Here is a 455,148-nt window from a genome sequence, read left to right as displayed (position 1 = left end):
GGCGATCGTCTCATAGGCCTTGGCGTCCGGCTGGGTGAAGGCATCGTTCGGGACGCCGAGATCGATCCTGCCGTCGCTCAGCACTTCGGCTGCCCAGAGATAGGTCGCGGCCGAGGCATCCGGCTCGATGACGAAATCGGCGGCGCGGTAGCCGGTCGGCTCGACGCGCCAGGTGACGGGGCTTGTTTTCTCGACCTTGGCGCCGAAAGCCTTCATCGCCGCCGTGGTGAGATCGATATAGCCGAGCGCGCCGATATCCTCGCCGACGAGTTCGATCTCGACCGGGCGGTCGCCGCCCGCCGCCATCATCAACAGGGCGGAAACGTATTGGCTGGAGAGGCCGCCATCGATCAGGATCCGGTCGGCCTCAAAGCGGCCGGTACCCCTGATGGTGACCGGCGGGCAGCCGGTCTCGGCGCTCACATCGATGCCGAGCGTGCGCATCGCCTCGACCAGCGGGCCGATCGGGCGCTTGCGCATGTGTTCGTCGCCATCGACGATGACGGTGCCGTCGACCAGGGCGGCCGCCGCCGTCAGGAAGCGTGTCGCCGTGCCGGCATTGCCGAGGAAGAGCGACGCTTTCGGCGGCATGAGCCTGCCGCTGCCGGTGACGACGAAGGTGGTGTCGTCGGGTTCGTCGATCGAAACTCCCATGGCGCGCAGCGCATCGGCCATATAACGCGTATCGTCGCTCTTCAGCGCGCCCGTCAGCCGGCTCGTGCCCTTGGCAAGGCCGGCGAGCAACAGCGCGCGGTTGGTGATCGACTTAGATCCCGGCGGGATGGCGCGGCCCGAAAGCGGCCCGCCCGGCGGAATGATCGTGAGTTTGGCTGTGCGTGTCATGCTATGTCTTCCGTCCATGAGCGAGGCCAAAGCGCGTCGCCACCTGCCCTTGCTCTTAATCGCTTTTTCGCAAAGGCAAAATGCCGGATCGTCAGAATTTGACGCTGGGAACGGCGCGGTCGGCCTCGTTGGTGATTTCGAAGTATTCCCGCTTGGCAAAACCGAACTGGCCGGCGACGAGATTGGAGGGGAAGCTTTCGACCTTGACGTTCAGGTCGCGGGCCGCGCCGTTGTAATAACGCCGCGCCATCTGTAATTCGCCTTCCATGGTTTCCAGCGAAGCCTGCAGTTCGGCGAAATTCTCGTTGGCCTTGAGATCGGGATAGGCCTCGGCGAGCGCGATGACCCGGCCGAGCGCCTGGCCGAGCAGACCCTCTGCCTGCGCCCTGCCCGCCACATCGCCTGACGGCACGGCCTGCGCCTTGTTGCGAAGGGAAACGACCTCTTCGAGCGTCGACTTCTCATGGGCGGCATAACCCTTGACCGTCTCGATCAGGTTCGGGATCAGATCGGCGCGCCGCTTCAACTGCACGTCGATGCCCGACCAGGCTTCCTCGGCTATCTGTCGGGAGCGCACCAGGCCGTTGTAGATGAAGACGATGTAGAGTGCGATGACAGCGATAATAGCGAGTATCAGGTACATGCAGATGGGCTCCCCGATTTGATGATCGCAGGTTAGTGATTCGGAATAACAAAGTCATCTTGGTGCGGTCGTTCTTCGGCCGCATTCAATCAGACCTTGATATCGCCGTCCCTCAAAGAACTGCTCCGCCAATCCGGAGCATAGGTCTCCATCTTTTCGCTTTCTCGCCAGCGATTGAAGCGCTCGGTCCAGCGTTGCTCGACGTTCAGGGCAACAGCGAAAGGAAGGTGGTGCTCGTAGCATTCCACCGACATTTCCGGGCCTTCGATTTCTCCGAGGAAATAGCGATTCAATACGAGAATGTCATTATGGATCTGCCGCTGCTTCGGCGTGGGCATGCGCAGCGCCACAACAGTCACAATGCCGACGATATCCAATAAAATCGCCATCAGATATGGCCGCTGTTCGCTGATAACCTCAGTCGTACCGATGTAGGAAAGTGCAGCAATCACTATCGCCGGAAAACCCAGAAACAGAGTGAGCGCCTGCTTGAATTGCTCGGAGGTGCTGACTGCCATGGGAAACCGCTCCGGGTGGCGGAACATCATTACAACTATGAAAAGAACTAACAATATCCCGCAGATGGAAACGGAAAAGATCAAGAGGCCCGAGAAATAGGCGGCAGCAGTGCCAAGAGCCAGAATGATGGCCGCAGCCACCAGCCGTGTTCGATCTGTGCCGCCTCTAACTTTCCGATATTCCTCGGTGACTGTCTGATGCAAGTCACGTTCGAAACCATACAGGGCATTTAAGACCGTCCGCCGGTCATTGACAGGCCGCTCTCCTTCAATTCGACCAAATACCGAACGCGTCACCGCGGGAAGGCCATACCATCTGGCGCGCGCCACCTTGCCTTTCTTGCGCACCTGTCTGGCAGACAAATCCGAAGCTTCGGCATCCTCACCAAGGCTGGAAATGCGAAGCAGTCTCTTCATTGCGAGATGGCAGGCAGACGCCATGAAGGCCGGCTTCGCGGCCTCCGGCTTCCAGTTCGAAAACAAATAGGCCGCCAACGCAGGCGATGTGCTCTCCGTCTTCTTGCTATCGAAAGCGATCAAAGGTGCAGGCAATCGCCAGGCCTGCCCCAACCGAGTAAGGACAAACAGACCGGCGACGATTGGTCCCAAAATGCTGATGAACGGGAGAAAGTGATCGGACAGCCACCACTGCACCCGCTTGCCGCTCGTTATGGTCACAAAGGTCCCTGCGGGATATTCGATCTCGATATCAGGTAGGACTCGATCCCCTTTACCTGCCGGAATGGACACCAAAATCTCGTTCGGTGCGCTCCGCATGATGTCATAGGCTCCCTGCCGATCCTGTTTCAAAGGGCGTATCGTTCCGCCCGGCGGCAACTTGAGAGTCAGCGTTTTTTTTTTCGCTCCCTGGCCGTGCACGCGGCCCATATAGGCCGGCAGGAAGAGAACCTCGCGGTCTCCTTCCTGCCGAACCAGGCGTCCGAGCCAGTAAGCGATCTGGATTTTTGCAAGACCCGTGGGCAGATTTGCAGAGCAGTCTTTGCAGTGCTCCTCTCCGATATAAATCGAGTAGCCCGGCACGTTATTTTCCCAGGAATAGTATTCGTCGCGTCCGTCTCGCCGGGCTGCGACCAGTTCGAAATCGCGCCAGTGAACACCACCTGACGCATCCGTGAAACGTTGGGGGATATCAACGTAAACGCCGCCGTAATTTTCCGCCCTTTTGACTGAGATGTCGAAGTTTTCCAACACAAAGGCAGCGCCGTCGGTGTGAACTTCTATCGTACTATTTGCCGACTGGACGGTGAACTCTTTGTCGAAATCGCTGCAAGAGGTCAGAAGGACCAGCATGGCGCATAAGATGAGCCATGATAAAAGGCGCAACATCCTTGGGCTTGAATTCTCATAGGAAAGTTTAAAGTAAAAAAGATCGCTCTTCAAAAGAAATACCGCAGCCATACCTGATCCAACACCCGACAAAACAATGTGGGGGCGGTTTGCGCAATACAAAAGAAGCGTAGCGCCGGAAGCGACGGAATTTTTGAGACGGCTTTTTACGCGGCCTCGCTCGGCAGGTTGACGCCGCCGGCGTCGGTCAGCAGGAAGGCTTCGCCGCAGGCCTTGGCCAGCGTGCGCACCCGCAGGATATAGCTCTGGCGCTCGGTGACCGAGATGACGCCGCGGGCGTCGAGCAGGTTGAAGACGTGGCTGGCCTTGATGCACTGGTCATAGGCCGGGAAGACGCATTTGTGCAGGCGCTGGTTGGCGTTGTCGCCAGGGGCGCCGGCATCGAGCAGCGCCCGGCATTCCTTCTCGGCATCGACGAAATGGCGATGCAGCATCTCGGTATTGGCGAATTCGAAATTGTGGCGCGAATATTCCTGCTCGGCCTGCAGGAAGACGTCACCATAGCTGATCTTCTCGTCGCCCTCGCGGCCGTTGAAGTTCAGGTCATAGACATTGTCGACGCCCTGGACATACATGGCGAGGCGTTCCAGACCATAGGTCAGTTCGCCCGCGACCGGCGCGCATTCGATGCCGCAGACCTGCTGGAAATAGGTGAACTGCGAGACTTCCATGCCGTCGCACCAGCATTCCCAGCCGAGGCCCCAGGCGCCGAGCGTCGGGCTTTCCCAATCGTCCTCGACGAAACGGATGTCGTGGAGCAGCGGATCGAGGCCGATCGCCGCCAGCGAGCCGAGATAGAGTTCCTGCAGGTTAGGCGGATTCGGCTTCAGGATGACCTGATACTGGTAATAATGCTGCAGCCGGTTCGGGTTTTCGCCATAGCGGCCGTCGGACGGGCGCCGCGACGGCTGGACGTAGGCCGCCTTCCAGGGCTTCGGGCCGAGGGCGCGCAGCGTCGTGGCCGGATGGAAGGTGCCGGCGCCGACTTCCATGTCGTAGGGCTGCAGCACCGCGCAACCCTTGTCCGCCCAGTAATTATGCAGGGTCAGGATCAGCGCCTGGAAGGAGCGCTTCGGGTTCATATGGTCGGGGAGAGCTGACATGGAATGGCACCGCTGGCGTGATAGATCGGCGCGACAGGTGCCATGGAGGGCGGCGGGGGTCAAGGCTTTTGCGGCGATCGCGGAGGTGGTGGTGCCGACATGGAGAGGAATTCGGCTGCCCCTCACCCTAACCCTCTCCCCGCTCGCGGGGCGAGGGGACGTGCCAAACACTGCGTCGATATTGAGGAAACCGGTGCGGCATATCCCCTTCGCCCCGTTTACGGGGAGCAACCATGTTTAATTCTTGCGGTGTTGTGGCGTCCATTCGGTCTTGCGAAAGAGGATTGTGTTGGCGAGAACGATGAGTTTTCGGGCGACGGCTATAACGGCGCACAGGTGCTCCTTTCCGCTCTGACGCAAGCGCGTGTAGAAAGAGGCGAGATCCGGATTGTGCCGGGTTGCCGTAAACGCGCACATGAACAGGCTCTTTCGCAGGCGTTCGCGACCACCCTGGATGCGGCGTCTGCCATGATATTTACCGCTATCGTCGTCATAGGGTGCGACGCCGGCAAGGGCGGCGATTTCGCCGCGGCCAGCATTTCCGAGCTCGGGTAGCCGAATGATCAGGCACAGGGCGCTGCGCAGCCCGATGCCTTTGATAGAGGTCAGCAGATCGAGCCGTTGCGAAAGGTCACAATCGTCGCGAACCGTCTTTTCGAGCCGCAGCAGATGGGCCTTTCGGCAGGTTTCGAGGCGGGCGACCTCGCGCGCATGACGGCGCTTGATCGCCTCCGACAAGGCGGTCTCGGCAAAGGTCTTGACCAGGGCGATCTGCTGCTCGATCTGTTCCAGATAGGTCAGTTCGGCGGCCAGTTTGTCGAAGCGTGCGTCCGGCAGCGCCGGCAACTGCTCGAGGCTTGCCGTGAAGAGCGCAATCAGCACGGCATCGAGGCGATCGTTCTTGGCTCGCTTGAGCCGGCTCTTGGCGAAGAAGCGCAATTGCGCCGGCTGCAGACGCGCCGCCGGCCGCTTGCCGGCCCGCAGATGCGCCAGCAACCGCCATTCATAGCCGCCGGAGGCTTCGAAGCCGATGCGGCTGACGTCATGCTCTTGAAGAAAGGCGTCAAGCGCCTTCAGGCCAGCAGCGTCATAAGTGACCCTCAGCCTTGCGCGGCTGGGATGAAGGGCAATGTCGAGATGGCTTTTGCCGACATCGATTCCGGCACAGATCATGCTATTATCGGTCATCTTCGTCGTCCCTGTCTTGGATACGAACCCCAAGGTTCCTGCAACCACACGGGCCAGATGAAGAGCCGGTTGCGATCCTGCTCCCCACAGCCCAAAACGGCTAAGAAGGTGACGATCCGACAACCAGCTGCCGGGCGGGCGGCCACCCGCCCGGCAAGCATCAATATCCTACATTTTTCTTATCCAAGAAGGTGCCGGCAGGCGGATGAGGGGCAAGCGCCGGGCGAGAGGCCGGTACAGTCGCGCCCGCCTATTCCCCATCGCGCTTCAGCCGGTATTCGCCTGTCGCCGGATCCTTGACCAGCGTGCCAATCGCGCCCGTCTGGCGCTCCTTTTCAGCGCGGCGCGACTTTTCGGCGAGCTTGCGGGCATCGGAGACGAAGCGGCGGTAGAGCCACCAGCCGGAAAAGACCAGGACCAGAATGGTAATAAGCTGTGCCATGCCCCTCTCTTGCTCCTCTCAAAGCCCGAAGCGGCTCCACAATGCTCTCTCTTCCGCCGCTTCGACAAGCCCTGTCGCAACAGCGGATGCCGCCCCCTCGAGCGAAACCGGCGATACGCCCGGAATACGGCGGCCGAACAGGCCGCGGCTGGCGGTGACGAGTTGAAGCCGGGTCTTCTGGCCGTAGCGCCGCTTCAATTCCTGGCGCATGTCGCCGAGGCCGTCGACGAGGCCGAGTTCGAGGCCGCGGGTTCCGCTCCAGAACAGTCCGGAAAAGACCGTCGCATCGTCCATCAGCTTGCCGGCGCGGCGCTCGCGCACCATCGATATGAACACCTGATGGATTTCGAGCTGCAGGCTTTTGAGGTACTCGATGTCCTTTTCCTTTTCTGGCTGGAACGGATCGAGGATCACCTTGTTCTCGCCGGCCGTATAGACGCGGCGCTCGACGCCTATCTTCTTCAGGAGTTCGGGAAAGCCGAAACCGCCGGAGACGACGCCGATCGAGCCGACGATCGAGGTGGCGTCGGCGATGATCTCGTCGCCGGCAAGCGCGATCATGTAACCGCCGGAAGCGGCGACATCCTCGACGAAGACCAGCACCTTCTTCTGCTTTTCGCGGGCGAGCTCGCGGATGCGGGTGAAGATCAGTCGGGACTGGACCGGCGAGCCGCCCGGCGAATTGATTGTTATGGCAACGGCCGGCGCCTCCTTCATGGCGAAGGCCTTTTCCAGGACGGGGGCGACATTGGCGAGATTGAGGGTGGGGCGGAACTGGCCGCCGCCGCTGATGATCGCGCCCTGCAACCTGACCACCGGGATTACGACGCCTTCCTTGCGGAACCGTTTCGGCAGCAATTTTCTCAAGAATCCGGCCATTTCCCATCCTTCGCTTCGGATCGCCCGATCGTCAATCCGCGTCGGCATTCCATGTATGCGCTGGAACGACAAACGCAATGGCCGCGTTCTGGAAAACATGGAGATTGGTTTTCTTGTTGCGAATGACTTGCATTATCATTCTTATCCGTCATAGTGCACCCACAACAAACAGGTGAAAACGGCATGGACGCCCTCAATCCCAATGTAAACAATGGCTGGCGGCACGAACGTGGAGAGGCGTCACTGTCAGATGTCTACCGCACCGTCGGAACAGGACGGCCCAGCTCGATGTGGCGCCGGGCGGCGGCCTTCGCCGGGCCGGGCTATATGGTCGCCGTCGGCTACATGGATCCCGGCAACTGGGCGACCTCGCTCGCCGGCGGCTCGAAATTCGGTTATGCGCTGCTCACCGTCGCCCTGCTTTCCAACCTGATGGCGATCGTGCTGCAATCGCTCTGCGCGCGGCTGGCGATCGCCTCCGGCCGCGACCTCGCGCAGGCCTGCCGCGACGCCTTCCCCAAATGGGTTTCAGTGCCGCTCTGGGCCTTTGCGGAAATCGCCATCATCGCCACCGACATCGCCGAGGTGATCGGCACGGCAATCGGCCTCAACCTGCTCTTCGCCATTCCGCTGGAGCTCGGCGTTCTCATCACCGCGCTCGACGTCTTCCTGATCCTCTTCCTGCAGAAGCTCGGCTTCCGCTGGGTGGAAGCCTTCATCATCGCGCTTCTCGGCGTCATCGCGCTCTGCTTCGGCGTGCAGATCTTCCTTGCCGATCCGCAATGGGGCGCTGTCATCAAGGGCTTCTTCCCGACGACCGAAATCGTCAGCAATCCGGAGATGCTCTATCTCGCGCTCGGCATCCTCGGCGCGACCGTCATGCCACACAATCTCTATCTTCACTCCGGCATCGTCCAGACCAGGGCCTATGGCCATACGGTTCCCGAGAAGAAGGAGGCGCTGACCTATGCGACGATCGATTCCACCGTCGCGCTCTGCTTCGCGCTGCTGATCAACGCTTCGATCCTGATCCTTGCGGCCGCCGCCTTCAATGCGCACGGCAAGACCGACGTCGTCGAACTCGGCGAGGCGCATTCGTTGCTGTCGCCCCTGCTGGGTCTGGCGATCGCGCCGACGCTGTTCGGCATTGCACTTCTCTGCTGCGGCCTCAATTCGACGGTGACGGCAACGCTTGCCGGCCAGATCGTCATGGAAGGCTTTCTCAAGATCCGGCTGAAACCCTGGGTGCGCCGGCTGATCACCCGCGCCATCGCCATCGTGCCGGCGGCGGTCGTCACCATATGGTACGGCAACCAGGGAACGGCAGAACTTCTGATCCTCACACAGGTGGTGCTCAGCCTGCAGCTTTCCTTCGCCGTCTTCCCGCTCGTGATGTTCACCGCCAGCAAAGCCAAGATGGGCGAATTGGTGGCGCCGCGCTGGCTGAGCGGCGTTTCCTATGTGATCGCGATCGTCATCGCCGGGCTGAACGTCAAGCTGCTGCTCGATTTCGTCACCGGCTAGCTGTTGAGGATCGAAGCCTCGCATAGGCCGCCCGGCCATTGTTGAAATCATCGACGAGAGGGGAGAACTTGTGGCTCCCCTCTTCATGCATGATGAGGGCCGCGCGCAGCGACAGCCGCGCCCGCGAGCCCTTGATCGCGGTCACCAGAATGCGCACGGCATTTTCACCGGCGCGCGGATGAATGGCAGTGATCTCGATGCCGCCGAAACGCCGGCCGCAGGCATCGATGATCTCGGCGATCGACTGGGGTCTGGCGATCAGCGACAATTGCCCGCCCGGGATCATGATGGCGCCGGCCGTGCGGATCCAGCTTTCGAACAGGCCATCGGTCATCGCGTGGGCTTCGGCCTTCAGTGCATCCGGCGTGCGCCGGTCGCCGGCATCGTTGAAAGGCGGGTTCATGATCACGTGGTGAAAGCTCTCATCAATGAGGCCGGCATCGTTGCGCGCCCTGGCGGTCAGCGTCACATCGGCCTCGACGACGCCGACGCGATCCGCAAGATGGAGGTTTTCGGGCAGGAGGAGGCTGCGGCGGGCATAATCGGCCATCTCGGCCGAACGCTCGAACAGCACCACTTCAGCCCTGGCAAGGCGCGAGGCGACGGCGAGGCCGGCGGCGCCGGCGCCGGCGCCGAGATCGGCAACCCTGATCGAACGGTCATCGGCGACAAGCGCCGCCAGCAGCATCGCGTCCATGCCGGAGCGGTGGCCCCTGCCCCTGGGCTGCACCACGTGAAAGGCGCCGCGATGGAAGGCATCGATGGTTTGGGCGGGCTTCGCGGTCATCGCGCGCTCACTTTCTGTCGCGCAGTTCGCCGCCGAGACCGGCGTCGATCAGGATGCGGCGGGCCTGATCGGCCATCTCCTCGTCCACCAGCAGACGGCGCGGCAGCATGCCGAGCGAGCCTTCCAGCACGCTCATGCCCTGATCGGCGATGAAGCAGTGAATGCCCGCATCCTTCATCAGGCTCTCGGCATAGGAGAGCAGAACGGGGTCGTTGGCGCGGATAAGCTCATGCATTTGCCGTCGTTTTCCTTCCAATTTCGTCCTGCGCGACAATTCACCTCTTGCCGCGTCCATCGCCCCTTTCTATTGTCAGCTGCAATGAATGAACAGGAGTCCGGGTCGTTGGGCGTGGTCATACCGCTTGAAGAAAGCAAAAACAAACTGGCATCCATCAAGCCGCTGGTCGATCTCACCAGGGCTGACATGGAGCGGGTGAACCAGCTTATTCTGTCCAAGGCCGGCTCGGACGTGCAGATGATCCCCGAAGTGGCGAACCATCTGATCTCGTCGGGCGGGAAGCGGTTGCGGCCGATGCTGACGCTGGCCGCCGCCTCGCTGTTCGACTACCGCGGCGAAAATCACGTCAAGCTCGCCACGTCGGTCGAGTTCATGCATACGGCGACGCTGCTGCATGACGACGTCGTCGACGAAAGCGACCTGCGCCGCGGCAAATCGACGGCGCGGATGATCTGGGGCAACCAGGCAAGCGTGCTGGTCGGCGATTTCCTGCTCGGCCAGGCCTTCCGCATGATGGTCGATGTCGGCTCGCTCGACGCGCTCGACGTTCTGTCTTCCGCGGCTTGCGTGATCGCGGAAGGCGAGGTGCTCCAGCTTTCCGTCGCCAAGAACATGGAGACGACGGAGGATGATTATCTCGCCGTCATCCGCGCCAAGACGGCCGCCCTCTTTGCCGCCGCCGCCGAAGTCGGACCGATCGTCGCCGACGCCGGCCGCTCCGGCCGCAACGCGCTGAAATCCTACGGAATGAATCTCGGGCTTGCCTTCCAGCTCGTCGACGACGCGCTCGACTACGGCGGGAAGGCCGCCGATCTCGGCAAGAATGTCGGCGACGATTTCCGCGAAGGCAAGATCACCCTGCCCGTCATCCTCGCCTATCGCCGCGGCACCGCAGAGGAGCGCGCCTTCTGGCGCGATGCGATCGAGGCCGGCAACAGCAGCGACGCCAACCTGGAAAAAGCGCTGGGGCTGATCACCAAATATGGCACGCTCAGCGATACGATCGCTCGGGCGATCCATTACGGCACGATCGCGCGGGATGCCCTGGCGCCGCTTCCCGATACGGTGTGGAAATCTGCCCTGATGGAGGTGATCGACTTCTGCGTCGAGCGCGTCAATTGATCGAACGCCCTCGATCGGAGGCTGATTTTCTTGCAGCGCCGCTCCAAAAAAGCCATCCTGTTATGAATCAGTGATCACAACTGATTTGCGACCGGCATGACACCCGGACGCTCTCGAAGAAAGGTTTCCTGATGCGGCAGAGATTTGCCATCCGTCTTCTTACGAGCGCAGCGCTGGCGGCTGTCCTTTCGCTCGGCGGTGTCGCCGGCGTGAGTGCCGAGGATGCGGCCAAGGCGGGCGAGGCCGGCAAGACCGACAGTTTCGATGCCGATAGCGTCACCACTTTTTCCGGCGCCTTCCTCGCCGCACGCACGGCCGATGTCGATCACGACTACGAAATGGCGATCGAGCTCTACAAGAAGGCGCTGCAGATCGAGCCAGGCAATCCGGAGATTCGCCAGCGGCTGATGATCTCGCTGCTGCTCAACGGCGATATCAAGGAAGGTGTCAAATATGCCAACGATCTGAAGGGCGATCCCTCAGTCGAACGCATCACCACGATCGTGCGCGGCATGGATGCAGTGCGCCGAGACGATTACAAGACCGCCGAGTCCATTCTGAAGTATAAGGGGCCGAACGATCTCGACCGGATGATGAACGACCTGCTGCTCGCCTGGGCCCGCGTCGGCGCCGGCCGCGGCAAGGAAGCGCTCGCCATGGTCGAGAAGATGAAGGGACCGGACTGGTTCCGCATCTTCCAGAATTACAATGCCGGCGCGATCGCCGTCGTTACCGGCGACGTGAAATCGGCCCGCCAGCATCTGAACGACGCAGTGCTCGACAAGGAAGGGGGCGCGACGGCGCCCGACACCTTCATGCGCGCGGTGATGGCGCTGGCCCGCCTCGAAGCGACGCAGGGCAACAAGCAGAAGGCGCTCGACGCCGTCTCCGTCGGCGACAATCTGCTGCCGAACTACGCGCCGCTGAATGCGCTGCGCGACAGTATCGAAAAGGGTGAGAAGCAGGAGCAGCAGGTCAAGACTGCCAAAGAAGGGGCTGCCGGCGTGCTGTTTTCGGTCGGCGGCGCGCTGAACCGCGACGGCGCCGAGGACATCGTCTCGCTCTACCTGCAGACCGCCAAGGCGCTTGACCCCAACAGTGCCGATACGCTGGTGCTGCTCGGCGGCATCGCCGAAAAGCAGAACCAGATGGACCGCGCCATCGCGCTCTACAAGAAGGTGCCGGAAAATTCACCGATGCGGCGCATTTCCGAACTGCAGCTCGGCCTCGCCCTGGCCCAGGGCGGCAAGGTGGACGAGGCGCGCAAACACCTGCAGGCGCTGATCGCCTCCGACCCGAAGGATATCCGCAGCTACCTCGCCTATGGCAGCGTGCTCTCCGACGCCAAGGATTACGAGGCGATGGCCGCCAATTACGACAAGGCGGTCGAAGCGATCGGCCCGATCGCCGGCCGCGCCAACTGGAGCGTCTTCTTCCAGCGCGGCATTGCCTATGAGCGGCTGAAGAAGTGGGACCAGGCCGAACCGAACTTCCGCAGGGCCCTGGAGCTCAACCCCGACCAGCCGCAGGTGCTGAACTATCTCGGCTATTCCTGGATCGATATGAACCGGAATCTCGAAGAGGGTCTCGCCATGATCAAGAAGGCGGTCGAGCTGCGCCCTGACGACGGTTACATCATCGATTCGCTCGGCTGGGCCTATTTCCGGCTGAAGCGCTTCGATGACGCCGTCGACGAGCTGGAACGGGCGGCACAGATCAAGGCCGGCGACGCAACGATCAACGATCATCTCGGTGATGCCTATTGGCGCGTCGGGCGCAAGCTCGAAGCCGTCTACCAGTGGAACCGGGCCCTCGCCTCAGAGCCTGAAGCGGCCGAAATTCCGAAGATCAAGGACAAGGTCGCCAATGGCCTGCCCGTCGACAGCGACGACGCGAAGGCGGCCGACAAGAAGCAGCCGGATCCGGCGCCCGTCACGCCGCCACCGGTCGACAAGAAATCCTAAGGGCGCGACCTGTGCCTGAGGAGGGCCTGGCCGACGCTTTCGGCGTCACCGAAGAGGCGCGCGCGAAGATCAACCTCGCCCTGCATGTGACGGGCCAGCGGGCAGATGGCTATCATCTGCTCGATATGCTGGTGACCTTCGCCGACTGCGGCGACCGCCTGGGCTTTCTGCCCGCTCAGGCCGACGTCTTCACGCTATCGGGCCGTTTCGGCGAAACTCTTGCCGGTGACGGTGGCACCAATCTGGTGCTCAGGGCGCGCGATCTTCTGCGCGAGGTCGTGGGCGGCCTCGCCTTCCCCGTCCACATCCACCTCGAAAAGAACCTGCCGATCGCCTCCGGCATCGGCGGCGGCTCGGCCGATGCGGCCGCGACCTTACGGGGGCTGATGCGCCTCTGGGGTATGAGCCTGCCGGTGGAGGCGCTTGCCAGCCTCGCGCTCAAGCTCGGTGCCGACGTGCCGATGTGCCTTGAGAGCCGGCCGCTGATTGCCCGTGGTATCGGCGAACAGATCGAGGCCTTACGCGATCTTCCGGCCTTTGCCATGGTGCTCGCCAATCCGCTGAAGGGCGTGTCGACGCCCGAGGTTTTCCGCCGGCTCAAGGCAAAGGACAACCCGGCCCTCAGCCTGGCGCCGAATCTCCATGGGCGCGGCGCCTGGTTGGCGGCGATCGCCGCCGCCCGCAATGACCTCGAGCCGCCGGCGCGCGACGCCGTTCCCGAGATCGCGGCGACCGCGGCGATGCTGCTGGCTCAGGGCGCCCTGCTTGCCCGCATGTCCGGCTCCGGCGCCACCTGCTTCGGTATCTTTGCGGATACGGCCGCCGCACAACAGGCGGCGGCGGCTCTTCACGAGGCGCGGCCCGACTGGTATTTCCAGGCGACGGAAACCATTTCGGGAGGCATGTGATGGCAGGTTTGGACGAAAAGCGGCCCTTCATCGCCGTCGGCATCGCGATTCTCACCGTCTCGGATACGCGCACGCCGGAAACCGATAAGTCGGGCGATACGCTGGCGGCGCGGATCGCCGAGGCGGGCCACCGGTTGGTCGACCGGGCGATCGTGCCCGACGACCGGGAGAAAATCGCCGCGCGGGTCAAGGCCTGGACCGAACAGGACGAGATCGACGTCATCATCACGACGGGCGGCACCGGCTTTACCGGACGCGACGTGACGCCCGAAGCGCTCGAACCGTTGTTCGAAAAGCGCATGGACGGCTTTTCCGCCGTCTTCCACCGTATTTCCTATGAGAAGATCGGCACGGCGACGATCCAGTCGCGCGCTACGGCCGGCGTCGCCAATTCCACTTTCATCTTCGCGCTGCCCGGCTCGCCCGGCGCCTGCCGGGACGCCTGGGACGGCATTCTCAAAGGACAACTCGACTACCGCAGCGCGCCGTGCAATTTCGTCGAGATCATGCCGCGCCTGGACGAGCATCTGAAACGCGGCGCGAAGAAGTAACCCGGCTGACCCGCATTCACATCCCCTTTGGTCATGCGCTATGTTTCAATGCCCGGCAGAGCCGGCATCGTTTCCCAGCTGTCACCCGACAGCAGAATGCAGCTTGTGCCGTGAACATCCGTGACGACGAGGGTCCAGGTTCCGCTTTTGGCGGCATAGACCTCGAGAATGGAGTTCTGGTTGACCAGCCCGACCGCGGTGAGTTTTTCGCCGAAATTCCTGTCGAGGAAACTGATGACGTCGGACCGGCCTGCGCAACTGAGCATCGTCTGCGACGCTGCTGAATGCGGATGCGCGATCATCACTGTCGGCAATATGACGGCCAGCAGACCGTAAATCATATTGCGTCCGCCGTAGATCCTACAGCGCACGCGGTAAATCCCACCGCGTGCCATGACGCACCTCCTTTCGCCGGGCTTCCGGCAGAAGAGGAGAGTTTGCCGACCTGTTCTGCCGTCTAACGGCATTCCATGGCCATCCAGCGAAGCGGGGCGCTTCGGCGGCGCCATAAGGGAATTATAGCGCCAAATTCGATCGGGTGCCATCTTTGCACGACAGGGGCGAAGCATGCCACGGCTGCCTTTGGGATACCACGAGTGAAACTGCTTAGCGGGCGCGAGTGACCCAGGAGGGAATGAGCTCGCTTGCGAGTTTGCGCGGTTTCTGGCCCCTGACGAAGTCGGCAAGGCGCATGCCACTCTTGACGGTCGCGAGCGCCTGGTTCTTCGGCATCAGCAATCCCAGTTCCAGCGGCGGCCGAGTGCGAGCGACGCGCTGAAAGAACGGGCGCCGGTAACCGCGCGAAGCGGTGAAGCGCGCCGGCGCCTTGTTCAGCGCCATATATTCGGCGATCTCATCGATCCAGCCGGCCTGGGGTCTGGCGCCCGGCTCGACGAAGAGCAGCCATTCGCCGCGGGCCGAGCGGACGATGTCCTTGATATCCCATTGCGAATGGAAGCGGCAGCCGGCGGCATCGGCGACCCGCGAGGTGCCATCGTGCGAGCCGTGATCGAGCACGATCACATCGCTGACCAGCCCTTCCACCGCGCCTGCCACCAATACCGATAAAGTCTGCGCCAGCTCGGATTCCTGATCCTGGCATTCGAGAACAACCGTCAACATTGATCATCTATAATGCGCCGCACAAATTTTTGCCAGCGCCGTTTCGCGCATTTTGTTCTTGCATTGTTCTCATTTTGTCGATAGGAATTTAATCATCAAGACGGGCGGAGGCAGTGGCTTTTCCGCCGCGGGAGAATCCGATGAGAGAGCAGTCCCTGGCAGGGCAGGCCGCGTTCGCGCCTGCCAATACGGCAGATATTGCCGATGCGATGATCGTTTCCTCCGGTCTGCGGGTCGAGGTCGATCGGCGCCGCGGGCGTGGGGCGGGATTGAACCCGACGGGGCGGTTCGAGGCGCTGCAGCGGGAGACCTTCGACGACGGCTGGCAAACATGGGAAGAGCTGCCGCCATTCAGGACGGAAGTGCAGGTCGAAAAACCGCGCACGGCCATCACCCGAAACGAATCACCTGACATTTCCTTCGATCGCTCGATCAATCCTTATCGCGGCTGCGAGCACGGCTGCATCTATTGCTTCGCCCGGCCGACCCACGCCTATATGGGGCTCTCCGCCGGGCTGGACTTCGAGACAAAGCTCTTTGCCAAGCCCGATGCGGCAAAGCTGCTGGAGCGGGAACTCGCCAAGCCGGGCTACAAGGTACGGGTGATCGCGATCGGCACCAATACCGACCCCTACCAGCCGATCGAGAAGGAATGGCGCATCATGCGCGGCATCCTCGAGGTCCTGAACAAAGCGAACCATCCGGTATCGATCGTCACAAAATCAGCGATGATCCTGCGTGACCTCGATATCCTGCAGGAGATGGCGCGGAAAAACCTGGTGCGCGTCGGCATCTCGGTGACGACGCTCGACCGCAAGCTTGCCCGAGCGATGGAACCACGCGCCGCCACGCCGCCGCGGCGCCTGGAGACGATCCACACGCTTGCCGAAGCAGGCATCCAGACGGCTGTGATGGCCGCCCCGCTGATCCCGGCGCTGAACGACCACGAATTGGAGCGCATCCTCGAATCGGCGAAGGCCGCCGGTGCTGCCGAGGCGAGCTACGTCATCCTGAGGCTTCCTCTTGAAGTCAGCGCGCTCTTCCGAGACTGGCTGCTGCAGAATTATCCTGATCGCTACCGGCATGTGATGTCGCTGGTGCGCTCGATGCGCGGCGGCAAGGATTACGATGCCGAATTCGGCAAGCGCATGAAAGGCGCCGGCCCCTATGCCTGGCAGATCGCGCGCCGCTTCGAAATGGCGGCCAGGCGCTTCGAGCTGACGCGCCGCAGCGTGCCGTTGCGCGACGATCTGTTCGTGCCGCCCGATGGCAGCGGCGTGCAGCTGTCGTTGCTCTAGCCTTTTGTGTTTGCGTAATTCAGGCAAAACCGCTTCGCGCTTTGCCTGGGAAAATCACTTCACACTTTCTTGGAATTGCTTCGAGCTTTGCGCATCGGCTGCTCAGAAAAACCGCCCTGTTTTCGAGCCCCGAGCGCAATTCCCGCGGATGGCCCTGACCGCCACCATCCGCCGGACCGTCCCCGGCCGCCGCCCTGATCCGGGGACTTGCGGGAAATCGGGTTGGCGTGCGAGGTTCAGCCGCATGAAACCTCGCACGCCACCCGATTCTCCCCTGCTTTTCGACACGGCCCCGCTCGTGCCGGATTTCAAACTCGAGCTGAAGGCCCGCAAGGCCGGCCACTGGCCGGTCGCTGGCGCCGACGAGGCAGGCCGCGGACCGCTGGCCGGGCCTGTCGTGGCCGCCGCCGTCATCCTCGATCCCCGGCGCATCCCGGAAGGCCTCAACGATTCCAAACAGCTATCGGCGCAACGACGCGAGGAACTGTTCGCGCAAATTCTCGCGACCGCGACCGTCTCCATCGCCTCCTCCAGCTCCACACGCATCGACGAGACTGACATTCGCAAGGCGAGCCTCGACGCCATGCGCCGCGCCATCTGCAGCCTCGCCGTTCCCGCAAGCTATGTGCTGACGGATGGGCTCGACGTGCCGCCCGGCCTCGATTGCCCCGGACAGGCCGTAGTCAAGGGCGATGCCCGCTCGGTCTCGATCGCCGCCGCCTCGATCGTGGCCAAAGTGACCCGCGACCGGATGATGGCGCGGGCGCACACCGTATTTCCGGATTACGGCTTTGCCGCACATGTCGGGTACGGCACGGCACAGCACCGCGCCGGCATCGAGAAGCACGGTCCCTGCTCGCTGCATCGGATGAGTTTTCGACCCTTGCGCAAGGATGGGGACGGTCCTGAGATGGATGAACTGATCTCGGACTAGATCAAAAGGCCCGATCTTCAGACTGCGGGCATTGTCGACGAATTCTTCTTTGCCATGCCTTGGCCCCGTAAACGGAGAGCGAGGACATGTCGAACGCGACGGCAAGGTTAGGGAGGTCGGCGCGGTCTGCTCCCTCTTCGCCCCACCGGGGAGAAGAGACAAGTGGCAGCGCCGCGCCTCGTTTTCAGCCGTTCCGGAGTTTGAGTTAGAGGCTGCGTAAAAACGAGCTTTGCCGCAAAACAAAAGGCCGGGACATGCCCGGCCTTCAGTCCCAATCTTTTCGAAAACGCCTCAGTTGAGCCGCGTCTTGACCTGGCCGACGGCGTTGCCGAAGAGTTCGGACTGGACCTTGCCGTCCGCCTTCTTGGCGAGCACCGTTTCTGCGGCCGCGATCGCTAGGTCGACTGCGGCGGAACGCACCGCCTTCATCGCATCAGCCTCGGCCTGCTTGATCTTCTGCTCGGAAAGCGCCGTGCGGTTGGCGACGAATTCTTCCGTCTTCTTCTTCGCCTCGGCGGTCAGCATCTCGGCTTCGCGCTCGGCGGCGGCAACGATATGGGCCGCCTCGGCTTCCGCTTCCTTGCGCTTGCGCTGGTACTCGGCGAGCAGGTGCTGGGCCTCCTCGCGCAGGCGCTTGGCTTCGGCCAGTTCATTGCGGATCTGGTCGGCGCGGTCGTCGAGCGAGCGCGCCATCATGCCCGGAACCTTCAGATAGACGACCAGCGCCAGGAAAAGGATGAGGCCGACAAAGGCGAAGAAAGTCGCGTCGAAATGAAATTCCATCGATCAAGCCTCCTTCTTGGCGGCCGCGACGGCGGCGGCGACGTCTGCCTGAGCAGCGGTACCGCCGATCAGCTGTTCGACAACGGCGGCCGCCGTTTCCTCGGCAATGGTGCCGACATCGGCGAAAGCCTTCGCCTTGATATCGGCAATACGGGCTTCGGCAGCCTTTATCTTTTCCGACAGGCTGGCCTCAACGGCGCGGCGATCCACTTCAGCCTTGGCCTTGGCGGCATCGCGCGCGGCGGAGCCGATCGCATGCGACTTGGCGCGGGCAGCGGCCAGTTCGCCTTCATAGGTCTCGACGGCGGCGTCGGCTTCAGCCTTCAGGCGGCCTGCTTCTTCCAGATCCTGGGAGATGCGCGTGTGGCGCTGGTCGAGGATGGCCCCGATGCGCGGCGCGATGACCTTTTGCATAAGGAGGTAAAAGACGCCGAACGTGATCACCAGCCAGAGCAGCTGGGACGCGTAGGTCGTCGAATCGAAGGGCGGGAACGGGCCGCGGGCGTGCTCGCCTTCGGCAACGCCGGTCTCGGTATGGACCTCGCCTGCGGCCGGAGCGGCATGCGCATCCGTGCCAGTCGCTGCCGCCGGTGCTTCTTCAGCGTAAGCCGGGGTCACAAAAAACATGCTCACCTCCAGGTGGACTGCAAATGCAAAGGATCACGGCATGCGCTCAGCAGGCCGTGATCCATCTATTCGCCGATATCAGACGGCGAAGAGGAGGAGGAGAGCGACGAGCAGCGAGAAGATGCCCAGAGCTTCCGTAACGGCGAAGCCGAATACCAGACGGCCGAACTGGCTGTCGGCGGCAGACGGATTGCGCAGAGCGCCGGAGAGGTAGCTGCCGAAGATATTGCCGAGGCCGAGAGCCGTACCGGCCATACCAAAGCAAGCCAGGCCTGCACCGATGAACTTTGCTGCTTCCGCTTCCATGTTGAACTCCTTTGAAATGGTTGTTGCGGCGAATGACTGACGCCCTGGAGACGTCGTTGTCGTTATCCTTAGTGCCCGCCCGGATGGATTGCGTCGTTGAGGTACATGCAAGTCAGCACCGCGAAGACGTAAGCCTGAAGGAAGGCGACGAGGAACTCGAGACCGGTCAGGGCGACGGTCATGATGAGGGGAAGAACGGCGCCGCCGACACCGACTGCACCGAGGGCTCCAAGCGAGGCGACGAAGCCTGCGAACACCTTCAGCGTGATGTGACCGGCGAGCATGTTGGCGAAAAGACGAACGGAGAGCGAAATCGGACGGGACAGGAAGGAGATGACTTCGATCGCGACAACAAGCGGCAGCAGAACGCCCGGCACGCCCGAGGGAACGAAGACATTCAGGAAGTGGAAGCCGTGCTTGTAGAAACCGTAGACGAGAACCGTGCCGATAACGAGGATCGCCAGCGCGAAGGTGACGATGATCTGGCTGGTAACCGTGAAGAAATACGGGAACATGCCGAGCAGGTTCGCCGTCAGCACGAACATGAAGAGTGAGAAGACCAGCGGGAAGAATTTCATTCCCTGCTTGCCCGCGCCTTCCTTCAGCATGTTGGCGATGAATTCATAGGACATTTCCGCAACCGACTGCGAGCGGCCCGGCACGATGGCGCGGTTCGAGGTCGCGAAATAGAGGAAGCCTACGGCAGCGGCAGCCGAAGCGGCCATGAAGAGCGATGCATTGGTGAACGAGAAATCAATCCCGCCGATTTCGATCGGCACAATCTTGAAGATCTGGAACTGATGAGTCGGATCGTTGGACACCGCTTGTTCTCTCTCTTTGGCCCGCAGGACGCGGGGTCATTGCACTGGACCGGGACCGGTCCTTATTTCTTGTCGTCCTTGTCGCCGAGGGGATGGGCAACCACCCCCGCCGAACGCAACACGTTCAGAACGCCGGCACAGAATCCGAGAAGCAGAAGAACAATCAACCCCCAAGGCGCCGTGCCAACAAAACGGTCGAGGACGTAGCCAAGGACAGCACCGACGATGATTGCGGCAATGAACTCGCTGGAAAGCTTCATGGCCTGGGCATAACCTTTGCGGCTTACCTCGGCTTGGGCCTCGCTTGCGCGTTCCACTCCCGCCTCAGCGCGCTTGGTGGCGAGTTCCGCTCCCAGCTGCGCACGGCGCTTCTCAAGACTTTCCTCGCGGTTGTCCGCCATGGATCTCTCCTCGCCTGCCCGTCGCCCGCACTCCCGCTACCCCGGTCATTCGGACCACGGACGCGGCGGTTGAGAACCTTCCGGCCCGTTCTGAAGTCGCGCGCAACATAGTTTTAGGGATTGGTATAGTCAAGGCATGGGCAGTTTCTGTCCAGCCAGAAAATAAATGTGTTAAATCAATCAGATAGATTGATTTTCAGCCGATCGCGCAAAATCGATGGAAAGAATCCGCTTTTCCCGGCGGAAAATCGGCCTGGGCTCGCACGGTTTCTCTCAGCTCCAGCCGCCGCCATAGGTGCGATAGAAAACATGAAGACCGATGCGGCCGACCTTTTCCATGGTCTTTGCCCAATTCGGGCGGACATAGACGGCGTGGTAGTGCGTCGCCGAGCCCACCTGCGGCAGCCAGATCCTGCCCGCTGTCACTGCCATCGCCACGTCGCGGGCGACCCGCCAGTGATATTCCGAGTTCACCCGATCCTTGATGGCGTCGCAGGCGAAGGAAAACTGGCAGCGATTGCGCCAATCCTCGTTCTGATAGACGACGCCGCAGATGGTCTTGGGATAGGCGGGGTTGCGGACGCGGTTGAGGATAACCTGCGCGACGGCCGCCTGGCCCTTCACCGATTCCCCGCGCGCCTCGAAATAGATGCCCGAGGCAAGGCACTGCTGTTCGCGCGCGGAAAAGACGCTCGGCGCCAGCACGCTGGCAGCCCAGGCATGGTCGCGCGGGCCGATCTCCGGGACGAAGCGGCCGCTGTCCGGCTCAGTCAGGATCGAATCGAAGGGCGACTGGCGGGCATAGTCCGGCGCGGCGGGCGCATAGGCGGTGGCCAGCACATCGGCCTTGTTGCTGGTGACGAGGCCTGCAAGCAATGTCGGCACGCCCGCAACCGGCATCACCGGCTGCTTCCTATAGAAAGAGGTGGCGATCTCGATTTCCTTGCCCTGGATCTTCGGCTTGACGAAGGCCGACCTGTCCTTGAGATCGAAGTTCGGCGTGAAGAGCATCTTCGTGCGCTCGAGGATGGACCCGGCCGAAAAATCCTTCGGCGGCAGCATTCTCTCGACCGCGACGACGCGGCCCTTCTTCAGGGAGCGGTTGACGCGGTCCTCGTCCGGCGTGCCCTGATGCCCCTTGTCTTTCGCGGTGAAGGCGACCTTGCGGCCATCCGGCAGCACCATGCCGGCACCGGCGGAAACAGAACCCGTCACCATCGGCTGGGCGAAGGTGAGTTCGGCCTGATGGATGGAGCCGGCCGGGGAATTGGTCAACACCATGCGCCAGCTCCCGCCCTCACGATCGAGGCCGGTGAGCATGGTGGCGAGATCGGCGTGAGACGCAACGCTCGGGAAGATCAGCCAGGCGGCGGCGCCGAAGACGACCGGCGATACCCAGTTCTCGGGAAAAAGACGCAGCTTGCTACGGGAAGGGCTCTTTCGACGCAACACGAACTCCGGGCATGGAACGCGGGAACATTCCATCGAAAATCCCGCATTAACCTTGATGTCTGGTTAACAGCCTGTGCCGGAAAGTGACCATGAGAATTTTTGGATATTCTAATGAGGAGATATTTCGCGAGGTGAGGTTGTTTGCAGCCTTGCGAAAGACTCCCCACAACCGGCGGGACTAACTCGCAGCATCCGCCCGCCACAAACATCAGCCTTTCTGCGGATGAAACGGTGAAATGGAAAGCGTCGGAGCAACAGGTTAAGCCCCTCCCCTTGTGGGGAAGGATTTGCGGCGGGGTCTTTGCCCAATTAAATGATAACGTGCGATCCCAGCTCGACCACGCGGTTGGCCGGCAGGCGGAAGTAATCCGAGGGATTGGCGGCGGCGTTGGCAAGCGCGATGTAGAGCCGGTCCTGCCAATAGGGCATACCCGACTTCGCATCCGGCACCAGCTTGCGGCGGCCGAGATAGAATGAGGTCGACATGATGTCGAACTTCAGGCCTGTCTTGCGCAAGGTCGCCAGGGCCTGCGAGACGTTCTGCGATTCCATGAAGCCGAATAGCAGCTCGACCCGGGAGAACCGCTCGGAGATCTGCTCGACCTTGTAGCGGTCGTGGCTCGGCACACGCGGCTTGTTGACCGTGCGGATCGTCAGGATGACGTTGCGGTCGTGCAGCACGTGGTTGTGCTTGAGATTGTGCAGCAGCGCGGCGGGGGCCGATTCCGGATCGCTGGTCAGGAAGATCGCCGTGCCCGGAACCTGCGCCGGCGAATGCTCGCTCTTGCGCTCGATGGAACTGACGAAGGAGGCAAGAGGAATATCGGTGTGGCGGGTCTTTTCCATCAGGATCGCAGTGCCGCGGCGCCAGGTCCACATGACGACGGTGAAGGCGGTGGCAATCAGGATCGGGATATAACCGCCGTCGTGGATCTTCAAAAGGTTGGCGCCGAGGAAGATCATTTCGAGCACGACGAGCGGCGCGAGCGCCATGATGGCGACTGGCAGCGACCAGTTCCAGCGGGCGCGGACAAATTCAAAGGCCATGATCGACGTGACGACCATGGCGCCAGTAACCGAGATGCCATAGGCGGTCGCCAACGCGTCCGAGGTCTTAAAGCTCAGCACCAGGAAGATGACGCCGAAGAACAGCACGGCGTTGACCGAGGGCACGAAGATCTGTCCCGTATTGGTTTCGGAGGTGAAGAGGATTTCCATGCGTGGCAGGAAGCCGAGGTTGATGCCTTGGCGCACCAGCGAAAAGGCGCCGGTTATGACGGCCTGGCTGGCGATGATCGTCGCGGCGGTCGCAAGGATGACGACCGGCAGCAGCGCCCATTGCGGATACATCAGATAGAAGGGGTCGGACATCGTCATCGGATTACCGAGAACGAGCGCACCCTGCCCGAGATAATTCAGCGTCAGCGCCGGAAAGACCAGCAGGAACCAGGCCCACTGGATCGGACGGCGGCCGAAATGGCCGAGGTCGGCGTAAAGCGCCTCGGCGCCGGTCACCGTCAGGAAGACGGCACCGAGCACGACGACGCCGTAAAAGCCCTCATGCAGCAGGAAGCTGACGGCATAATAGGGATTGAAGGCGGCGAGGATGCCGAAATCGTCCGAAATGTGGGAGATGCCGGCGGCGGCCATGACAAGGAACCAGACGGCGGTGATCGGACCGAAGAACTTCGCAACGGCGCCGGTGCCGCGCGACTGCACGACGAAGAGCAGCGCCAGGATCACCACCGAGATCGGCACGATATATTCCGCAAGGCTGGGGGTGACGAGCTTCAGCCCCTCGACGGCCGACAGCACGGAAAGGGCCGGCGTGATCATCGCATCGCCGAGGAACAGAGCGGCGCCCATCAGCCCAAGCAGCATCAGCAGGGCGGTGTGACCGTTGGCGGTCTTCATCAGCAGGGCGAGCAGCGACAGCGTCCCACCCTCCCCGTCGTTATCGGCGCGCAGCAGGAAGAGAACGTATTTGATGGTGACGATGATGGTCAGCGCCCAGATCATCAGCGAGATCAGGCTGATGATCTCGAAACGGGTGACGCCGTCATGGGCGACGGGCTTCAGCGCCTCGCGAAAAGCGTAGAGCGGGCTCGTGCCGATATCGCCGTAGACGACACCGACGGAACCGAGCCCGAGATAGAACAGCTTGCGCGGCGTCATATGGCGTTCGGGCGGGTGGCTCACTTCGGACATGAAATTTCACCAGGCTCCTCAGAGCCAGCCTTTCCAGCGGAAAAAGAAGAAGGGGATGATGGCCGACAGCACCATCAAAGCCAGCGAATAGGGATAACCCGCCGTCCATGCCAGCTCCGGCATGAACTGAAAATTCATGCCGTAGATGGAGGCGACCAATGTCGGCGGCAGGAACACGACCGAGGCGATCGAGAAAATCTTGATGATCGAGTTCTGCTCGATGTTGATGAGGCCGAGCGAGGCGTCGAGCAGGAAGGTGACGTTGGCGGCGACGAAGGAGGCATGCTCCGACAGCGACTGGATATCGCGCGAGACGGTGCGGCAGAGCTCCTTCGCCTCGCGGTCCTGCTGGATCGCCGGGATCGTGTGGAAGAAGGTCAGCAGCCGCGAAAGCGAGCCGAGACTGTCGCGCAGCTTGCTGATCATGCGGTGATGACCGGCAATGTCGCGCAGCTTTTCCTCGAGGAAGTTCGAAGGCTTGCGCACCTTTTTCGCCCGGTCGCCGAAGACGTGCGTCGACAAGATGTCGATGCGGGAGACGGAGGTTTCGAGGACTTCGGCGGTCCTATCGACGATCGTTTCCAAGAGCTTGGCAAGAAGGGCCGCGCCGCTGCGCCAGTTTTCCGGCAGCCGGTGAAGGGCGGCGATGAACAGCGCGAAGGATTTGGGGTGGGCGTAACGGATGGTGACCAGGCGGTTGCCGGCCAGGATGAAGGCGACATCGGTCAGGGTCGGCGCGTCGGTATCCGCCTTCCAGACGAGCGAGGCCGTCATGAAGACCGCATCGTTTTCGATATAGAGACGGGCGGAGGGTTCGATGTCCTTGAGGTCCTCGCGGGTCGGCACCTCGATGCCGAGCACCTTCTCGACATAAAGCTCCTCGTCGCGGCTCGGCTCGATCATGTCGATCCAGACGACATCCTCGGGAAAGGATGCGGGATGGGTCAGATCGCGGATCTCGACCGATTTGCAATCGGAATGGTAAGCGGTGATCACCGGCAGCGTCTCCGATGCTCACGACACTTCGTGGCCATCGCCATCTTCATCGAAGGCCCTTCCATGCGTCCGCCATCGCGGCAATGCGAGGGTGGTTCGTTCCAGGTCCAAACGGAGGCGGATCAAGAAAGTTCATACAACTCCGGCTGCATCCGGCCTCGAAAGCCGGCATGCGCATTGTGCTCCACCGCATCGCAGTTACCAATCCTTCGATCTTGCAGGCGAGCCGATAGCTTCGAAACGAAGCCGGCCGTCATTGAGCATCTGCAGCAACGCCATCATGGCGCCGCGGCATATGAAGCAAAGCCGTGAAATAATCAAGACATCTTGCGTGAAGCGCGGCTTTTCACCACGTTTCCCCCACAATTTGGGGTATTGGCCACGGCGATTCGCTGCCTATTCGAAAACGATTGCCGGCGCTGGGCGCTGCGTCTGGCCGCCGAGCTGGTCCCATACCTTGGCGGCGATGCCGCGATAGATGCCGGCGACGATGCCGTTCGGATCGGAGGCAACGAGCGGCGTGCCGGCGTCGGAGGTTTCACGGATGTTCATCGTCAGCGGCACTTCGCCGAGGAAGGGCACGCCGATGCGCTCGGCCTCCCTGCGGGCGCCGCCATGGCCGAAGATATCGTAGCGGGTGCCGGTGTCCGGGGCGATGAAATAGCTCATATTCTCGACGATGCCGAGAACCGGCACCTCGACCTTGCGGAACATGTTCAGGCCCTTGCGGGCATCGATCAGGGCGAGATCCTGCGGCGTCGAGACGATGACGGCGCCGGCAAGCGGCACCTGCTGGGCCATGGTCAGCTGCGCGTCGCCGGTGCCGGGCGGCATGTCGACGACGAGGACATCGAGCTCACCCCAGGCAACTTCGCGCAGCATCTGCATCAGTGCCGACTGGACCATCGGCCCGCGCCAGATCATCGCCGTCTCCTCGTCGACAAGGAAGCCCATCGACATGACCTTAAGGCCGTAGTTCTCCATCGGGTTGATGATGCGGCCGTCGATCTGCGTCGGGCGGCCGGATATCTTCAAGAGCCGCGGCATCGAGGGGCCGTAGATATCGGCATCGAGAATGCCGACACGAAGACCGTTGGCGAGCAGGCCGAGCGCCAGGTTGACGGCAGTGGTGGACTTGCCGACCCCGCCCTTGCCGGAGGCGACGGCAATGATGGCGCCGATGCCGGGCACGCCGATCTTGCCGGTACGGGGCTGCTGTTGCTGCGGCGCATGCGCGTGATGCCGGTGATCGTGGTCGGGATGGCCGTGGGGTGGGCTCGGCGCGGGGCGGGCAGCCGGCGCGGCGGCCGCCTTCTTATCCGCGGTCAGCGTGACGAGCGCACCCTTGACGCCGGGGATCTCCTTGATGACGCGCTCGGCGGCGAGCCGCATCGGCTCCAGCTCGTTGGCGCGCTCGGCCGGAACGGTGATGGAGAAATAGACCTTGCCGTCGGAAATGAAGACATCGGAGACCATGCCAAGCGCAACGATATCGTGTTCGAGATCCGGTCCACGCACGGTCTTCAGCGTTTCGAGAACCTGTTCTTTGGTGACGTCGGTCATTCCACCCTCACTGCTTCTTCTCGCAGACTACGGTGCCGCGCGCCTTCAAGACGCGCAAAGGACGCCGTAGCATCTTAAATTGCCGCATGATTTTAGCCTTGGGCGATTCCGGCCAAGGCTAAAAACATGCGGTAGAGATAGTGGAGGCACGCGTCTTCGCCAAACGAAATCATCGGGAGAGAACCGATTTGCCGGCTTTGAAAAGCGCCGGCGGGGGATTCGCAAATCCGTTGCGGCCATCAAGTCCGCCGGGCTTTCGCCCTGATGGCCGCAACGGTCTCTCCCCGAGCACCGGCGCAATGCGGGGCGAACTAGCGCAAGCCGAAAAAAAGGCCAGAAAAAAGTGCCCCCGGAGAGGAAATCGTGAACGGCTGCGAAAGAAGCGGTGCCAAAAGGCAACAACCGCCGCCGACGCCGAAGGCCGGGAGACAAGCGGCATCGGCGTGGGCAGCGGTGTGTCGGCCGCGCCATTTCCTGGCGCTGGTCACAAAGTCCCCTCTGGACCTCTGGTGGAAGAGATGCAGAAAGCGTGCCAGATGAAAAAATCGGGAAAAGCGCGTGGAAAAGCCGGGCAGCCCCTAGATCTGCCTAAGCGCTGAGCGGCCGGTGACAGCACGCCGCCATCTTTGCAACTTATTTGATCAGGCCGATGCGCAGCGCCTTGGCGACCGCCTGGGTGCGGTTGACCGTGTCGAGCTTCTTGGTGGCGCGGTTGAGGTAATGATTGACCGTATGCTCGGAGAGCGCCAGGATTTCGGCAATCTCGGCACTCGTCTTGCCGGCCGCCGTCCAATTGAGGCAATCGATCTCGCGATCCGTCAGCGTGTCGGTCATGCGGTTATCGAGGTTGCGGATCTCGGCAAGTCTGTCGAAGACATGGATGGCGATATAGCAAAGCTCGCGCATCTCGGTCGGGCTGAAGGGTTCGCGGTCGCCGGCGAAGGAGACGGCGCCGCGCTGGCCGGAGGGCTCATGCGTCGGGAAGTAGGCGCAGCGCGTCATCCTGAAACGCTCGAACAGCCCGGTGACGAGCGCAGACTTGCCGTCGTCGCGCGACCAGCTCTGCCGCGACATGTCGTAGAAGAACGGGCACGTCGATGTGCGCAGGCGCCTCAGAACCGGGCTGTTCACCAGCAGCCCTTCCTGATCGTAGAGCGCCAGAAGCTCCGCCGGCCAGCTGGTGATAACGGTGCTGCCCTGAAGATCCAGCGAGGTGACCGGCGGCAGGTTGAGAACCATGAAGGCGCGGCTGCGATAGGTTTCCGTCACGCGTTTCATGAAGCGGAAAATATCGAACTGGGTCTTCAGTCCCGCGATTTCCTGAACATAGCCGCCTTCTTCCATCGATGTTTGCGCCAAGGGTGCCATCACGTTTCTTCATCTTCGGCGCAGTGGCCGGCAAATCGTTTGCGATCCAGCCTCGCGGCCGGTTCGATTGCATCAGGGAATGACGATCGCTGGTGGATCAAATGGAATCGGCGTCGGCGTGCAGCCTTCGACCGATGAATGCGTATCGATTTCGCGGACCATTCCAGGGTGTCGTGATTCGTCGGCAAATCTCAATATCGGGCTCATCATAAGCATGCTCTGCGATCGCGTCCAGCAACGGGCGGAGGGTGATTTTTCGGTCAGCGGCGCGGACCCAGGCGAATGCGCATGCCTTCCATGATCTTTCCGGCCGTCAGCTGAACCGGAACGGCCCACTGGTGCAGAAGTTCCATCGACAATCGATAGGCCGGGCCGGTAATCGAAATGCCGCCGATGAAGGTTCGATCCTCCGACCAGAGGGGGGCGGCGACACAGCGGATGCCGGCCTCATGCTCTTCACGGTCGAAGGCGTAGCCCTGCTCGGCAATTTCACCGATCTCAGCAAGCAGCGTTTCAACCGAAACATGGGTCGCGGCGGTAAACCGGGTAAAGCTCAGGCCGGCGAGGAGCGCGGCAAGGCTTTCGGCCGACAGCAGCGACAGGGCGGCTTTGCCGACGCCGGTGCAGTAGCAGGGCGAGGCATTGCCGATCTGCGAATACATGCGCACCGGCTGGCGACCTTCCACCTTGTCGAGATAGATGATCGAATGCCCCCGGAGCACGCCGAGATGCACCGTCTCACCGGTCGTCCGCTGGAGGTCGGCCAGGTGCGGTTCGGCAATCAGGCGGAATTCATTGCGCGCCCAGCTGCGCGCGGCAAAATCGAGCAGGCGCAGACCGGGCGCATAACGCCCGTCGCCATCGAGTTCGAGCAGCCCCTCCTCCACCAGGTGGCTGAGCTGGCGATGCAGCGTGCCGCGCGGCTGGCCGGCAAGCGCCAGGATATCGGTGAAGCGCAACGGCGTATCCGCATGGGTTACGAGATCGAGCAGAACCATCAGTTTGCCGAGGGTACCAGTCTCGCGTGCCTGTGCCATGCCGTCGCTGGAAATCATCGTCCACGTGCCATTCAATCGGTCCGTCTTTGAAAGGGAGCGCCCTTGACAGAAAGGCCAGCCTAATCCGATAATTCCACATAATCAAATTAAGTTCCAAATAATGGAACAGTCACAGTATCCGGAGGAGACGGTGAACGCAGTGGCAGCACAATTTCCCGAGTTCAGGGATCGCGCCGTACTGGTGACCGGCGGCGGCTCGGGCATCGGCGCGGCGATCGTCGAAGGTTTTGCGCGTCAGAACGCCAAGGTCTCGTTCATCGACATTGCCGAGACGGCCGGCAGGGAACTCGCCGAACGCCTGTCGCGGGAAACGGCGCACCCGGTCCTCTTCTACCATGCCGATCTGCGCGACATCGAGGCGATTCGGCGCACGGTCGATACCGTCCTTGCGACGTCCGGGCCGATCCGCGTGCTCGTCAACAATGCCGCCTGGGACGACCGGCACGAATTCGACGCGGTCACCGAGGCCTATTGGGACAACAATCAGGCGATCAATCTGCGGCACGTGTTCTTCACCTCGCAGGCGGTGGCGCCGTCGATGCGGACGGCCGGCGGCGGGGCGATCGTCAACATGTCTTCGATCGCCTTCAAGCTGAACATGGGCGGCTTTCCCGCCTACGCGGCGGCGAAGGCGGCGATCGTCGGGCTGACGAAGAGCATGGCTGGCAGGCTCGGGCCGGAGAATATCCGGGTCAACTGCATCCTGCCCGGCATGGTCGTCACCGAACGGCAGATGCAGCTCTGGCTCACCGAGGAAAGCATTGCGCGCTCGGTCGAGCAGCAATGCCTGAAAGTTGCGCTCAAGGCCGATGCGATCGTCGGTCCCTGCCTGTTTCTTGCATCCGACTGCGCCGCAGCGATGACCGCCCAGTCCCTGATCGTCGATGGAGGCGTTTTGTGATGGCCAATCCCGCTTATGTCGCAGTGGACTGGGGCACCAGCAGCTTCCGGCTCTGGCTGATCGGCAGGGATGGAAGCGTCCTTGCCGAACGCCGCAGCGGCGACGGCATGACGAGCGCGGCAAAGACCGGCTTTTCCACCGTACTATCCGGCCATCTCGCCGCTGTCGAAGCGCCGGAAAGCCTGCCGGTGATCGTCTGCGGCATGGCCGGCGCAAGGCAGGGCTGGGTCGAAGCCGGTTATATCGACGTGCCCGCGCCGCTCACCGCCATCCTCACCGCGGCGGTCCGCGTGCCCGGGGAGAGCCGGGACGTCCGCATCCTGCCGGGCCTTGCCCAACGGCAGACGGCGACGCCCGACGTCATGCGCGGCGAGGAAACCCAGCTTCTCGGCGCGCTCGGCAGCACAGGCATCGGCGCCCAGGCGGTCTGCATGCCCGGCACGCATTCGAAATGGGTGCATGTGTCGGACAGCAAGGTCACCGGCTTTTCCACTTTCATGACCGGCGAACTCTTCGACGCGATCAGCAAACATACGATCCTGTCGCATGCGGTTGCCGGTGCGGAGGAGCAGCCGGCAGATGCGGCAGCCTTCGAGGCGGCGGTATCGGCCGCTTTCGCCCGGCCGGCTCTTGCGACCAACCTCCTGTTTACCGCCCGCTCCGGCCAGCTCCTGCACGGGATCTCCGCCGCTGCCGCGCAAGCCCGGCTGTCCGGCACGCTGATCGGCCTCGAAATCGCCGGCGCACTGCAGGATGCCGCCAACGGCACGAATATCACCCTCGTCGCCTCCGGCCGGCTGCAGGCGCTCTACGAACAGGCCTTCGACACCCTCTCGCTTGCCTTCACCGCCATCGACGCCGACGCGGCCGTGCGCCGCGGCCTATCGGCAGCCGCCGAAGCCATCTGGCCGAATTGAGAAAGCTGACATGATGAACCGCATCCCCTTCCCCGACATGCAGCGTCCGTTGATCGCCATCCTGCGCGGCATCCGGCCCGACGAGACCGAAAGCGTCGTCGGCACCCTGATTGAAAACGGCCTGACGGCGATCGAAATCCCGCTCAATTCGCCGGAGCCGTTCAAATCGATCGAGATTGCCGCGAAAATGGCGCCGGCCGGGGTGCTGATCGGCGCCGGCACGGTGCTGACGGTCGAGGCGGTCGACAGCCTGAATGCAGCCGGCGGCAAGCTGCTGGTGACGCCCAATGTCGAGCCGGAGGTGATCACCCGGGCGCGCGACCACGGCATGGTGACGATGCCCGGCGTCTTTACACCGACCGAAGCGCTGGCGGCTGCGCGCGCCGGCGCCACCGGTCTCAAATTCTTTCCGGCCAGCGTGCTTGGTCCGTCCGGCATCACGGCGATCCGGGCGATTCTGCCGCCGGAGCTGACGATTGCCGCCGTCGGCGGCGTATCGGACAAGAATTTCGCCGATTACACCAGGGCTGGCATCTCAGCCTTCGGCCTCGGCACCAGCCTTTACAAGCCCGGAATGACCGCGGCAGAGGTTGCCGAGCGCGCCAAGGCGACCATTTACGCCTATGATGCAGCCATGGGAGCGTGAGCGTATGACCGACATTTACGAGTTCGAAGGCAAGACCCTTTGCAACACCAATTCCGTCCTCGGCGAGGGGCCGACCTATGATCCGGACAGCAATACGGTCTGGTGGTTCAACATCCTCGGCAAGGAATTGCACGAGCTCAAGCTCGCGAGCGGGGAAAAGAAGGTTCATTCGCTGCCTGTCATGGCCAGCGTGCTGGCCCGCATCGACGCCGGACGGCAGCTGATCGCGACGGAGGAAGGGCTTTTCGTGCGCGACGTGGCAGGCGGCAACCTCACCTTCTATGCCGCGCTCGAAAACGACCGGCCGGAAAACCGCTCGAATGACGGCCGTACCCATCCCTCGGGCGCGCTCTGGATCGGCACGATGAGCAAGCGGGCGGAGAACCAGGCTGGCGCCATCTATCATGTCGCCGGCGGCAAGGTGACCAAGATCTTCAACGGCATCAGCATTCCGAATTCGATCTGCTTTTCCCCGGATGGCACGATCGGCTACTACACGGATTCCCGCATCAACCGGCTGATGCGCGTCATGGTCGATCCGCAGACCGGCCTGCCCTCGGGCGAGCCGATCGTGCTCGTCGACAGCATGAACGAGCCCGGCGACATCGACGGCTCGGTGGTCGATGCCGACGGCTATATCTGGAATGCCCGCTGGGGGGCCGGCGTCGTCGATCGTTACAATCCCGATGGCTTGCGCATCTCGCGCTACAAGGTTCCCGCCGTCCAGCCCTCTTGCCCGGCCTTCATCGGCGCCAATGCCGACCGGCTGGCGGTGACGACCGCCTGGGAAGGGCTTGACGAGGACGCCCGTTCGGCCCAGCCGAGCGCCGGGGCGCTTCTGGAACTCGGCATCCAGGTCAAGGGGGTGTTCGATCCCGTCTATGTGATCTGAAAGACGGCGTCTGACCGGCCGCCATTCAAGGCGCTCCCGCGCGGGGCGTCTTTTTCGTTCGGCGGCCGTCCGTCAATAAAAGTTCCGTGAGAATCGAGAAATTTTCCGTGTTTTCAACCGGAACCAATCGGCGCACCACTCATTTTCCTTTCGAACCGGCGCGGCAAGGATCACCTATTGCCGGGTCAGCGATCACTCTAGGCAAATGAAAGTAGGTTCGAAATGACACGCAAACTTTTGACGACCGTTGCCGCTGGCGCGCTGTTTGCCACGGCTTTCGCACCGGCGGCATTCTCGCAGACGGCGCCGCAGCCTGCCGATCCCGCCGCTCCCACCCAGGCAGCGCCGGCCGATCCGGCTGCGCCCAAGCCGGTAACCCCTGATGTCACCAAGCCCGCAGGGGATGCTGCACAGGCTCCGGCGCCAGCACCGAGCACGGACACCGCCCAGGCCGGCTATCTGACGGAGCAGGCCGCGGACCAGGTCAGCGCCAACACCTATATCGGCCAGTCGGTCTATAACGCCAACAATGAAAGCATCGGCAGCGTCAACGACCTGATCATGAAGAAGGACGGCGGCATTGTTGCTGCGATCGTCGGCGTCGGCGGCTTCCTCGGCATCGGCGAAAAGAACGTCGCCGTCCCGATGGAAAAGATTACCATCGCCCAGAACACCCAGGACGGCAGCGTCAAGCTGACGACCAGCGAAACAGCTGAATCGCTGAAGGCCGCACCTGAGTTCAAGACGCTGGCAATGCAGTCTGCAGAGAAGGCCCCGGCCGCAACCGGTACCGATACGACGGCAACCGGCTCGACCACGCCTAAGTAAACCGCGCGTGGTAGTATAGCGTAAACGACGGCGCTCCTAGGGGCGCCGTCGTTGTTATATGCAAGCCCGGACGTACAACCGCTCTGCACTTTTGCTGGAATTAGCTTTTGTCTCGCAATTCCGGACGCAAAACCGCGGCGCACTTTTGCTGGAATTGACTTTGTCTCACGCAATTCCGGACGCAAAACCGCGGCGCACTTTTGCTGGAATTGCTATGCGCTGACGCGCTCGACGAGTGGCGTATCGTAATAGTTCTCGTGCAGGAAGCGCAGCGTGGCGATGCCATCGGCCGGGCGGCCGAAATGATAGCCCTGGCCCATGCCGCAGCCGAGCGTGCGCAGTTTCACTGCCTCGGCATAATCCTCGATGCCTTCGGCCACGACCTCCAGCTCCAGGCCTTCGCACATGGAAAGGATCGCCTTGATGATGTGTTCGGAGGCGCGGTCGGAATTGATACGCGAGACGAAGGCGCGGTCGATCTTGATCTTGTCGAAGATGAAGTCGCGCAGACGTCCGAGGCTCGACTGGCCGGTGCCGAAATCGTCGAGCGAGATGCGAACCCCGGCGGCGCGCAGATCGGCGATGATGCGGTGGGCGGTATCGGCCGAGCCCATCACCGCAGTCTCTGTGATTTCCAGTTCCAGGCGATGCGGATCGAAGCCGACCCGGCCGAGGATCGACAGGATGCTGCCGCTCGTGCCGGGATCCATCAGCTGAGCCGAGGAGAGATTGAACGACAGGAAGAGTTCGCGCGGCCAGGACAAGGCTGCTTCGGCGGCCTTGCGCAGCAGCGCCTCCGACAGAGCGTCGATGAAGCCGCGCTCTTCGGCGAGCGGCACGAAGACGCCGGGCGAAACGAAGCCGAGATCAGGGTCGTTCCAGCGTGCGAGCGCCTCGAAGCCGACGACCTGATTGTTGGCGAGCGAGACGATCGGCTGGAAATGAACGTCGATCGCGTCGGAGATGATGGCGTTTCTGAGCGCCTGCTCCAGCTGCGTCGCGCGCTTCATCTCCTGGGCGATTTCACGCGAATAGACGGTGATCTGGCCGCGACCCCGGCGCTTGGAGCGATAGAGGGCGGTGTCGGCGCTCTTTAGCAGTTCTTCGCAGTCCTCGCCGGCGAAGGGGTAGATGGCAAAGCCGAAGGAGGCGGAGAGGCGGACGTTGCGGTCGCCGAGATCATAGGGTGCCGACAGCACCTCGCGGATCATCTGGCCGAACTTCTCGGCGCTCGCCCGCTCGAAAATCAACGGCAGCACGAAGGCGAATTCGTCGCCATCGTGGCGTGTGACCAGCGCGCCGTCCGGAATGCAGGCCCTGAGCCGATGGGCAACCTGGCAGAGGATCTCGTCGCCGGCCGAGGAGCCAAAGAGATCGTTGATCGGCTTGAAGCTGTCAAGATTGGCGATGCCGATGGTGAATGGGGCCGGATCGCTGGCGCGCTCGGCGGAGATCTGCAGGACCTTGTCGCGCATGCGATTGCGGTTTCCCAATCCGGTCAGCGGATCGGTATAGGCCATCGCTTGAAGCTCATTATGACTCACGGTCAAGGAAGCCGTTTCCGCCGATTTCATCATCCAAACCCGAGCTTTCCTCCGCAGCCGGGCAAAGAATGACCGGGATTTCTTAACAATTCGCTAGTGAATCAGCAGCGTCGGCAGCCTGATTCGCCCCAAAATCGGGGAGTTGACGACACGCGCCGCAGGTTTCCGGTATCATCCACTCGCTCGAACCCGCGCAGCATCTTCCACCAGGTATTTCTGAAATATTGTCTCGAGCATATCGGGGCTGACGGGTTTCATGATGACGTCGTCCATGCCTGAATTGACGCATTCGGCGCGATCGCGCTCGAAGGCCTGCGTGAGCACACCGATAATCGGGGTGCGGGCTGCGCCGCCGGCTTCCTCCATCTGGCGGATCAGGCGCGCGGCCTCGAAGCCGTTGAAGCCCGGCAGCGAAATGTCCATCAGCACCACCTGCGGCCGGTGTTCGGCCCAGAGGCGCACGACCTCGTCGCCGGTCGCGGCGATCATGTGGCGATAACCAAGGCCCTCGAGGATCTGTGAAAACACGATCTGGTTGATATCGTTGTCTTCGGCGACGAGAACCTGCAGGCCGACCACGTCGTCAGAAGTGCTGATTTCCCAATCCGCATCGGCGCCGGCCGCACTGCGGCTGTTGCGATTGAAATGGCGAGCGATTTGGAAGGTGAGCTCGTTGGCGAGCTGGAAACCGTCCATGACAAGCGACGGGATGCCGTATTGCTCGGAAAGCTCCAGGCAGCGCATGCCCATCTGATTGTCGATGATCAGAAGATCGAGCGAAATGCCGGAGGAGGTCGCGATTTCCAGGAACCGCTCCTCTTCATCCTCGCCGCGCACCGAGCAGGATTCGAAACCATATTTCGACAGCGTCCGCAGAGCGGCGGTCTCGGCGGCCAGGTCGGCGGTGACGACGAGGATCTTGCGGCCGGAAAAATTCTCAGGGACGATCGCTTCCATCGCCGCCGGCTCGCGGCGCTCCACCGCGCTCGGCAACGGCACATAGGCGCGGCGGTAGCTCTGGTTGGCAGAAGTGGTGATCGCCGAAGCGCGATCAAACTCCTCGAGATCGGCGCCCTCGCGCGGCAGGTCCTGCGTGGTGGACACCAGGAAATAGCGGCCGGGCTTGCCGATGCGGTGCTTGCGGCTGATGATGTCGCGCTCGATGCCGTCGCGGGAGATCTGCCGCTGGCGGGAGATCGACATCTCGCCGGTTTCGAGCACGTGACGATCGCTTTCTTCGAAGCGCTTGGCAATCTCGGGTGAGAAGAGATCACCGCTCTTGCGCCCCAGCACCTCGTCGGCGCTTGTCTGGTACTTCTCGCAAAAGGCGAGGTTCACCGCGACATAGGTAAGGTTGCGATCCTTGACGAAAAGCGGGAACGGCAGATTGTCGAGAATGTCTTCGGTGAGTTGCACCCTTTCCAAGTCCGAGCGCCACTGTTCCTCGCGCTTCTTGTCCTCGGAGATGTCCGAGATGATGGTGACGCCGTAACCGCCCGGCAGCCGGCGCTTGACGAAGCGGACCCAGCTGTCGGCGCCGTGGCGCTCGACGGATTCGAAGCGCTCGCGCCAATGCGAGGCGATCTTCTGCGACAGCCAGTCCTCGCGGCTCAGCGAGCCGCCCTGCCTGATATCATATTGCTGGCGAACGCCGGTATCGTAGATCGCCCCCAGGAAGTCGCGCAGCCGGGTGCCGGGCTTCAGCATCTCGGACGGCAAGGGGAAGAAATCAAGGATCTGGCGGCTTGCGAAGATCAGATGATCGTTCTTGTCGTAGATGATGAAAGCCGCCGAAAGGCTGTCGCACACCACATCGAAAAGCGCCGTCTGCAGATCGGCCTCGGCGGAAGTCCCGTCGATTTTCAATGACGTGTCCGCCTTTTCGAAGCCGGCACTCATTCTCTTGCGTCCCACATCTGTTCGATTTTCGCAGCTTCCGGAGGTATATGAATAGAAATGCCATTTTTCTGTTAAAACCGGCTTAACACTACCCGTCCCCCAAATTGGAGGAGCCGGCCCACAAGGCTTGAATAAAGCGTTTGGAAACCTCTTCCCTCCCGCCCGCGAATCCTCGAAAATAGTCCATGGCCATCAGACAGCTTTCCGAAACGCTCATCAACCAGATTGCCGCCGGCGAGGTCATCGAACGGCCTGCAAGCGCTGCCAAGGAACTGATCGAAAACGCGCTCGATGCCGGCGCAACGCGCATCGAGATTGCCACGTCAGGCGGCGGCAAGGCGCTGCTGCGGGTCAGCGACAACGGTTCCGGCATGGACGCCGCCGATCTCGAACTGGCGGTCAGACGCCATTGCACCTCGAAGATTTCAGACACGCTCGACGATATCCGCACGCTCGGCTTCCGTGGCGAGGCGCTGCCTTCGATCGGCTCGGTTGCGAGGCTCAGTATCGCAAGCCGCAAACGCGACAGCGCCGGCGGCCACGAGATCGCGGTTGCCGGCGGCAAAATCGTGCATTTGAGGCCGGCCCCCGCCAATCCCGGCACGATCGTCGAAGTGCGCGACCTGTTCTTCGCCACACCCGCCCGGCTCAAATTCCTGAAGACGGAAAAGGCCGAGGCCGGGGCCATCACCGAGATCGTCAAACGCATGGCGATCGCCTTTCCCGCCGTGCGTTTCGTGCTGTCGGGCTCGGACCGGACGACACTGGAATTTCCGGCGACTGGCGACGATCATCTGGCGCGCATGGCACAGGTGCTCGGCAAGGAATTCCGCGACAACGCCATTGCGCTCGACGCCGTGCGCGAAGATATCGCGCTCACCGGCTTTGCCGGCGTGCCGACCTTCAATCGCGGCAATTCCGCCCATCAATATGCCTTCGTCAACGGCCGGCCGGTGCAGGACAAGCTGATCCTCTCGGCGATCCGCGGCGCTTATGCCGAGACCATCCCGTCGGGGCGTTATCCGGTGGCGGTGCTGTCGATCGCGCTCAATCCGGCCCTCGTCGACGTCAACGTGCATCCGGCCAAATCCGACGTGCGTTTCCGCGACCCCGGCCTGGTGCGCGGCCTGATCGTCGGCGCCATCCGTGAGGCCCTGGCGCGCGACGGCAGCCGGGCGGCGACGACCGGGGCGAGCGATATGCTGCGCGCCTTCCGCCCCGGCTTCCAGCACCATATGCAGCGGCCGCAGGCGCCATGGTCGGCCGAGACTTCGCCCTCCCGGCCCTACCAGCCGGCCGCCGGGCTCAGTGAACGGCCCCAGGCCGCCTTCGACGGTCTTTCCATGCCGACGGCGCGCGCCGAGCCGCAGTCTGCGCCGCAGCCGGCCGCGCCGGAACCCGCCGCGCGCTATCCGCTCGGCGCCGCGCGGGCGCAGATCCACGCCAACTACATCGTCGCCCAGACCGAGGACGGGCTGGTCATCGTCGACCAGCACGCCGCGCATGAGCGGCTGGTGTTCGAGGCGATGCGCAAGGCGCTGCATTCGAAACGACTGGCCTCGCAGGTGCTGCTCATCCCGGAGATCGTCGACATTCCGGAGGAGGATTGCGACCGGCTGATGCTGCATGCGGCAGAGTTTTCCGAACTCGGCCTGGCGATCGAGCGTTTCGGCCCGGGAGCGATCGCGGTGCGCGAAACGCCGGCCATGCTCGGCGAGGTCGATGCCCATGGCCTCATCCGCCAGCTTGCCGACGAGATCGCCGAGTGGGATACGGCGTCTGGCCTGTCGGCCAAGCTCGAATATGTGGCGGCCACGATGGCCTGCCATGGGTCGGTGCGCTCGGGGCGGCGGCTGCGGCCGGAGGAAATGAACGCGCTGCTCAGGGAAATGGAAGTGACGCCCGGCTCCGGCCAGTGCAACCACGGCCGGCCGACCTATATCGAATTGAAGCTCAGCGATATCGAGCGGCTTTTCGGCAGAAGCTAAAAAAGCTGGCAATGCCGTGCTTGCGGGAGTATGGCAGACGGATGACAGGTTGCAGGGAACGGAGCGCATGAATTTGTTCGAAGGGCACGGAAACCGCGAGGCGAAGATTCGCTATCTCGACGGCGATTTCCAGATTCTCTCGCCCGGCTCCTATGTCGTCTGCGCGATGACCGGCAAAAATATCCCGCTCGACGAGCTGCGCTACTGGAGCGTCGCCCGCCAGGAGCCCTATGCGGACGTGATCTCGGCAATCGAAGCCGACAAACGCGCCGGGGTGCTGCCGAACCAGCGGCGCTAGGACGCACGCGCCGATCGGCGTTTCGCGACGGTTGGCACTTGGATGGTCAGCCACACCGGCATCCCGAGTGGGCTGTTCGATGTCTCGGCACTACGAGCGATCACACGGCCGGCTCGCCCGACGGATGACGAGCCGTTTGCCTGACCCAATAGGCGCAGCACCGACCACTGGCGATGCGCCCTTTGCGAAGTTGCCCTGAGGAGCAACGGTTCACTCAAATTGTGCCATGTTCGCGGGCGTCACAAGCGCCGCGCCGGAGTCAATCAAAGACTCGACCTTCTCCCCGCGGATGGATCTCACCAGCGCATCCACACCGAGTTCAGCCATCTTGGTGGGAAACTGCGCCACCGACGCATCCTCGATTCCATTCTTCAGCGCTTCCTCTTCGCCGCAGCAAAAGTCGAAACCGACCAGCACGATCTTGTCACTGGCAATGCCGGCGTTCTTGATTGCGCGCGCCGCGCCAGCAGCGGGCGGGCCGCAAGCGGCATAAATGGCCTTGAGGTCCGGGTATTTCGTCAACAGATCCTCGGCGACACTGATCCCCAGTTCCTCGGTGCAATTCGTTGCGCCTTTCCCGACGATCTTGACGTCAACTCCATTTAGTCCCTCAAGCATACCCTTCACACGGTCATCAAGCGCTGGCACACCGGGCACGCCCTCAAGGATCCCGAGCGTGTCGCCGGCATGAAGAACGGTCTTGAGATATTCCCCGGCGATCTTGCCGGCGGCGAAGTTGTTGGTCGTGGCAAGCGCCGTCCTGCCGTTCCAATCCGGAATGTTGTTATCCATCAGCACGACCTTGATACCGGCCGCCACCGCCTTGTCGAGGGCCGTGGCCACTGTGGGATCGACGGGCGTGATGGCAATGCCCTGCACGCCTCGTGTCACCATGGACTCGATCTGCGCGATCTGGCCCTCGATGTCGGTTGCGGACGTACCTTGGCCGTAGATGATCTCGACGCCCGGATTTTTCTTGGCATAATCTTTGGCTGCGTTCTCCATCGTTGCGAAGAACGGTACAGGGAATTTGGTTATAAAGCCGAGCTTCACTGGCTCCTGCGCCAGGGACGGAACGACAGCGACGACTAGGAGCGCGACGGCTCCCAGCAGGGAATGCGGTTTCATGATTACACCTCCCAGTTTTTGACCGCCCTCCTCAAGGCGATCCCGTTGCCCGCTGCCCCGATGGAGCAGCGATTTCCTTAAGCCTCGGCGCCGACAATCATCGCGACGATGTCCTGCTTGTTCGCTTGCGTTGGCTTTACTTCGCCGACTTTGCGACCCTGCCGCAGGACGACTGCCCGATCGGCGATCTCGACGACATGCTCCATATTGTGGGTGATAATGATCACGGCGTTGCCCTCGGCCTTGAGCTGATTGATAAGGTCAAGAACCTGGCGAGACTCTCGAAGTCCCAGGGCTGCCGTCGGTTCGTCGAGAATCACCAGCTTGCGGGCAAAAACGATGGCGCGCGCGACCGCGATCGCCTGTCGCTGTCCCCCCGACATCAGCGCCACGGGTGCGTCGAACCTCGGCAGCTTGACCTTCAGGCGATCGATGACGCTCGATGCTTCCCGCTTCATTGCGCCCGTGTTGAGAAAGCGTAGCGGACGAGGCAGCCAAGAGGGGAAGGAGATCTCTCGCCCGCAGTAGAAATTCTGTACGGGCGTCAGATTGTCGAAAAGCGCCAGGTCCTGGTAAACCGTTTCAATACCGGCGCGGCGGGCCGCTGCCGTCGAATGGAGCCATACTGGAGCACCATCCACGAGGATCTCTCCTTCGTCGAGACTATGAAGCCCGCTGATGCATTTGACGAGCGTCGACTTGCCGGCGCCATTGTCACCCAAGAGAGCAGTTACCTCGCCTGAATAGGCGTCAAAGCTCACATTTTTCAGGGCATGGATTGCGCCGAAGCGCTTCTGGGCGTTTCGAACGGAAAGTGCCGGTGTCGTGGATGCGGGGGTCATTGCACTGCCGCCGATTGAATTGCGCGGGCACGCGCCTCGAGATGGTTGCGGAGCACGTCGGCCTCTACGGCAACGACGATGACGAGCCCGATCGCGATCATTTGAAAGAATACGTCGACGCCGAGAAGGTTCAGCGCATTGCGGATGACTCCGATCAGCACGGCGCCGATCAGCGCGTGGCCGAGATGGCCTCGTCCGCCAAGGAAGCTGGCGCCGCCGATAATCACGGCAGCGATCGTGTCGAGTTCCAGGAGATTGCCGTAGATCGGCGAGGCAGCGCCGGTCCGGCCGGCGAGCAGCACCGCGCCGACACCTGCACAAAAGCCGGAAACAATGTAGGTCGAGAGCAGAACGCCCATCACCGGTATACCCATGCTTCTCGCGGCGCTCGGCGAGCCGCCGACCGCATAGATCCATCGGCCACAGACCATCGATTTCGTCAGGATCAAGAATAGAACCCCGAACATCGCGACGACAAAAAAGGAGTTGGGCACACCAAGCGTCGTAGCGCCACCGATTGCGGTTACGGCATCGGGCATCCCGCGTATGGTCGTGTGGCCGGGCGCCAGTTCGAGTGCCAGACCGCGGCAGATGCTCAAGGTTGCAAGTGTAATGATAAAGGGGTGCGGCAGCCGGCCATAGACAAACACGAAACCGTTTACCGCTCCGACAGCAGCGCCCGCCAGCAGCATGGCCGCAATGACGAGGAATGAGGAGTCAACCTGTTGGTAGACAAGGCCGCCAATGACTGTCGCTAGCGCAAGATTCGAACCGACAGACAGGTCGATGCCGCGCGTCAGGATGACGAGCTGCTGGCCCATTGCTACGACGGCGATCACTGCGGTCTGCGCCAGTATGTTTCCCAGGTTGACGGGCTTTAGAAAAGCCGGGGTGACCAAGCTGACGACCGCGATGAGTATAATGAGGATGAGCAGTGGGCCCAGGCTCAATAGCTTCAATCCAAGCGCGATGCCGGAACGTCTCGGATGGAAGGCTGCATCCTGCGAACCACCAGGCCGGGACGAATTCTGTGACAGAATCCTGGAGTCTTCCAAATTCCCCTAGCCTCCCCGGTTTTTTATACATAAGAAACATACGATATACCTGCGTCAACTTGTTTTTTATGGATAGATAATCAAACCGGGAGTTGCACCATGAGGACGAACACGACTTTCAAGAGGGCGTTCAATGATATGATCGATATCATCCGAACGCTCGATCCTGGTGAGGAACTACCCTCCGAAAACGCGCTGCGCGCCCAGCTTGGCGTGAGCAGGACAACGGTGCGGAAGGTGCTGGCAGGGATGTCTGCACGCGGTATCATCATATCTGACGTGCACAGGCGGATCGTACATGAGCAGCCGTCCCAGATCGATCGCTATCCGCAGGAAGAGACCCTGGCAATTTCGGAACAGGTCGAGACAAGCTTCATGGAATGGATGCTGCGGGGCGGTGCTTGCCCCGGCACAGAAATAAATGAGACGGAGTTAGCTCGGAAGTTCGGGGTCGCAACGACGATTATCCGTGAGTTTCTCAATCGATTTCAGAAATACGGGCTGATCGAGAAGCGTCCGAATGCAGGCTGGGTCTTCAAAGGGTTCACCGCCAGTTTCGCGCTCGAATTGTTCGAGATCAGAGAGATGTTCGAAATGCGCTCCGCACGGCTGTTCGCTGGCCTGCCCGACAGTGCGTCTGTCTGGAAGCAGATTCAATCCATGCGGGGTGAACATTTGGAACTGCTCGCCGACATCGACACCCGGTTTCAGGATTTCTCTGAATTGGACAGCCGATTCCATCGGCTGATCGCGGCAGTCGCCCCAAATCGGTTTATCGAAAGCTTTCAAGACGTGATAGCCATGGTCTTCCACTATCACTATCAGTGGAACAAGCGCGATGAACGCGCGCGCAATGAGGTCGCAATCGGGGAACATCTTGCGCTGATCGAAGCCCTCGAAAGTCGCAATATCGCGTTGATCGATCGCGCATGTCGGTTGCATCTGACGTCCGCTCGCGAGACTTTGCTTCACTCGATCGCGTGATCGCGTTGCAGGCAGATTTAGGCCGCCGAGATGTTTCGCAGCAGCCAGTTACAGCCGATCGGCCTTTCCTGAAATTGCTTTAGCCCCAACTTTCGATTCCTTAAGACGCCGCTCGCGGCAGGCGACGATCGCCCGGTCGATGATCAGGCTTGGGGCGAGATGATCCTCGAAGACCATGTCGACCTCGATCACTCGGGCCTTTTGCGCCAGCTGCTCGGCCTTGCCGTGATGGCCGGACAGGCGAACGAAATCCTTTGATGTGGTGACGATCAGGAGACCCTGGCGCTCGGCGGTCGTCAGGATGTCGTCGATCTCCTCCTCGGTCAGGTGCTCGTGGTCGCCGAAGGTCTTGGCGACCACGATTTCGGCGCCGCGCGATTCGACGGTACGGAAGAATTTGGCGGGATCGGCGATACCGGCGAAGGCCAGCACCTTCACGCCGGCCAGCGTGTTGTCGCCGCGCACTTTCAGCGAGGCGGTGAAATAGGGTTTTGCGGCGCGCGCAGCCATGCGAACGATCCTGTCGGCGGCATTGCCGCTGCCGACCTTCAAGAGCGCCGTCGCATGACGCAGCTGCTGGCCGATCGGCGCGCGTACCGGGCCGCCCGGCACGATATGGCCATTGCCGAGGCCGCGCGTCGCGTCGATGACGAGCAGGGCGTAGTCGATCGCCAGCCGGGCGCTTTGAAAACCATCATCCATGATAATGAGGTCGGCGCCTTCGGCAACCAGACGCTGAGCCCCGTCGACGCGCCTGCGGGAAATCACCGTCAGGGCCTCCTGGGCAAGCAGCAGCGGTTCATCGCCGACCGCGACCGCCCGGTGATGATGGGGATCGACCACGGTCGTTACGTCGAGCGAGCCGCCGTAACCTCTGCTGAGAAAGCCGGGTTTCAGGCCCTTCGCCTTGGCGGCGCGGGCGATCGTCAGCGCCGTCGGCGTCTTGCCGGCGCCGCCGACGGTGAAATTGCCGACGCAGATGACGGGAACGGAAAGGGAGACGCGGCGCGCATGCGCCATGCGGTGGCCGGCGATACGGCCGTAAAGAAAGGAAAGCGGCGCCAGCAGCCAGGCCCTCCAATCGGCTTTCCTCCACCAGAACGGCGGCGCTTCGGATATCATCTTGCCGTTCCGCTCCCCTGCCCGCCTCGCGACAATCAGCATCTTGCTCTTCACCCGGCCTGGATTGAGAAGCCAAAACCGGTGAAAATGCAAGTCCTTACGTATCAGGCCAGCTGCAGATCCGGTAGCAACGTCTCAAGGGCGGTGATATCGTCGAGCACATGATCGGCTGCGGCGGCAAGCGACTCGCGCGAGCCGGTTCCGGTCAGCACCGCGATCCTCAGCCCCGTACCGGCATTCAGGCCCATGTGCAGATCATGATTGTTGTCGCCGACGATGGCGACCTCCTCAGGCAAAAGACCGGTCGCGGCGCAAAAGCCGAGCACCATGCCCGGCTCCGGCTTGCTGCCGAAGCCGCTGTCGTAGCCGGCGATATAATCGACATAGGTGGCGAAACCGAAGCGTTCCGCCGTCTGGCGGATGGAGCGCTCATTGTCGCTCGAGGCAACGCCGAGCTTGAAGCCGCGTTGATGCAGCCTGGCGAAGAAGCCGGCAAGGTCGGTCACCGGCACGGAAAATTCGGCGGCGCTGGAAAACAGTTCATCGAGGCGAGCCGTCAGTTCCCCGACATCGACCGTCGAGCCCGCGGCAACAAGGCCCTCGGAAATCTGCCTGGTATTGCCGGCCGCGAGCAGGCTGTCGGGAACGATATGGCCGCTCACAGGATCCATGCCGCAGGCTGAGAGCAGCCGATCGGCAAGAAGCGGATCGCCCTGGGCGGCGATGCGGGCAAGCTCGCGGTTCACGGGCAGCCAGCTCTCGTCGTAGTCGAGCAGCGTGCCGTCCTTGTCGAAGAGTATGCCTTTTATATGCCTCGGGCCCGACATCGCGCCTCCTCAGACCTGAGCCACGGCCTTGGGCAACAAGCGCGCCTTGACCGTCAGCGGATTGATATAGGGTTCGAGCCCCTTCACTGTCGCCGACAGTGCGCCGCGCATCTCATGCACGGCGGCGATGCCGGCCTCGATCATGTTGCGGCGGGCTTCGTCATTGGTCAGCAGGTAATGTACGCCCTTGGCCAGCATTTCGGTATCGCGCACCATACGGGCGCTGCCGCTGCGGGCAAGCTTCTGATAGGCTTCGCGGAAGTTCTGCACATTGCCGCCGGAGAGGACCGCGCAGCCGAGCATGGCCGGCTCCAGCGGGTTCTGGCCGCCCTCGGCAAAGAGCGAGCGGCCGACGAAGGCGATTTCCGTCAGTCTTAAATAGAGGCCCATTTCGCCGATCGTATCTCCGAGGAAAATATCGACATCGGCGGAGAGGACGTCATCACGGGTGCGGCGGGCGACCTTCAGACCCTGCTTGACCAGCGCCGCCTCGATCTCGTCGCTGCGCTCGGGATGGCGCGGCACGATGATCGTCAATTGGCGATCCCGCTCCTTCAGCGCGCGGTGGACGATGCCGGCGGCGTTCTCCTCGCCATCGAATGTCGAAATCGCCGCCCAGGTCTTGCGGTCACCGATCTGCTTCCTGTAGCGCGCAAGGACAGCGCCGTCATAGGGCGGGGCGTCGGTATCCACCTTCAGGTTGCCCGAGGTGATGACGGGGACGGCGCCGAGATCGCGGAAACGCTCGGCATCGACATCCGACTGGGCGATCACCAGAGCAAGATTTTCGAACAGGGCCTCGGCGATCGACGGGCGGCGGCGCCAGCGGGCAAAGGAGCGGTCCGACATGCGGGCATTGATCAGGATCTGCGGGATGCGGCGGCGGCCGAGCTCCAGCACCGTTGCCGGCCAGATCTCGGATTCGGCGATGATGGCGCAATCGGGCTGCCAATAATCGAGGAAGCGGCTGACGGAGGGTTTCAGGTCGAGCGGCACATATTGATGGATCGCCTCATTGCCGAGGCGCTCGGCGGCGAGTCTGGCGGAGGTAATGGTGCCGGTCGTCAGGATGACATGGATGTCGCGGCGGCGGATTTCGCGGATCAGCGGGATGACGGCATTGGTTTCACCTACACTTGCGGCATGGAACCAGACGAGCGGGCCCTGCGGCCGGTTGGCGCTCGGATAACCGAAGCGTTCCAGGCGGCGCGCCCGGTCTTCCTTGCCCTTGGCCGTGCGGTAGGTGATATAGAGGCCGACAACAGGAGAGGCCACGGTTCCCGCCAGACGGTATGCGCTCAGACCGAACCGAGCCATCCGGGAGCTCATTGCGCCAGCCTCCGATCCAAGATCGACATCAAACCCATTCCCTCATTATCGTTGCGGCCGCAATGACCGATCAATTTGTTCAGAATGCGTCAGACAATCCGGAACGACGGGCGCCCGATGCGCGAAAGCCCTGCTCGCCGAACGGTCGCCGGCGGCACCTGCGGATCGCCTTGGCCGAGGTCGCTAGCCGAGGTCAGTTGCCGAGGTTAGTTGCCCTTGGCCTTTTCCTGCGGGTCGAGCAAACGATGCATGTGGACGATGAAGTAGCGCATATGCGCATTGTCGACCGTCTGCTGCGCCTTCGACTTCCAGGCGCTCAGCGCCGTGGCATAATCCGGGAAAATGCCGACGATATCGAGACCGTTCAGATCACGGAACTGGACGTCATCGAGGCTTTCCAGTTCGCCGCCAAAAACGAGATGCAAAAGCTGCTTCTTGTCACCGGATTCAGTCATTTTTTGTTCTCTTTCTGCCTAGTCTCCTCCGCCATCCCATCTGCGGGATTTTGACGGAAACGTCAACTGTCTCGTCGCTCGGCAAAAGCCGCGAGGAACTCATCGATGCGGGGCGCCGGCCCCGCACAGAGGACCTTGTGGGTGATGTCGGCGCTGTTGTAGACGACCGGCCGGCCTTCGAGGTCGACGAGGCCACCGCCGGCGCAGGCCAGGATCAGATCGGCGGCGGCAAGGTCCCAATCGTGTGAATTGCCCTTGACGAACGTGCCTTCGAGACGACCGTCCGCCACCATGGCGATGCGATAGGCGAGCGAGGGAATGTATTTCTGGCGCGCGACCCGGGCGCGGAACGCTGACGGGAAGGTCGTCAACAGGTCCTCGCCGATCGCAAGGCGGCTCGTCTCGTCGGCTCCGGCGGCGGAGACGGCGAGCGGCATGCCATTCTTCATCGCCAGCCCGCCCTCGACGGCCTGGTAGAGTTCTTCGAGCGCCGGCGCATAGAGCACGCCGGCGACGGGGCGGCCGCGATGCACGACCGCGACGCTAACGCACCAGACCTTCTGCCCGCTCAGGAAGGCGCGCGTGCCGTCGATCGGATCAACGATGAACAGCGTCTCGCGTGAGAGGCGGTCGGCATCGTCCTCGGTTTCCTCGGACAACCAGCCATAATCCGGCCGCGCCTCGCGCAGGATCGATTCGAGCGTCTTGTTGGCGGCGAAGTCGGCGGCGCTGACGGGAGAGCGGCCCTCGTTCTTCCACCAGACTTCGGGAGATTGGTTGAAGAAACCGAAGGCGACCGCGCCGGCCTCCTTCGCAGCATCGGCGATCAAGGCAAGATCGCTCTGCCAGCGGCCCTTTTCCCTATCGCTCATCCGATAATCCGTTCCTGCTGCCCGTTTCTCACTGTCCTGCGAGCGTCATGCCTTCGATTGCGAAGGTCGGCGCCGCGACGCCGAACTTGCGGTCGATATCGTTTGCCGGTGTCAGGCGCATGAACATGTCCTTGAGGTTCGAGGCGATCGTCACCTCGGACACCGGAAAAGTGAGTTCGCCGTTCTCGATCCAGAAGCCGGTGGCGCCGCGGCTGTATTCGCCGGTGATCATGTTGACGCCGTGGCCGATCAGTTCGGTGACGTAAAAGCCGTTGCCGACGCTGCGGATCAGCTCCTCCGGCGAGACGTCGCCGGGTTCCAGGGCAAGATTGGTGGACGACGGCGTGACGGTGCTGCCGCCGCGCACGCCGCGGCCGTTGGTTTCGAGGCCGAGCTCACGACCGGTCGAGGTCGAAAGGAACCAATGCTTCAGAACACCGTCTTCGATCATGACCAACCGCTCGCCGGAGACGCCCTCACCGTCGAAGGGGCGCGACGAAGGCCCGCGCACGATCAGCGGGTCGTCGGTGATCGACAGGCCCGACTTCAGCACCTGCTGACCCATCCGGTCACGCAGGAAGCTGGTCTTGCGGGCGACGGCGGCGCCGTTGATCGCACCGGCGATATGGCCGACAAAGCCGCGGGCGACGCGCGGATCGAAGACGACGGTGACGTTCTTGCCGGTCGGCACCTGGCGCGGATTGACGCGCTTGATCACTCGTTCGCCGGCACGGCGACCGATTTCGGAGGGATTGTCGAGTTCGGCGTAATAGAGGCGGCTGTCGAAGTCATAGTCGCGTTCCATGCCGGTGCCTTCGCCCGATATGACGCTGACGGAATGGCCGAAACGGGAGGCCATGTAGCTGCCTTCGAAACCGTGTGACGTCGCGAGAACGAGGCCGCCCATGCCGGCCGACGCGCCGGCGCCGGAGGAATTGGTGACGCCCTCGACCGCCAGTGCGGCCGCTTCGGCGGCAAGAGCCGCCTCGCGCAGCATGTCCGAGGAAACCTCGGTGGTGTCGAGCAGTTGTAGGTCGGGGTAGGATTTTGCAAGGCTCGCCTCATCGGCGAGGCAGGCGAAGGGGTCTTCCGGAGAAACCTTGGCCATGGCGACGGCGCGTTCGGCCAGCGCCTGAAGATCGAAGCCCGGATTGGCCGAAACGCTGGCGACCCGCTTGCCGATGAAGACACGCAGCGAAAAATCGTCGCTTTCCGACGATTCCGTTCCCTCGACCTTGCCGAGACGGACGCTGACCGATTGCGAGCGGGAGCGGACGACGACGGCGTCGGCGGCGTCGGCCCCTGCCTTCCTTGCCAGATCGATCAATTGACTTGCGCGGGAAAGAAGTGTCGAGGAATCGATTTCTGAGGACATGATTTGGCCTTTCCTTCGGCTTCCATTTATTGTGCACTCTCCCAAGCATCAAGGCCGCCGCCGCCGATTCTTTGTCAGGGCTGCCTGGATGTTTCCCGCCGTCGAAAGAAATTGCCAGAATGTCAGCGCCCAATGACCTTTTCTCCGAAACGATCCTGCTGCTTGGCGGCGCGGTGGTTGCCGCTCCGATATTCAAGAAGCTCGGGCTCGGCACGGTGCTGGGTTATCTCGCCGCCGGCATCGTCATCGGTCCGGTCTTCCATGGCATCACCGACGGCGAACAGATTCTTGCCGTCGCCGAGCTCGGCGTCGTCTTCCTGCTCTTCATCATCGGCTTGGAGCTGAAGCCGAGCCGCCTCTGGCAGATGCGGCGCGACATCTTCGGCCTCGGCACCGCGCAGGTAATGGTGACTGGGCTGGCGCTGACCGCGCTCGCCTGGTTTTCCCATGTGCTCGACTGGCGCGGCAGCATCGTCGCCGGCTTCGGCCTGGCGCTGTCTTCGACGGCCTTCGCCATGCAGATCCTCGAGGGCGACGGCGACGTCAATACGAGATACGGACAGCGTTCCTTCTCGATGCTCCTGTTCCAGGACCTGGCGATCGTGCCGCTGCTCGCGCTGATCACCGTTCTCGACGGCAACGGCAAGGGCAGCAGCACGCCGCTCACTGATTTTGTCGTGGCCGTCGGCGCAGTGGCGGCGATGATCGTCGCGGGGCGCTATCTGCTGACGCCGCTCTTCCAGATCATCGCCCGCACCGGCGCGCGCGAGGCGATGATCGCCGCCGCCCTCTTCGTCGTGATGGGATCGGCAAGCCTGATGCAGCTTGCCGGGCTTTCGATGGCGATGGGCGCCTTCCTGTCCGGCGTGATGCTCGCAGAATCCTCCTACCGGCACGAACTGGAGGCGGATATCGAGCCGTTCCGCGGCGTGCTGCTCGCCATCTTCTTCATCGCCGTCGGCCTGTCGCTGGAGCTCGGCGTTCTCCTCGACAACGCGCTCTTCGTGATCGTCGCCGTGCCGATCGTCATGGCAGTCAAGGCGATCATCATCTACGGGCTCTGCCGGATCTCAGGGTCTCCGCACAATGATGCAATCCGCATTGCTTTCCTCTTACCGCAAGGCGGCGAATTCGGCTTCGTGCTCTTTACCACGGCGGGCGTCGTCGGGTTGATGTCGACGAGCACGGCATCGCTGCTGGTGGCAATTGTCACGTTGTCCATGGCGCTGACGCCGATCGGAGCGGCGCTGTCGAAGCGGCTGCTCAACGGCGATGAGCAGGAGGAACTGGACGAGGATTTCGAAGGCGCCGGCGCCGACGTGCTGATGGTCGGCTTCTCGCGTTTCGGCCAGATTGCCGCCCAGATCCTACTGGCCGGCGGTCGCAGCGTCACCGTCATCGATTTTTCCGCCGACCGCATCCGCCAGGCCTCCTCCTTCGGCTTCCGCATCTATTTCGGCGACGGCACCCGCAAGGACGTGCTGCGCTCGGCCGGCATCGACCGGGCGAAGATCGTGCTCGTCTGCACGCAGAAAAAGGAGATCACAGACAAGGTGGTGGAGCTGGTGCAGGCGGATTATCCGCACACGCGCCTCTACGTCCGCTCCTACGACCGCATCCATTCGATCGAATTGCGCAACAAGGGCGTCGATTACGAACTGCGCGAAACGCTGGAATCCGGCCTGCTCTTCGGACGGCGGACGCTGGAGGCGCTCGGCGTTTCCGAGGTCGACGCCTATGAGATCGGCGAGGATATCCGCAAGCGCGACGAGGCGCGGCTTGCCCTGCAGGTCTCCGAAGGGCTGCAGGCCGGGCGCGACATGCTGTTTTCCCACCCTGTCCGCCCCGAGCCACTGGTCAAGCCGAAACGCGCCGCCGATCCCTTCGAGGACGATCCGCTGGCCGGAACTGCGGATGCGACGGCGGACGCCTGACCGCTTTTGCGAAATTCCCGCATTGAATATGAGCGGCGCGGCGTTTATCAAAACGCGCGCTCGAAGCGATCCATGGGGGAATGTTGACCGGGCGGGCGGTACATATCGAACAATGGGCACTGCGCGTCCTCTGCGCGGTCGCACTTGTTTTCGTCGGCTTTGCCCATCAGCCTGCCGCTGCAGCCGCCGACGAGTTCGCGCCGGCGGGCCTCGTCCAATATGTCCTTCCGGACGGGACCCTTCCGACGCTTTCCGTCACCGCCGCGGACACATCGGGGCAGAACCAGCACGACCAGGCGCATTCGCAAGGTTGTGAAGCCTGCCGGATCGGCGCCTCAATTCTCCTGCCGGCGCCGACGGATATCGCAGGCGCCATATTCTTTGCGGCTGCGGTCGAATTGCCGATCCGTGCCGAGGCGTTTCATCGTCGGCTTTTTCCGCCCAATACCGGCCCTCGCGCTCCCCCGCCCCATCCGATCCTCATCTGAACTTCGTGTTGCGGCCTTTGCCGTAGTGCGCCTTTCAACGTCGGCCGACCTGCGTTCCTGCCATCGGCCGTGGATACGGATCCATTCTCATGTCGACCATTACCGTTGCCGGGCCGGCGGAAGACGCCGCCAGCGTTTCGCTCTACCGTGCCATCTGGCGCTGGCATTTCTTTGCCGGGCTTCTCGCCATACCCCTTCATGCTCAACCTGGCGATCACCGGATCGCTCTATCTTTTCAAGGACGAGATCAACGGCACCTTCTTCGGCTACCGCTACCTCGTACAGCCGAGCGGCGAAGCGCTGCCGGCAGCGCGGATCACCGAGATCGCCGCCTCCGCCGTCCCGGGCGCAACCGCCAAATCCTACAAAGACCCGCTATCGCCGGAGCAATCGGCCGTCGTGACGGTCTCCAGCGATGCCGGTGCGACGCTGGTCTTCGTCAACCCTTATGACGGCAAGGTGCTGGATACGGTCGGATCGACCGACGAGTTCAATTATGTCGTCAAGCGCATTCACAGCCTCGCCTATTTCGGCGCCATGGCGAACCGGCTGACCGAAATCGCCGGGGGCTTCGCCATGGTGCTCGTCGTCACCGGCATCTATCTCTGGTGGCCGCGACGCCAGACTGGCGGCGTCGTCAGCGTCCGAGGAACACCCAGCCGTCGCGTTTTCTGGCGTGACCTGCATGCGGTGACAGGCGCCTTCGCCGGCGTTCTGATCTTCTTCCTGGCGATCACGGGCATGCCCTGGTCACCCTATTGGGGCGCCAATGCCAATGCCTGGCTGACCGAGCACGGCCTCGGCTATCCGGTTCAACTTTGGGACGACGTGCCGAAATCGCGGAAGGTCACCGAAGACATCCTTCCGAAGAGCGGCTGGATCATCGAGAAAGCGCCGGTTCCGCTTTCCGATATCGCCGCGGCGCAATCGGCCAAGCCGATCGGCCTCGACAAAGCCGTGGAGATCGCCGAGCGGCTGGGCATGGCGCCGGGCTTCGACATGACGATTCCCTCCGACGAGACAGGCGTCTATACCGCCTCGCTCTATCCCGACGATCTCTCCGACGAACGGACCATCCACATCGACCAGTACTCCGGCAAACCATTGCTCGATATCGGCTTCAACCAATATCCGTTGCTCGGCAAAGCGATCGAGTGGGGCATCAATGTCCACCAGGGGCAGGAATGGGGGCGATTCAACCAGCTGCTGATGCTCGCGACCTGCCTGACGATTGTGCTCAGCTGCGTGACGGCCGCCGTCATGTGGTGGAAGCGGCGACCGGCCGGCTGCCTCGGCGTGCCGCCCCTGCCGCCAAAACGCTCGGTTTATTACGGCCTGTGGGTGATTACAGCAATCTTCGCCATCGCCTTCCCGATGAGCGGGATCGCCATTCTCGCCATGATCGCCTTCGACCAGATCGTCGTGCGGTTTGTACCGCCGCTGAAACGCGTTTTCGCTTGAGGGTTCGCCAGATGAAATTGACTATCGCTATTCTTGCCGGCCTGCTGGTCGCATCCATGGCATCTGCCGAAGAGGATCCGCAACAGGCGATACCTGCGAAGCTGAAGGTGATGTTCGAGAGGCCGGACAAGCCTCTCGATGTCGCCCCCGTCGTCGTTCAAGCCGATTGGGCGATCGTCGGCTGGCGACAGGACGGACGCGGGGGACGCGCCCTGATGAAGAAGACGCATCAGGGCTGGAACATCTATCTCTGCAGCGGCGACAGCTTGAAGAATGCCGCGACGCTGGAGAAGCTCGGGCTTTCGGTGAATGACTGCAGGCCTTACCGGCAAATTGAAGGATGCCGAGGCCGGCCTCGATCCATCCGCGCTTGCGCTCCTATCAAGCTTCGAGGGCACGGCCATGATGATGGAAGCGTCGACTGGCGCGGGCGGCGACCACGAAGGCCATGCCCAATGAGAAAAACGGACAGCTAGCGCTTGAGTCGCGCTTCGAACTCGCGGTCGAGGGCGAATTTCAGCTCGTCCTTGACGCCGACGGACATGGCGAGCACTTCACGGGCCTTCAAAAAATCCATGACGCCGGTGCGGCCGACTGTCGGGCGCAGGAAAATCTGCGGCTGGCAAAGCTTCAGTTTCAACGAGATTGCCGTCTGCATCATCAGCTGGCCGGAACCGAAGATGCTTTCCATGCGGTTCGGAATGTGGGTGCCATCGCCTTCAGGGGCACCGACGACGTCGATGCCGACGACGATGTCGGCGAGGTCCATCAGGGGTTCATAGGGCACCGGATTGCTGATGCCGCCGTCGATCATCACCCGGCCGCGCAGGCGCACCGGCATGAAAACGGCGGGAATAGCCGAAGAAGCCGCGAGCGCGGGAAACAGCTCGCCCTCTTCGATGATGACTTCGCTCTGTCCGTAATAATCCGTCGTGATCACCTTCATCGGGACCAGCAGATCCTCGAAGCGGGCCGGCAGTTCGGCGGGCAGGAAGGCTTTGAGGATCCGCTCCAGATTGAACTGGCCGATGCGGATGCCCTTGGCGACCGCATCGCGCACCGTTGCCGGCCGCAGGCCCCAGATCCGGGCGACGACAGCCGTCTTGTTGCCGACCGTCGCCAGCGCATGTTCTCGGATCTCGGCGCCGGACATGCCGGCGGCCATACCGGCCCCCATGATCGCGCCGATCGACGAACCCGCTATCGCCACCGGGCGGATGCCGAGCTCGTCGAGGGTTTCGATGACATGGATGTGGGAAAGGCCGCGCGCGCCGCCGCCGCCGAAAGCGACCGCGACCGTTGGCAAATCGCTGATCGCAGGCAGTTTCGGGCTGATAATCTCTGCCTGCTGCACGCCTGCCCCCCGCTTACTGCGGTTGATACCGGAAGAAATGCACCCTCGTATCGCCAAAGATGCGGCTTTCGAGGAAAACATAAGAAGGATGGATGGAAACGACAATGTCGGCGCGTTCCTCAAGCACCGCGATCGCGCCTGGCCTGAGCCAGCCGCCAACGGCGGCCGCAGCCATCGCCTTCTCGCCGAGGCCCTTGCCATAAGGCGGGTCGGCAAAGAGCACGTCGAAAGGCTCGAGATTGCCGACGCTGCCGAGATCGGTCGCGTCGCGGCGCAGGATGCGCGTGCGGCCATGCAGGCCGAGCGCGTCGATATTCTCCCAGAGCAGCGCCCTGCCCTCGACGCTGTTCTCGACGAAGAGCGCATGACGACAGCCGCGCGAGACGGCTTCGAGGCCGACGGCGCCGGTTCCGGCAAAAAGATCGAGGATGCGGGTGCCGTCGACGCATTCCGGATAGGCATGGCTCAATATATTGAACAGGCTCTCGCGCGTCCGGTCGGCAGTCGGCCGGATGTCGTTGGATTTTGGCACGGCGAGAGGCCGTCCGCGAAATTCACCGCCGACGATCCGCACCGCGCGTCATTCCCTTTGCTCTAGCTCCACCTCTGGACGGGCCGCCTGCGGGCCTGTCGCCGCCCGGCCGATCACCGCCCGACTTGGCCCCACCCGGCTTGGCGCCCTTCGGCTTGCCGGAAAAATTCTTGGGTCCGCCGGGCTTGGCGCCAAAGCCCTTGCCACGCGGCTTCTCGCCCGAGGACTTGCCACCCGGAGCCTTGTCGCCGAAGGTCCGCTCGCCGCGCGGACGTTCGGAGCGCCCCTCGCCGGCAAAGCTTCTGGCTGCCCGGGGGCGCTCATCCCCCTCCTCGCGCGGCCTGCGGTCGCCGCGCGGCTTGCCGCCGAACGGGCGGTCGTTGCGCGGTCGCTCAGAACGGCCCTCGCCGGTGGAGGCTCTGGCGGCGCGTGGACGCCCGTCACCCTCCGCACGCGGCTTGCGATCGCCGCGCGGTTTGTCGCCGAAGGGCCGGTCGCCACGCGAAGGCCGATCGCCGAAACCGCGGTCGTCGCGCGCAGGACGATCACCGAAAGAGCGTTTGCGGCCGAAGCCCTCGCCCTCGTCCTTGCGGCGGGGCGGCTCGCTCGAGCGGATCCATTCGCCATCCTCTTCGCGCACGCGGTTGATCAGCGTGCGCGGACGATCCTCGATGCGATCGAAAGCAGCATTCTTTGCCGGTGCCTGCTCGCCGCGCCGGCGCGCGGTCTGCGCATTCTTGGCGGCTTTCGCCGCCGCCTTTTCGCCGAGCGGCCGGGCGCCCGGCGCCATCCAGACATTGGCGCTGCGGCGCTGGCCGAGCGGCTGAGAGCGCTTCGGCTTGTCGTCATCCCTGCGGCCGCCGTCGCGGCGATCGTCATCTCTGCGACCGCCACCGCGATCATCGCGTTTGGTGTCGAGGCGGCTCAGCGCCCGTTCGCGCTTGTCCTCCGGGCGACGCGGCCGCTCGCGCTTGTCGGGTGTCGCGGCCTCGGCCTCTTCCTCGGCGGCGACCGCCGGCGCGTTGTAGATCGGCGCGTCGAAATTGGCCTTGGCTTCCTCGATGAGGCGCGGGCCGAGCTGCTCGCGCAATGTGCGGCCGCGCACTTCGATGACATGGCCTTCCGGCAAATCACCGAGCTGGAACGGGCCATAGGAAATACGGATCAGCCGGTTGACGTCGAGGCCGAGCGCGCCGAGCACGTTCTTAATTTCGCGATTCTTGCCTTCGCGAAGGCCCATGGTGATCCAGACGTTCGAGCCTTGGGTCCGGTCGAGCGTCGCCTCGATCGAGCCATAGAGCACGCCGTCGACGGCGATGCCCTCCTTCAATTTGTCGAGCTCCTCCTGATCGATCTCGCCATGAGCACGGACGCGGTAGCGCCTCAGCCAGCCGGTCGCCGGCAGTTCCAGCGCACGGGCGAGGCCGCCGTCATTGGTGAGCAGCAGCAGGCCCTCGGTGTTGATGTCGAGGCGGCCGATAGACATGACGCGCGGCAATTCTTCCGGCAGGTTGTCGAAGACGGTCGGCCGGCCTTCCGGATCGGCATTGGTGGTCACCAGGCCGGCCGGCTTGTGATAGAGCCAGAGCCTGGTGCGCTCGATGCCGCGGATCGGCACGCCGTCGACCTCGATCCGATCGGCGAGCGTGACGTTGACGACCGGGGTGTCGAGCGCCCTGCCGTTCAGCGTCACCCGCCCTTCCATGATCATGCGTTCGATGTCGCGGCGGGAGGCGACGCCGGCGCGCGCCATCACCTTGGAAATGCGTTCGGCCTTGGCCTCGCTGTCGGTTTCAGCCGCGGCCGGACGCGCGGCTGCAGCCTTCGCCGGCTTCGCGCCGCCCGCTATCGGGCCGGCCTTCGGCCCGGTGTCCCGTGAAAAGGGCTTCGTGCCCGGGCGTTTTGGCTTGTCTTTGGGTGTCATTTGCTGTTTGCCTGCCTTTTGGGCCTGTCTATCAGGTCATGCATCTGCGGTTAAGTGGAAATTCTTGCGAACGTGAAGACAAATCGTTTCATGGAGATGGCGCTGGAAGAAGCGCGCGCCGCCGGCGAACGCGGCGAAGTGCCAATCGGCGCCGTCGTTGTTGTCGACGATATAGCCGTTTCACGCTCGGGAAACCGGACGCGTGAGCTCAATGACGTGACCGCGCATGCCGAAATTGCCGCAATCCGGCTTGCCTGCGAAGCGCTCGGGCAGGAGCGCCTTACCGGCGCCGATCTCTATGTGACGCTCGAGCCTTGCACCATGTGCGCGGCAGCCATCTCGTTTGCGCGTATCCGCAGGCTCTATTACGGCGCCGAGGACCCGAAGGGCGGCGCCGTCGACAATGGCGTGCGATTCTATGCGCAGCCGACCTGTCACCACGTCCCTGAGGTCTATTCGGGTTTCAACGAGGTGCAGTCGGCGGACATGTTGCGAAAGTTCTTTTCGCAGCGGAGAGATGCGCAGTAATCGCAATGCCTGCGCGCGCGCCGTACCCACGCGCTAGGACTGCCCGGTTTGTGCGAGTGACCGCCCCTCACCCTAACCCTCTCCCCGTAAAACGGGGCGAGGGGACGTGCCCCGCGAGAGGTTGATGGGGAACGGAGAGGATGCGGCATATCCCCTTCGCCCCGTTTACGGGGAGAAGGTGCCGGCAGGCGGATGAGGGGCTGATCAGCGACGGGTGAGGATGTCACATGACAATCGAACCGGCCGGACAGCGCTTACATGCCAAGACAAGCTATTGCAGGAAGTTCCACCACTGCTTGCCGGAATTGGCGATTGCCGCATCCTTCTTGCGCTTCTTCTGCTTCTTGAGCTCAGGCTCGCCGACGTCGTCGAGCTTTGCCGGATCGTCGACGGTGCGGTAGCCGGCCGGCGGATCGGAGATGTAGCGGCGCTGATCGACGTATGACCCCTTCTGCAGGGCGCGGGCTTCGCGATAGGCCTGGGTCTGAGCTTCCGTGGTGCGCCGGCCGCCTTCGATGGCCGAGCTCGCCAGCGGCGAGCGATAATTCGGATTGTCCGAATTGGCGTCAGCCTCGGAAACGAGACGGGCGCGGGTTTCCTCCGGCGATTCAAGCCATTGTGGATTGTCCTTGTTCGCCACCGTCTGCTGCGGCGCGACAAGGGTCTCGCGCTGCCCCTCGGCCGGCAGCACCAGCGTCGGACGCGGTGTGTATTTGACGCCCTTGTTCTTCGGGTCCGGTCCGACCAGCGACACGGACTGGCCGAGATCGTCGGTCAACTGCTCCATGGCAGTCTTGTCGGTGCCGTAAGTGGGGCTGCTGGCGCAGCTGGATACCAGGGAGCATCCCGCCACCACAACAGACAGGCAGGCGCCCATACGGAACCAATGCGTTGCGAACATGAAAACCCTTCCAGCCACCGGTGCAATCGTTGCCCAACCGGACAACCGTCCCCCTGACGCAAAAATCCGGCCAATTTCAGGCAGCTTTTACCGGATGAACGCCGCAAAGGCAATTCACCCGGCAAATATCTTCAGGCGCGGATGCCGAGTTCGCGCAACGCGGCAGCATCACGCGCCGAGACGTCGGGATAATCCGGATCGGAACCGACATCGGTGGTGATGCGCCAGGAACGGGCGCATTTCACACCTTCGGCAAGTTTCGGCACGACGGCGACGTCAGGCACGTCGGCGAGACGGAAGGCTTCGGCCGGGCCGGCATCCGCCTTGATCGTGATATCAGAGGTGATACAGACTTCGCTGAAGTCCTGACCCTCGAGCGCCTTGCGCAGCTCCGCATCGGCGACATGAACGACGGGGGCCGCCTCGAGCGAGGAACCGATGCGCTTGTCCTTGCGCTCGATTTCGAGCGCGCCGGTCACGACGCTGCGGATCGCGCGGATCTTCTTCCACTTTTCGGCGAGCGCATCGTTGCGCCATTCCTTTGCGACCGGAGCAAACTGCTCCAGATGCACCGAGACGGCAGAGGGATTGCGCGAGAGCCATGCCTCCTCCGTCGTAAACGGCAGCATCGGCGCGAGCCAGGTCACGACGCAATCGAAGATCATGCGGATGACATAGAGCGCCGAACGGCGGCGAAGGCTGGAGGGCGCATCGCAATAGAGCGCATCCTTACGGACGTCGAAATAGAAGGCCGAGAGCTCGACATTGGCAAAGTCGATCAAAGCGCGGGCGATCTTCTTGAAGTCGAAGGCATCGTAGTTTTCGCGCACGAGCCGATCGAGCTCGGAGAGGCGGTGCAGCATCAGCTGCTCCAGCTCCGGCAGGTCGGCAAGCGCGATGACCTCGCCCTTGTCGTGGGCGAGCGTGCCGAGCATCCAGCGGATGGTATTGCGCAGCTTGCGATAGGCGTCGACATTGGTCTGGATGATCGTCTTGCCGACGCGCAGGTCGTCGGCATAATCCGAGGTCATCACCCAGAGGCGCAGGATATCGGCGCCGGCATCCTTCATCACCTCCTGCGGCGAGGTGACATTGCCCTTCGACTTCGACATCTTTTCGCCCTTCTCATCCATGGTGAAGCCATGGGTGAGGACGGCGTCGTAGGGCGCGCGGCCGCGGGTCGCCGCCGATTCCAGCAGCGAGGAATGGAACCAGCCGCGATGCTGGTCGGAGCCTTCGAGATAGAGGTCGGCCGGCCATTTCAGGTCGGGGCGATCTTCCAGCGTGAAGGTGTGCGTCGAGCCCGAGTCGAACCAAACGTCAAGGATATCCATGACCTGCGTCCATTTGGCCGGGTCATGCTCGTTGCCGAGAAAACGTTCCTTGGCGCCTTCGGCAAACCAGGCGTCGGCGCCCTCGACGTCGAAAGCGTTCAGGATGCGCTGGTTGACGGCCTCATCCTTCAGGACTTCGCCCTGCTCGTCGACGAAGACGCAGATCGGCACGCCCCATGCTCTTTGACGCGAAAGCACCCAGTCCGGGCGCTGCTCGATCATGGCGCGCAGACGGTTCTGGCCGGCGGCCGGCACGAAACGGGTGTCGTCGATCGCGCTCAGCGCACGGGTGCGCAGTGTCGTTCCGTCGGCCAGGGTCTTGTCCATATAGACGAACCACTGCGGCGTGTTGCGGAAGATGACCGGCTTCTTGGAACGCCAGGAATGCGGATACTGGTGTTTCAGGCGGCCGCGGGCAAAGAGCGCGTGGCACTCGATCAGCGCCTTGATGACGCGGTCGTTGGCATCGCCCTTCTTGCCGTTGTCGTCGATGACACGTGCGCCTTCCAGGCCGGGGGCGTCAGCGGTGTAGAAGCCGCCGTCGTCCACCGGGAACGGGATCTTGGTCTCGATACCGCGCGCCTCGATCTCGCGGGCATGCGCCGTCCAGACGTCGAAGTCTTCGCGGCCGTGGCTCGGCGCGGTGTGCACGAAGCCGGTACCGGCATCGTCGGTGACGTGGTCGCCCTCGAGCAGCGGCACGGCAAATTGGTAGCCGCCTCCCAGACCTTTGAGCGGATGGGCGCAGGTGATGCCGGCGAGATCGTCAGCCGTAACATCTGCAAGACGCCGGTATTGCAGCTTGGCCTTCGCGAAGGCTTCTTCGGCCAGCTTGTCGGCAAAGATCAGCTTTTCGCCCGGGCGCGGGCCGAAATCGTTCTCGGCGGCGGTCACCTCGTAAAGGCCGTAGGCAACACGCGAGGAATAGGCGATCGCCCGGTTGCCGGGGATCGTCCAGGGCGTCGTCGTCCAGATGACGACGAAGGCATCCTTGACGCTGTCGGAGCCTTTTTCGACCGGGAACTTCACCCAGATCGTGTCGCTCTCGTAGTCCTGATATTCGACTTCGGCTTCGGCAAGCGCAGTGCGTTCGACCACCGACCACATGATCGGCTTGGAGCCGCGATAGAGCTGGCCGCTTGCGGCGATCTTCAAGAGCTCGCCGGCGATGCGGCTTTCCGCGTGGAAGTTCATCGTCAGATACGGGTTCTCGAAATCGCCGACGATGCCGAGGCGCTGGAACTCCTCACCTTGGACCTTGATCCACTTTTCCGCATAGGCGCGGCACTCGCGGCGGAATTCGATCATCGCCGCCGGCTCGGTCAGGTCGGGCTTGGCCTTGCCCTTGGCGCGATAGTTTTCCTCCTCGATCTTCCATTCGATCGGCAGGCCGTGGCAATCCCAGCCGGGCACGTAGTTGGCGTCATAACCGCGCATCTGGAACGAACGGTTGATGACGTCCTTGAGGATCTTGTTCAGCGCATGGCCAATATGGATGTTGCCGTTGGCATAGGGCGGGCCGTCGTGCAGGACGAACTTGTCGCGGCCAGCGGCGGAAGCGCGAAGCTTCTTGTAGAGGTCCATCTGCTGCCAGCGGGCAACGAGTTCCGGCTCCTTTTGCGGCAGGCCAGCGCGCATCGGGAAATCGGTTTCGGGCAGATAAAGGGTCTTCGAGTAATCGATCTTTTCGGCTGTGTCGGTCATATCGGGACAATCGTTTCTGGCGGCCCAGAAAGGGGCGCTACGGGCGTGAAAAAGTTGGCGACGGAAGCGCTCGCATGCAAGCGCCAAAAACCCGGACCTCCCGGCCGCTTAGCGCGCGCGGAAGGCCGGGCCGATAATTCGCATCGTGATCGCCAGCCGAAATTTCGTCATAGCGCCGGTTCATAGGCGTTTTTGCCGGGAAAAGGAAGAGAGGAAATTGCGGCCCGCAATCGGCACCGGTGACTGGAATTGCCAGCGCCGCATCCTTCCGGGAAAGCAACGGACTGGAAAATCCTCTTCGCTCGAGATATAAATCTGACTATCTGACCAGATTCGATCGAGAGATCAACGGCATGAAAAAAATAACGAAGCAAAGCTGGAAGCTCGAGGACGCGAAAGCGCGTTTCAGCGAGGTGGTTCGCCGCGCCCGTAGCGAAGGACCACAGCGCGTGACGGTTCGCGGCCGGGACAGCGTCGTCGTCATCAGCGTCGAAGAGCTCGACCATCTGACGAAAGCCGAGCCGAAGAAGCCTTTCGTCGCCTTCATGGAAAGCCTTGACCTCAAGGAGCTCGACCTTGAGCGAGACGCAGATTACGGGCGGGATAGCGAGCTGTGATCGGCTGGCTACTCGATACGAACGTCATTGCCGCGCTGATCGATCCGAACGGCGCCCCCTCCGTCAAATCCTGGGCCGCGGCTCAAGACGAGGAGAGGATGTTTATGAGCATCCTCACGCTGGCGGAATACGACAAGGGCATCGAAAACCTGCCTGAGGACGATCAAAACCGCTATCGCTATGCTGCCTCCCGCGATGCACTTGAGGATAGGTTTTCGCAACGCGTTCTTTCGCTGAGCGACACAGCCGTCAGACATTGGGGCGCCATTTCCGGGCGCGTGAAACTGAGGAACGGACATGCGCCGTCGGTCGTCGACACGATGCTGGCCGCCACGGCGATCAAGCACAATCTCTATTTGGTCACGCGAAACGTCAGGGATAAGCGCTTCTCCGGCGCGGCGGTGTTCGATCCGTGGACGAACGATCCAGATCAATTTCCGCTCAGCCGGAGATAGCTCGAAACCACTCAGGAAAAGCAGAGCTTTCGATCAAGCTCGCCGAGCGGTGTAACGCCCGCCAGCAGCGCCCTCGCCTCTTCCTCGTCGCGTTTGATCTGAGCGACGAGCGGATCGAGGCCGTCGAATTTCAGTTCCGGACGGAGATGGCCGAAGAAGGACACGGCGCAGAGCTGGCCGTAGAGATCGCCACTGAAATCGAAAAGATAGGTTTCGAGCAGCGGCGCGCCATTTTCCGTCACCGTCGGGCGGCGACCATAGCTTGCGACGGCATCATAGAGCGTTCCATTCTGACGGCGGAAGCGGACGGCATAGATGCCGGCAGCGAGTTCGGCCTCCGGCGGCAGGCGCATATTGGCGGTGGGAAAACCGAGCTGGCGGCCGAGCTTCTCGCCGTCGATCACCTCCGCCTCGACCGTATAGCGATAGCCCAGCATGCCGGCGACTTCGCTGACATTGCCGTCCTTCAGGAGCGTGCGGATGTGGCTCGAAGAGACGACATCTGCATTTTCATCGCGGAAGGCATCGATCAGGGTGACGCCGAAGCCGTAGGTCTGGCCGGCATTCATCAGGAAGGCTGGACCGCCCTCGCGGCCGCGGCCGAAGTGGAAATCGAAGCCGGTGACGACTTCCGAGGCGCCGAGCCAGTCCTTCAGGATCGAATGGATGAAATCGTCGGCCGAACGCTGTGAAAATTCGTGGTCGAAGGGATATTCGATGACGGCGTTGAACCCGAGCGTTTCCAGAATCCGGGCCTTGAGCGGCGCCGGCGTCAGCCGGAAGACCGGCGTCTGCGGCCGGAACACCGTGCGCGGATGCGGCTCGAAGGTCAGCACCAGGGCAGGAATGCCGCGCGCCTTGGCGATTTCCAGCGCGCGGTTGAGCACCGACTGATGGCCACGGTGCACGCCGTCGAAATTGCCGATGGCGATGACGCCGCCCTTGAGATGGGCAGGCAAGGGTTCCCGGGTTTCATTGCGGTGGAAGACGGTCATCGGCTGGCTTCTCTTTATGCAAGTCGCGGCATCCACCACTTCGGCGTCGCCTTCTCCCGTTCGAGATAGGCGTTGAGGATCGCCTCGTCGGTCTCGCCGTTCAAGGTGTATTCCTTGGCGTGGATCCCGCCGCTGATGTAGAGAAGGTCGAGCCCGTAATTCAAGGCGCCGCGGACATCCGTCGGCATGCCGTCGCCGATCGCCAGCACACGCTCGATCGGGAAACCGCCACGAAGCTCGCGGGCGGCCGCAAGCGTCGCCTCATAGATCGGCCGGTGCGGCTTGCCGGCGATGCGGCTCTTGCCGCCGAGCTGCTCGTAATAGGCGGCCATGGCGCCGGCGCAGGGGATGATGCGGTGGCCGCGCTCGACGACGAGATCGGGATTGGCGCAAATCATCGGCACATCGCGCGCCTGGAAATCCAGAAGCATGTCGGTATAATCCTCCGGCTTCTCGGTTTCGTCGTCGAAGAAGCCGGTGCAGACGAGCGACTGCGCTTCGCCGGCCGGGCGGCGCTCGACGCCGATGCCTTCGAGAAGCGCCTTGTCGCGCTCGGGGCCGAGCAGAAACACGGTCTTCGGTCCCTCGGCGATCAGCCGGCGGGTGACATCGCCCGAGGTAACGATCCGGTCATAGGCGCTGTCGGGAACGCCGATATGGCGCAGCTGCTCGACCACCTGCCAGGAAAGGCGCGGCGAATTGGTGATGAGCACGACCGCCACACCGCTCTTGCGCGCCGCTTCAAGGGCCGCTGCGGCCTTCGGAAACGGATCGATGCCGTTGTGAACCACGCCCCAGACATCACAGAGCACCACATCATAGCGATCCGTGATCTCGGAGAAGTTTTCTATCCGCCTGGCCATTCCAATTTCCCGATTTGCTTCAGTCACCGGTGACATTGCAAAGCCGCGAGACGATGGCAAGGCATTTTCTGCGCGGCTTGGCAGTCAAGAATGCCGGCGATGGCGGCGAGAGCGGACGGCAAGGTCCGGCGGCGCTGCCAAAGGCAACGGCGAGACAGATTTCGACGGCAATCTCCGATAATTCGTCGCCTCTTCACAATTCCGGCACAAAAATTCGTGATTGCTCTCATTGACTCCTCTCGGAGCCATCCCTAAATGCTCGAGCGCTAGCACTCACCACAGAGGAGTGCTAACACTTATCCATGCGGACCGCTCCGGTCCGCGAATGTCATTCGATCGAGGGATTAGACAATGGCAACCACCAATTTCCGTCCGCTTCACGACCGCGTCGTCGTTCGTCGCGTCGAGTCCGAAGAAAAGACCAAGGGCGGCATCATCATTCCCGACACCGCCAAGGAAAAGCCCCAGGAAGGCGAAATCGTCGCCGTCGGCTCCGGCGCTCGTGACGAGTCCGGCAAGGTCGTCGCGCTCGACGTCAAGGCTGGCGACCGCGTCCTGTTCGGCAAGTGGTCCGGCACTGAAGTCAAGATCAACGGCGAAGACCTTCTGATCATGAAGGAAGCCGACATCATGGGCATCATCGGCTGATCAGCCGATCCGCTTCCCGAAATGACTGACGGGCCTTCTGCCCGAACAAATCGAATTCAGGAGACACAAACATGGCAGCTAAAGAAATCAAGTTTGGCCGCACCGCGCGCGAAAAGATGCTGCGCGGCGTCGACATTCTCGCCGATGCAGTGAAGGTCACGCTCGGCCCGAAGGGCCGCAACGTCATCATCGACAAGTCCTTCGGCGCGCCGCGCATCACCAAGGACGGCGTTTCGGTCGCCAAGGAGATCGAACTCGAAGACAAGTTCGAAAACATGGGCGCCCAGATGGTCCGCGAAGTTGCTTCGAAGACCAACGACATCGCCGGTGACGGCACCACGACTGCAACCGTTCTTGCCCAGGCGATCGTTCGCGAAGGCGCCAAGGCCGTTGCCGCCGGCATGAACCCCATGGACCTGAAGCGCGGCATCGATCTCGCCGTTGCCGAAGTCGTCAAGGATCTCCAGGCCAAGGCCAAGAAGATCAACACCTCGGAAGAAGTCGCCCAGGTCGGCACGATCTCCGCTAACGGCGAACGTCAGGTCGGCCTCGACATTGCCGAAGCCATGCAGAAGGTCGGCAACGAAGGCGTCATCACGGTTGAAGAAGCCAAGACCGCCGAAACCGAACTCGAAGTCGTCGAAGGCATGCAGTTCGACCGCGGCTACCTCAGCCCCTACTTCGTCACCAACCCGGAAAAGATGGTCGCCGACCTCGAAGACGTCTTCATTCTCCTCCACGAGAAGAAGCTGTCGAACCTGCAGTCGATGCTGCCGGTTCTCGAAGCCGTCGTCCAGACCGGCAAGCCGCTCCTCATCATCGCTGAAGACGTCGAAGGCGAAGCGCTTGCTACGCTCGTCGTCAACAAGCTGCGCGGCGGCCTGAAGATCGCTGCCGTCAAGGCTCCGGGCTTCGGCGACCGCCGCAAGGCCATGCTCGAAGACATCGCCATCCTGACCGGCGGCACCGTCATCTCCGAAGATCTCGGCATCAAGCTCGAAAGCGTCACGCTTGACATGCTCGGCCGGGCAAAGAAGGTTTCGATCTCCAAGGAAAACACCACGATCGTCGACGGTTCGGGCGCCAAGTCCGACATCGAAGGCCGTGTTGCCCAGATCAAGGCCCAGATCGAAGAAACCACCTCCGACTACGACCGCGAGAAGCTGCAGGAACGTCTTGCCAAGCTCGCCGGCGGCGTTGCCGTCATCCGTGTCGGCGGCTCGACGGAAGTCGAAGTGAAGGAAAAGAAGGACCGCATCGACGACGCCCTCAACGCGACGCGCGCTGCCGTTCAGGAAGGCATCGTACCGGGCGGCGGCGTTGCCCTGCTGCGTTCTTCCGTCAAGATCACCTCCAAGGGTATCAACGACGACCAGGAAGCCGGCATCAACATCGTTCGCCGCGCTCTGCAGGCTCCGGCCCGCCAGATCGCTGAAAACGCTGGTGACGAAGCTTCGATCGTTGTCGGCAAGATCCTCGACAAGGATCAGGACAACTACGGCTACAACGCACAGACCGGCGAATATGGCGACATGATCGGCATGGGCATCATCGACCCGGTCAAGGTCGTTCGCACCGCCCTGCAGGATGCCGCTTCCGTCGCATCGCTGCTGATCACCACCGAAGCCATGATCGCCGAGCTGCCGAAGAAGGACGCTCCGGCTATGCCGGGCGGCATGGGTGGCATGGGCGGTATGGACATGATGTGAGGCCAAAGGCCTTTCACAGCATCGTCCATGAAACCGCCCAGCAACTCAGATGGTTCAGCGCGTCAAGCGCGCTGAACTGGCGGTATGGACATGATGTGATAGGCGAAAGCCTGCACTGACATCCATTCCGGCACATCCGGAACAGGAAGGGCGGCCCTCGGGTCGCCCTTTTCTTTTGGCCGCTGCGATTCGATCCGTTGTGCGCTATTTTATGCCGTGCAGCGGGTCAGCCGGTCTCGAAGCTTTCGCCAGGCTTGCTTAACCGCTTGTTTTTCCCGCCGTGGAAATAGGCGGGGATTGGCGTCATCTGCGGCCTGTTGCGGGGCAAAACAAGCGATTTTTGCTCATTTTTCCGGCGAAACGGCCGGCAGAATGCGCAAGCCCGAGAGAAGGCAGCGGCCTGACCACCCCTGAAAAAGGCGTTGCCGTTTGATTAAAAGCTCCTATAAATCCGGGCAGCAATTGACGTGCGCACCGGCGATGATTTTCGCCTTCAAACGAGGCCGGAGCGCGAAAAAGCGACGCCAGAACGTTCAGCTGAAAGGCTCCGGTTTCGGAGGCCCGATGGCTGTGACAACGAGCGACGAATGCTGGCGCGGACATAATGACCGCTGCTACATGATCCTGTTTCTTGTGTGGACGAGCGTGCGGCGGAGGAGCCGCATCCGAACTGGGGAACGCCTTGTTTAAGATCGCCAAAGCCAACGCAGCCGTACCTTTGATGCCCGGCTCGCTGAACGACAACAAGCGAAATCACGAGATGCTGGCGCAGTTTTCCGTTTCCGAGCCCTGGACCGGAGATCTTTCGAGCGGACTGCTTCGTCTCGGCGACTGGAGCACGATGCTGCACGGCCTCTCGACCCCGGAATGCGGGCTGCTGAGCCTGGTCCGCTGTTACGACACAAAAGATCGCAGCCACGTGCTGGAACTGTTCGAACAGGCAGCGACGCTCTGCTCGTCCTTCTGTTTTTCGACGACCATCGTCATGCCGAACGGCTTGCGGCAGCCGCTCTTCTGCATGGGCGAGTCGAACGGCCTCGAGGAGAAATACAGCGGCAGCATGGCCGGCGTCTTCGTCTTCCCGCGCTTCAAGCTTGAAGGCGCAAAACAGATCACAAGCTGGCGGTGAGACTGGCAATGAAGACAAAAGGTCGCCTCGAGGGCGACCCCAGCTAACAAACCTCGCTCTCTCAACGTCATCCTCGGCCTTGTGCTGCCTTGTGCCGAGGATATGCTGCACTGGTTGCAGATGCTCGGGACAAGCCCGAGCATGACGCAAGAGATGCTTGCGCCTCCAGCAGCAATCTCGGGCCGCCCCGAAGGCGGCCCTTCGTATTTCCGGGGACCGTCCGCTACTCCGGCTTGACGGGGATGTTGAGGCCCTTTTCGCTTGCCGGGCGGGTGATGCAGCGGGCCAGCCAATCCGAAACCGCGGGGAATTTTGCATATTCGAGAATCTCGCGGCCGCCATAAAAAATGTCGGCGCCGCGGACCCAGGTGAAGGTGGTGATGTCGGCGATCGTATATTGGTCACCCATGATCCACCGGCGACCCTGCAGCCGGCCCTCGAGCACGCCGAGCAGCCGTTTCGACTCGTCGCGATAGCGCTCCACCGGATAGGAATTGTTGGCGACCTTGTCGGCGGCGAATTTATGAAAATGGCCGAACTGGCCGAACATCGGGCCAATGCCCGCCATCTGGAAAAACACCCACTGGATACATTCATAGCGGCCGGCAGGATCGGCGGGGATCAGCTTGCCGGTCTTTTCCGCGAGATAAAGCAGGATGGCGCCGGATTCGAACAGGCCGATCGGCTTTCCCCCCGGCCCATTGGGATCGATGATCGCCGGAATGCGGCCGTTCGGATTGAGGGATTCGAATTCGGGGGACTTCTGCTCGTTGTCGCCAAAGGAAATATAATGCGGCTCATATGCGAGCCCGAGTTCTTCGAGCGCGACCGAGACCTTTACCCCGTTCGGCGTCTGCAGCGAATAAAGCTGGATGATATCGGAATTTTTAGCCGGCCAGCGCTTTGTGATCGGAAATGCGGAAAGATCTGCCATCGGGGCCTCCTTGTTGGGCGCCGACCATAAGAGACCCTTCGGCAAAGGCAAGCGACGACGGCAGGACGTCGTTCCATATTAGTGAACGAACTGTCCGCTTCCGTTTATCTTTTCATAACGGACGAAAAAGGCGACATAGGAGGCATCCGAGGTCCAACCGGTGCCGGGGCACCAAGATCTCCAGGGTCCTTCAAACGGAGACAACATCCATGTCGAACGTCATCATCCTGATTGCCCGCATTCTTCTTTCCTTCATGTTCATCTTCGCCGGCTTCGGCAAACTGACCGATCCGGCTTCGACCGCCGGCATGATCGCCGGGGCCGGCCTTCCGGCGTCCACCGCGCTCACCTACCTCGCCGGCCTATTCGAACTGGCGACCGGTCTTGCGGTGCTCATCGGCTTCCAGGTCCGCATCGTCGGCTGGCTGCTTGCCGTCTTCTGCGTGTTCACCGGCTTCGTCTTCCACTTCTCGCCGATCAACGTTCCGGACTTCCCGGCCGCCGCAAACGCCTGGCTCAGCGGCCTGAACTTCGTCAACTTCATGAAGAACATCACGCTCGCCGGCGCCTATATCATGCTCGCCACCTATGGCGCAGGCGCCTACTCGCTCGACGCCCGCCGCGGCGCCTACGCGACTGCCTGATACCAGCAGACATCCTCCCGGACACCAAGAACCCGCCGTCAATCCGACGGCGGGTTTTTCGTAAGCTGCTGCTGAGACTCAGAGGGCGGCGCGCACCGCGTCGATGATCGCCTGCACGGCCGGTTCCTCGGCATGGTTGTCGCGGCGAGCGCGCACCAGGCAGGCCTGCGAATGCAGGATGACGCCGTCCTGGAGCACCTTCAGGTGGTTGGCGCGCAGCGTCGAGCCGGTGGAGGTGATATCGACGATGATATCGGCCGATCCGGAGGCAGGAGCGCCTTCGGTGGCGCCCAAGCTTTCGACGATGCGGTAAAGCTGGATGCCGTGCTGGCTCGAAAAGAACTGCTGGGTCAGCCGCCAGTATTTGGTGGCAATCGCCAGGCGCCGGCCATGGCGTGCGCGGTAATCGGCAGCAACGTCGCCGAGATCGGCCATAGTCTCGACATCAAGCCAGATCTCAGGCACGGCAACGACGACATCGGCATGGCCGAAGCCGAGACGGGCGCAGAACTCGACGCGCTTGTCGACCTCGGCAAAACCCTCCCGCATCAGATCCTCACCGGTGACGCCGAAATCGACGGTACCGTTGCCGAGTTCGCGGGAGATTTCGGAGGCCGAGAGGAAGGCGACCTCGACATCGTCCCGACCTTCGACGCGGCCGCGATAGGAGCGATCGTTACCGACCCCCGTGATCCGCAGGCCGGCCCGCTCGAAGATCACCGAAGCGTCGTCCTTCATCCGGCCCTTGGAGGGGAGCGCGATTGTGATGGTCATGCGGCTGCCCTTTCGGTTTCGATGCGGTCGAGCCAGAAGGAGAAGCCGACGGCCGGAATGCGGTCCGTCGCACCGAGGAATGTCAGGAGTTTATCGAAGCGGCCGCCGCCGGCCAGAACCGCGCTCGATCCCTCCACCGTCACCTCGAAGACGAGACCGGTGTAATAATCGAGCGGCCGCCCGAAGGCCGCGCGGTAACCAAGATCGGAAAGATCGACGCCGGCGTTCGCGAGGGCCGCGACGCGGCCGTTGAAGCGGGAGAGCGCGTTGCCGAGCTTCAGACCCGCCGCGTCAGCGAAACCGGCCAGGGCCGCAGAAGCGTTGACGAGCGGCACGTGGAGCGACAGGAACTGCTCCAAGACATGGAAGGCCGCGTCGTCGAGGCGCGTTTCGGAGAGGATGAGCTTTTCCTTGAGCCGTCGGGCGATTTCCAGCGGCGAACGGCTGGCGTTGGTCGAATAACCCGTCGCCTGCATTTCATGCTCGATATGCGCGACCAGCGCCTGTTCGTCTCCCGACGCAATAAGCCGGGCAATATCGTCATCGAGCCCGGTGACGAATTGCGGGCTGACGAGGCTGGCAAGCAGCGCCTCCAACTGCGTCATGTTGCCGAAGGCGTGGATCAGGCGCTTCTGCCAGCCGAGCGGCAGGCCGAGCGCCTGGACAACAGCCTCGAACACCGCCTGGTCGCCAAGCGTCACCGACAGGCGCCGGCCCGGCAGCAGGCGGCTCAAAATGCCGGTGGCGTCACCGATGGCGCGGGCATCAGCGCTGGCAAGGTTGATATCACCCAGGTCCTCGATGCCGGCCTGATAGAATTCGTTGGCGCCGTCACGGCGCTGGCGGAAGACCTCGCCGAGATAGGCATAGCGCTTCGGCGTGCCAGTCGCGGTCTCGATGTGGCGCAGGCAGACGGGGATGGTGAATTCGGGCCGCAGGCAGAGGCTGGCGCCGGTTTCGCTCTCGGTCATGAAGATGCGCCGGCGCAGATCCTCGCCGGCGATATCGAGGAAAGGCTCGGCCGGCTGAATGACCGGCGTGTCGATGCGCTCGGCGTTGCGGGCGGTAAATTCGGCGAGCAGCTCGCTGGAAAATTCGGGGAGGTTGATCAGGGGCATGCCGAACTCCGAACGATAGGCGAAGGTTCTGCCGGAAGGCACCCCCCTCTGCCCTGCCGGGCATCTCCCCCACAAGGGGGGAGATCGGCAAGACGCGCCAACTTCCCGCTATTTAGAGAGTGCACCAAGTGGCTCCGGCCACTTGAAGTTTTTGATGGGGGCAAAAGAATGCTCCCAGCCGATCTCCCCCCTTGTGGGGGAGATGCCCGGCAGGGCAGAGGGGGGTATGCCTTAGACATCGCCGCCAGCCCTCTTCCGATCCTCCGCCTGCGCGGCCAGAATTTCCTTCACCTTAGCGACGAGATCGGCCTCCGGCACCGTCTCCTGCGCCACGCGGGCTTCGCGCCAGCTGGCATTGTCCTCGATCTCGCCGGAAAGCCGCTTGCCCTCGATCAGATCCTTAATCTGGACGACACCCTCGGCGCGCTCGTCGCCGCCCTGGATGATCGCCACAGGGCAGCCGCGGCGGTCGGCATATTTCAGCTGATTGCCGAATTTCTTCCAGTTGCCCTGGAACATCTCGGCTCGGATGCCGGCGGCGCGCAGTTGCTGCGTCATCCTCTGATAGCGGCCCATCGCCTCGACGTCGCCGTCCATGACGGTGACCAGCACCGGCTCGATCACTTCACTCGCACCAAGCTTGCCGAGATTCTTCAGCGCCGTCATCAGGCGGGAGACGCCGATCGAAAAGCCCGTCGCCGGAACCGGCTGGCCCATGAAGCGGGAGACGAGGCCATCATAACGCCCGCCGCCGCCGACCGAGCCGAAGACGACCTTGTCGCCCTTTTCGTTGGTGACGTCGAAGAGAAGCTCGGCCTCGTAGACCGGGCCGGTGTAATATTCGAGGCCGCGGACGACCGAAGGATCGATCTTGATACGGTCGGCGCCATAGCCGGCGCTCGTGACGAGTGCACCGATAAAATTCAGCTCCTCGACGCCTTCGGCGCCCTTCGAAGTTCCCGCGACGAGTTCGGCAAGGCGCCCGGCGCTTTCGGCGTAGTCCTTGATGCCGACGAAGAACAGAACCTTGTCGATCTGCTCCTGGTCGAGCCCGGCGCCCTTGGTGAAGTCGCCGGATTCATCCTTGCGGCCGGGACCGAGCAGCAGCGCCACACCCTGTGGCCCGAACTTGTCAAGCTTGTCGATGGCGCGCAGCACATTGAGTCGCTGGCCGGCCTTGTCGTCGCCGCCGAGGCCGATCGCTTCCAGCACGCCGTCCAGAACCTTGCGGTTGTTGACGCGGATGACGTAATCGCCGCGCTTGATGCCGAGGGCCTCAAGCGTATCGGCCATCATCATGCACATTTCCGCGTCCGCCTGAACGCCGGGCGCGCCGACGGTATCGGCATCGAACTGCATGAACTGCCGGAAGCGGCCGGGGCCTGGCTTCTCGTTGCGGAAGACGTAACCGGCGCGATAGGTGCGGTAGGGCAGCTGAATCTCGTTGAAATTCTCGGCGACATGGCGGGCGAGCGGCGCCGTCAGGTCGTAGCGCAGCGACATCCATTGCTCGTCATCGTCCTGCAGCGAGAAGACGCCTTCGTTCGGCCGGTCGCTGTCGGGCAGGAACTTGCCCAGCGCATCGGTATATTCGAACAGCGGCGTTTCCACGGGGTCGAAACCATAATGCTCATAGACTTCCCGGATCTTTGCCGTCATCTCGTTGACGGCGCGGATATCGCCGGCCGTCCGGTCGACGAAGCCGCGCGGCAGGCGGGCCTTGAGCTTTTGCGGTTTCTTCTGCTTGTCGTTCATTTCCGGGAATTCCGCTGACTGTGACAGTGGCGGTGTCCTAGCGGATTGGGCGGGGAGCGGCAAGGGCGAAGGGCCTTGATGGCGCGGCCAGAATCGATTGAACAAGAGGCATTGTTCAGAATGCGGATGGGCTCATGATCACCGAGGCGATTCTCTATGCCGCAACATTGCCGCTGACCGGCAAGGCCCACCGAAAATTCATTCGCTATTCCGTCAATCTCTGGTCGCGGGCCGGGCGTTGCGCCGCGGAATGGGCCGACCACGAGGAGAAGAGCCGCGACGCGATCCGCGCGGCGGCGGCCGGCCTCAGGCAGAAACGGACCGCCGTCGTGCTCGGCTCCGGCCTGCTGCGGGACGTGCCGATCGAAGAGCTCGCACGCGATTTCGATACCGTCGTGCTCGTCGATCTCGTTCACCTTGCCTCGGTGCGGCTATGGCTTGCGGCCAAGCGCCATCGCAATATCAGGCTGATCGAGCGCGATCTCTCCGGCTATGACGAACTCGCCGCCGGTCAGGAACCCGAACCGCTCGGCTTCCTCAGGACTGTGCCCTATCTCGATCTGGTGGTTTCGGCCAACCTGCTGTCGCAGATCGGCCGAGGCGTGAAACGGCGCCACGAGGCCGAGGTCGGGCAAATGCCTGACGATACGGTGGAAAGGCTGATCGCGGCACATGTTGACGGGCTTTCGGGCCTTTCCTGCCGCAACTGCCTGGTGACCGACATTGCCTTTGCGGTCATCGACCGCAACGGCAAAACCCATGAGGAGGCCGACCTGCTGCATGGCGTCTTGCCGCCGCCGGCGAAGGCCGCCTGGACATGGCCGGTCGCGCCGCTCGGCGAAGAGAGCAAGGATTACAGGATCGAACACAAGGTCGTTGCAGCCTGGTGATCAGGATGTGACCGCCGCTCGGCCTGGCTTGTATCCGGCCTTCGCCTATAAACACCATGTGCACGCTCGCCTTCGCGGAGATGAACGCCTGGCTCAAGGCCCACGGGAAGTAGTCGATCCCAAGCGCAGGGAACGCCTTGTATTCCAGGCGTCCGTCATACTCGACCGGCCCTCATCCGGCTGCCGCCACCGACCGGGGTCGTGCCACGGGTCTCGACCCGTCCTTCGGACCGCCGCTGAAGGGCAGGTATCCGCACGAAGCAGCCGGTGGCGCGATGCCGCCGATCTCAGTCCTTCGGCTCGAAATCGGCCGGGCGTCGGCCGGCTCCCTGCCTTGCCAGCATCCAGCCCGGATATTCAGGAGCCAGCGCGCTCACCTCGTCGAGCCTCTGCATATCGCCGTCGTCAAGCTTCAGCCTGACGGCGGCAAGGTTCTGGTCGAGCTGGTCGACCCGCTTGGCGCCGATGATGACCGAGGTGACGAAAGGCTTTGCGAGGATATAGGCGAGTGCCACGGTGGCGACGCTGACGCCGTGCTTTTCAGCGACCTCGCGCATGACGGCGACGCAGGCCCAGGCCCTGTCCTTGTCGACCGGCGGGAAGTCGAAATTGGCGCGGCGGCCCTCGCCGTTGCCGGGCGCGCCCGGACCATATTTGCCGGAGAGCAGGCCGCCGGCGAGGGGCGACCACACCATCAAGCCGAGCCTCTCCTCCTGCATCATCGGCACGATGTCCCGTTCGAGATCACGGCCGGCGATGGAATAATAGGCCTGCACCGTTTCGAAGCGAGCGAAGCCGCGGCGTTCGGAGAGGCCGAGCGCCTTGGAAATACGCCAGGCCTGCCAGTTGGAGACGCCGATATAGCGCACCAGGCCACGTGAAACGAGGTCGTCGAAGGCGCGTAGCGTCTCCTCGATCGGCGTCACCGTGTCTGTCCCGTGGATCTGATAGAGGTCGATATGATCGGTCTGCAGGCGTTTGAGGCTCGCCTCCACCGAATCCATGATATGGCCGCGCGAGGCGCCGCGGTCGTTCGGCTTGTCGCCCATAACGCCATAGACCTTGGTGGCAATGACGACATCCTTGCGCGGGACGTCGAGGTTCTTCAGCGCCTGGCCGAGCAGCCTTTCGGACTCGCCGGATGAATAGACGTCGGCCGTGTCGATGAAATTGACGCCTGCTGCAAGCGAGCGCTCGACGATCCGGTCAGCGGCATTCTGGTCGACATCGGCGATGGCGCCCCACATGCTGCCTTCTTTGGCTTCGCCGAAGGTCATCGTGCCCAGGCAGATTTCCGAGACGAAAAGTCCCGTATTTCCGAGTTGATTGTAACGCATGGTCGAAAATTCCTTTGTGTCTGCCGCAAGAGGGACTTGCGAACTCAAGAACTTCATTTTTTGATTATTGGCCTGCGCGCGACAGGCACAGCCGTGGCTGGCTGTTGGGTGAGGCCACTTCGATGTAGTGCGACGGCGGCGCTTTTCAACGCTGAGTCTTGTCGGAAGCGAACGCCCTTGTCTCGACACACGCGGCCGATAGATTCCCGGCCATAGTTCAAGAGGTGCTGATGTGACAACGCGAGCACTGACGACGATCGGCTTCGATGCCGACGACACGCTTTGGCAGAACGAACAATATTATCGACTGACGGAAGCCCATTTCACCAGGCTTCTTGCCGATTTCGCCGAGGGCCCGAAGATTTCCGAGCGGCTGTTGGAGGCCGAGAAACGCAACCTTCGCCATTACGGCTTCGGCATCAAGGGCTTCACGCTGTCGATGATCGAGACGGCGATCGAGATCACCGAGGGTAAGGTGCCGGCCAGCGTCATCGCCAAGATCCTCGATACCGGCCGAGACCTTCTCAGCCATCCGGTCGAGACCATGCCACATGCGCACGAGACGCTGGAGGCGCTCGCCGGCAAATATCTGCTGGTCATGATCACCAAGGGCGATCTCTTCGACCAGGAGCGCAAACTTGCCCAATCCGGGCTCGGCGACTTCTTCGATGCGGTCGAGATCGTTTCCGACAAGACGGCCGTCACCTATCGGCGCATCTTTGCCAAGGTCGGTGACGGACCGGAGCGGGCGATGATGGTCGGCAACTCGCTGAAGTCGGATATCGTGCCGGCAATCGCGGCCGGCAGCTACGGCGTCTTCGTGCCGCACGAACTCACCTGGGTGCTGGAACATGTGGACGAGCCGACGGAGGCGCCGCGATTCCGCAAGATTGGCCATCTCGGCGAGTTGCGCGAGCTGATCGACCGGCTCGCATAGAGCTCATTTCGGCTTAGGGGGCGCCTTCGGAAACAGCGACGGGCGTTCCGGCTCGGCCTGCGGCTGCGGCTGCTGCGGGGCGGCAGCCAACGGCTCGATCAGGATGCTGAAGGGAGCGCCGAGGCCGCGGCGCGGCGAGACCTTGGAGTAATAGGGACGCAGCAGCCAGGTGGCGTTTTCCTTCACCGTCGCCTGATAGCTCATGCCGTCCTCATCGGTGCCGAAGAAAGCCTCGTCATCGGGTTTCGACAGGTCGAAGATCGCCAGGAAGGCAAACTTGCTCTTGGTGGAAAAGCTGATCTTGACGTGCTGACCGGCGCGCACCGGCAGCGTATAGACGTGGCTATTGCCGAATTTCGTCCATCCCTTGAGCTGCATGGTAACGGCCGGGAACTGCAGCTTCTCCAGCTTCTCGCCGGGATCAAGCTGCGGCGTCTGCGCCATGGCAATGGCCGGCAGGAAGGACAGGACAAGGGCAGCGATCACTATTTTCACGGACAGATCTTTCATGGTCGGACCAGCACAGCGCGCATCGCCTCGACCTCGGGCCGACAGAAGCAGCCCTCCAGATGATCGTTGACGAGGCCCATCGCCTGCATGAAGGCATAAACTGTGGTCGGGCCGACAAAGGTCCAGCCGCGTTTCTTCAGATCCTTCGAAATGATGACCGATGTCGGCGTCGTCGGGTTGGCGAGGAGATGGTCACGGTCGACCACCGCCGGCCGCTCGTTATGGCCGGGTTCGTGGCGCCAGAAATAATGGGCGAGCGAGCCGAATTCGTCGCGAATTTCGATTGCGCGCTTGGCATTGTTGATCGTGGAAACGATCTTGCCGCGATGGCGAATGATGCCGGCATCGGCAAGGCAGCGGGCTACATCCTTTTCGCCAAAGAGGGCAACCTTCTCGAAATCGAAACCGGCAAACGCGGCGCGAAAATTCTCCCGCTTGCGCAGGATGGTTAGCCAGGAAAGGCCGGACTGGAAGCCTTCGAGGCAAATCTTCTCGAAGAGACGGATATCGTTCGTCACGGGGCGGCCCCATTCCTCGTCATGATATCTGAGATAATCGGGTAGATTGGCGTGCCAGTGGCAGCGGCTCCTGCCATCCTCGCCGATGATAATCCCAGTCGCGCTCATGATCCGTTCGTTCTCCGGTCGTGATTCCGGCTTTACCATTTGCAAACTGTCTTTCCAAACCGAACGGTAACCCTGACGAAAAGTTTATCCGGTCGGTCGGCTTTTCATGAATCGATCTTTACCATTCGCTGGCGGATAGGGTGGCAGCGTTTCGGCGGGTGGATAGTCCCCGCCAGTCCATTTTCGGCCATTTGTTGAGAGTCCGTCCGATGATGAAACAGCTTGTTCTTGCCGCAGCACTGTTCGGTGCTTTCTCCACGGCCGCCAATGCCGACGACCGCTACGCTACCCGCCCGCCGGTCGTGCTGAGCCCCGATCTGACCGCGCCATGGATCAACCAGCTGAGCGGCGGCAAGGTTCGTCCCGTCGTCTACCAGCGCCCGGTCGTCCAGCCGCAGCAGCGCGGCCTTTTCCAGCGCCGCGCCATCCGCCCGGCGCCGCAGCCGGCGCTGCAGACCGTGTCTGCGATCAATCCCGGCATACCGGCTATCCGCCATCCGATCGAGCCGCAATATCTGCCGCAGATGGTCGATTACGACACCACGGAAAAGCCCGGAACGATCGTCATCGACACCAACAACCGCTTCCTCTATCTGGTGACGGAGGGCGGCAGGGCGCGACGCTACGGTGTCGGCGTCGGCAAGCCGGGCTTTGAATGGGCAGGCGTCCACAAGATCACCCGCAAGACCGAATGGCCGGACTGGACGCCGCCTTCCGAGATGATCAGCCGCGAGGCCGCCAAGGGCCATTACCTGCCGGCGCGCATGGACGGCGGCCCGGAAAACCCGCTCGGCGCGCGCGCCATGTATCTCGGCTCGACGCTCTACCGCATCCATGGCACCAATGCACCCTGGTCGATCGGCAGCGCCGTTTCTTCCGGCTGCATCCGACTGCGCAATGAGGACGTCGTCGATCTTTACGAACGGGTCAACGTCGGAACCCGCGTCATCGTCATGTAACGGCACATCCTATAGTCTGGAAGCGGCAAGAACACGCGGCTCCACTCTTTAAAATTGCTTTATCAGGCCATACCGATCTTGAATCGGGCAGAAGATCATGTAGCTTCGGCCGGAGTTGCTTGAGGGGAATCGATCATGATCAAATTGATGTCGGGTTTGGCGGCGGCCGGGCTCGTCCTGTCCTTGATGTCCACGTCAGCCTTTGCTGCGCCTGCCGGCTCGGGTTCCGACCCGGCGCGGCGCCCGGCGCAGATCGTGCGCGTGGCGCAGATGCCGAAATATGTGAAGCCGCAGTTCAAGCGCAAGAAGGTGCGCCTGGTGACGACGGAAGCGGCCGGCACCATCATCATCGATACCAACAACAAGTATCTCTACCTCGTCGAGGGCAACAACCGCGCCACCCGCTACGGCATCGGCGTCGGCCGTGACGGCTTCGGCTGGTCCGGCATCGTCAAGATCGGCCGCAAGGCCGAATGGCCGAGCTGGACGCCGCCGGCCGAAATGCGCCGCCGCGAAGCAGCCAAGGGCCACATCATTCCCGCTTTCCAGGAAGGCGGCGAGGACAATCCGCTCGGCGCCCGCGCCATGTACCTCTATCAGGGCGGGCGCGACACCATCTTCCGCATCCACGGCACCAATCAGCCCTGGACGATCGGCCTCAACATGTCTTCCGGCTGCATCCGCATGATGAACGCGGACGTGATGCATCTTTATGATCGCGCCGCCGTCGGCACCAAGGTGATCGTCATCGGTCCCGGCAACAAGCAGGGCAAGGTGGCGTTCGAGGACAGAGGCATCGACGTGCTGCGCACGATGTTCGGCGGCTGAGCAACACTTGCAGAAAATCGGAAGGCGCATTTTGACGCGTCTCTCGTTTTGGTTAGACTTTGCGGCCGAAAACTGGCACAGCTGCCGCAGAGTGGACATATTTTGTAATATCGGGGCTATTCAATGACATATGCGCTGCGTTCCTCCGCCTCCCTGCTTGCGGGCATCGCGCTTTTTACAATCTGTTCAGCTGCCTCCGCCTCGGCGGAGGATCTGGAATTCTCCATCTACGGCGGCTATCAGACTGCGCCGCACAGCGGCGTCGACGTCTCGGACGGCACGCATTTCACCGCCGGCTGGGAAGGCAAATCCTTCGGTGCCCCGCCCTATTACGGCGCTCGCGTTACCTGGTGGCTGGAAAACTTCAACAAGCCGAACTGGGGTATCTCGCTCGATTTTACCCATGACAAGGTCTATGCGGACGACGACACCCTCGCAGAGGCTGGTTGGTCGCATTTCGAATTCACCGACGGCCTGAACCTGCTCACTGTGAACGGTCTCTACCGCTTCCAGGATCCGAGCCGCCGCTGGACGCCCTATCTCGGCGCCGGCATCGGCGTCAACATTCCGCATGTCGAAGTGATTCGCCCGGAGGGCAAGACCTGGGCTTATGAATTCGGCGGCGTGACCCTGCAGGCCCAGGCCGGCGTCGACTTCAAGGTGACCGAACGCTGGTCGACCTTCGTCGAATACAAGGGTACCTATTCGCGCGTCGACGTTCCGATCGACAGCGGCGACCGGCTGAAGACCGACATCTTCACCAACGCCGTCAACGTCGGCGTATCCTTCCACTGGTAATGAATTGAAATTCAGCTGCGGCGTTATGCGCTATTTCATGCCGCAGCTGACCTTGCCCTCGGCGGCATAAGGTTTGCTGCCGCCTTCGATCGTCAGGGAATAGGTGCCGCTGAAATTCGCCGCCGGCTTGCCACGCGTGCCGGCAACAACCACCAGATCCAGTGTCGCGCCGCCAGTATCATCACCACCGCCGTCGAAGACTTCCAGGAGCAGCTCGCCATCGCGCGACCAGTGATTGCTCAGATGCTGCGATTCGAACACACGTTTTGCGAAGGCCGGCGCCTGCGCGGGATCCTTGACGATCAGGGCACCGCGGAAATGGCTGAGCCTGTGGCCGGCATCGCTTGCGAAGCCGCTTTCGAGGGTGAAGCGCGCCTGCGCGTCATCGGCCGAACAGAACAGGCGGCTATCGGCATGGGCCGCGCCTGCCGCACAGAGCAGTCCCGCAAATACAATCATTCCCCGCCACATCGTCCAACCTCCCGAAGCGGCCGGACGGACCGGCTGCATTTTCTTCAGCCTAACGGCAAACCCGTTAATTTTTCCGGCATAGTGCCGCCATAGGCCCAGTCGAGAAGCTCGACCGTATGCAGGATCGGGATCTCGGTGCCGGTGGCGATCTGGGTAATGCAGCCTATATTGCCGGTGGCGATGATATCGGCCTTGGTGGCTTCGATGTTCTTGACCTTGCGCACCTTCAGCGCAGCCGCGATCTCCGGCTGCATGATGTTGTAGGTGCCGGCCGAGCCGCAGCAGAGATGGCCCTCAGCCGGATCGCGCACGGTGAAGCCCGCTGCTTTCAGCAATTGCTTCGGCGCAAGCGTGATGCGCTGGCCGTGCTGCATCGAGCAGGCGGAATGGTAGGCGACCGTGATGCCCCTCGGCATATGGGCCGGAAGGTCGAGGGTCGCCAGATATTCGGTGATGTCCTTTGCCAGCGCCGAGACCTTGGCCGCCTTTGCGGCATAGGCGGGATCGAGGCGCAGCATATGGCCGTAATCCTTGATGGTCGTGCCGCAGCCCGAGGCGGTGATGATGATCGCATCGAGCCCCTGCCCTTCGATCTCACGCGTCCAGATATCGACATTGGTCCGGGCGCTCGCCAGCGCCTGTTCGGCGCGGCCCATGTGGTGCACCAGCGATCCGCAGCAGACCTCGCCTTCCGGCGCCACGACCTCGATGCCAAGCCGCGTCAGCAGCCGGATCGCCGCCGCGTTGATGCCGGGATCGAGCACCGGCTGGGCGCAGCCGGAAAGGATCGCCACCCGGCCGCGCCGTTCCCCCTCCGGCCGGTAGCTGCCGGGTTTTGCGAAAGCCGAAGCCGCGGGGATGCGGCGCGGTGCCAGCGCCAGCATGGCGGCGAAGGGTTTCAGCGCCGCCCCCCGCATCAGGCCGGCAAAGGGCCGACCGAGGCGGGCGAGATTGAGCGCCAGGCGGAAACGGCCGGGATAGGGCAGCACAGCGGCAAGGATGGCGCGCGTCAGCCGGTTCATGAACGGCCGCCTGTAGGTCTTTTCGATATGGGCGCGGGCGTGATCGACCAGATGCATGTAGTCGACGCCCGAAGGACAGGTGGTGACGCAGGCAAGGCAGGAGAGACAGCGGTCGATATGGGTAACGACCTCGGCATCGGCGGCGCGGCCGTTTTCCAGCATGTCCTTGATCAGATAGATGCGGCCGCGCGGGCTGTCGAGTTCGTTGCCGAGCGTCACATAGGTGGGACAGGTGGCGGTGCAGAAGCCGCAATGCACACACTTGCGCAGGATCTGCTCGGATTCGGCGACATGGGGATCGGCGAGCTGGGCGGGGGTGAAGTTGGTTTGCATCTAGCGGAGCCTCCGAGGCGCGGTGCCCGGGGCACCCCCCTCCGTCCTGCCGGACCCGGAGTCGAGCCACAGGTCTCGACCCGTCCTTCGGACCCCCACAGAGATCGTATGGGGGCGATGGCTTCCCCAAACAACTCGGACACTGCAACTCCGACGCGACGGCGAGAGAGCGATGGTCCAACCTCTTGCCGATCTGCCCCCTTGTAGAGGAGATGTCCGGCAGGACAGAGGGGGGTGGCTCACGCGCAAACTCATCTTCTCACCCCATCTTCCCCGGATTGAAAATCCCCGCCGGATCGAACTTCTCCTTTACCCGCCGCGACAGCATCGCCACCGCCTCGGGCTCGGGATGGAAAGCTGATGTAACCGCCCTCGCCTCAGCGGATGCCCGGATCAGCGTCGCGTGACCACCGCCGAGCGCCTTGATGTAACGGCGGACCAGATCGGCTTCGGGGCCGGCCTCCATCCTCATCCAGACGAGGCCGCCCTGCCAGTCGTAGAAGGCATCGACTCCTGCTTCGAGGCGGAGCGCGGCGACTAGCTGATGACCGGTGCCGGGGGCAACCGAGACGCGCCAGACCGGCCGAAGGGTGCCGTCGGCGTAAGGCAGTACGTCGCGGATCTCCTGCCAGAGCCTGCGGCTTTCCGGCTGCTCCAGTCTGGTGACGGTCGCAAACGCAGACATCGCCGCTGCAAGCTTTTCGACGCGCACGTCGACCGAGCCTGGCAGGCCCTCGATACGCAGAACCGTCGCCTCGCCTTCCGGCAGCTTGCCGGCGAGGAATTTCCACGTCACCGTCAAAGGCAGATGTGCGGCTCCCGAGACCTCGACCGGCAGCGCCATCGCCGCCGCCATGGCATTGGCCGCCTCGGCATCGTTCAGTCCGGAGAGAACCACGGTCCGCTCGGTCTTCGGGCGCGGCGGCACCCGGAAAGTGACTTCGGTGAGGAAACCCAGCGTGCCGTACGAGCCGGCGATCAGTTTGACGAGATCGAGGCCGGTGACATTCTTCATCACCCGGCCCCCGGCCTTGATGATCTCGCCCTTGCCGTTGACGAAGCGCACGCCGAGCAGGCTGTCGCGAGCAGCACCCGCAATGAGGCGGCGCGGGCCGGAAACATTGGCGGCGAAGACGCCGCCGATCGTCGGCTCGCCCGACCTGCGCATGACCGGGCGATGATCCATCGGTTCGAAGGCGAGCATCTGGCCGCTTTCGGACAGCGCCGCCTCGACCTCGGCAAGCGGCGTACCCGAGCGGGCTGTCATGACCATCTCGCCGGAATTGTAGGCGACGATGCCGGAAAGCCTGGTCGATCGCAGCCTATCTTCGGCGACAACGGCATTGCCGAAACCCGAGCGCGTATCTCCGCCACAGACGGCGAGCGGCCGGTTCACCTCCGCATGTGCGCGAACGATCGCCGCCGCCTGTTCCTCGCTGGTCGGCATCAGATCGATCATGTGGCCGGGCGCCCTTCGAGCGGGAAGACCTTCGACGGGTTGAGGATCCAGCCGGGATCGAAGGCGGCGCGCACCGCCATCTGCTGGGCGAGATCGGCCTCGGAATATTGGTGCCGCATCAAGTCGCGCTTTTCGATGCCGACGCCATGTTCGCCGGTCAGGCAGCCTCCGGCGTCGACGCAGAGCTTCAGGATATCGTTGCCGGCGGCCTCGGCGCGGGCGGCATCTTCGGGATCGTTGGCGTTGAAGAGGATCAGCGGGTGCATGTTGCCGTCACCTGCGTGGAAGACATTGGCGACACGCAGGCCGTAATGGTCGACGATCTCGGCGGTCTTCTTCAGCACATGAGAGAGCTGGCTGAGCGGCACGGTGCCGTCCATGCAGATATAGTCGGCGATGCGGCCGGTGGCGCCGAAGGCCGATTTGCGGCCCTTCCAGATCAAGGCCGCCTCGGTTGCCGACTGGCACTCGCGCACGGTCTTCACACCGTGCCGGCGGGCGATCGCGACGATATCCTTCAACGTCGCGTCCATCTCCGCTTCCGAACCCTCGACCTCGACGATCAGGAGCGCCCCGACATCGAGGGGATAGCCGGCATGGGCGAAGGCCTCGCAGATCTCGATCGCCGGTTTGTCCATGAATTCGATCGCAACGGGGATGATGCCGGCGGCGATGACATCGGCAACACAGGCGCCGGCCTCTTCTGAAGCTTCGAAGCCGAAGAGCACGGGGCGCGCGCCTTCGGGCTTGGCGATCAGCCGCACGGTCGCCTCGGTGACGATGCCGAGCTGGCCTTCGTGGCCGCAGACGAGGCCGAGCAGGTCGTAACCTGCCGCATCCAGCGCCTTGCCGCCAAGTTCGATCACCGTGCCGTCGACCAGCACCATTTTGACGCCGAGCAGATTGTTGGTGGTGACGCCGTATTTCAGGCAGTGGGCGCCGCCGGAATTCATGCCGATGTTGCCGCCGATCGTGCAGGCGAGCTGCGAGCTCGGATCGGGCGCGTAGAAAAACCCGTCCGCGGAAACGGAGTCGGAAATGTTAAGATTGGTGACGCCGGCCTGAACCACGGCGGCGCGGTTCGGCAGATCGATGTCCAGGATGGCGTTCATCTTCGACAGGCCAAGCACGACGGCGTCCTCCTGCGGAATGGCGCCGCCGGAAAGCGAGGTACCGGCGCCGCGCGGCACGACCGGAATGCCGTAGCGGTGGCAATAACGCATGACGGCCGAAACCTCGGCCGTGGTGCGCGGCAGGGCGACGGCGAGCGGCAGGCGGCGGTAGGAAACGAAGGCGTCGGTTTCGAACGGCACGAGCTCGCGGGCCTCGTAGACCAGGCATTCCGGCGGCAGGAGATCGGTCAGATCGGCAACGATCCGGGCGCGGCCCGCCAGCACATCGGCGCGGGGGCTGAGAAACGCAATGGCGTCAGACATGGTGCCCTCCCTGGCCCTGACGACGGGAAACAGCAGCGGGAAGATGACAGCGGGACGGGCCGCCAGCCCTCTGCCGCCGGTGAACCGGCTTAGCACTTTCCCGAAAGTGGCGCAAATGCTAAGCACTTATGCCAAAAAGGGAAAAAGCCGCGAAAAGCTTATGACCAATCTGGGTGATCTCGAAATCTTTGCCAAGGTCGTTTCGACGGGAAGCATGTCGCTCGCCGGCCGGGCGCTCGGCTTTTCTCCGGCGGTCGTCTCCAAGCGGATCAAGCGGCTGGAGGATCGGCTCGGCACCCGGCTTCTGCAGCGCACGACGCGGCAGATCTCACTGACGGAAGCCGGCCAGGGTTTTTACGACCGCGTTCTCGGCATTCTCGCCGGGCTGGAGGAGGCGGAATTCTACATTTCCGGCCGCTCGGCCCAGATGCACGGCACGCTGAAGATCTCGGCGCCGACCTCCTTCGGGCGCATGCATATCGCGCCGCATCTCAAAGATTTCATGGCGGCGCATCCGGCGCTGACGATCAACCTGGTGCTGACCGACGAATTCTCCGACATCGTCGGCGGTGGTTTCGATCTGGCGATTCGTATCGCGGAGCTTACCGATTCAAGCCTCGTCGCCCGCCGGCTGGCGCCGGTGCGCCGACTGCTCTGCGCCTCGCCGGATTACCTTGCTGCGCACGGCGAGCCCAGAACCATCGACGACCTGAAGCAGCATCACTGCCTGCCGGCGCACAACAACGATACCTGGCGGCTGAACGGGCCGGAGGGCCCGCTCAGTTTGCGCCCCGAGGGCATGCTGGTCACCAATTCCAGCGAAGTGATCCGCGAGGCTGTCATCGCCGGCCTCGGGATCGCACTGCGCTCCACCTGGGATATTGGCGGAGAACTCAAGGCCGGCCGCCTGGTGCAGGTGCTGCCCGCCTACGAGGGCTCGCACAATGTCACACTCTCGGCCGTCTATCCCAGCCGACAGTTCCTGCCGGCCAAGGTGCGTTTGCTCATCGATTATCTCGCGGAGCTTTACGGACCCGTCCCCTATTGGGAGCGCTGACGGAAGATTCAGCGCGAGAGATCGAGATAGGCGTTCGCCACCATCGCATCGATATCGGCGGGCACCGGCACGACACAGGAATCAGCACCGGCCTCGCCCCTGGCGATACGCTCGAGGCAGCGCGCCTGGAGCGCAAAGCCGAGATCCATCGATTCAGCGGAATTGCCGAGCGGTCGCGGACCGGCGAGATTGGCCATGTGGCCAGCGCCAAGCACGTGAAAGGAACGACCGTCCTTCAAGTGGAAGGTTTCGATGTGCTCCGCCTTATAGCGATCAGTGCCGGAGATGTCGGCGTGGCTGCGGAAGGCTTCGACGTCGATCTCATGCGGGAAGTGGCCGCCGTTCATCAGAATCGCGCCGTCCTTGAGGAGCGGCAGGTCGGCCGCCGTGACGATACCGGCAAAACCGGTAACCGTGATGAGAATATCGGCCGAACGGATCGCCTCTTGGCGCAGTGGCGTCACGAAGCCGTCGAGATGAGCTTCGAGCGTCGTCACCGGATCGATATCGACGACGCTGACTGACGAAAAGGCGGCGCGAAAACAGGCGGCCGTGCCCTTGCCGCAGGCGCCGTAGCCGAAAACCGTCACGCGTTTGCCGTTGGTCGAGCGATTGGTGAAGCGCAGATAGCTTTCGAACAGGCTCTGGCCGACGGCATGCCGGTTCTCGGCGAACTGCTTGATCGGGCTGTCGTTGATGACGAGGATCGGCATGTTCAGGTGCGCGCGCATCGGCAGCAGGCGCGTGCGGCCGGACGTCGTCTCCTCGGTGCCGCCGAGAAGATTGGCGTAAGGCTTTTCTGCGGCGATGGCGAAGAGATCGCCGCCATTGTCGAGCAGCAGATCCGGCCTTTCGGCAATGACCGCTTCGAGGCTCTGGTGATGGGCGGCGGGATCGGTTGTCTGGGTCGCGAAGACGGCGACGCCCTGTGCCCGCAGGAACTCGACCGTCGAGGGCTGGGTGCTGTTGAGATTGCCAGTGCAGACGAGGCGCGCTCCACCAGCTCGAAGCGTCATCAGGAGCGCCACCGTCTTCGGTTCCAGATGAATGCCGGTGCCGATCGACATGCCCTCGAAGGGACGCGTGCGCTCGAATTCGGCGGCTGTCGACTTGAGCAATCGGCAACTGCTGCCGATCCAATCGATGCGGGTTGCAGTCTTCTCCATCACTCTTCCCCGTTTCGTGTTCGAACCTGTCTATCGGAGCGACAGCGCGACGCCTATGGAAGTAATTCTGGCGAAAGAGCAGAAAAACTGCCCTTCAAGCCCGCCCTCCGCGCCGAAGCAGCCAGCTGGACAAAGCAGTGAAGGCCGGCCGTTTCGCATCCGGCGTGCGGCAGCAAAGGCTGTAGCCCAAGGGGCGTGAGATGAAGCCGTAGGGCGCGACCAACTGCCCGCGCTCAAGATCGTCCTCTATCGAGGCACGCGGCGCAATCGCGACGCCAAGCCCGGAGCGAGCAGCGCCGAGCGCCAACAGCAGATCCTCGAACTCCTGGCGGCGGGAGAAAGTGACAGGCAGCGTGCCGCTCTCCGCAAACCATTCGGCCCAGAGCTTCGGCGCGCTGCGACTGACAAGCATCGTCAGCCCACCCATCGCAGCAGGGTCCTTCGACAGCATCGCCACCAGCGCCGGCGTGGCGACCGGACCGAATTCATCCTCCATGAATCGCATGGCGGTCACCCCTAAGCCCGGCCGGTATTCGCCGCCCATGATCACCGCGTCCAATTGCGGGTGCGTCTGCAGCGGCTCGACCACGGTCATCGGTACGATGTCGACCACCAAATCGCCAAGGCTCTCCTGCATGTCCGCGACGCGCGGCATCAGCCACCAGACGGCGAAGGCGGAGGGAACGCCGAGACGGATGCGATCAGGCCCGACACCTTCGAGTTCCATAGCGGCACGCTGCAGGATGTCGAACGCCGCGCCCGAAGCTTCAGCGAAAGCGCTTGCCTGCGAGGTCGGAACCAAGCGGCGGCCGTCGCGCGCAAAGAGCTTGCGGCCGAAGTGATTCTCCAACGTATCAATCTGCTGGCGCACGGCGCCGCGTACGACATTCAGCTCCTCGGCGGCCTTCAAGATGCTGCCGTGACGGCAAACGGCTTCAAAGGCGCGGACGGCATTGAGAGGCGGTAGACGCATAGTTACCACATTCGCAAAAATGATCGTGGAACAATTGATCCCGCCATTGATTAGAAGGCAAGACGAAGTCATATTGTACAGCTGTGCAATATGACGCATTCGAGACAGCGCGCGACGGATTTCACGAGCCTGCCCCAGTTCGATTTCCCTATGAACGGCGGTTAATTATGTTTCCGATCGTCCTGCAACTTTTGGATTGCGTAAGCTTTTCGTGATACATGTATATGAGTGATTCCTAACAACCACTGTAAAGGTGACCCGACAATTGACTCTCCTCGCCCGATTGGCATCCGACGTGCAGCTGATGTTCCGGCGTCCGCCGCGACAACAATATGGTGCGATCTGCTATCGGGTGAAGAAGAAGAGCGGTGATGTCGAGGTTCTCCTGGTGACAAGCCGCGATACCGGTCGCTGGGTCATCCCCAAGGGCTGGCCGATGGAGGGAAAATGCGCCCATGAGGTCGCCGCTCAGGAAGCTCTTGAAGAAGCAGGCGTCCGCGGGGCGATCGAGACGGAAACGCTCGGCGCCTACACCTATCCGAAAGTGCTGCGCGACGGGGTGCAGGTGATCTGCAAGGTGCAGGTCTACGCGCTCGAAGTCACCGACATGGCGAAGAACTTCAAGGAAAAGGGCGAGCGAGCCATCGAGTGGGTCTCGTTTGACGAGGCGGCAAGCCGCGTGCGCGAACCGGAACTCCGACACCTTTTCCTCGCCTTCAAGCAAAAAATGGCCGACAGGCTTTCGGCCAAGGCGGTGAAGCAAACTCCGGTGGCAAAGCGAATTTCAGCGAAATGAATCCCGCCATCTTGCACTGCTAGTAAAGCAGCGTAGAAGCAGATTCATCCCTGGAATAAAGAATGCCGCCACGTCCCGCAGTCCTGACGAAACGTACGCTCGACAAAGATCTCGAGAAGCTCACTCATGCCGAGGACGCGGCCAAGCATGTTTTACGGCGGCTGGTGGCGCCTGGCCTCGGGCTGATTTTCGTCGGCCTCGCGATGCTCTTTGCCGGCGTCTACGTCTTCGACCGGCCGGGAGCGGTGCTCGTCGTGGCGGGGGCGGCACTAGCCGGCTACATGGCGATGAACATCGGCGCCAATGACGTGACAAACAACGTGGGCGCGGCCGTCGGCGCGCGCGCCATGACGATGGGCCAGGCACTGGTCATCGCTGCGATTTTCGAAATCCTTGGCGCCACGATCGCCGGCGGCGAGGTCGTCAAGACGATCTCCTCCGATATCGTCGACGCCGTCCAGGTGCCGCCGGCAATTCTTGGCTGGATCATGATGGCGGCGCTGACGGCGGCCGCCCTCTGGATCAATCTTGCGACATGGATGAACGCGCCGGTGTCCACGACCCACACGATCGTCGGCGCGGTGATCGGCGCCGGCATCGGTGCGGTCGGACCGGCGCCGGTGAACTGGCGGGTCATGCTGGAGATCACCTCGAGCTGGATTACCTCGCCGCTGATCGGCGGGCTGATCGCCGCCGGGCTGCTATACCTCGTCAAGACGCTCATCATCTATCGCGACGACAAAGTCGAGGCCGCCCGGCGCTGGGTACCGGTGCTGGTTGCGGTCATGGCTGGCGCCTTCATGGCCTATATGGTGCTGCAGCTGTCGCCCCGGGACAAATTTCCATCTTACACCATCACCCTCATCGGGATCGGCATCGGGCTGGTGAGCTGGCTTGCCGCGCGGCCGCTGGTGCTCGCCCAGGCACGGGGTCTCGAAAACCGCAACGGCTCGCTGCGGACGCTGTTCCGGCTGCCGCTCATCGGCTCCGCGGCGCTGCTTTCCTTCGCGCATGGCGCAAACGACGTTTCGAACGCGATCGGGCCGCTTTCGGCGATCGTCCATTCGGTCGGCACCGGCGGCGACGCCATCGGGCATCCGCCGCTCTGGGTGATGCTGATCGGCGCTTTCGGCATCTCCGTCGGGCTGCTGCTTTTCGGGCCGCGGCTCATCCGCCTCGTCGGCGAGGAGATCACCAAGCTCAATCCGATGCGGGCTTATTGCGTGGCGCTGTCGACCGCCTTCACCGTCATCGTCGCCTCCTGGCTCGGCCTGCCGGTCAGCACGACGCATATCGCCGTCGGTTCCGTCTTCGGCGTCGGATTCTTCCGCGAATGGTACACGCGCCATTCGAAGCGCCGCATCGCCTATATCAGGCGCAAGGCCGACAGCTTCGATGTCGACGAGCCGGAGGAGCCCAATATCCATGAGAGACGGCGGCGTTATCTCGTGCGCCGCTCGCATTTCATGACGATCGTCGCCGCCTGGATCGTCACCGTCCCCATTTCGGGAGCGCTTGCGGCGCTGATTTATTGGGTTATGTTCGCGCTCTTCGTCTAAAGCGCGTCGCTCCTTCAGATCGGCGTGCCGCGCTTTAGGTCTTTATTTTCTAGCATGTCTCGGCAAAAGCGTTTCACGCTTTGCCTGGCAAACGGCTGCACACTTTGCGAGACATGTTTTAAGGCCCCGGATTTTTCGAATGCGCGCCAATTTTCGCATGCAACGGCTTTTCGTCGATGCCCCGCTTTCGGGCGGTACCGTCCTCGAGGCGAGTGCCGACCAGTTCAACTATCTCGCCAATGTGCTGAGAATGGAGGACGGGGCGGAGATCCTCGTCTTCAACGGCCGTGACGGCGAGTGGAGGGCAACCGTCTCCTTCCCCACCCGCAAACGCATCCAGCTTTCGGCGATCGAACAGACGCGGCCGCAGCCGGCACCCACCGACCTGCACTATCTCTTTGCGCCGCTCAAGGTCGGCCGCATGGATTATCTGGTGCAGAAAGCGGTCGAAATGGGAGCCGGCCTGCTGCAGCCTGTGATGACCCAGCACGTTCAGGGCAGGATCACCAATCTCGACAAGCTTCGTGCCAATGTCGTCGAGGCAGCGGAGCAATGCGGTATTCTCGGCATTCCCGACGTGGCCGAACCAGTGCGGCTCCTCGATCTGCTCGACCGCTGGCCGCACGAGCGCCGCATCATCTATTGCGACGAGGGTGATGCCGGGCAGAATCCGCTGCCGGTGCTGTCGACGATCACGGAAAGGCATCTCGCCTTGCTGGTCGGGCCGGAAGGCGGCTTTTCGGAAGAGGAGCGCGCACGGCTTCGAAGCCTCGATTTCGTCACCGCCATCCCGCTCGGACCGCGCATCCTCAGGGCCGACACGGCAGCCGTGGCGGCGCTGGCTGTGGTCCAGGCGGCGATCGGCGACTGGAACTGACAGCAAAACGGGTGGACACGGAAATCGCAGCTATTTTTTTGATGCCTCGTTGAAAGAATTTCACTTGCAACAGACGTGGCTTGGGTCCTAATCACCTTCCAATTGCCCGGCCCCCTGGGCGCCTTTTTGAATACAGGTACCCGCATGGCCCGCGACACTACCGACCAGACGCCGCTCTCTTCGGTGCAGGAATTGACCGATTATATCGCTGCGGGCAACAAGCCGCGCGAGGGGTTCCGGATCGGCACCGAACACGAGAAGTTCGCTTTCTTCCGCACCGACAACAGCCCGGTTCCCTATTTCGGCGAGGCCAGCATCTCGGCCCTGCTTTCCGGCCTGCAGAAGAAATGCGGTTGGGAGCCGATCATGGACGGCGACAACATCATCGGCCTTGCAGAGCAAAATGGCATGGGCGCGATTTCGATCGAGCCCGGCGGTCAGTTCGAACTCTCCGGCGCGCCGCTGGAGACGATCCATCAGACCTGCAAGGAGTCGAACCAGCATCTCGCGACGCTGCGTGAAATCGCCGAACCGATGGGCATTCGCTTCCTCGGCATCGGCGGCAGTCCGAAATGGACTTATGCGGAAACCCCGCATATGCCGAAATCCCGCTACGAGATCATGACCCGCTATATGCCGAAAGTCGGCACCAAGGGTCTCGACATGATGTACCGCACCTGTACGATCCAGGTGAATCTCGATTTCTCCTCCGAAGCCGACATGCGCCAGAAGATGCGCGTCTCGATGAAGCTGCAATCGCTGGCGACGGCGCTGTTTGCCTCCTCGCCCTTCACCGAGGGTAAGCCGAACGGGCTGCTTTCCTGGCGCGGCGATATCTGGCGCGATACCGACAACCGGCGCTCCGGACTGCTCGATTTCACCTTCCGCGACGATTTCGGCTTCAATGACTATACCGAATGGGCGCTCGACGTGCCGATGTATTTCATCGTCCGCGACGGCCGCTACCACGATTGCACGCATGTGACCTTCCGCCAGTTCATGAACGGCGCATTGAAGGGCGAAGTCGCCGATCCCTCGCCGACGATGGGCGACTGGACGAACCATCTCTCGACGCTCTTCCCCGATGTCCGGCTGAAACGTTTCCTCGAAATGCGCGGCGCCGATGGCGGCCCGTGGCGGCGCATCTGTGCCTTGCCGGCCTTCTGGGTCGGCTTGCTCTACGAAGACGCGGCACTCGAGGCCGCCGACGCGCTGACGAAGGATTGGAGCTTTGCCGAAGTCAGCGCCTTGCGCAATGCCGTTCCGGCCGAAGGCCTGAAGGCGCAGTTTCGCGGACGCCCGCTTCTCGAAGTGGCGCGCGAGGTGATAGGCATTTCGAAGGCCGGCCTCAAAGCGCGCGGCAAGCTCAACGGGGAAGGCCAGGACGAGAGTATCTTCCTGGCACCGCTCGACGAGGTGCTGGCCAAGAAGGCGACGCTCGCCGAGGATCTGCTTTCGCTCTATCACGGCCGCTGGCGGGCCTCCGTCGAACCGGTCTTCGAGGACTATCAGTACTGAGACTTGTCCCGCATGTCGTCGTCGCGGAACCGCGGCACACTTCCGGGCGACATGCATTAAGTCCCTCTGGCAAAAAGCCGTTTGCACATTACCATTTCCGGATATAGTGCGTTACCAAAGCGTCACGACTCGGGGAAAGGGACCTCCATGCTGCCACTCTTCGACATGATGATGCAGGCGCAGAACGGCGCTGCGATGGAGGCGGTCGCCCGGCAATTCAACCTGGCGCAGGAACAGGCGACCAAGGCGATGGCGGCGCTGATGCCGGCCTTTTCCGCCGGCCTGAAGCGCAGCACCAGCAACCCTTACGATTTCGTCGGCCTGATGCAGGCCGTCGCCTCCGGCAACTACGCGCGATATTTCGAGGATATGAGCCGGGCCTTCACGCCGGAGGGCATTTCCGACGGCAACAACATCCTGGCCCAGCTCTTCGGCTCGAAGGAGGTTTCGCGGGCGATCGCCGCCCAGGCGGCCCAGATGACCGGGATCGGCCAGGATATCTACAAGCAGATGCTGCCGGTGCTGGCCGATACGCTGATGGGCGGGCTCTTCAAGCAGACGACCGGCCAGATGGCTGCGCCGGTCAATCCGTTCGTCAACACCGCGATGGGCGAAACGATCCAAAAATGGCTTGAGAGCACCGGTTTCGCGCCGAAGCCGAAGGCGACCCCGGAACCCAGCATTTTCGACAATCCCTTCACGCAGGCGATGCAGCTGATGTTCTCGATGCCGAAACAGGAACCGGCGCCTGCCCCCAACCCGTTCCTCGACAATCCCTTTGCCAAGGCTTTCCAGGAGATGATGGCCGGGCTCGGCCAGCAGCCGGCGGGCAAACAACCGGCAGCCAAGGCCCCGGAGGCGCCGACGGAAGAGGCGAAGACCAATGCCGAGAGCTACACCGAGATGCTGAACGCCATGTTCGACAGCGGACTCGAAGTGCAGAAGAGCTACCAGAGGAACCTGGAAGCAATCTTCGAAACCTACCGGCCGAAGCCTTCTCCGGAAACCAAGACATAAAAAACCCGGTGATGGCTTGGGAAAGCCGATCACCGGGTCAAGCGGCAGGGCTATTGGCTATCACCCTGCGGGGAAACTCGCGCTCCTACTCTTCGTGGAAGCGGAAAAGCTGCAGGCGCCAGCGATTGCGCGCCGAACGCGTCAGATGTTCCGACGGGTCCTCGAAAAACGTCGAGGCCAGGAACGCGGAGGTCAGATCGGCCCTCGTGAGGCCGATGTCCCTCAGCTGCGTATCGTTCAGGTCATGCAGCGCGTTGATCTCCATGCGATTGCGGAACACGCGAAAGAGGAAGGTCAACGGTGCGAGGCCTGCCGCCAGACGCTGCCAAAACGTCGGGGTAAGCTTGCCGCAGTCGAGTTCTAGTGTCCGGTCTGTCATGTGCATCGAACTCTCCTTTCTTTCGGGGCACGCAACAACCCACCCCTCCCACGAGGTCGTGCGGGAAGGAGCAGGCTGAATTCGGCTCGGACAGGCAGAGTGTCTGTCCATCACTTTCTTGATTTGCATCTCGAAGATGCCAAAGACCTATTGATCAGTCCAACGAATGTTTCTAATGATTATCATCAGCTATCTTTATAGGTGGAACCCATGTCCGCGCCTCTTGATCTCGACCAGTTGCAGACCTTCATTGCCATCGTCGATTCCGGCAGCTTCACCAAGGCGGCCGACAGGGTCTACAAGACCCAATCTGCCGTCTCCATGCAGATGCGCCGTCTCGAAGAGCGCATCGGCAAGCAGCTGTTCATCAAGGACGGCCGCGGCAACCGGCTGACGGTCGAGGGCGAAAAACTGCTTAATTACGCCCGGCGCATCATCCGCCTCAACAATGAGGCGATCGCCGCCTTCGACGACAACAGGCTGGAGGGGACGCTGCGGATCGGCACGCCGGACGATTATGCCGACCGCTATATGCCTGAAATCATCGGCCGCTTTGCCAAGACGCATCCGAATGTTGAGCTCTACATCGTCTGCGAGCCCTCGGTCGATCTCGCCGAACGCATGCACAAGGGCGAGCTCGACATTGCGCTCGTTACCCACAACCCGCGCGAGCGCATGTCCGATGTGGTGAGAACCGAGCCGCTCTGCTGGGTCGGCTCGGCCAACCATCCGATCCGCGAAGACGCGCCGGTGCCGCTTGCCGTCGGCCGCCGCGACTGCCAGTGGCGCCAGCTCGCCTGCTCGGCGCTCGATGCCGTCGGCCGCGAGCACCAGATCCTGTTCACCAGCTGGTCCTGCACCGTCGTCGCTGCGGCGGTGCTGGCCGGCATGGCGGTCTCGGTCATGCCGGAATCGGCGCTGCGGACGGGCATGAAGGTGCTGAGCCAGGCCGACGGTTTCCCGGCGCTGCCGCCGGTGCAGATCGGGATCATGAAGCGGCCAGGCGTCTCGCTGTCGCTGATGAATGCAATCACGGCGCATATCACTGCCTGCCTCGACAACATCACGCCGGCCGTCGTCGATGATGGTCTGGATGCGGATGTCAAATCGGCTCAGGCGCGGCTTTATCCGCGGCCGAAGGCCGCCAACATGGTGCCGAGCTGGTAAAGGGTTAAGCCGCGCTCGGCGCGGCCGTGGCGAAAAGGGAGGCGCGGATGACGCGTTTCCACTCGCCGAGCATGCGCCGCGCTATGGTCTCTTCGCTGACCGCGGCAAGCCGAATGACGGCGCCGATCAGGTGGCTGAAAAGGTAAGTGCGCGCGAACATTTCCTCGTCGCAAAGGTCGGGAGCCAGCCTGCGCACGGCGTCATGGAAGATGCCGGCGACGCGGCCACTATGCTCGATATTTAGCCGAAGCAGATCCTGATCGGTCTCGGTTCCCATCCAGACGCCGCGATAGACGGGATCGTCGCGATAGGATTCGTAATACCAGTCGATGGTGGCGCAGACGCGATCGAGGGCCTGGTCGAGTGACTGCACATCGCTGAACATCGCCGCCGTCTTCGCCTGGATCGCCGAAGCGTGCTGGTCGAACAGGGCTTTGACGATCGCCGCCTTCTCGGGAAAATACTGGTAAACTGAGCCGATCGGCACTTTGGCGGCGATCGCGAGTTCCGTCATACGCATGGCGCTGACGCCCTTCTTGGCGATGATCTTGGCGGCGGCGGCGAGGATAAGATCCAGCCTCTGGATACTGCGACCCTGCTTCGGCTGCCTGCGCAAGCCGATCCGATCCATGCTTTCCGCGCCCATGTCGTTCCCATTCTTATTGTTTCGCCGCGGAGGCTGTCTTCCGCCAGCGCATCGAGCGGATATGACATTCCAGGAGTTCATCAGCGGTAAATGGAAAAGCTCGCATTTTAACGACCGGCAAAGGCCTGTGAATTCAAGCCCTCACAGCATATCGTGGTAATTGACGGGCATTGAAAAGACTTCGAAAAGTTGTGCCCTGCTCTCGGGAAAGCAGAGTTAAGCGGCGCAACCGTCAAGGACATGGAGCGCGCGTTCGGTCAGCTGCGATCGACGCAACTCAGTCCATCGCCATCCAAACAGCGAGCCAGACCCACATGGTAGCGAGCACAAGATAGCCTGCCGCAAAAAGCGGGCTGCGATAGCGCATTTCATTGCTGGTGACGTGGACCGCAGCGTGAGCATAACGCAGCGCGACGAAGATCCACGCAAGGCCGACGGTGATGATGTTATCGGCCTGCGTGATATAAAGGAGAATGCAACAGACGTGGAAGAGCACCGGCAGTTCGAACTGGTTGGCGAGAGCGTTCTTGACCACGAGGCTTTCGACCGGCTCGGCGCGATTTTCTCGATACTCCGACCGAGCGATTTTTCCAGCGCGGATCATTTTCGCGCGCCTCAGGCTAAGAAGCGCGTATAGACCGTAGACCAGGGCCGCATGGGCGAGGAGTGGCCAGAAGATTTCATATCCGGTCATGATCGCCACTTCCTTTTCCGCTTTTGTCTGTTGGCAGCACTAGCGGAAAGGATAAGCGGATGCCAGCGATGATCCTGGCGAGAGCAGTGGCAAGGCCTTCTGCACCGTAAAGAGAACCCCCGTCACATTCCGATCGAACGTATCGTCATACTGCTCTTCGGTGATTTCGCCGAGGGGCAACATGGAGCCGCCACCGGCATTGACGAAGAGCACTTCAACCTTCCCAGCTTCGGTCTTCGCCGGTCGACAGCCAACGGGCAATGGCAAGCCGCGTGGCGACGATGAAGCAGATAGCGAGACTTGCGAATTTCAACCGCGTCATCCAAGGCAGCAGGTGCATTGCAAGACCTGCGGACGTGCCTTCGCTAAAGGCGATCAGGCTGGAAATGTTCTCACCATAGTCGGAGATGCCGTAGATGAAAGGCAACAGATAGATCGCCTTGGCTATGAGCGGATGAAGCGGCCGGCCGAACCAGGAGCCGACGGGGCCAAGCCTGAAGAAAACAAGGAACAGCAGCGCCGTCAGCAATGCCGGAAAGATCAGCTCCGGCCCGAAATACATGGCGCTGAGCAGCTTGGCCGCCGTCTCGTTCTCATCGAGCAACTTCTGCATGTGGAAAACGGCAGATTCGTCGTAGCCTGCGAAATAGGTGTCGAGCACGGCCTGCCCGGTTTCGTGCTTGAAGGGTACGACGAAGCCGAAAGTCGTCCAAGCCAGCACAGCCAGGCAGAGGGCTGCGAGCAGCGCGACGACCCAGAGGGAAATTGCGCTGCCCGCCTTCATGATTAGAGGCCGGCTCCCGGATAGTTCGGGCTCTCACGGGTGATCGTCACGTCATGGGCGTGGCTTTCGCGAAGACCGGCGCCGGAGATACGCACGAACGTCGCCCGCTCCTGGAAATCCTTGATGTCCTTGCCGCCGACATAACCCATGGCCGCCTTGAGGCCGCCGGCAAGCTGGTGGACGACGGCCGAGACCGGTCCCTTGTAGGGTACCTGGCCCTCGATGCCTTCCGGCACGAGCTTCAGCGTGTCACGCACCTCAGCCTGGAAATAGCGGTCGGCCGAACCGCGGGCCATGGCGCCGACGGAACCCATGCCGCGATAGGCCTTGAAGGAACGGCCCTGATAGAGATAGACCTCGCCCGGGCTCTCGTCGGTGCCGGCCAGCAGCGAGCCGATCATCACGGCGGAAGCGCCGGCGGCGATCGCCTTGGCAAGGTCACCGGAGAATTTGATGCCGCCGTCGGCGATCACAGGCACGTCCTGATCCTGGGCGGCCTGAACGGCCGACATGATGGCGGCGAGCTGGGGAACGCCGACGCCAGCGACGATGCGCGTCGTGCAGATCGAGCCCGGGCCGATGCCGACCTTGACGGCGTCTGCGCCCGCGTCGATCAGCGCCCTGGTGCCGTCATAGGTGGCGACGTTGCCGGCCATGATCCTGACCGAATTGGAAAGCTTCTTGACCCGGGTGACGGCATCGAGAACGCGCTGCGAATGGCCATGGGCGGTATCGACGACCAGAAGGTCGACGCCGGCCTCGATCAGCCGTTCGGCACGCTCGAAGCCGTCATCGCCGACGCTGATGGCGGCCGCGGCTCGAAGCCTGCCCTGCGCATCCTTGGACGCGTTCGGGTTCAGCTGCGACTTCTCGATATCCTTGACGGTGATAAGACCGACGCAGCGACCTTCCCCATCGACGACCAGCAGCTTCTCGATGCGATGCGAGTGAAGCAGGCGCTTGGCTTCCTGCTGATCGACGCTCTCCTTGACGGTGACCAGATTGTCCTTGGTCATCAGCTCATGGATCTTCTGCTCCGGATCGGAGGCGAAGCGGACGTCGCGGTTGGTGAGGATGCCAACAAGGCGGCCCGACTTCTCGACGACGGGAATGCCCGAAATGCCATGCGATTTCATCAGGCCCAGCGCTTCGGCAAGCTTCGCCTCGGGGCCGATCGTGACGGGATTGACGACCATGCCGCTTTCGAACTTCTTCACCTGGCGGACCTCTTCGGCCTGTTCGATCGGCGTCAGATTGCGGTGGATGACGCCGAGGCCGCCGGCCTGGGCCATGGCGATCGCCAGCCGGCTTTCGGTGACCGTATCCATGGCCGAAGAGAGGATCGGGATGTTGAGGTCGAAGTCGCGGGCGATGCGGGTGGCAATATTCGTCTGACCGGGCATGACCTCGGAGTGGCCGGGCTGCAGCAGCACGTCGTCAAAGGTTAGCGCGTCCGCGCCGGTTGCCGTTTCAATGATGCGAGCCATGGCCAAATTCCTTCGTTTAAGAAAATGCAAGCCGCCCCGGAAACGAATCGTCCGCCCCGGCGGTGTGCATGAGTTGCTTGGAAGTTGGCGAGGGCTGGTAACACGTCTACGACAGGAAGGAAATAGCAAAAAACCCGGCATATCAGCCGGGCGTGTCATGGGTGCCATGCGCACAGAGCAATTCCAGGCACTATGCGAAGCGGTTCTGCCGGGCAAAGCGCGCAGCGATATCGCCGGGAATGGCGTGAGAACAAAGAGATAGAGCGGTTCCTGGCTTCGATGAAAAGCTGAACCGCTCTTGCTCAGATGTCGAACTGATAGGTCTTCGGCACGAAGCGATAGCCGCCGTCCTGCTTCTCGGCAAAGCCCACCGCCGGGAACGGCATGTGGTAGCCGAGGAAGGCGATCTTGTCGGTCGCGATCATGTCGAAAACCTTGCGGCGGCTGGCCGCCGCCTGCGCCTTGTCCATATCGAAGCGCACTTCCCAGTCCGGGCGCAGCAGCGACAGGATATAGTGGTTGGCCGTGTCACCGGTCAGCACCAAGCGCTTGCCCTCGGATTCCAGATGGAACACCATATGCCCAGGGCTGTGACCGGCTGCCAGCATCGCCGTCATGCCGGGCACTACGCTATCACCGTCCTTGAGGAAGGTCGCCTTTTCCACGAGCGGCGCGACATTGGCGAGCACGGCCTTGTGGCCGCCTTCGGCGGTCGTGCCTTCGCGTGATTTGTTCGACCAGAAATCATATTCGGCCTGACCGATGACATAGCGGGCATTCCGGAAGGCTGGAGCGCCATTTTCCATCAGACCGCCTATATGATCGCCGTGCAGATGGGTGAGCGCCACAAGGGTGACGTCGTCGGCCGAATATCCCGCGGCCTTCAGGCCTTCGGCCAGCTGGCCGGCGCCGCGCGCCCGCCCGGCCGCACCGAAGCCAGTATCGACGAGAATGACATCCGAACCGGTATCGATGAGGGCCGGCGCATATCCGTTGACGAACTTGTCGGCCGGCAGGAAGTTTGCCGTCAGCAAAGCCTTGACGGTTTCGGGATTCTGATTGGTGCCGAAGGTTTCATTGGGTTTTTCGGAAATGTTGATACCGTCGCGCACGACGGAGACCTTATAGGAACCAAGCTTGAATTGATTGATTTCGGGCAAAGGCGCTGCATTCATATTGCTGCTTTCTCCAGTCGCGGCCGCCACGGCCTTCTCTCTTAAAATCATCGGCGCCGCCAAGAGCCCGAGGCCTGCGGCAAAAAGCGTGCGTCGCTTTATTTGCGTTGAAACTACCATTTCTACTCCCCTTTGATACGCGGCGTGTCGGCCGCACTGCCCCGAGATCCCACCCGGATTTCCTGCCCCTGGCGAAGCAAACATGTGTCAATCTTGATAGGGAAGGTTGACGGGCAAGCCATCTCACGCAGACGTGAACCAAACGCGCCATCGAAGCGGGTTGAAGGATTGGCAGGCTTGGGAAGTGGGTCTACACAGCAAATGCCTTTCCTGCTTCATCCGCAGCCTATCAAGGCTCCCGCCTATGAACCGCATTGTCCCGCTGATCCTTGCCGTCGCTCTGTTCATGGAGCAGATGGATTCCACCGTGATTTCGACGGCGCTGCCGGCAATTGCGAGGGACCTGAATGTCGGGCCGATCACGCTGAAACTGGCGCTGACCTCCTACATGGTGGCGTTGGCGGTGTTCATCCCGGTCAGCGGCTGGATGGCCGACAGGTTCGGCGCCAAGAAGATTTTCCGCCTGGCCATCTCCGTCTTCGTTATCGGCTCGATCTTCTGCGCCGTCTCCTCCAACCTCGTCGAATTCGTGTTTGCCCGCTTCCTGCAGGGCATGGGCGGCGCGATGATGACGCCGGTCGGCCGCCTCGTGCTGGTGCGCACGACGCAGCGCAGCGATCTGGTCTCGGCGATGGCGCTCTTGACCGTCCCCGCTCTTGTCGGCCCGCTCACCGGTCCGCCGCTCGGCGGCTTCATCACCACCTATTTCAGCTGGCACTGGATCTTCCTGATCAACGTGCCGGTCGGCATTATCGGCATCTGGCTGGCGACGATCTTTCTGCCGGAGGTGGAAGCGACGGCGCCGCCGAAGCTCGATTTCACCGGCTTCGTGCTGACGTCATTTTCGGCTGCGGGCGTCGTCTTCGGCCTGTCTGTGGTCAGCCTCCCGGCCCTGCCCCCGGCGATCGGCGTCACTGCGACCTTGATCGGCCTTGCCTGCGGCATCCTCTATGTGCGCCATGCCAAGCGTCACCCGGCGCCGATCCTCAACCTCAACCTGTTCAAAAACCCGACGTTCCGGGCCTCGACCACGGGGGGCAATCTCTTCCGCATCTGCGTCGGCGCCATGCCGTTCCTGACGCCCTTGATGCTGCAGCTCGGCTTCGGGCTGACGCCGTTCCAATCCGGCCTCATCACCTTTGCCGGAGCAATCGGGGCGATCACCACCAAGTTCATGGCCAAGCGTGTTTTCGCGGCCACCGGCTTCCGCACGACGCTGATCGGCGCCGCCATGGTGACGACACTGGTCACCGTCATCACCGGCTTCTTCACCCCGGCAACGCCGCATCTCGTCATCATCGGCGTGCTGCTTATCGGCGGCTTCTCCCGCTCCTTCATGTTCACCGGCGTCAATGCGCTCGCCTTCGCCGAGATCGACGATGCCGAAGCCAGCCAGGCGACATCGATGAGTTCGGTGATGCAGCAGATCAGCCTGGCGCTCGGCGTCGCGGTCGCGGCCGCGATATTGGAGACCTCGATCTATCTGCGCGGCGAGGCACTGCAGGTTGCCGATTTCCACCTCGCCTTCTACGTCATCGCCGGCCTGACCATCATTGCGACCATTCCCTTCATCCGGATGGACCGCAATGCCGGCGCGCTCGTTTCCGGCCACCGATCGCGTCACATGGCGACGTCGGCGATCGAGGCCGAACAGCCGGCCGTGAGATAGACCTGGGATTATTCGGCACTTTCGCAAACCGCACTGAGCTTATTGCCGTCGAGATCGCGGACATAGGCGGCATAGAAATGAGCATGGTAGGGGCGCAGCCCCGGCTTGCCTTCATCGACGGCGCCGGCCGCCATTGCCGCCGCATGGAAGGCATCAACAGCCGCCCGCGTTTCCGCAGCCAATGCGACCATTGCGCCGTTACCCGCTGTCGCCCGGCGGCGATTGAACGGGGTCACCACCCAGAATCGGCAGCGCGTATCGCCGTCGGCGGAATAGCCGATTTCCTCCTCCGAATAATGCTGGCGGCGATAGCCGAGCGCAGGCAGCACGGCATCATAAAAATGCCCTGCGCGATAAAGGTCGTTGGATCCGATCGTCACGTAAAGAAGCATAGGATCAGCTATTCAACTCCGAGTTCGCCTATCATCGGACAGGACTGGCCCGAAGATCAAGCTTCCTCTGACTGCTCCCCGGCCTTGCGCCCTTTGAACCCCTTGGCCAGCAGGAACATCTCGACCGATTCGGCACGTGAGGAATTCGGCTTGACGTGGACGACCTGGCGGAAGTTCTGCTTCAGCATGGCGAGCAGGTCTCGCTCCGTGCCGCCCTGGAAGGTCTTGGTGAGGAAATGCCCGCCCTCCCCCAGCACCTCGATGGCGAAATGGGCCGCCACCTCGCACAGATGCATGGTGCGCAGGTGATCGGTGCGGTGGTGGCCTGTGGTCGGCGCGGCCATATCGGAGATGACGAGATCGGGCGTGCCGCCGACAGCCTCCAGTAGCTTTTCCGGCGCACTGGGATCGAGGAAGTCGAGCTGCAGGATCTTCACGCCGGGAAGCTGGGCCATTTCGAGGAAATCGATCGCGGCGACACGGACATCCTCATCCGTCGATCCGGTGACCTTGGCGGCAATTTGCGACCAGCTGCCGGGAGCCGCGCCCAGATCGATAATACGCCGGGCGCCGCGCAGAATGTGGTACTTCTCGTCGATCTCCAGGAGCTTGAAGGCAGCACGGGCGCGATAGCCTTCAAGCTTGGCGCGCTGCACATAGGGATCGTTGATGTGGCGCTGCAGCCATTGGCGCGAGGATGCCTTCATTTTCTTGTTCTTGACGCGCTGGCCGAGCTTGCGGCCGGTGCGGTTTCCCGCGATCGGTGCCTTTGTCATGCCTTCCCCTTATTTCGCACGCTGGCCACGACGGTTGCGGTTTCGCCGCCACACGCCGTCATCGGCCATCATGTCGGTGAGCAGGCCTTCCCTCAAGCCGCGATCGGCAACGCGCATGCGCGGGCTCGGCCAGCGACGGCGGATCGCCTCCAGAATGGCGCAGCCGGCCAGCACCAGATCGGCGCGGTCCGGTCCGATGCAGGGATTGGCGGCGCGGCTTTCGAAATCCCAGGAGAGAAGCTTTGCCTGCATGGCGGAGACCTCATCATCCGACAGCCAAATGCCATCGACCTTGCGCCGGTCATAACGCGGCAGGTCGAGATGGACGCCGGCAAGCGTCGTCACCGTGCCGGACGTGCCGATCAAATGGAAATCGCCGGTCTGGGCGACCTCGATCTCAGGGCAATCGAAGCGTCCGAGCATGCCTTCGACCTCGTGCACCATGCCTTCGAAAAGTTCCGGGGTGACATCGCGCCCGCCGTGACGCTCCGACAGCGTCACGACGCCGACCGGCAGCGAGGTCCAATGGGTGATGTGATTGGCCAGCCGACTGAAACGATTGTCACCGATGCGGATGACGGCAATCTCCGATGAGCCGCCACCGATATCGAAGAGGACGACGGAGCGCGTCTCGCGCCCGACCAACGAAGAGCAGCCGGAGACGGCAAGCCGTGCCTCGGTCTCCCGGTCGATGATCTCAAGCTCAAGGCCGGTTTCAGCGACGACGCGGCCGAGGAACTCCTCGCCATTGACCGCCTGGCGGCAGGCTTCGGTGGCGATCAGCCGCATGCGGCGGATTTCCCGGTTCCTGAGCTTGGACGCGCAGATCCTCAGCGCCTCGATCGCCCTTTCCATTGCCTCGTCGGACAGCCGGCCGCTGGCCGCAAGGCCTTCGCCAAGGCGCACGATGCGGGAAAAGGCATCGACGACGCGGAACTGCCCGGGTCGGGTCGGCTGGGCGATGAGCAAGCGGCAATTGTTGGTGCCGAGATCGAGCGCGGCATAGAGTTCTTCCGGCCATGCATGCTCGCTGGCCTGGCGATCCCCTTGGTGACCGTTGCTCTCCTGGCGCCCCTTGCGGCCGACGCCCGCGCCGTTCTGCATTTCGCGCGGGACGGCGCTACGCGCCGTCTCTTCCATGCGGCTTTCCTGCGGCGGCACATGGGAAGGCTTTGCCGATGTCAGCGGCCGGCCCTGCAGCCCGCGCTTGCCCCGATGCTTACGGCGGTTGCGTCGGGTCGATGCGGGTTCGCCGTCGAGCCGGGCGGCATTGGCCGCCGCGCCCGTCTGTTCCGTCGCCTGGGTTTGAATCGAGCCATCCTGCGGAGCGCGATGACCGCCACGACGGCGGCGCTTCCGCTTGCGGGCCGGAGAGCCGGCGGCATCTTCAATCGGGCGTGCAGGCTGCCCGGCGCTGCCGGAGAGCTCATGCGAAGCGGGATGAGCGGCACTGCGGGTTTGCCCGCCGCGCTTGCCCTTGCGACGCCTGGACTTCTTGCCGTCCCTGCGCCCTGCCGCCGACGCCCCGTCAAATTGCGGCTTCGCGCCGCCTTCGGGGTCTTCCACTTTGTTTTTCCACTGCGCCGCGCAAGTCCTTGAGATATGCAGCAGGCGCTCATTTGATTTTTGCGTTGCCGCAAGAATATCAGCGCCCGCCAAAATCACCAAATTCTTTTTTGGGAGAGGGCTTTGCGGAGGAGTTTCACTCGAGATGAGAGGGCCGATTTTTTTCAAAACAGGTATTTGCAATCGCCGGGCTTTTGTTTATAAGCGCCGCACACCAGCCGAACCGGCCGCCGGTCCGCTTGCTGGGGAATAGTTCAATGGTAGAACAGCGGACTCTGACTCCGTCGATCTTGGTTCGAATCCAGGTTCCCCAGCCAATTCCTCTTAAATTCTCAGATGCGCTCGGTTCTGTCGACAAAGAGGGCGACCGGATTTTGCTGCGGCTATGCAAAAATGATGAGGCTTGCCGGCGTTGGCGGCATCGGTTTGACCGTGACACCGGCAAGGCCGGCCAGTCTTGCCATCTCGGTTAGCTCGCTTTGCCTATAAGCCTGGCCCGCCGGGGTGCTGGCGAGCATCTCCCAGGAGAAGGCCGCGGGAAAAGGCGGCGACACGCCATCTTCGTTCGGCACGAAATCGACCGCGACGATCCGGCCGTTCTCCGCCAGGCTTGCGATGATCCGCCGTAACAACTGAGCACAAGTCGGCAAATCGAAGTGGTGCAGAAAATTCGGCAGCAGCACGAGATCGTAACCCATGCCCCAATCCACATCGAAGGCACTGCCGGCGATCGTCCGGTAGCGGTCGGCCACGCCGGCTTTTTCCGCATTCTGCCTCGACAGCTCCAACACGGCCGCCCAGTCGACGGCGACGATCTGCGCCGATGGAAAGCCCTTGGCGATTTCGATGCCGAAAACGCCTGGACCCGCAGCGATGTCCAAAACCTTTTCAGGAGGCCTCGGCCAGCTGGAGATTTCGCCAGCCAGTATCTTGGCGCTGAGCCCGGTAAAGGAGCCCATGCCGCGGGCAAACTTCAGCCAGACGGGATTGTCCGGCGACATGTTCGCAAGGCCACACGAACCGCCGTTTCGCACGACGGCGGCGGGATCACGCAGAAAATTATCCAGTATTTCGGGAGCGGCGGCAAACTCGACGGCAGAGCCCATATAGGCCGGCGAATTGCGATCGAGGAACATTCGGGTCGAGGGCGTCATCCGATACTGTCCGCCCTCCTTGTTCAGGAAGCCATGGACCACGAGGTAATCGCACAGGATGCGCACTCCACGCTCCGAGGCGCTTATCGCCGGCGCCAACATTGCTGCCGTTTTGCCCTCGCCGATATGCGTGAAGAGGTCTAGCTCGATGGCGGCCCTGATCGCTGCCGTCTTTCGGCATGCAAACAGTGCATCGACCACAAGTTCGGGCGACACTGCGCCAGCATGGGCGTCCTCGACGATTGTTTCCATGGAATCCCCCACGAGTTTCGGCCGATCTTGCCTGGCAGCGCCAGCCGCAGAAATTATGCGTATATTCGCCCTTCCTACAATACTCACCGCGCTAACCCTATCGGGTTCCCCAGCCGCAATAGCCCCGAGCCGTGCCGCCCGCCGCCGACCTTATTACTCGTCGGCAGACTGCAGAACCGCATTCTCGGCTTTATCCTGACGGTGGTGAAGGTTCAGACGACAATGCGTTCCGGACCGGCCGGCCAGTGGCCCATAAGGCAGGAGGCTCGCGACACCCCTGTGTGGCGAATCAACGTGAAAAGAGAAATGCCGATCCGAAGGACCTGGTATCAGACCGCTGAATCCGATTTATTTTCGAATTCCAGGAACCAGGCGTAAGTGGCTCGGATGCCGTCCTCGAGCGAGATGCGCGGTTTCCAGCCCATGTCCTGCAGCTTCTGATTGCTCATCAGCTTTCGCGGCGTGCCATCAGGCTTGGAAAGATCATGGATGATCTCCCCCTCATAACCGACAACGCGGCATACCAGACGCGTCAATTCGATAATTTCGAGATCCGTGCCCGAGCCGACATTGACATGCTGCGCGCCCGAATATGATTTGAGGAGAAACACCAACGCATCGGCGCAGTCGTCGACGTGAAGAAATTCGCGGCGCGGGGTGCCTGTGCCCCAGACCACCATATGCGGGTCTTTGCGAAGTTTCGCAGCATGAGCCTTGCGGATCAGCGCTGGCAGAACATGACTGGTATTCAGGTCGAAATTATCGCCTGGCCCGTATAAATTGGTCGGCATGGCCGAAATGTAATCCCGGCCATATTGCTTGCGATAGGCTTCCGCGAGCTTGATACCGGCGATCTTGGCCATCGCGTACCATTCGTTGGTCGGCTCAAGCGGACCGGTCAACAGAGCGTCTTCGGGAATCGGCTGTGGCGCGAGCTTGGGATAAATGCAGCTTGACCCCAGGAAGAGAAACCGGTCCACGCCCGCCCGATGGGCAGCCTCAAAGAGGTTGGCTTCAATAATCAGATTGTCGTAGATGAATTCGGCGGGATAGCTGTCATTCGCGAGGATACCGCCAACCTTGGCAGCGGCGAGAATGATCGCGTCAGGCCGGGTTGCTTCAACAAATTTCTCGACCTCGTCCTGGCGCGTCAAGTCGACCTCGGCGCGCGTGGCCGTGACGACGTTGCAGGCTTCGGATTGAAGCCTGCGCACAAGAGCACTGCCGACCATTCCGCGATGACCGGCAACCCAGATCTTCTTGTTGGATAAGTCGTACACTCAGACCTCTTTCCGGCTACCTTGAGCCTTCCAGTGCTTGATATCCTCGCGCACCATCTCCGCGGCGAGTTCGCGAACCGGCGTCTTGTGGTGCCAGCCGAGATTCTGGCGTGCCTTGGAGGGGTCGCCAAGCAGAAGATCGACTTCCGTCGGGCGGAAATATCGAGGATCGATTTCCACAAGGCACGCACCGGAGGCGGAGTCATAACCCTTTTCGTCGACGCCGGACCCCTTCCACTCCAGGGTGATGCCGACGTCGGCAAAAGCCCACTCGACAAACTGGCGGACACGCGTCGTCTCACCCGTCGCCAATACGTAGTCATCCGGCTTGTCCTGCTGCAGCATGCGCCACATGCCTTCGACGTATTCGCGCGCATGGCCCCAGTCACGCTGGGCGTCAAGGTTCCCGAGGTAAAGCTTGTCCTGAAGGCCGAGGCTGATGGCCGCCACCGCCATCGTGATCTTGCGCGTGACGAAGGTCTCGCCGCGAAGCGGACTTTCATGGTTGAACAGAATGCCGTTGGACGCGTGCATGCCGTAGGCCTCGCGATAATTCACGACGATCCAGTAGGCATAGAGCTTGGCTGCGGCATAGGGAGAGCGCGGATAGAATGGCGTCTTCTCGTTCTGCGGCACTTGCTGCACAAGACCGTAGAGTTCCGATGTCGACGCCTGGTAGAACCGGCTTTTTTTCTCAAGACCCAGGATGCGGATCGCCTCAAGCAACCTCAACGTCCCGATACCATCGGCATCGGCGGTATATTCCGGCGTTTCGAAACTAACGCCGACATGGCTTTGTGCGGCCAGGTTGTAAATTTCGTCAGGCTGTGTCTGCTGCACGATCCGCAGGAGATTGGTCGAGTCGATCATATCGCCATAGTGGAGGACGAAGCGTGGATGGGCCTCATGCGGATCCTGATAGATATGTTCGATGCGGCCGGTATTAAAAGACGAGGACCGCCGCTTGATACCGTGCACCGTATAACCTTTGCTCAAAAGCAATTCGGCCAAATAGGCACCATCCTGACCAGTCACCCCAGTAATAAGCGCGGTTTTTGTCATTTTTTCACATCGTCTTTCGATACAATCTTCGGGTCGTGTTTATGGAAACGGCCGAACGAGTGCAACCCCCATGTAACTGCGGTCGGGCCGGCGAAATGCGCATCGTCGATCTCTTCGGTCGATGTGAGACTGGCACAATGGGACTGTCGTCAACCTCAACGCGCTCACTTATGCCGGCAATCTTGAAAACCTTACGTCGTCTGGAACCATCCGCGCCATCTTTTCGTCAAAGGCAGCATCGCTGACCACAAGCTGGTAGAAGAAGTGCTCCGTTCGCATCGTCCCCACGCAAATCTGAAATTCGCGGCCGAAAGTCATGTCGATCGATTGACCCATGGCCTCGGAACTTATCCGGCGCCCGTCCTGCAAAAGCGTAACGGCTTCCTCGGGCGCTCTTCCTTGACTGTTCTCAACGGACACGAGGTCGTTTTGCCCTTCAGTTTGCTTTCCCGCTCCAGGTTTTGATGGCCACTCAAGCACCATAGAAGGAATTGTCGGTCACTGTCTCAAGATTGCAACGACACCCCCCAAACACGTCCAATTTTGGTTGTGACCGGGCCGTTGTGGGTGTTGTCGTGATCGTAGGATATGCTAAGGCAAACCTAGAAATTATCAGATGCAACTGAATGGATGACGCGGATGCCTCCTCGCGCCAATTGGTGAGAGCGCCCTTTTGCGGATCTCCGTGACGATCAATTCGTGACAGCATCCGCTGGCTGTGACCCTTTTACATAGGGAAAGAGAAATTGAGGACGAGATCCGCTGTGTCAGATTATCTGTGAAAAACGACGCGGTTCTCCGGCCTGATCGAAATGTGAAGTAGGCGTCTGCTGGCGCGGACGCTGAGGTTAGTCAAATCATGAAAATTGGCATCTTGTTAGAAAACCCGATTCAGGTCGGTGGCGGTTTCAATCAAGCAATCAATGCGATCGTACAACTCCAGCGTATCATCGGAAAACAGCATGAGGTCGTGGCTTTCACGACAATCAAAGCCAATCTCCAGCATCTCAAGCGACTTGGAGTTCCCGCAAAATACCTGCCTGCCGCCGGAAGACTATCCCGAATTGCACTCGCCGTGTTGCGCCGCTCAATCCGCAAGGAAATTGGTAAAGCGTGGATGGCAAACAAGATCGAAAATGCGCTGCTGAAAGCAGGCATGGATCTGGGGTATTTCGTTACACATTCCTCAACTCCGAACTATTTCCGCAAGCTCAATTACGTCACAACAGTCCTTGATCTCTGTCATCGCGACGATCTCGAATTTCCGGAAGTCAGCTCCGATGGCAGATTCGAAGAACGAGAGCGGCACTTTTCCACATGCCTGCCACGTGCGGTCGCCGTCTTGGTGGCATCACATCAACTACTGAGGAGGATTGTCGTTCGCTACGGAGTTGACGAAGAGCGCATGATTGCGATGCCGTTCGAACCCTCTCCGTTCTTAAGTGAAGCGCATTCGATCGATCGCACAGCCGTGCTCGCCAAATACGGGCTGAGGGATGGCTATTATTTCTATCCGGCGCAATTCTGGCCTCATAAGAACCATATACGCATTCTTGAAGCGATCTCGTCGTTAAAGCAAAAGACGGCTAATTCCGACATACGCGTGGTCTTTTCGGGTGGGAACAGCGGAAATTTGGCCTGGATCAAGCAGCAAGCGCAGCGGTTAGGCGTCTCTGACAATGTGACGTTTCTCGGCTTTGTGCCGGTTGATCACATGCGCGCGCTTTACGAAGGCGCTCTGGCCGTCGTGATGTCGACTTATTTTGGTCCGACCAATCTACCGCCGTTGGAAGCCTGGGCAGTCGGCCGCCCGTTGATTTATTCGGCGCACCTCAATGAACAGGTCGGCGATGCGGCGTTGTTTGCCGACGCTGATGACGCAGAGCAGTGGGCCGACGCAATGTTGCGGATTCGAGATCCTGCGGTGGCAGTTGATCTGATCGAAAAAGGGCGTAAGCAGCTAAAAGCGATCGACACGGAGCGGCTCGAAGCCGAGACCCAATTCGTACATAGGCTCGAGCAATTTGCGCAACGCAGGAAATGCTGGGAATAATCATGGAATGCGCACCAGTCATACTTTTTGTCTTCAATCGTCCCCTGCATATGGCACGGACCGTCGCTGCATTGCAGGCAAACGAATTGGCGGAAGAAACGCCTTTGTTCATTTACTGCGACGGTGCGCGCAATGAGAAAGAAGCGGAGCGCGTCCGCCAGGTCCGTGAACAGGCAAAAACGGTAACGGGTTTCAAGTCGGTCACCGTCGTCGAACGTGAACGGAACTACGGCCTTGCAGGCTCCATCATCGATGGCGTCGGACGTCTGTGCGAGCAATATGGCCGCGTGATCGTCGTCGAGGATGATCTTATAACCTCGCCCGACTTCCTGCGTTATATGAACCAGGGCCTCGATCTTTATGCAGATGAGGAACGCGTTGCCAGCATTCACGGCTACGCCTATCCGGTCGCCAACGACGATGCGCCTGAGAGCTACTTCCTGCGAGGAGCGGACTGTTGGGGATGGGCCACCTGGGCGCGGGCCTGGAAACACTTCGAACCCGATGGGGCGAAGCTTTTGGCGGCCCTGAAAGACAAAGGCCTCGCCAAAGGTTTCGACCACGGTGGGAACGCCTTCTTCCTCAGGATGCTGCGCAATCAGGTCGACGGCAAGAATCAATCCTGGGCGATCAGGTGGCATGCCGCTGCTTATCTCGACAATATGCTGACCCTCTACCCTCGCGAGAGCCTCGTGGTGAACTCGGGGTTTGACGATAGCGGCGTCCACTGCAGCGACGTCGACTACTACGAGAGCAGCCTCGGCCATGCGCCAAAGAAATTGCAAAAGATCCGCGTAGAAGTTAACGAACAAATGCGGCTGCGAGTGGTGGGCTTTTTCGAGAAAATGCGCCGCCAGCGGATGAAAGACTTCTATAAGCTCGTATTCTCCGCCGGCGTTAAGCGCATACGGAAAGCGGCCGGTTTGGCGGCATCCTGACGCATCGCTCTACTTGGGAAAGAGAAACATGATAGAAAACATCGTGCATGGCGGCGAATTGCAGGCCATGATATTGCGCTCGAACTACACGTTCGACGGCATCCAGTTTTTCACGCCGGACGAGTTTTCGCAGCAGCTCGCCTATATGAAGCGACCGACCGGCTATGTCATCCAGCCGCACGTCCATAACGCCGTTGCGCGCGAAGTTCTCTACACGAAGGAAGTCCTGCTGATAAAGTCGGGCGTTGTTCGTGTGGACTTCTATACCGACGCGCAGGAATATTACGAAAGCGCGATCCTGCGCGCGGGCGACGTCATATTGCTTGCCTTCGGCGGGCACGGTTTCGAAATTATCGAAGAAGCCGAAATCATCGAAGTCAAACAAGGCCCCTACGCCGGGGAGTCCGATAAAACGCGATTTGTACCGTCGGCGCGGGAACTGAAGATAAAGGGTACCGTATGATTCCGGTCAATGAACCGCTGCTGAATGGCAACGAGAGCAAGTATCTGCTGGAATGCATCGAGACCGGCTGGATTTCCTCCGAAGGTCCCTTCATCACGCGGTTTGAGCGTGAATTTGCTGCATCCGTCAGCCGCAGGCACGCAATCGCTGTCGCCAATGGTTCAATGGCTCTCGATGCCGGTATGATGGCGCTTGGTCTGGAGGAAGGCTCCGAGGTCATCTTGCCATCCTTCACGATCATTTCCTGCGCCGCAGCCATCGTAAGAGCGGGCTGTGTGCCGGTTGCGGTGGACTCGGATCCCCTCACCTGGAATATCGATCCGACGAAAATTGAAGCAGCAATTACTCCAAAGACGCGCGCCATCATGGTGGTGCATATCTATGGTTTGCCATGCGATATGGCACCTATCAACGAGATCGCCCGCCGCCACAACCTCAAGATCATTGAAGATGCCGCGGAAATGCATGGCCAGACTTATAACGGCCAGCCTTGCGGCAGTTTCGGCGATGTCAGCATTTTCAGCTTCTATCCCAACAAGCATATTACCACAGGCGAAGGTGGCATGATCGTCACCGATTCCGATGCGATTGCCGACAGATCTCGGAGCCTGCGAAATCTTTGCTTCCTCCCTGCCCGCCGCTTTGTCCATGAAGAGCTGGGCTGGAATATGCGCATGACGAATATGCAGGCGGCTTTAGGTTGCGCGCAGCTTGAGCGCCTGCCGGAATTCGTCGAGCGTAAGCGGGCGATGGGCAGCCTCTATACCGAACTGCTTCAGGATCTTCCGGGTATTCAATTGCCGTTGGCCGAGACATCCTACGCCCGAAATATCTATTGGGTTTACGGCATCGTGCTGAAGGACGAGATCGATTTCGACGCAGCTGAAGCGATGAAGCGACTGGCCGCGAAGGGCGTAGGCTGCCGCCCTTTTTTCTGGCCGATGCACGAGCAGCCGGTTCTGCAGAAGATGGGCTTCTTCAAGGACGCCGATCTTCCCATCGCCGCAAGGCTTGCGCGCCGCGGCTTCTATATTCCAAGCGGGATGGCGCTGAGGGAAGAGCAAATTCGCGAAGTCGCGGGTATCGTCGCGGAGGTCATTCGTTGACGACCAGTTTCGGATTATATTCCCAGTATTACGACCTTCTCTACAAGGACAAGGACTATGAGGGCGAAACATCCTATGTGAAAGCTCTGCTGGAGCGCCACGCCACCAGACCCGTAACCCAAATTTTGGAGCTGGGATCCGGCACCGGCATCCATGCCGGCATGATCGCCAAAGCCGGATACGAGGTGCTGGGGGTTGAGCTTTCGGAAACCATGCTTGCCGCAGCCATGCCGAAGGCGGCACAGGCGAACGGCAAACTTGATTTCTCGCTGGGCGACGCACGTACCTTCCGGACGGATCGACGATTTCAGGCGGTGATTTCGCTCTTTCACGTTCTGAGCTATCAGATCTCGGACGCCGATCTGGAAGCAATGATCGAGACTGTTTCCCACCACCTCGAAGATGGTGGGATTTTCATCTTCGACTTCTGGTACGGGCCTGCAGTGCTGTGGCAACGCCCTAGCACCCGGGCCAAACGCCTGGAAAATGATGAAGTTTCAATCGTCCGTGTCGCGGAGTCGGTGCTGCACGACACCGAGAGCGTCGTCGATGTCAATTACACGATTTTCGCGACGGAGAAGCTGAGTGCCAAGACCGAGATGGTTCGCGAAACCCACCGCATGCGTTACCTCTTCCTCAATGAGATCGATCGCCTGCTTGCAAATGCGGGGATGAGTCGTGTCGTTGCCGAGGAATGGATGTCCGGCGCGTCCCCGGGGACTGACACCTGGGGCGTCTGTGTCGTCGCCCGCAAGAATGCGATCTGACCATTGGCGACATAATTGAGCGGTCGAGATATCTTGCGTCGAAAAAGGATTGGTTTCTATCTCGGAGTAGGTCGCCACGCCGGCGGCATGTTTCAATATGCGCAGAGTGTTGTTCACGCCTTGTCCTCAATCGATGGCACCGAAGCGGACGTCATCGTCGCCTATGGCGATGAAGCATGGCGCCCCCAGTTCGATGCCAACGCCCTCAAGGCTGTCCGGCTGCGTCATTGGAAGCGTGGTGAACTGCTTGCCAAGATCTTCATGGCTATGCCGGGCTCCGTTGCGCGTACCCTCGCCGGACGGATAAATCCGCTCGTTCGCGAGTTGTCGTCCTTGCAATGCGACTTATGGATTTTCCCGGCTCAGGACGCACTCACCTGGCAGATCAACGAGCCCTCGGTCGCAACCATCCACGATTTGATGCACCGATACGAGCGCAGCTTTCCAGAAGCTGGAAGCTGGCTGCGTTTTCAACTGAGAGAAAACCGCTTCCGCAACCTCGCAAACCAGAGCGCGGCCGTGCTTGTCGATTCGGACATGGGACGACGCCATGTCATGGAAAGTTACGGGACAAGGGAAGACCGCATCCATCCGCTTCCTTATGTTGCTCCGAGCTATCTGACAGGCTCCATCGAGACCGCCGACTTCGCCGAACGCTATCGACTTCCGCAAAAATTCTATTTTTATCCGGCACAGTTCTGGCCTCACAAGAACCACGCGCGGCTCATAACAGCACTTGCATCAGCGCGCGCGATCCACCCGGATATGGAATTGGTGTTGGCGGGCGGCACAACACGCGAATATGACACTGTCAAAACCCTGGCGAGCGAGCTTGGTCTCTCGGACGCAATTCATTTCGTCGGCTATGTCCCGGACTCGGACCTTGCGGGATTTTATCATCGTGCCCGAGGACTGGTTATGCCGACTTTTTTCGGTCCAACCAACATTCCGCCTCTTGAAGCAATGGCGTGCGGTTGCCCCGTTCTGATCTCGGACAAATATGGTATGCGGGAACAGTGCGGTGATGCAGCCCTCTATTTCGCGCCGCAAACCATTGAGGAAATTCAAGGCGCAATGAACCGCCTGTGGGAAGACGAAGACCTGCGCTCCGCCTTGATCAAAAAAGGGCTTGAAAGAGCTTCCTTGTGGAAGCAAGAGGATTTCGACCGCCGTCTGAAACTTATTTTGGGGCGTGTCCTCGATCAAATCGCATGATACATGGCGTTGTCTGCGCAGTTCCCGAGCCGTCGAAATATGGCCCGAGCAGCGGCTACCGGAGAGTTTGAGCCTATAATATGACAGGTCACGTGACGAAGAAGCGAGAAAGCGGAACCGAATTCTGGGATATCGTCATCAAGCCATCCGGCAATGTAAGCGGCCGGCTGACGGCCGCATGGAAATATCGTGAACTTGTCTGGATGTTCTTCAAAAGGGATTTCACGACCTTCTACAAGCAAACTGTGCTCGGACCGGTTTGGTATCTGATACAACCGACACTGACGGCGATAACCTACTATGTCGTCTTCGGAAAGATTGCCAATCTCTCCACCGATGGAATTTCACCGCTTGTCTTTTATATGTCCGGAACCATCATCTGGAATTATTTCTCGGCTTGTCTGACCAACAATGCGGAAACATTTTCAAAGAACTCAAATTTGTTCGGAAAGGTGTACTTCCCCCGACTGGTTGTCCCGCTCGCGGTCGCGATGAGCAGCCTGGTAGCATTTGTTATCCAATTTATGCTTCTGCTTACAATCTCCTTTGCTCTCTGGCTCAGCCAGGATGGCATGGTGATGAGCCTGCGTTTTGTGTTAGCGACGCCGCTGATTTTGGCATATGTCGCAACACTTGGCGTGGGCGCAGGACTCGCGGTTTCTGCGCTGACGGTCCGATATCGTGATCTGGTTTATGCTGTCGGCTTCGTGGCTCAGCTTTGGATGTATGCCACACCCGTCGTCTACACCTTCAGCCAAGTTCCCGAACGATATCAATGGTTTTACCACCTCAATCCGATGACGACGCCGGTTCAGCTATTCCGTTGGGCACTGTTCGACTCGTCGTCACTCCCACTGAGCGTTTGCCTCGCGAATATCGCTGTCACTCTGATTGTTTTTATCGGTGGCCTGATGCTTTTCGCGCGAGCCGAGGCAACGGCAATGGATACCGTTTGATGAGTGATATCGTTATTCGAGCGGAGCATATCAGCAAGCTGTACCGCCTCGGCGTGATCAATCACGGCACCCTCTATCGCGACCTTCAGAGCTGGTGGGCAAAGTGGCGCAATCTTCCGGATCCGAACATTTCGGTATCCGACTATGCCTCCGCCAAGGGCAAGGAGTCGCGGCTGAGGGGAGACATCTTTCATGCGCTTGATGACGTCTCCTTCGAGGTCGGCCACGGCGAGATTGTCGGGATTATTGGCAGGAACGGTGCCGGAAAATCCACGCTGTTGAAGGTGATGTCGCGTATCACCCTGCCCAATTCCGGCTTCATAGGAATACGGGGTAGAATTGCGAGCCTTCTTGAGGTTGGCACCGGATTTCATCCGGAGCTTTCCGGTCGAGAGAATGTCTATCTCAACGGCGCCATTCTTGGTATGAGTCGTGCCGAGGTCAGATCAAAGTTCGACGAGATCGTCGAGTTTGCCGAAATCGGCGAGTTCATTGACACCCCGGTGAAGCGATATTCATCCGGAATGTACGTGCGCCTGGCTTTCTCGGTTGCGGCGCATCTCGAGCCGGAAATTCTTTTGATTGATGAGGTCTTGGCCGTTGGTGACGTCAACTTCCAGAACAAATGCATGGGGCGCATGCAGGAAGTCACGAAGGCTGGTCGAACGATTATCTTTGTCAGCCACAATATGACTGCGATCAGCAGCATCTGCCCGAAATCGATCCTGATGGCCGACGGCAAAGTCGCTGCGATCGGCGACACCGCAGATGTGATAAAAGCCTACCTCGACCGCCCGGAATTCGGCGGCACGGCAATTTACTCGGTCAATCCCGAGGACGTCGATGGAAAGGCGGTCATTTGCCGTGTTGCGGTACTGAACGAGAAGGACGAGGTTTCGGGGACGGTGGAACTGTCTAAGGGCTTCTCCGTCGAGGTCGAGTACGAATTGAGGGAGCCTCTTTCCGGCCTCTCAGTCGGAATGCAGATCATGATGGAGGATGGCTATACCCCCCTCGTCAGCCTTTCCGATCCCGAGCTCGACGTCGGGCGCCTCGACGCCCGGCCAGCCGGCTATTATCGAACCCGCGTCAAATTTCCCGGATGTCTTCTCAACACCGGCACGTTCTACGTGCGGCTCGGCATATCGAGCCGGTTCTCGATCTATTCCGTCGCCGAGGGTATTCGGTTTGACGTGGAGGACAATGTAGGAATTATCCAGATGCTGGGCCAGCAGCGGAAGCCGTCGATTTCGGCGATCCAACTGCCCTGGGAGGTGGAGAAGCTCTTCCAGCGCGATTCTGAGGGTGTTTTGAAATGAAGAAAGCGCTTGTCACCGGGGCGGATGGATTTATCGGCTCCCATCTTGTCGAGACGCTGGTCAGGTCGGGCGTCGAAGTTCGCGCCCTCTGCCAGTACAACTCGTTTTCCAGCTGGGGCTGGCTGGATCAGTCTGAATATCGCGGCAAGTTCGAAGTCATCCTCGGAGACGTCCGCGACCCCTCTCAGATGCGCTCCGTCGCCACGGGCGTCGACACGATCTTCCACCTTGCCGCCCTGATTGCCATTCCCTATTCCTATCAGGCGCCGTCGAGCTACATCGATACCAATGTGAACGGCACGCTGAACGTCCTTCAAGGAGCCCTTGACGCTGGGGTGGGGAGGGTGATCCAGACGTCAACCAGCGAAGTCTACGGCACGGCGCGTTTTGTGCCGATCAGCGAAAGCCATCCGCTGCAGGCGCAGTCGCCCTATTCGGCCTCCAAGATCGGCGCCGATGCAATCGCCTACAGCTATTATTCGAGCTTTGACCTGCCGGTGACGATCGCACGACCGTTCAACACGTTCGGCCCCAGACAATCGGCAAGGGCGGTTATTCCGACAGTGATCTCACAACTGCTGAGCGGGCGGACGACACTGAAGCTCGGCGCGCTTTCGCCCACGCGGGACTTCAATTTCGTGCAGGATACATGCGACGGCTTTCTGGCGCTTGCGGCCTGCGACGAAGCCGTCGGCCAGACGGTCAATATCGGCTCCGGCAGCGAGATCTCGATCGGCGATACCGTTCGGCTGATCGCCGACATCATCGGCGTCAATGTGGAGATCGAATGTGACGAGCAGCGGTTGCGCCCCGCAAACAGCGAAGTGGAACGCTTGTGCTGCGACAATAGCCTGATCAAGTCGCTGACGGGATTTTCGCCCCGTTACAGCTTGGAGGAAGGTCTGAGAGCGACCGTCGAGTGGCTGCGTCAGCCCCAGAATCTGGCGAGATACAAGGCGGATATCTTCAATGTCTAGGCGCGCAGTCATTCTGGCGGGAGGAATGGGAACGCGGTTGCGGCCCTATACCGTCGTCCTTCCCAAACCTTTGATGCCGATCGGCGATTATCCCATTCTCGAGGTCATCATTCGCCAGCTGATCTCCGGCGGATTTCAGCACATAACACTCGCCGTCAACCATCAGGCTGAATTGATCAAGGCCTTTTTCCAGGATGGCGACAAATGGGGCGTGCGCATTGATTACTCGCTCGAGGATGAACCGCTCGGGACAATGGGGCCGCTGCGGTTGATCAAGGATCTGCCGGAGAATTTCCTGGTGATGAACGGCGACATTCTGACGGACCTGAATTATGCCGATTTTCACGATAGCCATGTCCGTGACGGCAATATCTTTACAATTTCGTCCAAGACACGGCAGCATCGCATCGACTACGGCGTTCTCGACACCAACGAGGCGGGGCGTCTGACTGGCTTTCGGGAAAAGCCGACGGCCGAGTATAAGGTCAGCATGGGCGTCTACATGGTGTCCTCGCGGGCGGTCGAACACATACCGCAACGCGGCGCCTACGGCTTCGACCAGTTGATGCTTGATCTTCTTGCCGCCGGAAAGCCGGCCACGGTTCGCGATTTTCCCGGCTATTGGCTCGATATCGGCCGCCCCGACGATTATGCATTGGCGATCGAGCAGTTCGAAACCATGCAATCCAGGTTCTTGAATGGTTGATGCCATTGTCACCGGTGCTGGCGGCTTCCTCGGGAAGCGCTTGGTGGAGCGGCTTGAACAGGCCGGCGTTGACGTGCTTGCGCTGGACCGGACCCACGGCGACATCAGCGAGGAGGGGATGTGGCAGCGACTTCCCCCGGCGCGCACGCTGTTTCATTTAGCCGGCAGGACATTTGTTCCCGACAGCTGGACGCAAGGCCCGAGCTTCACGGCCGCCAATGTTCTCGGCACGCAGCATGCATTGAACTGGTGCAAACGGCACAAGGCCAGGCTCATATTCGCCAGCGCCTATGTCTACGGGGTGCCGGAGCGGCTGCCGATCCACGAAACTGATCCGGTCAGACCCAACAATCCCTACGCACTCTCCAAACATCTTGCCGAACAACTCTGTGCGTTTGCTGCCACACATGAGCAGGTACCAGTGGTGGTATTGCGCCTTTTCAATATATATGGGGTTGGGCAGCGCCCGGAATTTCTGATACCGACGCTTCTGAACCAGGTAAGAACCAAGCAGGAAATACAGGTCATGGACCTCAGTCCGCGGCGGGATTACGTCTTCGTTGACGATGTCCTGAGCGCCCTCGCCAAAGCCATGAACGTCTCTGAAGGCTATCATTGCATGAACATCGGCTCGGGAACGTCGTATTCGGTGCAGGAAATCATCGACATCTTGCAGGAAGCTGCCGGCACTGATCTACCCGTAGTGTCATCTTGCGCTGTTCGGCGGAATGAAATACCTGACGTGCGGGCCGATATTACGCGGGCTCGCGCCGTTCTCGGATGGCGGCCGGAATGGGATCTGCCGGCCGGAATCCGCGAGCTGATGAAGGAGTCGTAAATTGAACGAACGTTACGTTCCGATCAACAAAGGCAACTACTCGATGGACACGGACGAGCGCGAAGCCGCGTTCGAGAAATACCGTGGCGAGGGTTGGGAAGCCGAATACGCGGAGTATCGTCGCAAATGGTCGGAATATGCCCTGAACCAGCAGGTTTCGGATTATCCGCTGCTGGTCGATCTCGAACTGGCGTCGATCTGCAATCTGCGCTGCCCGATGTGTTATACGATCAGCGACGAGTTCAAGAAAAACGTCAATACGACCCGGATGGACTGGGATCTCTATTGCCGCATCATCGATGAGATCGGCGGCAAGGTTCCGGCGATCCGCCTGTCGCTGCGGGGCGAAGCCACGCTGCACAAGCGTTTCGCCGACTGCGTGCGTTATGCCAAGGATCACGGGATCAAAGAGGTCTCGACCCTCACGCACGGCTTCAAGCTCAACAGAGACTATTTCGCCCAGCTCGTCGATGCCGGCATTGACTGGATCACCGTTTCGATCGATGGCACCGGTGAGACCTATGAGCGGATCCGCAAGCCGATCAAGTTCGAGGCGCTGCTCGACAAGATCAAGGATATCAAGAAGTACAAGGAGGAACGCGGTCTCCACCGGCCTGTCATCAAGGTGCAGGGCATCTGGCCGGCAATCCGGGAGAATCCGGATCTCTATTACGAGACCTTCGCGCCTCATGTGGATCTGGTCGCTTTCAATCCGCTGATCGACTATCTCGGCAACGATTCCGATATCGCCTATCTCGACAACTTCACATGTCCGCAGCAGTACCAACGCCTGGTGATCGGTGCTGACGGATTGGTCATGAAGTGCTCGAACGATGAGGAGAACCGTGAGGTTATCGGCGACGCGAACACGGAAACCGTGCACCAGATATGGCACGGGGAAAAAATGAACGCGGTGCGCGCTCTGCACAAGGAACCGCAAGGTTTTCTGAAGAGCGAGGTCTGCCGCCGATGCTATCTGCCGAGACAGACCGATGACGAGACGGCTGAGATTTGCGGCCGGCAGGTGATTGTGCGGAATTACGTCGACCGGAACCAGGAAATCGGACGGTAGTCGGCCGAAATCCGCGCGTTACGCAGATGCCACCAAGCCTGCAATTTAGGGGCCTGCGATCGCCGCGCGAGTGAGGCGGCTTTGCCGGTCGTGAATTACAGGGAGAAACAGGATGTTCCGCAATTACCGGCCGGACCGGTGCTATATCATCGCTGAGATCGGCGGAAACTTCACGACATTTGATCAGGCAAGGCGCCTGATTGACGAGGCAAAGGCGGCGGGGGTGGATGCCGTCAAGCTCCAGACTTATCGCGCGGAGACCCTGTCGAGCCGCAACGCGATGTTCGATATGGAGAACACCGGCGTTACCTCGCAGTTCGAACTATTTCGTAAATACGAAATCGGTCATGAGCTTCACGAAGCGGTTTTTCGCTATGCCGAAGAGCACGGGCTGGACTGGTTCTCGTCGCCGTCGCATGAAACGGATGTCGATCTGCTGGAGAAGTGTGGAGTGGGCGCCCACAAGGTGGGTTCGGACGACGCAGTCAACATTCCCTTTCTCCGTTATCTGGCAAAAACCGGCAAGCCGATCATCCTGTCGACGGGGATGTCGACGCTCGACGAAGTTCGGGAGTCCGTCGCCGCAATCAAGGACGCCGGCAACGACAAGCTCATTCTACTGCATGCCATCACTAGCTATCCGACGCATCCGGAAAATGTGAACCTGCGGGCGATGCAAACGATGATGGAAGCGTTTCCGGATCTCGACGTCGGTTATTCCGACCACACGCTGACACCGGTCGCAAGTCTCTGTGCGGTCGCGATGGGCGCCCGGGTCATCGAGCGTCATTTCACCTACGACAAAGCCGCAGACGGCCCGGACCACATGCTTTCGGCCGATCCGGCGGAAATGAAATGGCTTGTCGACGCGATACGCGCGTTCGAAATCATGAAGGGCAGTGGTCGCAAGGAACCGGCCGCGAGTGAAGCGACGACGAGATTGAACAATCGCAAGAGCGTCGTCGTCAATCGACCGCTCAAGGCCGGTCATGTCATCTCCGCCGGCGATATTGCCGTCAAGCGGCCCGGAACAGGAATTGAACCGAAGCATTTCGAAGTTCTCGCAGGACGACGGGTCGTCAACGACCTCGATGCCGACGCCGTTCTCCAATGGAGCGATCTGGCGTGACGCTTGGGATTATCATCCAGGCGCGGATGGGATCGACGCGGCTGCCGGGAAAAGTGCTTCGTGACATTTCCGGCAAGCCTCTTCTCGGCCATGTCCTTGGTCGGCTTCAAATGTTGAGGCGTCCGGCCAAGGTTGTGGTTGCGACATCGTCGGCGAGCGAGAACGATATTATCGAAGCCTGGTGCCTGGAGCACGGTGCAAGCTGCTTTCGCGGCGACGAAGCCGATGTTCTCGACCGTTATTTCGAATGTGCAAGATCACTCGGCATGTCGGACGTCGTGCGGCTGACCGCAGATAATCCCTTCACTGACATCGAAGAGCTCGAAAGACTGATCGATCTGCACCAAAAGCAGGGATTCGACTACACGCATGCGTTTGGCCAGTTGCCAATTGGTGTCGGCGCCGAGATATTTACCTTCGAAGCCCTGTCGCGCAGCCACCGCGAGGGGAAGCTGCCGCACCATCGCGAACACGTGAATGAATACTTCACCGATCGCCCCGAATTGTTCAAGATCGGTCAGCTCGATGTACCACCGGCCAAAGTCTCTCCGAATCTGCGCCTGACGGTGGATACTGAGGAGGACTGGAGACGTGCTTGTGCGCTCGCAGCGCAGGCGGGCGGACGTTGGCTCGAGACAGAAGAAGCGATCAAGTTATGTTCGTCTTCTGCATAGAAAGTTCGCATGCACGCGGCATGGGGCATCTGTTTCGATCGCTGACGCTCGCCGCCGAGCTGCGCACCCGTGGTCGTTCAGTGCGATTTTTGGCGAACGATCATCCGAATTCGTTGAGCATCATCCGGGAGCGCGGCTTCGACGTTGCGCTTTATGATCTCGCCGCCGTGACGGGATGGGAGAAGGATTTCCTCGCAGACGCAGCTCCGTCCTCGATCTGGATTAACGACCGCCTCAATACGCAGCGGTCCCACGGCGAGACCGTCAAGCGCTTGGGCGCCAAGCTTGTTACCTTTGATGATCGCGGCGATGGCGCAGAACTTGCCGACATCAATGTCTGCGCTCTGTTGTTTGAAAAGACGGAGGAGCTGAAGGGCGGGGATGTGCGGCTGGGGGTGGAGTATATGATACTCAATCCGGAAATTGCTAGGTATCGCCGAGTTCGGGAAGAGCTCACATCGATACTCGTCACGCTCGGCGGCGCCGATACCTACGGGGTAACGGTCCGCGTCGCCCAATGGCTGCGCAACAAACCCTTCCCAGTCACGATCGTCACGGGCCCGAGCTTCCGGCACATGGCCGAGCTTGAAGAGGTCGTCTCGGCCGCAGAGCCGGATCGATTCAAGCTGCTCAACCAGGTGCCGTCGCTTGCGGCGGAGATGTATGGGCACGATCTGGCGATTACCGGTGGCGGTCTTACGCCCTTCGAAGCCTGTGCGGCCGGCTTGCCGTGCGTGGTGATTGCCAACGAACCTTTTGAAATCCCGGTCGGGTGCGCGCTTGAAAACCTCGGTGCGGCGTTCTTTGCCGGACATCACTCAGAATTCGACCTTGGCATCCTGGAAAAGGCAATCCCCATCAGGAGCATGAGCGAGACTGCGATGACCAAGGTCGACCTCGGCGGGGTCGGCCGCGTTGCCGATCTGCTGGAAGGACTGGCTGCATGACCCTGACAGCGGTGATCCATCAGCCGGACTTTGCCTCCTATCTCGGCTTTTTTCAGCGTTTTCTGAACGCTGACCTCTACATCGTTCTGGACCACGTCCAGTTTGTTCATGGCACGAGCAAAAGCTGGACACACCGTGACAAGATAAAGACGGCGCAAGGTGATCGCTGGCTCACCGTCGGGATCAAAAAGCCGAGTCTTGGCACCCCGATCAACGCGGTGGAACTGGCGCCCGGCACCGGATGGATAGATCAGAACCTTTCCCTGCTTCGCGAAAACTATCGAAAGTCTGCCGGTTGGAGTGAGGCCTTTCCCCTTATTGAGGGCCTCTACGGCAAACGGTTCGAACTGCTGGCCGATTTCAATATGCATTTCCTGGAAGGCATCCTGGAGATGCTTGAAATTAGGATGCCGACGGTGCGATCGAGCACATTAAGCCCTGAGGGGCACAAGAACGAATTGCTTGTCGAACTGCTGCGCAAAGTGGGGGCAACACGTTATCTCTCGGGCCTCGGCGCGCGCGAGTATATGCGGCCGGACGTGTTTGAGGCAGCCGGAATCGAAATCGAATGGCAGCATTTCGTTCATCCGGTCTATCCACAGCCTTTCGGGGAGTTCATGCCCTATCTCAGCATTCTCGACACACTGCTGAATTGTGGTATTGCAGGCACGCGTGACCTGCTCTGGAGTTGCAAATGAATATTCTCGCGATCGGTGCCCATTTCGACGACGTGGAACTGGGCTGTGGCGGTGCATTGGCACGCCATGCGGCAAACGGCGACACGGTCTACGTCTATGTCGCGACCGTATCCGGCTTTTCCAACCAGTATGACCAGTCCGTCCGCAGCAGTCAGGTTGCTAGAGCGGAAGCGGATGCGGCGATGGAAATTCTCGGCGTCCACAAGATGTTTTGCGGCGAGTTCAAAACTCTCCAGATCGAATTCGTCGATCCCCTGAATATCGAGATCCTCAAGCTCGTGCAGGATCTGAAGATCGACATGGTCTATACCCACTGGGTCGGCGATATCCATCATGACCACCTGGCATTGTCGCGTGCATCGCTGCACAGCTGCCGCCATGTGCCGCGCCTGTTGATGTACCGCAGCAACTGGTATCATTCGACGGTCGATTTCAGGGGGAATTTCTACGTCGACATTACCGCCCATTGGGATCAGAAGGAAAGAGCGATCCTTGCCCATGAATCCGAGATGGAGCGCACGGGGCGTAAATGGGTGAGCTTCTTCCGCAATGAAGCCGAGAACGCCGGCCAGCGCATCGGTGTCAAATACGCAGAGGTCTTCGAGGTGGTGAAGTGGCTGCAGCCTTGAGAAAGATTTTGACGTTTGGCTCCATGCTGCTCCCCTATGGTGTGCATGAGCTGAAGCGCAGGCTAAATAATCGCCATAAATTCTCTGCGGATGTCGCGAGATCGCTGGCAGAGAATAGACAGCTTGCCGGGCTGCATGCGGGGGAGCGCTGTTTTATTTTAGGCAATGGTCCAAGCGTCAAGGGCTTGGATTTGTCGCGACTTCAAGGCGAAAATGTAATCACCGTTTCCAACGGCTATCTGCACTCCGATTTTGACAAGTTCCAGTCTCGTTATCATTGCGTTCCGCAAATCACCTACGGATTGATGACTCCTGAGGATGTGATCCGCTGGTTTAATGAGATGCATTCGCACCTGGGCGGACAGGAACTGTTTCTTAGTTCCACAGAAGCTGAGCTCGTTCAAAAAAACAATCTGTTTGCTGGGCGGACGGTTCGCTATCTCGTGCTCGGTGAAAGCTTCGACGAAAGAACGTCAGATGAAATCGTCGATATCTCGCAGCCGGTCCCTCGTGTCGAATCGGTGCCGGTGATGGCGTTGATGATAGCCATGTATCTTGGTTTCAAGGAGATTATCCTGCTCGGCGTCGACCATGATCGTTTCCTCTCGTCGACCTACCAGTACGCGTTCGATCTCAAAGTTCAAAAAGGAAAGGATTTCACCGTAAATGCAGACGGCGTCTTGACAAGGGGCCGTCACGATGAATTCCAACAACTGGCGCGACTGTGGCGGCAATATAGAGCAATCTCAAATATTGCCAAAGCGAACGGTATCCGCGTCTTTAACTCCACACCTGGCGGCGCGCTGGACGAATTTGAGCGACGGCCTTTCCAGACTTGGTTCGAAGAATGAACTGTGTGTCAGTATTGGTTGATAGAACAAACGCGCAGTCCGCTGCCACCAATGTGCTTTTTGCGCAACGGCCAGATTTCGGTTGGTTCGTAGGGAAAGACGACGAAATTTGATGCGCGTTAACGTCCTAATTCCGGTCTTCAACCGACTTGAACACACTCGCACAGTCATCACGGCCTTGAGGGCCCAGACCGTTGTCGGCAATATTCGAATTGTCATCATTGATGATGGTTCCACCGACGGCACGGCTGAATTCCTCGCAGCGCAGCCAGATGTGACAAGCATAAGAACTGACGGCAATCGGTGGTGGGGCGGGGCCATGGATGTCGGCCTGAAACGGATTCTGCCCGACTGCGGCCCAGAAGATTATATCCTTTTCGTTAACAACGACACGTGGTTCGGCCCGACCTACGTCGAAACTTTGATACGGTGCTCGCGCGAAAATGGTGATGCGATTGTAGGCAGTGTCGTTCACGAGGAGGAGAGCAATCCTCCTCTGACCGGCGTGGGGCCGCGCTTGAACATAAATCGCATAGCGGTGTGGGACATTCTCGCCGAATTGAGCGAAGAGGAACGCCGCAATCCCAAACCTCTGTATAAAGCCGATGCCCTGAGCGGCCGTGGAACACTGTTCCCTGCTGAACTCTTCAAGCGGCATGGGACGATGCGTCCGCACCTCTTGCCCCATTATATGGCCGATTACGAAGTCTCAATGCGCTTTGCACGTGCAGGTGCGCCGCTTCTTGTTTCCAGCGAAGCTATCGTTTATTCACCGTCTGTCTACGGCGCGCATGTGTCGAATATATCGTGGTGGAAGAAGCATTTTGGCCGGCGCTCGCCCCACAATGTGTTTCAGCGGATCGCGTTCTACTCTTTGATCGGCACGCCTCTGCAACGACTCACAGCGCCATTGCGCATGGCGGCTTTTATGCTTATCCGGACGGTATCCGTTCTGCGGGCAAAGAAATGAAAATAACGGACAGCAACGACGCGATGAACAACGATCATCAGATGCAGTGCATGGCCTGCGGCTCGAACATGGAAACATTCATTGAGCGCATATCCGACGACCGATACGGTTGCCCTGGTGTATTTTCGATCAAGAGGTGTGTCTCTTGCGGTCATATGACGACGACGCCGCCGTTGACGGAAGAAGATCTACCTGGGCTCTACAGCACGTATTATCCGCGCCGGGAGGTTGATTTCACGGCCATAGCCAAAGAAGCTGCGTTGGTAAACAAGCCCTTCGCAGCCTTCAAGCGCTGGATAAACGGCACCGATCACCAGGGTCATTATCTGGCGAAGCCTGGCGAGAAGGTGCTGGATGTCGGTTGCGGCTCATGCATTTCGCTGCTCGAAATGAGGAACAAGGGTATCGAAAGCTGGGGGATTGAGGCCGATCCGAATGTACGGACGATTGCCGATCACTTCGGTTTGCAAGTCCATATCGGCAACATTTACGATCTGCCTTTTCCCGATATGAAGTTCGACCTGATTGTATTGAACCAGGTGCTCGAACATGTGCCGGATCCCTCGGCCATGCTGCAGGCGGTAAGAGAACGTCTCACCCCCCAAGGCCGCGTGATCATGGCGTTTCCCAATACGGGCTCGTTTCATCGCAAGATCTGGAAAGACCGCTGGATCAATTGGCATATTCCCTATCACCAAAATCATTTCAACCGCGCGTCGTTTACCAGACTCGCCGGCAAGTTTGGTTACAAGGTCGAAAACGTCAGAACGGTTACGCCTAATCTCTGGTCGGTCCTGCAATTACGCACCGCTCGAGAGCGGAAGCAGGAGGGCAAGTCATCATCCACCTGGAAGCACAATGCTGATGCAATCCAGGTCAGGCCACCGTTCCTCACTCGGCTGAAGAACGTAGCACTATCGCGTGGCGCACGGGGGGCCGGGATGGTGATGGGATTGAGCAATCGAATTCTGGATGCCGCAGGCAAGGGCGACAGCCTTCTCTTCGTGCTGAGGCCGATTTAGAAATTCCACCCCGCTCTCCCCGAAGCTCAGGCGATCGCACGCAGGAAAATTCAACGGAACGCTCCGACTGCAGAGGAGCGGATATCGATCAAGGAAATCTGTCGGACGGCATTGCGACGCCGCCTCTCCGTCTGCTACGGGTCGGCTAGATTTTACCCGTTAGAATGTGAGCAAGACACCCGTCAAAATGGCCACAGACCCTGCCGATCAAAGCCCGCCCCGGATAAGCCTCATCACTGTTTGCTGGAACGCCGAGCGAACCATTGCCGATACGCTGCGCTCCATCGACACGCAAACCTACCACGATTTCGAGCACATCATCATTGACGGTGGCTCAAACGATTCCACGCTCGCCATCATCGCTTCGGCGCCGGCGGATAACCGCCGCGTAGTGTCGGGAAGAGATGGAGGTATCTATGAGGCCATGAACAAGGGGATTGGCCTCGCGACCGGCGACATCATAGGCTTCTTGAATGCGGACGACACTTTCGAGGGCAATGACTCCCTGGAAACAGTGGCGGCTGCGCTGGACGATGAAGCCTATGACGGCTGCTACGGCGATCTCGTCTATGTTTCCAACCGGCATACCGATCGCAAGATCCGCTACTGGAAATCGCGTGCATTCAAATCCGGTTCCTTCGCACGCGGCTGGTGCCCGCCACATCCGACATTCTATGTTCGACGCAGCATCTATGAACGGTTCGGGCGGTTTGATCTGCGCTACCGACTTGCAGCCGACGTCGAGCTGATGATGCGATTTCTGGAAGTGGCGCGCATCAGAACGATCTATATCCCACGCGTGTTGGTCAGAATGCGCTTAGGGGGCGCCACGAACAAGAACGTTCAAAATATATCGCGTCAGAACAAGGAGGTGCTGCGTGCCCTTGCCGACCACGGTCTCAAGGTTTCAACATCGATGTTCTGGGCCTTCAAGATCGCCAACCGGCTAGGCCAGTTCCTGATGCGCAACCGACCGCAGGACTCATCTGTTTAAACCCGTCGCGGTCGCCCATAGCCGGTCACGCCGCCACCCTCTCTCGCACCTTATCCGCAATCATCGTCATCCTGTCGGCCGTCGCATGCCCGATCAGCATGAAGGCGTGCGTGCCGTTCGACCAGTAGACGACATTCATACCTTTGCGGTTTTCGAGGTCCGGCGCCTTCGGTCCCGCGTCAGATTTGACAATGCAGAGCGCCATCGGACCGGTCTCGGGGTCGAGATAGGCGACCTGGGCGAGCGCCTTGCCGTCGTATTGCAGCAGCAGGGCGCGTTTGAAATCGATCCCTGGGAGCGCGACGGCTTCGGGGGAGAGCGACAGGCCGAGCTTTTCGTCTAGAGTGGCGAGCTGGGCGGCCTGGTCCTGCCTGCCGGGGACGGGGCCGGCTAGCGTTTCGGCGGTATAGAGCGAAATATAGTCGGCGACCACGGCCCGCCATTCGCTGTTTTCGTCGTTTGGGGACAAGCCCCTGCCGATGCCGATGACGGCGCGGTCGATGGCGATGCCGGCCACAAGCGAGGCGGCGAGAGCGCCGAGGAAGCGGCGACGCGTGGCAGCGGGCGCAGAGGCGAACCTTGCGCCCTCATGCGCAGGAATGGCGGCGAGCATCGCCTGCAGTTTTTCGCGCGGGGCTTCGGAGAGCAGCGGGGCGAAAGCTTGCTCGAATGGCAGGTTGGCGCGTGCCAGGAACTCCAGCCGTGCAGCGACGCTCTCGTCCTCCTGCACGATCGCCTCGATGCGAGCTGCCTCTTCCGCCGTCAGTTCGCCGTCGATGAAGGCGGTCAAGTCCTCGTCGGAGGGAATGGTGTGTTTCGTGCTCATCGCCGTCCCCCTTCTGGTCCGGCACCGGAGAGCCTGGCGCGGGCGGCCGCCAGCCGGCTCATCACGGTCCCGATCGGGATATCCAATATGCCTGCAACCTCGCGATAGGAAAGTCCTTCCACATAGGCCAGGAAAACCACCATCCGCTGCGCCTCCGGCAACGCACTCACCTGCTTCAGCACCTGCCCTGCCATCACATGCATTTCGGTATCGTGCACGCCGTCGAAGGTCAGCGCCTCGCCGGCATCGACGAAACCCTGGCCCTGGCGCACCCGGCGCGAGCGGACCTCGTTCAGCCAGATCGAATGCAGGATCGAAAACAGCCAGCGGTCGAGCCGGGTGCCAGGGACGAACTGACCGGCGCGTTCGAGCGCGCGAAGGCAGGTCGCCTGCACCAGATCGTCGGCGACATCGCGCTGATGCGAGAGAACGAGGCCGTAACGCCAGAGCCTGGCCAGGTTCTCCGTCAGGCCGCTCCTGATATCCGCTTCGCTCGCGATGGCCGCCTCCGCCGATCCTGCATCCCTTGGAACCGCCTGGTAAACCGGCGATTCCATTCTCGCGCGACTATAGGCAGCAAACGGGGTGCGCGCGACCGACATTCGGATATCCTTCCCGGCTCCATTTCCCGCCCGTGGCCTGCCGCTCAGATCTTCGACGGGTCGAGAATGACCGCGCTCAGATCCTTATATTCCTCACAACTCGTGCCGCAGATCGCTTTGATCGTGTTCAACTGCTCTCTGGCCAGATCGAGCCGGCCCTTGATGACATAGGCTTCGCCGAGATATTCGCGGACCTTGGCGTATTGCGGATCCATCTTCACCGATTGCAGATAATAGGAGATGCCTTCGTCGGTACGTCCGAGCTTGCGGGTGGCGTAACCGCGATAGTTCAGCACCTCGGCGCTGTTCTGGTTCTTGACCGTGTCGAGCATGGCAAGCGCCTCTTCATAACGGCCGGCCTTGGCCAGCGAATAGGCATAATCGGTGCGGTTCTCGTCCGAGACATTGGCGCCCTGCTGCTTGACGCATTTCTTGGTCTTCTGGTCGTAGATCTCGCCCTTCTTGCAGGTCGGCGTCGTGCTGTCATTGTCGCCGACCGCAAAGACCGGGCCGGAGAAGACAGATGCGGCAAGGCAGCCGCCGAGAAGGATGGAAGCGATGCGGACTGTCGTGATCGTCATGGGAAAACTCCTCAGAGGTAACGTTGCGAGGAGAGAACACCGCTACGCCGGGCTTTATTCGCCGACCTCCTGCATTTTCTTCATCACGGCTTCGTGAAGCCACCGAGGCCGAATAACTCATCGGGATCGGGTGTTTTCAGCGTTGCGCCGGGAACGACAAGGAGAATTCCGTGACCGATACCGTCAAACTCGTCAGCCTCGCCGTCGCCACCCCCGAACATGTCATCTTCCAGAAAGAGGCGGCCGAAGCCTCGGCGCGGCTGTTTGGCGATCGGTTCGAGGATTTCCGCCATCTTGCCCCCGTCTTCGACAGCGCCGGCATCAACAAGCGCCATGCGGCGCGGCCGCTTGCCTGGTTTGACGAGACGCATGGCTGGCAGGATCGCATGCAGGCCTACGCAGAGGTGGCGGGCGCCCTTTTTGTCGAGACGGCCACCTCGGCACTTCACCGGGCAGGTCTCAGCGCCGGCGATGTCGACTGTATCGTCACCGTCTCTTCCACCGGTTTTACCACGCCGAGCCTCGATGCGCAGCTGAGCCGCAGGATGGGCTTCAGGACAGATATCGAGCGCGTTCCGGTTTTCGGGCTCGGCTGTGCCGCCGGTGTCTCCGGCTTTGCGATCGCCGCGGGGTTGGCTCGCAGCCGGCCGGGCGCCGTCGTGCTTTTCGTCTCGATCGAGCTTTGCACTCTCGCCTTCCGACTGGATGAGCTGACGCGGCCGAACATCATTGCGACGGCGCTTTTCGGCGATGGCGCCGCCGCCTGCGTGCTGCGAACCGGTGGAGAGGGGCTGGCGAAGGTGGAATCGACCGGCGAACACCTCTTTCCCGACACACTCGATATCATGGGATGGAAGATCGACGATGGCGGTTTTGGCATCGTACTGGCGCAATCGTTGCCGCCCTTCGCCGAACGGGAGCTCGCCCCGGCGGTGACGGCCATTCTGGCGCGAAACGGGCTGAGACCGGAAGATATCGACCGCTTCATCTGCCATCCCGGCGGCATGAAGGTGCTGGCTGCGATGGAAAGCGCGCTTTCATTGACACCGGGTGCGCTCGATCACGAACGAGCCGTGCTTGCCGAATATGGCAACATGTCCTCGCCGACCGTGCTGTTCGTGCTGGAGCGGGCAATCCGCGCCGGGCTGCCGGAGCGGGCGGCGATGATCGCCATGGGGCCGGGTTTTTCCGCGAGCTGCGTGACGCTGCGGAGGGCGGCATGATGTGGCCGTCGATCGCGCTCCTGACGTTCGTGACGCTGCAGCGGCTGGGAGAGCTCGTCATCGCCCGGCGCAACACCGCCGCCCTTCTCGCCCGAGGCGGCCGGGAAGTCGCCCCGGAGCACTATCCCGTCATGGTGGCGTTGCATGCCGCCTGGATCATCGGCCTCTGGCTGCTGGCACCGGGCAGGCCGGTCCAGCTCTTCTGGTTCCTGGTTTTCATGGGACTGCAGGCGTTACGGCTCTGGGTGCTGGCGACACTGAAGGACCGCTGGACGACACGCATCGTCATCCTGCGGGGAGCGCCGCTCGTCAACTCCGGCCCCTATCGTTTCCTGCGGCATCCGAACTATGCGATCGTCATCGGCGAGGTCGCCACCCTTCCCCTCGCCTTCGGTCTGCCGGTCTACGCGGTCGTCTTTTCGCTTTTCAACGCCGCAATCCTGCATGTGCGCATCAAGGCCGAAAATGCCACACTGGAAAGCGCAATGATTTTGAAATGAATGCGATTTTTCGTTTGCGCCGCGGGATCGGCGGGGGCATTTTCAACCGATGACAAAGCGGAATGCAGGGGAATGACCAAGAACGCAATCGTGCTCGGCGCCGGTATCGTCGGGGTGTCAACGGCAATTCATCTTCAGCGGCGCGGCCGGCAGGTGACGCTGATCGATCGGAAGGATCCGGGCAGCGAAACCTCCTTCGGCAATGCCGGCCTGATCCAGCGCGAAGGCGTCGCGCCCTACGGCTTTCCCCAGCAACTCGGCCTGTTGCTGCGTTATGCACTCAACAACGAAATCGATGCCCATTATCATCTCAGTGCCTTGCCAAGCCAGCTCGCCTTTCTTGCCCGTTACTGGTGGAACTCGAATGCCCGGCGCCACGCGGTCATCACACGGGCCTATGCGCCGCTGATCGAAAACTCTGTTGCCGAGCACAAGGACCTGATCGAGGCCTCGCAGGCGCAGGCGCTGATCCGCAAGGACGGCTGGATTAAGATCTTCCGCACCGAGGCGACGCGCGACGAGGCGCTCGCCGAGGCCGCCCTTTGGCAGAGCGAATTCGGCGTGACCTATGACAGCCTGACGTCCGCCGATATCGCCCGTATCGAACCCGATATGACCGTCCGTTTCGCCGGCGGTATCCGCTGGCGCGATCCCTGGTCGGTGCTCGATCCGCATGCGCTGACAGCGGCCTATCGCGGCTATTTCGAGAGCCTCGGCGGCCGGTTCGTCACCGGTGACGCCGCTTCGCTCGGCCAGTTCGGCGCCGGCTGGAAGATCATGACCGGGGAAGGCCCACTCGAAGCGGACGATGCAGTCCTCGCGCTCGGGCCGTGGGCGGCCGTCGCGACGCGCCGGCTAGGCTATTCCTTTCCGCTCGGCGTCAAGCGCGGCTATCACATGCATTATGCCGCCAAGGGCAATGCCGTGCTCAACAACTGGGTGCTCGATGCCGAACGGGGTTATTTGCTGGCGCCGATGAACCGCGGCATTCGCCTGACGACGGGGGCGGAGTTCGCAACGCTCGACGCCCCGAAGACGCCGGTGCAGCTCGACCGGGCCGAAGCCGTGGCGCGCACGATCTTCCCCCTCGGAGGCAGGCTCGATCCCGAACCCTGGATGGGCGCGCGCCCGTGCACGCCCGACATGATGCCTGTCATCGGCAAAGCACCGCGCCATCAGGGCCTATGGTTTGCTTTCGGCCACGCCCATCACGGGCTGACGCTCGGGCCGGTGACCGGCCGCGTGCTTGCAGAACTCATCACCGGCGAGACGCCGTTCATCGACATCTCGGCCTATTCGCCGCAGCGATTCAAGCCGTAACGCCGAGGGTCGAGAGACCTCTGAGAGCCGTTGCAGCGATGCCGTCGATCGTGTCGTCGATATCGACGGTGACGACGCCCGCCTCACCGGTCGGCACCTCAAGCGTCGCCAACTGACTTTCAAGCAGCGAGACCGGCATGAAATGGCCCTTACGCTCGCCCATGCGCTTGGTCAGCAGCGCCTTGGAGCCTTCGAGGTAGACGAAGAACAGATTGCCGGCAGCAGCCCTCAGCCGGTCGCGATAGATGCGCTTCAGCGCCGAGCAGGAGACGATGATGCCCTCGCCTTTTTCCAGCGATCCCTGCATCCGTTCGCCGATAAGGTCGAGCCAGGGCATCCGATCCTCATCGGTCAGCGGAATGCCCTTCGACATTTTCTCGACATTGGAAGCCGGATGAAGCGCATCGCCTTCGACGAAGTCAAGGCGCAAGGCCTTGGCGAGCTTCTCGCCGACCGACGACTTGCCGCAGCCACTGACCCCCATGACGATGATCGCGTGGGGTCTGTTCATCCGCTGATCCGGCATGCTTCCTCCGAGCATCTAAGCTTTCGTCTACTCAATTCCCGACAAAATCGCTTCGCGCTTTGCCTGGGAAAACCGCTTCCTGGAATTGCTCAGGTTTCCCGCTCAGTCGAGCGGGAAATGACAGGCATATTGCTGTGCGCCTTCTCCACTTAATTCGGGAGAAACCTGACGACAATAGTCCTGCGCCTTCCAGCAGCGCGGATTGAAGTGGCAACCGGACGGCGGCTTCAGCGGCGACGGCAGTTCGCCTTGCAGGCGGATCCGGTTCTTGGCGCGTTCCGGGTCGGCGACGGGCGTCGCCGACAGCAGGGCTGCCGTATAGGGATGGCGCGGGCGGGCGAATACTTCGGCGGCGGGACCGGTTTCGATCGGGCGGCCGAGATACATCACCATCACCTCGTCGGCGATGTGATGGACGACGGAGAGGCCGTGCGAGATGAAGAGATAGGCAAGACCCATCTCCTTCTGCAGGTCCATCAACAGGTTCAGCACCTGCGCCTGGATCGACAGGTCGAGGGCCGAAACCGGTTCGTCGAGCACCAGCACCTTCGGCCGCAGCATCAGCGCGCGGGCAATGGCGATACGCTGGCGCTGGCCGCCGGAGAACATATGGGGGTAGCGGCCATGATGCTCCGGGCGCAGCCCGACACGGGCCATCATCTCCTCCACCTTGCGGCGGCGGGCACTGGCATCGAGATCGGTATTGATCTTCAGCGGCTCTTCCAGGATCGCACCGACCTTCTGGCGCGGGTTGAGCGAGCCGTAGGGATTCTGGAAGACGATCTGCACCTGGCTGCGCAGGCTGCGGTCGCCGATACGCGCGGGCTTGCCGTCGATCAGCAACTCGCCGGCCGTCGGATCCTCGATCATGGTGACCAGACGAGCGAGCGTCGACTTGCCACAGCCGGATTCGCCGACGACGGCAAGCGTCTTGCCGGAATGGAGGCTGAAGCTGACGCCGTTCAGCGCCTTGACGGTGGCGTCGCCTTTGAAAAGACCGCGGTTGACGGTGTAGAAACGGGCGAGGTCCCTGCCCTCGAGAACAGCGCTGGTCACACCAGGTCTCCTGCAGTTTCAACGCGCATGACACCGGGATGGCCCAGCGGCTTGCCGTCCTTCAATGGATAGTTGCACAGCGCCCGCCCGAGTTCAGGCCCCTGACGTACGACGCCGCGCTCGCATTCGACCGTGGCATAGCCGCAGCGCGGCGCGAACAGACAGCCCGTCGGACGGCCGTGCTGGCCGGGAACGACGCCGGCAATCGAGGGAAGCCGCTGGCCGACTTGGGCGCGTTCCGGCAAGGCGGCAAGCAGGGCCGCCGTATAGGGATGGTGCGGATCACGGAACAGCGCCTTGACCGGCTGCTCCTCGACCTTCTGGCCGGCATATTGCACCTGTACGCGCTCGGCGGTTTCGGCGACGACGCCCATGTCGTGAGTGATCAGCACCAGCGCCATGCCCTGCTCCTTCTGCAGGCGCACGAGCAGATCGAGGATCTGCGCCTGGATCGTCACGTCGAGCGCGGTCGTCGGCTCGTCAGCGATGAGAAGCTTCGGGTTGCAGGCGAGCGCCATGGCTATCATGACACGCTGGCTCATGCCGCCCGACATCTGATGCGGGAAGTTCGAAAGGCGGTCTTCCGGCGCCGGAATGCCGACGAGCCTCAAGAGTTCGATCGAGCGTTCGCGGCGCTCTTTGCGGTTGAGACCCATATGGACGCGCAGCGTCTCGCCCAGCTGGAAGCCGACAGTGAAGCACGGATTCAGGCTCGACATCGGCTCCTGGAAGATCATCGCCATGTCCTTGCCGACGATCCGGCGGCGCTGGCGTCCTGAGATGCCGCGCAGATCCTGGCCGTCGAACTGCATGCGGTCGGCGGTGATCCTGGCGGTCCAGGGCAGCAGGCCCATCAGGGCCAGCATGGCAACGGATTTTCCCGAACCGGATTCGCCGACGACCGAGAGGATCTCGCCCTTGTCGCACGTCAGCGATACGCCGTCGACGGCGCGGAAAAGTCCGGATGACGTCTGGAATTCGACCGTCAGGTTTTCGATTTCGAGGAGCGGCATCACGACCTCTTCAGTTTGGGGTCAAGCGCATCGCGCAGGCCGTCGCCCATCAGGTTGATGGCAAGAACGGTGATGAGGATGGCAAGACCCGGGAAAGTCACGACCCACCACGCACGCGAGATGAATTCACGGGACTCGGCGAGCATGGTGCCCCATTCGGGTGTCGGCGGCTGGGCGCCCATGCCTAGAAAGCCTAGGGCGGCAGCGTCTAGGATCGCTGCGGAGAACGCGAGCGTCGCCTGAACGATCAACGGCCCGAGACAGTTCGGCAGGATTGTTTTGAACATCAAGCGGAGCGTGCCGGCACCGGCGACGCGCGAGGCGATCACATATTCCTTCTCACGCTCTGAGATGACCGATGCGCGGGTCAGCCGCACGAAATGCGGCTGGTTGACCAGCGAAATCGCGATCATCGCATTAGTAAGGCCAGGACCGAGCACCGCCACCAGCACGAGCGCGAGCAGCAGCGACGGGAAGGCGAGGATGATATCCATCAGGCGCATGATGGCGGTATCGATCTTGCCGCGGAAATAGCCGGCGACGAGGCCGATCAGGACACCGCATATGACCGAAAGCGTCACGACGACGACGCCGATGAAGAGCGAGAATCGCGCGCCGTAGATCAGCCGCGAGAGAATATCGCGGCCGACGGCATCCGTTCCGAGCGGAAAGGAGGCGTGGCCTCCCTCCATCCACGACGGCACGGCGAGCAGCACCTCTCGATTCTGCTCGTTCGGCGCATGCGGAGCAAAGACCGGTGCGAAGATCGCAACGACCAGGATCACGACGAAGACAACGAGGCCGATGACGGCGCCCTTGTTGCGGGAGAAATAATGCCAGAATTCCGCAAGAGCGGATGGCTGACCGGTTTTGACGGTGACAGTGCTCATGGACCGCTCCTAGTGACGAATGCGCGGATTGATGAAGCCGTAGAGGACGTCAACAATCAGGTTGACCAGCATGATGACGCCGGCGATCAGCAGAAGACCGCCCTGCACCACCGCGTAATCGCGCTTGAACACCGAATCGACCATCCACTTGCCGATGCCCGGCCAGGAGAAGATCGTCTCGGTGAGGATGGCGCCGGCAAGGAGAACGCCGATCTGCAAGCCGATCGTGGTGATGACGGGGATCATCGCGTTGCGCAGCGCATGCACGCCGACGACGCGCAGCGGCTTCAGGCCCTTGGAGCGCGCCGTGCGGACATAGTCCTCACCAAGAACCTCGAGCATGGCCGAGCGCGTTTGGCGGGCGATGACGGCGAGCGGGATCGTGGCCAGTACGATCGTCGGCAGAATGAGATAGCTGACGGCCGAGGCGAAGGCGCCCTTCTGGCCGGACAGCAAGCTGTCGATCAGCATAAAACCGGTAACCGGCTTGAAGAAATACATCAGCGAGATGCGGCCGGAAACCGGTGTCCAGCCGAGATAGCCGGAGAAGAAGATGATCAGCAGCAGGCCCCACCAGAAAATCGGCATGGAATAGCCGATTAGGGCAACACCCATTACGCTCTGATCGAACCACGTGCCTCGCTTGACGGCGGCAAAGACGCCGGCGGGCACGCCAAGACAGACGGCGAGGATGATGGCGCAGAAGGAAAGTTCCAACGTCGCCGGAAACAGCGTTAGGAATTCGCCGAGGACGGGCCGCTTGGTGACGATCGAGGTGCCGAGATCGCCCTGCAGGACTTTTCCGAGATAGTCGAAATACTGCACATACATGGGCCGGTCGAAACCGAGATCGTGCATAATTTGGGCGTGCCGCTCCGGCGCCATGACGCGTTCGCCCGAGAGCAGCATGACGGGATCTCCGGGCAGCAGGCGGATGAACGAGAAGGCAATCAGGGAAACGCCGAGAAATGTCGGGATCAGCACCGCAAGGCGGCCGATGAAAAAACGCAACATGGCAGATGTCCAATAGTTTCCGGCGGTCAGGAAGGTCCTGACCGCCGGCTGCGCCCAGCTCTGCCGGGCATTTTTACATTATTCTTGTTATTCGGATACGTCGACGCCGTCGAAACGGTGGATGCCGAGCGGGTCCATATGGAAGCCAGAGACCTTCTTGCTCATCGGAACGAAGACGAGCGAGTGGTCGAGGGTTGCCCAGGGAGCTTCCTTCTTGAAGATCAGCTGCGCCTGCTCATAGGCCTTGGTGCGCTCGCCGACATCGGCGGTGAGCTTGGCCTTGGTCATCAGGTCGTCATATTCCTTGTTGCACCACTGGGCGCGGTTGTTGCCGCCGACGGCATCGCAGCCGAGCAGCGTATCCATGAAGTTATCGGGATCGCCGTTGTCGCCGGTCCAGCCGAGAATGACGGCGCCGTCGCGCTTCACGTCGGAGGAGAGCTTCAGGTACTCGGCCCATTCATGCGTGACGATCTCGACCTTGACCCCGACCTTGGCGAAGTCGGCCTGGATCAGTTCGGCGGCACGGCGCGCGTTCAACATGTAGGGACGCGAAACCGGCATCGCCCAGACCTTCATGCTGAGATCCTTGACGCCGGCGTCGGCAAGAGCCTTCTTGGCGGCATCCGGATCGTACTTGTCGTCCTCGACAGCATCGTTATAGGACCACATGGTCGGCGGGATCGGGTTCTTGGCAACGGTGGCCGCCCCCTGGAAGACGGCGTCGACGATCGCCTGCTTGTTGATTGCCATATTGAGCGCGCGGCGCACTTCCGGCTTGTCGAACGGCGCCATCTGCGTGTTGTAGGCGAGGTAGCTGACGTTGAGACCAGGCTGCTCCAGAACCGTCAGATTTTCATCCTTCTTCAGTTCGGCAACGTCGGCGGCATTCGGATAGGGGATCAGGTGGCATTCGCCGGCCTTCAGCTTCTGGGCACGGACGGCGGCATCAGAGGTGATGGCGAAAACCAGATCGTCGATCTTTTCCTTGCCCTTGAAATAGGTTTCGTTCGCCTTGTAGCGGATGACGGCATCCGGCTGATAGGCGACGAAGGTGAAGGGGCCGGTGCCGAGCGGCTGCTGGTTCAGCTGCGCCATCTTGCCGTCGGCCGCGAGCTTGTCGGCATATTCCTTGGAGACGATCGAGGCGAAATCCATGGCGAGGTCGGCCAAGAACGGCGCTTCGGGATGGTTGAGCGTGAACTTGACCGTGAGGTCATCGACCTTCTCGACTGACTTGATCAGTTCCGGGAAGCCCATGCCAGCCGCATATTCGTAGGAGCCGCCCTCGACATACTTGTTCCAGGGATTGTCGGATTTCAGCTGGCGCTCGAAGGAGAACACGACGTCGTCGGCGTTGAAATCGCGCGTCGGCGTGAAGAAGTCGGTGGTCTGGAACTTGACGCCGGGATGAAGCTTGAAGGTGTATTCCTTGCCGTCGGCCGAAACGCTCCAGCTGTCGGCCAGGCCGGGCTCGATCTCGGTGCCGCCATGCTTGAATTCGACGAGACGGCTATAGACCGTGCGCGACGAGGCGTCGAAAGTCGTGCCTGCCGTATAGAGGCTCGGGTCGAAACCTTCCGGCGAACCCTCGGAGCAATAAACAAGGGTCTTGGACCAGGCCGACGTCGCCATGACCGAAATCAGGGCCGTCGCTGCCAGCATGACAGAGATCTTTTTCATAATATTGTTTCCCGGTTGTTCTTTTTTGATGTCTGGAGACCGCAGATAGGCATCCCGATCGACGGTCGATGGAACGACATTTATCTACTGAAAGCAACGGGCTACGGAGAAAATTTTTCCAGCTGGACAATTTTAGAAATTTTTGGTCAAAAATCAGCCTCATTTGGAAATATTCGGACAAAAATCAGCGGGATTTCGTCGCATTTTGGATTATTGCGCCCTTTTAGCTGCGCATAATGGCCATTCCGCACATCCACGAGCCCGCAGAGACGGCACAAACAAAAACCGCGACTGCCGAGGCAACCGCGGTTTTACAGGTCTGTCCTGCTCTTTGATTCAGGCGGCGGGAGCGACGACCGCGGGCTTGCGGTATTCGTGCTCGCCAGTAATTCCGAGAAGGAAATTGATCTGCGGACGCGCCTTGACGAGATCGTCGATTGTATATTCCGACAGCACGGCGAAGAAGGCGTTGAGCGCCTTGCGCAGCGCCGAATTCAGTCCGCAGCTGTCGACCAGCGGGCATTCGACCATGCCGTCATCCTCGAAACATTCGGCCATGGCGAAACTGTCTTCCGTAACCCGAACAACGTCGAAGAGCGTGATCTCGGCCGCCGGCTTGCCCAAGCGCACACCGCCATTGCGGCCGCGCACTGTCTCCACCAGCCCCGCCTTGTTCAGCGGCTGGAGAATCTTGAAAAGAAAGAGTTCGGAAACACCATAGGCCTTGGCGATCTCCGGGATCCGGCTCAGCTGCCCTTCGTTGGCAGCACAATACATCAACATGCGAACCGCATAGTTGGTCTGCTTCGTCAACCGCATGCCAATCTCCTGACTCGTGCCCTGTTCAGACCTATATAGGCGGTTTGGTAGTTTTGAACAATTCCAAAATATGAAATTCGCATTCAGCTTATGAGGCGATTTGCCGCGACGTCGATCCTGGTGTGCGATCTTGTGTTTGTAGTCCGAAATGCGCTTCCAACGCTCAAATGAAACGGGGGCCGAAAGGCCCTCGAATTGCAGATCGATCTGTCGTGCAGATTATTTCATTGTCGGCATGACGAATTCGGCGCCGCTCTTGATGCCGGAGGGCCAGCGGGCGGTGACGGTCTTGGTCTTCGTCCAGAACTTGATCGAATCCGTGCCGTGCTGGTTGAGGTCGCCGAAGCTCGATGCCTTCCAGCCGCCGAAGGAGTGATAGGCAAGCGGAACCGGGATCGGAACGTTGATGCCGATCATGCCGATATTGACGCGCGAGGCGAAGTCGCGGGCGGCGTCGCCGTCACGGGTGAAGATCGCGACGCCATTGCCGTACTCGTGCTTCATCGGCAGCGACAGCGCTTCCTCGTAGTTCTGGGCGCGAACGACGGAAAGGACAGGCCCGAAGATCTCGGTCTTGTAGATGTCCATCTCGGGCGTGACATGATCGAACAGGCAGCCGCCGACAAAATAGCCGTCTTCATAGCCCTGGAGCTTGAAGTCGCGGCCGTCGACGACGAGCTTGGCGCCCTCTTCGATGCCGCGGTCGATCAGGCCGCGAACACGGTTATAGGCGTCCTTGGTAACGAGCGGACCCATGTCGGCCTTGTCGTCGGTGTAAGGGCCGATGCGCAGCGATTCGATCTTCGGCGTCAGCTTCTCGACGAGGCGGTTGGCGGTCTCCTCGCCGACCGGAACTGCAACCGAAATCGCCATGCAGCGTTCGCCGGCCGAACCGTAGCCTGCGCCCATCAGCGCGTTGACGGCCTGGTCCATATCGGCATCGGGCATGATGATCATGTGGTTCTTGGCGCCGCCGAAGCACTGGGCGCGCTTGCCGTTCATCGCCGCAGTGCCGTAGACGTAGCGGGCGATCGGCGTCGAGCCGACGAAGGAGACGGCGCCGATATCTGGATCGGTGAGGATGGCATCGACCGCACCCTTGTCGCCGTTGACGACGTTGAGGATGCCGGCCGGCAGTCCGGCCTCGATCATCAGTTCGGCGAGGCGGATCGGCAGGGAGGGATCACGCTCGGAGGGCTTCAGGATAAAGGCGTTGCCGCAGGCGATCGCCGGCGCGAACATCCACATCGGGATCATGCCGGGGAAGTTGAAGGGCGTGATGCCGGCGCCGATGCCGACCGGCTGGCGGAGCGAATACATGTCGATTGCCGGACCCGCACCCTCGGTGAATTCGCCCTTGGCGAGATGCGGGATGCCGCAGACGAATTCGCAGACTTCGAGGCCGCGAATGACATCGCCCTTGGCGTCCTCGATCGTCTTGCCGTGCTCCTTGGAGAGCATTTCGGCAAGCTCGTCCATGTGCTTGTTCAGGAGTTCGACGAACTTGAAGAAGACGCGGGCGCGGCGCTGCGGATTGGTGGCACCCCATTTCGGCTGCGCGGCCTTGGCGTTCTCGACGGCGGCGCGCAGTTCCTCGACGCTTGCGAGCGCGACCGTCGCCTGCACTTCGCCGGTTGCCGGATTGTAAACATTGCTCACGCGGCCGCTGGTGCCGGCAACATGCTTGCCGCCGATGAAATGACCGATCTCACGCATGGGATGCTCCTCCTGTTTTTGGGATGACCCACAATCGCACTTCAATTTGCACAAATCAATGCGCTGAGATAAGCAACCGTTGTGCGTATATTATAGTCCGGTCGCAGGTGCTGCTGCTTTAAAAATTGGCTCCACATGCGAACAAGTCAAATCCAATGTGAGGTACACCGATGAGCCCGATACCTGTCGTGCGAATGGCGGAACTGGAGATCGCTCCGGAGACGCTTGAAAGCTATTGCGCGCTGCTTACCGAAGAAATCGAGGCCGCGGTCGCGCTGGAAGAGGGCGTTCTTTCGCTCAGCGCCGTCTCCCTCAGGGACAATCCAAACCGGATCCGCATTCTCGAAGTCTACGCAAGCCAGAAGGCCTATGAAGCGCATCTGCGCACGCCGCATTTTCTAAAATACAAGAGCGCGACAGAAGGCATGGTGCGATCGCTCGCGCCTATCGACGTCGACCCAATCATCATGCGTGCCAAGTCATGAACTGGGACGATGTTCGCATTTTCCTCGCCGTCGCCCGCACCGGGCAGATCCTTGCCGCTTCGAAGCGATTGGGGCTCAACCACGCCACACTCTCACGACGGCTGACATCGCTCGAAGAAGCACTGAAGACGCGGCTTTTCATCCGCCGCACGAATGGCTGCGAACTGACGGCCGAAGGAGGGGTCTTCCTGCACGCCGCCGAGCGGATGGAAACCGAAATGCTCGCCGCGCAGGCCAATCTCGGCCACACCGACACGGCCATTGCCGGGACGGTGCGCATCGGGGCGCCTGATGGATTCGGCGTCTCCTTTCTGGCGCCGCGCATGGGCGGATTGATCGAACGCCACCCGGAGCTGAAGATCCAGCTGGTGCCAGTGCCGCGCTCCTTCTCGCTGTCGCAGCGCGAGGCGGATATTGCGATTACGCTGGAACGTCCCGGACAGGGCCGACTCGTCTCGTCGAAGCTCACCGACTATACGCTCGGCCTTTATGCCTCGCGCGACTATATCGCCTCCCACGGCATACCCCGCGATGTCGAGGCGCTGAAGGCGCATCCGCGCATCGGTTATGTCGAGGACCTGATCTTCACCGCATCGCTGAATTTCTCCGGCGAGGTGATGCGAAGTTGGGATGCGAGCTTCGAGATCTCGACGGCGATCGGCCAGACGGAGGCGGTCCGATCCGGCGCCGGCATTGGCATCCTGCACGATTACATCGCCCGGCAGTATCCGGAGCTCCAGCGCATCCTGCCTGATATTTCGATCCGCCGCGCCTACTGGACGACCTATCACGAAACCGCGCGCGACCTCGTGCGCGTGCGCAGTGTCGTCGACTTCCTGCAGGAACTCGTCAGCGCCGAGCGGCAGATCTTCCTATAAGTTCGGACGTGCTTGGCCGGCTCGTCATTCTCATCGGGATTGGGAACCGGCGCTTCGTCGGGAAGCCGGTCCGGTTCCGGTTCGGTGATCGGCGGCACCGGCTTCCAGCCGGGCGCCGGCATCGGCGGCTGATCGGGAATGGGTTCGTTGGGCACGGACATGACCGTCTCCCTTTCATGTTGCGATGTTCGTCGGGGTTATTTGTCCGACTTCAGCGTCTCGGCAGCGCGCATCGGCATGCTGTCGATGATGGCGAAGAGCTCGCCATTGGTGATCGGCTCGCTGACCTTGAGCTTGACGGTGCCGTCCTTGCCGAGCAGGAAGGCCGCGAATTCACCGGTCTCTGGCGCGTGGAGATCGCGGCGGATCACTTCGCCGTCGAGGCCATCGGCAGCGCCGAAAAGCGCCCGCACCTTGCCGCCCGAGACCTTCAGCACCACCATACCGCGCTCATCGAGCGCACTGCGGTCGGCCAGCAGCTGGTTTTCCTGGCGCGCCGCGCGGGCACTGTCCCTGTCGGCGAAAAGAATGAAGACACGGCTCTTCCACTGGAAAGCGGCCAGGCTTTCGATGGGCGCATAGGCACTGTTTGTCTCATCGATCTTGGTCGCGCCGTAGAGAAGCGTTTTCGACATGCGTATTCTCCCGTCAGCTTGAAGAACGGTGAGGGATGGCATGGGTTCCATCTAATCGACAGTATACTGGTTTTCGTTCCTGCACTTGGAGATAGCACGCCGCACTTTTGCGCGACATGCTCCAACCTCGCTGCAGTGCCTGCCGTTGATCGAAAGAGCTGCGCCCGCAACAACGTCCGTCAATATCGGCCGGAATTGCTTCACGCCGCTATCCGTCAGTGCCTTCCCGCCAAACAAGATGCCGAGAGGTCCACGCAAAGATTACGCAAAGAAGAAGTCCCACGAATGCAGGCTTGAAAGAGCAACATTCGTAAGCGTTATGCTGTTGTCGGCATCGGCTCTGATGATTGTATCATTCCCGGACTGCTCAGTTGCCGCAAAAAGCGATTCCCAGTCGTCGAAAATGCTGTCATCGATCGAGATCAGGTCACTTGCGGAGCCGGTTGTCACGAAGTTTGTGATCGTATCGTGGCCCCAGTTCGACCAATAAATGAAGACGTCGGCTGCCGCTCCACCAGTAAGGGTATCGTTGCCGGCGCCACCCGTTAGCGAATTAGTACCACTGCCGCCGACGATAATGTTGTCCAGCGCGTTCCCTGTTCCGACGACAAACGTCCCAGTTCCGATAAAGCTCAGGTTCTCGACATTGGCGGCAAGCGTATAGATCGCCAGCGTCGTGCGAACCGTGTCGGTCCCGGCGTCGGCGGCTTCGGTGACGATGTCGCCGGCATCGTCAACGATGTAGGTGTCGTTGCCCGCACCACCGATCAAGGTGTCCGCACCTAGCCCGCCATTCAGCGTGTCGTTGCCGGCGCCGCCGGTGATCGTGTTGGCCAGCGCGTTGCCGGTGCCGCTGAAGTTGGCGGATCCGGTATAGGTCAGGTTCTCGACATTGTTGCCGAGCGTATAGCTGGCAAGCGCCGTCTGGACCGTGTCCGTTCCCTCGTTGGCAGTCTCGATCACGATATCAGTCGCAATGTCGACCACATAGATGTCGTCGCCAATCCCGCCCAGCATCGTGTCGGAACCAGCCCCGCCGATCAGCGTGTCGTCGCCCGCAGCGCCTATAAGCTTGTCGGCGGCAACACCACCTGTGATGACGTTGTCGAGCAGATTCCCTGCCCCGGTAAAGGCTGTCGTTCCGATGTAGGTGAGGTTCTCGACATTGGCCGCCAGTGTGTGGACGGCCAAGGTCGTGCGAACCGTGTCGGTCCCTGCATTGGCCGCTTCGGTGACGACGTCGCCGGCATTGTCGACGATGTAGGTGTCGTTGCCGGTCCCGCCGATCAGCGTGTCGGCCCCACCCCCGCCATTCAGCGTATCGTTGCCGACGCCGCCGGAAAGCGTATCGGCGGCAGCGCCACCCGTGATCACGTTGTCGAGATCATTGCCTGTTCCGACAAAGGCTACCGTGTTGATGTAGGTGAGGTTCTCGACATCGCTGCCAAGCGTGTAGTTCGCCAATGTCGTGCGAACCGTATCGGTTCCCTCGTCGGCAGCTTCGGTGACGAGGTCACCGGCATGGTCGACGATATAGGTGTCGTTGCCCTCACCGCCGATCAGGGTATCGGCACCTGCCCCGCCATTCAGCGTGTCATTGAAGGCGCCGCCGGTGATCGTGTTGGCGAGCGCATTGCCGGTGCCGCTGAAGCTGGCGGAGCCTGTAAAGAGCAGGTTCTCGACATTGTTGCCAAGCGTATAGCTGGCAAGCGCCGTCTGGACCGTGTCCGTCCCTTCATTCACATTCTCGATCACCAGGTCGGTCGCAATATCGACCACATAGATGTCGTCGCCAATCCCGCCCGACAGCGTGTCGGAACCGGCCCCGCCGATCAATGTGTCGTTGCCGGCGCCGCCGGAAAGCGTGTCATTGCCGATGCCGCCGTCAAGCGTGTCATTGCCGGCGTCGCCGGTGATCGTGTTGACAAGCGCATTGCCGGTGCCGCTGAAGCTGCCGGATCCCGTATATTGCAGGTTCTCGACATTGTTGCCGAGCGTATAGCTGACAAGCGCCGTCTTGATCAGATCGGTTCCTGCGTTCAGCCCTTCGGTGACCATGTCGCCAACGTCATCGACAATATAGGTGTCGTTGCCCGCACCACCGATCAAGCTGTCCGCACCGGCCTTTCCATCCAGGGTATCGGCGCCTGCCCCGCCCAGAATGGTGTTGTCGAGATCATTGCCTGTTCCAACAAAGGTCGCCGTTCCGATATAGGTGAGGTTCTCGACATCGGCCCCAAGCGTATAGCTTGCCAGCGTCGTGCGAACCGCGTCAGTTCCCTCGTCGGCAGCTTCGGTGACGCTGTCGCCGGCATTGTCGACAATGTAAGTGTCGTCGCCCGCACCACCGATCAAGCTGTCCAAACCAGCCCCGCCATTCAGCGTGTCATTGCCGGCGTCGCCGGAAAGCGTATCGGCGACAGCGCCACCCGTGATCATGTTGTCGAGATTGTTGCCCGTGCCTGCAAACGTCCCAGTTCCGATAAAGCTCAGGTTCTCGACATTGGCGGCAAGCGTATAGATCGCCAGCGTCGTGCGAACCGTGTCGGTCCCGGCGTCGGCGGCTTCGGTGACGATGTCGCCGGCATCGTCAACGATGTAGGTGTCGTTGCCCGCACCACCGATCAAGGTGTCCGCACCTAGCCCGCCATTCAGCGTGTCGTTGCCGGCGCCGCCGGTGATCGTGTTGGCCAGCGCGTTGCCGGTGCCGCTGAAGTTGGCGGATCCGGTATAGGTCAGGTTCTCGACATTGTTGCCGAGCGTATAGCTGGCAAGCGCCGTCTGGACCGTGTCCGTTCCCTCGTTGGCAGTCTCGATCACGATATCAGTCGCAATGTCGACCACATAGATGTCGTCGCCAATCCCGCCCAGCATCGTGTCGGAACCAGCCCCGCCGATCAGCGTGTCGTCGCCCGCAGCGCCTATAAGCTTGTCGGCGGCAACACCACCTGTGATGACGTTGTCGAGCAGATTCCCTGCCCCGGTAAAGGCTGTCGTTCCGATGTAGGTGAGGTTCTCGACATTGGCCGCCAGTGTGTGGACGGCCAAGGTCGTGCGAACCGTGTCGGTCCCTGCATTGGCCGCTTCGGTGACGACGTCGCCGGCATTGTCGACGATGTAGGTGTCGTTGCCGGTCCCGCCGATCAGCGTGTCGGCCCCACCCCCGCCATTCAGCGTATCGTTGCCGACGCCGCCGGAAAGCGTATCGGCGGCAGCGCCACCCGTGATCACGTTGTCGAGATCATTGCCTGTTCCGACAAAGGCTACCGTGTTGATGTAGGTGAGGTTCTCGACATCGCTGCCAAGCGTGTAGTTCGCCAATGTCGTGCGAACCGTATCGGTTCCCTCGTCGGCAGCTTCGGTGACGAGGTCACCGGCATGGTCGACGATATAGGTGTCGTTGCCCTCACCGCCGATCAGGGTATCGGCACCTGCCCCGCCATTCAGCGTGTCATTGAAGGCGCCGCCGGTGATCGTGTTGGCGAGCGCATTGCCGGTGCCGCTGAAGCTGGCGGAGCCTGTAAAGAGCAGGTTCTCGACATTGTTGCCAAGCGTATAGCTGGCAAGCGCCGTCTGGACCGTGTCCGTCCCTTCATTCACATTCTCGATCACCAGGTCGGTCGCAATATCGACCACATAGATGTCGTCGCCAATCCCGCCCGACAGCGTGTCGGAACCGGCCCCGCCGATCAATGTGTCGTTGCCGGCGCCGCCGGAAAGCGTGTCATTGCCGATGCCGCCGTCAAGCGTGTCATTGCCGGCGTCGCCGGTGATCGTGTTGACAAGCGCATTGCCGGTGCCGCTGAAGCTGCCGGATCCCGTATATTGCAGGTTCTCGACATTGTTGCCGAGCGTATAGCTGACAAGCGCCGTCTTGATCAGATCGGTTCCTGCGTTCAGCCCTTCGGTGACCATGTCGCCAACGTCATCGACAATATAGGTGTCGTTGCCCGCACCACCGATCAAGCTGTCCGCACCGGCCTTTCCATCCAGGGTATCGGCGCCTGCCCCGCCCAGAATGGTGTTGTCGAGATCATTGCCTGTTCCAACAAAGGTCGCCGTTCCGATATAGGTGAGGTTCTCGACATCGGCCCCAAGCGTATAGCTTGCCAGCGTCGTGCGAACCGCGTCAGTTCCCTCGTCGGCAGCTTCGGTGACGCTGTCGCCGGCATTGTCGACAATGTAAGTGTCGTCGCCCGCACCACCGATCAAGCTGTCCAAACCGGCCCCGCCATTCAGCGTGTCATTGCCGACACCGGTGGTGATCGTATTGGCCAGCGCATTGCCCGTGCCAGTGAAGTTGACAGATCCCGTATAGCTGAGGTTCTCCACATTGACCAATGCGGCGATTGAGTAGGTCGTCAGGGACGTCCGGATCTCATCGGTGCCGCCACTGGCTGCCTCGACGACGCTGTCGGAAACGTTGTCGACGAGATAGACGTCGTTGCCGGCGCCACCGATCAGCGTGTCGGCGCCAGCCCAGCCGTCCAGCGTGTCGTTGCCTGCGCCGCTGGTGATCATGTTGGCGAGACTGTTTCCAGTCCCGCTAAAGTCGCCGGTGCCGATAAAGGTCAGGTTTTCGACATTGTTATTGGTCAACTCAAAGACGTAAAGCGCCGTCTTGATCAGATCGGTGCCTTGATTGGCGGCTTCGATGACGGAATCCGCCAATTCATCGACGATGTAGGTGTCGTTGCCCGCTCCGCCGATCAAGCTGTCCGCGCCGGCCTTGCCGTCCAGCGTGTCGGCGCCTGCACCACCCGTGATAGTGTTGGCGAGATCGTTACCGGTACCAGCGAAATCTCCTGTGCCGGCAAAGGCCAGGTTCTCGGCATTGCTGCCAAGCGTATAGCTCGCCAGGTTCGCGCGAACCGTATCGCTCCCCGCGTTGGCCGCTTCGGTGACAAGGTCGCCGGCATTGTCGACGATGTAGATGTCATCGCCAGCCCCACCGATCAACGTGTCGGCGCCGGCTCCGCCATTCAGCAGATCATTGCCGGAACCGCTGGTGATCATGTTGGCCTGCGCACTGCCGGTGCCGGTGAAATTGGCGGATCCCAAGTAAATCAGGTTCTCGACATTGTTGCTGAGCGTGTAGCTTGAAAACGCGGTCCGGACGGTGTCCGTCCCCTTATTCGCACTCTCCAACACAAAATCGAAGCTATCGTCGACAATATAGGTGTCGTTGCCGGCACCGCCGATCAGCCTGTCATTGCCGGCGTCGCCGTCAAGGGTGTCGTTGCCGGCACCGCCGGTGATCGTGTTGGCGAGACCGTTTCCGGTCCCGCTAAAATTGCCGGTGCCGGTGAAGGTCAGATTTTCGACATTGGCGATATTGCTCAAGGCAAAGGAAGAAAGCGCCGTCCTGATCAGATCGACCCCTTGATTCAGCGCCTCAGTGACCACGTCCGCCAGATCATCGACAATGTAGGTGTCGTTGCCTACTCCGCCGATCAATGTGTCATTGCCGGCACCGCCGGAAAGCGAATCATTTCCAGCATTGCCCCAGAGGGTATTGTCCGCCTCGTTGCCTATAATAGAATCGTTGCCGGAGCCGGCCTGAACGTTCTCGATCAATGATGCAACATTGCCGTGATAAAGAAGGGCGTTGAAAATGTTGCCGCGGGCATAGCCATTGTTCGGGCCTCCTCCCAGGTCGGCCAGCTGGCCCTGGGAAAAAACAGAGTGCCCCCCTGCTCGCAAATCGATTTTGAGGCCTGTCGCGTAGGCACTCAGGTCGTAGGTGTCGACACCACCGCCATCCCAGATTGTTGCGAAGATCCTGTTGGCAGCGGGCGTGATGGCCGCGACCCCGTTGACATAGGTGATGCCTTGGTTCGGATTCCACTTGTAGAGCGTATCGCCACTGTTCGTGGTGTAGTCGGCGCCATACATTTCCTGTAGGGCGGCGATGTCGAGCATCATGAAGGTTTGTGGCGCGCCATCGTGCTCATACGTGTACCCACTCCCATTGTCGCCGATGTATGAGCGGTAGGTCATGATCGTGTATTCGAGCGAATCGTACGCGCTCGGAACGACTATTCCGTATTCGTGAGCATGCTTCAGTCCGAGAGCGTGACCCAGTTCGTGCGCCAAGGTGTGACCTGCATAGTTACCGAACCTCGGAAAGCGAAGATCATTTTCGGTGCCGGCATATCCCGTCCCGAACCAGACATCACCACCCGGCCCGCCGCTCCCTGGATAATAGGCCCACGCTGTCTCGAGATCGGGATGCGACGATTGAGCGAACCGGACCTTTGCGGTTCTGGCACTTCCGGCCTCAAAGTTGGCGTTCGTGAATCCCTCGACGGAGAAGCCGTCATTTGCCGCACTCCCATAGGACTGCTCCATAAAGTACAAGGCGAGAGACTGCTGCTGGGACGAGATCGGCGAAAAGGAATAGTTTTTCTCGCCATTATAGTCATACGATGACGAAGTCGTGGGGAACGCATAGGTGATCGCTCCGCTCCAGGCGAAGTCGTGCAAGAGCCCGTCTACCTTCTGATCCCCAGTCGGGCTGACGTAGGTCGGCCAATTCGTAGAGTCCGTCATAAAATCCCCGTTTGCCTATTCCATCCGGCCGAGCCTATTGCCGAATTCCCTCTGCTCCACCTGAGTGAGAAATTCAACTAAAAGCTTCATTTCTATTCGAGAAGTTTTTTGATCTTGGCGACCAGCCCTTATGAAGGCGCTTTCTCCCCAATCTCTAAAAAAGGCTAGAAGACATATTCTAGGATCCTGCGCTCCGCCCGTCGCAAGTGCTTGCATAACGGCACTTAAATTGGAGTTACGGTCATCTGCTGAAATTTAGTAAAGAATCCAGGTTCATCGAAAACGACGCCCCGATTGTTTCGGCGCCGCCGAACGTTGCATCCGCCTCTCTTTGCCGCGAGGGGCTCGCGTTCGAATCCTCCGCAACTCTGGTTGAGTGGGCGGATCGTTCCAAGTGGGGATTGTCCCAATTGCGGACCTCATGCTGCTACGTACCGCACATGTAGCTTACCTGGCGGCAGGTCGCCATACGGGCTGGTTGTAATTCCCAGATATGCGATTTACTGTGGCAAATACACAGCAAATTTGCCGTCGAAAACGCAGGAACTCACATCTGCAGCGACAATTTCGTTTGAAATGACGTTGGCTAAACGACTTGCTCAAAAAGCGAGCTGATGTGGAGAGATGGTACGGTTGAGTGGGGTCGAACCACTGACCTCAGGTGCCACAAACCTGCGCTCTAACCAACTGAGCTACAACCGCATAAAAATCACGCTTGGCGCCGCGCGACGGGGGTCACATACGAGGACTTGGCGATGAATTCAAGTCCAATTTCCTCGTCAATATACAAAAAGGCTGGACGCGAGGTCCAGCCCTTTGTTTCCGATCGGTAAAAACCGATTACGCGACCTTGAAGGAAGCCATGGCCTTTTCGGCGGCTTCCTTGGAAGGCTTTGCGAGCTTTTCGGCCACCTGCTTGGTGGTTTCCTGGATCGACTTCGCCTGCTCGACGGTGAGTTCAGCCTGCTTGCGGATGAAGGCGGTCTGCAACTCGACGAATTCGGCGACGGACTTGACGCCGAGCAGTGCTTCCATGTGCGAAAGCGAGGTTTCGGCGTTGACGCGCAGGACGTCGATCGCCTTCAGGCCGATCTCGACGGTGCCGGCCTGTGCCGTCTGGACGGTGGCTTCGAGCGTCTTGCCGGCTTCCTCGCCAGCGGTCTTCAGCTTGGCATAGGCCTCCTTCGACTGCTGTGCGCCCTTTTCGGCGAATTCGCGGAAGGATTCAGCCAGCTTGGACGGGTCGAAAGAAGCGATTGAAAAAACGTCATCGGTCTTTATGGTAGCCATGGGTCGCATTCCTTTGGGCTGAGGCAGTCGCTGCCTGTGATCATTGAATGACCTCTATATAGGACATTTCATTGTGCATTGCAACATTTATTGTGCAGCGCACAAGTCGTTAACCCTATGGGCCGAAAGCACCCCACCGTTCTGGACCGGCATGCCGCCTGCAGTTATTAATAAGCCGTTAATTTAGAAGGCCGACAGCGACAAGGTTCGATCATGCCCGCAGTCCAGTATCCGTTCATCGATATCGCCGTGCATGCGCGGGTGCGGGAACGCTTTTCACGCGGCGAGGCGATGGTGCTGTTTTCGGCCGATCTTGCCCGCCTGCTCTGGGCAAACGGCGCAGGTGCGGAGCTTTTCGGTCATGCGGCGGTCTATGACCTGCTCGATCAGGGTGTCGATCGCACCGAGATCACCTTCCGCCAGCTGGAAACGGCGGCGCGTCAACTCACCGACGTCGGCGACAACCGCAGCCTGATGATCCGCGTCGCCAAGGGATTCCAGCGTGTCCAGGTGCAGGCGGCGGCCGAACTGATCCGGCTTTCATCAGGCGAGAAGGCCATACTGTTTTCCGTGCCGGTGTCGGCAAGGCCGCTCACGTCAGGCGCCTCGGCGGCCCAGATGCTGCAGGGGCTCGACGATCCCGACACCCATATGGCGGTGATCGGCGCCAATGGCGAGGTCATCGCGGCCTCGCCCGGTTTTGCCTCGCTCGCCATCTCCGGCGAGACCGCAAAGACCTTGATCAACCTCGCCGGCGCGCACCCCGATCGGCTGGTGAAGCGCCCAGTCGCTACCGGCCGGGGTTATCTCCCGGCCGCGGTCGGCAAGCTCAGCGACGAGCCGGCGCTCAATCTGCTCTTTGCCGTGGAGACCGCGATCGGTCATCTCGACCCGGTCGATGCGCCCATGCACGACGCAGTCGATGCACCCCCGCAGGCGGCTGACGCGCCCACGGGGGAAGAGAGCGCGCGGCCGTCCGAACGTCCCCCGGAAGCGGCGGCTGCAGCAACCGGCTTCGGCGAGATCGTCGAAGCGGTCGCGGGGATCGAAGAGGTCGAGGAGACGCTGGAGGCGATCGCCGACGAGAGGGAACAGCCGGCCGAGGCGGCTGCCACATCCGCAGAGGCGGCGGTTGCGGAGATGCCTCCGGCCGCAGACGAGGGGCCGAAGAGCGACGACGACGCGAGCCAGAGCAGCGCGGATGAGGCCGACGCTCCCGCAGAACCCGTCGATGACGGCACGATCCATTCCGCCGACGGGGCGGCGGCGGTGACGGTGATGGCGGAAACACCTGCCGAAGCCGGCGGCCCCACGCCCGTCGATGAGGCGTCGGAACTCATTCAGGAAGAACCGGCCATAGCAACAAACCCGGCTTCCGACGCGCCCCCTGCCCCGGTGCTTGCGCCGGAACCTGGTTTCGTGTTCAGGCCGAACAGCCGCGCCACGCGCTTCGTCTGGAAGATCGATGCAGAAGGCCGGTTCAACGAGGTCAGCCACGAATTTGCCGAGGCCGTTGGTCCGCATGCATCCGCCATCATCGGCTCTGCCTTCAGCGATATCGCCGCTCTCTTCAACCTCGACCCTGACGGCAAGATTTCCGAGGCGCTCGCCCGCCGCGACACATGGTCGGGCAAGACGATCCTCTGGCCGGTCGAAGGCACCAGCCTGGTCGTTCCCGTCGATCTCGCGGCACTGCCGACCTATACCCGCAACCGCGATTTCGACGGCTTCCGCGGCTTCGGCGTCGTCAGGCTTTCCGATGCGCAGGAAGATCCGCTGGCACTGGGCCTGACGCTCGGCCCGAACGGCATCGGCCATGATGCGGCGAGCCTCGGCCCAGCGGCCGAAGCCGTCACCGAACCGTCAGGCGGCATTGAAGCCCCACCCGAAGCGCCCTCGGCGGAACCGAGCGTAGCGGAGGAGATCAAGGACCAGACGCCAGCGACCTCCGACCCGACCGAGGAACAGGCCGGCTTCGAGCCGCCTGCCTTGGTGAGCGCCGCTGAAGAACCGCGCGACAGCTCCGACGCCGATGCCGATGCCGGTGAAGCGCCGGCGGCCGATGGCGCAGACGAGCCCCCGGCGCTTCGCATCGTCGAGGCGCCCAACCGCCGCTTTGCCGACAAGGTTGTGCAGTTGCACAGCACCGGCGCCGCATTGACGGCCGCCGAACAGGCGAATTTCCGCGAAATCGCCAAGCGTCTGGAAGCCTTCGGCGCCGGCAAGGAAGAAGCCGAAGCCCCGGCACCGACGGGAAGCGCCACCGAAACGGCGGCCTTCGAGGAAAGCGCCGAACCCGAAACCTTGGCGAGCGAAACGTTCGTTGCCGACACGGGCGATCCAGCTCCGGTCGAGGAGGTGGCGCCGCAGGAAGCAATTTTTGAGAACGCGGCTGAGGCGCTGCGCGAAGGCGACGCCGCTGAAGAGCCCGCCGCCACCGCCGAGGACGAGGCGACGGAAGGGCTCGAGGAGACGGTTAGCCAGATCGAGGTTCTCACCAGTTTCATCCCGCCGCGCGTGAAGATGACCGACGGGCTTTCGGCCGGAACGGTCGACCAATTACCCGTCGCGGTGCTGATCCATGTCGGCGATGCGTTGCTCCATGCCAATCCGGAATTCATGCGGCTGACGGGCTACCGCTCGCTCGACGCCTTGCGCGAGGTGGGCGGCATCGAAGCGCTGTTGCAGCGCCGCGAACTCGAGGAAAAGGCTGCGGGTTCCGGCACGATGATGCTCGTCAAGGCCGACGACAGGCTGGTGCCGGTGACCGCGCGGCTGCAATCCGTGCGCTGGGAAGACGCCAATGCCCTGATGCTGGCTCTGATGCCGGTAGAAGGCAAGGAGGATGGCCGCGGCGAAAACAACCGGTCCGAAGCGCGTCCCGAGCGGATGGTCGAGAAGGTCGCCAAGCTGCAGGTCGAGGTGGAGGAATTGCGATCGATCCTGGAAACGGCGACGGACGGCGTCGTCGTCATCGGCACCGAGGGCGACATTCGCTCGATGAACAGGTCGGCGAGCGCGCTGTTCAATTACGACGAGCAGGAGACGCGCGGCAAACCCTTCGTCATGCTGTTTGCCCATGAGAGCCAAAAAGCGGTCCTCGATTATCTCAACGGCCTCTCCGGCCACGGTGTCGCGAGCGTGCTGAACGACGGGCGCGAAGTGATCGGCCGCGAGGCCGCCGGCGGCTTCGTGCCGCTGTTCATGACGATGGGCCGGCTGACCTCCTCGAACGGCTATTGCGCCGTCATCCGCGATATCACCCAGTGGAAGCGCACCGAGGACGAACTGCGCAACGCCAAGGGCGCGGCCGAAACCGCCAATGCCCACAAGACCGATTTCCTCGCCCGCGTCAGCCACGAAATCCGCACGCCACTCAACGCCATCATCGGCTTTTCAGACATGATGGCGGGCGAGCGCTTCGGGCCGATCGGCCATCCCCGTTACATCGAATATGCCAATGATATCGGCCGCTCCGGCCGGCACGTCCTCGACATCGTCAACGATCTCCTCGACATCTCGAAGATCGAAGCGGGCGAGATGGATCTCGATTTTGCCGCCGTCGGCCTCAATGAGGCTGTCTCGGAGGCCGTCGCGCTGGTCCAGCCGCAGGCAAACAGCCAGCGCGTCATCATCCGCACGGCGCTCTCGCATGCGGTGCCCGACGTCGTGGCCGATCTGCGCTCGATCAAGCAGATCGCGCTCAACATCCTGTCGAACGCGATCCGCTTCACCCCGTCGGGCGGGCAGATCGTCGTTTCCACCTCCTACGAGGCAAATGGCAGCGTCGTGCTGAGGGTGCGCGACACCGGCATCGGCATGACGCGCGCCGAACTCGACCACGCGATGAAGCCGTTCCGCCAGGTCTCATCGACCCAGTCACGCCATCGCGGCGACGGCACCGGGCTCGGCCTGCCCCTGACCAAGGCGATGGTGGATGCCAACCGGGCGACATTCTCGATCAATTCGGCGCCGAATGAAGGCACGCTCGTCGAAATCACCTTCCCGTCGCAACGCGTGCTCGCCGGCTGATCCCATCAAAAGGCGACGGCCGCCTGAAACGCTGCACGGCACGCAAAAAAAGAGGCAGCCAGAGGCTGCCTTCAAATGGGTGCTGTTCAACAAGAGCTCAGTCGATCAACGTCATGTTTCGTAAGCCCGGAGGCTTCAGGCCGCCTCGTTCATGTGCGGCCCCCAAGTTGTTTCACCTTTGACGAACCTTTCTTAACGAAAGGTTTCCATGACAGGGGATTGCTGAATGGTGAAAGCTTGTAGTTTACGATTCCTTATCAGTCCTTCAGTTCACTCAAATTCGCGAAGAGACGCAGCGCCTCGGGGTTGGCAAGCGCCTCCTGGTTTTTCACCGGCCTGTTGTGAACGACCTCACGCACTGCAAGCTCGACGATCTTGCCGGATTTGGTGCGGGGAATATCGGCAACCGCGATAATCTTTGCCGGCACGTGCCGCGGCGAGGCGCCGGTGCGAATACGTGTCTTGATCGCCTTGATGAGATCTTCGGTCAGCGTCACGCCGGATGCCAGGCGGACGAAGAGCACGACACGCACGTCGTCGTCCCACTCCTGGCCTATGCACAGCGCCTCGGCCACCTCGTCCATCTGTTCCACCTGATTGTAGATCTCGGCCGTGCCGATGCGCACGCCGCCGGGGTTGAGCGTCGCATCCGAGCGGCCGTGAATGACAAGGCCGCCATGCGCCGTCCATTCAGCAAAATCGCCGTGGCACCAGACATTGTCGAACCGGTCGAAATAGGCGGCGCGATATTTGGCCCCATCAGGGTCGTTCCAGAACATGACCGGCATGGAGGGGAAGGCCTTGGTGCAGACAAGTTCGCCCTTTTCCCCGCGCACGGGCTTGCCGTCATCGTTCCAGACGTCGACCGCAAGGCCGAGGCCCGGACCCTGGATTTCGCCGCGCCAGACCGGCTGCAGCGGGTTGCCGAGCACAAAGCAAGAGACGATATCGGTGCCGCCTGAGATCGAGGCGAGTTGCATGTCCTCCTTGATGCCCTCATAGACGAAGGTGAAACCCTCGGGCGACAGCGGCGAACCGGTGGAGGTCATCAGCCGGAGGTTTGAGAGGTCGTGGCTTTTGCGCGGCGTCAGCCCGCTCTTGCGCACCGCATCGATATATTTCGCCGAGGTGCCGAAGATCGCGAATTTTTCCGCCTCGGCATAGTCGAACAGCACATTGCCGTCAGGGGCGAAGGGCGAGCCGTCGAACAGGCAGAGCGTGGCGCCGCTGGCGAGCCCGCTGACCAGCCAGTTCCACATCATCCAGCCGCAGGTGGTGAAGTAGAAGAGCTTCTCGCCCGCCTGAAGGCCGCAATGCAGCCGCTGCTCCTTGAGGTGCTGCAGCAGCGTGCCGCCGGCCGAATGCACGATGCATTTCGGCACACCTGTCGTGCCTGAGGAAAAGAGGATGTAGAGCGGATGGGCGAAGGCCAGCGGCGTGAACGCGATCTCCTTGGCCTCATAGGGTGCAACCAAGGCGTCCAACGTCGAAGCCCCGGGCGTCCTGCTCGCCACCGCCTCGGCATCACCGGCATAGTGGACAATGATCGTGGGGACACCGAGGCTTTTCGCCACCGCGGCAACCTTCGGACCGACATCCTGCAGCTTGCCGGAATACCAGTAGGCATCGCAGGCGATGAAAAGCCGCGGGCCGATCTGGCCGAAACGGTCGAGCACGCCCTGCTCGCCGAAATCGGGAGAGCAGGATGACCAGATGGCGCCGATCGAGGCGGCGGCCAGCATGGCGGCGACGGTCTCCGGCATGTTCGGCATCATGGCGGCGATGCGGTCGCCCTTGCCGATGCCACGGGCTGCGAAGGCCTGCTGCAGCCTCGAGACCAGCGCGCGCAGCCGATCCCATGACCAGCGGTCCTCAACCCTGTCCTCGCCGCGGAAGAGGATGGCATCACCCGCGCCGCGGCCGGGCAGCAGGTTTTCGGCAAAGTTGAGCGTGGCATCGGGAAAAAAGCGGGCTCCCAGCATGCTGTCGCCGTCGACGAGCACCCTAGCGCCGCGCTCTCCCTTCACGCCGCAGAAATCCCACACGCTCGGCCAGAACTTCTCCCGCTCGGCCACCGACCATGCGTGCAGATCCTCAAAGCCTGCAAGCGAAAGACCGTATTCAGCATTGCAGCGCTCGATGAAGGCATGGATCGGGCTTGTTGCGACGGTCTCGGCCGAAGGCACCCAAAGTGGTTTGCTGTCCTGCATTCATTCCTCCTCCCCAATGCCGCCTTTATATCATGCTGCATTGCATTATAAAGTGCGCGACCGCCCGATCCCAAGCCTAAACGCGTCGCATAAATCGGATTCATGCGACGCGGTTCAGCGCTTCACTTTTCGGATGTCGTTGCGGCGAAACCGCGTCACACTTGCAGTCAACGTGCATTGGGTTTGCATAGGCCTGATATTTGATATATCGGGCGAAATCAGCGCACAATCGGCAGAGATCATGGGTACGTTTCGACATCGCAGGTGGCGCAGGAAGATCGGATCCGTTTCGCGCTGGCTTCCGGCCTTCGCCCGTGTCTCGACTGTGCTCCTGCTGATTGCGCTTGGGCTGTTCGTGGCTCTGAGGGTCGCAGCGCCCTATCTCATCACGACCGGCTTCGTGCGATCCGGCATTGAGGACGCCCTGTCGAAATGGACCGGTTATCACGCCGAGATCAAGGGCAGCCCGGTTCTCGAATTCTGGCCGACGCCGCGCATTACGATCAACCAGATCACCATTCGCCAGCCGCGCGAAAGCGGCGACAAGCTGCTCGGCCGCATTGAAAGCCTGTCGGCCGATTTCAGCCTCATCGACGCACTGAGGGGGCGGACGAGCTTCCACGAATTCCACCTGCTGCGTCCCAATCTTGCACTGACGCGTGACGAGAAAGGGCTGATCGACTGGAGTTACGCCGGCCTGCTTGCCCGCGCGATCAGCGGCGTGCGTTATGAAAATGGTGCCGAAGTGCTCGATCGCGATCTCGATGCCGAGATCGGTGCGGTGACCGTCGAGGACGGCACGCTTGTCGTCACCGACATCAGGAGCGCCAGGACCTACCATTTCGACAGCGTCACGGCCGACATCGCCTGGCCTCGGCTGTCGGGCGCGATCTCGGCCGTCGTCATCGCCCGCATCAACGGCGTGGACCTGAAGGTCGATTTCGCCTCGCGCCAGCCGCTGCTCGCCTTTGCCGGCAAGAGCGCCGAGACGCGGACCTCGCTGACGTCGAACCTGCTGACGGCCCGTTTCCAAGGGGTCGCCAGCATCGCCAGCCTTTCGGCCCTTTCCGGCAATATCGCCGTCAGCATTCCCGATGTGCCTGCGCTTCTGACATGGTCGGGCAGATCGATCCCCGGCGTCGGGACGCTGAAGAGCGCCTCGCTGGACTCCGACATCATGTCGTCAGGCAGCGGGCTGCGTTTCAACGATCTCAGCCTCTCGCTGAACGATGCGAGCGCCACCGGCGTAATGGACCTTTCGACCCAACCCGGCAGACGGCCGAAAATCGGCGGCACGCTTGCCTTCGACCAGATGAATCTCAAGCCGTTCCTCGACGCCTTCGCGCTGAGGCTTGCAGCCGGCGAGGCCGAGGAAATCTCCGCCGCCACGGCCGAACCGCTGCAGCTGCTCGACGTCGACGTCAGGCTTTCGGCGCGACGCGCGCAGATGGGCCTCTTCGAGCTTTCCGATGTCGGCGCCAGCATGATTGTTTCAGGCGGCGAGGCGAAGTTCGATATCGGCGACAGCCAGTTCGAAGGCGGCGAAATGACCGCGCATCTGGAAGCGACGCGGCGCGATTTCGACGGCGGCGGCAAGTTGCAGCTGTCGATCCGCGACGCCGACTTCGCCGGCCTTGCCGAGCGCCTGCAGCTCAAGGGGCCGCTGCCGCTCGCGACGGGATCGCTCGATCTCGACCTGCGGTCGCCGAAAGCGATCTGGACCACCGGCCTTGCCGACGTCACCGGCAGGCTCCGCTTCTGGACGAGAGAAGGCACGATCCCGGGTATCGACGTGGCGGCGCTCCGGACCGAGGCGGCCGAAAAGCCGTTCTTCCCGCTGAGCGCGGCGGCAAGCGGCGCCTTCACCTTCAACCGACTGGACCTTCAGGCCGACTTCGCCAACGGCTCCGCCGAAATCCACGACGCCCTTATCGTCGGACCGGCGCAGACGCTGGCTCTGTCCGGCATGATCACCTATCAATCGAACGGGCTGGCGCTGTCCGGATCGCTGGAGGCAACCGATCCGGCCAAGGCGGCAGAGCTGCCGCTTCTGCCGTTCTTCATCGGCGGCTCCTGGCCGAACCCGGTCGTCTCACCGGTTCCGCATTTTGGCGCGATGCCCCACGCACGGTAGATCAGGCGGTCGCCGCCGCCGCCCGCTCATCGCGCTCGCGCTGCACTTCGCGCCGCTTGGTGATGATCGAGGCGCAAATGACGCCGACTGCGACGATGGCGATCAGGATCGTGCAGATCGCATTGATCTCAGGCGTCACGCCGAGGCGCACCTGGCTATAGATCTTCATCGGCAGCGTGGTTGCGCCAGGGCCGGAGGTGAAGCTTGCGATCACGAGGTCATCCAGCGACAGGGTAAAGGCCAGGATCCAGCCAGAAAACACCGCGGGCGAGATGATCGGCAGCGTGATCTCGAAGAAGGTCCGAACCGGCGGCGCGCCCAGATCCTGGGCTGCCTCCTCGATCGACTGATCGAAGCTCAGCAGCCGCGACTGCACGACGACGGCAACGAAACACATGGTCAGCGTGGTATGGGCCAGCGTGATCGTCCAGAAGCCGCGATCGAAGCCGATCGCCACGAAGAGCAGCAGAAGCGACAGGCCGGTAATGACTTCGGGCATGACGAGCGGTGCATAGACCATGCCTGAAAAGAGCATGCGGCCGCGGAAGCGCGTGTAGCGCACCAGCGTCAGCGCCGCCATGGTGCCGAGGATGGTCGCGAAGGTGGCCGACAGCAGACCGACACGGATCGTCACCCAGGCTGCATCGAGCAGCGCCTGGTTCGACAGCAGCGAGACATACCACTTGGTGGAAAAGCCGCCCCAGACGGTCACCAGCTTCGACTCGTTGAAGGAAAAGACCACCAGCAGCACGATTGGCAGGTATAGGAAGGCAAAGCCGAGCATCACGGAGATGATGTTGAAACGGGTCCATCTCAGCATGCTTATTTCCCCCGCTCTTCGGCTTTGGCCTGCGCATTCTGGAAGAAGACGATCGGGATCACCAGGATCATGAGCAGGATCGTTGCGACCGCCGAGGACACCGGCCAGTCCCTGTTGGCATTGAATTCGTTCCAGAGCGTCTTGCCAATCATCAGCGTCTGCGAACCGCCGAGAAGATCGGGGATGACGAATTCACCGACTGCAGGGATGAAGACCAGCATGCAGCCGGCCACCACACCGGGGATCGACAGCGGGAACGTGACGCGCCAGAAGGCCTGGATCGGCGTGCAGCCGAGATCCTGGGCCGCCTCGATCAGCGTGCCGTCCATTTTTTCGAGTGCCGAATAGAGCGGCAGCACCATGAAGGGCAGGTAGGAATAGACGATGCCGATATAGACGGCCGTCGTGGTATTGAGGATGATCAATGGGCTGTCGATGATATGCAGCGACAGAAGAAGCTGGTTCAGCAACCCCTCCGGCTTCAGGATGGCGATCCAGGAATAGACGCGGATCAGGAAGCTCGTCCAGAACGGCAGGATCACGAGCATCAGCAGCGTCGGGCGGATGCTCCGCGGAGCCTGCGCCATGCCATAGGCGATCGGATAGGCGATCAGCAACATCAGGAAGGTCGAAATCGCCGCGATGACGACGCTCGACAGATAGGCGTTGAAATAGAGCGGATCATCGATGAGATAGCCGTAATTGTCCCAGGAGAAGGTTGCGACCTTGCTCCAGAAACCGCTCCAGCCATCGGCCAATGAGAAGACCGGCTCGTAAGGCGGTATGGCGATCGCCGTCGTCGACAGCGAGATGCGGAAAACGATGAAGAACGGGGCAAGAAAGAAAAGCAGCAGCCAGGCATAGGGAATGATAATGACGAGGCGGCTATAGAACCGTGATGCGAAGGTTTCCATGGCTCAATCCTTCAGCAGCACGCCGCCATTCTCATCGAACGAAACCCAGACGTCCTGATCATAGGTAAAAGGGTCGTCGACGGAACGCTGCGCGTTGAGGGAAGAGGCTCTGACGAATTTGCCGCTCGGCAGCTTGATGTGGAAGACGGTCATGTCGCCGAGATAGCCGATATCCCAGATCTCCCCCTTGGCTGTATTGACCGAGGCGTTCGCGGGTGCTGCGCGCGTCACACGGATCTTTTCCGGGCGGATGGCAAAACCGACCGAATTGCCGACGGCCGGCGTCTCGGTGGCGGCGCTGCGGATCGTGAAGCCGCTTTCGACTGATATCTCGACTGCGCCGTCTCCCGACGCGGTCACCTTGCCGTCGAAGATATTCACGTCGCCGATGAAGTCCGCAACGAAGCGGCTATTCGGCGCCTCGTAGATTTCGGCGGGCGTTGCCACCTGCACCACCTTGCCGTGGCTCATGACTGCGATGCGGTCGGCCATGGTCATCGCCTCCTCCTGGTCATGAGTGACCACGACGAAGGTGAGGCCGAGACTTTGCTGCAGATCCATCAGCTCGAACTGGGTTTCCTCGCGCAGCTTCTTGTCGAGCGCACCGAGCGGCTCGTCGAGCAGCAACACTTTCGGGCGCTTGGCGAGCGAACGGGCGAGCGCGACGCGCTGGCGCTGGCCGCCGGAGAGCTGGTTCGGTTTTCGCGAAGCAAACTGCTCGAGCTTTACCAGCTTCAGCATCTGGGCGACGCGCTCGGTCATTTCGTCCTTCGGCATGCCATCCTGCTTCAGGCCGAAGGCGATGTTCTTCTCGACCGTCATGTGCGGGAAAAGCGCGTAGGACTGAAACATCATGTTGACCGGTCGCTGATAGGGCGGCGTGCCGGCGAGATCGGTGCCGTCGAGAACGATCTCTCCCGACGTCGGCTGCTCGAATCCAGCGAGCATGCGCAGCAGCGTCGACTTTCCGCAACCGGACGCCCCGAGCAGCGCGAAGAACTCGCGGTGATAGATATTCAGCGACAGGTCATTGACGGCGGTAAAATTGCCGAAGCGCTTGGTGACATTCTTGAAGGCGATGAAAGGTTTTGCGGACGGATCGGTCCAGGGTGCGAATGCGCGGCGGATATTGCCCAAAGATTTCATAATATTCCCCGAGAACATAAGTTTTCAGCCGGCCTCCACCCCGGGCCGGTAATTGAAAGGCCCGGACGTTTCCGTCCGGGCCTGGCATCGACTTACTGGCCGGTAACGACCTTCGTCCAGATCCGCGTCGCCGTGCGCTGGGTCTTCGGGTCCCACGGCTTGACGGTGAAGAGATTCTTCATCACCTCCTCCGTCGGATAGACAGCCGGATCCTCCAGCACTTCCTTGCTGACGAACTGCTGCGAGGCCTTGTTGCCATTGGCATAGAAGGTGTGGTCGCTCGCCTTGGCGATGACCTCGGGTTTCATCATATAGTTCAAGAACTCATGCGCTTCGGCTACGTGCTTGGCATCAGCGGGGATCGCCATCATGTCGAACCACATCTGAGCGCCCTGCACGGGGATCGAATAGTTGACCTCGACATTGTTCTTGGCTTCGGCGGCGCGGTCGCGGGCCTGCAGCATATCGCCGGAAAAGCCGAAGGCGATGCAGATATCACCATTGGCAAGGGCGTTGATGTATTCGGAGGAGTGGAACTTGCGGATATAGGGGCGGACCGCCGTCAGCAGTTCCTCGACCTTCTTGAAATCCTCGGCCTTGGTGGAGTTGGGATCAAGGCCCAAATATCTGAGAGCCGTGGTCATGACGTCCTTCGGCGAGTCGAGCACGTAGATGCCGCAGTCCTTGAACTTTTCGGCGACCTTCGGGTCGAAGATCACTTCGAGACCCGGCTTCGCATCCGGCCCGAGGATTTCGGCAACCTTCTTGACGTTGTAGCCGATGCCGTCAGTGCCCCACATGTAGTCGACCGCGTATTCGTTGCCCGGATCATAGGCAGCGGTCCGCTGCTGGATCACGTCCCACATGTTGGTCAGGTTCGGCAGCTTCGACTTGTCGAGTTTCTGGAAGACGCCGGCCTGGATCTGGCGCTGCAGGAAGTCGGCCGTGGGAACGACGACGTCATAACCGGTGCCGCCGGCAAGCAGCTTGGTTTCCACGGTCTCGTTCGAATCGAAGGTGTCGTAGACGACCTTGATGCCGGTTTCCTTGGTGAAATCGGCAAGGATGCTGTCGTCGATATAATCCGACCAGTTGTAGACATTGACGACACGCTCCTGCGCAACGGCCGGCGCGGCGGAAAGGAGCGCGGCGACGGCGACCGCCGTCACGCTTGCGATGGTTGACCTCATGACTTCTCCTGTTTGTTCAAAGAGCCCGCAATCCGGACAGCTTTTCCCTCTGGTTTTGTCCGCAGACTAAGAAGGAATTTCTAAGCCCACAAGCGCAAAAACTGCGTCCCCAATCATTTCACAATCACTGGAAGTCGAAGGCGCTGAGGCCCGCCACCATCTCGTCGAGCCCGAGCGGCCGCGTTACCGGCGGCTCTGCGCGGGAAAGGCAGCCGCGCCGCTCGCAGAGCCGACAGGCCGGACCGATCGCAACCGGATCGAGCGCTGTCGCCTGCCCGTAGACCAGTCCGTCCGCCAGGGCGGCATCGCAGCCGATCAGAATCGCGGTTCGCCGGATCCTTTCACCGAATTCGACGCTCGGCCCCTCCAGGGTGCGGGCGACCGTCAAGAAGGATGTGCCATCCGGCATGACGACCGTCTCGGCGAGGATCTGGCCCGGCTGCAGGAAGGCGGCGTGAATATTGAGCTTCGGACAGTCGCCACCGAAACGGGCCTGCGGAAAGCCCTGGGCGCCGGCTCGCCGCAACCGGTGGCCCGCGGCATCGATCTCGACCAGAAAGAAGGGGATGGCTGCCGCCCCCGGGCGCTGCAGCATCGTCAGACGCATGGCGGCATGGCCGAAAGAGACGCCGAAACGCGAACGAAGAATATCGATGTCGTAACGCGTCGCCTTGGCCGCCGAAAGAAAGGCCTCATAAGGCATTGCCAGCGCCAGAGCCGCAATGCGGGCAAGCTCGAAACGGGCAATGCGGTGCGCCTCGGCGGAGGAAAACGAGAGATCGTTGAGCTCGGCATCGATGGCCGGCCGCAATGCAAGGGTGGCGGCTTCGACAGCGATCTCGTGCGCACGATCGGCCGGGGACAACCGTTCCGAAATGAAAAGCCGCATCGAATGACGATCAAAACGGCGGCGCAAATCCGGCATGACGTGCACGGGCAGGATGCGCACCGCAATGCCGCGCTCGGCGCGCAGCCAGTCCTTCAGCCCCGCAGCAAGATCAAGGCCGCCGGGCAACGTTGCGGCGAAGGCTTCCGCCGCGGCCTCTATCCGTCCGAAATAGCCCGGTCTGCGCTCCAGCGTCTCGCGCAGTTCGTCCAGCGGCAACCGGCCGGCGGCGACGGGCGCATGCCCCTCGGCAGCCATCAGCGCCGTCAGATCCGACAGCCGTGCCGCCTGCTCGCGATAGGCACGATAGAGCTTGATCATGCCGCTGGCGGCATTCGGCGCCGCCTCCGCCACCTCGACCAGTTCCTGATCGCCGGGCAGCTCGCCCGAAAGCAGCGGATCTGCGAAGACTTCCTTGAGCTGGCCGAGACTGCCGCCGGTCTGGCCCCGCAACTCCTCCAGATCAACCCGATAGACCGCCGCGAGCTTCAACAGGAGCTGGACCGTCAACGGCCGCTGGTTGCGCTCGATCAGGTTCAGGTAGGAGGGCGAAATCTCCAGCGCCTCGGCCATGGCGGTCTGCGTCAGCGCCAGCGCATTGCGGATGCGCCGCAATTTCGGACCCGCGAATATCTTCCGTTCCGCCATGTCACACCTTTGACAAAGACCATGAGCGTTTTATTTACAAAATTTTACAAATTCACAGCGCCCCTCTGTCAATCCTCGCCATCTTAACCTCTTTCCCAGGCGAAAATCAAAGGTTTTTCCTGGCTATACCACGCGAAATTGTCAATCTTGTCATCCATCCACCCGATGACGGTTTTCAGCAAGGAGAGCAGCATGACCGATTTTTACAAGCTTGTCCGAAACGCACCAGCAGGTCGCTTCGACGGCATAGAGAGGCCCTACTCGGCCGAGGACGTGCAGCGGCTCAGAGGCTCGGTAGCGCTCACCCATACGCTCGCCGAAATGGGGGCGGACCGGCTGTGGCGGCTGATACACCAGGAGGACTTCGTCAATGCGCTCGGCGCGCTCTCCGGCAACCAGGCAATGCAGATGGTGCGCGCCGGGCTGAAGGCGATCTATCTGTCCGGCTGGCAGGTGGCTGCCGACGCCAATACGGCATCGGCAATGTATCCCGACCAGTCGCTGTATCCCGCCAATGCCGGGCCGGAGCTTGCCAAGCGCATCAATCGCACGCTGCAGCGCGCCGATCAGATCGAGACATCAGAAGGCAACGGGCTTTCCGTCGAGACTTGGTTTGCGCCGATCGTTGCCGATGCGGAAGCCGGTTTCGGCGGGCCGCTCAACGCTTTCGAGATCATGAAGGCCTATATCGAGGCCGGTGCTGCGGGTGTCCATTTCGAGGACCAGCTCGCTTCGGAGAAGAAATGCGGCCATCTCGGCGGCAAGGTGCTGATCCCGACGGCCGCCCATATCCGCAATCTCGACGCTGCCCGGCTTGCCGCCGACGTCATGGGCGTGGCGACATTGGTCATCGCCCGCACCGATGCGGAAGCGGCAAAACTCCTGACATCCGATATCGATGAGCGCGACCAGCCCTTCGTCGATTACGATGCCGGACGCACGGTCGAAGGCTTCTACCAGGTCAGAAACGGCATCGAACCGTGCATTGCGCGCGCTGTCGCCTATGCGCCGCATTGCGACCTGATCTGGTGCGAGACCTCCAAGCCGGATCTCGAGCAGGCGCGCCGTTTTGCCGAGGGCGTCCACAAAGTCCATCCCGGCAAGCTGCTCGCCTATAATTGCTCGCCGTCATTCAACTGGAAGAAAAACCTCGACGAGGCGACCATCGCAAGGTTCCAGCGCGAGCTCGGCGCGATGGGCTACAAGTTCCAGTTCATCACGCTCGCCGGCTTCCATCAGCTGAACTACGGCATGTACGAACTGGCGCGCGGCTACAGGCAGCGACAGATGTCGGCCTATTCCGAGCTGCAGCAGGCCGAATTCGCCGCGGAGGTCAACGGCTATACCGCAACCAAACATCAGCGCGAGGTCGGCACCGGCTATTTCGACGCCGTGTCGCTCGCCATCACCGGCGGCCGGTCTTCGACCACCGCAATGCACGATTCAACCGAACATGCGCAGTTCAAGCCGGCTGCGGAATGAACCGAAGAGGAGGATAAGACCATGGCATCCATCGCACGCGTCCGGGAACGGGCCGAGGAGCAGGCAAGTAGCATGAATGAGGATCAGCAGACGATGATCCGCATGCTCGCCAACGATCTGCACCGGCTGAACCAGTCCGTCATGAAAGCCGTCGAGGCCGGCGTCTCGGTCGAGCTGGTGCGCTCGGCCCGTCATCACGGCGGCGACGGCAATTGGGGCGACCTGCTCATTCCGGTCGTTCTCACCAACCGGCATTGACGGCACAACCGACGCGGCCCGGCGACATCGGACCGCGCCATCGATCAGAGCGCCCGCGCCTCCGAGACTGCGCGGGCGCCTTATCGTCTCGCATCCGCGCCGAATGCCGCAGGCGTCAGCCGCGGCTCGGCCGTTTTCCGGCGAAGAGATCGGCATAGCTTCGGATGAGCTTGATCATGCGGTCGGCAACTGTCCGGATCTCAGGGCGATGACGGTCTTCGGCATTCATGACGATCCATTGACGGTGGCGCAATTCCGGCAATTCACCGCCCTGGCGCTGCAATTCCGGATGGAGATCGCCGACGAAACAGGGAAGCACGGTCTTGCCGGCGCCGGCACGCACCAAATCCGGCAGCGAACGCGGCCGATTGACGGTGGCGACGATGTCAGCGGCGGCGTGGGCGTGCGGCCAACGCAGATAGGCTGATATCGCCTCCTCCTCGCCGACGGCAATCCAGCGCTCGTCGGTCTCGGCCGCGTTGCGTCTGACATAGACGGCATAAGCCACCTCGCCGAGCTGGCGCGCTGCCAGATTGGCTTCCTCCGGCTCGAAGGCGCGAATGCCGATATCGCTCTCGCGATAGGCAAGACTTGCCCGCGCCTCGCCGATGGTGAGGGAGACGGCGAAGGCATCGCCCGGCGTGCGGATCGCGGCGAAATTTTCCGTCAGGAGCCACGCGAGCCAGGTGCCGGCGGTGATCCTCACGGTCGTGCCGCCCCCAGCGGATTGCCGCCAGGCCTCGACCTTGCGGGCGGCGGCCTCCATGTCCTGGAGGTGATCGAGCAGCGCCTGGCCATCCTGCGTCAGGCGATATCCGGTCTGGCTGCGCGAAAACAGGGTCCGGCCGACCTCCTGTTCGAGATCGAGCATGCGCCGGCCGATGGTCGCGGGGCTGAGTCCGCTTGCGGCACCCGCCCCCGTCAAGCCGCCGAGCCGGGCGACCTGCAGGAAAAGCTGATAGGAATCCCAGTTTGCGTTTTTCATCGGTGAAAAACATAACGGGGATTTCTCTGTTTATGAAGAGAAATTCGATGCCTAAATCGTGAGATGTCTTAAAGCGAAAGGACATCCCCATGATCGACTTGATCACCGTCGCAGCCGTGCATGGATTTCGCCCCCTTCGCCGCCCGAGCGGCAGCGAGGCGGACGAGGATCAATTCTATGCCGAGTTCGGAGAGAGCAGCGTCGTTCGTTTCGCCGCCTGGCTGACGTCGCTCGACCTTATTCTCAGACGCGCCGCATCGAAACGAACGCGCCGCAACGTTGCGGGGCAGTCCTGCGGCAGTCGCTGCCGGGCTCCTCAGGCGACTTTTCTTGTGCCGAGGTGAGCAGCGGCGGGTTCTGCGCCGATGCGGAAACGCTCGATCAGCGCCATCAGCGTATCGGCCTCGCCGGCCAGCAGGCGGCTTGCCTGCGTGGTCTCGGCAACCATCGACGCGTTCTTCTGGGTCATCTGGTCCATGGCGTTGACCGAACCGTTGACCTCCTGCAACGCGGCCGACTGATCGCGGCTGGCCGTGGCGATGGTCTCGACGTGGCCGCTGATCGAGATGATCTCCTGGCTGATCGAGGCAAGGACGCTGCCGGTCTTCTGGACGAGTTCGGACCCTGCCGTCACTTCCCGGCTCGACGTCTCGATCAGCGACTTGATCTCGCGCGCCGCATCGGCCGAGCGCTGGGCGAGTTCGCGGACTTCCTGCGCGACGACCGCGAAGCCCTTGCCGGCCTCGCCCGCGCGCGCCGCCTCGATGCCGGCATTCAGCGCCAGAAGATTGGTCTGGAAGGCGATGTCGTCGATCACCTCGATGATTTGCTCGATCCGCTGCGAGGCCTCTTCGATACGCTCCATGGCGGCGACAGCATCGCCGACCACGGTGCCGGAATTGTCCGCCGTCCTTTTGGTCGCGGCGACGACGTTGTTGGCTTCGCGAGCCCGCTCGGCGGAGGAGCGAACCGTGACGGTAATCTCCTCCACCGCGGCGGCGGTCTCTTCCAGGCTCGCCGCCTGCGCCTCGGTGCGTTTCGAAAGCTCATCGGCGGAGGCCGAAACGGCGCTGCTGTTGCGCTGGATCGTCGAGGCGCTGTCGCGAATGCCGGACAGCGTATCCTGGAGCCGCAGCAGGGAGGCGTTGAAATCGACGCGCAGCTGCTCCAGCCGGCCGACGAAGGGCGTGCCGATCGTCTGCGAGACATCACCCTGGGACAGACGTCCGAGGCCGGCCGCAAGCTGGCTGACGGCAAAATCGATCTGGCTGTCGAGCGAGCGCTTATCTGCATCGTTGCGGGCGCGTTCGGCGTCACTCGAGGCGCGCTGCGCGACTGCTTCACTTTCCAGATCGCGCCTGGCCTTGGCGCTGTCACGGAACAGCGCCAGGGCCCGGCCGATATCGCCGAACTCGTTTTTCTTCTCAAGACAGGGGATCGTCCCATCGAGATCGTCCGCGGAAATCGAATGCACGCTCGCGGTCAGCGCCTGCAAAGGTTTTACCGACAGGCGGATCGCATAGTAGGCGACAACACCGACGATCAGCATGACAATGGCGCCGACGCCGAGAACGAGGATCTGCAGCTCATTCAGGCGCTGGTAATAGACCTCCATCGGAATGCCGATGAAGAGAATGCCGACGTTGGCGTTCGACGCGTTCTTGATCGGGAAGTAACCGGTGATGAACTGGCGGCCGAAAAGCACCGCCGGGCCGTAATAGGCCTCGCCTTTGGCAAGAACCGGTTGGGCGGGGTGTTCGGCTGCGAGCTTGGTGCCGACGGCGCGGTCGCCGTTTTCCTTCTTGACGTTTGTGGAGATGCGGACGTAGTCGCCGCCCTGCTTCTGGAAGATCGTCGCAACACCGGCAATCGACTGCGCCGTGCGGTCGACCAGCGAATGATCGGCAAGGGCCGGAACGGTGTCCTCCGTCACGGCGGAGAGCTGATTGTCCTTCAGCTCGACCTTTGCCGCCTGATCGGCCGCGCCGTAAAGAACGGCCATGGCGCGGGCAGCTTCCTTGGCGTCGGCGACCGCCCCGTCCATGACATGATTGCTCAGATTGTAATAGGTCACGCCGACGATGGCGGCCGTGCTGATCGCCAGCAGAAACAGCGTGATCGCGACGATCTGGCGGACGATAGACGTAGAGAAAAGGCGCAGCATCAAAACCCCCGACGGCAATGAGGGCTAAATTAGAGGAAAAGCGTTAAGGAAAATTTTCCGTAAATCTGGTTGGCGGCAATATTCACCGGTGTTGTTTTCGGGTGTTTTTTTATTGTCCCGGCGGGATAGAGGAACAGCTCCATTACTGCCCGTTTGCGCGGATGGCTGCCCCTCACCCTAGCCCTCTCCCCGCTCGCGGGGAGAGGGGACGTGCCCCGCGAGAGGTGAGTGAGGAACCGAGAGGTTGCGGCCATCCCCCTTCGCCCCGCGAGCGGGGAGAAGGTGGCGGCAGCCGGATGAGGGGCGAAGCGGCGATCTTCTTGGCCGGATGTCCACGACCCCAACACATGAAAACGGCCCCGGAAAGTCCAGGGCCGTTCGCGTAAAGACGGAGTCGGTCGACGATCAGGCGGCGCGGTAAACCTGCGCTTCGGCCGCCTCGCCGTCGATCTTGAACTGCTGGATCAGGCGGCGCAGCGCGTCGGCCTCGTCGGCCAGTTCGCGGCTGGCAGCGGTCGTCTCCTCGACCATGGCGGCGTTCTTCTGCGTCATCTGGTCCATCTGGTTGACCGTCGAGTTGACGCTTTGCAGCGCGTTGGACTGGTCGTGGCTGGCGCGGGCGATCATCTCGACATGCTGGCTGATCGTGACGATCTGGGCGCTGATCTTGGCAAGCACCGTGCCGGTCTCCTGGACGAACTGCGAGCCGGAGCTGACCTCGCTGGTCGACTTGTTGATCAGGCCCTTGATCTCCTGCGCGGCGGCGGCGGAACGCTGGGCGAGTTCACGGACTTCCATGGCGACGACCGCAAAGCCCTTGCCGGCCTCGCCGGCACGCGCCGCCTCGATGCCGGCGTTGAGCGCCAGCAGGTTGGTCTGGAAGGCAATCTCGTCGATGACGCCGATGATCTGTTCGATCTGGCGCGCGGCATCCTCGATGCGGCCCATCGCGTCGATCGCATTGTTGACGACGACGGCGGAATCATCGGCGCTGCGCTTGGCCTGGCGGACGATCTGGTCGGCATCCTTGGCGCGTTCGGCCGACGAGCGGACGGTGACGGTGATCTGATCGACGGCGGCGGCGGTCTCTTCGAGCGAGGCAGCCTGCTGCTCGGTGCGCTTGGAGAGATCCTCGGCCGACTGGGCCATCTGGTTGCCGTTACCCTGGATCAATTCGACATTGTCGCGGATCTGGCTCATCGTCGCCTGCAGGCGCAGCATCGACCCATTGAAGTCCTGGCGCAGCTGCTCGAGGCGGCCGATGAAAGGCGTTTCGATCGTCGTCGAGATGTCGCCCTGCGACATGCGTTCGAGGCCGGCGGCAAGCGCGTTGACCGCGAATTCGATCTGGCGGTCCATCTCCCGCTTTTCGGCGTCGTTGCGCTGGCGCTCGTGTTCGGCGGCAGCACGTTCCTCATCGCTCTGCTCCTCGATGCGGATCTTCGAGATCGCATTTTCCTTGAAGATGCCAAGCGCCCGGGCCATGTCGCCGATTTCATCGTAGCGCTGCTCGCCTGTTATGCTGGTGTCCAGAGCGCCTTCGGCGATGCGGCGCATGGCGGCGGTAATCTGGCTGATCGGCCGCTGCAAGGTCAGCACCAGGGCGATGCCGCCGAGGATCGACAGGAGGATGCCGAGGCCGGTGGTCAGGACCGAGATGCTGTTTGCCTGGGTGCGCTCGGTGCCGGCCGTCTGCTTCTGCAGCTCGGCGAAATTGGTCAGCTTCGTCCAGATCTGGTCGAGCTCCTGGCGAGCGGCGGCATAGGCCGTGACGCGCTCGCCGATCGTATCGACGATCTTCGAGCCGCCGCTCGAAATGGCGTCGAGTGCCGGCTGGATGGCGCCGTATATGCCTTCGGCAAAGCCCATGCCCTTGGCGCTGGTGGTCAGCACCTGCATGTCCTTGCCGAGCGTGCCGGCCTGCTGCTGCAGGCGCACAAGATTATCCTTGCTGGAGTTGGCGAGGAAATCGGACAGGACGATCTGCAGCGCATAGACGGAATTTTCCAGGCGCCGGGTATCCTGAAGGACGGAGTTGGTCTGGGCGATGCGGCCTTCGAGCTCGGCGAAACGCTGGGTCGCTTCGCGCATCTTCTGCGTCGCGGTCAGCTGCGTATAGGTCGAAGTCTGGCGGAAGCGGGAAACGAGACGGCCAAGTTCGGCGACGTTCTCGTCGGTCGGATTGGGCATCTGGGCGATCGCCTTGATGCTGTCGATGGTCGCGGCCAACGCGTCGACGACGTTCTTCTGATTGGTCGGAACCGAAATGGCGATCAGACGCTGGGATTTGACGATCTCCGGCATCTGTTCATTGATGAAGGCAATCTTGTCCTGCGGCGTCTGCGGCTTGCTGTAGCCGCTGGCGACGGTGCCGAGGAAATCGCCGCCCTTGAGCAGGCGATCGGCCGTACGAAGGGTGACGGTGGCGGCGCTCTCGTCGCGCTGGAGCGCGGTCTGCAATTCCTCGGCCTGGTAGGAGACAGTGAAGCGGGTGCTGATCAGGCTCTTCTGCGCCGCGTCGATCTGCTCGTGCAGCGCCTGTTCCTGCTCATGCAGGCCCCAGAGCTTGTCGACGACGCCCGAAATGTCCTTGGTGCGGCTCGACGCTTCCGCGAGGCTGTCGCGGCCTGCCGCCTGTTCGCCGACCTGGTCGAGCGTCTGATCGAGCACGCCCTGCTGTGTCTTCAGATCCGCCAGCAGCTTGTCGCGCGCCTGCTGGCTGGTGATGCGCAGAAAGTCGTCCATCGAACCGTAAAGATCCTTGAACCCGCTCAGCGACTGCAGCACGCTGTTGGAGATTTCCATGCGGCCCTGGAGAAGCCCGGATGCGTAAAGGCCTGTCAGGCCCACCGCCGAGATGGTGACGACAAAGGGCAGAACGAAGATCAAAACCTTCGTCTTGATCCTGAAGCGGGAAAGAATCTTATCAATCAACATGACGTTCCGGGCCTTTCATACACTACTCCTCCCGCGGGCAGCCGTAAGGCGCGCCAGCCGAGTGCACATCGAGCTATTCAATTTTCATTGGGGAACCCGGAGGCCAGGCGGCAGTCATTGCCAGTTCATGTCCAAGCAGACTTGGAAATGCCCAAATAATCGCGGGCAATTGTGTCAGATTAGATATTAATTTTCAGATAAGCGGTGATGGCGGCTTAAGCCAAGGCGGTGAAATAACTACAAATTATGCATTGAGCGGCCGTCGTGTCGCGATCGGGGGCCGGCAAGGTTGCTTTCAGGCGCGCGGGAAGGATCAGATGAGGTGGGCGAGCAGCAGTGCCAGGCTGGCGGCGGTCGCGCCGGCTGCGAGCATCAGGTATCGCAGGGCGTTTATCCGGGCGTCAGGTTTTGCCTGGGTGATTGCGATGGCGCGGGCGCGTCGTGCGTTTCTGGTCATATTCGAAACCTCACTCTTATGACACAACAGTCCAACAAAACGGCTTGCCGGTAAAGCTTAATTTGGGAAAAGCTTTGCGATCCGGCAATTGAGACAGGATGGCGCACCTCTCTTAAGAAGTCTTGAATCGATGTATATTTCTATGCGTATTCGCCGGCAGCATAGCCGGAAGCCCAGGCCCATTGAAAATTATAGCCGCCGAGCCAGCCGGTGACGTCGACGCATTCGCCGATGAAATAGAGGCCGGGAACGGCCTTTGCCTCCATGCTGCGGGAATCGAGCGCCGCCGTGTCGATGCCGCCGAGCGTCACTTCGGCGGTGCGATAGCCTTCCGAGCCGGAAGGTTTGACGATCCAGTTCTGGGCGCTGTCGGCAAGGCGCAGAAGCGTCCGGTCGGGCAGATCGGCCATATTGCCGGCGATATTCTCCCTCTCGACGAGAAACTGCGCCAGCCGCTTCGGCAGAATCTGGCCTAGCGCCGTCTGCGCCGACTGGCGGCCGTTCATCTGCTTTGCCGTCTTCAGCTGCGCGGCGACATCGATATCCGGTTCGACCGCAACGACGATCTCGTCGCCTTCCCGCCAGTAGGAGGAGATTTGCAGGATCGCGGGCCCGCTGAGGCCGCGATGGGTAAAGAGCAGCGCTTCGCGGAAGGCGGTCCTGCCATGGCGGATTTCGGCCGGGGCGGAAATGCCGGACAGCGGCGCGATGGCTTCGAGCAGGCCGGGATCGAGTGTCAGCGGCACGAGGCCGGGGCGGGTTTCGAGCACGGCGAGGCCGAATTGCTCGGCAAGGCGATAGGCAAGGCCAGTGGCGCCCATCTTCGGAATGGATTTGCCGCCGGTCGCGATGATGAGAGACGATGCTTCATAGGCTACCTCGCCGGTGGAGACGCGGAAGCCCGCCGCCATCCGTTCGACGCCTGATATTTCGGTGCCGAGATGCAGGACCGCGCCAGCGGTGCGCATCTCATCCAGCAGCATGCGGATGATGTCCTTGGCGCTATCGTCGCAGAAGAGCTGGCCCAGCGTCTTTTCGTGCCAGGCAATGCCATGCCGGTCGACCATGGCGATGAAATCGGCAGGCGTGAAGCGGGCGAGCGCCGACTTGCAGAAATGCGGATTGGCGGAGAGAAAATTCTTCGGCCCGGCATGGATATTCGTGAAATTGCAGCGGCCGCCGCCCGATATGCGGATCTTCTCACCCGGCGCCCTCGCATGATCGAGAACGACGACCGAACGGCCGCGTTTTCCGGCGCGAATGGCCGCCATCATGCCCGCCGCCCCGGCGCCGATAACGATGACGTCGCTTTTGCGCTGCAAACCCGTTTCCCCGATCAAAAGTCGCGCCTTCTTTTTCCATCAAAGGACGAAAGTCAACGTTTTCAACCCCTCGCCAATTGGCAAAGTCCGGCTATGATGGCGCCACGATCAACCAAACCGGTGTGTCATGTCCCCAAAAAAGACGACGCTGAAGCCTGCCAGAAACGTACCCGCCTCGACGAAAACTCCTCCGGATCCCGGATCCCTGCGCGGCGTTGCGAACTGGAAGGAAGCGGCGCAGTGGCTGCGGGCCAGGGGCATCGAAGACATCGAATGCATCACGCCGGACCTTGCCGGCGTTCCGCGCGGCAAGATGATGCCGAGCTCGAAATTCACTTCGAACACTTCGCTGGCGCTGCCTTCGGCGATCTACCGGCATACGATTTCGGGCGAGTACCCCGAGGAGACGGAGAGCTTCCGATACGAACCGCGCGACAGCGACCTGAAGCTGATGCCCGACCTTTCGACGCTATCGGTCGTGCCCTGGGAGACCGACCCGACGGCGCAGGTGATCTGCGACATCGTCGATTCGGACGGCGGCGAAGTGCCCTATACGCCACGCAACGTCTTGAAGAGGATCATGAGCCTCTATCACGACCGCGGCTGGAAGCCGATCGTCGCACCCGAGATCGAGTTCTACCTGGTCGCCAAGAATGACGATCCCGACTACCCGCTGCACCCGCCGAAAGGCCGCTCCGGCCGATCGATCCTCGGCGGCCAGGGCTATTCGATCGCCGGCATCAACGAATTCGACGAGTTGATCGACGACATCTACCATTTCTCGGAAAAGCAGGGTCTGGAGATCGATACGCTGATCCACGAGGAGGGACCGGCGCAGCTCGAGATCAACCTGCGCCACGGCAATCCGATCGAGCTTGCCGACCAGGTGTTCCTGTTCAAGCGGACGATCCGCGAGGCGGCGCTGAAACACGACATCTATGCGACCTTCATGGCCAAGCCGATGCAGGGCCAGCCGGGCTCGGCGATGCATATCCACCAGTCGGTGGTCAATCTCGAGACGGGCAAGAACGTCTTCTCCAATCCGGATGGATCGGCCTCTAGGGAATTCTTCCATTTCATCGGCGGCATGCAGAAATTCGTGCCTAGCGCGCTGGCGATGCTTGCGCCCTATGTGAATTCCTACCGGCGCCTGCAGCCCGATATGTCCTGCCCGGTCAACAATGCCTGGGGCTATGATAACCGGACGACCGCTTTCCGCGTTCCGGTTTCCGATCCGCAGGCGCGGCGTGTGGAAAACCGGCTGCCGAGCTCGGACGCCAACCCCTATCTGGCGCTCGCCGCCTCGCTTGCCTCTGGCCTGCTCGGCATCATGAAAGAGATCGAGCCGACGGCGCCGACGGAGGATTCAGCCAATGAGGGCTCGATTGACCTGCCGCGCGGCCTGTTGGAAGCCGTCGCCCTGATGGAGGACGAGCCTGCCTTCGAAGAGGTGTTCGGCAAGCAGTTCATCGGCCTTTATGCTGGTGTCAAGCGTGGCGAGTTCGAGACCTTCATGCAGGTGATCAGCCCCTGGGAGCGGGAATTCCTTCTGCTCAACGTGTGAGGGAGCGTCATGGCATCGCAGCAGATGTGGCAGAGCCCGATCGCGCCCGGGCTATCCTGGTATCAGGCAACCGTCGGGGAGCGGCCGACCTATGCCGCGCTCGACGGCTCCAGAACATGCGACGTCGCCATTGTCGGCGGCGGCTATACGGGCCTGCAGGCGGCCTATAACCTTGCCAGGTCAGGCGTCTCGGTGGTGCTGATCGAGGCCTGGCGCTTCGGCGACGGGGCGTCCGGGCGCAATGGCGGCCAGCTCGGCACGGGCCAGCGCTGGTGGCCGGAAGAACTCGAGGAAAAGATCGGCTACGAACGCTCCAGGGCGCTGTTTGATGTTGCCGAGGCGGCCAAGCGCCATCTTCTCGATTTCGCCACAGAACATCAGATCGAGATCGATTATGTGCCCGGCCAGCTCAACGTCGCGCACAAGGCAAGCTACGAACGCGACTATCGTCAGAATGCCGAAATCGCCGCGCAGCGTTACGACTATCCGCATGTGAGCTTCATGGACGCGAAGGAAACGCAGGAGCGGCTCGGCTCGAAGCGTTTTTATTGCGGCGTGCGCGACGTCGGCACCGGCCATATCCATCCGCTGAAGCTGCTCATCGGGCTGGCGCGGGTGGCCGCCAATGCCGGCGCCGCGATCTTCGAGATGACCAAGGCAACGGCGATCCGCCAGGGCGACGGCAAGGTGAGGATCGAAACCGCAAGGGGCACGATCACCGCCAGCCGCGCGCTGATCGCCTGCGACGGCTATATCGACGGCCTCGAACCGGTGACTGCAAGCCATATCATGCCAATCCGCTCCTTCATCGGCGCCACTGTTCCGCTCGACCGCCATCCCGATGTGCTGCCGGGAGGCGAGGCCGTCGCCGATTCGCGCTTCGTCGTGCGCTATTTCCGCAAAGTCGAAGGCCGGCTGCTGTTCGGCGGACGCGAGGCCTATACGGCGGACAATCCGCGAGACATTTCTAAGCATATCCGCCGGCAGATCGCCGAAATCTATCCTGACCTGAAAGACGTCGGGATCACCCATGCCTGGGGCGGCAGCGTCGGCATCACCATGCCGCGCCAGCTCTTCGTGCGCGAAGTCATGCCCGGCGTCACCTCGATCGGCGGTTATTCCGGCCATGGCGTCATGCTGTCAAACTACTGTGGCAAGCTTTACGCGGAAACGGTGCTTGGGACATCTAGTGATCTCGACCTATTCAAATCGCTCGATATTCCCGCCTTTCCCGGCGGAGCCTGGATGCGGGCGCCGCTGCTTTTCCTCGCGTTGTCGTGGTTTGCGCTTCGCGACAAGTTTTAGTCCGATTGCGGATTTCCTCTTCCGGCAATTCGCTCTAAAACCGGGTGCCTGACAGATTCATTGCACTGCACACTGGCTTTTTTAAATCGATTAGATTAAAAGGGCCGCAACCAGCCTGATTGAGAGACAAGCTCATGAGCAGCCAGATCATTCCCGTTGAGCCCTTTGATTGCGTCGTCTTCGGCGGCAGCGGCGACCTTGCCGAGCGGAAACTTTTGCCCGCGCTCTACCATCGCCAGATCGAGGGCCAGTTCAAGGAGCCGACGCGTATCATCGGCGCCTCGCGCAGCCCGCTTTCGCATGAGGAATATCGCAAGTTCGCCAGGGACGCGCTGAAGGAACACCTGAAGAAAGGTGAATACGACGAAGCTGAGGTCGAGAAGTTCTGTGCCCGCCTCTACTATGTTTCAGTCGACGCCCGCACGGACACCGGCTGGGATGAGCTGAAAAAACTGCTCGACGAAAGCAAGGATAGGGTGCGCGGCTTCTATTTGGCGGTCGCACCTGGCATCTTCGGCGACATTTCGCAAAAGATCCATGATCACAAGCTGATCACCAAGTCGACCCGCATCGTCGTCGAAAAGCCCATCGGCCGCGACCTCGCCTCGGCGCTGCAGCTCAACGACACGATCGGCCGCGTCTTCAAGGAAGAGCAGATCTTCCGCATCGACCACTATCTCGGCAAGGAGACGGTGCAGAACCTGATGGCGCTGCGTTTTGCCAACGCGCTCTATGAACCGCTGTGGAACGCCAACTACATCGATCATGTGCAGATCACCGTGGCGGAATCGGTCGGCCTCGAAGGCCGCGCCGGCTATTACGATACGGCCGGTGCGCTGCGCGACATGGTGCAGAACCACATCCTGCAGCTGCTCTGCCTGACGGCGATGGAAGTGCCCTCGTCGATGGATTCGGAAGCCGTTCGCGACGAGAAGCTGAAGGTGCTGCGCGCCCTGAAGCCGCTCGACGCTTCCAATGTCGAGCAGGCGACGGTTCGCGGCCAGTACCGGGCCGGGGCCTCGAGCAGCGGCCCGGTCAAGGGTTATCTCGAAGAGCTCGAAGGCGGCGTTTCCAACACCGAGACCTTCGTCGCCATCAAGGCGGAGATCAACAACTGGCGCTGGGCGGGCGTTCCCTTCTACATCAGAACCGGCAAGCGGCTTACCGGACGCATGTCCGAGATCGTCATCACCTTCAAGCCGATCCCGCATGCGATCTTCGACCAGGCGGCCGGACGCATCGTCGCCAACCAGCTGATCATCCGACTGCAGCCGGATGAGGGCGTCAAGCAGTCGCTGATGATCAAGGATCCGGGCCCGGGCGGCATGCGGTTGCGCAGCGTATCGCTCGACATGAGCTTCGCCCAGGCCTTCAATGTCCGCAATCCCGACGCCTACGAGCGCCTGCTGATGGACGTGATCCGCTCCAACCAGACATTGTTCATGCGCCGCGACGAAGTCGAGGCCGCATGGAGATGGGTGGATCCGATCCTCAAGGGTTGGGAAGCCACCGGCCAGCAGGTGCAGGGCTATACGGCCGGCACCTGGGGCCCGAGCCAGGCCATCGCGCTGATCGAGCGCGACGGCCGCACCTGGCATGACGACATCTAGGACGACATCGATGGCATCGACCCTGCATTCCTTCGCCAGTGCCGCAGACCTCGCCGACAGCCTCGCCGACAAGGTCGCCGACAGGCTTTCGGCGGCAATCGCCGCCCGTGGTGCGGCGTCCATCGCCGTTTCCGGCGGTTCGACGCCGAAGGCCTTCTTCCAGGCGCTTTCGACACGTGACATCGCCTGGGACAAGGTGACGATCACGCTGGTGGACGAACGATTCGTGCCGGCCGACAATACCCGCTCGAACCACCTGCTGGTCGATGCAAACCTTCTTCAGAACAAGGCGAAGGCGGCGCGTTTCGTGCCGCTTTACCAACCGGCATCCTCCGTTGAGGAGGCCGCACGGCTTGCCACTGAGAAGAGCGCCGAAATCGGCATCCCCTTCGACGTCGTCATCCTCGGCATGGGCGGCGACGGCCATACGGCCTCGTTCTTCCCCGGCGGCAGCAATCTTGCCCGCGCGCTCGACGCGTCGACGCCACGCGGCGTCATCCCGATGGAAGCGGAAGGCGCCGGCGAGCCGCGCCTTACCTTCACCTTCTCCAGTCTTGACGATGCCGCACTCCTGGTTCTCCATATCGAGGGCGAAGGCAAAAAAGACGTTCTCGCCAAGGCGGAAGGCAGCGGTGACGAGGCAGAAATGCCGATCCGCGCCGTCCTGCGCCGGGCCACTTCCCCGGTCGAGATCTACTGGGCTCCCTGATCGGCCCCAGACCCGGATCCGGATGGCCGGAGCCGCCGAAACAGATAGAGACAACGAACAAGGCAGGGATTTTCAATGTCCGCTCATGCACGCATTTCTGCGATCACCGATCGCATCGTCGAACGCTCGAAACCAACCCGCGAGCGCTATCTGGAACGCCTGCGCGCTGCAGCGTCCAAGGGCGTGCAACGTTCGGTGCTCGGCTGCGCCAACCTCGCTCACGGCTTTGCGGTCTGTTCCCCCGCCGAGAAGGACGCACTCGCCGGCGACCGTATCCCCAATCTCGGCATCATCACCGCCTATAACGACATGCTCTCGGCCCATCAGCCGTTCGAGACCTATCCGGCTATCATCCGCGAGGCGGCCGCCGAGGCCGGCGGTGTCGCCCAGGTGGCAGGCGGCGTGCCGGCCATGTGCGACGGCGTCACCCAGGGACAGCCTGGCATGGAGCTCTCGCTGTTCTCGCGCGACCTGATCGCCATGGCAGCCGGCGTTGGCCTGTCGCACAATATGTTCGATGCCGCCCTCTTCCTTGGCGTCTGCGACAAGATCGTACCGGGCCTCGTCATCGCAGCACTGTCCTTCGGACACCTGCCGTCGATCTTCGTTCCCGCCGGTCCGATGACGACGGGCCTGCCGAACGACGAGAAGTCGCGCGTGCGCCAGCTCTTCGCCGAGGGCAAGGTCGGGCGCGCCGAGCTGCTCGAGGCGGAATCGAAATCCTATCACGGTCCCGGCACCTGCACCTTTTACGGCACCGCCAACTCCAACCAGATGCTGATGGAGATCATGGGGTTCCACATGCCGGGCTCCTCCTTCATCAATCCCGGCACGCCGCTGCGTGAAGCGCTGACCCGCGAAGCCGCCAAGCGGGCACTGGCGATCACCGCGCTCGGCAACGAATTCACGCCGGCCGGCGAGATGATCGACGAGCGCTCGGTCGTCAACGGCGTCGTCGGCCTGCATGCGACCGGCGGCTCGACCAACCATACGCTGCATCTCGTCGCCATGGCGCGGGCCGCCGGCATCCAGCTGACCTGGCAAGATATTGCCGAGCTTTCGGAGGTCGTGCCGCTGCTTGCGCGCGTCTATCCGAACGGTCTTGCCGACGTGAACCATTTCCAGGCCGCCGGCGGCATGGGCTTCCTCATCAAGGAACTGTTGAAGCACGGCCTGGTGCACGACGATGTGCGCACCGTCTTCGGCCAGGGCCTCGAAGCCTATACGGTCGATGCCCGTCTCGGCGCAAACCGCACCGTCCTGCGCGAACCGTCGCCGGACAAGAGCCACGATCCGAAGGTGCTTGCGAGCATCGAAACGCCCTTCCAGGCGAATGGCGGGCTGAAGATGCTGCGCGGCAATCTCGGCAAAGCCGTCATCAAGATCTCGGCCGTCAAGCCGGAGCGCCATGTCATCGAGGCGCCGGCGATCGTCTTCCACAGCCAGCAGGAGCTGCAGGACGCCTTCAAGGAGGGCAAGCTCAACCGCGATTTCGTCGCTGTCGTGCGCTTCCAGGGGCCGAAGGCGAACGGCATGCCGGAACTGCACAAGCTGACGCCGCCGCTCGGCGTGCTGCAGGATCGCGGTTTTCGCGTAGCGTTGCTCACCGATGGGCGCATGTCGGGCGCATCCGGCAAGGTGCCGGCGGCAATCCACGTCACGCCGGAAGCAGTCGATGGCGGCCCGATCGCCCGCATCAGGGACGGCGACATCATTCGCCTGGACGCGATCAAGGGCACGCTCGAGGTGCTCGTCGATGCGGCTGACATGGCCGAGCGCGAGCCGGTGACCGTCGATCTCTCCGATAATGAATTCGGCATGGGCCGCGAGCTCTTCGCGCCTTTCCGCCGCGCCGTCGGCGCTTCGGACCAGGGTGCGAGCGTGCTCTTCCACTGAGCATTATCAGGTGTGGACAAGCAAAAACCCGCGGGGCGCGCGCCAAGCACCCCGCGGGTTTTTCCGTATCGGTCCGGCCTATCCGTCAGGCGCGGATATCGAGGACGTAATCCTTGTGCGCCGGATGGGTGCTGTAGACGAAGATCTTGTTCAGCTCCTTCTGCGTCAGCAGGCGCAGGAAGCGGACTTCGATCGTGTTGTTGGCGTTCACCTTCATCAGCAGGCAGCCGACCTTGGTGATGCGGGCATCCGGAATATCCAGATAGAACTGCTTCGGCAGGCTGAACTGGGTCAGAATCGCGAGTGTCGCGCTGCTCATCGAGATCCGGACAATATCGCAGCGGCGCGAAGCCGCATGCATGACGCCCTTTTCCGTATACTCGATGCGCGCGGCATTCATGGTGTCCTCCATCTTGAACCGCGCTTCGCGGTCGTACATGAAGGATTCTTCCTTGCTCAGGAAATGAGACCTTGGCTGTGATGGATTGGAAGCGGCCACGTGCTTATCCCCCTCATAAATCGACGGGGAAAAGGTAGCAGCCGATCTTTAACAGAAAGTGAGAATTCGGCCCGTGCCGCACAATTTCTGGTGTTATTACCCCAAAAATGGCTTCCTCATTTCCGATAGGTGTGGCCGGTCGCGTCAAAGAGATGCAACTTCTGCCGGTCGGCGGCAAAACGCATCTTCTGGCCCTTGTGGACGTCGTAGATGCCGGGCAGCTTGACGACGATCGGCTCGCCGGGAACCAGGCCCTCGATGTAGAGCAGCGTCACTTCGCCAAGCGCTTCGACGATCGACACCTCGCCCTCGAAAACATAGTCGGCGCCGTCGGCAATACGCAGATCTTCCGGACGAACGCCGAAGCTTGCCTGTTTGCCCGCCTCCGACGCATCGGTCGCCACATCGAGCGTCACCGACATGCCGCCGGTCAGCGTCACCGTCGTCTGGCTGCCGGCCGCGGCGATCGTTGCGGGGATGATGTTCATGGCCGGCGAGCCGATGAATTTGGCGACGAAGAGGTTGGCGGGGCGCTCATAGAGCTCCAGCGGCGCGCCGACCTGCTCGATATTGCCGGCGGAAAGCACGACGATGCGGTCGGCGAGCGTCATCGCCTCCACCTGGTCGTGGGTCACGTAGATCATCGTCGTATCGGCCATCTGTTCGTTCAGGCGGGCGATCTCGATGCGGGTGGCGACACGCAGCGCGGCATCGAGGTTGGACAACGGCTCGTCGAACAGGAAGACCTTCGGATCGCGGCAGATGGCGCGGCCGATCGCCACGCGCTGGCGCTGGCCGCCGGAAAGCGCCTTCGGCAGGCGGTCGAGATATTTGGTCAGTTGCAAGCTCTCGGCCGCCGCCCGGACGCGGCGGTCGATCTCCTGCTTGCTTTCGCCGGCGATCTTCATGCCGAAGGCCATGTTGTCATAGACGGTCATGTGGGGATAGAGGGCGTAGGACTGGAAGACCATGGCGATGCCGCGCTTCGACGGCGGCACGTCATTGACGAGCATGCCGTCGATATACATCTCGCCGCCGGTGATCGCCTCGAGACCCGCGATCATGCGCAGAAGCGTGGACTTGCCGCAGCCGGACGGACCGACGAAGACGATGAATTCGCCTTGCTTGATATCGAGGTCGATCCCATGGAGAACATCCACGGAACCGTAGGATTTGCGGATATCCTTCAGTGTCAGTCCAGTCATTTCTCTCTCCCCTCCTGATCCTTAGGCGAGACGGGCGAAATACGCCCCCCAGGCCGGAATATCGATCTTGTCGCCATAGTTGTTGCTGATAAAGCCATGGCCCGTCAACGCCTGCCATTCTCCAGCAGGCAGGGTGACCCCAGCCTCGGCCGGGCTCATGTTGAAAATGCAGAGCAGTTTCTCATTGCCGTATTCGCGGGTGAAGACCAGGGTATCACCCTCGCTCTCCTCGAATTCGATCTCCCCCTTTGCAAAGGCCGGGTGCAGCTTGCGGAAGGCGATGAAGCGGCGATAGTGCTCGAGCACCGAAGTCTCGTCGCCCTGCTGGACGTTTACCGCGCGCAGGATGTGCTCGACCGGCACCGGCAGCCAGGGCTTGACCGTGGAGAAGCCGCCCTGCGCGACATGGCTGTCCCAGACCATCGGCGTGCGGCAGCCGTCGCGACCCTTGAATTCAGGCCAGAACTGGATGCCATAGGGATCCTGCAGATCCTGGTAGGCGAGATCGGCTTCGGTCAACGCCAGTTCTTCGCCCTGATAGAGGCAGACGGAACCGCGCAGCGTCATCAGCAGCGAAGCGTAGAGCTTGGCGAAGGCGTCGTGATCGGCGACCAGCCCGCCCCAGCGGCTGACATGGCGCATGACGTCGTGATTGGAGAAGGCCCAGCAGGCCCAGCCATCGGGTGCGGCGGCTGCGAAATCTTCCATCACCTCCTCGACACGTTCCGGCGTCAGCGGATCCGGCGCCAGGAACTCGAAGGCGTAACACATGTGCATCTTGTCGTTGCCCGAGGTATATTCGCCGACAATTTCGAGGCCACGCTGACTGTCACCGACCTCGCCGACGGCGGCGATTGCCGGGAATTCCTCGAGAACGGCGCGGAAGCGCTTGAGGAAGGCGAGATTCTCCGGACGGTTCTTGTCGTAGATATGCTCCTGAAAATTATAGGGATTGACCGCCGGCGCCGTCGAGGCGTTGCGACGCTCGGGAGCGAGCGCCGGATTGTCACGCAAGAGCGGATCGTGGAAATAGAAATTGATCGTGTCGAGGCGGAAGCCGTCGACGCCGCGATTGAGCCAGAAACGCACGACATCGAGCAATCGGTCCTGCACCTCAGGGTTATGCAGGTTCATATCCGGCTGCGAGGTCAGGAAATTGTGCAGGTAATATTGCATGCGCGTCGGATCCCACGCCCATGCCGAGCCGCCGAAGATCGACAGCCAGTTGTTCGGCGGCGAGCCGTCGGGTTTGGCGTCGGCCCAGACATACCAATCTGCCTTGGCGTTGGTCCTGCTGGAACGGCTCTGCACGAACCAGGGATGCTGGTCCGAGCTGTGGGAAATGACAAGGTCGATCATTACGCGGATGCCGAGGCGATGGGCCTCAGCGATCATCGTATCGAAATCCACCAGCGTGCCGAAGATCGAATCGACGTTCTCGTAGTCGGACACATCGTAACCGAAATCGCGCATCGGCGAGGTGAAGAAGGGCGAGATCCAGATCGCATCGACGCCGAGGCTTGCCACATGCGGAAGGCGGGCGGTGATGCCCTTCAGGTCGCCGATGCCGTCACCGTTCGAATCCTGGTAGGAGCGCGGATAGATCTGATAGATCACCGCGCCGCGCCACCAGTCCTTGTCGGGGGTCGAGATCGATTGGGAAGCCACGTTCATGGAATATCCTGTTTGAAGTCACGTTTGGGAATTGTCAGCCGCCCTTGACCGAGCCCGCCAGCAGACCGCGCACCAGATAGCGCTGCAGCCCGAAGAAGACGAGCAGCGGTACGACGATGGTGACGAAGGCCGATGCCGTCAAAATCTCCCAATTGCCTCCGCGCGAGCCGAGCAGCGCGTTCAGGCTGCCGGTCAGCACGAGATGATCCTTGTCGGTGCCGAGGAAGACCATGGCGACAAGCAGGTCGTTCCACACCCACAGGAACTGGAAGATGGCGAAGGAGGCGAGCGCCGGGAAGGACAAAGGCAAAACGATGCGGGTGAAGATCTCGAAGTCGCTGGCGCCGTCGACGCGGGCGGATTCGATGATTTCCTTCGGCAGGCCGGCAATATAGGCCCGCAGGAGAAAGATGGCGAGCGGCATGCCGAAGGCGGTATGCGCCAGCCAGATGCCGGGATAAGTCTTCGACGGCTGGCCGAGCATGGTGCCGACCTCGTTATAGAGGCGCAGCAGTGGGATCAGCGACATCTGCAGCGGCACGACGATGAGGCCGACGACGAGCGCAATCAGCAGTGCGCGGCCGGGAAACTCCATCCAGCTCAAGGCATAGGCGGCAAAAGCAGCGATCAGGATCGGGATGATCGTTGCCGGGATCGTCACCGTCAGCGAATTGATGAACGACTGGCCAATGCCTTCGCCAGTCAGAACCGTCTTGTAGTTCTGCAGCGTGAATTCCGGCGGTGCCGAGACGGACACGTAGATGCGCCGCGGCCGCGCGTCGGGCGAAAAGGCCGCGTTCTTCATGTAGCGATAGCTGCCGTCGCTGTTGATCTGCAGCGTTTCACCATCGCCGAGATCGGCGGTCATGCCGGCGTCGAAAGCGGCCGGCTGCTGCACGCGGTTGCCGAAGGCTTTGACCGACCTGCCGGTCTGCCCTTCCAGCACATTGCCTGAGATGACGTAGTTGGCGCCTTCCTGCCGCTGCTGGTCGGGCGTGCCCAGGCGAACGGCGACGGTCTGCGTCGAGCCGACGAAGGCCGTCCACCAGCCTGAGACGACGATTTGGTCCTTGTCACGCAGGGCGCTGACGAAGATGCCGAGCGTCGGGATCAACCAGATGATGACGATTAAGAGAACCGCGAGGTGAACGAAGAGACGGGCGGGGCCGATCTTGAAGTAACTTCCAACTGCGGTCATCTCAATGGCCCTTCAGTTCGCGATTGGCACGGCGCACGTTCCAGATCATGATCGGCGTGACGGCGAGCATGATGATGATGGCGATGACGGCGCTTCGGCCGGAATCGCCGCCACCGCGGAACATCCAGTCGAACATCAGGTTCGCCAGCACCATCGTCTGCCATTGGCCGTTGGTCATGGTCAGCACGATATCGAAGACTTTGAGGACGAGGATGGTGATCGTCGTCCAGACAACGGCGATGGTGCCCCAGACCTGCGGCACCATGATGCGCCAGAAGATCTGCCAGCCATTGGCTCCGTCGATGACGGCGGCCTCGATCGTCTCCTCGGGGATGCCGCGCAGCGCGGCCGACAGGATGACCATGGCGAAGCCGGTCTGGATCCAGATCAGGATGACCATCAGGAAAAAATTGTTCCAGAAGGGAACCGAGATCCAGACTTCGGGCGTGCCGCCGAAGAGCTGGACGATGGCGTTCAGCAGGCCGATCTGGACGTCATTGCCGCCGCGATATTCATAGATGAACTTCCAGATGACCGAGGCACCGACGAAGGAGATCGCCATCGGCATGAAGACGATGCTCTTGGCGATATTGCCCCACCAGATGCGGTCCGTCATCACCGCGATGACCAGGCCGAAGAAGGTGCAGGCGGCCGGCACGACCGCGAGCCAGAGGATGTTGTTGAAGATCGACTGGCGGAATTCGCGGTCACCGATCGCCCATTTGTAATTGGTCAGGCCGACGAACTGCAGACCGGTGCGATCGTAGAAGGAAAGAATGAATGTCGCGACGACGGGATAGACGAGATAGACGAAGAGCAGGAAGAGCGCCGGGCCGAGAAACAGCCAAGGGCGGATCATCGCGCGCCGGTTCAGATTGCGCGAGGCGGCACGCACGTCGCCATCGCTCACCGGCAGAGCGAAATCCAGGATCTTGTTCGAAAAATAGAAATAGGCCGAGCACGCGACAACCGCGACGACCACGACGCTCAAAGCGGACACTATCTGCCACAGCATTACGTCCCTCCCCTGCTTCCCCTGATCTTATTCCGACAGGTTTTCATTCTGACGGGCCAAGGCCGGTCACCGTCAATATGTTCGATTGCCCAATCACAATTTAGCCGGCGATGGCCGGGCTTTTTCGAACCCGGCCAGCAATGCAGGCCATGCCGCCGGCAAGCCGGCGGCATCATTTTAAGGATTACTTGATGCCGTCCCAGGCGCTCTGGATTTCGCCGGCAGCCTCTTCGGCGGACTTGCCGCCGACGAAATCGACCATGCCCGTCCAGAAGGCGCCGGCACCGATCTTGCCCGGCATCAGGTCGGAACCGTCAAAGCGGAAGGTGGTGGCGGAAGTCAGGATCTCGCCTTCCTTCTTCATCTGCGGATTGGCATAAGCCTCGGTGCTGACGCTCTTGTATGGCGTCAGGAAACTCGACTGCGCCATCCATACCTCGTGCGCGATCGGGGTCTTCAGGAAGTCGATGAAGGCACGAGCCGCCTTCGAATCCTTGGCGATCGAGACCAGCGTGCCGGCGCCGAGAACCGGCTTGCCGAGTTCCGGTTTCGAAGCATAGGTCGGCATGTAGAAGAAGTCGGCATCCTGGCCGAGTTTCGTGCCCTCAGGGAAGAATGACGGAATGAACGAGGCCTGATGGTGCATGTAGCACTTCGGCGGAACGGCAAAGAGGCCCTTCGGGCTGTCGCGGAAATCGGTCGAAGCCACCGCAGCCACGCCGCCATCGACATATTTCTCGTTCTTGGCGAACTTGCCGAATTCGTCGATCGCGGCAACGACGGCCGGATCGGTAAACTTCAGTTCGTTGGTCGTCCACTTGTCATAGGCTTCGGGTGGCTGCATGCGCAGCATGATATCTTCGACCCAGTCGGTCGCCGGCCAGCCGGTGGCGCCGCCAGAACCAAGACCGATGCACCAGGGAACGCCGCCATCCTTGACGATCTGATCGGTCAGGGCATGCAGTTCTTCCATGGTCGTCGGAATCTTATAGCCGGCTTCCTCGAAATTCTCCGGAACGTACCAGACGAGCGATTTGACATCCGCCTTGTAAGGGAAGGCATAGAAAGCTTCCTTGCCGTCCTTGCCCTTGTAGGTGCCGTAACCGACCCAGCTGTCGCCCGCGCCGTAATTGTCCTTGATCCATTTGGAGTTGTCATCGCCGAGCGGCGTCAGGAAGCCCTTGCTGGCTAGATCGGCCAGAAGGCCCGGCTGCGGCAGAATGGCGATATTCGGCGGCGAGCCCGCCTGGGTGTCGATGACGATCTGTTGTTCGTAGTTTTCGGAAGAAGAGTACTTCGCGTCGACGCCGGTCGCTTCGGTGAAATAGGCGAGAACGCTCATGAAGAACGCCTCGTCCTCTCCGCGCCACGGCCCGAAGATCGTCAGCGGCTGCCCCTTCAGATCGGCATGCGCGGCCTTGAAGTCGTCATAGCTCTTCCAGTTGAATTTGGAATCCTGTCCCGGGGCAAATTTCAGATCGGCCGCTGACGCAGCTCCGGCAAAGAGCGCCGCAACGGCAACGCCCATCAAGAATGACTTTTTCATGTGATCAACCTCCCATCACAATCCCAACCGCGCCGAATTCCCTTCAAAAGAAATTTCAAAGCGCTTTGACAACCCACTCATTTCACTTTCGGTGGAATGAAGTCAAGTCATTTCGCGAAAATCCCTCCCGAGCGGGGGAATATCGCGGCGCAGCAGCGCCTATCGTGGAAATATGGAGCGATTTTTCTTGAGTCAAGCGCTCGAGATGATACATATTTGAAAGCGCTTTGGATGCCGTTTGAAGGCGGGAGGCCTTTTAAGGCGGCTGACTGGCGGGCCGGGAGGAAGCATAGCAGGTGAATCTCAAACAGCTATCGGAATTGCTTGGGCTTTCGCAGACGACGGTGAGCCGGGCGCTCAACGGCTATCCCGAGGTCAATGAAGCGACCCGGGAGCGCGTGCTTCAGGCCGTCAAGGAAACTGGATACCGGCCGAACAAGGCTGCCCAGCGGCTCGCAACCGGCAAGGCGGGCTCGATCGGCCTCGTCATGCCGACGGCGCCGGGTCACCAATCCGACGTCCATTTCGGCGAATTTCTGGCTGGGCTCGGCGAGGAGGCCGTGCGCCATGATTTCCATTTCGTCATCATGCCGTCCGACCCGGATGATGAGGTAGCGGCGCTCCGGCGGCTTGCGATCAGCGGCAATGTCGACGCGCTGTTCATTGCCTACATGCGCGCTCACGACCCGCGACTCGCCATGCTGAAATCGCTCTCCATGCCCTATGTCGTGCACGGCCGCTCGTTCGGCACCGAGACGGATTTTCCCTATCTCGACATCGATAACGAAGGGGCTTTCTACGACGCGACGCGGCTCTTGCTGCAGCTCGGCCATACGCGCTTTGCCTTGATGAACGGTCCAATGCATCTCGATTTCGCCATCCGCAGAAGGAACGGCGTCATCTCAGCCCTTGCCGAACGCGGCCTCACGCTCGAGGAGCATTGCATGAACCACGCGCTGATGACGGACGAACAGGGCCTGCTGGCCATGGAACGGTTCCTGCAACTGCCGGAGCGGCCAACGGCGATCCTCTGCTCCAGCACGGTGATGGCGCTCGGGGCGATCCGCGCGGTCAACCAGGCGGGACTGCGGCTCGGCGAGGACATTTCGCTTATCGCCCATGACGATGTGCTGCCGCTATTGAAGCCGGAAAACTTCTCGGTGCCGCTGACGACGACACGCTCCTCGCTGCGGGCGGCAGGCGTTCGCATCGCGCAGCGGCTGATCGGCACTGTGAAAGAGGGCGGCCCCTTCCCCGACCAGGAGCTGTGGAAAACCGAACTGATCGTCAGGGCTTCGACCGGCCCTGCCCCGCAGACATAGAGCATTCTTTGTTTGGCAAGTTCGGAGAAGAGCTAGCGCACCCCGGCAAAGCGGCGATCCGTTATTCGGAAGTTCGCGTAATGACGTGCCACTCGCTTTCGCTGAGGGGCCATGGGTGATCAATTTCCAAGCTAAGAGCCCGTGGTCGATGGACGAACGGCTTTTTGCAGCGGATTGCCGTCACGAAAGGGCGGCGGCTGAACGATTGCAGTCTATCCAGGCGATTTCGACGGGCGTCGCCGAAAGAGCTGATCCCAGATGTCGTACCCCGCAGGGACAATCCCGATCAGCAGCGCAGCGGCCAAATCGAACCGTGGAACAAACGCCAGGATGACCGCGCAGAACGCGACAAGCGTCACGAATGCAAATATTGCAAAAAACCGGCTTCTGTTCATCGGTCTATCCTTTCGCAATGGGCCAGACACTGCGTCATCTCTGCACTCCATAGAGGAGATTCGGCAGCATGTAGACGATGCCCGGGAAGAGATAGATGACCACCATGCAGAGAATGACGATCAACATATACGGCATCATGCCGCGGAAGATGTCTGTCAGTTTGACATGCGGAGGCGAGACGCCCTTCAAGTAGTATGCCGACATCGCCATGGGTGGTGATAGGAAGGCCGTCTGCAGGTTGATTGCCACGAGGATACCGAAGAACAGCGGATCGATCCCGAAATGCGGCAGCAGCGGAATGAAGATCGGGATGAAGATGACGATGATTTCAGTCCATTCCAGAGGCCAGCCGAGAATGAAGATGATGACCTGGGCCAGGATCAGGAACATCAGCGGCGACATATCCAGGCCGGTCACGAAGTCACTGATGAATTGCTGGCCGCCGAGATAGGCGAATACCGATGCGAAGGTCGCCGAACCGACGAACAACCAGCAGACCATCGCAGTCGTTCGCGCCGTCAGATATACCGACTCCTTCAGTCGCTGCCAGGTAAGCGCCCGATAGGCCGCAGCAAGCGCCAGTCCCCCCAATGCGCCAATTGCGGCGGCTTCCGACGGCGTTGCCAGGCCGAAGAGAATGGCACCCAGCACCGCAAGAATCAGAAAGGCGAGCGGCGCGAAGGATGTAAGCATCATCCAGGCGAGTTGCACCGGCGTGTGCTCGCCCACATCTTCTTTCGTTGGCCGCGGCGCCAGTTGCGGCTGCAGGATTGCTCGCACCACGACATAGATGAGATAAAATCCGGCCAGGGCGAGGCCGGGCAGGAGCGCCGCCGCATACATTCGGACGACCGAGATCCCGGAGGTGGCCGCATAGACGATCAGCAGGATGGAAGGCGGGATCAGGATCCCGAGCGTGCCGCCCGCGCAGATCACGCCCGTCGCGTAGCGCACGTCATACTTTGCCTTCAGCATCGCTGGTAGGGCGAGCAGTCCCATCAACGTCACCACGGCCCCGACGATGCCGGTTGCGGTGGCAAAGAGTGTGCAGGTGGCCAGGGCGGCGACCGCCATCGAGCCGGGCACCCGGCGCGTGACGCTGAATAGCGTCGAGAACAGCCGATCGACGATGTTGGCTCGCTCGACGATGTAGCCCATGAACAGGAACAGCGGGATAGCTGTCAGCACGTCGTTCTGGATGACCGAGTAGGTCTGGTTGACGAACAGATCGAAGATCCGGTTGTTGAAGAAACCGCCGATCCAGGTCTGCGCCAGTGTAAAGGCATCACCGCCGGATTCGAGCGCGCGGTCATAGCCGCGCCACATGCGGCCGGCATCGAAATAGGCATAGTATCCGAAGCCGACACCGAGAGCCATCAAGGTGAACGCCACCGGGAAGCCGAGGAAGATGGCGAGGATCAGGATGAGGAGCATCCCGACGGCGATATGTGCATCCGTCATTGAGAGTCCCGATCCCGTGGTTCACGTCCGGCGTCAAGTCCCCGCGACGGAAGGAAACCCTCGTCCTCGGAGTCGAGCACGTCCAGGCTCTTTGTTTCCAGTAGTACCTTTTCCAGTTCTTCGACATCTTCGGCCTGCTTCGGCCATTCGCCCGTCCTTATGCAGAGAATGCAGCGGAAGACCTGCGCCACGCCCTGCAGGAACAGGAGAATTCCGGCGGCGACGATCACAGCCTTGAACTGGAAAATCGGCACACCGGCGGGACTGTTGGAACTGACCTCCAGGTAGCGCCAACTGCGTGCGGCATATTTCCAGCCCGAGAACACAAGCGCGGTTATACCGGGAAAGAAAAAGATGAAGTACAACACCAGTTCCAGCCTGGCCTGCGTGCGCGGTTTCCAGAGCCGGTAGATGAAGTCGCCGCGCACATGACCATCACGCGAGAGGGTATACGCTCCCGCCATCATGAAGATCGTTCCATAGAGCATATAGCTCAGATCGAAGGCCCAGGGGGTCGGCGCGCGAAAAAGGTAGCGTGCAACAACCTCATAGCCGACGCCGAAGGCCATGATGAGTATTCCCCACGCGAACACCTTGCCGAACCACGCCGACAATTCGTCGGCGAATGCAATGTAACGGAGCATGCAAGCGCCTCCCTAACCTCGATGAGGGACGAGGCCCGGAAATACCGGGCCTGCACCATCTATTTTCCGAGGTTCAATTTTCCGGGGAAATAGTGCTCATAGGCGAGTGCGAGATCGGCGGAGTTCATCAATTCGTAGTACACGACCCTCTCCACCCACTGCCGCTGACTGTCGAGCACCTTCTTCATGAACGCATCCGCTTCAAGCGTCGGGATGATCTCATCCCAGGCCTTCAGTTGCGCGTCCAGAATTTCCTTTGGAGTGCGGTGCACGGTCACGCCATGTTCGGCCTGGAGTTTTTGAAGGTCGCTTGAATAGTTGTCCATCGCGGACGCTGTTATCGCCGTGCTTGCTGCCTCCACGCCATATTCCAGGATCGCCTGCAGATCGTCGGGAAGGTCGTCAAACACATCCTTGTTGAAGAGGAACTCGAAAGATTCGCTCGCTTGATGGTAAGACGACAGCATGTAGTTCTTGGCGACATCCTGCGAACCAAACCGTATGTCAGAGGAGGGATTGTTGAACTCGAAAGCGTCGATGACACCTCGCTCCATTGCCGGCACGATCTCGCCGCCCGGAAGTTGAGCGACGCTCATGCCCATGTTCTGCATGAGATCGGCGGCGAGCCCGACCGTACGATATTTGAGGCCGTTGATGTCGTTCACGGTCGCGACCGGGTTCTTGAACCAGCCGAACGGCTGCGCGGGCATAGGGAAGCCATAGAAGCCGTAAACGTTCAGCCCCATGATGTCCTGGGTGAGTTCTCGGTAGAGATCCTTGCCGCCACCTTGATGGAACCAGCCGAGCATGGTGGTTGCGCTGCCGCCAAATACCGGCCCGGTACCGAAGAGGGAAGCCGCCTTGTGCTTTCCGTACCAATAGACGGGAACGGTGTGGGCTGCGTCGATCACGCCATCGTTGACGCCGTCGAGCACCTGAAACGCGCCGACGACCGTACCGGCAGGCATTAGTTCGAACTTCAGGCGTCCGCCGGACATTCGTTCGACCCGTTCGACGTACAGGCGGGCAAAATCCATCCAGATGTCCGACGCGGGCCAGGATGTTTGCATTTTAATGACGGTGGGTGCCTGGGCCAGCACGGCCGGGGCGGCAAGAGCCCCAACTGCGGTTGCTCCAACGAGCGTAGATGCTCCCAGCAACTCTCGACGCGATACTGCCTTTTTGCTCATTTTTCTTCCTCCCTGGATTGCTGTCGGATTCTCCCCAGTCTGCAAAGTTGAAGAAGAGGGCTCCCAACCTTTTCGCGATCAGTATCGACAACTGATTGTTCTCATTTGTCTAATATATACACTTTTCGCAATTCTGACAGACGTTCAACTGTTGTTGATGACAGCTTGGGGCTGTAGTCCAACGGCCGGGCACAGTACCGCTGCTCCGGATCGTGCGGACTACCTCAGCTTAGAGTAAAAGCTGCTTTCGCCCGTCGACGATGAACTGCCCTGTGCTGAACTGGAACCATGTGCTCGTTCTTGATCGCGTTCGTCCAAGTCGATTAAGCCGGCGAGAGCCGACGTCCACACATGGCGCACAGATGTCGTCTCGTCAAACCAATGCTATGGCCGCTTTCGGGGAGCGGCAACAATTGCCTGTATGACCGAGAAGGCGGCGCGAAGCTGTCATGGCTGAGCTATAGTAAAGCTGTTGACGAGATGCGAATTCGCGACCAGCAAAACAGGCTTTCGAACAACTGGCCTAAAGGCGCGTCGGATCAATCGAATTTGATACGAGGCTCTTTAGCCGCTTGCGTTACAATCAAAACTGCGGCGGGGTCTGCCCGGCGGCCCGATGGGCGGCGATGACGGTGTTGGCCATCAGCATGGCGATGGTCATCGGGCCGACGCCGCCGGGAACCGGGGTGATGGTGCTGGCGACTTCTGAGACTTCAGCGAAGGCGACGTCGCCGACGAGCCGGGTCTTGCCCTCGCCCTTCTCAGGAGCCGGCACGCGATTGATGCCGACGTCGATCACGGTCGCGCCCGGCTTGACCCAATCGGCCTTGACCATCTCCGGCCGGCCGACGGCGGCGACCAGAATATCGGCATTGCGGCAGACCTCGGCGAGGTTCTTCGTCCTCGAATGGGCGATCGTCACCGTCGCATTGGCGTTGAGCAGCAATTGCGCCATCGGCTTGCCGAACAGGTTGGAGCGGCCGATGACGACGGCGTTGAGGCCGGACAGATCCTCACCATGGGTGCGGCGGACGAAGACCATGGCGCCGGCCGGCGTGCAGGAGACGAGCCCGGTCTTCAGATCGCCGGTGGCAAGCTTGCCGGCATTGACGACGCTCAGGCCGTCGACATCCTTTTCCGGCAGGATCGACTGGATGATCGGTTCGCTGTCGAGCGGCTTCGGCAAGGGCAATTGCACCAGGATGCCGTGGATCGACGGGTCGGCGTTCAGCGTGGCAACGAGGGCTGCCAGCTCCTCTTGCTTCGTCTCGGCCGGCAGCGTGTGCTGAACGGACTTGAAGCCGCATTCCTTGGCCATGCGGCTCTTGGAGCCGACATAGGCGTGGCTTGCCGGATCGTCGCCGACGATGATGACCGCAAGGCCTGTGGTGACGCCGCTCATCCTTTCCAGCGCCGCCGTCGCACTCTTCACCGTCTGAATGACCGATGCAGCTACGTTCTTGCCATCTATTACTGTCGCCACGCGTCTCTCCGCCCTGTTTCACGTCAATCTATGGATAGTTGGCGAGCGTCAAATGCCCGCTAACGCCCTATCCTGTCGGAAAGCGGCAAGGCAATATCAAACTTGCAAGGAAATGTTTGTTCAGCGCAGCGGCTGCCGCGCTTCCATCACATGAACGCGAAGCCGGTCCCGCAGGCCTGAGATTTCGGAGCGCAGCACCTCCATCTCGTCGACCGTCGCCGAGCCCGGCACCGGCGATGGTGGCGAAGAGGGAACCGATGGCGACATCGGCAAATCCGCAGCGGATTTGCGCGAGGACAGCAGGAAAGCCAGGGCAAGACCGATTGCCAGGCCTGCGGCGGCTCCAGCCAGCGCACGGCCGATCAGGCCATTGGTGGCCGATATCGTCGACGCCTGCGGCGGCTTCAGAATGGTAATATGTCCGTCGCCGGCTGCCCCCGATGCCGGCGACGCCTCTTCCAGGCGCGAGCGCGCGGCATCCGCCTTCTCGCGCAGCTCGGTCAGCCGCGACAGATCGACGCCGGTATCCCGGCTCTGGGCGATCAGCGTGTTGCGCCGCTCATTCAGGCCCTTGCGCGCATCTACCGCAGCCTTGGCAACGGCATTGGCGACCTGCGCGAGCCGGGCAAGCTCCTTGCTCATGTTCTCCTTGAGACCATCCGTTTCGGCCTGCTGCTGCAACAGGCGCGGATGGCGCGGACCCAGCTCGGCCGAAAGCTGCGCAAGGATCGTCCTGGCAACAGCGTATTTGTCGCGCCAGTCTTGCAACGCCGGCGAGAGCATCTCGGAGGGGAGCGAACCGTCCAGCACGCCCGCAAGTTTCGCTGCCTTCAACCGGTCGGCCTGCGCCTTGGCGGCCAGAATGTTCTGATCTGCTTCTTTCAGCTCGGCATCTAGCCGGTCGATCTGGCGGCGAAGGTCGGTCGCCACCTTGACGTTGCCCTCGCCGCTCCTTGCCGTGAAAGCGGCAAGCTCCGCCTTCGCCTCCTCATAGGCCTTGCGCAGGGCGGTATCGGTTTCGGTGCTCCGGCCGTGGCCGCTGACTGCGGAAACCGCTTCGGCAAGCCGGGCGGCGATGCGCATGGATTTACCGCTGTCGCCGGTCGTTACCATGACGAGGATCGTGCCGGCGACGGCATCGGGCACGATCTCGACGGCATGTTTCAGCGTGGCCTCGGCGCGCGAGGCGGGATCGGCGGCAGCGCCTGTGGCCGAGAGGAGATCGAGCGCAACCCCAAGCGCATTGGCATTGGCGCCGGCAAACTCCGGATCGCGATCGAGTTTCAGCGCAGCAACCGTCGAAGCCACCACGCGCGCCGAGAGCAGCCCTTTCGCCGCAGCCTGGGTGAAGGCGGCGCGGCTTGCCGCATCCGTCTTTATCATCAGCGTCGTCTCGGCGCGGTAGAGGGCCGGCGAGACCGGCATCAGCGCCGGCACGCCCGCGCCGAGGATCGTCGCGGCGACGACCGTCATCACAAGGCCGAAGCGGCCGGTGCGCCGACGCGGAACTGCCGGTTTGGGCTCGGCAAGTTTTTCATGGACAGCGATCGCCCCTTCTCCGATCGCAGCACCCGGCTGTTCATGGCTTGCCGGCTCCGGCGGAAGAGGCCGGCCGATATCGTTGGCGGCCCGCAGGTTGTTGCCGAGGATAGTTTCGATGCGGTCGACCAGCGGCGACGGGCGCAGCGCTTTTGCGCGCTGCTCTTCGAGCGCGCGGCCGATGGCGCGCAAGAGTTCGGCCTCGGGCGGGGCTATGTCAGGCCCCTTCGATCGCGGCGAGCGATAAGAATCGTCAAAGGGTCGCGGCGCTGCGGCGGCGCGATCCTGAAAGCTGCTTCTGGCCCTGCTATCGTACATTTGCGCCACATCTCATGCACATGATGGCCGAGTTCGCTCATCCGCACGCGATGCAGATGATTAAGCTACTCTAAATATTCATGGCAAAGAAATGGTTAACCGCGCTGGCAAGAATTACGGTCCGGTTTCTCGGGATGGCTAGCGCTCTTTGCGCGACAGACAAGGCGCGCCGCCCTCCAGCCTCAGCTCGCCTTCCTGCGGTCGACCGGCGGCTGCACGACGCTGCGCTGCTCTTCCGGGTGGCTGAGGATTCTCTCGCGCCGGCGGAAGCGGTAGCGCAGGACATGGAAGAGGAAGACAGGAATGCCGATGATGTAGCGCCGCCAGAGACGTGCGGGCTCCTGTATCAGGCGATAGGCCCATTCAAGGCGCATCATCCGCACGGTCTTCGGCGCCCGCGGGACGGCGCCGGAGACGAAGTCGAAGAGAGCTCCCACCGTCAGCACCAGGCGCGCATGGTCGGCACGGATCTTGTCGTGGACCCATTTCTCCTGCAGCGGCGTCCCCATGCCGACGATCAGAATATCGGGTTTCTGGCGCTCGATCTCCTCGACGACATCAGTGGAATCGACCTTGTCGAAAAAGCCGTCGGAAATGACGATAAATTCGTGCCAGGGCGTGTGCTTTCGGAAATTCTCGGCCGCTGCCTCGACGACCGATCGCGTGCCGCCGATAAGGCCGATGCGGCGCGGGGCCTCCATGAAGGTAAGGAAGGCCGGGACGAAATCGGTGCCGTTCAGATTGGCGGGAAACGGCGCGCCATGAGCGATCTGCGATGCGATGTTGAGGCCGATGCCGTCCGGCAGCACCAGATTGCGCGACATGATCCGGTAATAATCATCGTCGCGCAACGCCGTCAGCATGTTATGGGCGTTGACGAAGCAAACCACGGTCTGCCCGACGGGGATGGAGGCCAGCTCGTTGATAAAAACGAGGGCATCGTCCCAGCCGAGATCGCAGACGGGCAGATCGAAGATCGTCCGCCGCGACGCAAGCACCGCGAAGTTCGCAATCAAATTCATTCCTACCTCCTGCCGAGGGTGCGTCATTCGCCCGAGATCCCGGAAAACAAGCCCATATTTCCGCACCCGGAGGTCTCGAAAGGACCGGTCGCGTAACGGCTGGACGGCGTCGCCCCGATCGCGGAAAACGGCGCATGCCAAGCTGTGCCAGCTGATATAGCAGGACGGCTTCAAACAACTCTTAGGAAAATTCCTTGAATTTCGATGCTCGTATAAGTGGTTTATTAACCAAATGCGTCCCAACGACAAACGGCGCCCGAAGGCGCCGTTTGTGCATAGATAATCCGTTGTCTCAATGGGCGGCCGGGGCCGGTGCTCCCTCGGCCGGCGCGCCTTCGATGATCTTGACCGGAGCCCCGAGTTTCTTCGGCTGTCCGGCCGAATTTTCCTTGACCTCTTCCTTGGAGAGATAGTCGAGCTGCTCCAGCATCACGTCGGCGACATACTCGCCGCCGAGGCGCTCGTTCATGCCCTTCTTGATCTCATCGCGGAAGGCTTTCGGGTCGAAGGATTTGATGTGTGCGAGATCGACCATCTTGTTGCCGACGAGCAGGCTGAAAAGCTGGTCGGTCGTCATCTCGGTCAGCGGCAACGTCACGCCCTTCAGCATCTCCTTGTTCATCATGAAGGAAATGCGGCCGAGGAAGTAACCGGTGATCGCTCCGTCGCCGATGACCGGCACAGTGATCGTTTCACCTTTCACCAGTTCGAGCGCGCCCTGCTTGGAATCGATTGCCGCAGGCGCCGGCGCCGTCGCCAGATACACCGAAAAATAGACCGAGGCCAAGGTGATGGCGCAAACCCAGATACCGGTGAGGACGAGCTTGATCATCAGTTTCCACGCGCGGCGAATTGTTCCTGGGAATAGGTGCCGTCGGCGTCCGCGTCCTGAACGGCATTCTTGAGGAGGTCGGCCACGGCACGAACCGCTTCGAGATGCGCCTCGACGCGCCGGGCGTTCAGGACCAGCTTCTTCTTCAGGCCGTGCAACTGATCGAGATGGGCTGCGGCAAGCTCGGCCGGATCGGTATCGCGGAAAAGCATCGACAGCTCATAGAGGCAGCGGCTCTTATGCGCATTGGAGACCTTGAGATCGAACTGCGGATCGCTGCCGATCCGAGTGTTCTCATTGTCGATGATCATTTCGAGGCGTCCGAGAACGGATTTGATCCTGTATTCGTTCGAAACTATTTCCATTTTACCCTCGATTATGCGTCGCTTGCTGTCTTGGCGTCGGCCGTCGGCGTGCCGAAGGTCTTACGCTGGAAGTCGTCGATCATGCTGAGCGCGGTGTTGCGGTCACGATCATCGGTCGAAGCGTTGACGATCTTGCCTTCCTGGCGGCGCAGCTGCTCGCTGTACATCTGCTTGGCGATGCCGATGCCGTCGCCCTTGGCCATGGTGTTGCCGAGCTGCTCGGCCATCATGCCCTTCCAGATATCGCCGGTGGCACCCTTGCCGTAGACCTCTTCACTTTCGCTCGGCAGCATCGACTTGACGAAGTTCTGCAGGACCATGGCCTCGAACTTCCGGTAGCTTTCCGGTACTTCCTCGGCCTTGGTGCGGTTCTGGATGTTGGAGAGGCCGCTCTTCTGACCGATATGATCGAGAACATCGACCGTATTGGAGAAGCCCTTGCCATTCTCGGCGAGGCTCGTTGCGGCAAATGCCGCACGGTTTGCCTTCAATTTTTCCTGGGCCACCTGAACCTCCATGGGGTCGGCAGCTTTGACCACGTCCAGGACCAGATCACTGGGGGGCGAAATAGCCACGTTACAATCCTCTAAATTAAGATCGTAACGATTATGGTTTTTGAAGCTTGCTGGAGGCTGGCGTTGCGAATTGCTGATCGATCACATCGTAGACGGCATTGTCATCGGCCTCGCGACGCTCCGCATCGAGGGCCTCTTTCATGCCCTCTTCCAGCCGATCACCTTTGGCGCGCTCGCGCGTCAGCCGCATCTCGTGGATCTGCTGCATGCCCGTCAGCTGCTGATCCTTGATGGAAAGCCGGCCGAATCGATCGGCGTAATTCTGCGAGAACGCGTGGTGGACGGGGTCCATCGAGCCGAGAGCGACGATAACGTCATCCATCGCCGCATTGACCTCGATGCGTTGACGGCTGGTTTCGGCCAGGTCGTTCTCCGCCATCCTCTCGATATGCCGCTGCACCGTCAGGAGACGCTTGAGCTTCTGGGAACGGCTCTTTTCGATCATGACAGCCTCATCGCCCGATATAGATCGAACCGAAGGATTGGCCGAACTGGCTGACCAATGCCGCAATCGAGAAGTAGATCAGGAAGAGCCCGCCCATCAACAGATAGGGCGTGGAAATGAAATAGACCGGAATCTGCGGCGCCAGCTTATTGATGAAGCCGATCGAGACATTGAAGATCAGACCGTAGATCAAAAACGGACTCGAAAGCCGCAGCATGATGTAGGTGGTCTGCTCCAGTGTGTCGGAAAAGGAGATCAGCGTCGCGCGCATCTGCGTCAGGCCACCGAAGGGTATCGTCGTGTAGGAATCGATCAGGGCGCGGAAGACGATGTGGTGGAAATCCATGATGAACAGAATCATGATGCCAGCAAAGGTGATGAAGGCCGAAAGGCTGGTCTCGGGCGTGTCTTCGATGACATCGGTGAAGCCCGGCTGGGTATAGCCTACCATCATCGCGATGATCGACGCGGCGAACTGCATGCCGAGCGTATAGATTCTCGCCAGCATGCCGTACATCACGCCGACCAGCGATTCGCTGAAAATCAGGCCGATATAGGTTCCGGAACCGGTGTGGACCGCCGGATAAACGGTGTCCCAGAGCAGCGGGATGACGGCGATCGACAGCGCGACGGCGACGAAGACGCGCAGCTGCTCGGGCACGCGCGCCGAGGAAAAGCCCGGAAGAGCCAGGACACAGCCGCCGATCCGGCAGAAAACCAGAAACAGGGCAAGAACCGTCCCTTGCGGGTCTGCTATCATGAAATCGAGCCCAAAATCTTTATCTCGATGCCCTTGGCCAATTCGACATGCGACAGGACCGGGAGCGTGGCGAACAGCCGTTCGATGATCATGCGCACATAGGAGCGTGTTTCCGGCGACGTGACAAGGGCGAATGGCAGGCCGCGATCCATGAACTCACGGATAACTTTGCTGGCCTGCTCGCTGAACTCTTCGAGGCTGCGCGGATCGATGTCGAATTCGATCACTTCGCCCTTGGCATCGCGCTTCAGCGCCTGATGGAAGGCGAGATCCCATTTGCTGCCGAGTCTCAGCACCCGCAGCACGCCATTATCCGCGAGATCCCCGCAGAGCTGCTGGGCCATGCGGATGCGGACGTGCTCGACGATCTGCTCGGTCTTCCTGACATGCGGGGCAAGCTCGGCCACCGCTTCGAGGATGAGATGCAGGTTGCGGATCGAAACGCGCTCGGCAAGCAGGAGCTTGAGCACCGCCTGCAGGCCCGAATAGGACATGTGCGACGAGCATATCTCATCGGCGAGCTTTTTATATTCCGGGTCGAGGCGATCGATCAGCACCTTGACGTCCTTATAGGACAGAAGCTGCGGCAGGTTGTTGCGAATGACTTCGCTCATGTGCGTGAGCACGACGGAGACGTTGTCGATCGGCTGGAAGCCCTCGCGTTTCAGATCGTCGGCGAAGTTTTCGAGGATCGAAACCGCCGGCATGCCGAAAGCGGGCTCGCGGATTTCGTCGCCGGGAATGCTCGGGCGCCGGCCGGCGCCGGTGACGACGAGGACTTCGCCGACGCGCAGCAGGTTGGAGGCGACCGTCGTGCCGTGGATGCGGATCTGATAGGACTTCTCGGCGATGGCGATGTCGTCCGTCACCTTGATTTCCGGCACGACGAAGCCGTATTGCGTGGCGAACTTCTTGCGCATCTTGCCGACGCGGAACGCCAGCTCCTGATGGGCGCCGAGCAGGCGCGTCGAGACCATCTTGCCGAGCGCGAGCTCGATTTCCGAGGTGCGCAGCACCGACTTGACCGAATCCTTCTCCAGCTCCTTGGTCTGGACGACCTTCTTTTCCTCCTGTTCGCGGCGAAGCTTGTTTTCAGCCTCGACCTGACGCGGAATGAACCAGGCGCCGAAGGCGAGAAGACTGCCGAGGACCACGAAGGGGACAAAGGGCAGACCCGGCATCAAAGCCAGGACAAACATCAGCACCGCCGAGACGGAAAGCGCGCGGGGGTAACCGCTCAACTGATTGACAACAGCCTGGTCGGTGGAGCCGGTGGTGCCGCCGCGGGAGACGAGAAGGCCGGCGGCGAGCGAAACGATGAGGGCCGGCATCTGCGAGACGAGGCCGTCGCCGACGGAGAGCTTGACGAAGACGTCGGCCGCTTCGCCGATCGGCATACCGTGGCGGAAATAGCCGATGATGATGCCGCCGAAGACGTTGATGGCGGTGATGATGAGGCCGGCGACGGCGTCACCGCGCACAAATTTCGAGGCACCGTCCATCGCACCGAAGAAGGAGCTTTCCTCTTCGAGTTCCCTGCGCCGGCGCTGGGCTTCCTTCTCGTCGATGATGCCGGCCGAGAGATCGGCGTCGATCGACATCTGCTTGCCGGGGATTGCGTCCAAGGTGAAGCGCGCGCCGACTTCGGCGATGCGCGTCGCACCCTTGGTGATGACGATGAAGTTGATGGTGATGAGGATCAGGAAGACGATCAGACCGATGACGAAGTCGCCGGACATGACGAGGCTGGCGAAACCGGCGATGACGCCGCCCGCCGCATCGTGGCCCTCATTGCCGTGGGACAGGATGACGCGGGTCGTGGCGATGTTGAGCGCCAGCCGGGTCATCGTCGCGATCAGCAGGATGGTCGGAAAGGACGAGAAATCGAGCGGCTTCTGGATCCACAGCGCGACCATCAGGATCAGCACCGAGAAGGCGATCGAGAAGGCCAGCCCCATATCGATCAGGAACGGCGGGATCGGCAGGAAGAGAATGCAGATGATGCCGACGATCCCGAGGGCAAAACCGACATCGCGCAGGCTCGGGGCGACTTTCGGAAGGGGGAGTGCAGGTGGTTGCGCCATGACGAATCCGTCTCTTCATGAGAGGAGGCGGAAACGAAGTCCGCCCAGTTCGGATCGAGACTTAAATGGCGAAGCTTGCGCGAAGTTGGCTCAGAGCGGTTCAGCTTTTCACGGAAGCGTAGAACTGCTCTAACCTTTTGTTTCTCCGCAGTCCCCGGCAAAAGCACTTAACAGTTTTCCTGGCAAAACCGCTGCGCACTTTTGCTGGAATTGCTCTAGAAGCCCGACTGGATGCGCGAGAAGACCAGATTGGTGAAAATGGAGACCTGCGAGCCGACAAAGGGGGCGGTTACGCCGACCACGACCAGCACGGCGACGATCTTGGGGACGAAGGTCAGCGTCGCTTCCTGCACCTGGGTCAGCGCCTGGATCAAGGCGATGACGAGACCCACGATCATCGCGGCGAGGACGGCCGGACCGGAGGCAATCAGCACGGTCCAGATCGCCGCCTGGAACAGATCCAATGCATCAGCTTCATTCATCGAAAGGCAACCTCATATCGCCTCGAAGCAGCCCCGCAACAGCCGGGCTGCGATTGATCGGCACTGTCAGGCGCGTCGGCGCCCGTAGTATCAGCTGCTGCTCGGCGCCTCGTCGGCAACAGTGATTCCCGCTTGCACCAGTATTTTACCGCCATCCTTGGTCGTCGCAATGATGCCGTCGGAATAAACCTTGACCGACTCGATGACGCCTTTGACGGTGCCGTCGGCGCTTTCCATATATTTGCCGACGTAGCTGCTGGCCTGGGTCAGGCTCGAGCTCGCCAGAAGCGTGTCCAGCTTCGTGTTGGTCTGGATCGTCTGCTCGACCTGAGAGAAGGTCGCAAGCTGAGCGACCTGCTCGCTGGCATCCATCGGATCGGTCGGATCCTGGTTCTTCATCTGCGCAATCAGCAGCTGAAGGAAATTGTCGTAGTTCATCGTCGCCTTGCTCTGGGCCGAACTCGATGAACTCGTCGTCGAGCTCGTCACCTTTGACGTTGCGTCTACCGCCATGGTGCGATCTCCCTGCGAATCTGCTCGACCATGGTCGGCGGCAGTTCGTGATTGTTGAGGATATTGTCTTCGATCGCGTAGAGACCGCGGATCGCCTTCAGTGCGTCGAAGGCGCGGCCGGTCGACACAAGCGCGTCGATCCGCTTCAGCTCCGCGAGGATCTCTTCATTCTTGAAGCAGGTGAGCAGCATGGTGATCGACTTGCGGAACATCGCCGTCGAGTGGTCCTTGCCCTCGGGATTGATGAGGATCATCTGCGCGATGAAATAGAGCTGGCGCAGCGGCGTCGTCGCGCCCTCCGGCTGCAGGACGTGATTTTCGAGAAGGAACGTCACATCATTCAGGAATTCCAGCGCGACCTTGCGGTCGACACGCAGGACGGCGCCGTTGATGAAGATTCTTTCCCCGGCCTTCAGAGAAATGCGAAGTGTACTTTTCATTTAAGTCCATCCCTGATGATGGTGGTAACGTCGATGATGCCCTGGTAGTTATTAGACAGACGTTTTCTGATCCTGTCGCATTCCTTCAATATCCAGATTGCGATCGAGATGAGATTGGCCCTGAGCTGGACATCCAGCTGGTTTTCCGGATGTTTCAGATCCTCGATGAAGCTGATCCACACCCGGCGCGTGTAAAACAGGGCTTCAATAGCTTCCCGACCGTATTTTTCCTTGTCGCGCGCCAACGACAGCAGCTCTACGGACCGGTCAAGGACCTGCCATTCCCGCTCTTTCGCGTCGGCCACCGAGTCCTGCATGACTTCGGCATATGAGAACTGATACATTCATGCATCCTTCTTGATATTGCGCGCCTTTGCTCATCAAAGGTAGTTTACGAGACTCAACTGCTGGATCTTCGAGACGATCGTGTAAGCGGTTTCAAGCTGCGTTTCCAAAGTCTTGACGAGGGTCGAGGCCTCGTAAGGATCGACGCCCTGAAGATCGACCAGCTTGTTCTTGATAATGTTCGACTGGGCGTCGAGAGCGTCATTGGATTTCTTGACGCGCTCCTGGGAGAGGCCGAGCTGGCTTGCCTGCGTCACGAGGCCGCTTGTCGCCTTGGCCGTGTAGCTGATGGCCTTCTTGGACACCGTCGTCATTGCATCGGTGCTGAGGTTCTGGCCGAGCAGCGCGGTGGTCATGACCGAGGCGAGCGCAAAGTAGCGCATGCCTTCGGAATTGGCGTTGGTCGAAGATTCGATCACTTCCGAGTTGCTGATGCGGCTCGTCATGTTCTGGCTGGATGCCTGCGACCAGCCGGTCGCCGCGTTCGTCCAGTTGGCTTCGCTAAACATCGGCTCGACCGTCGTCGTGATGAAAGTTTCCATCTCGGCGCCTGTAAGATCGCCGACCGCTTTCGGAATACTGGCTGCATAAGTGTTGAGGGCCGTAACGATCGCCGCGCTCGTCGCCGTCGTCTTGTCTGTCAGCGGCTGCACATCGGTGTTGATGCCGGAGAACAGGTATTCCCCGTTCACCATGGTATTGGCCGTATCCATCATGGTCGAAAGTGCGCTGGTCGCCGACTGAATTGCGACCTTGATGCTCCCCGGATCGCGGCTCCCTTGCAGCGCCGTCAGCTTCGACACGAGACCGTCGCCGACATCCTTCATCTTGGAGAGGCCGAGCTGCGAGGATTCCATGCGGGCGCTGACAAGTGAATTGCTTGCCTTGATCGAGTCTATTCTGTCGGTCTCGCGGGTGAAATCCACGCTTCTGGCGGCATTGCCGCCGAGCGAGACGCCGATATCCGCGTAGACTCCCGTCGTCGCTTCCATCGTCGCCTTGGTCATCTGGTTCTGCGCCTGGCGGATCGTCAGCCGCATCGCATTCTGAATGGCCGAACTTGAAATAAATGAGCTCTTCATGGCTTAACTCGCGATATCCAGCAATGACTTCAACATTTCATCAACTGCGTTCAGGATCTTGGTCGCCGCTTTGTAAGACTGCTCGATATCGAGGAGCAGTGTCAGCTCCTCGTCGAGGTTGACGCCAGTCTCATTGGAATAGGCTTCGTCGGAGCGCGACAGTGCCGCCGCGGTATTTTCCGCCGCCGTCGTGGCGTTGCTGCGATACTGCTCGAGCCAGCCGAGGGAATTCGTAGCGTATTCCATGATGCTGACATTCGAATCGATGCCCGTCGTCGCGTCGAAACCGACCGGCGCTCCGGCTGCGGGGTCGAAATCGATGTCGGCGCTCAGTGCGGTATATAGGCGGTCGAGTTCAGTTGTGTAGCCGCTGACACCCGACGTGTTCAGGACGAGGCCGGTGGCGTTGACGCCGCCGTCACGCAGACGCATCGGATCGCCGCCCTGCGAGGTGATCACGCGGGAGCTGACGGTGATGGTCGACGCCATGCCGGCGACCGCGGTGGCGCCGGTATCGACCGTGCCGCCGCTCCAGGTGAAGAGGCCAGGCACATAGGCCGGGGGCGCTGCGGTATTCTGCTCCTTGAAGAGCGAGACAAGGCCGCGGGCAATTTCGTCAAGCTGCTTCTGGAAGTTGGGGGCGATTTCGTCGCGGATCTGCAGGAGCGACTGGAGGCTCCCCTGCCCGGTCGTCGTCGAGCCCTTGCCGAGCGGCAGGGCGACCCCGTCGATATAGACGGAATTGCCGACAGTCGTGGCGGTATAGATATCCTGGGATTTGAACGTCACCTTGCGCGGGATCGTCTCGAAGAGGATCGTTCCGTCCGGCGTGCTCAGCACCATGTCGTTGTTGTCACGCGTCGTCGCGCTGACGCCGACGATCTGCGAAATCTGCTTCAGAATTTTCTCGCGTTCATCGAGAGCACCGGATGCGTCCGTACCGGAGGCCGTGGCGGTCTTGACCGCATTATTGGCCTTCTCGAACTGGCCGAGGAGGGTGTTCAGCGTATCGACAGCGGTGGTTATCTCTTTATCAGCGTTGGCACGAACATCCTGAACGGACCGCGAGGCATTGTTCAGCGAGTTGGCGACGTCCTGGGCGGCCGTGATGGCGCCCTGGGCGGCGACGGTGCTGCCAGGCGTAGTCCGGAACGCCTGGAGCTTCTGCTGGAAAACACCGAGATAGGTCGACGGCGACGTTTCATAGTCGTTGCCGCCCATGATCGACTTGAGATCCTCAAGGCCGCCCAGCAGGGTCTGCTGGGCGCTGTCCTGAGAGGATGTCTTCAGATACTGGCGCAGCAGGGCGTCTTCCTGTGCCCGGTTGATCTGGACGACCTGGGCGCCGTTCAGGGACGTGGTAAGCATTGCCTGCCGGCGCACGTAATCCTTGTTGCCCGCATTCGAAATATTGTTCGATACGACACTGCTCTGCGTGCCGGTATTGTTGAATATGTTCTGCGCGGTATTTAGTGCGGACGTGAGCGACATGGCTTACCCGTTACCCTGCTTATCTCTTGAGGTTGACGAGGACGTCCATGATGTCGGACCCCGTCTGGAACACTTTCGAATTGGCGGTGTAGCTGCGCTGCGATTCGATCATCTCGGTGAGTTCACCGGCGAGGTCGACGTTCGAACCTTCGAGAGCGCCTGCTTTGATCGTGCCGAGGCCGTTGGTCTGCGGGAAGCCGGTGACGGTCACGCCGGACTGGCCGTTGGCGCTGTAGACGTTGCCGCTCATCAGGGTCAGCTTGTCCGGGCTTGCAACATTGGCGAGCGGAATGCGGTAGAGCGGCTTGGTGCTGCCGTCTTCATATTTGGCATAGACGATGCCGTCGCCGTCGATCGTGACATCCTTGACCGGGGTCGCTGCCTGCCCGTTCGGCGTACCGGTGCCGGAGAAGTCGGCGCCGAGCTGTGTCAAGCCGGAAAAGTCCATGGCAATCGTCTGCCCGGTCACGCCATCGGTGATGTTGACAGCGCCGGTCGACGTCATCTTGCCGTTGGAGTCGAAGGTCAGCGTTCCGGTGCCAACTGCGCCGCCGGCGCTGTACGGGAAGGAGGTCGTGCCACCAACCGCCGCGTTTGCGTTGCGGAACATCGCCACTTCCCAAGTGGCTGCAGTAGCCGGAGGTGCAGGCGGCGGCGCTGCCGCGACCGATTGTTTGGTGAAATAGAAGTCGTACATCACCTTATTGCCGAGACGGTCGTAGGCAACCATCGAGACCTTCTTGGTGTCGGTCGTCGCCGTGGCGAGGTTAGCGCTTGGTAGCGTCGCGGGAGCGACCGGAATTTTGGCGTTGGAATCGAGATTGCCCTTGAAGACACCCGATGTCGAGGCGATGGCGGTAAGGCCATCCTGATTGACGTTGACGGGAACGAGGCCATCGAAGCCGTTGACGACGACGGCGGGAGAGCCGGAGTCGTAGGAATAGCCCATCAGCTGGAAGCCGGCGGCATTGACGAGGTTGCCTTCGTCGTCCTTCTGGAAGTCACCGGCGCGGGTCAGCACCGGCGTGCCGTCCGGTCCCTGGACGATGAAGAAGCCGTCGCCCGAAATCGCAAGGTCGGTGGTCGACGTGGTGTAGGAAATATCGCCCTGGTCGGAGACAGCCTGGCGGACGGACGTCTGCACGCCGCCGGAATTGTAGTTGCCGCCTGAGGAGGGAAGAACCAGCGAGGAGAAGCTTGTCGACACGGCCTTGTAGCCGGTGGTGTTCACGTTGGCGATGTTGTCGGCAACCGTGCTGAGGCGGTTCGCCTGCGCGTTCATGCCTGATACTGCCGTCTTCATGCTGCCGAAAATGCTCATCTGAAAACCTCGTTTTACCTGTTAAACTCGAGAGTATTTGTCGGGCCTTGCGTGAAGCTGTCTGTGATGGTGCGTTGCGAGGCCGAATATCGAGGCTCTGCCGGGCGCCGCCACCCGGCCGAGACAATCAGGCCCAATCGATGCAGTAGCCAAGGAAGCGCTTGGAATCGACCGGATCGACGCCGAGCTTCTTGCGCAGCTTCTTGCGCAGCTTCGAGATGTGGCTTTCGACGACATTCTCCTCGACCTCTTCGTCGAAGATGCCGTAGATGGCGTTGAAGATCTGGGTCTTGGTGACCCGGCGACCGCGATTGGCGATCAAATATTCGAGGATGCGGCGCTCGCGTCGGGGGAGCGCGAAGACCTCGCCATTGATCTCGGGGTCACGGCCGTCGGAGAAGACACGGATCCCGCCGATATCGGTGTAATTGGCAATCGCCTTCAGGCGGCGGCGGATCGCAGCCGCCCTTGCGAGAATTTCGCGGGGATGAACCGGTTTGCGCACCACGTCGTCGACGCCGCAATCAAACAGCGCAAGCGTGTTTTCAAGCGAGGGCTGGTCACTGACCGCAATCACCGGCGCCATCGAGCGGTCCCGGATCGCCCGAGGCAGTTCGAAGCTGCGCTGGCCCTGACCGATCAGGAAGGCCTCGACCGCCGCAATATCCGAATCGGCGGCGGTCTGCACCCACTCGCCGAATTCCGATGGATCAAAGCCGGTGGAGGGAATGCCCTCCCGGCCAAACAAGGATGTGTATCCGTCTTTCACGAGCTCACGCTCATCAACCACTACGATCATTCGTCCGCCTCCGAATCAGCGTGGCACTTCGATGATCTATGGGTACGAATCGCACGAATCGGCGACAACTCGTTAAAGTTAATGGCAGAAATTAATAGTTGATTAAGATCTGCGTGGCGATTTGATCTACATATAGTGGCCGCATCCGCTTATGCACACAAAAATTTCGTGGAAAAGTTAACGGTGCATTAAATGTGACTTGCGCAGGGTATTGATGCCGGATTCCTGCCACATTATGACACAATTCCGTCACAATACAGCTCTTCTATTTTTGGTTGAATCAATTTTGGCAGAAGTTACTCGCATTGGGAGTCCACTTGCCGTAGCCCGTGGCCACCAGATTGGCGATGACGCGGCAGACATACCGCTTCTGCGCGGGGTCGTTATTCGGACCCGCATGGTATCTGGCTACCGCCATTGTCCAGGTCTCATGACGATCATGCAGGTTGCGGAGAAACTTCGCCGCATACTCCACGTTGCGATGAGGATCGAACATGTCCTCGGCGGAGGCGAAATTCTCGCCGTGATAATAGTGGTTGATCTGCATGCATCCGATGTCGATGAGCTTCGCCCCGCTGCTGCGGGCGGCATCGAACTGCCGCATCGCGTCCTGCTCCGAGGGCGGAAAAATCGCCTTGCCTTCGACATTCATGGCATAGGGATAGAGTGAGCCCTTGCGGCCGGTCTCCGTCAGACCGACCGAATAAAGGATACCTTCCGGAATGCCGTATTTGGCGGCAGCCGACTGGATTTCGCGTTCGCAGGCGCCGGTGGAAGCAGATGCCTCAGAGGTAAACGCCGCCGGCGCCGCTGCTGCGAGCACCGCCAGCAGAAACGTCTTCCACACCGGTCTCGCCTGCGCCATTGAAGCCTCCATCCGTCCGCTGTGCCGTCTGATTATGGCGCTCGCGCGCCTCGCCGCCCTTCCCCTGCTGGGGGAGCGACTGCTGCTGGGAGGCCTGACCCTGGCTGCCGGCCTGGGTGCCGACGTCGGCACGTTCGACCGGGGCCATGCTGATGGTGACATTGTCGACCGCATAGCCCTGGCTGCGCAGCGCTTCGAGAATCTTGCCGTGATCTTCCTTCAGCTGCCGATAGGCCGTGCCGGTTTCGACCTTGAGGTCGACGTTCAGGGCGTCGCCGGACAGGCGCATGGTCGCCGTCACCAGGCCAAGATCGATCGGGTTCATCTGGATCTTCAGCGTATTGACCACCTTGCCGGTGCTCGTCCATTCCGCCGCGTTGGAGAGCGCCGAGCTCGGCTGCATGGCGCGCGCCCATTCGGAGTCGCCGGAGAGGGCGGCTGTGACGGCGGCAGAATTCGTATTCTGCGCCAGGCCGATATAGCGGCGCGATTCGAGGACCGAGACGTTTTCGACCTCAGTCTTCTTCATGCCGTCCTTCGGTCCGGCCTGGTCCGCGCCGACGTGCACATCCATCGACACGCCGCGGCCATCGGCGCGGCTGATCCGGAACGTCCTGCCATCGGCGGCTTCCGCATTCTCCGCACCGGGAACCCTGGTGTCATCAGGCTTGACGCTTTCGACATTGCCGCTGACGGCCGCCAGGGCGTCGGACGCGTGGCCGCGCGTTTTCGCGTCGATGCCAGCGGTCTTCTCATCGACAGATCCGGTCTCGCCGGTCTTGTCGGAGGATTGATGAGCGGTGGCCGCGGCCGGCAAAGTGCCCGCCCCGCCGGCGGGTTCCTGCTTCAGCATGCCGAGCACATCGGAAATGCCGCCGTCATCGTCCTCGCTATCGATATCCACCTCTGTTTTCGAGAGGTCTGTCTTGGCGTGCTTGGCGCCCTTGGCGGCGCGCCCGGCCTCATCGGCGGGCTGGTCCTTGGCATCGAGCTTGCCGAGATCGACCGGCAACTTGGGTCGATCCCTTGCCGGCTTTGCGGCGGCCTTATCGACATTCGCGATCGTTTCCGGCGGCACGTCGGACTGCGCCTTCAGCGCGGCGTCGCTGAGATCGATCAACGGTTTGGCCCCGCTGCGGCTGCTGCGGATCGCCCGGGCCACCTTCCCGGCGTCGCTCTGATCCGGCTCCACATCGTCGGGCGCGTCGCCGACGGCGCTGCCGCTTGCCTTGGCAAGCACATCGGAGAAGTCGCCCTTCTGACCGGCGGCATCACCCTTTCCAGCCGTTTTCGCGGATTTCGCGGCCGCAGCCGCCTCCGCACCAGGGGCTCCGCCCGAGACGCTCAAATCCATCATTGTTCGTTGCCTTCCTGCGCCAGAAGACCATCGATCTCGTCGAGCTTCGATCGGCTGGTCGTCACAAATGCGTTGAATGAGGAGTCGGTATCCTGGCTTTGGCCAGTCGATGCCACACCTCCCGGAACAGGCTCGGGAGACGCGCCTGGCGTCCCCGGTCGCATGGCTATCGCCGCAGCCTTTTCAGAAGTGATTTCTTGATGAGAAGTGTTAGGACCGGATGCTTGCGTCAAACTTGCCGGATCCGGGGCACGCAGGATCTGATCGGCAACGAATCGCGCAGCCGCCTGCAGCGCCTGATCGCGCGGCGAGAGCGCATTGCCGTCGATGCCGCTGACATTCTTCGCTGCGCGGTCGATATCCTCTGTCGGAAGACCGGCCATACCACCATAAAAATCCGCGAGCGGGCCGAAGGGATTGTCGGTGCCGGCCCCAAGCGACTGCACGCGTTCGACCGCCATGCGCGCCAATTCGGGCTTGCCTGAGATCGCGGCGGCGCGGGCGATGCGCAGATAGACCTCGCGCTGGCGCGGCGCATCCATGAAGGACAGGATGTCGACGACATCCTGCGGTTTCACGTCGTGATGATGGGCGACGACGAGCTTGACGAAAAGATCGGCGAACTGGCTGGCATAGGGCGAATGGAGGAAGCGTCTGACATAACGCTGCGAATAGGCGAGCCCTCTGTCGACTATTCCCTTGTCGACGCAGATGGCGAGGGAACGGCGCAAGGCCGCCTCCTCGACGATCGTGCCGGGCGCGGCAAGACGCGCCTGATCGTAGAGACCCAGCGCATCTGTCGGTTTCGTGGCGATCAGCACGTTGCCGCCGATCAGCGCCAGGTAGGGGCCGATCTTCTTGTCGCGATATTCCCTGGCGGTTTCCTCCAGCGTCTTGGCGACGAGGAGCCCCTTGCCGGTCAGATATTTGCGCAGCACGTCGGTGACGCGGTTGTCGAAATAGCCGTTGACGTCATGGGCGATCAGATATTCGAGCGTCTGCGGATTTCCGCCGCTCATCGCATAGATCAGCGCGGCATCGACATTGCGGTCGTCATCGAAGATCGAGGTATCGGCCGTGCGCAGCCGCTCGTCGATGGTGCCCAGCATGAAGCGCTGCATCTCGCCGGCTGAATGATCGCCGGCGACGACCGAATCCTGTACGAACTGCAGCGACCGCAGCATCTTGTAGGGTGCAAGATCGTCCGGATCCTGCGCATTGCCTGCGGCCGGCGAAAGCATCGCCAGGCCGAGGGCCATAAATCCGATGTAGCGATGCTGCCGACGCGCCATCCGACTATCCTTATTCCGCCTGCACCAGGATTTCGATCCGGCGGTTGGCCGCGTTGAACGGATCGGCCGGCAACTTCAGCCGGCGGTCGGCGAAGCCGGAGACCTGGGAGATGCGCGTCTCGTCCAGTCCGCCGCGCACGAGCATGTAGTAGGCGCTCTGGGCGCGGTCCATCGAAAGCCGCCAGTTCTCGTTCTGCGTGCCCTTGTACTGGCGCCCGTCCGTGTGGCCGCGGATGGCGACTGCACCACCCCTCTCCCTGAGGATCGTACCGATCCTTTCCATGGCGAGCACCATCTCCTGGCGCGGAACGGCAGAACCGATGTTGAACATTGAATCGTCGTTCTGGTCGGAGATGCTGACCAGCAGGCCGCCTTCGGAAGCCGTTACGGTCAGGCCTTCGGCGAGCTTGCCCGCAACGCCGCCGATCTGTTGCGCGATCTGCTTCTGAAGCTGCTCTGCTTCCTTCTTCTGCTGCTCGGTCTCGTCAGCGCTCCTGTCGGCATCCTTCTGATGATCGGCGTCCTTCTGGGCGGCCTCCGCCTTGCCTTTAGCAGGCGCCTTGCCATCCGCCGGCTTGCCGTCGTTGGCCTCGGCGGCGCCGCCCTTGATTTCCTGGGCGTCCTTAGCGGGCTTCTGATCGGTCGCCAAAGGCACCGGCTTCATATTCTCGGCCTTGGCGACCTCCGTTGCCTTGCTCTCGGCCGGCTGTTCCTCGCTCTTGCCGGGCGGCAGGGATTTTCCAGCCGTCGTCACCTCGACCTGCTTCGTCCAGAAATCCGGATCGAAGGGATCGCGATAGGCTTGCCCGCCATCGGCGCCAGTGGCAGGGCCGGAGTCGGCCGCGCCGCCATCGCCCTTGGCGCTGACATTGGCCTGCTGGCCGACTTCCTGCGCTATCTCGGCTAGAACCGAATAAGGATTCTCGAAGAAATCGGCCTCGGAATAGTTGGTGTGGTCGCCCGAAGTCGATGTCTGGTCGTCACCGTCCGCGGCGGACTTGCCCTCTGTCGGATTGTCTTCCTTCTGTTTCGACTTTTCGTTCTTCTCCTCGCCCTCGGCATGGTCGACAGGCTTCTTCAGGCCTTTCTCGGTCGGCTTTTCGTCGGCAAGCTTGATCGGATTGAAATAGGTCGCTACCGCAGCCTTGGTCTCCTCGTTGGCGGCGTTGACCAGCCACATGACCAGGAAGAATGCCATCATCGCCGTCATGAAGTCGGCATAGGCAATTTTCCACGCACCGCCGTGGGCACCGTCGTGATCACCGCCGCCATGCCGCTTGACGATGATGATCTCGTTCCTGCCGTGGTGATGGTTTTCGCCTTCGCTCATTCGAGAACTTTCTTCAAGCTGGCCGCCCAGGCGGACATACGGGTAACGATGACGGACTCACCGATTTCGACGGCGAGATCGATATCATCTGCCTCATGGTGGCGAACCGCCGCGGCATGTTCGCCGAGCTCGGCCTTCAATAGGTCGAAGAGCCTGGTCGGTCCCCTGACGACGATCGGTCCGGCCGCGCCTTCCAGAATTGCGTCACGCAACAATGCGGCAAGGCTTTCGGCAGCCTTGGCCGCAAGCGCTTCCGTCATGACGGGCGCAATCGCCGTGGCCGCGCCGGCGCTGACCAGCAGAGCAACCTCTTCGGCGATATCGCGAACGCGGGATGCAATGACCGCCGCCGCCTCGACTTCATAGCGCAGCTTCAGTTCTTCGATCTCGCGCGCGTGGACCTCCGCCAGGGCGCGGGCCTCGCTTTCGTATTTCTCGGTCAGTTCGGCGGTCGCCGCGGCATGGCCTTGCGCATAGGCGTCGCGACGCTCCGCCTCGACGTCGATCGGCGGTTCGCTCGGCGTCTCCGGAAAAGCATCTCCGGCGAAATCGTCGATGTCGATGATCGGTGCCGACGGTTTCGGTTCGCCGAAATCCTTCAAGTACCGAGAAAGCGAAACGCTCATAGAATCCATCCAGCATCCGGGAGCTAGGCGGCATGCCCGCCCCGTTCAAATTGCCTTGCGCGCGACATGTCCTCGCAGCGAACAAGGGCTTGGCCTTGCGCCGGCATGATTTCGGACGATGCCGTCATGCCGGAAACTAGGAAGTCAAACTTGCGCGAAGATGAATGGCGCCGCCGCCACGATGATCGCGCCCAGCTCTATTCCAGCAGAATGAGGATCTTGCTCGCGGCCGTGTTGAGAATCGAGATCGCTTCGACGGCCATCTGCTTCTGGGTTTCGATCGCCTTCTGCCGGATCGAAGCCTCGTCCATATCGGTATCGACGAGCGCGCCGACGCTCTTGTCGATCGAATCCGACAGATTGGCGGCGTAATCGATCTGATCGTCGATACGCCCCTTCATCACGCCGATGGAGGCGGCCGTTGTCGTCAGCGAGGAGAGCAGCGAGTCGGTCACGTCAAGCATGTCGACGAGCTGCGCGTCGGTGGTGGTCTTGCCGATCGCGACTTCAGTGCCCGTCGCCGGCGTGGTCGAACCGGCGTTCAGCAGGTAATAGTTGCGCGGTCCCGCGCCGCTGTTGTTGATCGCCTGGGCATCGATCGCCTTGGTGAACAGGCCGCCGCTCGCATTGTTCTTGTCGATGAGGATGGTCTGCGACGAAGGGAAGTCGATGGTCTGAGCCTGGTATTCGCCGGTCGAGGAGCGCACGAAGCCCGAGATGACCGACCACGTCGGCGGCGCGGCCTTGTCGCTGTTCAGCAACCAGTTTTCGCCTGCAAACGACGTCGATTCGACGACGGTCTTCAGCTGCTCTTTGTATTCGCTGACTTCGGCATTGATCTTGTCCTTGTCGGTGCCGGGCTCTCTTGCCGCAACCAGCTTGGCGCGAATCTGGGTGACGAGATCGATCGCCGAATTCATCGCCGTGTAGGTCGCATCCACCTTGGCCGCGCCGAGACCGAGCGCATCGCCAACCGTACCGAGATTGGTGCTGTCCGAGCGCATGACGGTGGCGACCGACCAATAGGAGGCATCGTCGGCGGCCGTCTCGATCCGATATCCCGAAGAAACTTGCTGCTGGGTCTGACTGGCTTCTTTGTTGATGCTGCGTAGCACCGCAAGTGCATTCACCGCGGCCGCGCTGGTAATCTTAACGGTCATCGACAGGGTCTCGGAATAAGATGAAAGGGCAGGCCGGATTGCCGGCGGCGACTGAAATGGCGTCATGCCTCCGGCGAATTTCCACCGGCTGTCGCAAAAGCAAATCAACTCACGGCAAAGTTAACTCGATATCAACTTGTTCGGCAAGAGCGGCGCCGCGCGTGCTTCCCAGCGGCTTATCAGGCTGAGCAAACTATTGATATAAAAGAAAGAACCGCGCCGTTTCGGGCGCGGTCCGGAAGGTTTCCCGCTTGCGGCCGAACGGCGGCGCAAGATTCGGTCCAGCTTCAGCGACTGATTTAGCTGCGGAACAGCGTGAGGATGTTCTGCGCGCTGGAATTGGCGATCGACAGCGACTGGATGGCCAGCTGCTGCTGGGTCTGCAGCGCCGTCAGCTTGCTCGATTCCTCTTCCATGTCGGCGTCGACGAGGCGGCCGACGCCGGAGTCGATCGAATCGCTCAACGCTCCAACGAAGTTTTCCTGCAATTCGATGCGAGTGGAAATCGAACCAAGCTGCGATGCCGCCTTGGTCATGGCTTCCAGGCCGGCCTCGATCGACGTCAGGGCCATCGAAATTTCCACCGAACCGAAGGTGCTGATGTTCATCGAGTAGATCGAGCCGATCGTTCCGGATGATGTGCCGATAATGCCGGAACTCGTCTCGATCGTACCGGTCGATGTCATGCCGAAGAGAACATTGCCTGTGGAGCTTGTGTTCAAGACGTAGTCCGTCGTCTTGACCGAGACATTGCCGTTGCCATCGCGAACGAAGGTCGACACAACGCTCTTGGTGCCATCAGCGCCGGCAACCCAGTTCTCACCGGAGAAGGAAGCCGACTGGGCGATGCTCAGAAGCTGCTGCTGCAGCTGACCGATTTCTTCCTGGACCTTGGTCTTGTCGACGCCCTTTTCCGTCGCGGCGACGATCTTCGCCTTGATCTCAGTGATGACGTCGATGGCGCTGTCCATGGCGGAGTAGGCGGTGTCGACCTTGGCGGCGCCGAGACCGAGAGCGTCGGAAACGGCCGAAAGTGCCTTGTTGTCCGAACGCATGGTCGTTGCGATTGACCAATAAGCTGCGTTATCGGCCGCCTTTTCCACGCGGTAACCCGACGATACACGGTTTTGCGTGTCCTCGAGGCTGTTGTTGATTCCGCGGAGTGTCTGAAGGGCGGCCATCGCCGCGACATTGGTCAAAATGCTGGTCATGAAATGCTTGCCCCTTGTCGGCATCTGGGAAAAAGGGACATTCCGGAATGTTACCGGGAACGGGGATCAGCTTCATGCCTGTTAACCGGTTTTTAATATCGGTTAACCCGCCGTCTCGTTGAGCTGAGAAGACAGCATTATGGTTAATCAATCGTTAATGAAAATAAAAAAGCCGCGCTCCATCGAAGCGCGGCTCGATTCCAAATGCCCGCCGGAGACCGGCGGGCCGTTGTTTGCGCGGGGCTATTAGCCGCGGAACAGCGACAGGATGTTCTGCGAAGAGGAGTTTGCGATCGACAGCGACTGGATCGCCAGCTGCTGCTGTGTCTGCAGAGCGCTGAGCTTGGAGGACTCTTCTTCCATGTTGGCGTCAACGAGGCGGCCGACACCGGAGTCGATCGAGTCGCTGAGAGCGTTGACGAAGTCTTCCTGCAGGCCGATGCGGGTGGAGATCGAACCGAGAGCAGCGCCGGCACTGGTCATGGCCTTCAGAGCCGATTCAACGTTGGTCAGGGCCGACTGGATCTGGCCGAGCGTGAAGTTGGTGATGCTCATCGAGTAGATCGAGCCGGTCGCACCCGTCGAGGTACCGAGGATACCCGTGGAGGTTTCAACCGCGCCGGCGCTCATGCCGAACAGGACGTTGCCCATGGAGGAGTTCGAAAGAACGTAGTCGGTCATCTTGACAGAAACGGCGTTGGAGCCGTCGCGGACGAAAGTGGAAACAACGCTCTTCGTGCCGTTAGCGCCAGCAACCCAGTTCTCACCGGAGAAGGAAGCCGACTGTGCGATGCTCAGCAGCTGTGCCTGCAGCTGGCTGATTTCTTCCTGAACCTTGGCCTTGTCAACGCCGTTTTCGGTTGCGGCAACGAGCTTGGCCTTGATGTTGCCGACGACGTCGATGGCGCTGTCCATGGCGGCATATGCGGTGTCGACCTTGGCGGCGCCGAGGCCGAGGGCGTCGGAGACAGCCGAGAGAGCCTTGTTGTCCGAACGCATGGTCGTTGCGATCGACCAGTAAGCAGCGTTGTCGGAAGCCTTGCCGACGCGATAGCCGGAGGAAACGTGAGCCTGGGTTTCCTGAAGACCCTGGTTGATGCCGCGCAGAGTCTGGAGGGCTGCCATTGCAGCGTTATTGGTGTTGATGCTCGTCATAGTTTGTTTGCCCCTTGTTGGCAGATTTTAAAAAGGGACATTCCGGATTTTGGCCGGCCCACAGCGATCAGCATCATGCCTGTTAACCATCTCTATTAGGGTTAACTCGCCGTTTCGATGGGCCTAGAAGACAGCAAGATGGTTAAGGAAAGCTAAATTCAAAATAGAAATTTCGTAAAAATATCTGATGGTTAGCGAGATATTCATTAACCCAATTTTAAAACATTTCGCGGCCGGGAATGACCCGGCCGCGAAACTTGGAGCCTTTGCCGACCGCTCTTAGCGGAAGAGCGACAGGATGTTCTGCGAAGAGGAGTTTGCGATCGACAGCGACTGGATCGCCAGCTGCTGCTGGGTCTGCAGAGCGCTGAGCCTGGAGGACTCTTCTTCCATGTTCGCGTCAACGAGGCGGCCGATACCGGAGTCGATCGAGTCGCTGAGGGCGTCGACGAAATCGTCCTGCAGTTCGATGCGCTTGGAGAGCGAGCCGAGAGCAGCGCCGGCGCTGGTCATGGCCTTCAGAGCCGATTCAACGTTGGTCAGAGCCGTCTGGATCTGACCGGCGGTGAAGTTGGTGATGCTCATCGAGTAGATCGAGCCGGTCGCGCCCGACGAGGTGCCGAGGATGCCGGTAGAAGTTTCGACCGTACCGTTGCTCATGCCGAACAGGACGTTGCCCGTGGAGCCGCTGTTGAGAACGTAGTCGGTCGTCTTGACCGAAACCGCGTTGGAACCGTCGCGGACGAAGGAGGAAACGACGCTCTTGGTACCGGCAGCGCCAGCAACCCAGTTTTCGCCATTGAAGGAAGCCGATTGAGCGATGCTCAGGAGCTGCTGCTGCAACTGGCCGATTTCTTCCTGAACCTTGGCCTTGTCAACGCCGCTTTCGGTTGCAGCAACCAGCTTGGCCTTGATTTCGGTGACGACGTCGATAGCGCTGTCCATCGCAGTGTAAGCTGTGTCGACTTTGGCGGCACCTACGCCAAGAGCGTCGGAAACGGCCGAAAGTGCCTTGTTGTCCGAACGCATGGTCGTTGCGATGGACCAGTAGGCGGCGTTGTCCGAAGCGTTTTCAACGCGGTAACCGGAGGAAACGCGGTTCTGCGTCTGGTTGAGGCCGTGGTTGACGCTGCGCAGCGTCTGGAGAGCGGCCTGTGCGGAAGAATTCGTGTTAATGCTTGTCATAAGTCTGTCCCCTGGAAACTAGATACAAAAAGGAGGACATACCGGACTGTAGTACCGGCGATGACGGACCAGCTTCATGCTACTCGGCGCCTGCTTGTGTTGGCCCAAACCCGTCATGTCCAGGGCAATCTCGCAGCCAATGCTTGCCAACTTCTTAAAAATACGGTTCCTGCCCCTGCCCTCACACGGGATAGTTAATGTCTCCTCACAAGGCTTAGTTAATGGCTGCTGAAGAACATCTTTGGCATCCGAATTCGAGCGAAAAGAGCAAATTATACCGGCGCGCGGGGACGTTTTTCTGTGACAGGCGAGACCTTCAGGACAAGCAGGCGCTCACCGCGCCACCTGTTTCAAGCAAGCTTCGAATGGCAAGGTGGCAGGTGCCGGGATAGCATCATCGGATCGATCCACCCCTTGTCCGGGAGGAGGGATTATGCGCGCTCGGCGACCGACAGCCATGCCAGAACATTTCCTTCACGGAGTTGGGTTTTTGAACAGCAAAGTTTCGTTCTCTGCGGCATCCAGAGATTACCAGGCCGGCCGCTACACAAAGTCCTTGGCGGCGCTCAACCAACTCATCGATATTCAGCAGGACGCCAAGACCTATGCGCTGCTGGCCAAGAACCTCGTGCAGCTCGGCTTCAAGGCCGATGCCGCGAAAGCCTATGGCCTGGCCGGCAATTGCGAAGGACCGAACGCCTATGAATATCAGAAGCAGGCTGCCAAGCTGCATTACGAGACCGGCAACGAGGATGAAGCGCTGCTGATCGCCATGCGCAACCTCACCAAGGCGCAGGAAGATGCCGAACTCGCCTTCATCATCACCTCGATTTATCTGAAGCGCCAGCAGCGGGATATCATCCGCCCGTTCAAGACGGTTCTGTCGGAAAGCATGAATCCCGATCACCTGCGCCTGGCGGCCCTGCTGCTGAGCGACGATCTCAACGACGCAACCAACCAGGCGCTTGCGCGCAACATCTTCAAGCGTTTTCCCGGCAATCACGCCTTCCGCTTTCTCCACCTTGTATTCGCCCGTGAATTCAACGATTTCGAAGAGGCAGCCAAGCATCAGACGGTGATCGACGCGGCCCTGGCAAAGGGTGACGTGGAGATTTTGCGCAAGGACAACCCCTTCTATCATCTGCACTGGTGCGGCAACGAAGATTTCAACCGATACGCAACGATCGGCACTGCCCCGCTCAACCAGGAACGGGTCGCTTTCCGCCGCAACCAGCCGCACACATGGTCGAACAAGATCCGGATCGGCTACATGTCATCGGACTTCTGGGATCGCCACGCGACGATGAAGCTCCTGCAGCGCATTCTCGAACTGCACGACAAGGACAGGTTCGAGGTGACGCTCTTCTGCCATACAGGCCCCGAATACCTGAAACACAATGACACCGACCGCAGCCGCTGGGGCAGGATCGTGGACATTCACGGCTTCTCCGACCAGGCGGTGCTGGAAACCGTACGCGAGCACAATATCGACATCATGGTCGACCTGAAGGGTCATACGTCGGGCAGCCGCGCGACGGTTTTCAACCTGCCGCTCGCACCTGTGCATGTGGGCTGGCTCGGCTTTCCCGGCAGCACGGTCAATATCGACCTCGACTATGTCATCGGCGACCATTTCGTCCTGCCCGAGGTGGCCAAGCCGTTCTACCATGAGAAATTCTGCCGGCTTCCGGAAAGCTACCAGCCGAACGATCCGACGCATCGTCCGAAGCCTCGTCCGGTCACGCGTCAACAGCTCGGCCTTCCGGAAGAAGCCTTCATCTTTGCGTCCTTCAACGGCAACCGCAAAATCACGCCCGAGACGATCAACAGCTGGTGCCGGATCCTCAAGCGGGCACCGAACAGCGTGCTCTGGCTGATGGCGAATACGCCGCGCAACCAGGCAAACCTCTTGAAGCAATTTCAGGCGGCAGGCATTTCCGCCAAGCGCATCATCTTCTGCCCGCGCGCGCCCTACGAAGAACATATCGACCGTCAGCAGGCAGCTGACCTCGGCATCGACACCTTCCCCGTCAATGGCCACACGACCACCTCGGAGCAGCTCTGGGGCGGGCTGCCGGTCCTGACCCTCAAGGGGACGAACTTCGCCTCGCGCGTCAGCGAAAGCCTGCTCAGGGCGATCGACCTGCCGGAACTCGTCGCAAGCGACCTGCAGGCATACGAGGATCTCGCCGTCGAGCTGGCGCAGAATCCCGGGCGGATCGCCGAATTCAAGGAACATCTGAAGGAGAGGCGCTATATCGCGCCGCTGTTCGACGCCGAACGATTCTGCCATCATCTGGAGCAGGCCTACGAAATCATGGCCGAACGGGCCAAACAACATCTGGCGCCCGACCACATGGATGTTCCGGCGCTGCCGCCGCGCATGGCGCCCTTCGCCAGCGAGTGAGGCCTTCGATCTCAACGAAAAACCCGCCGGAGCGATCCGGCGGGTTTTTCGTTGGGAAAGGTAAAGGAGGGCAGCCGGTCAGCTGAACGAGCGCACCAGGCTTCCGACGAGCAGATTCCAGCCGTCGATCAGCACGAAAAAGAGAATCTTGAACGGCAGCGAGATCGAGGTCGGCGGCAGCATCATCATGCCCATCGCCATGGTGATGGTTGCGACAATGAGATCGATGACCAGGAACGGCAAAACGACAAGAAAGCCGATCTCGAAACCGCGGCGAATTTCGGAAATCATGAAGGCCGGGATCAGCACCCGGTAATCGATCGGATCGGTCGTCTGGATATTCTGTCCGCGTTCGCGCGCCAGGTCGACGAAAAGCGCCAGGTCTTTGTCGCGGGTATTGGCCGCCATGAAGGTGCGGAAGGGATCGGCGATACGCTGGACCGCCTCGGTCTCGTTGATCTGATTGGCAAGCAGCGGCTGTACGCCGTTCTGCCAGGCCTGATCGAAGGTCGGCGACATGACGTAGAAGGTCATGAACAGCGACAGCGACAGGAGGATCATGTTGGAGGGCGTCGAGGAGAGGCCCATGCCCGAACGCAGGATCGAGAAGGCGATGATGAAGCGCGGGAAGCTCGTCACCATGATCAGGATGCCCGGCGCGATCGAAAGGACGGTCAGCAGGCCGAAGGTGCGGATGATCCAGGCGGCGACCGAGCCATCGACCGGCACGTTCAACAAGTCAGTCGGCAGCTGCTGTGCCACCGCCAGTTCCGGTACCGTCATCATGGCGGCAAGGAAAACTATGAATCGAATCATTCGATGACAAAGGTCCTGAACATGACTTTCGATACCCGTCCTTGCGAGCGAAGGTCAACACGTTCCTGTATGTCATCCTTGAGATATTGAAAGCCCCGCGGCCCCTCGATCTGCTGCAGGGAAACGGTCCTGATATAGGCGAGGATATCCTGGTGAATATCCTCGGAAACCTTGACGTCAGGCGGCCCGTTGAACAGCAGCGCGACCTCGAGTCGGACCCAGTTTTCCGAGGGATAGGCAAGGTTGGAGGTGATCGGCTCGAGCTGGACGACGTTGTTGGCCTCGGTCGAGATGCGCGCCAGGCCCTCCTCGGCCTTCTTCTTGGCCTCGGCGTCCTTGGCCTGTTCGGCCTCCTTGGCGCCCTTGATTTCGGGCGCGACGATCGTGCCCACCGCCCAACCGCCGCCGGCGCCGACCAATGTCAGCACGGCGATGCCGATGATCGTCATCAGCGAGCCGGATTTCTTCTTCGATTGACCGAGGCCTGCATCTATGTGTGCCATCGTCGTTCAGCCTCAAAGCGGCGAGAAAAGATCGACGGCCTGCTGGCCGCGCGGCGGCTGCTGCACTTCCATCAGGCGGCCGCGGCCGCCATAGGAGATGCGGGCTTCGGCGATCTTGTCATAGGAGATCTGGTTGTCGGCGTTGACGTCCTGCGGACGCACGATGCCGGCGACGTTCAGGATACGCAGTTCCTGGTTCAGCCTGACTTCCTGCGAACCCGAGATGACCAGGTTGCCGTTCTCGAGAATACCGGTGACGACGGCCGCGACGAGCAGGGTGATCTTGTCGGTTCGCTCGATCTTGCCCTTGCCATCGGTGCTGGTGTCGGAACCATAGGTCAGATCGGTCTTGGATTCGGGCGTCCAGCCGAAGATCTGGGCATTGACGTCCCAGCTCATGCCGCTCGAATTGGTACGGCTGCGGTTGGTCTCGTTGTCGAAGGAAGCCTTGTCGTTGATCTGGATATCGACGGTCAGGATGTCGCCGACGTTCAAAGCGCGCGCATCTTTGAAGAGCGCAGCCTGCGAGTCGCTCCACAGCGAATAGCCCTGCGCCACGGCGCGCGGCTGCTTCGGATAGAGCGCCATCTGCGGCGTCTGGCCATAGGCGAGACCGCTGCCGATGGGGCTCATGGCGGGCGCACGGCCGATCTCGCTGACTGCCGTCGGGGACTGGCAGCCCGCAAGGAGTGCGAGGGCGGCGATCGCGGCCGGGAAACGCATGTTCATGAAGGATCCTTCGACGTATTGGGATCGGACGCACTGGCGATGATGCTGGCGATGACGGCGGCCTTCTGCGGGTCCATCTCGTTGAGGATGAGGCTCGACTGACGCGGGCCGAGCCGCATGATGACGGCGGAGGCCACCTCGATCTTCATATCCTGCAGCTGGAGTGCGGCGGCATCCGGCTTCATCTTCCGGTAGATTTCGGTGAGGCCGGCTTCCGCCTGCTTCAGGAAGTCGTCACGGCGCTTCAGCCAGTCCTGATATTCGGCCTTGCGCTTGTCCATCTCCGCCATGCGGGCGTCGATGTCGGCGCGGAGCCTTTCCAGTTCCTGCTTCTGCAGGAGGTAACGCTGGTCGCGGGCGGGATCGGCGATATTGGTGCAGAATTGCTTGATCTCGTCCTGAGAGGTGATGTCTCCCTGCGGATGCTCCTGCGCGAAGGCGCCGGGGATCGACAGAAGGACGAGACCGGCTGCCGGCAGCGCCAGCCGGCGCAGCAACTGCAGGACCGTCATGTCAGGGTTGATGATCTTGATCATTGCAGCACAAGCTCCGCCTGCAGGGCGCCCGCCGATTTGATGCCCTGGAGAATGGCGATGATGCCATCCGGTTTCACGCCGATATTGTTGAGGCCGGCGACAAGGGTCCTGAGGTCGGGACCGTCGATGATGGCAACGCGCCCGCCGGTCTGCTCAGCCGCGATATCGGTCTGCGGCTGGACCGCGGTCCGCCCGCGCGAGAAGGGTTCGGGCTGGATGATCTGCGGCGTCTCGGTGACCTGAACCGTCAGAGTGCCGTAGCTGACGGCGACCGGCGATACGCGCACGTCGGAGCCGATGACGATCGTTCCTGTGCGCTCGTTGATGACGACCTTGGCCGGCGTATCGGTTTCGACGATCAGATTCTCGACATCGGCCATCAGCCGGGTGAGATCGGCCGTGCGCGGCTTCTGAATCACCACTTCCTGCGAATCCTTGGCTTCGGCGACCGGGCCGCCGAAGCGCGCGGAAGCATAGCCATTGACGATGTCGGCAATGCGGATCGCCGTCGAGAAGTCGGGATTGCGCAGCTGCAGGACGAGATTGACCGAATCCTTGAAGTGAGATGGCAATTCGCGTTCGATGATGGCGCCGCCGGGCACGCGGCCGGCGGTGGTGACGCCTTCGGTCACGGTCGCCGCCTGTCCCTGCGCCTGAAAGCCGGAGACGATAACGGAGCCCTGGGCGACAGCGTAGATCTGACCGTCGGCGCCGGAAAGCGAGGTCATGACGAGTGTGCCGCCGCGCAGCGAGGTCGCATCACCGAGCGAGCTCACCGTGACATCGAGGCGGCTGCCGGGGCTTGCAAAGGGCGGCAGGTTGGCGGTGACCATCACGGCCGCGGTGTTCTTCGCGTTGGACTGGCCGCCCTGCGTGGAGATGCCGAGATTCTGGAGCATTGCCCGCATCGACTGCTCGGTGAAGGGCGAGGCGCGGAAGCCGTCGCCAGTTCCCTGCAGGCCCACGATGAGGCCGTACCCGATCAGCTGGTTATCGCGGCCGGCCTGAAGCGAAGCGATATCCTTGATGCGGGACGTCAGCGCCCAGGCGGGCGCTACGTCGGCCAGACTCATGGCGACGACCGCAACAAAGGTGACGATACGGAAAAACATTTTCATTTCGCCCTCACATGGATCGTGCCGTCGGCGAGCACGGTACCGCTGACGATGACACCGGAATCCATATTGCGCGCGCGGATCATCTGCCCCGTCGCGCCGTCTTCGAGCGGCGTGCCGGCGGCTGAGATCGTCATCGCGCCGAGCGTGAAGACCAGGCGGATCGACGAGCCGCGCGTCACGGTATAGGGCTCGCGCAGGGCTGAAACCGAGATTGTGCGGCCCGGCAGCAGCGTGCGTTTGGAAACCAGACCTTCGACCTGCGAAATCGATTTGGCGTAATCTCCGGCGAGGTTGGGATTGGTGACCTCAACCTCCTGAAGCTGGCTGCCCGACAATGTGTCGCCGGGGTAGATGATCGTGGTCGGGACGACGGCATAACCCATGCCGGCGTCGGCGCCCGCGGGCACGACGATGCCCGCGACTGCGATCATGGCTGCCGCCATCCATCCCGAGATATGTCTCGCCCGGCAAAACATCATGTTTCGGCCCTTCCCTTTACTTCAGGTTCTTGCTGACGATGGAGGCCATTTCATCAGCGGTGGTGATCACCTTGGAATTCATTTCGTAAGCGCGCTGGGCCGATATCAGCTCGGTGATTTCCTTCACCGGGTCGACGTTCGAGGATTCCAGATAACCCTGCTTCATGTAGCCGAAACCTTCCTCGTCGGGATTGCCGATGACGGCGTCACCCGAGGCCGGGGTTTCCTGGAAGAGGTTGTCGCCGATGGGCTGGAGGCCCGCCTCGTTGACGAAATCGGCAAGGGTCAACTGGCCGAGCACGGTCACATCAGTCGACCCCGGCAGCTTGACCGAAACCTCACCGGAGCGGCTGATCGTCAGTTCGGTCGAACCCTGCGGGATGGTGATGCCGGGGAGAACCTCATAACCGTCGATGGTGACGAGCTGGCCCTGGTCGTTCTTGTTGAAGGCGCCGGCGCGGGTATAGAGCGTCGTACCGTCGGTCGACTGGATCTGGAAGAAGCCCTTGCCGATTAGCGCGATGTCGAGGTCGTTGCCGGTCTGGGTGAGTTCGCCCTGGAGATGCAGGTTGCGGACCGCCGAGGTCTGGACGCCGAGGCCGATATTGGCGCCTTCCGGAACGACGGCCTGGTTGGCGCGGTTGGCGACACCCTTGGCCCGTTCGGTCTGATAAAGAAGATCGGTGAACTCGGCGCGGGCGCGCTTGAAGCCCGTCGTGTTGATGTTCGCGATGTTGTTGGCGATGACTTCGAGGTTGGTCTGCTGGGCATCCATGCCCGTTGCTGCAATGGCGAGCGCTCTCATGTGTTCGTCCTCAAATCAGTTACATCTGCATCTTGGTGACTTCGAGAAAGGCCGAGACGACCTTGTCGCGGATGGCAATCGCGGTCTGCAGCGTCTGCTCGGCCTGGAGCATGGAATCGACGACTTCACGGGTCGTCGCCGTGCCCTTGATGCCGGCGAAAGACATGCTTTCGGCGCCTTTCAGGCTGTTGACCGCGTCGGTCGCCATGCTGCCCATGACCGAGGCGAAAGTCAGGCCGCCCGCCGAACCGGCGGTGCCCGGCATGGTCGTTGCGGCGGACGAGGCGGAATTTTCGGTTTCGACGGCGCCGAGCGCGCGGGTCATCGAAAGGTTGCTGACATTCTGGACGCTGCTGATCATGGATTATTGGCTCTTCAGAAGATCGATCGTGGACGAGATGAGGTCGCGGGTCTGCTTGATGGTCTGCAGGTTGGCGTCATAGGAACGATTGGCTTCACGCATGTCGGCCATCTCGACCAGGATGTTGACGTTCGGCAATTTGACGACGCCCTTGGCGTCCGCCGCGGGATTGCTGGGGTCGAATTCGGTGCTGAAATCGCCTTCATCGACGCCGACCTTCTTGACGTTGACGGTCTCGACGCCGCTCGTGCGGTCCATCTGCTGGCCGAAGGTGATCGTCTTGCGGCGATAGGGGTCCGCACCGGGCGTGTCGCCGGTCGAGCGGGCATTGGCGATGTTTTCCGAGACGATGCGCAGGCGCGTCGATTGCGCCTCGAGCCCCGAACCGGCAATTTTCATAGCTGCGGAGAGCGGATCCATGGCGATTATTTCCTGACGGTCATCAACATCATTCGGTTGAAGGAGCTGACCAGCGAGGTGTTCAGATCGTACTGGCGCTTGATGTCACCCGACTTGGAAAGCTCCTCGGCCAGCCCGACGGTGTTGCCGGATTCCTGGATGCCGATCTCCTGGTCGAGTGCAGCGTCCTTGACGTCGATATCGCCGGTCTCGCTGAAATCGTTACCGCTCAGATGCGCCGGATTGGTGCGCGTCATGGTAATGTCGGACCTGTCCAGCACGGCATCGAAGGGTGTCACGTCCTTGGCGCGGAACTTCGGGGTATTGGCATTCGCGATGTTGCCGGCAACAACCTGCTGACGGATCGTCAGCCATTCCGCCTGTCGCGAAGCCAAGTCGAAAAGTTGGATCGGTTGCATGAGAACTCTCCGTTTTTACTACCCCGAAGCTAGTGCGGTAATCTTGCGTGGGACTTACGGGAATTCGGCCTCCGACGTGCTTTCGGCGAAGGCCGCCACAATAAAAGGGCTCCGGCCGGTTCGCGGCGGAGCCCTTTGTCTTCGACTCTACGAAGAGGTTCAATCGTTCTTGTAAATCTCGCCCTTGGAGGTGATGATCACCCACTTGCCGTCGCGCTGCTCGAGCGTTGCGAGGCGGCTTTCGTCAGGCAGCACCGAGCCGATGCGCACCACATACATGCCCGAGGGATCCTCGATCAGCGCCCGGCCGTTGGACACATGCAGCAGACGGAAGGCAGACTTGCCCGGGAACGGCTGGTCTTCCAGCATGGCGGCACCATCACGCTCCCTGCCGAGATTGGAGACCGTCGCCGTCGTCAGCGCATCGACCGGCGGAACCTTCTTGGCCGCCTCGTTCTTGTTGACCATGGCAAGCGGTGAGACGCTGAAGACGTTACGGGCCGGCCAATCCGGCAGTTCGCGCGAATTGCTGCTGGTGGCGACATTGATGCCAAACTTGTCGGCATTGAAGAACACGTACCAGGGGAAAAAGGCGGAGGCGCCGGCAAGCGCCAGGCCGGCGAAGGTCAGAAACCGGTCCTGGGTGGCGGTCTTCCCGCGCGGCTTCAGGGAAGCGATGCGTTCGTCGTCGAATTCAGCCACGTCTATCTCCTCTGGATGGGGGCGCCCTGATTGCCCATGCCGGCTGCAGCCTTGAGCGCGCTGGCGAGATCGGCAAAGGCGTCGACCGAGTCACGATCGCCCGGAGACTGTTTCAGGACGTCGTAAATGATGGGGACCTGCTTGACGGCCATGTCGAGATCGGGATCGGCGCCCTGGCGGTAACCGCCGATCAGCCGCAGGTCGCGCGTTTCCTCGAAGCGGTGGATCAGCACCTTCAATCGCGACACCAGCTTTTCCTGATCCGGCGTCCATGCCTTGCGGGCAAGGCGCGAGATCGAGGCGAGCGGATCGATCGGAGGATAGCGCCCTTCTTCGGCAAGGCTGCGCTGCAAGACAATATGGCCGTCGAGGATGCCGCGCGTCGAATCGGCGATCGGGTCGTTGTGGTTGTCGCCGTCGACGAGGATAGAGATGATCGCCGTAATCGTGCCGGCGCCCTCGGGGCCGGGACCGGCGCGTTCGAGCAGGCGCGGCAGCTCGGTGAAGACGGACGCCGGATAACCGCGCGCGATCGGCGGCTCGCCGGAGGCGGTCGCCACCTCGCGGATCGCATGGGCAAAACGGGTGACGCTGTCGACGACGAAGAGAACGTTCTCGCCCTTGTCGCGGAAATGCTCGGCGATGGTGACCGCCGTCAGCGGCGCCATCTTGCGCAGCATCGGGCTTTCATCGCTGGTCGCGACGACGGCAATCGCCTTTCTCATATTGCTGCCGAGCGTATCCTCGATGAACTCACGCACCTCGCGGCCGCGTTCGCCGACCAGCGCGATCACCACCTTGTCGAAGGCGTCGGCGCGGGCGAGCATGGACAGAAGCGTCGACTTGCCGACACCGGAGCCGGCGAAGATACCAAGGCGCTGGCCGAGGCAGAGCGGCGAGAAGATGTCGATCGCGCGCACGCCGGTCTTGAAGCCGGTCCCGACCCGCTGGCGGGTCATCGACGGGGGCGCCGTATTGGAGATCGAGCGACGATCGAGGCCGTCCGCGATCGGACCCAGCCCGTCGATCGGCTCGCAGAGCGAATTGACGGTGCGCCCGCACCAGCTGTCGGACGGCGAAATGCGGAAGGCGCCCTTGCGGATGACGGTGTCATGGATGCCGATCGGCTCGCCGGGCTCGATCGGGCAGACGTAGATCAGCTCCGGCTCGACACGAACGACCTCGCCGAGATGGACGCCGGAGGCGGATTTATGAGCCACGAATTCGCCGAGGCGAACATGGCGGGAAAGACCGCGAACGGTGTAGTGGCCGGCGGCAATGGTCTGCACGCGACCGCCGTGGGCGACCGCGAATTCCGGCGATGCATATTGGTCGACAAGACCCGCCAGATGCGCCAGCTTCGGGGAAAGACCGTCCTCGGACAGTAACGTGGTGCTCATTGCTTAGCGGCTGCCCCCAAGCGTCTGAACGGCTTCCTTGAAGGAATCCTCGCTGTCGCGCATCAGGGACGAGATGCTTTCAAAAGCACGGTTGACCTCGATCAGCTGGGTGATCTCGCGCATGGCGTTGACGTTGGAATTTTCCAGATATCCCTGCTCGACGCCGACATTGAAGCGGTCAACGACGGCGCGCGGCTGGTCGGTGGTCATGATGCCGCTGTTTTCGTAGCGCAGATAACCCTTGCTGATATCGGCCTCGAACAGCCCCAGCGAACCGACCTGGCGGCCAGCCTGATAGATGATGCCGTCGGTGCCGACCGCCGGCTCGCCGGCCTTCGTGTCGAGCTGGATCGGCGCGCCGCCGGCGTCGAGAACCGGATATCCCCTGATCGAGACGAGCTCGCCGGTATCCTTGATCGTGAAGCGGCCGTCCCTGGTCAGGACGCGGCCGGCCGGCGTGTCGAGCGAAAACCAGGCATCGCCCTTGACGGCGAAATCGAGCATGTTGCCAGTGTGCTGCAGTTCGCCGTTCTGCTCATTCAGATAATCGTTGCCCTGGGAAACGAAGGCGACCTTGGTGTTCAGTTTGTTCTTGGTGGCCGCCACCATCTCGTCGAACTTCACCTCCGTGGCGCGAAAACCGGTGGTGTTCACGTTGGCCATGTTGTCCGCGATGGTGCTCAGGCGCTTTTCGAGCGCCATCTGCGACGACAGAGAAACGTAAAGACCGGATTGCATGTCGGTAAGCTCCAAGCATTGGCGATGAACGGAACGAAAAACCGGGCGTCGTCTGATCTGGTTCGGCCGGAATTTCGCTGAGGCGGCATCTCAGAAACGGACGCGAGCGCCCATTCGTCCCCTTTAGATTGGCGGCAGATGCTTGCGCGAAGCTGGCAGGCTGAAATGCCCGCAGACGGCCTTTTCATCAGCCTCACGCAAGGCAGAAACCCTATCCGTCTTAAAGAAAAGCAACGTTCAGATTGGGCTGACGATGAACATCATTATCGGATTTATAGTGACTTGCGGCTGCGTCATCGGTGGCTTCATGGCGATGGGCGGTCATGTGGACGCTCTATTTCAGCCCTTCGAGTTCGTCATCATCGGCGGCGCCGGTCTCGGCAGCTTCATCATGGCGAACCCGATGAAGGTGGTGAAGGACTCCGGCAAGGCGCTCGGGGAAGCCTTCAAGCATGCCGTGCCCAAGGAACGCAATTATCTCGACACGCTCGGCGTGCTCTATTCGCTGATGCGCGACCTGCGCACCAAGTCACGAAACGAAATCGAAGCCCACATCGATAATCCGGCCGAATCGACGATCTTCCAGCAGGCTCCGACCGTTCTGAAAAACAAGGAACTGACGGCGTTCATCTGTGACTACGTGCGCCTGATCATCATCGGCAACGCCCGCAGCCACGAAATCGAGGCGCTGATGGACGAAGAGCTCAACACCATCATGCACGACAAGATGAAGCCCTATCACGCGATCCAGATCATGGGCGATTCCTTCCCGGCGATCGGTATCGTCGCGGCGGTTCTCGGCGTCATCAAGGCAATGGCTGCGATCAATGAATCGCCTGAGGTGCTCGGTCACCTGATCGGCTCGGCGCTCGTCGGCACCTTCCTCGGCATCCTCTTGTCCTACTGCCTTTGCTCACCGCTGGTCTCCCAGATCAAGATCGTACGCAGCAAGCAGCACCGCCTCTACGTGATCGTCAAGCAGACGCTGCTTGCCTATATGAACGGCTCGGTACCGCAGGTCGCTCTCGAATACGGCCGCAAGACGATTTCGGCCTATGAACGTCCCTCCATCGATGCGGTCGAGCAGGAAATGATGAACCCCGGTGGCGAAAACAAGGCGGCTTAAATGACCATGGGCGATGCTTCGCGTGACAAACCGGCAATGGATCCTGCCCTTCTCGCCAAATTGACTGGCGGGCTTGGCGACAGAGGCCGGGTCTCCAAGATCTGCAGCTCTTTCGGGGAGGTCTACAGCGAGTTCTTTCCCGATGTCATCAAAAGCGAGACCGGGCTCGACGTAACGGTCGGCTATCTCGGCTGCGAGATCGGTTACAAGAACCACCTGATCGACGACCTCAGCCACAACGTCACGCTCGTCGACGCGACGCTGCGCAACTGGTCGCAGAACATCACGCTTGCCTGCGGCAACGGTTTCGTCATCACGCTGATGGAACACCTGCTCGGCGCCACCGCCGATACGATCGAGGAGCCGGCTGAGCGGCTGCTGTCGATCATCGAACTCGATCTGGCAGTCATGATCTTCGACAAGATCGCCAAGGTGCTGCGCTCGGCGGTCAACGCACCGGGCGGTTTCGAGCCAAGCCTTTCGGCCCCGCACGCCCATGACACGCGCCCCCGGCCGGCGGACGACCGCCCGGACGAATTTGCCGCGGCCATCAACATGTCGATCACGCTTGCCGGCATCGTTTCGGAATTCTCACTGATCGTTCCGCAGACGGCGCTGCTCAAGACCAAGGTGACGCCGCCGAAGCCGAAGCGCCAGGCCGGCAGCACCTCGCCGGAATGGACGGAACAGCTCGGCGACCAGGTCCGCCGCTCGCACGTCACGCTCGAGGCCAGGATCCGGCTGCAGGACCTGACGCTGCGCACGATATCGAAGCTGATGGTCGGCGACGTCATCCCCTTCCGCGACAGCGGCGACGTACGCGTCGAGGTCAGCGCCAACAGCAAGGAATTATATGTATGCGAGTTCGGGCGTTCGGGCGAAAACTACATGGTCCGAGTGAAGGATACGATGAACTCGGATGACGAACTCATCCGTCATTTGATGAATTGATCGGTTCTCTGGCCTTTGGGCTGCAAAGGCAGTTTGAGGCAAGTTTCAACTGGAATAGTGATTTCATGGCTACGAAGAAAACACCGCAGAACAGTGACCTCTCCCTGGATATGCCGGGCAGCGAAGCCGATCTCGACCAGGCGATCGACGATCTGCGCGGCGTGCTGAAAAAGGATGCCGACAGCGACCTGTCGCAGTTTGGCGGCGAGCTGGAGAATGATGACTTCGCAGCAGGAACGGATCTGGCCGCCTTTGGCGGCGAGGTTTCGGACTCCCCCTTCGGCGGCGACGATTTCGGCGGCGATTTCGGCACCGGCGCCAGCCCGGCTGCAGGCATGGATTTCGGCGGCAGCTCGTCGTTCGAGGCGTCACCGGCACCGCTCGGCAGCGCGCTGACCTCGAACTTCGAACTGATCATGGACATTCCGATCGATGTCCAGATCATGCTCGGCACCAGCCGGATGCAGGTCTCCGGCCTGATGAATCTCAATGAAGGCGCGACGATCGCCCTCGACAAGAAAATCGGCGAACCGGTCGAGATCATGGTGAACGGCCGCAGGATCGCACGCGGCGAGATTACGGTGCTCGATAACGACGACACCCGGTTCGGCGTAAAACTGATAGAAGTTTTGAGTACCAAGAAAGCCTGATCCCTGTGGGGACGGAGAGGTTAGACCATGATGGACTTTGACGATTTCGGCGGCGCGCTAGCCGAGAAACCGTTGACCCAGGCTGAAAAGGCGGCGGCGGTCCTTCTCGCCATGGGAAAGGGCGTCGCCGGCCGGCTGTTGAAATATTTCACACAGGCCGAACTGCAGACGATCATCTCGTCTGCCCAGTCGCTGCGCGCCATTCCGCCGGACGAGCTGCTGTCGCTCGTCTCCGAGTTCGAGGATCTCTTCACCGAGGGCGCCGGACTGATGGACAATGCCAAAGCGATCGAGGCCATTCTGGAAGAAGGCCTGACCCCCGATGAGGTCGACAGCCTGCTCGGCCGCCGCACGGCCTTCCAGGCCTACGAGACCTCGATCTGGGATCGCCTCAGCGAGGCCGAGCCGGCTTTCGTCGCACAGTTCCTGTTGCGCGAACATCCGCAGACCGTTGCCTATATTCTTTCGATGATGCCCTCCTCCTTCGGCGCCAAGGTACTGCTGCAGCTTCCCGACAACCGCCGCGCCGACATCATGAACCGAACGGTCAACATGAAGGCTGTCAGCCCGAAGGCCGCGCAGATCATCGAGAACCAGGTGATGTCGCTGCTGGCCGAGGTCGAGGCAGAGCGCAACGCCGCCGGCTCGACGAAGGTCGCCGATCTCATGAACGAGCTCGACAAGCCGCAGGTCGACACGCTGCTCACCTCGCTCGAATCGATCAGCCGCGAGGCAGTCAACAAGGTTCGGCCGAAGATCTTCCTCTTCGAGGACCTCATGTACATGCCGCAGCGCAGCCGCGTCCTGCTGCTCAACGACATTTCGACCGACGTGCTCACCGTCGCGCTGCGCGGCTCGCCGGCCGAAATCCGCGAATCGGTTCTCTCCGCCATCAGCCCACGCCAGCGTCGCATGATCGAATCGGATCTGCAGAGCGGCATGGGCGGCGTCAATCCGCGCGAGATCGCGATTGCGCGGCGCGCCGTGGCGCAGGAAGCGATTCGCTTGGCCAATTCCGGCCAGATCGAGCTCAAGGAGAAGGAAGGCGAGGCTTCGGCAGCCGCCTGAAACGGGCCGCAGTGAACTGATTCGTGCGACTCGTTTTAGCTCCTTGTTGCATGCACGTCGTGATCCCGCGCCCATGTATCGGCAGTTCCAGACTGCTGACAAATCCGGTATACCGAAAGGCGGCTGTTGATCGCCGTGCCACAGGCGACTACCCTTCCCATAAGCGCGTCGCGTGGAAACTTAGTTCCTGCGACGCGCTTTAGGTCTTTGTTTTGATGCATGTCGCATCCCAAAACCGCTGCACACTTTTGGGCGACGTGCGTTAGCTGGGGCCCATTTCTTCGACGGAGGGCCGCGACTTGGCAGATGATGACAAGGACAGCAAAACAGAAGCCCCGACCGCGAAAAAGCAGAGCGATGCCGCGGAAAAAGGCAACGTGCCGTCATCGCGCGAGCTGTCGATCTTCGCGACGATTCTCGCCACCTACATCTATCTGGTGTTCTTCCTCCCCGACAGCGTCGGGCGCATGACGGAAACGCTGCGCGACATCTTCGAGCAGCCCGACCAATGGAAGATCGAGACCGGGCCGGATATATTGTCGTTGTTCGTCCGGATCGGCTGGGCAAGTGCAGCACTGCTGGCGCCGGCCTTCATCCTGTTCATGGTGTTCGGCATCGCCTCCTCCGTCTTTCAGAACCTGCCGACGCTGGTGCTCGAACGCATCCGGCCGCAGGGCTCGCGCATCTCGCCGATCAAGGGCTGGTCACGGCTGTTCAGCCTGCCTGGCCTCATCGAATTCGGAAAATCGCTGTTCAAGGTCGTCGTGGTCGGGGTCATCCTGTTCTTCGTGATGAGGAGCGAATATTTTAGCTCGATCGACGCGATGTTCTCCGATCCGCAGACCATCCTCGTGCGGATGATGACAGCGATGCGCAAGATCATCATCGTCATGCTGATCGCCACCGCCATCGTGGCGATCGCCGACCTTTTCTGGACGCGTCACCACTGGTTCACCGAGCTGAAGATGACGCGGCACGAAGTGAAGGAAGAAAACAAGCAGGCCCAGGGCGACCCTTTTGTCAAAAGCCGGCAGCGCTCGCTGATGCGCGACCGTGCGCGCCGGCGCATGATCGCCAACGTACACCGTGCAACACTCGTCATTGCCAACCCGACGCACTATGCCGTGGCGCTGCGCTACGCGCGTGAAGAGAACGACGCGCCGGTGGTTCTGGCCAAGGGCCAGGACCTCATTGCCCTCAAGATCAGGGAGATCGCCGAGCAGAACGGCATCCCGGTGTTCGAGGATCCGCCGCTTGCACGCTCCATGTTTGCGCAAGTCTCGGTCGATAGTGTCATACCGTCAGTCTTCTATAAGGCCGTTGCGGAGCTGATCCACCGGGTCTACGCCGCAGACGCCAAGAACAAACGGGTAAGATAAGCCGAATGAAAAAATGCCCCCACTCTACCCAGCGTGAAAAGATCCTCGCAGACGCGATCAGCCCGGTCGCCACCGAACTGCGCCTTCTGGATGCTTCTGACCTTATTTCACTGCTGCGCTTCGAGTATTACGGCAATCTGGCCGATCTCGTCGCTTCGGCGGCGGAGCTTTTCTTTCATCCGGGTACGGTCAATTTCGGCCTGGGCGGAAACTATACGTTGGAGTGGGGCGGCAAGCCCGAAGTCGTTCTCGACCTGGAAATCAAGCCGCGCGGCGTCACCGTCTATGCCCAGCTCACCCTTGCCGAAGATCATGCCGGCATCGAAATCAATCACATCGCCTTCCAGGATCCCTCGGCCGACCCCGACCAGAATACCGCCTTCCTGGAAAAGAGCCTTCGGCAAGCCCGCTACAGCATGAAGCCGCCGCGCGCGCTCGCCAGCTGATTTGCTCTCACAACAAGCAAGTTTCGCGCCGACTTTCGTCCAGGGCGGCCGGCGCCGGTTCAGCTGATGTAGCCGAGCCGGATCGCCTTGGCGATCGCCTGGATACGGTTGACGGAATTGAGCTTGATGGTCGCCGAGCCGAGATAGGCATTGACCGTGTGGACGGACAGGCCGAGTTTTTCGGCGATCTCTTCACTGATGCGGCCGTCACCGGCAAGCTGAAGACAGGCGATCTCGCGTTCGCTGAGGGCCTCGGCGGCGGCCGCGCGGCGTTCGTCGAGCGAGAGCAGATCCATCATGATATGGCAGCAGCGGCCGTGCAGCTCGACGATCGTGTCGCTAGATGGATCGATATCATCGCCGGTGAAAAGGATGAAGCCGTTGCCGACGGCGCCGAGCCGCACCGGAAAGGCAAGGCCGGAGAAGGGCAGGATGCCATCCTTCAGGCGCGTCATGAAGGGCGAAAAATCCGCCGGACCGGGGGCCGCCCGGTCATGAGCGCCGGCCCAGGAGAGCGGCAGCAGCGACTTTTCGATATGATCGAGTAGGATATCGCCATAGGCATCCGTCAAGGCCTTGCCGAAACCGGCATTGGAAGGTCCCCAGTTCTCGAGCTCGCAGACAAGGCGCTGCTTTGCCGGAAGCCCCGAGCCGCTGACACGGTAAATCGCGAAGCCTCGAGCGTCGGCGAGCTTCTGCATCGCGATGAGCCGCGGAAAAAGATCGGAGCGGCTGGAAATCCTGTTCATCCGCACCATGCGCAGCGGATCGGCGCCGCTCATCGCCCTGCTTGATGGATGCCCCATGGATCCCCCTATACGAAATTGTTGCGGACCGCGAAGGCAATGGCCTCCGACCGGGTCTTGGTCGCCGTCTTGCGCATCACGCTGGTGATGTAGTTGTTGATGGTATTGCGGGAGATTCCGAGGATCATCGCGATCTCGTCGCTGGTCTTGCCCTCGGCGATCCAGAACAAGCATTCCAGCTCGCGGTCGGTCAGTTCGAAATCGCGATCGACCCGCGCGCCTCCGCAGCGCAGAAAGCTCGCAACGTAGCCGGCAAGCAGCCCCACGTCCCGCAGTCGCTCCGGCGACAGGATGAAGCCTTCGCCGAACAGGAACATCAAGGCGAGCCGCGAGCGGCCGACATTGAAGGTCAAGGAACAGTATTGGCGGCTGGCGCCGTCCGGCACGTCTGCGGCTTCGGGCAGAAGCGCAAAATTCGGCTGGAAGACCTGCATGCATTTTTCCAGCTCGGTCGAGCGGGCATAACCGCTGACGAGATCATTGGCGACCTCCTTGACCAGATCGAAGGGCCAATCCGAGGAAACGATGAAATCGAGGCCGCTTTCCTGGATCAGATCACACCGCGCCAGAAGATAGTGCGAGGCACCGACATAGTCCGTCAGGGCGCGCAGTCCGGACTGCAACCTGCCGGTGTTTGCGACCCCGTGCAGGCGTTGGATCAGCTCGTCGCGCGGCAACAGAGCCGGCGCCACTGCGCTTGCGAAATTCATCATGTGCCTCTCGCCTTTGCTCGCCAGAACTATGTTCATATCCATTGGCAACGTCCTGCGGCTGAGAAACGGTGACACTCGGTGCAACTGCAATTTTTCTGTAAAGGATTCAATTCAAGTCCCGCGAATCCCATTTCGAATCACCTAAGGGTAAGCCAGCCGATGCAAAGTAGCATCTCCGACTTCTAGGTATTTACATCAGCCGCCGTTCGTGCCTTGATTCGAATGCCGATTATGCCGCTCGAGATATGGCAGAGGCTAAGGTGATTCTGGCTGTATCGCAACTTGATTCGCGTATTGCGCGAGTGAAGCCAACAGATTTAATGCGTCTGTCCGAAGCCGTCGTGGCGACGACGTGAAAAGGGCCGGTTTCCCGGCCCTTTCTTATGCTGCGTCGTCGATCGCCCATTTCCTGAGGATTTTGGCGGCGCGTTCCTCGTTGATCTCCACCATGCGGGCAAGCTTGCGTTCCGGCCCCTCCTTGACGCGGCGGTTGAAGTTGCCGTCGTCGTCGCCAAGACTGAGCAGATCCTCGGTGCTGTCGAAGCCGAAGTCGGATCCGAAGCCGTCCATGAGAGCGCCTCCGGGGGCGCCTGCCGCCGGCGCGAAGTCCGGGAGCTCGAGACCGGCCGCTTCCGGCGTGGCATCGCCGAGGACCGAGCTGGAGCCGTTGCCGCTAATGCTGCGTACCAGCGGCCGCAGGCCCATCCAGACCACCACGAAGGCGACCGCGACGAAGGCCAGCGAGTTGATGATGCCGGCAAGGTTGCGGTTCAGCATGTCCATGACGCGTATACCGCCGGTGGCGTCTTCGAGCAGCTGGTTCTCGAGGAAATCCATGGCCGTGACGGTGACGACGTCGCCGCGGCTAGTGTCGATTCCGGCTGCCGAAGCGACGATGCTCTTCATCTCGGCAACATAGGCGTCCATCTTGGCCTGGTCGGCGGGCTCGCCGACCATCTTGGCGATGCGGCCCTTGTTGACGACCACGGCGATCGACAGCTTTTCGACCTTGTAGCTGCTGCGGGTCGTCGCCGTCGTCTTGCTGTTGATTTCGTAGTTGGTCTGCTCTTCGCGCTTGTCGGACTTGTCCTGCGATTCCGGGCCGTTGGCGCCGCCGGCCTCGGGGGCCGCCTGGGGAATGTTCTGTTCGACGGTCGTTGCGTTGTCGGACTGCCTCTGCTGCGACTGCTGGGCTTCCTTCGTCGATCGGACCGAACGTTCGACCTTGGATTCAGGATCGTAGACGGTTTCCTGTATCTGCTGGGCGTCGGTATTGAGGTCGGCCGTGACGCTGGAGCGGAAGTTGTCCATGCCGAGGAAGGGCGCGAGCGCCTTGTCGATGTTGGATTCGACTTCCTGCTGAACGTTCTGGACAATGTTGAGCGAGCGGTTCAGCGAACTGTTGCTCGCCTCGTCGCCGGAAGCGAGCAACTGGCCGGCGGAATCAAGAATCGTCACGTCATCGACGTCGAGCCCCGGCACAGCCGAGGCGACGAGGTGGCGGATCGAGGTGGCGGCGCCGCGCCCGGTGGCGGCGCTGGCGCGAATCATGACGGAGGCGGTCGGCTTCTGCTCGGCCTTCCGGAAGTTTCCGACTTCGGGCATGACGATATGGACGCGCGCGGCCGTGATGCCCGAGATCGACTGGATGGTGCGGGCGATCTCGCCTTCCAGCGCGCGAACCCGCGTCACTTCCTGCATGAAGGAGGTCAAACCGAGCGAGCCGACATTGTCGAACAGTTCGTAACCAGCATTGGCGCTGTTCGGCAGGCCGCGCTCGGCAAGCATCAGGCGGGCCTTGCCCGTCATGCCCGCCGGAACGGTGATGCTGGAACCGTCCGCCCCGACCTGGAAATTGATGTTGGCTTCGGCAAGCGCCATGCTGATCTGATTGAGATCGGGAGCTTCGAGACCGACGTAGAGCGTTTCTTGAGCCGGTTTGTTGACGAAAAGAGCAGCCGCAAGGATGATGGCGATGGAAAGGGCGCCGACGCCCCCCAGAATCATCAGGCGCGTCCGGCCCAGGGCACCAAAGTTCTTAAATATCTGAACTAATTGATTTAACAGATTCATTCTGTTCTCGCACGATCCGTCAAAGACAAAGCAGGCTTATTGCCTCATCTGACGAATAATCGGCGAAACTTGTGCGAGCGTTTCGTGAAGAGCGCGCGGGAGCGAGAGGCTCAAGCATGTCGCAGCGATGTTGCGAGAAGGACGTGCGTTAAATGAGGAGCCTAAGGCGCAAGGAGTGAAGCTGAAAGATCGCGCGCCTCAGAAGAAATCGAAGTCGCCGGCCGCCTTGCTTAGCGGCTGGGAATGGCCGTGGCGTGTGACGCCGCCCAGCGCCTTCTGCATCTCCGCCAGCTTGACGAGGCTGAGTGCGGTCGCGACGTCGACCGTCCAGCCGAGCGGGATTTCGCCGGTGATGGTATCGATGAATTCGGCAAGGCCGCGCGATTTCTGCACTGCCAGATCGATGCCCTGCATGACCTTCATGGCATCCGGCGAATTGAGGATTTCGGCGCCGCCGAGTTCGAGAAGCTGCGGCTCGATGCGCTCGATCAGGTAAGCGACATCATGCAGTTCCGAAACGATGCGCATGAGGATGTCGCTCAGCGCTTCAACAGGCGCGGGCGGCTCCATCACCGGAGTAAATGTCATATCAAAATCCTCGCCATCAAAAAAATTCGATACTGGTTTCGGCGGGCTTCTGCGGAGCGGCGGGACGCTGCTCGAGAGCGACGGTTCTCTGCGTTTCGGCGCCGGTCAGCGGATATTGCCGGGCACGACCGGAGACCGGCCAATATTCGAGCTTTCGCCCATGCTCTCCACCGGTGGAGGAGCCGACCACCGGAATGCCTTCATCCCTCAGGAACTGCATGGCGAAGGCCGCGTTCTGCTCACCGACGTTGGAGAATGTCGAGATCGTCTTCGCGCCGCCGAAGATCTTTGCCTCCAGCCGGTCGCGCCGGGCGCCCTGCTTCAGGAGACCGTTGATCAGCAGTTCCATCAGATGCACGCCGTAGCGTGTGGCATCGCCGCCTGATGTCGGCGACGTCGCCGAACCGGGCAGCAGAAAGTGGTTCATGCCGCCGACACCGGCGACGGGATCTCTGAGGCATGCGGCCACGCACGAGCCGAGAATGGTCGAGAGGACCGCATTCGGATCGCTCAGGACCTTGTACTCGCCCTGAATGATGTGCACGCGGCGGGCTGCCCCCTCAGTGATCATTTCAGAGCTCCAAACACGGCTTCGATGGCCGCTTTCATCTTCTCGATCGTGAACGGCTTGGCGAGTACGTTGTTGGCGCCGAGCTGGGCTGCCTTCTGCACCAGCGCCCGATCGCCCTGGGCGGTGAGGATGATGAAGGCCGCCTTCTTGGTGTTCGGGTTGGTGCGCACGGCCTGAAGGAAGCCGATGCCATCCATCTTCGGCATGTTGAAGTCCGAGATCACCAGGTGGTGCGGCTGCTCGGTCATGATTTTCATGCCCTGCTCACCGTCGCCTGCGGATGTGATCTGCTTGAAACCGAGCTGGGTCAGCGCATCGCTGAGCAGCAACCGGCTCGTTACCTGATCATCGACGATCAGAACTTTGATTTTCTCCGCGATCGACATTATTCGGTCCCTTCCTTTCGGGCGGCTGTCAATTTCAATATTTCTTCGCCGATGGCAGCCAGCGGCAGCTGCTGCTCGACGGCGCCAAGTTCCTGAGCAACCCTTGGCATTCCGTAAACGACGCAGGTTTTTTCGTTCTGGCCGAGCGTTCTGGCGCCGGCGTGGCGCATTTTCAACAATCCGGCGGCGCCATCGCGGCCCATTCCGGTCAGAATCACGCCAACGGCGTTGCGGCCCGCGAGTTCGGCGACCGAATCAAAGAGCACGTCCACCGACGGTCGGTGACCGTTGACCGGCGCCCGGTCGACAAGACGGCAGCACGGCGCCGAGCCGCCGCTGACCTGGAGATGACGTTCGCCGCCCGGCGCCAGGTAGATCTTGCCGATTTCGAGGCGGGCGCCATCGGTCGCTTCCTGCACTACCGGGGCGCAGAGACGGTTCAGCCGCTCGGCGAAACTCTTGGTGAAGGTCGGCGGCATATGCTGGGTGATGACCGTCGGGGGGCAGTTGGCCGGAAATTTCTGCAGCACGGCGATTAGCGCCTCGACGCCGCCGGTCGACGAGCCGATGGCGACGATCTTGCGGCCGACGCGGAACTCGGCGACCGAGGGCGGCGGCGTGACGGCAGCCGCCGGCTGGGAGAACTGGCGCTGCGTGCGCGCGGCAGCCTTGACCTTTTCGGCGAGATCGCCGAACGGCCTTGGTTCGCCGGGGCCCGGCTTGCCGACGCAGTCGAAGGCGCCGATTTCAAGCGCAGCAAGGGTCGCTTCGGCGCCGCGATGCGTCATCGTGGATACCATGATGACCGGCATCGGCCGCAGCGTCATGATCTTTTCGAGGAAATCGAGGCCGTTCATGTTCGGCATCTCGATGTCGAGCGTCACCACGTCGGGGTTCAGCCGCTTGATCGCCTCGCGCGCTTCCAGAGCGTCGCCGGCCTGGCCGATGACGTTGACCTCCGGGTCGGAGCTCAGCACGGCGGTGATCAGCCCCCGCATGGTCGGCGAGTCGTCAACAACGAGAACTCTTGCCGGAGCGCTCATGCCTTCCTCCCGAGACCTTTGGTGGCGTATCGATAGGTCGTGATGCCGATATTGTCGAAGACGTGTTTTGCTTCGCCGGAGACGCGCTCGGAATGGCCGATATAGAGATGGCCGCCCTCCGGCAGCAGGCCGGCGAAACGCTGCCAGATCTTCATCTGCGTCGGCTCATCAAAATAGATGACGACGTTACGGCAGAAGATGACGTCGAACTTGCCCTTGAAGGGCCATTGCGCCATCAGGTTCAGCTCGTTGTAGGTGATCAGCCGCTTGACGCGATCGTCGACCTGGAACTTGCGGCGGCCCTGCACTTCGACTTCGCTGAACCACTGCTTGCGCATGGCGGGCGAGACGGTTTCGAGCGCGTTCTCGTCATAAGCGCCGGCCCGGGCGATGGCGAGGATTTTCGGGTCGATGTCGGTCGCCAGGATCTTGAAGTCGTAATCGGCGACATTCGGCATCAGCGACAGCACGGTCAGCGCGATCGAATAGGGTTCCTGCCCGTCGGAGGAAGCGGCCGACCAGATGCGCACCCTGCCGCCCGATCGCGCCCGCTGCAGAAGCTCCGGCAGGACATGGTCGCGCAGATGCTCGAAATGATGGTTCTCGCGGAAGAAGCGGGTAAAATTGGTCGTCAGATGCGAGAGCATTTCGCGACGCGCCGCAGCCCCAGCCGGCGACGCGACCAGTTCGCAATATTCCCGGAAACCGGAAAGACCAAGATTGCGGATATGCTTCGAAAGACGCGAATAGACGAGCGAGGCCTTCGTCTCGTTGAGGAAGATCCCGGCATCCGAGTAGATCATGGCGGCGATTTCCGTGAGGTCGCGGCGCGTCAGCGGATATTCTCCGCTCGCCAGCACCTCGTCGGCTCCCTGCCTCAGATCTTTTGCGCCCATTGCGTTCATGCGGCTTCGCTTTCGGTCTCGGAAAAGAGGGCTTCAAGTTCGATCAGGCAGATCATCCGCTTGTCGATGGCGAGAATGCCCCGGGCGAACTGGCGCTCGAGGTCAGAGGAGATTTCAGGGGTCGGCTGAATGATCTCGTCGGTCACCGTCAAAATGTCGGAGACGGCGTCGACCAGGAGGCCGACGACTTTGCGCCTGACCTGGGCGACGATGATGACGTGACGGGCTGTGGGATCGGCGGGCTTCATGCCGAGGCGAGCGGCAAGATCGATGATCGGCAGCACCGCGCCGCGCAGGTTGATGACCCCCAGCATGTAGGCAGGCGAGTGCGGCATCGCGGTCGCCGGGGTCCAGCCACGGATTTCGCGAACCGACATGATGTTCACGCAAAATTCCTGATCTCCGATGCGGAACGCGATCAGCTCGCGATCCCCCTGGTTCAGACTTTTTACAGCGTACGACATTCCTTACCCTACCGCTGCTAACGACATTTCCGCTTTGAGCGACTGGCCGCGCGAGGCGCCGACAACCGCATCGACATCGAGGATGAGAGCCACGCGTCCGTCGCCGAGGATGGTGGCGGCGGCAATGCCCGGCACATGGGTGTAGTTGGCTTCCAGGCTCTTGATGACCACCTGGCGCTGTCCCTGGATGGCATCGACCATCAGGGCGCGCTGGCCGCCACCTTCCGACTCCACCAGGAGCGCCACGCCCTCGACGGGATTGGCCTGGGTTGCGCGGAAGTTCAGGATGCGGCCGACATCGACCAGCGGGCAGAAACTGTTGCGGATCGAGATCAGCCGGTGGTTGGCGCCGAAGGAGTGGATCGCGGAAGCTTCCGGCTGGAGGGTTTCGACGATTGCCGTCAGCGGCACGACCAGCGTCTGACCGGCGACGGTGACCACCATGCCGTCGAGGACGGCGAGCGTCAGAGGCAGGCTCATCGTGAAGACCGAGCCGTGGCCCGGCTTGGACGTGATGTTGATGCGGCCGCCGAGCGCCTGGATCGAACGCTTGACGACGTCCATGCCGACGCCGCGGCCTGAGATGTCGGAGATCTTGTCGGCAGTCGAGAAGCCCGGAAGGAAGATCAGGTTATCGATTTCCTCGTCCGACAGGTTGGCATCGGCCGGGATAAGGTCGTTGTCGATCGCCTTCTGGCGGACCTTCTCGCGGTTGATGCCGGCGCCGTCGTCGGCAAGCTCGATCAGGATGCGGCCCGAACGATGCTTGGCGGTGAGGCGGACTGTGCCTTCGGTGTTCTTGCCGGCGGCGGCGCGCTTTTCCGGTGTTTCGATACCGTGGTCGACGGCATTGCGGATCATGTGGGTGAGCGGCTCGGCCAGCTTGTCGATCACCGTCTTGTCGACTTCGGTGTTTTCACCTTCGGTGATCAGGCGGATCGACTTGCCGGTCATGTCGGCGATTTCGCGGACGATGCGCGACATGCGCTGGAAGACCGGCTTTACCGGCTGCGCGCGGATCGCCATCACCGAGTCCTGGATCTCGCGGGTGAGCTGCTGCAGCTCTTCCAGGCCCATGTTGATCGAGGAGGTGCCGGTCGTGTCATTCTCGATGACGCTTTGCGACAGCATCGCCTGGTTGATGACCAGCTCGCCGACGAGGTTGATCAGGCGGTCGACGCGGTCGAGATCGACGCGGATCGTCTGGCCGGCGCCGGCAGCGCTGTTCTGGGCGGCGGCGTTTGCCGCGGCTGCTGCGGCGGCTGCCGATTCCTTCTTCTCGACGCGGGCGGCGGCTGCGGCCATCTGCGTGACATTGGAGGCTGTCTCGGCGGCGGCAACGGCAGCTGCCGTGTCGTCGGAACGTGCAGGGCCCTCTTCGCCCGGGCCGGTCTCGTCGAGAATCGACAGGTCGAAGGGAACCGGCACCATCGGCAGTTCCTCATTGCTCGACGCGTCGCCTCTTGCTTCCTCGACCGGCTTCACCGTCAGCTCGCAATCCCACTCGGCGAATTCAAAGACGGCGCGAATGGCGTCCTCGCCCTTGTCGGTCTTGAGCGTGATGTTCCAGAAGAAATAAGCCGCTTCCGGATCGAGCTCCTCGAGGCCCGGCAGCTCATCGGCATTGCAATAAATCGTCATTTCGCCGAGGCGCGAGAGGTCGCGCAGCAGCAGGGTGGCGTCATTCCCCTTTGAATAGAGTTCGTGGCGCGGCTTGAAAGTGATCTCGTAGGCCGGCAGGCCGGAGCCCGCATCATCCTCGCCGCCGAAATCGTCGAAGGAGAAGGGGATCGGCTGGAAGCCGCTGTCGTCGGTCGGCTTGGGGGCAGGCGCCGGAGCGGGATTTGCCGCCGCCTTCGGCGCCGGAGCCTCGGCTGCTGCCGAGGGAGACGGCAGCTCGCCATTGGCCAACGCCTCGAGTTCCTTGACGAGGCCGCGGCTGCGGCTTTCATCGACACTGCCGCCATCGCGCGCAGCATTGGTCAGGTCGGCGAGCACATCGGCCGACTTCAGCATCACCTTCAGGACGTCCTGGGTCGGCTCGAGCTTGTTGGAACGAACGCAATCGAGAGTGGTCTCGAAAACATGGGCGAAGGCAACCAGATCATCAAGGCCGAAGGCGCCGGCGCCCCCCTTGATCGAATGCACGGCACGGAACACCGCATTGACGGTTTCCGGATCGCGATCGCCATCGTTCATTTTCAGAAGACCGGATTCCAGCTCGGCGAGCTGTTCCTCGCACTCCTGGAAAAAGATCTCTTTGATTTCGTTCATATCCATAGGAGCAAATCCTGGGTTTAAGCGGTTACGCGCTCAATTGCATCGATCAGCTTGGCCGGGTCGAAAGGCTTGACGATCCAGCCGGTGGCGCCGGCCTGGCGGGCGCGATTCTTCTTTTCCGCGTCGCTCTCCGTCGTCAGGACCAAGATCGGGATCGCCCGATATTTCTCGTTGCGGCGGACACCTTCGATGAAGCCGAAACCGTCGAGGCGCGGCATGTTGATGTCGGTCACGATGACGTCAGGATTGGACTCTTCGAGAACTTCGAGACCCTCGACGCCGTCTTCCGCCTGGATCGTCTCGAAACCGGCATTGTTCAGCGTCACGAGCAGCATGTTTCGGATGGTGCGGGAATCATCCACGGTAAGCACTTTTTTCTTCATTGCCGGATCTCCTTGGCAAGCAGGTGGTCGATATCGACGCCAACCAGCTGCATGGTTTTCTGAAATGCGTCGGACACCTTGGAGAAGGTGAACGGCTGCTTGTCCTGTTCCCAGGTTTTCTCGGCGGACATCAGAACCTGGGCGCAAAGAGCGCCAACCCGTTCGACGTCGGACGCGTCGATCGAAAGAGCGCTTCCCCGCATGGAGAGGAGTTTGTCGCGTAAGGCGGAAGCCTCGTTGAGGTCGAGCACCGCTGTCAAATTCAGCGTCTTGCCACTCTTCTTTGCTACCATCAGCTTTTCCTTGTCCCCCTTGTCCCCGGCCCTGAAAGACGAGCTGAGGCGATAATCCGATAGGTTAGTAAACATTCCGCCCACCTCCGCTGCCCGCGCGGGGCCGAGGAAGGTCAAAATCATCATTTTCGTATTCGTCCTCGGCCAGCGACGGACGCGCGGCGATTCCGACGCTGGGCGGCGGTGTGGCGCGAGCCGGCGCCGGTGGCGCGGCATGAGCCTTTTCGCGGGCAATGCGGAATTCGCGAATAGTCTGACCGAGCTCGACAATAACTGTGTGAAGATCATCGGCGCCTGCCGCGGAGCGCTCGGCAAAACCGGCGCTGCCAGCCACCTCGGTGCCCAGCCCCCTGACGTCGGCCGTGACGCTGTCGAGGCTCGCGGCATGTTCGCCGGTTCGGGTGGCGATGCCTGATATGGCGGCGTTGATGTCGGTGACCTGACGCACGATGCTGCCGATCGAATCCTGCGTGCGGCCGACCATCTGCACGCCCGCATCGACCTGCGCCTTGGTCGTCGTCACCAGCGTCTTGATCTCGCGGGCGGCTTCGGCCGAGCGCTGGGCAAGAGCGCGGACCTCCTGGGCGACGACGGCAAAGCCGCGGCCGGAGTCGCCGGCGCGGGCGGCCTCAATGCCGGCATTGAGCGCCAGAAGATTGGTCTGGAAGGCAATCTCGTCGATCGCGCCGATGATCTGCCCGATCTTTTCGGCCGATTGCTCGATATCGGCCATGGCGCTGATTGCGCGGCCGACGACCTCGCCGCTCTCTTCGACGGCGGCGCGCGTCGAGGCGGCCGCCTGTTCGGCGGCGCGGCTGTCGGCGGCACCGTCACGCACACTGCCGGCGATGCCGGCAAGGGCGGCGGCTGAAAGCTGCAGCCGGTCGGCCTGGCCGGACGCCGTGCCGACGAACTGCCGCGACAGGGCGGCAAGTGAGGCTGTCGCGGCTTCGGCCTTGAGCGTGCGCTCGGAGATGGCGGTGAAGTCGGCCTGGAGACTTTCCAATGCGCCGTTCAGTGCGGCGGCGATCCCGGCAAAGGCGCCGTCGCCGTCGACGGGTGCGCGCCGCGTCAGATCGCGCGCGGACAGGCCTTCGATGACATCGCCGAAGACCCTCATGACCTCGGCCTCGCTGTCGGCGCGCTGATCGGCGAGCGCGCGGCTGTGAGCGGCGCGAAGCGCGTTGAAGCGCAGCGAGACGGCGATTTCCACATCGACCATAACGATGCGGATGATCGCCGTCATCAGCTCCGAGATTTCGCGGGTACGGCGCCTGGCCGACGGCAGCAGTGGACGGCCGGCAATCTCGTCGACGAGACCGGAAACGACATGTTCGAGCATGACGCCGTGGCCGGCGACATGCCAGCGCGGGTCGAGGCCCATCTTGCTTTCGGTGTCGGAGAGAACCTTGACGCGTTCGGCATAGAGACTGTCGAAGCGTGCATCCGTCAGCACGTCCCAATGCGAGGACTGCAGATCATGCAGGCGCTCGACCTGGCGTTCGCTGTCGAAATTGCGCGAAGCGTCGGGAAAGGCCTGGAACCGGTGGAAGAGATCCCTGAGTCCCGCCTTCAGATGCGCCTCGAGGGCCGGCCGGTGGCGGCGCACCAGCTCGCATTGCTCGGCATCGAGACCGGCAAAGCGCAGGCGGTCGCGCAAGCTGCCTGCCTGCGCTCCACGAGCCTGATCTGATGGCATTTCCTGCCTCAACGCCTGTCCCCAACCCGCTTTCCGGGCAGATGCCCGGCAAAAAACTTTCGCAGCATCCGAGGAAGCCAAGCGTGGAGACGGTCCTCACCACCGGGCACAACCGGCGGATCGAAGGCCTCTGATCAGCTATTCTCTATCGGAGCTGTCTGAAGAGATGGATACCGGATCGACCCGGTACGGCGGTACGGCGTCATGCCTGGTGGGAACGAGTGCATCTTCCCATTCCGACGTGTAACCCAATGTTTATGGTTAATTCCTTGCCCGAAGGTTAATAAGCCTTTCGCAGCGCAGGACTTTCGCAGCAATTCAAGGCAGTTCGCAGGAAATACTCCCGCGGAGTTGCACGGCTGCTACAAGGCACACGCAAGCTCCGTGTTATATGCCGGTCGTAAACAGACATGACGTCGACAAGGACAGAGCAATGATTGTTCTCGGATTGGGTTCCTGCTTGATCGCAATGGGCATACTTGCCGCCGTTGCCCGCCTCGATTTCCTCGCCGCACATCGCGATAACAGCATGCTTCGGGTGTTCTAAAGCCTTCCCTGGCTGAAAGCCGACCGACCCCATTGCCCGTTGGCAGTCCGGCGCCTTTGGTGTAATCGCACTCGCGCCTTTCATGTCAGCGGAACACTCGGTTCATGTCCCCCAGATCTGGTCTCCTCATCGTTCTCGGCTTCACGCTCTGGCGCGTCGTCACGCTTCATTTCGATGCGACGGACCTTTTCGTCGATGAGGCGCAGTACTGGTTCTGGTCGCAGAATCTCGATCTCGGCTACTATTCGAAACCGCCGATGATCGCCTGGGTGATCCGGGCGATGACGGAGTTCTCCGGCTCCAACGCCATCTACTGGATCCGAGTGCTTGGACCGCTGATCCACATGGCGGCGGCACTGGTGCTCATGAAGGTGGCGAAGCGTTTCGTCGGCCCCGAGATCGAAGGCTGGACCGGCGCCACCTACATCACGCTTCCCGGTGTGGCGCTTTCCTCGGTCTTCTTCTCGACCGATGTCATCCTGCTGTTTTTCATCGCGATCGCCTTGCTCGCCTATTTCGGCCTGACTGAGCGGCGCTCGGTCGGCCTGGCGCTCGTCATGGGCCTCGCCGTCGGCCTCGCCTTTCTGACGAAATATGCCGTGCTGTTCGTCGTTCCGGGCGGAGCGATTGCCCTCCTCCTGGTTCCGGCGGCGCGCATCGCCGTTCGGGATTTCATCGTGGCGGTCGCGGTCGCGGCGGCCGTCGCCCTGCCGAACCTCTGGTGGAACCTGCAGCACGACATTACGACCGTGCGCCACACGCAGGACATCGCCCATTGGAGCGACCTCGGCATCAATCTGCGTCGCGGGCTGGAATTTTTCGCCGCCCAGTTCGGCGTCGTCGGACCGATCATATTTTTCGCGATGCTCTGGGCCGTCTATCGCATGATCAAGGGCAGGAGCGACGACCGGGAGAAGATGCTGATCTGGCTGTCGATGCCGGTGGTGGTGCTGATCACCCTGCAGGCGACGGTCGCCAAAGCCTACGCCAACTGGGCCGTGACCGCCTATGTCGCCGGAACCGTGCTTGCCGTCTGGCTGCTTTACCGGATGTGGCCGAAAGGACTAAGGCTGTCGCTCACCATCAACGGCATCGCAAGCCTGCTCTTTCCGCTGGCGACAATCTTTCCGCAGCAGCTGCTGTTGCCGAACGGCGACGAATTGATGAAGCGCTATCTCGGCCGCGCCGCGGTCAGCCGCGAGGCGGGAGCACTTGCCGGTCAGGCCGGTGCCGACATCATCGTCACGGACAACCGCGATATGGTCGCCGATCTTTTCTATACGCTGCGCGACGCACCCTACAGGATCTATGCGCGTGCGCCCGCCGGCCTTCCGGAGAGCTATTACGAGCAGGAATTCGCCCTGCCCGCCGACATCACCGGCAAGGTGCTTTTCCTGACGGACGGTCCCCTCACCTGCCCAGCCGAAACGCCGGAGCTACTGAAGAACTGGCAGCCGACCGAAGGCTACTATAAGGGCAAGGCGCTCTACATCTACAAAGTCTCTGCCGCCTGCCTTCACCCTTAACCGGTTCGGCTTCAGGCAATTATGCAGCGGGCAGGCAGAGGCCGGTGCCCGCCCCTTCGATCTCGATGAACCTGACCCCACCTTTTTCGAAGGCGAGGCGCAGCTGCGCCTCCGTCGCGCGGTGGATGTCGTGGTGGCGTCCCTCGTAATCGCGGATGGTGCTGCGCGAGACCGCCGCCCTTTCGGCAAGCTCGGTCTGGGTCCAGTCGAGCAGGCCGCGAGCTGCCCGGCAGAGAGCCGGAGTCAGAATTGTTTCTCTTGCGCCTTGACCCATAATTACAACTTGCTCATATTGGTTGATATAAATCATATATGTCATATCACGAACAGGATTTCCAGATCGGGAGATAATTATGCCGCACGATACGCCCCTGATTTCGACAATCGTCGGCGGCCTCGTGCTGGCTTTCGTCTTCGGCGCTTTTGCCCATCGGCTGCGTATGCCGCCGCTCGTCGGCTATCTGATCGCCGGTGTGCTGGTCGGGCCGCATACGCCGGGCTATGTGGCGGATCAGAGCCTGGCGCCCGAACTTGCCGAAATCGGCGTCATCCTGCTGATGTTCGGCGTCGGGCTGCATTTCTCCCTGAAAGACCTGCTGTCGGTGCGCGGCATTGCCGTGCCCGGCGCGATCGCACAGATCGGTTTTGCGACATTGCTCGGCTGGGGGCTCGGCGCCTTGATGGGCTGGCCGACCGGCGGCAGCCTGGTCTTCGGTCTGGCGCTTTCGGTCGCCTCGACCGTCGTGCTCCTGAAGGCGCTGCAGGAGCGCCGGCTCGTCGAGACGGAGCGCGGCAGGATCGCCGTCGGCTGGCTGATCGTCGAGGATCTCGCCATGGTGCTGGCGCTGGTGCTGATCCCGGCCGCAGCCAGCATCGGCGGCGAGGGTCACGCTCCCGTCGAACCGTTTTCGGCCGGGCTGAACCGCCTGTTCGGCCTCGATCTCGGCATCGGCGGCATGCTCGCCATGACGCTGGTCAAGGTCGGGCTGTTCGCGGCGCTGATGCTGGTCTTCGGCCGCAAGCTCATTCCATGGATGATGCACCGCATCGCCCATACCGGCTCGCGCGAGCTCTTCCGGCTCGGCGTGCTCGCCATCGCCCTCGGCGTCGCCTTCGGCGCGGCGAAGCTCTTCGGCGTGTCGCTGGCGCTCGGCGCCTTCTTTGCCGGCATGGTGCTCGCCGAAAGCGAGCTCAGCCATCGCGCCGCCCAGGAAAGCCTGCCGCTGCGCGACGCCTTCGCCGTGCTCTTCTTCGTGTCGGTCGGCATGCTGTTCGATCCGAACATCCTGATCGACAGGCCGCTGCCGATTCTGGCCACCGTCTTCATCATCGTCATCGGCAAATCCATCGCCGCCTTTCTGATCGTGCTCGCCTTCAGGAAGCCGCCCGGCACGGCGCTGACGATTTCGGCAAGCCTCGGTCAGATCGGCGAATTCTCCTTCATCCTCGCCGCCCTCGGCGTCGAGCTCGGGCTGCTGCCCGAGGAAGGCCGCGATCTCATCCTCGCCGGCGCCATCATCTCGATCATCCTCAATCCGCTGCTGTTCTTTCTCTGCGACCGCATGCGGCCGCTTTTCGAGAGCGCCAAGCGTGACGAGACCGCGACCGAGGCTGCTGCTGCGCCTGATGACACGGCCAAGGCCGAGCCGATAGCGCCGCCGGATGACGTCGAGGTGCATCCGACCGCGCTGACCGGCCACGCCATCCTCATCGGTTACGGACGGGTCGGCAGGATCGTCGGACAGAACCTCAAATCATCCGGGACGCCCTTCCTCGTCATCGAAGATTCCGACAAGCGGATCGGCGACTTGAAAGTGCAGGGGATCGAAGCCTTCATGGGCAATGCAGTGGCGCGCGAAACGCTCGATCTCGCCAATCTCCCGGCTGCACGCAGCCTCGCCATCGCCATCCCGAACGCCTTCGAGGCCTGCCGCATCGCCGAACAGGCGCGCAGCGTCAACCCATCGATTCTCATCGTCGCGCGCGCCCATTCCGACGCCGAGGTCGACGAATTGAAGCAATATGGCGCCGACACCGTCATCATGGGCGAACGCGAAATCGCGCTTGGCATGGTTGACCGGCTCGCTCAAGTGCATCATGAGAGTGTTCCCTATGAAGACAGGCGGGAGCCTGATACTATTATTCCGACGGGCACTGCTCCGCCGGAAAGAGAATGAGAGATTGGCGCGCTTTTGAGCCGATACGGAAGTGACATCGCCGGGACGGAGGAGATGGAGCTGGAGCAGCGCCGTCTGACGGGCTTTATCGCCATCTCTCTGCTCATCGCCGTCCTTGCCTATATCGGCCTGGTTTTCGGCGGCAATCTCATCATCTCGCCGGCCACGGCCGCCAACACGCTTTCCTCGTCCGGCCGCGATCCGCAGCCGCCGCAGCTGAGCGCGCGCGATGCCGTGCGCGGGGTGCTTGCCGCCGAACGCAAGCTTGCGCCGAAGCAGGCCGCCCACGACACTGGGCCGCCTGCCCTTGCCGCCGCGCCGGCTGTCGATTTTACCGGCTGGAACGTCACCGCACCCATTGTGGCATTCGAAACTCCGCTTCATCCAGCAGTTTCCGGGTCCCATCAGCCCCGCGCACCGCCGATCGCTGCCTGAGGCCAGCGCCGAGCGGCGCTTCCGACCATTGACGACATGCCGACAGCGCCCAGGCGCCGGCTCTCCATACCAAGGAATATAATATGCGTACTTCACCCTGGCTGGTGCTCACCTATACGGTGATCATCGTGATCGGCTTATTGATCGCCCTGCCGAACGCCCTGCCGCAGTCCACGCTCCAGCGCCTCCCGACATGGCTGCCGCATGAGCAGGTGTCGCTCGGGCTCGACCTTCGCGGTGGTTCGCACCTCGTTCTGGAAGTCGACGAAGCGGATCTGACCAAAGAGCGGCTGCAATCGCTGCTTCAGGACGCGCGCCGTGTCCTGCGCGAAAAGGGGATCCAGCCGAAGGCCGTCGTGCGCAGCCAGAATCAGATCGTCGTGACGCTCGCCGATGCGGCGCAGAGCGATGCGGCCGTCACCGAACTCAGGACACTCGCCAACCCGATCAGCACCGGCCTCAGCGCCGGCCAGGCGGATCTCAATGTTACTGCGAACGGAGCAACCGTCACCGTCGGCTTCTCGCCGGCCGGCATCTCCGCCAATGTCGACAACGCCGTCCAGCAGAGCCTTGAAGTCATCCGGCAGCGCGTCGACCAGGTCGGCGTCTCCGAGCCGACCATTCAGCGCATTGGCGCCAATCGCGTGCTGGTCCAGCTTCCGGGCGCGCAGGATCCGTCGCGCCTGCGCGAACTTCTGGGCTCCACGGCAAAGATGTCGTTCCACATGCTGGCGCCGAACAACCAGCCAGGCCCCGGCGTCACCATGCTGCAAGACGATGAAGGCCGGTCCTACCCGGTCCTCGACCGCGTTGAAATATCAGGCGACCGTCTTTCTGATGCCCGCGTCAGCTTCGATCCGAACACGCGCGAACCTATCGTCAGCTTCCGCTTCGACAGCGCCGGTGCCACCCGCTTTGCCGAAATCACCCGCCAGAACGTCGGCAGTCCCTTTGCCATCGTCCTCGACAATAAGGTGCTGAGCGCCCCCGTCATCCGCGAGCCGATCACCGGCGGTTCCGGCCAGATCTCCGGCAATTTCTCGGCTGACAGCGCCACGACGCTCGCCGCCATGTTGCGCGCCGGCGCCCTTCCCGCCAAGCTGACTGTGATCGAGGAGCGCACAGTCGGTGCCGATCTCGGCGCCGATGCCATCAAGATGGGCATTTATTCCGGCATCGTCGGCTTCGCCCTCGTCGCCGCCTTCATCTTCGTGCTCTACGGCACCTGGGGCATCCTGGCGAATGTGGCGCTGCTGATCCATACGATCCTGACCCTCTCGGCCCTGACCCTGGTCGGCGCGACGCTGACGCTGCCCGGCATTGCCGGCGTCGTTCTCGGCATCGGCCTGGCGGTCGACGCCAACGTCCTCATCAATGAGCGTATCCGTGAAGAGACCCGCAAGGGCAAGAGCGCCTTTGCCGCCATCGATACGGGCTTCAACCGTGCCTATTCGACCATTATCGACGGCAACATGACGGCCCTGATCGCTGCGGCCATCCTGTTCTGGTTCGGCTCCGGCCCGGTTCGCGGCTTTGCGGTGACCATGGCGCTCGGCCTGATCATCTCGATGTTCACCTCTGTCGCCTTCGTTCGCGTCGCGATGATTGAGATTACCCGCCGCCGCAAGTTCAAGGTGCTGAACATCCGGCCGTTGATCCCGTTCAGCCCTTACGACAAGCATATCCAGTTCATGAAGGCGCGCTTCTTCGGCGTCACGGTTTCGGCGTTGCTTTCGATCGCATCCGTCGTGCTCTTCATCTATCCAGGCCTCAACTATGGCGTCGACTTCCGCGGCGGCATCCAGATGTCGGTCAAGACGAAGGAAGCCGCCGATCTTGCCAAGTTCCGTGAGGGCCTTGATAGTCTCGGCCTTGGCGAAATCACGCTGCAGACCTTCGGCGACAACAACAGCATCCTCGTTCGGGCGCAGCGGCAGGAAGGCGGCGAAGAGGCGCAGACGGCGGCGGTCACCAAGCTGAAGGCCGAGGTCGCCAAGATCGATCCGAGCGCCACCGTCGAAGGCACCGACGTTATCGGTCCGAAGGTCAGCGGCGAGCTTGCTTCGGCCGGCATCCTGTCGGTCGTAATCGCCAGCATCGCGATGCTCCTCTATATCTGGGCGCGTTTTGAATGGCCGTTCGCCGTCGGCGCCATCGTTACGCTGGTGCTCGACGTCACCAAGGCCATCGGCTTCTTCGCAATCACCGGCCTCGACTTCAACCTTACCGCCATTGCGGCGATCCTGACGCTCGTCGGTTACTCTGTGAACGACAAGGTGGTCGTCTATGACCGCATGCGCGAAAACATGCGGCTCTACAAATCGATGCCGCTGCGGGAGATCATCGACAAGTCGATCAACGAGACTCTGGCGCGAAGCCTCTACACCAATGCGACAGCCTTCCTCGCCCTGGTGCCGATGGCGATCTGGGGCGGCAGCGCAGTCTCGAGCTTCGCGATCCCGATGGTCTTCGGCATTCTGGTGGCCGGCGCCTCGTCGATCTTCATCGCCGCACCGATCCTGCTCTTCCTCGGCGACTGGCGCCGCCGCCACGCCAAGGCGGTACCGGCAACCGATGCAGTCGAAATCATCCCGCCGGACGAGGGCCGCTCGCGCAAGTCGGCAAGCTGAAAACGGGTTGTTAACGCATCCTTGAAAAGGGCGCCGGTTGCAGAGCCGGCGCCCTCTTTTTATCCTTGCCTATTGCCAGGATAAAATTATGCAGCAATTCAAGGTATTACAGCGGCCGTCGCGGGTCTGAAAAAGATGCGCGACACCGCAGCCAAGATCGGGAAACCGCCAGATGTCATCCAACCCGACGAAACCGCTCGAAACCAATAGTGCCGGCGACAATGAGGAGCGCATCAAGCGCTTTCTCGCAACGGCCTCGCATGACCTGCAATCGCCGCTGCGCCATATCGCCATGTATGCCGAGCTGCTGCTTGATGATCTCGAGGAGACGCTCGACGGCGAACAACTGCAGAGCCTCAAGATGATCATGGAAAAGGCGCAAGCCGCGCAGCGTCTCACCAAGGCGCTGATGAGCCTTGCCGGTGGAGCGCCGCAGCTAACGCCTGAAGAGGTCGACCTGAAGTCGCTGGCCGAAAAGGTCTGGGGCGATCTCGTCGACGAAATGGGAGTCCACGACGCGACGCTCGCCTGCCAGGGTCTCCCCTCCATCCGTACAGACCCGGCGCTGTTCTCCCTGGTGCTGAGGCAGCTCATGTCCAACGCCCTCACCTATCGCAGCGCATCGCCACCGCATGTGGGCATGGCGGCGCAACGAGAGGGGGCGAACTGGTTCATCCGGGTTGCCGATAACGGCACCGGCATCGAGCCAGCTTATCGAGAGCGAATCTTCGACCCATTCTGGAAATTGCCGAAGGCGGGTACGGCCCCCGGCGCCGGGCTCGGCCTGACGACGGCGCAGGAGCTTCTGAAGGCGCTTGGCGGCGATATCAGCCTCGAGCACTCGGACGAAAGCGGCAGCCGCTTTGCCATCCGCCTTCCCGCCGGCTGAGCCACAGCGCAATCGCTCGGCTTCGATGCTTAGATGCTGTAATCGTCCTTCCAGAAATCCGGGACGTCGTAGGTTACATATTCGCGGATGATGTGCTGCAGCGTCTGAACGTCGATTTCGTCCTTGCCGATGCGGAAATCGACGCCGTAGTCCGGGAACTCCTGGAAATAGCCGCCCGATATGTCGGTCGAGACGACGCCGATCGGGCCGGTATAGCCGATGCCGCGCAGCTCCGGCACCGTTTCGCGAAAATCGGCATTGGGCAGAAGGCGATTGTCGAGCAGGATGAGATCGAAACGCGCCGCGCGGACCTTTTCCAGCGCGTCGCCGATCGACGGCGAATACTCGAGGTCGACCGGCGGCTCGGAGAGATCGGCGATTTTCTTTTTGAGCGCGCGGAATTCGATGAATTCGTCGTCGACGAACAGAACCTTTACGGCACTCTGTCGGACCGTTTCGGTGATCATTTCATTTTCCCCAGTCCCGAAGCCAATGTTCACGAAACCAAACCATTCCTCAGGGCGATTGCCACCATGTGGACACGGTTCACAGCGTCGAGCTTACGCGCGGCGGCAGTGATATGCGAATTGACCGTGTGTTCGGACAGACCAAGGATGATGGCGATTTCCGCCGAGGTCTTGCCCTCGCTCGTCCATTTGACGATTTCCGATTCGCGCTGGGTCAACCGCCCGGACATTTCCTGCGTCAGGATTTCCTCATAGAGCTTGTCGAAAATGCGCATGGCATCGAGAAGCATGTCGGCGATCTCGCCCTGATCTGGCTCTTCTCGCTCGCCGCTGAGCACGAGGCAATATCGTCGCCCTTCCGGCGTGAACAGAGGAATGAAGAGAAAGACGCCGCCGCGGAACTCGTTGAACAGCAGCTCGGAAGGATAGGTTTCCGGTTGCGCGCTCCTGCCATAAACCGGTGTCGCCAGAAACTGAGCGCTCTTTGCCCGGACGGTCCCAAGCGCCTCCTTCAACGTCGCAACGAAAAGGCCGACGCGACGGTCGGCGACATTGGTGATGACGATATCGCGTTCACCGAAAGGAGCGGAAGCCTCGGAAATACGGGCAAGCGCGAAATTGTCGAAGTGATAATGCTGCGCCGCCGCTTTCAGCAAACGGAAAAAATCGGTGCGGTTGATCGCCCGGCTAAGCTCCGGTCCGGCGTGAAAGGGAGTTGCCGCGGCGTTGCTCATTCCCACTCTTCCTCTCCTCCTCCCAGGCCCCCGATCCCGAAATCTTGGGATATACGTCTTAGGCGCGAAGAGCTACAAAAATTGCGAGACGGTTGATGAGGGATATCGAAACGGGGACTTTCGGTACGCAAGGCGGATATCATCAATTATCTCAACTACAGGTGATGCACGGGCAGATTATACTGAGGGGCAGTAGTTCTTACCTGGGTATCGTAAATCTTCCGCGTTCAACATCCATGAATGCGAGAAGGCAGTGCCAGACGTAAGCGCGAGAGAGCCGATAGGCCCATTCAGCTAAGGGGTTGGCTGAAGTTCGTGGCGGCGAACACGGGTCAATCGGCTCTCTCAGCGCTTATTTTTATGCTCCGTCGCTTCGTTTCGGTTGCATCTTGGGATGCACACTCGGCCTTGTCAATTGCGGTTTGTCATATCGCCCGGACGAATGCCAGGAAACGCACCATTCGGTTTTCGCTGTTTCCTACACTTCCAGATTGAGAACGATCGCGGCAAGGTCAAGCGGCTTCTCGAGGTAAAAATCAGCACCGGCTGCGAAGGCCCGCGCGCGATCCTCATCGGCATCCGATCCGCTACAGATAGCGAGGCGCATCGCGCTGAAACGATCATCGCCACGCAGCGTGCTTATCAGGCCGATGCCGCTGTCGAGGGGCATGTAGAGATCGGCGACCAGCAGCTCCGGCGGAGCCCAGCCTTCCGCCACGCGCTGCTTCAGCGCCTCCAGCGCCGTTTCGGCCGTCGAAAAACAGAATAGATCGACCTCTATCTGCTGCTTCTTGCGGGTATAGTCGAGATAGAAGAGATCATCCCTGCTGTCGTCGACATAAACTATGGTAGGCATCCAGCACCGTGATTTGGATCTTGTTCCAATGAACCTCGTTGTCCTTCGACGTCACGATATCGCGATTTCACGAAAATTCGATCTATCCGATCGAAAAATCATTTCGGAAAAAGCGCCGCGGCGCCTTCCCCTGCCTATTGAGTATTCCTCGATTTCGGAAAAAATGGCGGCGCGAACCGAAGGAGGATACACGGGTGCAGGATAAGGGCAACGTGGACCTGCAGGATCAGCGGAGGCGATGGCGCTACCGTGCCTTCGCGATCGCGGTCGGCTGCCTGATGTTGCTTCTCGGGGTAAGCGTCCTTGCCGGCTGGCTGCTGCAGACCAAGGTCTTCATTTCGCTCGTCCCCGGCTTTCCTTCGATGGCCTTCAACACCGCGCTCTGCTTCGTGCTGTCCGGTCTCGGGCTTGTGGGCTCGACGCTGGCTGCCCGTCGCTTTCGGATCGCGGCGGCGGTCGTGCTGGGGCTTGCAGCGGCGATCGCGGCGGCCCGGCTCGTGGAAATCGCAACGGTTGGCCGGGCTGTCCATAATGTCGACCATTTGATCAACCGCTTCGTGATTCCAGCCGATTTCATCGCCGAGATCGGCGGTGGCATGGGTCCCAATACGGCGCTGATCTTCCTGATCGCCAATCTTTCGCTGCTGCTCTCGCTCCAGCCGGTGAAGTCGAGCAGCCAGGTGGTGCAGGAACTGACGAGCTACGTCGTCATCACGCTTGGCATGATCGCGCTGGCCGGCTATGTCACTGATGCCGAACAGGGCTACCGCTGGGGTCCCTATGCCGCGATGGCGCTGCACACGGCGGTCGGCATGGTACTCTTCGGCTCCGGCCTGCTTGCCCGCTCATGGTGGATACAGCCGGCAAACCGGGCGCAGATTCCGCTCTGGATCCCGGCGGCGGTCTGCTTCACCGGTCTTCTCGTCGATCTCTATACGCCGCTTGGCCTTGCCAACGGCATTCTTTACGTGCCGCTGGTGCTGACGGCGCTGTGGTTCGGGAACAGGAATGCGCCGCTCTTCTTCGCCTTTGTCTGTACCGTGCTCCTCATGCTCGGCTTCTTCGCAATCCGGCACGACGAGTCGGCCTTCTGGCAGGAGATCGCCAACCGCACCATCACGGCGGCCACGCTCTGGCTGATCGCAATCCTGGTCTTCTATTTCTTGCGCAACAACCACGTTCTCGAAACCGAACGCATCCGCTTCGGCGCGCTGGCGCGCGGCACGCCCGATGCCGTCATCGTCATCGACGAGCGTGGAACGGTCAAGAGTTTCAATCCGGCGGCAGAAAGCATGTTTGGCTACACCCCGCAGGAAACGATCGGCCGGAACATCAAGATGCTGATGCCCGAGCCTTACCATTCCGAACACGACGGCTATCTCGCCCACTACCGGCAGACCGGCGAGGAGCGCATCATCGGCACGACGCGCATGGTCTCCGGGCGGCGCAAGAACGGCATCGTCTTCCCGATCGACGTGTCGATCAGCGTCGTCGCCAGCGGCCAGACCAAGACCTTCGTCGGCATCGTGCGCGATATCAGCGAGCGCGTGCGCCAGGAAGAACGGATGAAAGCGACGCTTGCCCAGCTCGAGGCCTATACGGCCGAGCTCGAGCGCAGCAACCATGACCTCGACGAATTCGCCTATATTGCCTCGCATGATCTGAAGGAACCGCTGCGCGGCCTGCACAACCACTCCCGTTTCCTTCTCGAAGACTATGAGGACAAGCTCGACGTGGACGGCGTGCGCCGACTGAACCGGCTCGTGCGTCTCAGCCAGCGCATGGAGAAGCTCGTCAACGACCTGCTCTACTTCTCCCGGCTCGGGCGACAGCAGCTGGCGGTCAAACGCACCGATATCGGCCTGATCGTCAAGGATGTGGTCGCGACGATGGAGCTCCTGCTGGAGGAGCGGCATGCCCGGGTCGTCACCGACGGCCGGTTGCCGGAGGTGGTCTGCGACGCGCCGCGGCTGACCGAAGTGTTCCGCAATCTCATCACCAATGCGATCAAGTACAATGACAAGCCGGCGCCGCTGATCTCGATCGGCTATCTCGACCGGTTCGTCGGCAAGGATGGCACGGTTGCGCGCAACGTGTTTTTCGTTAGGGATAACGGCAAGGGGATACCCCAGGAATTCCATGAGGATATTTTCCGCATTTTCAAACGGCTCGAAAAGTCGCAGGATTCCGATGACGGGACCGGAGCAGGCCTCACCTTCGTCCGCAAGATCATCGCGCGGCACAACGGCGACATCTGGCTGGAATCCGAAGTCGGCGTCGGCACCACATTCTATTTCACCTTGGGAAAGAAGCGCGAGGGGCAGAATGCAGCAGCGTGACACGCAACCGATCCTGATCGTGGAAGATAGCGAAGACGATTTCGAAGCGACGATGCGCGCCTTCAAACGCACCAACCTGCGCAATTCGATCCGCTGGGCGTCCTCCGGGCAGGAAGCGCTCGACATGCTCGGCTCGATGGTGCCGAAACCAGGGCTGATCCTGCTCGATCTCAACATGCCCGGCCTCGACGGCCGTAAGACACTGGAGGCGATCAAGTCGAACGACGGCTGGCGCAAGATCCCCGTGGTGATCCTGACGACATCCGACGATGAACGCGACATCGAAGGCTGTTATGCGCTCGGCGCCAACACCTATGTGCAGAAGCCGGTCGATCTCGACGGTCTCTTCGCGGCGATCCAGCGGCTGAAGGAATACTGGTTCGAAATCGCGATCCTGCCGCTCGAGGACTGACGGTTTGGCGGAAGACTGCACTATCCTCATTATCGACGACAACATCGACGACCGCGAGGTCTATCGCCGCATATTGGGCCGCGTCTCCAGCACGGCCTATACCGTCCTGGAGGCGGAGACGGGTGTAGAGGGCCTGGCGCTGAACAGCCGGAAACGGCCGAACTGCATCCTGCTCGACTATTCGCTGCCGGGGCGCGACGGGCTCGGCGTTCTTGCCGATATATTGGAGGACGACCCGGCCGCCAACGTCATCATGCTGACCGGCCAGGGCAGTGAGACCGTCGCCGTCGAGGTGATGAAGAGCGGCGCGCGCGACTATCTCACCAAGGATTCGCTTTCACCCGAAACGCTGCATCGCTGCATCCAGAACGCCATCATGCATGGTATGCTGGAAGGCCAGCTCGAGCAGAAGCGGCAATCGCTGGAGATCTTCACACGCGCCATGGCGCATGACCTGAAGGAGCCGCTCAGGACGATCAAATCCTTCAGCCGCATCCTGCACGGTTCCGCGGTGCTTCCGGCCGAAGACCGCGAACTGCTCGACTATGTGCTGAGCGCCGCCGACCACATGGAAGACCTGATCGTCAAGGTCTCGAACTTCACCAAGCTCGAAGCCTATGGTGGGCCGCAGCTGACGCCGGTCTCGCTGTCTGATGTGCTTAGCCAGGTGGAGGACAACCTGCGCCAGCAGACGGAAAGCCGCGGCGCCGTCATCAACCGCGGCCCGATGCCGGAGGTCATGGGCGATGCGACGCTGCTCACCCAGCTTCTGCAGAACCTGGTGTCGAATGCCATCCGCTATTGCGATCAAAAGATGCCGGAGATCAGGATCTCTGGCGAAGCGCAAGGGGATACCTGCCGCCTGACGGTGCGTGATAACGGACCGGGCATCGATCCTCAGCACCGCGAGCTGATCTTCCAGCCGTTCAAACGGCTCGTCGGCCGTGGCATCGAGGGCACCGGGCTCGGCCTTGCCATCTGCCGCCGCATCGCGCAGCTGCATGGCGGTTCGATCTGGTGCGAACCGGACAGCGGCCCCGGCGCCACCTTTGTCGTCGAACTGCCGCTCGCGGAAGTGCGGCCCGCGCCGCCGGCCGCATCACACGTTCCGCCCAGCGTCAAGCCGGCGGAGCATCCGGGGGAAGGTTCCGGCCGGCTTGCCGAAGTGCTGCTGGTCGAAGACAGCCCCGCCGACATCCAGATTCTGAAGATCAAGCTGATGCGGCGGGAGAAGGTGACCTTCAATCTGCATGTCGCCACCAATGGACGCGAGGCGATGCGGCTGCTCGAAGAGCGCGCCGGCATCGCCGGCGTGCCGCAGATCGACCTGATGCTGCTCGACATCAACATGCCGATCATGGACGGCTTCGAGGTGCTGAACGCGCTGTCGGCCGATGCCCGTCTGAAACGAATTCCCGTCTGCATTCTCAGCACCTCAAGCGACGAGACCGACATGCAGCGGGCCAGAAATCTCGGCGCGCGCGCCTACATGGTGAAGCCCCCGACCCTGCAGCAGCTGGAAGAGGCGCTCGAAGATGTCGACCATTTGGAATTATTGCAGCGCGGCGATTCGCTTGCGCTTTGTGCGGAACAAAATTAAGCGGTGGTCATTGGCAACGGTATGACTTTCGCAGCTCTCATACTCGCGCTCCTGACGACGCCGCTTCAATCAGGACTGCTCTCGATGGTATCAGGCATACATCACGTGACGGCTATCACCCGGAAGGTGCAGGCGAACGTGGATTTTTACGCCGGCTTTCTTGGCATGCGGCTCGTCAAGCAGACGGCCGGCTACGAGGACGCGACGCAACTTCACCTCTTCTATGGCGACTCGGCAGGCTCGCCGGGTTCGCTCGTCAGCTTCCTCGTCTGGGAAGACGGCGCGCCCGGGCGGGCGGGTTATGGCCAGATCAGCGAAATTTCGCTCGCGATCGATCCGGCGAGCATCGGTTACTGGCTGACGCGCGCCATGAGCTTCGGCCTGCGCTCGGAGGGACCGGCCGATGAATTCGGGGAGCCCGTGCTCCGGCTGAAAGACCCCGACAACATCATCCTCAAGCTCGCGGGTGCCAAGAACCTCACATCGCCGGCCGTCTGGGACGGCGCCTCGATCCCGGTCGAGCATGCGGTCAAGCGCGTGCGCGGCGCAACCATGCTGACGGAAAAGCCCGCCGAGAGCCGCAGCTTCCTCGAGCGCCATTTCGGCTATCGTTTCCAGGCCAACCGCGGCACGATCGACAGGCTGGTTTCAGGGTCCGGCGACGTCGTCGACGTGCGCGATGCGCGCGGCTTCTGGTCCGGCGCGCCGGGAACCGGCACCGTCGATCATGTCGCCTTCCGGGCGCCCGACGAGGAAACGCTGCGTTCGGTCTCCAAGGCGTTGGAGGCGACCGATGCATCGCCGACCAAGATGCACGACCGCAAATATTTCCGCTCGCTCTATGCCCGCGAGCCCGGCGGCACTCTGATCGAGCTTGCCACCGACAAGCCGGGGATGATCATCGACGAGGAGCATGCCGCCCTCGGCACCAAGCTCTTCGCGCCGCCGGAAACGATCACCAATCTTGACGACCTGAAGGTGGTTCTGCCGCAATTTTCGATGCCCGGCGAGCCGCGCATCAATTACCGCGAGCTGCCGTTCGTTCATCGCTTCTACACGCCGCCGAATCCCGACGGCAGTGTCTTCGTGCTCCTCCACGGCTCGGGCGGCAACGAGACGACGCTGATGCCGCTCCTCAACAAGGTGGCGCCGCGCGCGACCCTGCTCGGCGTGCGGGGCCGTGCGACGGAAGAGGGTTTTCCGCGCTGGTACAAGCGCATCACCCCCTTCTCCTTCGACCAGAACGACATCAAGACGGAGGCCGAGGCCTTTGCCGCCTTCATCGAAGGCGCCGTCAAGTCCTACGGCCTCGACCCCAGGAAGGTCGTCTATGTCGGCTATTCCAATGGCGCCAACCTCTTGAACTCGCTGCTCTACCTGCACCCGAACCTGATCCATAAGGCGGTCCTGCTGCGCTCCATGCCGGTGCTCAGCGACTATCCGCATGCCGATCTGAAGGGCACCGACCTGCTCGTCATCAGCGGCAAGACCGACGCCTACGGCAAATATGCAAGCGAACTCGAAGAGCGGTTGAAAAGCTCCGGCGCCACCGTCGATTCCGACGTCATCCCCGGCGGCCACGATCTCGGCGACGCCGATGTGCCGATCATCCAGAAATGGCTGCTGCAGAAAATGGCAGAGGAGTCACCGGCGCCGGAGCAGCAGGCGGCTTCACCTAAGCGCGAGACTTTCGGGCAACCATGATGCCGGCAAGGACGATGGCGCCGCCAAGCGCCTGCATCGTACCGATCGCTTCACTCAGCAGCGCCCAGGCGAGAATGGCAGCGACGACCGGCTGCAGCAGCAGCGTCAGCGAGGAAAAGGCCGGCGGCAGATAGGCCAGCGCATAGGTAATCGCCACCTGTCCCCCTGCATGGCTGACAAAGGCGAGGCCAAAGACCATCGACCAGCCATAGACGGTCACCGGCACCATGTCGCCTTCAAAGAAGAAGGCGACCGGAAAGATGCAAATGGCGGCCGACGCCGTGCTCCACAGCATGATCCGCATCGTATCGAACCGGCTGCGCAGCCTGCCGAGCGAAAGGATATAGCAGGCGTAGAAGAAGGCGGCGATCATCGCCAGGCTGTCACCACGGAGGTCGCCATTGGCCAATGCGGTCGGCCCGCCCTTCAGGACGACGACGCCGGCCAACGCCAAGGCAAGCCCAGACACGAAGACGCGGCTGATCGGTGCCTTGAAAAAGAAGAAGGCGATAACCGTGACGAAAACAGGCGCAAGATTTGCAAGCAGCGTCGCGTTGGCGACTGATGTCATGGTGATCGAAAGATGCCAGGCGGCAAGATCGAGCGAGAGCATGACACCCGGAAAGATCAGCATGCCGTAGTCGAAAATGTTCTGGGGCTTTTGGCCACCCTCCCTCTTCATCAGCGCGACGATGAAAAGCGGGATCAGCGCGAGCGCCACACGCCAGAAAGCCGTTGCCATCGGCCCGACCTCGGACAACCTTACAAAAATCGGAGAGCCGCCGATCGCCGCCCCGCCGATAAGAAGCACCGCAAGCGGAAAACGATTGGATGGCGAAGCTTCGGAAAGTGTGGAGGCAGCCTGCGACATGATCTCGATATTCTTGATGGCCGCTCCTTGATGTCTTGGGCGGCGGACTGTTGGCTGCCGCGTGAGTATCAGAAGTTACGCAGGCGTGACAGTCGAAGAGCGACACCGGAGTGAGAAATCAGATCGGGTGGGTATTTGTCACCTTGGCCCCCAGCTTCGCGGCGATCTCACGCGCGACAAAGAAGGCGTGCTCGGTCACCTGCGGCAGCCCCATCAGCTCGCCGAATGTGCCGCGCGCCAGCGGGCCGGAGATCAGCAGCGAAGGGTCTGGCTTTCCTGAAGTACCGATCGCCTCCGAACGCTTGGTGCAGGCGAGGCCGAGGCCTGTGGGATCGAGCATCAGCTGGCCGCTCGCCGCAAGCGCCGCGAGCCAGGGCTGGGTTTCGAGGATGCCGCCATGCGCCGGGCCTGTGGTGACGACGACGGCGTCATAGCGTCGCTCCAACGGCTGGCGCCGATGGCGCGGCTGGAGCGTGCAAAGGATGAGCTCGCCTTCGATGCGCGCATCGGCGACCGAAGCCGCAAGGATTTCCAGCCGACCGGCAGCAATCGCCGCGTCGAGCACGGCTTCCACCTGCGGCGCGATGCGGAAACGGTGCACATCCCAATAGGGACGCAGATGACGGACGAGACGACGCCGTTCGGCAACCGGCAGCGCCTGCCAGAGATCGTATCCCTGCGCCCGCACCTGATCGATCACGCCATGCCAGCTTATGTCCTGCGCCTTCGCCGCGCTGATGGCGGCACGGATTCCGGCCAATAGTGAAAGGGCGGACTGTGTCGCATCGGAGAGAAAATCGCCGAAGAGCGGTTGCGGCACCGGCGCGTGACCGCGCGAACGCAGGCCGCGGCGCGAGATCGCGGTCACAGGGCCATCATGACCGCGCTCGGCCAGCGAGGCGATGACATCGGCGGCGGTCAAGCCGTTGCCGATGACCAGCACCCGGTCGTGCGAGCGGATCACATCGAGCGCGCCGGGCCTGGTGGTATCGGCGACAAAGCGGGGATGGTCCGCCAGACTGGCGGCAAGCCGGCCGGGCGCTGCCGGCGGCGGATGGCTGGTGGCGATCGCAACGATATCGGCCTCTGTCACCCCGCCCTTGTCGTCCTCAATCGACCAGCGGCCGCCACGGCGCTCCACGCCGGTCACGACGGCGCGGTTATGGAGCACAGCGCCCTCTTCGAGCAGCGGCCTCAGCAGGGAAGCGACGTATTCGCCAAAGAGTCGGCGCCGGGGGAAGAGCATGCCGTCCGGTTGTTGCGCCCCGGGATCGTCCGCGACGGCATCGCGGGCTTCGATCCAGGCCTGGAACTCGTCCTGATCGTCGGGCTGCAGGCTCATCTTGGCGGCGGGAACATTGATGCGGTGGGCCGGGTCGTGCGTGTCATATGCAAGGCCGCGGCCGAGCTCAGCCCGCGGTTCGAAGACCACGATGACGGGACGCTCGTCGCAATTTGCCCGGGCGAGATGATAGGCGACGCCCGCGCCGGAGACGCCGCCTCCGATGATGGCGACGACGGGTCGTTCGGACTTCGGGAGAGGCTTCATATGCATGACGGCCAGGATCTTCACTTGCGATGCCCGAGCATAGAAGCCGGGCATTGCCCACGCAATCTCCCTCACCCTAATTGTCTATATTTATTATTGGGTTTCGAGTGCGGACCTTACGCCGATATCGTGGTCGAGAATTCGGGCGAGCCGCGGATGGTGTTGCTGACCGTGCAGATCTCGTCTTCGGCGGCATGGACGATTCTGCGGCGGGTTTCCTCGTCGATATCGCCCTTGATCGAGAAGGCGATGTTGAATTTCGCAACACGTGAGAGCCCCTCCGTTGCCTTCTCGCCGGTGACTTCGGCGGTGATCTCGCTGATCCTGTCGAGAATGCCCATCTGGCTGGCGGCAATGCGGGCGCTGAGCACGAGACAGGCTGAGAGCGAGGCATAGAGCAGATCGAGCGGACTGAAGCCCGGCTGCGACGGGGCGGTGACGATATCGATCTCGCCCCCGGTGGTGGAAGTGACATGCGGAAAACCGGTGCGGCCGAGGCTGGCGATGGCGCCGGTCGGACGGGGGCGAGCCTTGAGATCGGCCATGAAGAAATCCTCTGACAACAGTCTCGCAGAAATAATGCGTTGCGCCTCGGCCCGCAACGGCGACGGCGACGGCGACGCTCGGTAACGGAACCTTTGGAGCCGTCATCAGTTGATTACACCTGGACGAAATCAGTGACAAAGGTGCACCGCGATGCCGCATGTCCGCAAGATGGATCGTCAGGACCGGCGGATGGACGCCCGCGACCGGCTGATCGTTGCGCTCTACGCACAGCTCAAGGCCGAGCGGGACACGCGCGAGACGCTGGAATGGGCGATCCGCAACGGCGCTATTTCGCAGGAGGTGCTGGAGGCCATTGCGGCCGATCCGGTTCCCGTCGTCACCAGCGAGGACATCGCCTCCCTGGAAAAAATCATCGCCCTCGACGCAAGGCGCAAACCAAATCGGAACTAGGGATGCCGGAGTGTGTCGGCGTTTTCAGGGCGGCGTCATACTCCATTATCGAATTGAGAAGAGGAGATCCGAAATGGCCGATATCACCTATCAGGTTGTGCCGCATGACAATGGTTGGGCTTACAAGCTCGGCGACACGCTTTCGGAAACCTATGCGACCGCCGAGGAAGCGATTGTTCACGCCAAAGACGCTGCGTCACGTCAAAAAATCGGCGATGGCGACGCGCTGCTCGCCTATCCCGCACCCGACGGCGGCTGGGCATTCCAGGAGCTCGAAACCGACAAGAGCAGCAGTCGGCTCTGATTTGCGACGGAGGCGGAATGGTCGCGCGGGCAAGCTGGAAAGGTCATCTGAAGGTAGGCGACCTTGCTTGCGCCGTGGGGCTCTATACCGCCACTTCCTCCTCCGACCGCGTTTCCTTCAATATCATCAACCGCAGGACCGGCCACCGGTTGGAACGGCAATTCGTCGACAGCGAGACCGGCAAACCGGTGGATCGAAGCGATCAGGTCAAGGGCTACGGGCTGGAGAATGGCGACTATATCGTCATTGAAGGCGATGAGATCGCCGAGATCATGCCGGAGAGCGACAAGGTGCTCAACGTCAAGGCGTTCATCGCCTATGACGATATCGACAAGCTCTATTTCGACCGTCCCTACTACCTCGCACCCGCCGACGAACATGATGAAGAAGTGCTATCGCTGATCGTCCGAGCCATGCACGACGGCAAGGTCGCGGCGCTCGCCGAAGCCGTGCTTTTCCGGCGCAACCGGACGCTGCTGATCCGACCTCATGACGGTCACATCGTCGCGACCATGCTGAACTTCGACTATGAGGTGCGCTCGGCCGACGCCATCTTCAAGGATATTCCCGACATCAAGTTCGACAAGGAGATGCTCGCGCTCGCCGGGCATATCATCGGAACCAAGCACGGCAGCTTCGACCCGAGCCAGTATGAGGACCGCTACGAAGCTGCCCTCGTCGAACTGGTGAAGGCAAAGATCGAGGGCCGGTCGCTGCCGAAGAAAAAACCGGCGCCGGAGCGCAAGGTGGTCGACCTGATGGAGGCGTTGCGCCAGAGCGCCAAGATGAGCGGCCAAAGCGCGGCGAAGAGGACGCCGGCAAAGAAGAAGGCGCCAGCACGCAGCGACAGCCAGAGCAAGAAGGCAGGCTGAGATGCTCTCGAAACCTATCAGGCGAAGCGCAATTTCAAGCTCACTCCGGAGCCGCGCGGGCGCAGGGGCCGCTTAGTGGCAACAGCTTCGTCATCCAGAAGCATGACGCGACAAGCTGAAGGGCCGCTGGCCTGCTACGCATGCAGATGTGCTGCCCCGAGACCCCTGGGACGGTTTTTCGCGGCTGCGAAACCGCTGGAGAGGAAGAAACGATAAAAATCTAACGCGGCTTCCCCTCGCCTTCCGCCGCCAGGCTCTTCTTCAGCGCATCCATGATATTGATGACGTTGCCGGTCGATTTTACCGGCGGCGGTTTTTTGGCGGGGGCCGCCTTCTTCATCTTCTGCTTGCCGCGGATCATCGATTTCAGCCGCTTCTGGATCGGGTCCTGCACCATGGTCGGGCTCCAATCCTTCGTCTCTTCCTTCACCAGCTGCTTCATCAGCGCTAGGAGCTTGCTGTCGATCTCTGCCTTATCGTCGATTTCGGCCGTGGGTTCGCGCACCTCGTCGCCGTAGCGCAGGGTCCAGAGCACGATGCCCTTGCCTAGCGGCTCCAAGAGCACGGCACGCTCGCGGCGATAGAGAACGAGACGGGCGATGCCGACGACGTCATTCGCTTTCATCGCCTCACGGATAACGCAGAAGGCCTCCACGCCGACCTTGTCCTCGGGTGCCAGGAAATGCGGCTTGTCGTACCAGATCCAATCGATCGAGCCGCGGGGGACGAAACTGTCGATATCGATGGTACGGGTGCTTTCGAGCCCGACCTCCTCGATTTCCTCGTCCTCGAGCAGAACATAGTCGTCCTCGCCGCGCGGATAGCCCTTGACCTGATCCCTGTCGGCCACCGGCTTATGAGTAACGCTGTCGACATAGCGGCTTTCGACGCGGTTTTTCGTCTGGCGATTGAGGACGTGGAAACGCACCTTGTTGCTTTCGGTCGTCGCCGGCGTCAGCGAAACGGAAGCGGTGACGAGCGAGAGCTTGAGATAACCTTTCCAAAATGTCTGGCGCGCCATGACCGTCCTCTCTCCCTGACACGATGGGACATGGCAACCAACGGCAAGGCCGGCCTTTGGTTCCGCGGCCAGCCGTGAGGACCGGCGGGCTTCACTCAAATCGTGAGATACCGCTTCTGCCACGGCAGCATTTTTTCCTGCCATGCGCGCGGTGTGAAGTCGTCATAAGAGGCCTCGGCGATCGCCAGCATCCAATTCCGGCCTTTGCGGGCCAACAGCACACAGGACAATTCCATGCCGGGCTCGACGGCGATGGACGGCCGGTTGGCGCCGGGAATATCCATCCCCTTGTCACGCCACTGGATGACGATCTCGTCGGGCTCGGATGTCCATTCACCGGAGGCAACGGATGCCTTGCCGCCGGGGTCGAGGCGAAGCGGCGGCGCCACGACGTTCAAAAAGCTGCCGTCATTGTGATAATTGCCGCCAATCCGACCGGCGGTCGCTTCGCCCTTGCCCTTCATAAGGATGTCCTGCCGGCATCGCATGAAGATGTTGCGCCGGAGGCTGCCGGACCACGAGCGATTGGCGAAGAAGGCTATGTCGCATTCGCTGATGACGTTGTCGTGGATTTCCATGTCCTTGCGAAATGCCAGCTCCTGGTCGGAAAAGCCGCTCAGGCTGATCCCGCGATTGTTGTTCTCGATCCAATTGTCATAGACGTGGTGGCCGGCACGGTCTGCCTTGTCGCCGACGCCGTAGCCGAAGGAGTAGTCATTCATCCTGCCGTCGCGCATGACGTTGCTGCGCACCACGGCATCGTCGCCGATCGATGAAAAGGAGAAATTCTTCCCGCCGATGAAGTTGTATTCGACCCGATATTTCCGGGTTTTATCGCAGACCAGCGCGCCCTTGTTCGAGGTGCTCGTCGGCGACTGCAGGAAGAGGTTGCCGCGGATGACGACGTCCGAACTGATATTGTCGTCGCTGTTTTGATAGGCGAACTGGCAGCAATCGGCGCCCTCGCCGGGCGCCGGCCCCATGCGGTTGTTTTCCAGAAGGACGTTCGTCGTCTTCGTCAGATAGATGCCGTCGCCCTTGACATTCTCCGTTTCGCAGCCCCTGACGACGAGGTTCTTGCCATTGTGAAACTTGAAGCCACGTGGCGAGTTCTTGACGACGACGTCTTCGATCACCGTATCGGAAAACACCTGATAGGCGACGCCGATATCCTCTGCACCGTCGATGACCTCGCCCCGCGTGGACGCGCCGTGAACTTTTTTTCGCAGGATTGCGGGCATCCGATCTCCATCGACGCGGTTGCTGCGGCGCCAGCACATCTTCTCAGACGCGCAAAGGGTGCGGCAACGTTTTGAGCTGCAGCATAATGATCCTTAAATCAATTCCGATCCAGGGCATACGCGGCCGCGTCGAATTAATGCAGGGCATGTGGCAGGAGTTTGACGGCCTGCCGCAATTTCGCAGGCCGTCCAGCGCAGGTCCCCAAGGCCAAGGCCTTGCGATCGGTCATCGCGTTTCAAGTATCCGCAACAGCCGGCCGCGACGCTATCCAGAATAATCGCAAGCACGGTGACCGCGCCGATGACGATCGGCGACCGGAGCCACCGGAACAAATTCATTTGACGGATATCCTACAAGTGGATAAGTTTATGAGATGTTCCTTACAGACGAAATGGGAATCGCATGTCGCTGAAATCCATGAAGCCCCTTGCCCGTGCGCCGCTTCTTCATGTGTCCGTGCAGGAAAGCCTGCGCGCCTATGTCAGCGACAACGGATTGAAGCCGGGCACGCTGCTTCCGGCTGAATCCGAGCTGGCGAACCAGCTCGGCGTCAGCCGCAATTCGCTGCGTGAAGGCATCAAGGCGCTGGAATCGCTGGGCGTGCTGGAATCGCGCCGTGGTGTCGGCATCTTCGTAAAGGCATTCTCGTTCGAGCCGCTCCTCGACAATCTCGCCTATGGCCTCGGCGGCGCGCTGCGGCAGATCGAAGAGGTAATCGAGATCCGCCGGACCCTGGAAGTCGGCCTGATCGGCAAGACGCTGGAGATGATCGGCGACGACGATATTGCGGAGCTGCGCGCTACCGTGGACCGCATGCGCGTCCATGCCGAGCGTGGTCAGTCCTTTGCCGATGAAGACCAGCTTTTTCATACCCTGCTCTTCCGCTGCCAGAACAACGAGACGCTTGCCCGGCTGATCGACGTGTTCTGGCTCGCCTTCTACAAGGCCTCCGATTTCGTAAACCTCGACAATGTCGATCCCGTCGCGACCTGGAGGGATCACGCGGCGATCGTCGATGCGATCGAGGCGAGGGACGTCGCGGAAGCGCAGAAGCGCCTGGACCGCCATTACGACGGCATTTCCCGGGTGATTGCCGCCAACAAGAAAAGTGCAAATGTGGGAGGAACACAATGAAACGACTGCAAAGACTATCATCCGCCATCGCGCTTGCTGCGATGATGGCAACGACCGCCGGCCCGGCCTTCACCGGCCCCGCACAGGCAGCCACGCTGTCGGGCGGCTTCGATGTCGGGCCCGGCGGTTTTCAGGGCAACTTCAATCCGCTGGCCGCGACGGGAGGCTTCACCTGGCTCAGCATCTATTTCGAGCCGCTGGTGGCCTATGACGAGAAGCTCGAGAAGGTCGTCGGCCAGCTCGCCTCGTCCTACGAAGTCAGTTCCGACCAATTGACCTACACGTTCAAGCTCGCCGACGCGAAATGGCATGACGGCAAGCCCTTTACGGCGAAGGACGCCAAGTTCACCATCGAGCTTGCCAAGAACGCCAAGACCGGCTCCGTTCTGGCAGCTCGGCTGAACGCCGTTTCCTCGGTCGAGGCCGAGGACGACAAGACCCTCGTCATCAAGCTCTCGGCCCCGTCCGCAAGCCTGATGGACGCGCTGACGAAGGTGATGATGCTGCCGGAACACGCGCTTTCGCAGATCCCGGCGGATCAGCTTGCCAAGAACACATGGTGGTCCACCTCGCCGATCGGCACCGGGCCGTTCAAGTTCAGCAAGTACGTCACCGACCAATATGTCGAACTCGTCGCCAACACCGACTACCGGGGCGGCAAGCCGGCGCTCGAGAAGATCATCAACCGCTATTTCGCCAACCCGGCCGCAGCCATTGCCGCGCTCCGCGCCGGCGAAATCCAGTTTACCTATGTCGATTCCAACGATCTGAACGCCTTCAACAACAATCAGGATTTCCGCGTCATCGAAGGCAATTCCTTCGTCGTCAACTATCTCGGCTTCAACCACGATTCGCCGATCTGGAAGGATGTCCGGGTCCGTCAGGCGGTGATGCATGCGATCAATCGCGATGCCATCATTCAGAGCCTCTACGGTGGCGCTGCCAAAGCGGCAAATTGCGCCTATATCGCCGACCAGGTGGTGCCGAAGGGCATCGAGAACTACGTCTATGATCCGGAAAAGGCCAAGCAACTGCTGAAGGAGGCCGACTGGGATGAGATCAACGGCAACAAGCCGATAACCCTTCTGACCTATTACACCACGCCGCTTGCCGCCAATGTCATGGCCGCGGTCCAGGCGATGCTCGCCCAGGTCGGCATCAACGTCACGCCGCGCGCCGTCGACACGCCGACCTATAACAGCATTGTGCTCAACCCGACGCCTGACGTCGCGCAGTTCCAGATGGTCTATGCCGGCCTTCAGAACGGTCCGGATCCGGGCAGCATCAATGTCGGCCTCAACGAAAAGCAGATTCCGCCGGCCGGCCCGAACGTCGCGCGTGTGCGCATGCCGGTGCTGACGGCCGCCCTCGATGCTGCGCTCGGCGAGACGGATGCTGCAAAACGCGACGCCCGCTACCAGGAGGTCTGCGAGGTGATGAACAAGGAGCTGCCCTGGGGTCCGCTGTGGGTGGCGAAACGCTATGGCGTCGCCTCCTCAAAGCTGAAGGACTTCGTCTGGACGCCCGCCCCCGGCGGCGGTCCTTACCAAGCGCATCCGGAGAAATGGACGATCGCCGACTAGGGCGAGGACATCCTGAGTAGCAAAGGGTGGCTAGGTTGGCGAACCTAGCCGCCCGCACAGGAACGGATTTTCCATGCTGAGATACAGTCTCCGGCGCCTGCTGATCGGAGCGGGCATGCTGCTTGCCTTGAGCGTGCTGATCTTCGTGATGCTGCGCCTGACACCCGGCGACCCGATCGACGCCTATATCGACCCCAACATTCCGATGTCATCCTCGGATCTTGCGGAGCTGCGCGCCACGCTCGGACTCGATCAGCCACTGCCGGTGCAGTATCTTGCCTGGCTGCGGGAGGCGCTAACGGGAAATCTCGGCTATTCGATCAAGCGGCCTGACCAGCCGGTGCTCGGCCTCGTGCTCTCGCGTGTCGGCCCGACGGTGCTGCTGATGGGATCGGCGATCGCGATCGCGATCATCGCGGGCATCGCGACCGGCATCATCGGCGCGGTTCGCCGCAATTCGATCGCCGACCTGTCCTTGTCGGTCTTCGCGGTTACCGGGATTTCCAGCCCGCCGTTCCTCAGCGCGCTTGTCGGTCTCTATCTGCTTTCGGTTTATTTCAACTGGATGCCGTCGGGCGGCATGCTGACACCTGGCCGGGAGTTCTCCGTCGCCGACCTCCTCCATCACCTCATCCTGCCCGCGGCACTGCTGGCCGTCGCGCAGACCGCGCTGATCATGCGTTACATGCGCGCTTCCATGCTGGAGGTCCTGAACCAGGACTATGTGCGCACCGCGCGCGCCAAGGGCGTGTTTGAATTCTGGGTCATCACCAAGCACGCTCTGCGCAATGCGCTGCTTCCCGTCATCACTCTGATCGGCTCGACCATCGGCCTTGCGATCGGTGGCGCTATCTTCATCGAAAGCGTCTTCAACTGGCCCGGCATGGGCCTGCTCATGGTCGATGCGGTCGAGGGCCGCGACTATCCGGTCATCATGGGTTCGACGCTGGTGATCGGCGCCTGCGTCATCGTCGTCAACATTCTGACCGACCTTGCCTATGCCGTGGTCGATCCACGGATCAAGGTGGGCTGAGCGATGCTGGCACGAAGCCCTGCCCGCAGCCCGGGCCCGATCATACGCTCCCTGCATCGCTTCCTGCTCAACCGGACCGCCGTGCTCGGCTTCTGCATGATCGCGCTGATGGTCGTGGCGATCCTTTCCTATCCGCTGTGGTGGAGCTTCCAAGCCAACGACATCGATCTCATCGCGATGAATGCGCCGCCGGGGCCGAAACACTGGTTCGGCACCGATGGGGTCGGTCGCGACATCTTTGCCCGGGTCATGGACGGCGGCCGGATCTCGCTGCTGGTGGCCGTCACTTCCACCGTCATTTCCGCTATCATCGGCTTTCTGGTCGGCGCAGTCTCGGCGCTTGCGGGCCGCCTTGCGGATGCGGTCACGATGCGTCTCGTCGATCTTGTCATGACGCTGCCGCCAGTCATCTTCCTGCTGGTGCTCGCTTCGATCGCCGGCACCGGCATCTGGCCGACGGTCTTCGTCATCTCGCTGCTCTCCTGGCCTCTGCTGGCGCGAATGGTGCGCTCGCGGCTGCTGGAGCTTCGCGAACGTGACTTCGTGATGGCGGCAAGAGGCATGGGGGCGGGCCTGCCGCACCTCCTCTTCCGCCACGGCCTGCCGAACTCGATCGACATCCTCGTCGTCTTCGCGACCCTGCAGATCGCCAATGCCATCCTGCTCGAGGCCGGACTTTCCTTCCTCGGGCTTGGCATTGCGCCGCCGGCGGCAAGCTGGGGCAACATGCTGAATGCGGCCCGCTCCACCGCCGTGCTCGAACAATACCCCTGGCAATGGCTGTTTCCCGGCGGGTTCCTGGTGCTTGCCGTCCTGGCAATCAACTTCATTGGCGACGGTCTTCGCGATGCCTTCGACCCTCGCGCCGAATTAAACTGACGATCGAAAGAAAGCAAAAATGAGCAAATTCAAGGGTGTCGTTCCTCCCGTCATAACCCCGCTGAACACGGATTACACCGTCGACTACCCCTCCTACACGCGGGTGCTCGAAAACCTGATCGAGGCCGGATGCCATGGCCTGTTCGTACTCGGCTCGACCAGCGAGGTGATCTTCCACGACGAAAAGACCCGACAGCAAATCATCGAGCATTCGGCCAAGGTCATCAACGGTCGCGTGCCTCTGATCGTTGGCGTCATCGATCCGACGACCGACCGTGTCATCAACCATGCCAGGACTGCGAAATCGGCCGGCGCCGATGCGGTTGTCGTCACCGCGCCGTTCTACACGGTCACCAGCCAGGGCGAGATCCTCGATCACTTCCGCTATATCCGTGACGCCGTCGATGTCCCGCTGATCGCCTATGACATTCCGGTCTGCGTGCATGTGAAGCTGCAGCGCCAGACCAGCGTGGCCCTTGCGAAGGAGGGAACGATCATCGGCATCAAGGATTCAAGCGGCGACGACGGCAATTTCCGTTACGTGCTGCTCGATCTCGCCGACAACAAGGACGTCTTCCTGATGACCGGCTCCGAAATCGTCGTCGACACGGCGCTGCAGATGGGCGCCCATGGCGTGGTGCCCGGCATCGCGAATGTCGATCCGCACGGCTACGTCAGGCTCTGGAATGCCGCCCAGCGCGGCGACTGGGTCGCGGCTCGCAAGGAGCAGGAACGCCTCTGCCGGCTGTTCGAGATCGTCTGGGTCGCTGCGGGCCGCGTCAGCGGCGGCGCCTCAGGCATCGGCGCCTTCAAGGCGGCGATGAAGAGGCTCGGCATCATCGACACGGCGCTGATGCCGCGTCCGCGCGCAATGCTCAACGAGGCTGAAACGGCAAGGATCGACGAAATCCTCCGCGCGACCAGCCTGCTTTCCTGAGGATGCCATGCAACAGACCGCCGACACCATTCTCGACGTCAAGGGGCTGCGGACCGTCTTCCGTATCCGCTCGGGCGAGGTGACGGCGGTCAACAGCATCGATCTGACGGTCGCGGCCGGCGAGACGCTCGCTCTCGTCGGCGAGTCCGGTTCGGGCAAATCGGTCACCAGCCTTTCGGTCATGCGGCTGCTGACCCGTAATATCGGTGCGATCGCCGCCGGCAGCATCCACCTGAAGCGCAAAAATGGTGTCGTCAGCAACCTTGTCTTGCTCGCCGAACGGGATATGCGCGCCGTCCGCGGCAATGATATCGGCATGGTCTTTCAAGAGCCGATGTCGAGCCTCAACCCCGTCTACACGATCGGCGACCAGATTTCGGAGCCGATCCGCATCCATCGCGGCGCCGACCGGAAGGCCGCGATGGCTGCGGCCGTCTCGCTGCTCGACAGCGTCGGTATTCCCGATGCCAGGCGCCGTGCCGGTCAATATCCGCACGAGCTGTCCGGCGGCATGCGCCAGCGCGCCACGATCGCCATGGCTCTTGCCTGCGACCCGACGCTGTTGATCGCCGATGAGCCGACGACGGCGCTCGACGTCACCATCCAGGCGCAGATTCTGGCGCTCCTGCAGAAGCTGCAGCGCGAGCGCGGCATGGCCATGCTCTTCGTCACCCACAATCTCGGCGTCGTCGCCGAAATCGCGGATCGGGTGGCGGTGATGTATGCCGGGCGGATCGTCGAGACCGGGCCGGTGGCCGAGGTTTTCCGCAATCCGAGACACCCCTATACGATCGGCCTGCTCGCCTCGATGCCGAGGCTCGGCGATGCGAGCCGGATGAAAGAGGCGGGCGAAAGGCTGGCCGCCATTCCAGGCGTCGTGCCGAGCCTGATGAACATGCCGGCCGGCTGCGCTTTTTCGCCGCGCTGCAAGTTTGCCATCGACCCCTGTCGCGCGGCGGTGCCGCCGCTTGCCGAGGTCAATCCGCGCCACCAGAGCCGCTGCATTCGCTGGCAGGAGATCTGAATGAGCGAGCCCCTTCTCTCCGTCCGCGACCTCGGCAAACACTATACGTCCCGCGGAACCAAGCTGACCATCCTGCAGGCGATATCCTTCGATATCGGCAAGGGCGAGGTGGTCGGACTGGTCGGCGAATCCGGCAGCGGCAAGACCACGATCGGGCGATCGATCCTGCGCCTGGTCGAACCGTCCGCCGGCAGCGTTTGCTTCGACGGCACCGAACTCACGCGCTTATCCTCATCCGAGATGCGGAGGATGCGGCCGCGCATGCAATATATTTTTCAGGACCCGTTCGCGAGCCTGTCGCCGCGCATGACGATCGGCGAAATCCTCACCGAGGGATTGAAGATCCAGGGCTGGGGTACGGCAAGAGAGCGATTGGAACGCGCCCGCGAGGCGCTCGAACAGGTCGATCTTCCGGCGGACGCTGTCAACCGCTACGCCCACGAGTTTTCGGGCGGCCAGCGGCAGCGGATCGGCATTGCCCGCGCCCTGACGCTCGCGCCGGAATTCATCGTCGCCGACGAGCCGGTCTCGGCACTCGATGTCTCGATACAGGCGCAGGTGATCAATCTTCTGCGCGACCTGCAACAGCGCCTTGGTCTGACCATGCTGTTCATCAGTCACGATCTCGCCGTGGTCGAATATATCTGCGACCGGGTGATTGTTCTCTATCTCGGCCGGATCATGGAAATCGCGCCAAGCGCCGACCTTTATGCCAGGCCACTGCATCCCTACACGCGGGCGCTTCTTTCTGCGATCCCCTCGCCGGATCCCGATGCGCCGCGCCGCCGCCAGATTCTGAAGGGCGATATTCCGAGCCCGGCCGATCCGCCGAGCGGTTGCGTTTTCCGCACACGCTGTCCGAATGCCTTGCCCGCTTGCGGCGAGATAGTGCCGGAGCTGCGCGAAATGAAGCCCGGTCATTTCAAGGCGTGCATCCGTGACGACCTGGACCGAGGAGTGAGATGAGCAACACACCCCGCCGTCACCCGATCGCCGGCAACTGGGCAAGCCTGCTCTTACCGATCCGCGAAGACGACAGCATCGATTTCGAAAAGCTCGGCGAGGAAATCGACATATTGATCGCCGCCAAGGTCGACGGCATCTATTCGAACGGCACGGCGGGAGAATTCCACAACCAGACGGAAGCGGAGTACGAGCGAATTCAGGAGGTGCTGGCGTGGCGTTGCCGCGCGGCCGACATGGCCTTCGTTATCGGCGCCTGCCAGCCCGATCCGATCATCATGCTCGATCGCCTGCGCCGCGCTACCGTTCATAAGCCATTGGCGATCCAGGTGATCCTTCCCGACTGGTGGCCGCTTACCAATCCCGAAGCCACCGATTTCCTCAAACGGGCGTCGGAAGTGGCCGAGGGAATCCCGCTCGTTCTCTACAATCCTCCGCATGCGAAACGTGTCCTGTCGCCAACCGAGCTCGGTGAGGTTTGCGGTCCCTGCCCGTCCGTGGTCGGGATGAAGATCGCCGATGGAGACGATGCCTGGTATGCGCAGGCACGAGCGCATCTTTCCGAATTTTCGCTGTTCATTCCCGGCCACCATCTCGCCACCGGCATGAAGCAGGGCGTTGCCGCCGGGGCGTTTTCGAATGTTGCTTGTCTTGATCCCCGTGGCGCCCAAGCCTGGACCGAGCTGATGCACAGGGATATCGACGCGGCGCTCGAGATCGAAAGGCGCATCTGCGCCTTTATGGATGATTACATCGTCCCGTTTCGCCGTGACCACGGCTATTCAAACGCAGCGCTCGACAAACTGCTCGCGGCGATCGGCAACTGGGGTCCGATCACCACCAGGCTACGTTGGCCTTACCGCTTTATCGACGAGCAAGAAGCGGTAAGGCTGCGTGATGGCGCGCGCCTGATCATGCCCGAGCTCTTCGCTCACTGACGCAGAGCAAGGGGAACACGCTGGAATCAGGCGTTCGAAGGGATGCGGGCGATGACCTTGATCTCGAAATCGAAGCCTGCCAGCCAGTTTACGCCGACCGCGGTCCAATTCGGATAGGGCGGCTTGCCGAAAATCTCCTGCTTGACGGCCATCAAGGTTTCAAACTGGTTCTCGGGGTCGGTGTGGAACGTCGTCACATCCACTATGTCGTCAAAGGTGCAGCCGGCAGCATCCAGCGTCGCCTTGAGGTTTTCGAAAGCCAGTCGGACCTGGCGTTGGAAGTCCGGTTCAGGCGTCCCATCGGAACGGCTGCCGACCTGGCCGGAGACGAACAGAAGGTCGCCGGTTCGGATGGCGGCCGAATAGCGATGCTTCTCGTAAAGAGCATGCCTGTCTGCCGGAAAGATTGCTTCGCGTCGGGTCATTGTCGATCTCGCTTTCTGATCGTTGATTGGAGCCAATAAGCGCGGCAGGGCCAATACGGCGCTTCACAAACTGCCGCGCCATCTGATATACGGCGCGTATATAAAATAGGATACATACGCGCCGTATGTCAAGTTTATATACGGAACGTATGTGAGATTGGAGCCCGAGATGGCAAAACGACGCGGTGAGACGATGGAGGAAAATCGTGTGAAGCTGATCGCGGCCGCCCGAAAGGCCTTCGCCGAGAAGGGATACGCGGCCGCCTCGATGGACGAGCTGACCGCTGAAGCTGGCCTGACGCGGGGAGCGCTCTACCACAACTTCGGAGATAAGCGCGGGCTGCTTGCGGCCGTTGTCGACCAGATCGACACGGAAATGGCATCGCGCGCCCAGGAGATCGGCGCCCGTGCGGGCGACGATTGGCAGGGCCTGCTCGCCGAGGGCGCGGCTTATATCGAGATGGCGCTCGATCCGGAGGTCCAGCGCATCGTTCTGCTCGACGGACCTGCGGTGTTGGGTGACCCTTCACAATGGCCGAGCCAGAGCAGTTGCCTTCAGGTAACCAGGCAGACAATAGAGCGCCTTGTCGCGCAGGGTGTCCTCAAGCCGGTCGACCCGGAAGCGGCCGCCCGGCTGGTCAACGGTGCTGCGCTCAATGCCGCCCTCTGGATCGCGGCCAGCAACGAGCCGCAGGATGTGCTGCCGAAAGCCGTCGAGGCCTTCGACGCTTTGGCTGCAGGCCTTCTGAAGACGTCCGTGTGAGCGCCCGCATGGGACGCGGATTTAGTCAAACCAGGCCGGAATTGTTCCGTTGTGCGCGATATCTCTTAACATAAATTGATCCATCTTTACGACGGCCTGTGTCTCAGTCGCTTCTGCTCACAGGAAGCATGACGATGACCCCGAGATTGCCGCGCGATATTCCGTCCATACGCCGCAGGGCCAAGTTGCCCCCGACACCGGCAGCCCGGCCCTATTTCCCGATTGTTGTGACAGCGATGATCAATTTCGGCCTTTGCGCCCTTGTGCTGATGCTCATCGGCGGCACCTCGACACAATATGCCGTTCTTTCCGCACTCTCTCTTCCAGCCTGTCTTGCCGCCATGGCAGCGCGCCGGTGGCGAGCCCGCGAGAGGCGCCGCGTCACCGCGGGCTATCTGCTTTCTTACACAGCTGCAGCACTCACAATGCTGCAGTGGTGCTATATCGCCATCGTCACGTTAGGCAGCTTTTCCAGTTCGCAGTCGGTCATCCTGCGAAGCATCGGTTAACCAGCAAACGGCCTGTTGCGAGCGCGACAGGCTCAGCGTTGCGACGGTCAGCTTTGGCACCAGCATCATCGCTTCAGCACCCAAACCATCCTGCCGTTCTGCGATGCAGCAATACCGTCTTTCGTCCGGGCCAAATCAAGGCACCTTTCAGCATCGCCAGGTTTGGGCGTAATACAAATCCCATCAGGGACAGCTCTCCATGTCGGATGGATGCTCGCCAAGCTATCGCTGATAGTGCCGCCGCCATCCGGCCGGAATACGAGAATGTTGGAAGCCCGCCGCTTCACGACGAACATTTCCCATGGCCTGCCGTCAGCGATGACGCGGGCCAGAGGCTCGTCGGCTTCGGCGGGCTCGGGGGACAGAGCGGCCAGCGTGGCGATCAATGGGATAAGCGATGCTCGAACAGAACGGATTCGCAGCGGGCGCGTGGCAAACATGGAGATTTCCTTTCCCCTGACGGGTCTTTTCCAGGCATGCGGATGGGTTATTTTCGTGACGGTCCCCCTGGTCCCCGGTGCAGAGATCTTCGGGAGATCAGCGAAGCTGCACTTGCAGGGGTCGAGCCTGATCGTTTTCGATATCGGCCGGATAAGCCGCGTGATGAACTTGTCCCAATATGAGCTTTATCGCATATTGCAGCTGTTCATCATCGGCGTGAGCGGCAGGGACATAGATCGAAGAGGTGAAGGTCGCCTCCCCCTGCTCACCCCGCAAATGCCGCGCTAGCCCAGCTTCACCGGCAACAGTGGCTTTGCCCGCATAGGCTTCGGGTACCGCCTGCACCACCTCGATATCCGGCTCGATTCCCAACGCCTGGATAGACCGGTTCGACGGCGTGTAGACGCGCGCGGTCGTGAGGCTCATTCCAGCATGCTCGCCGAGCGCGATCACGGTCTGAACGACGCCCTTGCCGAATGTCCGGGTGCCAACGAGAGTTGCCCGGCTGCGATCCTGAAGGGCGCCTGCAACGATCTCTGCGGCAGAGGCCGTGCCGCCATTGACAAGGACGATGACGGGCACCGCGGCGATGAGCGCGTCGACTGCATCTGGATGTGCCGCATAGCGGCTCATCCGTTCATCTCGTCCGCGGGAATAGAAGATTGCTCCCCGGGCCAGAAAAGCGTCGGCAACTCGCCTTGCCTGATCGAGGGGACCGCCGCCGTTGTTGCGCAGGTCCAGGATGATGCCTGCAGGCGGCCTCCCCGCGCCGTCAACGGCCGCGCGAATCACTCGCTCCATGCCCTCTTGGGTCTGTTCGGAAAAAGACGCCAGCCTGATGACAGGAACGGCCTGCTCGAAAGTCAGGCGCGGTATTCCCAAGGTTATGATCTCGCGCCTGAGCTTCAGTTTGATAGGGCTGGCCACGCCTTCGCGAAGAATCGCCAGCTCTGCGGTGCTGCCCACTTCGCCGAGAAATAACGCCGGCATCTGTTCCAGCGTCTGTCCGGATATGGGTTTGCCGTCAACCTCGACGATCCGGTCATTCGCCCTGATCCCTGCTCGCCCGGCCGGGCTGTCTTCGATCAGCGCGGTAACCTTGACCACGCCGTCTTCTACCGTCGCTTCGATCCCCAGGCCGTCAAAACTGCCAGCATCCTGCCGACGTATCTCGTCGAAACGTTCCGGTGGGAGATACGAGGAATGCGCGTCAAGCGTCGTAAACATGCCGTCGATGGCGGCGCGGATGAGTTGCGCATCCTTGGGTGCGTCGACATGCCGGTTTCGCACCTGCTCGAGGACCTCTCCGAAGAGTGCGAGCTCGCGGTAGGCCGCACCCCCTTCGGCCGATCCTGTGCCGTGGCGTTCGTCTGGCGCATCGCTCTTCACCGGCAGGAACGCAAGAGCGGCGACTGCAGAGCTTGTGACAATGCTCATCGTAACGGCCAATCGCGCGACAGCATGGTTGTGCAGTGACGCAAAACTGCGCTCCCGTGACCGATTGTCCCGCGTTCGTTGAGCAAGCGAAAGAACCATGTATCTATCCGTTAATTTTCGCGGCCGACGCTCCGGCGGCTGAGTTGCATGCGGGCAGGCCTCGGCTTGCCGCAAGCAACGGCGTGCCATTGCCCAAGAGCGGCTGCTCACGAGGCCCATATCAAAGGTGCAGTGATCGCTCTAATCGCCCGCTTTGTTACAAAGCCGGCCATCCTGACCAGCACGCGCGAAGTCGATGCCCGTTTTTAGAGGATGTTGTGCTGTGACTTCCATCTGACGTCGTTCCACCTCGAAACTGAACCGGATCGCGAACCAAGGCGATGTGGCCGGATCATCTTCAATGCAGCCTGTCTTGTCATCACGAGTTATGTTTTGATTTGTTAAGGCTGGCCGCCGTAAACGAGCGTCTCATCGCGCTTCGCCGCATACATAAATCTGCCGGCCGGCTTAATCTAACTTAACCGAACTTTGCCGATCTTTGACCGCACAGAGCGGTCGATCCGCTACATCCGGGCTGACAAAAGGCGGCGCCAACAGCCGTGCGACCGGCGGCGACGACGGCCGCGCCCGCCAGCGCCCGTGCGGGCACAATTTTCGTATCCGCTGCGACCACACCATGAAAGGATTCCGCGTTGACGCATCGTCATCCCTTGGCCATCGGCCTGGTTCTCTACGGGTTGTTTGCCGGCCAAGGAGCGACATTCGCGCAAGAGCGCGGCGCACTTACCGTGACCGTCGAAGCGCTCGCGGAACGAGAATGGCCAGAAACGGTTCTCGCCGGCGGCTGGCTGAAGCCCTGGCACGAGGCGATCAGCGCTGCTGAAATCAGCGGTCTGCGCATCACCGATGTATTCGTCGATGTCGGGTCTGTCGTGACGAAGGGTCAGGCGCTCGCTCAGCTGGCCGACGACACCGTGCGCGCCGACCTGCGAAAGGAGGAAGCCCTTTTGGCGACCGCCAAGGCCGATCTTGCGAAGGCCGAGGCCAATGCCGAGCGCGCCCGGAAAATGAAAGACAGCGGCGTTCTCTCCGATGAGAAGATCATCGAATATCTCAGCGCCGAGCAAACGGCGATGGCGAGTGTCCAATCCGCGCAGGCTCTGGTCGAGAGTCAGAAGATCAAGCTCTCGCAGACAACGATCGTGGCGGTCGACGATGGCCTCATCACCTCACGTTCCGCCCAGCTCGGCGCCGTTGTCACGTCAGGCACGGAGCTGTTTCGCCTCGTGCGCCAACAGCGCGTCGAGTGGCAGGCCGAGGTGTCGGCGCGCTACCGCCCCCTTATCGAGGAAGGCATGACGACAACGATCGAGGGGCCTCGCGGCCAGCAGCTGAGGGGGACGGTTCGCCTCGTCGCGCCGACCGTCAGCACCGATACAGGCAGAACGCTCGTTTACGTCTCGCTATCGGCGGACTCTCGTGCGCCGGTCGGCTTCTATGCGAGCGGGCGGATTAAGCTCGGGATCGCACCTGCTCTGACGGTGCCAGAGACTGCGCTCGTTGTGCGCGACGGCATCAACTACGTCTTCACCATGGACGCCGAAGAGCGCGTCAGGCGCATCCGCGTCGAAACCGGCCGCCGCAACGACGGCGAAGTGGAGATAATCTCCGGCCTCACGCGCTCGGCAATGGTCGTGAGGACCGGCGGCGCCTTCCTTTCGGACGGGGCCCTCGTGCGCGTGGAAGGAGAAGCGCGATGAATATCTCCGCGTGGTCCATCCGCAACCCTGTTCCCGCCGCCCTCCTATTCATCCTCTTGACTGCGGGCGGGCTCATTGCCTTCGAGCGGCTCTCGGTTCAGAACTTTCCGGACATGGATCTTCCAACAGTTCAGATCCACGCCACCCTTGAGGGCGCTGCGCCGGCCCAACTGGAAACGGAAGTCGCCCGCAAGATAGAGGACAAGATCGCCTCGCTCAGTCTCCTCGACCACATTACCACAAGGATCACAGGGGGTACGGTCGTCATGAGCGTGTCCTTCCAGATCGGCAAGGACGGCGAGCAAGCACTGAACGAGGTGCGAAACGCCGTCGACAGTGCCCGCAGCGACCTTCCCCCCGCGATGCAGTCTCCGAGCGTGACGCGAACGCAGATTCAGGGATCGGCGCTGATCGCATTTGCATTGCGCTCCACGCGGCTCGACCAGACCGAGCTTTCCTGGTTCGTCGACAATGACATGACGAAAGCCCTGCTTGCCGTTCCAGGCGTCGGCCAGGTCAGCCGCGTCGGCGGCGTCGATCGCGAAGTTCACATCGATCTCGACCCGCATATGATGAGTTCCCTCAATGTCGGCGCGGCGACCATTTCCTCGACGCTGCGATCCATGCAAACCGACACGTCGGGTGGACGAGGCGATGTCGGAGGAACCAAGCAGACGATCCGAACGGCCGGAGCGGTTTCCTCGATCGATGAGCTAAAGGCACTCGCAATCCCGCTCCCGAGCGGAGCACTGGTGCGGCTTGACGAAATCGGCACGGTAACGGACAGCTTTGCCGACCGCTCATCGATCGCCTATCTCGACGGAAAACCGGTGATTGCCGTCGAGATCAAACGCTCGAACGGGTTTTCCGACACGGCTGTCGCCGCGGCAATCGAAACCACCGTAAAGGACTTCGCCGAGGCCAATCCGAATGTCGAGATCGTCACGGCCTACAACACGGTCGGCCCGATCATCGAGAATTATGACGGCTCCAAGCAGATGCTCTATGAAGGGGCTATCCTGGCGGTGGTCGTGGTCTGGCTCTTCCTGCGGGATTGGCGCGCAACATTCCTGTCAGCGATTGCGCTGCCGCTATCCATCATTCCGACCTTCGCCGTCATGTATCTTGCCGATTTCAGCCTCAATACCGTGACGCTGCTGGCGCTATCGCTGGTGGTCGGTATCCTCGTCGACGACGCAATCGTCGAAATCGAAAACATCTCGCGTCACATGCAGACGGGAAAATCGGCGAAGAGCTCGGCGCTCGAGGCGGCTGACGAAATCGGTCTGGCGGTCATTGCCACGACATTGACGCTCGTCGCCGTCTTCCTGCCGACGGCGTTCATGAGCGGCATTCCGGGCCTCATCTTCCGGCAGTTTGGCGTGACGGCGTCGGTGGCGGTCCTTGCCTCACTCCTGGTTGCGCGGCTTCTGACGCCGGTGATGGCCGCATACACGATGAAGATTCATCCCGCGGAGGCCAAGGAGGGGTGGGTGATGCGGCGTTACATGGCGCTCGTGAAATCCTGCCTGCAGCATCGCCTGATAACAACGGTCTGCGTCCTTGTTTTCCTCGGTCTGTCGCTGGCGGCCATCCCACTCCTCAGTTCGGGTTTCCTGCCGGCCTCGGACGACGCACAGACGCAGGTTACCATCACGTTGCAGCCGGGAACACCGATCGAAGAAACGGACGCGACCGCCCGGAGGGCAACGAACATCATCTCTCATCTGCCGGACGTCACGCATGTCTTCTCGTCCGTCGGAACGGTTTCATCGGGTGACCTCCTCGATTCCACGACGACAATCGATACCGCGAGCGCATCCTTGATTGTCGACCTGAAAAAGGTCGGCCTACGGGACCGTACCCAACTCGACATAGAGAACGATATCCGGCTGGCGCTTGACAATCTACCGGGAGCCCGCATTCAGGTGGGATCGGGCGGCAATGGCACCAGACTGGATATTACTCTTGCGAGCGACGACGCCGGCGCGCTCGACAAGGCGGCTGGTGCACTCGAAGAACAGCTTCGGACGCTGCGAGGCATCGGGGCTGTGACCTCAAGCGCTTCGCTTCAGGCCCGCGAAATCCAGATCATTCCAGATCTCGATCGGGCCGCCGCCCTCGGTGTAACTGCGGAATCGATCTCCGAGGCTGTTCGGGTCGCAACCGGCGGCGATCATTCCTCCGCGCTGGCGAAACTCAATCTGCCACAGCGCCAGCTCGATATTCGCGTGCGTTTCGATCCGAGCAACCGCAGGACGCTCGAAGACATCGCTAACCTGCGCGTTGCCGGCAGCAGAGGCAGCGTCGACTTGGGCTCGGTCACGGCCATCACTATGGGCAGCAGTCCGTCAGAGATCAGCCGGATTGACCGGTCGCGCAACATCACTATCTCAGTCGAGCTCAATGGTCGCGTCCTCGGCGATGTTTACCGCGAGGCCCAGGCCCTGCCTGCATTCCGAACCCTTCCGCAAGGTGTGAGGCTTGTCGAACAGGGCGAACTCGAGCGCCGGTCCGACCTCTTCGACAGCTTCGGCATTGCCATGGCGGTCGGCGTCTTCTGCATCTATGCCGTATTGGTCCTGCTCTTTCACGACTTCCTCCAGCCGCTGACGATTCTCATGGCGCTTCCTCTATCGCTCGGCGGCGCCCTTCTGCCCCTCGTGCTGACGGGAACAAGTTTCTCCATGCCTGTGGTCATTGGTCTGCTGATGCTGATGGGCGTGGTGACGAAGAATTCCATCCTGCTGGTCGAATATGCGATCATGGCGCGGCGCAGGGGCGCTTCGCGCTTCGACGCGCTGGTGGACGCCTGCCACAAGCGGGCCCGTCCGATCGTGATGACGACAATGGCGATGGGAGGCGGCATGCTCCCCGTTGCCCTCAGTCTCAGCGGTGGCGATGCGAGCTTCCGGCAGCCGATGGCAATCGTCGTGATCGGCGGCCTGATGACCTCGACCGTACTTAGCCTCCTTGTCATCCCTGTCATCTTCACCTTCGTCGACGATTTCCTCCTGTTCCTCAGGCGAATTTTCGATGGAAAGCTAGCCGAAGACTGGCCGGCAGCTGACGAAGAAGAAAGCATCCTGCATGACCAGAGGCCCCGCGGTGGAAAAATCAGTCTGGCAAAGTGAAGCAGAGACGGCAACTGCTCGAATTGGGAGCCTTTCGCGGCGGCAGCCGGGGCTCTTCGGTCACTCCTGGAGGCGGAGGGCTATGGGGCTCGCCCCGGAGCCGCTTCCAGAGCACCATTCCGCCCGCACAGAAGGCCGACCGCGTTTCCAGCGTCCGCCAACCGAGTAGCTCAGACGAATTCGCCGACATCCTGGATGCCGGCGGTGCAGGGTCACAAGGGCATGGACGAGCTGGCTCGGCAAAGGTCGCTCGCCGACCTCTCACGGTGACCACTGGCCAACGACCGCGGGCCGCTTGTCCGTCCAAGATGGTGGCAGGCCAATTTGCGAAGCAGCGAAATCCTTGACGCCAGGCGAGCGGCCGAAGCGCTCGCAGGCGGGGTATTTCGGTCTTCCGCCGAGGCTCGACTTGATCTTCTGAGCGGACGGGAATTTGGGCAGCCCCTTATACGGAGTCTTGCCGGTGACGAGCATTTTTGAAAAATCGCTGCCGAAGCTCGAGGCGAGCGAATAGGCATCCCCGATCTGCGAGATGCGTGCGCTCGTGGTGATGGCGTTGGCGCCTTTTGCCCAGACCATTGCGGCCAGCTGCCTCCCGTCTCTTGCCATCGCCTCGGCCTCGACCGCAAGGCCTCCGAGACCCACCGGCAACCGAGGCACGGGAACCGGAACAACCAGCGACGCACCCAGCGAAGTCGCGGTCGACACGCCAGCCATCCCGGCGTTTGTCGGCACAATGCGGGTGATGGTTGCATGGACGACAACGTCGGCGTTCTCTCTGCGGTCGACGACCTGATATCGATCGCTGACGCCGACGCAAAGAGCCCGACTGATGACATTGGCGACAAGGGCGGAGTCTGAAAGCTTCCTGATAGAAGCCCCCGCCTTTGGCGAAACCATTGCCGGCTCGATGTAGATGGTCTTGGCCTCCGCGAGGTCCTTCTGATCGACTTTGAGCTTCGCTTTGGTGATCTTGCCGTTGTTGGACGTCAGTCCGTCATAGGATACCAACGTATGCGCCTCTTCCAGGGGCACCGCGGCGCAGCCTGCGGCAGCCGAGGCGATCAGCCAGGACAGGAGTGCCGAGGTTGCGGGACTACAAAGGCGTCGGCCGGTGGCGTGGGCAGGATGCGGACGTGACATTTTGTTCTCCTTTGGTTGAAAATGTCTGAGATCGGACGGCTCTATTGTGGGGATTGAGGCGGGTTCGCCGCGGCCAGATCGGCAAAGACCGGCTGGTCTTTCCACAGACGGCCGCTTGCCATCTCGGCGTAGCCGAGGTGATAGACGGCGCGCATATAGTTGGTGTTGAAGGGATCGGTGATTTTGTAGGGGATTTGTCTATCGATCGAGGCGACCCGAAAGCGGATGCCGTTCTTCTGGGCATAGACATAGGTGGCGACCAAAGCGCTGCGCGTCTGGGACTTGATGAGGGCAGCGCTCGCTCTGGCCATGACAGCCAGCGTATTGTTTGTCGTCGTCGAGAACTCCGGCACAAGCGCGTTGTTGACGATGACATACATGTTCAGCTTCAGGCCCTTCGGCCACGGCGCCTGGCGCGGGCTCGCCATCCAACCCTCGGGGATCGTCAGGATCTGGGATGATGAACCGCCGTCCGAGTGCATCTCCTCGAATTCCTCGCCGCCGGCCGTGACCTTGATGAGCACGGCCGGAAATACGCCCGGGATGCTCGCGGAGGCTATGATGATGTCCTGAAAGAGCTTCAGTGCATCAGGCTGACCGCTATCGGCAATGGCGCCCATGTTCCAAACCACCGGTCTCTGCGAATCCAGATTGGAGGTCAGGACAAGCAGGCGCCTCCCCTTGCGGTGCTCGGCGGCGATTTTTTCCAGGATCTCCTGTGTGAGATGGCGTTCGACCATCCGGCGCAGCGGCTCCTGCTTCAGCAGGCTTGAACCAAGCAGCGCCTTTGGCAGAAAATCTGCGTCCACCAACTCCTTTGCGACCCCACTCGTATAGAGATCGACGAGCGTGTCGTCATAGGCTGGGCCAAGGAAAGCCAGAGGCGCAATCAGCGCGCCGGTGCTGACGCCGCTGACAATATCGAATTCCGGCCGTCCTTTCCTATCCGACCAAGCCTTCAGGACTCCGACGCTGAAGGCTCCGCCGGCGCCGCCGCCGGACAGGACAAGATAATTGGCGTCCCTATGTCTCGGCATCGCCAGCCATGCCCGCGCATCGGGCAGCTGCCGGCCGGTGTCCGCATAGGTGCGGATATCGCCAAATCCTTCGATCCTAGCGTTGACCGCCGCCGTCTCGCTGTAGCGAACCCGATCCGGCGCCATGCAGCCAGCCATCAGGACGAGCATCAGGATCGCCATGAGTCTAATCAAAATCGTCGCCCTGTCTTCGGCCGGAGCGGCAAGAGCGCTGCCAGCCGTGGGCATCGCTCCGCGAGCTCCGTCCGGATCGCGTCTGATCGCATTAATCCCAGTTCACGATTGCCTTGGATTTTGATTTTTTAAGATTTGTTGTCGCCGCCATTGCCGGACAGCGCCGTCGGCTAAGCCTTCGAGAAGAAAAATATGCGCCATGAGACGCTGATCGCCGGCGATGCGCGCCGACAGTTTCCCTTTGAAACAAATGGAAGATCTGCTTTTGAAGCAGCAAGAGAAGCCTGGCTCAAGGCGTTTCCAGCGCTATCCCCCGCAAGCTGAAGCTTCGCTAATCAATCCCGCGCCAGCGAAACTTCAGGCGTGAAGATATAACCACCCAGCCGTACCGTCTTGATGAATGTCGGCTCTTTGTAGTCGGGCTCGATCTTTTGCCGGACACGGCTGACATGGACGTCGATACTGCGCTCGACCGGCCCGGCTGATCCTGCATGGGTACGGGCAAGGATTTCCTGGCGGTTCATGACCTGCCGCGGGTTCTGGCAGAACACCAGCAGGACGTCGAATTCTGCCGTTGTCAGCGACACATGAACCCCATCGCTGTCGGTCAGTTCGCGCGTGACGGGGTCGATGCGCCAGCCGGCAAAGGTCATCGCCTCCTGAACCGGCTTGACCTGCATGGAATAGGAAGAGCGCCGCAAGAGCGCCCTGATCCTCGCCAGCAGTTCCCTGGAATTGAAGGGTTTCGTGACGTAGTCGTCGGCCCCAAGCTCCAGTCCGATCACTCGGTCGACCTCCTTCGTCAGCGCCGTCAGCATGAGAATCGGAACGGTATTGGCGGATCTGATCCGCCGGCAAATGCTGAAGCCGTCCTCGCCCGGAAGCATGCCGTCGAGGACGATGAGCTGAAACTCCTTCCTCTTCAGAAGGCGGTCCATTTCCATGGCGGAGCCGACCGCTTCGGCGCCATAGCCGGCATCTTTCATGAGGTCGACCAACATGCTCGCAATATCACGGTCGTCCTCGACGATCAGGACGCGGACGGAAGCCTGCATGGGTGAATTGACTGCAATATTACTCATATCCGTCGCCTGAATCCGGGAAAACATCCGGCTTACTGTTTATCAGAAAAATGTGTGCGTATCGTTGAAAGCGGCCACGGTTAGAATTTGTAGCCGACGAACATCATGACCGAAGGCTGGGTCTCTTTCTGAACCACCGGGCTGTTGCGCGCGTCGCCGGTCACGATTCCCAGTTCGGCCTGGCCGCGGATGAACCAGTGCTCGGATGCGAGGTAAGTGACGGATGCGGTGAGGTCGATGCGTTTGAACCCCGCGCCTGCATCGTAGGTTTCGAGTCCAGACCTTGCCGACTGCAAGGGCGTGACGCCAAAATAGGACTTCATGTAATTTTTGTCCGCCCACGTGGCCGACGCGCCGGCGGAAAGGATGAATTGACCCACCATGTGGGAATATTCCGCGCCGAATGTCCCGGTGACACCGTCGCTGCCGCCCATGATCTTGTCAATTCCGGCGCTGAGCTCGATAGGGCCAAGCTCATAGGATATCACGCCGCCGATCTTTGCACCGGAATCGATATCGCCCAGCCCTCTCAAATGATCGCTGTCGTCTTCGTCACGACCGAACTCCATGCCGCCCCTGGCACTGATTTTGAAATTCTCCACCTTGTAGATATCGATCAGCAAACCAGTCGGCCCGACATGGACGTAATCGTTGAAAAAGCTTGCGGAAACCAGAGGAACGGGCATGACCTCGAAATCCTTCGACCCCTCGAATTTCGGGCCGTACACCGCGCCAGCTCCAACAACGACATTCCAGTCGTGAAGCTTGCCGCGAATACCGCTGGAACGCTCGCTCGCGGGTGTTGGCGGTTCACCGGCGATAAGTTCGCTCGGATCCGCCGCCCATGCCCTATCGCCTGCTGAAAGGGGCCCGACAAGGATCGATAAAATCATGAAACTGATTTTCTTCTTCAAAAAAGACAAAGTTCACTCCTGGGTGTTTTCCGAGTTAGGTGCCTCGACCGGCCGAACCCTGCAGGCAAACCGTTTTGGGATGGATTTTGTCTTGTTAAGAAATGTTTCCGAGCCCCGACTTGACACTTCCGGAGGGGCGGGCGCTCGCGTTCGCCCTGGGCTGGATCGACGTGATCGCCTGATACATCTGCTCAATTGAACGGAATTATCCACCGGATGACGCTTCGGCATCCGAAGACACAACTCTTAATAAAATGAAACGCAACTTTGAAATGAAATTCCTATTCTGCCAGCGCGGCCACGAGAGGAATTAACTGATGACCGGCCAAAACCCTGCCCCTCCTGTCCTTGTCTACATCCCTGACCAGCGCGGATCGTACCTTGCCGGCGAAGTGCTGCGAAGCAGGGGGTTCGACGTGAGGAGCGCAAACACCCTGTCGGAACTCAAGCTCGCGCTGGAACTGTTTCTTTGCAAAGTGATCGTCACCATCACTTCGAAGATCGGCGAGGTGCGAACGCTCTCCAACCTTCCCGTCGTCAACATCCAGGCCTTTGTCCTGCCCAACGTCGACGCGGCGCTGTTCGACAGAGCCGCCTTTCTCGATCGGGTTCAGACTGTCGCGGAGCCGCGTCAGTTTGCTCTCCACAATGATGTTAACAAATAAAAACACCGTTCCGCCTGACATATTGATACGATCGCGGCGGTGATTGCCGCTTCGAGCCGTTTGCCGATTGGCAGGAGCTGCGAGCGCAAAAAAAGGCCGGCCACCATCGGGCTGTGCCGCGGCTCAGGAAGGCTGACGATGCTGGCGCGATTTTTTGCAGGGTCCATCCACCGGCAGATTGCCCTGCTTGCCGTTGCGCCCGTCGTTCTTTTCGCCATCCTCGGCATCATCAGCGAAAACCTGACAATCAAGGAGCCTGAAAGCGTCTCACAGGCGCGCGCCATTGCCATGCGCGTCGAATTTGTTGCCGATATGATCCGCTCTGCCGAGACCGCGGATCAAGAGACCGCCATTCTGGAGGCTGCGAGAAGGACCGGACTTCAAGTCGAGGAAGTGCCAGCGGCAGAACTGCTGGGCCCGGAACTGGAGTTGGAGGAAGGTGACTTTCGCTCCGAAATCCAAAAAAATCTTTCCGCGGGCGTCGACGCCAAGCTGCGGGCCGCTAGCGAGACAGGCAACCTGGTGCTGGTCGTGGGCGTTGATCAACGTCGCGCTTTGGCTTTCCTGCCGCCGCCTGCCGTGCCCGACTCCCGCATCACCGATCGCGAAATCAGCGACTTCCTCGCGACGATGGCGATGTTTGTGCCCGTCATCCTGTTATCCCTCTACGGTAGCCGCATGATCGCTTCGCCGCTTCAGCGGTTTTCTCAGGCGGCCCGCGATCTCGATCCCGATAAAGGCCCGGAACGCCCCTTCGACGAAATCGGGCCGCCCGAAGTCCGCACGCTCGCCAAGTCGCTAAACGACATGCGGAGCCGCGTCCGCGGGATGATCGAAGCGCGCACGCGCATGTTGCGTGCCATCAGCCATGATCTGAGAACGCCGCTGACGCGTCTGCGCCTCAGGGCCGAACGTTCAACAGAACCGTCCCTGCGCGCCGCATTGCTGGCGGACATCGACGCCTTGGCGCTGATGGTCGACGAAACTTTGGTCTATCTCAGGAAAGATGCGTCGAAAGAACCCCAGCTGAGAGCCGACCTGCCGAGTCTTATGAACACCGTCTGTAACGATTTTGCCGATATGGGCTATTCGGTTTCTTATCGCGGACCTGACCGCTTCGCCTATCCGTGCAGACCTCATGCGCTCAAGCGCGCTGTCGCAAATCTCATCGATAACGGCACCAAGTTCGCCCGGCACGTAAAAGTCGAGCTCCATGTCAGACCTGATCGGGCAATCAGCATCAGCGTCACCGACGACGGCCCCGGCATCCCTCCGGAATTCCTCGCCGATGTCATGGAACCGTTCTATAAACTGGATTCTGCGCGTAACGATCGCGGATTCGGTTTGGGGCTTTCCATCGTGAAGGATATCGTCGAAAGCCATTTTGGAACGCTGACGTTAGCAAATGCCGCGCCTTGCGGGTTGATCGCTGAAATCAATCTGCCATCGCCCAATTCGATCCATGTGCTGGCGAATACGACTGCGCATAATGCACAGTCCGATTCTACGGAGGCGGAGCGGGGGATTCGCAACCACCCCGGGAGGCCGTGATAACACAGCCCTTGTTGACCCGGACATCGTTCTGTCAGTCTGAAACTCGGCGGTAAGCTGGACGCGACTTTTCGAATGAATGTTATTCGACATTGCCCTGGCGAAACATAAACGGATTTGTCACTGCCCGAGCAAACATGTATTCGATCGGCGATAAACTCTTGTACCAACCTTGGCGGCTGATCTGCCGCGCGCCAACCGAACGCGATTCCGAATGACCGAACATGCTATGACCTGGGGTATCGCCGGCCTCACTGCGATGGGCGTCGTCGTCCGTCCCTTTCGCTGGCCGGAAGCGATCTGGGCCGTCTTCGGCGCCCTGCTTCTGCTCGCCTTCCGTCTGGTCGGACCCCATGAAGCCCTGGCAGGCGTTGCCAAGGGCGGCGATGTCTATCTCTTTCTGATCGGCATGATGCTGCTGTCTGAACTTGCCCGGCGCGAAGGCCTGTTCGACTGGGTCGCCGCCATTGCGACAGCCTACGCCAAGGGATCACCGCGGCGTCTTTTCGTGCTGGTCTATCTCGTCGGCGTGGTGGTCACCGTCTTTCTTTCCAACGACGCGACGGCCGTGGTGCTGACGCCGGCCGTCTATGCCGCCTGCCGGACGGCGCGGGTCAAGGACCCGATGCCCTATTTGCTGATTTGCGCCTTCATCGCCAATGCTGCAAGCTTCGTCCTGCCGATTTCCAATCCGGCCAATCTGGTGATCTTTGCCGGCGGTGACATGCCGCCGCTCTCCCGCTGGCTGTCGACATTCATGTTGCCGTCGATCATTTCGATCGTCGCCACCTTCCTCTGCCTCTACTGGACGCAGCGCCGCGCTCTCGCAGAAGATTCTCTTGCCGCAGACACGCAGCGGCCGCCCCTCTCCCGCAGCGCCCGCCTGGCCGGATGGGGCATCCTGCTGACGGCCATTGTCCTTGTCGCGGCGTCGGCCATGCATGTCGATCTCGGCGTGCCGACCTTTGTTGCCGGCACGATCACCACTGCGATCGTTCTGATGCTGACACGGCAAAGCCCTGCCGAGACCATAAAGGGAATCAGCTGGAGCGTTCTGCCGCTGGTCGGGGGCCTGTTCGTCATCGTCGAGTCGCTCGACCACACCGGCTTGACGAACCTTCTCTCCCATCAGCTCGCTTCGCTTGCCTCGGCCTCACAATCGCAGGCGATCGGCATTGCCGGCCTGCTCGTCGGCGTGATCTGCAACCTCGTGAACAATCTTCCGGCGGGCCTGCTTGCCGGTAGCGTCGTGCAGGCGGCCGGTGTCTCCGACAAGATCGCCGGGGCCGTTCTGATCGGCGTCGATCTCGGACCCAATCTGTCGGTGACGGGGTCGCTGGCGACGATTCTGTGGTTGTCTGCGCTCCGCCGCGAAGGCCTGCATATCGGCGCCTGGACATTTCTCAAGCTCGGAACCGTCGTCATGTTTCCCGCGCTCATTCTGTCTCTGGGGTCGCTCCTGCTTCTTTGAGTGCCGCAGGCGTGACAAGTTGCTAGCCTGAGGTCATTTGCGGCCCGGCATGACAAACGGATCAACCGCAATCTTGCCCCCACCGAACACGACCAAGGCCAGCGCCATTGCGGCCCAGGGCAAATGAAAGTTGGCCCAGCCATCCGGGATGGTGAGTTGGATAATCGCCGTCATCAATAGCAGACCGAGAGCAGCGAAGCGTGTGGTCAGGCCGAGAATCAACAAGATAGGCAGGACCAGTTCTGCGATTCCGGCTGCCGTTGCCATCGTCAGAGGAAACGGGTAGGCAATTGCACTGCCGAAGATATGAAGCCTGAACTCCTGCTCGAAAAGATATTTCGCGCCTGACGAAAGCGTCAGGAAGCCGTCCCATTTCGTCAGCCCCGACTTGAAGAAGGGGATAGCCAGCGCAAAACGCAGCCCCAGCAGCGGCAGCGAACTGGGAACGGAGGCGAGCAGGCCTTCCGCGCGTGTGACGAGGGAGGCAGCGGCAGCAGCGAAGCCGTGCGAAGGAGCCACTTCGGTTTTCATAGGGAGTTTCCTTTATACTGCTGAAGGGTGCTGAACGCGCCGAGACCGGCAAGGCCGACAAGCGTCGTTCCGAAATCGAATTCGGGGGCAGCTGCAAGTGCCGCCTGCGCCGCCTCGCCAAAGGTGGCGGCGTTGAACAAGGCGGCTGCAAAGACGGCGTCCTGCGGCGGCAGGACATGAACATTGACCGACATCGCCGGCCGTACGACCAAGACCGCTTGCCCGCCCCCGTCGGAGACCGGTGGAACCGTCTCCTCTTGATGTGCGCCCCAGATCGAACCAATCGGAAACCTCGACTGGATCAGGTGCGCTGAGGGGTGTGGGACGAGGCGCAAATCCGAAAGCATATCGGGCGCCACGGCTTTGAGTGCAGCAAGATCGAAAGCCACGCTGTCCGCGGCGTGGTAGGCGTCCGTCCAGGCAGCCTCCAGCCGGGCGATATCAGGCAGATAAGCAAGCGCGCCTGCAGGCTCGAAAGCTATGATGAAATCGGGGAAATCGTCTCCATAGTTCATGATCAGGGGCGAGGCCGGCTTATGATCCTGGGCGTAGGCCCGCGCCATGGCCACGAAGAATTCCGAACCAACCAGCCTCTCCGTCACCGGAAAGCGTTGCGCCAATGCTTTTGTCAGCCCGACGAACACATTGTTTCGGTATACGGCAAACCGCGCCGCGTCGGGCTTGCCGCGTGCGTTGACGATGCCGTCCGGCACGGGCCGGCCGGCATGCAGCAAGGCATCGGCGAAGGCGGTTTGAGCGGTTTCGAAATCCATCGTCACGCCGCCCGGATCCGGCGCCCGCCGCGGCGAAACGTTTCAGCGGCAAGCATCGCATCCGCGCGTTTCGCCTCTGAATACAGCGTGACGAAATCCGGAACATTGTTGTCCCATTCAATCAGCGTCGGAAGCGCCCCGGTGCGCGCGAGCGTATGTTCGTAGAGCGCCAACACGTCACTCGTCACCGACGTAGCGTGCGCGTCGATCAGCAGCCGATCGCCGGCGGGGTCGACCGTTTCGTCGTAACCGGCAAGGTGAATTTCGCCGACGAACTCGACCGGAAAACGATCGATATAGGCGGCGGCATCGAGCCGATGGTTCACCGCCGAGACCATCACATTATTCACGTCGAGCAGAAGGCCACAGCCCGTTCGCTCAGCGATCGCCGCCAGAAAATCCACCTCGTCGATCGTACTGTCGGCGAACAGTATGTAGGTAGACGGATTTTCCAGCAGCAACTGTCGGCCGAGCGCCTGTTGCGTTTCATCGACATGGTCGACGACGCGCAGCAGCGTTTCTTCCGTGTAGGGCAGCGGCAGCAGATCGTTGAGAAATCCCGTGTCATGCGTCGACCAGGCCAGGTGTTCGGAAAAGCTCCGCGGCCGATAGCGGTCGAGCAAGCTGCGAAGCCGTTTCAGATGCGCCTTGTCGAGCCCGCGCGCCGCCCCGATCGACAAGCCTACACCGTGCAGCGAAAGCGGATAGTGTTCCGTGATGGCTTGGAGATAGCGATGCGGCGGCCCACCTGCGCCCATATAGTTCTCGGCGTGCACCTCGAAGAAGCCGACATCCGGCAGATCGGCCAGAATAGCCTCGTAATGCTCGGGCTTGAGGCCCAGGCCTGCCCGCGTCGGCAGGAGGACGGGCTGGTTTGCTGAAGCGGTCATCGCAGTTCTCCCGGTTTAGCCAGAAAAGGACGGAGGCCCAGGCATCGGGCCTCCGCCTTTGCGTCAGCCTTTGGTCGGTTCGAGCTTACCCATGTGCCCGTTGACATTCATGCTGGTGCATGTGCCGGCCGGCACGGCCTTCCAGGCGTTGCCCTGATAATCCATCGTCGATGTCCCTGCGCAGGTCGTGCCAGCACCCGCGGCGCAATCATTTTGGCCCTTGAGCGCGATGCCATAGCATTTCTCGTTGCCCACCATTTTCTCCGCCGGCAGCGGCGCGGCGAAGACAGCAGATGAAAGGGCAGTGGCGAGCGAGCCTGCGAGGGCAAGGCTAAGAGTGGAACGGTTCATGGATGGTCTCCTCTTGCAAATGTCCGCGGACCGGTCATCGGCCGCATAGTCTTTCCTTCGAGCCAGCAATCCCCTTTGTTACAGGCATGACGAACACGAATTAGTGATCGAGCTTCACCGGGATGGTACAGCCTCGTACTTGGACATTGGCGGTACTCGTTGGAGCGCCCGACGGATCTCTCCAAACTCGCGGCCCTTGCCGACGCGGGCGAGGTGTAGGGGCGCCCGCTTTTCTTCGAGCCGACGCCGCAATAGCAAAGAGCCGGTTCGGGATTGTCTTTGATCTCCGGCATGCGTGCGCCGGCCGTCAACCCCATTTCCCGGTTGGTGAACTCGCGTCTGCCGTCGCTCAGATGCCAGTCGAGCATCAGGCGCAGCAGTGTGCCGGCGACGCCCTTCACGATGTAAGTGCCATCGAGAAGACGCCGTCATCGAAGCGGTGATGGACAACGCGGATTTCTCGGTCGGCGGCAACAGGCTCGGGCGTGCTGATCGCAGACTCTGTTCGGCGGCAGCCGCTGACGTCGTCTATCGTTGCAGTTTGCCTGCCAGGAAAGAGACGAAGCGTCGGACCTTTACGGCGATATGGCGATTGGCCGGATAGACCGCTTGCAACTGTATCGTGCTGATGTCCCAATCGGGGAGAAGACGGACCAACCGGCCCTGCCTGAGGTCTTCCCCGACGATAAAGTCGGGCAGAAGGACGATGCCGAGTCCGAGCACGGCGGCGTCGCGCAGACCAAGACTATGATTAAGTTCCAGGCGGGGTACGATGGGAATGCGAAACTCCTCACCGTGCCTGCTGAACGGCCAAATCCGCCCCCATCTTAGTTCGGCGAAGTGGAGGCAGGCGTGCTGAGCGAGGTCGTGCGGCGTCATTGGTGCCCCGTGTTCGGCAATATAGGCCGGTGAAGCGGAAATCACGATCGACGATGTAGCCAGTTGTCGGGTGATGAGATTGATATCGACTTCAAGGCGGCCTCGAATTGCAAGGTCGAAGCCATCCTCGACCAAGTTTACCGGCCGATGTGACAGGTCGAGTTCGATAGACACGGCCGGATTGAGTTTGAGGAACTCCGAAACTGCCGGCACGATCACGAGCTGCCCGAGGTCGGGTGGCGCCGACACCCGCAATCGCCCGACAGCTTCCTTCTGAAACGAGATTGCGGCCCGTTCGGCCTCTCTTATCTGCGGCAGGATTCCCGAAAGCGCTTCCCTGTAGGCGGCGCCGGCCTCGGTCAGGGCGATCTTGCGTGTCGATCTCTGAAAGAGGCGAATGCCGAGGCGATCCTCGAGCTGCCGGACCTGAGCGCCGACCGTCGCGCGCCCCATGCCCAGTTCTTCGGCCGCCTTGGTGAAGCTCAGATGTGTGGAAACCGTTAGAAATGCGGCAATCCCGTCCAGCGGATCAAGCGTCTTCATGAGTGCAATTATCCATACAATGATGCCAATTTATCCCTCTTATCATGGGAGAGGACGCAAAGTAATCGTGGGGTGTTCTCAAGCAAAGGAGCCCGACATGACATTCATCCAAGCTGCGGTCTCGCCGTCCGGCCGTGGGACGCCCGCAATGGCGTTCGGCAAGCATGTCATCCGCATGATGGCGGCCAATACCGGCGGTTCGCTCGGCATGTTCGAAGCTTTCGTGCCGGCCGGCGAAGGACCGCCGCTGCACGTGCACGAGCGCGAGGACGAGTTCTTCCGCGTGCTTGCCGGGCGCTTCGGCTTCTGGTGCGCCGGCGATTATGTCGAACTTGCGGAAGGCGGCTGTATCGCATTGCCGCGCGGTGTGCCGCACCGTTTCCGCAATGTGGGCAAGGCGGAGGGCCGCCTCATGGTCGTCGTCACGCCGGGCGGGTTCGAAAGTTTCTTTCCGATCATAGAACTCTGCAAGCCTGAAACAGCCGAGCAGATCGCCTCGATCGGCAAGCGTTTCGGGCTGACTTTCCTGCCTGAGGACGGCCGCAAGGTCGCCTGAACCAACAGCAACGCACCACCGAACCTGAGCAACGGTCCAATTGAAAGGAGACCGAACCATGACACATGCACCTTCGAACGAAAACGCAATGCCCCTGACAGCCCCGCAGCTCGATGCTTATCTGGCCCGGATCGGAGTCGAGCGGCCGTCCCGCCTCGATATCGACAGCTTGTCCCACTTGCACCGCGCCCATCTCCTGAGTTTTACGTGGGAGGCATTGGACGCCTTCATGGGATGGCCTTCCGCGGTCAGCCCGGCTGCGGCATTCGCCAAGATGGTCGAGAGGCGGCGCGGCGGCTGGTGTTATGAGATGAACGGCCTCTTCGGCGCCGCGCTTACAACACTGGGCTTCCATGTGACGCGCCTTTGCGGCGCCGTCGACCGGGAAAAGCTCGGCGACATCGCCATCGGCAATCATCTGACGCTGCGGGTCGACCTCGACCGTCCCTATCTCGCCGAGGTCGGTGTAGCGGACGCCATCATCGAACCGGTGCCGCTTGTGACCGGGCCGATCAGCCAACGCGGCTTCGACTTCTCCATCATGCCGGCCGACGGGAGCTGGCTGCGCTTCACTAATCATGAGCGCGGCATCGCCAAAAGCTTTGATTTTCAGCTCGACCACAGCGACGAAGCCGCGATGGCCGCAACGCATGGTTGGCTGATGCAAGATCCCGGCTCGCCGTTCACCAATGCGCTCGCGGTCCTGCGGCACACGGCGGACGGCTACGTCGCCGTCCAGAATGACTGTCTGCGCCGGGTGACGGCGAACAGCCTCAGCGAAGAACGCATTACGAGCGCCGGCCATCTCGGCGACACGTTCGAAACCGTATTCGGTCTCGACGTCCCCCTGCCCGGCCGCGTCTGGGAGTGCCTCCAGGCGATCCGCCGCGACAGGGCGGCGTGAGCCGACAACCACATCATTTCAAAACCGAGGAACTAGCAATGCTTCGATCCATGTTCGACAAGGTCAACTTCGATGCGCTATGCAGCCCTAGCACTTCTGGTGGAGGGGTATTGAGCCCGCCCCTCCTCCTGCCGTGACCGACCAGACGTCGCTGCCCAACGACTTTCGATCGTCAACAGATCCATGATCGATTCCGCATCGGCCGATTTCGCTGGAAATGGCGATGCGACCCCTTTATCTTGGGGGCGATGGCGTGTGCTGCGTGCGCCGCGGGCTTTCCCGAAATCGACGGAGACTGAAGATCGACCTTCCAAAACACAGGGAGCGCTGACCGGTGTCGTCGCCTATCTCTCCAGGACTTATCCGATCAACCCTTCGCCAGTTCCTCGATAGCGAAGCGTCAGGCGGCCTGGTGCTGATGGCTGTCGCCGCTGCCGCAATCGCGACGGCGAACTCACCGCTGGCAGAAGGTTACTTCCAAGCGCTTCACATCTATCTGGGGCCGCTCAGTCTGCTGCACTGGATCAACGACGCGCTGATGGCGCTGTTCTTTCTCCTTGTCGGGCTCGAGATCAAGCGCGAAATGCTGGATGGACAGCTCTCGAGCTGGAGCCGCCGCATACTTCCGGGGGCGGCGGCCATGGGAGGCATGCTCTTGCCCGCCCTCTTCTATATCCTGTTCAACTGGGAGAACCCGGCCGCGCTGCGTGGCTGGGCGATTCCGACCGCGACGGACATCGCATTCGCGCTCGGCGTCATCTCGCTGTTCGGCCCACGCGTGCCTGCCTCGTTGAAGATCTTCCTGGCGGCGCTGGCAATCATCGATGACCTGGGGGCGGTCGTGGTCATTGCGCTATTCTACACGAATGACCTCAACCTCGTGGCGCTTGCGGGAGCCGCGGCGGTGTTCGCGGCGCTCTATGGCATGAACCGCGCCAGAATACTGAAGCTCTGGCCGTATCTGCTGCTCGGTGCCTTGCTTTGGGTGCTCGTCTTCGCATCCGGCATCCACGCGACGCTGGCCGGCGTTCTTCTCGCTCTGACTATTCCGCTGAAACTGACGCCGGGAACGCCCGAAGCAAGCCACGACCAATCGCCGTTGCACCATCTCGAGCACATCCTCCACAAGCCCGTCGCATTCATTGTTGTTCCAATCTTCGGCTTCGCCAATGCCGGAGTCTCCTTCTCCGGAGCCTCGGCAGCAACGCTGACAGAGCCATTGACGCTCGGCGTGGCGGCGGGCCTGTTGCTTGGAAAACTGGTCGGCGTTCTCAGCACGGTCTTTCTGCTCGTCAAACTCGGGCTAGCCGACCTTCCCGCCAAGGCGAGCTGGGGGCAGATGATCGGCGTGGCCGCCCTCTGCGGCATAGGCTTCACCATGAGCCTTTTCATCGGCTTGCTTGCATTCGACGATCCCCATGTTCAGGACCACGTGAAGATGGGCATCCTGCTAGGGTCTCTGTTGTCCGGTTTGGCCGGCGCGGCAATGCTCGCGACATTCAATCGGCGATCGTGAGGCAGCGGGCCAGAAAATACCGAAGCTGGAGCAGACGGAGACTGAAGGTTCAGTCGTGCGGTGCCGCACTCGGCTGACGCACCGGATGTTCCGTTTGTCACGGCTAGACTCTCTCCATGAAAAGCCCGGCCGATAGCGCCCGATATTTCGGAGGGGAAGACGTCCTGTCAACTTTGCGATCAAACAACTACAGTGACCAAACAAAAGCCCGCTCGAACTGGACGCAAATTTTGGATAACGTGGCAGTCACTGGTTCCTGTACTTCATTATCCCGAGTCAGCAGCGCATACAATTCGGTTTTAAATGTCGATATCTTTGTGTTCAACCTCACTGCAGAATAGTTGCCGCAGCTACAGTGTTGAAGATCTCATGGCGAACGCTTCCTTTGCCGCAGCTCTTCGCGAATCCGCACTCGATTTGCTGGCAATCCATCACAGAGCGCCCAGAATAGTGCGTTATGTCGCCGATCTGCAGAAGTGGCTTCTCAGCCAGGCGGCGTTGGCTTTGCATTTTGAGCGGAAGCTCGACCCGTCCTGCCCTGCTTTGACCGCCGCTAATCTCGGAAAATTTCTGGATGAGAACCACATCGCCAGCCATAACACCGCAGTCTCACATCTGAAGGAGATGGCGCACTACAAATTGCTTGAGCCGGCGCAGACGACAGATCGCCGCGCGAACCCGTTGCAAGCAAGCGCCTATGCTGAATCCCTCATTCGGCAATGGTTCGAAGGCCACCTTCGCTCCTTGGACGGCATGGACGCAGGAGATCGGTATCGGCGGTCGCAGGAGGATGAGACAATTCTCTATCGCGCTCAGCCTCGCATCGCACGTCGGCTGTTTAACGATCCTGATTGGTATAGTCCCCCCGATAGCATTGCGCTGTTCGCGAGGTCCGAATCCGGAAGCAATATATTGCATGACCTCATGTCGCGGGTGCCGCTGGCACCGGTCTTAGGCGAACGCACCTGGGTCGGCGATGTCTCCGCACGACTTATCGCGGTCGAATATGTGATTTCCCGCAGCCATGCCGGCAGATTGCTTGCGGCCGCGCAAAATCAAGGACTGCTCGGATGGGAGGCTAGCCAAATGAGCGGGGAGTGCTGGATTTCCGCGAAATTCGTCCTTGACTACAGACGGTGGCAGGCCACGAAATTCTCCGTTGTCTCGGAGGTTTTTGCGAGCATCCAGTAGATGCTTGCTTGTGATCGCGCCGGCATCAGGTCATGGTTTCCTCCCTTGCCGTTCAACCAAGAAATTTCCGAAATTCAGCGCAGCGCGCTTCAGCTTCAGCAGGGAAAACAGCAGTCGGAAAATCGTCGTCAGCCAGCACCTTCTTGAAGGTTGGACCTATCTTTTCAGTTACATCCTTTGAAAATTCGAAATCTTCTGTGAGGGCCTGGCAGATCTGGGCTGCCATGTCGTTTAATTCGTACATTTGTCCTTGATACCGCTGATACTGTTCTTTCGAAAGCCTGGATGAACCAAGGCCACCAACATCGATTTCTGCCGAAAGCAAATCGGTTAGACGCAGTCGGCGCTCCGAGTACCTATTAATGCTGTCAGTGAGGCTGAAGTACTTTTCCGCTAGAAGAAACAGGTTGGTGGGAACGTCGAATTCTTTCGCGCCGATCAAAACGGCCGCTTCCTGTGCAGTGAAACGGTCAGGATTGCTGGTTATGCCTGACATCGGTAGAACCTTCTGCCAAAGGTCCAGATCACCGACGCCTTTCTTCTCAGCGGTCTGAAGCATATTGAGTACGAGGCCGAGAACCGAGTAGAGCTGGTTGGTGATCGTCATTGCCTTAACGAACATCTCGAGCGCGACCGCCTTGTTCTTTTCAATCCTTGCTGCCTCGTCGCGGCGTAGTTGTTCAGTGGCGGTGCGTTTTGCAAGCCACCACGAGATGGCGGCCGTTCCAAGTGTTCCAAATAAGGCACCAAGCACTGCCGCAATCAATGTTGAAGCGACTGTAATCCCGTTCGCACTGCTCCAATAGTCGAATGAGAAAATCGAAACCTGTTCTTGGGGTTTGAGGAAATCGGAAAGCGCGTTCATGACATAGGCTTGAAGGGATTTCATGCCGGTGACCCACTATCGCATAATTACGTTTTAGCGTCTCGCTTTTCGATCGCCTTGCGTGCGCCCTCAGGCAACAGGGCATAAAGGGCGTCGACCTCGACGCGCTCGGTAATTAGTCGCTGAACAATGCGGTTAAGGCACTTCAGGATAAAACGAGCAGTCGGCTCATCGTCTTTCATATCAATCTCACCGGGATGCACAGCGTTGTTCCCAATAACGCGAACAGAGTCCAACATTTTTTGGATATCTGGACTGAGCCCTTTTGCAACCAACTCGCCAATTTGCTCGTGAAGCTGATCCTTCTTGCAGTCGAGTTCCTCGCATAGTTGCTGGAGAGCTAGGCGCGCCAGAGCCGCAGATGCTCTGGGCGAAGCGGAAACAATCTTCGCCGCCTCTGTGAATGTTTCTTTAACAGCCCGGGGCATGTCGTCATGGGCCGGAATTTCGCTACCGGCCGGGTAGATCATCTGAGAATAAAGCCATATTGAGATGTCACCGCAGTGATTGCATTCGGCCGCGTTCATGTTCCAGACTATGCGGGCGCCGTAGAGGTCACTTCTGGGCAACCCGAAGAAGGTTTCACGTCCGGCTCGTCGGTATAATTCTTTCACCATAGGTTCGGGCGGATCATCCGGTCCTTTTTGCTTTACCCTCGCAAGCAGCTCGTCCGCACTCTCTTTAGTGTGGCGTAAGGGCGCTTCTCCCTTCTCGCTTCGGTCCTGATAAAGGCTGTGCCAATGCTGCGTTGCGCGCACGCCACAGTGTGGGCAATTAAATTCCGACTTGTTTATTCTCGGCTCGGAATATCGCGCGCTCATCTTTTTTCCATCTATCGAGATTGCTTGGGCGGACCCGCCGGAGAGCCGGCGGGCGGAACTTCGCTTCCCACAGGTGCGGGTGCACGCACCTTCACTTAATGGAGATCGCGCTTTTCGCGGGCGATCTGCTCGCTGCCGGGGTGGCGCTTGCCCTTCAGCACTTCGTTGACACGGCCTTGGTTCACGCCGAAGCGGAAGGCAATTTGGTGCTGATATTCGCCATTCCAGCTATGCAGCCAGACTTGGACGGCATCATCAAGAGTGAGTCGATAATTCGTATGTTTCATTTTCGAGTTCCCTTTGGGTTAGGAAACCTCGATCGGCTTGACAGGCCAACCTCCCCAAGTATCCTTGAGGCGTTATCGGGTGAGCCGTCTTTCCGATCGAGGCATTCGGTTTGTTCGACACGAGGCCGGGGGTGCAACCCCGGCCTTTTTTCGTGCCCTGCTCACCCTGTGGGCGGTCAGTGAGGAAAGTAAAGTGTAAACGCCATGTTTCCGTCAAGGGGTTGAAAGTTAACACCTGTGGAACGGGTGCATGCAGTAAGCATTTGCACCAAATAGACTTTTCATCACCCACAAATAAAAGCTGTTTAAAAACAGGGTGTTTCATCTGAAACACTAAGCACATGAAAATACTTAGGAAAGACGGCTATTTGGCCGCGACAGTCCCCGAAATCCACAGTTTGCGCTTGTGAGAAAGTGAAGTTGCTGGGCGCAAAGCGCGAATCACCTTAGCTCCTTTTCGTGAAAGTCGATCGCGATTAACATAGGCACATCGGCAGAGAATCGCCGCCTGCGCCAGCCACAGGCCGGCACCGCTCCGGATTGCTTCCAGCATGCCGCATTGATCGAGGGGCATTATCTTCATCACTGCCGGACAGGATCACATCCCGATTTCAGAGCGTCGCCCTCCAAATATCCACCTCGCCTTGCGCGTTCGGACGCCTTCCTCTGGCCATTCCGACCTTGCGGACCTGATTTCAGATACAAGCCATCCTTTTCTGGTTTGCCATTTACGAGGTTTCGGAAGGACGCCTTCCTGGTATAAGGTCGACAGTGTTGACGCTGACGCCAATTGAGATCGCGGGCTCACCCCTGTTCAGCGCAAGCCGGGGCAAATCGATCGAAATAGGACGCCGCGGCGGTGGCCGATTTAGGCGAGGAACTGAACAAACAAAAAACGAAAGTTGTCAAACCCGAGTGAAAAATCTGTCAAACTCGGCAAATTTAGCGAGGGTGAATACTTCGGAAAAGCCGGAAGAAATAATGGGGTACCGTGGTGCCCAGGGGCGGAATCGAACCACCGACACGCGGATTTTCAATCCGCTGCTCTACCAACTGAGCTACCTGGGCCAACCTGCTTCGCTAGGGTGCTTTTGATGAAAACAACCGCGGGGCCTTGGTTCGCCCCGGAAGCGAGCGGGGTTATAGCATCTTGTTCGGCCATGGCAAGCGTCAAATGACTCTTTTTTGACGGTCTCGCCGATTTTGCGGATTCGTGAGGAAAAATAAGAGCTTCGCGGTCGGAATTCTCTAATTTTCCTCGTCCGGATAATCCGCCTTCGTCTCATCATCGGCAACCGGGATGGCGTAGGAGCCGGTCAGCCAGCGAGAGAGGTCGACCTCGCGGCAGCGGTTGGAGCAGAAGGGGTAATGTTCGCGGTTCGAGGGTTTGCCGCATTCGGGGCAAGGGCGCGCCTTGCGCAGCGGTTCGACCTTGGCGGCCGGTTTCTTGTCTTCAGGCATATCGGTCCGTCCTAAAGCATGTCGCGCAAAAGTGTCCAGCGGTTTTGTCAGGCAAAGCGTGAAACGCTTTTGCCGAGACATGCGTAAAAACAAAGCCTTAAAGCAGGCGCGCGGATCTGAAAGATCGAGACGCGCTTTAAGCATCGGCCGTCGGACTCAGCCCTCGGGCCACCGGCTATGCACATCGAAGCCCTCGCCGGTCAGAAGCAGAATGGTTTCATAAAGCGGCAGGCCGACGACATTGGTGTAGGAGCCCACCATCTTCTGCACGAAAGTGCCGGCAAGGCCCTGGATGCCATAGGCGCCTGCCTTGCCGCGCCACTGGCCCGACGCCAGGTAGTTCTCGATCTCGAAACCGGAGAGCCGCTTGAAGCGCACCTTGGTCTCGACGATCTTCTGGCGGATCTTGCGATCGGGTGTCACCAGGCAAACGCCGGTATAGACGAGATGGTTGCGTCCCGACAACAGATGCAGCGAACTCAACGCCTCGTCGGCGAATTCAGCCTTGCCGAGAATGCGGCGGCCAACGGCGACCACCGTATCGGCGGACAGGATATAGCTGCCCTTCCAGGTAATATCGCCCTTGATGGCGGCAAGGGCCGCCTCGGCCTTCTCGGCCGACAGCCTTCGGGCGAGCGAGCGCGGATGCTCCGATTTCTTCGGCGTTTCGTCGATATCCATCGGCATCAGGCGCGAAGGCTCGATGCCGGCCTGGTTGAGCAGGTCGACACGGCGGGGCGAGCCCGAAGCCAGAATGAGCTTGTATTTCAGCGCCATGAGACCTCGACCATCGGCAGACGGGAGTGGGCAGACTTACTTGAATCGATAGGTGATGCGGCCCTTGGTCAGATCATAGGGCGTCATTTCCACCAGCACCTTGTCACCGGCGAGAACGCGGATGCGGTTCTTGCGCATGCGGCCGGCGGTGTGGGCGATGATCTCGTGTTCGTTTTCAAGCTTCACGCGAAACGTCGCATTCGGCAGAAGCTCGGTAACGATTCCCGGGAATTCGAGGACTTCTTCTTTCGGCATATAGTGGTTTTCTTCCTGTGGGTTGAAGAGGCAGCGCAACGCGCGCCTTTAAAATTTGCGCGGAAACTACACAATCAAGGCGGGTTTGTGAACCTTGTTGATCAGGCTTTCCTTTATTTGTTTTCATGCCGATTGCGCGGCAATGCCTTTCCTTTTCAGCAGCCGGCTTTCGATCAGGCCGGCCAGATGATCGCGCACCTCGCGGTAGCTCTCCAGAATCTGCTCGCGCGTTCCCGCAACAACAGTCGGATCCATGGTCGGCCAGTAGACGACATCGACCGCGTTCGACCGGGTGAGCTCGAGCGCCGCGTGGTGGGCTGGCGGCGAAAGCGTTATGATCAGGTCGAAATAGTCTTCATCGAGATCGTCGAGCGTCTGCGGCTGACGGCGCCCGAGGGAAAGCCCGATCTCCTCCAGCACGACGTCTACGAAGGGATCGCGTTCGCCGGCGCGAACGCCGACGGAGCGTATATAGGTATTGGCCGGGAGAATGCTACGGGCTATCGCTTCGGCCATCGGCGAACGGATGGCATTCTGCCCGCACATGAAGAGGATGGCGCCCGGCCTCTTTCCGTCGTCGACGTCGGCGGCGAGCTCCATGGCCGTCACCCGCGCCAGTAGAGCACGCAGACCAGCGTAAAAAGCCGCCGGGCGGTGTCGAAATCGATCTCGATCTTGCCCGCCAGCCTGTCTTTCAGCGTCTGCGAACCTTCATTGTGGATGCCGCGCCGGCCCATATCGATCGCCTCGATGCGACTCGGCGTGGCCGAGCGGATCGCTTCGTAATAGCTTTCGCAGATCATGAAGTAATCCTTGACGATCCGCCGGAAGGGGGTGAGCGACAGGATATGAGTGGCGACATCGCCGCCCTCTTCCGTCTTGATGGCGAAGACCAGCTTCGAATCGACCAGCGAGATGTTCAGCCGGTAGGGCCCGCCGGAATGACCGAGCGGCTGGAAACTGTTCTCCTCGATCAGATCGAAGATGGCGACAGCGCGTTCATGCTCGACATCGGGCGTCGAACGGCCGATCGTCTCGTCCAGGACGACGTCACAAAGCCGGAATTCGCCCACCGCCATGCCCTCACCTATCGAGATTGAGGCGGATCGCCACCGATCGCGCATGCGCATCGAGGCCCTCGGAGACCGCAAGCGCGATCGCCGCCGGGCCGAGGGTGCGCAGCTGCTGCGGCCCAAGGCGCAGGATCGAGGTGCGCTTGACGAAATCGAGCACTGAGAGACCCGACGAGAAGCGCGCCGAGCGCGCCGTCGGCAGCACGTGGTTCGAGCCGCCGACATAATCGCCGATCACCTCGGGCGTATGAGCGCCGACGAAGATCGCGCCGGCATTGCGGATGCCGTCGAGCAGCCGGTCGGGATCGGCGAGGGCGAGCTCGACGTGCTCGGCGGCGATGCGGTTCGCCAGCGGAACGGCCTCATTCAAATCGGAAACGAGGATGACCGCACCGAAATCGCGCCAGCTTGCCGCCGCCGTCTCGGCGCGGTTCAACGTCTTCAGCTGGCGTTCCACCGCCTGCTCCACCGCCTTGCCGAATGCGGCATCGTCGGTGATCAGGATCGCCTGGGCGCTGGCATCGTGCTCGGCCTGCGCCAGGAGGTCGGCGGCGATCCAATCCGGGTTGTTGTCTTTGTCGGCAATCACCAGCACCTCGGAGGGGCCGGCGATCATATCGATGCCGACGGTGCCGAAGACATGGCGCTTGGCGGCGGCGACATAGGCATTGCCGGGACCGGTGATCTTGGCGACCGGGGCAATCGTCTCGGTGCCATAGGCGAGCGCGGCGATCGCCTGGGCGCCGCCGATGCGATAGATCTCGGTGACGCCGACGAGTCTGGCGGCGGCCAGCACCGCCGGGTTGACGGCGCCGCCGGTCGCAGGAACGGCGATGACGATGCGCTCGACGCCGGCGACCTTGGCCGGCACCGCATTCATCAGCACCGAGCTCGGATAACTTGCGGTGCCGCCCGGAACATAGAGCCCGACCGCCTCGATCGCCGTCCAGCGCGAGCCGAGACCGACGCCGAGATCATCCTCGTAGTTATCGTCCTTCGGCAGCTGGCGGCGATGGTGGCTTTCGATGCGCAATGCCGCGAGCTTCAAGGCGCCCAGCACTTCCGAGGGCACCGCCTCGATAGCGGCGTCGATCTCCTCCGGCGTGACGCGCATCGGCACGGTGGCAAAATCGATGCCGTCGAACTTCAGCGAATATTCGGCCAGCGCCACATCGCCGCGCGCTCTGACATCATCGATGATGGCGCGGGCGACTGAATTCACATCCTCCGAGACTTCGCGCTTCGTCGTCAGAAAGGCGGCGAAATGCTGCTTGAAACCTTCCGATGCCTGATCCAGCCAGATTGCCAAAGCCGATATTCCTTCTCACTCGAACCGCGATGTACAAACTCAGGCGTCAGGCCGCTCAGGGATGGCGAGGTTTCGAAGCCGCCTGCCATGCGCCGCCGATATCGGCCATCTGGGCCTCGATGCATTCGACATCGAGCGCGATCGAGGCCGCGCCCGACAGCGCCAACTCGATCGTGCCCTCCGGCCCCTCGCCCTTGCGATCGAACCGCAGCGCCAGGAGCGACAGCACCTCATCGCGCTTGCCGCGATCGATGCCGAGCGAACGGACGGCAAGCACGCGCTTGAAGACCAGAGCTGCGCGGCGGCGCTCGAACCCTCTGCGCTTGCGCGCGGCACTTTCCCAGACGAAGCGATTGGCGGCAAGCGCGAACTGGGCGCCGCGCGGCGACCAGTCGATGTCGCCGACCTTGAAGACGCTATCCTGCATATGCGCCGATATGATCGCGAGGTCCTCGTCATCGAGCGCAATAAGCTTCAGGTCGGTCATTCAGGCCCAATCCCCAGAGCACGATGCCGAAAAGTGTGAGCGGTTTTCGGACGACATCATGCTCTTGCTATTTAACGGGCATCGCCGGAATGGCGATGCGTCAGACAAGGCAAATAAGATGCTGCGACCGATTACGCAACCGGAATGAAGCTGTCCACTATTCGCTGATGCGCTGGACGACGGCGCCGCAGCGGGTCAGCTTCTCTTCGAGCCGCTCAAAACCGCGGTCGAGATGATAGACGCGGGAGACGGTGGTCTCGCCCTCGGCGGCAAGGCCGGCGATGACGAGCGAGACGGAGGCGCGCAGATCGGTTGCCATGACCGGCGCGCCGCGCAGGCGCTGGACGCCCTCGATCTTGGCCGTCTGGCCCGAGAGCGTGATCCTGGCGCCGAGCCGGGCAAGTTCCTGCACGTGCATGAAGCGGTTTTCGAAGATCGTCTCGGTGACATGCGAGATGCCGGAGGAACGGGTCATCAGCGCCATGAACTGCGCCTGCAGGTCAGTGGGGAAACCCGGGAAGGGATCGGTGACGATATCGACCGGCTTGATGCCGGCGCCGTTGCGCCTGACGCGCATGCCGTTGTTGGTCGCCGAAATGTCAGCGCCGGCGCGGCGGAGCGTTTCCAGCGCGGTTTCGAGCAGCGCCACGTCGGTATTTTCGAGCACGACGTCGCCGCCGGCCATGGCGACGGCCATGGCATAGGTGCCGGTCTCGATGCGATCGGGCAGCACGCGGTGACGGGCGCCGGAGAGCGAAGTCACGCCTTCGATGGTGATGGTCGCAGTACCCGCGCCCGATATCTTGGCGCCCATGGCGTTCAGGCAGTTGGCGAGATCGACGACCTCGGGCTCGCGGGCGGCATTGCCGATGACGGTCGTGCCGCGGGCAAGCGTCGCCGCCATCATCATCACATGAGTGGCGCCGACGGAGACCTTCGGGAAGGTGTAGCGCGCGCCGATCAGGCCGCCGTCAGGCGCCCTCGCATTGATATAACCGGCATCGATTTCCATGGTGGCGCCAAGCGCCGTCAGGCCGTCGATGAAAAGATCGACCGGGCGCGTGCCGATGGCGCAGCCGCCCGGCAGCGAGACGCGGCAATGGCCTTCGCGCGCGAGCAGCGGGCCGATGACCCAGAAAGAGGCGCGCATCTTCGAAACCAGCTCATAGGAGGCGGTGGTATCGACGATGGTGCGGCAGGTGAAATGGATCGTGCGGGCGTAGGAATCTTCCTGACGCTCGCGGCGGCCGTTGACGGCGACGTCGACGCCGTGATTGCCGAGGATGCGCATCAACAATTCGACATCGGCCAGATGCGGCACGTTTTCCAGCGTCAGCGTATCGCTGGTCAAAAGCGAGGCGATCATCAGCGGCAGTGCGGCATTCTTGGCGCCGGAAATCGGAATGATGCCATTCAGCTCATTGCCGCCGACGATTCTGATACGATCCATGTGCGCTTACTTTCTGAAAGTTCTGCCTTGAATGAAGGAGGAGGTGTTTAGGAGATTTCTGAAGAGGCTTCAATTCGTCCGGGACGGAACATTACGATTCGTCCATTTTTGCGGCGGGCAGCCCATTTGTCTCGTCGGCCTGGCCGGAACGGCGGGCGCGCACCTGCTGTTTGCGCCTTGACAGATTTTCCCTGAGCTTTTCGGCGGCGCGCTCGCGGCGCAGTTTCGCCTGTGCCTCGATCGCCTCTTTACGGCTCTTCTGGCCGGTTTCGGTCTTGTCGTTCATGTCAACAGAATTAGCCGAATTCGCGCCATTCCAAAAGTCCCTTGCATCTCTATCCACGCGAAGTTGGATTTTGCGGCTTGCGCTTGTCGTCAAGCTGTGGCAATAGCCGCCCCGTTCCCGCGAAATGAGCCGCCCGGCTCCGCGCGGATCTGGTCCTGCTGCCGTAGCTCAGTGGTAGAGCACACCCTTGGTAAGGGTGAGGTCGGTGGTTCAATCCCACTCGGCAGCACCAGTTTTCTCTCGGACACCATTTTCTTAAGCGTCTGGCTGCCCTCATCCGGCTGCCGCCACCGAGCTGGTCGAGCCAACGATCTCGACCAGTCCTTCGGCCCCGCTTGCCGGACGGAGAGGATATGCCGCAACCTCCGTCCCTCGCGAAGCTCTCGCGTGGCACGTCCCCTCGCCCCGTTTACGGGGAGAGGGTTAGGGTGAGGGGCAGCCATCTGCACGAAGAGGACAGCATTGCAGCACAATCGGGAATTTCGGTATCTTCGAGATAATAAGGCAGGAACGGGGATAATTGCCAGCGTTCCATCCGTTCGGCAGTTATCACGAGATCTTCATCTGGCTCGAATATGCCCTCGACGTACCATCGATTGAGACTTATCCGTGCGTAATAGGAAGCGATATCGATTCCCAATGACGGCAGCCTAACCCGCATATATTCCCGCTGCATTCTTGGGACGACTTCAGTGGAAAGGCGCGCCAGGAAAGCCTCTTCAGCGGCCCTCTCTGCGCCGTGGGCTAAAACCGGCATTGCCAGCGCGCCGCAGAGCAAAGCAGCCTGGATCAAATTTCCATCTAACCCCATATCGAGCCCCTCAGCTTTCCCGAGCATGGTAGCGGTAGCGGCGCGCAAGCGCCACACAACTTATCTGCGACTACTCAAAATTCCTCCGGGCGTGCACACCCACGCGATTCGCCTTACTCAAGTTGGCATTCCGCCTCATCAGCAACAAACGATTCACCATTGTTGACGGGAAAAATCGCGCTAGAATGCCTACCATGGCGGCGTCTGTCCTAGGAATGGGAGGCGCTGCACCCGTGTTTCTGTCGACAATCGTGGAGGAGTATCGATGGCAACTGAGAGATGGAACAGCCCGGTGACGGTCGGTTTCGAAGGCGCCGATGCGCGAACGGTCACCGGGCCGTTCGATGCCTTGAAATGCCTGGCGGATTTCTGGCCGAGTTCGCGCGGACTTCATTATATCAAGGCCCGCAGCACCTGCCGGGCAGCGCTGGACGGCCGTAAAAGCGTGGAGGAGGCGAGGGCCGAGTTCCTGGCGGCGGCCGAAGAGGCGAAGCTGAAGCTGCATTAACGCAAGCAGGGGCGCCCGACGGTTTTCGGTTTGGTCAGCAAGCTGTCCCGCGATGGTGCATTGTTTAATTTTCACTTAACCCTGCATCGAGCAGGTGCCGGGTTTTGGAGCAAAGGGCGTTGCACCTGAGCCAGCTGTTTCGATAGAAAACATCCAGCCGTCATGATGACGGTCAGAGGCTCGTCATCCGGAAACGCAGACGAGCCTCGATCGAGCGGATCGGTTTCAGCAAGCCGAGCCGGCCTCATTCTCCATCTCGATATATCCCACACCGATAATCGTGCCGTCGGCCGCGCGGATGAATGACGGCAGATAGTGCGGCTCCGCCGGCTCGCAGGCGGTCGTCTCGGTATATTCGTTGAAGGCGATCTGATCCTTCGGCAAAGCGGAATAATCCATGCCCGTTTCAAGCGAGGCATAGGCTGGGCTGGCAAAGACGCCGCAGCCGATGATCAAGGTGGACGCCCGGAGGCGAAGAAGCGTCTGCATGATGGTCTCCAGCGTTTCAGGTCCGGCTTTTCAACACCTGGGAGGGCGCTTTGGTTCCCTCAGCGCCGCAACAGGGGCCCACGCACATCGCCTCGGCCGACCAGGATTTTCCGGGCGTCGAGATCGCCGAGCGCATGAAGGAGGCTCTCGACTGAAGCACTTGTCCCCGCCGCGCCGTGACCCTGCCGGTCGGATTTATCAAGATCGGGAAAACAGGTTCGGATAATATTCAAAGACAATAGGCAGGCAGCCCTTGGCGAAAGTTGGAACGCTTTCCATATCCCTCGGCAGTCTGTAGAGGGATGACGAATGAAAGCGTTTTTGCCCGCCTTGTTGGCCGGGGCCATGCTCGCCGGCTGCTCCTCGGTCGATACGCCGGCGCTGGAACCCATTCCCGGCAGCATCACCTATGGCGGCCAGCCGCGAACCAAGCTCACCAAGTCGCCGATCGGCAGCGCCGTCCATCACCAATTCTACAGCGAGACGGGCCAGCGCGTGGAGGAAACCTATATTCTCCAACCGGACCGCAGCCTGAAACTGGTGCGGCGGGTGGTCGGTCCGGATTTCCCCGATTGAGGATTGCCCGCTTACCGGCTTGACAGCGGCGGCAATCGCGAACATTCAAGGAACATCTAATCTTGCCGCAGTGATTCTGCGGGAGCCCGACCGGACGGCTGGATGTATCTCGAAAAGCTCAATCCCCAGCAGCGCATGGCCGTCGAACACGGCACGCTCACCGACGGAAGCCATATTGCCGGGCCGCTGCTGGTCATTGCCGGGGCGGGCTCGGGCAAGACGAACACGCTGGCGCATCGGGTCGCCCATCTCATCGTCAAGGGCGCCGATCCCCGCCGCATCCTGCTGATGACCTTCTCGCGCCGGGCGGCGGCCGAGATGGCGCGACGCGTCGAGCGCATCTGCCGCGACGTTCTCGGCGCCAATGCCGGCATCATGGCCGACGCACTTTCCTGGTCCGGCACCTTTCACGGCATCGGCGCGCGGCTGCTGCGCGATTATGCCCAACAGATCGGCCTCGATGCCGATTTCACCATTCACGACCGCGAAGACAGTGCCGACCTGATGAACCTCATCCGGCACGACCTCGGCTTTTCCAAAACGGAAAGCCGCTTTCCGGCCAAAGGCACCTGCCTTGCCATCTATTCCCGGGCGGTGAACTCCGAAACCGCGCTCGACCAGGTGCTGCGCGATGCCTTTCCCTGGTGCGCGGCCTGGGAGAAGCAGCTGCGCGAGCTTTTCGCCTGCTATGTCGAGGCCAAGCAGGCCCAGAACGTGCTCGATTACGACGACCTGCTGCTCTACTGGGCGCAGATGGTCGGCGAGACCGCCATTGCCGAGGATATAGGCAGCCGCTTCGACCATGTGCTCGTCGACGAATATCAGGACACCAACCGGCTGCAGGCCTCGATCCTGCTGGCATTGAAGCCGCAGGGCCAGGGGCTGACCGTCGTCGGCGACGATGCGCAGTCGATCTATTCCTTCCGCGCCGCGACGGTGCGCAACATCCTCGATTTTCCCGCGGCCTTCAGCCCGGCCGCCAATATCGTCACGCTCGACCGCAACTACCGCTCTACGCAGCCGATCCTCGCCGCCGCCAATGCCGTGATCGATCTCGCCTCGGAGCGCTTCACCAAGAACCTGTGGACCGAGCGCCAATCGGCGGAGCGGCCGCGCCTCGTCACGGTGCGCGACGAGGCCGAACAGGCGCGTTATGTCGCCGACAAGGTGCTCGACAATCGCGAGGAAGGTCTCAAGCTCAAGCAGCAGGCCGTGCTCTTTCGCGCCGCCCATCACAGCGGGCCGCTGGAAGTCGAGCTGACCCGGCGCAACATTCCCTTCGTCAAGTTCGGCGGGCTAAAGTTTCTCGACAGCGCGCATGTCAAGGACATGCTGGCCGCCCTTCGCTTCGCCCAGAACCCGCGTGACCGGGTGGCGGGCTTCCGGCTGATGCAGATCCTGCCGGGCGTCGGGCCGACGACCGCGCAGAAGGCGCTCGACCTGATGGCCCAGGATGCTAGCCCGCTGTCGGCTCTGGCCGCCATGCCGGCGCCGCCGCGCTCCGGCACGGATTGGACCGATTTCGTTTCGATGCTGCAGGAGCTGAAATCCGGCAAGGCCGGCTGGCCGGCGGAAATCGGGCTGGCGCGGCAATGGTACGCGCCGCATCTGGAGCGGCTGCACGAGGACGCATCGACACGGCAGGCCGACCTGCTGCAGCTCGAGCAGATCGCCGGCGGTTATGCCTCGCGCGAGCGCTTCCTTACGGAACTCACGCTCGATCCGCCGGATGCGACCAGCGACCAGGCGGGCGTGCCGCTGCTCGACGAGGACTATCTGATCCTGTCGACCATCCATTCGGCCAAGGGCCAGGAATGGACGAAGGTCTTTATGCTGAACGTCGTCGACGGCTGCATTCCGAACGATCTCGCCGTCGGCACGACCGCCGAAATCGAGGAGGAGCGCCGGCTGCTCTACGTGGCGATGACCCGCGCCCGTGACGGCCTCGATCTCGTCGTGCCACAGCGCTTCTTCACCTACGGCCAGAACACGCAGGGCGACCGGCACGTCTATGCCGCGCGCAGCCGCTTCATTCCGGCGACGCTCTTACAGTTCTTCGAGGCCTGCAGCTGGCCGCTGGTGAAATCGGAAGCGGCCGCCCAGGCGCAGGCGCGGCAGGTGCGCATCGACGTCGGCGCCCGCATGCGCGGTATGTGGCGATAGGGCGCGCCGCGGGCAATCCGATCCTACGACGCGCTCCGATATGGTCCTGCCTGACAGGCTCAGTAGTCCCAGAATACCGGCACCCAACGGAAGGCTTCACCTTCGACCGCCACGCGGCCTACGGACGGGAACGGCAGGTGCGTGGCCACCAGCTGTTCGCCGGTCGCCGCCAGCTCCCGCAAGAGATCGAGGCGAACACGCGCCGCCTCCTCGGGATAATGTTCGAAACCATTGTACCAGTCGGGGTGCTCGAAGCCGACCGCAAAGATGGCGTCGCCGGCGAATGTCAGACGGTCGCTGCCGGATGCCAGGCGAACGACACTGTGCCCAGGTGTGTGGCCGCCGGTGCGGCGGACGATCACTCCGGGCGCCACTTCGGACTGCTCGTCGAACTGCCTGAGATGGCTGCCGTATTCGCTCAGGAAACGCTTCGCGGTCGCCCGAAGCGCGTCCGGGAAGCCGGGCGGCATGGACACATGGCTGAAATCGGGCGCTTCCCAGAACTTGGCCTCGGCGGCCGCCACATGAATCCTGAGGTCGGGACGCAGCCGGTCCTTCACCCCATCGACCAGCAGCCCGCCAATGTGATCCATGTGCAGGTGGGTCAGCACCGCGTCGGTCACGGATCCCAGATCAATTCCGGCGGACTCCAGTCGCCTGATCAACTGCCCTGCCCGCGGCAAGTTGAGGTCCGGATCCAAACCCAGCCCAGCGTCGATGAGGATGGTCTGTCCGCCGCTGCGCACCAGAACCACGTTCAGCGCCCAGTCGAAAGCGTCCGGCGGCAGGAACATCTCGTCCAGCCAGGCTGCTCGGTCGGCCGCGTCGGCGTTGTGTCCCAGCATCGCAGTCGGGAGCGGCAGCACCCCATCGCTGATGATCAGTACCTCAATTTCACCGATCCGCACCGCGTAGCGCGACGGAACCAACTCATCAGGCTGCCGTGGCCTGCCGGACTGCGGACTGCCCGGGTCCATGTCCGTCTCTTGCTGACTGCGAGGTCTTGCTTCTGCCTGTGACATGATGCGCTCCTGTTTTGCGTGATCGAGACGTGTCGTTACGGGACGTCGCGGACACTATGTCGAAGCGTGTTTGGCGGTCGATCAGGTCAAGGGAGAGGGAAGGTTCGCCTTTAGCACAGGAGGACCTATGGTTTCGGCGGGATGCCGCGACGATTTGGTGGTGGCGCGGCTGGCATGAGGACGCAGGCGCCCTCACCTCCCGGGCGGTGCCCGCATCGATCAAGGCAAGAAGTTTATTGCGTCAGAGCGAAAGCGGCGGTTCGGCCGGTTTCAGGAAGCGCTCGACCGTTTCGGCCGGTACCGCCTCGACTGACGCCGGCGACCATCGCGGATTGCGGTCCTTGTCGATGACGGCGGCGCGAATGCCTTCGAAGAAATCGGGATTGTCAAGCATTTGCAGGCAGACGCCGAGCTCACGGCCGAGGCACTCGGCAAGGGAACTGCTGGCACGGCCGGCCCTCAGCAGCCGCAGAGCAAGCTTCAGGCTGGTCGGCGAGCGCGTCAGCAGTACGCGGCGCGTCTCGGTGGCGAATTCGCCCTCTTCTGCGGCAAGCGCCGCAAGAATTTCTTCGACGCTGCCGAAACCGAATGCTCGGTCAATCACCGCGGCATTCTGCCGCAGCCGGCTTTCACCCTGGGGCTCGGCAAGTGCCTGCAAGAGGGCATCGACATCGCTCGCCGTGCTGCCGCGCGGCAGGTCCGAAAGAGCATCGATCACCGCGCCGAGCCGCGGCGAGGCGACCTGAAGATCGGCCAGGCCGGCGTAGATCGCGTCGGCAGCGCCAATATCGAGGCCAGTCAGGCCGAGCCATGTTCCGGCCTCGCCGGGCGCCTTCGGCAGCAGCCAGGTGGCGCCGATATCGGGGACATAGCCGATGCCGGTTTCGGGCATGGCAAGGCGGGTGCGCTCGGTGACGATGCGGTGCCTTCCGTGGGAGGACAGGCCGACGCCGCCGCCCATGGTGATGCCGTCCATCAGCGCGACATAGGGTTTGGGGTAGGAGGCGATCTGATGGTTGAGACGAAATTCCTCCCGCCAGAAGGTTCCGGCGAGACCATCGCCGGCGCGGGCGCTCTCATGCAGGGCGCGGATATCGCCGCCGGCGCAGAAACCGCGTTCGCCTTCGCCCGTGATGACAACGCTCGCCACATTGGATTCGGAGGCAAAGCCATCAAGTACTTCGGTGAGCGTGCGGATCATCGGCAACGTCAAACTGTTCAGCGCCCGCGGCCGGTTGAGCCGGATGATGCCGGCAGTGCCCTGCCGTTCGATGATCACTTCGCCGTGCTGCATGGTTCACCTCGCCTGTTGAACCATGCATAGCCGAGGATGCGGCATCGCTCCAGCATTTCCAGCCAACACCGATCGTTTGCTCAGGCCGACAGCAAATCCCGGGCCGGCGTTGCGACGTCGCAGCGGGCCACACTGTCGATGGCGAGACGAATCCCTATGGCCTTCAATTCCTCGGCGAGGGCTTCGGGGACAATAAACAGGCGAACGTCGGCGGGAAACCACTCAGAAGGATGCGGCGGCAAGGGCCCGATGGATGCTGTGCAGGTCGTCGACGTTCCTGTTTGACAGGAAGAGTTCCCAATCGAGCGAGCTCTGGACGATGGTTTCCAACGAATCGTAGCGGGGCATCCAGTCGAGCACCTGCCGGGCGAGCGAAGCGTCGGCGACGACGCTCGCCGCATCGCCGGCGCGGCGCGGCGCCATGTGGATCTTGAAGGAATGCCCGTGCAGGCGGGTGACCATGTTCAGGACGTCGAGCACGGAATAGCCGCTGCCATAACCGCAATTGGCAACGAGCGACGCCTTGCCCTTGCGCAGGTGCTGCAGCGCTTTCAAATGCGCATCGACGAGGTCGGTGACATGGATGTAATCGCGCACGCCGGTGCCGTCATGGGTGGGATAGTCGATGCCATAGACATGGACGCTGTCGCGCTTGCCGAGCGCTGCCTCGCAGGCAACCTTGATGAGGTGCGTGGCGCCTGATGTCGACTGGCCGGCGCGGTGGCCGGGATCGGCGCCGGCGACGTTGAAGTAGCGAAGCGCGACATAGTTGAAATCATAGGCGGCGGCAGCATCACGCAGCATGAACTCGGTCATCAGCTTCGACTGACCGTAAGGATTTTCCGGATTGAGGGCGGCCGTCTCCTTCACTGGCAGATCCGTCTTCTGCTGGCCGTAGACGGCGGCCGTCGAGGAGAAGACGAAGTTGCGGATGCCGGCCTTGATCGAGGCGGAGAGAAGCGCCCGGGTCTTGCCGGAATTGTTGTCGTAATAGGAGAGCGGATCGGCGACTGAGACGGGGACGACGGCCGAGCCGGCGAAGTGGACAATCGCCTCGATGTCGTTTTCGATGAAGATCTTCTTCAGGACGCCAGCGTCGGCGATGTCGCCGAGATAAAAACGCGCCGCCGGCGCCACGGCCCAGCGGAAGCCCGTGGAAAGGCGGTCGAGCACGACCACATCCTCGCCCGCATCGATGAGCGCCCACACCATGTGACTGCCGATATATCCGGCGCCGCCCGTCACCAAAACCGCCATGTCCCACACCCCTGCTTCCATTTATCAGCAGGGGCATCAGGCGCCGGTTTTCTTTCCAATTTTCTTATCACAGCGCCCTTGGAAGGCTTGTGAACGGGTATGTTTGGAGTCGTGGTTAGAGGCCGATTTCGGTCTTTGCTACAGTTTTATCGATCGGGCGATTCCGGCACGCAACCGCCTGGGCAGGCGTGCCTGCGCGTCCTCTCAACGCTTGAGGATGTAGTTGCAGAGACGCTCGGCCGCGATCGCCATCTGGGTGGGGTCGCGCAGGAAACAGGCGCGCAGGAAAAGCTCGCCGCCGGCGCCGAACGCTTTCCCGGGAGCAAGGCCGACGCCCGTCTTGTCGACGATGTCGATGGCAGCGCTGCGGCTGTCCGTGACGCCATCGATCTTGAGGAAGGCGTAGAGCGCGCCGTCCGGCTTCAGCGTCTCGACGCGGTTGGTGGCAATCAGCGCGTCGCAGAGAATATCGCGGGAGCGGGCCGCCTTGGCGATATTGGCGGCGACGAAATCGTCGCCGAGATCAAGCGCTGCGACGGCGCCCTTCTGCATGAACTGTGCGACGCCCGACGTCGAATACTGGACGAGGTTTTCGAGCACCTGTCCCATCTCAGGCGGTGCGACGATCCAGCCGACACGCCAGCCGGTCATCGACCAGTTCTTCGAGAAGGAATTGACGAAGATGATCTTGTCGTCCGGCTCCATCACGTCGAGGAAAGAAGGCGCACGGCCGCCGGCAAAATAATAGAGGGCGTAGATTTCATCCGCCATGATCCAGAGGTCGTTCTTGCGGGCAAGCGCCAGGATATCGCCGAGATCCTTTTTTGTCGCCGTCCAGCCGGTCGGATTCGAGGGCGTGTTGATGAAGATGCCCCTGGTCTTCGGTGTGATGGCGGCCTCGACGCGGTCGAGATCGAGCGCCCATTTCCCGCCTTCGAACTGCAGCTCGACGCCGACGGAGCGGGCACCTGCTATTTCGAGGGCTGCGGCAATATTGGGCCAGGCGGGGGTGAGGTAGACGAACTCGTCGCCGGGCGAGGTCAGTGCCTGCACGGAGATCTGGATCGCCTGCATGCCGGAGCCGGTGACGTAGAAATGCTCAGCCGGCAAGCGGACGGAAAAGTGCCTGTTGTAATAATCCGACAGCGCCCGGCGAAGCTCCGGAATGCCGCGCTGCCAGGTGTAGAAGGTCTCGCCTGATGCAAGCGCATCCATCGCCGCCCTGCTGATGAAATCGGGCGTCGGCAGGTCGCCTTCCCCCACCCAGAGCGGCAGCAGTCCTTCGCGGCCGCGGGCATAGTTGACGACTTCGACGATCCCGCTTTCGGGCGCCGTTAGGGCGCGCGGGCTGAGGCTTTCCATGATCGACATGCATATCTCCGGTTTCCGCCTTCATAGAGGATTTGCGTCGGCAAATCCCATGATATCCAGTGATGGCACATCGATTTTGGTGATGAATTAGCCCGGTTGGCTGCCACTCATCCGGCTGCGGCCACCTTTCTCCTCGTTTCGGACCCGCGGCAGCCCCCACCGGGCAGGCGGATGAAGGGCAGCTATTCAGTCGCAGCTCAGGCTTGAGCTCGGATCAGACCGTTGGGCGCTTGGCGAGGAGATCGCGGATTTCCATCAGCACCGCGACATCTGCCGGCGGCGGCGGGACCTCTTCCGGTGCGGTCTTTTCCTTGCGCTCGACCTGTTCGCGTAACGTATTCACAGCCTTGACCATCAGGAAGATGATCCAGGCAAGGATGAGGAAGTTGATGAGGACGGTGATGAAATTGCCGTAAGCGAAAACGGCGCCCTGGGCGCGGGCGGCGGCGAGCGTCGGTGCGTTGACGGCCGACGAGAGCGGCAGAAAGTAATTGGAAAAATCGAAGCCGCCGAAAACGGCGCCGACGATCGGCATGATGATGTCGTCGACCAGCGATTTGACGATGCCGCCGAAGGCACCGCCGATGATGACGCCGACGGCAAGATCCATGACATTGCCGCGGGCGATAAAGGCCTTGAACTCATTGAGCATCGGATCCGTCTCCCTTCGATCCTATTTCAGAGATATGCCGTCGTTTCGATTAGCTACATCTTCATTGCAATTAATCAATCGGCAATCGCAATTATCTGGTGCAACCGCGCCCCGGCCTTTGACTTAAGGCGTAGATCAGCGGGAATTTTCAAGGCATCTGAAATGACTTAAGCTGACCTCATTACGGCAGGTCCCGGCGGCTTTTCGCCGGCGGAGGGTCAATGCTTCCAGGCTGGGTCATATTCGCGTCTGCCTTCGGCTATCTGCTCCTGCTTTTCGCCGTGGCAAGCTACGGCGACCGCAAGAACCGCGGCCCGGGCACGTTTGGCCCAAGCGCGCTCGATGGCGGTTGGCCCGTCGTCTATGCGCTCAGCCTTGCGATCTATTGCACCTCCTGGACCTATTTCGGCAGCGTCGGGCTCGCCGCGCAGCGAGGCCTGGAATTTGCCGGCATTTATATCGGCCCGATCCTGGTCTTCACGCTCGGCATGCCGCTGCTTCGCCGCATCATCGCGCTCGCCAAGGCGGAGAAGCTCACCTCGGTTGCCGATTTTGTCGCCGCGCGCTACGGCAAGAACCCGACAGTCGCCACGATTGTCGCGCTGATCTCGCTAATCGGCACCATCCCCTATATCGCGCTACAGCTGAAGGCGATCTCGAGCACCGTCGGCGCCATGGTCAATCCGTCCGATTACGGCATCGGCAGCGGCAATCTCTATTTCCTCGACCTGCCGCTCGCAGCAACCCTGGTGCTTGCCTGTTTCGCCATCATGTTCGGCACCCGGCATACGGATGCGACGGAACATCAGGACGGCCTGATCCTCGCCGTTTCGATGGAATCGGTGGTCAAGCTCGTCGCCTTTCTGACGGCCGGCGTCTGCGTCATCTGGTTCCTCTTCGACGGCCCGGCCGATCTCTGGCAGAAGACCGTCGACAACGCGCTTGTTATGTCAGCGCTGAATTACCATACGCCGATCAGCCGCTGGATCACCCTGATCCTGCTGTCGGCCTTCGCGATCATCTTGCTGCCTCGGCAGTTCCACGTGACGGTCGTCGAAAACCGGACGCCGAAACAGCTCAAGCTCGCAGGCTTCCTGTTTCCCAGCTATCTCATCGCCATCAATCTTTTCGTGCTGCCGGTGGCGATTGGCGGGCTCCTGACCTTCGGCGGCGCCGGCAACGCCGATTTCTACATGCTGTCGCTGCCGCTGGCCGGCGAGATGCCCGTGGTGACGCTGATCACCTTCATCGGCGGCTTCTCGGCCGCAACGGCGATGGTGATCGTCGATTCCGTGGCGCTGTCGATCATGGTGTCGAACGACATCATCATGCCGATCTTCCTGCGCCGCAAACTCGCCGGCCGCGCCGGACAGCGCGACAATTTCGCCAAGACGCTGCTCAACATCCGCCGCAGCGCCATCTTTGCCGTGCTGCTTTTCGGCTATGCCTATTACCGCTCGACCGACAGCACTGCCGGGCTTGCCTCGATCGGCCTGCTTTCCTTTGCGGCGATCGCGCAGATCGCCCCAGCGCTTTTCGGCGGGCTGATCTGGCGACGGGCGAATGCGCGCGGCGCGATCCTCGGCCTGACCTCCGGCTTCGTCATCTGGGTCTACCTGCTGTTCCTGCCCTCCCTTGGCGGTCCGGATTATTCCTATGTGGCGAGCGGCGTGCTCGGCTTCATCTTTCCCGGCTCGACGCTGTTTACCACGGCCGAGGCCGATCCCCTGGTCAATGCGACCGTCATGAGCCTGCTCGTCAACACTGCCTTCTTCATCGTCGGCTCGCTCACCCGCAATGCCCGGCCGCTAGAACGCATCCAGGCCGGCATCTTCGTCAAGCGGCATTCGCGCTCGCAATTTGCCACGCGCGGCTGGAAGACCCGCATCAGCGTCGGCGATCTCAAGGCCGCGATCTCACGTTATCTCGGCGAAGAGCGCATGCAGCGCTCGTTCACCACCTATGAACAAGGCTCCGGCCGCAAGCTGGAGGACGAGCAGCCGGCCGACATGGCGCTCATCCATTTCAGCGAACAGCTGCTCGGCAGCGCCATCGGCTCCTCCTCGGCAAGGCTGGTGCTATCGTTGATCCTGCAGAAGATCGAGGACGCCTCATCCGATACCGCCTGGCTGCTCGACCAGGCGAGCGAGGCGCTGCAATATAACCAGGACATGCTGCAGACGGCGCTGTCGCAAATGGATCAGGGCATTGCCGTCTTCGACAGTTCCAACCGGCTGACGATCTGGAACCGGCGCTTCCGGCAATTGCTGGATCTGCCCGAGACTGCCGGCCAAGTCGGCTTTCCCCTCTCGGAGATCGTCACGACGCTCAGCCAGCGCGGCGACATCGCGCCGGGCGATCTGCAGCAGACCGTGCGGCATTTCCTGACGCTCGACAAACCCTTCTCGCTGGTGCTCGGCGGCGGCGAGCGGATCATCGAAGTGCGCTCCAACGCCATGCCGGACAAGGGCATCGTCGCCACCTTCACCGATATCACCCAGCAGGTGAACGCCGACCAGGCACTGAAACAGGCGAACGAGACGCTGGAACAGCGCGTCGCCGAACGCACGGCGGAGCTTACCCGTGTCAATCGCGAACTGGCCGAGGCACGCGCCGCCGCCGACGAGGCGAATATCGGCAAGACACGCTTCTTCGCGGCCGCCGGCCATGACATCCTGCAGCCGCTGAACGCCGCCCGGCTCTATTCTTCGGCGCTGGTCGAACGCATGGCGCAATCCGACAACAGCCCGATCGTGCGCAACATCGATTCCGCGCTGGAATCGGTTGAAACGATTCTCGGCGCGGTGCTCGACATTTCGAGGCTCGATACCGGCGCCATGCGGCCACGGCTCGCCTCTGTCGCCCTCTCCGACCTGTTGGAGCGGATCGAGACCGATTTCGCGCCGATCGCCCGCGAGAAACAGCTGAAGCTGGTGGTCATGCCGACATCGCTCAGGGTCCGCTCCGACCCCAATCTTCTGCGCCGGCTGGTGCAGAACCTCGTTTCCAACGCCATCAAATACACCATAACAGGCAAGGTGCTAGTCGGAGCGCGGCGGCGCGGCAACCAGGTGATCATCCAGGTGATTGATTCCGGCATCGGCATTCCGCCATCGAAATTCCGCACCGTGTTCAAGGAATTCGCCCGGTTGGACGAAGGCGCCAAAACCGCTTCCGGCCTCGGGCTCGGCCTTTCGATCGTCGACCGCATCGCCCGGGTGCTCAACCACCCGGTAGAGCTGCAGTCGACCCACGGCAAGGGCACGCAATTCCGCATCGCCATGCCGCTCGACATCGCGCGCCCGGCAGAGGCTGCGGCCGCCGTCACCCCGCCGGATCGTCCGGGGCAACCGCTCAAGGGGCTGAAGATCCTCTGCATCGACAACGAGCCGAATATCCTCGAAGGCATGCGGCTGCTGCTCAGCGGCTGGGGCTGCGAGGTAACGGCGGTGGATTGCCTCGCCGACGTGATCGCCATGGACGGCCGCGGCGGCCCGCCGGATCTTGCCATCGCCGACTATCATCTCGATGACGGCACCGGCATTGCCGCAATCCTGCATCTGCGTCGGCAGTTCGCCGCCGATATTCCCGCCTTGCTGATCACCGCCGACCGCACGCCTGAGGTGCGCAGCGAGGCCGAGCGGCATGACATCGCCGTTCAGCACAAACCGGTGCGGCCGGCGGCGCTGCGCGCCTATATCACCCAGATATCCGGCCTCAAGCGCGCGGCCGCGGAATAGTTCACGCCCTGCTCATGACACGCTCGACCAAGTCGCGCACACGCGCCGCATCCGGCACGTCGCCAAAGAGGATGCGATACATGATCGGCGCCACCACCTGGTCCATCACGCCATCGACATCCGGGAAGGTTTCGCCGCGCGCCTTGGCCCTGTCGGAGATGACGATGATCTGCTGGCGGGTATATTCGCAGCATTTGCAGGCATTGGCGCCGGCCTGCGCCGCCAGCACGTCACGGATCATCTCCCGGCCCGGTCCGGAGGACATTTCCTCGGCATATTGCTCCGCCCATGCCTGGAGGTCAGCCTCGCCGCTCCCGGCGTCGACCGGCTGCATGTCCGGCCGCAGCCGCTCGACGGCGACATCGGCAAGCAGCTCCTGCAGATCGCCCCAGCGGCGATAGATGGTCGACGGCGTGACACCCGCCTTGGCGGCGATCATCGGGATCGTCACCTCGGCGCGGTTCATCGCGGCCAACAATTCGCGAACCGCCTTGTGCACCGACGCCTGAACCCGGGCGCTTCTGCCGCCCGGACGGAGATTCTCTTTCACTGCCATGCCTGCAACCCGATTTCGCCCTGACTCCGATAGTTCAAATTCTTTGACAGGACCATAAACGCAAATAATTTGCCTTTAGCTGACATTCACCCTACATGGAGCTAACGCAACGGCTTAGCTTTAAGAGGGCTTATATATGGTCGCCGCAGCCGAATCCACAGAGAATACGCCGCCCCCTTCGCTCGGTTTCCATGCGCTGACGCTCGCCACCTTCTTCGGCGCCTCCTCGGTGCCGACGCCGCTCTACCGGATCTATCAGGAGAATTTCGCCATTTCGCCGGTGCTGATCACCGTCATCTTCGCCGTCTACGCATTCGCGCTCTTGGCGGCGCTGCTGACCGCCGGATCAATCTCCGATCATCTCGGCCGCAGGCCGGTGATCTTTACCGCCCTGCTGCTCGAAATCGTCGCCATGGTCCTGTTCGTCGCCGCCGGCGGACCCGGCTGGCTGATCGCTGCGCGGATCGTCCAGGGTGTCGCAACCGGGATCGCCGGCGCATCGCTCGGGGCAGCGCTCGTCGATGTTGACCGGGCGAAGGGCCAGATCGTCAATTCAATCGCGCCGCTTTCCGGCATGGCGGTCGGCGCAATCGGCACCAGCGCCTTGATCCAATATGGCCCCTTCCCGATGCATCTCATCTATGCGCTGCTGCTCGTCGCCTTCGCGCTGCAGGCAGCCGCCATCTGGCTGACGCGCGAAACCGGCAGCACGCGGCCGGGCGCGCTCGGTTCGCTCGTGCCGCGGGTATCGATTCCGCCGGAGGCGAAACGGCCGCTCTCGCTGGTGACTCCGATCAATATCGCCAATTGGACGCTCGGCGGCTTCTACCTTTCGCTGGTACCGTCCCTGGTTGCCAGCACCACCGGCAGCACCGCACCGCTGACGGGCGGAGCGGTCGTTGCCGCGTTGACGGCAAGCGGGGCGACCGCTGTCTATGTCAGGCGCAGCAAGACGGCCGCGGCCAATCTCCTCTTCGGCGTTTCCGTGCAGACGCTTGGCATTCTGACCGTCGTGGCCGGCGTGCATCTTGCCAATGTGCCGCTGCTGTTGATAGGCACCATCTTCACCGGCGCCGGTTTCGGCACCAATTTCCTTGGTTCGATCGGCACGATCATGCCGCTTGCCAAGGCGGACGAGCGGGCCGGGCTGCTGTCGGCTTTTTACATCCAGAGCTACCTCGCCTTCAGCCTGCCGGCGATCCTTGCCGGGTTCCTGGCGAAATCCGCCGGTTACCGGGTGACGACGGATATTTATGCGAGCGCCATCCTGCTGTTGCTGGGCGTCGGGATCGTGGCCCTTCGCACCGGCCGGCGGGAGGCCGCGGAAAGTGCTGCCTGACATTCGTCACGGCTGGAGATCAAGCAGCGCGCGGCCGCTGCCATCCATGGCGAAGGGCACGGAGGCATGCTGGTGGGCGACCAGCCAGCGGCCGTCCTGCTTGACGAGGCCCAGCGTCTGGCGGAACCAGAGATCAACCTCGGCGCCATCCGTCTTGGTCCCCGTCATGTGCATGAGGCCGCTCCAGAAGGCGACGTCCCCGCCGACCGTCAGCTTGGCATCGCGCACTTCACCGCCGATCGGGCCTTCCCAGGTGTCGAACCAGGCCTGAAGACCCGCTTCGTCCTTGCCATTGCTGACAAGCGGCGGCGCCAGGGAAAACTCGACGGAATCCTCCGCCTCGTAGGAAAGTGCCTCCTCGGCGTTCTTTTCGCCGAGCGCCCTCGCCCGCATCATCAGCATGGCGATGATCGCCTCTTCCTCGCTTCTGGTCTTCGCTTCGTCTTTCACGGTCCTTCTCCTTTTCCGTTGCGGACAGAGGACGAACGGGAGAACGACGATCCGACAAAGTTTGCGCTATTCCAGCAAAACTGTCGTGCGTTTTTGCGTCAGAGATAACTTGTCACTTCAGGCTCGTTCCACCAGGCATCGTGCCTGCCGTCGGCATAACGGACGGGCAGAGCTGCCAGTTCCTGAGGAGTGATATCGTCGAGGCAGGCGATGTTGATGGAGACGTAGGCGCCGCCGATCGCCTCGACATAACCATGGCCATAGGCCGGCACGCCGCAGGTGCGGCAGAAGCGGTGATGCCCGCTCATCGTGTTGAACTGGTAATCCGATGTCTCCGCCTCGTCGCACATCAGCCGGAAATCCTCCGGCTTGACGTTGGCGCCCCAGTAGCGGCGCTTACTGCAGATCGAACAATTGCAGCGGCCGGTGCCGGCTTCGAGGTCGATGTCCACCTCGTAATGCACTTTGCCGCAATGGCAGCTTCCCCGGTGGGTTTTCTTCATCGCGCTCTCCTCCTTCGGCGTTGCCTTCAGTTGCCGGATATGACAATATGTTGTCATTATGAATGAGATACAAAATAGACAACATGTTGTCAAACGAAATCGACCGAAGCGAACGATGGAGGGAGATGCCTTTTCCGCTTTCGCGATCACGGCCCTACGCCTCGCCGGTCATCTGACAGCGGCGGGCGACCAGCTGGCAAAGCCGGCCGGACAGACGAGCGCGCGCTGGCAAGTGCTGGCCGCGGCACGGCGCGGCGACATGTCGGTGGCGCAGATCGCCCGCACGCTCGGCCTCGCCCGCCAGGGCGTGCAGCGGCTTGCCGACGTTCTGCAGGGCGAAGGGTTGATCGCCTATGCCGACAATCCGCAGCACCAGCGGGCCAAGTTGGTGCGGCTGACGACGGAAGGGGCGGATCGGCTCGCCGTCATCGAGGTCTCGCAGGCCGGATGGGCGAACGGGCTCGGCGCAGCCTTTACGTCAGCCGAACTCGATGCGGCACGGGCGGTGATGGCGCGGGTGATGGAGATGCTGGAGGGTGGTGAGACGGGTGGCGATTGACGGGGTTGCCGCGGATGCATTTCTTGGGAAAAGTCACAGCATCACCCGTCGGAAACGAAAAAAGGCCGGGCTAACCCGACCTTCCCTTCCATCTCAACGAACCGTGCCAGTACATCCGTGGTCACGGTCCGGAGATGATATTCAAGCCCTGCTGCATATTTGCAGCAAGTCAAAGTGTTATAGCGTCCTTTGCGCGTCCAAAGGCGCGTGGGCGCTGTGAAGGCTCAGGCCGCCTGGAGGCGGTCGGCCGACATCTTGCCGGACTTCTTGTCGCGGACGAGCTCGTAGGAGAGCTTCTGGCCATCCTTGAGATCGCGCATGCCGGCGCGCTCGACGGCGGAGATGTGGACGAAGACGTCGGCTGCGCCGTCATCCGGCTGAATGAAGCCGAAGCCCTTGGTTGCGTTGAACCACTTTACGGTACCAGTGCTCATGACGATATCCTTTTCGAATCGTTCATAGAAGATTGCAACCCAGACAGAGGCGGGGCGGCGATGAAAACCGATTTTGGAGGAAGGTCGTCGGGAACGACGCGAGCGCCGTTTCAAAGTTCATCTAGCAAGATCGATGTGCGGGGATGTAATTGCAAATTGTGTCCGCGGCAAGGCGGCTGCAAGGAAAAGTCGATCGGCATCGCGGGGACATTTTCTGCCGTCGTGACGACGACACGACGGCAGAAACGAGTTATGCCACCTGCCCCACCTTCGGATAAGGATCGAACCGCCCGTAGAAAGTCTCGCCCTTGGCGGCCATGTCCTTCAAGAGCGGCGTCGGCTTGAAATGCTCTCCGTAAGCTGACGCTAACTTTTCTGCCAGTTCCACGAATGCCTTTACGCCCATCCCATCGATATAGCTCAGCGCCCCGCCGGTGTAGGGCGCGAAGCCGAAGCCGAGGATCGAGCCGACATCGGCTTCGCGCGGATCTGTGACGATGCCTTCCTCGACCGTCCGGGCGGCTTCGAGCGCGATGGTGACGAGGAAACGTTGCTTGAGGATGGCGATGTCGACCTCGTCCGGGCTTTTCTGCGGATAGGAGCTCTTCAGCTCCGGCCAGAGCGATTTCTTCGCCGGTTTCGGCGGATAGTCATAGAAGCCCTTGGAATTTTTGCGGCCGAAGCGGCCCTCCTTTTCGACCATGCGGGAGATCAGCTCCATGTGCCTGGGGTCAATGGCTTTCTCGCCGAGATCGGCAACGGTGGCCTTGAGGATCTTCAGCGAAAGGTCGATCGCCACCTCGTCGTTCAAAGCCAGCGGCCCCACAGGCATGCCGGCCATCTTGGCGGCATTCTCGATCATGGCGGGCGGCACGCCCTCGATCAGCATGTCGTAGCTTTCAGACATGTAGCGCAGCACGCAGCGATTGACGAAGAAGCCGCGGGTGTCGTTGACGACGATCGGCGTCTTCTTGATCGCCGCGACATAATCGAGCGCCACGGCGAGCGCCTTGTCGCCGGTCTCAGTTCCGAGGATCACCTCAGTCAGCATCATCTTTTCGACAGGAGAGAAGAAGTGGATGCCGATGAAATCGGCCGGACGTTTCGAATTCTTCGCAAGGCCGGTGATCGGCAGCGTCGAGGTGTTGGAGGCGAAGATCGCACCTTCCGGCAGCACGGCCTCAACCGCCTCGATAACAGCCTTCTTCACCTCGCGATCCTCAAAGACCGCCTCAATGACGAGATTAGCAGTGGCGAGATCGGCATATTCGGCCGAGGGGGTGATGCGGTCGAGAAGGGCTGCCCCCTCATCCTGCGTAAGACGCCCCTTACCGATGGAATCCTTGACGAGACCTTCGGAAACGGCCTTGCCCTTGGCAGCCGCTTCCATATCGCGGTCGATCAGCGTCACCGGAATGCCGGCGGCGGCCGTGACATAGGCGATCGAGGCGCCCATGAAACCGGCGCCGACAACGCCGACATGCTTCAGCTCGGTCTTCGGAATACCCGCGGGTCGACGCGCGCCCTTGCCGAGCTCCTGCATCGAGATGAACAGGGAGCGGATCATCGAGAAGGCTTCGCGGGTCTGCAGCACTTCGGTGAAATAACGTTGCTCGATCTTCAGGCCCGTGTCGAACGGCACCTGCAGGCCTTCATAGACGCATTTCAGGATAGCGAGCGCTGCCGGATAATTGCCCGAGGTTTCCCGACGCAGAATTGCCGGGGCGGCCGGCCAGAGCTGGGCGGAGGCCGGCGTCCAGATGCCGCCGCCGGGCACCTTGAAGCCCTTTTCGTCCCAGGGGGCGACCGGCTTCAGACCGTCCTTGATCATCTGCTTGGCGGCGGGGATCAGCTGATCCGGCTCGACCACCTGATGCAGGAGGTTCATTGCCTTGGCGCGCGAGCCGGTCAGCGACTGGCCCGTCGTCATCATCTGCAGCGCGTCCTGGGCGTTGGCCAGCCGCGACACCCGCTGGGTGCCGCCGGCGCCGGGGAAGATGCCGACCTTGACCTCCGGCAGCGCGATCTTGACGCTCTTGGCATTGGAGGCGACACGGCCGTGGCAGGCGAGCGACAGCTCGAAGGCGCCGCCCATGCAAGTGCCGTTGATCGCCGACACCCAGGGCTTGCCCGAGGTTTCCAGCTTGCGGAACAGGCCGCTCATCCGGCCAACGAGGCCGAAGAGGGTCCGCACCGCCGTTTCCGGGCTCTTTGCCTTCTCCTCCTGGTAGGCGCTGAACATCGACTTGATCATCGACAGATCGGCGCCGCCGGAGAAGGAGGACTTGCCCGAGGTGAAGACGACACCCTTGACGGCGGCGTCAGCGGTCGTGGCGTCGATGATCGCATTGAGCTCTTCCATCACCTCTGATGTGAAGACGTTCATCGATTTGCCGGGCATGTCCCAGGTGACGAGAGCGATGCCGTCAGCGTCGGTTTCGAGCGTGAAATTGGTGTAGCTGCTCATTGGGAATTCCTCTCCCTGAATTCTCTTGCGGTGAACCCCCTCCCCTTGTGGAGAGGGTCGCGATCCCATCAAACGCGTTCGATAACCGTTGCCGTGCCCATGCCGGCGCCGATGCAGAGCGTCACCAGCGCGGTGTTGAGGTCGCGGCGTTCAAGCTCGTCCAGCACGGTGCCGAGGATCATGGCGCCGGTGGCGCCAAGCGGGTGACCCATGGCGATCGCACCGCCATTGACGTTGATCCTGTCATGGTCGATGTCGAAGGCCTGCATATAGCGCAATACCACGGCGGCGAAGGCTTCGTTCAGCTCGAAGAGGTCGATGTCAGCAAGGTTCATGCCCGTCCGCTTCAACAGCTTTTCGGTCACGTCGACAGGGCCGGTCAGCATCAAGGCCGGATCGGAGCCGATATTGGCGAAAGCCTTGATGCGTCCACGCGGCTTCAGCCCCATGCTCTCACCGCCCGCCTTGGACCCCAAGAGCACCGCAGCGGCACCATCGACGATGCCGGAGGAGTTGCCGGCGTGATGAACATAGTTGATCCGTTCGATCTCGGGATGGGCCTGGATGCCGACGGCCTCGAAGCCGCCCATCTCGCCGGGCATCTGGAAGGACGGATTGAGGGAGGCGAGCGCCTGCATATCGGTGCCGGGGCGCATATGCTCGTCCTTGTCAAGGATCGTCAGGCCGTTCTGGTCCTTGACCGGCACGACCGACTTGTCGAACCAGCCCTGCTCCCAGGCATGGGCGGCACGCTTCTGGCTCTCGACGGCGTAAGCGTCGACATCGGTTCTGCTAAAACCGTATTTGGTGGCGATGAGATCGGCCGAGACGCCCTGCGGCATGAAATAGGCCGGAAAATTCACCGATGGGTCCATGAACCAGGCGCCGCCCGACATGCCCAAGCCGACGCGCGACATGCTTTCCACCCCGCCGGCAATGACGATATCGTCGGCGCCCTGGGCGATCTTGCCGGCGGCGAAATTGACGGCGTCGAGGCCGGAGGCGCAGAAGCGGGAGATCTGCATGCCGGGCGCTCTTGTGGAATAACCGGCTTCGAAGGCGGCAGCCTTCGGGATGACCGCGCCGGCATCCATGACCGGATCGACGCAGCCCATGATGATGTCGTCGACGGTCGTGGTGTCGAGCCCGTTGCGGTCGCGGATCGCTTCCAGCGTCTTGGCCGCAAGACGCACGGAGGGCACCTCATGCAGGGCGCCGTCCTTCTTGCCGCGGCCGCGCGGCGTGCGGACGTGATCGTAAATGAAAACCTCGGTCATTGTCTCGTCTCCCTGGCGGCGCCAACGCGCCTTCAAAATCTGCGAAGACCAAATAGCCCTTCGTTTTAAACTCAGGGCGTTCGGCGCTCGAAACGATTCACCGGATCGTTTCGTCGGCTGCGCCGACCGCTTCTCACCCCCAACCCTCCCCAAAGGGGGAGGGAGAACCGGCTCAAAACGCTTCCGCGGCCAGCTCCATCATCGTGTCGGCGCCGGCTTCGATGCGGGCCTTGCGAAGTGCCGTTTCCGGCATGATCCGTTCCATGAAGAATTTCGCCGTGATCAGCTTGTTCTTCAGATAATCCTCGCGGCTTGCCTCACCGGAGGCAAGGCCGTCCTCGGCGGCCTTCGCCATCTTCGCCCACATATAGCCGAGAACGACGAGGCCGAAGAGGTGCATGTAATCGGTCGAGCCAGCGCCGGCATTGTCGGGCTTGGCCATGGCGTTCTGCATGAACCACATGGTCGCGCTCTGGACGTCGTTCAAGCCCTTCTTCAGGTGCTTGGTGAAGAAGGAGAGCTTCTCGTTGCTGCGGTTCTCCTCGCAGAAGTCGCCGATCTCCTTGAACAGCGCCATGGCGGCGCGGCCGCCGTTCAGGGCGAGCTTGCGGCCGACGAGGTCGAGCGCCTGGATGCCGTTGGCGCCTTCATAGATCATGGCGATGCGGGCATCGCGCACATACTGGCTCATGCCGTGCTCTTCGACATAGCCGTGACCGCCGAAGACCTGCTGGGCCATGACGGCGTGATCGAAGCCCCTGTCGGTCATTACGCCCTTGAGGATCGGGGTGACGAGGCCGAGAATATCGTCGGCGGTCTGGCGCTCCTTCTCGTCGGTGGCGCGATGGGCGATATCGGACTTGAGCGCGGTCCAGAGCAGAAAGGCGCGGCCGGCCTCGTTGAAGGCGCGGATAGTCATCAGCGACCGGCGGATATCCGGATGGACGATGATCGGATCGGCCTTCTTGTCAGGCGCCTTGGGGCCGGAGAGCGAACGGCCCTGGATGCGGTCGCGGGCGTAATTCGCGGCATTCTGATAGGCGATCTCGGAAATGGCGATGCCCTGCAGGCCGACCATCAGGCGGGCCTCGTTCATCATCACGAACATGGCGTTGAGGCCGCGGTTTTCGGCGCCGATCAGGAAGCCCGTCGCCTCGTCGTAATTCATGACGCAGGTGGCGTTGCCGTGGATGCCCATCTTGTGCTCGATCGCGCCGCAGGAAACGGCGTTGCGGGCGCCAAGCGTTCCGTCCTCGCCGACGAGGAATTTCGGGACGATGAAGAGCGAGATACCTTTGGTGCCCTCGGGCGCACCTTCGATACGGGCCAGCACCAGATGGACGATGTTGTCGGTCAGGTCGTGTTCGCCAGCGGAGATGAAAATCTTCTGACCTGATATCTTATAGCTGCCATCGGCCTGCGGCACCGCCTTGGTGCGCAGCATGCCGAGATCGGTGCCGCAATGCGGCTCGGTCAGGTTCATGGTGCCGGACCAAGAGCCGTCCACCATCTTCGGCAGATAGGTGTCTTTCTGCTCCTGCGTGCCGTGGACGAGGATCGCGGCAATCGCGCCCTGCGTCAGGCCCGGATACATCATCAGCGACATATTGGCGGCGGAGGTATATTCGCCGACAGCGGCATGCAGCGTATAGGGAAGCCCCTGGCCGCCGAACTCCTCCGGCACCGCAAGGCCGATCCAGCCGCCTTCGCGATAGGACCTGTACGCCTCCTTGAAGCCGTTCGGCGTCGAGACGCTCGCATCGTCATGGCGAACGCAGCCTTCCTGGTCGCCGGAATAATTCACCGGGAAAAGGACTTCTTCGGCAACCTTCGCCGCCTCGCCGAGGATTGCCTCGATCATATCGGGCGTCGCGTCGGCAAAACCGGGAAGATTATTGTAGCGTTCGAGGCCCAGCACATCGTTCAGAACGAAAAGCGTGTCGGTCACCGGGGCCTTGTAGACTGGCATCTTCAGAATTCCTCCATTCGACTGACCGGATCGCTCCGGCCTCGGGCACTGTCTTACAAAATATTGACGTTTGCGTAAACGTCAAATTCTGCAGCTTCGCTCCCTTTTCTGAAAAAAATCTTCGGCCGGCGAGTCCGGGCGGAACGAGGAGACGTCATCTCCCCTTCCTTGTCCATCTGGGAGCGGCATATAAGCGGAAGCGTCTTTCAATCCGCAAATGCTTCAGGGGACCGCGGGGATGATCAGATTCGAGGCGATAAGACAGCGTGCAGAGGAGCGGAAGGGCGGAGCAGCCGCGTTGCAGGCCATGCTGGAGAACCACCGGCCGGATCACGACCGGCTGCGCGCCACCTCAGACGATCACATCCTGGCGGATATGACCCGGCGTATCTTCTACAGCGGCTTCGTGCACAAGGTGATCGATGCGAAATGGCCGGGCTTTGAGGCCGCCTTTTCAGGCTTCGACCCGGCGGCGTTGAATATTGCGCCCGACGATTATTGGCACGAGCTGACATCGGACGAGCGGATCATCCGCAATGGCGCGAAGATCATGTCGGTTCGCGCCAATGCCGCCTTCGTCCGAGAACTGGCAAGGGAACACGGCAGCGCCGGCGCCTTCTTCGCCGACTGGCCGCGGGAAGATCAGATCGGCCTTCTCGAGCTGTTGACCAAACGCGGCAGCCGGCTCGGCGGCATGACCGGACAATATTTCCTGCGCGGCATCGGCCGCGACAGCTTCGTCGCCACGCTCGACGTGCTCGCCTGCCTGAGATCGGCCGGTGTGCCACTCTCCTCCTCCGGCACAACGAGGAAAGATCAGCAATTGATCCAGCAGGCCTTCAACGAATGGGCCGACGAAACCGGCCTTTCCTACATCCACCTCTCGCGCATCAGCGCCTATTCGATTGACGCGCCGGACTGAAATTCGGCTGGGCGGTGGGGTGGCGCGGCCTCGTCGGGCTTCCTACGTCTTTCCGACGATCCATCGAGGACGATATCATGACCGACTTTCCTTATCAGAGCGCCCTCATCGTCGGCGCCGGCTCTGGCATCAGCGCGTCGCTCGCCCGGCAACTGTCGGGGCTGGGCGTCAAGGTCGGGCTCGCCGCCCGCAATATCGAAAAGCTGCAGACGCTCTTAGAGGAGACCGGCGCCAGGGCATTTGCGGCCGACGTCTCGCAGCCTGCCAGCGTCCAGTTGCTGTTCGAAGAGGTTGCCGCCGCAATCGGTGGACCCGAAGTGGTGATCTTTAACGCCAGCGCCCGCCTGCGCGGGCCGCTCGCCGAACTCGACCCCGCCGAAGTCGAAAAAGCGATTGCGACGACGGCGATGGGCGGCTTTCTGGTGGTGCAGCAGGCGGCGCAACGGATGATACCACAGCGGCACGGCGCCATTCTCATTACCGGCGCGTCGGCGAGCGTGAAGGGCTTTGCGCAATCGGCGCCCTTCGCGATGGGAAAATTCGCGCTGCGTGGCCTTGCCCAGAGTGCCGCCCGCGAACTCGGTCCGATGGGCATTCATATCGCGCATTTCGTCATCGACGGCGCGGTGCGCTCGCAAACCCGGCCGGACCGGGCAGACAAACCGGATGCGACGCTCTTGCCCGACGCAATCGCCCAAACCTATCTCGACGTGCTTCGCAAGCACCGCAGCGCGTGGTCGCTGGAGGTGGAAGTCAGGCCGTGGACGGAAAATTTCTAACTGGGCTTGCGCGGCGTATTGCCGACGGAGAAGGCAACTTTCACGGCATCTGGACGAACGACCCGTCATCCATCTCCTGCTGACATCGCGCAGCACCGATTTTCCGCCGGGCATTTTCAATTCATGTCGCCTTCAGCCTTTACGAATTCGAGCCGGCTCTGGAGCGCATCAAGGCGAGCGGCTATCGTTACGAAAATTACGATATTCCCGACACCGACCTCGGCCAGGTCTTCGTCTATGGCCCGACGGCGTGAAGATCGAGCTGCAATATCCGAGGCCGGCCTGATCGGGTATGGCCGTCCGACCTGGCCAATTCCATGGCGACTGGCGACCAAATTGGCTTCTGGAATGCAAACGTTAAAAAATTCTCATCGATATTAACGGCTTGTTTACCACGTTTCGTGAAAGGTGCGGATTGAGCCGTAGTGATCCGCATTCTTTTCCCAGTCTCGCGTTTCCCAAGAATGCCGCTACATCGTTCAGCCTGAGGAAAGTCTAATTGACTATTTTCTTATGGATGATGCGCTCCGGACCGCGTGACAAGCGTGGGCCACAGACGGAATAGCCACGGATCGGGCTCTGACGAGAGCTCGAGCAGTCGAAGCGAGCAAGAAGATGAACGGATCGCGATCAAATCCTTCCCGGCAGTCCGACAGGACCTCGCTCGATGCGTTGAACCGCACGATCGAAGGGCTGGAGGCGCGAATCGAAGGGTTGATGGGCAGCGGGCGCGAACAGCGGCCGCGCCCGGCAGCGGCGGAGCGCGATCCCTATGCCGGTTCCTATGCTCCCCGACCCGCAAAGGCGTCCGAGCCGCGCCCTGATCCGCTCGCCGAAATCCGCCAGCGCCAGCGCGCGCTCGACGCCTCCCGCGAGCGGCCCTATGGGCGCGAGCCGGCCCCGCAGGCACGCGAACCCGCACCGCGCGCGGCCGCGCCGCTGGCAGCACCTGGCTTGCGCGCCGGCGCCGACACGATGACCGAGATCGCCCAGGCGCTTGTCAACCTGCGCCATGACCTGAAGCGTGATATTTCCGAGGGCGTCACCCGTGAGATGAACGCGCTGCGCGCCGAACTGCGCGAGATCAAGACAAGCGCCGGCGACGGCCGTTTCGCCGACGAGATCCGCGCCGACATGGGCCGTCTTGCCCAGAGCATCGGCCAGCTGACCGGCCGCGCCAACGGCCCGGAGGCCGCTGGCCTGCGCGAGGATTTCGAGGAACTGCGCTCACTGATGGACGGGCTGGCGCGCGAGGATTCGCTGCGCCACATGGAAAATCGCTGGGACGGCTTTGAGAGCCGGCTTGTCGCGCTCGATACCGAGGGCCTGCAGGAAGAGCTGGTTTCGCTCGCCTACCGGCTCGACGACATCAAGCGCCATATTGGTGGCATGGGCGAAAGCCCGGCCGTTCGGGCGCTGGAAGACAAGCTGATCGCCATCGCCACGGCGATGGAGCAGTTCGGCAATATGATCCAGCCGCACGACCGGGCCATGTCCGAGCAGTTCGCCGCGATGGACACGCGGCTCGATGAGATCAGCCGAGCGATCGCGGCCAGCGGACGCGCGGCGGCCACCAACGACCCGGCGCTGATGCAGCGGCTGGAAAGCCGGCTTGCGGCGCTGGCCGACCAGATCGACCTGATGAGCCATGATGCGGCCAACCGCGCAACCCCGGCCGACGAGCTGGCGATGCGGCTAGAAGCGCTGACGACGCGAGTCGAAGAGCTGACCAAGGCGGAAGCGACCTCGCGTCTCGACGAACGGCTGGAACATCTTTCCTATCTTCTGGAACGCACCCAGAAGGCAGCACCCCAGCTCGACCTCGCCGGACCGCTGTCCGACATTTCCCGCAAGATCGACGCACTCGAGAACGGTGCCGTCAACGACGTGCTGGCACAGCGGCTCGATTATCTCGCCCGGCGTATTGACGAGATGGCCTATCAGTCGCCCGCACCTGTCGCGTCGATCGATGACGACGCCTTCCAGCGTCTCGAAGGCCGGCTGAGCGACATTGCCGCCCGGCTGGAAGAGACCACAGCGGCGCCGCCGACCGATCCGCGGGCGCTGAAGAGCCTCGAAGACCAGATCGCCAATCTTTCGGCGCTAATGAGCCAGCCGCGCGAAAGCGCTCAGATCCCCGCCGACCTCGACCGGCGCATGGGCGCGATTGAAGACTATATGGCGACGAGCGACGAATATATCATCGAGGCGGCGCGCCAGGCGGCCGAAGCCGTCGTCGAGGCCTATTCGCGCAATGGCGGCCTGCAGGGCGCCGTGCCCGCCGCCGACATGTCCGCGCTGGCGGCGCTGGCCGAGGATCTGCGCCATCTCGAGGATATCAGCCGCGACAGCGAGGAGCGCACGCACAAGACCTTCAAAGCGCTGCACGAGACGCTGGTGCATATTGCCGAGCGCCTCGACGGCATGGAAGAGCGCGGACGGCCGGTCGTCCAGATGCCCGTGGCCGACGTCGATTTCGATGTCGATCCCTACGCGCTGATGGTGGCCGAAGCCGCGCGGACGCCGGAAGCCGCCCCGGCAGAGAAGGCCTCTCCGGTCATCCGCCCGGCAGAGGTCGCAGCGGAACCCGCCGCCCCGGCCGCGGCCGTGAGCGCAACGAGCGCTATCGCCATCGAAGCCGCGACCCGGCCGCCGGAGGCAACGACGCCGGTACCGGCAAAGTCTGGGCTGCTCGCCAGCCTCGGCAAACGGCTGCGTCCCGGCAAGAGGACCGAGAGCAAGGCCACCGAACGCGCGGTGATCGACCCCGCACCGTCGATCGATCCCGCCGATGTGGTGCCGACGGATGCGGCGAACGAACTGCTCGAACCGGGTTCGGGAGCACCTGACGTCAAAAAGATCCTTGAACGGGTGCGCGCCAGCCAGAATGCTCAACGCGGCAAACCTGCCGTCGAGACCGATCGCGCCGATTACATCGCCGCTGCGCGCCGGGCAGCGCAGGCGGCCGCAATGGAAGTGGATGCCAATCCGAAGCAGGCGGCGGTCAAGGCCGAGAGGAAGGCTGCGAATGCCGACAAGGCCAACAAGACGGGCAAGACCAGCGCTTTTTCGCGCTACCGCCGGCCGATCCTTCTCGCCGTCGGCGCCGTGCTGCTCGCCATTATGGCCTTTCCGCTGGCCCGGACCCTGACGAGCGGCGAGCCGGCGCCGCAGCCGCCGGCAGAGGTCTCGGCACTGACGGGGGCGATGGAAGACCCCCAGCCGGCCTTGCCTGAGGCGACACCCGCCCAGCCGGAGACCGGCGCTGCGGACATGAACGCGCCGGCAACCGCAAACGCACCGCCAGCCGCCGAACCGGCGCAACCGGAAGCAATCCCGCCTGCCGCCGGCGAGCACCTGACCGATGCGACGCCGCTCGACGGCGAGGGGACGGCAACCCTTGCCCCCGCCGATTCGTCCGGCGCAACGCAGGAAACTTCGAGCTTCGTTCCGAACGGCTCGACCGCAGCGGCGCCCGCGCCGCAGGCCGCCATCACCGTTCCGGATACCGTGCAGCCGAAATCGCTTGCCGATGCGGCGCAGGGCGGTGACGCCTTGGCGCTGTTCGAGATCGGCGCGCGCTATTCGGATGGCCGCAACGGCATGACGGTCGATCAGAAGCAGGCCGCGGGCTGGTACCAGCTTGCGGCCGACAGGGGTTTTGCGCCGGCGCAATACCGACTCGGCAGCATGTACGAGAAGGGCAACGGCGTCGAACGCGACATCGCCAAGGCGAAAGGCTTCTACGAACAGGCGGCAGGCCAGGGCAATGCCAGCGCCATGCACAATCTTGCCGTCCTTTACGCCTCCGGCGCGCTCGGCCAGCAGGACTATGCGACGGCCGCCTCGTGGTTCACCAAGGCCGCCAACCTCGGCATCACCGACAGCCAGTTCAACCTGGCAATTCTCTGCGCTCGCGGCAACGGCGTTCCGGGCGATCTCGAAGAATCCTACAAGTGGTTTGCGATTGCCGCCAAAGCCGGCGACAAGGATGCAGCGCAGAAGCGCGACGAAGTGGCCAACGCCATGAAACCCGACCAGCTCGAACGGGCGCGGGCCAAGGCCGACCTCTGGAAGCCGGAGCCGCTCGACCAGCGCGCCAATGGCATCGACGTCCCCGACGAATGGGCGGGCACCGGCGTGAAGACGGCAACCGTCGACATGAAGAAAGCGATCCGCAACATTCAGGCAATCCTCAACAATAATGGTTTCGACGCCGGAGCGCCGGATGGCGAAATGGGCGCAAAGACCGTCACGGCGATCAAGAACTTCCAGAAGTCGATCGGCCAGGAGCCGGACGGCAAAGTGACCGACGCGACCGTGAAGGCGCTGCTCGAGCGCAACAAGCAGGGCGCCAAGGCGATTTGAGGTGTAGTTTCAACGCGGAATTCGCGAAACCTGCGCTTCATCCGGCTGCCGCCACCGATCGGGGTCGAGCCACTGGTCTCGATCCGTCCTTCAGCCCCCCGTAAACGGGGCGAAGGGTATGCCGCACTGCCTTCCTCAGCCTCAACGTTGCGTTTGGCACGTCCCCTCGCCCCGCGAGAGGGTTAGGGGTGAGGGCAACCAAGCTCTCGGCGGGGGCCTGGCGGCACTATGCCGCAAGGGCTTTCCCAATTTTTCCAACGCCTGTCACAAAGCCGGAAAAAAGCCGGATTATGCCAGGACATATCGAGCCGCGCACAATCCGGCGAATCCTCTGGCACCGGTCTTTCCGCCCAATCAGCGGCGATCGAAAGCCTCTGGCAACGATTTCACAGTATGGTGCGCATTCGAACGGGGACGTGACAGAAACCGCCCTGCAGGAGCGGTCATCATTCGGGGTCGGTTGTGACAATCTATCTGCCCATCGCAGAATTGTCGGTGAACATCTTCATCATTCTCGGCATGGGGGCGGCCGTCGGATTCCTGTCCGGAATGTTCGGCGTCGGCGGCGGTTTTCTCATCACGCCGCTGTTGATCTTCTACAATATCCCGCCTGTCGTCGCCGTCGCCACCGGCGCCAACCAGGTTGTGGCATCGTCGATTTCGGGTGCGATCACCCATTTCCGGCGCGGCACGCTCGACGTCAAGCTCGGAACGGTACTCCTGGTCGGCGGTCTCTCGGGCGCCACGGTCGGCATCTGGATCTTCTCGATGCTGCGCGCCCTCGGTCAGCTCGATCTCTTCATCTCGCTGCTTTACGTCATCTTCCTCGGCACCGTCGGTGGGCTGATGCTGCTCGAAAGCATCAATGCGATGCGGCGGGCCGCACGCAACGAGCCGCCGGCGCCGCGCAGACCCGGCCACCAGCACTGGGTGCACAAACTGCCGCTGAAGGTGCGTTTCAAGAAATCGAAGATCTTTCTCAGCGTCATTCCGATCGTCGCGCTCGGCTTTGCGATCGGCATCCTCACCTCGGTCATGGGTGTCGGCGGCGGCTTCATCATGGTGCCGGCGATGATCTACCTCCTGCGCATCCCGACCAATGTCGTGGTCGGCACTTCGCTCTATCAGATCATCTTCGTGACCGCCTATACGACGATCGTGCAGGCGGCGACGAACTTCTCCGTCGACATCGTGCTTGCCTTCATCCTGATGGTGGCAGGTGTCATCGGAGCGCAATACGGTGTGCGTGTCGGCCAGAAGCTGCGCGGCGAACAGCTGCGCGCCCTGCTCGGCCTGCTGGTGCTCGCCGTCGGCCTGCGTCTGGCGATCGCACTGGTGGTGACGCCGGCCGACGTCTATTCGGTCGTGATGGGGGGCAACTGATGCGCCTGCTCGCCTTCGTCCTCACATGTCTTTGCCTGCTGCCTCCGACTGCCGGAGCGCAGTGGTTGCCGGGGCAGGCGACGGAAGCAGTGCGCGAAGGCCTTGAGATCGGCACATCGACGAGCGAAATCGCCATCACCTCGGATTTCCACGGCGCGGATCTGACGATTTTCGGGGCGCTCTCGAATACCGACCAGCTGTTGCTCGCCATCGGCCAATATGACGTGGTCGTGGTGCTGGAAGGGCCGCGTGAGGATGCGACGGTGCGCCGTAAGGAACGTGTCTTCGGCATCTGGGTGAATACCCGCTCGATGACCTTCGAGGCGGTGCCGCATTCCTATTCGATGTCGAGCTCGCGCAGAATCGACGACCTGGCGACGCCGCTCGAACTGACCGATCAGGGGATCGGCATCGACCACATTCCGCTGACGCCGGTCGGCTTCGTCGGCGACGGCAGCAATCTCGGCGAATTCCGCCAGGCCTTCCGGCGGCTGCAGCAGGGCGGCGGGCTCTACGACCGCAACCCGAGCGGCGTGCGGTTCGTTTCCTCCAACCTTTTCAAGGCGAGCCTTCGCCTGCCGGCAAATATTCCGAACGGGGTGCATACAGTGCGCGCCTATCTGTTCAAGAGCGGCATTTTCGTCACCGACAAATCGCTGCCGCTGCGTGTCATCAAGACCGGTATCGAGCAGACGATCACCGATGCGGCCCATGAGCAGCCGATCCTTTACGGCTGCGTGGCCGTGGCACTGGCGGTCATCACCGGCTGGGGCGCCAGCCTGATCTTCCGCAAGGAATAATCAGGCACCGTCGGCAAATCGTCCGGCTCTTGTCTATGTCTTGAGGAAGGCGAGCCGCTCGTCGACACGGGCTGGAGCAATTTCCAGAATATCGGCGCTGACGACGCCTTCCGCTATAAAAGGATCCTGCTGAATCCGGGTTTCGAGCTCGGCGCGTGAGGTGTTGTGAGCAACCACCGCTCCGCCTGCGCTCGGCTGAATGCCGCCGGCGAGAAGAAAAATCCCGTCGTCGAAGCCGCGTTTGAGCCAGGCATTGTGCGCCTCCATCAGAACGGGCGCTTTAGCCTTGTTGTCGGAGAACTTCAGCGTAACGAAAAACATCCAAGGGCTCCTTTAAGAATGCTGTCGGGAAAGGGTTTCGGGAGGGACGGGCGTTCCGGGCCGCTGCGCCGCCAGCCAGGCGCGCATGTTTTCCACCTCGTTGCGGACAAAGATTTCATCGCGATAGGCGGCCGCGAGCGTCGCAACACCCTGGCTTCGCATCAGAATATGCATGGCGAGCGCATCGGCTTCAGCCTCCCGGCCGAATGCAATGAATTGATGTGAGAGCCAATGGCGAAACATACTGAAAATCTCGGCTGCTCGGTCCTTGGCAAGGTGATCGAGCTTGGCGAGCTCGTTGCAAAGCGTACCGACCGGGCAACCATAGGCCATGATCTTGGCCTGGTTCACGACGAGGAGACTGACGAAACTGACGATACGCTCCTCGGGAGTCTTGGATTTTGCTTCCCACATATCGAGCATTGACCTGGTTTTGAGGAGACGATGGGTGATTACCGCATCGAGGAGCTCGTCTTTGGTCTTGAAGTGATAATAAAAATTGCCTCGTGAGAGTCCGACTTCTCCCGCAATGTCGGCAAAGGACGTCGCTTCAAAGCCTCTCTCGTAGAAAAGCCTGTCGGCGGCTTCCACTATCTGCTGTCGCGTGGCCGCAGCAACCATTTTTCCCTCTCCGATGTTTCCTAACGCGCCAACTGCCACCCGTAGGTCAATTGACCTAAGTATTAGGACGAACGACCTAGAGGCGTCAAGTGCTGAAGTTGTTCCAATGTCGGGCGTGCCTCCTCTCTAACCGCTTGCAATTTGACATTGGTTTATCTACGTTAAACCAATTGCAATATGAAAGCGGATTTGCCGCCGAGGAGAATGAAATGCGGAAGCTTATCGTCTGGAACCTGATGACGCTCGATGGCTATTTCGAGGGAACGAAGCCGTGGGACATCGACTTTCACAATCTTGCCTGGGGGCCGGAGCTCAAGCGTTATGCCGAGCAGTTCGGCGAGGAAGGCGACCTCCTGGTCTTCGGCCGCAAGACCTATGAGGGCATGGCCGCCTACTGGCCGACCGCTGAGGGCGAAGACAAGATCAAGGCCTATATGAACGGCATTGCCAAGATCGCCGTCTCCCGAACGATGACCGAGCCCGGCTGGACCAATGCCCGTGTCGTCAGCGATCCCATCCCCGAATTGACCAGGCTGAAGCAGGAGGACGGCAAGACCATTTTCATCTTCGGCAGCGCCGCGCTTGCCGACAGCCTCATGAAGGCCGGCCTCATCGATGAGATCAGGGTCTGCGTGGTGCCTGTCATTCTCGGCAGTGGCAACCCGCTTTTCAAGCCGGCCAAAGCCCAGGTGCCACTGAAATTGCTCGAATCGGCAACGACGGCAAGCGGCGCGGTCATCCTGCGCTACGAGCCCGTCATGGCATAGCGGCGGCTAAGAGAGAAGTCGGCATTCGACTAAAAACCGGTTCTTAACACTTACGAGTTAGTAATCTCTCGGAAACGAGAGGTTTGGTTATGCGTACTCGTATCGTTTTGACGGCCGTGGGTCTCGCGCTGCTTGCCGGCTGCGCGACGGCGCCGAAGCAAACGAGAAATATTTGCGCCGTCTTCGACCAGCGCGACGGGCTCTTCTCGAGTTGGCAGAGCGCGGCCGAACGGACGGAGAAGAAATACGGCGTGCCCGTACCGATCCTGATGGCGACGATGTACACCGAATCCGGTTTCCAGCCCTATGCGCGGCCGCCGCGCACCAAGCTCTTCGGCTTCATCCCCTGGACCCGGCCGTCGACGGCCTATGGCTATTCGCAGGCGCTCGACGGGACATGGGATCACTATCAGTCGCAGACGGGCAATTGGGCGGCGCGGCGCACGAACTTCACCGACGCGATCGATTTCATCGGCTGGTATCATTACCAGAACAGCGCCGCGACCGGTATTCCGCTCAACGATGCCTATAATCTCTATCTCGCCTATTATTCCGGGCCAACCGGATATAAACGCGGCGACTGGCGCTCGAACGGACAATTGCAGCAGACGGCGCAGAAATTCGCGCGGATGGCCGGGACGTATCAGCAGCAGTTGCGGGAGTGTGATTGAGGATAAAGGCGTGCCGTGTTGCGCCCCTATCTGCATCACAGGGTCTATCCCCGCAAATTCCCGTACCGGACCGAATAAATCCGATCCTTCCCCAACAGATGCGCCACCAGCGACGCTTTGTCGAACAGGCCCTTCATTGCCTGATGACCGAGATCGAGACCGCCGCTCATGACGCCGAAGGCCGGCATGAGGAGACGCGCGCCGTCGGTGGCAAAACACGGGCGGCGGATGGATCTGTCGCGCCGGCGCACGGTCGCCGAAGGATGTAGATGACCTGCGATTTCGCCGCTCTGCAAGCCGTTCCTCGGCTCGTGCCGGAAGGTCAGGCCAGCATAATGCATTTCGTCGACGCAAGCGCCGGGCAGATCGACAATGCCGTCGGGATCATGGTTGCCGTTGATCCAGATCCATTCCCGCCCGCGCGCCATGCCGATGATCAGCGCTCGGAAATTGTCCGGCAGATGCTTCGAACCGACGCGATCGTGGAAATTGTCGCCGAGCGAGACGACGAGCTTCGGATCGTAACGGGAGATGACGGCGGAAAGCACGGTCAGCGTCGCCAGCGTATCGTAGGGCGGCAGCATCATGCCGCGGCGGGCAAAGGCCGCGCCTTTTTCCAAATGCAGGTCGGAGACGACGAGCAGGCCGGCATCCGGCAGATAGAGGGCGCCGAGCGGATCGCAGACCGCGGCAATACCGTTCACCGATGTCTCGATGCCCGGTATCGCGGCCAGTCCGGAAATGTCGCGCGCCAGCGCCAGGCGGTTCATCACAGTCGTGTTCTTCCTAGTCATTATGCCAGAGCTTCGGCGATCAGATCGTCGGCCGCTTCGGCGAGCAGCGTATCATGAGCCTCGCCCGGCACCGCTTCGCGTCCGATCTCCAGCATCACCGGCACGGCGAGCGGGGAAATATGGTCGAGCGGGCGGTGGGTGATGTGGCCCCTGATTCGCATCAACATATCGCCAAGACGGCTTATATCCAAAAGCCCCGTCGCCGCATCCTGGCGCGTTGCCTGCAGCAGGATGTGATCCGGCTCATGGCTGCGCAGCACGTCATAGATCAGATCGGCCGAGACGGTGATCTGGTGGCCGCTCTTCTCCTTGCCCGGATGGCGGCGCTCGATCAAGCCCGCAATCACGGCGCAATTGCGGAAGGTGCGCTTTAGCAGGAAGGATTCGGCGAGCCAGGCTTCGAGATCGTCGCCCAGCATATCCTCGTCGAAGAGGTCGGAGAGGCTGAGGCGACCATTGGCGATCATCAGCCCCATGTCCTCAAGGCCCCAGACGGCCAGCGAATAATCGGTGGCGACGAAGCCGAGCGGCTTGGCGCCGGCCCGCTCCAGCCGGCGGGTGAGCAGCATGCCGAGCGTCTGGTGGGCGAGACGGCCTTCGAAGGGGTAGGCGACCATATAACCGCGGCTGCCGCGCGGGAAAGTTTCGATCAGGAACTCGTCGCGCTTCGGCAGCATCGACTTGTCAGTCTGAAGCGATAGCCAGTCGCGCACCTGATCCGGCAGGCGGCGCCAGCGGTCGGGATCGGCGATCATTGCCCGCACCTGCTCGGCGAGATAGGTCGACAGCGGAAACTTGCCGCCATTATAGGCGGGGATTTTCGGATCGAGCGAAAAGGCCTGAGAGGCCAGGCATTCGTTTTCCCGAATGCCCTCGAAGCGCAGCACCTTGCCGGAGAAGATGAAAGTATCGCCCGGCGACAATTGCTCGAGGAAATATTCCTCGACCTTCCCGAGCGTGGCGCCGCCGCGGCCGATCCGGCCGCCCTCGCCGCGCTTGACCATGCGGATGTTCAGCATCGGACTTTCGACGATGGTGCCGAGGTTGAGGCGATATTGCTGGGCGACGGCCGGATTGGAGACGCGCCAGCGGCCTTCCTTGGTTTTGCGGATGCGGGCGTAACGCTCGTAGGTCCGGAGCGCATAACCGCCGGTCGCGACGAAATCGACGACTCGCTCGAAGATCTCCCAGCTGAGATCGGCATAGGGCGAGGCGCTGGTGATTTCGTCATAAAGTTCCAGCATGTCGAAGGGTTCGGCGCAGGCCATGCCGAGGATGTGCTGGGCGAGCACGTCGAGCGCGCCGCGGCCGACAGGCGGGGTGTCCTGGGCGCCGATATAATTGGCGTCGAGGGCTGCCTGGCACTCCATCACCTCGAACCGGTTGGCGGGCACGAGGATCGCCTTCGAGGGTTCGTCCATGCGGTGGTTGGCGCGGCCGATGCGCTGGGCAAGACGCGAGGCGCCCTTCGGCGCGCCGACATGGATGACGAGGTCGACGTCGCCCCAGTCGATGCCGAGATCGAGCGTTGAGGTGGCGACAACGGCGCGCAGCCGGTTTTCGGCCATCGCCGCCTCGACCTTGCGGCGCTGGGCAACGTCGAGCGAGCCGTGGTGGAGGGCGATCGGCAAATTGTCGTCATTGATCGTCCAGAGTGCCTGGAAGAGCATTTCCGCCTGGCTGCGGGTATTGACGAAAAGCAGCGTCGTCTGGTGTTCGAGGAGCTTGTTGTAGACATCGGGGATGGCATATTTGGCGGAGTGGCCGGCCCAGGGGATGTGCTCCTCGGTCGACAAGATCGAGATGTCGGGCTTTGCGCCGCCTTCGACGACAACGAGGCCCGCATGACGCTCCCTGCCCTCCTGCCCCCGCCCTCCTTTTGGGCGACCAGCCATTTCTGCAGGTCCATCGGCTCGGCGACGGTCGCCGACAGGCCGATGGTCTTCAGTTCAGGGGCAAGCCGGCGCAGGCGGGCAAGGCCGAGCGACAGCATATGGCCGCGCTTGGAGGTGACGAGCGAATGCAGCTCGTCGAGGACGACATATTTCAGGTCCTTGAAGAAGCGCTCGGCCTCGCCGTTCGCCAGAAGCAGGGCGACCTGCTCCGGCGTCGTCAGCAGAATATCCGGCGGGTTAAGCTTCTGGCGCTGGCGCTTGGCGTTCGGCGTATCGCCGGTGCGGTTTTCGATCGTGACCGGCAGGCCCATCTCCGCTACCGGCTTCATCAGGTTGCGCTCGATGTCGATCGCCAGCGCCTTCAGCGGCGACACGTAGAGCGTATGGATGCCGGTGAAGGCGGAACCGGGCGGGATCTTGCCGCGGCGGGTGAGATCGGTGAGCGAAGGCAGGAAACCTGCCAGCGTTTTGCCGGCGCCGGTCGGCGCAATCAGCAAGGTGCTGTCACCGGCCTCGGCCCGGGCCAGCAGTTCCAGCTGATGGGCGCGCGGACGCCAGCCCTTTTCCGCAAACCAGCGGGCAAAGGCGGCAGGAAGCAGGGCGTCGGAATCGATCTGGTCCACGTCCTGAAAGTAGTGAAAAGCCTGTGAAAAAGAAGAGCCGCCGACCCTCACATGGCGATATAGCGGTCTTTACGGTGATTGATGGCGAGCGTCAGGTTGAGCACGACGGCGCCGAGCACGGAACAGGCGATGATGAAAGGGCTGGCGACGAAGAAGGAGAGCGCCAGCACGATGCCGTCGAAGCCAAGCTGGACGAAGCCAGCGCGCCAGCCGAAGCGATCCTGGATGTAGAGCGCAAGGATGCCGATGCCGCCGAGACTGGCTCGATGGCGGAAGAGCGCCAGCATGCCGGCGGCGATGACGAGGCCGCCGAAGAGCGCACCGGCAACTGGATGGACATGCGTCACGCCGATGAGGCCGGGCACGAATTCGGACAGCAGCGACGTCAGCCCGATCGCGATGAACGTCTTGATGGTGAAGGCGGGGCCCAGACGGCGGAAGGCGAGATAATAGAAGGGCAGGTTTACCGCGAAGAAGCAGAGGCCGAAACTGATCCCGGTTGCGTAATGCGCGAGGAAGGCAAGGCCCGCGGTGCCGCCGGCCAGCAGCCCGGCACCGGAAAGCAGCGAGACGCCGAGCACGGCGAGCATGCTGCCGGCGACGAGGCCCTGGGCGTCATCGAACAGCGAGTGCCGATCGGCGCTGGAGTTCAGAAGGCCTGCGAAGGCGTTGGATGCCATGATGTTCCCCTGTCGGCTTTTGTCGTCTTCTATCCGGCACAGCGATAAAGGCAAGCGCGAGCGCGCCTCTTGACATCTCCGTAATCGTGGATATTTTTTATCCACGAATCGAGGAGGTGACGCTGATGAAGATGAGCGATGGGGTCGAGCAGGCCATTCACAGCGTCGCCATGCTTTCCGGCCTCTCCGAAGGCGGCGTGCTGTCGGCCGCCGCGCTCGCCGAATTCCACGGCGTATCGACGAGCTACCTGCTCAAACATCTGCAGGCGCTCTCGGGCGCCGGCATCCTCGATACCGTGTCCGGGCCGAAAGGTGGCTACCGGCTGGCGAAGGCGCCGAAAGAGATATCGCTGCTTGACATCCTGCTTGCTGTGGAGGGACCGGCACCGGCCTTCCGCTGCGCCGAAATCCGCCAGCGCGGACCGAACCCGGTCTCCGACCACTTCTTTTCCAAGCCCTGCAACATCAGCGTGGCGATGCTGCGCGCCGAGCGGGTCTACCGGGCGGAACTTGCCAAGACGAGCATTGCCGATCTCGGCGTCGAACTCGCCGCCCTCGACGACGGATCGATCGCAGCCCGGGGCTGCGCCTTCCTTGAACTCCATGAACGCAAGACGGCTCGTTGAGCCATATCAAAGGAGAAAGACATGCAACCGCGTTTCAACTTCGCCAAAGCCGCTCCCGATGCCTACAAGGCGGTCGCCGCGCTCGAACAATATGTCCAGTCTTCCGGGCTGGAGCGCCGCTTCATCCATCTGATCAAGCTGCGCGCCTCGCAGATCAACGGCTGCGCCTATTGCGTCGACATGCATGTGAAGGAAGCCCGCCACGACGGGCTCAGCGAACAATGGATCAATTTGATGTGCGTCTGGCGGGAATCACCGGTCTATGACGCGCGCGAAAGGGCCCTGCTCGGCTGGGTCGACGCGGTGACCAATATCGCCAAGACAGGCGCGCCGGACGCCGACTACGAGACGCTGAAGGCGCATTTCTCCGAGAAGGAAATGACTGAGATTACCGTGGCGATCGGCGCGATCAATATCTGGAACCGCCTTGCCGTCGGCTTCCGATCGCAGCATCCGATTGATGCGGCGACGAAGGCTGCGTAACCGGTATTGACGGGAACCGACCCGAAAAACTCGGGTCGGTCGAATATCAGGTCACTCGTGATCCGCAGCGGCCCGCGCGGCAACGGCATCAGACTCATTGTCCGAGAGGTCGGTGCTGTTGAATATGTCGCGGACGACCTTGGTAATTTCCTCTGCGGAAGCGCCCTTGGCGTATTCTTCCTGCATGCGGCGTCTCACGAGCTTTTCCAAATCTGACATAGTTCACCTCATCAAATCCGGCGCAGGAGGAGTGTTGCGCCGGGGTAGGCCTGAGGCAAGTTACGATTTGTTCAGAATGGGTTACGGATTTGTAAGGTTAGAGCGCGATGTAGCGGTCGGCGCGGTGGTTGATGGCTACGAAGAGGTTGAGGACGACGGCGCCGAGGACCGAATAGAAGACGACGGGCGGCGTGGTGACGAAGAAGGCGGCGGTGAGCACACACAGGTCGATGCCAAGCTGGACAAGACCGGCGCGGATGCCGAAACGCTCCTGCAGATAGATGCCGAGAATGCCGACGCCGCCGAGGCTGGCGCGGTGGCGATAGAGCGCCAGCAGGCCGAAGCCGAGCAGCAGGCCGCCGAGAAGGGCGGCCCAGGCAGGATGAATGCTCGAAATCGAAAAGAAACGCGACTGCACATCAGATAGCACCGAGGTCAGGCCGATGGCGATGAAGGTCTTGAGCGTGAAGGCCATGCCGAGGCGCTTCCAGGAGAGATAGAAGAACGGCAGGTTGAGCAGGAAGAAGGCGAGGCCGAAATTGACGCCAAAGGCATAGTGCAGCAGGAAGGCGACGCCGGCGGTGCTGCCGGTGAGCAGGCCGGCGCTGGCGAGCACATAGAGGCCGAAGGCGGCGACAAGGCCGCCGGAAAAAATACCCTGCACATCTTCGATCGGCGTATGGCGGGTCGCGCTGGTGTTCCAGACGCCGAGGGCATTGATGAGCTGTGTCATTGCGCCAGTCTCCACGGCAGACGAGTTCGCGAACGCCCCCGGCGAAATCCCGGAAGCGATGAAAATTTTTGATTGTCAAATGAGCCGGAGGGCCTGGCGTGTTATCGCCCGCGCTCCCTGCGGATATCATTGCAATATCAGGCTTTTGCCATTTATATCAAGCGAAATAGGTAAGTATTATTGACCTATTCGAAAATCGCAAGAAATGTTCGCTCATGCCGCCTTGCGCGCAAGGAACAGAATGCCGGAAACCGGTTTTCCGCCATCTTTGCGAATGACTGTCTTCACGGTTTGCACGGTTTCGAAGCCGTGACGGGAAAGCAGCGCCCTTACATAGGCTTGCGAATGCGCATAACGCAGCGACGGCGCAAGATGGAATCCATCGCCGTCGCCCGCATCCTCGACGGAAAAGACGAAGTCCGCAGCCGATGCGGCGAGTTCGCGCACGATCGCAAAGACGCTCTTGAGATTGCCGAGATACATCAGCACGTCGGCTGCCGTCACGAGGTCGGCACGTCGGCGTTCCGCATCGACGAACAGGCCGGAGAGATCGGGCGTAAGCGACAGATCGGCCTGGGCGAGGTGATCATAGACCTGTTTCTCGGCGGCCTTGGCCAGCATGTTCTGCGAGAGGTCGAAGCCCTCGAGGCGGCCGACGCAGGCGCGGATCTCCGGGCCGAGCAGGCCAGTGCCGCAGCCGAGATCGACGGCGCATTTGTAACGTCTGCCGGTGGAAGCGATGAGCGCCGCGAGCTTTTGCGGGACGCTGTAATCGAGTTTGTCGATGAGGGCGGTTTCGAACCGGTCGGCATAATCGTCGAACAGGCGCTCAACATAGCGGCTCGGCGGCCGGTCGGGTGTGGCGGCGTCGCCGAGAAGGGCGAGCTTCAGGGTGGCGCCGAATATATCCTCGGGATCGAGGGCGAGCGTCCTGCGATAGGCATGGATCGCGGCCTCGCCCATTCCTGCCTTTTCACGATAGGTGGCAAGGCGAAACCAGCCGGCGGCCCAGGCGGGTGCGAGCTCTAGCGCCTGCTCCATCAGCTCGGCCGCCGCGTCCGGCTCGCCGCCCTCTTCGAGCATCCTGGCATAATCGGCGCGACGGTCGGCGATGACGTCGCCTGAGGAAAGCTGGTGGTGCATCAAAGGACCTGTTGTTTCGTTTGCATTTGGCGGCGGCCACAAAAAAACTCAAGTCCTATCTCAGAGGCGAAGCAGCCAATCCCGGAAAGGGCTTGCGGGCGACGCACCGCGACCTTATTCCAAGGGCAAACAGGAGATGGCGCATGTCCGATCAGGTGAACAGGTTTCTCGGCGATTCGCTCGGCCGCACATTGATAAAACTCATCGTGGTGTCGCTGATCGTCGGTTTCGTCATGACCGTGTTCGGCCTGACGCCGTGGAACATCATCTATGGGTTCCGCGACTTCGTCCTGGACCTCTGGCACCGGGGCTTTTCGGCGCTCGGGCGCGTCGGCGACTATCTCCTCCTCGGGGCGACGATCGTCATCCCAATCTTCATCATCCTTCGCCTTTTCAGCTACAACCGTTAACATGACCTCGATCGATCTTTCCAGGCGCGGACTGCTGCGCCTCTCCGGACTTGCGCTCGCCGCCGGCATTGCCGGCTGCACCACGACCCCACGCCTTGCCGGCACGCCATCGAACGGCGAGGACGAAACGGTGAACGTGCTGCCGCTCGTCAATCAGCTCCGCGCAAAGAACGGCCTGCCGCCGCTTGCGGCCGATCCGGCAGCCCAGACTGCCGCCCTCTTTCAGGCCAAGCGCATGGCGAGCGCCGGCAAGATGGCGCATCTGATGGGAATGACCGACAGTTTCGGCGCCCGCGTCACGGCGAGCGGCGTCCGCCTGCCGGCGGCGGAGAACATCGCCTCCGGCCAGCAGAGCGTCAATGCCGTGGTGACGGCATGGATCAACTCGCCGCATCATCTTGAGAACATGCTCGGGCGTTATGACGGCCTCGGCGTCGCCGTCGCCCATAATACATCTTCCAAGAACCTGCCCTATTGGGCCATGGTGCTTTCGAGCTGAGGTGATTCCGCCTCAAGACGAGGCATCTATGGATATCCGCAGCAATCACAATGCCCTCGCTTTCGAGGTGACGCATCGCCTGGTGCTATCGATCGCCATTCCGATGACGCTCGGCTTCATGACGACGCCGCTGCTCGGGCTGACGAACACCGCCGTCGTCGGCCGGATGGGCAATGCGGAGGCGCTGGCGGGCCTGGCGATCGGCGCCATGCTCTTCGATCTCATCCTCGGCAGCTTCAACTTCCTGCGCGCGTCGACGACAGGGTTGACGGCGCAGGCTTACGGGCGGCGCGACAGGCACGAACAGCAGGCGGTCTTCTCCAGGGCGCTGATTTCAGCGCTCGGCTGCGGGCTGGCGCTGCTCGGTCTTTCACCGCTGCTTATGGCGGCGGGGTTGAAACTGATGGGCGCCGAGGGAGCAATCGCCGAGGCGACCAGCACCTATTTCTCGATCCGCATCCTGGCGGCACCGGCGGCGCTTGCCAATTACGCCATTCTCGGCTTCGTGCTCGGGCGTGGACAGGGCAATGTCGGGCTGCTGCTGCAGGCGATCATCAACGGCATCAATATCCTGCTTTCCATGTATCTCGGCCTGACGCTCGACTGGGGCGTGGCGGGGGTCGCCTGGGGAACCATGGCCGGCGAAACCGTGGGCGCGCTCGCAGGACTTGCCATCGTGCTGCGTGGCTTCGGCAAGGCGGAGCGGCCGGCCTGGGCGGAGATATTTTCGCGGCACCGGCTGGCGGAACTTTTCGCGCTCAATCGCGATATCCTGATCCGCACTTTCGTCCTGATCGGCGCCTTCACCATTATGACGCGGATCGGCACCAGCTTCGGAGCGGTGACGCTTGCCGCCAATGCCGTGGTGATGAATTTCTTTCTGCTGTCAGGCTATTATCTCGACGGGCTTGCCAATGCAGCCGAACAGATCATCGGCCGGGCAATCGGCGCGCGTTACCGGCCGGCCTTCGATCGCGGGCTGAAGCTCACGACTTTGTGGTCCTTCGGGCTGGCGGCGATCGGTTCGGCCTTCTTCTTCCTCGCCGGACCCTGGCTGATCTCGGTGTTGACGACCTCGCCCGAGGTGCGGCAGGCGGCCGAAACCTATCTGCCCTGGGCGGCGGTGACCGGGCTGACCGGCGCGCTCGCCTTTCTGATGGACGGGGTCTTCATCGGCGCGACATGGTCGGCCGACATGCGCAACCGGATGCTGATGTCCTTTGCCGGCTATCTCCTGATGCTCGCCATTTTCGTGCCGCTTTTCGGCAATCACGGCCTGTGGCTGGCGATGAATGCCTTCCTGCTCTTCCGCGGCGTCTTGCTGGTGATGCTGGTCAAGCCGCGGGCCGATCAGACTTTTCGCGCTGTCCAATAATCCAGCCTGCTGTCACGCAGCTCACGGATCGAGCCGGCCTTTTCGCGGTCGAGCAGTGCCGAAAGACCGCGGACGATCTCGCCGGGCAGGCCAGGGCCTTCATAGACCATGCAGGAATAGAGCTGGACGAGATCGGCGCCGGCCCTCACCTTCTCCAGTGCGGTTTCGGCCGAGGAGACGCCGCCGACGCCGATGATCGGCAGATCACGGCCGACGCGCTTGCGCATCCGGGCCAGTACGGCCGTCGACTTTTCGAACAGCGGCACGCCGGAAAGGCCGCCCGCTTCCCTGGCCTGGCGCTGATCCTTGAGGCCTTCACGCGACAGCGTCGTGTTGGAGACGATCAATCCATCAAGCGCATGCGACAGCGCTTCCGCGGCGATATCGTCCATGCCTTCCTCCGTCAGGTCGGGGGCGATCTTCAGGAAAACCGGGATCTTGCGGCCGGACTTCGCCGCCTGCTCGTCGCGCGCCGCCAGCACAGCCGAAAGTAGCGCCGCGAGGCTTTCGCGCGCCTGCAGGTCGCGCAGGCCGGGCGTGTTCGGCGAGGAGATGTTGGCGGTGAAATAGCGCGCGAGCGAATAAAAGCGGCGGATGCCGGCGACATAATCGGCGATGCGGTCCTCGCTGTCCTTGTTGGCGCCGATATTGACGCCGACGATGCCGTTGCCCTTCAGCTCTGCAAGGCGCCGGAAGGCAGCGTCATGACCTTCATTGTTGAAGCCGAGGCGGTTGATGACGCCTTCATCCTCGACGAGACGGAAGATGCGCGGACGCGGATTGCCGGATTGCGGCTTCGGCGTCACCGTGCCGATCTCGGCAAAGCCGAAACCGAGCCTCAGCAGCGCTTCCGGCACCTCGGCATTCTTGTCGTAACCGGCCGCCATGCCGAGCGGGTTATCGAAGACGAGGTCGGCGACGGTCTGGCGCAGCCGCGGATCCGGGGCGATCTGACAGGCCGGGACCAGACCGGATTTCAGCGCGGCGATCGACATGCCATGCGCCGTTTCCGGATCGAACAGGAAGAGGCCCTTGCGGGCGAGATGCTTCAGGGGGCCGATCATGGCGCAAGCTCCGGGAAGATATGGGCGCCGCTGTCATCAAGCGGCAGCGCCGCCTCCCAAAGCACGGCGGTTAAAGGCAACTCGGCATAGAGATGCGGGAAGAGATCGCCGCCGCGCGAGGGCTCGAAAATCAGCCTGTCGCCAAAGCCGTTGCCATCGATGGCGACCAGCAACAGCCCGGACTGGCCGGCAAAATGCAGCGCGGCTGTCTGCTTCACCTGGGCTGCCGTCGACAAATGAATGAAACCATCCTTGAGATCGATGCCGGCGCCATGAAAAATGCCGGTTTGTCTGGCTTCCTGCCAGAGCGCTTCCGTCACGATCTTGTAAAGGGTCGGTGTCACGCTCATCATGGCCTCACGATAGCTGGTCCTCATCATGAGCGCTTTGCCGGAAAGAGGCGGCGATGTCCACGCCCCGGCGCTCAAAAAGCAGGACCGGCACAGGCAAATCCGGAGGATGAGATGATGAAGGTTTTGGTTCTGACCCTTGCTATTGGTCTTCTGCCGCTCGCCGCCGCGGCGACCGACGCCGATGCGAGCCGCTTCCAGCTCGAAAGGAGCGGCGATCATTTCGTCCGGCTCGACCGGCAGACGGGAGCGATGTCGATCTGCCAGGACAAGGACGGCGCGCTGGTGTGCCGCATGGCGGCCGACGAGCGGGCGGCCTATGAGGACGAGATCGACCGGCTCTCCCAGCGAGTGACGAAGCTGGAACAGGGCGGCCTCATCCAGCGCGCGCTGCCGAGCGATGCCGAAATCGACCGTTCGATCAGCATCATGGAGCGGATGATGAAGAGTTTCATGGGTATGGTTAAGGAGCTCCAATCCGAGGACAAGGCCAATCCCCTTCCGCAGAAGACCTGATCTGGTATAGTCATCCGGAGAAGGCGGCCTGCGGCGCGGAGGGATGGCGACGCAAGCGGCGTGATCGAGCTCTTGGGAGGGAGTCTTCGATGCAGGAACAAACCATCATCATTGCGGACGATCATCCGCTGTTTCGGGACGCATTGCGTCAGGCGGTAATCGGTATGGAAGGCCGGCAGGCGATCGTCGAGGCCGGCGATTTTGCGGCCGCGCGCCGGGCGGCCGGCGCCCATGCGGATGCCGACCTGATGCTGCTCGATCTCGCCATGCCCGGCGTCAGCGGCTTTTCCGGCCTGATGGCGCTGCGGGCCGAATTCGCCAGCCTGCCGATCGTCATCGTCTCGGCCACCGACGACGCGACGACGATCCGCCGGGCGCTGGAACTCGGCGCTTCCGGCTTCATTTCCAAATCCTCCGGGATCGACGACATCCGCCGCAGCATCCAGACGGTGCTGGCCGGCGACATCGCCACGCCGGAAAGCTATCGCGACGGCCAGGAGCAGGATCCCGACGTCGCCGACCTGATCCACCGCCTGCATACGCTGACGCCGCAACAGAGCCGGGTGCTGACCATGCTGGCCGAAGGCCTCCTGAACAAGCAGATCGCCTACGAACTCGGCGTCTCCGAGGCGACGATCAAGGCGCACGTCTCGGCGATCCTCTTGAAACTCAATGTCGACAGCCGCACGCAGGCCGTCATCCAGCTCGGCAAGATCAACATGGCAATGGTCGCCTGAGCGGAGCCGAAGCCGCCGGTCGCAGGATTTTATTCCTTCTTTACCTTTACGGGTGGCGCCTGGTCGGTTAAGATTGCGCCCGGCTGAAGCGCGGCCTGAAACAGGCTGCACGGAATCGGGCGCGCATATGCTGTCACACGAGCAGATCTGGGAGGCGATCGACAGGCTTGCCGAACGGCACGAGCTGACGCCCTCCGGTCTTGCGCGCCGCGCCGGGCTCGACCCCACCTCCTTCAACAAGTCGAAACGGCTTTCCGCCGATGGGCGTCTGCGCTGGCCCTCGACGGAATCGATCGCCAAGGTGCTCGATGCGACCGGCGCGAGCATGGAGGAGTTTCTCGCCTTCCTGCGGCCGGCCGCCGATTCGTCCGGCGAGCGGGCCAAGCACCCGGAGAGTCACCGGCAAGCCGGCGCCATTCCGCTGCTCGGCTTCGCGCAGGCCGGCGCCGGCGGCTTCTTCGACGATGGCGGCTTTCCGGCCGGCCAGGGCTGGGACGTGGTGGAATTTCCGGCCAATCCATCTCAGAAATCCGGGGTCTATGCGCTGGAGGTGCAGGGCGAGAGCATGATGCCGCTCTACCGCGACGGCGATGTGCTGATCGTCGAGCCTGGGGCGCAGGTGCGCCGCAACGACCGCGTCGTCGTGCGCACAAACGAGGGCGAAGTGATGGCCAAGGTGCTGCTGCGCCGGAGCCCGCGGTCGATCGAGCTGATGTCGCTCAATCCCGAACACCCCAACCGCACACTCGATCTGTCCGACGTCGATTGGATCGCCCGCATCATCTGGGCCAGCCAGTAGGAAGATATTCCATGCGCCCTGCCGCCGTCTTAACAGGTATCACGGGGATGGCGGTAGTGGTCGGCCTGCTGATGACGGGTGAAGCGAGGCTTCGCGGCAGCACGGCAGGGAGCAAACCGCAGCCGTGGAGGAGACGGCGGCCGCCGCGCCCGATGTTGCCCCCGAGGGCACCGAACCGGCAGCGACGATATCGGACGAACGCGCCGAAATGATCGCCCGCTCGGCGGAACCGGCGGCCCCGCCCCCTCTGGCGGCGACTGACGGCACGGCGCCCAACCCCGCAACTGTCGCGCAGCAAACAGCGCAGGCTGACAGCCCAACGGCAAGTCCCGCCGGGAAAAAGGCGACGGAGCTGCCAAGGCCGCTGGTCGAGAATGCCGGCCGTCTTTCCTTCGGCGAGCGCAGGCTCCAGCTCGCCGGCATCGTCCCCACGCCGGCCGACAGAATATGCGGGCCGGCAGGCCGGCAATGGCCTTGCGGCATGATGGCGAAGACGGCGCTGCGCCAGCTCTTGCGCAACCGCAGCCTCACCTGCGATCTCGATACAGTCGAATGGAAGGGAACGGCGATCGCCTCCTGCCGGCTCGGCACCCAGGATCTCGGGACGTGGCTTGCCGAAAACGGCTGGACGGAAGCAGAGGCGGGTTCGCCGCTTGCATCAGTCGCCGAGAAGGCGAAGCAGGCGCAGAAAGGCATTTACGGCAGAGACCCGCGCCGCAAATGACAGGCCGTCCGCCGGGATGCTGCCAATCCCTTGTAATGGCCGTCGCCAATTCCTAATCTCGGCTGATCGAAAAAGGAATCACCGATGAATAAGCCGCTTTCCGCCCATGACGCCCTGATCTATGTGATGGTGATGGCATCCGCCGTCGACAGCACGATGAACGACCGGGAGATGACGAGGATGGGCCAACTGATCGGCTTCCTGCCGGTTTTCAAGGATTTCGATGACGATAAGCTGATTCCGATAGCGCGTGATTGCGCCTCGCTGCTGGCTGGGCCCGAGGGCCTCGACGTCGTTCTCGAAACCGTGCGCGACACCTTACCCGCAAAACTCTACGACACTGCCTATGCACTTGCCGTCGAAGTGGCCTCCGCCGACCTCTCGGTCAAGGCGGAGGAACTGCGGCTGCTCAGCCTGCTGCGTGACCGGCTCGGCCTCGACAAGCTCACTTGCGCGGCGATCGAACGCAGCGCGATTGCCCGCTTCCGCAAGGGCTAAACCGTATCCCTCAATAAAGTCCGTAGGGAAAATAGCGCAGATAGATTTCCTGAAGACGGCCATTGCGCGACAATGCGGCAAGCGCGTGGTCGATGGCCGAGGTCAGCACGCTGTCCTTCTGCCGCAGCATGATCGTCATGCCCTCGCCGAGGAAAAGTTCGGAGAGATAGGGGCCATCAAACAGCGCGCAGCATTTGTCCGATGCCGGCGAAGAGACCCAGAAAGAAAGCTGCAGAGCATCGGCGAAGGCGGCATCGACCTTGCGCTCCTTCAGCGCCGCAAGCAGAGCCTCCTTCGTGTCGAAGGCCTGTGCTTTCAGCGCCGGGAAAAAGGCGGCCAGCATCGCCTCGTGTACCGTCCCTCTGACGACACCGACGGGGCGGCCGGCGAGGGCGGCAGCCGTCTTGCCGTCGACTGGTATCGCGAGGTTGCGCACGAAGCGCGCCGGCAGCATCAGATAAGGCCGGGAAAAGACAAACTGCCGGCGCAGCTCCGGCGTCACCGCAAGGCCGGCGATGACGGCATCGCCCTGCGAGGCGGCGAGCGCATCCTTCAGATCGGCGAAAGGCATCGCCTGGATCTGGCACTTGTCCGAAATCTCCAGCTCACCGCAGATTTCGCGGGCGAGATCGACGTTGAAACCGGAAAGCTTGCCGTTCTGATCGGTGAAATTGAAGGGCGGGAAATCGACCGACGTCAGGAAGCGCAGGCGGACCAGCGAGGAAAGATCGGGCCTGGCCAGACGTTCGCGAGCGTCAAAGAGCAGCGGCAGCGAGGGAGCAGCCTGCTGGGCGGATGCTGCTTGACCCGACAAAAGTGCTGACAAAAACAGGCCGAAGGCGAGGAAAGCCCAGAGAGTCGGAGGTACCAGCTTAGATTCGATCATCGTGATCCGGTCTCGGGTTCAAAGCGAAGCAGTGCGGGGTTGCAGAGAAGTAACAGAGTCATGGCCGGCGGGGAATATCCATCGGCAAGGGAGCGGGTGAGCGAACCCATCAGCCTCCGGCAGCGCTTCCGACATCAGCTGACCCGGCTCGCCCTTCGAGGCCCCTGCGGGGCACGTCAGGATGCGGCCCCTTGAGCGCTGGCGCGAGCCTCTGCCGGCACCTGCTCTGGTGGCCGGTATGCCTCCCAATTGGAGGTGTGTTCGCATAGGCGCGTTAGCGCGGAATTAAAGAATATCGCCTCTATTTGTCGCGACGATACGGGCCCGACAGCCGATTGCATGATGCATGCGTCAATCCACTTTTCCTGAGCCGCGACATTTGAAGCAGCGCTCTTTACACAATTGATTTCAAAGCACCGGGCGCGCCACACGCCCAGCCAACCGGGTGACATTTCCCATGCTGAAGCATCTGAAAATCCGCACGAAAATCATCTCGGTCGTCGCATTTCTCGGCCTCATCTCGATGACGGGGCTCGTCTATGTCATCTCCGAGTTCCGCCGGGCGGACGCCGCCTACAGCGCCTTCATCGATCGTGAGGCGACGGCCTCGATGCTGAGCGCGCGGGCGAGCGCGTCAGTGGTGGCCTCCGTGCTGCAGGTCACTCTTCTGGCCGACGCGAAACCCGATACGCCGGCCTTCCAGACGGCGCTCACCACACCGAGCAAGCTGCCGCAGGCCCGTGACCGAATGAAACAGGCGCTGGCGCTGGTCCCGAGCCGCAAGGCGGCGATCGACGAAATTCAGGCCGGCATCGATGACATCGAAACCCTGGCGAACAAGATCACTGAACAGAGCAAAGCCAAGGACAGCGCCGGTGCGGCTTCGAACGTTGCCCTGATCAACGCCAAACTCAATGCGCTGACGCCGAAGATGATCGCCAACAATGATGCGATGATGGCGCTGCTCAACGATGGCGGCGACGTGCTCTCGGCTTCCGTCAACGGGCGGATCACCTTCTCCTTCGCTCTGATCGGCATCGCCGTTGTCCTGGCGATCGGTTGCGGCGTCGCCGTGGCGCAGAAGGGTATCGCCGGCCCGATGACGAGGCTCAGCCTGCGCATGGCGCGGCTTGCCGAAGGCGACACCGACAGCGAGATCGCCGGTCTCGAACGCCGCGACGAAGTCGGCCAGATGGCACAGGCCGTTTCGATCTTCCGCGACAACGCCATCGAGCGCCGTCAGATCGAGGCCCGCGCCGAGGCAGACCGGAGCGTCAGCGACGGCGAGCGCCGCGAACGCGAGGCGCAGAAAGCACGCGAGGCAGCCGAGCTCGAACGCGCCGTCGCAGCGCTCGGCGATGGCCTGCGCCGCCTGGCCGCCGGCGATCTCGCCTCGCATATCGACGAGCCCTTCGTTGCCCATCTCGATGCACTGCGCCAGGATTTCAACCACTCGGTCGAGAAGCTCAACGAGGCCATGCAGGCGGTCGGGGCCAATGCGCGGGCGATCGGCGCCGGCGCCAACGAGATCCGTTCCTCCGCCGACGAACTGTCCCGGCGAACGGAACAGCAGTCGGCCTCCGTCGAAGAAACGGCAGCGGCGCTGGAAGAGATCACCACGACGGTGCGCGACGCCGCCAAGCGCGCCGAGGAGGCGAGCCAGCTCGTCACCCGCACGCGCCACGGCGCTGAAAAATCCGGAGAAATCGTCCGCAAGGCCGTCGCCGCGATGCGGGAGATCGAAAAGTCCTCCGGCGAAATCTCCAACATCATCGGCGTCATCGACGACATCGCCTTCCAGACCAATCTGCTGGCCTTGAATGCCGGCGTCGAAGCCGCCCGCGCCGGTGAAGCCGGCAAGGGCTTTGCGGTCGTCGCCCAGGAAGTGCGCGAACTGGCACAGCGTTCCGCCAAGGCGGCCAAGGAAATCAAGGACCTGATCAACAATTCCGGCACGCATGTCCAGACCGGCGTCACGCTGGTCGGCGAGACCGGCAAGGCGCTCGATGTGATCGTCACCGAGGTGCAGGAGATCAACCAGCACGTCCACGCGATCGCCGAAGCTTCGCGTGAACAGTCGATCGGGCTGCAGGAGATCAACACCGCCGTCAACACCATGGACCAGGGCACGCAGCAGAATGCGGCGATGGTCGAGCAGTCGACGGCCGCCAGCCACAACCTCGCCACCGAAGCGGCGGCGCTCAACAGCCTGCTCGGCCAATTCCGGCTGACGGGCACCGGCGGCTTTGCCGCCGCCGCACCGATCGCGTCTGCGGCGCCGCGGGTGGCCCCGCGCCCGGCAGTCAAGTCAGCGCCGATCCGCATCGCTAGGGAAGGCACAGCGCGCCCGGCCGCCTCACCGGCCCGCGCGCTCAGCCAGACACTCGCCAACGCTTTCGGCGCCGGCAGCAGCACGCCGTCGAGCCAGGATGGCGACTGGACGGAGTTCTGAGCCGGCAAGAGGCACGCCCGTCCGGTTCGCGCGGATAGCTGCCCCTCACCCTAACCCTCTCGCCGTAAAAACGGGGCGAGGGGACGTGCCCAGCGAGAGGTCGGCGGGGAACGGAGAGGTCGCGGCACATCCCCTTCCCCCCGTTTACGGGGGTCCGAAGGACGGGTCGAGACCAGTGGCTCGACCCCGGTCGGTGGCGGCAGCCGGATGAGGGGCGGACGGCGGACGCCGCCCTTCTATTTGGTGGGCTAACCCGGCCGCCAACCCACTTCGACCAGAATGTTTCCAGGCGCCGTGCAATAAAACAGCCAGCCGCCGCGCATCGCCGCCGGAGGGCCGGAAAGCGCAGCGCCGGCAGCAGCCAGCCCGGCATGGACCGCATCGACATTCGCTCTTTCAGGCAGGATGAAGCCGATATGATAGGTCTGACGCTGCAGGTCGACCTGATCGGCGGTGCCGAACTTGGCGATCGCGTGGCTGAAGACGATTTCGAGGCCGGAATCGTCTTCCAGGATCGCCAGACCATTCTGGCCGCGCATATCCTTCAGCCTCAGGCCGAAGTGGCGGATGAAGAAATCCGCCGTCGCGGCAATATCGGGTACGTGAAAATCGAGATGGTTCAGGCGCATGACAGTCTCCGTTTGAATCCCGGGACTGCCTTTTGCCGTCTCCGCATGCCGCCGGGATCCCGCATTTCCATGCGGATCACGTCGCGGGTTCTCGTGCCATGGCACGGAGCAGAGCTTCTTGAGAGCGTCGTTTTCGCTCTCGCGGAAGGGATCGGGCTTACCTCAACCGATCCTGCCTTTTTCGACGAAACCGATCTAGCATACGGCACCACTTTCGGCAATGGAGAGGTCGAGCCGATCACGGCCTTCCAACCGGTGCATCCAGAAGGCGTGAACGCGGGCGCACAGTTGCATCTGGCGTGCTCCATCCGATCGAGAGTAAGATCGGGTGGTTCGTCGCGTCGGAGGGGATAGACATGAAACCCGCAATCATTGGCCTCATCGGCACTCTCGCTCTCACGGGATGCAACACCGTCAGCTACAGCGGACCGGGGCTCGAACCCATTCCCGGCAGCATCACCTATGACGGCCAGCCGCGCAGCAAGCTCACCAAATCGCCGCCCGGCTCCTCCTTCCCGCATGATTTTATCGACCAGTACGGCCAGCAGGTGGAGGAAACCTACATCATCCAGCCCGACCGGAGCCTGATCATCGCACACCGCCGGTATAAGCCGATCCGGTTTTTCGGGGATTAGGGCCTGGGGATATGGATTTGGAGCGGGTGAAGGGAATCGAACCCTCGTATTCAGCTTGGGAAGCTGCTGCTCTACCATTGAGCTACACCCGCGATGGGCTGAGATTTCCAACAGATGGGGGCCGCTGTCAAGTCAAAGCACGCCAGGCCGGCTTCAGATGCGAAAGTGCTTCGAGAGCTTGAGGCCCTGCGCCTGGTAGTTGGAGCCGAGGCCGGAGCCGTAGAGGCTGGCCGGTTTTTCCTGCATATGCTCATAGACCAGGCGACCGACGATCTGGCCGTCTTCGAGGATGAAGGGGACTTCGTGGCTGCGCACTTCGAGCACGGCGCGGCTGCCGCGCCCTCCGGCCGGCGCATGACCGAAGCCAGGATCGAAGAAGCCGGCGTAATGGACACGGAATTCGCCGACCAGCGGGTCGAAGGGGGTCATCTCGGCGGCATAATCCGGCGGCACGTGCACGGCCTCACGCGAGACGAGGATATAGAATTCGTCGGGATCGAGGATCAGCTCGTTGCGGCCGCGGCTATAGAGCGGCTCCCAGAAATCGAAGATATCGTGCTGATCCTTCTCATCGACATCGACGACGGCGGTGTGATGCTTGCCGCGATAGCCGATCAGGCCGTCCTTGTCGCCTGTCAGGTCGATCGACAGCGCAATGCCGCCACCGGAAACGTTCGGCTGCTTGGCTGCAACCAGCGTTTCGCTTTCATGCAGCTTCAGGAGTTCCGGCTCGCCCAGCACGGACTGACCGACGCGGAAGCGGATCTGCGACAGGCGCGAGCCGCGGCGCACGACGATCGGGAAGGTGCGCGGGCTGATTTCGAGATAGAGCGGGCCGGAGTAACCAGCCGGGATCTTGTCGAATTCCTGCGCATAGTCGGTGATGACGCGGGTGAAGATATCGAGCCTGCCGGTCGAGCTCTTCGGATTGGCCGAGGCGGACATGTCGGCCGGCAGCGCCAAGCTCTCCATCAGCGGCACGATATAGACGCAGCCGGTCTCGAGCACCGCGCCCTGGGAGAGATCGATCACATGCAGGCTCAGCCGGTCGAGCTTGTCCGACACCAGATGCGAGGGGCCGGGCATGAAGGAGGCGCGCACTCGAAAGGCCTTGCTTCCTAAGCGCAGGTCGAGACTTGCCGGCTGGATCTGATCGCGGTCCAGCTCCCGCTCGGAGTTCAGACGCCCCGTTTCGAACAGCGCCGCGATCGCGCGGTCCGCCAGAATTCCAGTGTCGCGAGCCATCATGCCCCATCCATCATTTTGCGGCCGACAAAACCAAACTCGGGGAATTGACGCAAGCAGCTAACAGCAGTATTGCAGAATTATCCCGTGGTGATTTGGCCGGTCGGCTTGCAGCCACGTTAAACAAGTGGCTAAAAAGACCGGGTTATGAAACCGGTCTGCTTTTGCGGCCGGTTTTTTTGTTATGTGAAGGTGATGGCATGAGCAAGACCTGGCGCCCGGCAACCCAACTCGTCCACGGCGGAACCTTGCGTTCGCAGTATGGCGAGACGTCCGAGGCAATCTACCTCACGCAGGGCTTCGTCTACGAGACGTCGGAAGCGGCCGAGGCCCGCTTCAAGGGCGAAACCGACGGCTTCATCTACGCCCGCTACGGCAGCCCGACCAACGACATGTTCGAAAAGCGCATGTGCATGCTCGAAGGCGCCGAAGACGCCCGCGCCACCGCCTCCGGCATGGCGGCCGTCGCCGCCGCCGTCCTCTGCCAGGTCAAGGCGGGCGACCATATCGTCGCCGCCCGCGCCCTCTTCGGCTCCTGCCGCTGGGTCGTCGAAACGCTGGCACCGAAATACGGCATCGAGTGCACGCTGGTCGACGGCCGCGATCTCGCCAACTGGGAAAGGGCGATCCGCCCGAACACCAAGGTGTTCTTCCTGGAAAGCCCGACCAATCCGACACTCGAAGTGATCGACATCGCAGGCGTTGCCAGGCTCGCCAATCAGGTCGGCGCCAAAGTCGTCGTCGACAACGTGTTTGCAACGCCGCTCTTCCAGAAGCCGCTCGAACTCGGCGCTCATATCGTCGTCTATTCCGCCACCAAGCACATCGACGGCCAGGGCCGCTGCCTCGGCGGCGTGGTGCTTTCCGACAAGGAATGGATCGATGAAAACCTGCACGACTACTTCCGCCATACCGGCCCGGCAATGTCCCCCTTCAATGCCTGGACCCTTCTGAAGGGCATCGAGACGCTGCCGCTGCGCGTCAAGCAGCAGACGCAGAATGCGGCAAAGATCGCCGACTTCCTGGCCGAGCAGAGCAAGGTCGCCAAGGTGATCTATCCCGGCCGCAAGGACCATCCGCAGGCCGATCTCATCGCCAAGCAGATGACCGGCGGCTCGACGCTGGTCGCCTTCGAGCTGAAGGGCGGCAAGGAGGCGGCCTTCGCGCTGCAGAACGCGCTGGAGATCATCAAAATCTCCAACAATCTCGGCGACAGCAAGAGCCTGATCACGCATCCGGCAACGACGACGCACAAGAACCTGACGGAAGAGGCGCGCGCCGAGCTCGGTATCTCTGCGGGCACGGTCCGCCTTTCGGCCGGTATCGAGGATACCGACGACCTGATCGAGGATTTCGCGCAGGCGCTCGCCAAGGTCTCGGCCTGACCAACTGGAAGAGCGGCTGGACCTCATCCGGGTCCGGCCGCGCCATCGACGGAACAAGTTCGCCGGCGCCGGCGTTGCGAAGTAAAATTAACATTGACGATTAGGCTTAACGGCTGAAACCCATTCACTATTGGTCGTTTCAATGACGATCAACATTCCGTTTCTTGACGGACGGGGTCTCTTTATAAGATACGGGTAACATATCTTGACTAAGGTGCAAGGCATGTATCGCGCCCTCACAAGAGATATCGAAGTCGTGGTCGAACCGTTCTATCTGGAGGAGCAATCCGATCCGGAGGACGATCGCTATGTCTGGGGTTACCGGATTGTCATCAGCAACAATTCCGGCGTCGCCGTTCGCCTGGTCAACCGCTATTGGAACATCACCGACCAGAACGGGGTGGTGGACGAGGTGACCGGGCCCGGCGTCGTCGGTGAACAACCGCGGCTTAGCCCCGGCGACAGCTACGAATATTCCTCCGGCTGCCCGCTCGACACGCCGTCGGGCCTGATGTTCGGTCATTACCAGATGGAAACCGATGAAGGCGAGCTGTTCGACGTCGATATCCCTGCCTTCTCGCTGGATTCCCCGGGTCTGCTGCGCGTGCTGAATTGAGAGCGTAGGTTCGCTCGTTCGTCAGTGCAAACACGAACGCCGTGCTTGCCGTATGGGTCCTCGGGTCAAGCCCGAGGACGACGGAGGGCGGGACAACGACCGGCAAGAGGCGAGCGGTCGGGAGCAAATTCATCAAAAGTGTCCCAGTGGATTTGTTGGACGTGGGGTCTGCTTAACGTGTTTGCGCATTTTGCTGGAATTCCGAGACGTCCCGCCTCTTGCCGCTCGTTTCTCCCCACCCTCCGTCGTCCTCGGGCTTGACCCGAGGACCCATGCAGCAAGCACTGCGCGTGGATGCCGCCGGCTGCAGCCTTCCAGTCAGTACCAACATGGACGCCGTACCCTCGGTCGTAGATCCTCAGGCTTGCCCAGACATCAATCGACTAAAGGTCGAAAGGATCCGAGGCCTGAGTACCTGGCTTTGCTTCCAATGGATCTTTGGATCGCGGCGGCGCTGGCTGTTTTGCGACCGCATCATCTACCGCGTTTTGGCAGGCGAGCAACTCATCCGCTGCCCTGGCGAAATCTTTCAGACGGAGGGCTGCAATCTGCTTTCCTCTAAAGCTGGCGCGGAAACTCAGTTTACCCTCAAACTCCGCAATCAAGTCAGGATCCTTGAAATCAATCCATAATGATTTGAGGCCAGGCATATCCAGTCCCCTTGCATCAGCCGTCCATTTAAACTGGTCCAACGAGAGCTCGATGGGATAATGCTTACCTTTCTCCAGGGATTTCCAGTTTGGATTTCCGAGCATGATGTAAAAAGGGTTGTCTTTCTTTCGGAAATTGAAACCAAGACGAATAATGGTGTTGTCATCAAAGGAAGTCAGAACAAAACAGCCATTGTCTAAAGTCGGATCGATAGCCACGCTCCAGCCGCCGACTTCTTTCCATTGGATTGTCTCTTGGTCAGCTAAGACAATCCGTGGCATGGCAGCAATGAATGCGAGTACGAAATATAAAAGGCGCACGAGGGCAGCTCCCCAAAGTACCAGTTGGGCAATAGGCGCACAGTAACTACCGAAAGTCGAGTCACTGTGCAGCTGCAATGCGCATCTTTTTCGCGCCAAGCGCGACCAAATGTTATTGCGCCGGCTGAAGCTCGGCCGCTTGGAAGCGATAGGTGGTCGAGCAGAACTCGCAGGTGACCGATATCTCGCCATTTTCCTGGCTGGCCTCGATCTCCTCGGCGGTGAAACCCTGCAGCACGTGACCGATCTTTTCCCGCGAGCAGCTGCAGCGGTCGAAGACGGCGCGCGGTTCGTAGACGCGCACGCCGCGCTCGTGGAACAAGCGGAACAACAGCCGCTCGGTGCCGACCTGCGGATCGGTCAGTTCATCGGCATCGATGGTCTCGACCAGCGAGCGGGCTTCGACCCAGGCGTCGTCCTCGCCATGCGGGCGGTCGCCGGTGTCGCCGTCACCGCCGTGGAGATCGGGCTGGCGCATGCGCTCCGGCGCCTCCGGCAGGAACTGGGCGACGAGGCCGCCCGCCCGCCAGCGATGGCGCGGCTTGCCGGCGTCATCGCGGTCGAAGAGTTCGGCCGCGGCAAGGCGCACGCGCGTCGGGATCTGTTCCGACTGGCGGAAATAGACACCGGCGATCTCCTCGAGCGAGGTGCCGTCGAGCGCGACGATGCCCTGATACGGCTGGGCGAACTTGCCCTGATCGATAGTGAAGGCGAGCACGCCCTTGCCGAGCAGCTGCTCCGGCTCGGTCTCGCCTGCCGCAACGGCCTTGTCGAGCAGCGCCCGATCGAAACGGGCATAGGCGCGCACATTCTCCGGCGTCGAGAAATCGGCGACGAGGAGATCGACCGGGCCGTCGCCCTTGGTCTGCACCGTGAATTTGCCTTCGAACTTCAACGAGGTGCCGAGCAGCACCGTCAGCACGACGACTTCGGCGAGCAGCCGGGCGACGGGTGCCGGATAATGATGGCGCTCAAGGATGGCATCGAGCATCGGGCCGAGCTGGACGGCGCGGCCGCGCACATCCAGACCTTCTACCTGAAAGGGGACGACATGGTCATCGCCGGCGAAATCGAACTGGCCGAGGGCGGCTGCAGCTTCTGCCATGGCTTTCACTCCTAGTTTTCAAGCGAAGGGTCAGCGTGCCCCTCGCTCGCGCGGCCGCAAGTCTCCGACGCGCGGCGTCCGATTATGGTTCAGATCGCGCCCAGGCACCAAGCAAGAATCGACTTCTGCGCATGAAGACGGTTTTCCGCCTCATCGAAGACCACGGATTGCGGGCCGTCGATCACGTCATCCGTCACTTCCTCACCGCGATGCGCCGGCAGGCAATGCATGAACAATGCATCGTTGCCGGCCTTGGCCATCAAGGCCGCATTGACCTGATAAGGCTGGAAGACATTGTGACCCCGGGCCCGATGTTCCTGATTCATGGAGACCCAGGTATCGGTCACCACGCAATCGGCGCCTGCGACCGCACGGTCGGCATCATGGCAGAGCATGATTTCGGCGCCCTCATTGCGGGCCCAGTTCAGATAGTGATCCTTGGGTTCGGAACCAAGAGGCACGGCCATGTTCATGCGGTAGCCGAAGCGCGCCGCCCCTTCCACCAGCGAATGCAGCACATTGTTGCCGTCGCCGGTCCAGGCGATGGTCTTGCCCTTGATCGGGCCGCGATGCTCTTCGAAGGTCATGATATCGGCCATGATCTGGCAGGGATGGGTGTCGTCCGTCAGCGCATTGATCACAGGCACGGTCGCATGCTCGGCAAGCTCCAGCAGCCTGGAATGCTCGGTGGTGCGGATCATGATCGCATCGACATAGCGCGACAGCACCTTGGCGGTGTCGCCGATCGTCTCGGCGCGGCCGAGCTGCATTTCGGTGCCCGACAGGAAAAGCGTTTCGCCGCCGAGCTGGCGCATGCCGACGTCGAAGGAGACGCGGGTGCGCGTCGACGGCTTCTCGAAGATCATCGCCAGCATCTTGCCGGCGAGCGGCTTGTCGCCCGTGCCGGCCTTGAAGGCCTGCTTGCGGGAAAGCGCATCATTCATGATGGTTCTGAGGTCGGCCGATGTGACGGCCGAAAGATCGAGGAAATGTTTAGGAGCCATGTTCTTACCTGTCGCGCGCCCGAAGGCGGCAATCCCTTTCAAGCCGTCTTCTTGATCTTGGCGACGCGGACGCTCTCGGCGGCGCGCTCGAGACGTACGAGCCCCTCGCGGGCTTCCTCGGCGGTGACGACGAGCGGCGGAAGAAGGCGGATGACGTTGTCGCCGGCCGGCACGCCGAGCAGATGCGCGGCGCGTATCGCCTGCAGCAGTTCGGCCGAGGGAACGGCCGCCTTGACGCCGAGCAGCAGCCCCTCGCCTCTGATATCTTCGATCACATCGGGATAACGATCCTTGAGCGATGCCAGCCCCTGACGGAGGACGAGCGCGACGTCGCGCACCTGCTGCAGGAACCCATCGGCGAGAATGACGTCGAGCACGGCGCTGCCGACGGCCATGGCGAGCGGATTGCCGCCATAGGTCGAACCATGGGTGCCGGCCTTCATGCCGGAGGCGGCTTCGGCCGTTGCGAGGCAGGCGCCGAGCGGAAAGCCGCCGCCGATGCCCTTGGCAACCGCCATGATGTCAGGCGTGATGCCGGACCATTCATGGGCAAAGAGCTTGCCGGTGCGACCGACGCCCGTCTGGACCTCGTCGAGGATCAGCAGCAGGCCCTTTTCGTCGCAGATCTGACGAAGCGCCTTCATGAAGTCTGGAGTCGCCGGACGCACGCCGCCCTCGCCCTGCACCGGCTCAATCAGAATGCCGGCCGTGGCATCGGTGATCGCGGCGCGCACCGCTTCGATGTCGCCGAAAGCCACCTGATCGAAACCCGGCGCCTTGGGACCGAAACCTTCGAGATATTTCTCCTGGCCGCCGGCGGCGATCGTCGCGAGCGTGCGTCCGTGGAAGGCGCCCTCGAAGGTGATGATATGGAAACGCTCGGGATGGCCCTTGGAATACTGATAGCGGCGGGCCGTCTTGATCGCGCATTCGAGCGCCTCGGCGCCCGAATTGGTGAAGAACACCTTGTCGGCGAAGGTGGCGTCCGTCAGGCGTTTGGCGAGGCGCTCCTGGCCAGGAATCTCATAGATGTTGGAGAGGTGCCAGACCTTGTCGGCCTGCTCCTTCAACGCGGCAACCACATGCGGATGGCTGTGGCCGACGGAGGTGACGGCGACGCCGGCGCCGAAATCGAGGTAACGCTCGCCGCCTTCGGTGATCAGCCACACGCCCTCGCCTCGCTCGAACCGCAACGGGGCGCGAGAATAGGTGTCATAAAGCGGCGCGGCTTCAGCCATAGCGCGGGTCTCCCGGTCAGCGTTGTCAGGCACGGACTCCGGCTAAGAAAACCGCGCCCGAAAAATCAAAAATGCCGCCTTTCGGCGGCAGGCGGTACTATTTCCTTTTCGCGCTGCAATGTCAACAAAACTGCGCCCTTAGCGCATGCAGCAAGCTTGTACAGCGGCATTTCCCGCCTTCAACAGGCATTATTGCAGAAATGACACGCAGGGGCAGCAAGTTGGGGAAAACTCGGAATTCGATTCATCCGGATTCCCGCGACTCTTGTCACGGAGTCAGCCTCACACTAGGTTAAAGTTCAATTACTAGACTGCATGCGGCGGAACTAGTCACCAAAATTGATCAAGCGTTTCTTGTTTCGGAGGCTTCCGGGACAACGGTGAGGGATTCTGCCATCACCAACGCAAAAGGTGGAGACAGGGCATGAACTGGACAGACGAGCGGGTCGAGAAACTCAAGAAGCTTTGGTCCGAAGGGCTGAGCGCCAGCCAGATCGCGGCGCAGCTTGGCGGGGTCAGCAGAAATGCCGTTATCGGCAAGGTGCACAGGCTGAGCCTTCCGGGCCGTGCCAAGGCCGGCGGCACGACCACCGCGGCGCGCACACCGAAGCGCCAGACATCAGCGCCACGGGCGCCGAACTACGCCTCCCGGATCACCACCCGCACCGTGACCCGCCAGCAGGGCGCAACGATGCTGAAGGAAGAGATCGAGGTCGATGGCGTCGAGGAAATGGACTATGTGCCGGCCGGCAACGTGGTCGTGCCGATTTCCCGCCGCCTCGGCCTGACGGAGCTGACCGAACGCACCTGCAAGTGGCCGGTCGGCGATCCGCTCAAGGACGACTTCCACTTCTGCGGCTGCGAATCCCCGGACAATTCGCCCTATTGCAGCTATCACCAGAAGCTTGCCTACCAGCCGGTCAACGAACGCCGCCGGGCGGCCGCTCGGGTGAGCTGAGGGGCGATCGCCGGACATGAAAAACGGGCCGAGCGGCCCGTTTTTTATTGGTTCGCGCCAATAGCGCCGCTCATTCAGCGTCGACCACCGGTCTCGACCCGTCCTTCGGCCCCCGCTTACATGCCGCAACGTCTCGATTCCCTCTTCTCCCCTGCGGGGAGAAGGTGCCCGTAGGGCGGATGAGGGGCCGGCGAAGCCGGTCCTTCCCAACAATGCCATGTGAACTTCGGTCGTGTTGGGCGCTTGCCGTTGACGTGATGGGATAGGTGATGACGGGAGGGTGTGCCGTGTGGCCCCCTCATCCGCCTGCCGGCACCTTCTCCCCGAGGGGAGAAGAGATTTGCCGCACTCTTTCCGTTCCCCACCAACCTCTCATGGGGCACGTCCCCTCACCCCGTCCGTGTTCGGGAGCTCAAGCTTCCATCGAATAACCGGCGCCACGGACGGTGCGGATGACGTCCTGCATGTTGGAGAAGTTCAGCGCCTTGCGCAGGCGGCCGACATGGACGTCGACGGTGCGTTCGTCGACATAGATATCGTGGCCCCAGACGCCATCGAGCAGCTGTGAGCGGGAGAAGACCCGGCCCGGCGACGACATCAGGAATTCCAAGAGGCGGAATTCGGTCGGGCCGAGGCGGACTTCGCGGCTCTTGCGATGGACGCGATGGGTTTCGCGGTCGAGCTCGATATCGCCGCACTTCAGCACCGAGGACAGCACCTCGGGGCGTGCACGGCGCAGCATCGCCTTGACGCGGGCGACGAGTTCGGGAGTCGAGAAGGGTTTGACGACGTAATCGTCGGCGCCGGTCGACAGGCCGCGGACGCGCTCGCTCTCCTCGCCGCGCGCCGTCAGCATGATGATCGGCAGCCGCTCGGTTTCCGGCCGCATGCGCAGGCGCCGGCAGAGTTCGATGCCGGAGACGCCGGGCAGCATCCAATCCAGGATGAGAAGGTCGGGCGTGCGTTCCTGCAGCCTGATTTCGGCCTCGTCGCCACGCAGAATGGTATCGACTTCGAAGCCTTCGGCTTCAAGATTATAGCGAAGAAGTACGCTGAGCGCTTCCTCGTCTTCAACAACTGCGACTCTCGGGATCATGCGTGTCCGTCTCCTCGCACACGAGCCTTAAACCGGGGGCGATTTAAACAGGCGTCCTGCGCAAATTCAGAAATTGGCTGCGACCTCTTTGCGCGCCCCGAACGGGCGCGCACGCAATCGATTGATCGGAAGATTATTCCGTCGCGGCGCCGACGGTGTTGGCGCTGTCATCCTTCGGGCGATCGCCTTCCGGCTGCGCGCCCGTCGCCATGTAATAGATCGTCTCGGCGATGTTGGTGGCATGGTCGCCGATGCGCTCGATGTTCTTGGCGCAGAAGAGCAGATGCGTGCAGCTCGTGATGTTGCGCGGATCTTCCATCATATAGGTCAGGAGTTCGCGGAACAGCGAGGTGTACATCGCGTCGATTTCGTTGTCGCGCTCGCGGATAGCGGTCGCCTTGTCGGCGGCCCGTGTCGTATAGACGTCGAGCACTTCCTTGAGCTGGACGAGCGCCAGCTCGGAGAGATGCTCGAGGCCGCGGGCGAGCTTGCGTGGAACGCCGGTGCTCTGGACGGCGATAACGCGCTTGGCGGTATTCTTGCCGAGGTCGCCGACGCGTTCGAGATCGGCGGCGATGCGGATCGAACCCATGATCTCGCGCAGGTCCGAGGCCATCGGCTGCCGGCGGGCGATGGTGACGATCGCCTTGTCGCCGATTTCGCGCTCGGTGTGATCGAGGATCACGTCGTCGGAGATGACCTTCTGCGCCAGCGCGGTATCGCCATTGACCAGCGCACGGACGGATTCGGCGACCATCTGTTCGGCCAGGCCGCCCATTTCGGAAATCCGCCTGGAGAGGAACTTCAGATCATCATCATAGGCAGAATAAATATGTGTCGATGCCATGGGGCTTTGTCCTCGAATAAGGGGAAGGCTTCGGATGGCCGCAATCAGCCGAAGCGACCCATGATGTAGTCCTGGGTACGCGGATCATCCGGATTGGTGAACATCTTGTCGGTGTCGTTCTCCTCGACGAGATTGCCGAGGTGGAACATGGCGGTGCGCTGCGAAACGCGCGCGGCCTGCTGCATCGAGTGCGTGACGATGACGATCGTGTAGTTCTCGCGCAGCTCGTGGATGAGCTCCTCGACCTTGGCGGTGGCGATCGGGTCAAGCGCCGAGCAGGGTTCGTCCATCAGGATAACCTCAGGGCTGACGGCGACGGCGCGGGCAATGCACAAGCGCTGTTGCTGACCGCCGGAGAGGCCGGTACCGGATTCATGGACGCGATCCTTGACCTCATTCCAAAGGCCGGCGCGCTGCAGGCTGGTCTCGACGATCTGGTCGAGGTCGGCCTTCGACTTGGCTAGGCCATGAATGCGCGGGCCATAAGAGACGTTTTCATAGATCGACTTCGGGAACGGGTTCGGCTTCTGGAACACCATGCCGACGCGGGCGCGTAGTTCGACGACGTCGATATCCGGATCATAGATATCGTCGCTATCAAGCGTGATCTTGCCGGTGACGCGGCACCCCTCGATCGTGTCGTTCATGCGGTTGAGGCTCCGCAGGAAGGTCGACTTGCCGCAGCCCGACGGGCCGATCAGGGCGGTTACGGTGTTTTCGCGAATGTTCAGGTTCACGTCGAAAAGCGCCCGCTTTTCGCCGTAGTAAACCGAGACATCCTGTCCGATCATCTTATACGGGACGTTGCTCATCTTCTGATCCAGCGCCTTTTCAACTGCAGCTTCCGTCAACATGTTCATGATGTTTAACTCCGTTTACCAGCGGCGCTCGAAGCGACGACGCAAGAGAATGGCACCCATGTTCATGGCGACCAGGAACAGGAGCAGGACGATGATGGCACCCGAAGTACGCTCAACGAAGGCGCGTTCGGCCTCGTTCGCCCACATATAGACCTGCACCGGCAGGGCCGTCGAGGGCTCGAGCGGCGTCGTGGGCGCATTGGCGACGAAGGCGACCATGCCGATCAGGAGCAGCGGCGCGGTCTCGCCGAGCGCATGCGCCAGGCCGATGATGGTGCCGGTGAGAATGCCGGGCATGGCAAGCGGCAGGACATGGTGGAACACCATCTGCATCTTCGAGGCGCCGAGGCCCAAGGCGGCGGCGCGGATCGAGGGCGGCACGGCGCGCAATGCGGCGCGGGTCGCGATGATGATCGTCGGCAGCGTCATCAGCGTCAGCACCAGGCCGCCGACCAGCGACGCCGAGCGCGGCAGACCGATGAAGTTGATGAAGACGGAAAGGCCGAGCAGACCATAGACGATCGACGGGACGGCGGCGAGGTTGTTGATGTTGACCTCGATCAGGTCCGTCAGCCTGTTCTTCGGCGCGAACTCTTCGAGATAGATCGACGCCGCCACACCGATCGGCAGCGACAGCACGAGCACGATCAGCATCAGATAGAGCGATCCGATGAGGGCGACGCCGAGGCCGGCGGCTTCGGGACGGCTGGAATTGCCGTTGACGAAAAGGCCGCTGTTGAACTGCTTCTGAAGCGCGCCGTCCGCCTTCAGCTGGTTCATCCAGGCCACCTGCTTGTCGTTGACCTTGCGGTTCTTCTCATCGACGGAGAGATCGATCTGGCCCTTGTTGGCGCTGTCGACATTGGCGTCGGCGAGCAGGGTGACCTCGACCGTCTTGCCGATGATCGAGGGATCGGCGACGACCAGATCACGCAGCTGGATCGGCGCGCTCTTGGAGAGCATCGCGGTTGCGTCGCGCACGTCGGGACGGCTCGAGGCGTTGATGTTCAGCTGCTTGACGATCGCTTCGCGCAGCAGAACCGGATAATTGGCCGCGACCAGCACGGAAGGATCGGTCGCCCGCTTGTTGTTGGGGTCGATCGTCTTCTCCGTGAATTCGATCGGCAGGGTGATCGTCGTCTGCTGGAAGGCGGTGTAGCCCTTGCCGATCACCGTCCAGAGCAGGACAAAGAGGAAGATGAGGCCGAAGGCGATGGCGGCGATGCCATAGGCCTGGAACCGGCGCTCGGCGGCGTAGCGCCGCTTGATGCCGATATCGCGGCGGGCGGGCGCCTTGGAAACGGTGACGCCGGCGGGAGAAACAATATCCGTCATTCGTACTGCTCCCGGTATTTGCGCACAATGTAGAGCGCATAGATGTTGAGGCAAAGCGTGATGCAGAACAGCGTGATGCCAAGCGCGAAGGCAACCAGTGTCTGCGGCGAGGTGAATTCAAGGTCGCCTGTGAGCTGATTGACGATCTTGACGGTCACCGTGGTCATCGGTTCGAAGGGATTGATCTGGATGCGGGCGGCAACACCCGCGGCCAGCACGACGATCATGGTTTCGCCGATGGCGCGCGAGGCGGTCATCAGCAACGCGCCGACGATGCCGGGAAGAGCGGCCGGCAGCACCACCTTTTTGATGGTTTCGGAGCGGGTGGCGCCGAGACCGAGCGAACCGTCACGCAGCGCCCGCGGCACGGCGGTGATGATGTCGTCCGACAGCGAGGAGACGTAGGGGATCAGCATGATGCCCATGACGATACCGGCCGTCAGAACGCTCTGCGCCTGGATGAAGCTGCTGTAGTTGCCGGAGAGCAGGCCGCTGATCTGAGCGGAGAAATCGCGCAGGAACGGGCCGACGGTGACGAGGGCGAAGAAGCCGTAGACGATCGTCGGAATGCCGGCGAGCACTTCGAGCAGCGGCTTGGAGATCGAACGCACCTTCGGCGAGGCGTATTCGGCCATATAGATGGCGGCGAAGAGGCCGACCGGAACGGCGACCAGCATCGCCACCAGGCCGATATAAAGCGTGCCGAGCAGAAGCGGGACCAGGCCGAATTGGCCGAAGGACGAGCTGCCGGCGCCGGCAAAGCGCGGGTCCCAGACGGTGCCGAAGAAGAATTCGCCGGCGGGAACGACGGCAAAGAAGCGCGCGGCCTCCGACAGCATCGACAGCACGATGCCGATCGTCGTCAGGATGGCGATCGAGGAGGCGAGCAGCAGGCCCCAGAGCATGACGCGCTCGACGCGGTTGCGGGCGCGGAAGCGCGGCGTGATCGCGCGCAGCGCATAAAGGGCGCCGGCAACGGCCAGAACGAAGACGATCGCGGTCATGGCGAGGCGGCTCGTCAGGCTCATGGCGTTGAGCTTTTTGGCGGCCTCGACCATGTAAGGCTGCGGCTGACCGGCGAGCGGCACGCCCTTTTCGCTGAGCTTGGCCTGCAGGGCGGCTGGGTCGTTTGCCACCGCGGCGGCTTCGTCTGATGTCAGCATCGTCAGTCCGCGGGCGACCGTCGCCACCATCGAATAGCTCAGATCCTGTTCGACGGCGGCCTGGGCCTTGACGTCGTCAGGGAAGGCGCCGCGAACCGAAGACTGGATGATGCCGGGGCTGACGGAGAGCCAGACGCAGAGGACGATCAAGGCGGGAAGGACCGTCCAGATAGCGGCATAGGCGCCGTAATAGGCCGGTCGTGAATGCAATGCGGAGGACCTGCCTCCGGCAAGTGCTGCGGCACGGCTGCGGGCAACCAGATAGGCGGCCGCGCCGATCACCACAAGGCACAAAAGTATGACGGATGTGCTCATTCGTTACGTCCCCAGGCCCACGGCCCCCAAAAAGCGCGGCGGCTTCATCAGCCTGCCTGCGGCTTCCAATCATGGAGAAGGAATTCAAACCCTGCATCGGATACTGGCGCGCAGGGACATAAAGTAATGCCGGCGCGGGCTACGAGAGCGCCGCGCCGGCAAGGTTATTACATGGACTTGCCGGCTTCGACAGCCTTGCGGATCGCTTCGCGCTCGGCATCCGGAGCGGCAACCAGGCCATATTCAGCCAGCGGGCCGTCGGGGCCGATCATCTGGTCGGATACGAAGAAGTTGACGTATTCCTTCAGGCCCGGAACGGCACCGAGATGTGCCTTCTTGACGTAGAAGAACAGCGGTCGGGAAACCGGGTAAGTGCCGTTGGCGATCGTTTCGACGGACGGAACGATGCCGTTCACCGTAGCGACCTTGAGCTTGTCGGCATTGTTTTCATAGAAGGAAAGGCCGAATACGCCGACGCCGGTCTTGTTGGCGGCGATGCGTGCGAGGGTTTCCGGATAGTCGCCGTCGATGTCGACTGCAGCGCCGTCCTTGCGGACTGCGACGCAGGCCTTGGTCTGGGCAGCCTTGTCGGAGATTTCCTTGGCGATGACATCGAGAGCGCCGGAAGCCTTGCAGCCGGCGGCCAGGACGTTCTGTTCGAAGACTTCGCGCGTGCCGTGCTTTTCGCCCGGAATGTAGGCGGCGATATCAACAGCGGGGAGCTTCGGGTTGACTTCCGACCACTTCTTGTAGGGGTTGGCGACGAGCTTGCCGTCGACGACAACCTGGGCAGCCAGCGCCTTGTAGATGTCGGCGGGAACGTAAGCGACATCGGGGTTGCCGGAATCGGTTGCGAAGACGATGCCGTCATAACCGATCTTGACCTCCTGGATGTCCGTTACGCCGGCTGCCTTGCAGGCTTCGGCTTCGTTCTTGTTGATCGGGCGCGAAGCGTTTGCGATGTCGATGGTGTCTTCACCAACGCCCTTGCAGAATTCCTTCAGACCAGCACCCGTGCCGCCGGATTCGACGACCGGGGTCTTGAACTGGGTGAAGGTCTCGCCGAAGGACTCGGCAACGATCTTGGCGTAAGGCAGGACGGTGGACGAACCAGCAACCTGGATCTGGTCACGGGCGGCGGCAGCGCCAGCGAAGGCAGCAGTTGCAGCGAGCGCGGCAACGGTGAGCTTGAAGGTGTTCATTTGAATCTCCCGGGCATTGGGCTTGTGTGAGTGCGGCCTATCGAGAGGCCCTCGCAGTTCCTTTTTTCATCGGCGGGACTCTCTTAGCGCTGTAAGCACCGTCCTTTTATGTCAAATCCGTGAAACATTTGTGACAGTTTAACATATTGATTTATAACGATAAATTTTATGGACCCCGCCTGAACGTGTCGACGGTTGGCAAAGTTTGGATCGCCGCTCGACCTTGCATTGCAAGTCTACCACACGTGACCGGCGGTTGCGGAAAGGCATCCTGGCCCTTCCCGCCTGCATTCTTTCATTCAGGTCCACCCGTGGGATCTGCCCCTCATCCGCCTGCCGGCACCTTCTTGGATAAGAAAAATGTAGGATATTGATGCTTGCCGGGCGGGTGGCCGCCCGCCCGGCAGCTGGTTGTCGGATCGTCACCTTCTTAGCCGTTTGGGGCTGTGGGGAGCAGGATCGCAACCGGCTCTTCATCTGGCCCGTGTGGTTGCAGGAACCTTGGGGTTCGTATCCAAGACAGGGACGACGAAGATGACCGATAATAGCATGATCTGTGCCGGAATCGATGTCGGCAAAAGCCATCTCGACATTGCCCTTCATCCCAGCCGCGCAAGGCTGAGGGTCACTTATGACGCTGCTGGCCTGAAGGCGCTTGACGCCTTTCTTCAAGAGCATGACGTCAGCCGCATCGGCTTCGAAGCCTCCGGCGGCTATGAATGGCGGTTGCTGGCGCATCTGCGGGCCGGCAAGCGGCCGGCGGCGCGTCTGCAGCCGGCGCAATTGCGCTTCTTCGCCAAGAGCCGGCTCAAGCGAGCCAAGAACGATCGCCTCGATGCCGTGCTGATTGCGCTCTTCACGGCAAGCCTCGAGCAGTTGCCGGCGCTGCCGGACGCACGCTTCGACAAACTGGCCGCCGAACTGACCTATCTGGAACAGATCGAGCAGCAGATCGCCCTGGTCAAGACCTTTGCCGAGACCGCCTTGTCGGAGGCGATCAAGCGCCGTCATGCGCGCGAGGTCGCCCGCCTCGAAACCTGCCGCAAGGCCCATCTGCTGCGGCTCGAAAAGACGGTTCGCGACGATTGCGACCTTTCGCAACGGCTCGATCTGCTGACCTCTATCAAAGGCATCGGGCTGCGCAGCGCCCTGTGCTTGATCATTCGGCTGCCCGAACTCGGCCATGCCAGCCGCGCCGAGATCGCCGCCCTTGCCGGCGTCGCACCCTATGACGACGATAGCGGAAAATATCACGGCAGACGCCGCATCCAGGGTGGTCGCGAACGCCTGCGAAAGAGCCTGTTCATGTGCGCATTCACGGCAACCAGGCACAATCCGGATCTCGCCGCTTTCTACACGCGCTTGCGTCAGAGCGGAAAGGAGCACCTGTGCGCCGTTATAGCCGTCGCCCGAAAACTCATCGTTCTCGCCAACACAATCCTCTTTCGCAAGACCGAATGGACGCCACAACACCGCAAGAATTAAACATGGTTGCTCCCCGTTTTGACGGGGAGAAGGGAATATGCCGCGACCTCTCCGTCCCACCCAATAACTCTCGACAGGGCACGTCCCTTCTCCCCGTCATTACGGGGAGAGGGTTAGGGTGAGGGGCAATCGCACGACATGCCATCGTTATTCACGCACGGCTGGAAAGAACCGCAAATCCATTGCCTCGACGCGTTCGACCAGCCGCCCGTCGCAGATCGCAACGATGGTGTCCAGCACAGATGGCAGCGCGCTCAGTACATCTACGTTCCAGAAACGAACCACCGACCAGCCATTGCCGGTCATGAAGGCATCCCGGATTCCATCCCGTCGGCTGTCCGCATGTTGGCTGCCATCAATCTCGACCACGAGCCGCAGTTCCCGGCAGGCAAAATCTGCAAAGTAGGGACCGATCGGCATTTGCCGCACGAACTTGTTTCCGTTGAGGCGGCGGTCGCGCAGTTCCTTCCACAACTTGTCCTCTGCGTCGTTATCCGACTGGCGCAGGGATCGCGCTCGGGCGATGGTTTTGGGTTTGGAACCTCTCATTGACGTTTTTCCTTGTGACTTGCCGCTCATCTGGGTGCCGCCACCTTCTCCCCGTAAACGGGGCGAAGGGGATATGCCGCAACCTCTCGGCTCCCCGCAAGCCTCTCGCATGGCACGTCCCCTCGCCCCGTTTACGGGGAGAGGGTTAGGGTGAGGGGCAGTATCCGCGGTACGCATCGCTAATCGCTCGCGTCGCGTCCCACGCTAGAACCGCACGGTAAAAACGGTGCCCTTGCCGACTTCGGACTTGACGATCAGCCGGGCGCGGTGGCGGGTCAGGATATGTTTGACGATCGCAAGGCCGAGGCCGGTGCCCTTCTTCGAGCGGCTGTCCTCGATGCTGACGCGATAGAAGCGTTCCGTCAGGCGCGGTACGTGCTCGGCCGGGATGCCCGGCCCCTTGTCGATGATGCTGACCTCCACCGGCTCCCCGGAGCCGTTCTTCAGCCTGACATCGACGACCTTGCCTTCCTGGCCATATTTGCAGGCATTCTCCATCAGGTTCTCGAAGACCTGGACAAGCTCGTCGCGGTCTCCCAGCACCTCGACCTTGCCATCGGGCAGATGCAGGTTGATGTCGACGCCGACATCCCTGGCAAGCGGCACCAGCGAGTCGCGGACATGGCCGAGCAGCGGTACCAGATCGACCTTCTCATCCGGCGCAATGTGCGATTTCAGCTCCAGACGGGAGAGCGACAGCAGGTCATCGACCAGCCTGCTCATACGCGTCGTCTGGTCGAGCATGATGTTCAGAAACTGCGCCTGCGCCTTCTGATCGTTCTTCGCCGGCCCCTGAATGGTCTCGATGAAGCCGCGCAGGGAGGCCAGCGGCGTGCGCAGTTCATGGCTGGCATTGGCGACGAAATCCGATCGCATGCGGTCGATGCGGCGGACCTCAGATATATCGCGGAAGGACAGGATGAAAAACCGCTCCGGCTCTCCGTCGGCCCGGAACTCGACGGGCGCGCTGCGGACGATATAGACGCGCTCGGACGGCAGCCGCTCAGAGTGTTCGATCTGGTTCGGCGCATTGGTGGCGATCGTTTCGCGCACCATGTCGAGCACGCCCGGCGAGCGCAGCCGGGCCGATATATGAGCGCCGAGCGCCACCTCGCCGAAGGCCTTTTCGGCCGCGCGGTTCTGGAACAGTACCGAGGCGTCGTCCGATAGCACCATCACAGGGATATCGAGGCCGGCAAGGGTGGCGGCAATGTCAGGCAGGCGGCTCGGCGGCGCTTGCGGCTCCGTCTCCGCGGGCTCGGCGGATTCGGCCTTGAGCACAGGTGCCTCGTTGAACAGCGCGGTGAAGATCATGACGAGCAGCAGGACGAGCACGACCCACTTGTTCATGCCGGCGGCAAGAGCGACAAGCGCGCTGAGGATGGCCGCAAGCAGCACCGGCCGTTCGCGCCGGATGCGCGCCAACAGGCTTTTTCTCCAGGGAATTTCGTCTTGCAACTGGGCCTCGCGGCGTCGATTCGTTTTTCTTTATATTGAACTCTGCCTGATAGCGGCAATTCATGACAGAAGTATTCGGCCGGCGCCCTTGCAAGCGCAAGAGCCCGGCGGAAGCGGGAGAAAAATGATTGCCGTCAAGCGAAAGATTTGATTTTCAACGGTAAATATGTTCGCCTGCGGCAAGGGGCCACCAGCGCAGGAGGAGCATATGGGCGAGGATATCGAAAGCAGGGCCGTGGAGCTCGATATCCGCGGCAAGAAGCGCATCTTCGACGTCGATAATCCGGTGCTGCCGGACTGGGTGGAGGAGCATGCGCTTGAGTCCGGCGGGTTTCCCTACAAGAAGAAGCTCAGCGAAGAAGACTATCTGGAGCAGCTGGAAAAACTGCAGGTGGAACTCGTCAAGGTGCAGTTCTGGCTGCAGGCGACCGGCAAGCGGGTGATGGCGCTGTTCGAGGGGCGGGACGCGGCCGGCAAGGGCGGCGCGATTTCGGCCTCCTCGGCGCATATGAATCCGCGCCTTGCGCGCGTCGTGGCGCTCGCCAAGCCGACCGAGCGCGAGCAGGGGCAATGGTATTTCCAGCGTTATGTCGCGCAGTTTCCGACCTCGGGCGAATTCGTGCTGTTCGACCGCTCCTGGTACAACCGGGCCGGCGTCGAGCCGGTGATGGGGTTCTGCACGCCGCAGCAATATGAAGGCTTCCTCAAACAGGCGCCGCAGCTCGAAAAGATCCTTGCCCATGAGGGCATCTTCCTCTTCAAATTCTACCTCGACATCGGCCGGGAGATGCAGCTCAAGCGTTTCCACGACCGCAGGCACGATCCGCTGAAGGTCTGGAAGCTTTCGTCGATGGATATCGCGGCACTGACGAAATGGGGCGATTACAGCAAAAAGCGCGACCGGATGCTGAAGGAAACCCATACGGATTTCGCGCCATGGAGCGTCATCCGCGCCAATGACAAGCGGCGGGCGCGCCTGCAACTCATCCGCCACATGCTGAACAGGATGGATTATGAGGGCAAGGACAAAACGGCGCTCGGCGAAGTCGACGAAGAGATCATCGGCTCGGGCCCCGGCTTCCTGAAATAGACTGGCTTCCTGGAATAGGCGCGAAAGGCCGCATCACTGCCCCGGCAGGATGCGGATCGCGAAGAGGTTGATGCCGCGCGCCTTGCCGTCGAGATCGCTGTTGATGACAAGCGTGCCCGGTGCATTCGGCGCGAGCGAGCGGTCGAACTTCACCTGCAGCAGCGCATCCGACTTTTCGCGGGTGACGCTGAAGCGATGGCGGGCGCAGTTGCCGAGCGACTGGAAATTGCATTCGACGGTCACCTGCGTCGGCTCGTCGGTCGTCGATTGCAGTGTCAGCGCGATGGTCGAGGATTTGCCGGCAAGCTGCTGCAGCACCGAGGCGGGAACGCTGACCGAGATGTTGCCGTCGGCCGCACCGCTTTCGGAAATCAGGCGCACGGCCGGGCCGTCATTCTCGGTGATGTTTTCGGTGCGCGCCCGCGGGCCGCTTTTGATCTTGTCGGCCTCATCGGGCTTGAACACCGGGATCCAGTCGGCCGAAAAGCTGTTCTGTGGATCGATGGTCACCGGCTGATTGGTGTTGGCGGCCGGATTGCCGGCGCTGCCGTCATTGCCGGTGAAATCCTCAGGCTGGGTGCTGGCCGGCGGATTGGCGACGCTGGTATCGCGCTCGGCGGCCGTCAGCAGCAGGCCCGAGGTGTAGGCCCACCAGGCGCCGATGCCGATGAAGGCCAGCAGGACGCACCAGACGAGAAGCCTCGAGAAGAACTTGCGCGGCTTGCGGCGGCCCGCCGCCCGCTCCGGGCGGAAATCCATATTGGCGGCGCGCTGGCCGCGCCCTAGCCGCTCGTCGCCGACCGGGGCGGCTGCGAGATGATCGGCATTGCTCGCATGCACTGTGTCGAGGCTCGACTCGTCGCTGCGGTGCATGACCACCTCGGGAGCGCGGGTCTCGCCCGCCGCCACCGGGTTGTCGATCAGGCTGTCGATATCGGCCACGTCGCCCCGGCGAGCCGGCGGCGGCGGCATTTCGACGACCGGCGGCACCGGCACTTCGGGCGGTCTCTGGCGAGGGTGAAGACGGTCGCGCTCCTCGCTTTCGATGGCGTGGATCGTGGTTTCCAGGCGATGGCGGTGATGGGCGACGGCATCGGCATCGGTGATATCCTGCTTGCGCAGGCCCGCTTCCAGAGCCTGGCGGGCGGATTGATAGATCCTCGCTCGAACTTCCGGGTTGTCGCGATCGGCATTTTCGAGCGCTGTTCTGATGGCCGTTTCTAATCCGCTCACGTCTCGTCCTTCACCTTGAACCCGGCATCGGACTGCAATCCCCGCCGTTCTCCATCAAAATTCGGTAGCGGCAAGCGCGGCAAACCGCAAGCCTTGCCGCCCGGCCCGACGTTGGTCGCGGCGATAATCGCCGGCTTTGGCGGCTTGCGGGCCCTACCTCATTCATTATGCGCGCGGTATATATGGGCCTGAAATCGACGAAGGCGTGGCAGCCGCTCTTTTATCGGCTTTTCTTCTCTGTTATGAGATTGACGTTTTCGTAAACGTCAATGCGAGCGGTGAACCATGGCCCTGCCCCCGATCCTCAAGGACAAACTCAGACTGCCGGTGATCGGCTCGCCGCTCTTCATCATTTCGCATCCGGCGCTGACCTTAGCCCAATGCAAGGCAGGCGTCGTCGGCGCCTTTCCGGCGCTGAACGCCCGGCCGGAAAGCCAGCTCGACGAATGGCTGGCCGAGATCACCGAAGAGCTTGCCCGCCACAACGCGACCCATCCGGAACGGCCGGCCGCCCCCTTTGCCGTCAACCAGATCGTCCACATGTCGAACAAGCGGCTGGAGCACGACCTTTCGCTCTGCGTCAAATACAAGGTGCCGATCGTCATCTCCTCGCTCGGCGCCGTGCCCGAGGTCAATGCCGCGGTGCATTCTTATGGCGGCATTGTGCTGCATGACATTATCAACAACCGCCACGCCCATTCGGCGATCCGGAAGGGTGCGGACGGGCTGATCGCGGTTGCCGCCGGCGCCGGCGGCCATGCCGGCACGCTCTCGCCCTTCGCACTCGTCCAGGAGATCCGCGAATGGTTCGACGGGCCGCTGCTGCTTGCCGGGGCGATTTCCACCGGCGGCGCTATCCTCGCCGCAGAAGCGATGGGCGCCGACATGGCCTATATCGGCTCGCCCTTCATCGCCACGCAAGAGGCACGCGCCGCGCCCGCCTACAAGCAGGCGATCGTGGACGGCGCAGCCAACGACATCGTCTACTCCAACTACTTCACCGGCGTGCACGGCAATTATCTCAAGCCCTCGATCGTCGCCGCCGGCATGGACCCCGACAACCTGCCCGTCGCCGACCCGTCGAAAATGGATTTCGAACAGGCGACCGGCGGCGCCAAGGCCTGGAAGGACATATGGGGCAGCGGCCAGGGCATCAGTGCCGTCAAGGCGGTGGAACCGGTGGCAAAGCTCGTCGACCGGCTGGAGGCCGAATACAAGGCCGCCCGCGCCCGCCTCTCGCTCTGAGGGTGTTCCACACCCCCGCCTCTTTTTTGCCAAAGGCATGACAGGGTGCTTGAAATCTTCAAACAATGCCTGTATCAGCGCCATGCAAATCGCAGGCCGGACGCTTCGGCCGCCAAATGCCGCTTTAGCTCAGTCGGTAGAGCACATCATTCGTAATGATGGGGTCACGTGTTCGAGTCACGTAAGCGGCACCATTTTTCCAGATCAACATATCGATGATCATTTTACGACAAGCCTTATCCACCTCGCAAGGCTAAAGCGCCGCGAATCTGATATGCATTGCAGCGTCAGGATGCAGAGGCGGAACATGCTGGACTTTCTCGAATATATCTATGGGCAGTCGTACAAGCATCTCAAAGCCATTGTCTTCAACCAGGGGAGCCCGCTTCACCGCACCATCATGTCGCTCTACGTCAGCATCATGGAGCAGACCTACAACGCCCTGGTTTTATTGCGCGCAGATCAGCATGCCACGCTAGACATCATCTTCAGATCAACGCTCGAAGCGTATGTGGATCTGATAAATCTGTGCAACGATCCTGAATACCTTAAGCAGATGCAGGCTTCTTTCCACGACCAGTGGATTAAGCTGGCCCAGCACGGCGTGCGCGGAGGCAATCCGTTCCTTATCAAATTCGAGAACAGCACTGATGCCGCGCAGCGGCTTGCGGAGCACCAAGCCGGGCTGGCTGCTCTGGGCGTAAAGCCAATGAGCATCTACGAGAAATTCAGGCTCGCCGGGTTCGAGCAAATCTATCAGTCCGTCTACAACAGCCTCTGCAACGAGTCCCACAACAACATCAGAGCGCTAACCCTCCGGCATTTCCGGTTTGACGAGAACGAGAACCCACAGCTTGTGATGTTCGCGGAGCCATCACCCGATAGCTTGAACGGTACCCTGAGCGGTTATCTTTCTGCCCTATCTGACACCACCCATATCGTTCACACCTACTTCAAAACGAAGGCGCTGCCAGAAATAGAAAGCTTCCGCGCCGAGCACTCCCGCTTCATCGAAGATTTTGAGGCGAAGATGCAGGCCGATGGACTTAATCCGTAGGCCCCTCCCGTCAATCTGGACGAGACCTTGCTGCCATGCATAATGCAGCGGGGGTAGGGACTCTTATGAATATCAAATGCGGGTTTTCCGGCTGTGGCTTGTCCTTAGCGTGCTATGGATGATCGTCGTCGCCTTCTTCAGCTGGGAAGTTGTTCGGCGCGATGAATGGTGGTCCGGTGACCCCGATATCTACGCAGATCTCCCAGTTCGCTGTGAGAACGTGAAGGGTACGGCGGATGTGGACTATGCGCTACGAGAAGCACCCGAGCCGTGGAACGCTTACCGTACGCCTGGCTTCGCTTGCTGGTACACTGAGCATCGCTTCCGCCAACTCTTTCCCAGCTACGCCTCTATCAGCCATGCGAAGCTTGGTGAAATGCTCTACGAGAACCTTGGTTGGGAATCGGTCAAGGACCGCGATAAGTTCGAGCGCACGAAGCCGTTGCTCATGGGAGCATTTCTGCCACCGTTTGGTCAGTCTTGCCATCGGCGCCGCCTTTGTTTGGGCGTTCTCAGGGTTCGCGCGGCGTCCGAACCCTGATCTATAACTTTAGTGCGCCGGCGATCTTTCGCCACTCATACCCACTTACGCCGGGTGTCCTTAGGATCTCCACCTTATCGACGTTCGCAAATTCGCTGACACTCATAACCCGCTGGCGCAACTCATCGAATGCGCCAGCTTTCAGCTTGGGCCCTCCCCCGCTCCGTCGAGTTGAACCATTTTAACATAACGAATACGACCCACTATGCTAAAGACCTTTTCTTCCGCACGGCATCTTCCCCAGCCCTGCGGTATTCTTGCATTGCAGCCGCATCCGTCAAGGCTTATGGTTTGCCCCGGTTTTGTATAAGGCGGGCTGCCCGAGCATCCATCTTCTCCCGTCGCTGTTCCAGTAGCTCAATTAGCGCTTCTTCCAGAAACTCGAAGCAATCGAGAATGACTCCGAAATCTACTTCCCCGTCGTGACTTCCCAGGTTTCCAACGATTCTGAGAGCATTCAACAGATGGTCATGACCCGGCCGTGCAATTTTCAGCAACTCAATCCGATCAGCCAAGTCTAAGTTGGCGTTCTTAAGTTTCCCCTTCACGCCGGTACGGGGTATCGCGAGTTGGTCGAGCAGGTACTCCGTCACAATGCGAAGCCGATTTGCACAGGAAGCCCAATCAGCCCAGAAAAGCTCGAACGCTTTGGCTAAATGCTTTCGCGACTCAGCATTTAAGCTCTTGGGCATCGAGATCATTGGCGGTGCGGGCCGCATTAGAAATGGGTAGTAATTTAGGTCCGTGAATTCGATCGTATCATCAAGCTGTTCGTCATATTGCGTATGGTAGAACTCACTGTAATCGCCCGAGACAGCCACAATCTCCCCACACAAAACCATCGAGCACACGAGGAAACCCTGGAATCTTCCATATGAGGCTTCACTGCGCTCACCATTGTGCTCGAGCTCGATTTGAATGTGTTTCGGCTCTAACTTGTGAAAACTGTCCTTCTTCGCGCTGAGGGTACCTCTACCGCATCGAGGACAGGTGAACCGCGGGAATGAGCTGTATTTCTTTCTCCAATCGCTCTTGTTCACGCCGCCCCCGAATCACATTCTCCTGAACACCCATTGAGTATTACACCATGGGTTTACGCAAGAGATCGTCACCACCGCAGTATTCGGCGAGTAGCCTTTCGAAATGATAATGCGGTCAACACCCTCGCCCAACAAAAGCAGGAGGGCTAGGCCATGGCTACTCACGAGCCTGAATGACGTTCTGCCAAGAGATAAAAGTCGCACGGATTGCGAGCGGTAAGACCATGCGCGAATGCGCCAACGAGGTCGGATGCTCTCATGGCACAATGTCCGTATAATTGGCGACAAACTTCCAGACCTAGACACCTACTTCAAAATGAAGCGATGGCTTGCTGTCCGAGGAAATGCGCTAGCGCAACTTCGACAGCTTGTGACCAGCGCGGAAGAGAGCCTTACCCCCAGTTGATTCCCCTCGCCGCTTGGATACCATGCTACGCAACTCACGGGGATTTTCATGCGCGCGATTTTAGCTATGTCGATATTCGCTATGGCAGAAACCGCTCATGCTGGTTTCTACACCGGCAACGAGCTTCACGAGTTGTGCCAGGGAGATCGCGAGGCGGTATTAGGCTACGTTGCAGGCGTCATAGACAAAAGCACCTATGACCTATCAGTGCTCAGCACGCTAGATCAAGCGCCACCTGGTGATGTTGTGACGTTCGCACGGAAATATCGGATGGGTGGATTCATCTGCTTTCCAGAGGGAATGATTTTGCGCCAAGCGCGGGATGTTGTTTGCAAGTATATCGCGGATCATCCCGAGAATCGCCAGAAGACTGCCGAGGGATTGGTGCAATCCGCGCTCTATGATGCATGGCCGTGCAAATAACACGGCAAGGGCGCCCACGGAGGGAACTAGTAAGACAACCGGCGCGTAACTCGGAACGCAGCACACCTTCCGGGCGACCTGCATTAGGTCGCGACCTGCCTCTGTTGTGTCAGGCGCTTGCCGATGGTCTGGCCGGGCAGCTCGATGAACTTGTAGCCTATTAAGGACAGGACATAGACGGCAGGGATGGTCACGATCAGCGTCGCCAGCCAGCGGCCGGGATTGCTGAGGGCGGTATTGCCGATCAGCCAGGCGATGACCGGCTGCATGATGAGCAAGTGAATGAGATAGGCCCCGAATGAAAGTTCCCCGAGATTTCGAAAGAAGGTATTGCCGAGAATGGAATTGACCGAGCGGGAATAGCTGCCGGCGAAACCCGGAACCCGATCGGCGTGCACCAGGACAAAGAATAGCGCCACTATCCCGACGCGCACAGTTTCGTGCAGCACGGTCACGTCGCCGCCGAGAGGGATGAGGACCAAGAGAGCCGAGATTGCAAAAGCCAGGTAGGCCCTGCCCTGCGACATCCACAATGCACCCGCCAGCAGCATGCCGGCGGCGAAGATGTGCATCTTCATCGGAAGGAATGACGGCATCGGGAAGCGGAAGCCGAGGCGATGCACGGCCAGCGCGGCAATGACGGCCAAGCCGACGGCGACGAGCATGCCCTTCAGCCAGCCCAGCCGCCCGAGAACGATCATGATGAAAGGCAGAGCCGCATAGAACTGCATTTCCAGGCCTATGCTCCAATCCGGCAGCGCCGTGCGGAAGGCATGGCTTGGGGAAAGGCCGAACAAAAACGAAAGGTGCATCAGATAGTTGCTGAGACTATCGTCCAGATAGCGGGATGCGGCCTGGGGCGGATTGCCATTGAAAGCATCGATGACCATGCGAGCCTGATAAATCTCGGGTCCGACAACGAGAGCAATCACCAGCATGACGTAATAGAGCGGTGCGATGCGGAAGAAGCGACGCGCCCAGAACACCGCCCATGTTTGCGGGCTCTCCCATGGCTCCCTGGCTTTCCGTCTCTGATAGTGAAACACCATCAGGAAGCCCGAGAGCATGATGAACAGGTCGACGCCCAGCTCCGGATCTCCGATAACAGGCACCTTGAACCCCGTCAGGATGTGCGCGTGGCCGATCAGCACCCACAGCGCTGCCAAACCACGCAAACCATCCAGACATTCAATGCGTCTGCCGCTCTTCATCGCGTCCATGAGATACCTCTATCCATTCGTATCCGCGGGCACGGTTAGCATCTTCGACGGCAACCGGATAGTGTTAAGTAAATTTTTATGGGCTTCGGCACAACTTGCGCGGGTGGGCAGTCGATGGAGGGCTGGCGGCGTCGGGCTGCCGTTGCGTCCATTCGGCTGCGAAATATCGGAAGGAACATGCCGCTGCCGAACAGGTTTCTCCCTTGAGACAACAAGGATGGAGAACATCATGTCCTGCAAGCTCATCGCAATATCCCTTCTTTCGATCGGCCTTGCCGGCTCGGCCCTGGCGCAGACGACCGGTGGCGCGAACTCCAGCGGGCGGCTTTCGGTGGCGCCTATCATCGGCGGATCGGGCGGTTCGGGCGCGGGATCGGCCGGCACCGGCTCCGTCGGCACCGGGTCGGCGGGCACTGGGTCCGTCGGCACCGATCCGGGCACAACGGGCAGCACGACAGGCAATGACGGCGTCGATCTCAACAGCGGCCGCAGCACGATCAATCCGGGCGGCGTCAATCCGGATCTGCAGCAGGTGCCGGGTTGCACCGCAGGGACCGGCTCTCTCAGCGAAGCATGCCAGCAGTGAGGTATGGGCGACCGCTCGCCTCCGGAGTAGTGAAGTTCCGGAGCGGAATGGCGCCGGGCCTTCGGCTGCCGCCACCCTGACGGCACGTAAAAACGAGGGATGCGGCGAGAACTGCTTTACCGGCCGGGCATGAGGTCGTAAAAGAACAGCATCCCTCCGCATACGGCGATCGCCCCACACCCTGCCAGCCTGCCGATTTTTCCGGCCCTGCGGAGCACCCGAAGAGGATCGTCATGTCGAATGCAGCGCACCGCTCCAACCGCGTGCTTGTCGTCGCCACCATCATGCTCGCAACTTTCATGGTGGCGATCGAGGCGACGATCGTGGCGACCGCGATGCCGCGCATCGTCGGCCAGCTCGGCGGCTTTTCCTATTACAGCTGGGTGTTTTCGGCCTTCCTGCTGGCGCAGTCGACGACCACGGTCATCTACGGCAAGCTTTCCGATATTTTCGGGCGCAAGCCGGTGCTGATCGGCGGCATCATCATCTTCCTCGCCGGCTCTCTGCTCTGCGGCCTTGCCTGGTCGATGATGTCGCTGGTGTTCTTCCGGCTCTTGCAGGGGCTCGGCGCCGGCGCGATCCAGCCGGTGACGATGACGATCATCGGCGATCTCTTCAAGCTCGAGGAACGCGGCCGCGTGCAGGGCGCGATGGCAACCGTCTGGGCGACGTCGGCCGTCGTCGGACCGCTTGCCGGCGGCATCATCGTCGACAGCTTTTCGTGGGCCTGGATCTTCTGGATCAACCTGCCGATCGGCATCGTCTCGATCATCGCCTTCATGATCTTCCTGAAGGAGGAGGTGGCGCACAAGCAGGCGAAGATCGATTATCTCGGATCGGTGCTGTTTTCGATTTCGATCGTCGCCCTGCTCGTCATGCTGACGGAAACCGGCGCGAGCGCCTGGATCCTGCTCACGCTTTTTGCCGTCTTCGTCGTCTCCGGCCTTTTCTTCCTCGCCCAGGAGAAACGGGCGCCGGAGCCGATCATTTCGATCGCGCTCTGGAGCCGCCGGCTGATCGCGACCAGCAATGCGGCCACCCTGCTCGCCGGCATGGCGCTGATCGGGCTTTCCACCATTCTGCCGATCTACGTACAGGGCGTGCTCGGCCGCTCACCGATCGTTGCCGGCTTCACGCTCACCATGCTCATCGTCGGCTGGCCGCTGGCGGTGATGCTGTCCGGCCGCTTCTACAAAGCCTTCGGCATCCGCCGCACGCTGCGCGCCGGCAGCCTGATGTTTCCGTTCGGCGCCTGTTTCCTGTTGTTCCTGACGCCTGAAAGTTCGCCAGTTCTCGCCGGCGCCGGCTCCTTCTTCATGGGCTTCGGCATGGGCCTGATCAGCCTGACCAGCATCGTGCTGGTGCAGGACAGCGTCGAATGGTCGATGCGCGGCAGCGCCACGGCCTCGATCATCTTCGCCCGCAGCCTCGGCAATACGCTCGGCGCCACCGTGCTCGGCGCCATCCTCAATGCCGGCATCAGCCACTATGCGAGCGGCGAGACCGCGGCAGCCCTGCACAAGGCGCTGAACCAGCCGACCGGGCTCTCGGCGCTCGCCGCCGATCCGGCGATCCGCACCATCTTCGACGCGGCCCTGCATTGGAGCTTCTGGGGCGTGGTGGTCGTCGCGATGCTGACCTTCTTCACCACCTGGCTGATCCCGGTCGGTCACCGCCAGGCGCGGGAGCCGGCGGTCGCAAGCGAGGCAGCCTCGCATTGACACGGTTGCTCCTGACGGGGGGCGCCTGGCAATTTGCTGACACAACGTTCCTCCGTCATGCTCGGCCTTGTGCCGAGCATCTAAGCACCGCAGTTATTTTGCATGAAACCATTTAATTTTCAGATATTTATTCGACGTGCGCAGATCCTCGGCACAAGGCCGAGGATGACGTCGCGGGTATCCCCGCAAGTGCAGAAAACCCCGTCGCAGTTTTCCTGGCATTACCTTATCGGCGATTGTCCAGAACACGCAGGATCAGGTTTCGCCTGCCCTTGCGCTGGACAAGATCGATATCGCTGACGAGCTTGGCGCCGCCTTCGCGCCGTTCCAAGGTTATCTTGCGGCTGTGGAAGGCTTCGAGCTCGGCGCGATGCGCCACGCTGATGATGGTGACTGTCGGCAATTCGTTGATCACCATCTCCATCATCCTGTCCTGGCTCTTCTCGTCGAGCGCCGAGGTCGCCTCATCCAGCACGATGATATCGGGACGGTGCAGCAGCAGCCGCGCGAAGGCGAGCCGCTGCTTTTCGCCGCCCGAGAGAATCTGATCCCATGGCGCGACTTCCTCGATCTTCTCGTTCAGATAGTCGAGCCCCACCTTGGCAAGTGCGGCCTTGATCTCCTCCGGCGTCCAGCTATCGGCGGCGCGGGGGTAGGCGACCGCGCGGCGAAGTGTGCCGGAGGGGATATAGGGCCGTTGCGGCAACATGAACAAGCGCCGGTCGGAGTCGAAATCGACGCTGCCGTCACCCCAGGGCCAAAGGCCGGCGATGGCGCGCACCAGCGTGCTCTTGCCGGAGCCGGATTCGCCGGCCACGAGCACCCGCTCGCCCGGCGCGATCTCGACCTGGGTTTCCTTGACCACGGCGGTGCCGTCGTCGAGAGATACGGAGAGATCGTTCAAGTTCAGGATCGCATTGCCCTGGGTCTCACCGCGCTTGATGCGTCCCAGGGCGTCGCTATGTTCGGCGCGCTCGAGACCGTCGAGCGAGGCCATCAGCGAGGCGACGCGTCGCGCACAGGCGTTCCAGTCGGCAAGACGGGGGTAGTTGTCGACCAGCCATCCGAACGCCGTCTGGACGATAGCGAAGGCGGAGGCAGCCTGCATGACCTCGCCAAGTGTCATGCCGCCGGCGAGGAACTTCGGCGCGCATAGCAGGAGCGGCACGACGGGCGCAATCAGCATCGACCCGTGCGAGACGAAGGTCGTGCGCATATGCTGGCGCGCAAGCAGCGCCCATTGTTTCAGCACATTGGAAAATGTCTTGTCGAGGTCGCTACGCTCCTCTTCCTCGCCGCCGAGCAAAGCGATGCTCTCGCCGTTTTCGCGCACGCGGGTCAGCGTGTAACGGAGCTCGGCCTCCACCTGGTTCTTGACCTCCGAGACCTGCACGAAATGGCGGCCGATGACCGCGATCACGGTCGAGGTGATCACGGCATAGACAACCGCGGTGACGACGAGAAAGCCGGGAATGGTGATCGTCCAACCCGCAATCGGCAGGGTGAGCGCCCCGCCGATCGTCCACAGCACCACGATGAAGGTCGAGGCCGACAGAAATGCGGCAATAACGCCGGCGATGAAATCAACCGGCGCTTCGGTGGCAATCCTGAGATCCTCCGAGATACGCGCCTCAGGGTTCTTGTGATCGCCGCCGATGAGGTTCAGCTGATAGTAACGGCCGTTGGCGAGCCAGCGAGCGACGACCGCCGCCGTCAGCCAGGAGCGCCAGCGGCGCTGGATCATCATGCGAACATAGACTTGCGCGGTGACCAAAGCGACGCTTCCGAGCACGAGCGGCACGAAGACGGCGCTCAGGTAATAGACAGTGCCGGCGTCGTGTCGCTCTATGGCGTCGAAGATCCCGCGGTTCCAGCGGTTGATCCCATATTGGAAGCCGACATTCATGCAAATCATCACCAACAGACCGATCGAGCACGGCCAGGCGAGCCTGTCGCCACTGCTGCCCCAGTAACGGCGGGCGCTGATCCAGAAACGCCTCAGCAAATATCGCTTGCGCGCCTGCTCGGCCTCCTCAGGCGTGAGCTTCGGACTTGGTTCGACGACATCCGGCGGCAGCGCAACCTCGACAGTCGAAGCCTTCTCCTGGCGCGACTTCTCGGCACCGTCCGGATCGGTGCCGTCGACCGATGTCGGGTTGAGTTTAACGTCGGTCATAAGCACGATAACGGCTTACAAATCAGAAGGTTTCATGGCGCTGACGCCGACGTGGCGCTCGCATGAAGCTGACGTCTGCCGTGATAGGCCGCTCAGGCGTTGTCGCTCACATTCTGCGGCAGGGATTGCAGCAGTGTCTGGCGGGCGGAGCGCAGGTGCACGCGGCAGGCCTTTTCGATCGCCGCCTGGTCGCCGGATTCCAGTGCCGCGATATAATCGAGATGCTCGTGGATGGCGCGCTCGTTGCGCTCGCGGGCGGCGGTTTTGTTCCACTGGTAGTGATAGTGGAAGATGATGGCGATCGCGTCGTAGAAATCGGCGATGAAGCGGTTTTTCGATGCTCGATGGATCAACAGGTGAAAGCGCTCGTCGAGAACGGAGAAATCCTTGAAGCGCTGGTTGATGTCGGCGAGCATGGAAAGATGATCCTCGCGCATGGCGGCGAGATCGGCCCAAGCCTGGTTGTCGCGGGGAAGCCGGCCGAATTCGGCGGCCGAATGCAGTTCGAACATTTCGCGCACATCGGCAAGTTCGAGCGCGAATTCGCGGGTAAAACCCTTCAGCGTCCAGTGGCTGTTCGGCCGCTTTTCGATCAGGCCGAAGCGGGAAAAGCGGATGAGGAATTCGCGCACGCTCGTCGTGCCGGTACCGATCTCGCGGGCGAGCTCCAGCTCGTTGATCTGCATGCCGGGAGCGGCATCGTCGGCGAGGATGCGCCGCATGAAACTGCGCTCGATGATATCATGGAGCGAGTCGGTTTCCTCGGACGGAAAGAGATCGCGGTCGGTCGGCTGGCGCAGCACGATCTTCTGGCGTTTGTTCCAGCGGATGATGCCTTCTTCACTGAGCCTGGTGAGGATGGCGCGCGCCGTCGAGCGGCTGACGCCGAGCTGGGCGGCGATCTCGGGTTCCGAGGGCAGCGCCGTATCGGTGCGCAACGCTACGGCGTAGCGATTATAGGCTTCCTTGAAGACCGTGTTCTGCCTTGCCATCAGACCCCCGCTTTTCCGCCCGTCTGCCGCGCCCCACCCGCTTAAAAAGCAGGAAGGCGCCGGACCAAGGGCTTGTCTGAACGACCTTTAGCTTATTTCAGGCCGCCTGCGCCTCATTGCCTCCCTCGTCCACAGGATCAATATTCCCGTTGACTTGAAAATGTTTATTGTAGATAAAAAACAAAATCAATGCGCATTCGCCGATGCAGCGGGCGTCGCCTTAGAACGGGATGATTTTCGAGCCTGGTGGTTTAAAATCTGAATTCGGTTCTAAATTAAAGAGTTAGAGCATGATGTCGTCCGGAAGTTCACACTTTCCGGCATCTCAAGGGAGAAAAGCTTGGACAAACAGCCTTGGATTATCCTCTCGGCCGGAGACAATGTCGCGGTCGCAACGGCGGCTATCGCGCCGGGTTCGACTGTTGCCGGCATTCAGGCTCGCCAGAAGATCGATCCCGGCCATAAGATCGCGCTGACCGACATTCCGCTCGGCGCGGCAGTGGTGAAATACGGACAGGCCATCGGCCGCACCACGGCCGAGGTCAAGGCCGGCGACCATGTGCACAGCCACAACCTGCATTTCGAAAACGACCGGCTCGCCGCCACCGCCAATTCGGCGCCGGAAGAAGCAACCGCCGAAGACAAGGCGCGTAGCTTCATGGGCTATCGCCGCGCCGACGGCCGGGCGGCGACGCGCAATTACATCGGCATCATTGCCAGCGTGAACTGTTCCACCACGGTCTGTCGGGCGATCGCCGACGAGGCCAACCGGACGATCCTGCCGCATTATGACGGCATCGACGGTTTCGTGCCGATCGTGCACGACCAGGGCTGCGGTATGAGCTCGACGGGCGACGGCATGAACGTGCTGCACCGGACCCTTGCCGGCTATACAAGGCATGTCAATTTCGGCGGCGTGCTGATGATCGGTCTCGGCTGCGAGGTCAACCAGCTGACGCTGTACGGCCAGAGCGGCGCCGGCGCTTCCAAGCGGCATTTCAACATCCAGGATGCCGGCGGCTCGCGCCGCGCGGTCGAGCGCGCAATGGGCGTGCTGCGCGAAATCGCCGCCGATGTCGGCCGGGAAAAACGCGTGCCGATCCCGGTCGGCGAAATCATTATCGGCCTGCAGTGCGGCGGCTCGGACGGCTTTTCCGGCATCACCGCCAATCCGGCGCTCGGCGTGGCGGCCGATCTGCTGGCGGCGGCCGGCGGCACTGCGATCCTGTCGGAGACCTCGGAAATCTACGGCGCCGAACATCTGCTGCGCAGCCGCGCCGTCAGCGATGAGGTGGCAAGGAAGCTCGACGAGAAGATCGCCTGGTGGGAAGACTATGTCGCCCTGCACGGCGCCTCGCTCGACAACAACCCATCTCCGGGCAACAAGCGCGGCGGGCTCACCACCATCCTCGAAAAGTCGCTCGGCGCCGTTGCCAAGGGCGGTCGCTCGCCGCTGACCGCCGTCTATGGTTATGCCGAGCGGGTGACGGCCCCTGGCCTCGTCTTCATGGACACACCAGGCTACGACCCGGTCTCGGCCACCGGCCAGGTGGCTGGCGGCGCGAACATGATCGCCTTCACCACCGGCCGCGGCAGTTGCTTCGGCTGCCGGCCGGCGCCGTCGCTCAAGCTTTCCAGCAATTCGGCGCTCTATGCTTCGATGGAAGAGGACATGGACATCGATTGCGGCACCATCGCCACCGGTGACGCGACGATCAGCGGCAAGGGCCGCGAGATCTTCGATCTCATCATCGATACGGCGTCCGGCAAAAAGACGAAGAGCGAAATTTTCGGTTACGGCGATAACGAGTTCGTGCCTTGGCATCTCGGTGCGACGCTTTAGGTTGCGATGACCTAAGCTTCTGTTTTTACGCAATTCCTGAGGAAGCACGATGAAGACGAGACGGATCGGCAAGACCGGGCTTGAGGTGACCGAGATCAGTTTCGGCGCTGCGGCTCTCGGCGGCCTCTACCGGGAGTGCCCGCGCGAGCAGGCGATGGAAACCCTGCAGGCGGCCTGGGACAACGACATCCGCTATTTCGACGTCGCGCCCTGGTACGGGCTCGGCCTTGCCGAAAGGCGGGTCGGCGACTTCCTGCGCGACAAGCCCGAAGGCGACTACGTGCTGTCGACCAAGGTCGGCCGGCTGCTCAGGCCTGTGCCGACCGGCACCGTGCCGGACTACAGCTATGTCAATCCGCTCTCATTCGATGCGGATTACGATTATTCCTATGACGGCATCATGCGCTCGGTCGAGTTCAGCTATGCGCGCCTCGGCCTCAACCGCATCGACATTCTCTACGTGCACGACATTGGCGGTTATACGCATGGCGCGGCGAAGAACGCGGTCCATCTGAAGCAGTTCCTCGATTCCGGCGTCAAGGCGCTGGAGGAACTGCGTGCTTCCGGAGCGATCTCCGCCTTCGGCCTCGGCGTCAACGAAGTGCCCGTCTGCCTCGATGTCCTGCGACATGCCGATCTCGACTGCATCCTGCTCGCCGGCCGCTATACGCTGCTTGACCGTTCGGCCGAGGACGAACTTCTGCCGCTCTGCCGGCAGAAGGGCACGTCGCTCGTCGTCGGCGGCGTCTTCAACTCCGGCATTCTCGCCACCGGGCCGGTGCCGGGCTCGCATTTCGACTACATGCCGGCAACCGACGACGTGCTCGCCAAGGTCGGGGCGATGGAGGCAATCGCCAAACGTCACGGCGTGCCGCTCGCGGCGGCCGCCATGCAGTTTCCGCTGCGTGACCCGATCATCGCATCTGTGCTGATCGGCACGGCCAAGCCCTCGAGCTTGACGCGCAACATGGAAATCGTCGCGTCCCCGCTTGCGGACAGCATCTTTGCCGAATTCGAACCCTATACGCTCATCGCGCCGCCGCTCGGCACGGAGGCGGTCCGGGTCTGAGGAGACACTATGCTTAAAGGTATTCATCCGCTGCTCGGTCCTGACCTGCTCCATGCGCTGAAAACGATGGGGCATGGCGACGATATCGTCATCGCAGACGCCAATTTTCCCGCCGGCACGATGGGCCCACCCGTCATCCGCGCCGATGGCGTCAGCGCTACTGCCATGGCCGCAGCAATCCTGTCGCATATGCCGCTCGACACTTTCGTGCCGGAAACGGCATGGCGGATGGAGGTGGTGGGTGACCCCGGCGCCGTGCCCGAAGTGTGCGCGGAGTTCCAGCAGATCGTCTCGAAGCGCGCTGGCGATTTCAGGATCGTGCCGGTGGAACGTTTCGCCTTCTACGCCATGGCTCGCAAAGCCGCCTATATCGTCGCGACGACTGAATTCCGGCTGTACGGCAATCTGATTTTGAAAAAGGGCGTCGTGCACCCGCACGAGGTCGATCTGACCTGATAGCTATTTTAGGTTATCGTGGTATTGAAATAAAATCAGTTGCTTGGGAGGAGTTTTCCGGAGCAAAAAAGCTGGAACGACGCACTTGCAATTCGATTGCGCCTCGGCTAGCTTCTCCCTGCAAATGTTTTTTATCGATAAAAACCCCCGCCAGCGTTCAGCGGTCCGGTTTATTGGAGGAGAACGCATCCTGAGAGGAGAACCCTTATGAGCATCGTGAAATCCCTTTTGTCGCGTCGCGCCTTCACCGCGCTCGCCGGTGCGGCCGTCATCGCCACGGCGATGCCGGTCACGTCCTTTGCCGCCGACGTGACGATCCCGATCATCGTCAAGGACACGACGTCCTTCTACTGGCAGATCGTGCTGGCCGGCGCCCGCAAGGCCGGCAAGGATCTCGGCGTCAACGTGCCGGAGCTCGGCGCCCAGGCCGAATCCGACATCAACGGCCAGATCAGCATTCTCGAGAATGCCGTTGCCGGCAAGCCGGCCGCCATCGTCATCTCGCCGACAGAGTTCAAGGCGCTCGGCAAGCCGATCGACGAAGCCGCCAAGTCGGTTCCGATCATCGGCATCGACTCGGCCGCCGACTCCAAGGCGTTCAGCTCGTTCCTGACGACCGACAACGTCCAGGGCGGCCGCATCGCCGCCGACGGCCTTGCCGCCGCGATCAAGGAGATGACGGGCAAGGAAGAAGGCGACATCGTCATTCTCACCAACCTACCCGGCGTCGGCTCGCTGGAACAGCGCCGCGAAGGCTTCCTGGATCAGGTGAAGACCAAATATCCGGGCCTGAAGGTCATCGCCGACAAATACGGCGACGGCCAGGCGACGACCGGCCTCAACATGATGACCGACCTGATCACGGCAAACCCGAATCTCGTCGGCGTCTTCGCCTCGAACCTGATCCTGGCGCAGGGTGTGGGCCAGGCGATCGCCGAAAACAAGCTCGGCGACAAGATCAAGGTCATCGGCTTCGACAGCGACGAAAAGACGGTCGGCTTCCTCAAGGACGGCGCGATCGCCGGCCTCGTCGTCCAGGACCCCTATCGCATGGGTTATGACGGCATCAAGACCGCGCTTGCCGTCTCCAAGGGCGAGAAGGTTCCGGAAAATGTCGACACCGGCGCCAATCTCGTTACCAAGGCGAACATGGCCGATCCGAAGATCGACGCGCTCCTGAACCCGAAGATCAAGTAAGACGACAGACGGCCGCGCCGGCTTCAAAAACCGGCGCGGCCTTTCTCATCCATGGTATGGTTCACCAGGGATGGAAAAGACGCGACAAGAGGAGGAAAGGTCCATGACCGGACTGGAAGAGGTCAGTCATCGCCATGATGACAGCGCCCCGCTGAAAGAAGCCAATCGAATTCCCGCCGGATCGCCCATCCTCGAACTGAAAGGCCTGCAGAAAAATTACGGTCACGTGCAGGCGCTGAAGCCGGCGACGCTGACTTTCCTGGCCGGTGAAATCCACGCCATCGTCGGTGAAAACGGCGCCGGCAAATCCACCCTGATCAAATTGCTCACCGGCGTCATCACCCGCACGGCCGGCGAAGTGCTGTGGTGCGGCCATCCCGTGGGGCTGTCGACACCGAACGAGGCGATCGCCCGCGGCATCAACGCCGTCCATCAGGAAGTCGTGCTCTGCCCGCATCTCAGCGTCGCCGCCAACCTCTTCCTCGGCGACGAGGTCAACCGCTACGGCCTCATGCGCAAGAAGCAGATGGAGAAGATGGCCCAGGCTGTGCTCGACGATCTCGGCTTCGGCCTGCCGGCCGGCGCGCTTTTAAGCTCGCTGACGATCGGCCAGCAACAGCTCGTCGCCACCGCACGCGCCGCCATGCGCGGCACGCAGTTCCTGATCTTCGACGAACCCACAGCCTATCTTACCCGCCAGGAATCGGCCCAGCTCTTCAAGCTGATCCGCCGCCTGCAGGGCGAAGGCGTCACCATCGTTTATATCAGCCACCGCATGGAGGAAGTCTTCGAGCTCGCCGACCGTGTCTCGGTGCTGCGCGACGGCACGCATGTCGGCACGCGGCTGATCGGCGAGACCAACGAGGCCGAGCTGATCGCGCTGATGATCAACCGCTCGATCGAACAGATCTACCACAAGGAAGAGATCGCCATCGGCGAGACGATCGTCGAGGTCCGCGGCCTCTCCGGCCCTGGCTTCGAAGACGTCTCGCTCAGCGTCAAGGCGGGACAGATCGTCGGCCTTTACGGGCTGATCGGCGCCGGCCGCAGCGAATTCGCGCTCGGCCTCTACGGGCGCGAGCCGATCAGCGCGGGCGAAATCCACTGGAGGGGCAAGCGCGTCGATATCAGGAACGAACGCACCGCGATGGAGCTCGGCATTGCGCTCGCGCCCGAAAGCCGGCGCGACCAGGGGCTCTGCCTCAACCTGCCGATCGGCCTCAACATCAACCTGCCGGTGTTCGGGCGGTTGAGCCACGGCCCGGTCATCAATCACGCGCGCGAATCGGCCAATGCCGACAGGCAGATCCGCGATCTCAGCATCAAGACGCCGAGCCGGCGCGTTCCGGCCTCCAGCATGTCGGGCGGCAATCAGCAGAAGATCGTCATCGGCAAGTGGCTAAGCCACGGCGCCCGGCTGTTCATCTTCGACGAACCCACCGTCGGCGTCGACGTCGGCACCAAGGCGGAAATCTACCGGCTCTTTGCCAAGCTTCTGAAGGAGGGGGCCGGCATCATCCTGATCTCCTCCTACCTGCCGGAGGTCTACGAACTGGCAGACCGGCTGCACGTCTTCCGCGGCGGCAGGCTGGTCGCCAGCCATGATTTCCACGCGGCGACGCATGAACAAGTGCTCAGCGAAGCGATCGGCGTCTGAGCACGAGAGAACAAAGAGATAGAGCATTTCCGTGGTTCGAAGAAAAGGAAATGCTCTAAGAGGGAGAAAATCGATGACTGCCACCCCCACCGAAATCGTCGCGCCGCCGCCGCGCCGGAAAATGAACATCCTGTTCGGCCTGACGCTGATCGGGCTCCTGATCTTCCTCTGGGTCGTGCTCGGCTTCGTCACCGCGAGCTTCTGGACGCCGCTCAACATCTCCAACCTGCTGCGCCAAGGCGCGATGACGGCGATCCTGGCGCTCGGCCAGACCTTCGTCATCATCACCGCCGGCATCGACCTGTCGGTCGGTGCGATCGTCGGCTTCTGCACCGTCATCATCGCCTGGCTGCTGCAGGCGGGCGTGCCACTCTGGGGGGCGATCGTGCTGACGCTCGCCATCGGTGTCGCAATCGGCGCCTTTCACGGCTTCGGCATCGTCCATATGGGCCTGCCGCCCTTCATCATCACGCTCGCAACGCTCACATCGCTGCGCGGCATCGGCCTCCTGATCACCAACGGCTCGACGATCAGCATCACCGACGAGAGCTTCAGCAATTTCGCCCGCGCCGATTTCCTCGGCATTCCGAGCCTGTTCTGGATGGTCATCCTGGTGGCGGTCCCCTCCTTCGTCTTCCTGCATCTGAGCCGCTGGGGCCGCTATCTCTTCGCAGTCGGTTCGAATGCCGAGGCGGCGCGCCTTTCCGGCGTCAACGTCAAGGGCATGATATATCTCGCCTATATTCTTTCGGCCTCCTTCGCCGCCTTCGTCGGCGTGCTGCTCGCCTCGCGCATCGCCATCGGCAATGCGACACAGGCCGACGGCTGGGAACTGCAGGCGATCGCCTCCTCAGTCATCGGCGGCACCAGCCTGTTCGGCGCGGTCGGTTCGGTGCATGGCCCGCTGATCGGCGCCTTCATTCTCGCCACCATCAACAACGGTGCGAACCTTCTGAACGTCAACTCCTTCTGGCAGCGCATCATCACCGGTCTCTTGATCATCGTGATCGTCTTCTTCGACCAGCTGCGCCGCCGCAAGAGCAACTGAGAGGCAAGCAAGAGATCGCCACCTGCCCTCCTCTGGTTGCCGTCACCTTCTCCCCGCTCGCGGGGAGAAGGGCAAATGCCGCAAACTCTCCGTCCCCATTGACGTGGTGCCGGGCACGTCCCCTCGCCGTTTACTGGGAGAGGGTTAGGGTGAGGGGCAGCTATCGGCGCGAACCGAACAGCAGTGGCACGACACAAGCAAAGAACGAAGAATGCGAGGCCGTCATGAAAGCAGTTGTTTGCCGGGAGCCCGGCGTGCTCGACATCGTCGAACGCCCATCACCTGCCGCACCGGCGCCCGGCTGGGTGCGGTTGGCCGTCAGCCATGTCGGCATCTGCGGCACGGATTATCATATCTTCGAGGGCAAGCACCCCTTCCTCGAATATCCCCGGGTGATGGGGCATGAGATCTCGGCGACAGTGATCGAGGCCGGTGACGGCGTGGCGCTTGCGGCCGGCACGCCCGTGATCGTCAACCCCTATCTCGCCTGCGGCCAATGTGTCGCCTGCATCAAGGGCAAGCCGAACTGCTGCACCAGCATCAAGGTGCTCGGCGTCCATACCGACGGCGCCTTCTGCGAGGAGATTTCGGTTCCGGTCGATAATCTTTATCCCGCCAAGGGCCTCAGCCTCGAAGCGGCGGCGACGACGGAATTTCTGGCGATCGGCGCCCATGCGGTGCGGCGCTCGCTGGCCGGCGCCGGTGCACGGTCGCTCGTCATCGGCGCCGGGCCGATCGGGCTCGGAGCGGCAATCTTCTCGCGCATTGCCGGCCATGAGGTGACGCTGCTCGATACCAGCGCGGAGCGGCTGCAGATGGCGTCCGAGCGCTTCGGCTTCACCTCAGGCATCGTTGCCAATGAGGGAACGGCCGATGCGGTGCGGGCCAGCACCAATGGCGATGGTTTCGACGTGGTGTTCGACGCGACCGGTTATGGCCCGTCGATGGAGAAGGCCTTCTCCTTCGTCGCCCATGGTGGCGCACTGGTGCTGGTCAGCGTCGTCAAGGACGACATTCGCTTCTCCGATCCGGAGTTCCACAAGCGCGAGATGATGCTGATCGGCAGCCGCAACGCCACCCGCGCCGATTTCGAGCATGTGGCGGATTCGATCGCCAAGGGCCTGGTGCCGGTCGACAAGCTGATCACCCACCGCACGACACTCGATGATGCGCCGCGCGACCTCGCCCGCTGGGCGCATGAGAAGAGCGGGCTGATCAAGGCGGTGATCAGGGTTGGGGGTTAGGCCGTTTTCGGGAACGAGTGGAGCGGTTGCGCACGCTCAGCCTGTCGAGATCGGCGAGAGCAGCCCCTCATCCGGCTGCCGCCACCTTCTCCCCGCCTGCGGGGCGAAGGAGATATGCCGCGACCTCTCCGTTACCCATCAACCTCTCAAAGGGCACGTCCCCTCTCCCCGTCAAAACGGGGAGAGGGTTAGGGTGAGGGGCAGCCATTGAGTGCTGCGTGCGCGTCAGCCGCGGTCGCTAACCCACCATTTCAATCGCCCTGCGCATCTCCCTCACAACCGCGACATCGGTCTTGTTCGCACTCTTCGCCTCGAAGCCGAAGGCGACCGCGCGCGGGTCGCGGCTTTCGACCAGGGAACTGCAGGAGCCATGCACCTCGCGGGCGCCGGTCGCTCGGAGAATCTCGCCGACATTGGCGGGGCGGATGCCGCTGCCGGGCATGATCGAAATGCGACCAGCCGCCTTCTCCGAAATCCTCTTCAGCGTGTCGAGGCCGTCGGCGGCCTTCAGCGCGCAGCCGGAGGTGAGGATGCGTTCGCAGCCGAGCTCGACCGCCTGTTCGAGCGCCTGATCGGCATCGGGCACCAGGTCGAAAGCTCGGTGCAGCGTCGCTCCCAGGCCAGCCGCATGGGCCTTCAGCCGGTGGATCAGCGGCATGTCGAGCGTGCCGTCCGGGCGGTTGGCGCCGATGACGACGCCGGCAAGGCCCGCGGCGCGCACCGCCTCGATATCGAGCATCATCGCCGCCTCGTCGACGCCGTCGAAAATGAAGGGGCCGGCATGCGGGCGGATCATCGCGTAGACCGGAATGGGCGCGAGGGCGGCGATCCGCATCAGGCTCGACAGCGGCGTCAGGCCGCCGAGTTCCAGCGCCGAGCAGAGCTCGATGCGGCCGGCGCCGCCTTCGATCGCGGCGGCAAGGCCTTCGGCGCTGTCGACGCATACTTCCAGCAGGATGGTCATGCTGCGCTCTCCCGAACTCTGCCGGCCTGCACGGCCGATTCCGACGTCATTTTGGCGGCCATCTCGACGATCATCATGGAGGCATCGGCGGCGGCTTTGCGATGGTTGAAGGCGACGTGATAGGACAATGGCAGGTGCTCGTCGAGATCGACGATGCGCACCTTGCCGGCGATCGGCGTGGCGCTGACGCGGCCGAGGAAAGAGACGTAGCCATGATTGGCGACGAGGTCGACGATCACGGGCAGCGAATCCGCCGCGGTGATATCGCGGCTGCGCAAGCGCCGGCTGGACGCGCGCTCGTCGCTGAAGGCCATGGCGGCATGGCCGAGGCCGGTGCGTGGGCTCGGCATGCAGATCGCATGGCCGGCAACGAGATCGGCGACCGTGGTTTCCGTGCTGTCCGGCGGCGCGATCACCACCATGTCGGTCTGCAGGAGTTCATGGTGCCGGAAGCTTTCCAGGCCGAAGACCGAATCCAGGATCGCGACATCGATGCGGCCGCTCTTCAGTGCCTCGCGCAGGTCGTCGGCCGTCATCGCGACCAATGAGATGGCATTGTTGCTGCGGCGCGCATTCCATTCGGAAACCAGCGCACCCAGGCAGCGCGCCACCCAGCTTTCCGAGCCGGTCGGGATGATCGAGCCGATGCGCAGCGACCGGGCGGTGCGGCGATAGCGCTCGTCGGCCGAGGATTTCAAATCGTTCCATGCCTGGCTGATTGTCATGAAGATCGGGTAGGCACGCCTGCCCTCCTCCGTCAGCAGCGAACCTTGCGCCTGCCGTTCGAACAACCGATGGCCGAGGAACTTCTCGAGATTGGCGAGCTGCAGCGAAAGCTGCGGCTGCCCCAGGTGAAGGCGGCGGGCCGCGCGGTTGATGCTGCCCTGGTCGGCCACCTCGAGAAAACGCTCGATGGCGACGATCTTGACCGGAATTCGCGACGCCCAGGCTTCGTAAGCCCCGGCGGCGTCACGGCCCGCCAGTCGACCGAGCTGTCCGATCGCAGCGGTGATCGGCTCCAGCCCTTCCTGCACCCTGTCGCTTGCAAGCAGCGTTGCCAGCGTGCCCGAGGAGCGCTCGGTCAGCTTTATCGCCAGTTCGGTTTCGAGCTGGCGGATCGCCGTCGAAACAGTGGAGGGCGACAGCTGGAAGCGTCGCGCCGTTTCGCGGACCGAACCGGTACCGAGGACATGGCCGGTAATGAAAAGGGCACCGAGATGCAAAGAGCTCGCTCCGAAAGCGCTGGAAAAACCGGACGATATGATGTGTTCGGCAAAAGAGATATCCCCGCCTGAGGATCGGCGTTCTATCGTCTGCGGCATAAAAATCCGGGCGGCGACGTTTTCGCAAGAAGAGCACCGGAACACCGTGGAAACACGCAAGGGGACAAAAACAAATCGCGCCGACCCTGGAAAAGGGAATGCGTTTCCGCGCGCGGCGATGTGTTCGCCGCCATAATCGTCGGCGCGACCGCAAATACTGGAGGGGGCTTGCATCGATTTTTCGGGTGGGCACGCTATTTCCATGACGCACGCAATTCGGATGATGGCGGCCTCACCGCCCTCGCCGACGGATTTCCTGCGCGCAAGCCTCTCGGGCTTGAGCCTCATCAACGGTGTTTAAAAGGGGATATTCCATGCTGAAGAAACTCGCACTTGCCGTTTCGCTCTCCGCCTTTGCGGCGGGCGCGGTTCAGGCCGCAGACGTCGTCGTCTCGTCGAAGATCGACACGGAAGGCACGCTGCTCGGCAACGTCATCGCGCTCGCGCTCGAAGCCAACGGCATCAAGACGCAGGACCGTATCGCGCTCGGCGCCACACCGGTGGTGCGCAAGGCGATCACCGCTGGCGAAATCGACATCTATCCCGAATATACCGGCAATGCCGGCTTCTTCTTCAACAAGGCCGACGACGCCGCCTGGAAGAATATCGACAAGGGTTACGAGCTGGCGAAGAAGCTCGATTATGACGCCAACAAGATCGTCTGGCTGACGCCGTCGCCCGCCAACAACACTTGGGCGCTTGCCGTGCGCAACGACGTCGCCGAGCCGAACAAGCTGAAGAGCCTCACGGATTTCGGCAAATGGGTTGCCGGCGGCGGCGCGGTCAAGCTTGCCGCTTCGTCCGAATTCGTCAATTCGGCCGGCGCGCTTCCCGCTTTCCAGACGACCTACGGTTTCCAGCTGAAGCCCGACCAGACAGTCGTCCTCTCCGGCGGCGATACGGCGGCGACGATCAAGGCGGCCGCCGACCAGACGAACGGCGTCAACACCGCCATGGTCTACGGCACCGACGGTGCGATCGAAGCGGCCGAACTGACCGTTCTCGAAGACGACAAGAACGTGCAGCAGGTCTATGCACCCACGCCGATCATCCGCGAAGAGGTGCTGAAGGCCAATCCGAAGATCGAGGAGGTGCTCTCGCCGATCTTCAAGAGCCTGACCGCCGACGAACTGCGCAAGCTCAACGCTAAGATCCAGGTCGACGGCGAGCCGGCAAAATCCGTCGCCGAAGCCTATCTCAAGGAAAAGGGCTTCCTGAAATAGTTGCCCCTCGCTCCGCCCGGCTGCGGGCGGAGCCTTCCTTGCGACGGGGCTGGCGAGACGGGATTGAATTGATGGACGAAACCTCAGCGGTCCGCAGGCTGGACCGGCTCGGCGTGGTTCTGGTGGCCGGCGGAATCGCGGCGACGGCACTGATGCCCTTCATCTATGTGAAGGCGAACCGCATCGCCGCCGGCAAGCCGATGCTGCTGACGCAGCTTCTTCCCCAGCCCTCCGTTATCATCCTGACCGTCTTTCTCGTTCTGACCGCCGTCGCCACCCTGTTCCTCGCCAATGCAGTGGCACGGCTTGTCATCGCCACACTTTGCCTGGCGTCGCTCATCGCGGCGATCGGCCTGGTCTCGACCGCGGCGACGCCGCCCGGCAGCACGGTGGCGCGCATGACGCCCGGCGGCGGTTTCTGGGTGCTGTTCGCGGTGATCGGGCTGATCATCTCCGATGCGCTGGTCAAGATCCGGCTGGCGCCGTGGATGCGGGTCGCGGCGCTCGCGGCCTATGCGGCGCTGCTCTTCGCTTTCCTCTTCTCCGGCCTGCTCGACAGCCTGTCGATCATGAAGGAATTTTCCACGCGGGCGGCACAGTTCCGGACGGAGGCCTTCTCGCACCTGCTGCTGGCACTCGGTTCTCTTGTTATCGCCATCATACTCGGCCTGCCGCTCGGAATCCTCTGTTTCTGGGTACCGAGGCTCAGAGCCGTCGTGCTGCAGGGCTTAAGCCTCATCCAGACGATCCCGAGCCTGGCGCTCTTCGGCCTGCTGATGCTGCCGCTCGGCTATCTCGCCACCCATGTACCGCTCGCCGCCGCCATCGGCATCCGCGGCATCGGCACGGCGCCGGCTTTGATCGCGCTAGTGCTCTATTCGCTGCTGCCGATCGTCGCCAATACCGTCGTCGGCCTGCAGGGCGTCGATCCTTCGGTGCGCGATGCGGCCGCCGGCATGGGGCTGACACGCTTGCAGATCCTGACCGGCATCGACATGCCGCTCGCCTTCCCCGTGATCCTCACCGGCATCCGCATCGTGCTGGTGCAGGCGATCGGCATGGTGACGATCGCCGCCTTGATCGGCGGCGGCGGCTTCGGCATCTTCATTTTCCAGGGGCTCGGCCAGACGGCAATGGACCTCGTGCTGCTCGGCGCCGTGCCGACCGTCTTCTTCGCCTTCTCATCGGCCGTCATCCTCGATGCGGTCATCGACAGCATCCGGGGACCCGCCGCATGAGCATGATCGAAATCAGGAACGTCACCAAGCGCTATGGTGCTGCCACCGTCGTCGACAAGGTCTCGATGGACGTCGAGAAGGGCGAGATCACCGTCATCGTCGGCACGTCGGGCTCCGGCAAATCGACGCTGATGCGGATGATCAACCGGCTGGTGCCGATCACGGAAGGCGAGATCTTCGTCGGCGGCCAGAATGTGATGGACGTCGAGGTGACCGAACTTCGCCGCCGGATCGGTTATGCGATCCAAGGCCACGGGCTGTTTCCGCATCGCACCGTGGCACAGAATATCGCCACCGTCCCCCAGCTGCTCGAATGGGATTCCACCCGTATCGCCAGGCGCGTCGAGGAACTGCTCGGGCTTTTCAATCTCGATCCGGCTGAATTCGCCGACAAATATCCGCATCAGCTCTCCGGTGGCCAGCAGCAGCGCGTCGGCGTCGCACGCGCCCTTGCCGCCGAGCCGGAACTGCTGTTGATGGACGAACCCTTCGGCGCGCTCGATCCGGTCATCCGCGGCAAGGCGCAGGACGACCTGCTGGCGATCCAGAAGCAGTTCGGCACGACCATCATCCTCGTTACCCACGACATGGACGAGGCCTTCCATCTCGGCAATCAGATCGCTGTCATGAGCCAGGGCCGATTGCTGCAATGCTCGACGCCGGAAAAGATCCTCACCGAACCCGCCGATCCCTTCGTCCAGCAATTGACCGGCACCTCCGACCGGGCGCTGAAGCTGATGTCGCTGCTGCCGCTGAAGGAGAGCATGGCGCCGGCCAAGAGCGGTCTCGCCTATGCCCTGCCGCAATCCTTGAGTCTGCGCGATGCACTTGCCGAAATGATCTGGCAAGGGGTCGACGAGGCGGCGGTGCAGGATGGCGAGAAGGCGCCGGTCGGCTCGATCTCGATGCGCCGGCTGCTCGAACTGGGCCGCAAGGCATGAAACACCTCGTCGCCAATCTCTTCCGCCTGGCGGCGCTCGCCCTGCTCCTGATCCTGCTGTTCAGGACCGAGTGGCTTTCCTTCCTGCTCACTCCGCTGACCAGCAACAATGCGCCTGCCGTCTACACCCAGAACAGCCTGGCCTCGCTGGCGCTCGGCCATCTGCAGCTCGTCATCGGATCGATCGTCTGCAGCGCCGTGCTCGCCGTCGTCGGCGGCATCTTCGTAACACGCCAAAGCGGCGCCGATTTCCTGCCGCTGTCGCGCGCGATCGCCAATGCCGGCCAGACCTTTCCGCCGGTCGCGGTGCTGGCGCTCGCCGTGCCCGCCACCGGCTTCGGCGCCATGCCGACGCTGATCGCGCTCTTTCTCTACGGCCTGCTGCCGATCTTCGAAAACACCGTCGCCGGCCTGAAGCAGGTTTCGCCGCAGGTGCTCGACGCCGCCGACGGCATGGGCATGAACGGCACGCAGCGGCTCTTCCGCGTCGAACTGCCGCTTGCCCTGCCGCTGATCCTCGAAGGGCTGAAAGTCGCAACCGTCATCAATATCGGCACTGCGACGATCGGCTCGACGGTTGCGGCAAAGGGGCTCGGCGAAGTGATCATCGCCGGGCTGATATCGGACAATACCGCCTTCATCCTGCAGGGCGGTCTGATCGTCGGCCTGATGGCGGTGCTGATCTATGACGCCATGGGCCTCGTCGAAGCGGCGATTACCCGAAGAATCGGCTTGCGCGCGGCGTAAGAGGACCGCTACCAAGGCAGCGGTGATCGATTCAACGGGAGGCCGCCTTGGCGAAGATGATCCACTCCATGATCCGCGTTCTCGACGAGGCGCGCTCCGTCGAATTCTATAGCAAGGCCTTCGGCCTCTCGGTCGCCGACCGCGTCGATTTCGAGACCTTCACGCTGATCTACATGAGCAATGCCGAGACCGGCTTCGAGCTGGAACTGACGGTCAACAAGGGCCGGATCGAACCCTATGCTCTCGGCAATGCCTATGGTCATCTTGCCGTTTCCGTCCAGGAAGTCGCCATCGAGCGTGAGCGCATGATGAAACTTGGGCTCAAGCCGGGCGAGCTGGTGGAGCTCAACCGCGACGGCAAACTCTTCGGCCTGTTCTTCTTCGTCAGCGATCCCGATGGCTACAAGATCGAGGTGCTGCAGCGCCACGGCCGGTTTCTGTAGGGCAGGCCGATGATCGAGAAGACGGTGCTTCATTCCGGCTGGACGCTTTCCTGCAACGATACAGCAAGGCGCGGCCTGCCGGAAACGATCCCGGCAACGGTGCCCGGCTGCGTGCATCTCGACCTTCTCGCCAACCGGCTGATCCCCGATCCCTACATCGACGTCAACGAGATCACCAATGACTGGATCGGCAGAACGGATTGGACCTATCGCTGCACATTCGAGGCTGCGCCGGATGAGCGCACAATGCAGGAGCTCATCTTCGACGGGCTCGATACGATCGCGGTGATATCGCTGAATGGCGAGGAGATCGGCCGCACCTTCAACATGCACCGCACCTATCGTTTTGACGTCTCCGGTCTGCTGAAGACCGGGGCGAACGACCTCGCTGTCACCTTCCGCTCCGCCTATGCCTATGGCGCGGAGATGGAGAAACATTACGGCTACCGGCCGAACAACTATCCGGGCCCGGGCAATCTGATGCGCAAGATGGCCTGCAATTTCGGCTGGGACTGGGGGCCGACGCTGGTGACGGCGGGGCTGTGGAAACAGGTTGCGCTGGAGAGCTGGGACCGGGCGCGGCTTGCCGAAACTCGTATATCGGCGACGCTTGCCGGCAGCGACGGGCTGGTAAAGGTGCATGCGACGCTGGCGCGGCATGGCGATCACGGGCCGTGCCGGCTGGCCGCCGAAATCGGCGGCGTGACCAAGACAGTGGCAATTGGCCCCAGCGAAGACGCGGTTTCCTTCGAACTCCGCCTCCCCTCGCCGCAGCTCTGGTGGCCGCATCATCTCGGTGCACAGCCGCTCTATCCCCTGACGCTCAGCCTGATCGACGAGGCCAGTGGCGATTTGCTGGACACATCCGAGCGCGAACTCGGTTTCCGTTCGCTCAGGCTCGACACGTCGGCCGACGAGCATGGTTCGGCCTTCACCTTCGTCGTCAACGACGTGCCGCTCTTCATCTGCGGCGCGAACTGGATCCCCGACGATTGTTTTCCCTCGCGGGTGACAGCCGAGCGCTATGCCAGTCGGATCGCGGAGGCAAAGGCCGCCAATATCCACATGCTGCGCGTCTGGGGCGGCGGCATCTTCGAGCGCGACGAATTCTACGAGGCCTGCGACCACATGGGCATGCTGGTCTGGCAGGATTTCCTCTTTGCCTGCGCCGCCTATCCGGAGGAGGAGCCGCTTCGAAGCGAAGTCGAGGCGGAGGTGCGCGACAATGTCGTGCGGCTGATGCCGCATGCCAGCCTGATCCTCTGGAATGGCAATAACGAGAATATCTGGGGCTTCGACGAATGGGGCTGGCGACCTATCATCAAGCCGGGCGAGAGCTGGGGGCTCGGCTATTATCTCGACCTGCTGCCGAAGCTCTCGGCCAAACTCGATCCCGACCGGCCCTATTATCCCGGCAGCCCCTATTCCGGCTCGATGCAGATCGAGCCCAATGCCGACGGACATGGCTGCAAACATATCTGGGACGTGTGGAACGATGTCGGCTACGAGGTCTACCGCAATTACATCCCGCGTTTCTGCTCCGAATTCGGCTGGCAGGCGCCGCCCGCCTGGGCGACCATCGAAGAAAGCATGCATGATCGGCCGCTGACGCCGCAATCGAACGGCGTTTTCCATCATCAGAAGGCGACGCAAGGCAATGACAAGCTGATCCGCGGACTCGCCGGCCATCTGCCGGAGCCGAGGACGATGGATGACTGGCATTTCGCCACCCAGCTCAATCAGGCTCGCGCCATCCGCTTCGGCGTCGAGCACATGCGCTCGCATCGGGATGTCTGCAAGGGCGCCGTCGTCTGGCAGTTCAACGACTGCTGGCCGGTGACCTCCTGGGCGGCCCTCGATTCGGCCGGGCGCCGCAAGCCGCTCTGGTATGCGCTGAAGGCGGCCTATGATCCGCGCCTGCTGACGATCCAGCCACGGAACGGCGGGCTGGCGGCAGTCGCCATCAATGAACGCACGCTGTTCTGGCGCGCAAAGATCAGCGGCAAGCGCATGAGGCTCGACGGCCGCGTGCTTGCCGAATTCGAATTCTGGCGTCTGCTCTGCGACCGCTTCGAGGCCAAGGAATTTCCGCTGCCCGACGAGATCGTCAGTCCTGGCTTACCGAAGGAGGAGGTTGTTGTCGTCGACATGCTCGACAGGCGGGCTTTTCATTATTTCGTCGAGGACATCGAGCTTGCCTTGCCGGCGCCGCGGCTGAGCGTTGAGGTCACGGGGATCGACGGCGGCTATGCGGTGAAGGTGACGGCGGATAATTTTCTCAAGGACCTCTGCCTGATGGCGGATCGGCTGGATCCGGACGCGGTTGTGGACTCGATGCTGGTGACGTTGTTGCCGGGCGAGAGCCATGTGTTTGCGGTGAAGACGGTAAAGGCGATCAGGGCAGAAGATATCACCGTCGGCACCGTGCTGCGGTCGGCCAACGATCTTGTTGCCGGTTCGCGCTAGTGACTGCCCCTCATCCTAGCCCTCTCCCCCGGTTGCGAGGAGAGGGGACGTGCCCTGCGAGAGTTTGGTGAGAACGGAGAGCTTGCGGCATGGTCCCTTCGCCCCGTTTACGGGGAGAGGTGGCGGCAGCCGGATGAGGGTCCGCCAAGCCCACGACATCACCAACACCAAAAAGGCCCCACGCAACCCGCGGGGCCCTTCCAGTTCGGCCTATCGGACGAGATTACATCCAGTAGGGCGGCACGCCATAGTAGTCATAGACCCGGCGGCCATTATCGTTGTACCAGCTGTCGTCATCGTCCGAATAGCTCGGTGCGCCTTCGATCTGCTCCTTGGTCAGGTCGATGCGATAGCCATCCAGCTGAGTGTCGTAGGTCAGCTTTTCCCAGGGGAGCGGATAGTGATCGTCGCCGATACCCAGGAAGCCGCCGAAACTCAGCACGGCATAGGCGACGCGGCCATCGAGCTTTCCGATGATCAGCCGTTCGATCGAGCCGATATGCCGGCCGTCCGCGCCGTAGACACGGGTGCCTTCCACGCGGTCGCTTGCGATCAGCGAAGGTGTATCCTTCACATTGGGGTCGCGACGGGTGGCGTCGGTATCCTGATTCAACATTGTGCACCTCCTTCGGTGTTTCCTGATTGCGAGTATGCAGGGTCAACGTCAGGGCGGACTCAAAGTTCCCGGATTTCTCGATCGGCTTTGCGGCAAATGTTGACGTTTACGTCAAGGTTAGTATAGCTTCATTCGGCTTGAACCGTTCAGGCAATGGCATAAGCTGCCGGACTGGAAGATGGAGGATGCTTCCGGTCAATCGCGAGCCAATCGAACACGGCTCGGCACCGGCGCGGCGGCCGCAAGGGAGAGAGAGACACGATGAGCAGCATTTCCGTCCATCCGAACGGAGCAAAACCGGACAAGCCCTGGCTTGCCACCTATCCCGACGTGGTTCCGGCCGAACTGCCGCCGCTGGAACATGCCTCGCTTGCCGAGCTGCTCGAAAAATCCTGCGCCCGTTACGCCGACCGGACGGTTTTTTCCAGCATGGGCAAGGCGATGAGCTACCGCGAGCTGGAGAGCCAGACACGCAAAGTCGCCGCCTGGCTGCAGAGCATCGGGCTCGAGAAAGGCGACCGCGTCGCGGTGATGATGCCGAACGTCTTGCAGAACCCGGTCGCAACCTATGCGATCCTGCGCGCCGGCCTCGTGGTCGTCAACGTCAACCCGCTTTATACGCCGCGCGAGCTCGAACACCAGCTGCGCGATTCCGGTGCCAAGGCAATCTTCGTGCTGGAGAATTTCGCCCGCACGGTCGAGCAGGTCCTCAACAAGACCGATCTGCGCCACGTCGTCGTCACCTCGCTCGGCGAAATGCTGGGCCCCAAGGGCCTGGTCGTCAATTTCGTCGTGCGCAAGGTGAAGAAGCTCGTCCCCTCCTGGTCGATTCCGCAGCACAAAAGCTTCGCTCAGGTGCTGCGCGAAGGAGCGCAAAAGAAGCTGCAGCCGGTCACGCTGGCGGCGGGCGACATCGCCTTCCTGCAATATACCGGCGGCACGACAGGCGTTGCCAAGGGCGCGGTACTCACCCATCAGAACCTGCTCGCCAACAAGCTGCAGCTGTCGCTCTGGCTGCGGTCGGCTTTCCAGCGTAAGAAGCAGCCGGAGGTGCTGAATTTCCTCTGCGCGCTGCCGCTCTACCACATCTTCGCGCTGACGGTGAATTCCCTGATGGGCATGTCGCTTGGCGCCCACAATATCCTGATCGCCAATCCGCGCGATATTCCTGGCCTCGTCAAGGAGTTCGGAAAGTCCGAGGTGCATATCTTCCCCGGCCTCAACACGCTGTTCAACGCGCTGATGAACAATGCCGATTTCGCCAAGCTCGACTTCTCCTCGCTGATCATGTCGCTCGGCGGCGGCATGGCGGTGCAGCGCCCGGTTGCCGAACGCTGGCTTGATATGACCGGCACGCCGATAACCGAAGGCTACGGCCTTTCCGAGACATCGCCTGTCGCCACCGCCAACCGCTTCGATTCAGCCGAGTTCACCGGATCGATCGGCCTGCCGCTGCCCTCCACCGATCTCGACATTCGCGATGAGGAGGGCCGCTCGCTGCCATCGGGCGAAATCGGCGAGATCTGCATCCGCGGGCCGCAGGTGATGGCCGGCTACTGGCGGAAGCCGGAAGAGACGGCGCGGGTGATGACATCAGACGGCTATTTTCGCACGGGCGACATGGGTTTCATGGACGAACGCGGTTACACCAAGATCGTCGACCGCAAGAAGGACATGATCCTCGTCTCGGGTTTCAACGTCTATCCGAACGAGATCGAGGAAGTCGCCGCCATGCATGCCGGCATCCTCGAGGCCGCTGCGGTCGGTGTGCCGGACGGGCATTCGGGCGAGGCGGTGAAACTCTTCGTCGTCAGGAAGGACCCGAACCTGACGGAGGCGGAGGTGAAGGCCCATTGCATCGCCAACCTCACCAATTACAAACGCCCCCGCTTCATCGAGTTCCGCACCGAACTGCCGAAGTCGCCCGTGGGCAAGATCCTGCGCAAGGACCTGCGCGACTGATTTTGACAACCGCATGAAATTACAGCCATCCGCTCACCGCGGGTGGCTTTTTTCATGTTTCGAGCGGCGGCTGAACTTGATTTGCGCCCGATAAAGCGAATAGTTTCCGCAACCTTTCCGCCTCAAAAGGAGCCTCCCATGAACGCCATCGTCGAACAGCTGAAAACTACGGCTGATGCCACCAAGGCGACCGATCTCCGGGCCGCCTTCGCCGCCGATTCCAAGCGCTTTTCGCGCTTTTCCGTCTCGCTCGACGACCTGCTGATGGATTTTTCCAAGACGGCGGTGAACGACGACATCCTCAAGCTCCTGGTCAAGCTTGCCGAAGAGGGCGGCGTCGAGAAGAAGCGCGAGGAGATGTTCTCCGGCAAGGCGATCAACTTTACCGAGGATCGCGCCGTTCTGCACACGGCGCTGCGCAACCGATCCAACACACCGGTTCTGGTCGACGGCAAGGACGTCATGCCTGACGTCAACGCGGTGCTTGCCGCCATGGGCAAATTTGCCGACGACATCCGCTCTGGGGCGCTGAAGGGCGCGACAGGCAAGGCGATCACAGACGTCATCAATATCGGCATCGGCGGCTCGGATCTCGGCCCTGTGATGGCGACGCTGGCGCTCGCCCCCTTCCATGACGGCCCGCGTGCGCATTTCGTCTCCAATATCGACGGCGCCCATATCGCCGATATCCTGAAGCTGGTGCAGCCGGAGACGACGCTCTTCATCGTCGCCTCGAAGACCTTCACCACCGTCGAGACGATGACCAATGCACAGACGGCGCGCAATTTCATCGCCAGGGCACTCGGCGAAACGGCCGTGCAGCATCATTTCGCCGCCGTCTCGACGGCGCTCGACAAGGTCGCCGCCTTCGGCATCGACAGCGCCCGCGTCTTCGGCTTCTGGGATTGGGTCGGCGGCCGCTACTCGATCTGGTCGGCGATCGGCCTGCCGCTGATGATTGCGATCGGGCCGGAGAATTTCGGCAAGTTTCTCGATGGCGCGCATGCCGTCGACAATCACTTCCGTAAGGCACCGGTTACCGAGAACCTGCCGATGCTGCTCGGCCTGATCGGCTTCTACCATCGCAACGTTCTTGGCTACCCCACCCGCGCCATCCTGCCTTACGACCAGCGCCTGTCGCGTTTCCCCGCCTATCTGCAGCAGCTCGACATGGAATCGAACGGCAAGGGCGTCACCGTCGACGGCACGCCGGTCGAGGGCAATTCCGGTCCGGTCGTCTGGGGCGAACCCGGCACCAACGGCCAGCACGCCTTCTACCAGCTCATCCACCAGGGCACGAGCATCATACCGGCCGAATTCATGATCGCCGCCAATGCATTCGAGCCGGAGCTGCGCCATCAGCACCAGCTTTTGATTTCCAACGTGCTCGCCCAGTCGGAAGCGCTGATGAAGGGCCGCACCTTCGCGGAGGCCAAGAAACAGCTGACCGACAAGGGCATGGACGACAGGAAGGCCGATTTCATTGCGCCGCATCGTGTCTTCCAGGGCAACCGGCCGTCGATCACCTTCGTCTACGACAAGCTGACGCCCTATGCGCTCGGCCGGCTGATCGCGCTCTACGAACATCGCGTCTTCGTCGAAGGCGTGCTCTTCCGCATCAATTCCTTCGACCAGTGGGGCGTCGAGCTCGGTAAGGAACTGGCAACCGGCCTGCTGCCCGTCGTCGAAGGCAAGCAGAGCGCTGCCGGTCACGACTCCTCGACGCAGGGTCTTGTTGCTGCGCTGGCAAAGCTCGCCCAGTAATTCGACAATTGCGCAGCGATTGAAGCCCATCCGTCACGCGGGTGGGCTTTTTTTTGACTCTGTCGAATTGCAGAGCATGTCGTCGTCTATAGAAGGACCGACAGAGGAGGAGCCGATGACAGCGACGGATGACGAACTGGTGAACTTCGAGGCAAACGGTGCGCTGCCTTTGCCTGCCACGAATGAGCAGGGTTTCGTCGAAAACGATGGTGCCCGCATCTGGTATGCGAGCTACGGCGCAGGCCCGGCCGTCATCCTGCTGCATGGCGGGCTCGGCAATAGCGGCAATTGGGGCTATCAGGTTCCTGCGCTTATCGACGCCGGCCATCGGGTTGTGCTGATCGACAGCCGCGGGCATGGCCGCAGCACGCGCGATGATCGCCCTTATAGCTATCACCTCATGGCTTCCGACGTGCTTGCCGTCATGGATCACGTCGGACTTGAGGAAGCGGCCCTCGTCGGCTGGAGCGACGGCGCCTGCACCGCGCTGATCCTTGCCGACCAGCAGCCGAACCGGGTCTGCGGCGTCTTCTTCTTCGCCTGCAACATGGACCCCAGCGGCACAAGAGAATTCAAGGCGACGCCAGTCATCGACCGCTGCTTCAACCGTCACAGGAAGGACTATCAGGCGCTGTCGGCAACGCCGAACCAGTTCGATGCTTTCGTCGCCGATGTCTCCAAGATGATGGCGACGGAGCCGAATTATTCGGCCGAGCAGTTGGCGGACATCAAGGTGCCGGTTTCCATCGTGCTGGGTGAGCATGACGAATTCATCAAGCCCGACCATGCCGATTACCTGGCGAAGACGATCCCGGATGCGGAATTTGTGCTGCTGCCGGAGGTCAGCCATTTCGCGCCGCTGCAGCGGCCGGACCTCTTCAATCGCGAGGTCCGGGCCTTTCTCGACCGGATCGAATGAGGCTCAGAGGCCGATCTCTCACGCCCAAGATGGATTTACGCCGTCACCAGCCGTTTCGGATGCATCAACGCGCTTCAACCCTCGCCTTGGCGCAATCGTGTGCGGGAGCTTGATTGCCGAAGCCAGACCGAGCCCTGCCAGCAGCCGGATGAAATGCCAATCGAGATCCAGCTGGCCCGGCTCGATGCCGAGCCGGGCGGATTCCGGAAAGGCGTGATGGTTGCCGTGGAAGCTCTCGCCAAAGGTCACCAGCCCGAACCGCGGCAGGTTGTATCCCTGCACCGCAACATCGTCGACGCTCCAGCCCTGATGGCCGCCTCGATGAGCGAAATGGCCGACCAGCCAGTGTCCGGTCAGCGACACCGATATCCGCATGGCAACACCCCAGACCGCCCATGGCAGTCCGCCGAGCGCGAGGAGTACGACCAGCAGGGGAATCTGTTGCGCCATCCATGTCGCCTCCACGAAGCGATAGAAGCGGTCGCGCCGTTCCCGCTCCTTGAGGACGAAACGTGGCGGATGGTGCAGCACCACCGTGCAATGCATCTGCCAGAAGGCATCGATGAAGAAAGACCGCCGATGGGCAAAGAGATCATGGCAGCCTGGCTGCCGTTGCGCCCAATCGCGAATGTCGTGCGCGTAGATCATGCCGAAGGGGCCGGCCATGCCGACCAGCGTGCCGAGATAGACGAGAAAGTGCTCGATCCAGATATGCGTGCTGAATGAACGATGGATCAGCAGCCGGTGCATGCCGACCGAATGACCAAGACAGATCGTGACAGCGGTCAGGAGGATGAAGACGCCGAGTGCGCTCCAAGTGAAGGTCAGCGGCCCACCAATGACGGCAATCAAGGTCATGGTGGCAATCCAGATCGACTTTGCGGGCATCCAGACCACCCTGCCCTTCACTGGATCGCTGTTGTCATCGATCATGCGTCCGGTGGCAATACTGCTCATGGCAAACTCCTCCCCGTCGGGGCACATTGCGCTTGAACGTGGCCCGCCAATTCGTTAATTAACGAATTACCTAATTACTTTGCATCAACGAAAACAATTGTTTAACAGGCAGATGCAAGAGCGCCGCAGGCACGGAGACCGGACTTGGACGAAGAGTCTTTCGATGATCCAGCAGCAGATGGCTCCGTCAGCGCGGCCCAGCGCGTATTCCACGCACTTTCCAGTGCGCCACGCCGGAAGATCCTCGCCTATCTCTCGGCATCGGGCCTGACCGCCGGCGAGATCGCCGACCGCTTCAGCATGTCCAAGCCAGCCGTTTCGCAGCATCTTTCCATCCTCGAAGCCTCAGGGCTGATCAGACGGGAAAAACAGGGCCAGTTCGTCCACTACTCCCTGATCGAGAACAATCTCGTCAATACGCTCAACGGCTTCGTGCAGGAGGTCTGTCCGGTCGGACGGCCGATCAAGAAGGAAAGCCAGGCGCGCGCCCGCGCCAAAGACTAGCCCTGAGAACCGGGCAGATCCTGTTGGCGTCACGGCCAGAGGTCGATGGGCGCCTGGTGCGAAACCGGATTGAACGTTCTTCTATTAGAATATTTTAGAAAGAATTCTTTCAATCCGCCGCAATCGCCCTAGATTCAAGCAAAATCTGTGCGCAGGATACTTCCGACGACATGGCCCATCAAGCCGGGGACGACGCCCCGTTTCATTGTTTCCGCTGGCGTATGCACCCGGCCACTCGTGTCCGGATCTGCTCTTTCGCGCCCAGTTCAGGAGATTGCCCGAGACGCTCGTCACGCGGCGTTTCACGTTTCATCTTCACCAAAGGAAGCTCATGAGCCGTCTTATCGTCGTTTCCAATCGTGTTCCCATGCCGGCCAAAGATGGGAGCGCCGCGGCCGGCGGGCTGGCCGTTGCGCTGCAGGCAGCCCTGGAAGAGCGCGGCGGCATTTGGATGGGGTGGTCGGGAGAGTCGAGCGGCGACAGGGAGCCCGGCGCGCTGTCGCAGCTGCAGAAGGGTAACATCACCTATGCGCTGACCGATCTCACCGATACCGACGTCGAGGAATATTATCGCGGCTTTGCAAACCGTGTTCTCTGGCCCATCTGTCACTACCGCCTCGACCTCGCCGAATACGGCCGCAAGGAAATGGCCGGTTATTTCCGCGTCAACCGCTTCTTCGCGCACCGGCTGGCGCCGTTGATCGAGCCTGATGACATCATCTGGGTGCATGATTACCACCTCATTCCGCTGGCCGCCGAACTGCGGCAAATGGGGCTGAAGAACCGGATCGGCTTCTTCCTGCACATTCCCTGGCCGCCGGCCGACATTCTCGTGACGATGCCGGTCCATGAAGAAATCATGCGCGGGCTTTCCCATTACGATCTCGTCGGCTTCCAGACCGATTACGACCTCCAGAACTTCGCCGGTTATTTGAGAAGGGAGGGAATTGGCGACGACCTCGGAAACGGTTTGTTCGATTCCCACGGCCGGATCTTCAAGGCCGGCGCCTATCCGATCGGCATCGAGACCGCGGCCTTCGCCGATTTCGCCGAGAGAGCCGCAGACAATGTCATGGTGCAGAAGACCCGGCGCAGCGTCGAAGGCCGGGACATGATCATCGGCGTCGACCGCCTTGATTATTCGAAGGGCATCATTCAGCGGCTGGAAGCGTTCGAACGCTTCCTCATCAGCAATCCTGCCTACCAGAACAAGGTCACCTATCTGCAGGTCACACCGAAATCGCGTTCGGAAGTCCCCGAATACGAGCATATGCAGAAGATGGTCGCCGAGCAGGCCGGCCGCGTCAACGGCGCCATCGGAACGGTCGACTGGGTGCCGATCCGCTATGTCAACCGATCGATCAGCCGCAACGTGCTCGCCGGCCTCTACCGTCTGGCGACGATCGGGCTGGTCACGCCGTTGCGCGACGGCATGAACCTCGTCGCCAAGGAATATGTCGCCGCCCAAAACCCGGATCGGCCGGGCGTCTTGGTGCTATCGCGCTTTGCCGGCGCCGCACGGGAGTTGAAGGGGGCACTGCTGGTCAATCCCTACGATGTCGAAGGCACCGCCAATGCGCTTGCCAGGGGTCTCGCCATGTCGCTCGAGGAGCGCCGCGAGCGCTGGAGCATGATGATGGAACATCTGCTCTCTCACGATGTCTCGCTTTGGTGCGAAAACTTCCTGCGGGACCTGGTGACCGCTGCCGAGCTTCCCCGGACGGTCACCTGATCGATCGGCGGCTTGCTTCGAGCGTTAAAGCCCGATCTCATGCGCCCAGGGCGGGTTGGCGCCGGCGCGGGAGACGGTGACGGCGGCGGCCTTGGCACCCAGCGTCAGGGCGTTGCGCACCGCCTGCTCGTCGAGCGAGGCGACCTGCTCCTTGGTTAGCAGATTATCTCGCTTCAGCGACGCCAGCACACCGGCGTCGAAAGTATCGCCGGCGCCGACCGTGTCGACGACGGCAACGCGCTCACTTGGCACTGTAACCTTGCGATCCCTGGTATAGCCGGAAGCACCTTCCGCGCCCTTGGTGATGACGACGAGCTTGGCGCCGTGGGCCAGCCAGTGGGCCGCGAGCGCATCGTGGTCGCCTTCAAGGCCGAACCAGTCGAGATCCTCGTCGGAGAATTTGACGATGTCGGATTTGGCCGCCATACGCCTGATGCGGGCCATATGCGCCGGCTTGTCCTTGATGAAGCCCGGGCGGATGTTGGGGTCGAGCGAAATGACCCGCCGGGCAGCTTCGCGGTCGAGCAGCGCTTCATAGGTCTCGCCGCAGGGGCTCGGGATCAGGCTGATCGCGCCGAAATGCAGCGCTTCGCAATCGTCGCCGAGCGTCGGCAGGTCGGCTTCGGTGATCATGCGGCCGGCCGTGCCCTCGTCATAGAAGGCATAGGTCGCCTGGCCGTTGACGAGCTTGACGAAGGCGATCGTCGAGGGCCGCTGGGTGATGGCGCACGGGCTGTAATCGACATTGCTCGCCTTCAGCGTCGCGAGCAGGATTTCGCCCATCATGTCATCGGCAATCCCGGTGAAGAAGGCGGTGGGGATGCCGAGGCGACCAAGCGCGATGGCGGTATTGAAGATCGCGCCGCCGGCATAGGGGGCAAAGCCCTTTTCACCAAGCGTCGTGTCCCTCGGCAGCATGTCGATCAGGGCTTCGCCGCAGCACAAAATCATCGGATTCCTCCCAACAGCACGGATATGTTCATCAACCGTTTAAGCGAGCTTTTGTCAACTGGTTAGAGCGAAAGCTCACTTACCCCGCCATTCCTCGCCGACCATGCCAATGGCGCATCGAGAAAGGCCTCGACCTCTGCAAGCGTCTTGTCGTCGAAAAGCTTCTCTGCCCTGGCAACCGCAAGGACGCTGCGCCAGGTGGCGATGTGATGCAGCCTCACCTTGCCGTCAGTAAACCGCTGATCGCCGAAAATCCCGTAGAAGAACAGCGCGATACCGTGATCGACGATGCCGCCGGCAGCGCGAATGGCGTCGATGAACTTGAACATGCTGCCGCCGGCCGTCGTCAGATCCTCGATGACGAGCACACGCGACCCTTCCGGCAGATTGCCTTCGATCTGCGCATTACGGCCATGGCCCTTCGGCTGCTTGCGGACATAGATCATCGGCAGGCCGAGGCGATCGGCGAGCAGGGCGGCGAAGGGAATGCCGGCGGTCTCGCCGCCGGCGATGCAATCGAACTGCTCGAAACCGGCATCGCGCATGAGCGTGCTGGCGGCGAAATCCATCACCGTCGAGCGGATGCGCGGATAGGAGAGCAGCTTGCGGCAATCGATATAAACCGGGCTCGCCATGCCGGAGGAGAGCTTGTAAGGCTGAGCCGCATTGAAATGCACCGCCTTGATTTCCCAGAGCATCTTTGCCACCAGTTCGGCCATGAGGGCGCGGTCGGGAAATGTGGTCTGGATCATCGGGCTCTCCTTCGGCTTGGCTTGCTATGGCATGACAGCGCCGCGCGCCTCTTCAGCTGCGCAAAGGACGCTGTAGCACTTTGAATTGCTGCAGAATTCCGTGCTTAAATCGATTCCGATCCAAGCCATCATGCAGTAGCAGCAAGCGCCGGCAGTTTCCAGACGCAAGGCGAGCCTTACCGCACCAGACGGCCGATATCGACGAGCTGCATCGTCTTGAAGAGGGCAATCGCCCGGGCGCCCTCCTCCGCATCCAGCGACACGGCGTAGCGCACGGCGGCGGCAAGCAGCTGCATCGTCAGCCGGGCGATCGCCAGAAGCTCGACTCGATCGCGGTTTGGCCAAAGGCGGACGAGCACGGCGAGAAAGGCCTGCGCAAGGAATTCCATGTCTTCGGCATCGACCTGCTGCAGCAGCTTGTCGGTATGGGTCGCATGCCAGATGTCGCGCATGACGGGCTCGCGGCGGAAGAAGGCGTAATATTCGTCGACGATATTGGCGAGCGCCGCCTTGAGGCCCGCGGGGTCAGCGACCTTGGCCAGCTCCGCCTCGACGCAGCGCCTGCCCTCTTCGTTGAAGCGCTCGGCAAGCGTTCGGATGATCGAGGTCTTGTCGGGAAAATATTGGTAGAGCGCGCCGAAGGACAGGCCGGCTTCTTCGACGATCTCGCTCATCTTTAGGCCGTCGCTGCCATGCTGTTCGATCAGTTCGGCGGCGACGGCGAGGATTTTCTCGAAGCGCTCGCGGCCGCGCTGCTGGCGCGGAATGCGCCGCGGCTGGCCGCCATGGTCCTGCTGGCGTCTGCGCGTTGCGCGCTTCTGCTCCGACATGGGCTCTCCTTTGCTCGTTGACAAACAAAATAAGAGAGTTTATCTCATATTACAAATAAGAGAATTTCTCTTGTTTATCCCGGAAGGCGCTTCGACATGCAGATCATCCTCATCCTTTCCCTCGTCGCCGCAGCGATCGGCAGCGGCCTCGTCGCCGGCATCTTCTTCGCCTTCTCGACCTTCATCATGACCGCCTTCGCGCGCATCCCGGCGGAACAGGGCATCGCGGCGATGAACGCGATCAATGTGACGATCGTCCGCTCGCCCTTCATGGCCCTCTTCGTGCCGACGGCGATCCTCTGCCTCGTCATTGCCGTGCTGGCGGTGATCGACTGGCGCGGCGGGGCGTCCACGCTGATGCTGACAGGTGCGGCCCTCTATCTCCTTGCCTCCTTCCTCTCGACCATCATCTTCAACGTGCCGATGAACGACGCGTTGGAAAAGGTCAGCGGCAGCGGGGCGGAGGCGGCGGCGCTCTGGACCACCTATCTCAGGGACTGGACGTGGTGGAACCATGTGCGCACGATCGCCTCGCTGCTCGCCTCGGCCGCTTTCGTGCGGGCGCTGATGGTCGTTTGAGGGGCACTTCCGGCTTCCGAGGGAGCCTCACGCTGGGATGCTTCATAGAGGCAAGCGCCGGCATCCAAGAGAGCTTTATCCAGAGGTGCCGCAGGGGCCTCGAAGGACGAGACGGGTGCGCCGACGCATGATGCATGCAAGAAGCAGCGTCCAGCCGCCCCAGCCTAGTTCTGCTCGCAAAAGGCGATGCGGTTGCTGAAGGGGTCGATGACGGTCATCTCCAGTCCCCAGGGCGCTTCCTCGATCCCGGGTTTCATATAGCGGTAGTCCTTGCCGGCGAGTTCGGCGTGATAGGCGCGGATGTTGGCGACGCGGACGAAGGCCTTGGCGCCGGGGCTGGCGTCGCCGGAATGTTCGCTCAAGTGCAGCGCCATGTCGTCACGCGAGACCTGGCAATAGAGCGGGAAATAGTCGCCGAAGCGGTGCTCCCAATCGAGCGTGAAGCCGAGGAAGCCGCAATAGAATTCCATCGCCTTTTCCACCGAGAAGATGCGGAAGATCGGCATCGGCGGTTCGATGCCGATCGCGGAGCGGCCGGCAGCCGCCGCATCGATCTTCGCCGAAAGAATATTCCATTGCTCGAGCCCGAACTGCCGGGCAACGATTTCGAGCGTCTCGCTGCGGGTAACAGAGACGCCGCGGTCGGCGAGAGCCTGCCGTAATGTCTTTGCCATGAGCTTGGCATCGCCAAAATCGCGCATGATGTCATCCTTCCGTTGGCGGCAAACAGGACGGTCAGTGCCCGCGTCTGCTGACCCGTTCGCCATCGATCGCCAAACGGCAAGGGATGTGAAGGATAAATCTGGATGCATTCACCATAACGCTGATGCGTCGCGGGGCGGCTGGCCGCATTCGGCCGAGCGTGACGTTATGGGAGGCGCAGTCCGGAATCAAGACGCCGTGAGCGATGCTTCGACGGGCACGGCCTGCAGATGGCCGGCAAACTCGACCCGATTGCGGCCGGCGCGCTTGGCGGCGTAGAGCGCCTTGTCGGCGGCGCTCAGCATGGCGTCGAAATCGAGCGGCGTCGACCGGCCGGGCGCCACGCCGACGCTCACTGTGCATCTCAATACCTCACCGTCGATGGGAATCTCTCGCGCCTCGAAGGCCCTGCGAATCCGCTCAGCCGTCAGTTCGGCCCGGCCTGGCATGACTTCCTTCAGCACCAGCGCAAATTCTTCGCCCCCGAGCCTCGCGGCGGTATCGCCGGGGCGGCAATTGGCGGCGAGTTCCTCGGCGAAGACGGTGATCACGCGGTCGCCGCTCGCATGGCCATAGCGGTCGTTGACGGATTTGAAATGGTCGATATCGAAGACGATGATGGCGGTGGTCGATCCCATCGGGCGCGTGCCGTACTCGTCGAAGACGGCGCGGCGGTTGAGCAGGCCGGTCAGCGGATCGGTCATCGCCTCGAGGCGGTGGCGGGCGGCGAGCCGCCATTGATGCAGCGCCAGCGACAATGCGCCGATGCCGGTCATGCCGGCGATGCAGACGGCGATACTCAGATCCTCGGCCCAGTTGTTAGGCGCTTTTCCCAGCACCAGCTTGCCATCGGCGATCAGGACGGCGGCGCAGAGTACGAAGGAAATCGCCGTCAGCGTATAGAGCGCCGCAATGCCGAGAAGCGGCGCCGGCGCTTCGGCACGGGCAAGCCAATATTGCCGGGCAGTGGCAAAGAGCAGCAAGGCGATGGCGAGATTGTCGGCGATGAAGGCCAGGCCGTCATACCCCGCGATCATCGGCACGATGGAAGAAACCATTGCCGCCAGTGCCCGGATCACGACGGCCGAAACCGCCAGATAGCCGGTGAGGAACTGTTTGCCCGCGCCCCAGATGGTGGCAAAGCCGGCATGGAACAGCACGAAACTGCCGATGGCGAAGGCAGCCTCCGGCCGGTTGACATAGGCGCTGTAGACAAAAATGCCCGTGACGACGAGGACGAGACCGCTGGTGGCGGTGAGCAGCACGGTTTCGGTCCGGCGCACCAGCCAGCTGCCCATCAGGGTCACGGCAAGACAGGCGGCCGAAACGCCGAGCGCCAGCAAAAGGGAGTTGTAGTCAAGCATCATGCTTCTTCAGTCTCCGCAGCGGTTGGCGCGCCAGATGATCGGCGGCTTGGAGCGCCGTGCGTCCTGTCGGACGCGCAAAGGACGCTCTAACACTCTGGATCCAGGCACCGTGCTTTCCGACAACCGATTCCGGTTTTCGGGGCCGATGCGCTGGGTTACGTGCGGAGAAATGTCTTATGCATCCGTTAACAAATGATGCACTGCACAATGAAAATGTTACGCGACTAACGCGGCTGCGGCACTTTAAATGAATATTCTATTTAAAATAGAAAACACGGAAGGCATTTGCTATCCCACCACCTGCCAATGCAGGGGCAACATCGGATCGAAGACCGTCACCGGACCAGCGCCGGTTTCTATCTTGGCGGGAAAGATGACCGGTTCGGCCTGCTTTGACAGCGTGATCCGTTCCTCGTTCGGGGACAGCCCGTACCAGGCCGGCCCGTTCAATGAGGCGAAGGCTTCGAGCCTGTCGAGCGCGCCCTCCTCCTCGAAGACATGCGCAAGGCAGCTCATCGTATTGATCGAGGTGTAGATGCCGGCGCAGCCGCAGGCGCATTCCTTCAGCGGATCGACATGCGGAGCCGAATCCGTGCCGAGGAAGAAGCGCTTGTCGCCGCTGGTGGCGGCCGCCCGCAAGGCCAGCCGGTGGGTCTCGCGCTTGGCGATCGGCAGGCAGTAATAATGCGGGCGGATGCCGCCGACCAGAATGGCGTTGCGGTTGATGATCAGATGATGGGTGGTGATCGAGCCGGCGAGATTGCCCTTGGCCGCCTTGATGTAATCGATACCATCCGATGTCGTCACATGCTCCATCGTCACCTTCAATTCCGGCAGGCGCTTGCGCAGCGGATCGAGCACGGTGTCGATGAAGACGGCCTCGCGGTCGAAGATATCGACCTCGGCCGTCGTCACCTCGCCATGGACGCAGAGCGGCAGGCCAATCTCAGCCATGCGCTCGAGCACCGGCATCGCCTTTTCCATGTCGCGCACGCCGCCATGCGAATTGGTGGTGGCGCCGGCGGGGTAAAGCTTGACGGCAGTGATGAGGCCGCTCGCGGCACCCGCTTCCACGTCATCCGGGCTCGTATGCTCGGTGAGATACAGCGTCATCAGCGGCTGGAAGCGATGGCCGTCCGGCAGCGCCTTGAGGATGCGCTCGCGATAGGCTCTCGCATCCGCTGACGTGACGACGGGCGGCACCAGATTGGGCATGATGATGGCGCGGGCGAAGGTGCGGCTCGTATCGGCGATCACGCCTTCCAGCATGGCGCCGTCGCGCAGATGCAGGTGCCAGTCGTCAGGACGGCGGATGGTGATCGATTGCATGGCAGGCCTCCGAAGCGATGCGTCTGCGGCCTCGATAGCACTAAAGCGCGTCGCTTCAAACCGGCTTCATGCGACGCGCTTCAGCTCGTTGTTTCGCATGTCGCTATCCCGGAACCGCTCAGCACTTCCGAACGAGATGCGCTATCCGCCGCAAGAAAATAAATGTCGCGGCATCACGCCAGCGCGATCTCCAGCGTCACGTCGGCCGGGCGGCGGTTTTCGAGGATCAGCCGGCCGTTCGGCAGGTCGTTGCCGTAAACCTTGGCGCTGGCGGCCTCCTCATCGAGGTTGTAGCCGCGCCAGCGCGCCCACAGCCGCTCCTCCAGCACTTCGATCGGCGGCGCCAGCATGATCGAAAAATCGAAGACGCCGTCGAGCTCGGCCCATTTTCCTTGGGTGAAGAGCAGATAATTGCCCTCGACGATGATGAAGCGGTCCTTGGGATCGATCGGCCGGGCCGAAGCGATGGCGAGTTCGCGCGAGCGGTCGAAGACCGGCACCAGGACCTCCTGGTCGGCCGCCCTGACGGCGCGGATGATGTCGAGAAAACCTCTGACATCGAAGGTTTCGGGGATGCCCTTGCGGGCCAGCAGGCCGCGTTCGATCAGGATGGCGTTGTCCATATGGAAGCCGTCCATGGGCAGGACTTCGGCGCTTTCGCCGCGCGCCTTCAGCGCCGCGGCCAGATTGTCGGCCATCGTCGATTTGCCGGCTCCCGGCGGCCCGGCGACGGCGATCAGGAAACGCCTGGCATCGCCGGCGCGGCCAAGCACGTCGCCGGCGATGTCATCGATGCGCAGGCTCATGCCGCGACGGGCTCCGTCGGCACCGCCTTGGCGCCGGTCATGAAGGCGACGGCGTCGGACATGGTGTATTCCTTCGGATCGATCACCGTCAGTCGCCGGCCGAGGCGGTGGATATGGATGCGGTCGGCCACCTCGAAGACATGCGGCATGTTGTGGGAGATCAGCACGATCGGCAGGCCGCGAGCGCGCACATCGAGGATCAGCTCCAGCACGCGCCGGCTTTCCTTGACGCCGAGGGCCGCCGTCGGTTCGTCCATGATGATCACTTTCGAGCCGAAGGCGGCGGCGCGGGCGACCGCGACGCCCTGGCGCTGACCGCCGGAGAGCGTCTCCACCGCCTGGTTGATGTTCTGGATGGTCATCAGGCCGAGTTCGGTCAGCTTGTTGCGCGCCAGCTTTTCCATGGCTGGCCGGTCGAGCATGCGGAACAAGGAGCCGAGCGGACCGGGTTTGCGGATCTCGCGGCCGAGGAACATATTGTCGGCGATTGACAGCGCCGGCGACAGAGCAAGGTTCTGGTAGACGGTCTCGATGCCGGCTTCGCGCGCCTCCATCGGCGAGCGGAAGTGTACCTGCTTGCCCTCAAGGGTGATCACGCCCTCGTCGGGGGTGACCGCGCCCGAAATCGCCTTGATCAGCGAGGACTTGCCGGCGCCGTTATCGCCGATGACGGCCAGGATTTCGCCAGGATAGAGGTCGAAATCGGCATTGTCGAGCGCGGTCACGCGTCCGTAACGCTTGACGAGACCGCGGGCGGTGAGAAGGGGTTCGCGAGTCATGGTCACACCGAAACCTTTCTGATCCACTGATCGATGGCGACGGCGGCGATGATCAGCACGCCTGTCAAAAGAACCTTCCATTGCGGGTCGGCACCGAGCATGTTGAGGCCCATCGACACGACGCCGACGATCATGGCGCCGAACAGCGTGCCGAGAATGGAGCCGCGGCCACCGAAGAGCGAGATGCCGCCGATCACCGTCGCGGTGATCGCCTGCAGGTTATAATCGGTGACGGCCGAGGACGGGGAAATCGAGCCGTTGCGGCCGATCGAGACCCAGGCGGCGAAGGCGGCGATGATGCCCGAGATGGTATAGACGGTCAGCAGCACCTTCTTGGCCTGGATACCGGAAAGCTTGGCCGCCTCCGGATCGTCGCCGACCGCATAGACATGCCGGCCCCAGGCGGTGTGATTGAGTACATACCAGAGCAGCAGGACGAGCAGCACCATGGCGATGACGCCGAGGGTGAGCACGGCGGTGCCGAGCTTGAAGCTAGCCGCGAAAAGATGCAGCAGCGGCGCCTGTGCGTCGACATCTGCGTCTCGGATCGTCTCATTGGCGGAATAGATGAAATTCGTCGCCATGACGATGTTCCAGGTGCCGAGAGTGACGATGAAGGGCGGCAGCTTCATGAAGGCGACGAGGAAGCCGTTCAGCAGGCCGCAGAGGCCGCCGACCAGAAGGCCCGAAATCACTGCGATCGGCGTCGGTATGCCGTAAGTGATGGCGACATTGCCCATGATAACGGCCGAAATCACCATGATGACGCCGATCGAAAGATCGATGCCGGCCGTCAGGATGACCAGCGTCTGGGCCGCGCCGAGAATGCCGACGATGGCGATCTGCTGCAGGATCAGGGTCAGGGTGTAGGACGAGAAGAAGCGCTCGCCGATCGTCGCCCCGAAGATGATGATCGCCAGCACCAGCACGATCAGCGGCACGGCGGCCGGCGTCGAGTGCAGAAAATGCTGGGCACGCTTAATCAGCGGGACGCTCTGGTGCTCGAAGGAGGCGACGTTCTTGTCGCTGCCGTCGAGGACGCGTTCGAATTCCTGTGCTCCGGTCATGGTTCCTCCTCCGCATCCGCGCGCCGAATTCGCGCGGAGGCCGTCACCCTTGTTGATCCGTTCATTGCTTAGCCGGTGGGGCGACGGCGCATCGTCCGTCCAAAACGGCCGGGGATCAAGCCCCGGCCGTTCTCTCTTTCAAAAGATCGGGCTTAGCCCCAGCACTTGTCCGTGCCTTCCTTGGTGTCGATCGACTTGACGCCGGCGACCGGCTTGTCGGTGACGAGCGAAACGCCGGTATCGAAGAAGGACTTGCCTTCGGTCGGCTTCGGCTTTTCGCCGCTATCGGCGAACTTTTTGATCGCCTCGATGCCGAGCGACGCCATCAGCAGCGGATATTGCTGCGAGGTGGCGCCGATGACGCCTTCCTTGACCGACTTGACGCCCGGGCAGCCGCCGTCGACCGAGACGATCAGGACGTTCTTTTCCATGCCGACAGCCTTCAGCGCCTGATAGGCGCCGACAGCGGCCGGTTCGTTGATCGTGTGGATGACGTTGATGCTCGGATCCTTCTGCAGAAGGTTTTCCATGGCCTTGCGGCCGCCTTCCTCGTTGCCGTTGGTCACGTCATGACCGACGATGCGCTTGTCGTCTTCGTCGCCGATCTTGTCCGGGTTCTTCGGGTCGATACCGAAGCCCATCATGAAGCCCTGGTCGCGCAGGACGTCGACCGTCGGCTGCGACGGCGTCAGGTCGAGGAAGCCGACCTTGGCGTCCTTGGCCTTGTCGCCGAGCGTTTCCTTGGCCCACTGGCCGATCAGCTTGCCGGCGAGCAGGTTGTCGGTGGCGAAGGTGGCGTCGGCAGCATCGGCCGGCTCGAGCGGCGTGTCGAGCGCGATGACCAGCACGCCGGCATCACGGGCCTTCTTGACCGAAGAAACGATGCCCTTGGTGTCGGAAGCCGTTAGCAGAATGCCCTTCGCGCCGTCGGCAATGCAGCTTTCGATCGCAGCGACCTGGCTTTCGCTGTCACCGTCGACCTTGCCGGCGTAGGACTTCAGCGAAACGCCGAGTTCCTTGGCCTTGGCCGTCGCGCCTTCCTTCATCTTGACGAAGAAGGGGTTGGTGTCGGTCTTGGTGATCAGGCAGGCGGAAACGTCAGCCGCCATGGCCGGTGCGGAGAAGGCAACGCCGAGTGCGAGCGCGCCGAAAGCGAGAACTGATTTCTTCATGAACTCCTCCCAGAGTGACCGGCGCCGCCCCTGCGGGCCGGGATCTTCAGATATGGCACTTCGGCGTGGATTGCTGACGCTCCCATAGCCGCCCGTGCCCTTGACGATGGCAATTAAGAGCGAAAAGAAATCCGCTTGTCAATAAATAAATCCAATTGAATTATTAATTCGATGTGGCATGCTCAATTGAGTTAGGGCATAGGCCAACAATCGGGAGGAGCGGCCATGTCGTCTTTGGATGGACCGGAACACACACCGGTCCCGCCGCCAATTCTAAATCCGGCCGGTGGTGCGAACCAGGTCAGGGTGCGGGCCTACAACGAACGGCTCGTGCTGTCGCTGGTGCGCCTCTACGGCGCTTTGTCGAAGGCCGATATCGCGCGCCGCAGCGGGCTGTCGGCGCAGACTGTCTCCGTGATCATGCGGGTCCTGGAAAAGGAAGGGCTGCTGTCGCGCGGAGCGCCGGTGCGCGGCCGTGTCGGCCAGCCATCGATCCCGATGCATCTCAATCCCGACGCCGTCTATTCCTTCGGCCTGAAGATGGGCCGGCGTAGCGCCGACCTGGTGCTGATGGATTTCGTCGGCCGCATCCGCATGCAGCTGCACCAGACCTATGCCTATCCGCTGCCGCATGAAATCCTCGCCTTCGTCACCGCAGGCATCGAGGAGATCGAAAGTCGGCTCGACGACAGGCAGCGCGGCCGCATTGCCGGCCTCGGCATCGCCGCCCCTTTCGAACTCTGGAACTGGGCCGAGGAGGTGGGCGCGCCGCCCGGCGCAATGGAGGTGTGGCGGGATGTCGACCTGCAGGCCGATGTCGCCGCCCGCGTCTCGCATCCGGTCTTCCTGCAGAACGATGCGACCAGCGCCTGCGGTGCCGAACTCGTCTTCGGCGTCGGCCCCTCCTATCCCGACTTCGTCTATTTCTTCATCGGCTCCTTCATCGGCGGCGGCATCGTCCTGAATTCGGCGATCTTTTCCGGCCGTACCGGCACGGCAGGCGCGATCGGGCCCTTGCCCGTGCGCGACAGGAACGGCGAAACCAAGCAACTGCTCGAAATCGCCTCGATCTTCGTGCTCGAAAACATGCTGCGCGAGCGCGGCATCGATCCCGAGCCGCTCTGGTATTCGGCCGACGACTGGGTGGATTTCGGCGAACCGATGGACACCTGGATCCAAGACACCGCCAAGGCGCTGGCCCAGGCGATCGTGGCGGCCGCCTCAATCGTCGATTTCAGCGCCGCCGTCATCGACGGCGGCTTTCCCCATTGGGTACGCAGCCGCATCGTGCAGGCGACGATCGACGAGGCCGCCAAGCTCGACCTGCAGGGCGTCGTCATGCCCGAAATCATCGAGGGCGCGGTCGGCGCGCAGGCACGCGCCATCGGCGGCGCCAGCCTGCCGATCTTTTCGCGTTACCTCACCGATCAGAACGTACTCTTCAAGGAGGTAGACCATGCTGAAGGGACTTGATCCGCTCTTGAGCCCGGAATTGCTTTTTACGCTTCGGGCCATGGGCCACGGCGACGAAATCGCCATCGTCGACGGCAATTATCCAGGCGTCGAACATGCGCGCCGACTGATCCGGCTCGACGGGCACCGCCTGATCCCGGTCCTCAATGCCGTGCTCAGCGTGCTGCCGATCGACGATTTCGTGCCGGAAGCAATTTTCCGCTCGACCGTCAAGGCCGAGCGCGACAAGCTCGATCCCGTGCACGAGGAGATGATCGACTGCTGCGCCCACCACGAACCGCATCGGCAGGTTGTGCCGCTCGTCGGCGCGGATTTCTACGGCCGGGTGCGGGCCGCCCATGCGCTGATCCAAACCAGCGAACCCCGGCTTTATGCCAACATCATCCTGCGCAAGGGCGTGATCTATCCGAAGGAGGCGGGTGCGCCGGCCGAGGTGGATCCTTTCGTTTATTAAATCGAGCACGATGCGTGCTTTCGGCCCGCCAAGGACGCTCTAATTTGAACCCACGCATCGGCTCGAAGATCAGTTCCGATTTTCGGGCCGATGCGCTGGCGTCACCCGTCGATTTCGACTTCCGCTTCGCAGTTCACCGGCGCATTCAGAGGAATGGCCATGCCGATGGAGGAACGGGCGTGGGCGCCGGCATCGGGACCGTAGAGTTCCAATATCAGATCGGAATAGCCGTTGGTGACCAGCGGCGTCTCGTTGAAGTCAGGAGCAACATTCACCATGGCGAAGACGCGCAGCCATGCCGTAACCCGATCGAGGTCTCCGACGGCCCGCTTGAGACTGGCGAGATGGGCGAGCGCAACGAGCCGAGCCGACGCGTATCCCTCCTCCGGCGAAACCTGGTCGCCAACCTTGCCAAGGGGCTTTGCCAGTGTTCCATCGCGGTTGCAGGCGACATGGCCCGAGATGTAAGCGCGGCTGCCGCGCAGGCGAACCCAGGTGAATGGCAGGCGCAGCCCATCGCGGACCTTCAAAGGCTCGGGCAATTCCAGACCCATTTCGGCCAGGCGTTGTTCGATGATGGCCATAATACACCTCCCGGTGTGGTTAGAGCATGCCGCGCCAAAGCCTCGGACAGTTCCGGGGCGACATGCATCAGGGTACGATCTCGTCGAGTTCCGGCATCAGAACGACACTTTCGTTGGCGGCCGGGTCATTACGGGCGCCGAGGAACTCGGCGTCTTCAGTGCTGCGATTGACGGCCACATGGGGAACGCCTGCCGGAATGAACAGGTAGTCGCCGGGGCGGATCATTTCGCACCGTTCGAGCGCCGCCCCGGACCAGATCTCGATCTCCTGGCCGGCGGTCATGAGCAGGGCCGTCTCGTGCCCCTTATGGCGATGGGCGCTGGTTCGCCTGCCGGCCGGCAGCGAAATCGCCCCGAGCCACAGCATGCTTGATCCGACGCTTTGTGCCGAGACACCCGAGCGGTAGACCGATCCCTGCTTGGCGACATGGCCGGCGCTGGCGCGGACGATCTTGGCGGTCAATGCAGGAGGCGTTTTCGCTTGCCTTGCTTCGCTCTTCATCGCTCTCACCTCTTCAACCCAGACAATGGAGCAGACTCTGCGCGCACAGCCGGCGCAAGTCCTGAAGGGAGGCCGAATAATTCCGAAAAACTGCGAAATCGGCGTATCATTCCGACCATGAACACCCAGCACCTTGCATTCGGCCACTTCGAATTCATCGCCGAGAACGGATGCCTGCTTCGCGACGACCGGCCCGTCGCCATCGGCGCCCGCGGCGCTTCGCTGCTTGCCGTTCTGCTGTCGGCACAGGGCGCCGTCGTGTCGAAGTCGGCCCTGATGGATGCGGTCTGGCCGGGATTGGCGGTCGAGGAAAGCAATCTTTCCGTTCAGATCGCAGCCCTCCGCAAACTGCTCGGCCCGGCCTTGGACGGCAGTGAATGGATCGTCACGGTGCCGCGGGTCGGATACAGGTTTGCCGCTCCCGTGGAGAGCCGCACCGACGGGGCCGATGGCGACCGGCATGGCGGGGCCAGATCCATCCCGGCGATTGCCGTCCTGCCGTTCGAAAATCTCGGCAGCGATGCCGAAAGACAGTATCTGGCCGACGGTATCGCCGACGACCTGATCATGGCGCTTGCCCGGTTCAGATGGTTCCGCGTCGCGTCACGCGGGGCGAGTTTCACCCGGAGAAACGGCTCGCGGGATCCGCAATCGGTCGCGCTCGACCTTGGCGTCGATTTTCTGGTGGACGGGACGATCCGCTATAGCGGCGACCGGATCCGGATATCGGTGCACCTCGCCGACGCGGCCAAGGGCGCCACCGTCTGGTCCGAGCATTACGATCTTCAGCTGGCCGAGCTGTTTGCTGTGCAGGACGCCATTGCCGAGCGGATCGCAGCGGCGGTCGAGCCCGAGCTGCTGTTGCGCCACGGGCTGCCGGTGGCGCCGCACACCGGCAACATCACCGCCTGGGATCTCGTGCGGCAAGGCACATTCCAGTTTCACAAGGTCACGCGGCCAACCCACCGCCTGGCGCGCGGCTTCTTCCGCGAGGCGGCGGAACTCGATCCCATGCTTCCGGAGGCGCAGATCTGGCGGGCGCGGGTCAATGCCGGCCTCATCGCCTATGGCTGGACGGAAAACCCCGGCGCGGACGGGAAGGAAGGGTTGGATGCAGCGCTGAGGGCAATCTATCTCGACGCCCGCAACCCCTACTCGCATTATGCGCTGGCGATCGTATCGGCCTATACGGACCGGGCCGATCAGGCGATTCTCGCCGCGGAACGATCCATCGAACTGGGTCCGAGCTTCGCCCTCGGGCATCTCGTCCTCGGCATGGCCCGGCTCTTTTCAGGCGATGCGGCCGGCGCGCGCAAGCCGCTGGCCCATGGTCTCGAGCTTAATCCGCACGATCCGCAGAACGGCGTCTGGTTCAGCCTGCTGATGCTGGCGTTGTTCTTTTCGGGCGACGTCGAGGGCGCGCTCGATACCGGGCGCCGGGCGCTGAAGGCGCGGCCCGACTGGCCGGCGCTGCTGCGCCTCCAGGCGTGCTGCCACGCGGCCGCGGGACATCGACAGCAGGCCCATCGCTTTGCTACCGCCGCAAGCGATCTTCCCGAAACTGCCGGCGATGCGCTTGGTCCGCTCCGCGATGGCAACAGGGAATGGGCGACCCGCCTGAACGAGTTGCTGCGGGTGGCGGACCTTTAACCGGTGGCCGCCCAGAGCAAAATGACCGAGGTGGTTCGTCGAGAAGCCGGGCGAAATCCAACCCCGCACCTCTGCAAGGAGAAGGCAATGGACGACGATATCAAAACTCTCCAACGCATCTACGAGCGCTTCAACGAGCGCGACATAGACGCCGTGCTGGCAGCGCTTGCCGACGATGTCGTCTGGGCAAACGGCATGGATGGCGGCCACGTCCATGGCCGCGAGGCGGTGCGGGAATATTGGACGCGTCAATGGACGATGATCGATCCCCACGTCGAGCCGGTCGATTTTAACCGAACGGCGGACGGCGCAATCATCGCAGACGTCCGGCAATCGGTCCGTGACCTGCAAGGCCAACCGCTCCAAGAACAGAAGATGGTTGGGCACGTGTTCCGGTTTCGGGACGGCAAGGTGGCCCGCTTCGACATCCGGGACGCTATCTGAATTGGGCGAGCCGGGTCGCATGCTGCGTAAGGGCCGTTATCCACCCCAAAGAGGCGGTGCACGGGCCGAGGTAGATCCGTTCGTCTATCAGAACGGGTGAATGTCGCTCGGCGCCGGTGGCCGCCCTCCAGGCGTTGAGGCGAGCCCCCGACACCCAAGAGAGCCTTGTCCTGAGATGCCCTGCAGGGCCTCGAAGGACAGGCGGGTGTGCCGGCGCTCGCTGCATGCAGCGAGCAGTGCCCCGGCGTGGAGCGCACTGAGCCGCATCCGATTTGCGACAAGGATATCCGTTGCGCGCAGCGAAACGCCCAAGCATACGCCGCCGAAACGCGGCATTAACCTTCGAAGACCACACTGATATTCGGTTACCGGCATTCGGCGACAGGGGTCGTCGATCGAGATTTGTCGCGGACGACGCGGTCTTCCGAACTGGCCATGATGGTTCTTCACACACCAGGAGCCTGCTTTTATGCCTCGCATCCAACCAACCAGACCCCAGAGGGAGATATTGGCATGGCTCTCGATCTTCCTGGCTCTCTTCTGCCTATCCTGGCACTTCGAGTGGCATGAGGGCCTGGATGAGTTCATCGAGAAGCATCATGATTATCCGCTCGACCACGCACTCCTCGCCCTGAACATCTCCGGCTTTCTCGGGCTTATTTATTCGGCGCTGAGAATCCGGGATCTTTCGAGGGAGGTTAACCGCAGGCTGCAGGCGGAAAAGAACGTCGATTGGATCGCCTGTCACGATACGCTGACCGAATTGCCCAACCGCAGATTTCTGGAGTCCGTCTGCGCGCAGTCGATGAGCGATCAGAGGACACAGGAAAGCTATGCCGTGTTCAGCATCGATCTCGACGGCTTCAAGAAGGTCAACGACCTCCTGGGGCACGATCACGGTGATGCGGTGCTGAAGGCGGTTGCGCAGCGGCTCTCTTCCCTCTTTCCCCGCGATCGCGTTTTCCGCCTTGGTGGCGATGAGTTCGTCGTGCTGGCACGGCGGACCGGAAATCCTGATCTTGTCGCCTTGGGCAACCGCATTGTCAGCGTGATCAGCAAACCATTCACGTTCAATGGGATCGCCGTCGATCTCGGCGCCAGCGTCGGCTTCGCCCTTTATCCGGAGAACGACGACGAACTCAGCCAGGTCATTCGGCATTCGGACTGTGCGATGTATGTGGCAAAAAAGCAGGGGCGCAATCTGGTGAAGCCCTTCGTCGTTTCGATGCATGACGAGCTGGCAAAACGGATTCGGGTGGAAGCGGATCTGAGATCAGCCATCAGGAACGCTGAAATCGTTCCCTATTATCAGCCGCTCGTCGACCTGAAGACCAATGAGATAATCGGCTTCGAGGCGCTGGCGCGCTGGAAGACTGCTTCCGGCGAATTCGTCCCGCCGAGCGAATTCATTCCCGTGGCGGAGGAAGCCGGCCTGATCGTCGAACTGACGGACCAGCTGCTTCGCCACGCCTGCACCGATGCGCTTAGCTGGCCAAGCAATCTGGTCCTGTCGTTCAACCTGTCTCCGATCCAACTCAGCGACCGGTTGCTGGGGCTCAGAATTCTCAAGATATTGGGCGATGTCGGCCTGCCCGCCCACAGGATCGAACTTGAGGTGACGGAGAGCGCCATCATCCAAGATGCCGTCACCGCACGAATCGTCCTCGACGATCTGGTGAACGCGGGCGTCAGGATCGCTCTCGACGACTTCGGAACAGGCTATTCCAGCCTCTCGCAGCTCTCCAGCTACCGGTTCGACAAAATCAAGATCGACAGGAGTTTCGTCTCTTCGTTCGAAACCAACGACAAGCAGGACAAAGTAATCAAGGCGATCATCGCCCTCGGTACGGGACTTGGCGTAACGATCACCGCCGAAGGCATCGAAGAGGAGAGTCAACGTCAAAGGCTTCAGGATCTCGGCTGCGACATCGGCCAAGGCTACCTGCTCGGCAGGCCGGCGCCGGCCGAAAGCCTTGCCGCAGACCACGTCAGCGCCGGACTTTCGCAACGCGGGTGATCGTCATTGGCGGATGCCGTGGCTCGGCTTCCGACTTGGTCGCTCAAATCTCCCCCGCCGATGGCCCCCAGACATCCGTCAGGGCGAAGCCGCCGGGATGGGGGTCGAAGGGGTCGAGGGCGACCTGGGTGAGGCCGAAGGTGAAGCCGCGGCCGGTGATGGTGGGGATGACGGCCGGGCGGCCGGCGACCTCGGTCAGCGCCTGCAGGCCGACTTCGAATTCGGAGCCGATGATCGATTTCGAGGTGAAGGTATCGCCGACCTTGGCCTTGCCGCGGGCATGAAGGGTGGCAAGATTGGCGGAATTGCCGGTGCCGCACGGCGAGCGGTCGGCGCGGCCCGGCCACATGGTGGTGCAGGTGCGCACCGTGCCGTCGGCCTCGGTATCGCGGAACATCACATAAGCGACGCCCGAAATGGCCGGGATCTCGGGATGGACGACCTTGATGTCGCGGTTGATCAGTTCTTTCAGGATCATGCCGGCCTGGACGAGGCCGGCGGCATTGGCCTTCTCAATTGTCAGGTTGATCTGGCCGACATCGACCAGCGCATAGAAAATGCCGCCATAGCAGAGATCGGCCTTGATCTTTCCCCAATGCGGCGTGTCGATTTCGACGTCGAGCTCATGCACGAAAGACGGCACCATGGTGAGCTTCACCTTTTCGCAGCGCCCGTCACGGCAGGTGGCCGTCGCCTTGACGAGGCCGGCGGCGGTCTCGAGCGTCAAGACCGTCTCCGGCTCCTGCATCTCGACGATACCGGATTCGAGCAGCGCCGTCGTCACGCAGATCGAGTTCGAGCCGGAGCTCGCATGCGCCTGGTCGGGCTGCAGGATGATGAAGGCGGCATCGGCTTGCGGGTGGCGTGCCGGCAGCAGCAGGTTGACCGAGCCGATCGGCGCGCCGCGCGGCTCGAGGCAGAGAAAGCGGCGAAGCTCATCGCCTTTCGGATCGGTGTTCAGCCAATGCAGCTGGGCGGCGATGGTATCGCCGGGGATCTTCGGCACGCCGCCGATTGCCACACGGCCGATCTCGCCTTCGGCATGAACATCCAGCAGCTGAATCGTGCGCTTCCATCTCATATCGAAATCTCCAGATCCTCAATATCGGTCTATGCGGAACGGGGTGACATCGACCGGCGGTGTCGCTCCGCTTACCATATCGGCAATCACTAGCGCTGTCGTCGCGGCATAGGTCAGGCCGAGATGGCCGTGGCCGGTGGCGTAGAAAACTCCGGGCATTTTCGAGGACGACGAAATGATCGGGATCGTGTCGGGCAGCGCTGGGCGATGGCCCATCCATTCGGTCGCCTCCTCGGCCTTCAGGCCGGGCAGCACTCGCTGGGCATGGCGCACCAGCACCCGCGGGCGGCGGAAATCGGGCGGGGCGTCGAGACCGGCAAGCTCGACATTGCCGCCGACGCGGATGCCGCCCGCCGTCGGCGTCACCATGAAAGCCCGATGCGGCCAGATCACCGAATAGCGCATCGAGATGCCGGGCTTCATGATCTGGGTGTGATAGCCGCGTTCGGTTTCAAGCGGAATCGGCTCACCGAGCTTTTCGGCGAGGAAACGGGTGTGGACGCCGGCCGCAAGCACAACCGAACCGGCCTCGATGCGGCTGCTATCATCGAGGAGTACGACGACGGTGCCGTCACCCTTGCGCTCGATGTTCCTGACAGCGCCGGAGACGAAGGTTGCACCCGCAGCTTTGGCCGCGTCGGCCAGTTTGACTACCAGTTTATAGGGGTCGCGGACCGACTTGTTGTCGGGCAGCAGCACCGCCTTGGCGATAACAGGCGAAAGGGCGGGCTCATAATATTGGATGGCGCCATTGCTCAAGACCTCGAAATCGAGGCCGTAGCGCTGCATCATGGCGAGATGGGCGCGATCAGCGGCAAATTCCGCCTCCGTCTCGTAGATCGCCAGGCAGCCTTCCTCGGTCAGCATTTCGGATGCGCCGATCGTCTGCAGCATCTGACGGAAATCGCCGAGCGCCCGGCTCGACAGGCTCATGCCAGCATCCTCGATTTCCCGGAGCCGTGACGGCCGGCCGGCGGCAAGGAAGCGCAGGAACCAGGGCAGGATCTTGCCGGCATAGGACGGGCGCAGCCAGACGGGGCCTTCGGGGTCGATGAGCCAGCCAGGGATCTTCTTCCAGGTCGATGGGCCGGAGCTGGCGGCAAAATCGAGCGCGATGCTCGCCATGTTGCCGAAAGAGGTGCCGCGTCCGGGCTCGCCCTTATCGACCAAAGTGACCTGCAAACCACGTCGCTGCAATTCGAAAGCGATCGAGGCGCCGATCACGCCTGCGCCGACGACCACAACCTTCTTCTTCGTCTCATCCGCCATGCCATCAACCTACCCAGACGGCAGAGAGGATCGCCGCTTCGTCATCTGATATATCAGATCAGCGGCACTGCCTAGAGAATTTCCGTTTTCTACGAAACAGGGAGATTCTCGATCTCCTTGTTTTTACGCACTTGCGAAACACGAAAGCGCCGTGCACTCTGCTGGAATAGTTGTGTGGTTTTACTGGCTTTCGGGCAGGCTCGCCCCGACGCTGTCGCCGACCGAACCGACGGTATTGTCCATCGACTGGCCGAGGCGCTTCAGCTGCGCATCGTAATTGCGTCGGGTGCGCGGATCGAAGATCGCGATCGGCGTGCTGACGGCGACGCTGACGGCACTTCCGGCCGTCTGGGCCGCCCCCATCGCCACCGCGCCGACGGCCTCGCCGAGGCCGACATTGGAATCAGTGATCGTCTGCCCGGCAATCAGCCGGTCGCCGATCAGCTTCACCACCTCAGGGCTTTCGGCGAACTTGCCGTGGTTCAGCCGGTCGCCGCCCTTGAGCTTGGTCAGATCGAGCACGGTGATGCCGGCGGCTTCCAGCTTGCTGCGGTAGGGTTCGGCCGAAGGATCAATCTGGCCGAGCCGATCGACATTGCCGGAGATGCGCCGCGACAGCGCCAGGGCGCGATCATCCCTGGAGACGAAGATGGTGAAATGCGGCCGGTCCTTGCCGAGACTTGCGAACTGGCGGCCGAAGACGTCTACATCGAGATCCGGCGAGGCAAGGATGACATTGTTGATCTTCGAAGCGACGTGACCGTTGCGGATCGCCATCTGCCGGAGCGCCTCGACGGTCAGCCAGGTGCCCATCGAATGGGCCATGATGGTGACGTCGCTGACGGCCGGATTGGCGGCGGTGCGGGTCAGCAGTTCCTCCAGCGCGTCGCGGGAATAGTTGGTGCTTTCCTTGTCGTAATTGTAATCGAAGATGCTGGCGCGCGACGGCCAGGTGAAGACGACGGGGGCGACGTCGGCATGCGAATCATGGACGATCTGGGCGAAGCGGTAGACGGCGTCTTCATAACGATTGTTGAAGCCGTGCACGAAGACGAGCACGCGGCGGCTCTTCGGCATATGGCTCTTCAGCCAGCTCTCGCCTGCCCGCTCGCCCTCAAGCGGATCGACGGAAACGGTGACGAAGTCACGGAGTGGATCGGCCGGCAGGCGCTTCGGCCATTGCACCTGGCCGACCTTGCGATTGGCTTCCGGTGGGATCGAGACATCGACGGCATTGACTGCAAGCCCCGTGCCGCGTTCGCCGGAGAAAAGCACAGCGGGATTGTCGTCGGCAGCGCGCGTCGTCGCCACCAGGAGATCGACCTTCGAGGTGCCCGGCGGCACGGTGCCGGCCGCCTGCATGACGCCGACCGGCCTGCCGCCGCAGCCGGCGATCACCATCGTTGCGACCAGAATCCCTGCCAGAGCCGCACGGCCGCGCCATTTGCCGATCATGACCAAACTCCAATCGGTTCACGCGCCGGACGGGCGGCACAGTTTCAAATAGTCCGACGATGCATGTCGAGTCAAACCGCGGGTGAAGCAATGCCGGCGCAATGGCAGGGCTGCCTCGGCAACCCGTGAATTTGTAGGGGGAAAAGAAAAGAGCCTGGCGCGGGAGGAGGTGCGCCAGGCTCTTGATCCTGACTGACAACTGGGAGGAGGAGTGTTGTCAGTCCGATGTAAGAGCGCTTGGGAGGAGGAGTGCGCTGCTTACGAAGATAGTGATACCCCATTCATTTGAGCACGAATAGCGAAATTACCGCAATGCAGCAATGCAGTGAATGCATGGCGCGCCCTTAAAATGACGGGTTAACGCCTCATTTTGCAGCATGTTTGACCAGATGGTCAAAATTTTGCTGAAAAATGCGGCTCTGGGAAATTGTCGAAAGCTCGCCCCCCGCTCGCGGGGCGAAGGTGATATGCCGCCCCCTCTCCGTTCCCACCTCGCTGTCGTATGGCACGTCCCCTCTCCCCGTCTTTACGGGGTGGGCAGCCACCAGCGCAAACCGGCCTGCATTGAGGCTTCAATCAAGCCGCTTTGAAAACCCTCCGGCCCTCGGCATCGAGTGCCGAGAACTCTTCGTCCGACAGCGTGATATCGACCGCCGCGACGTTTTCCTCGAGATGTTTGACCTTCGAGGTGCCGGGAATCGGCAGCATCACCGGGCTACGCTTCAGCACCCAGGCGAGAGCGATCTGGCTCGGCGCGGCATTGTGCCTTCTGGCGATCGTATCGAGCAGCGAGCCCGGCTTTGCCAGATCGCCGGCGGCGAGCGGATACCAGGGAATGAAGCCGATATTGTGCTTGGCGCAATAGTCGAGCACGTCCTCGCTGGTGCGATCGACAAGATTGTAGCGGTTCTGGACAGTGGCGACCTTAAAGTGTTTCGAGGCCGCCTCAATGTCGGCGACGGAGACTTCGCTCAGACCCGCATGGCGGATGAGACCAGCATCGAGCAGCGACTTGATCGCATCGAACTGCTCCTTGGCCGGAACCTTCGGGTCGATGCGGTGGAGCTGCCAGAGGTCGATCTGCTCGAGGCCGAGATTGCGCAGGCTCTTATGCGCCTGCTGGATCAGATATTCGGGCCGGCCGACCGGCAGCCAGATATCGGGACCGTGGCGGGTCAGGCCGCCCTTGGTGGCGATGATGGATCCTGCGCCATAGGGATGCAGCGCTTCCTTGATCAGCCATTCGGAGACATCGGGACCGTAGGAATCGGCCGTATCGATGAAATTGACGCCGAGCTCCGGCAGGCGCTTCAGGGTGCGGATGGATTCGGCATGATCGGCCGGTTCGCCCCAGATGCCGTTACCGGTGACGCGCATGGCGCCGAAGCCGAGACGATTGACTTCGATCTCGCCGCCGATCCTGAAGGTGCCTGACTTGGCTGCATTGTGACTGGACATGATCTTTCCTCTCTTGATCAATGAAAACGTTCAAAGTCGGTGGAGCGGCCGAAAGCCGGACGGTCCGACAGCGCGGGCCACGGGATGCGGCGCTGTCGAGGATGTCTTCGATTGTGAATGTCTGCCCTAAGATGCCCGGCATCGTGATGATCCGCCGGCGGCGATATCGGGAATGCGGCCGCCGTGACGCTTGCAGATATAGGACGGCACCTGCGGGGATAACAGGGAGGGCACCGAAAACATCGCCGGCGCCGTAGCCCTGCATCGGACTATCGGTCGCGCTGCGTCGAGCCTGCCGCTTGCGCTCGGCCAGTGATCCGTTCAGCCGGCGGATTCGTCGGAAAAGGCGGCGACATCGATGTCGGCTTCCCCGTCACGATACCGAAAGCGCTCGCGCGACAGTTCCAGCGGCTTGCGGCGCGAGATCCGGTAGACGGACGCCGGCGGCAGATTGCGGACCGTGCCGCCGATGCGCACGGCCTTCAGGCCGAGGCGGTCGAGGATCGGCCGCGGCACCGGGCAGCGCGGGCCATAGGTAAACTGATAGACCGCCCCGCCCGGCCGCATATAGGTAAAGACGCCGGCAAGGATCGAGGCGATCTTGCGCGGCGACATGGACAGAAGCGGCAGGCCGCTGATGACGGCGCCAACCGGCTCGCCGTCGAAAATATCGGCCTGGGCAAGGTGGGCCGCGTCCATCTGCAATATGCGTGCCGCCGGAAAACGCGCCTGCAGCGCATCGATAAATTCCGGGCCATACTCGATCAGCGTCAGATCCGCTTCACTGATGCCGCGGGCGAGCAGCGCCCGGGTGAACACACCCGTCCCCGGCCCGAGTTCGATGATCGGCCCGTCAAGTGCGGCAATTTCGCTGGTGATGATCCTGGCAAGTGAATCTCCCGACGGCGCGATGGCAGCCACTCGAAGCGGATTGCTGATCCAGGAACGGAAAAAATGCAGGAAATCCGAACATGCAGCCTTTGCGGTCATGACTGTCCCACCTTTTTGAAATTCAATTGATTATCAATGCGACCATCGCGGCCAGCATGGCAATTCCAAGGCAGAGACGTCAATCGCGCTTGCGAGCCGGCATTTCTACGGCGTCTGCGATGATTTTGCACCTGTGCGACATGCGTGGAAGGCTGGAAAGGCGGGGCACCGTCCTCGGTACGGAAAGGGGCGGCCCGAAAGCCGCCCCTCACCGGTGCCGAGGCATCAATAGTTGCAGCTGGAGCTGCTCGAGGGGTTGAAACCGAGCTTGCAGCCCATGTTCAGCGGCTTTTTCGGATCCATCATGTAGGGCGAACTCATCGTATCCGCGCCGCGCTCACCGATCGAACCGGTCGTTTGCCTGTCGCGCTGCACCCGGTTCCCATCCCGGGCAACCGGCTGCTGCTCGACTGCGCCCTGTTCCGTCGCGCTCGACTGGAGCGGAACGGCTTCAGCCGAGAACGCGGAAAGGCCGATCAGTGCGCCGAGGGCTGCGGCCGCCAGGCCACTCTTGAACGTCGTGATCATTGTCGTCTCCTTGGGAGGATTACGTGCATTTACGCCGAGGAGTTAGGAAGCCGATTTGTCACAATCTACCGCACCTCAATGGAGGTCACGAACATGTGAGCGGCGCCCCGAAGCAGGAAAAAGGCGGCTCGCGCCGCCTTTTCATTTGCCGGCTCAATAGCCGTTATCACAGGGCATGCTGCCGGGACCGATCGATCCAGAAAACGTAGGGTTGCACATTGTCGGAGCCGCCGGTCTGTTCACCGGCTGGTGGACAACGGAGCCGGTGGTGCCGGCTTCGACGCCGAAAGCGGCAAGCGGATACCAGGAACCATCGGAATGGCGGCGAGTGCCGGGCTGCTCGGCTCGGAAGCCTCGATAGCCATGCCAGAGCCCGGCATGTGGCTTATATTGCAAGGTTTTTGCTTGAGAAATATGGGGCGGCTGAACCGTTTGAACGGGAGCTGCCCGGGTTGGGCCGATCGGCGCGAGGGCGAGAACGGCACCGAGTGCGAGGGCGGAACGGACAAAACTGACGATCTTCATGATAAACCCTCCTTCGTGGATTTATCTCTGCAAAATCCTCTCCGACACGCTCGGTTCCGTGCGCAGCAATGACTTCCAAAACTCGTGATTGCAGGCGATCCCAGGTGAGCTTTTCGCGAGAAAACGTGAAAGGTCGCGATCAGGGGAAGAGCTCGGCGGACGCTGATCAGAAATGCGAATTCTCTATTCTCAATTCGCGTATAATGCCCGGTATCCCTGGCCGGAGAGGCACGCCACATATTGCCGGTGGGCGGCGGCCCGCGCCGTCGTTTCGGCCTCCAGCGCATCGGCCTCGGCATAGCCGGTCAGCTGGGCGCGCAGCTGATACTGCTTTTTCGCCTCGTCATACATGGCATTGCCGTCGGTCACGCAGATGCTTTGAGCGACGACCGGCGGATTGACCGGCACACCGACGGGCAGAAGCACGGGCGCGTTTGCATGGTCGACGCAGCCGGCAAGCGCCGTCATCGTCGCGAGCACGGCCAGAGCCCGATAAATTCCCACCCTCATGCATTCCTCCGGCCGAAAGCGCCTTAAAGATTGTCAGGCCTGATACATGAGGAAGGTTGCGCGAAACTAGGCAGCCATCGGCACCCCTCGCGGTGCGATGAGATTTACCAACGCTGATCTTCCCGTCCAGGGAACATCTGCGGACTTCATGCGTTCACCTTTGTTCAGGAGGGGAAGATCTGTCCTACTCCTGGAGGAGTAGAGGAGAACAGTCATGAGAAAGCTTAGCGTCGCCGCGTTGTGCTTGATCATAAGTGTCCCCGGCATCACTCCGGCTCAGGCGTTTCCGGCCATCAACCCACCCAGGATCGAATCACAGCAGCGGATAGAACAGGTGCAGTGGCGTGGCCGAGGCGGTCACTGGGGTGGTCGTCATTACCGAGGCGGGTATTATCGGGGTTATCGTCATCATCATGGAGCAGACTGGGGTTGGGCCTTGGGTGGCCTGGCTGTCGGCACCATTCTCGGCAGCGCCTTGTCGCAGCCCTATTACGGTTCGTATTACGGCTCGCCCTACGGCTATTACGGCTCGCCCTATGGCTATTACCGTCGGCCCTACGCCTATTATGGCCGGCCCTACGCCTACTATGGGCGCCCGTATGGCAGCTATGTATCGTCACGCTATTATGGCGCCGGCGCCCACGAGCGCTGGTGCTATGCGCGCTATCGTTCGTACAGGGCATTCGACAATACCTTCCAGCCCTATTACGGACCCCGCCGTCAGTGCATAGGCCCGTACTGATAGCACGGCCGCGGCGGTCGCCCGACCCGGCGGCCGCCCACGCTCTCGCGATCTGTCCGCGAGGCGTCTCGGCATAGAATACCGGCGAAGCGCAATCCGGCCGGCGATAATTCCGTCTGACGTCGCTTCACAAGCTCCGCCGGCGCTCTCCATCGGCTTCCGGCTCGCTGTCATCTGCCGATGCCTGTAACTCCCACCAAAATCTATATAGCAGTTCGGAATCCCGAAATAGGTCGCGGCATTGAAATCATTGCATCTTCCTCCCTGCCGACGGCTTATGAAGCACGGCGAATTTCGGATTCCCGAAGCGGGGGAATTTCGGGATCCCGAAGTGAGGTTTTTTTCTTCCGACCGAGGCGGCCGCGCTTGTCGGCGGCAATCCTGCGGTCGGTCTCGGACCATTTCCGGCACCTTTGGGCCGTACATCGCTTCCACTCGTCGGTTGCCGGCGCGCCTTCGTGGTCCCCGACGAAGGTGAGCGTGAATAGGTTGGGATGGGCGACCCCGCTCCCCGCCCGGCCGCGGCGAACCTTGAGGAGCCCCTTATATTCCAGCTCGTCGAGCGCATCCGCCACATATTCGCCGGTCACGCCGTAGGACACGAATTGCGGATGCGTCACGACAAGCCTCCCGTTTTCCAGGCCGGCATGGGCGACGTGCTCGATGACGACGCGGAAGAAGGCGCGGCAGGCATTCGCGCTCAGCGACGTGAACGCCGGGATGCGAAAGGACGGCATGAGGGACAAGGGTGCTATGGTCTATGGCCAGCGGCTGCTGGCGTTGATGTCGATCTTGCTGGGAAGCGCCGTCCAGGCTTTCCCTGCGATCATCCGATCACGATATCCAATTGGTCATTCTGTGCGACCGGCAATGTAAGCGCTGAGGGCGGCGCCGCTGATTGGAAAATCGTTCCTGCATGGACTCGCGACGAAGCCATAAGCGCGTATTTCGGAAACGACCCGCGGCTCTTGGCAAACCACGGACTTTGCAATGCCAAATTCCAGCGCGTCGTCCTCTGCCAGCCGGGATGGCAAACCGGCAACCCGGATGCGTGTTCATATCTGGTTTGCAGCGGTTTTTACTCAGCCCTGTTCGGGAAGAAAGAGAGGGAAGCCTATGAGAGAGAGCATCCGAACGCTCAATAGATTTTCCTTTGCCGCCTAGTCTAGCGGCAGAGACGGCAGCGGCCGAGGAGAAGCTGCGGCTGGAGATAAACATGCCGGCGTTTCAGTAAGCAGCTCACTCCTCCAGAAGACGTCTCGTTCAGACGGCACCTCGACACGCCGGATCAATTGCCTTAGGCGAGCAGGCGGCGGAGAATACGCAGTGGAGATCCTGCAGTCATGCAAACCAATTGGAAGAAGCCGGTGACGGTTGCCCTTGAAGGCCCGGATCAGTGGGTGGTCATCCGGACGACCCAGGCCGCAACATGGGCGCTGATCGAAGACTGGCCGACCGAAGAAGGCCCGGCCCTGGACAGGGCCTGCGCGGTTTGCGCCGATGTCATGTCGGGAAAACGAAACCGGGAAGAGGCGCGGCAGGCTTTCATCGAAGCTGCGATCGAAGCCGGAATCCCGATCAAGGAATGAGCCGGCGACTTATCTCGTGCGGACACCTTTACGAGGCGAAGCGATGATCGAGGCGTCGGCGCGCCAACCATTTCCGAAAACGGGCTTTGCTGATGCATTAGGAAGAGAATGGCGCACCCGAAGAGATTCGAACTCCTGACCCCCAGATTCGTAGTCTGGTGCTCTATCCAGCTGAGCTACGGGTGCGTGCAAATTGCGGCGGTGCCGCTTGCGTGGGCGATCCTCTAAAGGGTCCTTTCGGACAATGCAAGAGCATTTCTGAAAAAATCGCGTCTTTGTCCGGAAGGGTCGCGCCCCGGCGAAAAGCTTTTACTTCTCGCTCTGTGTCCGGTTGCGGTAATCGTCCAGCGAAACCGGGCGATCGGGGATCTCGACACGGAACTGGGTGCCGACCGTCGGCTTTTCCACCAGCGCGATGGTGCCGCCATGGGCGAGCACCAGCTCGCGGGCAATGGTAAGGCCGAGGCCGGTGCCGCCGGAACGGGCCGAGCCGCGGAAGGCGGCAAAGAGGTTCTGGCGCG

The 455,148-nt window shown here is 61.6% G+C and carries 426 protein-coding genes, 7 tRNA genes, 8 pseudogenes and 1 riboswitch (2 of these 442 cut by a window edge); of the genes and pseudogenes, 182 read left to right on the top strand and 259 right to left on the bottom strand.

Annotated features, from left to right (window positions below; translation table 11 throughout):
- The 7 genes from aroA to J0663_RS13115 all read right to left on the bottom strand — a co-directional run.
- On the bottom strand, window positions 1-843 hold the 5' portion of the coding sequence (gene aroA / locus J0663_RS13145; RefSeq protein WP_207240757.1) for a 3-phosphoshikimate 1-carboxyvinyltransferase. The gene continues 420 nt to the left of window position 1, outside the view; the window shows 843 of its 1,263 coding nt (coding positions 1-843); the start codon lies at window positions 841-843; the stop codon falls past the left edge of the window.
- Window positions 844-934: 91 nt separating this feature from the next.
- On the bottom strand, window positions 935-1,486 hold the full coding sequence (locus J0663_RS13140) for a LemA family protein (protein ID WP_207240756.1): 552 nt from the start codon (window positions 1,484-1,486) through the stop codon (window positions 935-937).
- An 89-nt stretch (window positions 1,487-1,575) separates the two neighbouring features.
- Window positions 1,576-3,351: a DUF2207 family protein gene (locus tag J0663_RS13135; RefSeq protein ID WP_246590401.1), complete on the bottom strand. Its 1,776-nt coding sequence runs from the start codon at window positions 3,349-3,351 to the stop codon at window positions 1,576-1,578.
- Window positions 3,352-3,518: 167 nt separating this feature from the next.
- Window positions 3,519-4,475: a glycine--tRNA ligase subunit alpha gene (locus J0663_RS13130; protein WP_207240754.1), complete on the bottom strand. Its 957-nt coding sequence runs from the start codon at window positions 4,473-4,475 to the stop codon at window positions 3,519-3,521.
- A gap of 237 nt (window positions 4,476-4,712) precedes the next feature.
- The gene (locus J0663_RS13125; RefSeq protein ID WP_207240753.1) at window positions 4,713-5,663 is read right to left on the bottom strand and encodes an IS110 family RNA-guided transposase; all 951 of its coding nucleotides are present in this window, start codon (window positions 5,661-5,663) and stop codon (window positions 4,713-4,715) included.
- Window positions 5,664-5,913: 250 nt separating this feature from the next.
- Window positions 5,914-6,105, bottom strand: coding sequence for a hypothetical protein (locus tag J0663_RS13120; protein ID WP_207240752.1), 192 nt, complete (start codon window positions 6,103-6,105; stop codon window positions 5,914-5,916).
- An 18-nt stretch (window positions 6,106-6,123) separates the two neighbouring features.
- Window positions 6,124-6,984 carry a S49 family peptidase gene (locus J0663_RS13115; protein ID WP_207240751.1) on the bottom strand — a complete coding sequence of 287 codons (861 nt, stop codon included), beginning with the start codon at window positions 6,982-6,984 and terminating at the stop codon, window positions 6,124-6,126.
- 183 nt (window positions 6,985-7,167) lie between these two features.
- On the opposite strand from J0663_RS13115, the gene J0663_RS13110 reads away from it, so the two are divergent.
- Window positions 7,168-8,508: an Nramp family divalent metal transporter gene (locus J0663_RS13110; protein WP_207240750.1), complete on the top strand. Its 1,341-nt coding sequence runs from the start codon at window positions 7,168-7,170 to the stop codon at window positions 8,506-8,508.
- Here J0663_RS13110 and J0663_RS13105 read toward each other — a convergent pair.
- Window positions 8,498-9,295, bottom strand: coding sequence for a tRNA1(Val) (adenine(37)-N6)-methyltransferase (locus tag J0663_RS13105; RefSeq protein ID WP_207240749.1), 798 nt, complete (start codon window positions 9,293-9,295; stop codon window positions 8,498-8,500). The two genes, J0663_RS13110 and J0663_RS13105, sit on opposite strands and share 11 nt — an antisense overlap.
- A gap of 7 nt (window positions 9,296-9,302) precedes the next feature.
- Window positions 9,303-9,530 (bottom strand): putative signal transducing protein, encoded by a 228-nt coding sequence (locus J0663_RS13100; protein ID WP_004672609.1) that lies wholly within the window; start codon window positions 9,528-9,530, stop codon window positions 9,303-9,305.
- Between the two features lie 108 nt (window positions 9,531-9,638).
- Between J0663_RS13100 and J0663_RS13095 the strand changes: the two genes are divergently transcribed.
- The 4 genes from J0663_RS13095 to moaB all read left to right on the top strand — a co-directional run bounded on the left by J0663_RS13095 (window position 9,639) and on the right by moaB (window position 14,078).
- Entirely contained in the window at window positions 9,639-10,655 is a 1,017-nt protein-coding gene (locus J0663_RS13095) for a polyprenyl synthetase family protein (protein ID WP_207240748.1), read from the top strand.
- A 131-nt stretch (window positions 10,656-10,786) separates the two neighbouring features.
- Complete coding sequence (locus J0663_RS13090; RefSeq protein ID WP_207240747.1) at window positions 10,787-12,619, top strand: tetratricopeptide repeat protein; 1,833 nt, start codon at window positions 10,787-10,789, stop codon at window positions 12,617-12,619.
- A gap of 11 nt (window positions 12,620-12,630) precedes the next feature.
- Window positions 12,631-13,527 carry a 4-(cytidine 5'-diphospho)-2-C-methyl-D-erythritol kinase gene (locus tag J0663_RS13085; protein ID WP_207240746.1) on the top strand — a complete coding sequence of 299 codons (897 nt, stop codon included), beginning with the start codon at window positions 12,631-12,633 and terminating at the stop codon, window positions 13,525-13,527.
- Window positions 13,527-14,078 carry a molybdenum cofactor biosynthesis protein B gene (moaB, locus tag J0663_RS13080; protein WP_207240745.1) on the top strand — a complete coding sequence of 184 codons (552 nt, stop codon included), beginning with the start codon at window positions 13,527-13,529 and terminating at the stop codon, window positions 14,076-14,078. The genes J0663_RS13085 and moaB overlap by 1 nt, the downstream gene beginning before the upstream one ends.
- Window positions 14,079-14,116: 38 nt before the next feature.
- On the opposite strand, the gene J0663_RS13075 is transcribed toward moaB, so the two are convergent.
- Together J0663_RS13075 and J0663_RS13070 are read right to left on the bottom strand one after the other, a co-directional pair.
- A complete protein-coding gene (locus J0663_RS13075) occupies window positions 14,117-14,473 on the bottom strand; it encodes a hypothetical protein (RefSeq protein ID WP_246590282.1) in 357 nt (118 codons plus the stop codon).
- A 211-nt stretch (window positions 14,474-14,684) separates the two neighbouring features.
- Window positions 14,685-15,200, bottom strand: coding sequence for a glycosyltransferase family protein (locus J0663_RS13070; RefSeq protein ID WP_207240744.1), 516 nt, complete (start codon window positions 15,198-15,200; stop codon window positions 14,685-14,687).
- A gap of 140 nt (window positions 15,201-15,340) precedes the next feature.
- Between J0663_RS13070 and J0663_RS13065 the strand changes: the two genes are divergently transcribed.
- Window positions 15,341-16,498: a PA0069 family radical SAM protein gene (locus J0663_RS13065; RefSeq protein WP_207240743.1), complete on the top strand. Its 1,158-nt coding sequence runs from the start codon at window positions 15,341-15,343 to the stop codon at window positions 16,496-16,498.
- Between the two features lie 244 nt (window positions 16,499-16,742).
- Window positions 16,743-17,432, top strand: coding sequence for a ribonuclease HII (locus J0663_RS13060; protein WP_207240742.1), 690 nt, complete (start codon window positions 16,743-16,745; stop codon window positions 17,430-17,432).
- Between the two features lie 291 nt (window positions 17,433-17,723).
- On the opposite strand, the gene J0663_RS13055 is transcribed toward J0663_RS13060, so the two are convergent.
- The 11 genes from J0663_RS13055 to J0663_RS13005 all read right to left on the bottom strand — a co-directional run bounded on the left by J0663_RS13055 (window position 17,724) and on the right by J0663_RS13005 (window position 29,012).
- The gene (locus J0663_RS13055; RefSeq protein WP_011424215.1) at window positions 17,724-18,215 is read right to left on the bottom strand and encodes a F0F1 ATP synthase subunit B; all 492 of its coding nucleotides are present in this window, start codon (window positions 18,213-18,215) and stop codon (window positions 17,724-17,726) included.
- Between the two features lie 3 nt (window positions 18,216-18,218).
- Window positions 18,219-18,842: a F0F1 ATP synthase subunit B gene (locus J0663_RS13050; protein ID WP_207240741.1), complete on the bottom strand. Its 624-nt coding sequence runs from the start codon at window positions 18,840-18,842 to the stop codon at window positions 18,219-18,221.
- 78 nt (window positions 18,843-18,920) lie between these two features.
- Window positions 18,921-19,148, bottom strand: coding sequence for a F0F1 ATP synthase subunit C (locus J0663_RS13045; RefSeq protein ID WP_003588243.1), 228 nt, complete (start codon window positions 19,146-19,148; stop codon window positions 18,921-18,923).
- Window positions 19,149-19,216: 68 nt separating this feature from the next.
- The gene (locus tag J0663_RS13040) at window positions 19,217-19,969 is read right to left on the bottom strand and encodes a F0F1 ATP synthase subunit A (RefSeq protein WP_207240740.1); all 753 of its coding nucleotides are present in this window, start codon (window positions 19,967-19,969) and stop codon (window positions 19,217-19,219) included.
- A 62-nt stretch (window positions 19,970-20,031) separates the two neighbouring features.
- Complete coding sequence (locus tag J0663_RS13035; protein WP_207240739.1) at window positions 20,032-20,370, bottom strand: AtpZ/AtpI family protein; 339 nt, start codon at window positions 20,368-20,370, stop codon at window positions 20,032-20,034.
- Window positions 20,371-20,643: 273 nt separating this feature from the next.
- Window positions 20,644-21,855: a cell wall hydrolase gene (locus J0663_RS13030; RefSeq protein ID WP_207240738.1), complete on the bottom strand. Its 1,212-nt coding sequence runs from the start codon at window positions 21,853-21,855 to the stop codon at window positions 20,644-20,646.
- 276 nt (window positions 21,856-22,131) lie between these two features.
- Window positions 22,132-24,030, bottom strand: a complete 1,899-nt coding sequence (locus tag J0663_RS13025) for a potassium transporter Kup (protein ID WP_207240737.1) — start codon at window positions 24,028-24,030, stop codon at window positions 22,132-22,134.
- An 18-nt stretch (window positions 24,031-24,048) separates the two neighbouring features.
- Window positions 24,049-25,026, bottom strand: a complete 978-nt coding sequence (locus tag J0663_RS13020) for a magnesium transporter CorA family protein (RefSeq protein WP_207240736.1) — start codon at window positions 25,024-25,026, stop codon at window positions 24,049-24,051.
- A gap of 396 nt (window positions 25,027-25,422) precedes the next feature.
- Window positions 25,423-26,589 carry an Mrp/NBP35 family ATP-binding protein gene (locus J0663_RS13015; RefSeq protein ID WP_207240735.1) on the bottom strand — a complete coding sequence of 389 codons (1,167 nt, stop codon included), beginning with the start codon at window positions 26,587-26,589 and terminating at the stop codon, window positions 25,423-25,425.
- A gap of 633 nt (window positions 26,590-27,222) precedes the next feature.
- Window positions 27,223-27,957, bottom strand: a complete 735-nt coding sequence (locus tag J0663_RS13010; protein WP_207240734.1) for a LuxR family transcriptional regulator — start codon at window positions 27,955-27,957, stop codon at window positions 27,223-27,225.
- A 260-nt stretch (window positions 27,958-28,217) separates the two neighbouring features.
- Window positions 28,218-29,012 (bottom strand): IclR family transcriptional regulator, encoded by a 795-nt coding sequence (locus tag J0663_RS13005; RefSeq protein WP_207244497.1) that lies wholly within the window; start codon window positions 29,010-29,012, stop codon window positions 28,218-28,220.
- Between the two features lie 103 nt (window positions 29,013-29,115).
- Between J0663_RS13005 and J0663_RS13000 the strand changes: the two genes are divergently transcribed.
- From J0663_RS13000 to J0663_RS12980, 5 genes are all read left to right on the top strand, one after another.
- Entirely contained in the window at window positions 29,116-29,916 is an 801-nt protein-coding gene (locus J0663_RS13000) for an SDR family NAD(P)-dependent oxidoreductase (protein ID WP_207240733.1), read from the top strand.
- Window positions 29,916-30,833, top strand: coding sequence for a 2-dehydro-3-deoxygalactonokinase (locus J0663_RS12995; protein ID WP_207240732.1), 918 nt, complete (start codon window positions 29,916-29,918; stop codon window positions 30,831-30,833). The genes J0663_RS13000 and J0663_RS12995 overlap by 1 nt, the downstream gene beginning before the upstream one ends.
- A gap of 13 nt (window positions 30,834-30,846) precedes the next feature.
- The gene (locus J0663_RS12990) at window positions 30,847-31,479 is read left to right on the top strand and encodes a 2-dehydro-3-deoxy-6-phosphogalactonate aldolase (RefSeq protein ID WP_207244496.1); all 633 of its coding nucleotides are present in this window, start codon (window positions 30,847-30,849) and stop codon (window positions 31,477-31,479) included.
- A 4-nt stretch (window positions 31,480-31,483) separates the two neighbouring features.
- Window positions 31,484-32,371 (top strand): SMP-30/gluconolactonase/LRE family protein, encoded by an 888-nt coding sequence (locus J0663_RS12985; protein ID WP_207240731.1) that lies wholly within the window; start codon window positions 31,484-31,486, stop codon window positions 32,369-32,371.
- A gap of 222 nt (window positions 32,372-32,593) precedes the next feature.
- Window positions 32,594-33,199, top strand: a complete 606-nt coding sequence (locus tag J0663_RS12980; protein ID WP_207240730.1) for a PRC-barrel domain-containing protein — start codon at window positions 32,594-32,596, stop codon at window positions 33,197-33,199.
- Between the two features lie 212 nt (window positions 33,200-33,411).
- Here J0663_RS12980 and J0663_RS12975 read toward each other — a convergent pair whose 3' ends face one another.
- Entirely contained in the window at window positions 33,412-34,776 is a 1,365-nt protein-coding gene (locus tag J0663_RS12975; protein ID WP_207240729.1) for a putative bifunctional diguanylate cyclase/phosphodiesterase, read from the bottom strand.
- 138 nt (window positions 34,777-34,914) lie between these two features.
- On the bottom strand, window positions 34,915-36,642 hold the full coding sequence (locus tag J0663_RS12970) for a response regulator (protein ID WP_207240728.1): 1,728 nt from the start codon (window positions 36,640-36,642) through the stop codon (window positions 34,915-34,917).
- 185 nt (window positions 36,643-36,827) lie between these two features.
- Between J0663_RS12970 and mutL the strand changes: the two genes are divergently transcribed.
- Window positions 36,828-38,630: a DNA mismatch repair endonuclease MutL gene (mutL, locus tag J0663_RS12965; protein WP_207240727.1), complete on the top strand. Its 1,803-nt coding sequence runs from the start codon at window positions 36,828-36,830 to the stop codon at window positions 38,628-38,630.
- A gap of 67 nt (window positions 38,631-38,697) precedes the next feature.
- A complete protein-coding gene (locus J0663_RS12960; protein WP_010010632.1) occupies window positions 38,698-38,928 on the top strand; it encodes a DUF2093 domain-containing protein in 231 nt (76 codons plus the stop codon).
- 210 nt (window positions 38,929-39,138) lie between these two features.
- Here J0663_RS12960 and J0663_RS12955 read toward each other — a convergent pair whose 3' ends face one another.
- From J0663_RS12955 to J0663_RS12945, 3 genes are all read right to left on the bottom strand, one after another.
- Entirely contained in the window at window positions 39,139-40,056 is a 918-nt protein-coding gene (locus J0663_RS12955; RefSeq protein ID WP_207240726.1) for a sugar ABC transporter substrate-binding protein, read from the bottom strand.
- A gap of 77 nt (window positions 40,057-40,133) precedes the next feature.
- Window positions 40,134-40,898, bottom strand: coding sequence for an ATP-binding cassette domain-containing protein (locus J0663_RS12950; RefSeq protein WP_207240725.1), 765 nt, complete (start codon window positions 40,896-40,898; stop codon window positions 40,134-40,136).
- A complete protein-coding gene (locus J0663_RS12945) occupies window positions 40,895-41,953 on the bottom strand; it encodes an ABC transporter permease (protein ID WP_207240724.1) in 1,059 nt (352 codons plus the stop codon). Before J0663_RS12945 ends, J0663_RS12950 begins: the two co-directional genes overlap by 4 nt.
- 99 nt (window positions 41,954-42,052) lie before the next feature.
- Here J0663_RS12945 and J0663_RS12940 point away from each other — a divergent pair, with 99 nt between their 5' ends.
- The gene (locus J0663_RS12940) at window positions 42,053-42,937 is read left to right on the top strand and encodes a GntR family transcriptional regulator (RefSeq protein WP_207240723.1); all 885 of its coding nucleotides are present in this window, start codon (window positions 42,053-42,055) and stop codon (window positions 42,935-42,937) included.
- A gap of 48 nt (window positions 42,938-42,985) precedes the next feature.
- On the opposite strand, the gene lpxK is transcribed toward J0663_RS12940, so the two are convergent.
- From lpxK to J0663_RS12910, 6 genes are all read right to left on the bottom strand, one after another.
- Complete coding sequence (gene lpxK / locus J0663_RS12935) at window positions 42,986-44,059, bottom strand: tetraacyldisaccharide 4'-kinase (RefSeq protein ID WP_207244495.1); 1,074 nt, start codon at window positions 44,057-44,059, stop codon at window positions 42,986-42,988.
- Window positions 44,060-44,163: 104 nt separating this feature from the next.
- Window positions 44,164-44,886: an HAD family hydrolase gene (locus J0663_RS12930; RefSeq protein WP_207240722.1), complete on the bottom strand. Its 723-nt coding sequence runs from the start codon at window positions 44,884-44,886 to the stop codon at window positions 44,164-44,166.
- Between the two features lie 9 nt (window positions 44,887-44,895).
- Complete coding sequence (gene waaA / locus J0663_RS12925; RefSeq protein WP_207240721.1) at window positions 44,896-46,215, bottom strand: lipid IV(A) 3-deoxy-D-manno-octulosonic acid transferase; 1,320 nt, start codon at window positions 46,213-46,215, stop codon at window positions 44,896-44,898.
- 206 nt (window positions 46,216-46,421) lie between these two features.
- On the bottom strand, window positions 46,422-46,670 hold the full coding sequence (locus J0663_RS12920; RefSeq protein ID WP_207240720.1) for a DUF4170 domain-containing protein: 249 nt from the start codon (window positions 46,668-46,670) through the stop codon (window positions 46,422-46,424).
- A 62-nt stretch (window positions 46,671-46,732) separates the two neighbouring features.
- Window positions 46,733-47,542 carry a 3'(2'),5'-bisphosphate nucleotidase CysQ gene (locus tag J0663_RS12915; RefSeq protein ID WP_207240719.1) on the bottom strand — a complete coding sequence of 270 codons (810 nt, stop codon included), beginning with the start codon at window positions 47,540-47,542 and terminating at the stop codon, window positions 46,733-46,735.
- A gap of 28 nt (window positions 47,543-47,570) precedes the next feature.
- Window positions 47,571-48,917 (bottom strand): TldD/PmbA family protein, encoded by a 1,347-nt coding sequence (locus J0663_RS12910; protein WP_207240718.1) that lies wholly within the window; start codon window positions 48,915-48,917, stop codon window positions 47,571-47,573.
- Window positions 48,918-49,036: 119 nt separating this feature from the next.
- Between J0663_RS12910 and J0663_RS12905 the strand changes: the two genes are divergently transcribed.
- The 4 genes and pseudogenes from J0663_RS12905 (at window position 49,037) to J0663_RS31710 (ending at window position 53,259) form a co-directional block, all read left to right on the top strand.
- On the top strand, window positions 49,037-50,851 hold the full coding sequence (locus J0663_RS12905) for a monovalent cation:proton antiporter-2 (CPA2) family protein (RefSeq protein ID WP_207240717.1): 1,815 nt from the start codon (window positions 49,037-49,039) through the stop codon (window positions 50,849-50,851).
- A gap of 80 nt (window positions 50,852-50,931) precedes the next feature.
- Window positions 50,932-51,339, top strand: coding sequence for a DUF2946 family protein (locus J0663_RS12900; RefSeq protein WP_207240716.1), 408 nt, complete (start codon window positions 50,932-50,934; stop codon window positions 51,337-51,339).
- 89 nt (window positions 51,340-51,428) lie between these two features.
- Window positions 51,429-52,800 (top strand): annotated as a pseudogene (locus tag J0663_RS12895) (PepSY-associated TM helix domain-containing protein).
- Between the two features lie 11 nt (window positions 52,801-52,811).
- Window positions 52,812-53,259, top strand: a pseudogene (locus J0663_RS31710) (copper uptake system-associated protein).
- A 13-nt stretch (window positions 53,260-53,272) separates the two neighbouring features.
- On the opposite strand, the gene J0663_RS12885 reads toward J0663_RS31710, so the two are convergent.
- From J0663_RS12885 to J0663_RS12875, 3 genes are read right to left on the bottom strand one after another with little or no spacing between them, the layout of a single operon-like run.
- A complete protein-coding gene (locus tag J0663_RS12885) occupies window positions 53,273-54,154 on the bottom strand; it encodes a patatin-like phospholipase family protein (protein WP_207240715.1) in 882 nt (293 codons plus the stop codon).
- Window positions 54,155-54,167: 13 nt separating this feature from the next.
- Complete coding sequence (rsmD, locus tag J0663_RS12880) at window positions 54,168-54,728, bottom strand: 16S rRNA (guanine(966)-N(2))-methyltransferase RsmD (RefSeq protein WP_207240714.1); 561 nt, start codon at window positions 54,726-54,728, stop codon at window positions 54,168-54,170.
- Complete coding sequence (locus tag J0663_RS12875) at window positions 54,709-56,610, bottom strand: pseudouridine synthase (protein WP_207240713.1); 1,902 nt, start codon at window positions 56,608-56,610, stop codon at window positions 54,709-54,711. Before J0663_RS12875 ends, rsmD begins: the two co-directional genes overlap by 20 nt.
- Window positions 56,611-56,700: 90 nt before the next feature.
- Here J0663_RS12875 and J0663_RS12870 point away from each other — a divergent pair, with 90 nt between their 5' ends.
- Window positions 56,701-57,138 (top strand): nucleoside deaminase, encoded by a 438-nt coding sequence (locus J0663_RS12870; RefSeq protein WP_207244494.1) that lies wholly within the window; start codon window positions 56,701-56,703, stop codon window positions 57,136-57,138.
- 271 nt (window positions 57,139-57,409) lie between these two features.
- Here the strand turns inward: J0663_RS12870 and J0663_RS12865 are convergent, their stop codons facing one another.
- Both J0663_RS12865 and ileS read right to left on the bottom strand, forming a co-directional pair.
- Window positions 57,410-58,039 carry a hypothetical protein gene (locus tag J0663_RS12865; protein WP_207240712.1) on the bottom strand — a complete coding sequence of 210 codons (630 nt, stop codon included), beginning with the start codon at window positions 58,037-58,039 and terminating at the stop codon, window positions 57,410-57,412.
- A 131-nt stretch (window positions 58,040-58,170) separates the two neighbouring features.
- Window positions 58,171-61,077 (bottom strand): isoleucine--tRNA ligase, encoded by a 2,907-nt coding sequence (gene ileS / locus J0663_RS12860; protein WP_207240711.1) that lies wholly within the window; start codon window positions 61,075-61,077, stop codon window positions 58,171-58,173.
- A gap of 353 nt (window positions 61,078-61,430) precedes the next feature.
- On the opposite strand from ileS, the gene J0663_RS12855 reads away from it, so the two are divergent.
- Window positions 61,431-61,694, top strand: a complete 264-nt coding sequence (locus J0663_RS12855; RefSeq protein WP_207240710.1) for a type II toxin-antitoxin system Phd/YefM family antitoxin — start codon at window positions 61,431-61,433, stop codon at window positions 61,692-61,694.
- The gene (locus J0663_RS12850; protein ID WP_207240709.1) at window positions 61,691-62,149 is read left to right on the top strand and encodes a type II toxin-antitoxin system VapC family toxin; all 459 of its coding nucleotides are present in this window, start codon (window positions 61,691-61,693) and stop codon (window positions 62,147-62,149) included. Before J0663_RS12855 ends, J0663_RS12850 begins: the two co-directional genes overlap by 4 nt.
- An 11-nt stretch (window positions 62,150-62,160) precedes the next feature.
- On the opposite strand, the gene J0663_RS12845 is transcribed toward J0663_RS12850, so the two are convergent.
- Both J0663_RS12845 and J0663_RS12840 read right to left on the bottom strand, forming a co-directional pair.
- A complete protein-coding gene (locus J0663_RS12845; protein ID WP_207240708.1) occupies window positions 62,161-63,144 on the bottom strand; it encodes a bifunctional riboflavin kinase/FAD synthetase in 984 nt (327 codons plus the stop codon).
- A 14-nt stretch (window positions 63,145-63,158) separates the two neighbouring features.
- Window positions 63,159-64,007: a TIGR01459 family HAD-type hydrolase gene (locus J0663_RS12840; protein WP_207240707.1), complete on the bottom strand. Its 849-nt coding sequence runs from the start codon at window positions 64,005-64,007 to the stop codon at window positions 63,159-63,161.
- 351 nt (window positions 64,008-64,358) lie between these two features.
- Here J0663_RS12840 and groES point away from each other — a divergent pair, with 351 nt between their 5' ends.
- The 3 genes from groES to J0663_RS12825 all read left to right on the top strand — a co-directional run bounded on the left by groES (window position 64,359) and on the right by J0663_RS12825 (window position 67,493).
- Entirely contained in the window at window positions 64,359-64,655 is a 297-nt protein-coding gene (gene groES / locus J0663_RS12835) for a co-chaperone GroES (protein WP_007530391.1), read from the top strand.
- Between the two features lie 71 nt (window positions 64,656-64,726).
- A complete protein-coding gene (gene groL / locus J0663_RS12830; RefSeq protein WP_097602095.1) occupies window positions 64,727-66,364 on the top strand; it encodes a chaperonin GroEL in 1,638 nt (545 codons plus the stop codon).
- Window positions 66,365-67,046: 682 nt separating this feature from the next.
- Window positions 67,047-67,493: a hypothetical protein gene (locus J0663_RS12825; protein WP_207240706.1), complete on the top strand. Its 447-nt coding sequence runs from the start codon at window positions 67,047-67,049 to the stop codon at window positions 67,491-67,493.
- Window positions 67,494-67,716: 223 nt separating this feature from the next.
- On the opposite strand, the gene J0663_RS12820 is transcribed toward J0663_RS12825, so the two are convergent.
- Window positions 67,717-68,427 (bottom strand): glutathione binding-like protein, encoded by a 711-nt coding sequence (locus J0663_RS12820; RefSeq protein WP_207240705.1) that lies wholly within the window; start codon window positions 68,425-68,427, stop codon window positions 67,717-67,719.
- Between the two features lie 209 nt (window positions 68,428-68,636).
- Here J0663_RS12820 and J0663_RS12815 point away from each other — a divergent pair, with 209 nt between their 5' ends.
- Window positions 68,637-69,071, top strand: a complete 435-nt coding sequence (locus tag J0663_RS12815) for a DoxX family protein (RefSeq protein WP_207240704.1) — start codon at window positions 68,637-68,639, stop codon at window positions 69,069-69,071.
- A gap of 78 nt (window positions 69,072-69,149) precedes the next feature.
- Here J0663_RS12815 and hisG read toward each other — a convergent pair whose 3' ends face one another.
- The 3 genes from hisG to hisS all read right to left on the bottom strand — a co-directional run bounded on the left by hisG (window position 69,150) and on the right by hisS (window position 72,718).
- On the bottom strand, window positions 69,150-69,845 hold the full coding sequence (gene hisG / locus J0663_RS12810; RefSeq protein ID WP_207240703.1) for an ATP phosphoribosyltransferase: 696 nt from the start codon (window positions 69,843-69,845) through the stop codon (window positions 69,150-69,152).
- Window positions 69,842-70,963 (bottom strand): ATP phosphoribosyltransferase regulatory subunit, encoded by a 1,122-nt coding sequence (locus tag J0663_RS12805; protein ID WP_207240702.1) that lies wholly within the window; start codon window positions 70,961-70,963, stop codon window positions 69,842-69,844. The genes hisG and J0663_RS12805 overlap by 4 nt, the downstream gene beginning before the upstream one ends.
- Before the next feature lie 231 nt (window positions 70,964-71,194).
- Window positions 71,195-72,718: a histidine--tRNA ligase gene (hisS, locus tag J0663_RS12800; RefSeq protein WP_207240701.1), complete on the bottom strand. Its 1,524-nt coding sequence runs from the start codon at window positions 72,716-72,718 to the stop codon at window positions 71,195-71,197.
- Between the two features lie 134 nt (window positions 72,719-72,852).
- On the opposite strand from hisS, the gene J0663_RS12795 reads away from it, so the two are divergent.
- Window positions 72,853-73,608, top strand: coding sequence for a hypothetical protein (locus J0663_RS12795; RefSeq protein ID WP_207240700.1), 756 nt, complete (start codon window positions 72,853-72,855; stop codon window positions 73,606-73,608).
- A gap of 287 nt (window positions 73,609-73,895) precedes the next feature.
- Here the strand turns inward: J0663_RS12795 and J0663_RS12790 are convergent, their stop codons facing one another.
- Entirely contained in the window at window positions 73,896-74,945 is a 1,050-nt protein-coding gene (locus J0663_RS12790; protein WP_207240699.1) for an aldo/keto reductase, read from the bottom strand.
- A 232-nt stretch (window positions 74,946-75,177) separates the two neighbouring features.
- Here J0663_RS12790 and J0663_RS12785 point away from each other — a divergent pair, with 232 nt between their 5' ends.
- Window positions 75,178-75,882 (top strand): HAD family hydrolase, encoded by a 705-nt coding sequence (locus tag J0663_RS12785; RefSeq protein WP_207240698.1) that lies wholly within the window; start codon window positions 75,178-75,180, stop codon window positions 75,880-75,882.
- A 3-nt stretch (window positions 75,883-75,885) separates the two neighbouring features.
- Here J0663_RS12785 and J0663_RS12780 read toward each other — a convergent pair whose 3' ends face one another.
- Together J0663_RS12780 and J0663_RS12775 are read right to left on the bottom strand one after the other, a co-directional pair.
- Complete coding sequence (locus tag J0663_RS12780) at window positions 75,886-76,392, bottom strand: hypothetical protein (protein WP_207240697.1); 507 nt, start codon at window positions 76,390-76,392, stop codon at window positions 75,886-75,888.
- Window positions 76,389-77,018 (bottom strand): DNA-3-methyladenine glycosylase I, encoded by a 630-nt coding sequence (locus tag J0663_RS12775; RefSeq protein ID WP_207240696.1) that lies wholly within the window; start codon window positions 77,016-77,018, stop codon window positions 76,389-76,391. The genes J0663_RS12780 and J0663_RS12775 overlap by 4 nt, the downstream gene beginning before the upstream one ends.
- Window positions 77,019-77,227: 209 nt before the next feature.
- Here J0663_RS12775 and J0663_RS12770 point away from each other — a divergent pair, with 209 nt between their 5' ends.
- From J0663_RS12770 to J0663_RS12760, 3 genes are all read left to right on the top strand, one after another.
- Window positions 77,228-77,977 carry a L,D-transpeptidase gene (locus tag J0663_RS12770; RefSeq protein ID WP_207240695.1) on the top strand — a complete coding sequence of 250 codons (750 nt, stop codon included), beginning with the start codon at window positions 77,228-77,230 and terminating at the stop codon, window positions 77,975-77,977.
- A 135-nt stretch (window positions 77,978-78,112) separates the two neighbouring features.
- A complete protein-coding gene (locus J0663_RS12765; RefSeq protein ID WP_207240694.1) occupies window positions 78,113-78,805 on the top strand; it encodes a L,D-transpeptidase in 693 nt (230 codons plus the stop codon).
- Between the two features lie 123 nt (window positions 78,806-78,928).
- A complete protein-coding gene (locus J0663_RS12760) occupies window positions 78,929-79,603 on the top strand; it encodes an outer membrane protein (RefSeq protein ID WP_207240693.1) in 675 nt (224 codons plus the stop codon).
- A 30-nt stretch (window positions 79,604-79,633) separates the two neighbouring features.
- On the opposite strand, the gene J0663_RS12755 is transcribed toward J0663_RS12760, so the two are convergent.
- The 4 genes from J0663_RS12755 to J0663_RS12740 all read right to left on the bottom strand — a co-directional run bounded on the left by J0663_RS12755 (window position 79,634) and on the right by J0663_RS12740 (window position 84,324).
- On the bottom strand, window positions 79,634-80,074 hold the full coding sequence (locus J0663_RS12755) for a hypothetical protein (RefSeq protein ID WP_207240692.1): 441 nt from the start codon (window positions 80,072-80,074) through the stop codon (window positions 79,634-79,636).
- 44 nt (window positions 80,075-80,118) lie between these two features.
- Window positions 80,119-81,429: a glycolate oxidase subunit GlcF gene (gene glcF / locus J0663_RS12750; protein ID WP_207240691.1), complete on the bottom strand. Its 1,311-nt coding sequence runs from the start codon at window positions 81,427-81,429 to the stop codon at window positions 80,119-80,121.
- A 259-nt stretch (window positions 81,430-81,688) separates the two neighbouring features.
- Complete coding sequence (locus J0663_RS12745; RefSeq protein WP_207240690.1) at window positions 81,689-82,888, bottom strand: FAD-binding protein; 1,200 nt, start codon at window positions 82,886-82,888, stop codon at window positions 81,689-81,691.
- Window positions 82,885-84,324, bottom strand: coding sequence for an FAD-linked oxidase C-terminal domain-containing protein (locus J0663_RS12740; protein ID WP_207240689.1), 1,440 nt, complete (start codon window positions 84,322-84,324; stop codon window positions 82,885-82,887). Before J0663_RS12740 ends, J0663_RS12745 begins: the two co-directional genes overlap by 4 nt.
- A gap of 160 nt (window positions 84,325-84,484) precedes the next feature.
- Here J0663_RS12740 and J0663_RS12735 point away from each other — a divergent pair, with 160 nt between their 5' ends.
- A complete protein-coding gene (locus tag J0663_RS12735; protein ID WP_207240688.1) occupies window positions 84,485-85,381 on the top strand; it encodes a LysR family transcriptional regulator in 897 nt (298 codons plus the stop codon).
- 8 nt (window positions 85,382-85,389) lie between these two features.
- Here the strand turns inward: J0663_RS12735 and J0663_RS12730 are convergent, their stop codons facing one another.
- Both J0663_RS12730 and J0663_RS12725 read right to left on the bottom strand, forming a co-directional pair.
- A complete protein-coding gene (locus J0663_RS12730) occupies window positions 85,390-86,547 on the bottom strand; it encodes an adenosylhomocysteinase (protein WP_207240687.1) in 1,158 nt (385 codons plus the stop codon).
- Window positions 86,548-86,641: 94 nt separating this feature from the next.
- Window positions 86,642-87,520 (bottom strand): LysR substrate-binding domain-containing protein, encoded by an 879-nt coding sequence (locus tag J0663_RS12725; RefSeq protein WP_207240686.1) that lies wholly within the window; start codon window positions 87,518-87,520, stop codon window positions 86,642-86,644.
- Between the two features lie 265 nt (window positions 87,521-87,785).
- Between J0663_RS12725 and J0663_RS12720 the strand changes: the two genes are divergently transcribed.
- The 5 genes from J0663_RS12720 to J0663_RS12700 all read left to right on the top strand — a co-directional run bounded on the left by J0663_RS12720 (window position 87,786) and on the right by J0663_RS12700 (window position 93,287).
- Window positions 87,786-88,316, top strand: coding sequence for an NUDIX hydrolase (locus J0663_RS12720; RefSeq protein ID WP_207240685.1), 531 nt, complete (start codon window positions 87,786-87,788; stop codon window positions 88,314-88,316).
- Window positions 88,317-88,378: 62 nt separating this feature from the next.
- Entirely contained in the window at window positions 88,379-89,875 is a 1,497-nt protein-coding gene (locus tag J0663_RS12715) for an inorganic phosphate transporter (protein WP_207240684.1), read from the top strand.
- 139 nt (window positions 89,876-90,014) lie between these two features.
- On the top strand, window positions 90,015-90,752 hold the full coding sequence (locus J0663_RS12710) for a 16S rRNA (uracil(1498)-N(3))-methyltransferase (RefSeq protein ID WP_207240683.1): 738 nt from the start codon (window positions 90,015-90,017) through the stop codon (window positions 90,750-90,752).
- Between the two features lie 144 nt (window positions 90,753-90,896).
- Complete coding sequence (locus J0663_RS12705; protein WP_207240682.1) at window positions 90,897-92,270, top strand: glutamate--cysteine ligase; 1,374 nt, start codon at window positions 90,897-90,899, stop codon at window positions 92,268-92,270.
- A 147-nt stretch (window positions 92,271-92,417) separates the two neighbouring features.
- A complete protein-coding gene (locus tag J0663_RS12700; protein ID WP_207240681.1) occupies window positions 92,418-93,287 on the top strand; it encodes a DUF937 domain-containing protein in 870 nt (289 codons plus the stop codon).
- An 85-nt stretch (window positions 93,288-93,372) separates the two neighbouring features.
- Here J0663_RS12700 and J0663_RS12695 read toward each other — a convergent pair whose 3' ends face one another.
- Window positions 93,373-93,672: a DUF1127 domain-containing protein gene (locus tag J0663_RS12695; RefSeq protein WP_207240680.1), complete on the bottom strand. Its 300-nt coding sequence runs from the start codon at window positions 93,670-93,672 to the stop codon at window positions 93,373-93,375.
- 204 nt (window positions 93,673-93,876) lie between these two features.
- On the opposite strand from J0663_RS12695, the gene J0663_RS12690 reads away from it, so the two are divergent.
- Entirely contained in the window at window positions 93,877-94,833 is a 957-nt protein-coding gene (locus tag J0663_RS12690; RefSeq protein ID WP_207240679.1) for a LysR substrate-binding domain-containing protein, read from the top strand.
- A gap of 4 nt (window positions 94,834-94,837) precedes the next feature.
- On the opposite strand, the gene J0663_RS12685 is transcribed toward J0663_RS12690, so the two are convergent.
- The 6 genes and pseudogenes from J0663_RS12685 to J0663_RS12660 all read right to left on the bottom strand — a co-directional run bounded on the left by J0663_RS12685 (window position 94,838) and on the right by J0663_RS12660 (window position 99,739).
- The gene (locus J0663_RS12685) at window positions 94,838-95,479 is read right to left on the bottom strand and encodes a TetR family transcriptional regulator (protein ID WP_207240678.1); all 642 of its coding nucleotides are present in this window, start codon (window positions 95,477-95,479) and stop codon (window positions 94,838-94,840) included.
- Window positions 95,480-95,756: 277 nt separating this feature from the next.
- Window positions 95,757-96,173 carry an MAPEG family protein gene (locus J0663_RS12680; protein WP_207244493.1) on the bottom strand — a complete coding sequence of 139 codons (417 nt, stop codon included), beginning with the start codon at window positions 96,171-96,173 and terminating at the stop codon, window positions 95,757-95,759.
- Window positions 96,174-96,236: 63 nt separating this feature from the next.
- A pseudogene (locus J0663_RS12675) lies at window positions 96,237-96,410 on the bottom strand (SDR family NAD(P)-dependent oxidoreductase); the annotation flags it as partial.
- The gene (locus J0663_RS12670) at window positions 96,388-96,957 is read right to left on the bottom strand and encodes a hypothetical protein (RefSeq protein ID WP_207240677.1); all 570 of its coding nucleotides are present in this window, start codon (window positions 96,955-96,957) and stop codon (window positions 96,388-96,390) included. The gene J0663_RS12670 and the pseudogene J0663_RS12675, both read right to left, overlap by 23 nt.
- Before the next feature lie 2 nt (window positions 96,958-96,959).
- Complete coding sequence (gene guaB / locus J0663_RS12665; protein ID WP_207240676.1) at window positions 96,960-98,444, bottom strand: IMP dehydrogenase; 1,485 nt, start codon at window positions 98,442-98,444, stop codon at window positions 96,960-96,962.
- A 302-nt stretch (window positions 98,445-98,746) separates the two neighbouring features.
- Complete coding sequence (locus J0663_RS12660) at window positions 98,747-99,739, bottom strand: MBL fold metallo-hydrolase (RefSeq protein WP_207240675.1); 993 nt, start codon at window positions 99,737-99,739, stop codon at window positions 98,747-98,749.
- Between the two features lie 244 nt (window positions 99,740-99,983).
- Between J0663_RS12660 and J0663_RS12655 the strand changes: the two genes are divergently transcribed.
- On the top strand, window positions 99,984-101,408 hold the full coding sequence (locus tag J0663_RS12655) for a DHA2 family efflux MFS transporter permease subunit (RefSeq protein WP_207240674.1): 1,425 nt from the start codon (window positions 99,984-99,986) through the stop codon (window positions 101,406-101,408).
- Between the two features lie 8 nt (window positions 101,409-101,416).
- Here the strand turns inward: J0663_RS12655 and J0663_RS12650 are convergent, their stop codons facing one another.
- From J0663_RS12650 to J0663_RS12640, 3 genes are read right to left on the bottom strand one after another with little or no spacing between them, the layout of a single operon-like run.
- A complete protein-coding gene (locus J0663_RS12650) occupies window positions 101,417-101,800 on the bottom strand; it encodes a VOC family protein (RefSeq protein WP_207240673.1) in 384 nt (127 codons plus the stop codon).
- A gap of 56 nt (window positions 101,801-101,856) precedes the next feature.
- Complete coding sequence (locus tag J0663_RS12645) at window positions 101,857-102,576, bottom strand: RlmE family RNA methyltransferase (protein WP_207240672.1); 720 nt, start codon at window positions 102,574-102,576, stop codon at window positions 101,857-101,859.
- A 9-nt stretch (window positions 102,577-102,585) separates the two neighbouring features.
- Window positions 102,586-104,142 carry a Ppx/GppA phosphatase family protein gene (locus tag J0663_RS12640; RefSeq protein ID WP_207240671.1) on the bottom strand — a complete coding sequence of 519 codons (1,557 nt, stop codon included), beginning with the start codon at window positions 104,140-104,142 and terminating at the stop codon, window positions 102,586-102,588.
- Between the two features lie 243 nt (window positions 104,143-104,385).
- On the opposite strand from J0663_RS12640, the gene J0663_RS12635 reads away from it, so the two are divergent.
- A tRNA-Gln gene (locus J0663_RS12635) sits at window positions 104,386-104,459 on the top strand.
- Window positions 104,460-104,525: 66 nt separating this feature from the next.
- Here the strand turns inward: J0663_RS12635 and J0663_RS12630 are convergent.
- The 3 genes from J0663_RS12630 to gmd form a co-directional block, all read right to left on the bottom strand.
- Window positions 104,526-105,548 carry an SAM-dependent methyltransferase gene (locus tag J0663_RS12630; protein WP_207240670.1) on the bottom strand — a complete coding sequence of 341 codons (1,023 nt, stop codon included), beginning with the start codon at window positions 105,546-105,548 and terminating at the stop codon, window positions 104,526-104,528.
- Between the two features lie 329 nt (window positions 105,549-105,877).
- Window positions 105,878-106,828 carry a GDP-L-fucose synthase gene (gene fcl / locus J0663_RS12625; protein WP_207240669.1) on the bottom strand — a complete coding sequence of 317 codons (951 nt, stop codon included), beginning with the start codon at window positions 106,826-106,828 and terminating at the stop codon, window positions 105,878-105,880.
- Window positions 106,829-107,890, bottom strand: a complete 1,062-nt coding sequence (gene gmd / locus J0663_RS12620; protein WP_207240668.1) for a GDP-mannose 4,6-dehydratase — start codon at window positions 107,888-107,890, stop codon at window positions 106,829-106,831.
- A gap of 859 nt (window positions 107,891-108,749) precedes the next feature.
- Between gmd and J0663_RS12615 the strand changes: the two genes are divergently transcribed.
- The 21 genes from J0663_RS12615 to J0663_RS12515 all read left to right on the top strand — a co-directional run bounded on the left by J0663_RS12615 (window position 108,750) and on the right by J0663_RS12515 (window position 128,214).
- On the top strand, window positions 108,750-109,943 hold the full coding sequence (locus tag J0663_RS12615; protein ID WP_207240667.1) for a glycosyltransferase: 1,194 nt from the start codon (window positions 108,750-108,752) through the stop codon (window positions 109,941-109,943).
- Window positions 109,944-109,945: 2 nt separating this feature from the next.
- Entirely contained in the window at window positions 109,946-110,881 is a 936-nt protein-coding gene (locus tag J0663_RS12610; protein ID WP_207240666.1) for a glycosyltransferase family protein, read from the top strand.
- A 28-nt stretch (window positions 110,882-110,909) separates the two neighbouring features.
- Window positions 110,910-111,344: a hypothetical protein gene (locus tag J0663_RS12605; protein ID WP_207240665.1), complete on the top strand. Its 435-nt coding sequence runs from the start codon at window positions 110,910-110,912 to the stop codon at window positions 111,342-111,344.
- A complete protein-coding gene (locus J0663_RS12600; RefSeq protein ID WP_207240664.1) occupies window positions 111,341-112,450 on the top strand; it encodes a DegT/DnrJ/EryC1/StrS family aminotransferase in 1,110 nt (369 codons plus the stop codon). The genes J0663_RS12605 and J0663_RS12600 overlap by 4 nt, the downstream gene beginning before the upstream one ends.
- Complete coding sequence (locus J0663_RS12595; RefSeq protein WP_207240663.1) at window positions 112,447-113,217, top strand: class I SAM-dependent DNA methyltransferase; 771 nt, start codon at window positions 112,447-112,449, stop codon at window positions 113,215-113,217. The genes J0663_RS12600 and J0663_RS12595 overlap by 4 nt, the downstream gene beginning before the upstream one ends.
- A 15-nt stretch (window positions 113,218-113,232) precedes the next feature.
- Window positions 113,233-114,432 (top strand): glycosyltransferase family 4 protein, encoded by a 1,200-nt coding sequence (locus tag J0663_RS12590; protein WP_246590281.1) that lies wholly within the window; start codon window positions 113,233-113,235, stop codon window positions 114,430-114,432.
- Between the two features lie 80 nt (window positions 114,433-114,512).
- Window positions 114,513-115,388, top strand: coding sequence for an ABC transporter permease (locus J0663_RS12585; RefSeq protein WP_207240662.1), 876 nt, complete (start codon window positions 114,513-114,515; stop codon window positions 115,386-115,388).
- Window positions 115,388-116,707, top strand: coding sequence for an ABC transporter ATP-binding protein (locus tag J0663_RS12580; RefSeq protein ID WP_207244491.1), 1,320 nt, complete (start codon window positions 115,388-115,390; stop codon window positions 116,705-116,707). The genes J0663_RS12585 and J0663_RS12580 overlap by 1 nt, the downstream gene beginning before the upstream one ends.
- Window positions 116,704-117,684, top strand: coding sequence for an NAD-dependent 4,6-dehydratase LegB (locus J0663_RS12575; protein WP_207240661.1), 981 nt, complete (start codon window positions 116,704-116,706; stop codon window positions 117,682-117,684). The genes J0663_RS12580 and J0663_RS12575 overlap by 4 nt, the downstream gene beginning before the upstream one ends.
- Window positions 117,677-118,390: a nucleotidyltransferase family protein gene (locus tag J0663_RS12570; RefSeq protein WP_207240660.1), complete on the top strand. Its 714-nt coding sequence runs from the start codon at window positions 117,677-117,679 to the stop codon at window positions 118,388-118,390. The genes J0663_RS12575 and J0663_RS12570 overlap by 8 nt, the downstream gene beginning before the upstream one ends.
- On the top strand, window positions 118,383-119,228 hold the full coding sequence (locus J0663_RS12565) for an NAD-dependent epimerase/dehydratase family protein (protein ID WP_207240659.1): 846 nt from the start codon (window positions 118,383-118,385) through the stop codon (window positions 119,226-119,228). Before J0663_RS12570 ends, J0663_RS12565 begins: the two co-directional genes overlap by 8 nt.
- Window position 119,229: 1 nt before the next feature.
- Window positions 119,230-120,300 carry a radical SAM/SPASM domain-containing protein gene (locus J0663_RS12560; RefSeq protein WP_207240658.1) on the top strand — a complete coding sequence of 357 codons (1,071 nt, stop codon included), beginning with the start codon at window positions 119,230-119,232 and terminating at the stop codon, window positions 120,298-120,300.
- Window positions 120,301-120,412: 112 nt separating this feature from the next.
- Complete coding sequence (locus J0663_RS12555; RefSeq protein ID WP_207240657.1) at window positions 120,413-121,429, top strand: N-acetylneuraminate synthase family protein; 1,017 nt, start codon at window positions 120,413-120,415, stop codon at window positions 121,427-121,429.
- Window positions 121,426-122,103, top strand: a complete 678-nt coding sequence (locus tag J0663_RS12550) for a cytidylyltransferase domain-containing protein (protein WP_207240656.1) — start codon at window positions 121,426-121,428, stop codon at window positions 122,101-122,103. The genes J0663_RS12555 and J0663_RS12550 overlap by 4 nt, the downstream gene beginning before the upstream one ends.
- A complete protein-coding gene (locus tag J0663_RS12545; RefSeq protein ID WP_207240655.1) occupies window positions 122,085-123,050 on the top strand; it encodes a PseG/SpsG family protein in 966 nt (321 codons plus the stop codon). Before J0663_RS12550 ends, J0663_RS12545 begins: the two co-directional genes overlap by 19 nt.
- A complete protein-coding gene (locus J0663_RS12540; protein WP_207240654.1) occupies window positions 123,047-123,748 on the top strand; it encodes a WbqC family protein in 702 nt (233 codons plus the stop codon). Before J0663_RS12545 ends, J0663_RS12540 begins: the two co-directional genes overlap by 4 nt.
- The gene (locus tag J0663_RS12535) at window positions 123,745-124,377 is read left to right on the top strand and encodes a PIG-L deacetylase family protein (RefSeq protein WP_207240653.1); all 633 of its coding nucleotides are present in this window, start codon (window positions 123,745-123,747) and stop codon (window positions 124,375-124,377) included. The genes J0663_RS12540 and J0663_RS12535 overlap by 4 nt, the downstream gene beginning before the upstream one ends.
- Complete coding sequence (locus J0663_RS12530; RefSeq protein WP_207240652.1) at window positions 124,362-125,228, top strand: hypothetical protein; 867 nt, start codon at window positions 124,362-124,364, stop codon at window positions 125,226-125,228. Before J0663_RS12535 ends, J0663_RS12530 begins: the two co-directional genes overlap by 16 nt.
- A gap of 112 nt (window positions 125,229-125,340) precedes the next feature.
- Window positions 125,341-126,198 carry a glycosyltransferase family 2 protein gene (locus J0663_RS12525; protein WP_207240651.1) on the top strand — a complete coding sequence of 286 codons (858 nt, stop codon included), beginning with the start codon at window positions 125,341-125,343 and terminating at the stop codon, window positions 126,196-126,198.
- Window positions 126,195-127,220: a class I SAM-dependent methyltransferase gene (locus tag J0663_RS12520; protein ID WP_207240650.1), complete on the top strand. Its 1,026-nt coding sequence runs from the start codon at window positions 126,195-126,197 to the stop codon at window positions 127,218-127,220. Before J0663_RS12525 ends, J0663_RS12520 begins: the two co-directional genes overlap by 4 nt.
- Before the next feature lie 187 nt (window positions 127,221-127,407).
- Window positions 127,408-128,214: a glycosyltransferase family 2 protein gene (locus tag J0663_RS12515; RefSeq protein ID WP_207244490.1), complete on the top strand. Its 807-nt coding sequence runs from the start codon at window positions 127,408-127,410 to the stop codon at window positions 128,212-128,214.
- Between the two features lie 25 nt (window positions 128,215-128,239).
- Here J0663_RS12515 and J0663_RS12510 read toward each other — a convergent pair whose 3' ends face one another.
- The 3 genes from J0663_RS12510 to J0663_RS12500 are packed head-to-tail and all read right to left on the bottom strand — an operon-like array spanning window position 128,240 to window position 130,223.
- On the bottom strand, window positions 128,240-129,040 hold the full coding sequence (locus tag J0663_RS12510; protein WP_207240649.1) for an anti-sigma factor family protein: 801 nt from the start codon (window positions 129,038-129,040) through the stop codon (window positions 128,240-128,242).
- Complete coding sequence (locus J0663_RS12505; RefSeq protein ID WP_207240648.1) at window positions 129,037-129,642, bottom strand: RNA polymerase sigma factor; 606 nt, start codon at window positions 129,640-129,642, stop codon at window positions 129,037-129,039. Before J0663_RS12505 ends, J0663_RS12510 begins: the two co-directional genes overlap by 4 nt.
- A 44-nt stretch (window positions 129,643-129,686) precedes the next feature.
- Window positions 129,687-130,223 carry a tetratricopeptide repeat protein gene (locus J0663_RS12500; RefSeq protein WP_207240647.1) on the bottom strand — a complete coding sequence of 179 codons (537 nt, stop codon included), beginning with the start codon at window positions 130,221-130,223 and terminating at the stop codon, window positions 129,687-129,689.
- Window positions 130,224-130,393: 170 nt separating this feature from the next.
- Here J0663_RS12500 and J0663_RS12495 point away from each other — a divergent pair, with 170 nt between their 5' ends.
- The 3 genes from J0663_RS12495 (at window position 130,394) to J0663_RS12485 (ending at window position 133,266) form a co-directional block, all read left to right on the top strand.
- Entirely contained in the window at window positions 130,394-131,446 is a 1,053-nt protein-coding gene (locus tag J0663_RS12495; RefSeq protein WP_207240646.1) for a type III polyketide synthase, read from the top strand.
- A complete protein-coding gene (locus J0663_RS12490) occupies window positions 131,443-131,946 on the top strand; it encodes an isoprenylcysteine carboxyl methyltransferase family protein (RefSeq protein ID WP_207240645.1) in 504 nt (167 codons plus the stop codon). The genes J0663_RS12495 and J0663_RS12490 overlap by 4 nt, the downstream gene beginning before the upstream one ends.
- 72 nt (window positions 131,947-132,018) lie before the next feature.
- Complete coding sequence (locus tag J0663_RS12485; protein WP_207240644.1) at window positions 132,019-133,266, top strand: NAD(P)/FAD-dependent oxidoreductase; 1,248 nt, start codon at window positions 132,019-132,021, stop codon at window positions 133,264-133,266.
- On the opposite strand, the gene J0663_RS12480 is transcribed toward J0663_RS12485, so the two are convergent.
- The 8 genes from J0663_RS12480 to J0663_RS12445 all read right to left on the bottom strand — a co-directional run bounded on the left by J0663_RS12480 (window position 133,256) and on the right by J0663_RS12445 (window position 141,983).
- Window positions 133,256-133,792 carry a gluconokinase gene (locus J0663_RS12480; RefSeq protein ID WP_207240643.1) on the bottom strand — a complete coding sequence of 179 codons (537 nt, stop codon included), beginning with the start codon at window positions 133,790-133,792 and terminating at the stop codon, window positions 133,256-133,258. The genes J0663_RS12485 and J0663_RS12480 overlap by 11 nt on opposite strands.
- 102 nt (window positions 133,793-133,894) lie before the next feature.
- Complete coding sequence (locus tag J0663_RS12475; protein WP_207240642.1) at window positions 133,895-134,848, bottom strand: peptide ABC transporter ATP-binding protein; 954 nt, start codon at window positions 134,846-134,848, stop codon at window positions 133,895-133,897.
- Window positions 134,845-135,861, bottom strand: coding sequence for an ABC transporter ATP-binding protein (locus J0663_RS12470; protein WP_207240641.1), 1,017 nt, complete (start codon window positions 135,859-135,861; stop codon window positions 134,845-134,847). Before J0663_RS12470 ends, J0663_RS12475 begins: the two co-directional genes overlap by 4 nt.
- Complete coding sequence (locus tag J0663_RS12465) at window positions 135,861-136,751, bottom strand: ABC transporter permease subunit (protein WP_207240640.1); 891 nt, start codon at window positions 136,749-136,751, stop codon at window positions 135,861-135,863. The genes J0663_RS12470 and J0663_RS12465 overlap by 1 nt, the downstream gene beginning before the upstream one ends.
- A gap of 9 nt (window positions 136,752-136,760) precedes the next feature.
- Window positions 136,761-137,765, bottom strand: coding sequence for an ABC transporter permease subunit (locus J0663_RS12460; protein ID WP_207240639.1), 1,005 nt, complete (start codon window positions 137,763-137,765; stop codon window positions 136,761-136,763).
- A gap of 87 nt (window positions 137,766-137,852) precedes the next feature.
- Entirely contained in the window at window positions 137,853-139,448 is a 1,596-nt protein-coding gene (locus tag J0663_RS12455) for an ABC transporter substrate-binding protein (protein WP_207240638.1), read from the bottom strand.
- 336 nt (window positions 139,449-139,784) lie between these two features.
- Complete coding sequence (gene rirA / locus J0663_RS12450; protein ID WP_207240637.1) at window positions 139,785-140,267, bottom strand: iron-responsive transcriptional regulator RirA; 483 nt, start codon at window positions 140,265-140,267, stop codon at window positions 139,785-139,787.
- A 219-nt stretch (window positions 140,268-140,486) separates the two neighbouring features.
- Entirely contained in the window at window positions 140,487-141,983 is a 1,497-nt protein-coding gene (locus J0663_RS12445; protein ID WP_207240636.1) for a CoA-acylating methylmalonate-semialdehyde dehydrogenase, read from the bottom strand.
- A gap of 170 nt (window positions 141,984-142,153) precedes the next feature.
- On the opposite strand from J0663_RS12445, the gene J0663_RS12440 reads away from it, so the two are divergent.
- On the top strand, window positions 142,154-142,468 hold the full coding sequence (locus J0663_RS12440; protein ID WP_207240635.1) for a putative quinol monooxygenase: 315 nt from the start codon (window positions 142,154-142,156) through the stop codon (window positions 142,466-142,468).
- The gene (locus J0663_RS12435) at window positions 142,465-143,346 is read left to right on the top strand and encodes a LysR family transcriptional regulator (protein WP_207240634.1); all 882 of its coding nucleotides are present in this window, start codon (window positions 142,465-142,467) and stop codon (window positions 143,344-143,346) included. The genes J0663_RS12440 and J0663_RS12435 overlap by 4 nt, the downstream gene beginning before the upstream one ends.
- Window positions 143,347-143,543: 197 nt before the next feature.
- Here J0663_RS12435 and J0663_RS12430 read toward each other — a convergent pair whose 3' ends face one another.
- The 4 genes from J0663_RS12430 to J0663_RS12415 all read right to left on the bottom strand — a co-directional run bounded on the left by J0663_RS12430 (window position 143,544) and on the right by J0663_RS12415 (window position 151,823).
- Complete coding sequence (locus tag J0663_RS12430; RefSeq protein ID WP_207240633.1) at window positions 143,544-143,981, bottom strand: DUF4174 domain-containing protein; 438 nt, start codon at window positions 143,979-143,981, stop codon at window positions 143,544-143,546.
- A 261-nt stretch (window positions 143,982-144,242) separates the two neighbouring features.
- Window positions 144,243-150,533 (bottom strand): M10 family metallopeptidase C-terminal domain-containing protein, encoded by a 6,291-nt coding sequence (locus J0663_RS12425; protein WP_207240632.1) that lies wholly within the window; start codon window positions 150,531-150,533, stop codon window positions 144,243-144,245.
- A 625-nt stretch (window positions 150,534-151,158) separates the two neighbouring features.
- A tRNA-His gene (locus J0663_RS12420) sits at window positions 151,159-151,235 on the bottom strand.
- Window positions 151,236-151,373: 138 nt separating this feature from the next.
- Window positions 151,374-151,823, bottom strand: coding sequence for a phasin (locus tag J0663_RS12415; RefSeq protein ID WP_207240631.1), 450 nt, complete (start codon window positions 151,821-151,823; stop codon window positions 151,374-151,376).
- Between the two features lie 213 nt (window positions 151,824-152,036).
- Here J0663_RS12415 and J0663_RS12410 point away from each other — a divergent pair, with 213 nt between their 5' ends.
- Window positions 152,037-155,855, top strand: coding sequence for an ATP-binding protein (locus J0663_RS12410; protein ID WP_207240630.1), 3,819 nt, complete (start codon window positions 152,037-152,039; stop codon window positions 155,853-155,855).
- A 257-nt stretch (window positions 155,856-156,112) separates the two neighbouring features.
- Here J0663_RS12410 and J0663_RS12405 read toward each other — a convergent pair whose 3' ends face one another.
- A complete protein-coding gene (locus tag J0663_RS12405; protein ID WP_207240629.1) occupies window positions 156,113-158,065 on the bottom strand; it encodes an acetoacetate--CoA ligase in 1,953 nt (650 codons plus the stop codon).
- A gap of 241 nt (window positions 158,066-158,306) precedes the next feature.
- Here J0663_RS12405 and J0663_RS12400 point away from each other — a divergent pair, with 241 nt between their 5' ends.
- On the top strand, window positions 158,307-160,199 hold the full coding sequence (locus tag J0663_RS12400; protein ID WP_207240628.1) for an AsmA family protein: 1,893 nt from the start codon (window positions 158,307-158,309) through the stop codon (window positions 160,197-160,199).
- Between the two features lies 1 nt (window position 160,200).
- Here J0663_RS12400 and J0663_RS12395 read toward each other — a convergent pair whose 3' ends face one another.
- The 5 genes from J0663_RS12395 to J0663_RS12375 form a co-directional block, all read right to left on the bottom strand.
- Window positions 160,201-161,019 (bottom strand): ABC transporter permease, encoded by an 819-nt coding sequence (locus tag J0663_RS12395; protein WP_207240627.1) that lies wholly within the window; start codon window positions 161,017-161,019, stop codon window positions 160,201-160,203.
- 2 nt (window positions 161,020-161,021) lie between these two features.
- The gene (locus J0663_RS12390) at window positions 161,022-161,933 is read right to left on the bottom strand and encodes an ABC transporter permease subunit (RefSeq protein ID WP_207240626.1); all 912 of its coding nucleotides are present in this window, start codon (window positions 161,931-161,933) and stop codon (window positions 161,022-161,024) included.
- 3 nt (window positions 161,934-161,936) lie between these two features.
- Window positions 161,937-163,079 (bottom strand): ABC transporter ATP-binding protein, encoded by a 1,143-nt coding sequence (locus J0663_RS12385; RefSeq protein ID WP_207240625.1) that lies wholly within the window; start codon window positions 163,077-163,079, stop codon window positions 161,937-161,939.
- A gap of 92 nt (window positions 163,080-163,171) precedes the next feature.
- Window positions 163,172-164,269 carry a polyamine ABC transporter substrate-binding protein gene (locus J0663_RS12380; protein WP_207240624.1) on the bottom strand — a complete coding sequence of 366 codons (1,098 nt, stop codon included), beginning with the start codon at window positions 164,267-164,269 and terminating at the stop codon, window positions 163,172-163,174.
- A gap of 124 nt (window positions 164,270-164,393) precedes the next feature.
- Entirely contained in the window at window positions 164,394-165,803 is a 1,410-nt protein-coding gene (locus J0663_RS12375) for a helix-turn-helix domain-containing protein (protein ID WP_207240623.1), read from the bottom strand.
- 192 nt (window positions 165,804-165,995) lie between these two features.
- Between J0663_RS12375 and aceA the strand changes: the two genes are divergently transcribed.
- Window positions 165,996-167,285 carry an isocitrate lyase gene (gene aceA, locus J0663_RS12370; RefSeq protein ID WP_207240622.1) on the top strand — a complete coding sequence of 430 codons (1,290 nt, stop codon included), beginning with the start codon at window positions 165,996-165,998 and terminating at the stop codon, window positions 167,283-167,285.
- Window positions 167,286-167,306: 21 nt separating this feature from the next.
- On the top strand, window positions 167,307-167,543 hold the full coding sequence (locus tag J0663_RS12365; protein ID WP_207240621.1) for an SMc00767 family acetate metabolism repressor: 237 nt from the start codon (window positions 167,307-167,309) through the stop codon (window positions 167,541-167,543).
- 115 nt (window positions 167,544-167,658) lie between these two features.
- Here J0663_RS12365 and J0663_RS12360 read toward each other — a convergent pair whose 3' ends face one another.
- Window positions 167,659-168,528: a LysR family transcriptional regulator gene (locus J0663_RS12360; RefSeq protein ID WP_207240620.1), complete on the bottom strand. Its 870-nt coding sequence runs from the start codon at window positions 168,526-168,528 to the stop codon at window positions 167,659-167,661.
- An 89-nt stretch (window positions 168,529-168,617) separates the two neighbouring features.
- Between J0663_RS12360 and J0663_RS12355 the strand changes: the two genes are divergently transcribed.
- The gene (locus tag J0663_RS12355; protein WP_207240619.1) at window positions 168,618-168,872 is read left to right on the top strand and encodes a hypothetical protein; all 255 of its coding nucleotides are present in this window, start codon (window positions 168,618-168,620) and stop codon (window positions 168,870-168,872) included.
- Here the strand turns inward: J0663_RS12355 and J0663_RS12350 are convergent.
- From J0663_RS12350 to J0663_RS12335, 4 genes are all read right to left on the bottom strand, one after another.
- Window positions 168,845-170,692, bottom strand: coding sequence for a methyl-accepting chemotaxis protein (locus J0663_RS12350; protein ID WP_207240618.1), 1,848 nt, complete (start codon window positions 170,690-170,692; stop codon window positions 168,845-168,847). The genes J0663_RS12355 and J0663_RS12350 overlap by 28 nt on opposite strands.
- Before the next feature lie 405 nt (window positions 170,693-171,097).
- Window positions 171,098-173,629, bottom strand: a complete 2,532-nt coding sequence (locus tag J0663_RS12345; RefSeq protein WP_207240617.1) for a methyl-accepting chemotaxis protein — start codon at window positions 173,627-173,629, stop codon at window positions 171,098-171,100.
- Between the two features lie 313 nt (window positions 173,630-173,942).
- Window positions 173,943-174,086, bottom strand: coding sequence for a hypothetical protein (locus J0663_RS12340; RefSeq protein ID WP_207240616.1), 144 nt, complete (start codon window positions 174,084-174,086; stop codon window positions 173,943-173,945).
- Window positions 174,087-174,226: 140 nt separating this feature from the next.
- The gene (locus J0663_RS12335; RefSeq protein ID WP_207240615.1) at window positions 174,227-175,426 is read right to left on the bottom strand and encodes a BaiN/RdsA family NAD(P)/FAD-dependent oxidoreductase; all 1,200 of its coding nucleotides are present in this window, start codon (window positions 175,424-175,426) and stop codon (window positions 174,227-174,229) included.
- A 109-nt stretch (window positions 175,427-175,535) separates the two neighbouring features.
- On the opposite strand from J0663_RS12335, the gene J0663_RS12330 reads away from it, so the two are divergent.
- From J0663_RS12330 to edd, 5 genes are all read left to right on the top strand, one after another.
- Entirely contained in the window at window positions 175,536-176,972 is a 1,437-nt protein-coding gene (locus J0663_RS12330; RefSeq protein ID WP_207240614.1) for a glutamine synthetase family protein, read from the top strand.
- Window positions 176,973-176,981: 9 nt separating this feature from the next.
- The gene (locus J0663_RS12325; RefSeq protein WP_207240613.1) at window positions 176,982-178,277 is read left to right on the top strand and encodes an NAD(P)/FAD-dependent oxidoreductase; all 1,296 of its coding nucleotides are present in this window, start codon (window positions 176,982-176,984) and stop codon (window positions 178,275-178,277) included.
- A gap of 134 nt (window positions 178,278-178,411) precedes the next feature.
- Window positions 178,412-179,887, top strand: coding sequence for a glucose-6-phosphate dehydrogenase (gene zwf, locus J0663_RS12320; RefSeq protein WP_207240612.1), 1,476 nt, complete (start codon window positions 178,412-178,414; stop codon window positions 179,885-179,887).
- Between the two features lie 10 nt (window positions 179,888-179,897).
- On the top strand, window positions 179,898-180,596 hold the full coding sequence (pgl, locus tag J0663_RS12315; protein WP_207240611.1) for a 6-phosphogluconolactonase: 699 nt from the start codon (window positions 179,898-179,900) through the stop codon (window positions 180,594-180,596).
- Between the two features lie 75 nt (window positions 180,597-180,671).
- The gene (gene edd, locus J0663_RS12310) at window positions 180,672-182,492 is read left to right on the top strand and encodes a phosphogluconate dehydratase (protein ID WP_207240610.1); all 1,821 of its coding nucleotides are present in this window, start codon (window positions 180,672-180,674) and stop codon (window positions 182,490-182,492) included.
- A gap of 85 nt (window positions 182,493-182,577) precedes the next feature.
- Here edd and J0663_RS12305 read toward each other — a convergent pair whose 3' ends face one another.
- From J0663_RS12305 to J0663_RS12280, 6 genes are all read right to left on the bottom strand, one after another.
- The gene (locus J0663_RS12305; RefSeq protein ID WP_020920408.1) at window positions 182,578-182,931 is read right to left on the bottom strand and encodes a hypothetical protein; all 354 of its coding nucleotides are present in this window, start codon (window positions 182,929-182,931) and stop codon (window positions 182,578-182,580) included.
- A 176-nt stretch (window positions 182,932-183,107) separates the two neighbouring features.
- The gene (locus tag J0663_RS12300) at window positions 183,108-184,196 is read right to left on the bottom strand and encodes an ABC transporter ATP-binding protein (RefSeq protein WP_207240609.1); all 1,089 of its coding nucleotides are present in this window, start codon (window positions 184,194-184,196) and stop codon (window positions 183,108-183,110) included.
- A 21-nt stretch (window positions 184,197-184,217) separates the two neighbouring features.
- On the bottom strand, window positions 184,218-185,870 hold the full coding sequence (gene bglA / locus J0663_RS12295) for a beta-galactosidase BglA (protein WP_207240608.1): 1,653 nt from the start codon (window positions 185,868-185,870) through the stop codon (window positions 184,218-184,220).
- Between the two features lie 34 nt (window positions 185,871-185,904).
- The gene (locus J0663_RS12290; protein ID WP_207240607.1) at window positions 185,905-187,068 is read right to left on the bottom strand and encodes a carbohydrate ABC transporter permease; all 1,164 of its coding nucleotides are present in this window, start codon (window positions 187,066-187,068) and stop codon (window positions 185,905-185,907) included.
- A 1-nt stretch (window position 187,069) separates the two neighbouring features.
- Window positions 187,070-188,083, bottom strand: coding sequence for a carbohydrate ABC transporter permease (locus tag J0663_RS12285; protein WP_207240606.1), 1,014 nt, complete (start codon window positions 188,081-188,083; stop codon window positions 187,070-187,072).
- A 184-nt stretch (window positions 188,084-188,267) separates the two neighbouring features.
- The gene (locus J0663_RS12280) at window positions 188,268-189,629 is read right to left on the bottom strand and encodes an ABC transporter substrate-binding protein (RefSeq protein ID WP_207240605.1); all 1,362 of its coding nucleotides are present in this window, start codon (window positions 189,627-189,629) and stop codon (window positions 188,268-188,270) included.
- A 296-nt stretch (window positions 189,630-189,925) separates the two neighbouring features.
- On the opposite strand from J0663_RS12280, the gene J0663_RS12275 reads away from it, so the two are divergent.
- Window positions 189,926-190,951: a LacI family DNA-binding transcriptional regulator gene (locus J0663_RS12275; RefSeq protein WP_207240604.1), complete on the top strand. Its 1,026-nt coding sequence runs from the start codon at window positions 189,926-189,928 to the stop codon at window positions 190,949-190,951.
- A 429-nt stretch (window positions 190,952-191,380) separates the two neighbouring features.
- On the opposite strand, the gene J0663_RS12270 is transcribed toward J0663_RS12275, so the two are convergent.
- The 29 genes from J0663_RS12270 to J0663_RS12130 form a co-directional block, all read right to left on the bottom strand.
- Window positions 191,381-192,808: a TRAP transporter large permease gene (locus J0663_RS12270; RefSeq protein ID WP_207240603.1), complete on the bottom strand. Its 1,428-nt coding sequence runs from the start codon at window positions 192,806-192,808 to the stop codon at window positions 191,381-191,383.
- Complete coding sequence (locus tag J0663_RS12265) at window positions 192,805-193,452, bottom strand: TRAP transporter small permease subunit (RefSeq protein WP_207240602.1); 648 nt, start codon at window positions 193,450-193,452, stop codon at window positions 192,805-192,807. Before J0663_RS12265 ends, J0663_RS12270 begins: the two co-directional genes overlap by 4 nt.
- Window positions 193,453-193,511: 59 nt before the next feature.
- Window positions 193,512-194,642: a TRAP transporter substrate-binding protein gene (locus J0663_RS12260; protein ID WP_207240601.1), complete on the bottom strand. Its 1,131-nt coding sequence runs from the start codon at window positions 194,640-194,642 to the stop codon at window positions 193,512-193,514.
- Window positions 194,643-195,225: 583 nt separating this feature from the next.
- Window positions 195,226-196,125 carry a bifunctional methylenetetrahydrofolate dehydrogenase/methenyltetrahydrofolate cyclohydrolase FolD gene (folD, locus tag J0663_RS12255; RefSeq protein ID WP_207240600.1) on the bottom strand — a complete coding sequence of 300 codons (900 nt, stop codon included), beginning with the start codon at window positions 196,123-196,125 and terminating at the stop codon, window positions 195,226-195,228.
- Between the two features lie 120 nt (window positions 196,126-196,245).
- On the bottom strand, window positions 196,246-197,982 hold the full coding sequence (locus J0663_RS12250; protein ID WP_207240599.1) for a GumC domain-containing protein: 1,737 nt from the start codon (window positions 197,980-197,982) through the stop codon (window positions 196,246-196,248).
- Between the two features lie 182 nt (window positions 197,983-198,164).
- Entirely contained in the window at window positions 198,165-199,004 is an 840-nt protein-coding gene (locus tag J0663_RS12245) for a WecB/TagA/CpsF family glycosyltransferase (RefSeq protein WP_207240598.1), read from the bottom strand.
- Between the two features lie 292 nt (window positions 199,005-199,296).
- Window positions 199,297-199,836: a hypothetical protein gene (locus J0663_RS12240; RefSeq protein ID WP_207240597.1), complete on the bottom strand. Its 540-nt coding sequence runs from the start codon at window positions 199,834-199,836 to the stop codon at window positions 199,297-199,299.
- Entirely contained in the window at window positions 199,836-200,201 is a 366-nt protein-coding gene (locus J0663_RS12235) for a hypothetical protein (RefSeq protein ID WP_003570277.1), read from the bottom strand. Before J0663_RS12235 ends, J0663_RS12240 begins: the two co-directional genes overlap by 1 nt.
- A gap of 11 nt (window positions 200,202-200,212) precedes the next feature.
- Window positions 200,213-200,776, bottom strand: coding sequence for a rod-binding protein (locus J0663_RS12230; protein WP_207240596.1), 564 nt, complete (start codon window positions 200,774-200,776; stop codon window positions 200,213-200,215).
- Between the two features lie 31 nt (window positions 200,777-200,807).
- The gene (locus tag J0663_RS12225; protein ID WP_207240595.1) at window positions 200,808-201,221 is read right to left on the bottom strand and encodes a hypothetical protein; all 414 of its coding nucleotides are present in this window, start codon (window positions 201,219-201,221) and stop codon (window positions 200,808-200,810) included.
- A gap of 7 nt (window positions 201,222-201,228) precedes the next feature.
- Complete coding sequence (gene fliR, locus J0663_RS12220; RefSeq protein WP_207240594.1) at window positions 201,229-201,981, bottom strand: flagellar biosynthetic protein FliR; 753 nt, start codon at window positions 201,979-201,981, stop codon at window positions 201,229-201,231.
- Complete coding sequence (gene flhA / locus J0663_RS12215; protein WP_207240593.1) at window positions 201,978-204,065, bottom strand: flagellar biosynthesis protein FlhA; 2,088 nt, start codon at window positions 204,063-204,065, stop codon at window positions 201,978-201,980. Before flhA ends, fliR begins: the two co-directional genes overlap by 4 nt.
- 215 nt (window positions 204,066-204,280) lie before the next feature.
- Window positions 204,281-204,547, bottom strand: coding sequence for a flagellar biosynthesis protein FliQ (gene fliQ, locus J0663_RS12210; protein ID WP_207240592.1), 267 nt, complete (start codon window positions 204,545-204,547; stop codon window positions 204,281-204,283).
- A gap of 90 nt (window positions 204,548-204,637) precedes the next feature.
- Window positions 204,638-205,060: a flagellar hook assembly protein FlgD gene (flgD, locus tag J0663_RS12205; RefSeq protein WP_207240591.1), complete on the bottom strand. Its 423-nt coding sequence runs from the start codon at window positions 205,058-205,060 to the stop codon at window positions 204,638-204,640.
- Complete coding sequence (flbT, locus tag J0663_RS12200) at window positions 205,051-205,500, bottom strand: flagellar biosynthesis repressor FlbT (RefSeq protein ID WP_012482697.1); 450 nt, start codon at window positions 205,498-205,500, stop codon at window positions 205,051-205,053. Before flbT ends, flgD begins: the two co-directional genes overlap by 10 nt.
- Entirely contained in the window at window positions 205,497-205,844 is a 348-nt protein-coding gene (gene flaF / locus J0663_RS12195; protein WP_207240590.1) for a flagellar biosynthesis regulator FlaF, read from the bottom strand. The genes flbT and flaF overlap by 4 nt, the downstream gene beginning before the upstream one ends.
- Window positions 205,845-205,880: 36 nt before the next feature.
- Window positions 205,881-206,927, bottom strand: a complete 1,047-nt coding sequence (locus tag J0663_RS12190; RefSeq protein ID WP_207240589.1) for a flagellar hook-associated family protein — start codon at window positions 206,925-206,927, stop codon at window positions 205,881-205,883.
- Window positions 206,928-206,930: 3 nt separating this feature from the next.
- Window positions 206,931-208,418 carry a flagellar hook-associated protein FlgK gene (flgK, locus tag J0663_RS12185; protein WP_207240588.1) on the bottom strand — a complete coding sequence of 496 codons (1,488 nt, stop codon included), beginning with the start codon at window positions 208,416-208,418 and terminating at the stop codon, window positions 206,931-206,933.
- A 19-nt stretch (window positions 208,419-208,437) separates the two neighbouring features.
- A complete protein-coding gene (locus J0663_RS12180; RefSeq protein ID WP_207240587.1) occupies window positions 208,438-209,739 on the bottom strand; it encodes a flagellar hook protein FlgE in 1,302 nt (433 codons plus the stop codon).
- 127 nt (window positions 209,740-209,866) lie between these two features.
- On the bottom strand, window positions 209,867-210,538 hold the full coding sequence (rem, locus tag J0663_RS12175) for a transcriptional activator Rem (protein WP_064709879.1): 672 nt from the start codon (window positions 210,536-210,538) through the stop codon (window positions 209,867-209,869).
- A 280-nt stretch (window positions 210,539-210,818) separates the two neighbouring features.
- Entirely contained in the window at window positions 210,819-211,403 is a 585-nt protein-coding gene (locus tag J0663_RS12170) for a lytic transglycosylase domain-containing protein (RefSeq protein WP_207240586.1), read from the bottom strand.
- The gene (gene fliK, locus J0663_RS12165) at window positions 211,324-212,760 is read right to left on the bottom strand and encodes a flagellar hook-length control protein FliK (protein ID WP_207240585.1); all 1,437 of its coding nucleotides are present in this window, start codon (window positions 212,758-212,760) and stop codon (window positions 211,324-211,326) included. The genes J0663_RS12170 and fliK overlap by 80 nt, the downstream gene beginning before the upstream one ends.
- On the bottom strand, window positions 212,757-214,052 hold the full coding sequence (gene motC, locus J0663_RS12160; RefSeq protein ID WP_207240584.1) for a chemotaxis protein MotC: 1,296 nt from the start codon (window positions 214,050-214,052) through the stop codon (window positions 212,757-212,759). The genes fliK and motC overlap by 4 nt, the downstream gene beginning before the upstream one ends.
- 10 nt (window positions 214,053-214,062) lie before the next feature.
- Window positions 214,063-215,382 (bottom strand): MotB family protein, encoded by a 1,320-nt coding sequence (locus J0663_RS12155; RefSeq protein ID WP_207240583.1) that lies wholly within the window; start codon window positions 215,380-215,382, stop codon window positions 214,063-214,065.
- Entirely contained in the window at window positions 215,379-216,008 is a 630-nt protein-coding gene (locus J0663_RS12150; protein WP_207240582.1) for a hypothetical protein, read from the bottom strand. The genes J0663_RS12155 and J0663_RS12150 overlap by 4 nt, the downstream gene beginning before the upstream one ends.
- Window positions 216,009-216,205: 197 nt before the next feature.
- Window positions 216,206-217,168, bottom strand: coding sequence for a flagellin N-terminal helical domain-containing protein (locus J0663_RS12145; RefSeq protein ID WP_207240581.1), 963 nt, complete (start codon window positions 217,166-217,168; stop codon window positions 216,206-216,208).
- Window positions 217,169-217,467: 299 nt separating this feature from the next.
- Window positions 217,468-218,379, bottom strand: a complete 912-nt coding sequence (locus J0663_RS12140) for a flagellin N-terminal helical domain-containing protein (protein ID WP_207240580.1) — start codon at window positions 218,377-218,379, stop codon at window positions 217,468-217,470.
- A 246-nt stretch (window positions 218,380-218,625) separates the two neighbouring features.
- Window positions 218,626-219,534 carry a flagellin N-terminal helical domain-containing protein gene (locus J0663_RS12135; RefSeq protein WP_207240579.1) on the bottom strand — a complete coding sequence of 303 codons (909 nt, stop codon included), beginning with the start codon at window positions 219,532-219,534 and terminating at the stop codon, window positions 218,626-218,628.
- Between the two features lie 279 nt (window positions 219,535-219,813).
- Window positions 219,814-220,719 carry a flagellin N-terminal helical domain-containing protein gene (locus tag J0663_RS12130; RefSeq protein ID WP_207240578.1) on the bottom strand — a complete coding sequence of 302 codons (906 nt, stop codon included), beginning with the start codon at window positions 220,717-220,719 and terminating at the stop codon, window positions 219,814-219,816.
- Window positions 220,720-221,209: 490 nt separating this feature from the next.
- Between J0663_RS12130 and J0663_RS12125 the strand changes: the two genes are divergently transcribed.
- The gene (locus tag J0663_RS12125) at window positions 221,210-223,126 is read left to right on the top strand and encodes an O-linked N-acetylglucosamine transferase, SPINDLY family protein (protein ID WP_207240577.1); all 1,917 of its coding nucleotides are present in this window, start codon (window positions 221,210-221,212) and stop codon (window positions 223,124-223,126) included.
- A 78-nt stretch (window positions 223,127-223,204) separates the two neighbouring features.
- Here J0663_RS12125 and fliP read toward each other — a convergent pair whose 3' ends face one another.
- The 13 genes from fliP to flgF all read right to left on the bottom strand — a co-directional run bounded on the left by fliP (window position 223,205) and on the right by flgF (window position 232,131).
- On the bottom strand, window positions 223,205-223,942 hold the full coding sequence (fliP, locus tag J0663_RS12120) for a flagellar type III secretion system pore protein FliP (protein WP_207240576.1): 738 nt from the start codon (window positions 223,940-223,942) through the stop codon (window positions 223,205-223,207).
- Window positions 223,939-224,445, bottom strand: coding sequence for a flagellar basal body-associated FliL family protein (locus J0663_RS12115; protein ID WP_207240575.1), 507 nt, complete (start codon window positions 224,443-224,445; stop codon window positions 223,939-223,941). The genes fliP and J0663_RS12115 overlap by 4 nt, the downstream gene beginning before the upstream one ends.
- 12 nt (window positions 224,446-224,457) lie before the next feature.
- Window positions 224,458-225,174 carry a flagellar basal body L-ring protein FlgH gene (gene flgH / locus J0663_RS12110; protein ID WP_064681130.1) on the bottom strand — a complete coding sequence of 239 codons (717 nt, stop codon included), beginning with the start codon at window positions 225,172-225,174 and terminating at the stop codon, window positions 224,458-224,460.
- A complete protein-coding gene (locus J0663_RS12105; protein ID WP_207240574.1) occupies window positions 225,171-225,710 on the bottom strand; it encodes a MotE family protein in 540 nt (179 codons plus the stop codon). Before J0663_RS12105 ends, flgH begins: the two co-directional genes overlap by 4 nt.
- A complete protein-coding gene (locus J0663_RS12100; protein ID WP_207240573.1) occupies window positions 225,707-226,828 on the bottom strand; it encodes a flagellar basal body P-ring protein FlgI in 1,122 nt (373 codons plus the stop codon). Before J0663_RS12100 ends, J0663_RS12105 begins: the two co-directional genes overlap by 4 nt.
- A complete protein-coding gene (gene flgA / locus J0663_RS12095; RefSeq protein ID WP_207240572.1) occupies window positions 226,825-227,307 on the bottom strand; it encodes a flagellar basal body P-ring formation chaperone FlgA in 483 nt (160 codons plus the stop codon). Before flgA ends, J0663_RS12100 begins: the two co-directional genes overlap by 4 nt.
- Before the next feature lie 16 nt (window positions 227,308-227,323).
- Window positions 227,324-228,112 (bottom strand): flagellar basal-body rod protein FlgG, encoded by a 789-nt coding sequence (gene flgG, locus J0663_RS12090; protein WP_207240571.1) that lies wholly within the window; start codon window positions 228,110-228,112, stop codon window positions 227,324-227,326.
- A 19-nt stretch (window positions 228,113-228,131) separates the two neighbouring features.
- A complete protein-coding gene (fliE, locus tag J0663_RS12085; RefSeq protein WP_207240570.1) occupies window positions 228,132-228,473 on the bottom strand; it encodes a flagellar hook-basal body complex protein FliE in 342 nt (113 codons plus the stop codon).
- Between the two features lie 3 nt (window positions 228,474-228,476).
- Entirely contained in the window at window positions 228,477-228,893 is a 417-nt protein-coding gene (gene flgC, locus J0663_RS12080) for a flagellar basal body rod protein FlgC (protein WP_064693821.1), read from the bottom strand.
- Between the two features lie 5 nt (window positions 228,894-228,898).
- Window positions 228,899-229,291 carry a flagellar basal body rod protein FlgB gene (flgB, locus tag J0663_RS12075; protein ID WP_207240569.1) on the bottom strand — a complete coding sequence of 131 codons (393 nt, stop codon included), beginning with the start codon at window positions 229,289-229,291 and terminating at the stop codon, window positions 228,899-228,901.
- Between the two features lie 159 nt (window positions 229,292-229,450).
- Window positions 229,451-229,993: a flagellar protein gene (locus J0663_RS12070; protein WP_207240568.1), complete on the bottom strand. Its 543-nt coding sequence runs from the start codon at window positions 229,991-229,993 to the stop codon at window positions 229,451-229,453.
- Between the two features lie 2 nt (window positions 229,994-229,995).
- The gene (fliI, locus tag J0663_RS12065; protein ID WP_207240567.1) at window positions 229,996-231,393 is read right to left on the bottom strand and encodes a flagellar protein export ATPase FliI; all 1,398 of its coding nucleotides are present in this window, start codon (window positions 231,391-231,393) and stop codon (window positions 229,996-229,998) included.
- A 3-nt stretch (window positions 231,394-231,396) separates the two neighbouring features.
- The gene (gene flgF / locus J0663_RS12060) at window positions 231,397-232,131 is read right to left on the bottom strand and encodes a flagellar basal-body rod protein FlgF (RefSeq protein WP_207240566.1); all 735 of its coding nucleotides are present in this window, start codon (window positions 232,129-232,131) and stop codon (window positions 231,397-231,399) included.
- Window positions 232,132-232,384: 253 nt separating this feature from the next.
- Between flgF and motA the strand changes: the two genes are divergently transcribed.
- The 6 genes from motA (at window position 232,385) to J0663_RS12030 (ending at window position 237,751) form a co-directional block, all read left to right on the top strand.
- Window positions 232,385-233,257 (top strand): flagellar motor stator protein MotA, encoded by an 873-nt coding sequence (motA, locus tag J0663_RS12055; protein ID WP_064681139.1) that lies wholly within the window; start codon window positions 232,385-232,387, stop codon window positions 233,255-233,257.
- On the top strand, window positions 233,258-234,208 hold the full coding sequence (locus J0663_RS12050) for a FliM/FliN family flagellar motor switch protein (RefSeq protein ID WP_207240565.1): 951 nt from the start codon (window positions 233,258-233,260) through the stop codon (window positions 234,206-234,208).
- Between the two features lie 65 nt (window positions 234,209-234,273).
- Entirely contained in the window at window positions 234,274-234,858 is a 585-nt protein-coding gene (fliN, locus tag J0663_RS12045; RefSeq protein ID WP_207240564.1) for a flagellar motor switch protein FliN, read from the top strand.
- Between the two features lie 27 nt (window positions 234,859-234,885).
- Complete coding sequence (gene fliG, locus J0663_RS12040; RefSeq protein WP_207240563.1) at window positions 234,886-235,926, top strand: flagellar motor switch protein FliG; 1,041 nt, start codon at window positions 234,886-234,888, stop codon at window positions 235,924-235,926.
- A gap of 299 nt (window positions 235,927-236,225) precedes the next feature.
- Window positions 236,226-237,305: a flagellar biosynthesis protein FlhB gene (gene flhB / locus J0663_RS12035; protein ID WP_207240562.1), complete on the top strand. Its 1,080-nt coding sequence runs from the start codon at window positions 236,226-236,228 to the stop codon at window positions 237,303-237,305.
- Window positions 237,306-237,310: 5 nt separating this feature from the next.
- Window positions 237,311-237,751 carry a hypothetical protein gene (locus J0663_RS12030; RefSeq protein WP_207240561.1) on the top strand — a complete coding sequence of 147 codons (441 nt, stop codon included), beginning with the start codon at window positions 237,311-237,313 and terminating at the stop codon, window positions 237,749-237,751.
- A gap of 59 nt (window positions 237,752-237,810) precedes the next feature.
- Here the strand turns inward: J0663_RS12030 and visR are convergent, their stop codons facing one another.
- From visR to J0663_RS11965, 13 genes are all read right to left on the bottom strand, one after another.
- Window positions 237,811-238,557: a transcriptional regulator VisR gene (gene visR / locus J0663_RS12025; protein WP_207240560.1), complete on the bottom strand. Its 747-nt coding sequence runs from the start codon at window positions 238,555-238,557 to the stop codon at window positions 237,811-237,813.
- A gap of 8 nt (window positions 238,558-238,565) precedes the next feature.
- On the bottom strand, window positions 238,566-239,312 hold the full coding sequence (visN, locus tag J0663_RS12020) for a transcriptional regulator VisN (RefSeq protein ID WP_207240559.1): 747 nt from the start codon (window positions 239,310-239,312) through the stop codon (window positions 238,566-238,568).
- A gap of 339 nt (window positions 239,313-239,651) precedes the next feature.
- On the bottom strand, window positions 239,652-241,343 hold the full coding sequence (fliF, locus tag J0663_RS12015; RefSeq protein WP_207240558.1) for a flagellar basal-body MS-ring/collar protein FliF: 1,692 nt from the start codon (window positions 241,341-241,343) through the stop codon (window positions 239,652-239,654).
- A 198-nt stretch (window positions 241,344-241,541) separates the two neighbouring features.
- Window positions 241,542-241,931, bottom strand: coding sequence for a chemotaxis protein CheT (gene cheT / locus J0663_RS12010; RefSeq protein ID WP_207240557.1), 390 nt, complete (start codon window positions 241,929-241,931; stop codon window positions 241,542-241,544).
- A gap of 16 nt (window positions 241,932-241,947) precedes the next feature.
- Window positions 241,948-242,502 (bottom strand): chemoreceptor glutamine deamidase CheD, encoded by a 555-nt coding sequence (cheD, locus tag J0663_RS12005; RefSeq protein ID WP_064693807.1) that lies wholly within the window; start codon window positions 242,500-242,502, stop codon window positions 241,948-241,950.
- The gene (locus J0663_RS12000) at window positions 242,499-242,888 is read right to left on the bottom strand and encodes a response regulator (protein WP_004672258.1); all 390 of its coding nucleotides are present in this window, start codon (window positions 242,886-242,888) and stop codon (window positions 242,499-242,501) included. Before J0663_RS12000 ends, cheD begins: the two co-directional genes overlap by 4 nt.
- Window positions 242,888-243,931 carry a protein-glutamate methylesterase/protein-glutamine glutaminase gene (gene cheB / locus J0663_RS11995; RefSeq protein ID WP_207240556.1) on the bottom strand — a complete coding sequence of 348 codons (1,044 nt, stop codon included), beginning with the start codon at window positions 243,929-243,931 and terminating at the stop codon, window positions 242,888-242,890. The genes J0663_RS12000 and cheB overlap by 1 nt, the downstream gene beginning before the upstream one ends.
- Window positions 243,928-244,836, bottom strand: coding sequence for a protein-glutamate O-methyltransferase CheR (gene cheR, locus J0663_RS11990; protein WP_207240555.1), 909 nt, complete (start codon window positions 244,834-244,836; stop codon window positions 243,928-243,930). The genes cheB and cheR overlap by 4 nt, the downstream gene beginning before the upstream one ends.
- Complete coding sequence (locus J0663_RS11985; protein WP_011424005.1) at window positions 244,833-245,300, bottom strand: chemotaxis protein CheW; 468 nt, start codon at window positions 245,298-245,300, stop codon at window positions 244,833-244,835. Before J0663_RS11985 ends, cheR begins: the two co-directional genes overlap by 4 nt.
- A 3-nt stretch (window positions 245,301-245,303) precedes the next feature.
- Window positions 245,304-247,580, bottom strand: coding sequence for a chemotaxis protein CheA (locus tag J0663_RS11980; protein ID WP_207240554.1), 2,277 nt, complete (start codon window positions 247,578-247,580; stop codon window positions 245,304-245,306).
- A 17-nt stretch (window positions 247,581-247,597) separates the two neighbouring features.
- Window positions 247,598-247,963 (bottom strand): chemotaxis response regulator CheY1, encoded by a 366-nt coding sequence (gene cheY1 / locus J0663_RS11975; RefSeq protein ID WP_003570362.1) that lies wholly within the window; start codon window positions 247,961-247,963, stop codon window positions 247,598-247,600.
- Window positions 247,960-248,256 carry an STAS domain-containing protein gene (locus J0663_RS11970; RefSeq protein WP_207240553.1) on the bottom strand — a complete coding sequence of 99 codons (297 nt, stop codon included), beginning with the start codon at window positions 248,254-248,256 and terminating at the stop codon, window positions 247,960-247,962. Before J0663_RS11970 ends, cheY1 begins: the two co-directional genes overlap by 4 nt.
- 64 nt (window positions 248,257-248,320) lie before the next feature.
- Window positions 248,321-249,955, bottom strand: a complete 1,635-nt coding sequence (locus J0663_RS11965; RefSeq protein ID WP_207240552.1) for a globin-coupled sensor protein — start codon at window positions 249,953-249,955, stop codon at window positions 248,321-248,323.
- 651 nt (window positions 249,956-250,606) lie between these two features.
- On the opposite strand from J0663_RS11965, the gene J0663_RS11960 reads away from it, so the two are divergent.
- Entirely contained in the window at window positions 250,607-252,028 is a 1,422-nt protein-coding gene (locus J0663_RS11960) for an ArnT family glycosyltransferase (RefSeq protein WP_207240551.1), read from the top strand.
- Between the two features lie 19 nt (window positions 252,029-252,047).
- Here J0663_RS11960 and J0663_RS11955 read toward each other — a convergent pair whose 3' ends face one another.
- The gene (locus tag J0663_RS11955) at window positions 252,048-252,347 is read right to left on the bottom strand and encodes a helix-turn-helix domain-containing protein (protein ID WP_207240550.1); all 300 of its coding nucleotides are present in this window, start codon (window positions 252,345-252,347) and stop codon (window positions 252,048-252,050) included.
- Between the two features lie 34 nt (window positions 252,348-252,381).
- Between J0663_RS11955 and ybaL the strand changes: the two genes are divergently transcribed.
- From ybaL to J0663_RS11935, 4 genes are all read left to right on the top strand, one after another.
- Complete coding sequence (ybaL, locus tag J0663_RS11950; protein WP_207240549.1) at window positions 252,382-254,205, top strand: YbaL family putative K(+) efflux transporter; 1,824 nt, start codon at window positions 252,382-252,384, stop codon at window positions 254,203-254,205.
- 54 nt (window positions 254,206-254,259) lie between these two features.
- The gene (locus J0663_RS11945) at window positions 254,260-254,640 is read left to right on the top strand and encodes a hypothetical protein (protein ID WP_207240548.1); all 381 of its coding nucleotides are present in this window, start codon (window positions 254,260-254,262) and stop codon (window positions 254,638-254,640) included.
- Between the two features lie 83 nt (window positions 254,641-254,723).
- Window positions 254,724-257,270: a protein translocase subunit SecD gene (gene secD / locus J0663_RS11940; protein WP_207240547.1), complete on the top strand. Its 2,547-nt coding sequence runs from the start codon at window positions 254,724-254,726 to the stop codon at window positions 257,268-257,270.
- A 172-nt stretch (window positions 257,271-257,442) separates the two neighbouring features.
- Window positions 257,443-258,159: a sensor histidine kinase gene (locus tag J0663_RS11935; RefSeq protein ID WP_207240546.1), complete on the top strand. Its 717-nt coding sequence runs from the start codon at window positions 257,443-257,445 to the stop codon at window positions 258,157-258,159.
- A gap of 29 nt (window positions 258,160-258,188) precedes the next feature.
- On the opposite strand, the gene J0663_RS11930 is transcribed toward J0663_RS11935, so the two are convergent.
- The 3 genes from J0663_RS11930 to J0663_RS11920 all read right to left on the bottom strand — a co-directional run bounded on the left by J0663_RS11930 (window position 258,189) and on the right by J0663_RS11920 (window position 260,216).
- The gene (locus tag J0663_RS11930; RefSeq protein WP_207240545.1) at window positions 258,189-258,626 is read right to left on the bottom strand and encodes a response regulator; all 438 of its coding nucleotides are present in this window, start codon (window positions 258,624-258,626) and stop codon (window positions 258,189-258,191) included.
- A 29-nt stretch (window positions 258,627-258,655) separates the two neighbouring features.
- Window positions 258,656-259,360: a helix-turn-helix transcriptional regulator gene (locus tag J0663_RS11925; protein WP_207240544.1), complete on the bottom strand. Its 705-nt coding sequence runs from the start codon at window positions 259,358-259,360 to the stop codon at window positions 258,656-258,658.
- Window positions 259,361-259,838: 478 nt separating this feature from the next.
- Window positions 259,839-260,216 (bottom strand): response regulator, encoded by a 378-nt coding sequence (locus J0663_RS11920; protein WP_207240543.1) that lies wholly within the window; start codon window positions 260,214-260,216, stop codon window positions 259,839-259,841.
- Window positions 260,217-260,410: 194 nt separating this feature from the next.
- Here J0663_RS11920 and J0663_RS11915 point away from each other — a divergent pair, with 194 nt between their 5' ends.
- From J0663_RS11915 to J0663_RS11900, 4 genes are read left to right on the top strand one after another with little or no spacing between them, the layout of a single operon-like run.
- Window positions 260,411-262,555, top strand: coding sequence for a sensor histidine kinase (locus J0663_RS11915; RefSeq protein WP_207240542.1), 2,145 nt, complete (start codon window positions 260,411-260,413; stop codon window positions 262,553-262,555).
- A complete protein-coding gene (locus tag J0663_RS11910; protein WP_207240541.1) occupies window positions 262,542-262,967 on the top strand; it encodes a response regulator in 426 nt (141 codons plus the stop codon). Before J0663_RS11915 ends, J0663_RS11910 begins: the two co-directional genes overlap by 14 nt.
- Before the next feature lie 4 nt (window positions 262,968-262,971).
- Window positions 262,972-264,567: a response regulator gene (locus J0663_RS11905; RefSeq protein ID WP_207240540.1), complete on the top strand. Its 1,596-nt coding sequence runs from the start codon at window positions 262,972-262,974 to the stop codon at window positions 264,565-264,567.
- A gap of 21 nt (window positions 264,568-264,588) precedes the next feature.
- Window positions 264,589-266,271 carry a VOC family protein gene (locus J0663_RS11900; RefSeq protein ID WP_246590279.1) on the top strand — a complete coding sequence of 561 codons (1,683 nt, stop codon included), beginning with the start codon at window positions 264,589-264,591 and terminating at the stop codon, window positions 266,269-266,271.
- Here J0663_RS11900 and J0663_RS11895 read toward each other — a convergent pair.
- From J0663_RS11895 to J0663_RS11885, 3 genes are all read right to left on the bottom strand, one after another.
- Window positions 266,243-267,142, bottom strand: a complete 900-nt coding sequence (locus tag J0663_RS11895; protein WP_207240539.1) for a DMT family transporter — start codon at window positions 267,140-267,142, stop codon at window positions 266,243-266,245. The two genes, J0663_RS11900 and J0663_RS11895, sit on opposite strands and share 29 nt — an antisense overlap.
- 118 nt (window positions 267,143-267,260) lie before the next feature.
- Complete coding sequence (locus tag J0663_RS11890) at window positions 267,261-268,745, bottom strand: FAD/NAD(P)-binding protein (protein WP_207240538.1); 1,485 nt, start codon at window positions 268,743-268,745, stop codon at window positions 267,261-267,263.
- A gap of 62 nt (window positions 268,746-268,807) precedes the next feature.
- Window positions 268,808-269,236: an OsmC family protein gene (locus tag J0663_RS11885; protein WP_207240537.1), complete on the bottom strand. Its 429-nt coding sequence runs from the start codon at window positions 269,234-269,236 to the stop codon at window positions 268,808-268,810.
- 151 nt (window positions 269,237-269,387) lie between these two features.
- Here J0663_RS11885 and J0663_RS11880 point away from each other — a divergent pair, with 151 nt between their 5' ends.
- From J0663_RS11880 to ku (J0663_RS11870), 3 genes are all read left to right on the top strand, one after another.
- The gene (locus J0663_RS11880) at window positions 269,388-269,648 is read left to right on the top strand and encodes a hypothetical protein (protein WP_207240536.1); all 261 of its coding nucleotides are present in this window, start codon (window positions 269,388-269,390) and stop codon (window positions 269,646-269,648) included.
- 73 nt (window positions 269,649-269,721) lie between these two features.
- A complete protein-coding gene (locus J0663_RS11875) occupies window positions 269,722-269,952 on the top strand; it encodes a DUF2188 domain-containing protein (protein ID WP_064800643.1) in 231 nt (76 codons plus the stop codon).
- Between the two features lie 17 nt (window positions 269,953-269,969).
- A complete protein-coding gene (ku, locus tag J0663_RS11870) occupies window positions 269,970-270,824 on the top strand; it encodes a non-homologous end joining protein Ku (protein WP_207240535.1) in 855 nt (284 codons plus the stop codon).
- Between the two features lie 220 nt (window positions 270,825-271,044).
- Here the strand turns inward: ku (J0663_RS11870) and ku (J0663_RS11865) are convergent, their stop codons facing one another.
- Both ku (J0663_RS11865) and J0663_RS11860 read right to left on the bottom strand, forming a co-directional pair.
- Window positions 271,045-271,845: a non-homologous end joining protein Ku gene (ku, locus tag J0663_RS11865; protein WP_207240534.1), complete on the bottom strand. Its 801-nt coding sequence runs from the start codon at window positions 271,843-271,845 to the stop codon at window positions 271,045-271,047.
- Window positions 271,846-271,940: 95 nt separating this feature from the next.
- Window positions 271,941-273,086 carry a right-handed parallel beta-helix repeat-containing protein gene (locus J0663_RS11860; protein ID WP_207240533.1) on the bottom strand — a complete coding sequence of 382 codons (1,146 nt, stop codon included), beginning with the start codon at window positions 273,084-273,086 and terminating at the stop codon, window positions 271,941-271,943.
- A 403-nt stretch (window positions 273,087-273,489) separates the two neighbouring features.
- On the opposite strand from J0663_RS11860, the gene J0663_RS11855 reads away from it, so the two are divergent.
- The 8 genes from J0663_RS11855 to J0663_RS11820 all read left to right on the top strand — a co-directional run bounded on the left by J0663_RS11855 (window position 273,490) and on the right by J0663_RS11820 (window position 281,578).
- Window positions 273,490-274,221, top strand: a complete 732-nt coding sequence (locus tag J0663_RS11855; protein ID WP_207240532.1) for a FadR/GntR family transcriptional regulator — start codon at window positions 273,490-273,492, stop codon at window positions 274,219-274,221.
- Window positions 274,218-275,804: an ABC transporter substrate-binding protein gene (locus J0663_RS11850; protein ID WP_207240531.1), complete on the top strand. Its 1,587-nt coding sequence runs from the start codon at window positions 274,218-274,220 to the stop codon at window positions 275,802-275,804. The genes J0663_RS11855 and J0663_RS11850 overlap by 4 nt, the downstream gene beginning before the upstream one ends.
- A 73-nt stretch (window positions 275,805-275,877) precedes the next feature.
- The gene (locus tag J0663_RS11845) at window positions 275,878-276,837 is read left to right on the top strand and encodes an ABC transporter permease (protein ID WP_207240530.1); all 960 of its coding nucleotides are present in this window, start codon (window positions 275,878-275,880) and stop codon (window positions 276,835-276,837) included.
- Window positions 276,838-276,840: 3 nt separating this feature from the next.
- On the top strand, window positions 276,841-277,716 hold the full coding sequence (locus J0663_RS11840) for an ABC transporter permease (RefSeq protein WP_207240529.1): 876 nt from the start codon (window positions 276,841-276,843) through the stop codon (window positions 277,714-277,716).
- Window positions 277,717-277,735: 19 nt separating this feature from the next.
- Window positions 277,736-278,653 carry a dihydrodipicolinate synthase family protein gene (locus tag J0663_RS11835; RefSeq protein WP_207240528.1) on the top strand — a complete coding sequence of 306 codons (918 nt, stop codon included), beginning with the start codon at window positions 277,736-277,738 and terminating at the stop codon, window positions 278,651-278,653.
- A gap of 7 nt (window positions 278,654-278,660) precedes the next feature.
- Window positions 278,661-279,677 carry an ABC transporter ATP-binding protein gene (locus J0663_RS11830; RefSeq protein ID WP_207240527.1) on the top strand — a complete coding sequence of 339 codons (1,017 nt, stop codon included), beginning with the start codon at window positions 278,661-278,663 and terminating at the stop codon, window positions 279,675-279,677.
- Entirely contained in the window at window positions 279,678-280,643 is a 966-nt protein-coding gene (locus J0663_RS11825) for an ABC transporter ATP-binding protein (RefSeq protein ID WP_207240526.1), read from the top strand.
- Complete coding sequence (locus tag J0663_RS11820) at window positions 280,640-281,578, top strand: dihydrodipicolinate synthase family protein (protein WP_207240525.1); 939 nt, start codon at window positions 280,640-280,642, stop codon at window positions 281,576-281,578. Before J0663_RS11825 ends, J0663_RS11820 begins: the two co-directional genes overlap by 4 nt.
- 26 nt (window positions 281,579-281,604) lie before the next feature.
- Here the strand turns inward: J0663_RS11820 and J0663_RS11815 are convergent, their stop codons facing one another.
- Window positions 281,605-282,003, bottom strand: coding sequence for a RidA family protein (locus tag J0663_RS11815; protein ID WP_207240524.1), 399 nt, complete (start codon window positions 282,001-282,003; stop codon window positions 281,605-281,607).
- Window positions 282,004-282,172: 169 nt separating this feature from the next.
- Here J0663_RS11815 and J0663_RS11810 point away from each other — a divergent pair, with 169 nt between their 5' ends.
- Both J0663_RS11810 and J0663_RS11805 read left to right on the top strand, forming a co-directional pair.
- Window positions 282,173-282,766: a TetR/AcrR family transcriptional regulator gene (locus J0663_RS11810; RefSeq protein WP_207240523.1), complete on the top strand. Its 594-nt coding sequence runs from the start codon at window positions 282,173-282,175 to the stop codon at window positions 282,764-282,766.
- A gap of 134 nt (window positions 282,767-282,900) precedes the next feature.
- Entirely contained in the window at window positions 282,901-283,275 is a 375-nt protein-coding gene (locus J0663_RS11805; RefSeq protein WP_207240522.1) for a hypothetical protein, read from the top strand.
- A 65-nt stretch (window positions 283,276-283,340) separates the two neighbouring features.
- Here J0663_RS11805 and J0663_RS11800 read toward each other — a convergent pair whose 3' ends face one another.
- Together J0663_RS11800 and J0663_RS11795 are read right to left on the bottom strand one after the other, a co-directional pair.
- Window positions 283,341-283,715, bottom strand: a complete 375-nt coding sequence (locus J0663_RS11800) for a hypothetical protein (protein ID WP_207240521.1) — start codon at window positions 283,713-283,715, stop codon at window positions 283,341-283,343.
- A gap of 97 nt (window positions 283,716-283,812) precedes the next feature.
- Window positions 283,813-285,153 carry a S41 family peptidase gene (locus J0663_RS11795; protein WP_207240520.1) on the bottom strand — a complete coding sequence of 447 codons (1,341 nt, stop codon included), beginning with the start codon at window positions 285,151-285,153 and terminating at the stop codon, window positions 283,813-283,815.
- A gap of 737 nt (window positions 285,154-285,890) precedes the next feature.
- On the opposite strand from J0663_RS11795, the gene J0663_RS11790 reads away from it, so the two are divergent.
- Together J0663_RS11790 and J0663_RS11785 are read left to right on the top strand one after the other, a co-directional pair.
- Entirely contained in the window at window positions 285,891-286,913 is a 1,023-nt protein-coding gene (locus tag J0663_RS11790) for an efflux RND transporter periplasmic adaptor subunit (RefSeq protein WP_207244488.1), read from the top strand.
- Window positions 286,910-290,047, top strand: a complete 3,138-nt coding sequence (locus J0663_RS11785; protein ID WP_207240519.1) for an efflux RND transporter permease subunit — start codon at window positions 286,910-286,912, stop codon at window positions 290,045-290,047. The genes J0663_RS11790 and J0663_RS11785 overlap by 4 nt, the downstream gene beginning before the upstream one ends.
- A 261-nt stretch (window positions 290,048-290,308) precedes the next feature.
- Here J0663_RS11785 and J0663_RS11780 read toward each other — a convergent pair whose 3' ends face one another.
- On the bottom strand, window positions 290,309-291,190 hold the full coding sequence (locus tag J0663_RS11780; protein WP_207240518.1) for a DUF3313 domain-containing protein: 882 nt from the start codon (window positions 291,188-291,190) through the stop codon (window positions 290,309-290,311).
- 41 nt (window positions 291,191-291,231) lie between these two features.
- Entirely contained in the window at window positions 291,232-292,389 is a 1,158-nt protein-coding gene (locus tag J0663_RS11775) for a patatin-like phospholipase family protein (RefSeq protein WP_207244487.1), read from the bottom strand.
- A 204-nt stretch (window positions 292,390-292,593) separates the two neighbouring features.
- Between J0663_RS11775 and J0663_RS31595 the strand changes: the two genes are divergently transcribed.
- Window positions 292,594-292,725, top strand: coding sequence for a hypothetical protein (locus J0663_RS31595; protein WP_259666257.1), 132 nt, complete (start codon window positions 292,594-292,596; stop codon window positions 292,723-292,725).
- A gap of 11 nt (window positions 292,726-292,736) precedes the next feature.
- Here J0663_RS31595 and J0663_RS11770 read toward each other — a convergent pair whose 3' ends face one another.
- Together J0663_RS11770 and J0663_RS11765 are read right to left on the bottom strand one after the other, a co-directional pair.
- Complete coding sequence (locus J0663_RS11770) at window positions 292,737-293,483, bottom strand: response regulator (protein WP_207240517.1); 747 nt, start codon at window positions 293,481-293,483, stop codon at window positions 292,737-292,739.
- Between the two features lie 80 nt (window positions 293,484-293,563).
- Window positions 293,564-294,406 carry a MipA/OmpV family protein gene (locus J0663_RS11765; protein ID WP_246590277.1) on the bottom strand — a complete coding sequence of 281 codons (843 nt, stop codon included), beginning with the start codon at window positions 294,404-294,406 and terminating at the stop codon, window positions 293,564-293,566.
- A gap of 308 nt (window positions 294,407-294,714) precedes the next feature.
- On the opposite strand from J0663_RS11765, the gene J0663_RS11760 reads away from it, so the two are divergent.
- The 3 genes from J0663_RS11760 to J0663_RS11750 all read left to right on the top strand — a co-directional run bounded on the left by J0663_RS11760 (window position 294,715) and on the right by J0663_RS11750 (window position 298,084).
- Entirely contained in the window at window positions 294,715-295,062 is a 348-nt protein-coding gene (locus J0663_RS11760; protein WP_207240516.1) for a hypothetical protein, read from the top strand.
- Window positions 295,063-295,200: 138 nt separating this feature from the next.
- Window positions 295,201-296,613, top strand: a complete 1,413-nt coding sequence (locus J0663_RS11755) for an ATP-binding protein (protein WP_207240515.1) — start codon at window positions 295,201-295,203, stop codon at window positions 296,611-296,613.
- Between the two features lie 214 nt (window positions 296,614-296,827).
- On the top strand, window positions 296,828-298,084 hold the full coding sequence (locus tag J0663_RS11750) for an arsenic transporter (protein WP_207240514.1): 1,257 nt from the start codon (window positions 296,828-296,830) through the stop codon (window positions 298,082-298,084).
- Between the two features lie 33 nt (window positions 298,085-298,117).
- Here the strand turns inward: J0663_RS11750 and J0663_RS11745 are convergent, their stop codons facing one another.
- The 5 genes from J0663_RS11745 to J0663_RS11725 form a co-directional block, all read right to left on the bottom strand.
- Window positions 298,118-298,615, bottom strand: coding sequence for a DoxX family protein (locus J0663_RS11745; protein ID WP_207240513.1), 498 nt, complete (start codon window positions 298,613-298,615; stop codon window positions 298,118-298,120).
- Window positions 298,612-299,388, bottom strand: a complete 777-nt coding sequence (locus J0663_RS11740; RefSeq protein ID WP_207240512.1) for an HvfC/BufC N-terminal domain-containing protein — start codon at window positions 299,386-299,388, stop codon at window positions 298,612-298,614. Before J0663_RS11740 ends, J0663_RS11745 begins: the two co-directional genes overlap by 4 nt.
- 2 nt (window positions 299,389-299,390) lie before the next feature.
- Complete coding sequence (bufB, locus tag J0663_RS11735) at window positions 299,391-300,278, bottom strand: MNIO family bufferin maturase (protein WP_207240511.1); 888 nt, start codon at window positions 300,276-300,278, stop codon at window positions 299,391-299,393.
- A 63-nt stretch (window positions 300,279-300,341) separates the two neighbouring features.
- Window positions 300,342-300,629, bottom strand: a complete 288-nt coding sequence (locus tag J0663_RS11730; RefSeq protein WP_207240510.1) for a BufA1 family periplasmic bufferin-type metallophore — start codon at window positions 300,627-300,629, stop codon at window positions 300,342-300,344.
- Window positions 300,630-301,157: 528 nt separating this feature from the next.
- A complete protein-coding gene (locus J0663_RS11725; protein WP_207240509.1) occupies window positions 301,158-302,051 on the bottom strand; it encodes a LysR family transcriptional regulator in 894 nt (297 codons plus the stop codon).
- 97 nt (window positions 302,052-302,148) lie between these two features.
- Here J0663_RS11725 and J0663_RS11720 point away from each other — a divergent pair, with 97 nt between their 5' ends.
- From J0663_RS11720 to J0663_RS11705, 4 genes are all read left to right on the top strand, one after another.
- Window positions 302,149-302,607: a cupin domain-containing protein gene (locus J0663_RS11720; RefSeq protein ID WP_207240508.1), complete on the top strand. Its 459-nt coding sequence runs from the start codon at window positions 302,149-302,151 to the stop codon at window positions 302,605-302,607.
- A 58-nt stretch (window positions 302,608-302,665) separates the two neighbouring features.
- Window positions 302,666-303,511: an arylamine N-acetyltransferase family protein gene (locus tag J0663_RS11715; protein ID WP_207240507.1), complete on the top strand. Its 846-nt coding sequence runs from the start codon at window positions 302,666-302,668 to the stop codon at window positions 303,509-303,511.
- 334 nt (window positions 303,512-303,845) lie between these two features.
- Entirely contained in the window at window positions 303,846-305,027 is a 1,182-nt protein-coding gene (gene nhaA / locus J0663_RS11710; protein ID WP_207240506.1) for a Na+/H+ antiporter NhaA, read from the top strand.
- Between the two features lie 369 nt (window positions 305,028-305,396).
- Window positions 305,397-306,218 (top strand): hypothetical protein, encoded by an 822-nt coding sequence (locus J0663_RS11705; protein ID WP_207240505.1) that lies wholly within the window; start codon window positions 305,397-305,399, stop codon window positions 306,216-306,218.
- Between the two features lie 52 nt (window positions 306,219-306,270).
- Here the strand turns inward: J0663_RS11705 and J0663_RS11700 are convergent, their stop codons facing one another.
- From J0663_RS11700 to J0663_RS11640, 13 genes are all read right to left on the bottom strand, one after another.
- Complete coding sequence (locus tag J0663_RS11700; RefSeq protein ID WP_207240504.1) at window positions 306,271-307,107, bottom strand: hypothetical protein; 837 nt, start codon at window positions 307,105-307,107, stop codon at window positions 306,271-306,273.
- A gap of 23 nt (window positions 307,108-307,130) precedes the next feature.
- Complete coding sequence (locus J0663_RS11695) at window positions 307,131-307,925, bottom strand: DUF4145 domain-containing protein (protein ID WP_207240503.1); 795 nt, start codon at window positions 307,923-307,925, stop codon at window positions 307,131-307,133.
- Window positions 307,926-308,020: 95 nt separating this feature from the next.
- The gene (locus tag J0663_RS11690; RefSeq protein ID WP_207240502.1) at window positions 308,021-308,212 is read right to left on the bottom strand and encodes a hypothetical protein; all 192 of its coding nucleotides are present in this window, start codon (window positions 308,210-308,212) and stop codon (window positions 308,021-308,023) included.
- Between the two features lie 992 nt (window positions 308,213-309,204).
- A tRNA-Phe gene (locus tag J0663_RS11685) sits at window positions 309,205-309,280 on the bottom strand.
- 180 nt (window positions 309,281-309,460) lie between these two features.
- Window positions 309,461-309,673 carry a DNA gyrase inhibitor YacG gene (gene yacG, locus J0663_RS11680; RefSeq protein WP_207240501.1) on the bottom strand — a complete coding sequence of 71 codons (213 nt, stop codon included), beginning with the start codon at window positions 309,671-309,673 and terminating at the stop codon, window positions 309,461-309,463.
- Window positions 309,674-309,829: 156 nt separating this feature from the next.
- The gene (locus J0663_RS11675; protein WP_064693731.1) at window positions 309,830-310,450 is read right to left on the bottom strand and encodes a Maf-like protein; all 621 of its coding nucleotides are present in this window, start codon (window positions 310,448-310,450) and stop codon (window positions 309,830-309,832) included.
- A 36-nt stretch (window positions 310,451-310,486) separates the two neighbouring features.
- Entirely contained in the window at window positions 310,487-310,705 is a 219-nt protein-coding gene (infA, locus tag J0663_RS11670; RefSeq protein WP_003545338.1) for a translation initiation factor IF-1, read from the bottom strand.
- Window positions 310,706-310,828: 123 nt separating this feature from the next.
- A complete protein-coding gene (locus tag J0663_RS11665; protein WP_207240500.1) occupies window positions 310,829-311,305 on the bottom strand; it encodes an arsenate-mycothiol transferase ArsC in 477 nt (158 codons plus the stop codon).
- Window positions 311,306-311,310: 5 nt separating this feature from the next.
- On the bottom strand, window positions 311,311-311,784 hold the full coding sequence (locus J0663_RS11660; protein WP_207240499.1) for a UPF0262 family protein: 474 nt from the start codon (window positions 311,782-311,784) through the stop codon (window positions 311,311-311,313).
- 4 nt (window positions 311,785-311,788) lie between these two features.
- A complete protein-coding gene (gene hisD / locus J0663_RS11655; protein WP_207240498.1) occupies window positions 311,789-313,087 on the bottom strand; it encodes a histidinol dehydrogenase in 1,299 nt (432 codons plus the stop codon).
- Between the two features lie 55 nt (window positions 313,088-313,142).
- Window positions 313,143-313,574, bottom strand: coding sequence for a DUF2948 family protein (locus J0663_RS11650; RefSeq protein ID WP_207240497.1), 432 nt, complete (start codon window positions 313,572-313,574; stop codon window positions 313,143-313,145).
- Between the two features lie 157 nt (window positions 313,575-313,731).
- Window positions 313,732-315,024 (bottom strand): UDP-N-acetylglucosamine 1-carboxyvinyltransferase, encoded by a 1,293-nt coding sequence (murA, locus tag J0663_RS11645; RefSeq protein WP_207240496.1) that lies wholly within the window; start codon window positions 315,022-315,024, stop codon window positions 313,732-313,734.
- A gap of 91 nt (window positions 315,025-315,115) precedes the next feature.
- Window positions 315,116-315,310 (bottom strand): hypothetical protein, encoded by a 195-nt coding sequence (locus J0663_RS11640; RefSeq protein ID WP_011423945.1) that lies wholly within the window; start codon window positions 315,308-315,310, stop codon window positions 315,116-315,118.
- Window positions 315,311-315,467: 157 nt separating this feature from the next.
- Between J0663_RS11640 and J0663_RS11635 the strand changes: the two genes are divergently transcribed.
- A tRNA-Thr gene (locus J0663_RS11635) sits at window positions 315,468-315,542 on the top strand.
- A 177-nt stretch (window positions 315,543-315,719) separates the two neighbouring features.
- On the opposite strand, the gene J0663_RS11630 is transcribed toward J0663_RS11635, so the two are convergent.
- On the bottom strand, window positions 315,720-316,148 hold the full coding sequence (locus J0663_RS11630; RefSeq protein ID WP_246590276.1) for a hypothetical protein: 429 nt from the start codon (window positions 316,146-316,148) through the stop codon (window positions 315,720-315,722).
- 238 nt (window positions 316,149-316,386) lie between these two features.
- Between J0663_RS11630 and J0663_RS11625 the strand changes: the two genes are divergently transcribed.
- Complete coding sequence (locus tag J0663_RS11625; RefSeq protein WP_010034787.1) at window positions 316,387-316,629, top strand: DUF982 domain-containing protein; 243 nt, start codon at window positions 316,387-316,389, stop codon at window positions 316,627-316,629.
- Between the two features lie 225 nt (window positions 316,630-316,854).
- Here the strand turns inward: J0663_RS11625 and J0663_RS11620 are convergent, their stop codons facing one another.
- Window positions 316,855-317,118: a hypothetical protein gene (locus tag J0663_RS11620; RefSeq protein ID WP_207240495.1), complete on the bottom strand. Its 264-nt coding sequence runs from the start codon at window positions 317,116-317,118 to the stop codon at window positions 316,855-316,857.
- Between the two features lie 309 nt (window positions 317,119-317,427).
- On the opposite strand from J0663_RS11620, the gene J0663_RS11615 reads away from it, so the two are divergent.
- Together J0663_RS11615 and J0663_RS11610 are read left to right on the top strand one after the other, a co-directional pair.
- On the top strand, window positions 317,428-317,694 hold the full coding sequence (locus tag J0663_RS11615; RefSeq protein ID WP_207240494.1) for a hypothetical protein: 267 nt from the start codon (window positions 317,428-317,430) through the stop codon (window positions 317,692-317,694).
- Between the two features lie 102 nt (window positions 317,695-317,796).
- Entirely contained in the window at window positions 317,797-319,857 is a 2,061-nt protein-coding gene (locus J0663_RS11610; protein ID WP_207240493.1) for an ATP-dependent helicase, read from the top strand.
- 59 nt (window positions 319,858-319,916) lie between these two features.
- Here J0663_RS11610 and J0663_RS11605 read toward each other — a convergent pair whose 3' ends face one another.
- The 5 genes from J0663_RS11605 to mscL form a co-directional block, all read right to left on the bottom strand.
- The gene (locus J0663_RS11605) at window positions 319,917-320,879 is read right to left on the bottom strand and encodes an MBL fold metallo-hydrolase (RefSeq protein ID WP_207240492.1); all 963 of its coding nucleotides are present in this window, start codon (window positions 320,877-320,879) and stop codon (window positions 319,917-319,919) included.
- A 241-nt stretch (window positions 320,880-321,120) separates the two neighbouring features.
- Window positions 321,121-322,173, bottom strand: coding sequence for an enoyl-CoA hydratase/isomerase family protein (locus J0663_RS11600; protein ID WP_207240491.1), 1,053 nt, complete (start codon window positions 322,171-322,173; stop codon window positions 321,121-321,123).
- 222 nt (window positions 322,174-322,395) lie between these two features.
- Window positions 322,396-323,430 carry a UDP-glucose 4-epimerase GalE gene (galE, locus tag J0663_RS11595; protein WP_207240490.1) on the bottom strand — a complete coding sequence of 345 codons (1,035 nt, stop codon included), beginning with the start codon at window positions 323,428-323,430 and terminating at the stop codon, window positions 322,396-322,398.
- Window positions 323,431-323,634: 204 nt separating this feature from the next.
- A complete protein-coding gene (locus tag J0663_RS11590; RefSeq protein WP_207240489.1) occupies window positions 323,635-324,801 on the bottom strand; it encodes a pyridoxal phosphate-dependent aminotransferase in 1,167 nt (388 codons plus the stop codon).
- A gap of 214 nt (window positions 324,802-325,015) precedes the next feature.
- On the bottom strand, window positions 325,016-325,453 hold the full coding sequence (mscL, locus tag J0663_RS11585; RefSeq protein ID WP_207240488.1) for a large conductance mechanosensitive channel protein MscL: 438 nt from the start codon (window positions 325,451-325,453) through the stop codon (window positions 325,016-325,018).
- Between the two features lie 221 nt (window positions 325,454-325,674).
- On the opposite strand from mscL, the gene J0663_RS11580 reads away from it, so the two are divergent.
- Window positions 325,675-329,193 carry a hybrid sensor histidine kinase/response regulator gene (locus tag J0663_RS11580; RefSeq protein ID WP_207240487.1) on the top strand — a complete coding sequence of 1,173 codons (3,519 nt, stop codon included), beginning with the start codon at window positions 325,675-325,677 and terminating at the stop codon, window positions 329,191-329,193.
- Between the two features lies 1 nt (window position 329,194).
- On the opposite strand, the gene J0663_RS11575 is transcribed toward J0663_RS11580, so the two are convergent.
- Window positions 329,195-329,749 carry a TetR/AcrR family transcriptional regulator gene (locus J0663_RS11575; protein ID WP_207240486.1) on the bottom strand — a complete coding sequence of 185 codons (555 nt, stop codon included), beginning with the start codon at window positions 329,747-329,749 and terminating at the stop codon, window positions 329,195-329,197.
- A 136-nt stretch (window positions 329,750-329,885) separates the two neighbouring features.
- Here J0663_RS11575 and J0663_RS11570 point away from each other — a divergent pair, with 136 nt between their 5' ends.
- Window positions 329,886-331,088 (top strand): MFS transporter, encoded by a 1,203-nt coding sequence (locus J0663_RS11570; protein ID WP_207240485.1) that lies wholly within the window; start codon window positions 329,886-329,888, stop codon window positions 331,086-331,088.
- 6 nt (window positions 331,089-331,094) lie between these two features.
- Here J0663_RS11570 and J0663_RS11565 read toward each other — a convergent pair whose 3' ends face one another.
- Window positions 331,095-331,538: a YybH family protein gene (locus J0663_RS11565; RefSeq protein WP_207240484.1), complete on the bottom strand. Its 444-nt coding sequence runs from the start codon at window positions 331,536-331,538 to the stop codon at window positions 331,095-331,097.
- Window positions 331,539-331,636: 98 nt separating this feature from the next.
- Window positions 331,637-332,041 (bottom strand): GFA family protein, encoded by a 405-nt coding sequence (locus J0663_RS11560; RefSeq protein WP_207240483.1) that lies wholly within the window; start codon window positions 332,039-332,041, stop codon window positions 331,637-331,639.
- A 58-nt stretch (window positions 332,042-332,099) separates the two neighbouring features.
- Here J0663_RS11560 and J0663_RS11555 point away from each other — a divergent pair, with 58 nt between their 5' ends.
- Window positions 332,100-332,600: a MarR family winged helix-turn-helix transcriptional regulator gene (locus J0663_RS11555; protein WP_207240482.1), complete on the top strand. Its 501-nt coding sequence runs from the start codon at window positions 332,100-332,102 to the stop codon at window positions 332,598-332,600.
- A 224-nt stretch (window positions 332,601-332,824) separates the two neighbouring features.
- Here the strand turns inward: J0663_RS11555 and J0663_RS11550 are convergent, their stop codons facing one another.
- The 4 genes from J0663_RS11550 to J0663_RS11535 form a co-directional block, all read right to left on the bottom strand.
- Window positions 332,825-333,034, bottom strand: coding sequence for a cold-shock protein (locus J0663_RS11550; protein ID WP_207240481.1), 210 nt, complete (start codon window positions 333,032-333,034; stop codon window positions 332,825-332,827).
- Between the two features lie 250 nt (window positions 333,035-333,284).
- Window positions 333,285-335,501, bottom strand: a complete 2,217-nt coding sequence (locus J0663_RS11545; protein WP_207240480.1) for a 3-hydroxyacyl-CoA dehydrogenase NAD-binding domain-containing protein — start codon at window positions 335,499-335,501, stop codon at window positions 333,285-333,287.
- Between the two features lie 68 nt (window positions 335,502-335,569).
- On the bottom strand, window positions 335,570-336,778 hold the full coding sequence (locus J0663_RS11540; protein WP_207240479.1) for an acetyl-CoA C-acetyltransferase: 1,209 nt from the start codon (window positions 336,776-336,778) through the stop codon (window positions 335,570-335,572).
- A 172-nt stretch (window positions 336,779-336,950) separates the two neighbouring features.
- On the bottom strand, window positions 336,951-338,747 hold the full coding sequence (locus J0663_RS11535; protein WP_207240478.1) for an acyl-CoA dehydrogenase C-terminal domain-containing protein: 1,797 nt from the start codon (window positions 338,745-338,747) through the stop codon (window positions 336,951-336,953).
- A 238-nt stretch (window positions 338,748-338,985) separates the two neighbouring features.
- Between J0663_RS11535 and J0663_RS11530 the strand changes: the two genes are divergently transcribed.
- The 6 genes and pseudogenes from J0663_RS11530 (at window position 338,986) to J0663_RS11505 (ending at window position 346,999) form a co-directional block, all read left to right on the top strand.
- The gene (locus J0663_RS11530; protein ID WP_207240477.1) at window positions 338,986-339,669 is read left to right on the top strand and encodes a DNA-3-methyladenine glycosylase I; all 684 of its coding nucleotides are present in this window, start codon (window positions 338,986-338,988) and stop codon (window positions 339,667-339,669) included.
- Window positions 339,670-339,746: 77 nt separating this feature from the next.
- Window positions 339,747-340,448 (top strand): SDR family NAD(P)-dependent oxidoreductase, encoded by a 702-nt coding sequence (locus tag J0663_RS11525; protein ID WP_207240476.1) that lies wholly within the window; start codon window positions 339,747-339,749, stop codon window positions 340,446-340,448.
- Window positions 340,449-340,494: 46 nt separating this feature from the next.
- A pseudogene (locus J0663_RS11520) lies at window positions 340,495-340,734 on the top strand (VOC family protein); the annotation flags it as partial.
- A gap of 329 nt (window positions 340,735-341,063) precedes the next feature.
- The gene (locus tag J0663_RS11515; RefSeq protein WP_207240475.1) at window positions 341,064-344,816 is read left to right on the top strand and encodes a peptidoglycan-binding protein; all 3,753 of its coding nucleotides are present in this window, start codon (window positions 341,064-341,066) and stop codon (window positions 344,814-344,816) included.
- 462 nt (window positions 344,817-345,278) lie between these two features.
- Entirely contained in the window at window positions 345,279-346,199 is a 921-nt protein-coding gene (locus J0663_RS11510; RefSeq protein ID WP_207240474.1) for a sulfite exporter TauE/SafE family protein, read from the top strand.
- A complete protein-coding gene (locus tag J0663_RS11505; RefSeq protein ID WP_207240473.1) occupies window positions 346,199-346,999 on the top strand; it encodes a TIGR02186 family protein in 801 nt (266 codons plus the stop codon). The genes J0663_RS11510 and J0663_RS11505 overlap by 1 nt, the downstream gene beginning before the upstream one ends.
- A 33-nt stretch (window positions 347,000-347,032) precedes the next feature.
- On the opposite strand, the gene J0663_RS11500 is transcribed toward J0663_RS11505, so the two are convergent.
- Together J0663_RS11500 and J0663_RS11495 are read right to left on the bottom strand one after the other, a co-directional pair.
- Entirely contained in the window at window positions 347,033-347,320 is a 288-nt protein-coding gene (locus tag J0663_RS11500) for a YciI family protein (protein ID WP_207240472.1), read from the bottom strand.
- A gap of 12 nt (window positions 347,321-347,332) precedes the next feature.
- The gene (locus tag J0663_RS11495) at window positions 347,333-347,941 is read right to left on the bottom strand and encodes a TetR/AcrR family transcriptional regulator (protein WP_207244484.1); all 609 of its coding nucleotides are present in this window, start codon (window positions 347,939-347,941) and stop codon (window positions 347,333-347,335) included.
- Window positions 347,942-348,150: 209 nt separating this feature from the next.
- Here J0663_RS11495 and J0663_RS11490 point away from each other — a divergent pair, with 209 nt between their 5' ends.
- Window positions 348,151-348,708, top strand: a complete 558-nt coding sequence (locus J0663_RS11490) for a dihydrofolate reductase family protein (protein WP_207240471.1) — start codon at window positions 348,151-348,153, stop codon at window positions 348,706-348,708.
- Between the two features lie 89 nt (window positions 348,709-348,797).
- The gene (locus J0663_RS11485; RefSeq protein WP_207240470.1) at window positions 348,798-349,379 is read left to right on the top strand and encodes a transglycosylase SLT domain-containing protein; all 582 of its coding nucleotides are present in this window, start codon (window positions 348,798-348,800) and stop codon (window positions 349,377-349,379) included.
- A gap of 44 nt (window positions 349,380-349,423) precedes the next feature.
- On the opposite strand, the gene pdeM is transcribed toward J0663_RS11485, so the two are convergent.
- The 3 genes and pseudogenes from pdeM to J0663_RS11470 all read right to left on the bottom strand — a co-directional run bounded on the left by pdeM (window position 349,424) and on the right by J0663_RS11470 (window position 353,371).
- Window positions 349,424-350,149 carry a ligase-associated DNA damage response endonuclease PdeM gene (pdeM, locus tag J0663_RS11480; protein ID WP_207244483.1) on the bottom strand — a complete coding sequence of 242 codons (726 nt, stop codon included), beginning with the start codon at window positions 350,147-350,149 and terminating at the stop codon, window positions 349,424-349,426.
- Between the two features lie 23 nt (window positions 350,150-350,172).
- Window positions 350,173-352,691: pseudogene (locus J0663_RS11475) on the bottom strand (ligase-associated DNA damage response DEXH box helicase).
- 47 nt (window positions 352,692-352,738) lie between these two features.
- A complete protein-coding gene (locus J0663_RS11470; protein WP_207240469.1) occupies window positions 352,739-353,371 on the bottom strand; it encodes a YitT family protein in 633 nt (210 codons plus the stop codon).
- 125 nt (window positions 353,372-353,496) lie between these two features.
- Between J0663_RS11470 and J0663_RS11465 the strand changes: the two genes are divergently transcribed.
- The gene (locus tag J0663_RS11465) at window positions 353,497-353,997 is read left to right on the top strand and encodes an RrF2 family transcriptional regulator (RefSeq protein WP_207240468.1); all 501 of its coding nucleotides are present in this window, start codon (window positions 353,497-353,499) and stop codon (window positions 353,995-353,997) included.
- 21 nt (window positions 353,998-354,018) lie between these two features.
- Complete coding sequence (locus tag J0663_RS11460) at window positions 354,019-354,480, top strand: carboxymuconolactone decarboxylase family protein (protein WP_207240467.1); 462 nt, start codon at window positions 354,019-354,021, stop codon at window positions 354,478-354,480.
- Window positions 354,481-354,531: 51 nt separating this feature from the next.
- On the opposite strand, the gene J0663_RS11455 is transcribed toward J0663_RS11460, so the two are convergent.
- The 3 genes from J0663_RS11455 to J0663_RS11445 form a co-directional block, all read right to left on the bottom strand.
- Window positions 354,532-354,699 (bottom strand): hypothetical protein, encoded by a 168-nt coding sequence (locus tag J0663_RS11455; RefSeq protein ID WP_207244570.1) that lies wholly within the window; start codon window positions 354,697-354,699, stop codon window positions 354,532-354,534.
- Window positions 354,700-354,796: 97 nt separating this feature from the next.
- Window positions 354,797-355,432 (bottom strand): YitT family protein, encoded by a 636-nt coding sequence (locus J0663_RS11450; RefSeq protein ID WP_207240466.1) that lies wholly within the window; start codon window positions 355,430-355,432, stop codon window positions 354,797-354,799.
- Window positions 355,433-355,645: 213 nt separating this feature from the next.
- The gene (locus J0663_RS11445) at window positions 355,646-356,578 is read right to left on the bottom strand and encodes a class I SAM-dependent DNA methyltransferase (protein WP_207240465.1); all 933 of its coding nucleotides are present in this window, start codon (window positions 356,576-356,578) and stop codon (window positions 355,646-355,648) included.
- Window positions 356,579-356,718: 140 nt separating this feature from the next.
- Between J0663_RS11445 and J0663_RS11440 the strand changes: the two genes are divergently transcribed.
- The 3 genes from J0663_RS11440 to J0663_RS11430 are packed head-to-tail and all read left to right on the top strand — an operon-like array spanning window position 356,719 to window position 358,859.
- Window positions 356,719-356,985 (top strand): DUF6460 domain-containing protein, encoded by a 267-nt coding sequence (locus tag J0663_RS11440; RefSeq protein ID WP_207240464.1) that lies wholly within the window; start codon window positions 356,719-356,721, stop codon window positions 356,983-356,985.
- 1 nt (window position 356,986) lies between these two features.
- A complete protein-coding gene (locus J0663_RS11435; RefSeq protein ID WP_207240463.1) occupies window positions 356,987-357,484 on the top strand; it encodes a CAP domain-containing protein in 498 nt (165 codons plus the stop codon).
- 28 nt (window positions 357,485-357,512) lie between these two features.
- Window positions 357,513-358,859, top strand: a complete 1,347-nt coding sequence (locus tag J0663_RS11430) for an MATE family efflux transporter (RefSeq protein WP_207240462.1) — start codon at window positions 357,513-357,515, stop codon at window positions 358,857-358,859.
- Here J0663_RS11430 and J0663_RS11425 read toward each other — a convergent pair.
- Window positions 358,835-359,923 carry a quinone-dependent dihydroorotate dehydrogenase gene (locus tag J0663_RS11425; protein WP_207240461.1) on the bottom strand — a complete coding sequence of 363 codons (1,089 nt, stop codon included), beginning with the start codon at window positions 359,921-359,923 and terminating at the stop codon, window positions 358,835-358,837. The two genes, J0663_RS11430 and J0663_RS11425, sit on opposite strands and share 25 nt — an antisense overlap.
- Window positions 359,920-360,276, bottom strand: coding sequence for a DUF952 domain-containing protein (locus J0663_RS11420; protein ID WP_207244482.1), 357 nt, complete (start codon window positions 360,274-360,276; stop codon window positions 359,920-359,922). The genes J0663_RS11425 and J0663_RS11420 overlap by 4 nt, the downstream gene beginning before the upstream one ends.
- A 114-nt stretch (window positions 360,277-360,390) precedes the next feature.
- Between J0663_RS11420 and J0663_RS11415 the strand changes: the two genes are divergently transcribed.
- The 5 genes and pseudogenes from J0663_RS11415 to J0663_RS11395 all read left to right on the top strand — a co-directional run bounded on the left by J0663_RS11415 (window position 360,391) and on the right by J0663_RS11395 (window position 363,547).
- Window positions 360,391-360,789, top strand: a complete 399-nt coding sequence (locus J0663_RS11415) for a hypothetical protein (RefSeq protein ID WP_207244481.1) — start codon at window positions 360,391-360,393, stop codon at window positions 360,787-360,789.
- A gap of 89 nt (window positions 360,790-360,878) precedes the next feature.
- Window positions 360,879-361,526: a response regulator gene (locus J0663_RS11410; protein ID WP_207240460.1), complete on the top strand. Its 648-nt coding sequence runs from the start codon at window positions 360,879-360,881 to the stop codon at window positions 361,524-361,526.
- 127 nt (window positions 361,527-361,653) lie between these two features.
- On the top strand, window positions 361,654-362,325 hold the full coding sequence (locus tag J0663_RS11405; protein WP_207240459.1) for a S24 family peptidase: 672 nt from the start codon (window positions 361,654-361,656) through the stop codon (window positions 362,323-362,325).
- An 11-nt stretch (window positions 362,326-362,336) separates the two neighbouring features.
- Window positions 362,337-363,049, top strand: a pseudogene (locus J0663_RS11400) (thermonuclease family protein).
- Window positions 363,050-363,133: 84 nt separating this feature from the next.
- Complete coding sequence (locus tag J0663_RS11395) at window positions 363,134-363,547, top strand: tellurite resistance TerB family protein (RefSeq protein WP_064693681.1); 414 nt, start codon at window positions 363,134-363,136, stop codon at window positions 363,545-363,547.
- A gap of 10 nt (window positions 363,548-363,557) precedes the next feature.
- Here the strand turns inward: J0663_RS11395 and J0663_RS11390 are convergent, their stop codons facing one another.
- A complete protein-coding gene (locus tag J0663_RS11390) occupies window positions 363,558-364,433 on the bottom strand; it encodes a transporter substrate-binding domain-containing protein (RefSeq protein WP_207240458.1) in 876 nt (291 codons plus the stop codon).
- Between the two features lie 457 nt (window positions 364,434-364,890).
- Between J0663_RS11390 and J0663_RS11385 the strand changes: the two genes are divergently transcribed.
- The gene (locus tag J0663_RS11385; RefSeq protein WP_207240457.1) at window positions 364,891-366,885 is read left to right on the top strand and encodes a methyl-accepting chemotaxis protein; all 1,995 of its coding nucleotides are present in this window, start codon (window positions 364,891-364,893) and stop codon (window positions 366,883-366,885) included.
- Between the two features lie 248 nt (window positions 366,886-367,133).
- On the opposite strand, the gene J0663_RS11380 is transcribed toward J0663_RS11385, so the two are convergent.
- Window positions 367,134-367,514 (bottom strand): VOC family protein, encoded by a 381-nt coding sequence (locus J0663_RS11380; protein ID WP_207240456.1) that lies wholly within the window; start codon window positions 367,512-367,514, stop codon window positions 367,134-367,136.
- 356 nt (window positions 367,515-367,870) lie between these two features.
- Here J0663_RS11380 and J0663_RS11375 point away from each other — a divergent pair, with 356 nt between their 5' ends.
- A complete protein-coding gene (locus J0663_RS11375) occupies window positions 367,871-368,149 on the top strand; it encodes a hypothetical protein (RefSeq protein ID WP_207240455.1) in 279 nt (92 codons plus the stop codon).
- An 18-nt stretch (window positions 368,150-368,167) separates the two neighbouring features.
- Here the strand turns inward: J0663_RS11375 and J0663_RS11370 are convergent.
- Window positions 368,168-368,241, bottom strand: a tRNA-Gly gene (locus J0663_RS11370).
- A gap of 61 nt (window positions 368,242-368,302) precedes the next feature.
- Entirely contained in the window at window positions 368,303-369,397 is a 1,095-nt protein-coding gene (locus J0663_RS11365) for a 2'-deoxycytidine 5'-triphosphate deaminase (protein ID WP_207240454.1), read from the bottom strand.
- 74 nt (window positions 369,398-369,471) lie between these two features.
- A riboswitch (SAM riboswitch) is annotated at window positions 369,472-369,550 on the top strand.
- A 44-nt stretch (window positions 369,551-369,594) separates the two neighbouring features.
- Here J0663_RS11365 and J0663_RS11360 point away from each other — a divergent pair.
- Both J0663_RS11360 and apaG read left to right on the top strand, forming a co-directional pair.
- Window positions 369,595-370,779: an O-succinylhomoserine sulfhydrylase gene (locus tag J0663_RS11360; RefSeq protein ID WP_207240453.1), complete on the top strand. Its 1,185-nt coding sequence runs from the start codon at window positions 369,595-369,597 to the stop codon at window positions 370,777-370,779.
- A 223-nt stretch (window positions 370,780-371,002) separates the two neighbouring features.
- Window positions 371,003-371,395 carry a Co2+/Mg2+ efflux protein ApaG gene (gene apaG, locus J0663_RS11355; RefSeq protein WP_207244480.1) on the top strand — a complete coding sequence of 131 codons (393 nt, stop codon included), beginning with the start codon at window positions 371,003-371,005 and terminating at the stop codon, window positions 371,393-371,395.
- Between the two features lie 383 nt (window positions 371,396-371,778).
- Here the strand turns inward: apaG and J0663_RS11350 are convergent, their stop codons facing one another.
- The 4 genes from J0663_RS11350 to J0663_RS11335 all read right to left on the bottom strand — a co-directional run bounded on the left by J0663_RS11350 (window position 371,779) and on the right by J0663_RS11335 (window position 375,713).
- Window positions 371,779-372,366 carry a hypothetical protein gene (locus J0663_RS11350; RefSeq protein WP_246590275.1) on the bottom strand — a complete coding sequence of 196 codons (588 nt, stop codon included), beginning with the start codon at window positions 372,364-372,366 and terminating at the stop codon, window positions 371,779-371,781.
- A 112-nt stretch (window positions 372,367-372,478) separates the two neighbouring features.
- The gene (locus tag J0663_RS11345; protein ID WP_207240452.1) at window positions 372,479-373,471 is read right to left on the bottom strand and encodes an Hsp33 family molecular chaperone; all 993 of its coding nucleotides are present in this window, start codon (window positions 373,469-373,471) and stop codon (window positions 372,479-372,481) included.
- 89 nt (window positions 373,472-373,560) lie between these two features.
- The gene (argF, locus tag J0663_RS11340) at window positions 373,561-374,475 is read right to left on the bottom strand and encodes an ornithine carbamoyltransferase (protein WP_207240451.1); all 915 of its coding nucleotides are present in this window, start codon (window positions 374,473-374,475) and stop codon (window positions 373,561-373,563) included.
- Between the two features lie 38 nt (window positions 374,476-374,513).
- Window positions 374,514-375,713 (bottom strand): aspartate aminotransferase family protein, encoded by a 1,200-nt coding sequence (locus J0663_RS11335; protein ID WP_207240450.1) that lies wholly within the window; start codon window positions 375,711-375,713, stop codon window positions 374,514-374,516.
- 424 nt (window positions 375,714-376,137) lie between these two features.
- Between J0663_RS11335 and J0663_RS11330 the strand changes: the two genes are divergently transcribed.
- On the top strand, window positions 376,138-376,671 hold the full coding sequence (locus J0663_RS11330; protein WP_207240449.1) for a GcrA family cell cycle regulator: 534 nt from the start codon (window positions 376,138-376,140) through the stop codon (window positions 376,669-376,671).
- Between the two features lie 412 nt (window positions 376,672-377,083).
- Here the strand turns inward: J0663_RS11330 and phoB are convergent, their stop codons facing one another.
- From phoB to J0663_RS11300, 6 genes are all read right to left on the bottom strand, one after another.
- On the bottom strand, window positions 377,084-377,767 hold the full coding sequence (gene phoB / locus J0663_RS11325) for a phosphate regulon transcriptional regulator PhoB (RefSeq protein ID WP_004672768.1): 684 nt from the start codon (window positions 377,765-377,767) through the stop codon (window positions 377,084-377,086).
- A 133-nt stretch (window positions 377,768-377,900) separates the two neighbouring features.
- Window positions 377,901-378,614 carry a phosphate signaling complex protein PhoU gene (gene phoU, locus J0663_RS11320; RefSeq protein ID WP_096764942.1) on the bottom strand — a complete coding sequence of 238 codons (714 nt, stop codon included), beginning with the start codon at window positions 378,612-378,614 and terminating at the stop codon, window positions 377,901-377,903.
- Between the two features lie 44 nt (window positions 378,615-378,658).
- Window positions 378,659-379,474 (bottom strand): phosphate ABC transporter ATP-binding protein PstB, encoded by an 816-nt coding sequence (pstB, locus tag J0663_RS11315; RefSeq protein ID WP_064800556.1) that lies wholly within the window; start codon window positions 379,472-379,474, stop codon window positions 378,659-378,661.
- A gap of 15 nt (window positions 379,475-379,489) precedes the next feature.
- Complete coding sequence (pstA, locus tag J0663_RS11310) at window positions 379,490-380,809, bottom strand: phosphate ABC transporter permease PstA (RefSeq protein ID WP_207240448.1); 1,320 nt, start codon at window positions 380,807-380,809, stop codon at window positions 379,490-379,492.
- Window positions 380,806-382,287, bottom strand: coding sequence for a phosphate ABC transporter permease subunit PstC (gene pstC, locus J0663_RS11305; RefSeq protein ID WP_207240447.1), 1,482 nt, complete (start codon window positions 382,285-382,287; stop codon window positions 380,806-380,808). The genes pstA and pstC overlap by 4 nt, the downstream gene beginning before the upstream one ends.
- Window positions 382,288-382,454: 167 nt before the next feature.
- Entirely contained in the window at window positions 382,455-383,489 is a 1,035-nt protein-coding gene (locus J0663_RS11300) for a substrate-binding domain-containing protein (protein WP_207240446.1), read from the bottom strand.
- Between the two features lie 534 nt (window positions 383,490-384,023).
- Here J0663_RS11300 and J0663_RS11295 point away from each other — a divergent pair.
- Entirely contained in the window at window positions 384,024-384,974 is a 951-nt protein-coding gene (locus J0663_RS11295; protein WP_207240445.1) for an IS110 family RNA-guided transposase, read from the top strand.
- 147 nt (window positions 384,975-385,121) lie between these two features.
- Here the strand turns inward: J0663_RS11295 and J0663_RS11290 are convergent, their stop codons facing one another.
- Both J0663_RS11290 and phoR read right to left on the bottom strand, forming a co-directional pair.
- The gene (locus J0663_RS11290; RefSeq protein WP_207240444.1) at window positions 385,122-385,523 is read right to left on the bottom strand and encodes an endonuclease domain-containing protein; all 402 of its coding nucleotides are present in this window, start codon (window positions 385,521-385,523) and stop codon (window positions 385,122-385,124) included.
- A gap of 204 nt (window positions 385,524-385,727) precedes the next feature.
- Complete coding sequence (phoR, locus tag J0663_RS11285; protein ID WP_207240443.1) at window positions 385,728-386,948, bottom strand: phosphate regulon sensor histidine kinase PhoR; 1,221 nt, start codon at window positions 386,946-386,948, stop codon at window positions 385,728-385,730.
- A 241-nt stretch (window positions 386,949-387,189) separates the two neighbouring features.
- Here phoR and ppk2 point away from each other — a divergent pair, with 241 nt between their 5' ends.
- Window positions 387,190-388,071, top strand: coding sequence for a polyphosphate kinase 2 (gene ppk2, locus J0663_RS11280; RefSeq protein WP_207240442.1), 882 nt, complete (start codon window positions 387,190-387,192; stop codon window positions 388,069-388,071).
- Window positions 388,072-388,104: 33 nt separating this feature from the next.
- On the opposite strand, the gene J0663_RS11275 is transcribed toward ppk2, so the two are convergent.
- Window positions 388,105-389,304 carry a regulator gene (locus tag J0663_RS11275; RefSeq protein ID WP_207240441.1) on the bottom strand — a complete coding sequence of 400 codons (1,200 nt, stop codon included), beginning with the start codon at window positions 389,302-389,304 and terminating at the stop codon, window positions 388,105-388,107.
- A 285-nt stretch (window positions 389,305-389,589) separates the two neighbouring features.
- Between J0663_RS11275 and J0663_RS11270 the strand changes: the two genes are divergently transcribed.
- From J0663_RS11270 to J0663_RS11255, 4 genes are all read left to right on the top strand, one after another.
- Window positions 389,590-390,549, top strand: coding sequence for an NAD(P)H-dependent flavin oxidoreductase (locus tag J0663_RS11270; protein ID WP_207240440.1), 960 nt, complete (start codon window positions 389,590-389,592; stop codon window positions 390,547-390,549).
- Between the two features lie 118 nt (window positions 390,550-390,667).
- Window positions 390,668-390,743: transfer RNA gene (locus J0663_RS11265), tRNA-Thr, on the top strand.
- 113 nt (window positions 390,744-390,856) lie between these two features.
- Window positions 390,857-391,606 (top strand): DUF5677 domain-containing protein, encoded by a 750-nt coding sequence (locus J0663_RS11260; RefSeq protein WP_207240439.1) that lies wholly within the window; start codon window positions 390,857-390,859, stop codon window positions 391,604-391,606.
- A 118-nt stretch (window positions 391,607-391,724) separates the two neighbouring features.
- On the top strand, window positions 391,725-392,147 hold the full coding sequence (locus J0663_RS11255; protein WP_207240438.1) for a hypothetical protein: 423 nt from the start codon (window positions 391,725-391,727) through the stop codon (window positions 392,145-392,147).
- Between the two features lie 284 nt (window positions 392,148-392,431).
- Here the strand turns inward: J0663_RS11255 and J0663_RS11250 are convergent, their stop codons facing one another.
- Window positions 392,432-393,187 (bottom strand): DUF4145 domain-containing protein, encoded by a 756-nt coding sequence (locus J0663_RS11250; RefSeq protein ID WP_207240437.1) that lies wholly within the window; start codon window positions 393,185-393,187, stop codon window positions 392,432-392,434.
- 454 nt (window positions 393,188-393,641) lie between these two features.
- Here J0663_RS11250 and J0663_RS11245 point away from each other — a divergent pair, with 454 nt between their 5' ends.
- Window positions 393,642-394,016, top strand: a complete 375-nt coding sequence (locus J0663_RS11245; RefSeq protein ID WP_207240436.1) for a Rap1a/Tai family immunity protein — start codon at window positions 393,642-393,644, stop codon at window positions 394,014-394,016.
- 83 nt (window positions 394,017-394,099) lie between these two features.
- Here the strand turns inward: J0663_RS11245 and J0663_RS11240 are convergent, their stop codons facing one another.
- Complete coding sequence (locus tag J0663_RS11240; RefSeq protein WP_207240435.1) at window positions 394,100-395,236, bottom strand: acyltransferase family protein; 1,137 nt, start codon at window positions 395,234-395,236, stop codon at window positions 394,100-394,102.
- Between the two features lie 217 nt (window positions 395,237-395,453).
- Between J0663_RS11240 and J0663_RS11235 the strand changes: the two genes are divergently transcribed.
- Entirely contained in the window at window positions 395,454-395,822 is a 369-nt protein-coding gene (locus tag J0663_RS11235; protein ID WP_207240434.1) for a hypothetical protein, read from the top strand.
- Window positions 395,823-396,055: 233 nt separating this feature from the next.
- Window positions 396,056-397,543 carry an MDR family MFS transporter gene (locus J0663_RS11230; RefSeq protein WP_207240433.1) on the top strand — a complete coding sequence of 496 codons (1,488 nt, stop codon included), beginning with the start codon at window positions 396,056-396,058 and terminating at the stop codon, window positions 397,541-397,543.
- A gap of 226 nt (window positions 397,544-397,769) precedes the next feature.
- On the opposite strand, the gene J0663_RS11225 is transcribed toward J0663_RS11230, so the two are convergent.
- The gene (locus J0663_RS11225; protein WP_207240432.1) at window positions 397,770-399,719 is read right to left on the bottom strand and encodes an ABC transporter ATP-binding protein/permease; all 1,950 of its coding nucleotides are present in this window, start codon (window positions 399,717-399,719) and stop codon (window positions 397,770-397,772) included.
- 92 nt (window positions 399,720-399,811) lie between these two features.
- The gene (locus J0663_RS11220; RefSeq protein WP_207240431.1) at window positions 399,812-400,711 is read right to left on the bottom strand and encodes a GntR family transcriptional regulator; all 900 of its coding nucleotides are present in this window, start codon (window positions 400,709-400,711) and stop codon (window positions 399,812-399,814) included.
- 340 nt (window positions 400,712-401,051) lie between these two features.
- Between J0663_RS11220 and J0663_RS11215 the strand changes: the two genes are divergently transcribed.
- The 7 genes from J0663_RS11215 to J0663_RS11185 all read left to right on the top strand — a co-directional run bounded on the left by J0663_RS11215 (window position 401,052) and on the right by J0663_RS11185 (window position 409,225).
- Entirely contained in the window at window positions 401,052-402,554 is a 1,503-nt protein-coding gene (locus J0663_RS11215; protein WP_207240430.1) for a UxaA family hydrolase, read from the top strand.
- A 49-nt stretch (window positions 402,555-402,603) separates the two neighbouring features.
- Entirely contained in the window at window positions 402,604-403,623 is a 1,020-nt protein-coding gene (locus J0663_RS11210) for an aldo/keto reductase (RefSeq protein WP_207240429.1), read from the top strand.
- A gap of 9 nt (window positions 403,624-403,632) precedes the next feature.
- Window positions 403,633-404,079 carry an RbsD/FucU family protein gene (locus J0663_RS11205; RefSeq protein ID WP_207240428.1) on the top strand — a complete coding sequence of 149 codons (447 nt, stop codon included), beginning with the start codon at window positions 403,633-403,635 and terminating at the stop codon, window positions 404,077-404,079.
- A gap of 207 nt (window positions 404,080-404,286) precedes the next feature.
- The gene (locus J0663_RS11200; RefSeq protein ID WP_207240427.1) at window positions 404,287-405,276 is read left to right on the top strand and encodes an ABC transporter substrate-binding protein; all 990 of its coding nucleotides are present in this window, start codon (window positions 404,287-404,289) and stop codon (window positions 405,274-405,276) included.
- A gap of 103 nt (window positions 405,277-405,379) precedes the next feature.
- A complete protein-coding gene (locus tag J0663_RS11195) occupies window positions 405,380-406,933 on the top strand; it encodes a sugar ABC transporter ATP-binding protein (RefSeq protein ID WP_207240426.1) in 1,554 nt (517 codons plus the stop codon).
- 73 nt (window positions 406,934-407,006) lie between these two features.
- The gene (locus tag J0663_RS11190) at window positions 407,007-407,981 is read left to right on the top strand and encodes an ABC transporter permease (protein ID WP_207240425.1); all 975 of its coding nucleotides are present in this window, start codon (window positions 407,007-407,009) and stop codon (window positions 407,979-407,981) included.
- Window positions 407,982-408,205: 224 nt separating this feature from the next.
- Window positions 408,206-409,225, top strand: coding sequence for a zinc-binding alcohol dehydrogenase family protein (locus J0663_RS11185; protein WP_207240424.1), 1,020 nt, complete (start codon window positions 408,206-408,208; stop codon window positions 409,223-409,225).
- Between the two features lie 238 nt (window positions 409,226-409,463).
- Here J0663_RS11185 and J0663_RS11180 read toward each other — a convergent pair whose 3' ends face one another.
- Window positions 409,464-410,189, bottom strand: a complete 726-nt coding sequence (locus tag J0663_RS11180; RefSeq protein ID WP_207240423.1) for a copper homeostasis protein CutC — start codon at window positions 410,187-410,189, stop codon at window positions 409,464-409,466.
- The gene (locus J0663_RS11175) at window positions 410,186-411,412 is read right to left on the bottom strand and encodes a LysR family transcriptional regulator (RefSeq protein WP_207240422.1); all 1,227 of its coding nucleotides are present in this window, start codon (window positions 411,410-411,412) and stop codon (window positions 410,186-410,188) included. Before J0663_RS11175 ends, J0663_RS11180 begins: the two co-directional genes overlap by 4 nt.
- Before the next feature lie 413 nt (window positions 411,413-411,825).
- Here J0663_RS11175 and osmF point away from each other — a divergent pair, with 413 nt between their 5' ends.
- The 6 genes from osmF (at window position 411,826) to J0663_RS11145 (ending at window position 418,568) form a co-directional block, all read left to right on the top strand.
- A complete protein-coding gene (osmF, locus tag J0663_RS11170; protein WP_207240421.1) occupies window positions 411,826-412,734 on the top strand; it encodes a glycine betaine ABC transporter substrate-binding protein OsmF in 909 nt (302 codons plus the stop codon).
- A gap of 71 nt (window positions 412,735-412,805) precedes the next feature.
- Window positions 412,806-413,972, top strand: coding sequence for an ABC transporter permease (locus tag J0663_RS11165; protein WP_207240420.1), 1,167 nt, complete (start codon window positions 412,806-412,808; stop codon window positions 413,970-413,972).
- Window positions 413,969-414,913, top strand: coding sequence for an ABC transporter ATP-binding protein (locus tag J0663_RS11160; protein ID WP_207240419.1), 945 nt, complete (start codon window positions 413,969-413,971; stop codon window positions 414,911-414,913). Before J0663_RS11165 ends, J0663_RS11160 begins: the two co-directional genes overlap by 4 nt.
- Window positions 414,910-415,659, top strand: a complete 750-nt coding sequence (locus J0663_RS11155) for an ABC transporter permease (RefSeq protein ID WP_207240418.1) — start codon at window positions 414,910-414,912, stop codon at window positions 415,657-415,659. The genes J0663_RS11160 and J0663_RS11155 overlap by 4 nt, the downstream gene beginning before the upstream one ends.
- A 47-nt stretch (window positions 415,660-415,706) precedes the next feature.
- Window positions 415,707-416,102: a VOC family protein gene (locus J0663_RS11150; RefSeq protein WP_207240417.1), complete on the top strand. Its 396-nt coding sequence runs from the start codon at window positions 415,707-415,709 to the stop codon at window positions 416,100-416,102.
- A gap of 9 nt (window positions 416,103-416,111) precedes the next feature.
- On the top strand, window positions 416,112-418,568 hold the full coding sequence (locus J0663_RS11145) for a glycoside hydrolase family 2 protein (RefSeq protein ID WP_207240416.1): 2,457 nt from the start codon (window positions 416,112-416,114) through the stop codon (window positions 418,566-418,568).
- A gap of 223 nt (window positions 418,569-418,791) precedes the next feature.
- Here the strand turns inward: J0663_RS11145 and J0663_RS11140 are convergent, their stop codons facing one another.
- Window positions 418,792-419,184 (bottom strand): PRC-barrel domain-containing protein, encoded by a 393-nt coding sequence (locus tag J0663_RS11140; RefSeq protein ID WP_207240415.1) that lies wholly within the window; start codon window positions 419,182-419,184, stop codon window positions 418,792-418,794.
- 261 nt (window positions 419,185-419,445) lie between these two features.
- On the opposite strand from J0663_RS11140, the gene J0663_RS11135 reads away from it, so the two are divergent.
- From J0663_RS11135 to J0663_RS11125, 3 genes are all read left to right on the top strand, one after another.
- Entirely contained in the window at window positions 419,446-421,146 is a 1,701-nt protein-coding gene (locus J0663_RS11135; protein WP_207240414.1) for a long-chain fatty acid--CoA ligase, read from the top strand.
- A 138-nt stretch (window positions 421,147-421,284) separates the two neighbouring features.
- Entirely contained in the window at window positions 421,285-422,910 is a 1,626-nt protein-coding gene (gene pgi, locus J0663_RS11130; RefSeq protein ID WP_207240413.1) for a glucose-6-phosphate isomerase, read from the top strand.
- Window positions 422,911-423,025: 115 nt separating this feature from the next.
- Window positions 423,026-423,829 (top strand): alpha/beta fold hydrolase, encoded by an 804-nt coding sequence (locus J0663_RS11125; protein ID WP_207240412.1) that lies wholly within the window; start codon window positions 423,026-423,028, stop codon window positions 423,827-423,829.
- A gap of 18 nt (window positions 423,830-423,847) precedes the next feature.
- Here the strand turns inward: J0663_RS11125 and J0663_RS11120 are convergent, their stop codons facing one another.
- Window positions 423,848-424,786 carry an acyl-CoA desaturase gene (locus tag J0663_RS11120; RefSeq protein ID WP_207240411.1) on the bottom strand — a complete coding sequence of 313 codons (939 nt, stop codon included), beginning with the start codon at window positions 424,784-424,786 and terminating at the stop codon, window positions 423,848-423,850.
- 144 nt (window positions 424,787-424,930) lie between these two features.
- Between J0663_RS11120 and J0663_RS11115 the strand changes: the two genes are divergently transcribed.
- Both J0663_RS11115 and otsA read left to right on the top strand, forming a co-directional pair.
- Window positions 424,931-425,290, top strand: a complete 360-nt coding sequence (locus J0663_RS11115) for a metalloregulator ArsR/SmtB family transcription factor (protein ID WP_207240410.1) — start codon at window positions 424,931-424,933, stop codon at window positions 425,288-425,290.
- 331 nt (window positions 425,291-425,621) lie between these two features.
- Window positions 425,622-427,022, top strand: coding sequence for an alpha,alpha-trehalose-phosphate synthase (UDP-forming) (otsA, locus tag J0663_RS11110; protein WP_207240409.1), 1,401 nt, complete (start codon window positions 425,622-425,624; stop codon window positions 427,020-427,022).
- Window positions 427,023-427,046: 24 nt separating this feature from the next.
- Here otsA and J0663_RS11105 read toward each other — a convergent pair whose 3' ends face one another.
- The 3 genes from J0663_RS11105 to J0663_RS11095 all read right to left on the bottom strand — a co-directional run bounded on the left by J0663_RS11105 (window position 427,047) and on the right by J0663_RS11095 (window position 429,555).
- A complete protein-coding gene (locus tag J0663_RS11105; RefSeq protein WP_207240408.1) occupies window positions 427,047-427,973 on the bottom strand; it encodes a carbohydrate kinase family protein in 927 nt (308 codons plus the stop codon).
- Between the two features lie 62 nt (window positions 427,974-428,035).
- Window positions 428,036-428,725, bottom strand: coding sequence for an orotate phosphoribosyltransferase (locus J0663_RS11100; RefSeq protein WP_207240407.1), 690 nt, complete (start codon window positions 428,723-428,725; stop codon window positions 428,036-428,038).
- A 176-nt stretch (window positions 428,726-428,901) separates the two neighbouring features.
- A complete protein-coding gene (locus J0663_RS11095) occupies window positions 428,902-429,555 on the bottom strand; it encodes a TetR/AcrR family transcriptional regulator (protein WP_207240406.1) in 654 nt (217 codons plus the stop codon).
- A 96-nt stretch (window positions 429,556-429,651) separates the two neighbouring features.
- Here J0663_RS11095 and J0663_RS11090 point away from each other — a divergent pair, with 96 nt between their 5' ends.
- Window positions 429,652-430,134, top strand: coding sequence for an anthrone oxygenase family protein (locus tag J0663_RS11090; protein ID WP_207240405.1), 483 nt, complete (start codon window positions 429,652-429,654; stop codon window positions 430,132-430,134).
- Between the two features lie 164 nt (window positions 430,135-430,298).
- Here J0663_RS11090 and J0663_RS11085 read toward each other — a convergent pair whose 3' ends face one another.
- The 7 genes from J0663_RS11085 to J0663_RS11055 form a co-directional block, all read right to left on the bottom strand.
- Window positions 430,299-430,835 (bottom strand): glyoxalase superfamily protein, encoded by a 537-nt coding sequence (locus tag J0663_RS11085; RefSeq protein WP_207240404.1) that lies wholly within the window; start codon window positions 430,833-430,835, stop codon window positions 430,299-430,301.
- Window positions 430,836-431,024: 189 nt separating this feature from the next.
- Complete coding sequence (locus J0663_RS11080; protein ID WP_207240403.1) at window positions 431,025-432,203, bottom strand: GGDEF domain-containing protein; 1,179 nt, start codon at window positions 432,201-432,203, stop codon at window positions 431,025-431,027.
- Window positions 432,204-432,491: 288 nt separating this feature from the next.
- A complete protein-coding gene (pyrC, locus tag J0663_RS11075) occupies window positions 432,492-433,532 on the bottom strand; it encodes a dihydroorotase (RefSeq protein ID WP_207240402.1) in 1,041 nt (346 codons plus the stop codon).
- A 173-nt stretch (window positions 433,533-433,705) separates the two neighbouring features.
- The gene (locus tag J0663_RS11070) at window positions 433,706-434,338 is read right to left on the bottom strand and encodes a nucleoside triphosphate hydrolase (protein WP_207240401.1); all 633 of its coding nucleotides are present in this window, start codon (window positions 434,336-434,338) and stop codon (window positions 433,706-433,708) included.
- Window positions 434,335-435,117 (bottom strand): ATP-binding cassette domain-containing protein, encoded by a 783-nt coding sequence (locus J0663_RS11065; protein ID WP_207240400.1) that lies wholly within the window; start codon window positions 435,115-435,117, stop codon window positions 434,335-434,337. The genes J0663_RS11070 and J0663_RS11065 overlap by 4 nt, the downstream gene beginning before the upstream one ends.
- Window positions 435,118-435,119: 2 nt before the next feature.
- A complete protein-coding gene (locus J0663_RS11060) occupies window positions 435,120-436,184 on the bottom strand; it encodes an ABC transporter permease (RefSeq protein ID WP_207240399.1) in 1,065 nt (354 codons plus the stop codon).
- Between the two features lie 152 nt (window positions 436,185-436,336).
- On the bottom strand, window positions 436,337-437,356 hold the full coding sequence (locus tag J0663_RS11055; RefSeq protein WP_207240398.1) for a sugar ABC transporter substrate-binding protein: 1,020 nt from the start codon (window positions 437,354-437,356) through the stop codon (window positions 436,337-436,339).
- A 225-nt stretch (window positions 437,357-437,581) separates the two neighbouring features.
- On the opposite strand from J0663_RS11055, the gene J0663_RS11050 reads away from it, so the two are divergent.
- Window positions 437,582-438,829, top strand: a complete 1,248-nt coding sequence (locus tag J0663_RS11050; protein ID WP_207240397.1) for an ROK family transcriptional regulator — start codon at window positions 437,582-437,584, stop codon at window positions 438,827-438,829.
- Window positions 438,813-439,283: an RbsD/FucU family protein gene (locus J0663_RS11045; protein ID WP_207240396.1), complete on the top strand. Its 471-nt coding sequence runs from the start codon at window positions 438,813-438,815 to the stop codon at window positions 439,281-439,283. Before J0663_RS11050 ends, J0663_RS11045 begins: the two co-directional genes overlap by 17 nt.
- A gap of 101 nt (window positions 439,284-439,384) precedes the next feature.
- Here J0663_RS11045 and J0663_RS11040 read toward each other — a convergent pair whose 3' ends face one another.
- Window positions 439,385-439,867 (bottom strand): RidA family protein, encoded by a 483-nt coding sequence (locus J0663_RS11040; RefSeq protein ID WP_207240395.1) that lies wholly within the window; start codon window positions 439,865-439,867, stop codon window positions 439,385-439,387.
- A gap of 67 nt (window positions 439,868-439,934) precedes the next feature.
- Entirely contained in the window at window positions 439,935-440,369 is a 435-nt protein-coding gene (locus J0663_RS11035; protein ID WP_207240394.1) for a cupin domain-containing protein, read from the bottom strand.
- Window positions 440,370-440,486: 117 nt separating this feature from the next.
- Here J0663_RS11035 and J0663_RS11030 point away from each other — a divergent pair, with 117 nt between their 5' ends.
- The 3 genes from J0663_RS11030 (at window position 440,487) to J0663_RS11020 (ending at window position 444,480) form a co-directional block, all read left to right on the top strand.
- Complete coding sequence (locus tag J0663_RS11030) at window positions 440,487-442,019, top strand: winged helix-turn-helix domain-containing protein (protein ID WP_207240393.1); 1,533 nt, start codon at window positions 440,487-440,489, stop codon at window positions 442,017-442,019.
- Between the two features lie 87 nt (window positions 442,020-442,106).
- Complete coding sequence (locus J0663_RS11025; protein ID WP_207240392.1) at window positions 442,107-442,463, top strand: nuclear transport factor 2 family protein; 357 nt, start codon at window positions 442,107-442,109, stop codon at window positions 442,461-442,463.
- Between the two features lie 508 nt (window positions 442,464-442,971).
- Window positions 442,972-444,480 carry a putative bifunctional diguanylate cyclase/phosphodiesterase gene (locus J0663_RS11020; RefSeq protein WP_425504989.1) on the top strand — a complete coding sequence of 503 codons (1,509 nt, stop codon included), beginning with the start codon at window positions 442,972-442,974 and terminating at the stop codon, window positions 444,478-444,480.
- A gap of 43 nt (window positions 444,481-444,523) precedes the next feature.
- Here J0663_RS11020 and J0663_RS11015 read toward each other — a convergent pair whose 3' ends face one another.
- The 8 genes from J0663_RS11015 to J0663_RS10980 all read right to left on the bottom strand — a co-directional run bounded on the left by J0663_RS11015 (window position 444,524) and on the right by J0663_RS10980 (window position 452,296).
- Window positions 444,524-445,561 carry a proline racemase family protein gene (locus J0663_RS11015; protein ID WP_207240390.1) on the bottom strand — a complete coding sequence of 346 codons (1,038 nt, stop codon included), beginning with the start codon at window positions 445,559-445,561 and terminating at the stop codon, window positions 444,524-444,526.
- Between the two features lie 18 nt (window positions 445,562-445,579).
- Complete coding sequence (locus tag J0663_RS11010; protein ID WP_207240389.1) at window positions 445,580-446,830, bottom strand: NAD(P)/FAD-dependent oxidoreductase; 1,251 nt, start codon at window positions 446,828-446,830, stop codon at window positions 445,580-445,582.
- A gap of 180 nt (window positions 446,831-447,010) precedes the next feature.
- Window positions 447,011-448,285 (bottom strand): alpha/beta hydrolase, encoded by a 1,275-nt coding sequence (locus tag J0663_RS11005; RefSeq protein ID WP_207240388.1) that lies wholly within the window; start codon window positions 448,283-448,285, stop codon window positions 447,011-447,013.
- Between the two features lie 576 nt (window positions 448,286-448,861).
- Complete coding sequence (locus J0663_RS11000) at window positions 448,862-449,743, bottom strand: aldo/keto reductase (RefSeq protein ID WP_207240387.1); 882 nt, start codon at window positions 449,741-449,743, stop codon at window positions 448,862-448,864.
- A gap of 321 nt (window positions 449,744-450,064) precedes the next feature.
- Window positions 450,065-450,733: a class I SAM-dependent methyltransferase gene (locus tag J0663_RS10995; RefSeq protein WP_207240386.1), complete on the bottom strand. Its 669-nt coding sequence runs from the start codon at window positions 450,731-450,733 to the stop codon at window positions 450,065-450,067.
- A 225-nt stretch (window positions 450,734-450,958) separates the two neighbouring features.
- A complete protein-coding gene (locus J0663_RS10990; RefSeq protein WP_207240385.1) occupies window positions 450,959-451,261 on the bottom strand; it encodes a hypothetical protein in 303 nt (100 codons plus the stop codon).
- Window positions 451,262-451,414: 153 nt separating this feature from the next.
- Window positions 451,415-451,786: a cell surface protein gene (locus tag J0663_RS10985; protein ID WP_207240384.1), complete on the bottom strand. Its 372-nt coding sequence runs from the start codon at window positions 451,784-451,786 to the stop codon at window positions 451,415-451,417.
- A 189-nt stretch (window positions 451,787-451,975) separates the two neighbouring features.
- Window positions 451,976-452,296 carry a hypothetical protein gene (locus tag J0663_RS10980; RefSeq protein WP_207240383.1) on the bottom strand — a complete coding sequence of 107 codons (321 nt, stop codon included), beginning with the start codon at window positions 452,294-452,296 and terminating at the stop codon, window positions 451,976-451,978.
- Between the two features lie 214 nt (window positions 452,297-452,510).
- Between J0663_RS10980 and J0663_RS10975 the strand changes: the two genes are divergently transcribed.
- Window positions 452,511-453,038 carry a BA14K family protein gene (locus J0663_RS10975; RefSeq protein ID WP_207240382.1) on the top strand — a complete coding sequence of 176 codons (528 nt, stop codon included), beginning with the start codon at window positions 452,511-452,513 and terminating at the stop codon, window positions 453,036-453,038.
- Window positions 453,039-453,313: 275 nt separating this feature from the next.
- Here the strand turns inward: J0663_RS10975 and J0663_RS10970 are convergent.
- Window positions 453,314-453,757, bottom strand: a pseudogene (locus tag J0663_RS10970) (hypothetical protein); the annotation flags it as partial.
- Window position 453,758: 1 nt separating this feature from the next.
- On the opposite strand from J0663_RS10970, the pseudogene J0663_RS31210 reads away from it, so the two are divergent.
- Window positions 453,759-454,183: pseudogene (locus J0663_RS31210) on the top strand (hypothetical protein).
- Window positions 454,184-454,381: 198 nt separating this feature from the next.
- Window positions 454,382-454,627: a DUF982 domain-containing protein gene (locus tag J0663_RS10965; RefSeq protein WP_207240381.1), complete on the top strand. Its 246-nt coding sequence runs from the start codon at window positions 454,382-454,384 to the stop codon at window positions 454,625-454,627.
- Between the two features lie 109 nt (window positions 454,628-454,736).
- Here J0663_RS10965 and J0663_RS10960 read toward each other — a convergent pair.
- Together J0663_RS10960 and J0663_RS10955 are read right to left on the bottom strand one after the other, a co-directional pair.
- Window positions 454,737-454,813, bottom strand: a tRNA-Arg gene (locus J0663_RS10960).
- A gap of 123 nt (window positions 454,814-454,936) precedes the next feature.
- Window positions 454,937-455,148: the final stretch of an ATP-binding protein gene (locus J0663_RS10955; RefSeq protein ID WP_207240380.1), read on the bottom strand. The gene runs 1,306 nt beyond the window's last position; the window shows 212 of its 1,518 coding nt (coding positions 1,307-1,518); the start codon falls outside the window, past its right edge; the stop codon is at window positions 454,937-454,939.

The sequence above is a fragment of the Rhizobium lentis genome (assembly GCF_017352135.1).
Classification (GTDB): Bacteria; Pseudomonadota; Alphaproteobacteria; order Rhizobiales; family Rhizobiaceae; genus Rhizobium; species Rhizobium lentis.
Note: the sequence above shows the minus strand (reverse complement) of the source record. Positions and strands in the feature narration are given on the sequence as shown.

Excerpts from the sequence above, each read along its gene's own strand:
- J0663_RS13140 (WP_207240756.1), bottom strand. The coding sequence starts at position 1,486 with ATGTACCTGATACTCGCTATTATCGCTGTCATCGCACTCTACATCGTC.
- J0663_RS13135 (WP_246590401.1), bottom strand. The coding sequence starts at position 3,351 with ATGTTGCGCCTTTTATCATGGCTCATCTTATGCGCCATGCTGGTCCTT.
- J0663_RS13130 (WP_207240754.1), bottom strand. The coding sequence starts at position 4,475 with ATGTCAGCTCTCCCCGACCATATGAACCCGAAGCGCTCCTTCCAGGCG.
- J0663_RS13125 (WP_207240753.1), bottom strand. The coding sequence starts at position 5,663 with ATGACCGATAATAGCATGATCTGTGCCGGAATCGATGTCGGCAAAAGC.
- J0663_RS13120 (WP_207240752.1), bottom strand. The coding sequence starts at position 6,105 with ATGGCACAGCTTATTACCATTCTGGTCCTGGTCTTTTCCGGCTGGTGG.
- J0663_RS13115 (WP_207240751.1), bottom strand. The coding sequence starts at position 6,984 with ATGGCCGGATTCTTGAGAAAATTGCTGCCGAAACGGTTCCGCAAGGAA.
- J0663_RS13110 (WP_207240750.1), top strand. The coding sequence starts at position 7,168 with ATGGACGCCCTCAATCCCAATGTAAACAATGGCTGGCGGCACGAACGT.
- J0663_RS13105 (WP_207240749.1), bottom strand. The coding sequence starts at position 9,295 with ATGACCGCGAAGCCCGCCCAAACCATCGATGCCTTCCATCGCGGCGCC.
- J0663_RS13100 (WP_004672609.1), bottom strand. The coding sequence starts at position 9,530 with ATGCATGAGCTTATCCGCGCCAACGACCCCGTTCTGCTCTCCTATGCC.
- J0663_RS13090 (WP_207240747.1), top strand. The coding sequence starts at position 10,787 with ATGCGGCAGAGATTTGCCATCCGTCTTCTTACGAGCGCAGCGCTGGCG.
- moaB (WP_207240745.1), top strand. The coding sequence starts at position 13,527 with ATGGCAGGTTTGGACGAAAAGCGGCCCTTCATCGCCGTCGGCATCGCG.
- J0663_RS13075 (WP_246590282.1), bottom strand. The coding sequence starts at position 14,473 with ATGGCACGCGGTGGGATTTACCGCGTGCGCTGTAGGATCTACGGCGGA.
- J0663_RS13070 (WP_207240744.1), bottom strand. The coding sequence starts at position 15,200 with ATGTTGACGGTTGTTCTCGAATGCCAGGATCAGGAATCCGAGCTGGCG.
- J0663_RS13065 (WP_207240743.1), top strand. The coding sequence starts at position 15,341 with ATGAGAGAGCAGTCCCTGGCAGGGCAGGCCGCGTTCGCGCCTGCCAAT.
- J0663_RS13060 (WP_207240742.1), top strand. The coding sequence starts at position 16,743 with ATGAAACCTCGCACGCCACCCGATTCTCCCCTGCTTTTCGACACGGCC.
- J0663_RS13055 (WP_011424215.1), bottom strand. The coding sequence starts at position 18,215 with ATGGAATTTCATTTCGACGCGACTTTCTTCGCCTTTGTCGGCCTCATC.
- J0663_RS13050 (WP_207240741.1), bottom strand. The coding sequence starts at position 18,842 with ATGTTTTTTGTGACCCCGGCTTACGCTGAAGAAGCACCGGCGGCAGCG.
- J0663_RS13045 (WP_003588243.1), bottom strand. The coding sequence starts at position 19,148 with ATGGAAGCGGAAGCAGCAAAGTTCATCGGTGCAGGCCTGGCTTGCTTT.
- J0663_RS13035 (WP_207240739.1), bottom strand. The coding sequence starts at position 20,370 with ATGGCGGACAACCGCGAGGAAAGTCTTGAGAAGCGCCGTGCGCAGCTG.
- J0663_RS13030 (WP_207240738.1), bottom strand. The coding sequence starts at position 21,855 with ATGGAATGTTCCCGCGTTCCATGCCCGGAGTTCGTGTTGCGTCGAAAG.
- J0663_RS13025 (WP_207240737.1), bottom strand. The coding sequence starts at position 24,030 with ATGTCCGAAGTGAGCCACCCGCCCGAACGCCATATGACGCCGCGCAAG.
- J0663_RS13015 (WP_207240735.1), bottom strand. The coding sequence starts at position 26,589 with ATGACCGACGTCACCAAAGAACAGGTTCTCGAAACGCTGAAGACCGTG.
- J0663_RS13010 (WP_207240734.1), bottom strand. The coding sequence starts at position 27,957 with ATGGCACCCTTGGCGCAAACATCGATGGAAGAAGGCGGCTATGTTCAG.
- J0663_RS13005 (WP_207244497.1), bottom strand. The coding sequence starts at position 29,012 with ATGATTTCCAGCGACGGCATGGCACAGGCACGCGAGACTGGTACCCTC.
- J0663_RS13000 (WP_207240733.1), top strand. The coding sequence starts at position 29,116 with ATGGAACAGTCACAGTATCCGGAGGAGACGGTGAACGCAGTGGCAGCA.
- J0663_RS12995 (WP_207240732.1), top strand. The coding sequence starts at position 29,916 with ATGGCCAATCCCGCTTATGTCGCAGTGGACTGGGGCACCAGCAGCTTC.
- J0663_RS12990 (WP_207244496.1), top strand. The coding sequence starts at position 30,847 with ATGAACCGCATCCCCTTCCCCGACATGCAGCGTCCGTTGATCGCCATC.
- J0663_RS12985 (WP_207240731.1), top strand. The coding sequence starts at position 31,484 with ATGACCGACATTTACGAGTTCGAAGGCAAGACCCTTTGCAACACCAAT.
- J0663_RS12980 (WP_207240730.1), top strand. The coding sequence starts at position 32,594 with ATGACACGCAAACTTTTGACGACCGTTGCCGCTGGCGCGCTGTTTGCC.
- J0663_RS12975 (WP_207240729.1), bottom strand. The coding sequence starts at position 34,776 with ATGATGAAATCGGCGGAAACGGCTTCCTTGACCGTGAGTCATAATGAG.
- J0663_RS12970 (WP_207240728.1), bottom strand. The coding sequence starts at position 36,642 with ATGAGTGCCGGCTTCGAAAAGGCGGACACGTCATTGAAAATCGACGGG.
- mutL (WP_207240727.1), top strand. The coding sequence starts at position 36,828 with ATGGCCATCAGACAGCTTTCCGAAACGCTCATCAACCAGATTGCCGCC.
- J0663_RS12960 (WP_010010632.1), top strand. The coding sequence starts at position 38,698 with ATGAATTTGTTCGAAGGGCACGGAAACCGCGAGGCGAAGATTCGCTAT.
- J0663_RS12955 (WP_207240726.1), bottom strand. The coding sequence starts at position 40,056 with ATGAAACCGCATTCCCTGCTGGGAGCCGTCGCGCTCCTAGTCGTCGCT.
- J0663_RS12950 (WP_207240725.1), bottom strand. The coding sequence starts at position 40,898 with ATGACCCCCGCATCCACGACACCGGCACTTTCCGTTCGAAACGCCCAG.
- J0663_RS12940 (WP_207240723.1), top strand. The coding sequence starts at position 42,053 with ATGAGGACGAACACGACTTTCAAGAGGGCGTTCAATGATATGATCGAT.
- lpxK (WP_207244495.1), bottom strand. The coding sequence starts at position 44,059 with ATGATATCCGAAGCGCCGCCGTTCTGGTGGAGGAAAGCCGATTGGAGG.
- J0663_RS12930 (WP_207240722.1), bottom strand. The coding sequence starts at position 44,886 with ATGTCGGGCCCGAGGCATATAAAAGGCATACTCTTCGACAAGGACGGC.
- waaA (WP_207240721.1), bottom strand. The coding sequence starts at position 46,215 with ATGAGCTCCCGGATGGCTCGGTTCGGTCTGAGCGCATACCGTCTGGCG.
- J0663_RS12920 (WP_207240720.1), bottom strand. The coding sequence starts at position 46,670 with ATGACTGAATCCGGTGACAAGAAGCAGCTTTTGCATCTCGTTTTTGGC.
- J0663_RS12915 (WP_207240719.1), bottom strand. The coding sequence starts at position 47,542 with ATGAGCGATAGGGAAAAGGGCCGCTGGCAGAGCGATCTTGCCTTGATC.
- J0663_RS12910 (WP_207240718.1), bottom strand. The coding sequence starts at position 48,917 with ATGTCCTCAGAAATCGATTCCTCGACACTTCTTTCCCGCGCAAGTCAA.
- J0663_RS12905 (WP_207240717.1), top strand. The coding sequence starts at position 49,037 with ATGTCAGCGCCCAATGACCTTTTCTCCGAAACGATCCTGCTGCTTGGC.
- J0663_RS12900 (WP_207240716.1), top strand. The coding sequence starts at position 50,932 with ATGTTGACCGGGCGGGCGGTACATATCGAACAATGGGCACTGCGCGTC.
- J0663_RS12875 (WP_207240713.1), bottom strand. The coding sequence starts at position 56,610 with ATGACACCCAAAGACAAGCCAAAACGCCCGGGCACGAAGCCCTTTTCA.
- J0663_RS12870 (WP_207244494.1), top strand. The coding sequence starts at position 56,701 with ATGGAGATGGCGCTGGAAGAAGCGCGCGCCGCCGGCGAACGCGGCGAA.
- J0663_RS12865 (WP_207240712.1), bottom strand. The coding sequence starts at position 58,039 with ATGTTCGCAACGCATTGGTTCCGTATGGGCGCCTGCCTGTCTGTTGTG.
- ileS (WP_207240711.1), bottom strand. The coding sequence starts at position 61,077 with ATGACCGACACAGCCGAAAAGATCGATTACTCGAAGACCCTTTATCTG.
- J0663_RS12855 (WP_207240710.1), top strand. The coding sequence starts at position 61,431 with ATGAAAAAAATAACGAAGCAAAGCTGGAAGCTCGAGGACGCGAAAGCG.
- J0663_RS12845 (WP_207240708.1), bottom strand. The coding sequence starts at position 63,144 with ATGACCGTCTTCCACCGCAATGAAACCCGGGAACCCTTGCCTGCCCAT.
- J0663_RS12840 (WP_207240707.1), bottom strand. The coding sequence starts at position 64,007 with ATGGCCAGGCGGATAGAAAACTTCTCCGAGATCACGGATCGCTATGAT.
- groES (WP_007530391.1), top strand. The coding sequence starts at position 64,359 with ATGGCAACCACCAATTTCCGTCCGCTTCACGACCGCGTCGTCGTTCGT.
- groL (WP_097602095.1), top strand. The coding sequence starts at position 64,727 with ATGGCAGCTAAAGAAATCAAGTTTGGCCGCACCGCGCGCGAAAAGATG.
- J0663_RS12820 (WP_207240705.1), bottom strand. The coding sequence starts at position 68,427 with ATGGCAGATCTTTCCGCATTTCCGATCACAAAGCGCTGGCCGGCTAAA.
- J0663_RS12815 (WP_207240704.1), top strand. The coding sequence starts at position 68,637 with ATGTCGAACGTCATCATCCTGATTGCCCGCATTCTTCTTTCCTTCATG.
- hisG (WP_207240703.1), bottom strand. The coding sequence starts at position 69,845 with ATGACCATCACAATCGCGCTCCCCTCCAAGGGCCGGATGAAGGACGAC.
- J0663_RS12805 (WP_207240702.1), bottom strand. The coding sequence starts at position 70,963 with ATGCCCCTGATCAACCTCCCCGAATTTTCCAGCGAGCTGCTCGCCGAA.
- hisS (WP_207240701.1), bottom strand. The coding sequence starts at position 72,718 with ATGAACGACAAGCAGAAGAAACCGCAAAAGCTCAAGGCCCGCCTGCCG.
- J0663_RS12795 (WP_207240700.1), top strand. The coding sequence starts at position 72,853 with ATGATCACCGAGGCGATTCTCTATGCCGCAACATTGCCGCTGACCGGC.
- J0663_RS12790 (WP_207240699.1), bottom strand. The coding sequence starts at position 74,945 with ATGCGTTACAATCAACTCGGAAATACGGGACTTTTCGTCTCGGAAATC.
- J0663_RS12780 (WP_207240697.1), bottom strand. The coding sequence starts at position 76,392 with ATGAAAGATCTGTCCGTGAAAATAGTGATCGCTGCCCTTGTCCTGTCC.
- J0663_RS12775 (WP_207240696.1), bottom strand. The coding sequence starts at position 77,018 with ATGAGCGCGACTGGGATTATCATCGGCGAGGATGGCAGGAGCCGCTGC.
- J0663_RS12770 (WP_207240695.1), top strand. The coding sequence starts at position 77,228 with ATGATGAAACAGCTTGTTCTTGCCGCAGCACTGTTCGGTGCTTTCTCC.
- J0663_RS12765 (WP_207240694.1), top strand. The coding sequence starts at position 78,113 with ATGATCAAATTGATGTCGGGTTTGGCGGCGGCCGGGCTCGTCCTGTCC.
- J0663_RS12760 (WP_207240693.1), top strand. The coding sequence starts at position 78,929 with ATGACATATGCGCTGCGTTCCTCCGCCTCCCTGCTTGCGGGCATCGCG.
- J0663_RS12755 (WP_207240692.1), bottom strand. The coding sequence starts at position 80,074 with ATGTGGCGGGGAATGATTGTATTTGCGGGACTGCTCTGTGCGGCAGGC.
- glcF (WP_207240691.1), bottom strand. The coding sequence starts at position 81,429 with ATGCAAACCAACTTCACCCCCGCCCAGCTCGCCGATCCCCATGTCGCC.
- J0663_RS12745 (WP_207240690.1), bottom strand. The coding sequence starts at position 82,888 with ATGATCGATCTGATGCCGACCAGCGAGGAACAGGCGGCGGCGATCGTT.
- J0663_RS12740 (WP_207240689.1), bottom strand. The coding sequence starts at position 84,324 with ATGTCTGACGCCATTGCGTTTCTCAGCCCCCGCGCCGATGTGCTGGCG.
- J0663_RS12735 (WP_207240688.1), top strand. The coding sequence starts at position 84,485 with ATGACCAATCTGGGTGATCTCGAAATCTTTGCCAAGGTCGTTTCGACG.
- J0663_RS12730 (WP_207240687.1), bottom strand. The coding sequence starts at position 86,547 with ATGGAGAAGACTGCAACCCGCATCGATTGGATCGGCAGCAGTTGCCGA.
- J0663_RS12725 (WP_207240686.1), bottom strand. The coding sequence starts at position 87,520 with ATGCGTCTACCGCCTCTCAATGCCGTCCGCGCCTTTGAAGCCGTTTGC.
- J0663_RS12715 (WP_207240684.1), top strand. The coding sequence starts at position 88,379 with ATGCCGCCACGTCCCGCAGTCCTGACGAAACGTACGCTCGACAAAGAT.
- J0663_RS12710 (WP_207240683.1), top strand. The coding sequence starts at position 90,015 with ATGCGCGCCAATTTTCGCATGCAACGGCTTTTCGTCGATGCCCCGCTT.
- J0663_RS12705 (WP_207240682.1), top strand. The coding sequence starts at position 90,897 with ATGGCCCGCGACACTACCGACCAGACGCCGCTCTCTTCGGTGCAGGAA.
- J0663_RS12700 (WP_207240681.1), top strand. The coding sequence starts at position 92,418 with ATGCTGCCACTCTTCGACATGATGATGCAGGCGCAGAACGGCGCTGCG.
- J0663_RS12695 (WP_207240680.1), bottom strand. The coding sequence starts at position 93,672 with ATGCACATGACAGACCGGACACTAGAACTCGACTGCGGCAAGCTTACC.
- J0663_RS12690 (WP_207240679.1), top strand. The coding sequence starts at position 93,877 with ATGTCCGCGCCTCTTGATCTCGACCAGTTGCAGACCTTCATTGCCATC.
- J0663_RS12685 (WP_207240678.1), bottom strand. The coding sequence starts at position 95,479 with ATGGGCGCGGAAAGCATGGATCGGATCGGCTTGCGCAGGCAGCCGAAG.
- J0663_RS12680 (WP_207244493.1), bottom strand. The coding sequence starts at position 96,173 with ATGACCGGATATGAAATCTTCTGGCCACTCCTCGCCCATGCGGCCCTG.
- J0663_RS12670 (WP_207240677.1), bottom strand. The coding sequence starts at position 96,957 with ATGAAGGCGGGCAGCGCAATTTCCCTCTGGGTCGTCGCGCTGCTCGCA.
- guaB (WP_207240676.1), bottom strand. The coding sequence starts at position 98,444 with ATGGCTCGCATCATTGAAACGGCAACCGGCGCGGACGCGCTAACCTTT.
- J0663_RS12660 (WP_207240675.1), bottom strand. The coding sequence starts at position 99,739 with ATGGTAGTTTCAACGCAAATAAAGCGACGCACGCTTTTTGCCGCAGGC.
- J0663_RS12655 (WP_207240674.1), top strand. The coding sequence starts at position 99,984 with ATGAACCGCATTGTCCCGCTGATCCTTGCCGTCGCTCTGTTCATGGAG.
- J0663_RS12650 (WP_207240673.1), bottom strand. The coding sequence starts at position 101,800 with ATGCTTCTTTACGTGACGATCGGATCCAACGACCTTTATCGCGCAGGG.
- J0663_RS12645 (WP_207240672.1), bottom strand. The coding sequence starts at position 102,576 with ATGACAAAGGCACCGATCGCGGGAAACCGCACCGGCCGCAAGCTCGGC.
- J0663_RS12630 (WP_207240670.1), bottom strand. The coding sequence starts at position 105,548 with ATGGAAACAATCGTCGAGGACGCCCATGCTGGCGCAGTGTCGCCCGAA.
- gmd (WP_207240668.1), bottom strand. The coding sequence starts at position 107,890 with ATGACAAAAACCGCGCTTATTACTGGGGTGACTGGTCAGGATGGTGCC.
- J0663_RS12615 (WP_207240667.1), top strand. The coding sequence starts at position 108,750 with ATGAAAATTGGCATCTTGTTAGAAAACCCGATTCAGGTCGGTGGCGGT.
- J0663_RS12610 (WP_207240666.1), top strand. The coding sequence starts at position 109,946 with ATGGAATGCGCACCAGTCATACTTTTTGTCTTCAATCGTCCCCTGCAT.
- J0663_RS12605 (WP_207240665.1), top strand. The coding sequence starts at position 110,910 with ATGATAGAAAACATCGTGCATGGCGGCGAATTGCAGGCCATGATATTG.
- J0663_RS12600 (WP_207240664.1), top strand. The coding sequence starts at position 111,341 with ATGATTCCGGTCAATGAACCGCTGCTGAATGGCAACGAGAGCAAGTAT.
- J0663_RS12585 (WP_207240662.1), top strand. The coding sequence starts at position 114,513 with ATGACAGGTCACGTGACGAAGAAGCGAGAAAGCGGAACCGAATTCTGG.
- J0663_RS12580 (WP_207244491.1), top strand. The coding sequence starts at position 115,388 with ATGAGTGATATCGTTATTCGAGCGGAGCATATCAGCAAGCTGTACCGC.
- J0663_RS12575 (WP_207240661.1), top strand. The coding sequence starts at position 116,704 with ATGAAGAAAGCGCTTGTCACCGGGGCGGATGGATTTATCGGCTCCCAT.
- J0663_RS12570 (WP_207240660.1), top strand. The coding sequence starts at position 117,677 with ATGTCTAGGCGCGCAGTCATTCTGGCGGGAGGAATGGGAACGCGGTTG.
- J0663_RS12565 (WP_207240659.1), top strand. The coding sequence starts at position 118,383 with ATGGTTGATGCCATTGTCACCGGTGCTGGCGGCTTCCTCGGGAAGCGC.
- J0663_RS12555 (WP_207240657.1), top strand. The coding sequence starts at position 120,413 with ATGTTCCGCAATTACCGGCCGGACCGGTGCTATATCATCGCTGAGATC.
- J0663_RS12545 (WP_207240655.1), top strand. The coding sequence starts at position 122,085 with ATGTTCGTCTTCTGCATAGAAAGTTCGCATGCACGCGGCATGGGGCAT.
- J0663_RS12540 (WP_207240654.1), top strand. The coding sequence starts at position 123,047 with ATGACCCTGACAGCGGTGATCCATCAGCCGGACTTTGCCTCCTATCTC.
- J0663_RS12535 (WP_207240653.1), top strand. The coding sequence starts at position 123,745 with ATGAATATTCTCGCGATCGGTGCCCATTTCGACGACGTGGAACTGGGC.
- J0663_RS12525 (WP_207240651.1), top strand. The coding sequence starts at position 125,341 with ATGCGCGTTAACGTCCTAATTCCGGTCTTCAACCGACTTGAACACACT.
- J0663_RS12520 (WP_207240650.1), top strand. The coding sequence starts at position 126,195 with ATGAAAATAACGGACAGCAACGACGCGATGAACAACGATCATCAGATG.
- J0663_RS12515 (WP_207244490.1), top strand. The coding sequence starts at position 127,408 with ATGGCCACAGACCCTGCCGATCAAAGCCCGCCCCGGATAAGCCTCATC.
- J0663_RS12510 (WP_207240649.1), bottom strand. The coding sequence starts at position 129,040 with ATGAGCACGAAACACACCATTCCCTCCGACGAGGACTTGACCGCCTTC.
- J0663_RS12505 (WP_207240648.1), bottom strand. The coding sequence starts at position 129,642 with ATGTCGGTCGCGCGCACCCCGTTTGCTGCCTATAGTCGCGCGAGAATG.
- J0663_RS12500 (WP_207240647.1), bottom strand. The coding sequence starts at position 130,223 with ATGACGATCACGACAGTCCGCATCGCTTCCATCCTTCTCGGCGGCTGC.
- J0663_RS12490 (WP_207240645.1), top strand. The coding sequence starts at position 131,443 with ATGATGTGGCCGTCGATCGCGCTCCTGACGTTCGTGACGCTGCAGCGG.
- J0663_RS12485 (WP_207240644.1), top strand. The coding sequence starts at position 132,019 with ATGACCAAGAACGCAATCGTGCTCGGCGCCGGTATCGTCGGGGTGTCA.
- J0663_RS12480 (WP_207240643.1), bottom strand. The coding sequence starts at position 133,792 with ATGCCGGATCAGCGGATGAACAGACCCCACGCGATCATCGTCATGGGG.
- J0663_RS12470 (WP_207240641.1), bottom strand. The coding sequence starts at position 135,861 with ATGCCGCTCCTCGAAATCGAAAACCTGACGGTCGAATTCCAGACGTCA.
- J0663_RS12465 (WP_207240640.1), bottom strand. The coding sequence starts at position 136,751 with ATGAGCACTGTCACCGTCAAAACCGGTCAGCCATCCGCTCTTGCGGAA.
- J0663_RS12460 (WP_207240639.1), bottom strand. The coding sequence starts at position 137,765 with ATGTTGCGTTTTTTCATCGGCCGCCTTGCGGTGCTGATCCCGACATTT.
- J0663_RS12455 (WP_207240638.1), bottom strand. The coding sequence starts at position 139,448 with ATGAAAAAGATCTCTGTCATGCTGGCAGCGACGGCCCTGATTTCGGTC.
- rirA (WP_207240637.1), bottom strand. The coding sequence starts at position 140,267 with ATGCGGTTGACGAAGCAGACCAACTATGCGGTTCGCATGTTGATGTAT.
- J0663_RS12445 (WP_207240636.1), bottom strand. The coding sequence starts at position 141,983 with ATGCGTGAGATCGGTCATTTCATCGGCGGCAAGCATGTTGCCGGCACC.
- J0663_RS12440 (WP_207240635.1), top strand. The coding sequence starts at position 142,154 with ATGAGCCCGATACCTGTCGTGCGAATGGCGGAACTGGAGATCGCTCCG.
- J0663_RS12435 (WP_207240634.1), top strand. The coding sequence starts at position 142,465 with ATGAACTGGGACGATGTTCGCATTTTCCTCGCCGTCGCCCGCACCGGG.
- J0663_RS12430 (WP_207240633.1), bottom strand. The coding sequence starts at position 143,981 with ATGTCGAAAACGCTTCTCTACGGCGCGACCAAGATCGATGAGACAAAC.
- J0663_RS12425 (WP_207240632.1), bottom strand. The coding sequence starts at position 150,533 with ATGACGGACTCTACGAATTGGCCGACCTACGTCAGCCCGACTGGGGAT.
- J0663_RS12415 (WP_207240631.1), bottom strand. The coding sequence starts at position 151,823 with ATGGCTACCATAAAGACCGATGACGTTTTTTCAATCGCTTCTTTCGAC.
- J0663_RS12410 (WP_207240630.1), top strand. The coding sequence starts at position 152,037 with ATGCCCGCAGTCCAGTATCCGTTCATCGATATCGCCGTGCATGCGCGG.
- J0663_RS12405 (WP_207240629.1), bottom strand. The coding sequence starts at position 158,065 with ATGCAGGACAGCAAACCACTTTGGGTGCCTTCGGCCGAGACCGTCGCA.
- J0663_RS12400 (WP_207240628.1), top strand. The coding sequence starts at position 158,307 with ATGGGTACGTTTCGACATCGCAGGTGGCGCAGGAAGATCGGATCCGTT.
- J0663_RS12395 (WP_207240627.1), bottom strand. The coding sequence starts at position 161,019 with ATGCTGAGATGGACCCGTTTCAACATCATCTCCGTGATGCTCGGCTTT.
- J0663_RS12390 (WP_207240626.1), bottom strand. The coding sequence starts at position 161,933 with ATGGAAACCTTCGCATCACGGTTCTATAGCCGCCTCGTCATTATCATT.
- J0663_RS12385 (WP_207240625.1), bottom strand. The coding sequence starts at position 163,079 with ATGAAATCTTTGGGCAATATCCGCCGCGCATTCGCACCCTGGACCGAT.
- J0663_RS12380 (WP_207240624.1), bottom strand. The coding sequence starts at position 164,269 with ATGAGGTCAACCATCGCAAGCGTGACGGCGGTCGCCGTCGCCGCGCTC.
- J0663_RS12375 (WP_207240623.1), bottom strand. The coding sequence starts at position 165,803 with ATGGCGGAACGGAAGATATTCGCGGGTCCGAAATTGCGGCGCATCCGC.
- aceA (WP_207240622.1), top strand. The coding sequence starts at position 165,996 with ATGACCGATTTTTACAAGCTTGTCCGAAACGCACCAGCAGGTCGCTTC.
- J0663_RS12365 (WP_207240621.1), top strand. The coding sequence starts at position 167,307 with ATGGCATCCATCGCACGCGTCCGGGAACGGGCCGAGGAGCAGGCAAGT.
- J0663_RS12360 (WP_207240620.1), bottom strand. The coding sequence starts at position 168,528 with ATGAAAAACGCAAACTGGGATTCCTATCAGCTTTTCCTGCAGGTCGCC.
- J0663_RS12355 (WP_207240619.1), top strand. The coding sequence starts at position 168,618 with ATGATCGACTTGATCACCGTCGCAGCCGTGCATGGATTTCGCCCCCTT.
- J0663_RS12350 (WP_207240618.1), bottom strand. The coding sequence starts at position 170,692 with ATGCTGCGCCTTTTCTCTACGTCTATCGTCCGCCAGATCGTCGCGATC.
- J0663_RS12345 (WP_207240617.1), bottom strand. The coding sequence starts at position 173,629 with ATGTTGATTGATAAGATTCTTTCCCGCTTCAGGATCAAGACGAAGGTT.
- J0663_RS12340 (WP_207240616.1), bottom strand. The coding sequence starts at position 174,086 with ATGACCAGAAACGCACGACGCGCCCGCGCCATCGCAATCACCCAGGCA.
- J0663_RS12330 (WP_207240614.1), top strand. The coding sequence starts at position 175,536 with ATGTCCCCAAAAAAGACGACGCTGAAGCCTGCCAGAAACGTACCCGCC.
- J0663_RS12325 (WP_207240613.1), top strand. The coding sequence starts at position 176,982 with ATGGCATCGCAGCAGATGTGGCAGAGCCCGATCGCGCCCGGGCTATCC.
- zwf (WP_207240612.1), top strand. The coding sequence starts at position 178,412 with ATGAGCAGCCAGATCATTCCCGTTGAGCCCTTTGATTGCGTCGTCTTC.
- pgl (WP_207240611.1), top strand. The coding sequence starts at position 179,898 with ATGGCATCGACCCTGCATTCCTTCGCCAGTGCCGCAGACCTCGCCGAC.
- edd (WP_207240610.1), top strand. The coding sequence starts at position 180,672 with ATGTCCGCTCATGCACGCATTTCTGCGATCACCGATCGCATCGTCGAA.
- J0663_RS12305 (WP_020920408.1), bottom strand. The coding sequence starts at position 182,931 with ATGTACGACCGCGAAGCGCGGTTCAAGATGGAGGACACCATGAATGCC.
- J0663_RS12300 (WP_207240609.1), bottom strand. The coding sequence starts at position 184,196 with ATGACTGGACTGACACTGAAGGATATCCGCAAATCCTACGGTTCCGTG.
- bglA (WP_207240608.1), bottom strand. The coding sequence starts at position 185,870 with ATGAACGTGGCTTCCCAATCGATCTCGACCCCCGACAAGGACTGGTGG.
- J0663_RS12290 (WP_207240607.1), bottom strand. The coding sequence starts at position 187,068 with ATGACCGCAGTTGGAAGTTACTTCAAGATCGGCCCCGCCCGTCTCTTC.
- J0663_RS12285 (WP_207240606.1), bottom strand. The coding sequence starts at position 188,083 with ATGCTGTGGCAGATAGTGTCCGCTTTGAGCGTCGTGGTCGTCGCGGTT.
- J0663_RS12280 (WP_207240605.1), bottom strand. The coding sequence starts at position 189,629 with ATGAAAAAGTCATTCTTGATGGGCGTTGCCGTTGCGGCGCTCTTTGCC.
- J0663_RS12270 (WP_207240603.1), bottom strand. The coding sequence starts at position 192,808 with ATGACGGATGCACATATCGCCGTCGGGATGCTCCTCATCCTGATCCTC.
- J0663_RS12265 (WP_207240602.1), bottom strand. The coding sequence starts at position 193,452 with ATGCTCCGTTACATTGCATTCGCCGACGAATTGTCGGCGTGGTTCGGC.
- J0663_RS12260 (WP_207240601.1), bottom strand. The coding sequence starts at position 194,642 with ATGAGCAAAAAGGCAGTATCGCGTCGAGAGTTGCTGGGAGCATCTACG.
- J0663_RS12250 (WP_207240599.1), bottom strand. The coding sequence starts at position 197,982 with ATGTACGATAGCAGGGCCAGAAGCAGCTTTCAGGATCGCGCCGCCGCA.
- J0663_RS12245 (WP_207240598.1), bottom strand. The coding sequence starts at position 199,004 with ATGAATTTGATTGCGAACTTCGCGGTGCTTGCGTCGCGGCGGACGATC.
- J0663_RS12240 (WP_207240597.1), bottom strand. The coding sequence starts at position 199,836 with ATGATCAAGCTCGTCCTCACCGGTATCTGGGTTTGCGCCATCACCTTG.
- J0663_RS12235 (WP_003570277.1), bottom strand. The coding sequence starts at position 200,201 with ATGGAAATAGTTTCGAACGAATACAGGATCAAATCCGTTCTCGGACGC.
- J0663_RS12225 (WP_207240595.1), bottom strand. The coding sequence starts at position 201,221 with ATGATCGAAAAGAGCCGTTCCCAGAAGCTCAAGCGTCTCCTGACGGTG.
- fliR (WP_207240594.1), bottom strand. The coding sequence starts at position 201,981 with ATGATAGCAGACCCGCAAGGGACGGTTCTTGCCCTGTTTCTGGTTTTC.
- flhA (WP_207240593.1), bottom strand. The coding sequence starts at position 204,065 with ATGGCGCAACCACCTGCACTCCCCCTTCCGAAAGTCGCCCCGAGCCTG.
- fliQ (WP_207240592.1), bottom strand. The coding sequence starts at position 204,547 with ATGAATGAAGCTGATGCATTGGATCTGTTCCAGGCGGCGATCTGGACC.
- flgD (WP_207240591.1), bottom strand. The coding sequence starts at position 205,060 with ATGGCGGTAGACGCAACGTCAAAGGTGACGAGCTCGACGACGAGTTCA.
- flbT (WP_012482697.1), bottom strand. The coding sequence starts at position 205,500 with ATGAAAAGTACACTTCGCATTTCTCTGAAGGCCGGGGAAAGAATCTTC.
- flaF (WP_207240590.1), bottom strand. The coding sequence starts at position 205,844 with ATGTATCAGTTCTCATATGCCGAAGTCATGCAGGACTCGGTGGCCGAC.
- J0663_RS12190 (WP_207240589.1), bottom strand. The coding sequence starts at position 206,927 with ATGAAGAGCTCATTTATTTCAAGTTCGGCCATTCAGAATGCGATGCGG.
- flgK (WP_207240588.1), bottom strand. The coding sequence starts at position 208,418 with ATGTCGCTCACGTCCGCACTAAATACCGCGCAGAACATATTCAACAAT.
- J0663_RS12180 (WP_207240587.1), bottom strand. The coding sequence starts at position 209,739 with ATGAGCATTTTCGGCAGCATGAAGACGGCAGTATCAGGCATGAACGCG.
- rem (WP_064709879.1), bottom strand. The coding sequence starts at position 210,538 with ATGATCGTAGTGGTTGATGAGCGTGAGCTCGTGAAAGACGGATACACA.
- J0663_RS12170 (WP_207240586.1), bottom strand. The coding sequence starts at position 211,403 with ATGGCGCAGGCGAGACCGGTGTGGAAGACGTTTCTGCTGGCGGTGCTC.
- fliK (WP_207240585.1), bottom strand. The coding sequence starts at position 212,760 with ATGATGGATTTGAGCGTCTCGGGCGGAGCCCCTGGTGCGGAGGCGGCT.
- motC (WP_207240584.1), bottom strand. The coding sequence starts at position 214,052 with ATGGCGCGTCGGCAGCATCGCTACATCGGATTTATGGCCCTCGGCCTG.
- J0663_RS12155 (WP_207240583.1), bottom strand. The coding sequence starts at position 215,382 with ATGAGCGAAGGCGAAAACCATCACCACGGCAGGAACGAGATCATCATC.
- J0663_RS12150 (WP_207240582.1), bottom strand. The coding sequence starts at position 216,008 with ATGAGCGTTTCGCTTTCTCGGTACTTGAAGGATTTCGGCGAACCGAAA.
- J0663_RS12145 (WP_207240581.1), bottom strand. The coding sequence starts at position 217,168 with ATGACCGTTAAGATTACCAGCGCGGCCGCGGTGAATGCACTTGCGGTG.
- J0663_RS12140 (WP_207240580.1), bottom strand. The coding sequence starts at position 218,379 with ATGACCAGCATTTTGACCAATGTCGCGGCGATGGCCGCCCTTCAGACA.
- J0663_RS12135 (WP_207240579.1), bottom strand. The coding sequence starts at position 219,534 with ATGACGAGCATCAACACCAATAACGCTGCAATGGCAGCCCTCCAGACT.
- J0663_RS12130 (WP_207240578.1), bottom strand. The coding sequence starts at position 220,719 with ATGACAAGCATTAACACGAATTCTTCCGCACAGGCCGCTCTCCAGACG.
- fliP (WP_207240576.1), bottom strand. The coding sequence starts at position 223,942 with ATGATTCGATTCATAGTTTTCCTTGCCGCCATGATGACGGTACCGGAA.
- J0663_RS12115 (WP_207240575.1), bottom strand. The coding sequence starts at position 224,445 with ATGGCACACATAGATGCAGGCCTCGGTCAATCGAAGAAGAAATCCGGC.
- flgH (WP_064681130.1), bottom strand. The coding sequence starts at position 225,174 with ATGAACATGCGTTTCCCGGCCGCGATCGCCGCCCTCGCACTCCTTGCG.
- J0663_RS12105 (WP_207240574.1), bottom strand. The coding sequence starts at position 225,710 with ATGATCAAGATCATCAACCCTGACATGACGGTCCTGCAGTTGCTGCGC.
- J0663_RS12100 (WP_207240573.1), bottom strand. The coding sequence starts at position 226,828 with ATGAAAATGTTTTTCCGTATCGTCACCTTTGTTGCGGTCGTCGCCATG.
- flgA (WP_207240572.1), bottom strand. The coding sequence starts at position 227,307 with ATGATGTTTTGCCGGGCGAGACATATCTCGGGATGGATGGCGGCAGCC.
- flgG (WP_207240571.1), bottom strand. The coding sequence starts at position 228,112 with ATGAGAGCGCTCGCCATTGCAGCAACGGGCATGGATGCCCAGCAGACC.
- fliE (WP_207240570.1), bottom strand. The coding sequence starts at position 228,473 with ATGATCAGCAGCGTCCAGAATGTCAGCAACCTTTCGATGACCCGCGCG.
- flgC (WP_064693821.1), bottom strand. The coding sequence starts at position 228,893 with ATGGATCCGCTCTCCGCAGCTATGAAAATTGCCGGTTCGGGGCTCGAG.
- flgB (WP_207240569.1), bottom strand. The coding sequence starts at position 229,291 with ATGCAACCGATCCAACTTTTCGACTTGGCTTCGCGACAGGCGGAATGG.
- fliI (WP_207240567.1), bottom strand. The coding sequence starts at position 231,393 with ATGAGCACCACGTTACTGTCCGAGGACGGTCTTTCCCCGAAGCTGGCG.
- flgF (WP_207240566.1), bottom strand. The coding sequence starts at position 232,131 with ATGCAATCCGGTCTTTACGTTTCTCTGTCGTCGCAGATGGCGCTCGAA.
- motA (WP_064681139.1), top strand. The coding sequence starts at position 232,385 with ATGAACATCATTATCGGATTTATAGTGACTTGCGGCTGCGTCATCGGT.
- J0663_RS12050 (WP_207240565.1), top strand. The coding sequence starts at position 233,258 with ATGACCATGGGCGATGCTTCGCGTGACAAACCGGCAATGGATCCTGCC.
- fliN (WP_207240564.1), top strand. The coding sequence starts at position 234,274 with ATGGCTACGAAGAAAACACCGCAGAACAGTGACCTCTCCCTGGATATG.
- fliG (WP_207240563.1), top strand. The coding sequence starts at position 234,886 with ATGATGGACTTTGACGATTTCGGCGGCGCGCTAGCCGAGAAACCGTTG.
- J0663_RS12030 (WP_207240561.1), top strand. The coding sequence starts at position 237,311 with ATGAAAAAATGCCCCCACTCTACCCAGCGTGAAAAGATCCTCGCAGAC.
- visR (WP_207240560.1), bottom strand. The coding sequence starts at position 238,557 with ATGGGGCATCCATCAAGCAGGGCGATGAGCGGCGCCGATCCGCTGCGC.
- visN (WP_207240559.1), bottom strand. The coding sequence starts at position 239,312 with ATGGATATGAACATAGTTCTGGCGAGCAAAGGCGAGAGGCACATGATG.
- fliF (WP_207240558.1), bottom strand. The coding sequence starts at position 241,343 with ATGAATCTGTTAAATCAATTAGTTCAGATATTTAAGAACTTTGGTGCC.
- cheT (WP_207240557.1), bottom strand. The coding sequence starts at position 241,931 with ATGACATTTACTCCGGTGATGGAGCCGCCCGCGCCTGTTGAAGCGCTG.
- cheD (WP_064693807.1), bottom strand. The coding sequence starts at position 242,502 with ATGATCACTGAGGGGGCAGCCCGCCGCGTGCACATCATTCAGGGCGAG.
- J0663_RS12000 (WP_004672258.1), bottom strand. The coding sequence starts at position 242,888 with ATGTCGATCGCGGAGAAAATCAAAGTTCTGATCGTCGATGATCAGGTA.
- cheB (WP_207240556.1), bottom strand. The coding sequence starts at position 243,931 with ATGAGCGCTCCGGCAAGAGTTCTCGTTGTTGACGACTCGCCGACCATG.
- cheR (WP_207240555.1), bottom strand. The coding sequence starts at position 244,836 with ATGAACGCAATGGGCGCAAAAGATCTGAGGCAGGGAGCCGACGAGGTG.
- J0663_RS11985 (WP_011424005.1), bottom strand. The coding sequence starts at position 245,300 with ATGTCGTACGCTGTAAAAAGTCTGAACCAGGGGGATCGCGAGCTGATC.
- J0663_RS11980 (WP_207240554.1), bottom strand. The coding sequence starts at position 247,580 with ATGGATATGAACGAAATCAAAGAGATCTTTTTCCAGGAGTGCGAGGAA.
- cheY1 (WP_003570362.1), bottom strand. The coding sequence starts at position 247,963 with ATGAAGAAAAAAGTGCTTACCGTGGATGATTCCCGCACCATCCGAAAC.
- J0663_RS11970 (WP_207240553.1), bottom strand. The coding sequence starts at position 248,256 with ATGGTAGCAAAGAAGAGTGGCAAGACGCTGAATTTGACAGCGGTGCTC.
- J0663_RS11965 (WP_207240552.1), bottom strand. The coding sequence starts at position 249,955 with ATGCCATCAGATCAGGCTCGTGGAGCGCAGGCAGGCAGCTTGCGCGAC.
- J0663_RS11960 (WP_207240551.1), top strand. The coding sequence starts at position 250,607 with ATGTCCCCCAGATCTGGTCTCCTCATCGTTCTCGGCTTCACGCTCTGG.
- J0663_RS11955 (WP_207240550.1), bottom strand. The coding sequence starts at position 252,347 with ATGACATATATGATTTATATCAACCAATATGAGCAAGTTGTAATTATG.
- ybaL (WP_207240549.1), top strand. The coding sequence starts at position 252,382 with ATGCCGCACGATACGCCCCTGATTTCGACAATCGTCGGCGGCCTCGTG.
- J0663_RS11945 (WP_207240548.1), top strand. The coding sequence starts at position 254,260 with ATGGAGCTGGAGCAGCGCCGTCTGACGGGCTTTATCGCCATCTCTCTG.
- secD (WP_207240547.1), top strand. The coding sequence starts at position 254,724 with ATGCGTACTTCACCCTGGCTGGTGCTCACCTATACGGTGATCATCGTG.
- J0663_RS11935 (WP_207240546.1), top strand. The coding sequence starts at position 257,443 with ATGTCATCCAACCCGACGAAACCGCTCGAAACCAATAGTGCCGGCGAC.
- J0663_RS11930 (WP_207240545.1), bottom strand. The coding sequence starts at position 258,626 with ATGATCACCGAAACGGTCCGACAGAGTGCCGTAAAGGTTCTGTTCGTC.
- J0663_RS11925 (WP_207240544.1), bottom strand. The coding sequence starts at position 259,360 with ATGAGCAACGCCGCGGCAACTCCCTTTCACGCCGGACCGGAGCTTAGC.
- J0663_RS11920 (WP_207240543.1), bottom strand. The coding sequence starts at position 260,216 with ATGCCTACCATAGTTTATGTCGACGACAGCAGGGATGATCTCTTCTAT.
- J0663_RS11910 (WP_207240541.1), top strand. The coding sequence starts at position 262,542 with ATGCAGCAGCGTGACACGCAACCGATCCTGATCGTGGAAGATAGCGAA.
- J0663_RS11900 (WP_246590279.1), top strand. The coding sequence starts at position 264,589 with ATGACTTTCGCAGCTCTCATACTCGCGCTCCTGACGACGCCGCTTCAA.
- J0663_RS11895 (WP_207240539.1), bottom strand. The coding sequence starts at position 267,142 with ATGTCGCAGGCTGCCTCCACACTTTCCGAAGCTTCGCCATCCAATCGT.
- J0663_RS11890 (WP_207240538.1), bottom strand. The coding sequence starts at position 268,745 with ATGCCCGGCTTCTATGCTCGGGCATCGCAAGTGAAGATCCTGGCCGTC.
- J0663_RS11885 (WP_207240537.1), bottom strand. The coding sequence starts at position 269,236 with ATGGCCGATCTCAAGGCTCGCCCCCGTCCGACCGGCGCCATCGCCAGC.
- J0663_RS11880 (WP_207240536.1), top strand. The coding sequence starts at position 269,388 with ATGCCGCATGTCCGCAAGATGGATCGTCAGGACCGGCGGATGGACGCC.
- J0663_RS11875 (WP_064800643.1), top strand. The coding sequence starts at position 269,722 with ATGGCCGATATCACCTATCAGGTTGTGCCGCATGACAATGGTTGGGCT.
- ku (WP_207240535.1), top strand. The coding sequence starts at position 269,970 with ATGGTCGCGCGGGCAAGCTGGAAAGGTCATCTGAAGGTAGGCGACCTT.
- ku (WP_207240534.1), bottom strand. The coding sequence starts at position 271,845 with ATGGCGCGCCAGACATTTTGGAAAGGTTATCTCAAGCTCTCGCTCGTC.
- J0663_RS11860 (WP_207240533.1), bottom strand. The coding sequence starts at position 273,086 with ATGCCCGCAATCCTGCGAAAAAAAGTTCACGGCGCGTCCACGCGGGGC.
- J0663_RS11855 (WP_207240532.1), top strand. The coding sequence starts at position 273,490 with ATGTCGCTGAAATCCATGAAGCCCCTTGCCCGTGCGCCGCTTCTTCAT.
- J0663_RS11850 (WP_207240531.1), top strand. The coding sequence starts at position 274,218 with ATGAAACGACTGCAAAGACTATCATCCGCCATCGCGCTTGCTGCGATG.
- J0663_RS11845 (WP_207240530.1), top strand. The coding sequence starts at position 275,878 with ATGCTGAGATACAGTCTCCGGCGCCTGCTGATCGGAGCGGGCATGCTG.
- J0663_RS11840 (WP_207240529.1), top strand. The coding sequence starts at position 276,841 with ATGCTGGCACGAAGCCCTGCCCGCAGCCCGGGCCCGATCATACGCTCC.
- J0663_RS11835 (WP_207240528.1), top strand. The coding sequence starts at position 277,736 with ATGAGCAAATTCAAGGGTGTCGTTCCTCCCGTCATAACCCCGCTGAAC.
- J0663_RS11830 (WP_207240527.1), top strand. The coding sequence starts at position 278,661 with ATGCAACAGACCGCCGACACCATTCTCGACGTCAAGGGGCTGCGGACC.
- J0663_RS11825 (WP_207240526.1), top strand. The coding sequence starts at position 279,678 with ATGAGCGAGCCCCTTCTCTCCGTCCGCGACCTCGGCAAACACTATACG.
- J0663_RS11820 (WP_207240525.1), top strand. The coding sequence starts at position 280,640 with ATGAGCAACACACCCCGCCGTCACCCGATCGCCGGCAACTGGGCAAGC.
- J0663_RS11815 (WP_207240524.1), bottom strand. The coding sequence starts at position 282,003 with ATGACCCGACGCGAAGCAATCTTTCCGGCAGACAGGCATGCTCTTTAC.
- J0663_RS11810 (WP_207240523.1), top strand. The coding sequence starts at position 282,173 with ATGGCAAAACGACGCGGTGAGACGATGGAGGAAAATCGTGTGAAGCTG.
- J0663_RS11805 (WP_207240522.1), top strand. The coding sequence starts at position 282,901 with ATGACCCCGAGATTGCCGCGCGATATTCCGTCCATACGCCGCAGGGCC.
- J0663_RS11800 (WP_207240521.1), bottom strand. The coding sequence starts at position 283,715 with ATGTTTGCCACGCGCCCGCTGCGAATCCGTTCTGTTCGAGCATCGCTT.
- J0663_RS11795 (WP_207240520.1), bottom strand. The coding sequence starts at position 285,153 with ATGAGCATTGTCACAAGCTCTGCAGTCGCCGCTCTTGCGTTCCTGCCG.
- J0663_RS11785 (WP_207240519.1), top strand. The coding sequence starts at position 286,910 with ATGAATATCTCCGCGTGGTCCATCCGCAACCCTGTTCCCGCCGCCCTC.
- J0663_RS11780 (WP_207240518.1), bottom strand. The coding sequence starts at position 291,190 with ATGTCACGTCCGCATCCTGCCCACGCCACCGGCCGACGCCTTTGTAGT.
- J0663_RS11775 (WP_207244487.1), bottom strand. The coding sequence starts at position 292,389 with ATGGCGATCCTGATGCTCGTCCTGATGGCTGGCTGCATGGCGCCGGAT.
- J0663_RS31595 (WP_259666257.1), top strand. The coding sequence starts at position 292,594 with ATGCGCCATGAGACGCTGATCGCCGGCGATGCGCGCCGACAGTTTCCC.
- J0663_RS11770 (WP_207240517.1), bottom strand. The coding sequence starts at position 293,483 with ATGAGTAATATTGCAGTCAATTCACCCATGCAGGCTTCCGTCCGCGTC.
- J0663_RS11760 (WP_207240516.1), top strand. The coding sequence starts at position 294,715 with ATGACCGGCCAAAACCCTGCCCCTCCTGTCCTTGTCTACATCCCTGAC.
- J0663_RS11755 (WP_207240515.1), top strand. The coding sequence starts at position 295,201 with ATGCTGGCGCGATTTTTTGCAGGGTCCATCCACCGGCAGATTGCCCTG.
- J0663_RS11750 (WP_207240514.1), top strand. The coding sequence starts at position 296,828 with ATGACCGAACATGCTATGACCTGGGGTATCGCCGGCCTCACTGCGATG.
- J0663_RS11745 (WP_207240513.1), bottom strand. The coding sequence starts at position 298,615 with ATGAAAACCGAAGTGGCTCCTTCGCACGGCTTCGCTGCTGCCGCTGCC.
- J0663_RS11740 (WP_207240512.1), bottom strand. The coding sequence starts at position 299,388 with ATGGATTTCGAAACCGCTCAAACCGCCTTCGCCGATGCCTTGCTGCAT.
- bufB (WP_207240511.1), bottom strand. The coding sequence starts at position 300,278 with ATGACCGCTTCAGCAAACCAGCCCGTCCTCCTGCCGACGCGGGCAGGC.
- J0663_RS11730 (WP_207240510.1), bottom strand. The coding sequence starts at position 300,629 with ATGAACCGTTCCACTCTTAGCCTTGCCCTCGCAGGCTCGCTCGCCACT.
- J0663_RS11725 (WP_207240509.1), bottom strand. The coding sequence starts at position 302,051 with ATGAAGACGCTTGATCCGCTGGACGGGATTGCCGCATTTCTAACGGTT.
- J0663_RS11720 (WP_207240508.1), top strand. The coding sequence starts at position 302,149 with ATGACATTCATCCAAGCTGCGGTCTCGCCGTCCGGCCGTGGGACGCCC.
- J0663_RS11715 (WP_207240507.1), top strand. The coding sequence starts at position 302,666 with ATGACACATGCACCTTCGAACGAAAACGCAATGCCCCTGACAGCCCCG.
- J0663_RS11705 (WP_207240505.1), top strand. The coding sequence starts at position 305,397 with ATGGCGAACGCTTCCTTTGCCGCAGCTCTTCGCGAATCCGCACTCGAT.
- J0663_RS11700 (WP_207240504.1), bottom strand. The coding sequence starts at position 307,107 with ATGAAATCCCTTCAAGCCTATGTCATGAACGCGCTTTCCGATTTCCTC.
- J0663_RS11695 (WP_207240503.1), bottom strand. The coding sequence starts at position 307,925 with ATGAGCGCGCGATATTCCGAGCCGAGAATAAACAAGTCGGAATTTAAT.
- J0663_RS11690 (WP_207240502.1), bottom strand. The coding sequence starts at position 308,212 with ATGAAACATACGAATTATCGACTCACTCTTGATGATGCCGTCCAAGTC.
- yacG (WP_207240501.1), bottom strand. The coding sequence starts at position 309,673 with ATGCCTGAAGACAAGAAACCGGCCGCCAAGGTCGAACCGCTGCGCAAG.
- J0663_RS11675 (WP_064693731.1), bottom strand. The coding sequence starts at position 310,450 with ATGGCGCTGAAATACAAGCTCATTCTGGCTTCGGGCTCGCCCCGCCGT.
- infA (WP_003545338.1), bottom strand. The coding sequence starts at position 310,705 with ATGCCGAAAGAAGAAGTCCTCGAATTCCCGGGAATCGTTACCGAGCTT.
- J0663_RS11665 (WP_207240500.1), bottom strand. The coding sequence starts at position 311,305 with ATGGAGCTCGCCGCCGACGTCGACGACGGAAAGAGGCCGGGCGCCATC.
- J0663_RS11660 (WP_207240499.1), bottom strand. The coding sequence starts at position 311,784 with ATGGCGGTGGGCGAATTCCGGCTTTGTGACGTCGTCCTGGACGAGACG.
- J0663_RS11650 (WP_207240497.1), bottom strand. The coding sequence starts at position 313,574 with ATGACCGACCTGAAGCTTATTGCGCTCGATGACGAGGACCTCGCGATC.
- murA (WP_207240496.1), bottom strand. The coding sequence starts at position 315,024 with ATGGATCGTATCAGAATCGTCGGCGGCAATGAGCTGAATGGCATCATT.
- J0663_RS11640 (WP_011423945.1), bottom strand. The coding sequence starts at position 315,310 with ATGAACGACAAGACCGAAACCGGCCAGAAGAGCCGTAAAGAGGCGATC.
- J0663_RS11630 (WP_246590276.1), bottom strand. The coding sequence starts at position 316,148 with ATGCTCGGGAAAGCTGAGGGGCTCGATATGGGGTTAGATGGAAATTTG.
- J0663_RS11625 (WP_010034787.1), top strand. The coding sequence starts at position 316,387 with ATGGCAACTGAGAGATGGAACAGCCCGGTGACGGTCGGTTTCGAAGGC.
- J0663_RS11620 (WP_207240495.1), bottom strand. The coding sequence starts at position 317,118 with ATGCAGACGCTTCTTCGCCTCCGGGCGTCCACCTTGATCATCGGCTGC.
- J0663_RS11615 (WP_207240494.1), top strand. The coding sequence starts at position 317,428 with ATGAAAGCGTTTTTGCCCGCCTTGTTGGCCGGGGCCATGCTCGCCGGC.
- J0663_RS11610 (WP_207240493.1), top strand. The coding sequence starts at position 317,797 with ATGTATCTCGAAAAGCTCAATCCCCAGCAGCGCATGGCCGTCGAACAC.
- J0663_RS11605 (WP_207240492.1), bottom strand. The coding sequence starts at position 320,879 with ATGTCACAGGCAGAAGCAAGACCTCGCAGTCAGCAAGAGACGGACATG.
- J0663_RS11600 (WP_207240491.1), bottom strand. The coding sequence starts at position 322,173 with ATGCAGCACGGCGAAGTGATCATCGAACGGCAGGGCACTGCCGGCATC.
- galE (WP_207240490.1), bottom strand. The coding sequence starts at position 323,430 with ATGGCGGTTTTGGTGACGGGCGGCGCCGGATATATCGGCAGTCACATG.
- J0663_RS11590 (WP_207240489.1), bottom strand. The coding sequence starts at position 324,801 with ATGTCGATCATGGAAAGCCTCAGCCCGCGCGCCCTAACGGCGCCCGAA.
- mscL (WP_207240488.1), bottom strand. The coding sequence starts at position 325,453 with ATGCTCAATGAGTTCAAGGCCTTTATCGCCCGCGGCAATGTCATGGAT.
- J0663_RS11580 (WP_207240487.1), top strand. The coding sequence starts at position 325,675 with ATGCTTCCAGGCTGGGTCATATTCGCGTCTGCCTTCGGCTATCTGCTC.
- J0663_RS11575 (WP_207240486.1), bottom strand. The coding sequence starts at position 329,749 with ATGGCAGTGAAAGAGAATCTCCGTCCGGGCGGCAGAAGCGCCCGGGTT.
- J0663_RS11570 (WP_207240485.1), top strand. The coding sequence starts at position 329,886 with ATGGTCGCCGCAGCCGAATCCACAGAGAATACGCCGCCCCCTTCGCTC.
- J0663_RS11560 (WP_207240483.1), bottom strand. The coding sequence starts at position 332,041 with ATGAAGAAAACCCACCGGGGAAGCTGCCATTGCGGCAAAGTGCATTAC.
- J0663_RS11555 (WP_207240482.1), top strand. The coding sequence starts at position 332,100 with ATGAATGAGATACAAAATAGACAACATGTTGTCAAACGAAATCGACCG.
- J0663_RS11550 (WP_207240481.1), bottom strand. The coding sequence starts at position 333,034 with ATGAGCACTGGTACCGTAAAGTGGTTCAACGCAACCAAGGGCTTCGGC.
- J0663_RS11545 (WP_207240480.1), bottom strand. The coding sequence starts at position 335,501 with ATGAGCAGCTACACCAATTTCACGCTCGAAACCGACGCTGACGGCATC.
- J0663_RS11540 (WP_207240479.1), bottom strand. The coding sequence starts at position 336,778 with ATGACCGAGGTTTTCATTTACGATCACGTCCGCACGCCGCGCGGCCGC.
- J0663_RS11535 (WP_207240478.1), bottom strand. The coding sequence starts at position 338,747 with ATGCCAGTCTACAAGGCCCCGGTGACCGACACGCTTTTCGTTCTGAAC.
- J0663_RS11530 (WP_207240477.1), top strand. The coding sequence starts at position 338,986 with ATGATCAGATTCGAGGCGATAAGACAGCGTGCAGAGGAGCGGAAGGGC.
- J0663_RS11525 (WP_207240476.1), top strand. The coding sequence starts at position 339,747 with ATGACCGACTTTCCTTATCAGAGCGCCCTCATCGTCGGCGCCGGCTCT.
- J0663_RS11515 (WP_207240475.1), top strand. The coding sequence starts at position 341,064 with ATGAACGGATCGCGATCAAATCCTTCCCGGCAGTCCGACAGGACCTCG.
- J0663_RS11505 (WP_207240473.1), top strand. The coding sequence starts at position 346,199 with ATGCGCCTGCTCGCCTTCGTCCTCACATGTCTTTGCCTGCTGCCTCCG.
- J0663_RS11500 (WP_207240472.1), bottom strand. The coding sequence starts at position 347,320 with ATGTTTTTCGTTACGCTGAAGTTCTCCGACAACAAGGCTAAAGCGCCC.
- J0663_RS11495 (WP_207244484.1), bottom strand. The coding sequence starts at position 347,941 with ATGGTTGCTGCGGCCACGCGACAGCAGATAGTGGAAGCCGCCGACAGG.
- J0663_RS11490 (WP_207240471.1), top strand. The coding sequence starts at position 348,151 with ATGCGGAAGCTTATCGTCTGGAACCTGATGACGCTCGATGGCTATTTC.
- J0663_RS11485 (WP_207240470.1), top strand. The coding sequence starts at position 348,798 with ATGCGTACTCGTATCGTTTTGACGGCCGTGGGTCTCGCGCTGCTTGCC.
- pdeM (WP_207244483.1), bottom strand. The coding sequence starts at position 350,149 with ATGAACCGCCTGGCGCTGGCGCGCGACATTTCCGGACTGGCCGCGATA.
- J0663_RS11470 (WP_207240469.1), bottom strand. The coding sequence starts at position 353,371 with ATGGCATCCAACGCCTTCGCAGGCCTTCTGAACTCCAGCGCCGATCGG.
- J0663_RS11465 (WP_207240468.1), top strand. The coding sequence starts at position 353,497 with ATGAAGATGAGCGATGGGGTCGAGCAGGCCATTCACAGCGTCGCCATG.
- J0663_RS11460 (WP_207240467.1), top strand. The coding sequence starts at position 354,019 with ATGCAACCGCGTTTCAACTTCGCCAAAGCCGCTCCCGATGCCTACAAG.
- J0663_RS11455 (WP_207244570.1), bottom strand. The coding sequence starts at position 354,699 with ATGTCAGATTTGGAAAAGCTCGTGAGACGCCGCATGCAGGAAGAATAC.
- J0663_RS11450 (WP_207240466.1), bottom strand. The coding sequence starts at position 355,432 with ATGACACAGCTCATCAATGCCCTCGGCGTCTGGAACACCAGCGCGACC.
- J0663_RS11440 (WP_207240464.1), top strand. The coding sequence starts at position 356,719 with ATGTCCGATCAGGTGAACAGGTTTCTCGGCGATTCGCTCGGCCGCACA.
- J0663_RS11435 (WP_207240463.1), top strand. The coding sequence starts at position 356,987 with ATGACCTCGATCGATCTTTCCAGGCGCGGACTGCTGCGCCTCTCCGGA.
- J0663_RS11430 (WP_207240462.1), top strand. The coding sequence starts at position 357,513 with ATGGATATCCGCAGCAATCACAATGCCCTCGCTTTCGAGGTGACGCAT.
- J0663_RS11425 (WP_207240461.1), bottom strand. The coding sequence starts at position 359,923 with ATGATCGGCCCCCTGAAGCATCTCGCCCGCAAGGGCCTCTTCCTGTTC.
- J0663_RS11420 (WP_207244482.1), bottom strand. The coding sequence starts at position 360,276 with ATGATGAGCGTGACACCGACCCTTTACAAGATCGTGACGGAAGCGCTC.
- J0663_RS11415 (WP_207244481.1), top strand. The coding sequence starts at position 360,391 with ATGAAGGTTTTGGTTCTGACCCTTGCTATTGGTCTTCTGCCGCTCGCC.
- J0663_RS11410 (WP_207240460.1), top strand. The coding sequence starts at position 360,879 with ATGCAGGAACAAACCATCATCATTGCGGACGATCATCCGCTGTTTCGG.
- J0663_RS11405 (WP_207240459.1), top strand. The coding sequence starts at position 361,654 with ATGCTGTCACACGAGCAGATCTGGGAGGCGATCGACAGGCTTGCCGAA.
- J0663_RS11395 (WP_064693681.1), top strand. The coding sequence starts at position 363,134 with ATGAATAAGCCGCTTTCCGCCCATGACGCCCTGATCTATGTGATGGTG.
- J0663_RS11390 (WP_207240458.1), bottom strand. The coding sequence starts at position 364,433 with ATGATCGAATCTAAGCTGGTACCTCCGACTCTCTGGGCTTTCCTCGCC.
- J0663_RS11385 (WP_207240457.1), top strand. The coding sequence starts at position 364,891 with ATGCTGAAGCATCTGAAAATCCGCACGAAAATCATCTCGGTCGTCGCA.
- J0663_RS11380 (WP_207240456.1), bottom strand. The coding sequence starts at position 367,514 with ATGCGCCTGAACCATCTCGATTTTCACGTACCCGATATTGCCGCGACG.
- J0663_RS11375 (WP_207240455.1), top strand. The coding sequence starts at position 367,871 with ATGAAACCCGCAATCATTGGCCTCATCGGCACTCTCGCTCTCACGGGA.
- J0663_RS11365 (WP_207240454.1), bottom strand. The coding sequence starts at position 369,397 with ATGATGGCTCGCGACACTGGAATTCTGGCGGACCGCGCGATCGCGGCG.
- J0663_RS11360 (WP_207240453.1), top strand. The coding sequence starts at position 369,595 with ATGAGCAAGACCTGGCGCCCGGCAACCCAACTCGTCCACGGCGGAACC.
- apaG (WP_207244480.1), top strand. The coding sequence starts at position 371,003 with ATGTATCGCGCCCTCACAAGAGATATCGAAGTCGTGGTCGAACCGTTC.
- J0663_RS11345 (WP_207240452.1), bottom strand. The coding sequence starts at position 373,471 with ATGGCAGAAGCTGCAGCCGCCCTCGGCCAGTTCGATTTCGCCGGCGAT.
- argF (WP_207240451.1), bottom strand. The coding sequence starts at position 374,475 with ATGGCTCCTAAACATTTCCTCGATCTTTCGGCCGTCACATCGGCCGAC.
- J0663_RS11335 (WP_207240450.1), bottom strand. The coding sequence starts at position 375,713 with ATGGCTGAAGCCGCGCCGCTTTATGACACCTATTCTCGCGCCCCGTTG.
- J0663_RS11330 (WP_207240449.1), top strand. The coding sequence starts at position 376,138 with ATGAACTGGACAGACGAGCGGGTCGAGAAACTCAAGAAGCTTTGGTCC.
- phoB (WP_004672768.1), bottom strand. The coding sequence starts at position 377,767 with ATGATCCCGAGAGTCGCAGTTGTTGAAGACGAGGAAGCGCTCAGCGTA.
- phoU (WP_096764942.1), bottom strand. The coding sequence starts at position 378,614 with ATGGCATCGACACATATTTATTCTGCCTATGATGATGATCTGAAGTTC.
- pstB (WP_064800556.1), bottom strand. The coding sequence starts at position 379,474 with ATGAACATGTTGACGGAAGCTGCAGTTGAAAAGGCGCTGGATCAGAAG.
- pstA (WP_207240448.1), bottom strand. The coding sequence starts at position 380,809 with ATGACGGATATTGTTTCTCCCGCCGGCGTCACCGTTTCCAAGGCGCCC.
- pstC (WP_207240447.1), bottom strand. The coding sequence starts at position 382,287 with ATGAGCACATCCGTCATACTTTTGTGCCTTGTGGTGATCGGCGCGGCC.
- J0663_RS11300 (WP_207240446.1), bottom strand. The coding sequence starts at position 383,489 with ATGAACACCTTCAAGCTCACCGTTGCCGCGCTCGCTGCAACTGCTGCC.
- J0663_RS11295 (WP_207240445.1), top strand. The coding sequence starts at position 384,024 with ATGACCGATAATAGCATGATCTGTGCCGGAATCGATGTCGGCAAAAGC.
- J0663_RS11290 (WP_207240444.1), bottom strand. The coding sequence starts at position 385,523 with ATGAGAGGTTCCAAACCCAAAACCATCGCCCGAGCGCGATCCCTGCGC.
- ppk2 (WP_207240442.1), top strand. The coding sequence starts at position 387,190 with ATGGGCGAGGATATCGAAAGCAGGGCCGTGGAGCTCGATATCCGCGGC.
- J0663_RS11270 (WP_207240440.1), top strand. The coding sequence starts at position 389,590 with ATGGCCCTGCCCCCGATCCTCAAGGACAAACTCAGACTGCCGGTGATC.
- J0663_RS11260 (WP_207240439.1), top strand. The coding sequence starts at position 390,857 with ATGCTGGACTTTCTCGAATATATCTATGGGCAGTCGTACAAGCATCTC.
- J0663_RS11255 (WP_207240438.1), top strand. The coding sequence starts at position 391,725 with ATGATCGTCGTCGCCTTCTTCAGCTGGGAAGTTGTTCGGCGCGATGAA.
- J0663_RS11245 (WP_207240436.1), top strand. The coding sequence starts at position 393,642 with ATGCGCGCGATTTTAGCTATGTCGATATTCGCTATGGCAGAAACCGCT.
- J0663_RS11240 (WP_207240435.1), bottom strand. The coding sequence starts at position 395,236 with ATGGACGCGATGAAGAGCGGCAGACGCATTGAATGTCTGGATGGTTTG.
- J0663_RS11235 (WP_207240434.1), top strand. The coding sequence starts at position 395,454 with ATGGAGAACATCATGTCCTGCAAGCTCATCGCAATATCCCTTCTTTCG.
- J0663_RS11230 (WP_207240433.1), top strand. The coding sequence starts at position 396,056 with ATGTCGAATGCAGCGCACCGCTCCAACCGCGTGCTTGTCGTCGCCACC.
- J0663_RS11225 (WP_207240432.1), bottom strand. The coding sequence starts at position 399,719 with ATGACCGACGTTAAACTCAACCCGACATCGGTCGACGGCACCGATCCG.
- J0663_RS11220 (WP_207240431.1), bottom strand. The coding sequence starts at position 400,711 with ATGGCAAGGCAGAACACGGTCTTCAAGGAAGCCTATAATCGCTACGCC.
- J0663_RS11210 (WP_207240429.1), top strand. The coding sequence starts at position 402,604 with ATGAAGACGAGACGGATCGGCAAGACCGGGCTTGAGGTGACCGAGATC.
- J0663_RS11205 (WP_207240428.1), top strand. The coding sequence starts at position 403,633 with ATGCTTAAAGGTATTCATCCGCTGCTCGGTCCTGACCTGCTCCATGCG.
- J0663_RS11200 (WP_207240427.1), top strand. The coding sequence starts at position 404,287 with ATGAGCATCGTGAAATCCCTTTTGTCGCGTCGCGCCTTCACCGCGCTC.
- J0663_RS11195 (WP_207240426.1), top strand. The coding sequence starts at position 405,380 with ATGACCGGACTGGAAGAGGTCAGTCATCGCCATGATGACAGCGCCCCG.
- J0663_RS11190 (WP_207240425.1), top strand. The coding sequence starts at position 407,007 with ATGACTGCCACCCCCACCGAAATCGTCGCGCCGCCGCCGCGCCGGAAA.
- J0663_RS11185 (WP_207240424.1), top strand. The coding sequence starts at position 408,206 with ATGAAAGCAGTTGTTTGCCGGGAGCCCGGCGTGCTCGACATCGTCGAA.
- J0663_RS11180 (WP_207240423.1), bottom strand. The coding sequence starts at position 410,189 with ATGACCATCCTGCTGGAAGTATGCGTCGACAGCGCCGAAGGCCTTGCC.
- osmF (WP_207240421.1), top strand. The coding sequence starts at position 411,826 with ATGCTGAAGAAACTCGCACTTGCCGTTTCGCTCTCCGCCTTTGCGGCG.
- J0663_RS11165 (WP_207240420.1), top strand. The coding sequence starts at position 412,806 with ATGGACGAAACCTCAGCGGTCCGCAGGCTGGACCGGCTCGGCGTGGTT.
- J0663_RS11160 (WP_207240419.1), top strand. The coding sequence starts at position 413,969 with ATGAGCATGATCGAAATCAGGAACGTCACCAAGCGCTATGGTGCTGCC.
- J0663_RS11155 (WP_207240418.1), top strand. The coding sequence starts at position 414,910 with ATGAAACACCTCGTCGCCAATCTCTTCCGCCTGGCGGCGCTCGCCCTG.
- J0663_RS11145 (WP_207240416.1), top strand. The coding sequence starts at position 416,112 with ATGATCGAGAAGACGGTGCTTCATTCCGGCTGGACGCTTTCCTGCAAC.
- J0663_RS11140 (WP_207240415.1), bottom strand. The coding sequence starts at position 419,184 with ATGTTGAATCAGGATACCGACGCCACCCGTCGCGACCCCAATGTGAAG.
- J0663_RS11135 (WP_207240414.1), top strand. The coding sequence starts at position 419,446 with ATGAGCAGCATTTCCGTCCATCCGAACGGAGCAAAACCGGACAAGCCC.
- pgi (WP_207240413.1), top strand. The coding sequence starts at position 421,285 with ATGAACGCCATCGTCGAACAGCTGAAAACTACGGCTGATGCCACCAAG.
- J0663_RS11125 (WP_207240412.1), top strand. The coding sequence starts at position 423,026 with ATGACAGCGACGGATGACGAACTGGTGAACTTCGAGGCAAACGGTGCG.
- J0663_RS11120 (WP_207240411.1), bottom strand. The coding sequence starts at position 424,786 with ATGAGCAGTATTGCCACCGGACGCATGATCGATGACAACAGCGATCCA.
- otsA (WP_207240409.1), top strand. The coding sequence starts at position 425,622 with ATGAGCCGTCTTATCGTCGTTTCCAATCGTGTTCCCATGCCGGCCAAA.
- J0663_RS11105 (WP_207240408.1), bottom strand. The coding sequence starts at position 427,973 with ATGATTTTGTGCTGCGGCGAAGCCCTGATCGACATGCTGCCGAGGGAC.
- J0663_RS11100 (WP_207240407.1), bottom strand. The coding sequence starts at position 428,725 with ATGATCCAGACCACATTTCCCGACCGCGCCCTCATGGCCGAACTGGTG.
- J0663_RS11095 (WP_207240406.1), bottom strand. The coding sequence starts at position 429,555 with ATGTCGGAGCAGAAGCGCGCAACGCGCAGACGCCAGCAGGACCATGGC.
- J0663_RS11090 (WP_207240405.1), top strand. The coding sequence starts at position 429,652 with ATGCAGATCATCCTCATCCTTTCCCTCGTCGCCGCAGCGATCGGCAGC.
- J0663_RS11085 (WP_207240404.1), bottom strand. The coding sequence starts at position 430,835 with ATGCGCGATTTTGGCGATGCCAAGCTCATGGCAAAGACATTACGGCAG.
- J0663_RS11080 (WP_207240403.1), bottom strand. The coding sequence starts at position 432,203 with ATGATGCTTGACTACAACTCCCTTTTGCTGGCGCTCGGCGTTTCGGCC.
- pyrC (WP_207240402.1), bottom strand. The coding sequence starts at position 433,532 with ATGCAATCGATCACCATCCGCCGTCCTGACGACTGGCACCTGCATCTG.
- J0663_RS11070 (WP_207240401.1), bottom strand. The coding sequence starts at position 434,338 with ATGAGCCTGCGCATCGATGACATCGCCGGCGACGTGCTTGGCCGCGCC.
- J0663_RS11065 (WP_207240400.1), bottom strand. The coding sequence starts at position 435,117 with ATGACTCGCGAACCCCTTCTCACCGCCCGCGGTCTCGTCAAGCGTTAC.
- J0663_RS11060 (WP_207240399.1), bottom strand. The coding sequence starts at position 436,184 with ATGACCGGAGCACAGGAATTCGAACGCGTCCTCGACGGCAGCGACAAG.
- J0663_RS11055 (WP_207240398.1), bottom strand. The coding sequence starts at position 437,356 with ATGAAGAAATCAGTTCTCGCTTTCGGCGCGCTCGCACTCGGCGTTGCC.
- J0663_RS11050 (WP_207240397.1), top strand. The coding sequence starts at position 437,582 with ATGTCGTCTTTGGATGGACCGGAACACACACCGGTCCCGCCGCCAATT.
- J0663_RS11045 (WP_207240396.1), top strand. The coding sequence starts at position 438,813 with ATGCTGAAGGGACTTGATCCGCTCTTGAGCCCGGAATTGCTTTTTACG.
- J0663_RS11040 (WP_207240395.1), bottom strand. The coding sequence starts at position 439,867 with ATGGCCATCATCGAACAACGCCTGGCCGAAATGGGTCTGGAATTGCCC.
- J0663_RS11035 (WP_207240394.1), bottom strand. The coding sequence starts at position 440,369 with ATGAAGAGCGAAGCAAGGCAAGCGAAAACGCCTCCTGCATTGACCGCC.
- J0663_RS11030 (WP_207240393.1), top strand. The coding sequence starts at position 440,487 with ATGAACACCCAGCACCTTGCATTCGGCCACTTCGAATTCATCGCCGAG.
- J0663_RS11025 (WP_207240392.1), top strand. The coding sequence starts at position 442,107 with ATGGACGACGATATCAAAACTCTCCAACGCATCTACGAGCGCTTCAAC.
- J0663_RS11015 (WP_207240390.1), bottom strand. The coding sequence starts at position 445,561 with ATGAGATGGAAGCGCACGATTCAGCTGCTGGATGTTCATGCCGAAGGC.
- J0663_RS11010 (WP_207240389.1), bottom strand. The coding sequence starts at position 446,830 with ATGGCGGATGAGACGAAGAAGAAGGTTGTGGTCGTCGGCGCAGGCGTG.
- J0663_RS11005 (WP_207240388.1), bottom strand. The coding sequence starts at position 448,285 with ATGATCGGCAAATGGCGCGGCCGTGCGGCTCTGGCAGGGATTCTGGTC.
- J0663_RS11000 (WP_207240387.1), bottom strand. The coding sequence starts at position 449,743 with ATGTCCAGTCACAATGCAGCCAAGTCAGGCACCTTCAGGATCGGCGGC.
- J0663_RS10995 (WP_207240386.1), bottom strand. The coding sequence starts at position 450,733 with ATGACCGCAAAGGCTGCATGTTCGGATTTCCTGCATTTTTTCCGTTCC.
- J0663_RS10990 (WP_207240385.1), bottom strand. The coding sequence starts at position 451,261 with ATGATCACGACGTTCAAGAGTGGCCTGGCGGCCGCAGCCCTCGGCGCA.
- J0663_RS10985 (WP_207240384.1), bottom strand. The coding sequence starts at position 451,786 with ATGAAGATCGTCAGTTTTGTCCGTTCCGCCCTCGCACTCGGTGCCGTT.
- J0663_RS10980 (WP_207240383.1), bottom strand. The coding sequence starts at position 452,296 with ATGAGGGTGGGAATTTATCGGGCTCTGGCCGTGCTCGCGACGATGACG.
- J0663_RS10975 (WP_207240382.1), top strand. The coding sequence starts at position 452,511 with ATGAGAAAGCTTAGCGTCGCCGCGTTGTGCTTGATCATAAGTGTCCCC.
- J0663_RS10965 (WP_207240381.1), top strand. The coding sequence starts at position 454,382 with ATGCAAACCAATTGGAAGAAGCCGGTGACGGTTGCCCTTGAAGGCCCG.